This window comes from Streptomyces sp. PL-29, from assembly GCF_058344425.1.
The window spans coordinates 1750684-2199823 of sequence record NZ_CP136996.1 but is presented as its reverse complement, the minus strand read 5'-3'; the positions used below and the strand labels follow the sequence as shown (position 1 = coordinate 2199823).

Annotated in this window: 413 protein-coding genes, 4 tRNA genes, 1 other RNA gene, 5 pseudogenes and 2 riboswitches (1 of these 425 cut by a window edge); of the genes and pseudogenes, 219 read left to right on the top strand and 204 right to left on the bottom strand. The window is 72.1% G+C overall.

From position 1 onward, the window contains the following. The 4 genes from R4Z63_RS10105 to R4Z63_RS10090 all read right to left on the bottom strand — a co-directional run. On the bottom strand, window positions 1-1883 hold the 5' portion of the coding sequence (locus R4Z63_RS10105) for an ABC transporter ATP-binding protein (protein ID WP_384448760.1). Its footprint begins 40 nt before the window's first position; only the first 1883 of its 1923 coding nucleotides appear in the window; it begins with the start codon at window positions 1881-1883; the stop codon falls past the left edge of the window. Continuing rightward, window positions 1880-3613 (bottom strand): ABC transporter ATP-binding protein, encoded by a 1734-nt coding sequence (locus R4Z63_RS10100; protein WP_384448757.1) that lies wholly within the window; start codon window positions 3611-3613, stop codon window positions 1880-1882. Before R4Z63_RS10100 ends, R4Z63_RS10105 begins: the two co-directional genes overlap by 4 nt. Before the next feature lie 162 nt (window positions 3614-3775). Next, a complete protein-coding gene (locus R4Z63_RS10095) occupies window positions 3776-5224 on the bottom strand; it encodes an FGGY family carbohydrate kinase (RefSeq protein ID WP_037923931.1) in 1449 nt (482 codons plus the stop codon). Between the two features lie 96 nt (window positions 5225-5320). Further along, the gene (locus R4Z63_RS10090) at window positions 5321-5626 is read right to left on the bottom strand and encodes a hypothetical protein (protein WP_037923934.1); all 306 of its coding nucleotides are present in this window, start codon (window positions 5624-5626) and stop codon (window positions 5321-5323) included. 145 nt (window positions 5627-5771) lie between these two features. Between R4Z63_RS10090 and R4Z63_RS10085 the strand changes: the two genes are divergently transcribed. From R4Z63_RS10085 to R4Z63_RS10075, 3 genes are all read left to right on the top strand, one after another. Continuing rightward, a tRNA-Asn gene (locus R4Z63_RS10085) sits at window positions 5772-5844 on the top strand. Window positions 5845-5849: 5 nt separating this feature from the next. Continuing rightward, window positions 5850-5922, top strand: a tRNA-Asn gene (locus R4Z63_RS10080). Window positions 5923-6109: 187 nt separating this feature from the next. Then, window positions 6110-6183, top strand: a tRNA-Ile gene (locus tag R4Z63_RS10075). A gap of 752 nt (window positions 6184-6935) precedes the next feature. Here the strand turns inward: R4Z63_RS10075 and R4Z63_RS10070 are convergent. The 6 genes from R4Z63_RS10070 to R4Z63_RS10045 form a co-directional block, all read right to left on the bottom strand. Then, window positions 6936-7748: a phosphotransferase gene (locus R4Z63_RS10070; RefSeq protein ID WP_384448753.1), complete on the bottom strand. Its 813-nt coding sequence runs from the start codon at window positions 7746-7748 to the stop codon at window positions 6936-6938. An 85-nt stretch (window positions 7749-7833) separates the two neighbouring features. Continuing rightward, window positions 7834-8295, bottom strand: coding sequence for a glycine-rich domain-containing protein (locus tag R4Z63_RS10065; RefSeq protein ID WP_384448750.1), 462 nt, complete (start codon window positions 8293-8295; stop codon window positions 7834-7836). A gap of 134 nt (window positions 8296-8429) precedes the next feature. Then, window positions 8430-8621, bottom strand: coding sequence for a hypothetical protein (locus tag R4Z63_RS10060; RefSeq protein ID WP_384448747.1), 192 nt, complete (start codon window positions 8619-8621; stop codon window positions 8430-8432). Then, window positions 8618-8917, bottom strand: coding sequence for a hypothetical protein (locus R4Z63_RS10055; RefSeq protein ID WP_236647700.1), 300 nt, complete (start codon window positions 8915-8917; stop codon window positions 8618-8620). The genes R4Z63_RS10060 and R4Z63_RS10055 overlap by 4 nt, the downstream gene beginning before the upstream one ends. Window positions 8918-9113: 196 nt before the next feature. Further along, a complete protein-coding gene (locus R4Z63_RS10050; protein ID WP_384448744.1) occupies window positions 9114-10343 on the bottom strand; it encodes a helix-turn-helix domain-containing protein in 1230 nt (409 codons plus the stop codon). 645 nt (window positions 10344-10988) lie between these two features. Then, the gene (locus R4Z63_RS10045; protein WP_384448741.1) at window positions 10989-14021 is read right to left on the bottom strand and encodes an FG-GAP repeat domain-containing protein; all 3033 of its coding nucleotides are present in this window, start codon (window positions 14019-14021) and stop codon (window positions 10989-10991) included. Window positions 14022-14453: 432 nt separating this feature from the next. On the opposite strand from R4Z63_RS10045, the gene R4Z63_RS10040 reads away from it, so the two are divergent. Together R4Z63_RS10040 and R4Z63_RS10035 are read left to right on the top strand one after the other, a co-directional pair. Further along, complete coding sequence (locus R4Z63_RS10040; RefSeq protein ID WP_384448738.1) at window positions 14454-20771, top strand: RHS repeat domain-containing protein; 6318 nt, start codon at window positions 14454-14456, stop codon at window positions 20769-20771. Window positions 20772-20858: 87 nt separating this feature from the next. Continuing rightward, a complete protein-coding gene (locus tag R4Z63_RS10035; RefSeq protein WP_384448735.1) occupies window positions 20859-21428 on the top strand; it encodes a hypothetical protein in 570 nt (189 codons plus the stop codon). Between the two features lie 184 nt (window positions 21429-21612). Here R4Z63_RS10035 and R4Z63_RS10030 read toward each other — a convergent pair whose 3' ends face one another. Beyond that, entirely contained in the window at window positions 21613-22770 is a 1158-nt protein-coding gene (locus R4Z63_RS10030) for a carboxylate-amine ligase (RefSeq protein WP_384448732.1), read from the bottom strand. Between the two features lie 155 nt (window positions 22771-22925). Here R4Z63_RS10030 and R4Z63_RS10025 point away from each other — a divergent pair, with 155 nt between their 5' ends. Beyond that, complete coding sequence (locus tag R4Z63_RS10025) at window positions 22926-24248, top strand: MFS transporter (protein WP_384448822.1); 1323 nt, start codon at window positions 22926-22928, stop codon at window positions 24246-24248. On the opposite strand, the gene R4Z63_RS10020 is transcribed toward R4Z63_RS10025, so the two are convergent. Further along, the gene (locus tag R4Z63_RS10020; protein ID WP_384448729.1) at window positions 24245-25642 is read right to left on the bottom strand and encodes a carboxyl transferase domain-containing protein; all 1398 of its coding nucleotides are present in this window, start codon (window positions 25640-25642) and stop codon (window positions 24245-24247) included. The two genes, R4Z63_RS10025 and R4Z63_RS10020, sit on opposite strands and share 4 nt — an antisense overlap. A gap of 146 nt (window positions 25643-25788) precedes the next feature. Further along, window positions 25789-26451 carry a LysE family transporter gene (locus R4Z63_RS10015; RefSeq protein ID WP_384448726.1) on the bottom strand — a complete coding sequence of 221 codons (663 nt, stop codon included), beginning with the start codon at window positions 26449-26451 and terminating at the stop codon, window positions 25789-25791. A 70-nt stretch (window positions 26452-26521) separates the two neighbouring features. Between R4Z63_RS10015 and R4Z63_RS10010 the strand changes: the two genes are divergently transcribed. Next, window positions 26522-26962, top strand: coding sequence for an Lrp/AsnC family transcriptional regulator (locus tag R4Z63_RS10010; protein ID WP_384448723.1), 441 nt, complete (start codon window positions 26522-26524; stop codon window positions 26960-26962). An 88-nt stretch (window positions 26963-27050) separates the two neighbouring features. Here the strand turns inward: R4Z63_RS10010 and R4Z63_RS10005 are convergent, their stop codons facing one another. Together R4Z63_RS10005 and R4Z63_RS10000 are read right to left on the bottom strand one after the other, a co-directional pair. Then, a complete protein-coding gene (locus R4Z63_RS10005) occupies window positions 27051-28721 on the bottom strand; it encodes a sensor histidine kinase (RefSeq protein ID WP_384448720.1) in 1671 nt (556 codons plus the stop codon). Beyond that, window positions 28718-29755 carry a rod shape-determining protein gene (locus R4Z63_RS10000; RefSeq protein WP_037923958.1) on the bottom strand — a complete coding sequence of 346 codons (1038 nt, stop codon included), beginning with the start codon at window positions 29753-29755 and terminating at the stop codon, window positions 28718-28720. The genes R4Z63_RS10005 and R4Z63_RS10000 overlap by 4 nt, the downstream gene beginning before the upstream one ends. 211 nt (window positions 29756-29966) lie before the next feature. Between R4Z63_RS10000 and R4Z63_RS09995 the strand changes: the two genes are divergently transcribed. Beyond that, entirely contained in the window at window positions 29967-30716 is a 750-nt protein-coding gene (locus R4Z63_RS09995) for an esterase/lipase family protein (RefSeq protein ID WP_384448716.1), read from the top strand. Window positions 30717-30797: 81 nt separating this feature from the next. Here the strand turns inward: R4Z63_RS09995 and R4Z63_RS09990 are convergent, their stop codons facing one another. Both R4Z63_RS09990 and R4Z63_RS09985 read right to left on the bottom strand, forming a co-directional pair. Beyond that, window positions 30798-31358: a hypothetical protein gene (locus R4Z63_RS09990; RefSeq protein ID WP_384448713.1), complete on the bottom strand. Its 561-nt coding sequence runs from the start codon at window positions 31356-31358 to the stop codon at window positions 30798-30800. 412 nt (window positions 31359-31770) lie between these two features. Continuing rightward, on the bottom strand, window positions 31771-32193 hold the full coding sequence (locus R4Z63_RS09985) for a MarR family winged helix-turn-helix transcriptional regulator (RefSeq protein WP_037923966.1): 423 nt from the start codon (window positions 32191-32193) through the stop codon (window positions 31771-31773). Window positions 32194-32288: 95 nt separating this feature from the next. On the opposite strand from R4Z63_RS09985, the gene R4Z63_RS09980 reads away from it, so the two are divergent. From R4Z63_RS09980 to R4Z63_RS09960, 5 genes are all read left to right on the top strand, one after another. Continuing rightward, window positions 32289-33311, top strand: coding sequence for an NADP-dependent oxidoreductase (locus R4Z63_RS09980; RefSeq protein WP_384448708.1), 1023 nt, complete (start codon window positions 32289-32291; stop codon window positions 33309-33311). A 65-nt stretch (window positions 33312-33376) separates the two neighbouring features. Then, on the top strand, window positions 33377-33799 hold the full coding sequence (locus tag R4Z63_RS09975) for an organic hydroperoxide resistance protein (protein ID WP_037923971.1): 423 nt from the start codon (window positions 33377-33379) through the stop codon (window positions 33797-33799). Between the two features lie 65 nt (window positions 33800-33864). Continuing rightward, window positions 33865-34665, top strand: coding sequence for an EI24 domain-containing protein (locus R4Z63_RS09970; protein WP_384448705.1), 801 nt, complete (start codon window positions 33865-33867; stop codon window positions 34663-34665). Between the two features lie 367 nt (window positions 34666-35032). Next, complete coding sequence (locus R4Z63_RS09965; protein ID WP_384448702.1) at window positions 35033-36724, top strand: hypothetical protein; 1692 nt, start codon at window positions 35033-35035, stop codon at window positions 36722-36724. A 14-nt stretch (window positions 36725-36738) separates the two neighbouring features. Beyond that, window positions 36739-38319, top strand: coding sequence for a DUF2142 domain-containing protein (locus tag R4Z63_RS09960; protein ID WP_384448699.1), 1581 nt, complete (start codon window positions 36739-36741; stop codon window positions 38317-38319). A 165-nt stretch (window positions 38320-38484) separates the two neighbouring features. Here R4Z63_RS09960 and R4Z63_RS09955 read toward each other — a convergent pair whose 3' ends face one another. Then, window positions 38485-39396: a LysR family transcriptional regulator gene (locus R4Z63_RS09955; protein WP_491522530.1), complete on the bottom strand. Its 912-nt coding sequence runs from the start codon at window positions 39394-39396 to the stop codon at window positions 38485-38487. Between the two features lie 58 nt (window positions 39397-39454). On the opposite strand from R4Z63_RS09955, the gene R4Z63_RS09950 reads away from it, so the two are divergent. Together R4Z63_RS09950 and R4Z63_RS09945 are read left to right on the top strand one after the other, a co-directional pair. Beyond that, complete coding sequence (locus R4Z63_RS09950) at window positions 39455-40300, top strand: NAD(P)-dependent oxidoreductase (protein WP_384448693.1); 846 nt, start codon at window positions 39455-39457, stop codon at window positions 40298-40300. A 9-nt stretch (window positions 40301-40309) separates the two neighbouring features. Next, on the top strand, window positions 40310-40633 hold the full coding sequence (locus R4Z63_RS09945) for a putative quinol monooxygenase (protein ID WP_037923987.1): 324 nt from the start codon (window positions 40310-40312) through the stop codon (window positions 40631-40633). On the opposite strand, the gene R4Z63_RS09940 is transcribed toward R4Z63_RS09945, so the two are convergent. After that, window positions 40630-41235 (bottom strand): TetR/AcrR family transcriptional regulator, encoded by a 606-nt coding sequence (locus R4Z63_RS09940; RefSeq protein ID WP_384448820.1) that lies wholly within the window; start codon window positions 41233-41235, stop codon window positions 40630-40632. The genes R4Z63_RS09945 and R4Z63_RS09940 overlap by 4 nt on opposite strands. 174 nt (window positions 41236-41409) lie before the next feature. On the opposite strand from R4Z63_RS09940, the gene R4Z63_RS09935 reads away from it, so the two are divergent. Further along, window positions 41410-43887, top strand: a complete 2478-nt coding sequence (locus R4Z63_RS09935; protein ID WP_384448690.1) for a beta-glucosidase family protein — start codon at window positions 41410-41412, stop codon at window positions 43885-43887. A gap of 87 nt (window positions 43888-43974) precedes the next feature. On the opposite strand, the gene R4Z63_RS09930 is transcribed toward R4Z63_RS09935, so the two are convergent. After that, on the bottom strand, window positions 43975-44871 hold the full coding sequence (locus R4Z63_RS09930) for an SGNH/GDSL hydrolase family protein (protein WP_384448687.1): 897 nt from the start codon (window positions 44869-44871) through the stop codon (window positions 43975-43977). A gap of 249 nt (window positions 44872-45120) precedes the next feature. Here R4Z63_RS09930 and R4Z63_RS09925 point away from each other — a divergent pair, with 249 nt between their 5' ends. Further along, the gene (locus tag R4Z63_RS09925; protein WP_037923994.1) at window positions 45121-45615 is read left to right on the top strand and encodes a DUF3145 domain-containing protein; all 495 of its coding nucleotides are present in this window, start codon (window positions 45121-45123) and stop codon (window positions 45613-45615) included. Window positions 45616-45761: 146 nt separating this feature from the next. Here the strand turns inward: R4Z63_RS09925 and fabF are convergent, their stop codons facing one another. From fabF to R4Z63_RS09900, 5 genes and pseudogenes are all read right to left on the bottom strand, one after another. Further along, window positions 45762-47027 carry a beta-ketoacyl-ACP synthase II gene (fabF, locus tag R4Z63_RS09920; protein WP_037923996.1) on the bottom strand — a complete coding sequence of 422 codons (1266 nt, stop codon included), beginning with the start codon at window positions 47025-47027 and terminating at the stop codon, window positions 45762-45764. A 79-nt stretch (window positions 47028-47106) separates the two neighbouring features. Further along, a complete protein-coding gene (locus tag R4Z63_RS09915; protein WP_030657054.1) occupies window positions 47107-47355 on the bottom strand; it encodes an acyl carrier protein in 249 nt (82 codons plus the stop codon). A 55-nt stretch (window positions 47356-47410) separates the two neighbouring features. Next, window positions 47411-48415: a ketoacyl-ACP synthase III gene (locus tag R4Z63_RS09910; protein WP_384448682.1), complete on the bottom strand. Its 1005-nt coding sequence runs from the start codon at window positions 48413-48415 to the stop codon at window positions 47411-47413. A 19-nt stretch (window positions 48416-48434) separates the two neighbouring features. Then, window positions 48435-49352 carry an ACP S-malonyltransferase gene (locus R4Z63_RS09905; protein ID WP_384448679.1) on the bottom strand — a complete coding sequence of 306 codons (918 nt, stop codon included), beginning with the start codon at window positions 49350-49352 and terminating at the stop codon, window positions 48435-48437. Between the two features lie 89 nt (window positions 49353-49441). After that, window positions 49442-50657 (bottom strand): annotated as a pseudogene (locus R4Z63_RS09900) (PucR family transcriptional regulator). A 92-nt stretch (window positions 50658-50749) separates the two neighbouring features. Here R4Z63_RS09900 and R4Z63_RS09895 point away from each other — a divergent pair. Beyond that, on the top strand, window positions 50750-51406 hold the full coding sequence (locus R4Z63_RS09895) for a pirin family protein (protein WP_384448676.1): 657 nt from the start codon (window positions 50750-50752) through the stop codon (window positions 51404-51406). Between the two features lie 7 nt (window positions 51407-51413). Here R4Z63_RS09895 and R4Z63_RS09890 read toward each other — a convergent pair whose 3' ends face one another. Then, a complete protein-coding gene (locus R4Z63_RS09890) occupies window positions 51414-52232 on the bottom strand; it encodes a serine hydrolase domain-containing protein (RefSeq protein WP_384448817.1) in 819 nt (272 codons plus the stop codon). A 78-nt stretch (window positions 52233-52310) separates the two neighbouring features. On the opposite strand from R4Z63_RS09890, the gene R4Z63_RS09885 reads away from it, so the two are divergent. Both R4Z63_RS09885 and R4Z63_RS09880 read left to right on the top strand, forming a co-directional pair. After that, the gene (locus R4Z63_RS09885; RefSeq protein ID WP_384448673.1) at window positions 52311-52721 is read left to right on the top strand and encodes a MerR family transcriptional regulator; all 411 of its coding nucleotides are present in this window, start codon (window positions 52311-52313) and stop codon (window positions 52719-52721) included. Next, window positions 52718-53740 (top strand): aldo/keto reductase, encoded by a 1023-nt coding sequence (locus R4Z63_RS09880; protein ID WP_384448670.1) that lies wholly within the window; start codon window positions 52718-52720, stop codon window positions 53738-53740. The genes R4Z63_RS09885 and R4Z63_RS09880 overlap by 4 nt, the downstream gene beginning before the upstream one ends. 95 nt (window positions 53741-53835) lie before the next feature. On the opposite strand, the pseudogene R4Z63_RS09875 reads toward R4Z63_RS09880, so the two are convergent. From R4Z63_RS09875 to R4Z63_RS09860, 4 genes and pseudogenes are all read right to left on the bottom strand, one after another. Continuing rightward, window positions 53836-54113, bottom strand: a pseudogene (locus R4Z63_RS09875) (GntR family transcriptional regulator); the annotation flags it as partial. A 44-nt stretch (window positions 54114-54157) separates the two neighbouring features. Further along, window positions 54158-55009: a DUF4429 domain-containing protein gene (locus tag R4Z63_RS09870; RefSeq protein WP_384448814.1), complete on the bottom strand. Its 852-nt coding sequence runs from the start codon at window positions 55007-55009 to the stop codon at window positions 54158-54160. A 57-nt stretch (window positions 55010-55066) separates the two neighbouring features. Continuing rightward, entirely contained in the window at window positions 55067-56215 is a 1149-nt protein-coding gene (locus R4Z63_RS09865) for an alpha/beta hydrolase (protein ID WP_384448811.1), read from the bottom strand. A gap of 220 nt (window positions 56216-56435) precedes the next feature. Beyond that, a complete protein-coding gene (locus R4Z63_RS09860) occupies window positions 56436-57110 on the bottom strand; it encodes a TetR family transcriptional regulator (protein ID WP_384448667.1) in 675 nt (224 codons plus the stop codon). Window positions 57111-57482: 372 nt separating this feature from the next. On the opposite strand from R4Z63_RS09860, the gene R4Z63_RS09855 reads away from it, so the two are divergent. Further along, on the top strand, window positions 57483-57878 hold the full coding sequence (locus tag R4Z63_RS09855; protein WP_172671354.1) for a peptidase inhibitor family I36 protein: 396 nt from the start codon (window positions 57483-57485) through the stop codon (window positions 57876-57878). Here R4Z63_RS09855 and R4Z63_RS09850 read toward each other — a convergent pair. Both R4Z63_RS09850 and aceE (R4Z63_RS09845) read right to left on the bottom strand, forming a co-directional pair. Beyond that, entirely contained in the window at window positions 57859-58665 is an 807-nt protein-coding gene (locus tag R4Z63_RS09850; protein ID WP_052031024.1) for a potassium channel family protein, read from the bottom strand. The genes R4Z63_RS09855 and R4Z63_RS09850 overlap by 20 nt on opposite strands. A gap of 122 nt (window positions 58666-58787) precedes the next feature. After that, window positions 58788-61520, bottom strand: a complete 2733-nt coding sequence (gene aceE, locus R4Z63_RS09845) for a pyruvate dehydrogenase (acetyl-transferring), homodimeric type (protein ID WP_384448663.1) — start codon at window positions 61518-61520, stop codon at window positions 58788-58790. A gap of 460 nt (window positions 61521-61980) precedes the next feature. Here aceE (R4Z63_RS09845) and R4Z63_RS09840 point away from each other — a divergent pair, with 460 nt between their 5' ends. From R4Z63_RS09840 to R4Z63_RS09815, 6 genes are all read left to right on the top strand, one after another. After that, complete coding sequence (locus tag R4Z63_RS09840) at window positions 61981-62409, top strand: DUF3052 domain-containing protein (RefSeq protein ID WP_030026015.1); 429 nt, start codon at window positions 61981-61983, stop codon at window positions 62407-62409. A gap of 175 nt (window positions 62410-62584) precedes the next feature. Continuing rightward, a complete protein-coding gene (locus tag R4Z63_RS09835; RefSeq protein WP_030819487.1) occupies window positions 62585-63043 on the top strand; it encodes a peroxiredoxin in 459 nt (152 codons plus the stop codon). A 139-nt stretch (window positions 63044-63182) separates the two neighbouring features. Then, entirely contained in the window at window positions 63183-63758 is a 576-nt protein-coding gene (locus R4Z63_RS09830; protein ID WP_030657021.1) for a TerD family protein, read from the top strand. A gap of 134 nt (window positions 63759-63892) precedes the next feature. Continuing rightward, on the top strand, window positions 63893-64468 hold the full coding sequence (locus R4Z63_RS09825) for a TerD family protein (protein WP_037924012.1): 576 nt from the start codon (window positions 63893-63895) through the stop codon (window positions 64466-64468). Between the two features lie 33 nt (window positions 64469-64501). After that, window positions 64502-65614 carry a DUF475 domain-containing protein gene (locus R4Z63_RS09820; protein WP_037924014.1) on the top strand — a complete coding sequence of 371 codons (1113 nt, stop codon included), beginning with the start codon at window positions 64502-64504 and terminating at the stop codon, window positions 65612-65614. A gap of 135 nt (window positions 65615-65749) precedes the next feature. After that, complete coding sequence (locus tag R4Z63_RS09815) at window positions 65750-66490, top strand: TerD family protein (protein ID WP_384448658.1); 741 nt, start codon at window positions 65750-65752, stop codon at window positions 66488-66490. 92 nt (window positions 66491-66582) lie between these two features. Here the strand turns inward: R4Z63_RS09815 and R4Z63_RS09810 are convergent, their stop codons facing one another. After that, window positions 66583-67344, bottom strand: a complete 762-nt coding sequence (locus R4Z63_RS09810) for a TerD family protein (RefSeq protein ID WP_037924018.1) — start codon at window positions 67342-67344, stop codon at window positions 66583-66585. Between the two features lie 194 nt (window positions 67345-67538). On the opposite strand from R4Z63_RS09810, the gene R4Z63_RS09805 reads away from it, so the two are divergent. From R4Z63_RS09805 to R4Z63_RS09790, 4 genes are read left to right on the top strand one after another with little or no spacing between them, the layout of a single operon-like run. Beyond that, on the top strand, window positions 67539-68705 hold the full coding sequence (locus R4Z63_RS09805) for an HpcH/HpaI aldolase/citrate lyase family protein (protein ID WP_384448654.1): 1167 nt from the start codon (window positions 67539-67541) through the stop codon (window positions 68703-68705). 8 nt (window positions 68706-68713) lie between these two features. Further along, window positions 68714-71248 carry a phosphoribosyltransferase gene (locus R4Z63_RS09800; RefSeq protein WP_384448651.1) on the top strand — a complete coding sequence of 845 codons (2535 nt, stop codon included), beginning with the start codon at window positions 68714-68716 and terminating at the stop codon, window positions 71246-71248. Beyond that, on the top strand, window positions 71245-72075 hold the full coding sequence (locus R4Z63_RS09795) for an HAD family hydrolase (protein ID WP_384448648.1): 831 nt from the start codon (window positions 71245-71247) through the stop codon (window positions 72073-72075). Before R4Z63_RS09800 ends, R4Z63_RS09795 begins: the two co-directional genes overlap by 4 nt. After that, window positions 72072-72731 (top strand): O-methyltransferase, encoded by a 660-nt coding sequence (locus tag R4Z63_RS09790; protein WP_037924024.1) that lies wholly within the window; start codon window positions 72072-72074, stop codon window positions 72729-72731. The genes R4Z63_RS09795 and R4Z63_RS09790 overlap by 4 nt, the downstream gene beginning before the upstream one ends. A 23-nt stretch (window positions 72732-72754) precedes the next feature. Here R4Z63_RS09790 and R4Z63_RS09785 read toward each other — a convergent pair whose 3' ends face one another. The 3 genes from R4Z63_RS09785 to R4Z63_RS09775 all read right to left on the bottom strand — a co-directional run bounded on the left by R4Z63_RS09785 (window position 72755) and on the right by R4Z63_RS09775 (window position 75371). After that, on the bottom strand, window positions 72755-72982 hold the full coding sequence (locus tag R4Z63_RS09785) for an FmdB family zinc ribbon protein (protein ID WP_037924459.1): 228 nt from the start codon (window positions 72980-72982) through the stop codon (window positions 72755-72757). A 232-nt stretch (window positions 72983-73214) separates the two neighbouring features. Further along, entirely contained in the window at window positions 73215-73778 is a 564-nt protein-coding gene (locus tag R4Z63_RS09780) for a DUF4383 domain-containing protein (RefSeq protein WP_384448807.1), read from the bottom strand. Between the two features lie 309 nt (window positions 73779-74087). Beyond that, entirely contained in the window at window positions 74088-75371 is a 1284-nt protein-coding gene (locus R4Z63_RS09775; RefSeq protein ID WP_384448645.1) for a coiled-coil domain-containing protein, read from the bottom strand. Window positions 75372-75436: 65 nt separating this feature from the next. On the opposite strand from R4Z63_RS09775, the gene R4Z63_RS09770 reads away from it, so the two are divergent. Next, window positions 75437-75511: transfer RNA gene (locus R4Z63_RS09770), tRNA-Val, on the top strand. A 72-nt stretch (window positions 75512-75583) separates the two neighbouring features. On the opposite strand, the gene R4Z63_RS09765 is transcribed toward R4Z63_RS09770, so the two are convergent. The 11 genes from R4Z63_RS09765 to R4Z63_RS09715 form a co-directional block, all read right to left on the bottom strand. After that, window positions 75584-76735 (bottom strand): tyrosine-type recombinase/integrase, encoded by a 1152-nt coding sequence (locus R4Z63_RS09765; protein WP_384448642.1) that lies wholly within the window; start codon window positions 76733-76735, stop codon window positions 75584-75586. After that, entirely contained in the window at window positions 76735-76923 is a 189-nt protein-coding gene (locus R4Z63_RS09760; RefSeq protein WP_384448640.1) for a helix-turn-helix transcriptional regulator, read from the bottom strand. Before R4Z63_RS09760 ends, R4Z63_RS09765 begins: the two co-directional genes overlap by 1 nt. Then, window positions 76920-78311 (bottom strand): replication initiator protein RepSA, encoded by a 1392-nt coding sequence (gene repSA, locus R4Z63_RS09755; RefSeq protein ID WP_384448804.1) that lies wholly within the window; start codon window positions 78309-78311, stop codon window positions 76920-76922. Before repSA ends, R4Z63_RS09760 begins: the two co-directional genes overlap by 4 nt. A gap of 91 nt (window positions 78312-78402) precedes the next feature. After that, window positions 78403-78738, bottom strand: a complete 336-nt coding sequence (locus tag R4Z63_RS09750; protein ID WP_384456553.1) for a SpdD-like protein — start codon at window positions 78736-78738, stop codon at window positions 78403-78405. An 11-nt stretch (window positions 78739-78749) separates the two neighbouring features. After that, entirely contained in the window at window positions 78750-78908 is a 159-nt protein-coding gene (locus R4Z63_RS09745; RefSeq protein WP_384456555.1) for a hypothetical protein, read from the bottom strand. 13 nt (window positions 78909-78921) lie between these two features. Further along, on the bottom strand, window positions 78922-79116 hold the full coding sequence (locus tag R4Z63_RS09740) for a mobile element transfer protein (protein WP_384456558.1): 195 nt from the start codon (window positions 79114-79116) through the stop codon (window positions 78922-78924). A gap of 3 nt (window positions 79117-79119) precedes the next feature. Continuing rightward, on the bottom strand, window positions 79120-79296 hold the full coding sequence (locus R4Z63_RS09735) for a hypothetical protein (protein ID WP_384456561.1): 177 nt from the start codon (window positions 79294-79296) through the stop codon (window positions 79120-79122). A 14-nt stretch (window positions 79297-79310) separates the two neighbouring features. After that, on the bottom strand, window positions 79311-80006 hold the full coding sequence (locus tag R4Z63_RS09730; RefSeq protein ID WP_384456564.1) for a DUF2637 domain-containing protein: 696 nt from the start codon (window positions 80004-80006) through the stop codon (window positions 79311-79313). Between the two features lie 83 nt (window positions 80007-80089). Beyond that, window positions 80090-81445 (bottom strand): FtsK/SpoIIIE domain-containing protein, encoded by a 1356-nt coding sequence (locus R4Z63_RS09725; protein ID WP_384456567.1) that lies wholly within the window; start codon window positions 81443-81445, stop codon window positions 80090-80092. Window positions 81446-81448: 3 nt separating this feature from the next. Then, window positions 81449-81793, bottom strand: a complete 345-nt coding sequence (locus R4Z63_RS09720; RefSeq protein ID WP_030688073.1) for an SCO3933 family regulatory protein — start codon at window positions 81791-81793, stop codon at window positions 81449-81451. A 138-nt stretch (window positions 81794-81931) separates the two neighbouring features. Beyond that, window positions 81932-82729 (bottom strand): GntR family transcriptional regulator, encoded by a 798-nt coding sequence (locus R4Z63_RS09715; protein WP_384456570.1) that lies wholly within the window; start codon window positions 82727-82729, stop codon window positions 81932-81934. Between R4Z63_RS09715 and R4Z63_RS09710 the strand changes: the two genes are divergently transcribed. The 6 genes from R4Z63_RS09710 to R4Z63_RS09685 all read left to right on the top strand — a co-directional run bounded on the left by R4Z63_RS09710 (window position 82730) and on the right by R4Z63_RS09685 (window position 87334). Then, window positions 82730-83194: an NUDIX hydrolase gene (locus tag R4Z63_RS09710; protein WP_384456573.1), complete on the top strand. Its 465-nt coding sequence runs from the start codon at window positions 82730-82732 to the stop codon at window positions 83192-83194. Beyond that, a complete protein-coding gene (locus R4Z63_RS09705; RefSeq protein ID WP_384456576.1) occupies window positions 83194-83424 on the top strand; it encodes a bacteriocin immunity protein in 231 nt (76 codons plus the stop codon). Before R4Z63_RS09710 ends, R4Z63_RS09705 begins: the two co-directional genes overlap by 1 nt. 521 nt (window positions 83425-83945) lie before the next feature. Next, window positions 83946-84509 carry a DUF8453 domain-containing protein gene (locus R4Z63_RS09700; protein WP_384456341.1) on the top strand — a complete coding sequence of 188 codons (564 nt, stop codon included), beginning with the start codon at window positions 83946-83948 and terminating at the stop codon, window positions 84507-84509. Window positions 84510-84770: 261 nt separating this feature from the next. Further along, window positions 84771-84896: a hypothetical protein gene (locus R4Z63_RS09695; RefSeq protein WP_384456338.1), complete on the top strand. Its 126-nt coding sequence runs from the start codon at window positions 84771-84773 to the stop codon at window positions 84894-84896. Window positions 84897-85095: 199 nt separating this feature from the next. Beyond that, window positions 85096-85698, top strand: a complete 603-nt coding sequence (locus tag R4Z63_RS09690; RefSeq protein WP_384456335.1) for a hypothetical protein — start codon at window positions 85096-85098, stop codon at window positions 85696-85698. Between the two features lie 457 nt (window positions 85699-86155). Beyond that, window positions 86156-87334, top strand: coding sequence for an NsdA family TPR-like regulatory protein (locus tag R4Z63_RS09685; protein WP_491522529.1), 1179 nt, complete (start codon window positions 86156-86158; stop codon window positions 87332-87334). A gap of 162 nt (window positions 87335-87496) precedes the next feature. Here the strand turns inward: R4Z63_RS09685 and R4Z63_RS09680 are convergent, their stop codons facing one another. The 5 genes from R4Z63_RS09680 to R4Z63_RS09660 form a co-directional block, all read right to left on the bottom strand. Next, the gene (locus tag R4Z63_RS09680; protein WP_384456329.1) at window positions 87497-87904 is read right to left on the bottom strand and encodes a hypothetical protein; all 408 of its coding nucleotides are present in this window, start codon (window positions 87902-87904) and stop codon (window positions 87497-87499) included. 581 nt (window positions 87905-88485) lie between these two features. Then, a complete protein-coding gene (locus tag R4Z63_RS09675; protein WP_384456327.1) occupies window positions 88486-88833 on the bottom strand; it encodes a hypothetical protein in 348 nt (115 codons plus the stop codon). Then, window positions 88830-89537 (bottom strand): GntR family transcriptional regulator, encoded by a 708-nt coding sequence (locus R4Z63_RS09670; protein ID WP_384456355.1) that lies wholly within the window; start codon window positions 89535-89537, stop codon window positions 88830-88832. The genes R4Z63_RS09675 and R4Z63_RS09670 overlap by 4 nt, the downstream gene beginning before the upstream one ends. Then, window positions 89494-89757, bottom strand: coding sequence for a hypothetical protein (locus tag R4Z63_RS09665; RefSeq protein ID WP_384456325.1), 264 nt, complete (start codon window positions 89755-89757; stop codon window positions 89494-89496). The genes R4Z63_RS09670 and R4Z63_RS09665 overlap by 44 nt, the downstream gene beginning before the upstream one ends. A 271-nt stretch (window positions 89758-90028) precedes the next feature. Beyond that, window positions 90029-90307 carry a hypothetical protein gene (locus R4Z63_RS09660; protein WP_384456322.1) on the bottom strand — a complete coding sequence of 93 codons (279 nt, stop codon included), beginning with the start codon at window positions 90305-90307 and terminating at the stop codon, window positions 90029-90031. Between the two features lie 79 nt (window positions 90308-90386). On the opposite strand from R4Z63_RS09660, the gene R4Z63_RS09655 reads away from it, so the two are divergent. Then, window positions 90387-91145: a GntR family transcriptional regulator gene (locus tag R4Z63_RS09655; protein ID WP_384456320.1), complete on the top strand. Its 759-nt coding sequence runs from the start codon at window positions 90387-90389 to the stop codon at window positions 91143-91145. A gap of 6 nt (window positions 91146-91151) precedes the next feature. Here the strand turns inward: R4Z63_RS09655 and R4Z63_RS09650 are convergent, their stop codons facing one another. Beyond that, window positions 91152-91619: a DUF4240 domain-containing protein gene (locus tag R4Z63_RS09650; RefSeq protein ID WP_384456352.1), complete on the bottom strand. Its 468-nt coding sequence runs from the start codon at window positions 91617-91619 to the stop codon at window positions 91152-91154. 90 nt (window positions 91620-91709) lie between these two features. Here R4Z63_RS09650 and R4Z63_RS09645 point away from each other — a divergent pair, with 90 nt between their 5' ends. Next, a complete protein-coding gene (locus tag R4Z63_RS09645; protein WP_384456317.1) occupies window positions 91710-92117 on the top strand; it encodes a hypothetical protein in 408 nt (135 codons plus the stop codon). Window positions 92118-92209: 92 nt separating this feature from the next. Continuing rightward, window positions 92210-92500, top strand: coding sequence for an Imm32 family immunity protein (locus tag R4Z63_RS09640; RefSeq protein ID WP_384456314.1), 291 nt, complete (start codon window positions 92210-92212; stop codon window positions 92498-92500). Between the two features lie 242 nt (window positions 92501-92742). On the opposite strand, the gene R4Z63_RS09635 is transcribed toward R4Z63_RS09640, so the two are convergent. Beyond that, a complete protein-coding gene (locus R4Z63_RS09635) occupies window positions 92743-93891 on the bottom strand; it encodes a tyrosine-type recombinase/integrase (RefSeq protein WP_384456311.1) in 1149 nt (382 codons plus the stop codon). Next, complete coding sequence (locus R4Z63_RS09630) at window positions 93891-94076, bottom strand: helix-turn-helix domain-containing protein (protein ID WP_384456348.1); 186 nt, start codon at window positions 94074-94076, stop codon at window positions 93891-93893. Before R4Z63_RS09630 ends, R4Z63_RS09635 begins: the two co-directional genes overlap by 1 nt. 165 nt (window positions 94077-94241) lie before the next feature. On the opposite strand from R4Z63_RS09630, the gene R4Z63_RS09625 reads away from it, so the two are divergent. From R4Z63_RS09625 to R4Z63_RS09615, 3 genes are all read left to right on the top strand, one after another. After that, entirely contained in the window at window positions 94242-94568 is a 327-nt protein-coding gene (locus tag R4Z63_RS09625; protein WP_384456308.1) for a transposase, read from the top strand. 149 nt (window positions 94569-94717) lie between these two features. Next, window positions 94718-94855, top strand: a complete 138-nt coding sequence (locus R4Z63_RS09620) for an IS3 family transposase (RefSeq protein WP_384456345.1) — start codon at window positions 94718-94720, stop codon at window positions 94853-94855. After that, window positions 94819-95394 (top strand): IS3 family transposase, encoded by a 576-nt coding sequence (locus R4Z63_RS09615; protein WP_384456343.1) that lies wholly within the window; start codon window positions 94819-94821, stop codon window positions 95392-95394. Before R4Z63_RS09620 ends, R4Z63_RS09615 begins: the two co-directional genes overlap by 37 nt. Here the strand turns inward: R4Z63_RS09615 and R4Z63_RS09610 are convergent. The 3 genes from R4Z63_RS09610 to R4Z63_RS09600 form a co-directional block, all read right to left on the bottom strand. Next, window positions 95349-96223, bottom strand: a protein-coding gene (locus R4Z63_RS09610) for an IS5 family transposase (RefSeq protein WP_386264951.1) whose coding sequence is annotated in 2 segments (ribosomal slippage) — window positions 95349-95830 and window positions 95830-96223 — 876 coding nt in all. Because the reading frame shifts where the segments join, the coding sequence is not laid out codon by codon here. The two genes, R4Z63_RS09615 and R4Z63_RS09610, sit on opposite strands and share 46 nt — an antisense overlap. A gap of 349 nt (window positions 96224-96572) precedes the next feature. Then, on the bottom strand, window positions 96573-97928 hold the full coding sequence (locus R4Z63_RS09605; RefSeq protein WP_384455734.1) for an acyltransferase family protein: 1356 nt from the start codon (window positions 97926-97928) through the stop codon (window positions 96573-96575). A gap of 232 nt (window positions 97929-98160) precedes the next feature. Beyond that, window positions 98161-98235 carry a 50S ribosomal protein bL37 gene (locus tag R4Z63_RS09600; RefSeq protein ID WP_099895366.1) on the bottom strand — a complete coding sequence of 25 codons (75 nt, stop codon included), beginning with the start codon at window positions 98233-98235 and terminating at the stop codon, window positions 98161-98163. 124 nt (window positions 98236-98359) lie between these two features. Here R4Z63_RS09600 and R4Z63_RS09595 point away from each other — a divergent pair, with 124 nt between their 5' ends. Together R4Z63_RS09595 and R4Z63_RS09590 are read left to right on the top strand one after the other, a co-directional pair. Beyond that, the gene (locus R4Z63_RS09595; protein ID WP_384455731.1) at window positions 98360-99004 is read left to right on the top strand and encodes a TRADD-N-associated membrane domain-containing protein; all 645 of its coding nucleotides are present in this window, start codon (window positions 98360-98362) and stop codon (window positions 99002-99004) included. A 16-nt stretch (window positions 99005-99020) separates the two neighbouring features. Further along, window positions 99021-99245 (top strand): DUF2277 domain-containing protein, encoded by a 225-nt coding sequence (locus R4Z63_RS09590; protein WP_037927469.1) that lies wholly within the window; start codon window positions 99021-99023, stop codon window positions 99243-99245. Between the two features lie 20 nt (window positions 99246-99265). Here the strand turns inward: R4Z63_RS09590 and R4Z63_RS09585 are convergent, their stop codons facing one another. The 4 genes from R4Z63_RS09585 to R4Z63_RS09570 all read right to left on the bottom strand — a co-directional run bounded on the left by R4Z63_RS09585 (window position 99266) and on the right by R4Z63_RS09570 (window position 103318). Continuing rightward, window positions 99266-99796 (bottom strand): hypothetical protein, encoded by a 531-nt coding sequence (locus R4Z63_RS09585; protein ID WP_384455728.1) that lies wholly within the window; start codon window positions 99794-99796, stop codon window positions 99266-99268. Window positions 99797-99987: 191 nt separating this feature from the next. Next, window positions 99988-100629 carry a DedA family protein gene (locus R4Z63_RS09580; protein WP_384455725.1) on the bottom strand — a complete coding sequence of 214 codons (642 nt, stop codon included), beginning with the start codon at window positions 100627-100629 and terminating at the stop codon, window positions 99988-99990. Between the two features lie 203 nt (window positions 100630-100832). Further along, entirely contained in the window at window positions 100833-102491 is a 1659-nt protein-coding gene (locus tag R4Z63_RS09575) for an alkaline phosphatase D family protein (protein ID WP_384455722.1), read from the bottom strand. Between the two features lie 182 nt (window positions 102492-102673). Continuing rightward, window positions 102674-103318: a GmrSD restriction endonuclease domain-containing protein gene (locus tag R4Z63_RS09570; protein WP_384455740.1), complete on the bottom strand. Its 645-nt coding sequence runs from the start codon at window positions 103316-103318 to the stop codon at window positions 102674-102676. 530 nt (window positions 103319-103848) lie between these two features. Between R4Z63_RS09570 and R4Z63_RS09565 the strand changes: the two genes are divergently transcribed. Further along, on the top strand, window positions 103849-104430 hold the full coding sequence (locus R4Z63_RS09565; RefSeq protein WP_384455719.1) for a TMEM165/GDT1 family protein: 582 nt from the start codon (window positions 103849-103851) through the stop codon (window positions 104428-104430). Between the two features lie 245 nt (window positions 104431-104675). Next, window positions 104676-105197, top strand: coding sequence for a DinB family protein (locus tag R4Z63_RS09560; protein ID WP_384455737.1), 522 nt, complete (start codon window positions 104676-104678; stop codon window positions 105195-105197). Window positions 105198-105271: 74 nt separating this feature from the next. Here the strand turns inward: R4Z63_RS09560 and R4Z63_RS09555 are convergent, their stop codons facing one another. Together R4Z63_RS09555 and R4Z63_RS09550 are read right to left on the bottom strand one after the other, a co-directional pair. Continuing rightward, complete coding sequence (locus tag R4Z63_RS09555) at window positions 105272-105973, bottom strand: HAD-IA family hydrolase (protein ID WP_384455716.1); 702 nt, start codon at window positions 105971-105973, stop codon at window positions 105272-105274. Between the two features lie 217 nt (window positions 105974-106190). Continuing rightward, on the bottom strand, window positions 106191-107072 hold the full coding sequence (locus tag R4Z63_RS09550; protein WP_052031222.1) for a peptidoglycan-binding domain-containing protein: 882 nt from the start codon (window positions 107070-107072) through the stop codon (window positions 106191-106193). Between the two features lie 224 nt (window positions 107073-107296). Between R4Z63_RS09550 and R4Z63_RS09545 the strand changes: the two genes are divergently transcribed. Continuing rightward, on the top strand, window positions 107297-109366 hold the full coding sequence (locus R4Z63_RS09545) for a DHA2 family efflux MFS transporter permease subunit (protein WP_384455711.1): 2070 nt from the start codon (window positions 107297-107299) through the stop codon (window positions 109364-109366). A gap of 16 nt (window positions 109367-109382) precedes the next feature. Here R4Z63_RS09545 and R4Z63_RS09540 read toward each other — a convergent pair whose 3' ends face one another. Then, on the bottom strand, window positions 109383-109850 hold the full coding sequence (locus R4Z63_RS09540; RefSeq protein ID WP_384455708.1) for a GNAT family N-acetyltransferase: 468 nt from the start codon (window positions 109848-109850) through the stop codon (window positions 109383-109385). Window positions 109851-110042: 192 nt separating this feature from the next. On the opposite strand from R4Z63_RS09540, the gene R4Z63_RS09535 reads away from it, so the two are divergent. Next, entirely contained in the window at window positions 110043-110438 is a 396-nt protein-coding gene (locus R4Z63_RS09535; RefSeq protein ID WP_037927737.1) for a nuclear transport factor 2 family protein, read from the top strand. 197 nt (window positions 110439-110635) lie between these two features. On the opposite strand, the gene R4Z63_RS09530 is transcribed toward R4Z63_RS09535, so the two are convergent. Both R4Z63_RS09530 and R4Z63_RS09525 read right to left on the bottom strand, forming a co-directional pair. After that, entirely contained in the window at window positions 110636-110980 is a 345-nt protein-coding gene (locus R4Z63_RS09530; RefSeq protein WP_384455705.1) for an antibiotic biosynthesis monooxygenase family protein, read from the bottom strand. A gap of 346 nt (window positions 110981-111326) precedes the next feature. Then, window positions 111327-111632 (bottom strand): antibiotic biosynthesis monooxygenase family protein, encoded by a 306-nt coding sequence (locus tag R4Z63_RS09525; RefSeq protein WP_037927455.1) that lies wholly within the window; start codon window positions 111630-111632, stop codon window positions 111327-111329. A gap of 326 nt (window positions 111633-111958) precedes the next feature. Between R4Z63_RS09525 and R4Z63_RS09520 the strand changes: the two genes are divergently transcribed. Further along, the gene (locus R4Z63_RS09520) at window positions 111959-114046 is read left to right on the top strand and encodes a bifunctional glycosyltransferase 87/phosphatase PAP2 family protein (RefSeq protein WP_384455702.1); all 2088 of its coding nucleotides are present in this window, start codon (window positions 111959-111961) and stop codon (window positions 114044-114046) included. A gap of 309 nt (window positions 114047-114355) precedes the next feature. On the opposite strand, the gene R4Z63_RS09515 is transcribed toward R4Z63_RS09520, so the two are convergent. Further along, window positions 114356-115600 (bottom strand): cytochrome P450, encoded by a 1245-nt coding sequence (locus R4Z63_RS09515; RefSeq protein WP_037927452.1) that lies wholly within the window; start codon window positions 115598-115600, stop codon window positions 114356-114358. A gap of 242 nt (window positions 115601-115842) precedes the next feature. Between R4Z63_RS09515 and R4Z63_RS09510 the strand changes: the two genes are divergently transcribed. Next, window positions 115843-117012 (top strand): steroid 3-ketoacyl-CoA thiolase, encoded by a 1170-nt coding sequence (locus R4Z63_RS09510; RefSeq protein WP_384456164.1) that lies wholly within the window; start codon window positions 115843-115845, stop codon window positions 117010-117012. 159 nt (window positions 117013-117171) lie between these two features. Here R4Z63_RS09510 and R4Z63_RS09505 read toward each other — a convergent pair whose 3' ends face one another. The 7 genes from R4Z63_RS09505 to R4Z63_RS09475 form a co-directional block, all read right to left on the bottom strand. Further along, window positions 117172-117576 (bottom strand): aggregation-promoting factor C-terminal-like domain-containing protein, encoded by a 405-nt coding sequence (locus tag R4Z63_RS09505; RefSeq protein WP_052031221.1) that lies wholly within the window; start codon window positions 117574-117576, stop codon window positions 117172-117174. A 311-nt stretch (window positions 117577-117887) separates the two neighbouring features. Further along, a complete protein-coding gene (locus R4Z63_RS09500; RefSeq protein WP_384456168.1) occupies window positions 117888-118754 on the bottom strand; it encodes an ECF transporter S component in 867 nt (288 codons plus the stop codon). Then, window positions 118751-120580, bottom strand: coding sequence for an ABC transporter ATP-binding protein (locus R4Z63_RS09495; RefSeq protein ID WP_384456171.1), 1830 nt, complete (start codon window positions 120578-120580; stop codon window positions 118751-118753). Before R4Z63_RS09495 ends, R4Z63_RS09500 begins: the two co-directional genes overlap by 4 nt. Beyond that, complete coding sequence (locus R4Z63_RS09490) at window positions 120577-121737, bottom strand: energy-coupling factor transporter transmembrane component T (protein ID WP_037927441.1); 1161 nt, start codon at window positions 121735-121737, stop codon at window positions 120577-120579. The genes R4Z63_RS09495 and R4Z63_RS09490 overlap by 4 nt, the downstream gene beginning before the upstream one ends. Before the next feature lie 113 nt (window positions 121738-121850). Continuing rightward, window positions 121851-122504, bottom strand: a complete 654-nt coding sequence (locus R4Z63_RS09485) for an SCO2322 family protein (protein WP_384456174.1) — start codon at window positions 122502-122504, stop codon at window positions 121851-121853. Beyond that, on the bottom strand, window positions 122504-123778 hold the full coding sequence (locus R4Z63_RS09480; protein ID WP_384456177.1) for an SCO2321 family membrane protein: 1275 nt from the start codon (window positions 123776-123778) through the stop codon (window positions 122504-122506). The genes R4Z63_RS09485 and R4Z63_RS09480 overlap by 1 nt, the downstream gene beginning before the upstream one ends. A gap of 365 nt (window positions 123779-124143) precedes the next feature. After that, entirely contained in the window at window positions 124144-125193 is a 1050-nt protein-coding gene (locus R4Z63_RS09475; protein ID WP_037927435.1) for a Strvi_7410 family MBL fold metallo-hydrolase, read from the bottom strand. Window positions 125194-125374: 181 nt separating this feature from the next. Between R4Z63_RS09475 and R4Z63_RS09470 the strand changes: the two genes are divergently transcribed. Beyond that, a complete protein-coding gene (locus tag R4Z63_RS09470) occupies window positions 125375-126838 on the top strand; it encodes an aldehyde dehydrogenase (protein WP_384456180.1) in 1464 nt (487 codons plus the stop codon). Then, on the top strand, window positions 126838-127071 hold the full coding sequence (locus R4Z63_RS09465) for a ferredoxin (RefSeq protein WP_037927426.1): 234 nt from the start codon (window positions 126838-126840) through the stop codon (window positions 127069-127071). The genes R4Z63_RS09470 and R4Z63_RS09465 overlap by 1 nt, the downstream gene beginning before the upstream one ends. Window positions 127072-127127: 56 nt before the next feature. On the opposite strand, the gene R4Z63_RS09460 is transcribed toward R4Z63_RS09465, so the two are convergent. Both R4Z63_RS09460 and R4Z63_RS09455 read right to left on the bottom strand, forming a co-directional pair. Further along, complete coding sequence (locus tag R4Z63_RS09460) at window positions 127128-127499, bottom strand: VOC family protein (RefSeq protein WP_384452349.1); 372 nt, start codon at window positions 127497-127499, stop codon at window positions 127128-127130. A 158-nt stretch (window positions 127500-127657) separates the two neighbouring features. After that, on the bottom strand, window positions 127658-128281 hold the full coding sequence (locus R4Z63_RS09455) for a TetR family transcriptional regulator (protein ID WP_037927420.1): 624 nt from the start codon (window positions 128279-128281) through the stop codon (window positions 127658-127660). Window positions 128282-128498: 217 nt separating this feature from the next. On the opposite strand from R4Z63_RS09455, the gene R4Z63_RS09450 reads away from it, so the two are divergent. The 3 genes from R4Z63_RS09450 (at window position 128499) to R4Z63_RS09440 (ending at window position 131696) form a co-directional block, all read left to right on the top strand. After that, complete coding sequence (locus R4Z63_RS09450) at window positions 128499-129818, top strand: glycosyltransferase family 4 protein (protein ID WP_384452354.1); 1320 nt, start codon at window positions 128499-128501, stop codon at window positions 129816-129818. A 64-nt stretch (window positions 129819-129882) separates the two neighbouring features. After that, window positions 129883-130617, top strand: coding sequence for a class I SAM-dependent methyltransferase (locus tag R4Z63_RS09445; RefSeq protein WP_030852354.1), 735 nt, complete (start codon window positions 129883-129885; stop codon window positions 130615-130617). Then, on the top strand, window positions 130614-131696 hold the full coding sequence (locus R4Z63_RS09440) for a prenyltransferase/squalene oxidase repeat-containing protein (RefSeq protein ID WP_384452357.1): 1083 nt from the start codon (window positions 130614-130616) through the stop codon (window positions 131694-131696). Before R4Z63_RS09445 ends, R4Z63_RS09440 begins: the two co-directional genes overlap by 4 nt. Window positions 131697-131784: 88 nt before the next feature. Here R4Z63_RS09440 and R4Z63_RS09435 read toward each other — a convergent pair whose 3' ends face one another. Continuing rightward, the gene (locus tag R4Z63_RS09435; protein ID WP_384452360.1) at window positions 131785-132087 is read right to left on the bottom strand and encodes a hypothetical protein; all 303 of its coding nucleotides are present in this window, start codon (window positions 132085-132087) and stop codon (window positions 131785-131787) included. Between the two features lie 112 nt (window positions 132088-132199). Here R4Z63_RS09435 and R4Z63_RS09430 point away from each other — a divergent pair, with 112 nt between their 5' ends. Beyond that, window positions 132200-132835 (top strand): hypothetical protein, encoded by a 636-nt coding sequence (locus tag R4Z63_RS09430; protein WP_384452363.1) that lies wholly within the window; start codon window positions 132200-132202, stop codon window positions 132833-132835. A 135-nt stretch (window positions 132836-132970) separates the two neighbouring features. Beyond that, window positions 132971-133354, top strand: coding sequence for a hypothetical protein (locus tag R4Z63_RS09425; RefSeq protein WP_037927398.1), 384 nt, complete (start codon window positions 132971-132973; stop codon window positions 133352-133354). A 120-nt stretch (window positions 133355-133474) separates the two neighbouring features. Here R4Z63_RS09425 and R4Z63_RS09420 read toward each other — a convergent pair whose 3' ends face one another. From R4Z63_RS09420 to R4Z63_RS09400, 5 genes are all read right to left on the bottom strand, one after another. Next, the gene (locus R4Z63_RS09420; protein WP_384452367.1) at window positions 133475-134485 is read right to left on the bottom strand and encodes an LLM class F420-dependent oxidoreductase; all 1011 of its coding nucleotides are present in this window, start codon (window positions 134483-134485) and stop codon (window positions 133475-133477) included. A gap of 241 nt (window positions 134486-134726) precedes the next feature. After that, entirely contained in the window at window positions 134727-135548 is an 822-nt protein-coding gene (locus R4Z63_RS09415; RefSeq protein WP_037927392.1) for a DUF5336 domain-containing protein, read from the bottom strand. A 154-nt stretch (window positions 135549-135702) separates the two neighbouring features. Further along, on the bottom strand, window positions 135703-136698 hold the full coding sequence (locus R4Z63_RS09410; RefSeq protein ID WP_384452371.1) for an N-acetylmuramoyl-L-alanine amidase: 996 nt from the start codon (window positions 136696-136698) through the stop codon (window positions 135703-135705). An 83-nt stretch (window positions 136699-136781) separates the two neighbouring features. Beyond that, window positions 136782-137423, bottom strand: coding sequence for a class I SAM-dependent methyltransferase (locus tag R4Z63_RS09405; RefSeq protein ID WP_037927386.1), 642 nt, complete (start codon window positions 137421-137423; stop codon window positions 136782-136784). Window positions 137424-137515: 92 nt separating this feature from the next. Then, a complete protein-coding gene (locus R4Z63_RS09400) occupies window positions 137516-139339 on the bottom strand; it encodes a serine/threonine-protein kinase (protein ID WP_384452375.1) in 1824 nt (607 codons plus the stop codon). A 111-nt stretch (window positions 139340-139450) separates the two neighbouring features. Between R4Z63_RS09400 and R4Z63_RS09395 the strand changes: the two genes are divergently transcribed. From R4Z63_RS09395 to R4Z63_RS09385, 3 genes are read left to right on the top strand one after another with little or no spacing between them, the layout of a single operon-like run. Then, entirely contained in the window at window positions 139451-140296 is an 846-nt protein-coding gene (locus R4Z63_RS09395; protein WP_037927380.1) for a helix-turn-helix domain-containing protein, read from the top strand. Next, the gene (locus R4Z63_RS09390; protein ID WP_037927377.1) at window positions 140256-140522 is read left to right on the top strand and encodes a DUF397 domain-containing protein; all 267 of its coding nucleotides are present in this window, start codon (window positions 140256-140258) and stop codon (window positions 140520-140522) included. Before R4Z63_RS09395 ends, R4Z63_RS09390 begins: the two co-directional genes overlap by 41 nt. 34 nt (window positions 140523-140556) lie before the next feature. Next, the gene (locus R4Z63_RS09385) at window positions 140557-140847 is read left to right on the top strand and encodes a hypothetical protein (protein WP_384452380.1); all 291 of its coding nucleotides are present in this window, start codon (window positions 140557-140559) and stop codon (window positions 140845-140847) included. A gap of 57 nt (window positions 140848-140904) precedes the next feature. Here the strand turns inward: R4Z63_RS09385 and R4Z63_RS09380 are convergent, their stop codons facing one another. Continuing rightward, complete coding sequence (locus R4Z63_RS09380; protein ID WP_384452383.1) at window positions 140905-141246, bottom strand: hypothetical protein; 342 nt, start codon at window positions 141244-141246, stop codon at window positions 140905-140907. 147 nt (window positions 141247-141393) lie between these two features. Between R4Z63_RS09380 and R4Z63_RS09375 the strand changes: the two genes are divergently transcribed. Together R4Z63_RS09375 and R4Z63_RS09370 are read left to right on the top strand one after the other, a co-directional pair. Next, window positions 141394-143526, top strand: a complete 2133-nt coding sequence (locus R4Z63_RS09375; protein ID WP_384452386.1) for an acyl-CoA dehydrogenase family protein — start codon at window positions 141394-141396, stop codon at window positions 143524-143526. Between the two features lie 15 nt (window positions 143527-143541). Further along, the gene (locus R4Z63_RS09370; RefSeq protein WP_037927366.1) at window positions 143542-144729 is read left to right on the top strand and encodes a lipid-transfer protein; all 1188 of its coding nucleotides are present in this window, start codon (window positions 143542-143544) and stop codon (window positions 144727-144729) included. Window positions 144730-144851: 122 nt separating this feature from the next. Here R4Z63_RS09370 and R4Z63_RS09365 read toward each other — a convergent pair whose 3' ends face one another. The 4 genes from R4Z63_RS09365 to R4Z63_RS09350 form a co-directional block, all read right to left on the bottom strand. Then, on the bottom strand, window positions 144852-145337 hold the full coding sequence (locus R4Z63_RS09365) for a hypothetical protein (RefSeq protein WP_384452390.1): 486 nt from the start codon (window positions 145335-145337) through the stop codon (window positions 144852-144854). Between the two features lie 9 nt (window positions 145338-145346). Next, window positions 145347-145604 (bottom strand): hypothetical protein, encoded by a 258-nt coding sequence (locus R4Z63_RS09360; RefSeq protein ID WP_037927362.1) that lies wholly within the window; start codon window positions 145602-145604, stop codon window positions 145347-145349. A 76-nt stretch (window positions 145605-145680) separates the two neighbouring features. Next, window positions 145681-146226 (bottom strand): RNA polymerase sigma factor, encoded by a 546-nt coding sequence (locus R4Z63_RS09355; protein WP_384452392.1) that lies wholly within the window; start codon window positions 146224-146226, stop codon window positions 145681-145683. Between the two features lie 157 nt (window positions 146227-146383). Next, entirely contained in the window at window positions 146384-146737 is a 354-nt protein-coding gene (locus R4Z63_RS09350) for a response regulator (RefSeq protein ID WP_236647822.1), read from the bottom strand. 217 nt (window positions 146738-146954) lie between these two features. On the opposite strand from R4Z63_RS09350, the gene R4Z63_RS09345 reads away from it, so the two are divergent. The 3 genes from R4Z63_RS09345 (at window position 146955) to R4Z63_RS09335 (ending at window position 149939) form a co-directional block, all read left to right on the top strand. Next, window positions 146955-147809 (top strand): MaoC/PaaZ C-terminal domain-containing protein, encoded by an 855-nt coding sequence (locus R4Z63_RS09345; protein ID WP_384452395.1) that lies wholly within the window; start codon window positions 146955-146957, stop codon window positions 147807-147809. A gap of 21 nt (window positions 147810-147830) precedes the next feature. Continuing rightward, entirely contained in the window at window positions 147831-148907 is a 1077-nt protein-coding gene (locus R4Z63_RS09340; RefSeq protein WP_384452398.1) for a Zn-dependent alcohol dehydrogenase, read from the top strand. Window positions 148908-148997: 90 nt separating this feature from the next. After that, window positions 148998-149939, top strand: coding sequence for a 3-oxoacyl-ACP reductase (locus R4Z63_RS09335; RefSeq protein ID WP_384452401.1), 942 nt, complete (start codon window positions 148998-149000; stop codon window positions 149937-149939). A gap of 20 nt (window positions 149940-149959) precedes the next feature. On the opposite strand, the gene R4Z63_RS09330 is transcribed toward R4Z63_RS09335, so the two are convergent. Beyond that, window positions 149960-151039, bottom strand: a complete 1080-nt coding sequence (locus R4Z63_RS09330) for a hypothetical protein (protein ID WP_384452404.1) — start codon at window positions 151037-151039, stop codon at window positions 149960-149962. 224 nt (window positions 151040-151263) lie between these two features. Here R4Z63_RS09330 and R4Z63_RS09325 point away from each other — a divergent pair, with 224 nt between their 5' ends. From R4Z63_RS09325 to R4Z63_RS09315, 3 genes are read left to right on the top strand one after another with little or no spacing between them, the layout of a single operon-like run. Next, on the top strand, window positions 151264-152130 hold the full coding sequence (locus R4Z63_RS09325; protein ID WP_078556970.1) for a Nif3-like dinuclear metal center hexameric protein: 867 nt from the start codon (window positions 151264-151266) through the stop codon (window positions 152128-152130). Then, window positions 152127-152870 (top strand): zinc ribbon domain-containing protein, encoded by a 744-nt coding sequence (locus R4Z63_RS09320; RefSeq protein WP_201773415.1) that lies wholly within the window; start codon window positions 152127-152129, stop codon window positions 152868-152870. The genes R4Z63_RS09325 and R4Z63_RS09320 overlap by 4 nt, the downstream gene beginning before the upstream one ends. After that, window positions 152870-154201 carry a bifunctional RNase H/acid phosphatase gene (locus tag R4Z63_RS09315; RefSeq protein WP_384452409.1) on the top strand — a complete coding sequence of 444 codons (1332 nt, stop codon included), beginning with the start codon at window positions 152870-152872 and terminating at the stop codon, window positions 154199-154201. The genes R4Z63_RS09320 and R4Z63_RS09315 overlap by 1 nt, the downstream gene beginning before the upstream one ends. Window positions 154202-154421: 220 nt before the next feature. On the opposite strand, the gene rnpB is transcribed toward R4Z63_RS09315, so the two are convergent. Further along, an RNA gene (rnpB, locus tag R4Z63_RS09310) (RNase P RNA component class A) lies at window positions 154422-154823 on the bottom strand. A 77-nt stretch (window positions 154824-154900) separates the two neighbouring features. Here rnpB and R4Z63_RS09305 point away from each other — a divergent pair. The 3 genes from R4Z63_RS09305 to yaaA all read left to right on the top strand — a co-directional run bounded on the left by R4Z63_RS09305 (window position 154901) and on the right by yaaA (window position 157346). Next, complete coding sequence (locus R4Z63_RS09305) at window positions 154901-155635, top strand: MerR family transcriptional regulator (protein WP_384452412.1); 735 nt, start codon at window positions 154901-154903, stop codon at window positions 155633-155635. Further along, window positions 155632-156462, top strand: a complete 831-nt coding sequence (locus R4Z63_RS09300) for a hypothetical protein (protein ID WP_384452415.1) — start codon at window positions 155632-155634, stop codon at window positions 156460-156462. Before R4Z63_RS09305 ends, R4Z63_RS09300 begins: the two co-directional genes overlap by 4 nt. Window positions 156463-156542: 80 nt before the next feature. Then, on the top strand, window positions 156543-157346 hold the full coding sequence (yaaA, locus tag R4Z63_RS09295) for a peroxide stress protein YaaA (protein WP_384452418.1): 804 nt from the start codon (window positions 156543-156545) through the stop codon (window positions 157344-157346). A 23-nt stretch (window positions 157347-157369) separates the two neighbouring features. On the opposite strand, the gene R4Z63_RS09290 is transcribed toward yaaA, so the two are convergent. Both R4Z63_RS09290 and R4Z63_RS09285 read right to left on the bottom strand, forming a co-directional pair. Beyond that, entirely contained in the window at window positions 157370-158119 is a 750-nt protein-coding gene (locus R4Z63_RS09290; protein WP_384452421.1) for a bifunctional DNA primase/polymerase, read from the bottom strand. Window positions 158120-158289: 170 nt separating this feature from the next. Further along, window positions 158290-158901 carry a TetR/AcrR family transcriptional regulator gene (locus tag R4Z63_RS09285; protein ID WP_037927327.1) on the bottom strand — a complete coding sequence of 204 codons (612 nt, stop codon included), beginning with the start codon at window positions 158899-158901 and terminating at the stop codon, window positions 158290-158292. A 139-nt stretch (window positions 158902-159040) separates the two neighbouring features. On the opposite strand from R4Z63_RS09285, the pseudogene ddaH reads away from it, so the two are divergent. After that, window positions 159041-159868: pseudogene (gene ddaH, locus R4Z63_RS09280) on the top strand (dimethylargininase); the annotation flags it as partial. 13 nt (window positions 159869-159881) lie between these two features. Here ddaH and R4Z63_RS09275 read toward each other — a convergent pair. After that, window positions 159882-160895, bottom strand: a complete 1014-nt coding sequence (locus tag R4Z63_RS09275; RefSeq protein ID WP_384452424.1) for a small ribosomal subunit Rsm22 family protein — start codon at window positions 160893-160895, stop codon at window positions 159882-159884. Window positions 160896-160964: 69 nt separating this feature from the next. Then, entirely contained in the window at window positions 160965-162284 is a 1320-nt protein-coding gene (locus tag R4Z63_RS09270; RefSeq protein WP_384452427.1) for a multidrug effflux MFS transporter, read from the bottom strand. A 109-nt stretch (window positions 162285-162393) separates the two neighbouring features. Here R4Z63_RS09270 and R4Z63_RS09265 point away from each other — a divergent pair, with 109 nt between their 5' ends. Genes R4Z63_RS09265 through R4Z63_RS09255 form a run of 3 tightly spaced genes read left to right on the top strand, consistent with a single transcriptional unit; the run spans window position 162394 to window position 164647 of the window. Next, window positions 162394-163155 (top strand): SDR family oxidoreductase, encoded by a 762-nt coding sequence (locus R4Z63_RS09265; protein ID WP_037927317.1) that lies wholly within the window; start codon window positions 162394-162396, stop codon window positions 163153-163155. A 59-nt stretch (window positions 163156-163214) separates the two neighbouring features. Further along, complete coding sequence (locus tag R4Z63_RS09260; protein ID WP_384452430.1) at window positions 163215-164078, top strand: PhzF family phenazine biosynthesis protein; 864 nt, start codon at window positions 163215-163217, stop codon at window positions 164076-164078. Continuing rightward, window positions 164075-164647: a GNAT family N-acetyltransferase gene (locus R4Z63_RS09255; protein ID WP_384452432.1), complete on the top strand. Its 573-nt coding sequence runs from the start codon at window positions 164075-164077 to the stop codon at window positions 164645-164647. The genes R4Z63_RS09260 and R4Z63_RS09255 overlap by 4 nt, the downstream gene beginning before the upstream one ends. Window positions 164648-164651: 4 nt before the next feature. On the opposite strand, the gene efeU is transcribed toward R4Z63_RS09255, so the two are convergent. The 6 genes from efeU to R4Z63_RS09225 all read right to left on the bottom strand — a co-directional run bounded on the left by efeU (window position 164652) and on the right by R4Z63_RS09225 (window position 171291). Beyond that, window positions 164652-165515: an iron uptake transporter permease EfeU gene (gene efeU / locus R4Z63_RS09250; RefSeq protein ID WP_037927306.1), complete on the bottom strand. Its 864-nt coding sequence runs from the start codon at window positions 165513-165515 to the stop codon at window positions 164652-164654. Window positions 165516-165541: 26 nt separating this feature from the next. Then, a complete protein-coding gene (gene efeB, locus R4Z63_RS09245; RefSeq protein ID WP_384452437.1) occupies window positions 165542-166834 on the bottom strand; it encodes an iron uptake transporter deferrochelatase/peroxidase subunit in 1293 nt (430 codons plus the stop codon). Between the two features lie 28 nt (window positions 166835-166862). Continuing rightward, entirely contained in the window at window positions 166863-168011 is a 1149-nt protein-coding gene (efeO, locus tag R4Z63_RS09240; protein ID WP_384452440.1) for an iron uptake system protein EfeO, read from the bottom strand. A 187-nt stretch (window positions 168012-168198) separates the two neighbouring features. Then, complete coding sequence (locus R4Z63_RS09235) at window positions 168199-169062, bottom strand: heme ABC transporter ATP-binding protein (RefSeq protein WP_384452475.1); 864 nt, start codon at window positions 169060-169062, stop codon at window positions 168199-168201. A gap of 47 nt (window positions 169063-169109) precedes the next feature. Further along, window positions 169110-170273 carry a FecCD family ABC transporter permease gene (locus R4Z63_RS09230; RefSeq protein ID WP_491522528.1) on the bottom strand — a complete coding sequence of 388 codons (1164 nt, stop codon included), beginning with the start codon at window positions 170271-170273 and terminating at the stop codon, window positions 169110-169112. 1 nt (window position 170274) lies between these two features. After that, window positions 170275-171291, bottom strand: coding sequence for a heme/hemin ABC transporter substrate-binding protein (locus tag R4Z63_RS09225; RefSeq protein ID WP_384452446.1), 1017 nt, complete (start codon window positions 171289-171291; stop codon window positions 170275-170277). Window positions 171292-171406: 115 nt separating this feature from the next. Between R4Z63_RS09225 and R4Z63_RS09220 the strand changes: the two genes are divergently transcribed. The 3 genes from R4Z63_RS09220 (at window position 171407) to R4Z63_RS09210 (ending at window position 175136) form a co-directional block, all read left to right on the top strand. Then, window positions 171407-172912 (top strand): HtaA domain-containing protein, encoded by a 1506-nt coding sequence (locus R4Z63_RS09220; protein WP_384452449.1) that lies wholly within the window; start codon window positions 171407-171409, stop codon window positions 172910-172912. A 66-nt stretch (window positions 172913-172978) separates the two neighbouring features. Beyond that, window positions 172979-174451: an HtaA domain-containing protein gene (locus tag R4Z63_RS09215; RefSeq protein WP_384452452.1), complete on the top strand. Its 1473-nt coding sequence runs from the start codon at window positions 172979-172981 to the stop codon at window positions 174449-174451. A 19-nt stretch (window positions 174452-174470) separates the two neighbouring features. Beyond that, entirely contained in the window at window positions 174471-175136 is a 666-nt protein-coding gene (locus R4Z63_RS09210; protein ID WP_106967674.1) for a PhzF family phenazine biosynthesis protein, read from the top strand. A gap of 83 nt (window positions 175137-175219) precedes the next feature. Here the strand turns inward: R4Z63_RS09210 and R4Z63_RS09205 are convergent, their stop codons facing one another. Both R4Z63_RS09205 and map read right to left on the bottom strand, forming a co-directional pair. Continuing rightward, entirely contained in the window at window positions 175220-175867 is a 648-nt protein-coding gene (locus R4Z63_RS09205; RefSeq protein WP_384452455.1) for a biliverdin-producing heme oxygenase, read from the bottom strand. Window positions 175868-175997: 130 nt separating this feature from the next. Then, window positions 175998-176855 carry a type I methionyl aminopeptidase gene (map, locus tag R4Z63_RS09200; RefSeq protein WP_037927284.1) on the bottom strand — a complete coding sequence of 286 codons (858 nt, stop codon included), beginning with the start codon at window positions 176853-176855 and terminating at the stop codon, window positions 175998-176000. A gap of 93 nt (window positions 176856-176948) precedes the next feature. Here map and R4Z63_RS09195 point away from each other — a divergent pair, with 93 nt between their 5' ends. Beyond that, window positions 176949-177197: a phospholipase D-like domain-containing protein gene (locus tag R4Z63_RS09195; RefSeq protein WP_037927283.1), complete on the top strand. Its 249-nt coding sequence runs from the start codon at window positions 176949-176951 to the stop codon at window positions 177195-177197. A gap of 15 nt (window positions 177198-177212) precedes the next feature. On the opposite strand, the gene R4Z63_RS09190 is transcribed toward R4Z63_RS09195, so the two are convergent. After that, entirely contained in the window at window positions 177213-177818 is a 606-nt protein-coding gene (locus R4Z63_RS09190) for a hypothetical protein (RefSeq protein ID WP_384452459.1), read from the bottom strand. 84 nt (window positions 177819-177902) lie between these two features. On the opposite strand from R4Z63_RS09190, the gene npdG reads away from it, so the two are divergent. Then, window positions 177903-178607 carry an NADPH-dependent F420 reductase gene (npdG, locus tag R4Z63_RS09185; protein ID WP_037927278.1) on the top strand — a complete coding sequence of 235 codons (705 nt, stop codon included), beginning with the start codon at window positions 177903-177905 and terminating at the stop codon, window positions 178605-178607. A 58-nt stretch (window positions 178608-178665) separates the two neighbouring features. On the opposite strand, the gene R4Z63_RS09180 is transcribed toward npdG, so the two are convergent. After that, the gene (locus R4Z63_RS09180; RefSeq protein ID WP_384452462.1) at window positions 178666-180729 is read right to left on the bottom strand and encodes a TerD family protein; all 2064 of its coding nucleotides are present in this window, start codon (window positions 180727-180729) and stop codon (window positions 178666-178668) included. Between the two features lie 241 nt (window positions 180730-180970). Here R4Z63_RS09180 and R4Z63_RS09175 point away from each other — a divergent pair, with 241 nt between their 5' ends. Beyond that, window positions 180971-181159 carry a hypothetical protein gene (locus tag R4Z63_RS09175; protein WP_037927275.1) on the top strand — a complete coding sequence of 63 codons (189 nt, stop codon included), beginning with the start codon at window positions 180971-180973 and terminating at the stop codon, window positions 181157-181159. Between the two features lie 4 nt (window positions 181160-181163). On the opposite strand, the gene R4Z63_RS09170 is transcribed toward R4Z63_RS09175, so the two are convergent. Together R4Z63_RS09170 and R4Z63_RS09165 are read right to left on the bottom strand one after the other, a co-directional pair. Next, window positions 181164-182057, bottom strand: a complete 894-nt coding sequence (locus R4Z63_RS09170) for a S41 family peptidase (RefSeq protein WP_384452465.1) — start codon at window positions 182055-182057, stop codon at window positions 181164-181166. 70 nt (window positions 182058-182127) lie between these two features. Continuing rightward, window positions 182128-182928, bottom strand: a complete 801-nt coding sequence (locus tag R4Z63_RS09165) for a site-2 protease family protein (protein WP_384452468.1) — start codon at window positions 182926-182928, stop codon at window positions 182128-182130. 22 nt (window positions 182929-182950) lie between these two features. On the opposite strand from R4Z63_RS09165, the gene R4Z63_RS09160 reads away from it, so the two are divergent. Continuing rightward, the gene (locus R4Z63_RS09160) at window positions 182951-186481 is read left to right on the top strand and encodes an AfsR/SARP family transcriptional regulator (protein ID WP_384682623.1); all 3531 of its coding nucleotides are present in this window, start codon (window positions 182951-182953) and stop codon (window positions 186479-186481) included. 56 nt (window positions 186482-186537) lie between these two features. Here R4Z63_RS09160 and R4Z63_RS09155 read toward each other — a convergent pair whose 3' ends face one another. The 3 genes from R4Z63_RS09155 to panB form a co-directional block, all read right to left on the bottom strand. After that, the gene (locus R4Z63_RS09155) at window positions 186538-187389 is read right to left on the bottom strand and encodes an ABC transporter permease (protein ID WP_037927268.1); all 852 of its coding nucleotides are present in this window, start codon (window positions 187387-187389) and stop codon (window positions 186538-186540) included. Further along, complete coding sequence (locus tag R4Z63_RS09150; RefSeq protein ID WP_370466550.1) at window positions 187386-188408, bottom strand: ATP-binding cassette domain-containing protein; 1023 nt, start codon at window positions 188406-188408, stop codon at window positions 187386-187388. Before R4Z63_RS09150 ends, R4Z63_RS09155 begins: the two co-directional genes overlap by 4 nt. 137 nt (window positions 188409-188545) lie before the next feature. After that, window positions 188546-189415: a 3-methyl-2-oxobutanoate hydroxymethyltransferase gene (panB, locus tag R4Z63_RS09145; protein WP_037927265.1), complete on the bottom strand. Its 870-nt coding sequence runs from the start codon at window positions 189413-189415 to the stop codon at window positions 188546-188548. Between the two features lie 288 nt (window positions 189416-189703). Between panB and R4Z63_RS09140 the strand changes: the two genes are divergently transcribed. Further along, on the top strand, window positions 189704-190732 hold the full coding sequence (locus R4Z63_RS09140) for an endonuclease/exonuclease/phosphatase family protein (protein WP_037927262.1): 1029 nt from the start codon (window positions 189704-189706) through the stop codon (window positions 190730-190732). A 75-nt stretch (window positions 190733-190807) separates the two neighbouring features. Here the strand turns inward: R4Z63_RS09140 and R4Z63_RS09135 are convergent, their stop codons facing one another. From R4Z63_RS09135 to R4Z63_RS09120, 4 genes are all read right to left on the bottom strand, one after another. Beyond that, on the bottom strand, window positions 190808-192562 hold the full coding sequence (locus R4Z63_RS09135) for an NAD+ synthase (RefSeq protein ID WP_037927258.1): 1755 nt from the start codon (window positions 192560-192562) through the stop codon (window positions 190808-190810). Window positions 192563-192624: 62 nt separating this feature from the next. Continuing rightward, entirely contained in the window at window positions 192625-193863 is a 1239-nt protein-coding gene (locus R4Z63_RS09130) for a hypothetical protein (protein ID WP_384454965.1), read from the bottom strand. Window positions 193864-193974: 111 nt separating this feature from the next. Next, window positions 193975-195555: a multicopper oxidase family protein gene (locus R4Z63_RS09125; RefSeq protein WP_384454962.1), complete on the bottom strand. Its 1581-nt coding sequence runs from the start codon at window positions 195553-195555 to the stop codon at window positions 193975-193977. Window positions 195556-195697: 142 nt separating this feature from the next. Next, the gene (locus tag R4Z63_RS09120; RefSeq protein WP_384454959.1) at window positions 195698-196075 is read right to left on the bottom strand and encodes a hypothetical protein; all 378 of its coding nucleotides are present in this window, start codon (window positions 196073-196075) and stop codon (window positions 195698-195700) included. Window positions 196076-196150: 75 nt separating this feature from the next. Between R4Z63_RS09120 and R4Z63_RS09115 the strand changes: the two genes are divergently transcribed. Then, window positions 196151-196852: a DUF998 domain-containing protein gene (locus R4Z63_RS09115; protein WP_384454955.1), complete on the top strand. Its 702-nt coding sequence runs from the start codon at window positions 196151-196153 to the stop codon at window positions 196850-196852. Continuing rightward, on the top strand, window positions 196849-197772 hold the full coding sequence (locus R4Z63_RS09110; protein ID WP_384454952.1) for an alpha/beta fold hydrolase: 924 nt from the start codon (window positions 196849-196851) through the stop codon (window positions 197770-197772). The genes R4Z63_RS09115 and R4Z63_RS09110 overlap by 4 nt, the downstream gene beginning before the upstream one ends. Window positions 197773-197791: 19 nt before the next feature. Here R4Z63_RS09110 and R4Z63_RS09105 read toward each other — a convergent pair whose 3' ends face one another. The 4 genes from R4Z63_RS09105 to R4Z63_RS09090 form a co-directional block, all read right to left on the bottom strand. Next, the gene (locus tag R4Z63_RS09105) at window positions 197792-198208 is read right to left on the bottom strand and encodes a CBS domain-containing protein (RefSeq protein WP_037927243.1); all 417 of its coding nucleotides are present in this window, start codon (window positions 198206-198208) and stop codon (window positions 197792-197794) included. A 164-nt stretch (window positions 198209-198372) separates the two neighbouring features. Next, a complete protein-coding gene (locus tag R4Z63_RS09100) occupies window positions 198373-199068 on the bottom strand; it encodes a DUF305 domain-containing protein (RefSeq protein ID WP_384454947.1) in 696 nt (231 codons plus the stop codon). After that, the gene (locus R4Z63_RS09095; RefSeq protein ID WP_106967678.1) at window positions 199065-199697 is read right to left on the bottom strand and encodes a thioredoxin-like domain-containing protein; all 633 of its coding nucleotides are present in this window, start codon (window positions 199695-199697) and stop codon (window positions 199065-199067) included. The genes R4Z63_RS09100 and R4Z63_RS09095 overlap by 4 nt, the downstream gene beginning before the upstream one ends. A 131-nt stretch (window positions 199698-199828) precedes the next feature. Next, window positions 199829-200203: a hypothetical protein gene (locus R4Z63_RS09090; RefSeq protein WP_384454944.1), complete on the bottom strand. Its 375-nt coding sequence runs from the start codon at window positions 200201-200203 to the stop codon at window positions 199829-199831. A 172-nt stretch (window positions 200204-200375) separates the two neighbouring features. Between R4Z63_RS09090 and R4Z63_RS09085 the strand changes: the two genes are divergently transcribed. The 4 genes from R4Z63_RS09085 (at window position 200376) to R4Z63_RS09070 (ending at window position 203970) form a co-directional block, all read left to right on the top strand. Continuing rightward, window positions 200376-201737: a glutamine synthetase family protein gene (locus tag R4Z63_RS09085; RefSeq protein ID WP_037927233.1), complete on the top strand. Its 1362-nt coding sequence runs from the start codon at window positions 200376-200378 to the stop codon at window positions 201735-201737. Between the two features lie 118 nt (window positions 201738-201855). Further along, window positions 201856-202680, top strand: a complete 825-nt coding sequence (locus R4Z63_RS09080) for an arylamine N-acetyltransferase family protein (protein WP_384454941.1) — start codon at window positions 201856-201858, stop codon at window positions 202678-202680. 184 nt (window positions 202681-202864) lie between these two features. Continuing rightward, the gene (locus tag R4Z63_RS09075; protein WP_037927230.1) at window positions 202865-203119 is read left to right on the top strand and encodes a hypothetical protein; all 255 of its coding nucleotides are present in this window, start codon (window positions 202865-202867) and stop codon (window positions 203117-203119) included. A 185-nt stretch (window positions 203120-203304) separates the two neighbouring features. Then, on the top strand, window positions 203305-203970 hold the full coding sequence (locus R4Z63_RS09070; RefSeq protein ID WP_384454938.1) for a histone deacetylase: 666 nt from the start codon (window positions 203305-203307) through the stop codon (window positions 203968-203970). 40 nt (window positions 203971-204010) lie between these two features. Here the strand turns inward: R4Z63_RS09070 and R4Z63_RS09065 are convergent, their stop codons facing one another. Further along, entirely contained in the window at window positions 204011-206071 is a 2061-nt protein-coding gene (locus R4Z63_RS09065; protein ID WP_384454935.1) for a PIG-L family deacetylase, read from the bottom strand. A gap of 261 nt (window positions 206072-206332) precedes the next feature. Then, on the bottom strand, window positions 206333-209245 hold the full coding sequence (locus R4Z63_RS09060) for a PIG-L family deacetylase (protein WP_384454932.1): 2913 nt from the start codon (window positions 209243-209245) through the stop codon (window positions 206333-206335). A gap of 355 nt (window positions 209246-209600) precedes the next feature. Between R4Z63_RS09060 and R4Z63_RS09055 the strand changes: the two genes are divergently transcribed. Further along, complete coding sequence (locus tag R4Z63_RS09055) at window positions 209601-212618, top strand: bifunctional [glutamine synthetase] adenylyltransferase/[glutamine synthetase]-adenylyl-L-tyrosine phosphorylase (RefSeq protein ID WP_384454929.1); 3018 nt, start codon at window positions 209601-209603, stop codon at window positions 212616-212618. Between the two features lie 145 nt (window positions 212619-212763). Here R4Z63_RS09055 and R4Z63_RS09050 read toward each other — a convergent pair whose 3' ends face one another. The 4 genes from R4Z63_RS09050 to R4Z63_RS09035 form a co-directional block, all read right to left on the bottom strand. Then, window positions 212764-213540, bottom strand: a complete 777-nt coding sequence (locus tag R4Z63_RS09050) for a CAP domain-containing protein (protein WP_384455819.1) — start codon at window positions 213538-213540, stop codon at window positions 212764-212766. A 963-nt stretch (window positions 213541-214503) separates the two neighbouring features. Continuing rightward, on the bottom strand, window positions 214504-214938 hold the full coding sequence (locus tag R4Z63_RS09045; RefSeq protein WP_037927219.1) for a hypothetical protein: 435 nt from the start codon (window positions 214936-214938) through the stop codon (window positions 214504-214506). A gap of 1131 nt (window positions 214939-216069) precedes the next feature. Beyond that, window positions 216070-216966, bottom strand: a complete 897-nt coding sequence (locus tag R4Z63_RS09040) for a helix-turn-helix domain-containing protein (RefSeq protein WP_384455822.1) — start codon at window positions 216964-216966, stop codon at window positions 216070-216072. Window positions 216967-217169: 203 nt separating this feature from the next. Next, window positions 217170-217634: an ATP-binding protein gene (locus R4Z63_RS09035; RefSeq protein WP_384455825.1), complete on the bottom strand. Its 465-nt coding sequence runs from the start codon at window positions 217632-217634 to the stop codon at window positions 217170-217172. A 119-nt stretch (window positions 217635-217753) separates the two neighbouring features. On the opposite strand from R4Z63_RS09035, the gene R4Z63_RS09030 reads away from it, so the two are divergent. The 5 genes from R4Z63_RS09030 (at window position 217754) to R4Z63_RS09010 (ending at window position 222670) form a co-directional block, all read left to right on the top strand. Continuing rightward, window positions 217754-218596, top strand: coding sequence for a helix-turn-helix domain-containing protein (locus R4Z63_RS09030; protein WP_384455850.1), 843 nt, complete (start codon window positions 217754-217756; stop codon window positions 218594-218596). Next, the gene (locus R4Z63_RS09025; RefSeq protein WP_384455828.1) at window positions 218593-218853 is read left to right on the top strand and encodes a DUF397 domain-containing protein; all 261 of its coding nucleotides are present in this window, start codon (window positions 218593-218595) and stop codon (window positions 218851-218853) included. The genes R4Z63_RS09030 and R4Z63_RS09025 overlap by 4 nt, the downstream gene beginning before the upstream one ends. Then, window positions 218850-219956: a hypothetical protein gene (locus R4Z63_RS09020; RefSeq protein ID WP_384455831.1), complete on the top strand. Its 1107-nt coding sequence runs from the start codon at window positions 218850-218852 to the stop codon at window positions 219954-219956. Before R4Z63_RS09025 ends, R4Z63_RS09020 begins: the two co-directional genes overlap by 4 nt. Beyond that, on the top strand, window positions 219953-220453 hold the full coding sequence (locus R4Z63_RS09015; protein WP_384455834.1) for a GNAT family N-acetyltransferase: 501 nt from the start codon (window positions 219953-219955) through the stop codon (window positions 220451-220453). Before R4Z63_RS09020 ends, R4Z63_RS09015 begins: the two co-directional genes overlap by 4 nt. A gap of 147 nt (window positions 220454-220600) precedes the next feature. Next, window positions 220601-222670, top strand: a complete 2070-nt coding sequence (locus R4Z63_RS09010; RefSeq protein WP_384455837.1) for a phosphocholine-specific phospholipase C — start codon at window positions 220601-220603, stop codon at window positions 222668-222670. A gap of 55 nt (window positions 222671-222725) precedes the next feature. Here R4Z63_RS09010 and R4Z63_RS09005 read toward each other — a convergent pair whose 3' ends face one another. The 4 genes from R4Z63_RS09005 to R4Z63_RS08990 form a co-directional block, all read right to left on the bottom strand. Next, the gene (locus tag R4Z63_RS09005; protein ID WP_384455840.1) at window positions 222726-223634 is read right to left on the bottom strand and encodes a nitroreductase/quinone reductase family protein; all 909 of its coding nucleotides are present in this window, start codon (window positions 223632-223634) and stop codon (window positions 222726-222728) included. 552 nt (window positions 223635-224186) lie between these two features. Beyond that, window positions 224187-225077 (bottom strand): phosphatase PAP2 family protein, encoded by an 891-nt coding sequence (locus tag R4Z63_RS09000; RefSeq protein ID WP_384455843.1) that lies wholly within the window; start codon window positions 225075-225077, stop codon window positions 224187-224189. Between the two features lie 74 nt (window positions 225078-225151). Further along, the gene (locus R4Z63_RS08995) at window positions 225152-226192 is read right to left on the bottom strand and encodes a LacI family DNA-binding transcriptional regulator (RefSeq protein ID WP_037927693.1); all 1041 of its coding nucleotides are present in this window, start codon (window positions 226190-226192) and stop codon (window positions 225152-225154) included. 26 nt (window positions 226193-226218) lie between these two features. Next, the gene (locus tag R4Z63_RS08990) at window positions 226219-228078 is read right to left on the bottom strand and encodes a glycoside hydrolase family 13 protein (RefSeq protein WP_384455846.1); all 1860 of its coding nucleotides are present in this window, start codon (window positions 228076-228078) and stop codon (window positions 226219-226221) included. Between the two features lie 222 nt (window positions 228079-228300). On the opposite strand from R4Z63_RS08990, the gene R4Z63_RS08985 reads away from it, so the two are divergent. The 5 genes from R4Z63_RS08985 to R4Z63_RS08965 are packed head-to-tail and all read left to right on the top strand — an operon-like array spanning window position 228301 to window position 234173. After that, window positions 228301-229572 carry an extracellular solute-binding protein gene (locus R4Z63_RS08985; protein ID WP_037927196.1) on the top strand — a complete coding sequence of 424 codons (1272 nt, stop codon included), beginning with the start codon at window positions 228301-228303 and terminating at the stop codon, window positions 229570-229572. Window positions 229573-229579: 7 nt separating this feature from the next. Then, complete coding sequence (locus tag R4Z63_RS08980) at window positions 229580-230626, top strand: carbohydrate ABC transporter permease (protein ID WP_037927192.1); 1047 nt, start codon at window positions 229580-229582, stop codon at window positions 230624-230626. Between the two features lie 2 nt (window positions 230627-230628). Beyond that, window positions 230629-231471, top strand: coding sequence for a sugar ABC transporter permease (locus R4Z63_RS08975; protein WP_384454570.1), 843 nt, complete (start codon window positions 230629-230631; stop codon window positions 231469-231471). Between the two features lie 51 nt (window positions 231472-231522). Continuing rightward, window positions 231523-233172, top strand: a complete 1650-nt coding sequence (locus tag R4Z63_RS08970) for a glycoside hydrolase family 13 protein (protein ID WP_384454567.1) — start codon at window positions 231523-231525, stop codon at window positions 233170-233172. After that, complete coding sequence (locus R4Z63_RS08965) at window positions 233169-234173, top strand: LacI family DNA-binding transcriptional regulator (protein WP_236647808.1); 1005 nt, start codon at window positions 233169-233171, stop codon at window positions 234171-234173. Before R4Z63_RS08970 ends, R4Z63_RS08965 begins: the two co-directional genes overlap by 4 nt. A gap of 308 nt (window positions 234174-234481) precedes the next feature. Here R4Z63_RS08965 and R4Z63_RS08960 read toward each other — a convergent pair whose 3' ends face one another. After that, window positions 234482-235177, bottom strand: coding sequence for a CPBP family intramembrane glutamic endopeptidase (locus R4Z63_RS08960; protein ID WP_384454564.1), 696 nt, complete (start codon window positions 235175-235177; stop codon window positions 234482-234484). Window positions 235178-235595: 418 nt separating this feature from the next. Between R4Z63_RS08960 and R4Z63_RS08955 the strand changes: the two genes are divergently transcribed. Beyond that, window positions 235596-237308 carry a carbohydrate-binding module family 20 domain-containing protein gene (locus R4Z63_RS08955; protein ID WP_384454561.1) on the top strand — a complete coding sequence of 571 codons (1713 nt, stop codon included), beginning with the start codon at window positions 235596-235598 and terminating at the stop codon, window positions 237306-237308. 119 nt (window positions 237309-237427) lie between these two features. Next, a complete protein-coding gene (gene pulA, locus R4Z63_RS08950; protein ID WP_384454558.1) occupies window positions 237428-242776 on the top strand; it encodes a pullulanase-type alpha-1,6-glucosidase in 5349 nt (1782 codons plus the stop codon). On the opposite strand, the gene R4Z63_RS08945 is transcribed toward pulA, so the two are convergent. From R4Z63_RS08945 to R4Z63_RS08910, 8 genes are all read right to left on the bottom strand, one after another. Next, the gene (locus R4Z63_RS08945) at window positions 242763-243299 is read right to left on the bottom strand and encodes a GNAT family N-acetyltransferase (RefSeq protein WP_037927184.1); all 537 of its coding nucleotides are present in this window, start codon (window positions 243297-243299) and stop codon (window positions 242763-242765) included. The two genes, pulA and R4Z63_RS08945, sit on opposite strands and share 14 nt — an antisense overlap. Before the next feature lie 33 nt (window positions 243300-243332). Then, window positions 243333-244079, bottom strand: a complete 747-nt coding sequence (locus tag R4Z63_RS08940; RefSeq protein WP_384454555.1) for a TetR/AcrR family transcriptional regulator — start codon at window positions 244077-244079, stop codon at window positions 243333-243335. Window positions 244080-244102: 23 nt separating this feature from the next. After that, window positions 244103-245158, bottom strand: a complete 1056-nt coding sequence (locus tag R4Z63_RS08935; protein WP_384454552.1) for a PDR/VanB family oxidoreductase — start codon at window positions 245156-245158, stop codon at window positions 244103-244105. Next, window positions 245155-246051 (bottom strand): metal-dependent hydrolase, encoded by an 897-nt coding sequence (locus R4Z63_RS08930; protein ID WP_037927178.1) that lies wholly within the window; start codon window positions 246049-246051, stop codon window positions 245155-245157. Before R4Z63_RS08930 ends, R4Z63_RS08935 begins: the two co-directional genes overlap by 4 nt. A 111-nt stretch (window positions 246052-246162) precedes the next feature. Further along, window positions 246163-247566: a hypothetical protein gene (locus tag R4Z63_RS08925; RefSeq protein WP_384454549.1), complete on the bottom strand. Its 1404-nt coding sequence runs from the start codon at window positions 247564-247566 to the stop codon at window positions 246163-246165. Window positions 247567-247738: 172 nt separating this feature from the next. Beyond that, entirely contained in the window at window positions 247739-249670 is a 1932-nt protein-coding gene (locus R4Z63_RS08920) for a hypothetical protein (RefSeq protein WP_384454546.1), read from the bottom strand. A gap of 57 nt (window positions 249671-249727) precedes the next feature. After that, entirely contained in the window at window positions 249728-250525 is a 798-nt protein-coding gene (locus R4Z63_RS08915) for a tyrosine-protein phosphatase (protein WP_037927167.1), read from the bottom strand. Between the two features lie 135 nt (window positions 250526-250660). Beyond that, a complete protein-coding gene (locus tag R4Z63_RS08910) occupies window positions 250661-251248 on the bottom strand; it encodes a rhomboid-like protein (protein ID WP_236647807.1) in 588 nt (195 codons plus the stop codon). 63 nt (window positions 251249-251311) lie between these two features. Here R4Z63_RS08910 and R4Z63_RS08905 point away from each other — a divergent pair, with 63 nt between their 5' ends. Together R4Z63_RS08905 and R4Z63_RS08900 are read left to right on the top strand one after the other, a co-directional pair. Beyond that, on the top strand, window positions 251312-252019 hold the full coding sequence (locus R4Z63_RS08905; RefSeq protein ID WP_384454542.1) for a hypothetical protein: 708 nt from the start codon (window positions 251312-251314) through the stop codon (window positions 252017-252019). An 85-nt stretch (window positions 252020-252104) separates the two neighbouring features. Further along, on the top strand, window positions 252105-253547 hold the full coding sequence (locus R4Z63_RS08900) for a PepSY-associated TM helix domain-containing protein (protein ID WP_384454539.1): 1443 nt from the start codon (window positions 252105-252107) through the stop codon (window positions 253545-253547). A 168-nt stretch (window positions 253548-253715) separates the two neighbouring features. Here R4Z63_RS08900 and glnII read toward each other — a convergent pair whose 3' ends face one another. Then, a complete protein-coding gene (glnII, locus tag R4Z63_RS08895; protein WP_037927161.1) occupies window positions 253716-254735 on the bottom strand; it encodes a glutamine synthetase in 1020 nt (339 codons plus the stop codon). 321 nt (window positions 254736-255056) lie between these two features. On the opposite strand from glnII, the gene R4Z63_RS08890 reads away from it, so the two are divergent. Then, on the top strand, window positions 255057-255926 hold the full coding sequence (locus tag R4Z63_RS08890; RefSeq protein ID WP_384454579.1) for a Gfo/Idh/MocA family protein: 870 nt from the start codon (window positions 255057-255059) through the stop codon (window positions 255924-255926). On the opposite strand, the gene R4Z63_RS08885 is transcribed toward R4Z63_RS08890, so the two are convergent. From R4Z63_RS08885 to R4Z63_RS08875, 3 genes are read right to left on the bottom strand one after another with little or no spacing between them, the layout of a single operon-like run. Continuing rightward, a complete protein-coding gene (locus R4Z63_RS08885; protein WP_384454536.1) occupies window positions 255919-256461 on the bottom strand; it encodes a hypothetical protein in 543 nt (180 codons plus the stop codon). The genes R4Z63_RS08890 and R4Z63_RS08885 overlap by 8 nt on opposite strands. Before the next feature lie 49 nt (window positions 256462-256510). Beyond that, window positions 256511-257977, bottom strand: a complete 1467-nt coding sequence (gene pdxR, locus R4Z63_RS08880; RefSeq protein WP_384454533.1) for a MocR-like pyridoxine biosynthesis transcription factor PdxR — start codon at window positions 257975-257977, stop codon at window positions 256511-256513. Further along, window positions 257974-258435 (bottom strand): MarR family winged helix-turn-helix transcriptional regulator, encoded by a 462-nt coding sequence (locus R4Z63_RS08875; RefSeq protein ID WP_037927158.1) that lies wholly within the window; start codon window positions 258433-258435, stop codon window positions 257974-257976. The genes pdxR and R4Z63_RS08875 overlap by 4 nt, the downstream gene beginning before the upstream one ends. 71 nt (window positions 258436-258506) lie before the next feature. On the opposite strand from R4Z63_RS08875, the gene R4Z63_RS08870 reads away from it, so the two are divergent. Further along, entirely contained in the window at window positions 258507-259421 is a 915-nt protein-coding gene (locus tag R4Z63_RS08870) for an alpha/beta fold hydrolase (protein ID WP_384454576.1), read from the top strand. A gap of 24 nt (window positions 259422-259445) precedes the next feature. Here R4Z63_RS08870 and R4Z63_RS08865 read toward each other — a convergent pair whose 3' ends face one another. Beyond that, a complete protein-coding gene (locus R4Z63_RS08865) occupies window positions 259446-259817 on the bottom strand; it encodes an ArsC/Spx/MgsR family protein (RefSeq protein WP_384454529.1) in 372 nt (123 codons plus the stop codon). 106 nt (window positions 259818-259923) lie between these two features. Between R4Z63_RS08865 and R4Z63_RS08860 the strand changes: the two genes are divergently transcribed. Beyond that, window positions 259924-260175: a hypothetical protein gene (locus R4Z63_RS08860; protein WP_030032818.1), complete on the top strand. Its 252-nt coding sequence runs from the start codon at window positions 259924-259926 to the stop codon at window positions 260173-260175. Between the two features lie 125 nt (window positions 260176-260300). Here the strand turns inward: R4Z63_RS08860 and R4Z63_RS08855 are convergent, their stop codons facing one another. After that, window positions 260301-261383, bottom strand: coding sequence for a PP2C family protein-serine/threonine phosphatase (locus R4Z63_RS08855; protein WP_384454196.1), 1083 nt, complete (start codon window positions 261381-261383; stop codon window positions 260301-260303). A 176-nt stretch (window positions 261384-261559) separates the two neighbouring features. On the opposite strand from R4Z63_RS08855, the gene R4Z63_RS08850 reads away from it, so the two are divergent. From R4Z63_RS08850 to R4Z63_RS08840, 3 genes are all read left to right on the top strand, one after another. Beyond that, window positions 261560-262231: a VIT1/CCC1 transporter family protein gene (locus R4Z63_RS08850; protein WP_052031234.1), complete on the top strand. Its 672-nt coding sequence runs from the start codon at window positions 261560-261562 to the stop codon at window positions 262229-262231. 262 nt (window positions 262232-262493) lie between these two features. After that, window positions 262494-263384 carry a TIGR01777 family oxidoreductase gene (locus tag R4Z63_RS08845; RefSeq protein WP_037927139.1) on the top strand — a complete coding sequence of 297 codons (891 nt, stop codon included), beginning with the start codon at window positions 262494-262496 and terminating at the stop codon, window positions 263382-263384. 154 nt (window positions 263385-263538) lie between these two features. After that, on the top strand, window positions 263539-264810 hold the full coding sequence (locus R4Z63_RS08840; protein WP_384454199.1) for an NAD(P)/FAD-dependent oxidoreductase: 1272 nt from the start codon (window positions 263539-263541) through the stop codon (window positions 264808-264810). 94 nt (window positions 264811-264904) lie between these two features. Here R4Z63_RS08840 and R4Z63_RS08835 read toward each other — a convergent pair whose 3' ends face one another. Then, on the bottom strand, window positions 264905-266344 hold the full coding sequence (locus R4Z63_RS08835) for an NsdA family TPR-like regulatory protein (protein ID WP_037927135.1): 1440 nt from the start codon (window positions 266342-266344) through the stop codon (window positions 264905-264907). A 172-nt stretch (window positions 266345-266516) separates the two neighbouring features. Here R4Z63_RS08835 and R4Z63_RS08830 point away from each other — a divergent pair, with 172 nt between their 5' ends. From R4Z63_RS08830 to R4Z63_RS08810, 5 genes are all read left to right on the top strand, one after another. After that, window positions 266517-266813, top strand: a complete 297-nt coding sequence (locus R4Z63_RS08830; protein WP_037927127.1) for a hypothetical protein — start codon at window positions 266517-266519, stop codon at window positions 266811-266813. Between the two features lie 76 nt (window positions 266814-266889). Then, window positions 266890-267681 carry a lipoyl(octanoyl) transferase LipB gene (gene lipB / locus R4Z63_RS08825; RefSeq protein WP_037927124.1) on the top strand — a complete coding sequence of 264 codons (792 nt, stop codon included), beginning with the start codon at window positions 266890-266892 and terminating at the stop codon, window positions 267679-267681. A 119-nt stretch (window positions 267682-267800) separates the two neighbouring features. Further along, window positions 267801-268754, top strand: a complete 954-nt coding sequence (gene lipA / locus R4Z63_RS08820) for a lipoyl synthase (protein WP_037927122.1) — start codon at window positions 267801-267803, stop codon at window positions 268752-268754. A gap of 207 nt (window positions 268755-268961) precedes the next feature. After that, the gene (locus R4Z63_RS08815; protein ID WP_037927664.1) at window positions 268962-269159 is read left to right on the top strand and encodes an SCO2195 family GlnR-regulated protein; all 198 of its coding nucleotides are present in this window, start codon (window positions 268962-268964) and stop codon (window positions 269157-269159) included. Window positions 269160-269169: 10 nt separating this feature from the next. Then, complete coding sequence (locus R4Z63_RS08810; protein ID WP_037927119.1) at window positions 269170-269868, top strand: DUF4191 domain-containing protein; 699 nt, start codon at window positions 269170-269172, stop codon at window positions 269866-269868. A gap of 105 nt (window positions 269869-269973) precedes the next feature. Here R4Z63_RS08810 and R4Z63_RS08805 read toward each other — a convergent pair whose 3' ends face one another. Beyond that, window positions 269974-270441 (bottom strand): RDD family protein, encoded by a 468-nt coding sequence (locus tag R4Z63_RS08805; protein ID WP_037927116.1) that lies wholly within the window; start codon window positions 270439-270441, stop codon window positions 269974-269976. A 184-nt stretch (window positions 270442-270625) separates the two neighbouring features. Between R4Z63_RS08805 and glnA the strand changes: the two genes are divergently transcribed. Both glnA and R4Z63_RS08795 read left to right on the top strand, forming a co-directional pair. Next, window positions 270626-272035 carry a type I glutamate--ammonia ligase gene (gene glnA / locus R4Z63_RS08800; protein ID WP_037927113.1) on the top strand — a complete coding sequence of 470 codons (1410 nt, stop codon included), beginning with the start codon at window positions 270626-270628 and terminating at the stop codon, window positions 272033-272035. A gap of 207 nt (window positions 272036-272242) precedes the next feature. Next, on the top strand, window positions 272243-272737 hold the full coding sequence (locus R4Z63_RS08795; protein WP_384454651.1) for a hypothetical protein: 495 nt from the start codon (window positions 272243-272245) through the stop codon (window positions 272735-272737). A 55-nt stretch (window positions 272738-272792) separates the two neighbouring features. Here R4Z63_RS08795 and R4Z63_RS08790 read toward each other — a convergent pair whose 3' ends face one another. Further along, window positions 272793-273446 carry a TetR family transcriptional regulator gene (locus tag R4Z63_RS08790; RefSeq protein ID WP_384454654.1) on the bottom strand — a complete coding sequence of 218 codons (654 nt, stop codon included), beginning with the start codon at window positions 273444-273446 and terminating at the stop codon, window positions 272793-272795. A gap of 86 nt (window positions 273447-273532) precedes the next feature. Here R4Z63_RS08790 and R4Z63_RS08785 point away from each other — a divergent pair, with 86 nt between their 5' ends. Next, entirely contained in the window at window positions 273533-274303 is a 771-nt protein-coding gene (locus tag R4Z63_RS08785) for an SDR family NAD(P)-dependent oxidoreductase (protein ID WP_037927110.1), read from the top strand. Window positions 274304-274312: 9 nt separating this feature from the next. Here the strand turns inward: R4Z63_RS08785 and R4Z63_RS08780 are convergent, their stop codons facing one another. The 6 genes from R4Z63_RS08780 to R4Z63_RS08755 form a co-directional block, all read right to left on the bottom strand. After that, window positions 274313-274831 (bottom strand): DUF4240 domain-containing protein, encoded by a 519-nt coding sequence (locus R4Z63_RS08780; RefSeq protein WP_037927107.1) that lies wholly within the window; start codon window positions 274829-274831, stop codon window positions 274313-274315. Window positions 274832-274945: 114 nt separating this feature from the next. Next, window positions 274946-277639: a pyruvate dehydrogenase (acetyl-transferring), homodimeric type gene (aceE, locus tag R4Z63_RS08775; RefSeq protein WP_384454659.1), complete on the bottom strand. Its 2694-nt coding sequence runs from the start codon at window positions 277637-277639 to the stop codon at window positions 274946-274948. A gap of 222 nt (window positions 277640-277861) precedes the next feature. Beyond that, window positions 277862-278485, bottom strand: coding sequence for a GntR family transcriptional regulator (locus tag R4Z63_RS08770; protein ID WP_030654838.1), 624 nt, complete (start codon window positions 278483-278485; stop codon window positions 277862-277864). A 134-nt stretch (window positions 278486-278619) separates the two neighbouring features. After that, window positions 278620-280377, bottom strand: coding sequence for a 2-oxoglutarate dehydrogenase, E2 component, dihydrolipoamide succinyltransferase (gene sucB, locus R4Z63_RS08765; RefSeq protein WP_384454662.1), 1758 nt, complete (start codon window positions 280375-280377; stop codon window positions 278620-278622). A 54-nt stretch (window positions 280378-280431) separates the two neighbouring features. Further along, complete coding sequence (gene lpdA / locus R4Z63_RS08760) at window positions 280432-281820, bottom strand: dihydrolipoyl dehydrogenase (protein ID WP_037927102.1); 1389 nt, start codon at window positions 281818-281820, stop codon at window positions 280432-280434. A 284-nt stretch (window positions 281821-282104) separates the two neighbouring features. Further along, the gene (locus R4Z63_RS08755) at window positions 282105-283640 is read right to left on the bottom strand and encodes a leucyl aminopeptidase (RefSeq protein ID WP_384454665.1); all 1536 of its coding nucleotides are present in this window, start codon (window positions 283638-283640) and stop codon (window positions 282105-282107) included. Window positions 283641-283987: 347 nt separating this feature from the next. Here R4Z63_RS08755 and R4Z63_RS08750 point away from each other — a divergent pair, with 347 nt between their 5' ends. The 5 genes from R4Z63_RS08750 (at window position 283988) to R4Z63_RS08730 (ending at window position 290727) form a co-directional block, all read left to right on the top strand. Continuing rightward, window positions 283988-286015: a hypothetical protein gene (locus R4Z63_RS08750; protein WP_384454668.1), complete on the top strand. Its 2028-nt coding sequence runs from the start codon at window positions 283988-283990 to the stop codon at window positions 286013-286015. Window positions 286016-286107: 92 nt separating this feature from the next. Then, entirely contained in the window at window positions 286108-287661 is a 1554-nt protein-coding gene (gene pelF, locus R4Z63_RS08745; protein ID WP_037927096.1) for a GT4 family glycosyltransferase PelF, read from the top strand. Beyond that, window positions 287658-289208 carry a hypothetical protein gene (locus R4Z63_RS08740; protein ID WP_037927094.1) on the top strand — a complete coding sequence of 517 codons (1551 nt, stop codon included), beginning with the start codon at window positions 287658-287660 and terminating at the stop codon, window positions 289206-289208. The genes pelF and R4Z63_RS08740 overlap by 4 nt, the downstream gene beginning before the upstream one ends. After that, entirely contained in the window at window positions 289205-289909 is a 705-nt protein-coding gene (locus R4Z63_RS08735; RefSeq protein ID WP_384454673.1) for a spherulation-specific family 4 protein, read from the top strand. Before R4Z63_RS08740 ends, R4Z63_RS08735 begins: the two co-directional genes overlap by 4 nt. After that, the gene (locus R4Z63_RS08730) at window positions 289906-290727 is read left to right on the top strand and encodes an endo alpha-1,4 polygalactosaminidase (RefSeq protein ID WP_037927092.1); all 822 of its coding nucleotides are present in this window, start codon (window positions 289906-289908) and stop codon (window positions 290725-290727) included. Before R4Z63_RS08735 ends, R4Z63_RS08730 begins: the two co-directional genes overlap by 4 nt. 25 nt (window positions 290728-290752) lie before the next feature. Here the strand turns inward: R4Z63_RS08730 and R4Z63_RS08725 are convergent, their stop codons facing one another. The 5 genes from R4Z63_RS08725 to R4Z63_RS08705 all read right to left on the bottom strand — a co-directional run bounded on the left by R4Z63_RS08725 (window position 290753) and on the right by R4Z63_RS08705 (window position 297015). After that, the gene (locus R4Z63_RS08725) at window positions 290753-291961 is read right to left on the bottom strand and encodes a sensor histidine kinase (RefSeq protein ID WP_384454676.1); all 1209 of its coding nucleotides are present in this window, start codon (window positions 291959-291961) and stop codon (window positions 290753-290755) included. Window positions 291962-291992: 31 nt separating this feature from the next. Further along, window positions 291993-292637, bottom strand: a complete 645-nt coding sequence (locus tag R4Z63_RS08720) for a hypothetical protein (protein ID WP_052031205.1) — start codon at window positions 292635-292637, stop codon at window positions 291993-291995. A 53-nt stretch (window positions 292638-292690) separates the two neighbouring features. Further along, the gene (locus tag R4Z63_RS08715) at window positions 292691-294556 is read right to left on the bottom strand and encodes a phosphatidylglycerol lysyltransferase domain-containing protein (RefSeq protein ID WP_384454678.1); all 1866 of its coding nucleotides are present in this window, start codon (window positions 294554-294556) and stop codon (window positions 292691-292693) included. A gap of 83 nt (window positions 294557-294639) precedes the next feature. After that, entirely contained in the window at window positions 294640-295704 is a 1065-nt protein-coding gene (gene cobT / locus R4Z63_RS08710) for a nicotinate-nucleotide--dimethylbenzimidazole phosphoribosyltransferase (RefSeq protein WP_384454681.1), read from the bottom strand. Between the two features lie 105 nt (window positions 295705-295809). Next, window positions 295810-297015, bottom strand: a complete 1206-nt coding sequence (locus tag R4Z63_RS08705; protein WP_384454684.1) for a bifunctional adenosylcobinamide kinase/adenosylcobinamide-phosphate guanylyltransferase — start codon at window positions 297013-297015, stop codon at window positions 295810-295812. A gap of 104 nt (window positions 297016-297119) precedes the next feature. Here R4Z63_RS08705 and R4Z63_RS08700 point away from each other — a divergent pair, with 104 nt between their 5' ends. Further along, a complete protein-coding gene (locus R4Z63_RS08700) occupies window positions 297120-297332 on the top strand; it encodes a hypothetical protein (protein WP_037927074.1) in 213 nt (70 codons plus the stop codon). A 51-nt stretch (window positions 297333-297383) separates the two neighbouring features. On the opposite strand, the gene R4Z63_RS08695 is transcribed toward R4Z63_RS08700, so the two are convergent. Both R4Z63_RS08695 and R4Z63_RS08690 read right to left on the bottom strand, forming a co-directional pair. Further along, window positions 297384-298136, bottom strand: a complete 753-nt coding sequence (locus R4Z63_RS08695; RefSeq protein ID WP_052031232.1) for a class I SAM-dependent methyltransferase — start codon at window positions 298134-298136, stop codon at window positions 297384-297386. A gap of 56 nt (window positions 298137-298192) precedes the next feature. Next, window positions 298193-298792: a DUF3043 domain-containing protein gene (locus tag R4Z63_RS08690; RefSeq protein ID WP_384454687.1), complete on the bottom strand. Its 600-nt coding sequence runs from the start codon at window positions 298790-298792 to the stop codon at window positions 298193-298195. Between the two features lie 280 nt (window positions 298793-299072). On the opposite strand from R4Z63_RS08690, the gene R4Z63_RS08685 reads away from it, so the two are divergent. Continuing rightward, window positions 299073-299867: a PspA/IM30 family protein gene (locus R4Z63_RS08685; protein ID WP_078556950.1), complete on the top strand. Its 795-nt coding sequence runs from the start codon at window positions 299073-299075 to the stop codon at window positions 299865-299867. A gap of 12 nt (window positions 299868-299879) precedes the next feature. Next, window positions 299880-300158, top strand: a complete 279-nt coding sequence (gene pspAA, locus R4Z63_RS08680) for a PspA-associated protein PspAA (RefSeq protein WP_384454691.1) — start codon at window positions 299880-299882, stop codon at window positions 300156-300158. Window positions 300159-300251: 93 nt separating this feature from the next. Here pspAA and R4Z63_RS08675 read toward each other — a convergent pair whose 3' ends face one another. Further along, on the bottom strand, window positions 300252-301028 hold the full coding sequence (locus tag R4Z63_RS08675; RefSeq protein ID WP_037927062.1) for a hypothetical protein: 777 nt from the start codon (window positions 301026-301028) through the stop codon (window positions 300252-300254). Window positions 301029-301097: 69 nt separating this feature from the next. Here R4Z63_RS08675 and cobS point away from each other — a divergent pair, with 69 nt between their 5' ends. The 3 genes from cobS (at window position 301098) to R4Z63_RS08660 (ending at window position 305956) form a co-directional block, all read left to right on the top strand. After that, entirely contained in the window at window positions 301098-301919 is an 822-nt protein-coding gene (gene cobS, locus R4Z63_RS08670) for an adenosylcobinamide-GDP ribazoletransferase (protein WP_384453488.1), read from the top strand. A 59-nt stretch (window positions 301920-301978) separates the two neighbouring features. Further along, window positions 301979-302707 carry a response regulator gene (locus R4Z63_RS08665; protein WP_384453491.1) on the top strand — a complete coding sequence of 243 codons (729 nt, stop codon included), beginning with the start codon at window positions 301979-301981 and terminating at the stop codon, window positions 302705-302707. A gap of 126 nt (window positions 302708-302833) precedes the next feature. Next, a complete protein-coding gene (locus R4Z63_RS08660) occupies window positions 302834-305956 on the top strand; it encodes an efflux RND transporter permease subunit (RefSeq protein ID WP_384453494.1) in 3123 nt (1040 codons plus the stop codon). Between the two features lie 107 nt (window positions 305957-306063). Here R4Z63_RS08660 and nadA read toward each other — a convergent pair whose 3' ends face one another. Beyond that, complete coding sequence (gene nadA, locus R4Z63_RS08655; RefSeq protein ID WP_037927054.1) at window positions 306064-307251, bottom strand: quinolinate synthase NadA; 1188 nt, start codon at window positions 307249-307251, stop codon at window positions 306064-306066. Between the two features lie 293 nt (window positions 307252-307544). On the opposite strand from nadA, the gene R4Z63_RS08650 reads away from it, so the two are divergent. Then, complete coding sequence (locus R4Z63_RS08650; RefSeq protein ID WP_030029080.1) at window positions 307545-307901, top strand: HesB/IscA family protein; 357 nt, start codon at window positions 307545-307547, stop codon at window positions 307899-307901. Window positions 307902-307978: 77 nt separating this feature from the next. Here R4Z63_RS08650 and R4Z63_RS08645 read toward each other — a convergent pair whose 3' ends face one another. Together R4Z63_RS08645 and R4Z63_RS08640 are read right to left on the bottom strand one after the other, a co-directional pair. Then, complete coding sequence (locus R4Z63_RS08645) at window positions 307979-309412, bottom strand: hypothetical protein (protein ID WP_384450257.1); 1434 nt, start codon at window positions 309410-309412, stop codon at window positions 307979-307981. 90 nt (window positions 309413-309502) lie between these two features. Next, window positions 309503-309742 (bottom strand): hypothetical protein, encoded by a 240-nt coding sequence (locus R4Z63_RS08640; RefSeq protein ID WP_037927046.1) that lies wholly within the window; start codon window positions 309740-309742, stop codon window positions 309503-309505. Between the two features lie 143 nt (window positions 309743-309885). Between R4Z63_RS08640 and R4Z63_RS08635 the strand changes: the two genes are divergently transcribed. Then, the gene (locus R4Z63_RS08635; RefSeq protein WP_037927043.1) at window positions 309886-310860 is read left to right on the top strand and encodes a carbohydrate kinase family protein; all 975 of its coding nucleotides are present in this window, start codon (window positions 309886-309888) and stop codon (window positions 310858-310860) included. A 79-nt stretch (window positions 310861-310939) separates the two neighbouring features. Here the strand turns inward: R4Z63_RS08635 and R4Z63_RS08630 are convergent, their stop codons facing one another. Further along, window positions 310940-312319, bottom strand: a complete 1380-nt coding sequence (locus R4Z63_RS08630) for a cysteine desulfurase/sulfurtransferase TusA family protein (protein ID WP_384450254.1) — start codon at window positions 312317-312319, stop codon at window positions 310940-310942. A gap of 283 nt (window positions 312320-312602) precedes the next feature. Here R4Z63_RS08630 and ctaC point away from each other — a divergent pair, with 283 nt between their 5' ends. The 4 genes from ctaC (at window position 312603) to R4Z63_RS08610 (ending at window position 317077) form a co-directional block, all read left to right on the top strand. Further along, a complete protein-coding gene (gene ctaC / locus R4Z63_RS08625; protein ID WP_037927036.1) occupies window positions 312603-313577 on the top strand; it encodes an aa3-type cytochrome oxidase subunit II in 975 nt (324 codons plus the stop codon). Continuing rightward, the gene (gene ctaD, locus R4Z63_RS08620; RefSeq protein WP_030961596.1) at window positions 313574-315304 is read left to right on the top strand and encodes an aa3-type cytochrome oxidase subunit I; all 1731 of its coding nucleotides are present in this window, start codon (window positions 313574-313576) and stop codon (window positions 315302-315304) included. The genes ctaC and ctaD overlap by 4 nt, the downstream gene beginning before the upstream one ends. After that, window positions 315301-315699 carry a cytochrome c oxidase subunit 4 gene (locus R4Z63_RS08615; protein ID WP_037927033.1) on the top strand — a complete coding sequence of 133 codons (399 nt, stop codon included), beginning with the start codon at window positions 315301-315303 and terminating at the stop codon, window positions 315697-315699. The genes ctaD and R4Z63_RS08615 overlap by 4 nt, the downstream gene beginning before the upstream one ends. 133 nt (window positions 315700-315832) lie before the next feature. Next, entirely contained in the window at window positions 315833-317077 is a 1245-nt protein-coding gene (locus R4Z63_RS08610; RefSeq protein WP_384450249.1) for a L,D-transpeptidase, read from the top strand. A 210-nt stretch (window positions 317078-317287) separates the two neighbouring features. On the opposite strand, the gene R4Z63_RS08605 is transcribed toward R4Z63_RS08610, so the two are convergent. After that, on the bottom strand, window positions 317288-317689 hold the full coding sequence (locus tag R4Z63_RS08605) for a DNA-binding transcriptional response regulator (protein ID WP_037927028.1): 402 nt from the start codon (window positions 317687-317689) through the stop codon (window positions 317288-317290). Window positions 317690-317888: 199 nt separating this feature from the next. Between R4Z63_RS08605 and ctaE the strand changes: the two genes are divergently transcribed. The 6 genes from ctaE (at window position 317889) to R4Z63_RS08575 (ending at window position 325104) form a co-directional block, all read left to right on the top strand. Further along, entirely contained in the window at window positions 317889-318509 is a 621-nt protein-coding gene (gene ctaE, locus R4Z63_RS08600) for an aa3-type cytochrome oxidase subunit III (protein WP_030036314.1), read from the top strand. A gap of 76 nt (window positions 318510-318585) precedes the next feature. Then, entirely contained in the window at window positions 318586-319395 is an 810-nt protein-coding gene (qcrC, locus tag R4Z63_RS08595; protein WP_037927024.1) for a cytochrome bc1 complex diheme cytochrome c subunit, read from the top strand. Further along, window positions 319392-320450: a cytochrome bc1 complex Rieske iron-sulfur subunit gene (gene qcrA, locus R4Z63_RS08590; protein ID WP_037927021.1), complete on the top strand. Its 1059-nt coding sequence runs from the start codon at window positions 319392-319394 to the stop codon at window positions 320448-320450. Before qcrC ends, qcrA begins: the two co-directional genes overlap by 4 nt. Further along, a complete protein-coding gene (gene qcrB, locus R4Z63_RS08585) occupies window positions 320447-322078 on the top strand; it encodes a cytochrome bc1 complex cytochrome b subunit (protein ID WP_037927018.1) in 1632 nt (543 codons plus the stop codon). The genes qcrA and qcrB overlap by 4 nt, the downstream gene beginning before the upstream one ends. Window positions 322079-322241: 163 nt before the next feature. Further along, window positions 322242-323306, top strand: coding sequence for an anthranilate phosphoribosyltransferase (gene trpD / locus R4Z63_RS08580; RefSeq protein ID WP_037927015.1), 1065 nt, complete (start codon window positions 322242-322244; stop codon window positions 323304-323306). Window positions 323307-323393: 87 nt separating this feature from the next. Continuing rightward, window positions 323394-323510: riboswitch (SAM riboswitch) on the top strand. Window positions 323511-323709: 199 nt separating this feature from the next. Beyond that, complete coding sequence (locus tag R4Z63_RS08575) at window positions 323710-325104, top strand: aminotransferase class V-fold PLP-dependent enzyme (protein ID WP_384450242.1); 1395 nt, start codon at window positions 323710-323712, stop codon at window positions 325102-325104. Window positions 325105-325305: 201 nt separating this feature from the next. Here R4Z63_RS08575 and R4Z63_RS08570 read toward each other — a convergent pair whose 3' ends face one another. Beyond that, entirely contained in the window at window positions 325306-325587 is a 282-nt protein-coding gene (locus R4Z63_RS08570; protein ID WP_030850086.1) for an Lrp/AsnC family transcriptional regulator, read from the bottom strand. Next, the gene (locus tag R4Z63_RS08565) at window positions 325584-326318 is read right to left on the bottom strand and encodes a rhomboid family intramembrane serine protease (protein WP_037927014.1); all 735 of its coding nucleotides are present in this window, start codon (window positions 326316-326318) and stop codon (window positions 325584-325586) included. The genes R4Z63_RS08570 and R4Z63_RS08565 overlap by 4 nt, the downstream gene beginning before the upstream one ends. A 124-nt stretch (window positions 326319-326442) precedes the next feature. Between R4Z63_RS08565 and R4Z63_RS08560 the strand changes: the two genes are divergently transcribed. From R4Z63_RS08560 to R4Z63_RS08530, 7 genes and pseudogenes are all read left to right on the top strand, one after another. Beyond that, complete coding sequence (locus tag R4Z63_RS08560; RefSeq protein WP_008738811.1) at window positions 326443-326682, top strand: hypothetical protein; 240 nt, start codon at window positions 326443-326445, stop codon at window positions 326680-326682. 43 nt (window positions 326683-326725) lie between these two features. Next, complete coding sequence (locus tag R4Z63_RS08555; protein WP_037927011.1) at window positions 326726-328090, top strand: NYN domain-containing protein; 1365 nt, start codon at window positions 326726-326728, stop codon at window positions 328088-328090. 252 nt (window positions 328091-328342) lie between these two features. Next, window positions 328343-329368: a C40 family peptidase gene (locus tag R4Z63_RS08550; protein ID WP_037927009.1), complete on the top strand. Its 1026-nt coding sequence runs from the start codon at window positions 328343-328345 to the stop codon at window positions 329366-329368. 220 nt (window positions 329369-329588) lie between these two features. Then, the gene (locus R4Z63_RS08545) at window positions 329589-330653 is read left to right on the top strand and encodes a C40 family peptidase (protein WP_384450237.1); all 1065 of its coding nucleotides are present in this window, start codon (window positions 329589-329591) and stop codon (window positions 330651-330653) included. An 85-nt stretch (window positions 330654-330738) separates the two neighbouring features. Further along, window positions 330739-331869 (top strand): hypothetical protein, encoded by a 1131-nt coding sequence (locus tag R4Z63_RS08540; RefSeq protein ID WP_384450234.1) that lies wholly within the window; start codon window positions 330739-330741, stop codon window positions 331867-331869. 20 nt (window positions 331870-331889) lie between these two features. Continuing rightward, window positions 331890-333032 carry a glycosyltransferase family 4 protein gene (locus R4Z63_RS08535; protein WP_037927008.1) on the top strand — a complete coding sequence of 381 codons (1143 nt, stop codon included), beginning with the start codon at window positions 331890-331892 and terminating at the stop codon, window positions 333030-333032. 153 nt (window positions 333033-333185) lie between these two features. Then, window positions 333186-334804, top strand: a pseudogene (locus tag R4Z63_RS08530) (GMC oxidoreductase). A 34-nt stretch (window positions 334805-334838) separates the two neighbouring features. Here the strand turns inward: R4Z63_RS08530 and R4Z63_RS08525 are convergent. After that, window positions 334839-336635: an AMP-dependent synthetase/ligase gene (locus tag R4Z63_RS08525; RefSeq protein ID WP_384450230.1), complete on the bottom strand. Its 1797-nt coding sequence runs from the start codon at window positions 336633-336635 to the stop codon at window positions 334839-334841. 243 nt (window positions 336636-336878) lie between these two features. Here R4Z63_RS08525 and R4Z63_RS08520 point away from each other — a divergent pair. The 6 genes and pseudogenes from R4Z63_RS08520 to R4Z63_RS08495 all read left to right on the top strand — a co-directional run bounded on the left by R4Z63_RS08520 (window position 336879) and on the right by R4Z63_RS08495 (window position 341960). Next, window positions 336879-337707, top strand: a pseudogene (locus R4Z63_RS08520) (metallophosphoesterase family protein). A gap of 135 nt (window positions 337708-337842) precedes the next feature. Further along, window positions 337843-338283, top strand: coding sequence for an SRPBCC family protein (locus tag R4Z63_RS08515; RefSeq protein WP_037926998.1), 441 nt, complete (start codon window positions 337843-337845; stop codon window positions 338281-338283). A 145-nt stretch (window positions 338284-338428) separates the two neighbouring features. After that, the gene (locus R4Z63_RS08510) at window positions 338429-339586 is read left to right on the top strand and encodes an ArsA family ATPase (RefSeq protein ID WP_384450227.1); all 1158 of its coding nucleotides are present in this window, start codon (window positions 338429-338431) and stop codon (window positions 339584-339586) included. A 76-nt stretch (window positions 339587-339662) separates the two neighbouring features. After that, window positions 339663-340127, top strand: a complete 465-nt coding sequence (locus R4Z63_RS08505) for a DUF5304 domain-containing protein (protein WP_037926995.1) — start codon at window positions 339663-339665, stop codon at window positions 340125-340127. Window positions 340128-340188: 61 nt separating this feature from the next. Beyond that, window positions 340189-341130 carry an ROK family glucokinase gene (locus R4Z63_RS08500; RefSeq protein ID WP_037926992.1) on the top strand — a complete coding sequence of 314 codons (942 nt, stop codon included), beginning with the start codon at window positions 340189-340191 and terminating at the stop codon, window positions 341128-341130. 68 nt (window positions 341131-341198) lie between these two features. After that, on the top strand, window positions 341199-341960 hold the full coding sequence (locus R4Z63_RS08495; protein ID WP_037926989.1) for an endonuclease/exonuclease/phosphatase family protein: 762 nt from the start codon (window positions 341199-341201) through the stop codon (window positions 341958-341960). Between the two features lie 127 nt (window positions 341961-342087). On the opposite strand, the gene R4Z63_RS08490 is transcribed toward R4Z63_RS08495, so the two are convergent. Then, window positions 342088-342669, bottom strand: a complete 582-nt coding sequence (locus R4Z63_RS08490; RefSeq protein WP_037926986.1) for a hypothetical protein — start codon at window positions 342667-342669, stop codon at window positions 342088-342090. Next, window positions 342662-343441, bottom strand: a complete 780-nt coding sequence (locus R4Z63_RS08485) for an alpha/beta hydrolase (RefSeq protein WP_037926983.1) — start codon at window positions 343439-343441, stop codon at window positions 342662-342664. Before R4Z63_RS08485 ends, R4Z63_RS08490 begins: the two co-directional genes overlap by 8 nt. Before the next feature lie 171 nt (window positions 343442-343612). Between R4Z63_RS08485 and R4Z63_RS08480 the strand changes: the two genes are divergently transcribed. The 6 genes from R4Z63_RS08480 (at window position 343613) to R4Z63_RS08455 (ending at window position 348998) form a co-directional block, all read left to right on the top strand. Next, window positions 343613-344380: a lysophospholipid acyltransferase family protein gene (locus R4Z63_RS08480; RefSeq protein WP_037926980.1), complete on the top strand. Its 768-nt coding sequence runs from the start codon at window positions 343613-343615 to the stop codon at window positions 344378-344380. Window positions 344381-344418: 38 nt separating this feature from the next. Beyond that, entirely contained in the window at window positions 344419-345636 is a 1218-nt protein-coding gene (gene macS / locus R4Z63_RS08475) for a MacS family sensor histidine kinase (protein ID WP_384450222.1), read from the top strand. Window positions 345637-345695: 59 nt separating this feature from the next. Next, window positions 345696-346340, top strand: a complete 645-nt coding sequence (locus tag R4Z63_RS08470) for a response regulator (RefSeq protein ID WP_052031230.1) — start codon at window positions 345696-345698, stop codon at window positions 346338-346340. Between the two features lie 154 nt (window positions 346341-346494). Further along, entirely contained in the window at window positions 346495-347523 is a 1029-nt protein-coding gene (locus R4Z63_RS08465) for a 6-phosphofructokinase (protein WP_384450263.1), read from the top strand. Window positions 347524-347595: 72 nt separating this feature from the next. Next, complete coding sequence (locus tag R4Z63_RS08460; RefSeq protein WP_384450219.1) at window positions 347596-348594, top strand: 2-hydroxyacid dehydrogenase; 999 nt, start codon at window positions 347596-347598, stop codon at window positions 348592-348594. Window positions 348595-348680: 86 nt separating this feature from the next. Continuing rightward, window positions 348681-348998, top strand: coding sequence for a hypothetical protein (locus R4Z63_RS08455; protein WP_384450216.1), 318 nt, complete (start codon window positions 348681-348683; stop codon window positions 348996-348998). Between the two features lie 58 nt (window positions 348999-349056). Here R4Z63_RS08455 and R4Z63_RS08450 read toward each other — a convergent pair whose 3' ends face one another. Further along, window positions 349057-351027, bottom strand: coding sequence for an anthranilate synthase family protein (locus tag R4Z63_RS08450; protein WP_384450213.1), 1971 nt, complete (start codon window positions 351025-351027; stop codon window positions 349057-349059). Window positions 351028-351357: 330 nt separating this feature from the next. On the opposite strand from R4Z63_RS08450, the gene R4Z63_RS08445 reads away from it, so the two are divergent. Both R4Z63_RS08445 and R4Z63_RS08440 read left to right on the top strand, forming a co-directional pair. Next, window positions 351358-352719 (top strand): class II 3-deoxy-7-phosphoheptulonate synthase, encoded by a 1362-nt coding sequence (locus R4Z63_RS08445; RefSeq protein WP_384450210.1) that lies wholly within the window; start codon window positions 351358-351360, stop codon window positions 352717-352719. Between the two features lie 133 nt (window positions 352720-352852). Continuing rightward, window positions 352853-353149, top strand: a complete 297-nt coding sequence (locus R4Z63_RS08440; RefSeq protein ID WP_172671391.1) for a (2Fe-2S)-binding protein — start codon at window positions 352853-352855, stop codon at window positions 353147-353149. 58 nt (window positions 353150-353207) lie between these two features. Here the strand turns inward: R4Z63_RS08440 and bfr are convergent, their stop codons facing one another. Further along, window positions 353208-353684: a bacterioferritin gene (gene bfr, locus R4Z63_RS08435; RefSeq protein WP_037926968.1), complete on the bottom strand. Its 477-nt coding sequence runs from the start codon at window positions 353682-353684 to the stop codon at window positions 353208-353210. 173 nt (window positions 353685-353857) lie between these two features. Here bfr and R4Z63_RS08430 point away from each other — a divergent pair, with 173 nt between their 5' ends. Then, window positions 353858-354490 carry a sulfite oxidase-like oxidoreductase gene (locus R4Z63_RS08430; protein ID WP_037926961.1) on the top strand — a complete coding sequence of 211 codons (633 nt, stop codon included), beginning with the start codon at window positions 353858-353860 and terminating at the stop codon, window positions 354488-354490. 32 nt (window positions 354491-354522) lie between these two features. On the opposite strand, the gene R4Z63_RS08425 is transcribed toward R4Z63_RS08430, so the two are convergent. From R4Z63_RS08425 to thiO, 6 genes are all read right to left on the bottom strand, one after another. After that, window positions 354523-355068 carry a DUF4396 domain-containing protein gene (locus R4Z63_RS08425; RefSeq protein ID WP_384450206.1) on the bottom strand — a complete coding sequence of 182 codons (546 nt, stop codon included), beginning with the start codon at window positions 355066-355068 and terminating at the stop codon, window positions 354523-354525. A gap of 88 nt (window positions 355069-355156) precedes the next feature. Beyond that, window positions 355157-356017: a deoxyribonuclease IV gene (locus R4Z63_RS08420; protein WP_384450203.1), complete on the bottom strand. Its 861-nt coding sequence runs from the start codon at window positions 356015-356017 to the stop codon at window positions 355157-355159. A 6-nt stretch (window positions 356018-356023) separates the two neighbouring features. Further along, window positions 356024-357937, bottom strand: coding sequence for a Stk1 family PASTA domain-containing Ser/Thr kinase (pknB, locus tag R4Z63_RS08415; protein WP_384450200.1), 1914 nt, complete (start codon window positions 357935-357937; stop codon window positions 356024-356026). A 236-nt stretch (window positions 357938-358173) separates the two neighbouring features. Beyond that, window positions 358174-358968 carry a thiazole synthase gene (locus R4Z63_RS08410; protein ID WP_037926951.1) on the bottom strand — a complete coding sequence of 265 codons (795 nt, stop codon included), beginning with the start codon at window positions 358966-358968 and terminating at the stop codon, window positions 358174-358176. A 5-nt stretch (window positions 358969-358973) separates the two neighbouring features. Further along, on the bottom strand, window positions 358974-359174 hold the full coding sequence (gene thiS, locus R4Z63_RS08405; RefSeq protein WP_384450196.1) for a sulfur carrier protein ThiS: 201 nt from the start codon (window positions 359172-359174) through the stop codon (window positions 358974-358976). Then, complete coding sequence (gene thiO, locus R4Z63_RS08400; RefSeq protein ID WP_384450193.1) at window positions 359171-360352, bottom strand: glycine oxidase ThiO; 1182 nt, start codon at window positions 360350-360352, stop codon at window positions 359171-359173. Before thiO ends, thiS begins: the two co-directional genes overlap by 4 nt. Beyond that, window positions 360350-360461, bottom strand: a riboswitch (TPP riboswitch). It overlaps the preceding gene by 3 nt. Window positions 360462-360542: 81 nt before the next feature. Between thiO and R4Z63_RS08395 the strand changes: the two genes are divergently transcribed. From R4Z63_RS08395 to R4Z63_RS08375, 5 genes are all read left to right on the top strand, one after another. Beyond that, window positions 360543-361763 (top strand): NAD(P)/FAD-dependent oxidoreductase, encoded by a 1221-nt coding sequence (locus tag R4Z63_RS08395; protein ID WP_384450190.1) that lies wholly within the window; start codon window positions 360543-360545, stop codon window positions 361761-361763. Between the two features lie 96 nt (window positions 361764-361859). After that, complete coding sequence (locus R4Z63_RS08390; RefSeq protein WP_037926940.1) at window positions 361860-362225, top strand: Rv2175c family DNA-binding protein; 366 nt, start codon at window positions 361860-361862, stop codon at window positions 362223-362225. A 75-nt stretch (window positions 362226-362300) separates the two neighbouring features. Next, entirely contained in the window at window positions 362301-362936 is a 636-nt protein-coding gene (gene thiE, locus R4Z63_RS08385; protein WP_037926937.1) for a thiamine phosphate synthase, read from the top strand. Window positions 362937-363129: 193 nt separating this feature from the next. After that, the gene (metF, locus tag R4Z63_RS08380) at window positions 363130-364044 is read left to right on the top strand and encodes a methylenetetrahydrofolate reductase [NAD(P)H] (RefSeq protein WP_037926934.1); all 915 of its coding nucleotides are present in this window, start codon (window positions 363130-363132) and stop codon (window positions 364042-364044) included. Window positions 364045-364086: 42 nt separating this feature from the next. Next, window positions 364087-364923, top strand: a complete 837-nt coding sequence (locus tag R4Z63_RS08375) for a hypothetical protein (RefSeq protein ID WP_384450184.1) — start codon at window positions 364087-364089, stop codon at window positions 364921-364923. Window positions 364924-364945: 22 nt separating this feature from the next. Here the strand turns inward: R4Z63_RS08375 and R4Z63_RS08370 are convergent, their stop codons facing one another. The 5 genes from R4Z63_RS08370 to R4Z63_RS08350 all read right to left on the bottom strand — a co-directional run bounded on the left by R4Z63_RS08370 (window position 364946) and on the right by R4Z63_RS08350 (window position 369169). Beyond that, on the bottom strand, window positions 364946-366364 hold the full coding sequence (locus R4Z63_RS08370) for a phytoene desaturase family protein (RefSeq protein ID WP_384450181.1): 1419 nt from the start codon (window positions 366362-366364) through the stop codon (window positions 364946-364948). A gap of 36 nt (window positions 366365-366400) precedes the next feature. Further along, window positions 366401-367027, bottom strand: a complete 627-nt coding sequence (locus R4Z63_RS08365; protein WP_384450178.1) for a DUF4126 domain-containing protein — start codon at window positions 367025-367027, stop codon at window positions 366401-366403. Between the two features lie 107 nt (window positions 367028-367134). Continuing rightward, window positions 367135-367536 (bottom strand): SCO2097 family morphological protein, encoded by a 402-nt coding sequence (locus R4Z63_RS08360; RefSeq protein ID WP_037926923.1) that lies wholly within the window; start codon window positions 367534-367536, stop codon window positions 367135-367137. A gap of 294 nt (window positions 367537-367830) precedes the next feature. Continuing rightward, window positions 367831-368589: a methyltransferase domain-containing protein gene (locus R4Z63_RS08355; RefSeq protein ID WP_037926920.1), complete on the bottom strand. Its 759-nt coding sequence runs from the start codon at window positions 368587-368589 to the stop codon at window positions 367831-367833. A 73-nt stretch (window positions 368590-368662) separates the two neighbouring features. Next, entirely contained in the window at window positions 368663-369169 is a 507-nt protein-coding gene (locus tag R4Z63_RS08350) for an SAV_6107 family HEPN domain-containing protein (protein ID WP_384450175.1), read from the bottom strand. A gap of 178 nt (window positions 369170-369347) precedes the next feature. On the opposite strand from R4Z63_RS08350, the gene R4Z63_RS08345 reads away from it, so the two are divergent. The 3 genes from R4Z63_RS08345 to R4Z63_RS08335 are packed head-to-tail and all read left to right on the top strand — an operon-like array spanning window position 369348 to window position 373022. Beyond that, window positions 369348-370295, top strand: a complete 948-nt coding sequence (locus tag R4Z63_RS08345; protein WP_384450172.1) for an ATP-binding cassette domain-containing protein — start codon at window positions 369348-369350, stop codon at window positions 370293-370295. Continuing rightward, window positions 370267-372360, top strand: coding sequence for a YhgE/Pip family protein (locus R4Z63_RS08340; RefSeq protein WP_384450169.1), 2094 nt, complete (start codon window positions 370267-370269; stop codon window positions 372358-372360). The genes R4Z63_RS08345 and R4Z63_RS08340 overlap by 29 nt, the downstream gene beginning before the upstream one ends. Before the next feature lie 29 nt (window positions 372361-372389). Next, entirely contained in the window at window positions 372390-373022 is a 633-nt protein-coding gene (locus tag R4Z63_RS08335) for a TetR/AcrR family transcriptional regulator (protein ID WP_037926913.1), read from the top strand. A gap of 458 nt (window positions 373023-373480) precedes the next feature. Here the strand turns inward: R4Z63_RS08335 and R4Z63_RS08330 are convergent, their stop codons facing one another. The 4 genes from R4Z63_RS08330 to R4Z63_RS08315 all read right to left on the bottom strand — a co-directional run bounded on the left by R4Z63_RS08330 (window position 373481) and on the right by R4Z63_RS08315 (window position 379030). Further along, window positions 373481-375904 carry a transglutaminase TgpA family protein gene (locus R4Z63_RS08330; protein WP_384450165.1) on the bottom strand — a complete coding sequence of 808 codons (2424 nt, stop codon included), beginning with the start codon at window positions 375902-375904 and terminating at the stop codon, window positions 373481-373483. Further along, the gene (locus R4Z63_RS08325; RefSeq protein WP_384450162.1) at window positions 375901-377268 is read right to left on the bottom strand and encodes a DUF58 domain-containing protein; all 1368 of its coding nucleotides are present in this window, start codon (window positions 377266-377268) and stop codon (window positions 375901-375903) included. Before R4Z63_RS08325 ends, R4Z63_RS08330 begins: the two co-directional genes overlap by 4 nt. Continuing rightward, complete coding sequence (locus R4Z63_RS08320; protein WP_037926908.1) at window positions 377268-378278, bottom strand: AAA family ATPase; 1011 nt, start codon at window positions 378276-378278, stop codon at window positions 377268-377270. Before R4Z63_RS08320 ends, R4Z63_RS08325 begins: the two co-directional genes overlap by 1 nt. Before the next feature lie 137 nt (window positions 378279-378415). Next, complete coding sequence (locus tag R4Z63_RS08315; RefSeq protein ID WP_078556938.1) at window positions 378416-379030, bottom strand: beta-class carbonic anhydrase; 615 nt, start codon at window positions 379028-379030, stop codon at window positions 378416-378418. 298 nt (window positions 379031-379328) lie between these two features. Here R4Z63_RS08315 and rsmH point away from each other — a divergent pair, with 298 nt between their 5' ends. The 16 genes from rsmH (at window position 379329) to R4Z63_RS08235 (ending at window position 397566) form a co-directional block, all read left to right on the top strand. After that, on the top strand, window positions 379329-380288 hold the full coding sequence (gene rsmH / locus R4Z63_RS08310) for a 16S rRNA (cytosine(1402)-N(4))-methyltransferase RsmH (protein ID WP_078556936.1): 960 nt from the start codon (window positions 379329-379331) through the stop codon (window positions 380286-380288). After that, window positions 380285-380845: a cell division protein FtsL gene (ftsL, locus tag R4Z63_RS08305; protein ID WP_384450158.1), complete on the top strand. Its 561-nt coding sequence runs from the start codon at window positions 380285-380287 to the stop codon at window positions 380843-380845. Before rsmH ends, ftsL begins: the two co-directional genes overlap by 4 nt. Window positions 380846-380908: 63 nt before the next feature. Continuing rightward, window positions 380909-382930: a peptidoglycan D,D-transpeptidase FtsI family protein gene (locus tag R4Z63_RS08300; RefSeq protein ID WP_106967670.1), complete on the top strand. Its 2022-nt coding sequence runs from the start codon at window positions 380909-380911 to the stop codon at window positions 382928-382930. A gap of 45 nt (window positions 382931-382975) precedes the next feature. After that, window positions 382976-384685, top strand: coding sequence for a UDP-N-acetylmuramoyl-L-alanyl-D-glutamate--2,6-diaminopimelate ligase (locus R4Z63_RS08295; RefSeq protein WP_037926900.1), 1710 nt, complete (start codon window positions 382976-382978; stop codon window positions 384683-384685). After that, on the top strand, window positions 384682-386112 hold the full coding sequence (locus tag R4Z63_RS08290) for a UDP-N-acetylmuramoyl-tripeptide--D-alanyl-D-alanine ligase (protein ID WP_384455866.1): 1431 nt from the start codon (window positions 384682-384684) through the stop codon (window positions 386110-386112). The genes R4Z63_RS08295 and R4Z63_RS08290 overlap by 4 nt, the downstream gene beginning before the upstream one ends. Next, window positions 386109-387179: a phospho-N-acetylmuramoyl-pentapeptide-transferase gene (gene mraY / locus R4Z63_RS08285; protein ID WP_037926887.1), complete on the top strand. Its 1071-nt coding sequence runs from the start codon at window positions 386109-386111 to the stop codon at window positions 387177-387179. Before R4Z63_RS08290 ends, mraY begins: the two co-directional genes overlap by 4 nt. Then, on the top strand, window positions 387161-388738 hold the full coding sequence (murD, locus tag R4Z63_RS08280) for a UDP-N-acetylmuramoyl-L-alanine--D-glutamate ligase (RefSeq protein WP_384455863.1): 1578 nt from the start codon (window positions 387161-387163) through the stop codon (window positions 388736-388738). Before mraY ends, murD begins: the two co-directional genes overlap by 19 nt. 69 nt (window positions 388739-388807) lie before the next feature. Beyond that, complete coding sequence (gene ftsW / locus R4Z63_RS08275; protein WP_037926884.1) at window positions 388808-390187, top strand: putative lipid II flippase FtsW; 1380 nt, start codon at window positions 388808-388810, stop codon at window positions 390185-390187. Window positions 390188-390193: 6 nt separating this feature from the next. Then, the gene (gene murG, locus R4Z63_RS08270) at window positions 390194-391288 is read left to right on the top strand and encodes an undecaprenyldiphospho-muramoylpentapeptide beta-N-acetylglucosaminyltransferase (protein WP_037926882.1); all 1095 of its coding nucleotides are present in this window, start codon (window positions 390194-390196) and stop codon (window positions 391286-391288) included. Window positions 391289-391320: 32 nt separating this feature from the next. Then, entirely contained in the window at window positions 391321-392193 is an 873-nt protein-coding gene (locus R4Z63_RS08265) for a cell division protein FtsQ/DivIB (RefSeq protein WP_063890639.1), read from the top strand. A 279-nt stretch (window positions 392194-392472) separates the two neighbouring features. After that, window positions 392473-393678 (top strand): cell division protein FtsZ, encoded by a 1206-nt coding sequence (gene ftsZ / locus R4Z63_RS08260; RefSeq protein WP_037926877.1) that lies wholly within the window; start codon window positions 392473-392475, stop codon window positions 393676-393678. Then, window positions 393675-394460 carry a peptidoglycan editing factor PgeF gene (gene pgeF, locus R4Z63_RS08255; RefSeq protein WP_384455858.1) on the top strand — a complete coding sequence of 262 codons (786 nt, stop codon included), beginning with the start codon at window positions 393675-393677 and terminating at the stop codon, window positions 394458-394460. The genes ftsZ and pgeF overlap by 4 nt, the downstream gene beginning before the upstream one ends. Then, window positions 394447-395166, top strand: coding sequence for a YggS family pyridoxal phosphate-dependent enzyme (locus tag R4Z63_RS08250; RefSeq protein WP_384455855.1), 720 nt, complete (start codon window positions 394447-394449; stop codon window positions 395164-395166). The genes pgeF and R4Z63_RS08250 overlap by 14 nt, the downstream gene beginning before the upstream one ends. 149 nt (window positions 395167-395315) lie before the next feature. Beyond that, window positions 395316-395933: a cell division protein SepF gene (locus tag R4Z63_RS08245; RefSeq protein ID WP_037926873.1), complete on the top strand. Its 618-nt coding sequence runs from the start codon at window positions 395316-395318 to the stop codon at window positions 395931-395933. Window positions 395934-395993: 60 nt separating this feature from the next. Beyond that, entirely contained in the window at window positions 395994-396290 is a 297-nt protein-coding gene (locus tag R4Z63_RS08240; RefSeq protein WP_030664053.1) for a YggT family protein, read from the top strand. 82 nt (window positions 396291-396372) lie between these two features. Beyond that, the gene (locus R4Z63_RS08235; protein ID WP_037926869.1) at window positions 396373-397566 is read left to right on the top strand and encodes a DivIVA domain-containing protein; all 1194 of its coding nucleotides are present in this window, start codon (window positions 396373-396375) and stop codon (window positions 397564-397566) included. A 283-nt stretch (window positions 397567-397849) separates the two neighbouring features. On the opposite strand, the gene ileS is transcribed toward R4Z63_RS08235, so the two are convergent. Then, entirely contained in the window at window positions 397850-401008 is a 3159-nt protein-coding gene (gene ileS / locus R4Z63_RS08230; RefSeq protein WP_384451113.1) for an isoleucine--tRNA ligase, read from the bottom strand. Between the two features lie 588 nt (window positions 401009-401596). Between ileS and R4Z63_RS08225 the strand changes: the two genes are divergently transcribed. The 4 genes from R4Z63_RS08225 to R4Z63_RS08210 all read left to right on the top strand — a co-directional run bounded on the left by R4Z63_RS08225 (window position 401597) and on the right by R4Z63_RS08210 (window position 405816). After that, window positions 401597-402397 (top strand): TraR/DksA family transcriptional regulator, encoded by an 801-nt coding sequence (locus R4Z63_RS08225; protein ID WP_384451116.1) that lies wholly within the window; start codon window positions 401597-401599, stop codon window positions 402395-402397. A gap of 155 nt (window positions 402398-402552) precedes the next feature. Beyond that, window positions 402553-403122: a signal peptidase II gene (gene lspA, locus R4Z63_RS08220; protein ID WP_037926863.1), complete on the top strand. Its 570-nt coding sequence runs from the start codon at window positions 402553-402555 to the stop codon at window positions 403120-403122. A 53-nt stretch (window positions 403123-403175) separates the two neighbouring features. Beyond that, window positions 403176-404117 carry an RluA family pseudouridine synthase gene (locus R4Z63_RS08215; protein WP_037926860.1) on the top strand — a complete coding sequence of 314 codons (942 nt, stop codon included), beginning with the start codon at window positions 403176-403178 and terminating at the stop codon, window positions 404115-404117. Between the two features lie 106 nt (window positions 404118-404223). Next, entirely contained in the window at window positions 404224-405816 is a 1593-nt protein-coding gene (locus tag R4Z63_RS08210; RefSeq protein ID WP_384451119.1) for a Na+/H+ antiporter, read from the top strand. On the opposite strand, the gene R4Z63_RS08205 is transcribed toward R4Z63_RS08210, so the two are convergent. Then, a complete protein-coding gene (locus R4Z63_RS08205) occupies window positions 405813-406874 on the bottom strand; it encodes a mechanosensitive ion channel family protein (protein WP_384451122.1) in 1062 nt (353 codons plus the stop codon). The two genes, R4Z63_RS08210 and R4Z63_RS08205, sit on opposite strands and share 4 nt — an antisense overlap. Before the next feature lie 63 nt (window positions 406875-406937). On the opposite strand from R4Z63_RS08205, the gene R4Z63_RS08200 reads away from it, so the two are divergent. Continuing rightward, entirely contained in the window at window positions 406938-407507 is a 570-nt protein-coding gene (locus tag R4Z63_RS08200) for a dienelactone hydrolase family protein (RefSeq protein WP_037926856.1), read from the top strand. Between the two features lie 81 nt (window positions 407508-407588). On the opposite strand, the gene R4Z63_RS08195 is transcribed toward R4Z63_RS08200, so the two are convergent. From R4Z63_RS08195 to R4Z63_RS08175, 5 genes are all read right to left on the bottom strand, one after another. Further along, window positions 407589-408536 carry a zinc metalloprotease gene (locus R4Z63_RS08195; RefSeq protein ID WP_384451225.1) on the bottom strand — a complete coding sequence of 316 codons (948 nt, stop codon included), beginning with the start codon at window positions 408534-408536 and terminating at the stop codon, window positions 407589-407591. Window positions 408537-408778: 242 nt separating this feature from the next. Continuing rightward, window positions 408779-410440: an alkaline phosphatase D family protein gene (locus R4Z63_RS08190; protein ID WP_384451125.1), complete on the bottom strand. Its 1662-nt coding sequence runs from the start codon at window positions 410438-410440 to the stop codon at window positions 408779-408781. 129 nt (window positions 410441-410569) lie between these two features. Next, a complete protein-coding gene (locus R4Z63_RS08185; RefSeq protein ID WP_384451227.1) occupies window positions 410570-411364 on the bottom strand; it encodes a DsbA family protein in 795 nt (264 codons plus the stop codon). 48 nt (window positions 411365-411412) lie between these two features. Then, window positions 411413-412102, bottom strand: coding sequence for a hypothetical protein (locus R4Z63_RS08180; protein ID WP_037926846.1), 690 nt, complete (start codon window positions 412100-412102; stop codon window positions 411413-411415). A 37-nt stretch (window positions 412103-412139) separates the two neighbouring features. After that, a complete protein-coding gene (locus tag R4Z63_RS08175; protein WP_037926843.1) occupies window positions 412140-413474 on the bottom strand; it encodes a DUF2252 domain-containing protein in 1335 nt (444 codons plus the stop codon). Between the two features lie 171 nt (window positions 413475-413645). Here R4Z63_RS08175 and dnaE point away from each other — a divergent pair, with 171 nt between their 5' ends. Then, window positions 413646-417188, top strand: coding sequence for a DNA polymerase III subunit alpha (dnaE, locus tag R4Z63_RS08170; protein ID WP_384451129.1), 3543 nt, complete (start codon window positions 413646-413648; stop codon window positions 417186-417188). Between the two features lie 93 nt (window positions 417189-417281). Here dnaE and R4Z63_RS08165 read toward each other — a convergent pair whose 3' ends face one another. Continuing rightward, window positions 417282-417440, bottom strand: a complete 159-nt coding sequence (locus R4Z63_RS08165) for a hypothetical protein (protein WP_172671389.1) — start codon at window positions 417438-417440, stop codon at window positions 417282-417284. Between the two features lie 220 nt (window positions 417441-417660). Between R4Z63_RS08165 and R4Z63_RS08160 the strand changes: the two genes are divergently transcribed. The 4 genes from R4Z63_RS08160 to R4Z63_RS08145 are packed head-to-tail and all read left to right on the top strand — an operon-like array spanning window position 417661 to window position 421615. Next, the gene (locus tag R4Z63_RS08160) at window positions 417661-418968 is read left to right on the top strand and encodes an NYN domain-containing protein (protein ID WP_384451132.1); all 1308 of its coding nucleotides are present in this window, start codon (window positions 417661-417663) and stop codon (window positions 418966-418968) included. Between the two features lie 28 nt (window positions 418969-418996). Further along, on the top strand, window positions 418997-420034 hold the full coding sequence (locus R4Z63_RS08155; protein ID WP_384451135.1) for an ABC transporter ATP-binding protein: 1038 nt from the start codon (window positions 418997-418999) through the stop codon (window positions 420032-420034). Then, window positions 420031-420897: an ABC transporter permease gene (locus R4Z63_RS08150; protein WP_078556932.1), complete on the top strand. Its 867-nt coding sequence runs from the start codon at window positions 420031-420033 to the stop codon at window positions 420895-420897. The genes R4Z63_RS08155 and R4Z63_RS08150 overlap by 4 nt, the downstream gene beginning before the upstream one ends. A 28-nt stretch (window positions 420898-420925) precedes the next feature. Continuing rightward, window positions 420926-421615, top strand: a complete 690-nt coding sequence (locus tag R4Z63_RS08145; protein ID WP_052031196.1) for a hypothetical protein — start codon at window positions 420926-420928, stop codon at window positions 421613-421615. Window positions 421616-421732: 117 nt separating this feature from the next. Here the strand turns inward: R4Z63_RS08145 and ybaK are convergent, their stop codons facing one another. Both ybaK and R4Z63_RS08135 read right to left on the bottom strand, forming a co-directional pair. Then, on the bottom strand, window positions 421733-422227 hold the full coding sequence (ybaK, locus tag R4Z63_RS08140) for a Cys-tRNA(Pro) deacylase (protein WP_384451140.1): 495 nt from the start codon (window positions 422225-422227) through the stop codon (window positions 421733-421735). A gap of 19 nt (window positions 422228-422246) precedes the next feature. Next, window positions 422247-422984 (bottom strand): LON peptidase substrate-binding domain-containing protein, encoded by a 738-nt coding sequence (locus tag R4Z63_RS08135; protein WP_384451143.1) that lies wholly within the window; start codon window positions 422982-422984, stop codon window positions 422247-422249. A 285-nt stretch (window positions 422985-423269) separates the two neighbouring features. On the opposite strand from R4Z63_RS08135, the gene hisD reads away from it, so the two are divergent. Genes hisD through hisF form a run of 8 tightly spaced genes read left to right on the top strand, consistent with a single transcriptional unit; the run spans window position 423270 to window position 428980 of the window. Next, window positions 423270-424592 carry a histidinol dehydrogenase gene (hisD, locus tag R4Z63_RS08130; protein WP_037926831.1) on the top strand — a complete coding sequence of 441 codons (1323 nt, stop codon included), beginning with the start codon at window positions 423270-423272 and terminating at the stop codon, window positions 424590-424592. Next, window positions 424571-425698: a histidinol-phosphate transaminase gene (locus tag R4Z63_RS08125; protein WP_037926828.1), complete on the top strand. Its 1128-nt coding sequence runs from the start codon at window positions 424571-424573 to the stop codon at window positions 425696-425698. The genes hisD and R4Z63_RS08125 overlap by 22 nt, the downstream gene beginning before the upstream one ends. Further along, the gene (hisB, locus tag R4Z63_RS08120; RefSeq protein ID WP_037926825.1) at window positions 425695-426288 is read left to right on the top strand and encodes an imidazoleglycerol-phosphate dehydratase HisB; all 594 of its coding nucleotides are present in this window, start codon (window positions 425695-425697) and stop codon (window positions 426286-426288) included. Before R4Z63_RS08125 ends, hisB begins: the two co-directional genes overlap by 4 nt. Window positions 426289-426290: 2 nt before the next feature. After that, on the top strand, window positions 426291-426458 hold the full coding sequence (locus R4Z63_RS08115) for a hypothetical protein (RefSeq protein WP_030855494.1): 168 nt from the start codon (window positions 426291-426293) through the stop codon (window positions 426456-426458). Next, window positions 426455-427105 (top strand): imidazole glycerol phosphate synthase subunit HisH, encoded by a 651-nt coding sequence (gene hisH, locus R4Z63_RS08110; protein WP_384451150.1) that lies wholly within the window; start codon window positions 426455-426457, stop codon window positions 427103-427105. The genes R4Z63_RS08115 and hisH overlap by 4 nt, the downstream gene beginning before the upstream one ends. Next, window positions 427105-427833 carry a bifunctional 1-(5-phosphoribosyl)-5-((5-phosphoribosylamino)methylideneamino)imidazole-4-carboxamide isomerase/phosphoribosylanthranilate isomerase PriA gene (gene priA, locus R4Z63_RS08105; protein WP_384451153.1) on the top strand — a complete coding sequence of 243 codons (729 nt, stop codon included), beginning with the start codon at window positions 427105-427107 and terminating at the stop codon, window positions 427831-427833. The genes hisH and priA overlap by 1 nt, the downstream gene beginning before the upstream one ends. Beyond that, entirely contained in the window at window positions 427830-428228 is a 399-nt protein-coding gene (locus R4Z63_RS08100; protein WP_037926815.1) for a RidA family protein, read from the top strand. The genes priA and R4Z63_RS08100 overlap by 4 nt, the downstream gene beginning before the upstream one ends. Beyond that, window positions 428225-428980: an imidazole glycerol phosphate synthase subunit HisF gene (gene hisF, locus R4Z63_RS08095; RefSeq protein ID WP_037926812.1), complete on the top strand. Its 756-nt coding sequence runs from the start codon at window positions 428225-428227 to the stop codon at window positions 428978-428980. The genes R4Z63_RS08100 and hisF overlap by 4 nt, the downstream gene beginning before the upstream one ends. Window positions 428981-429108: 128 nt before the next feature. Here the strand turns inward: hisF and R4Z63_RS08090 are convergent, their stop codons facing one another. Further along, on the bottom strand, window positions 429109-429741 hold the full coding sequence (locus R4Z63_RS08090; protein ID WP_384451156.1) for a TIGR03085 family metal-binding protein: 633 nt from the start codon (window positions 429739-429741) through the stop codon (window positions 429109-429111). 91 nt (window positions 429742-429832) lie between these two features. Here R4Z63_RS08090 and hisI point away from each other — a divergent pair, with 91 nt between their 5' ends. The 11 genes from hisI (at window position 429833) to lgt (ending at window position 439041) form a co-directional block, all read left to right on the top strand. Continuing rightward, window positions 429833-430201, top strand: coding sequence for a phosphoribosyl-AMP cyclohydrolase (gene hisI / locus R4Z63_RS08085; protein WP_384451159.1), 369 nt, complete (start codon window positions 429833-429835; stop codon window positions 430199-430201). Window positions 430202-430218: 17 nt separating this feature from the next. Continuing rightward, window positions 430219-431709, top strand: coding sequence for an anthranilate synthase component I (locus R4Z63_RS08080; RefSeq protein ID WP_384451162.1), 1491 nt, complete (start codon window positions 430219-430221; stop codon window positions 431707-431709). Between the two features lie 14 nt (window positions 431710-431723). Next, entirely contained in the window at window positions 431724-432398 is a 675-nt protein-coding gene (locus tag R4Z63_RS08075; protein ID WP_384451164.1) for a TIGR02234 family membrane protein, read from the top strand. A gap of 135 nt (window positions 432399-432533) precedes the next feature. Further along, window positions 432534-432785 carry an HGxxPAAW family protein gene (locus tag R4Z63_RS08070; RefSeq protein ID WP_037926800.1) on the top strand — a complete coding sequence of 84 codons (252 nt, stop codon included), beginning with the start codon at window positions 432534-432536 and terminating at the stop codon, window positions 432783-432785. A gap of 89 nt (window positions 432786-432874) precedes the next feature. Then, window positions 432875-433372 (top strand): DUF2752 domain-containing protein, encoded by a 498-nt coding sequence (locus tag R4Z63_RS08065; RefSeq protein WP_078556930.1) that lies wholly within the window; start codon window positions 432875-432877, stop codon window positions 433370-433372. Window positions 433373-433544: 172 nt separating this feature from the next. Further along, on the top strand, window positions 433545-434354 hold the full coding sequence (trpC, locus tag R4Z63_RS08060; protein WP_037926797.1) for an indole-3-glycerol phosphate synthase TrpC: 810 nt from the start codon (window positions 433545-433547) through the stop codon (window positions 434352-434354). Window positions 434355-434431: 77 nt separating this feature from the next. Continuing rightward, window positions 434432-434587 carry a tryptophan biosynthesis modulator TrpM gene (gene trpM / locus R4Z63_RS08055; RefSeq protein ID WP_370466706.1) on the top strand — a complete coding sequence of 52 codons (156 nt, stop codon included), beginning with the start codon at window positions 434432-434434 and terminating at the stop codon, window positions 434585-434587. A gap of 204 nt (window positions 434588-434791) precedes the next feature. Then, window positions 434792-436042 (top strand): tryptophan synthase subunit beta, encoded by a 1251-nt coding sequence (trpB, locus tag R4Z63_RS08050; RefSeq protein WP_037926791.1) that lies wholly within the window; start codon window positions 434792-434794, stop codon window positions 436040-436042. Next, window positions 436039-436866 carry a tryptophan synthase subunit alpha gene (gene trpA / locus R4Z63_RS08045; protein ID WP_384451169.1) on the top strand — a complete coding sequence of 276 codons (828 nt, stop codon included), beginning with the start codon at window positions 436039-436041 and terminating at the stop codon, window positions 436864-436866. The genes trpB and trpA overlap by 4 nt, the downstream gene beginning before the upstream one ends. A 95-nt stretch (window positions 436867-436961) precedes the next feature. Beyond that, window positions 436962-437912: a DsbA family protein gene (locus tag R4Z63_RS08040; RefSeq protein WP_078556928.1), complete on the top strand. Its 951-nt coding sequence runs from the start codon at window positions 436962-436964 to the stop codon at window positions 437910-437912. An 88-nt stretch (window positions 437913-438000) separates the two neighbouring features. Then, on the top strand, window positions 438001-439041 hold the full coding sequence (gene lgt, locus R4Z63_RS08035; RefSeq protein WP_384451174.1) for a prolipoprotein diacylglyceryl transferase: 1041 nt from the start codon (window positions 438001-438003) through the stop codon (window positions 439039-439041). A gap of 156 nt (window positions 439042-439197) precedes the next feature. On the opposite strand, the gene R4Z63_RS08030 is transcribed toward lgt, so the two are convergent. The 7 genes from R4Z63_RS08030 to R4Z63_RS08000 all read right to left on the bottom strand — a co-directional run bounded on the left by R4Z63_RS08030 (window position 439198) and on the right by R4Z63_RS08000 (window position 447758). After that, window positions 439198-440013 (bottom strand): HpcH/HpaI aldolase/citrate lyase family protein, encoded by an 816-nt coding sequence (locus R4Z63_RS08030; protein WP_384451177.1) that lies wholly within the window; start codon window positions 440011-440013, stop codon window positions 439198-439200. After that, window positions 440010-441296: a CaiB/BaiF CoA transferase family protein gene (locus R4Z63_RS08025; protein WP_384451231.1), complete on the bottom strand. Its 1287-nt coding sequence runs from the start codon at window positions 441294-441296 to the stop codon at window positions 440010-440012. The genes R4Z63_RS08030 and R4Z63_RS08025 overlap by 4 nt, the downstream gene beginning before the upstream one ends. A gap of 119 nt (window positions 441297-441415) precedes the next feature. Next, window positions 441416-442441 (bottom strand): ribokinase, encoded by a 1026-nt coding sequence (rbsK, locus tag R4Z63_RS08020; RefSeq protein ID WP_384451180.1) that lies wholly within the window; start codon window positions 442439-442441, stop codon window positions 441416-441418. Continuing rightward, the gene (locus R4Z63_RS08015; protein ID WP_384451183.1) at window positions 442438-443868 is read right to left on the bottom strand and encodes an ADP-ribosylglycohydrolase family protein; all 1431 of its coding nucleotides are present in this window, start codon (window positions 443866-443868) and stop codon (window positions 442438-442440) included. The genes rbsK and R4Z63_RS08015 overlap by 4 nt, the downstream gene beginning before the upstream one ends. Window positions 443869-444143: 275 nt before the next feature. After that, window positions 444144-445286 carry an ADP-ribosylglycohydrolase family protein gene (locus tag R4Z63_RS08010; RefSeq protein WP_037926779.1) on the bottom strand — a complete coding sequence of 381 codons (1143 nt, stop codon included), beginning with the start codon at window positions 445284-445286 and terminating at the stop codon, window positions 444144-444146. 7 nt (window positions 445287-445293) lie between these two features. Next, the gene (locus tag R4Z63_RS08005) at window positions 445294-446766 is read right to left on the bottom strand and encodes an ADP-ribosylglycohydrolase family protein (RefSeq protein WP_384451187.1); all 1473 of its coding nucleotides are present in this window, start codon (window positions 446764-446766) and stop codon (window positions 445294-445296) included. After that, window positions 446763-447758: an ADP-ribosylglycohydrolase family protein gene (locus R4Z63_RS08000; RefSeq protein WP_037926776.1), complete on the bottom strand. Its 996-nt coding sequence runs from the start codon at window positions 447756-447758 to the stop codon at window positions 446763-446765. Before R4Z63_RS08000 ends, R4Z63_RS08005 begins: the two co-directional genes overlap by 4 nt. A gap of 251 nt (window positions 447759-448009) precedes the next feature. Between R4Z63_RS08000 and R4Z63_RS07995 the strand changes: the two genes are divergently transcribed. After that, window positions 448010-448741, top strand: coding sequence for a VIT1/CCC1 transporter family protein (locus R4Z63_RS07995; RefSeq protein WP_037926773.1), 732 nt, complete (start codon window positions 448010-448012; stop codon window positions 448739-448741). Window positions 448742-449140: the final 399 nt, after the last annotated feature.

The following is a 449140-nucleotide window of genomic DNA, read 5'->3' as shown; positions in this document are numbered from 1 at the left end:
TACAGGCGGGCGTAGGCACCGCCGGACGCCAGCAGCTCCTCGTGCGTGCCCTGCTCGACGATCGATCCGCTCTCCATCACCAGGATCAGGTCGGCGTCGCGGATGGTGGAGAGCCGGTGCGCGATCACGAAGGACGTACGGCCGTGCGCGAGCCGCGCCATCGCCTTCTGGATCAGTACTTCGGTACGGGTGTCCACCGAGCTCGTCGCCTCGTCGAGGACCAGGATCACCGGGTCCGACAGGAACGCCCGGGCGATGGTGATCAGCTGCTTCTCGCCCGCGCTGACCCCCGCACCCTCGTCGTCCAACACCGTGTCGTAGCCGTCCGGCAGGGTCCGGATGAACCGGTCCGCGTGCGCCGCCCGCGCCGCCTCCTCGATCTCGGCACGCGCGACCTGGCGCGAAGCGCCGTACGCGATGTTCTCCGCGATGGTGCCGCCGAACAGCCAGGTGTCCTGGAGCACCATGCCGATGCCCGCGCGCAGTTCCTCGCGGGTCATCTTGGCGATGTCCACCCCGTCCAGCGCGATCTCGCCGCCGGTGACCTCGTAGAACCGCATCAGCAGATTCACCAGGGTGGTCTTCCCGGCCCCCGTCGGGCCGACGATCGCGACCGTGTGACCCGGCTCCACCGCCAGCGAGAGGTTCTCGATCAGCGGCCGGTCCGGCTCGTAGCGGAAGGCCACCTTGTCGAAGGTGACCTGTCCGCGCAGCTCCTGCGGGCGTTCCGGCACGTCGGCGTCGCGCTCCTGCTCCGGGGCGTCCAGCAGCTCGTAGACCCGCTCCGCCGAGGCGACACCGGACTGCACGAGGTTCGCCATCGACGCGACCTGCGTGAGCGGCATCGAGAACTGCCGCGAGTACTGGATGAAGGCCTGCACGTCACCGATCGACAGGGTGCCGGAGGCGACCCGCAGCCCGCCGACCACCGCGATCAGCACGTAGTTGATGTTCGAGATGAAGAACATCACCGGCTGCATGATGCCGCTGACCAGCTGAGCCTTGAACGAGGCCCGGAACAGTGCGTCGTTCTGCTCGGCGAAGACCGCCGCGGACTCCTTCTGCCGACCGAAGACCTTGACCAGGTTGTGCCCCGAGTACATCTCCTCGATGTGGGCGTTGAGTGCACCGGTCGTCTTCCACTGTTCCACGAACTGCGGCTGCGACTTCTTGCCGATCTTCGCGGCGACGTACACCGAGACCGGTACGGTTCCCACGGCGACCAGCGCCAGCAGCGGCGAGATCCAGAACATCATCGCGAGCACACCGACGATGGTCAGCAGCGAGTTCAGCAGCTGCCCCATCGTCTGCTGCAGCGTCTGGCCGATGTTGTCGATGTCGTTGGTGGCCCGGCTCAGCACCTCGCCGCGCTTCTGCTGGTCGAAGTACGACAGCGGCAGCCGCGACAGCTTCGCCTGAAGCTCCTCGCGCAGCCGGTACAGGGTGCCGTTCATGACGTGGTTCGACAGCCGGGTCGCCACCAGCATCAGCAGCCCGGCCAGGGTGAAGACCACCAGAGCCCAGACCGCCACGACCCCGACGGCACCGAAGTCGATGCCCCGGCCCGGGGTGAAGTCGGTGCCGGACAGCATGTCCGCCATGCCGCCGTCGCCCTGGGCGCGCATCCCGTCCAGCGCCTGCTGCTTGGTCAGGCCGGCCGGCATCTCCCGGCCGACGATCCCCGCGAAGACCAGGTCGGTCGCCTCGCCGAGGATCTTCGGTCCGACGACCGCGCAGGCGACGCTGCCGACAACGGCCAGGACCATGCCCCACAGCTTCGCCCGGTCCTGTGCGAGCTGGCCCAGCAGCCGTTTGCCCGATCCCTTGAAATCCAGGGACCGCTGGGCCGGCCCCATCATCATCCGTCCTCCGGGCCCGCTCATGCGGCCTCCGCCTCCGTCAGCTGGGAGAGCACGATCTCCCGGTAGGTCTCGTTGCCGGCCATCAGCTCGTGGTGGCGTCCCTCGCCCACGACCTGCCCCTCGTCCAGGACGATGATCCGGTCGGCGTCGCGGATCGTCGCGACCCGCTGGGCGACGATGACCACGGTCGCGTCCTCGGTCTCGCGGGCGAGCGCCGCGCGCAGCGCCGCGTCCGTCGCGTAGTCCAGGGCCGAGAAGGAGTCGTCGAAGAGGTAGATCTCCGGACGCTGTACGAGTGTGCGGGCGATGGCCAGGCGCTGGCGCTGGCCGCCGGAGACGTTGGTGCCGCCCTGGGCGACCGGGGCCTCCAGGCCGCCCTCCAGCGCCGCGACGAACTCCTTGGCCTGGGCCACTTCCAGGGCCTGCCACAGCTCCTCGTCGCTCGCGTCCGGGCGCCCGTAGCGCAGGTTGGAGGCGATGGTGCCGGAGAACAGGTAGGGCTTCTGCGGGACCATGCCGACCGTCTTCGCCAGGAGTTCGGGGTCGAGGCGGCGCACGTCCTCGCCGTCGACCAGCACCTCTCCGCCGGTCGCGTCGAACAGCCGCGGAACCAGGCCGAGCAGGGTGGACTTGCCGCTTCCGGTGGAGCCGATCACCGCCGTGGTCTCGCCGGGGCGGGCCACCAGGTCCACGCCGCGCAGGACCGGAGCCTCGGCGCCCGGGTAGCGGAAGTCGGCGCCGCGCAGCTCCAGGAGCCCGCTGCGGCCGAGTGCGCGCACCGGGTCGGCGGGTGGGACGACGCTGGACTCGGTGTCCAGCACCTCCTGGATGCGCTCGGCGCAGACCTCGGCGCGCGGCACCATCATGAACATGAAGGTGGCCATCATCACGGACATGACGATCTGCATCAGATAGGCGAGGAAGGCCGTCAGCTGGCCGATCTCCATGCCGCCGCTGTCGACGCGCATCGCACCGAACCAGATCACGGCGACGCTGGAGATGTTCACGACCACGATCACGGTCGGGAACATCAGGGCCAGCAGCTTGCCCGCGGCCAGGGAGACGCCGGTGAGGTCGGCGTTGGCCTCGCGGAAGCGGTCCTTCTCGTAGTCGTCGCGGACGAAGGCCCGGATCACCCGGTTGCCGGTGATCTGCTCGCGCAGCACCCGGTTCACGGTGTCCAGACGCTCCTGCATCCGGCGGAACAGCGGCCGCGTCCGGAAGACGATGGCACCGACCGAGATCCCGAGCACGGGCACCACGGCCAGCAGGACGCCCGACAGTTTCACGTCCAGCGAGAGCGCCATGGCGATGCCGCCGACGCACATGATCGGCGCCGAGACCATCAGGGTGAAGGTCATCAGGACCAGCATCTGGACCTGCTGCACGTCATTGGTCGTACGGGTGATCAGGGACGGGGCGCCGAACTGGCCGAGCTCCCGTGCGGAGAAGCTCTGCACCCGGTCGAAGACCGAGGCCCGGACGTCGCGGCCGACGGCCGCCGCCGTGCGGGCACCGTAGTAGACGGCTCCGACGTTGCAGACGAGCTGGACGAGCGAGACGCCGAGCATCAGCGCGCCGAAGCGCAGGATGTAGCCGGTGTCGCCGTTGACGACACCGTTGTCGATGATGTCGGCGTTCAGGGTGGGCAGGTAGAGGCTGGCACTGGTCTGCAGCAGTTGCAGCAGGACCAGCGCCGCGATGGGTTTCCGGTACGGACCCAGGTGGGTCCGCAGAAGTCGTATGAGCACGCGCAGGCTCCGGTCGGCACAGTCGAGGGGGTTCAACCCATCTTCGGCCAAACGGACCATCGAACCCCACCGGATTTCGCAAAGGCCGGTCAAAAGGACCAGCCGCCCGGCAGGGGGACCCAGGACTCCCGCGGGAGACCCGGGCCCCCCGCAGGGGTCCGGTCAGAACGCCCCGGGGTGGATCTGCTCCCGCGTCGCGATGTACTGCTGGCGCACGCCCTGCCACGCCGGGAAGTCCTCGCCCGGCTCGAAGACCTGCGCCGCGGGGGCGGGCCAGACCGGCGGAGTGTGCGGGGCCAGGGTGCCCTGCGCCACACCGAGGGCCCAGGCCGCCTGGCGGGCGGCGCCCAGCGCCGCGTAGTCCGCCGGCGCCGGCACGACGACCTGTGTCCCGAACAGTCCGGGCGCCGCGGCCTGCACGGCGGGCAGCTCGGCGGCCGCGCCGAGCAGGAACACCCGGCGGATCTCGACCCCGCGCGAGCGCAGCACGTCGAGGGCGTCCACCAGGCCGCACAGCATGCCCTCGAAGGCCGCCCGGGCCAGGTGCTCGGGCTTCATCGAGTCCCGGCGCAGCCCGGTGAGGGTCCCGGCGGAGTGCGGCAGATTCGGCGTCCGCTCGCCTTCCAGATACGGCAGGAGTACGAGGCCGTGCGCGCCCGGCGTCGACTTCAGCGCGAGCCCGGACAGCCCCTCCAGGTCGGTGCCGAGCAGTTCGGCGGTGCCGCGCAGGGTCCGTACGGCGTTGGAGGTGTTCACCACGGGCAGGTGCATGCCGGTGGCGTCGGCCAGGGAGGTGATCAGCCCGCCCGGCTCCGACAGCGCCTCGCGGTGCACCGCCATCACCGAACCGGACGCGCCCAGCGAGACCACCGCGTCGCCGGGGCCCAGTCCCAGGCCGAGGGCCGCGGCCATGGTCTCGCCGGTACCGGCCGATATCAGCAGCCCCTCGGGCGTGGTCCCGGCCGCGTCGGCCGGGCCGAGCACCTCGGGCAGCAGGGCCCGGTGCCCGAGCGCCAGCTCGACCAGGTCGGGCCGCCAGGCCCCGGCGGCCGCCGACCAGTAGCCGGTGCCGGAGGCCCCGCCGCGGTCGGTGGTGCGGCGAGCCGGACGGCCCAGCAGCTGCCAGACCAGCCAGTCGTGCGCGGACATCAGCACGGCCACCCGGCGGGCCGCCTCGGGCTCGGTGCGGGCCAGCCAGGCGAGCTTGGCGACGGGCTGCGCGGAGTGCGGGACCGAGCCCACCGCCTCGGCCCAGGCGTGCCGTCCGCCGAGGGCCTCCGTGAGCTCGGCGGCCGCGACCTGACCGCGCTTGTCGTTCCCGACGAGGGCCGGGCGCACCAGGGCGCCCTGCGGGTCCAGCGGCAGCAGGCCGTGCTGCTGCGCGGAGACGCCGATGGCCTGGACGCCCTCCAGGATCCCGCCGCCGGCGGCCTCGCCGAGCGAGAGCAGCCAGGCCTGTGGATCGGTCTCGTGGGGGTTGGCGCCGTCCGGTTCGCCCGCCGGCTGCGGATGGGGCGCGTACCCCTGGCGCAGCACGGCGCCGGTCTCGGTGTCACAGACGACGATGCGTGTGAAGGCGGAAGAGCTGTCCAGCCCGGCGACTATCCCCATGCGGAGAATTCTGCCGCACCCGGGGCCGGTCCTGACCGCCCCGGAGCCCCTGGAACCACACGGGTTCCAGAGGCTCCGGGTACGGCCGGTGGCGCCTCAGGTGTTGCTCGTGCCCCAGTCGTCGTCGGCGGCCTGGCCGCCGGCCCGGCCGCGCAGTCCGCGCACCCGTCCGGCGAGCGAGTCCGGCACGGCGTCCCCGACCTTCTCACTGACGACCGCGAAGGCCTTCCCGGCATACTCGCGCCCGGTGTGGCCGGCGGTCTCGGCGGCGTTGCGCACCGCCGGGTTCTGCGCGATCTGCCGGGCGGACTTCTTCAGCTGCTCGTAGCGCTCGCGCCCGGCCCGCGTCCCGAGCACGTACCCGAGGGCCAGTCCGACCACGAACGTGACCTTGTACCGCATGCCTGTCACCCTTCGTCGTGTGGTGCCCGGCCTGCTGTCGATACCGATTGGCGGAGCACCCCCCTGCTTGCGCTAATCTATGTCTCGCAGCGGGCGCCCGCCCCCCGGCAAGGCCGGAGGTGGGCTGTTCGATGCACCGCAGCAATCCCCTGTAGCTCAATTGGCAGAGCAGCCGGCTGTTAACCGGCAGGTTACTGGTTCGAGTCCAGTCGGGGGAGCGCAGTCCCCTGTAGCTCAATTGGCAGAGCATTCGGCTGTTAACCGGAGGGTTGCTGGTTCGAGTCCAGCCGGGGGAGCAGGAAGAGGAGAGGGCCCTACGGGGCCCTCTTCTTTCTTTATCGCCCGTCCAGGGAACCGGGCAGCCCTCGGCGCGGTCTCACTGGGCAGGCGAAGCCGATCATGCGAGGCATCCGAAGCAGGAGATCGTATGAGCGGCTATGCTGCGGCAGACGGCGCGCACAGATGTACGCGCCACGCCGTGAAGGGGCGGTAGCTCAGCCGGTTAGAGCAGCGGACTCATAATCCGTCGGCCGTGGGTTCGAGTCCCACCCGCCCCACCGCAAGCCGCAGGTGCAGAAACGATCGCACCTGCGGCTTCGGCGTTTCCGGGTCTGCCGTGCCATCAGGCGAGCCGATCTCTGGCCTTTGGCCGGGAACCGCCTCGCACCCGGCCTCACCGGGCAGGCGTCCCCACGGGGCTGTGGTGACCGTCACGGTGGCGTGCCCGAGGAGCCCTGGCGCGGCCCGCATGCCACCCCTGGCGGCGAGCACCAGCAACGCCCACCCGTGCCGCAGCCGCAGCCGTCCGGGCTTCCCGTCGGGCAGGTGCGCGTCGTCCTCGAGCGGGACGGCGTCGATCAGTCCACCGAAGAGCTTGGAGACGATCCGGGCGCAGAGCGTCGCCGTCCTCATGGGCGAACACGAGCCCGTGGTCCCGGTACGCCGACTTCCACTTGCGGCGCTTCTCCTCCTGCCGCAGCTTGTGACCCAGGAGCGCACCGACGGTCAGCTCGTCGAGATCGACGATCCGATCCTCACCGCTCGCCGTCTTGGGCCGGTAGAACATCAGAGCGACGTGTCCCTCTTCGCCGTGCGGGCACGCCACGTCGCCCGGTGGGTGATCGTCGTGTGGCAGCAGATCGTGCAGGTGTCCGCGCTCAAGAAGCGGGACATGGGCCGGCCCCGGCTGGACCGGAGCGGAACCGGCCGCAGCGCTGCCATCGGTTCGCGAACAGGTGGGGCTCAGGGCCGGTGGCATCCATACGGCCAAGAGAGGAACCGCGTAGGGCGATCGCACTGGGATTCGGTACTAAGCGCTGTGCACGTCCTGACGGCTGCGATGCATGGTCCAGGCTCGGGCGGCAGCGATCAGGGGGGCACGGTGCGGCGCCGGGTCGCTGGCAGCGCGGCTCTCCCAGACACCGCACAGCGTGGCTGCGAAGGTGGTGACGGCCGAGGGCTCGGCGGTGCTGTAGGCGGGCACTGCTTGGGCGAGGGCTTCGGCCTGCTCCGCGGTGTGGCCGGCGTGAATGAACCGCGGGATGGCGAACGCTGCGTCAGCCCACGCCGGGCCGGGGCAGGCAAGAGCCCAGTCCAGTACGCGAATGCCGTCTTCCGTGCCAAGCATGTTCAGCGGCGACACGTCGGAATGGACGAGGGCCCGGCCTTCGAGATCGGGGGAGTGGTCGGCAGGGAAGAACCCGGCCCAGCGGAGGTGCAGGGGCTTCTTGCGGACCTGCTCGGGCCACGGTGTCTCGGACATGGTGGTGAGCGCGTCGAGGAAGGGGCCGAGGTCGGGTGAGCCGGGGCTGAGGTCTGGGTGGGGACCGACGAGGTACTCGTACCCGGTGAGCAGCCAGCCGCCGGCGTCGACCTGCCAGAGCACGCGGGGGGCGAGCGGTGCGACGCGGGTCACGCGTGCTTCGTAGTCGTACATCCACGCTGTGGGCTCGTCGCTCCGGGTGCCCTTGACGAAGACGGGCCCGGTGGCGGTGTGGAGGGTGCAGGCGAGGCGGGCCATGACGCCGGTCTCTGCGGTCTCGGCGTGCTCGACGGGGCCGGTGTAAGTCTCGACGGCGCTACGGGCCTCGGGCGGGAGTTCAAGCCATGCGGTGCGGTCCAACCGCGTACTCCTCGTGCAGAACGGAAGCCGGTCCCTGGCTCGGCCACAGAGTGGCACAAGCCGAGGACCGGCCGCAGGCGGTACGTCAGGCGTACTTGGGGCTGTTGTGGCAGTTGGCGTGGCACTGCGAGCAGTCGGCGAGGTCCAGCTCGGGCCAGAACTCCATGTCGATCACGAACCCGGCCTCGACGATCGCGTCGACAGTCCGGGCGCGCAGGGCCTTGCCGCCGCCGTGCTCCTCCTTGTCGAGGAACCCGGGCTGGTGGTGGACGAACGTGCCGATCGTGCCCGAGCAGAAGTCCTGGTACGCCTGCGTGTGCAGCAGGAAGGCGTGCCAGAAGTCGTCAACGAGCGGGGACGGGCTGAGTGGGGTGTCGCTGTGCGCGCCGGCCGCGAGGAAGGCGAGCATCTGTCCGACGCCGCGGTCGGCCTTGTCGTCGGTCAGCTCGGGGAACTTGGCCCGCATGTTGGACACGAGCGTCGCGCGCAGCTTGGCGCCGATCAGATTCCGCGCGTCGGTCGCGGGACGTTCCTGGACTACGGTCACGGTCCTTGCCTCCTTGGTCAGTGGTGCATGGGACGTGCTGTGAAGCGCCTCGGCCGGCGCGACTGGGGACGGTGCCAGCCGAGGCGTGCCCCGCTCGCCCGGGATCTGTCGGGTCATCCGGGAGAACAGGGAGATCAGCGCGCCGGGAATCCGGCGTCGGGGACGGTCATGGCTGACAGCGCGTCGCGGTGGCCGAGCTCAGCGGTGGTCGTGGTGGCGAGCGTGGCCAATCCGGCGGCAGTGCCGAGCGCCCATATCCAGCTCAGGAAGCGGCCCACCGGATCGCCGCCTGCGATCCCCCTCGGCGCAGCCTGGCGCGCGGTCATGCGGCGTTCCCCTGCGCCTGTTCGCGCTGGGAGATGAGCCGCGCGAACTGGATTGCGTACAACTCGACCTGGTCCGGGGTGAGGACGAGCAGGGACTCGGCCGTACCGCCGTCGTCGTAGTGGACCAGGACCGGCAGCGCGCTCTGCTGGGCCCGGTGGTCGTACACGGCGTCGCGCCGCATCGGGGTCACGTACGTGGTCTGCGCCGGGACGGGGCGCAGGGTGGTTCCGTCAGCGGGCGCCGACCACTCGTCGCCACCGCCCGGCGGACGCAGGTGGTACGTGCTGGCGCCCACTCTGGGCAGCGTCACGATGACGCCGATTCGCCCATCCTTGGCGGTGTCGCGGGCGAGGTCGCCGAGTCGTGGGCAGAACGGCCCGGCCGTCCCTAACTTGCCTCCCTGTGAAGGGAGATGGGGTGTTGGTCGTCCTGTCATGCCCCAGAAGTTAGGGGCGCGTCAGAGGCCCAATATGAATCGGAGGAATACCGCCTCATCCGTCCAGGTGGAAGCGGTCTGACATGCGGCGCAGCTTCTCGCGGGTGGCGATCCGCTCGGCGTAGACGATGCTTCGGAGGGTTGATCGGGCGATCGGATGGTTCCTTACGAGCTGTGGGGCGATCCGCTCCGCGGTCTCCAGCTCCGCGAGCGCGCGGTCGCGGTTGCCATCCCACAGCCACGCGCGGGCGAGGTCCATGTGGTGGTGACCCTGGCGGGAGTTGGGAAGGGCCGCGACAAGCTCGGGGGCCGTGCGGCGGTTTATGGCGAGAGCTTTGGTCTGCTCGCCGGTCTCCAGGGCGACGCTGATCGCATGGATCTGCACGTTGCCGGGGGAGAAGGTGACCGAGTGGCGGTCGTAGATCGGCGGGTTGTGGTGGCCTGCCATTCGGCGGGCAGCGGCGCGGGCGTGGTTGATTCGCTCGTCGGCCTCGGCCGGTCGGCCGGCACGGGCCGCGGCGACGGCGGCGCGCAGGTGGAGCGTGCCCCACATCCGTAGGGCGAGCGGCTCGCCGAGCTCATACTCGCGCTGCACGCTGGCGATGGCCTTGTCGGACAGGGTGAGCGAGTCGTCCCAATCGGCCGTCGCCCACATGTCCCAGACACGCATCCAGTCGGCGAGCGCGGGCATGACGGGGTCGGCCGAGAGGCGCGCCGCCCATGCAGCGCGCTCCGCGGCCATCGCGACGAGTTCGGGGTGCCCCAAGGCGTGCGCGGCGGTGTGGGCGAACTTGCACGCGACGGCATAGATCGCGAATGCCTCCTCGCGTTCGTGACCGGTCGCGGCCTCGGCCAGGGCGCGAGCTTCGCGCAGCAGGTCGGGGAGGGTGGCGAGGATCGCCGTATTGGCGGCGGCGTCCCGCAGGCGGTGCAGGCGGGTCATGTCTCGCCACAGCTCGCCGGACGCGCGGGGGGCGCCGTCGAAGATCGGCGCGAGGTCGTAGCGGCGCAGCTCGTGCAGGATGGCTGCTGCCGAGACCTGCCACTGATTCTCGGCGGGGCTGCTCGCGTACGGCCGGCCGATCAGGTCGTTGGGATGCACGTGCAACTCGGCGGCGACGAGGTTCAGCAGCCCGACCCGGTCCAGCTCGATCAGGCCGCGTTCCATCTTGGACACCCAGCCCTGCGTCTTCCCCAGAGCGGCAGCGAGGTCGGCCTGTGGCATCCCGAGCCGCAGCCGTGCCCGCCGTACGCGACGGCCGATCTCCTCGGCTTCCTCCAACATCAATGCACCCCCAAGGTGGTGGTGGGCCGCAGACGCGAGGCAGGAGCCGGGCGTCACGGCTCATTCGTTCGGGCTCATCTCCCAGAACCGTACCGATGCGTGCGGCCCAGCGGGGAGCGAGCGAGATGCGCGCGAGCACATCCATGAGAATGCCTGGCGTGGCCTACTTCACTGAGACAGGCTGGATGGGCTTCTTTTCTGGCACTGAAACCGCGGTGGGCCGGCAGCGTGGTGTCGAGGCGTGGCACCCGACCACCGGCGCTGCTCTCATCGTGGACCCAGAACGAGGTGCGCTCAGGCCCGTAACGGACTTCGAGGGCTTCTCTCATCTGGAGCGCGTCCACCGGATAGCGGGAGTGGTTCCCGGTGGTGGGTGGCGGGCGCACTGGGAGGACGAAGGTGGTGCTCCGCTCACTCAGCCGGTGTTGGCGTGGCTCATCAGCTCGCAGGGCGGCGCGACGCCGGTGACCGTGGAGCCGAACGGAGACACCGACTCTCTGGGACCGCGGACCGACTACTTGCCCCGGGGCAAGAACTTCGCTGACGGGGAGGCGCCCGGCCGCCCTCCGATCCGCCCTGAGGGGGCGGGGGACCGGGCCCCCGCCCCCCTCGGCGGCGTCGTGTCGCGTGTGCGGCCGGTGTCGGTCAGCTCAGCGCGGAGAAGTTCTGCCAGCCGCCGGTGCCGACCTCGGTCCCGCTGCCCTTGATGTCGCTGTAGAAGTACAGCTTGGCATCGCCGCCGGAGGACCAGATGTCGGTCTTGCCGTCGCCGTTGCCGTCCGGCAGCGCAGTGATCAGCGGGCGGTGCGAGACCGTCCAGCCGGTGCCGATGACGATCGCGGCCGGACCGCTGCCGAGGCCGCCGCCGGCGGCGTCGGTGCCCGTGTAGAGGCGCAGGTCACCGTTGATGCGGCTGCGGGCGAGCATGTCGACCCGGCCGTCGCCGGTGCGGTCGCCGGGGGCGGCGATGTCGTAGTTCGACCAGGAGCCGTTGCCCACCAGGACCGGCTCGGCGTACTCGTCGAGGTAGCCGGAGGCATGGCCGAAGTAGAGCCACAGGTGGTCGCCCTCCTTGACCAGCAGGTCGGGGTAGGACGGCAGGTCCCATTCGCCGATGGTGCCGTCGCCGTCGAGGTCGGTGGGACCGTCGACGTCGCCGATCGCCAGGATCTGGTCGGCGTTCTTGAAGTGGTTGTTGGGCTCCTCGTACACCTGGAGGTCCCGGCGCTCGTCCGCGCAGTCCCCGCCCTCGGCGGTCTCACCGAAGGCGGTGCAGGCGTGCCCGTAGCCGTTGTTCGGGAAGACCTGGATCTGGCGGGAGCCCTTCGGCCCGGTGGCGGCGACCAGGTCCTCGTAGCCGTCACCGGTCCAGTCGCCGCGGTGCGTGATGGACGCGCCGGCGAGGTTGGTGACGCCCGCCTCCTGGTACCGGCCGACGGTGCCGTTGCCGTTGCCCGCGTACATCCACAGCTCACCCGTGGTGCGCAGGGCGTACATGTCCGATGTGCCGTCGCCGTTGAGGTCGCCCGGCTTGTCCTTCAGCGCGGGGCTGTTGGCGTAGAAGAGGTAGGTCTGGATGGCCGTGCGGTTGCCGCCCTTGCTCAGCGAGCGGGCGTAGACCCGCAGCGGACCGGCGACGGGGGGCGTCAGCTTCACGTCGACGGGGGCGTCCACGGCGGCCGGCGTGGCGGTCCGGACGGTGGGGGACCACTCGGTCCAGTACTCGTACGAGGCGACACCGGTGGCCAGGCCGCGGGAGAGGGTGAAGACACCCTCGGAGCGCGCGGTGCCGGTCTGGGTCGGCCAGCCGTCGTCACCGTCGGGGAACTGCTGGGAGCTGATGCCGGGCGGGTGGTTGGGTACGTTCTGGTCGACGTGGAAGCGGCACGTGCCGCTCCACGCGGAGCTGGCCCTGCCGTCCTCGGCCCGGACCTGCCAGGAGTGCTGCTTGCCGTCGACGAAGGAGCCCTTGGGCACCGTGACCCGGGCGATGTTGCCGGAGGTCACGGCCTGGGTCTTCTCGTAGAGCACCTTGCTGGTGCCGGTCTCCCAGACCTTGAAGCGGGCGGTCACCGTCCCGCCGTCGCCGTCCGTGACCTTCGCCGAGAGCTGGACGTCGGTGTTGCCGACGGTGGTGCCGGGCGAGGCGGTGCAGGCGGTGGCGGGGCTGGTGGCCAGGCCGGACGGAGTGGACGGGGTGGTGTTGTAGGTGGTGGAGAACACGGCCGACTTCGCGTCGAACTTCTTCCAGCCGTAGGTGTCCGACTCCGAGGCGCGCAGGCCGAGGGTGGCGGTCGGCCACTTGTTCGCGGCGGCGAGATCGGCGACCGATTTGGTCTTGAACTCCAGGTTGCCGGCCGGGCAGCCGGAGCCCCAGCCCTTGGCCTCGGTCAGGGTCTGGACCCTGGCCACCCACGACGGCTGCTTGGCCCAGGTGGTGGCGGAGGAGATCGGGTTGATCCGCCACAGCTCCACGGGCTTCTTGGTGCAGGACCAGGAGTGGGTGTTCTTGATGCGGAAGACCGAGTCGATGATCTGCTTGCCGTGCAGCTTCTTGGTGTCCATGGTGAACATGGACCGCCAGGTGCCGCCGGTGTCGGACTCGTAGCCCACCCGGGCCACGCCGGAGGAGTGGTTCCAGTACGAGGTGGTGCTGTACTTCTTGGCGACCGAGGTCCAGTTGAGCCGGGCGCCGCTCACCGTCGGGTCGATGTAGACCGGGTACACGGTGTCCTTGGACGTGAGGACGGACGCGTCCGGCTTCAGCGCCATTTCGCCGCCCTTGACCGCGATCGGCATGCGCTTCTCGACGGCGCCGTGCCGGGGTTCGAACACGTCCTCGGCCGGGGTGGCCGGCAGGCCGCCGAGTTCGCGGGCGGCGGTGGCGGCGTCGGGCGCGGCCGTCGGGGCGTCCGGTGCAGCCACGAGAGAGCGAGGGGCGCCCTTCAGGAAGCGTGGCGACGCGGCCGGCACGGCCGGTGCCGCCTCACCGGTGGGGATGCCCGCCGAGTCCCACATGGTCGGGGTGGGGGCGGTGAACACCTCCTGGCCGGCCGGGTTGAGCGCCTTGAGGTTGCCCGCCTCGTCGGTGGAGAGGGCGACGCCCGAGGCGGCCACGCCGAACGTGACGGTCTTCAGGGCGGGGTTCTTCGCGGCCTCGGCGTTCTTGACGACGAGCAGCTGCTGGAAGCCCCCGACGGAAGCCCGCATCTTGAGGTCGACTCCGGGCAGGACCTCGGGATAGGTGGCGGTGTCGCCCTCCACGACCGGTGCGGGGAGCTTGCCCGGCCAGTCAACGGTCATCGACCGGCCGTCACGGGTGATGGTCGCCAGCGGGGCGTCGCCACCAGCGGAGAACTCCAGCCCTACCGCGGCAGCCCTGGGCCTGACCGTGCCGTTGCCGGTGGGCTGGAGCGTCGCATCGGCCGGTACGAGCTTGCCGCCCTGGCGCACCCGGACCGGGGCGACGGCGGATTCCATCGTGAAAGTGCCGTTCGGGTTCGCGAACACGGTGTCGTATTCGGTCCGTTGGGACACCACTTCGACGGGCTTGCCCGAGTCGGCCGCCCGCTTGGCCGCAGTGGTCTCCTCAGGCGTGCCGGCGGTGCTCCCGGAGGCCGGTGAGGTGCTGCCGGAAGGGGTGGAAGCGGAAGCCGGGGCGGCTGCCAGAAAAGGCATGCTCAGAGCGGTGATTACCGCCGAGGCGGTGGCTATTCGGAACTTTCCTCGGGATCTCGTCGGTGGTTTCGGATGTGGCATGGCGTGCTCCCCCGCATTCTTCATGGGACGTCAGATCGGCAAAGCGAAGGTATAGCACGGATAAATCCGGCCAGGGGACGGGGTCTTCGCGCTGTCGTCTGCGAGGAGGGCGAAGTGCCTCGGAACAGCGCATTCGGTTCCCGGGCGTGGTCCCCGGATGAGGGTGCCGCGATGGCGGAAGGTTCGGCGCAGGTAATGGACTTGCATAATGCGTGGCCGATAGTGGATCGTTCGACTCAAGGGGGAAGTGTGCGCTTCAGACATGCGCCAAGCATTCCCGCCGACGGTGACCCGTCGGCGGAGCACATATCAAAAACCAGGTCAGGCAGGCGCCGTGGGCTCGCCAGATCGGTGACCGTCATCACCTCCACGGCGCTGCTCGCGGGCCTCGTCTCGGCAGAGGCGCTGGCGCTGACCCCGCTGTCCCTGCCCGCGCTGCAGCAGACCAAGCCGGTACCCGTCACAGAAGTGAAGTCAGGCAAGGACACGGTGGCTTCATCCATCTTTAACCCCCAGGACACCGACTGGCCGTCCGCGGGGTCCGAAAGGCTCAAGCTCGCCGGCCACGGAGCCGCCGCACGGGCCAAGCCGGGCGGACTGCCGGTGGAGTTGGCGCCCAAGGCCGCCGCCGGGGCCACGCCGGCGTCAGGCGACGTTCGGGTACGCGTGCTCGACCGGGCGCAGACCGAGAAGGCCGGCGTGGACGGAGTGGTCCTCGCGGTCGAGGGCGCGCGCGGGGCCGCCGACGTCAAGGTGGACTACTCCGCCTTCCAGAACGCCTACGGCGGCGGCTGGGCCTCCCGGCTCACCCTCGCCGAACTGCCCGGTTGCGCGCTCACCACACCGGACCGCGCCGAGTGCAAGCCCAAGCCCCTCGGCAACGTGCGCAACCGGCCCGAGGACGGCACGGTCACCGCGGAGGCCACCTTCGGCACGGCCACGGCGACCCCGGGGACGGACCCGGCCGGGCACACGGCCGGAGACGGCGGGCGGGCAGCCACGGGCGCCGGTCCGGCGACGGGCACGGCTTCCTTCGCCTCCTACGCCGCCGCCCCCGCGGCCGCGTCCGCCGGCTCATCGACCCTGCTGGCGGTCGGCTCCACCCCCGCCGGATCCGAGGGCGACTTCACGGCCACCCCGCTCGCACCCTCCGCGAGCTGGGAGTCCGGTGGCCCTTCCGGCGCCTTCACCTGGTCGTACGACCTCCAGACCCCCACGGTTCCCGGCGGTCTCGGCCCGAAGCTCGCGCTGAGCTACAACTCCTCCTCGCTGGACGGCCGTACGGCCGCCACCAACAACCAGGCCAACAACATCGGTGACGGCTGGGGCCTGGAGCCCGGCTTCGTCGAGCGCCGCTACCGGCCGTGCAACAACGACATGACCGGCGGCAACAACAAGGCCAAGACCGGTGACCTCTGCTGGGGCAGCGACAACGCCGTACTCTCCCTGGGCGGCAAGACCAGCGAACTCGTCAAGGACGACAAGACCGGCGTCTGGAAGCTGGCCGGCGACGACGGCACGAAGGTCGAACGCCTCACCGACACCGGACGCGGCAACGGCGACGACAACGGCGAGTACTGGCGCGTCACCGACACCAGCGGCGTGCAGTACTACTTCGGCTACCACCGGCTGCCCGGCTGGTCCTCCGGCAAGGCGGTGACGGACTCCACCTGGACCGTCCCCGTCTACGGCAACCAGTCCGCGGAGCCCTGCCACAAGAGCGCCTTCGCCGACTCCTGGTGCCAGCAGGGCTGGCGCTGGAACCTGGACTACGTCGTCAGCCCGCACGGGGACGCGATGGCGTACTACTGGGGCAAGGAGACCAACCACTACGGGCGCAACGTCAACACGTCCACCGGAGCCTCCACCGCCACCCCCTACATCCGCGGCGGCCACCTCAAGCGCATCGAGTACGGCCTGCGCGCCGGCAACCTCTACACCGGCACCCCGGCAGCGAAGATCACCTTCAAGGAGGCCGAGCGCTGCCTGCCCGGCTCCTCGTTCGACTGCGCCGAGTCCAAGTTCACCAAGGACAACGCCAAGCACTGGCCCGACGTGCCGTTCGACCAGTACTGCGCACCGGGCACCGAGTGCAAGAGCCGCTACAGCCCGTCCTTCTGGTCCCGCAAGCGGATCACGGACATCACCACCGAGGTCCGGGTGGGCACCGGCTACCAGAAGGTCGACTCCTGGAAGCTGACGCACCAGTTCCCGTCGACCGGTGACGGCTCCAGCCCCGCCCTGTGGCTGGCCTCGGTCACCCGCACCGGCCACACCGGGGGCACGCCCGTCTCGCTCCCTCCGGTGACCTTCATGGGAACCCAGCTCCAGAACCGGGTGGACGCCACCGGCGACGGCATTCCGCCGCTGATCCGCTACCGGGTGAACGCCGTCAACACCGAGTCCGGCGGCACCATCGCGGTCACCTACTCGGCGCCCGAGTGCACCCCCGGATCGCTGCCCTCGGAATCCTCCAACACCAAGCGCTGCTATCCGGTGTTCTGGTCCTCGCCCGACTCGCCGGCCGCTGAGTACAAGCCGGTGAAGGACTGGTTCCACACCTACGTCGTCACCCAGGTGCGGGAAGAGGACCGGTGGGGCGGCGCGCCGCCCAAGCAGACCAACTACACCTACCTCGGCGGCGCGGCCTGGGCGAAGGCCGAGACCGAGTTCGCCAAGCCGGAGCACCTCACGTACGCGGACTTCCGCGGCTACGGTCACGTGCGCACCACGGTCGGCAGCGGTACCGACGGCCCCAGGCTGCACACCGAGAACCGCTACTTCCGCGGCATCGCGGGCGCCGACGTCGCCGACTCCGAGGGCAACAAGGTCACCGACCAGGCGGTGTTCTCCGGTATGACCCGCGAGGAGGGCACCTTCCTCGACGGCAAGCTGATCGAGGCCGGCACCTTCACCCCCTGGCAGTCCGCCGTGACGGCCAGCCGGGCCCGGCCGGGGCTGCCCGCCCTGACCGCGCGGAGGTCCGCCGCCGAGCAGACGGAGACCACCCGCACTCAGGTCGGCGGAGGCTGGCGCCGCACCAAGGTGGAGCGCGCCTACGACGCGCACGGCATGCTCGCGACCGAGTCCGACCACGGCGACACCGGCAAGAGCGGTGACGAGAGCTGCACGGCCACCACGTACGCCCGCAACACCGGGGCGAACCTGCTGGCGACCACCGCGTCGGTGAAGAAGACGGCCGCGCTCTGCGGCTCCGCCCTCACGCTGCCGCGTGACCTGATCTCCGAGAGGCGCACCTACTTCGACGGCTCCACCACCCTGGGCGCCGCCCCCACCAAGGGCGACGTGACCCGCGTGGACGAGCAGGACGCGGCCGGCACCGGCTTCGTCACCGTCGAGACCAACAAGACCGACCAGCACGGCCGGACCGTCGAGACGGTGAACGGGGCGGGCGAGAAGACCACCACGACCTTCACCCCCGCCACCCAGTACGTGCCCACCAAGACGGTCACCGCGAATGCGCTGGGCCACTCCTCCAGCGTCGAGTCGGACCCGGGCCGCGGCGAGGAGACCGCCAAGACCGATGTCAACGGACGGCGCACCGACGCCGAACGGGACGGCCTGGGCCGGGTCGTCAAGGCGTGGGAGCCCGGCTGGACCAAGTCCGAGCACCCAAAGGAACCGAGCAGGGAGTACACGTACGCGGTCTCCCGTACGGCGCCCACCGTGGTGACCACGAAGACCCTGCGTCACACCGGTGATTACCGGAGCGAGTACACCTTCTACGACGGTCTGCTGCGTGAGCGCGAGACGCAGGTGCCCTCCGGCACCGGCATCGGCCGGATCATCTCCGAGAAGAAGTACGACTCCCGCGGCCTGGAGTGGAAGACCTACAACGGCTACTACGCCACGGGTGACCCGTCCCCGACCCTGGTGACCGGCGACGACACCAAGGTGGCGGACCTGGTCCGCACGGAGTACGACGGGGCCGGCCGCCCCACCGTGCAGATCGCGGAGAAGAACACCGTCGAGCAGCGGCGCACCTCGACGCGCTACGACGGTGACCGGACGACGATCATCCCGCCCAAGGGGGAGACCGCGACCACCACGGTCAAGGACGTCGACGACCGCACGGTCGAGCTGATCCAGTACACCGACGACGCCCGTACCACCTGGCAGTCCACGAAGTACACCTACACCCCGGCCGGCCTGAAGGAGACCGCGACCGATCCGGTCGGCTCCGTCTGGCGCTACCACTACGACCACCGGGGGCGCGTCACACGGACCGAGGACCCGGACAAGGGCCCGATCGAGACGGCCTACGACCAGGCTGACCGGCCGGTGTCGGCCAAGGACGCCAACGGCGTCACCATCACCACGGCCTATGACGCGCTGGGCCGCAAGACCGAGATCAAGCAGGGCGGCACCACGCTCTCCCGCTGGATCTACGACTCCGTGGCCAAGGGGCAGGTCGCCAAGTCCGTCCGCTACCTGGACGGACAGGAGTACGTCTTCGAGACCACCGGGCTCAACCAGCGCTACCAGCCCACCGGAACCAGGATCACCATTCCCGGCCGTGAGGGTGCGCTGGCCGGAACCTACGAGTGGACGTACGGCTACGGAGAGCGCACCGGGCAACTGGAGTGGACCCGCCACCCGGCCCTTGGCGGCCAGGCCGCCGAGCGGGTCAGCCACCGCTACTCCACCTCGCTGCCGTACGACCAGGTCGTCGGCACGAGCAGCCTGGCGGGCCCGCTGGTCAACAACGTGACGTACGACGCCTTCAAGCGTCCGCTGCGCACCGAGTTCGGCCAGGCCGGTCTGCGTGTGTGGGAGACCAAGGAGTACGACGAGCACACCGGCAACCTGACCCGTACGGTCACCGACCGTGAGACGGGCCCGGCGCGCATCGACGACACCACGTACGCCTATGACCTGGCGGGCAACATCACCCGCCTGGCCACGGCCTCGGGCCAGGACCAGCAGAAGTCGGTGGACACCCAGTGCTTCACCACCGACGCGCTGCGCCGGATCACCAACGCCTGGACGGCGACGGACGGCTGCGCCGCCAAGCCCAACGCCGACGGCACCGCCGGCGGCACCGCGCCGAAGGTCGGCGGTCCCGACGCCTACTGGCACTCCTTCACCTACGACCCGATCGGCAACCGAAAGACTGAGGTCCAGCACAAGGTCGCCGGTGACGTGGTGGCGACCAAGGACATCACCCGTACCTACGGCTACGGCGAGAACGGCGCCGCCAAGCGCGCCCTGACCTCCGTGACCAGCCAGGCCGAGGGAGAGGCCGACGCGAAGAAGGACACCTACGGCTACGACAAGACGGGCAACACCACCTCCCGCAAGGTCGGAGCGAGCGCCCAGGACCTGATCTGGGACGCCGAGGGGCGTCTGGCCAAGGTCGTCGAGGGAGGTCGCACCACCGAGTACGGCTACGACCCCGACGGCAACCGCGTCCTGGCCAAGGACGCGACCGGGACCACCCTCTACCTGCCGGCCGGCAACGAGCTGAAGCTCGACACGGCAGGCAAGAAGACGGGCACCCGCCACTACGTCCAGGACGGCAAGACCGTCGCCACCAAGGTGAGCGGTCAGACCAGCGTCATGCTGGCCGACCACCACGGCACGGCCACCGTCGCCGTCCTCATGGGCATGGGCCAGGCGGTCAGCCGCCGCAAGCAGCACGTCTTCGGCGGCCAGCGCGTCGCGCAGCCGTCCCACTGGCCGGGCAGCAAGGGCTTCGTGGGGGGTACGGCGGATGCCACCGGCCTGACGCACCTGGGCGCGCGCGAGTACGATCCGACGCTCGGCCGCTTCATCTCCGTGGACCCCGTCATGGACACCGGGGATCCGCAACAGATGCACGGCTACACCTACGGCAACAACAATCCGCTGGTGTACGCGGACCCCGACGGCAAGTTCTTCGGGAGCTTCATCCGCACGATCATCAACCTCGTGCGTCTGGTCGTCCGGGTCGTCATGGCTTGGCGGCGGACCGTGTTCAGCCGGTCCTCGTACTTCGGCGGCCGCAGTCCCGTCCTCGGCCCGTACCGGCCGGCGACCACCCCGAGGGTGCATGGCCCGTTCGTCTCCGACAACGCACGCGCCCAGGCGCAGGCGCGGGCGGACGCGGCGGCCCGCGAGGCCCAGCGCAAGGCGGACGAGCAGCGCGCCCGGGAGAACGACGTCAAGAAGAACACCAAGGACAACCGGTCCGGCTGGCAGAAGTTCTGGGACGGCACGAAGGAGACCTTCGGCACCTGGGACGGCTGGAAGAACCGGGTGCTTCCGGCGGCGGGCTTCGCGACGTGTGTGATCGCCTCGGCGGGCGTCTGCGGTGTCGCCGGTGTCGTGAGCGCGGGCGTGGTCCTGGTCGGTGACCGGGTCACGACCGGCGAGTGGGACTTCAAGACCGCCGGGAAGAGCCTGGCCTGGACCGCCGTCGGAACGGGTGCCGCCATCAAGTACGCTCAGTGGGGCGGCGCCACCCTCAAGCAGGCCACCTGGGGCAGCGCGATCTCACGGACCTCCGTCGTCGTCAAACCGGCGACCACGACCAGCGGGGCGATCAGACAACCAGGACCGATCAACTGGGCTGTCACCCGCGGAAACTCGGTGAGCAACGCCAACTTCGCCCTGGGATTCTGTGGCGCCGGCCCTGCGAGTCCCGGATTGCTGGTGGGCTCCTGCTGAACCGAAGGACACCATGACATCCCGCCGAGGGGGCCGCTCCCCGGCCCCCTCGGCGGGCTCCACCGCACACGAAGGACGGGAAGCCGAATGGAATACGGCCGTGTGACGGGCGGACGGGTACTCCGCCGCCGCTCCTTCCGGGTGCTCGCCCTGCTCGTCCTTGCGCTGTTCTGCGGTGGGTCCGTGCTGGGGCTCTACGACGGGCTGTGGAGGGACGAACGGGACGGCTGGTTCGCGGCGGCGCTGCTGCTGGCCGCCGGATCGTTCGCCTACCGCATCACCCGCTCCCGGGTCCATGCCGGTGAGAGCTCTCTCACCGTGGTCAACCCGCTCTTCAGCTATGAGGTGCCTTACGGCTCGATCCACAGGATCGAGGTCAGCGGGTCCGGGAGCCTGACCGTGCTCCCGAAGGAGCGGGTCGTGGACACCGAGGGCGAGGGGTACCTCGTGGTCGGGTTCGCGGGCTCTCTGCTCGACCGCTTCTTCAAGACTTCCGACAAGGCGGCCGCCGAGCTCAAGAAGTACCGCAGCCGGGGACGACGCGCCCCCGGGGCGGACGGCCCGGTGCACCGCAAGGTGGTTGCCGACGTCGTCGCGGACGCCATGCTGCTGACGGCGGCTGTCTGCGCAGTGTGTGCCCTGGTCTTCGGCCGGTAGCCGGAGCAGCAGCGGTTGCTGCGGTCGACCGGGCGCGGACCCGGTGGGCCGGTTCCCGGACCCACGCCTCCGATCGGCCCTGACCGGCATCCCGCCGGTCAGGGCCGATCGCTGCTCGTGGCCCGATCTGAACGGACCGACCTGTTCCGTCGGGGCGGGACCGCGGACCGGGGCCGGGGACCGGCTAGAAGTCCTCCGTTTCGTCCACGAGGTGGCGCAGTACGTCCGTCAGGTCCTGGCGGCGGGCGTAGGCGGCGCGCTGGCGGTGGGCGCCCGAGCCGTCGCGCAGGAGGCCGGCCAGGGTTTTGGCGGCGTGGTCGAGGTCGCCGGCGGCCGCCAGTTCCGGGGCGACCAGGTCCAGCAGGGCCTCCGCCAGGTCGGCCGCCGGGAGTTCCGTTCCCGTGTACGGGTCGAGGCCAAAGCCCTCCAGGCCGTCGTGGGCCGCGCGCCATCGCGCGAGGCGCAGTACGTCGTCCCGTGCCGCCGGCTCGGGCCGCCGCTCGGCCGTCTCGCGCAGCGCCGTGGAGACCAGGGCGCGGGCCAGTTCGGCCTGGAGGACGGCCGTGTCGACGGACGGGGACATGTCCGGCGCGCGGAACTCCAGCGTCGGCCAGTGTCCGGACGGCCGGAGGTCCCAGTAGACCATCTTGGTGTCCAGGGCCGCCCCCGAGCCGAGCAGGGTCTGGACGGAGCGTCGGAAGTGGGCCGTGGACGTGAAGTGCGGAGGCGGGCCCGCCGAGGGCCAGCCGGACCAGGCCATCGCCCGCCAGCTGGAATGACCGGTGTCACGTCCGCCCCAGAAAGGCGAGTTGGCGGCCAGCGCGATCATCGTGGGCAGCCACGGTCTGATCCGGTTGGACACGGCCACCGCCGTGTCCACATCGAGCGTGCCGATGTGGATGTGGCGGCCGCAGCTGACCAGGGTGTCGGTGAGCGCGCCGAAGCGGCGGTGCTGCTCGCGCTGGCGCGGCTCGTCGTCCGTCAGGTGCAACGGCCCCTCCACCGCGACCACCGGTGAGGGCGCGGCCAGGAGCCGGCAGCCGTGGGCGCGGGCCGCCTGCCCGAGGGTGCGCCGCAGCGCGACGAGTTCGGCGCGCAGCGAGGCGGCCGAGTCGGCGACCGGGGTGGATATCTCCACCTGGTAGCGGGTGCCTTCGGGGTGCATCTCGCCCGGCAGCCCGGCGGCCGTCGCCAGGACCAGCGGGGCGGCGGGGACCACCCGGAGGGTGCGGGCGTCGACGAGCAGGAACTCCTCCTCGACGCCTACGGTGAGGGGCACGGTGGGGCGCACCGTGTTCTGCGTCGTGCCGGTGCTCGTGGTGCTGTTGCCAGGTTCGATCACTACGCCTCCCTGGACATACGAGTCGTTTCATCATGAGCTGAACGAGAGGTGAGGAGCGCACGCCGATTCAGTCAAATGTGCGGTGATAGTGGCGAGTTAGCGGCAACCGTCCGCCTGCTCCGGAAGCACGGGGCAGGGTGGGACGGCTGGTGCCGATGGGTGGAAGGGTCGGAAAACCCCGCGGACCGCAAGGGGGCCGCTGGTTATCATCCGATGTGACTCGTACGACCGCTCGGACCGCTCCGAGGCGGCGCATATTCGCCGACCTCACCCCGCTGCGCACCTCGGCCGACTACCAGAGGTTGTGGATCGGCGGGACCATCTCCTGGGTCGGCCAGGCCATGACCACCCTGGCGATCTCCCTCCAGGTCTACGACATCACCGGCTCCAGCTTCTCGGTCGGGCTGGTCGGCCTCTTCTCGCTCGTCCCGCTCGTCGTCTTCGGCCTGTACGGCGGCGCCATCGCCGACACCGTCGACCGGCGCAAGCTCGGCCTGTACAGCTCCCTCGGCGCGGCCCTCCTGTCCGTCACGCTCGCCGCGGCCGCGCTGCTCGGCTTCCACCGGGTCTGGTTCCTGTACGCCGTCGTTGCGCTCCAGTCAGTCTGCGGGGCGCTCACCGGACCTGCGCGGTCCGCCATGATCCCCAGGCTGCTGCCGACCGAGCAGCTGCCCGCCGCCAACGCCCTCAACTCCGTGACCATGACCTTCGGGACGATGGTCGGTCCCGCGCTGGGCGGATTCGTCGTCGCGGCCGGGGGGTACGAGTGGGCGTACCTGATCGACGCCGTGACCTTCACCGCCGCGCTCTACGCGATGTGGCGGCTGCCGTCGATGAAGCCGGACCGGGCCGCAGACGCGCGGGGGAGGGCTTCGGTCGTCGACGGGCTGCGTTTCCTCGGCACCCGGCCCAACATCCGGATGACCTTCTTCACCGACCTGGCCGCCATGGTGCTGGCTCAGCCGAAGGCACTGTTCCCCGCCGTCGCCGTGCTCTGGTACGGCGACGACGCGAAGACGGTCGGCCTGATGGTGGCCGCGATCGCCGCCGGGGCGCTGCTGGGCGGGCTGTTCTCCGGCTGGCAGGCCCGCGTCCGGCGGCACGGGCTGGCGATCTTGCTGGCGGTCGCGGCCTGGGGGCTGGCCATCGCGGTGTTCGGGCTCACGCGGAACCTCTGGCTGGGGCTGTTCTTCCTGGCCGTGGCCGGGTACGCGGACACCGTCTCGATGGTGTTCCGTACCACCATGCTCCAGGCCGCCACGCCGGACGACATGCGCGGGCGGCTCCAGGGCGTCTTCATCGTGGTCGTTGCGGGCGGCCCCCGGCTCGGGGACTTCCTCGCCGGGACCGCCGCCGACCTGACCTCGCCCGCCGTCGCCTTCACGGGCGGCGGGCTCGCCTGTGTCCTGGTGGTGGGCCTGCTCGCGCTGCGCTGGCGGAACTTCGCCCGCTACGACGCCCGCGCGCCCCGGGCCTAATGCGGTGACCTGGCCGGCCCTGATCCGCCGGACAGGCCCCGGCCGTCCGCCGGTCGCGCCGGGCCGACGATGCCGCGGGCCACGCCCAGGGCCACCAGGTCCTGGGGGCGGATGCGGAGCTGGTCCGCCGTGGCCGCGGCGGCCGAGGCCGGGCGCTTGAGGATGGCCGCGGCCAGCTCCGGGGCGATGACGGAGAAGTAGCTGTCCGGGGTGACCCAGGTATTTCCCGGCGCGGCCAGGGCGAGGGCGCCGCCCGAGCCGCCCTCGCCGATCAGGAGGGTGGTGACCGGGACGGTGGCCGCCGCCAGCGCCGCGAAGGTGTCGGCGATGGCCGTTCCGGCGCCCGCCTGCTCGGCGGCGGCGTCGTTGGCTGCGCCCGGGGTGTCCACCAGGGTGAGCACGGGGATGCCGAGCCGGTCCGCGAGGCGGACCACGCGGGCTGCCGTGCGGTATCCCGCCGGGCGGGTGGCCGTGCCGCACTGGGCGGCGTAGGCGACGGCCCGGCCCTCCCGCAGTCCGAACCCGCACAGCATCCCCGGGTCCGTACCACCGGCCCGGTCGCCGGAGAGGTGCAGGCGGAGCTCGAAGTACGCGTCCAGATACGCCTCGGCGCGCGGCCGGTCGGGGTCGCGGGCCAGCCGCACCGCGTCCCAGCCGGTGTCCGGCGGGCGTACGCCGGCCAGCGCTGCCGGGGGCTTGACGGGCCCGTCCGGGCGGGGCGCGGCCAGCACGCGGAGCCAGTCGGCGAGGGTGCCCGCCAGGTGGGCGGCGGGGACCACGGCATCCACGTGACCGGCGGCGTACTGCCCTTCGGCGCAGTACGCCGCCGGGTCCGCGTCCGCCGGGCGGACCCGGGACCCGGCGAAGCCGACCTGGGCACCGGGCAGTGCGAGGACCACGTCGGCACCGGCCCCGAGGGTGGCCCAGCCGCCGCCGGTGGTCGGATCGCGCAGGACGGCGAGCTGGGGGAGCCCGGCGGCGCGGGTCAGGACGCTCTGGCGAGCCACGCGCTGCAGCTGGGTCAGGGCGAGCATGCCCTCCTGCATCCTGGAGCCGCCCGTGGCGATGAGTGAGACCAGAGGGAGGCGGTGCGTGCGGGCGTGTGCGTACGCGGCTTCGAGCCGGTCTCCCGTGCGCTGCCCGAGGGAGCCGCCGAGGAACCCGAACTCGAAGGAGATCAGGACGGCTTCGCGGCCGCCGAGGCGGGCGGTGCCGGTGACGACGGACTCCTGCTCACCCGTGCGCTCGGCGGCGCGGGCGCGGGCTGAGCCGTAGCCGGCCCAGGCCAGCGGGCCGTCGGCGGGGGACTCCCCTCGGGGGGCGGGCAGTTCGGTGAAGCTGCCGGCGTCGGACACGGAGGCGATGGCCGCGCGGGCCGAGAGACGGGTCGTCACACGGTCACCCTAGGTCCTGTCGCCGAGGCGGCGCCGGGTCGTGTCCGCCGGGTCCACGGCCCGCACCGCACGGCTCGGGGGCGTTTCGGTCCGGGACGTGCCCGGCCGTCCCGATCGTGCGGTCCGGCAGCCGGGACCGACGGCCGTCAGGGCAGCGGCAGGGCGATCCCCACCGCGTAGGCGGCGACCAGGCCGTAGCCCAGGCGGAAGGTCCACACGCGGGCGGTGGCGGAGATGTGGGCGCCCGCGAGGGAGCCGAGGGCCACGAGGGCCTGCTGCCAGAGGAGGGAGGCCGCCCCGACGCCGAGGAGGAAGGCGGCCCCGGCCGGGCCGCTGCTCAGGCGCGCCCCCTGGGCGGTGGTCAGGGCGGCGAAGTACAGGGCGGTGGTGGGGTTGATCGCAGTGAGGGCGACGTAGCGGGCGAAGGCCCCGGCCGGCCGCAGGGCGGTGGCGGTCTGCGCGGCACCCGCGGCGCCGGTGTCCGGTGTCGGGCCCGGCCCGGGCGGAGCCGCGGCGCCGGTACGGGCCCGGGAGAGGCCGTGGGCCGCGATGGCCAGCAGGATCGCCGCCGAGGCCAGCCGGACCCATGCCTCGACGGGGGAGATGTGGGAGGCCACCCGGGGGCCGACGGCGGTGGCGAGGGCCGCGTAGCCGAGGTCGACCACGGCGACGCCCGCGGCCGCGGCCACCGCCGTCCGGCGGTGTCGCATCGCCTCCTGGAGCAGCAGCACGCTCATCGCACCCATCGGCATCGCCACGCCCAGGCCGGCGGCGGCGCCCGCCAGCGCCGGGGTCATCAGTTCGCTCATGCGGTCGAGGGTCGACCCTCACCTCCGCGGTGTGAGCACGAATACCGGGCTCGACTGCGACAATCGCGGTATGGACCGCCTCGACAGGGAAATCCTCGGGATCCTGCAGCAGGACGCGCGGATCTCGTACCGGGACCTCGGGGTCCGCGTCGGTCTCAGCGCCAACGCCACCGCCGACCGGGTGCGGCGGATGCGCCGGGACGGCGTGATCCGCGGGTTCACCGTCGTGGTGGACCCGTCCGCCGACACCGCCGGCGGTCTCGTCGTCTTCATCGACGTCACCCTGCGCCAGGACACCACCAACGAGGAGTTCGAGCGGCGGGTCGCCACGCTCTCCGGGATCACCGAGGCGGTCCACGTGACCGGCGCGCACGACTACCTCCTGCGGGCGCGAGCCGCCGATCCCGCCGCCCTCGACGCCCTGCTGCGCCGCCTGAAGCGGGACGCGGGGGTGGCCCAGTCCAACACCCGCATCGCCCTGCGCACCGCCGACCGCGCCGGACGGCCCTGACGACACCGAAGGCCCTGACGACGCCAAAGGCCCTGATGGCGCTGAAGGCCCTCGGGCCACCGGGCCGGGGCGCAGCGCGCCGCCGAGGTCACAGCGCCGACTCCCAGGTCACCGTCGTGCCCCGGGCACCCCGTTCCGCTCGGCCGTCGTCGGTGACGGTCAGCCGGACCCGTTCGGGCGAGGCGTCCACCACCACCTCGATCGCCGTGACCTGCTCGCGCCGGTGCGCCGCGGCCAGGGCGCCGCGCAGGGCGGTGAGCAGGCCGGCCACGACAGCCTCCGGGACCAGGGCGTCCACGGCGCCCGCGAACTGCACCGACGGCTGGAAGCCGAGCAGGACCGCCGCACCGCCCGTCTCGCGCAGGACCCGCCCCCGGAAGGTGGCCGGGGCTTCGGTCGGAGGCTGCTGGAGGGCGAAGATGGCTGTGCGGACCTCCTGGATGGTGGAGTCCAGCTCGTCCACGGCGCGGGTGAGCTCGTCGCCGACCACGTCCCCCGAGGGGGCGTTGGCGGCCCGCCTGCGCGTGCTCTCCAGCATCATCCCGGTGGCGAAGAGCCGCTGGACGACCAGGTCGTGCAGGTCCCGGGCGATCCGGTCGCGGTCCTCGTACACCGCGAGCTGCTCCCGGTCGTGCTGGGCGTCCGCCAGCACCAGGGCCAGCGCGGCCTGGGAGGCGAACTGCGAGGCGAGCAGCCGGTCGACCGCGTCGTACGCCGGCCCGCCCCGTGCGCGGGGCAGGGCCAGGGTGCCGATCAGCTGGCCGCCGCTCTGCAGCGGGAGCATCATGCTCGGCCCGAACCGCTCGCGGACGTGGGTGGTCATCCGGGGGTCGGTGGCCGAATCGTCGACGAAGACGGGTTCGCCGCCGAGGAGTTGTTCCAGCACCGGCGATCCGGGGGCGATCGCGGTCCCGATCAGGTCCCCGGGGTCCCCCGGGGTGGAGGCGGCCACGATCTCCATGCCGCCCTCGGGGGTCGGCTGGAGCACCACCCCGGCCGCGGCGTCGGCGAGCAGCCGGGCCCGCTCGGCCACGCACTTCAGTGCGTCCGCCGCCGGACGCCCCGCCAGCAGGGTCGTGGTCACGGCGGCGGCCCCGTCGATCCAGCGCTCCCGGCGGCGCGCGGTCTCGTACAGCTTGGCGTTGCCGATCGCTATGCCCGCCTGCGCGGCCAGGACGCGGACCAGGGCGAGGTCCTCCTCGGTGAAGGGGCCGCCGCCGTGCTTCTCGGTGAGGTAGAGGGTGCCGAACACCTCGTTGTGCACCCGGATCGGGACGCCGAGCGGGCTGTGCACGGGCGGGTGGCCGGGCGGGAGGCCGACGTTCCGGGGGTCCTGGGCGAGGTCGTCCAGCAGCAGTGGCCGCGGGTCCTCGACGAAGGCTCCGAGCAGGCCGGAGCGGCCGTCGGGCAGGTGGGGGATGGCTGCCCGCTGCTCCTCGGTCAGCCCTGCCGTGAATAGCTCGGTCACCAGGGCGCGCTCGGGGTCGAGGATCCCGAGCGCGCCGTACCGGGCCGAGCACAGCTCGGCCGCCGATTCCACGATGTGCTGGAGGGTGGCGCGCAGTTCGAGCTCGGAGCCGACGCTCAGTACGGCCTCCAGCAGCACGGGGAGGCTCACCGCGTCCTCGCCGGGCGGGTCGGCGGGCCTCCCGTGCGCTTCTCCGAGTGCTTCTCCCGGTGCTTCTCGGTGTCTTTCGGCGGGTTCCGTCCGGGGACCGTGTGCGGGCCTCCCGGCCGGGTCCCGGCCGGGATCCGTCATCCGGCCATCGGGTTGAGGACCATGGGGGCGATCTTCCCTTCGAGCATCGCGCCGAGACCCATCACGGCGCACACGTCCGGCCGTTCCGCGATGGCGACGGGCATTCCGGTGGCGTCCCGCAGCATCTGGTCCAGGCCCGGCAGCAGGGCGCTGCCACCCACCATCATGATTCCCCGGTCCGTCAGGTCGGCCACCAGGTCGGGCGGGCAGTCCCGCAGCACCTTGCCCATCCCGTCGAGGACCGCGGTCAGCGGCGTGTGGATGGCGTCCCGTACGGCCGCGGTGTCCACGTGGACGGAACGCGCCAGGCCGGTGGCCACGTCACGGCCGTGGATGAGGGTGGAGGCGGGGCCTCCGGAGGTGAGGCCGTTGCCGTGCAGGGCCAACTGGAGCGGCCGGACGGCCTGGCTGGGCAGCATCAGCTCGTGCGCGTGGCGCAGGTGCTGGACGACGGCGTGGTCGATGGCCTCGCCGCCGACGGGGATCCGCTGGGCGGTGACGATCGAACCGAGGGAGAGGACGGCGACCTGGGTGGCCGCGGCCCCGCACACCATGATCATCGTCGCGGTCGGCTGCTCCACGGGCAGTCCGCAGCCGACGGCCGCCGCGATCAGGGTGTCGACGAGTTCGACGCGCCGCGCCCCGAGTCCGACCAGTGTCTCCACGGCCGCCCGCTGGGCGAGGGGGTCCGCGTCGTGCGGGGTGCAGGCGGCGGCCCGCAGCCGCGGCTTGCGCCGCAGGGCGCGTCGCAGCTTCTCGCCGAGGAGATGGCGCAGCATCCGCTGGGCCATCTCGATGTCGACGACGGTGCCGCCGGAGACGGGGCGCACGACCCTGATGTAGTCCGGCGTGCGTCCGGTCATCCGCTCGGCGAAGGTTCCGACGGCGATGAGTGCGCCGGTGCGCGTGTTGACCGCGGCGACGCTGGGCTCGTCGACCACGAGGCCGGCGCCCTTGACGTACACGCGGGTCCTGGCCGCCCCCAGGTCGACGGCGACGTGGCAGCGGCGCAACTGCTCAAGACTGACGGTCACGGCAGAACCTCCCGAGAGCGCTGACGCAAGAGGACCGGCGGAGGTGCCGGTCGCTTGTCCTATCATCTCGGGCATTTAGGGCTATCCGCCCGTTGGAATGCTCCGGCCGTGGGTGTGTCGCGCCTGCAAGGGGGTGGATTTCTGTACCGACAGGCAGCACCATGCCGGCACCGCACGCGCTACTCGCGCGTAACAAGGTAAGGGGGAACCGATGCTGACGGCCCGACAGGCCTTGGCCGCGCTCCTGACGCTCTGCCTGGCGTCGCTCGCGGCGCCCGCCGCCGCCCGTGCCTCCGACCGGGCCCCGGCTCCCGCCGCCGCCCGTGCCTCCGACCGGGCCCCGGCTCCCGCCGCTGACCGGGCATCACCGCGCAGCCCGGTGGTCCTCGTGCACGGGTACAACGCCGACCCGGGTGTCTGGGGGTCCCTCCGTGCCGATCTGCGTGCCGACGGCTACACCGATGCGGAGCTCTTCTCTTTCGGCTACGACACCCACCAGTCCGTCAACGAGGTGCTCGCCGGGCGGCTCGGCGCCTATGTCGAGCAGGTCCGCCGGGAGACCGGCGCCGCCAGGGTCGACATCGTGGCGCACTCCTTCGGTTCGCTGGTCAGCCGCTGGTACGTCAGGTTCGGCGGGGGCACGGCCACCGTGGACCACTGGGTCTCGCTGGCCGGCCCCAACCGCGGTACCTCCACCGCGTGGGCCTGCGCCCTGTGGGACCAGGCCTGCCGCGACATGACCCCCGGGTCGTACGTGGTGAGGCGCCTGGGCGACGGGGACCCCACCCCGGGCACCGTGAAGTACGCGACCTTCTGGTCGCACTGCGACGAGGTGATCAACCCCGACGACAGCGTGCCGCTGGAGGGGGCCGCCAACACGCCGGTCGGCTGCCTGAAGCACAACGACCTGCTCGGCGACGACAGCACCTCGGCCGGAGTGCGGGCCTTCCTCGCCTCGTAGGCGTCGAGCCGAGGTGCGGCGAACGGCGCCGGCCGCCCGCCGGACCGCGGCCGGGCCCGCCCCCGATCCGCCGGACAGGGCCTACTGGGACGTCCGGGGGCCGACGCGCTGGAGCAGGCCGTGGGTGAACTCCGCCACGCACGCCCGTCCCTGCGCGGTGAAGGCGAGGCGCCAGCGGGTCGGCGCGGTTCCCTCCATCGGCCGCACCGGCGCGAAGGCCCGCGCCACCTCGTCCACGGTCGCCGACCAGGGCAGCAGGTCGTCCGGTGACCGGAGTACGGGCCCCCGCGCCCCCGGGGCCCGCACCAGCCACTCGTTCCACACCGCCCCGTCCGGCGCGGCCAGCACCTCGAAGCGCAAGTCCGGCCAGAGCGGCAGCAGCCACAGCAGGGCCTCGCACTCCAGGTCGCCGATCGTGCGGCGCCCGGCGGACTCCGGCGGCCCGAGCACCGAGCGGTACCGGGCCAGCGCTCCGCGGGAGCGCGGCGAGCGCACCATCGCCTGCCAGTGCCTGTTCGCCTCCCGCTGGTCCGCGAGCGAGGCGCCCAGCCGGCGGCGGGCCTCGTCGGCGAGGTCGGGCTGGAAGTCGGCCATCCGCCGCAACAGCACCAACTGGAACGCGTTCGACCCGAAGGGTGTCATGGGGGGAACGATTCCACACAGGATCCTTACCGTCGCGGGAACCGGCTGCCGCCGTGCGGCGCGTAGCCTGCGGGCGTCATGAACCCTTGCCGCGCCTGCCGGAGGCACCTCAACGGCGCGCTGGCGTGCGCCGGCTGCGGAACGCCCGCCGCCGGGGCGCGTGCCGCCGCCGCACCGTGCTCACCCCCCGCTCCGACCCTGTCGGGCCCGCCGCCGACCACCGTCGGGCGGGGGCCCTCCGTCCTGGCGTCCGGAACGGGCACGCCCTGGCAGGGCGCCACCAGCGCCACCGGAGCCACCGAGGCGCCGCTCCCGGTCCCGCCGCCCGCGCCCGAGCCGACCAGGAGCTGTGTGTTCTGGATCTTCTGTTCGTGATCCGCGGTATGTGATCCCGCGTCCGGGACCGGCCCGATCAGGCCAGCATCCGCTTGAGCAGGTCCCGCAGTACGGCTCGCTCGGCCGGGGACAGGCCGGCCAGCGGCTCGCGCGCGAAGTCCAGCGATTCGCGCAGCCGCTCCGCCGTCCGCAGCCCCTCTTCGGTGGGGGCGGCCAGCTTGACCCGCCGGTCGGCGGGGTCGGGGCGGCGCTCCACCAGGCCGCGGCCCTCCAGCCGGTCGATGATGCCCGTCACGTTCGAGGGCTCGCACCGGAGCTTCTGCGCGATGCGGCGCATGGGCGTCGGTTCCAGGGAGAGCAGGTTGAGCACCTTGGCCTGGGCGCCGGTCAGCTGATGGCTGGCGGCCGCGTGCTCGTATTCCATGTGGTACCGGCTCACGACGTCACCGATGAGTTCGACGACCTCGACGGTCACTGGGTCTACACGACGACTGGGCATGGATCCAGCGTACCCGTTTACTTGACAACATGAAATATCCAGGCGCATGGTTGTTTCACCTAGTGAAGCAATTCGTTCTGACCAGGAGCGCCGCAATGTCTGAGATTCCCGCCGTGAGCCGCGAGTGGCACCTCGTCCGTCGCCCCCAGGGCTGGCCCGTCGCCGAGGACTTCGCCCTGCGTGAGGTGCCTGTCGACGCCGAGCCCGCCGCCGGCCGGATCCTCGTCCGCAACCTGCACATGTCCGTAGACCCCTACATGCGCGGCCGGATGAACGACGTGAAGTCCTACATTCCGCCCTTCCAGCTCGACCGCCCGATGGACGGCGGCGCGGTCGGCGAGGTCGTCGCCTCCGGCGCCGAGGGCTTCGCCGTCGGCGACCACGTCCTGCACGGCCTGGGGTGGCGCGAGTACGCGGAGCTCGACGCGGAGCACGCCACCAAGATCGACGCCTCCCTCGCCCCGCTCTCCGCCTACCTCGGCGTCCTCGGCATGCCGGGCCTGACCGCCTACGCCGGGCTCTTCGAGGTCGCTTCCTTCGCCGAGGGCGACTCCGTCTTCGTCTCCGGTGCCGCGGGCGCGGTCGGCGGCCTCGTCGGCCAGTTCGCGAAGATCAGGGGCGCGTCCCGGGTGATCGGCTCCGCCGGCTCGGACGAGAAGGTGACGCTCCTCACGGAGAAGTACGGCTTCGACGCCGCCTTCAACTACAAGAACGGCCCCGTCGCCGAGCAGCTGCGCGCCGCCGCCCCCGAAGGCGTCGACGTCTACTTCGACAACGTCGGCGGCGACCACCTGGAGGCCGCCATCTCCTCCATGAACGTGAACGGCCGCGCCACTCTGTGCGGCGCGATCGCCCACTACAACGACACCGAGGCCGCCCCCGGCCCGCGCAACCTGATGCAGGTCATCGGCAAGCGGCTGCGGCTCCAGGGCATCCTCGTCAACGACCACGCCGGACTCCAGCAGCAGTTCGTCCAGGACGTGGCCGGCTGGCTGCGCTCCGGTGAGCTGCGCTACGACGAGACCGTCGTCGAGGGCGTCGAGAACGCCGCCGCGGCCTTCCTCGGCATGCTCCGCGGAGAGAACACCGGAAAGATGATCGTTTCCTTCACCGGCTAGGCTCACCCCACGACCGTCGTGACCGTGGGCGCGAGTCGCGGCGATTACCAGGAGGAACATTCTTCATGTCCATCCAGCAGTCCGACGTCGCGTACACCGCCGTGGCCACCGCCGAGAACGGCCGTGACGGTCGCGTCGCCACCAACGACGGCCAGCTCGACGTCGTCGTGAACCCGCCCAAGGAGCTCGGTGGCTCCGGTGCCGGCACCAACCCGGAGCAGCTCTTCGCCGCCGGCTACAGCGCCTGCTTCCAGGGCGCCCTCGGCGTCGTCGCCAAGAACGTGAACGCCGACATCTCGGGCTCCACGGTCACCGCCGAGGTCGGCATCGGCAAGAACGACGAGGGCTTCGGCCTGATCGTCAAGATCTCCGCCGTGATCCCGAACGTGGACGCCGCCACCGCCAAGGAGCTCATCGAGAAGGCCCACCAGGTCTGCCCCTACTCCAAGGCCACCCGCGGCAACATCACCGTCGAGCTCGCCGTCTGATCCGGCAGCCGCACCCTGAAGGCCGCACCCCGATCGGGGTGCGGCCTTCGCCGTAGACTGACGCCATGCACGATCTTGCGGGGGGCTTCCGGTATCTGCTGTCCGGACAGCGATGGGTGTTGCGGCACGGCCGGTGGCTGGGCTTCGGTCTGCTGCCCGGGCTCGTCTCCTTCGCCCTCTACCTCGGCGCCCTCGTCGGGCTCGGCTACGGCGCCGACGACCTGACCGCCTGGGCGACCCACTTCGCCGACGACTGGTCCGCCCCGTGGCTCGGCCTCTTCCGCGGCTTCCTCACCGCCCTGCTGTTCTGCCTCGGGCTCTTCCTCGCGGTGATCACCTTCACCGCCGTCACCCTGCTGATCGGCCAGCCCTTCTACGAGTCGCTCTCGGAGCAGGTCGACCGCAGCGAGGGCGGCGACGTCCCGCAGTCCGGCCTCCCGCTCTGGCGGGAGCTGTGGATCTCGGCTCGGGACAGTGTGAAGGTCCTCGGGCGGGTGGCGTTGTACGGCATTCTGCTCTTCGCCCTCGGCTTCGTCCCGGTGATCGGCCAGACGGTCGTCCCGGTACTCGGGTTCTGCGTCTCCGGTTACTTCCTGACCCAGGAGCTCACCTCCGTGGCCCTCCAGCGCCGCACGATGGAGCTGCCCGAGCGGCTGGTGCTGCTGCGTTCGCGGCGGCTGCTGGCGCTGGGCTTCGGAGTGCCGCTGGTGCTGGCGTTCCTGGTGCCGCTCGTCGCGGTGCTCCTGATGCCGGGCGCGGTGGCGGGGGCCACGCTGATGGCCCGCGACCTGACGCGCACCGACAAGACCCCCGCCGCCGAGGCCGCACCGGCCGGCTTCGGACCGCCGCCGCCGGCGTTCCCGTAACCACCGCGTCGCCGGTTCCTACCGCTCCTTCAGCAGCAGCAGGGCCCCCGCCGCGTCCTCCCCGCCGTGGGGTACTCCCTGACCGCGCTCGGCCAGGACCTGAATGCGGCCCTGGAACCGCTCGGCGCCTGGGGTGCCCGGCACCTGCTGCCGGACCCGGCGTAGCGGGCCGGTGATCGGCCACCCACCCCCGCCCGCCCGGGGCGGGCCCGTAGGATGCAGGGCAGCAAGTGCCAAGGCTGTCTCTCACTGCCCTTGAGTTCGCCCCGGTTCGGAGCTTCGGCGGGGGGCCGGAGTCGTGCAGCGGCTTGCGGAGCCACGACCGGCCACCGGGCCGAGGACCGACCAGCAGTAGGGATACAGAGCAGTGACAGTCAGTACCGAGGGCCCGGCGACCGTGCTGCCCCCGGGCGGACCGGCCGCGCCCGCCCGCTCGATACCGGCCGCCCGGCGGGGCGTCGGCTCACGCGGTGGGCTCCTGCTCATCGAGGCACTCGTCGCGTTCGCCGCGGCGCTGGTGCTCCCGCTGCTCGCCCGCGGCTTCAAGCTCAACCCCCTGGACCGAATCGCGCAGGTCAGCGGCCTCGCCGCGATCCAGCTGCGGTTCGCTCTCCTCGGTCTGGTCTTCGTGGGCGCGGTGGCACTGGCCGTGCGGCTGCGCAAGGGCCGGCACTTCGACCTCGCCACCCGGTTCGCCTCCGCCGCCCTCGCCGGTCTGGCCAGCGGCTTCGTCGCCGCCGGTGCCGTCGTCGCCCTCCACGGGACGCCCTGGCCGATGTTCGGCCTCAACGGCGACAGCGGCCGCATCGTCGAGTGGGCCCAGGCCGTGGCCAACGGCCGCCCCTCCGGTTCCCCCGTGTACCCGCCGGCCCCGCTCTACACCCTCGGCTACTACGCCGAGTGGTTCCGCGGCGGCAACACCGCATACGCCTTCAAGGACCTCCAGATCCTCGGCGCCGCGGCCTTCGGACCGCTGGTCTACCTGTGCTGGCGCATGCTGCTCGGCCCGCTCCGGGCCCTCGCCTTCGGCGTGGCCCCCGCCTTCGCGCTGATCGACGCCTACAAGCCCTATAGCCAGACCGTCCTCGTCGTACTGGTCCCGGTCCTCGTGGCGATGGTGGTCTCGCTCAGCCGCAGCGGCACCCAGGGCTGGCGGCCGCTCCTGCTCAAGGGCGCCGGCTTCGGCGCGCTGCTCGGCGTCATGTTCCTCACCTACTCGGGCTGGTTCCTGTGGAGCGCGGCGGGCGTGCTGTTCGCCGCGCTGCTGTACTTCCCGTGGAGGGAGGGCCGGCTCGGCCGGATCAAGGGCGTGGCCTTCCTCGGCGCCAGCCTGGCGGCGTTCCTCGTGGTCGCCGGCCGCTACCTCATGGTCATGCTGACCGAGGGGCAGACCACCAAGGACTACAACTTCCGGTTCGACAACTTCACCGACCCGGCGTACTACCTGATGTGGCGCACGGACATGCCCGGCAAGGTCGGCGAGTGGCCGCTGCCCGGCGAGTACGGTGGCGTCGGACTGTTCGCCCTGGTCACCTTCGTCGGCCTCGGCGCCGCGATCTGGCTGGGCATCCGCAAGCCGATGGTGGTCACCATCGCCGCCATGTTCATCAGCGCGTGGGTGATGCGCATGTACATCGCCTCGCACATGTACGAGACGCAGACCGTCCAGCTCTACACCCGCACGAACAACCAGCTGCTCTACTGTGGGCTGCTGCTGTGCGCGCTGGTGGTCCACCTGGTCTCGCTGCGGATGGCCGCGCGCCGGTCGCTGCCCGGAGCGCAATCGGAGCCCGCGCACACCACGCCACCCGGGGCGGGCACCGGCTTCCCCGCGCGCGAGGGCGCAGTGATCGGGGCCCTGTGCGCCCTGCTGCTGCTCCTCGGCACCGTCTCCTCCTCGATGGCCGACCGCTACATGCCGGTCAAGGAGAACACGTACCGGATCCTGCCCTGGGTGTCGCACACCATCACGGAACAGGACGGCAGCTGCCCGAAGTACGCGCCCGGCGGGACGTGTTCCAAGGACGGCGACCAGAGCTGGCTCGGCTTCATCCGATGACTTCCAGGAGACCGATGACCTCCGCCCTGACGCGGCTGGCCGACTGGTCGGCCAGGACGCCCAAGCGGCTCTGGCTACTCTCGTTCGCGCTGTTCTTCACCCTCACGGGCTCGTGGGCGGCCGCCAGCCCCCTGGGCAGCTCCCCCGACGAGCACGCCCACTTCATCCGCGCCGCCGCCGTGGCCAGGGGCCAGATCGGCGGAACCGAGGTGATGGTCCCGCACACGGTGGCCGGCATCGAGGGGCACTTCGCCGAGACCGGGGTGCAGCTCCCGGAGTGGTACCGCCAGCTGCCCACGGTGCACGAGTGCTACTCGTGGCGGGAGGCACAGCCCGCGTCCTGCGCGCCGCCGCTCGGCACCTCCGAGAAGACGGCGCAGGCCACCACGGCCGCAGGCCGCTACCACCCCGGCTACTACCTGGTGACCGGCTGGCCGAGCCTGCTCATCGACGGCCCCAAGGGGCTGTATCTCATGCGCTTCATGTCGGCGCTGCTCTGCTCGGCGCTGCTGGCCAGTGCCGTGGTCACGGCCGCCGAATGGCGGCGGCGCTCGCTGGCGATGCTGGGCGTGTTCGCCGCGGCCACGCCCATGACGCTCTACATGTCCGGCATGGTCAACCCCAGCGGGGGCGAGATCGCCGCCGGGATCCTGGTGTGGACGGCCCTGCTGTCGATCGTCCTGTCGCCGGACCCCGCGCGGCTGAACCGCAGACTGGCCCGGCTCGGCATCGGCGGCCTGGTGCTGATCAACATCCGGCCACTCGGACTGATCTGGTTCGGCGGGGCGGTCGTCTTCTGCCTGTTCCTGACACAGCGGCGCGGACTGCTGGGCCAGGTGCTGCGCCGCAAGGCCCTGTGGCTCTGGACCGCCCTGCTGGGCCTGGCGACGGCGGGCGCCCTGCTCTGGGCGGCGAGGCACCCCGACAACTCGAAGATCGACATTCCCGACTCGCTGACCACGGGCGTCGCCGCGAAGAAGACCCTCGGCAATACCGAGGTCTACATCAAGCAGATGCTTGGCTTCTTCGGCTGGCTGGACACCCCTGCCCCGGCCCTCATGTACCTGGTGTGGATGGCCGTGCTCGCCACCGTCGTCGTGCTGGCACTCGTCCACGGCCGCGCACGCGAGGTCGTGGCGATGCTCGGCATGCTGGCCGCCGTCGTGATGGTGCCGGTGGTCGCGCAGGCCTCGCAGGCAGAGCGGATCGGCATGGTGTGGCAGGGCCGCTACCTGCTGCCCTTCGCCGTCGGCCTGCCGCTGATGGCCGTGGCCGTCTGTGCCACGCGCGCTCCCGACCGGGGCCTGCCGTGGCGGCGCCTGGTGGGCCTGTCCGTCGCCGCCCTCGCACTGGCCGACCTGGCCGCCTTCTACTGGACGCTGCGCCGGTTCGCCGTCGGCACCAAGGGGTCGTGGGTGGCCACCTCGGCGCACTGGGCCCCGCCCGGCGGCTGGGTCCTGTGGACCTGCGTGTACGCGGTGGCGGCCTTCGCCGTGCTGCTGCCCGCCCTGCTGCCCGACCGCGGGGCCGCGGCGCTGCCGGACCTCGACGCCCCGCGTCCGGACCGTCGCCGGCCCGTGCCCGAGCCGGCCTGACCCACCCTCTGAACCGCCCCGACCGGTGCCCCCGTCGGACCGCTGGGACGATCGGGGCGCTCACCACCGGGGCCGTGCGGTCATCCGCTTCGGCCGGCCGCGTGCCGCCCGGCGCGTACACGGCGGAGCGGCCGCGGCCGGGGCGCGAATGTGCTGCGGCGATCTTCACCGGCTCAGGACGCCCATCCGTCCGCGGCCTCCTTCAGCAGGGTCAGCAGGGCCGCGGCGGCCGGTGAGGGGGCGGCCCCGCGCGGGGTGGCCGCGTAGACCCCGCGGCGTGGGGTGTCGTCCGGGTGCAGCAGCGGGACCAGCGCCAGGTCGGGCCGGACCCGAGGAGGCGGCGAGCGCCGGGACGAGGGTGATGCCGAGCCCGGCCGCGACGAAGCCTTGCTTGGCGATCCAGTCGGCGGCGACGAAGCCGGTACGGGGGCGGAATCCGCCCGCCAGCGCGGAGTGCATGAGGGTCTCCTCGGGGCGGGTGCCGGCGGCGATCCACTCCTCGTCGGCCAGGTCGGCGAGCCGCACCCCGGCCCGGCCGGCCAGTCGGTGGCCGGCCGGCAGGGCCACGTACATCCCCTCGTCGAGCAGGTGGTGCGGGGTGCAGTCCCGGGGCGGCCGCCCGGAGGTCTCGGCGACGACGGCGAGGTCCAGCTCCCCGGTTGCGAGGAGGGCGAGGTGCTTGGCGGACGGCCCCTCGGTACGGGTGACCGTGACGGCGGGGTGGCGGGCCAGGAAAGCCGCCAGCGCACGCGGCAGCAGCGCGGCGTCCGCGGTGGAGAAGGAGCCGATCCGCAGCCGTCCGGCGCCCAGGGTGCGCAGCGCGTCGAGCTCGGCGCGGGCGGTCCGCAGGCGTTCGCCGACGGCCTCGGCGTGCGGGAGCAGGACGCGGCCGGCCTCGGTGAGGCGGACGCCGCGCGGAAGGCGGTCGAAGAGAGCGGCGCCCCACTCGTCCTCCAGGGTCTGGATCTGCCGGGAGACGGCGGACTGGGTGTAGCCCAGGGATCGGGCGGCGGCGGTGAAGGAGGCCAGGCGGGCCACGCGCAGGAAGACCTCGTACAAGCTGTGCGGTGTCGGCATGTCAGCCATGCTAGACATTCGCTTGTCGCATGGATGGCCCGCGCCTAGCGTCGTGGGCATGGACACAACGCACCAGATCGCATTCCTCGGCCTCGGTCACATGGGCGCCCCGATGGCCCGTCACCTGCTGTCCCTGGGCTACGGGCTGACGGTGTGGAACCGGACGCCGCAGAAGGCGTGGCCGCTCGCGCGGGCCGGCGCGCAGTCCGCGGCGACACCCGCCGAGGCCGTCCGCGACGCGGACCTCGTCATCACGATGCTGGCCGATCCGGCGGCGCTGCGGGCCGTGGCGGAGGGCGTGCTCCCCGCCCTGCGCCCCGGGGTCCACTGGATCGACGCCTCGACGGTCGGTCCGGAGGCGGTGGGGGAGCTCGCCGGGCGGCTGCCGGCGGGGGTGACGCTGACCGACGCGCCCGTGATGGGGAGCGTCGACCGGGCGGCGGCGGGGGAGTTGTGGGTCCTGGCGGGCGGTGACCCGTTGCCGGGCCCGGTCCGACAGGTCCTCGAAGCCCTCGGCGAGGTCACCGTGTGCGGCCCGGCCGGTTCCGGCGCGGCACTGAAGCTGGTGCTGATCAACGCGGCGGTCGGCGGGGTGGCCCTGGTGGCCGAGGCGCTGCGGCTGGGCGGGGCCCTGAGGCTGCCGGAGGAACTGGTCCGCGCCCAACTGGCCCGCGGACCGCTGGCGGGCGCGGTGGCCCGGGCCTATGCCGACACCGCGTACTTCCCGGTCGCCCTGGCCGCGAAGGACGTGGCCCTGGCCGCGGCCCACGCGCCGCTGCCGGTCTTGGAGTCGGTGCGCGCCGCGCTGGCGTCGCGCCCGGACCTCGCGGACCGTGACCTCTCCGCCCTGCGCCCCCGGCCGGTGGCGCAGGAGTTCGCCCGCGGTGCGAATCAGCGTGCATAAAATGCCGGTGTGATCTTCATTGTGGTGAAATTCTCCGTCAAGCCCGAATACGTCGACGCGTGGCCCGACAAGGTCGCGCCCTTCACCCGTGCCACCCGCGCCGAACCGGGCAACCTCTGGTTCGAGTGGTCGCGCAGCCTGGAGGAGCCGAACAGCTACGTCCTGGTGGAGGCCTTCCAGGACGACGCCGCCGAAGCGCACGTCAACTCCGCGCACTTCAGCGCCGCGCTGGAGACCATGCGGCCGATGCTGACCCGTACGCCCGAGATCGTCAGCACCACCATCGAGGGGGCGACCGGCTGGAGCGGGATGGGCGAGCTCCTGATCGACTAGTGCGGTGAGGTCGCGGACGCGCCCCGGGCGTCGGGGCCGCCCCGCAGCAGGGTCAGGAAGGCGCGGAAGGCGGCTGGCATGTCCACGGACTCGGGGGCCAGCAGCCACTGGTACTGCAGGCCGTCCATGACCGCCGTCAGCAGCGGGGCCGCCTGCTCCGGGGTGAGCCCCGAGGGCAGGCGGTCGCCGAACTCGGCGCGCAGTACCGCCGCCATCTCCCCGCGGACCTGGGCGTAGCGCTCGGTGAAGAACTCCCGGGCCGGGTGCCCGTCAGTGACGCTCTCGCCCAGCAGTGCCGAGAAGGTCTGCACGATGCCCGGGCGCATCGCGTTGTAGTCCACCAGGGAGGCCAGCAGGTCCAGGCGCCAGGTGTCCGCCGCGGCACGCGAGCCGCCGCCGGTGTCCCAGCGGTCGCGCTCCTCCAGCACGGCGACGAGCAGCGCCTCCTTGGTCGGGAAGTAGTGCAGCAGTCCCTGCTGGGTCAGGCCCACGCGCTCGGCGACCGTGCCCAGGGACGCCCCCCGGTATCCGCGCTCCGCGATCACCTCGACGGCGGCGCGGACGATCTCCCCGCGGCGCTCCTCACTCCTCGCCCTGGCCATGGCCATGGCACCCCTTCCGTCCACTTCCTCGGCGGGACCGTAGGAGGACGGTACGGCATTCTGAAATTACGAAAACATAACGAACCCTACCGCTTGCCAGGTAGCAGGTCCACGATGGGGCTCCGCACAGCGCCGCACCGCGCAACCGCACGCTCTCGACGAGGAGGCACGGCCGTGACCGATGCCGATCAGGTCCGCGATCAGATACGGGACGCCGCCGTGGAGGCGGCGCTCGGCACGCTCGACCTCGACACCAAGACCCTGCTCCTGGCGGGTCAGGACATGTGGTCCCTGCCCGCGATCCCCGCCATCGGGCTTCAGTCCCTGGTCATGTCCGACGGGCCCGTCGGGGTCCGCGGTGTGCGCTGGACGGCCGACGACCCGTCCCTCGCCCTGCCGTCCCCGACATCCCTCGCCGCCGCCTGGGACCCCGAGCTCGCCCGCCGAGCGGGCCGGCTCCTCGCCCAGGAGGCCCGCCGCAAGGGCGTCCACGTCCTGCTCGCGCCCACCGTCAACCTGCACCGCTCGCCGCTGGGCGGCCGGCACTTCGAGTGCTACTCCGAGGACCCGTACCTCACCGGGGCCGTCGGCAGCGGCTATGTCAGCGGCGTCCAGGACGGCGGCGTCGGCACCACCGTCAAACACTTCGTCGGCAACGACGCCGAGACCGAGCGGTTCACCGTCGACAGTGTCATCGCCCCGCGCCCGCTGCGCGAGCTCTACCTGGCGCCCTTCGAGGCCATCGTCGAGGGCGCCCGCCCGTGGGGCGTCATGACCGCCTACAACCAGGTCAACGGCACGACGATGACCGAGCACCGTCACCTGGTGAACGAGGTCCTGCGCGGTGAGTGGGGCTTCGACGGTTGCAACATCTCCGACTGGATGGCCGCCCGCTCCACCACCGGCGACATCACGGGCGGCATGGACGTGGCCATGCCCGGCCCAGCCACCGTCTACGGTCCCGCCCTCGCCGAGGCCGTCCGCGCCGGGGAGGTGCCCGAGTCCGCCGTCGACGACGCCGTGCGCAACGTCCTGCGCCTGGCCGCCCGGGTCGGAGCGCTGGAGGGCGCCCCGGCCGTCGTCGAGACCGCCCCGGCCCCGGTCGACGGACAGGCGCTGGCCCGGGAACTCGCCACCCGCGGTTTCGTCCTCGTGCGCAACGAGGACGGCGCCCTGCCGCTGGACGCCTCCTCCGGGCGCACCGTCGCCCTCCTCGGGGCCGCCGCGCGCGACGCCCGGGTGCTCGGCGGCGGCAGCGCCACCGTCTTCCCCGAACGCGTCGTCTCCCCCCTCGACGGACTGGCCGCGGCCCTCCCGGCGGGGGCCCTGACCTACGCCGTCGGAGCCGACCCCTCCGAGGAACCCACCCCCGCGGACCAGGGATTCGAGCTCGTCGCCGTGTGCCGGGACGCCTCCGGGGCGATCCTCGGCGAGGGCCGCCTGCCCACCGGCCAGGTCCAGTGGATCGGCGACGACCTGCCCGCGGGCGCCACGTACGCGACGATGGCCAGCATCGAGGTCCGCGGCACGTTCGTACCGCGCGAGAGCGGCGAGCACACCTTCGGCACCCGCGGACTCGGCGCCTTCTCCCTCGCGGTGGGCGGCCGGCGGCTCTGGAGCGGCGTTCAGGAGATGGGCGACGAGGCCGACCCCTTCGAGGCCTTCTTTGGGGCGCCCAGCGAGCGGGCCCGCGTCACCCTCGCCGAGGGCGAGCCCGTGGAGGTGTCGCTGACCTACCGGGTCCCCGACATGACCGCCATGCCGCTCAAGGCCGTCATGTTCTCCCTGCTCCACCTCGGCCCGCGGCGCGACCCCGACGAGCTGATCGCCGAGGCGGTGGCGGCCGCCCGCGCCGCCGACACCGCCGTCGTGGTCGTCGCCACCACCGAGCGCGTGGAGTCGGAGGGCTTCGACCGCGGCGACCTCGCCCTCCCGGGCCGCCAGGACGACCTGGTGCGGGCCGTCGCCGCCGCCAACCCCCGCACCGTGGTGGTCGTCAACGCCGGCTCCCCGGTGGAACTCCCGTGGCGCGAGGACGTCGCCGCCGTCCTGCTGACCTGGTTCCCCGGGCAGGAGGGCGGGGCCGCACTGGCCGACGTACTCCTCGGGGAGGCCGAGCCGGGCGGCCGGCTGCCCACCACCTGGCCCGCGCGGCTGGCGGACGCGCCCGTCACCGAGGTCGTCCCCACCGACGGGCGCCTGGAGTACGTCGAGGGCCTGTTCATCGGGTACCGGGCCTACGAGAAGCACGGCGTCGCTCCCGCCTACCCCTTCGGCCACGGCCTCGGCTACACCGACTGGGCGTACGAGTCCCTGGAGGCCACCGCCGACTCCGTACGGGTCCGCGTCACCAACACCGGCTCGCGGCCCGGCCGCGAGGTCGTCCAGGTCTACCTGGCGCCCGTCGCCACCGCCTCCGGTGGCGCGCAGAACACGACGCCGGAGCGTCCGGCGAGCTGGCTCGCCGGCTTCGCGAGCGTCGCAGCGGGCCCCGGCGAGAGCGTCGAGACCGAGATCCCGCTGCCCGCCCGGGCCTTCGAGATCTGGGACGAGGAGGCCCGCGGCTGGCGGCGGATCGGCGGCGCCTACGAGGTCCGCGTGAGCCACGCGCACGGCGACACGCGGCTCACGACGGTGCTCGACATCGCATGACACGCCGGATGGCCGGAAATCACCCCTGAAAGCCGGTCCGGGGGCGGGCCCTGACTCCCGCCCCCGGACCCTGCGCGCACCGGAGGGTCAGCGCGGCGGTTCGGCCGCCGTCACCTGGCGGTGCGCCAGTTCCGCCAGCCGCGCCTGCCCGTCCTTGCCCGGGTGGAACCAGTCCCAGCGACTCAACTGCTCGGCCGCGAAGGGGTACCGGAACACCGCGCCGCCGTCGTAGCGGCACAGGGCGTCCCGGCCGCATACCTCGCGCAGTACCTCGTTGTACTCCACGACCCGTGCCCGCACCTGCTCGCGCCTGGCCGTGGCAGCCGCGGCCGGCGACAGCGGATCGGCGAGCATCGACTGGCAGATGCCCAGCTTCCAGACCTGCCGCACCATCGGGAGGTCCTTGCCCTGCTCCCACAGCCGCTGCAGGTCGGGCACGCTGGAGACGTACACCTGGGTGGCCGGGGACGCGGCCCGCAGCTGTGTCATGGCCTGCTCGAAGCCGGACCGGAACTCCGCCACCGGGGTCATCGACGAAGCAGTGGGCCGGCAGGCGTCGTTCGACCCCACCATCACCGTGACCAGGTCGGGCCTGTGCGCGGCGGCGGAGGTCAGCTGGGCCGGCAAGTCCGCCATGCGCGAGCCGGTCACCGCGTAGTTCCAGCTGCGCTCGGGCACCGCGGCCTCCCCGAGCAGCCGGGCGGCGAGGGAGCGGACGGCGGGGTCGCTGCCGGTGGCCCAGGAGACCTCGGGGCAGTCGGCGAGGACCGAACAGGCGTCGAAACCACGCGTGATGGAGTCCCCCGTGGCTGCGATCGAGGTGGGTGCCGTGTTCCACCGGGGGGCGGACCGCGATCCGCCCTCGCCCGGGTCGGCCGACCCGCCCGACTGGCACCCCGTCAGAGCCCCGGCCAGCACCGCGACCGTCGCGCCCGCGCCCGCGAGGGTGCGGCGCGCGCGGCAGCGTGCTGCGGTCCTGCGCATGGGAACGACCCCTCCTTGTCGCCCCCGTGCCGTCCAGGGGGTCCTGCTGAGTGAAAGCTCTGTGTTTACCGGCCCCGGAGCGACCGTACGTCACACCGGGACCCCTGGCGCACGGTAGCTTTTTCCCGTGGCGTTTCGGCCGCAGGTCCCGTTGCGCAATGTCAAATAATTTCCGTTACATTACATCACGTCACAAACTGTCCGTTTTCTGGAGTTTATTCCCGACCTCGTCCACCACTGGAGGTCCCGGTGACGACACGTGGAGTTCTGTACGTGCATTCCGCACCGCGCGCGCTCTGCCCGCACGTGGAATGGGCCGTAGCGGGCGTGCTCGGGGTGCGGGTGAACCTCGACTGGATCAGGCAGCCCGCCTCCCCGGGCACCTGGAGAGCCGAGTTCTCCTGGCGGGCCGAAGCGGGCACCGCTTCGAAACTCGCCTCCGCGCTGCGCGGCTGGCACCTGCTGCGCTTCGAGGTGACCTCGGAGCCCTGTCCGACCGCCGAGGGCGAGCGCTACAGCTCCACACCGGAGCTCGGCATCTTCCACGCCGTCACCGGCCTGCACGGCGACATCCTGATCCCGGAGGACCGGCTGCGCGCCGCGCTGGCCCGGTCCGTCCGCGGTGAGACCGATCTGGAGGCGGAGATCGCCGAACTGCTCGGCAAGCGGTGGGACGACGAACTGGAACCCTTCCGCCACGCGGGCGAGGGCGCGCCCGTCCGCTGGCTCCACCAGGTGGTCTGACCCCTGCCCCGGCCCCCTGACCCGCTCCGTCCGACGCGAAAGGCCCACCCGGAATCAACCGGGTGGGCCTTTCGCGGTGCTCGGACGGCGAGCACCGCGACCATCGGCCGGCAACCGCCGCGGCGGGCGGCGCCGGCTCGGACGTACTAGACGGTGCGGAACGCCAGGGTGACGTTGTGGCCGCCGAAGCCGAAGGAGTTGTTGATCGCGGAGATCGGGCCGTCGGCCGGCAGCTTGCGCGGCTCGCCCACGACGATGTCCGCGTCGATGTCGTCGTCCAGCGCGTCGACGTTGATCGTCGGCGGAGCGATGCGGTGGTACAGCGCCAGCACGGTGGCCACGGTCTCGATACCGCCGGCGCCGCCCAGCAGGTGACCGGTCATCGACTTGGTCGCGGAGATCGCGATGTGGTCGAGGTCGTCGCCGAGGACCTTGCGCAGGGCCTTGATCTCCGCCGTGTCACCCTGCGGGGTGGACGTGGCGTGCGCATTGACGTGGACCAGCTCGGCCGGGTCGAGACCCGTGTTGTCGAGCAGGTTCTGCACCGCGGCCGCGACGCCGCGGCCGGTCGGCTCCGGCTGCGCGATGTGGTGGCTGTCCGCGGACAGGCCCTGGCCCAGCACCTCGCAGTAGACCCGGGCACCGCGCTTCGCGGCGTGCTCGGCGGACTCCAGGATGACGACGCCCGCGCCCTCGCCCAGGACGAAGCCGTCACGGGCCTTGTCGTAGGGCCGGGAGGCAGTCTGGGGGCTCTCGTTGTTCTTCGACATCGCCATCATGTTGGCGAAGGCGGCGATCGGCAGCGGGTGGATCGCCGCTTCGGTGCCGCCCGCGACGACCACGTCGGCGCGGCCGGTGCGGATCATCTCGACGGCGTAGCCGATGGCCTCGGCGCCGGACGCGCAGGCGCTGACCGGAGTGTGCACGCCCGCCTGGGCGTTGACCTCCAGGCCGACGTTGGCCGACGGGCCGTTCGGCATGAGCATGGGGACCGTGTGCGGGGAGACCCGGCGCACGCCCTTTTCCTTCAGTACGTCGTACTGGTCGAGCAGAGTGGTGACACCGCCGATGCCGGAGGCGATCACGGTGCCCAGGCGGTCGGGCGCGACGGACTCGTCCTCGCCCGCCGGAGCGGTGTAGCCGGCGTCGGCCCACGCCTCGCGGGCCGCGATCACGGCGAACTGCGCCGAGCGGTCCAGCTTGCGGGCCAGCGGCCGGGGCAGGACCTCACTGGGGTCCACGGCTACCGGAGCGGCGATGCGTACCGGGAGTTCGGCGAAGCGCTCGCCCTCCAGGGGCTTGACGCCGGAGCGGCCGGCGAGCAGACCTTCCCAGGTCGAAGCGCTGTCGCCACCCAGCGGAGTGGTTGCGCCGATACCGGTGACGACCACGGTGCGATTGGTCGGGCTCACAGGAATTCTTTCTCCACGTCTCAGAGGGTGCTGAATTGTCACGGCGCCACCGCCGGGTGGCGACAAACGCTCGTCAGGCTCAGGCCTGGTGCTTCAGGATGTAGTCCGCGGCGTCGCCGACCGTCTTGAGGTTCTTGACGTCCTCGTCCGGGATCTTGACGTCGAAGCGCTCTTCGGCGGCGACGACGACCTCGACCATGGACAGGGAGTCGACGTCCAGGTCGTCGGTGAAGGACTTGTCGATCTCGACGTCCTCGACCGGGATGCCCGCGATCTCGTTGACGATCTCGGCGAGGCCCTCGACGATCTCCTGCTGCGTGGCGGCCATGTGGCGCTCCTTCTCTGGGTAACTGGGTAGAAAGACCGGGATGCGGATCCCGGCCCTAGGGGAGGGTAACGACCGTCGCGGCGTAGACGAGCCCCGCCCCGAAGCCGATGACGAGCGCGGTGTCGCCGCTCTTCGCCGCTCCGGTCGCCAGGAGCCGCTCCATGGCGAGCGGGATCGAGGCGGCCGACGTGTTGCCGGTGGTCTCCACGTCACGGGCGACCGTCACGTGCTCCGGCAGCTTCAGAGTCTTCACCATCGAGTCGATGATCCGCATGTTCGCCTGGTGCGGGATGAAGACGTCCAGGTCCTCTGCGGTGATCCCAGCGGCGTCGAGCGCCTGCTGGGCCACCTTGGCCATCTCGAAGACGGCCCAGCGGAAGACCGCCTGGCCCTCCTGCGTGATGGCCGGGAACTTCTCTCCGGCGTCCTTGCCGAGGTACTCGTCCCACGGCACGGTCTGCTTGATCGTCTCCGACTTGTCGCCCTCCGAACCCCACACCGTGGGGCCGATGGCCGGCTCGGCCGAGGGGCCGACGACGACCGCGCCGGCTCCGTCGCCGAACAGGAAGGCCGTCGCGCGGTCCTCCAGGTCCGTGAGGTCCGAGAGCCGCTCCACGCCGATGACGAGGACGTACTCCGCGGAACCCTCCACCACCATGCCCTTGGCAAGGGTCAGGCCGTAGCCGAAGCCGGCACAGCCCGCGGAGATGTCGAAGGCGGCAGGCTTGACCGCGCCGATCCGGTGCGCGATCTCGGTCGCGACGGCCGGGGTCTGCTTGAAGTGCGAGACCGTGGAGACGATCACCGCACCGATCTGCTCGGGTCCGACACCGGCGTCGGCCAGCGCCTTGCCCGCGGCTTCCACCGACATGGCCGAGACGGTCTCCTGGGGCGAGGCCCAGTGCCGGGTTGCGATGCCGGAGCGGGAGCGGATCCACTCGTCGGAGGAGTCGATGGTCTCGAGGATGACCTCGTTGGGCACCACACGGGTCGGGCGGTAGCCGCCGACACCGAGGATGCGGGCGTAGGCGGAGCCCTTGGCCGGCTTGATCTTGGACATGCTGTAGGGGCTCCTTCTCTCAGGCCGTCAGTTCGGCGACCAGCGCCGCGGCCTTCTCGAGATCGTCCGGGGTCTTCAGCGCCACGCTCGGTACGCCCTTCAGCGCGCGCTTGGCCAGACCCGTCAGAGTGCCGCCGGGGGACAGCTCGATGATCCCGGTGACACCCAGCTCGGCGAACGTCTCCATGCACAGGTCCCAGCGGACCGGGTTCGCGACCTGGCCGACCAGTCGGGCGACGACGTCGGCGCCCGTGGTGACGACGAGGCCGTCCTTGTTCGAGACGTACTTCAGGGCCGGGTCGGCCGGGGAGAGCGCCTCGGCGGCCTTCTCCAGCTCGGCGACCGCAGGGGCCATGTGGTGCGTGTGGAAGGCGCCCGCGACCTTGAGGGGAACGACCTTCATGGAACCCTCGGGCTTGTCGGCCTGCAGGGCTTCGATCTGCTCCATCGTGCCGGCGGCCACGATCTGGCCCGCGCCGTTGATGTTGGCCGGGGTCAGGCCGAGCTTCTCAAGGTGTGCGACGACGACGGCGGGTTCCCCGCCGAGCACCGCGGCCATGCCCGTCTCGATGACGGCGGCGGCTTCCGCCATGCCCAGCCCGCGGGTCCGGACGAACGACAGCGCGTCCCTCTCGGGCAGCACGCCGGCGATGGCCGCGGCGGTGATCTCACCGACGCTGTGACCGGCGACGGCGCCGAAGGCCGAGGTCGACCCCAGCGCGGAGGCCGAGAGCAGACCGGCGGCGACCAGCAGGGGCTGGGCGACCGCGGTGTCGCGGATCTCCTCGGCGTCGGCCGTCGTGCCGTATCGGGCGAGGTCCAGGCTGATGGCCTCGGACCACTCGGCGACGCGGTCAGCGGCACCGGGGAGGTCGAGCCAGGGAGTCAAGAAGCCGGGCGTCTGAGCGCCTTGGCCGGGAGCGACGAGTACGAGCACCCTCACACTCTCTCTTGTGGATGGTCCCTGCCGCCCGTGGGGACAGGGACCAAGAACCGTCGGGGTAATTGTTGATGTCCCACAAAAGTCTAGGACTGCGTGTCACCGTCGGCCAGACGCCCCAGAATCAGGGCGATCCGCAGGGTGAACGCCGATCGGACATCGGACGGCGACCAGCCGGTGACGTCGGTCACACGTCGCAGCCGGTAGCGCACCGTATTGGGGTGCACGAACAGCATCCGGGCCGCCCCTTCGAGGCTGCTCGCCTGCTCCAGATAGACGCTCAACGTCTCCAGCAGTGCTGACCCCGCCTCCTCAAGCGGTCTGTAGATCTCCTCCACCAGTTGTTCCCTGGCAGCCGGATCGGAGGCGATCGCGCGTTCCGGCAGGAGATCATCCGCCAGGACCGGCCGCGGAGCGTCCTGCCAACGCCGTACAGGCCTTCAGTCCGGCCGCCGCGGCCTGCGCCGACTTCGTCGCGTTCAGCAGATCGGCGACCACCGGACCGGCCACGACCGGACCCGCCGCGAACGGCCCGATCAGGGACTTCGCCACCTGCATCGGGTTGTCGCTGCCGCCCGCGATGACGACCAGACGGTCTCCGAGCACGCCCGTCAGGACCTGGAGCTTGTGGTGGCGGGCCGCCCGTCTGATCGCCTCGACCGTCAGCTCGCTGTCGCCCTCCGCGGTGCCGAGCACCACGCACACGTGCTCCGGGGAGTTCCAGCCCAGCGCCGCCGCCCGCGACAGCGCGCCCTCGTCGGCCTCGCCGGACAGCACCGCGTTGACGACCAGGGACTCCAGCCGGGCGTCCCACGCGCCGCGTGCCTCGGCGGCCTGTGCATACACCTGGGCCGTCGCGAAGGCGATCTCCCGCGCGTAGACCAGCAGCGCCTCGCGCAGGGTCGACTCGTCGCCGGGGGCGGCCACCTCCTCGATCGCGGCCTCCATGACCTCGATCGTGGTGCGGACCATCTCGACCGTCTGACGCAGGGTGATCGCCCGGGTCAGCTCGCGTGGAGCGGTACCGAAGACGTCGGTGGAGATCGCCTGCGGGGTCTCCGGATGCCGGAACCACTCGGTGAAGGCGGCGATGCCGGCCTGCGCGACCAGACCGATCCACGAGCGGTTCTCGGGTGGCATGGCCCGGTACCACGGCAAGGTCTCGTCCATGCGCGCGATCGCGTTGGCGGCGAGTCGGCCGGAGGACTTCTCCAGGCGGCGCAGGGTCGCGGCGTGCGGATGGGCGGGAGCGGGATGCGCGGCGTGTGTGGCGGGCGAATGCTCACGTTCGGGTTGGGGCACGGGACAAGACTGCCTTATCGGGAAGGCTGCGCCGAGTCCGGTCCCGTGTCCGGGCCCGGGTCCGCCCCACCGCTGGGACTACCGTGGCCCTCATGATTGATGTACGCCGCGGCGCCGACCGGTACGAGGGAGGGGACCCGGCCGCCGGGATCACCACCCGGCACGCCTTCTCCTTCGGCTCCTTCTACGATCCGGACAACCTGCGCTTCGGTCCCGTCCTGGCCTGCAACGAGGAGGCCCTCGCGGCCGGCGCGGGCTTCGACGAGCACCCGCACAGCCACACCGAGATCGTGACCTGGGTGATCGAGGGCGAGCTCACCCACCAGGACACCACCGGCGAGGAGAGCGTGGTCCGGCCGGGGGACGTGCAGCGGCTCAGCGCCGGGTCCGGGGCACGCCACGTGGAGCGCAACGACGGCGACCGGCCGCTGCGCTTCGTGCAGATGTGGCTCTCGCCGCTCGCCGCGGGTGGCGAACCCTCCTACGAGGTGCTGCGGGACGTCCCCGACGGCACGCCCTACGAGGTCCCCGCGGCCGGCGCCGCCCTGCACGTACGCCGCCCCGGGGCGGGCGAGCGGGTCGCCGTACCGGCCGCCGAGCGGGTGTACCTGCACGTGGTCCGCGGCGACCTGCGCCTGGACGGGACGGAGCTGGGCCCCGGCGACTCGGTGCGGATCACCGCCGAGAAGGGGCTGGAGATCGTCGCCGGGTCCCCGGGGGAGCTGCTGATGTGGGAGCTGCCGGGCTAGAGGCCGCTCAGGCGGAGCGCAGTTCGGTCAGGACCGCGTCGGTGAACGGGGTCCAGGCCTCGACCGCCCACGGGCCGAAGGGGCGGTCCGTCAGCGCCACGCACGCGGCGCCCGCGTCCGGGTCCACCCACAGGAAGGTGCCGGCCTGGCCGAAGTGGCCGAAGGTGCGCGGGGAGGAGGTCAGGCCCGTCCAGTGCGGGGACTTGCCGTCGCGGATCTCCATGCCGAGCCCCCAGTCGTTGGGGGACTGGCTCCCGTACCCCGGCAGGACGCCCCTGAGCCCCGGGTGGACGACCGAGGTGGCCTCGGCCACCGTGCGGACGTCGAGCAGCCGGGGCGCCTGCAGCTCGGCGGCGAAGCGCAGCAGGTCGGAGACGGTGGAAACGCCGTCCTTGGCGGGCGACCCGTCCAGCGTGGTCGAGGCCATGCCCAACGGCTCGAAGACGGCCTGGTGTACGTACTCCGCGAAGGGGATGCCGGTGGCCTTGGCGATGTGGTCGCCCAGCACCTCGAAGCCGGCGTTCGAGTACAGCCGGCGCGTACCGGGCGCGGCCGCCGTGCGGTGCTCGTCGAAGGCCAGGCCGCTGGTGTGCGCCAGCAGGTGACGGACCGTCGACCCCTCGGGTCCGGCCGGTTCGTCCAGCTCGATCGCCCCTTCCTCGTGGGCGACCAGGGCGGCGTACGCGGCCAGCGGCTTGGTGACCGAGGCCAGCGCGAAGCGGTGGCCGACGGGCCCGTGCGCGCCGGCGAGGCTCCCGTCGGCGCGTACAACGGCCGCCGCGGCGGTGTCCACGGGCCAGGTCTCGATGATCCGCAGGCTTTCCATGCCGCTCACGGCCTCCTTGCTGTCCATGCGGCCGAGCCTACTTGCTTGGAGTGCACTCAAGGGTTCTAGCGTGGGGCCATGAGCGAGAGCCGGGGCCCGAGCCTGACGCAGACGCGGTACACGATCAGCGAGGTGGAGGCCCGGACCGGTCTGAGCCAGCACACCTTGCGCTGGTACGAGCGGATCGGCCTGATGCCGCACGTGGACCGCTCCCACTCGGGCCGGCGCCGGTTCACCGACAAGGACCTCGACTGGCTGGGCTTCGTGGGGAAGCTGCGCGCCACGGGGATGTCGGTGGCGGACATGGTCCGCTACGCCGAGCTGGTCCGCGAGGGCGATCACACTGCCGAGGCACGCCGTGAACTGCTGGAACGCACCCGAAGCGAGGTGCGGGCACGGCTGGCGGAGCTGACGGACGCACTGGCCGTACTGGACTACAAGATCGACATGTACGCGATGGAGAAGGTCTCGGGGAAGGGACGGCAATGACGGAGCACGGCGACGCCATGGCGCAGGTCGAGCTGGGCGGGGGCGGCCCGCTGGTCGGCGTCCAGGGCCTGGGGTGCATGGGCATGAGCGAGTTCTACGGGGACACCGACGAGGCGGCCGCCCGGGAGACCCTGGCGGCGGCGCTGGCCGCCGGTGTCACCCTCTTCGACACGGCGGACGTCTACGGCCGCGGCCGCAACGAGGAGTTTCTGGCCCCGTTCGTGGCCGCACACCGCGACGACATCACCCTGGCGACGAAGTTCGCCATAGAGCGCACCGACGACCCCGCCCACCGGGGCGTCCGCAACGACCGCGGGTACGTCCGCGCCGCCGTCGAGGGCAGCCTGCGACGGCTCGGCGTGGACGTCATCGACCTCTACTACATGCACCGGCGCGATCCGGCCGTGCCGCTCGCCGAGTCGGTGGGGGCCATGGCCGAGCTGGTGCAGGAGGGCAAGGTGCGCCACCTCGGACTCAGCGAGGTCACCGGCGCGGAGCTGCGCGAGGCATACGCCGTGCACCCGATCGCGGCGCTCCAGTCGGAGTGGTCGCTGTTCAGCCGGGACGTGGAACGCAGCGCGGTGGCCGCGGCGGCGGAGCTGGGGGTGGCCTTCGTGCCCTACTCCCCGCTCGGCCGGGGCTTCCTGACCGGGGCCTTCACGGACGCCTCAGCGGAGCTGTCGCAGGACGACTTCCGCCGCCACCAGCCGCGGTTCACCGGCGGCAACGCGAAGGCCAACGCGGCGCTGCTGGCCCCGGTCCGGGAGATCGCGGCGCAGCTGGGCGCGAGTCCCGCGCAAGTCGCCCTCGCCTGGGTGCACGGGCGGGCGGCGGTGCACGGGCTGACCGTGGTCCCGATCCCGGGCACCCGTCGGGCGGAGCGACTGCGCGAGAACACCGCGGCGGCCCGGATCACGCTCACGCCGGCGCAGCTGGCGTTGCTGGAGCCGATCGCGGCGCAGGTCGCGGGGGACCGCTATCCGGACATGACCTTCACCTCGGCGGCCCGGGAGGCGTAGCGGCCGTCGGCCTCAGGGGTGTCGGGCCCGCAGCACCGCGAAGGCGCCCGAGAGGGCGAGCGCGGCCAGGACCGCCTCGATCACCGGATCGTCCGTCACGTGTCGTCCCCCTCGAAGTGTTGGTCCAGTACGGAAGTGAAGAGCGCGGCCACGTCGTCCCGTTCCATCCCCGCGGCGCTCGCCCGCCGTGCCCAGTCGGCCAGTTCCCCGCGCAGGGGCGAGTCGGCCGGGCGCCCGCCAGGGACCTGCGCACGAAGGTGCCCATGCCCCGGCGGGCCTCCACCAGGCCCTCGCGCTCCAGCTTCCGATAGGCCTTGAGCACCGTGTTCGGGTTGATGGCCGTCGCCTCGACGACCTCGCGCGCGGTGGGCCGGCGGATCAGGGGGTGGGCTCCGGCCGTGATCCGCCGGACACGCGCTAGCGGGACCCGGCGGTGAAGCGGTCCCGCAGGGTCGTGTACTCGCCGTCGGTCAGCAGGCCGGCCGAGTAGAGCTCGCTCAGGTGCCGGAGCCGTTCGTCCCCAGAGCGGCCGCGGGCGGCGCCGACCGGGGTCCGGCCGCGCGTGGCGGCGAGGACGGCCGCGGCGAAGGGCAGCGACTCGTGCACCGCCCCGTAGCCCACGCCGAAGACGGCCGTCGCGAGGTCGTGGTCCGGGCGGGGGTCGGCCGGGGTCTGCTGGGGTTCCCGCAGCAGCAGCCGCAGGTGGCCGCCGGTGCCGCCGGGAGAGCGCCACTCGACGCCGGTGAGCTCGGCCAGCGGGTAGGACTGGTCGCCCGCCTTCCACTTCGTGCCGGTCGCGCCGGTGCGCGACCAGTGGAAGCCGACCGCGGAGCCGTCGAAGCCGACCCTCGCGTCGTACGCCTTCAGCTGCAGCGGCGGCTGCGGTACGTCGACCAGGAAGCGCGGGGCCGGCTCGGCGACCTCCGGCCCGAGTCGGGCGCGCAGGGCGGCGGCGAACGCCTCGGCCGATGTCGCCCGGTCACCGGGCAGCACCATCCGGTACGGGTCGCACGCCTCCTTGAGCTGTCCGGCGGCGGCCTCCATGAGCGGGTCCGCACCCGGGCGCGGGACGGCGCGCAGGACCACCGTGTCCCGCCTTCCGGCGGCCACGGTCACGGCCGACACCGCTTCCAGGGGTATTCGGCGCGACCCCAGCGCCTGCCACAGCCTCGGTGTGCGCAGCCCCCGTGTGAAGCGGATGAGCACCGAGTCCGAGTCGAACTCCCAGACGGCATGATTTCCGGCCAGTACGTCACCCATGCGCCACATGGTAAAGGGAGCCACCCCCGTGCGTCCCCCTCGATGCTGTGGCCGATTTCCGCACCTCTACGCGCGTCGGTCCTGCTCGGCCCCGGAAATTCCACGGCGACACGCGTCGTCGCCGGTGGCGCACACGACGGAATCGAACGCGCCGGTTCCGATTCTGGCGAAGTTGGCCATCGACTCCGTACCTGGCTCGAAATAGCCGGTGTGGTTCCTGGCCCTGGCCGACGACAGCAGCCGCGCGCCGAACTCCGGGGACACCGGGTCGGCACCGTGGCCCACGCCGCCGACCTCCAGGTGCGGCACGTCGGCGATCCAGTCGCCCTCGTCGCGCGTCGCCCAGACGCGCGCCGACGTCCGCAGGCCCGCGACGTTCTCCGCCCGCATGCCGGGGCTGCCTGCGACGACCACGTCCGTCACGCGCCGGGGCAGCTCGTGCGCGGCGACCCCGCACACCACCGACCCGTAGCTGTGGCAGAACAGCGCCACGCTGGAGTTCCCGGGCAGGGACACCGTCAGGGCCTTCAGCCGGACGGCGCCGTCGAAAGCCATCCGCCCCGTGGCGGCGTCCACACCGACCCCGGCGGGGGCGGTGTAGCCCGCCCAGGCGATGACCGCCGTCCGGCTCTTCGGCGCGGCCGTCCGTTCGGTCTCGTACAAGGCCTCGGCCATGCCGACGGGCGAGGTCAGCCGGCGCTGGGTGCGCTCGAAGGTGAGGAGGTCGGTGTCCACGCCGGGAACGATCACCGAGACCCGCTCGGCGCCGTCGAGGTCGCCGAAGACCTCGGCCGCCCGACCGCCGCCGGTGGGGTCGAACGCGAGGATCTGGCGGCCGGGTTCGGCGAGCGAGGCGAAGCGGTGGGAGCGCCGGGCGGCCTCGGCCCGGTCGGCCGGGGTCAGCGCGACGTCGTGGCTGCGGGCCTCCTCCACCAGCCGGGCCTTCTCCAGCCCGCGCCGGTTGGCCCGGTAGCGGGTGTCGACCGGTACGCCGTCGAGGTTGCCGACGACGAGCGGGTAGCCGTCGGCGAGGCGGGCCCGCTGCGCGTCGTCGAGGCCCGCGAAGAAGCGGGCCACCGTCCGCACGGGGGCGTCCGCCGGCGGCACCGGCCGGCCGTCCAAGTGCGCCTTGGACCAAGCGTCGAGAGCGGTCACGCGCAGCGGCGTGCCCCCCTCGGGGCGGTGCACGGCCGTCCAGCCGGTGGTCGCCAGCATGATCAGGACGACCGTCAGCGCGAGCAGGGTGCGCAGGGCGGCCGGGCGCGGGTCGGCGCCTGGAACGGTGGAGTGGGCGAGGCCGGGCAGATTCACTGGGACCAGCGTAGGAGACCGATTCCGGGCCTGGCGCGCCGGGTGACGGGGGTCACGCCCGACCGTGCGACCCCGCGGCGGGCGGACCGGCTGCGGCGACACCCCGGGTGAAAGATCCGAAATGTCACTTCGTCGGGGTGGCTCGTCGCCACCGCCCCGCCAGAGCTGGGCCGATGCTGTCGAGATGGCTGTCCGCCAGCCGGCGGAGCGCTTGCACACTCGTCTCGTCCCCCTGTCCCCAGAGCCGCCCCGTGACCCTCATCACCCCGAAGAACGAGGCGGCGGCCACCCGGGACCGCGGGTCGGCGTCCACGTCCAGGCCCTCCCGCGCGGCGACCAGCCGGGAGACCCGCTCCTCCAGCTCGGTGGAGCGCCGCAGGTGCACGGCGAGCAGGGCCGGGGTGGACTCGATCAGGCGGTAGCTGCGCAGGTAGAGGTCGACCGGGACCACCCCGCAGAGGGCATCGTCGAGCGTGTCCCACGCGCAGATCAGCGCGCCCCGCATCGCCTCCAGCGGCCCCTCGGACGGCGGCCGTGCCTGCAGCTCGGCGACGAAATGCGACTCCACCAGATCCTGGACGGCGAAGACGGCCTCCTCCTTGTTGGCGAAGTAGCGGAAGAAGGTGCGCTGGGACACCGCCACCGCGGCGGTGATCTCGTCGACGGTGGTGCGTTCGTACCCCCGGGAGACGAAGAGCACGAGCGCGGCGCGCAGCAGCGCACCGCGGGTGCGCCTCTTCTTGCGTTCGCGCAGGCCGGCCACCGGCGCGGCCGGCGCCGTCCGTTCGTCGATCGCCACCGCCGGGCTCCTCTCTGACGCCGGATGGGCGGTCAGATTACCCGTGACCCATGGTCCCGCGGCCGATTGGCGGAGCCGTTCGCGAAGGGGCGTCCGACCGGCGCCGGATGACACGTTCGGGGCGGCCGCCCGGGCCGTCGGGTGCGCCCGCGGCCCCGCTCACGGGCGCGAACGACCCCGCCGCACCCGCTCCCGGACGGGTCAATTCCGCGCGAGTGAAGGGCCTGCCGGACGCGTGCGGAGAGCCTGTCGCCTATCAGGGTGGACCTGCCCGGCAGCCCTTCCGGCCGAGCGTCATCGCAGGTCAGCGTGGTGTCAGCGGGGCACCGGAAGCGGTCCGGGGCCCGCCCGTCCACAAGGAGTTGACCCGTCATGCGTACGTGTGGAACCTCCCGCATCACCACCACCCTCGCCGCGACCGCCCTGGCCCTCACCGCCCTTATCCCGACCACAGCCGGCACGGCGCACGCCGCGGGCCCGCCGGGCCTCGGGTCCTGCGCAAGCGGACAGCTGTGCCTGTGGGCGAAACCGGACTTCAAGGGCACCCGGCAGATCCACGAGCTGAGCACCCTGGACATCAACAGCTGCACCGCCCTGCCCGCCGGCACCAGCGCCCAGTCGCTGGTCAACCGCACCGCGCGCCCGGTCACCACCTACCAGTCGGCCGAGTGCGCGGAGACCGGCGAATTCCAGACCTACCCGGGCGACGGGGTCTGGCTGCCCCAGTCCCCCTACCAGGTACGGGCCTTCAAGGTGTGGGAGAGGTAGCGTCCCGCTGCGCCGGGGCTCCGGCCCCGGCGGCCGCGGCCGGCGGCGCGGCCTCGCCGTCCGCCGAGCCGCCCAGCCGGGCGACCTCGCCGCGCAGTGCCCGCACCTCCGCCCGGAGCTCCTGGATCGCGGCCAACTGGAGCCGTTCGGCCTGGTCGTCGCGCTCGAAGCGGGAGATGAACCACGCAGCGATGTTGGCGGTCACCACACCGAGCAGCGCGATCCCGGACAGCATCAGGCCCACCGCCAGGACCCGTCCAAGGCCGGTGGTGGGGGAGTGGTCGCCGTAGCCGACCGTCGTCATCGTGGTGAAGGACCACCACACGGCGTCGCCCAGATTCTTGATGTTCCCGTCGGGTGCGTCCCGCTCCGCGCTCAGCACGGCCAGCGAACCGAACATCAGCAGCCCGACGACCGAGCCGGCCACGTAGGTCGTCAGCTGGATCTGCGGGGCCATCCGGGCCCGCCGGCCCACCAGCATCAACGTGGCGACCAGCCGCAGCAGCCGCAGCGGCTGCACGAGCGGCAGCACCACGGCCGCCAGGTCCAGCCAGTGGGTCCGCACGAACCGTCCCCGATCCGCCGAGAGGGCCAGGCGCACCAGATAGTCCACGGCGAAGGCGCCCCACACCACCCACTCCACGTAGCTGCAGGCGTCGTGCACCCGCGCGCCCGCGTCTGGAGCGACGATGGGCACGGCGTACGCCACGGCGAAGGCCGTGGCGAGGACGAGCAGCGGGGTCTGGCTCCACCGCTCCCACAGCAGCTGGCGGGATGGTTCCTTCATGCGGAGCATCGTAGGCAACGCCCGAAGAGCGCGGGACCTGGCCGAAGCCGGGACCCGCGCCCGGGGACCGCACGCCGGGCGGATGCCCCGCGTGCGGTCCCTCCGTCCGGACCCCGCTGGGGTCAGGCGTCGCCGCCGGCCGCGCCCGGGTCCGCCGCCGCCACGTCGAGCAGCTGGTACTTGTCGACGGCCTGCTTCAGCACCGAGCGGTCCACCTTCCCCGCCCTGGCCAGCTCGGTCAGCGTCGCCAGCACCACGGACTGGGCGTCGATGTGGAAGAACCGCCGGGCCGCACCGCGGGTGTCCGCGAAGCCGAAGCCGTCCGCGCCCAGCGAGGTGTACGCGCCGGGCACCCACCGCGAGATCTGGTCCGGAACGGACCGCATCCAGTCCGAGACCGCCACGAACGGCCCCTCCGCACCTGACAGCTTCCGCGTCACGTAGGGCACGCGCTGCTCCTCCTCGGGGTGGAGCAGGTTGTACTCCTCCACCTCGACGGCTTCGCGACGCAGCTCGTTCCAGGAGGTCGCCGACCAGACGTCCGCCCGGACGTTCCACTCCTCGGCGAGGATCCGCTGGGCCTCCAGGGCCCACGGCACCGCCACACCGGATGCCATCAGCTGGGCCGGGACGGCGCCCGCGGTGCCCTGCGAGACCCGGTGGATGCCCTGGAGGATGCCCTCCACGTCGACGTCCGCAGGTTCCGCCGGGTGCTGGATCGGCTCGTTGTAGACGGTCAGGTAGTAGAAGACGTCCTCGGCCTCGGGGCCGTACATCCGGCGCAGACCGTCCTGGACGATGTGCGCGATCTCGTACCCGTACGCCGGGTCGTACGCCACACAGCCCGGGTTCGTGGAGGCCAGCAGCTGGGAGTGGCCGTCCGCGTGCTGCAGACCCTCACCCGTGAGGGTGGTCCGTCCGGCGGTCGCACCCAGCACGAAACCGCGCGCCAGCTGGTCGGCCATCTGCCAGAACTGGTCACCCGTGCGCTGGAAGCCGAACATCGAATAGAAGACGTACACCGGGATCAGCGGTTCGCCGTGCGTCGCGTACGCCGAACCCGCGGCGATGAGCGACGCCGTGCAGCCCGCCTCGGAGATGCCGTCGTGCAGCATCTGGCCGGTCGGGGACTCCTTGTAGGCCAGCAGCAGGTCGCGGTCGACCGCCTCGTACTGCTGGCCCAGCGGGTTGTAGATCTTGGCGCTCGGGAAGAAGGCGTCCATGCCGAAGGTGCGGTACTCGTCGGGCGCGATCAGCACGAAGCGCTTGCCGATCTCCTTGTCCCGCATCAGGTCCTTCAGGATGCGGACGAAGGCCATCGTGGTGGCGATCGACTGCTGGCCCGAGCCCTTCTTGGCGGCCGCGTACGTCTTCTCGTCGGGCAGCGGGAGAGGCTCGGCACGCACCACCCGCGTCGGCACGTAGCCGCCGTGCGCGCTGCGCTGGTCGTGCATGTACTGGATCTCGGGGGAATTGCGGCCCGGGTGGTAGTACGGCGGGGCGCCGCTCTCCAGCTGCGCGTCCGTGATCGGGATGTGCAGGCGGTCGCGGAAGCGCTTGAGGTCGTCGACCGTGAGCTTCTTCATCTGGTGCGTGGCGTTGCGGCCCTCGAAGTTCGGACCGAGCGTCCAGCCCTTCACCGTCTGGGCCAGGATCACCGTCGGCTGGCCCTTGTGAGCCTTGGCCGCCGCGTACGCCGCGTAGACCTTCTTGTGGTCGTGACCGCCGCGACCCAGGTGCTGGATCTGGTAGTCGGTCATGTTCTCGACCATCGCGCGCAGCCGCTGGTCGCCGCCGAAGAAGTGCTCGCGGATGTAGGCACCCGACTCGGTGGCGTACGTCTGGAACTGCCCGTCGGGCGTGGAGTTCATCTTGTTGACCAGGATGCCGTCGCGGTCCTGGGCCAGCAGCGGGTCCCAGGAACGGTCCCAGATCAGCTTGATGACGTTCCAGCCGGCGCCCCGGAACTGCGACTCCAGCTCCTGGATGATCTTGCCGTTGCCGCGGACCGGGCCGTCGAGGCGCTGCAGGTTGCAGTTCACCACGAAGGTCAGGTTGTCCAGGCCCTCGCGGGCGGCGATCGACAGCTGGCCGAGCGACTCCGGCTCGTCCATCTCGCCGTCGCCCAGATACGCCCAAACGTGGGACTTGGAGGTGTCCGCGATCCCGCGCGCCTCCATGTAGCGGTTCATCCGGGCCTGGTAGATCGCCCCCAGCGGACCGAGGCCCATCGAGACGGTCGGGAACTCCCAGAAGTCCGGCATCAGCCGCGGGTGCGGGTAGCTGGAGAGGCCGTACGGGGCCTTCGACTTCTCCTGGCGGAACGCGTCGAGCTGCTGCTCGGTCAGCCGGTCCAGGAGGAAGGCGCGGGCGTAGATGCCGGGGGAGGCGTGGCCCTGGAAGAAGATCTGGTCGCCGCCGTCGCCCTCGTCCTTGCCCCGGAAGAAGTGGTTGAAACCCACGTCGTAGAGGGAAGCGGAGGAGGCGAACGTGGCGATGTGGCCGCCGACGCCGATCCCGGGACGCTGGGCGCGCGAGACCATCACGGCCGCGTTCCACCGGGTGGCGTTCAGGACCTTGCGCTCGATCTCCTCGTTTCCGGGGAAGAACGGCTCGTCCTTGGTCGCGATCGTGTTCACGTAGTCCGTGCTGCGCATCTCGGGCACGGCCACGCGCCTCTCGCGCGCCCGCTCGATCAGCCGCAGCATGAGGTAGCGGGCCCGTTCGCGGCCCCGCTCGTCGACCGCTGCGTCCAGGGAGTCGAGCCACTCCTGCGTCTCCTCCGGATCGAAGTCCGGGACCTGACTCGGCAGGCCGCCAATGATGATCGGATTGCGATCGGATGCGGAAGCCACGCTGTTCCTTCGCTGTCGGGGGAGTCGCGCCTTGGGTGCGCCGCCTCCCATGGTCTTACGCTCGGCCGTAATCGTCATCCGTACCACTGGGTAACCCCTGCGATCGGCGGGGAGATCCGGCAAGGTGCGGGCGGGTCCGGTTCCGCGGTGGGGGTGGCGGGTGCGACCAAATCGCAACCTTACGCCCCAGCCGGTCGGGGGCCCCGGGAGGCCGTTCGTCCCTCAAACAGGTAGGAAAGTCCTCATGCGATGCGAATGAGCTGGAATGGTGTGGGATGAATCACCAATGGTGCACACGAGTGTGCTGAAAGTTGCGGCGAGACGGCCGTAATCGTCACCGTTTCGACGGTCTCGGCGGCCGGGTACTTGCGCGATCCGCCGCGCCCGTGTGGACTACGCCCAATGCTGCGCGTACGCGCGCCGCCGAAGACATTCACCGAACATGAGCAGGAGGCACCCCGTGAGCGCGACCGCGGACCACGCGGAGAGCCTGGCCGCCCGGCTGGGTTTCCAGTCCGAACAGGTGGTCCAGGAGATCGGCTACGACGACGACGTCGATCAGGAATTCCGTGACCTCGTCGAGGAGCTCGTCGGCGAACTCGTCGACGAGGACTACGACGATGTCGCCGACGCGGTGCTGCTGTGGTTCCGCGAGGACGACGGCGATCTGACGGACGCGCTGGTCGATGCCACCGAGCTGGTCGAGGACGGCGCACTGATCCTGCTGCTGACCCCCAAGACGGGCCGTGACGGCTACGTCGAGGCCAGCGACATCAGCGAGGCGGCCGAGACGGCCGGTCTCTCGCAGACCAGGAGCGTCAGCGTCGGCAAGGAATGGGCCGCCACCAAGCTGGTGACGCCCAAGACCGCCGCCAAGTCCAAGCGCTGAGCCGCGCCCGCTGCCGAGCGGACACGCTTCCACACCCCGCCGACCAGGTGCCCCCGGTCGGCGGGGTGTGTGCGTTCCGCGCGTTTCACAGACCCGGGCACGCCCGGTCAGGACCTAGGCTTTGACTCACCCGAACAGCCCAATGCCGGGATGCAGGAACGAAGGGATGCGAGAGATGGCGATCGAGGTCGGCGACAAGGCCCCGGACTTCGAGCTCAAGGACAACCACGGTGCCACCGTGCGGCTCTCCGATTTCCGGGGGGAGAAGGCCGTGGTGCTGCTCTTCTACCCGTTCGCGTTCACCGGTGTCTGCACCGGTGAACTCTGCGAGCTGCGCGACCAGCTTCCGCGCTTCCAGAACGACGATGTCCAGCTCCTCGCCGTCTCCAACGACTCCGTGCCGACCCTGCGGGTCTTCGGCGAGCAGGAGGGCCTGGAGTACCCGCTGCTGTCGGACTTCTGGCCGCACGGCGAGACCTCGCGCGCCTACGGAGTCTTCGACGAGGACAAGGGCTGCGCGGTCCGCGGCACCTTCATCATCGACAAGGACGGCGTGGTGCGCTGGACTGTCGTCAACGGACTGCCCGACGCGCGTGACCTGAACGAGTACATCAAGGCGCTCGACAGCCTCTGATGGCGTCCGCGCGGCTCGTCGCGCGCGGTTCCCTGCGAAAACCGCCAACGGGCGGGAACCCGTCACTAGGATCGAAACGTTGATCCGGTAGCAACCGCACGACGGGGCACCGCCCCACACAGCAACCAATGGAGGACCCGTGGGAGTCAGCCTCAGCAAGGGCGGCAACGTCTCGCTGACCAAGGCCGCGCCTAACCTGACGGCGGTCATCGTCGGTCTGGGCTGGGACGCTCGCACCACCACCGGTGTCGACTTCGACCTCGACGCCAGCGCGATCCTGACCAACGACCAGGGCAAGGTCGCCAGCGATGCGAACTTCGTCTTCTTCAACAACCTGAAGAGCCCCGACGGCTCGGTCGAGCACACGGGTGACAACACCACCGGTGAGGGCGAGGGCGACGACGAGGCGATCAAGGTCAACCTCGCCGGCGTCCCGGGTGACGTCGCCAAGATCGTCTTCCCTGTCTCGATCTACGAGGCCGAGACCCGCCAGCAGAGCTTCGGTCAGGTCCGCAACGCCTACATCCGCGTGGTGAACCAGGCCGACAACACCGAGCTCGCCCGCTACGACCTCTCCGAGGACGCCTCGACCGAGACCGCCATGGTCTTCGGCGAGCTCTACCGCAACGGCGCGGAGTGGAAGTTCCGCGCCATCGGTCAGGGCTACGCCTCCGGCCTGCGCGGCATCGCGCAGGACTTCGGCGTCAACGTCTGAGTCCGAGAAGTCCGTCCGTCCGGCGCCGTGCACTGTGTGTACGGCGCCGGACGTGCTTCGCGCGCAGCACCGCACCACCGCCACGCCGAACCATCCGTCACACCGCCACACCGTCGTCCGGGGAGGACCACAACATGGGCGTCACACTCGCCAAGGGGGGCAATGTCTCCCTGTCCAAGGCCGCGCCGAACCTCACCAGGGTTCTGATCGGTCTCGGATGGGACGCGCGCTCGACCACGGGAGCCGATTTCGACCTCGATGCCAGCGCGCTGCTCTGCAACGGCGGCCGGGTGCTGGGGGACGAGTACTTCGTCTTCTACAACAACCTGAAGAGCCCCGACGGCTCCGTCGAACACACGGGGGACAACCTCACGGGCGAGGGTGAGGGCGACGACGAGTCGATCATCATCGACCTCACCAAGGTGCCGGCCGAGGTGGACAAGATCGTCTTTCCGGTCTCGATCCACGAGGCGGACACCCGCCGGCAGAGCTTCGGCCAGGTCAGCAACGCTTTCATCCGTGTGGTCAACCAGGCCGACGGCCAGGAACTGGCCCGCTACGACCTCTCCGAGGACGCCTCCAGCGAGACCGCGATGATCTTCGGCGAGGTCTACCGGTACGGCGGCGAATGGAAGTTCCGTGCGGTGGGGCAGGGGTACGCGTCGGGCCTGAGGGGCATCGCTCTAGACTTCGGGGTCAACGTTTCGTAAAGCCTTTCAAGACGCATGGGGTGTCAGGTGCCAGTGGTTCTGAAAACCTTCGGCTGGTCGTTCGCCATCACGGCGCTCGGCCTCGCCTTCGCCGCGTGGCAGTGGGGGTGGGAGGCGTTCGGGGTCGTACTGATCCTGTCGATCCTCGAAATCTCGCTGTCCTTCGACAACGCGGTCGTCAATGCCGGAATCCTGAAGAAGATGAATGCCTTCTGGCAGAAGATCTTCCTCACTGTCGGCATCCTGATCGCCGTCTTCGGCATGAGGCTGGTCTTCCCGGTGGCGATTGTCGCCATCAGTGCGAAGGTCGGCCCCATCGAGGCGATCGAGCTGGCTCTGGATCAGCCCGACCAGTACGAGGCCCTGGTCACCGACGCCCATCCGGCCATCGCCGCGTTTGGCGGAATGTTCCTGCTGATGATCTTCCTCGACTTCATCTTCGAGGAGCGCGACCACAAGTGGCTCGCGTGGCTGGAGCGTCCGCTGGCCAAGCTCGGCAAGGTCGACATGTTGTCGGTCTGCGTCGCGTTGATCGCCCTGCTGGTCTCGGCGATGACCTTCGCCGTCAACGCCCACACCAGCACCGGCAACACCGACAAGTCCGCCACCGTGCTGCTCGCCGGCGTCGCCGGCCTGATCACCTACCTGATCGTCGGCGGCTTGTCCTCGTACTTCGAGGACAAGCTGGAGGAGGAAGAGGAGCGCGAGCACGAGGAGGAGGAGAAGGCCAAGGCCGCGGGCAAGCCCGTGTCCGCCGTCGGCCTCGCCGGCAAGGCCGCGTTCTTCCTCTTCCTCTACCTGGAGGTCCTCGACGCCTCGTTCTCCTTCGACGGGGTCATCGGCGCCTTCGCCATCACCAACCACATCTTCTGGATGGCGCTCGGCCTCGGCATCGGAGCCATGTACGTCCGTTCGCTCACGGTCTACCTGGTCCGCCAGGGCACCCTGGACGACTACGTCTTCCTGGAGCACGGCGCGCACTACGCGATCGGTGCGCTCGCCGCCATCCTGCTCGTCACCATCCAGTACGAGATCAGCGAGATCATCACCGGCCTCATCGGCGTGGTGCTGATCGCCGCCTCCTTCTGGTCCTCGGTGCGCCGCAACAAGCGCCTGGAACTGGAGGGTTCCTCCGTCGAGGCATGACCGCGGCGTTAATGCGGAACGCTCCCTTGCGGGGCGGTCCACCGGGCTCACGGGCCCGGCGGGCCGCCCCGTTCTCCGTAGTCCTCGCGGGGACCAGGGGATCAGACCAGGGGATCAGGACCAGGGGGGTAGGGGATGGGCTTCTTCGACGGCATCATGGGCAGCCGAGCCGTGCAGTTCCAGTCGGGCAGTGCCTCGTCGAACGCGATCGAGCTGACCAAGCGACATTCGACGGTGTCGCTCACCAGGCAGGGCGCCGTCCACGGCAACCTGCGCGTCAACCTGTCCTGGCGCATGCGCACCTCGGACATCGGCGGCCGTTCCGGCCAGAGCGGCCAGCTCTTCCGCCATCCGTTCAAGCTGTTCAAGCCGGACATCGTGCAGGCACACACCCAGGGCATGGTCAACGTCGACCTCGACATGGGCTGCTTGTACGAGCTGGCGGACGGCACCCGCGGCGCCGTCCAGCCGCTGGGCAACCTGCTGGGCGACCTCAACGACCCGCCGTACGTCAAGCTCAGCGGTGACGACCGGTTCGGATCGGGTTCGGGGGAGACCCTCTACATCAACCTCGACCACGCTGACGAGATCAAGCGGATGCTCGTCTTCGTCTACATCTACGACCAGACCCCGGCCTTCGACCGGACGCACGCCATGGTCACCCTCTATCCCGTGACCGGCCCGAGGATCGAGATCCCGCTGGACGAGCGGCACCCGCAGGCCCGCTCCTGCGCCGTCGTCTCCCTGGAGAAGGTCAAGGGCGAGCTCGTCGTCAAGCGCGAGGTGAAGTTCGTGTACGGGTTCCAGTCCGAGCTGGACCGGCTCTACGGCTGGGGGCTCCAGTGGGGGAGGGGCTACAAGAGCGCCAAGAGGTGACCGCAGCCGCCCCGAGGCCTCCCGGTGCGCCCGGTCCCCCGGGCCTTCGGCAGTCCCTCCCGCGGCTGCCGGAGCGCCTCCGGGGTGCGCTCTCAGCGGCGGATGAACTGGGGGCCTTGCGCCGGCAGCCGGAAGGTCGGGTCGCCGCCCGGGCCCGGCACCGGGGACACCGGCTGCGGGTAGCCGTAGGCGGGCGGGGCGGCCGGCGGGGCCTGCGTCGGCGGCGCCATCGCAGCGGTCTCGTCGGCGCCCGGACCCGCTGCGGGGGCCCCGGGTCCGGCGGCCGCGCCGGCGTCGGGCTCGGCGGCGTTCTCGTCGACCGCGATCCCGTGGTCGGTCGCCAGCCCCACCAGGCCGTCGGAGTAGCCCTCGCCGAGCGCCCGGAACTTCCACCCGTCGCCCCGGCGGTACAGCTCGCCGCAGATCAGCGCCGTCTCCGCGCCGGTCTCGGGCCGTACGTCGAAGTAGGCCAGCGGCTCGGAGCCACCGGTCGCGGTGGCGTCGTACAGCAGGATCCGCAGGTCGCGGACCCGTTGGAAGGGGACGTCCTCGGCCGAGGCGACCACCAGGATCCGGTCCACGCTCGGGGTCACCGTGCGCAGGTCGGCCTGGACGGCATCGGTGACGGCGTCGCCCACCTGCTTCTTGCCGAGGCGCCAGACCGCCCCCGAGGGGTGCCGGGGCTGGTTGTAGAAGACGAAGTCCTCGTCCGAACGCACCCGGCCGTCCGGGCCCACCAGCAGCGCCGAGGCGTCCACGTCCGGCACCTCGGGGCCGCCGGTCCAGCGCAGCACCGCCCGGACCGCCACGGGGGCCACCGGGATGTTCGAGCCCTTCTGCATCGCGTGCGTCATGCACGTCATCCTGCCCTCCCGGGGTGGAGCGGGACAATGCGGCCCCCCGTAGGGCCTTGTACCGATCGTGCGAGCTGGGCATCGTGCAAGTGGGTTACCTGAACTTCATGTGCTTGAGGAACTCTTCGTTCACGTTCGTACGTACTATTACCGGCCATGCCAGTTGGGCCGCCGAGGTTGTACGGGGGAAGCACATGCGTCACTTTGGGCACATATCGCCCACGGTCCGTAAGGACCTCTTCCACCAGGAACCGGCGGAGTTCACCGGGACCTCACCCGCCCGTCTCCTCGCGGCGGCCCTCGGGGCCACCCTCTACAGCCCCGCCACCCGCCCGGCGCTGGCCGCGGACATCCGCAAGCAGGCCGGCCGCGGAGTCGTCTCGATGGTCCTCTGCCTGGAGGATTCGATCAGCGACGCCGATGTCCTCGACGCCGAGAACAACCTCGTCCGCCAGTTCCGCGACCTCGACGCCGACGCCGGCGAGCTCCCGCTGCTCTTCATCCGCGTCCGCACGCCCGACCAGATACCGGACCTGGCACGCCGCCTGGGCCCCTCGGTACGGCACCTGGCCGGATTCGTACTTCCGAAGTTCGACGAACGGCGCGGCATCCCCTTCCTCGAAGCCGTCGCCGACGCGGAGGCCGTGAGCGGACGGGACCGGCTGTATGCCATGCCCGTCCTGGAGACGCCGGAACTCCTCCACCTGGAAACCCGCGTGGAAGCCCTCGCCGGGATCTCCCGCACGGTCAACAGCCACCGCGACCGGGTCCTGGCACTGCGCCTCGGAGTCACCGACTTCTGCTCCGCCTACGGACTGCGCCGCACCCCGGACATGACCGCCTACGACGTCCAGATCGTCGCCGGCGTCATCGCGGACGTCGTCAACGTCCTCAGCCGGGCCGACGGCACCGGATTCACCGTGACCGGCCCCGTCTGGGAGTACTTCCGCAGCCAGCAGCGCCTCTTCAAGCCCCAGCTGCGCCGCAGCCCCTTCCTGGAGGAGGGCGTCGAGGAACTGCGCACCGCGCTGATCGAACACGACCTGGACGGACTGCTGCGCGAGATCGAGCTCGACCGGGCCAACGGGCTGCTCGGCAAGACCTGCATCCACCCCGCCCACGTCACACCCGTGCACGCCCTGTCGGTGGTCTCCCACGAGGAGTTCTGCGACGCCGAGGACATCCTGAGGCCCGAGCGCGGCGGGGGCGGAGTGATGCGTTCGGCTTATACGAACAAAATGAACGAGATCAAGCCCCACCGGGCCTGGGCCGAGCGCACCATGCTGCGCGCCGAGGCCTTCGGTGTGGCGAAGGAGCAGGTCGGCTTCGTCGACCTGCTCACGGCCGGGCTCCAGGTGTGAGCGAGCCGGTGCCGAAGCAGACGACGAGGAAGGGCAAGACGATCGACGAGGTGTGGTCGGGTACCTGGGTCGCGGACCGGCTGGGAGTCGCCCTGCACGACTCCGAAGGGGGGCCGCGGCCCGGTCCGCGGCTGAGCCCGCGGCTGACGGACCTGCTCGGGATGGCCCTGCGGCGCAACCCCAAGCGCGCACACCTGCTGGTCTCGCAGGTGCTGGGCAAGCACGTCCCGCAGTCCCCGAGCACGGTGTACGCCGCCGGGTTCGGGCTCGGAACACGCGTACGGGCCCTGCTCGGCGACGAGGCCGCGGCGACGGCCGTGGTCCTCGGCTACGCCGAGACCGCCACCGGGCTCGGCCACTGCGTCGCCGACGGCCTGGGATCCGCCCCGTACCTGCACTCCACCCGCCGGCCCGTCCCCGGCGTCACGGCGGCGGGCGGCTTCGAAGAGGCACACTCGCACGCCACCTCCCACCTGCTGCTGCCCGAAGACCCCGCGCTCCTCGCCGGCGACGGGCCGCTCGTCCTGGTCGACGACGAGTTCTCCACCGGCAACACCGTCCTCAACACCATCCGCGACCTGCACGCCCGTCACCCCCGCTCGCGGTACGTGGTCGTCGCCCTCGTCGACATGCGCTCCCCGGCCGACCGCGACCGGCTCACGGCCTTCGCCGCCGAGCTGGGCGCACGCGTGGACCTGATCGCCCTCGCCTCCGGCACGGTGTCCCTCCCCGACGGGGTGCTGGCCAAGGGGAAGGCGCTGGTGGAGGAGCACGAGCAGACGGACGCGGCGGACGCGGCCGGACCGGCGGGCTCCCCGCGGCCCGTCCTGCACGTCGACCTGCGGTGGCCGCACGGGCTCCCCGACGGCGGCCGGCACGGCTTCCACCCGCTGCACCGCGAGCGTCTGGAGGCCGCCCTGCCCGACCTCACCGCCCGCCTCGGGGCCGCCCTCGGCGCCGATCCCGGACGGGTCCTCGTCCTCGGCAACGAGGAGCTGATGTACGCGCCGCTGCGCCTGGCCAAGGCGCTGGAGGAGACGGGCGCGGCCCGCGAGGTCCGCTTCTCCACCACCACCCGCTCCCCGGTGCTGGCCGTGGACGACCCCGGCTACGCCATCCGCACCCGCCTCGTCTTCCCCGCCCACGACACCCCCGCCGACGGCCCCGGCGACCGCTACGCCTACAACGTCGCCCGCCCGGCGGACGGCTCCGGCTTCGACACCGTCGTCGCCGTCGTGGACTCGGCCGGCGACACCCCCGAACTGCACACAGGACTCCTCGCCGCCCTCGCCCCGCACACCGGCCGCCTCGTCCTGGCCGTCGTCCCCTCCTACACACCGTCCACGGCGCCCCTGCCGCCGGGCACGGCCTTCAGCACCCCCGACACCCGGCAGGAGCCGACCATGCCCGAGCCGCTGCGCGGCCCCGCCTTCTCCTCCTACGCCCCCGAGGACGTCGGCTGGCTGCTCCAGGACCTCTCCGGCGTCCAGCTCGAAGCCCCCACCGAGGAGCGCGAGGAGGCCATCCAGGCCGGCGGCGCGCACTACGCCGAGTCCCTGCCCGTCGAGTACCAGCCCTCGCCCCAGTACCAGGAGCTCTACCGCAGCGCGCTGACCGCCTCCGCCGCCCGCGTCGCCCGCGCCGTCGGCACGGTCACCGAGACCGTCCTCGCCGAACGCTCCCCCTCCCCGGTCCTGGTCTCCCTCGCCCGCGCCGGCACCCCCGTGGGCGTCCTGATGCGCCGCTGGGCCCGCGCCCGGCACGGCCTGGACCTCCCGCACTACGCCGTCTCCATCGTGCGCGGCCGCGGCATCGACGCCAACGCCCTGCGCTGGCTGGCCGCCCACCACGATCCCGCCGACGTCGTCTTCGTCGACGGCTGGACCGGCAAGGGCGCCATCACCCGTGAGCTCAGGGACGCCCTGAAGGAGTTCCCCGGCTTCGACCCGGAGGTCGTCGTCCTCGCCGACCCCGGCTCGTGCGTGCCCACCTACGGCACCCGGGAGGACTTCCTGATCCCCTCCGCCTGCCTCAACTCCACCGTCTCCGGACTCATCTCGCGTACGGTTCTGAGGTCCGACCTGGTCGGGCCATCCGACTTCCACGGCGCGAAGTTCTACCGCGAGCTCGCCGGAGCCGACGTCTCCGCCGAATTCGTCGACGCCGTCGCCGCCCACTTCGACGACGTCGCGGACGCCGTCGACGAGGAGGTCAAGGAACTCCTCGCGGCCGACCGCACGCCGACCTGGGAGGGCTGGGCGGCGGTCGAGCGGATCAGCGAGGAATACGGCATCCACGACGTGAACCTCGTCAAGCCCGGCGTCGGCGAGACCACCCGCGTGCTCCTGCGCCGGGTGCCCTGGAAGATCCTGGCGCAGCGCGGCGCCGGGTCCGACCTGGACCACGTACGGCTGCTCGCCGAGCAGCGCGGCGTCCCGGTGGAAGAGGCTGACGACCTGCCCTACACCTGCGTCGGGCTCATCCACCCCCGATTCACGCGCGGCGCCACCGGCGCCGACGGAAAGGCTGTGGCCACCCAGTGACTGTCCTCGTAGCCAGTGACCTCGACCGTACGCTCATCTACTCGGCGGCCGCCCTCGGTCTGACCATGCCCGACCCGGTGGCCCCCCGCCTGCTCTGCGTCGAGGTCCACGAGAGCAAGCCGCTGTCCTACATGACGGAGACGGCAGCGGCGCTGCTGGCGGAGCTCACCGAGGACCCGTCCGTCGTCTTCGTCCCCACCACCACCCGCACGCGCAAGCAGTACCAGCGCATCCGCTTCCCCGGCCGCCCGGCCCGGTACGCGATCTGCGCCAACGGCGGGCAGCTCCTCGTCGACGGCGTGCCGGACCGCGAGTGGCGGCGACAGGTCGCGGCGCGCCTGGCCGAGGAGTGCGCCCCGCTGGAGGAGGTCCGCGAGCACCTGTCGTCCGTCGCCGACCCGGCGTGGCTGCGCAAGGCACGGGTGGCCGAGGACCTCTTCGCCTACCTCGTCGTCGAACGCCCCCTGGTTCCCGACGCATGGCTCAAGTCCCTGGCGGAGTGGGCCGGGCCCCGCGGCTGGACGGTCTCCCTCCAGGGCCGGAAGATCTATGCCGTGCCGCGCCCGCTCACCAAGAGCGCGGCGATGCGTGAGGTCGCCCGCAGGACCGGGGCGACCACCACCCTCGCCGCCGGCGACTCCCTCCTGGACGCCGACCTGCTGCTGGCGGCCGACGCCGCCTGGCGCCCGGGCCATGGGGAACTGGCCGACGCGCACTGGACGGCCCCCTCGGTGACCGCGCTCGCCGAAGCGGGCGTCCTGGCCGGCGAGGAAATCGTGCGCGCATTCGCCCGCGAGGCCGGTCGGCTCGGCAGACTGGACGCATGACCAAAGGCAACAGCACGAAGATCACAGACGAGCTGTACCGCTACATGCTCGACCACAACCCCCCGCTGGACTCCGTCCAGCGGGGGCTGGTTGCGAGGACCTATGCCGCGTTCCCGGACGTCGCCGGGATGCAGTCCGCGGAGGAGCAGGGACCCCTGCTGGCCTTCCTCGTCCGCCTGACCGGCGCCCGCCACATCGTCGAGATCGGCACCTTCACCGGCTTCTCGGCCCTGTCGATGGCCCAGGCGCTGCCCGCCGACGGCCGCCTCATCGCCTGCGACGTCTCCGAGGAGTGGACGGCGTACGGCAGGCAGGCCTGGGAGGAGGCCGGCGTCGCCGACCGCATCGAGCTGCGCATCGCGCCGGCCCTGGAGACCCTGCGGGCGATGCCCACCGAGCCGCACATCGACATGGCCTACGTGGACGCCGACAAGGAGAGCCAGATCGCCTACTGGGAGGAGCTCGTCCCGCGGCTGCGTCCCGGCGGTCTGATCGTCACGGACAACACCCTGTTCCACGGCACGGTCCTCGACGAGTCGGCCACCGGCTCGGCGGCCGGCGTGCGCGCCTTCAACGACCACGTCGCCGCGGATCCGCGCATGGACTCCGTCCTCCTGGCGATCTCGGACGGCCTGACGCTCTCGCGCAAGCGCTAGACGGGCGCCGGCAGGCAGCAGCGTCAGCCGCAGCCGCCGCCACCGCAGCAGCCCCCGCCCGCACCGCCCATGGGGCGCGCGGCCGCAGCCGCGGGCGCGCGGCCCGCCCCGCCCACGGCGACGGCGGACAGCAGCTTCACGGTGTCGGCGTGCCCGGCCGGGCAGTCGGCAGGGGCGGAGGACTCGGCCATGGGGCGGCTGACCTCAAAGGTGTCGTCGCAGGTCCGGCAGCGGAATTCGTAACGAGGCATGCGCACAGGCTAAGCGCGCGCGGCGCCCGCGCGCTACGACTCCCGGCCGGCTCGCGCACGGTGTCGGGGCCGGCCGGTGGGACGGGGGACGGCGTGTGGGAAGGAGAGGACGGCGGTGGTCGGGGGCTACCCCGGGCGGGTCGGTGCCGGTGCGACGCCCGGCGGGTCGGCGCCGGTGCCGCGGCGGGTGGGCCGGTGCCGCGGCGGGTGGGCCGGCGCCGTCCCCCGACACCTAGACGGCGTCGGGCCGCGCGAGCTGCCCGCGCGCCAGCCTCGCCCGGTCCTCCCGGGCCGCCTGCTCAGGGTGACGGGCCCGCCAGTACGGATTGTCGTGCGGCAGCGCGCTGCCCACCCGCCCGTACATCCCGAACCACATCAGCATCACGCCGACGACGAAGCTGAACAGCACGTTCTGGATCTGGAAGGCCAGGAAGTTCAGCCCGGTGTCGAGCAGCGCCAGGTTCACGAACCCGCTCGCGATGAACAACACGCCCAGCACGATGTTCAGCGTCGAGGCGAAGGTCCCGCCCAGCACCATCCCGACGATGAGCAGCCCGCCGATGCAGATCGACAGGACACTCAGCGCACCGTTGGTGTTCAACGCGAGCACGGTGTCCCCGCCCGTGTCGAAGAACCCGATCCGGTCGACCAGGCCCAGGATCCCGAAGACCACCAGCAACAGACCGGTCAGCCCCGCCCCGACCCGGTACACCTGGCTGAGCTTGTGATCGATGGGCAGGTGCTCGTCGAGCCGGGCATTGACGGGATGCAGAACGCGCTGCACCCGCCGCGCCATCGGGTGCGGATCCTGCGGTACGCGGGGCTCGTACGGCTCGTGGGCCACGTAGGGCGCATAGTGCTCATGGGGCTCGGTGCATCCGTACGCCGCATGCGGCGCATACGGCTGCTGCGACACCGGGGGTGCCTGGGACGCATGCGGCTTGTGGAAGGTGTGGGCAGCCATGGAGGCCTCCTCTGATCCGTCCCGCACCCTCCAGCATCCGTCGCCGGACGCCCCACGACAAGCGCGACCCAGAAGACCGGCGCGACAAGCGCCACGGGGCCGCGGAGCCGCGAAGGCAGGGGCGGACCAGACCCGCCCGCGCTAGCCGTGGGCGAGCTCCTCCCGGATGCCGGTCACCACCCGGTTCACGGAAGCCCGGACGGCCTCCATCTCCTGGAGGAACGCCCAGTAGTCCGGATGCCTGCCCTCCAGCCCGTCCAGCGCCCGGCCCACCCGCGCCACCGCATCGTCCAGCGGCCGGGCGTGCCGCGGATCCGCCACACTGCGCCCCGCCATCGCCAGCCGCTGGGCGTCCCGGATCGCGAACCGGGTCCGGTCCACCTCCGCCTGCGGATCCCGCGCCACCGCCTCCAGCCGCGTCAGCCGGTCCTGCGCCGCCGACACCGCCTCGTCCGTCGCCTCCAGCGCACCGCGGACCGCCTCGATCAGCGCCCCCACGTCCGCCCAGCGCTGCTCGTCCCGGGCCGCGCCCGCCTCCCGCAGCTGCTCCTCGGCCCGGGACACACTCCGTACCGCCTCGTCCGGCACCTGCTGGAGGTCCTGCCAGCACGCCGCACTGAACCGCCGCCGCAACTCGCTCAGCACCGGATCCACCCGTTCCGCCCGATTGCGCAGCGCCTGCGCCCGGGTCCGCAGGCTCACCAGCCGCCGGTCGATCTCCGCCGCCCGCTCCGGCAGCCGCGCCGCCTCCGCCCGTATGGCCTCCGCGTCCCGCAGGATCCGGTCGGCGCGCCGCACCGTCTCCTGCACCCCGTGCTGTGCCGCGCCCTGGTTCAGCTTGGTCAGCTCCGGCCCCAGCGCCGCCAGCCGCGCCGCGAGGTCGTCGGCCCGCATCCCCTTGGCCCGCATGGCGTCCAGCGCATCACTGGCCCCGATCAGCGCGGCCCTGGCCCGCTCCCGCGCCGGCGCGACCCGCGCGAGCTGCGTCTCGGCCTTGTCCAGCAACGGCTGCAGGCTCTGCGCGAACCGCTCCAGCTCCCCCTTGACCCGCACGAGTTCATCACGGGCACGCGTCAGCTGATCCCGCGCACGCGTGGCCACCGCGGCCTCCAGCTCCGCCCGGTCCAGGTCGTGCGCGTCGACCGCCTCGATGTAGACGTGGCTGACCTGGTCGATGCGCTGCCCGAGCGCGGCGAAACCCTCGGTCGCCTGCCGTGCCGCGGGCGACCCGTCCGCCGCGGCGATGGTCTCGATCGAGATCCGCAGATCCCGCTGCGCCGTGTCCAGCTCGTAGAACGCGGCCGCGGCGGCATCCTTGGCCGCCTGCGCATCCGCCCGCCGACTCTCGTCCCGCCCACCGAACCACCGCCGGGATGCCGTCGTCACAGTCCCTCTCCCGTACGTGTCCGCCATGCCCCGGTCCATTCTCCCCCACGGGAACGGGTTTGCGTGGGGGGTGTGCCCGCCATGTAGGCTGTCCACTCATCCACGGGTGCGTAGCTCAGGGGTAGAGCGCTGCTCTTACAAAGCAGATGTCGGCGGTTCGAAACCGTCCGCGCCCACCAGGGAAAAGGCCCCTCGCCGATCATGGCGAGGGGCCTTTGACATCTACATCTGACATCAACGGGAACGGTCGATCACGACCGGGGACGACTCCTGAGCAGCCGGTCGATGTGACTCACGGCCTCGCGCTGCGTGTCCTGGACGACGTGGGTGTAGACGTTCATCGTGACGGCGATCTGGCTGTGACCGAGGATCTCCATCACGACGCGGGGCGGGACGCCGGCGGCGGTGAGAAGCGTCGCCGTACCGTGCCGGGCGTCGTGGAGTCGGACGACGCGGAGGTCAGCGTTCTTCGCGACGCGGGTGAACGAGCGGTAGAGGTTCCGCGGCTCGATGGGCTGTCCGGTGCGGGTGGTGAAGACGTACCCGGTGTCCGTCCACTTCTCTCCGGCGCGCTCGCGGGCGGCGGCCTGCCTGAGACGCTGCCACCGGAGAGGCGCGATGCAGATCGCGGGGAGCGGGAGCGTCTGCTTGCGCCGGCGTCCCTTGGGATCGTCCTCGTATACCTCACCGGCCACCCGCTGGCGCTGAGTCCTGACCCGGATCTCTCGCTTGTCGAGGTCGACGTTCTCCCAGCGAAGGCCGACGACCTCACCGCGGCGGAAGCCGAGGGCGATGGCGAGCACGAAGGCGGCGTACAGCGGGTCCTTCCGGGCGGCGGCGAGGAAGTCGAGCGTCTCGTCCAGGGACCAGGGGGAGAGCTCCCGGGCGGCGACGGTCGGCGGCTCGACGAGCGTCGCGACATTCCGGCTCACCAGCTCCTCACGGCAGGCGGCGGTGAGGGCGGTGCGCAGGACCCGGTGGGACTCCTTGGCGGTGGCGGCGCTGGTCTTCTTCTCCAACTGGACGAGGAAGCGCCGGACGTCGGCGACGCCGAGGGATTCCAGCCGCTTGGGCCCGAGCATCGGAACGAGGTACAGCCGGACGTGCACCTCGTACTTGGCCGCGGTGGTCTTCTTGCGGCGCGGCTTGACGATGTTGTCGAGCCAGTACGGCAGCCACTCGGAGAGCTTCATCGAACGGGTCGGGACGGGAACGCCGTTGTCGACCTTGTCGAGGAGCGCGCGGCGCTTGGCGTCGCACTCGGCCCAGGTCTTGCCGTAGGCGAACTTCCGGGCGCGGGTGCCGTCGGGCTGGAGGACGTAGACGGCAGCCTGATAGCGGCCGTCGGACCGTTGGGTGATGGTGCCGGCCCCGTTGGGGTTGCGCTTGCGCTGGGCGGCCATCAGGCGGCCTCCTCAATCTGGTTGTTGATGAAGTCCTGGACGGCGTCGGCGGGAACGCGGCGCGACCGGCCGATGGTGATGGAGACCAGGCGGCGGGACCGGATGAGGTCGTAGACGGTGGAGCGGCCGAGCTTGAGGCGCGTCATGACCTCGGGAACGGTCAGCAGCTCGGCGGTGGCGGTGGTCATGCTGCGGCTCCTTCCAGGGCGAGTTGGTCGCGTAGGGCTTCGCGGGCGGTCTCACGGTTGAGCTGGATGTCCCGGGCGATGGAGGCGGCGAGGGCGGCTTCACCGGGGGAGTGGCCCTGACCGGCGTAGGCCCAGGAGGCGAGGACGAGGACGGTGTCCGGCTGGATGTCGTCGAGGCCGCGGGCGGTGCGTTCCTGGGCGGCGCGGTAGTCGGCGCGGGTCTGGCGAAGGTCGCCCAGGGTGGTGGAGTACTGCCGGGACTTGGTGGAGAAGTGGCCCCGGAAGCCGAGCATGTGGGCCCAGGCGAGGAGGCGGCGGTCGGGGTAGAGCGGGTCCAGGTCGAAGCAGGCTTCGACGAGGCGGCGGGTGTGCTCGGGGATGGCGAGGAGGACGAGGGCCTCACGGTTGCCGATACGGCGGTCGAGGCTTCCAGTGGTCTCGGCAGCCTTGGTCGAGTACTTGGCGATGTAGGAAGCGACGGCCTGTTCGGTGATGTCGGAGCCGTCGCCGAAGGCTCGGACGGGCCGGATGTCGAGCTGGGTGCCCCAGCGGAGTCGGCGTAACGGCTGATCGCCGACGGCGGGGACGGCGATGGTCGTGTACGCGTGGGCAGCGGCAGCCTGGATGGCTCGGGTGAGGAGTTCGGTCGTGGCCCAGGACGAGGGAGGGGTGTCGGGCCCGTCGGGTCCGTCGAGGCGGATCACGGCGTGGAAGTGGACGGCGCCGCGCTTCTGGAACTCGGCCACCTTCCCGTAGGAGAGCCGGGCGACCTCCTTCAACTCCCGCTGGGAGAGCCCGGCAGCGGCGGCGATCTCACGGCGGAGCCGGGTGGCGAACCTCTGCCAGAGCTGTCCGGCGTAGTTGTTGAACAGCACGGCGCCGGCGTAGTCGTACGCGTCGGGATCGAGGGGCGTGCCCAGCTCGGCAGCGTCCTCAGAGTGACGGGTGCCGCAGCGACAGGGCCGGGTGCCGGGCCGGTTGTGGACCGGCCCGAACGACGGCGCCGTGAGGGTCAGGAACACACGGGGGTGATCGCGGACGGCGGCCGGGATGTCGCGGCGGTCGTCTCCGGCAAGGCCGGCGCGGATGAGGTGGTACGTGTCGCCCGCGTAGGTCCAGGCGCAGGCGGGGCAGCGGGAGGCACGGCGGTTGCCGCAGGCGATCCGGAGCCGTCCGCCGGGCTCGGCGTCGGTGGAGTAGCGGTGCAGGGCCTCGCCGGTGGTCTTGTCCCGGGTCAGGGTCCAGCCCTGGAGATGGATGGGCTGGGAGCAGCCACCGGTGCGGTGAATCTGTTCCTTCCAGCGGTCGAAGCCGGGGGAGGCGGCCACCCGGAGCATGTCGCTCAGGGTGGCCGGGGCCAGGCCCGGTACGTGGTCGGTGTCGGTCATCATGAGCAGGCGCCTTCTGGTTCTCTGGACTGGATAGGGGCGGGGCTCCCGGGCGGCGGAGACTTGGCGGTTGAGCCGCCCGGGAGCCCGACTAGCGGCGCTTGTGCTGGTCGTTGAGGAGCGAGCGCAGGACGACGGCGCAGACGGCGACCGAGGCGGCGCTGACGGCGACGGCGAGGAGCATCGAGACGAGGACCGTGCCAACGACCAGGACGAGTCCGGCGCCGCCGGCGACGACGGCGAGGAGACCGGTCGGGGTGAGGCGGACGGCCGGGACCTGGACGCGGGGCGTGGCCGGGATGGGCGCGAGGGTGTGATCGTGGTGGTTGCAGGCCGCCGGCTCGATGTCGGCCGAGGTGGTCGGCTGGACGAGCGGGGTGACGAGGCCGGTCGGAAGCGGGTTGACCGGGATGCGAGGGCGGAGCATGGTGGGTCTCCCTACTTGTTGATCGTGGTGTCGATGAGCGGGGCGAGGACGCTGTCGGCGAGGAGGTAGCCGCCGAGGAGGATCACGGCGACGAGCCACCAGGGCGGGCGGATGAGCTTGATGCCGAGGCCGCCGACGACGACCAGCGCGAGCCAGAGAGGGACGTCCATGGGCGTGCTCCGTTCAGTCGGTGATACGGCAGCGGTGCGTACGGGCGGCGAGCTGGGCGGCCGAGGAGCTGGAGTAGGCGGAGGACCAGCCGCAGCGGTCGGACGTGCAGACGGCGGCGTACTTGGTACGGCCGTGGCGGTCGCGGTGGGTGCCGATCTGCACGGGGCCGATCCGCATCACGGAGTGGAAGTGGTCGCGGGCGGCCATGGCTCAGGCCTCCCTGGTGAAGTCGTCGGCGTGCTCGTTGAGCCACTGGCGAATCTCGGCCGACTCGTACTCGTCGGCGGCGAGGATCACGGGCTCGGCGGTGGCCATGGCTTCCACCAGGCGGTTGTTCCGGGTCAGTTCGGCGGCGCGCTCCAGGGCGTGCCGGGTCGAGTGGCGCATGGTCGATCTCCTTCTCAGGCGAGCTGGGCGGCGATGGCGTTGGCCATCAGGGGCGGGACGCCGAGGCGGGCGCGCAGGGTGTCGGCGTCGATCGGGTAGCCGGTGCGGGCGCGGTAGTCGTCGGCGACCTTCCGGGCGTGAGCGACGAGCGCCGGCGGTACGGAGACGGGGGCGGGTTCGGGCTCCGGTGCGGGTTCCGGATCCGGCTCCGGGGAGGGAAGGGCCGGTGCGGCGGCGATCTCCGGCGCAGGCTCGGCTACGTCATCCCGCTCGATGACGGCTTCCACGGCTGAGGGTTGCTCGGTGGTCGTGTCGGGTTCGGCAGGCGCCGCCGGATGCCCAGGTGAGTGGACAAGGAGGGTGCCGCCGAGGAACGCGAGGGCGGGCCAGCCCGCGACGAGGATGCGCAGCCAGGCGGGAACATGGCCGAGGTCGAGGAGACCGGCGGTGGCAACGTTCGCGCCGAGCGACGCGGCCAGGGCGACCATGAACCATGTCCAGGCCGAGCGGGCAGGTTCACCGGCAGCCCGCGAGGTCCGCAGCCGGTGCCAGGCGGCGACGAGCAGGAGATCCACGGAGACCGGGTAGGCCCAGGCCTTCCAACCGGACTGTCCGGCAGCCGCAGCCAGGTCGTGGAGGTGAGCGAAGGACAGGGCGCCGGCGATCACGGCTTGTACGAGGACGGCGTCCGGTCGGCGGATGGGACGCATCGGAGGGTCCTCCTTCCGGTTTCGGGCATGGGAGGGGTAGAGACCTGGCGCGATGCGGTCACGCCGCCGTGGAGCGAGGGAGTTCAGGCGATCGCGGGAGCAGTGACGGCCGAGGGCGCCGCGGCTTTGCCCAGCGGCGGCAGGACGGGCCGGAAGGCGTCCAGCGCGGGGATCTCGGGCGTGCGGTGAGCATGGGAGTTCGCGATGTTCACGGCTCGCCGGAGCGTGAGGTGGGGAGTGCGGATGCGGACCCACCCACCGGAGGAGTCGCCGGCGACGGCGGTGCCGGGCCGGTCGGTGCGGATCTGAACCGTGGCGAGGACGGCGTCCGGGGCGATGTCGCCGAAGGCCATGTTGGCGGAGGTCTCGTCGTTGACGCGGTGAGCGGTCCGGCCGGTGAGCTGGGCACGGAGCATGGTGATGCCCTTGCCGAGCTCGGAGCCGAAGCGCTGCCCGCAGATCTCCAGGTAGATGCCGGCGGCACGGCCGAGCTGAGCGAGCCGGACGAGTGAGGTGATGATCCGGTCCCGGCGCTTCTCTTCCTCCTTCGTGGCGAAGAGGGCGAGTTCGGCGACCTCATCGACCAGGAGCACGATCGGGGTCGGTCGCAGACGATCGGGCAGGTCCCAGATGTCGGCGGTGATCTCCGCATCCGGCAGGTCTGCACTCAATCTCTGCTCGCGGCGAATTAGTTGGTAGACGTCCTCCATGTGCTCGACCAAGGCGTCGAGGAGGTCGGCGGCGGCGTCAGGGTTGTCGCCCAGGGCGGTGAACCGCCGGGCAAGCGGAGCAAGTTCAACGCCCTGCTTGCAGTCGATCCCGACCAAGGCGACATCCAGCGGAGCGAGCGCAGCAACGAGGTTGCGCTGATAGACGGACTTCCCGGACTGGGTGGCGCCGACGTTCAGCGCGTGCGGGGTCTGGCGGTAGTCGCGGTAGTAGACCTCTCCGTCCTCCCGCATGGCGACCGGAACGCGCATCGCCCCGGCACGGGCAGTTGCGGGCATCTGGACCCGCTTGAGGACGTCGTACCCGGTCATCCGCAGCTCGACGACACCCGAGCGGATCTCCCGGGCGGTGACGTTCTGCATGACGAACGAGTGCCGGAGCCGGTCCGAGGCGGCGGAGAAGTCGAATGCGTCCTGACCGGGGCGCAGCTTCACCCGCAGTACGAGCCCAGTACGTGTCGGCCGCAGCCGCAGGATCCGGGGCGCCCGCGAGTCGAGGATGGGCCGGCCGGTCATCCGAGCCAGCGCCAGGCGCCAGCGCGAGGGCGGGACGGTCAGCCCACACGCGTCCATGACCGACGCATACCGGGCCAGGATCCGCACCACGGCGAAGGCGACGCCGAAGCTCATCCAGTACCAGGCCGGACGCTGCCACCGCAGCAGCAGGGCGACCGTGGCGACCAGTGCGAGGGTGACCGTTAAGGCGGTCATGGGTCAGCCGACCTTCGCGGCGGCGAGCGAGGTGACGGCGACGGCGCGGAAGCTGATGCCGTGCCGCTTCTGGCCGTTGAACTCGTTCTCCCACGGCCGGGCGACGACCCCGGTCAGGGCGACCGGGGTGCCCATCGACAGCTCCTCGGAGATGCCGGTCTTGGGCACGGTCAGGTTGAGGATCTCGGCGTTGCCGTCCATGACGAACATGACATCGACAGTCATGAGCGGGGCACCGGTGTCCCGGTCGGTGGCGATCTCACCGGTCTGACGGTTCGCGATCTTCGGGGCCGGGGGCTGGGCCACCATCACCATCGCGGCGGAGGTGTCGACGGGGATCTGACGCACAGTGGATCACTCCTCTATATAGGCTGGACTCATCCACTCCTGTACAGGAGTGACATGGGGAAGAGTGCACCACTCCTGTACATGAGTCAACCCGCCACGGAAAGAATCCGCAGCGGGTTGAGGGGAGTTGAGCGAGCGTCAGTCGGTCGCGGGGATCCGGTACTGGAAGACGAACTGGTCAGCGGCCATGAGCGTGTCGCAGACCTCCACGACACGCCCCTTCGTGGTCACCGCATCCCGCACCAGCTGAATCACGGGGGCGCCAGGACTCAGGGCCAACTCGGAGGCCTCCGCCTTCGCGGCCGACCGAGCCTGGAGCGTCTCCACGAACTCGGCGAAGGTGTGACCGTGGTCTTCGAGCCGGGCATAGATGCCACCCGGGCCGGGGTTCTCGGCGAACAGCTCGGGGATGTCCTTCACCACGTCCCACGGCAGGTACGACGAGGCGGTCTCGACGGGCGTCCCGTTCCGGAAGTACAGCCGACGCCGCGCAAGCACCTGAGTCCCCACCTCGACACCAAGCCGCTCAGCGATGTCCGCGGGCGCCTCCATGGGCCCGATGTAGAGGACGCTTACCTTCGCGGTGGCGCCGGACTGCTCGGACTCGGCGAGGTAGGCAGCCTTACCGCCCCGCCGGTGAGAAGCGCGGAAGCGATCCGAAGACCGAAGCCGTACGGGAGGCCGGTCCTTCACGATCGAACCCTTGCCGTGCCGGGTCTCGACGAGCCCGCTGGCCCGAACCTCGACCATGGCCTTCCGAATAGTCCCCCCAGCAACCCCGTACCGCTCGACGAGCTCCGACTCACTCGGAACCATGTCGCCGGCCTTGAGGACGCCGGACCGGATCTGCTGGACGATCTCGTCCGCGATCTGCACGTACCGAGGTACGGCCCTGCCAGCTCCTGCTGGAGTTCCCACAGTCCTACCCACTCTCATATGCTCCTGTACATGAGTAACGGGAGCGCGGGAACAAAGTCAACGCCACTCCACTCGGTGTCCGTGGCCGGAGCGGTAGTGCGCGAAGACGGGCGCCTCCTGGCCATCCGCCGAGCGGACAACGGCACGTGGGAGCTCCCGGGCGGCGTCCTCGAACTGACCGAGGCACCGGAAGCGGGCGTCGCCCGCGAGGTCCTGGAGGAGACGGGCATCCACGTCGAGGTAGACGAGCTGACCGGCGTGTACAAGAACACCACCCGCGGCATCGTGGCCCTGGTCTTCCGCTGCAAGCCCTCAGGCGGCACCGAGCGAACCTCGGACGAGTCCACCGCGGTGGACTGGCTGACGCCGGCCGAGGTCGAGGAACGCATGGCCGAGGTCTACGCGATCCGCCTCCTGGACGCCCTGGACGAAAACGGCCCCCACGTCCGAAGCCACGACGGCCGCCACCTGATCACGCACTAGTGAGCACACAACCGGCATGGCGGATGACCCGCGAGGAAGCGATCCTCCTCGTCGAACACCTCATGAACCCAGAGACTCCCGAGGAAGAGTCTTCCGAGATTCTGGCTTCCCTTGAACGGGGCCTGGCCTGCCCGCACATCAGCGACTACATCTTCTGGGACCCCGATCCCGAGCTGACGCCCGGAAAGGTCGTCGACAGGGCCATGGCGTACAAGCCGATCGTCCTTTGAGGGCAGCGCGGTAAGACTTTCTCTACTTCATCAAGGCACCCGCCGCGCACAGCGCGGCGCGCGCGGCCCGTCGCCCGGGCCTGCGCTCCTGTCTGACGCCCCGCTCCAGCCCGGCCGCCGTCCGCACGCCTACGGCTCGGGTTGATGGTGAGAACCGCGGTGGCTCGGCCGGCTGATCAGCTCGCGTCAAGACGATGCCTCCGGCGGGGGCGCTCCGACTCCGGGATGGCGGGGGCGCCGTTCGCGGGTGCCGGCCCGTGGATGGCTGGGGTGGGGAACTCCCATCCCGTCCGCCATCGACCCAGGACAAGCCGAGCAGACGCGGGGCCGGGCGTCCAGGTCGTTCGTACAGTGGCGCGCTCCACCTGGACGCCCGGCCCCGCGTCCGCTCCACATGCGTGTGGGTCGACGGCGGACGGGATGAGAGTTGGGCGATCGTTTGGTTGCGGCGGACTGAAACCCCACCGGCCATCTTCGGCCATTCACCCTCCAGATGGCTTGTTTCAATCTATTCTCGCGATATGGGCAACTACATAGCGGCACTGGCCGTCGTGATTAGCCTGGGTGCGCTTCTCTACGCACGTCGACAGGCTGTCTATGCGGGGCACCAACTGAGGCTCGCCGAGCGGGTGAGTAAAGAGGCGAACGACCCCTACGTCGTGGTGGACATCTGCCCTCGCGCTGGCGGCAGCGGGATCCTGGTTTTCGTGATCGAGAACCTCGGCAAGACAGTAGCCCGTGATGTCGAGTTCACGATCGACCCGCCAATCCAAGGAGGCGAGAGCCCAAACTGGGACACGGACATTGCGTCCGCCGTAGGACGCAGGATCCCTTTCCTGCCGCCTGGCCGTCGCCTTGAGTGGTTCTTCACCTTCGGTGGCCGCTTCTACCAAAGAACCGATCTGCCACGCCAGTACACCGTCACGGTGAACGCGGTGGGGCCCACGGGCGCGATCGCTCCCATGACTTACGTAATCGACCTGAACGTCATGGAGGGGATGGCCCTCGATCGCGAAACCGTGGTGGCCAAACTTGATCAGATTGCCAAGCACGCCGAGGCTGTGAGCGAGAAGCTGGGCCCCTAAAGCGCCTGGGCACTGGGCTCACCTGTGCTGCACGGCGGGGGCGGCGCAGGAACTGCGGTCAGGCCCAGTGGCGGGGCGGGGCGGGGCACTCGTGTGGTGGCTGCCGGTCGGCGCCGTTGTCCTGATCCCGAGGGCGGCACGGTTCTGGGTGGGCGCACAAGGTCGTTCGTACAGTGGCGCGCTCCACCTTGTGCGCCCACCCAGAACCGTGCAGGGGCGGTGCCCATCAGGACAACGGCACCGACCTCGAAGGAGCACACCATGGCCTGCACCGACCCCCAGTGCGACGCCGGCATCATCCCCAACCCGTACTCCGACGACCCTGAAGACCTCACCCTCTGCCCCGTCTGCAACCACGGCTACGACCCCCGCGACTACGCCAGCTGACCACCCGGGGCCCCGGCGCGAGTCGGGGCCCGAGTTTGGCGGCAGTGGGTCCGTGCAAAACCGCTTGCGAGTGGCGCGCTCCGCTCACAAGGTCGGCGCCGCACTTCGGCGCTTTGCCCGGTGATCGGTGGGACAAAAGCTGAAGGTGGCAGTGCAGTCAGGAGGGGTCTGTGTCCTGAGCTAGGAGGTCGTGCAGCATATGACCATGCAGCTTGATTCCATCGTCACCGTTGCGCCGCTGATCACGGCTGGTGCAGCACTCATCGTCGGCGGCGTTACGCGGTGGACCCAGAAGGGCGTAGCCCGAGATCGGATCCTCTGGGAGGGCAAGCTTGAGATTGCCAAGTTTGACGTAGCTCGGTTCGAGACGACGCTCAAACACCTCATCGAAGCAGCGGATGCCGGCACTCGTTACGTCGTTGCGCTGGGCGATATCGATGCCACTGATTACAAACAGCGCGAATCGTATGTTTTCGCCATCTTGGAGCCGATCGGCAGGGCCAGGGTAGAGGCGCATGCGTTGCCAACCTTTCCCGGCATTGATGAGGTCAAGGCGGCAATCGGGCGACTTGAGAAGCTTGCCGCGGTACCCGAGAGCCACGAGAGTCTTTTGGATCTTTGGGATCCAGTCGGGCTGGGCGAGGCAATCAAGATGCTGAGTAGGGGGCGCAGCACCTACATGCGCGAAGTCACTCAGCCTAGAACGTCCAGGTTGCGGACGCTGTGGACCTGGAGTGGCAGGCGATCCCGTGAGCCGCTGGAGTCGTCAAGCGCTGTGGTGACGGCTGACATCAGCGCCTGACACCAACAGGAGCGGATTCCGCCGATCGCTGATCAACCTCGGCGGCAGGTCAGTGGGGACTGCAAACGGAATGTGCGAGATCGCGTACCCCGGGTCATCGACCTGATAAGGATGAGGCAAAGCGGCAATGCCGATGGAGTCGTCGTCACTCAACGAACGGCACTATGCCCGACCACGTTAGGTCAACTTGCTCCTGTCCCCGCGATCTTGACCAGCCTGTTGAGCCACGCCGCACCACAGTTGATCTGCCCAGCGATCGTACGCGCCCCACCCAGCACGAGCAGCAGTTCGACTCGGCACCACTCCGCGGGCCACACTCGGGTCCACCGATGATCTGACGATCTCTCCCGAGTAGTTGCTTACAGGAAGAACCTAAGGGGCATAGTTAGTACCCAGGAGGCTCAATTCCAGGTGTCTCACAAGCACCACCCGACTCGCCAGTTTCAGAGGGAAAGCAATGGATGAGATCGAGGAAAGTTCTATTGACCTGCACGCGACCGCATCGGGGAACAGTGGAATTTATCAAGCACGCAGAGATCAGCATGTCACACACAACAACGTCTCCATCACCTTACACACCCTTGAGGCTTCGACTCTCACGCCTGGATTAGTCCAGAGAGCAGCCGATACATCACCTCAACCGGACCGGCGAAGTTTCATGCAGGTGGTCGGGAGTGTCGCCTTAGGTGGCGTCAGCCGGTTGGGCGGATCGGTGCGAGTCGCGCCCGACCTAGTCACATCCTTGGCGCACTTACGCAAGAATCTCGTAGCCTCTGAGAGGGTGATAGGGCCGACACGACTTCTCCCATTGGTTCACCATCAAGTTAGCCTCGTCGATGCGCTAATAAAGGAGACAGGCGAAACTCACATCGCTCAGAGCCTACTTAGACTGCAATCCCTGTGGATGGATTTCTCGTGCTGGCTGTGGCAAAGCCGCGGGGACTATGATAAAGCAGCGGTATATGCCGATCGATCAATCATACTCGCCCAGGCTGGAGGCGACGAGGTTCTAGCCTCGTACTTCTTCTCACGCCGCTCCCAAGTGGCAGCCGACCAGGGCAATGGAGCCTTAGGATTGGGGATGGCCGAGTTCTCCACCAAGTTAGAGGGCGAGAACATCCATCGAATCTCAGCTAACGCTCACCTACAATGCGCGCAGGCTTGGTCGATTCTCGGCAACGAAAGAAAAGCTCGACAATACCTCGATACCGCCGAGGAGCTTCTAGATGGTGCGGGACATCTCTCGAGCAACCCTCTCGGAATCTCCGCTAGCTTTATGCGTGCACGCCATCTCCAAGCCCAAAAAGGAATAGCCCTACTAAGGCTTGGACGCTTCGAGGAGTCGATCAATAATACATCAGCAGCCATGGATGGATGGGGTGAAGATTTCGGCCATGAGGGAGGATTTCATCTCTCATACCTGGCTCTAGCTTACGCAAGAAAGGGGGAATGCGACATCTCTCTCCAGCATGCGATGTCAGCGCTGGAGATTGCCAACAAGGCTGGTGCCGGCCGAGGCATCGAGATCTTAGAGGAAGTAGGTTCAACGCTGATAGGCAGAGGTTATTCATCGCCAGTAATGGACGCCTTTACGCGTCGACTAAAAGCCGATCAGGACGCCGGAAGCCGGTCATGAACCTGTGGCTTGCATCAACTCGAGCCGGACAGTGGGCAGCAACAGCGCTCCCCCTTCACTCACTCGCTCTGCCCTCGCCCGCGCATACTCAGTGATTCCCAGATGACCAGACACCTGGCAGACCCTGCCACAGCCGTCGGCACAACCTCCTAGTGAGCCTCATCAGTCGATAATGTGCTGGTCGCGGCCTGCCTGATAGATCCTGGAATGGCCCGAGGCGGTGGCATGTTGCGTCACTGCTGGGGCGCCCCCTGGCTGCGCGGCCAGTTCATCCAGCAGCCTCCGCAGTTCGCCGGCTACCTCCGGCCGGATAGCGAGAAGGCGTCGAATCCGCCCCTGCCATTCCGCCTGAAGCTCACCATGAACATTTGAATCACCCGTCTCCGAGGCTACGAGAAGGTCCTCGCGGGTGACATCGAGTTCGACAGCGACAGATTCGGCCCGCTCTGCGTGCTCACGTCGCCAGAGTGACGTGATCCCCTCCCGCACCCGTTCCCAGGCGTCCGTAGCCATCAAGGTGACGATGGTAGTTCCTGCACTACTGGCCAATGCGACGATCTCCGGTTCCACAGCTCCCCCCTCAGCCGTTGCCTGACGTCAACCCTGCAACTGTATGACGCACTATTCGACACAAGGGAAACTTGGCTGTAACCGGGCGCCACGGTGGCGTAAAACCAACGCGCACAGCCCTCAGGTCTGGTGTGCAGTTCTACCGATGCCGAGGATCCCGGTCTAACGAAACTCGGCCCTGGACAGCTGCGGCTGGTTCTCGCTCTATCTGCGTGCGGCCATCAGCCCCACCCTGGGCGCTGGGGAAGCATCGCGATCGTAGGGGGCTGGGATGACTAAGCGACGACGGTCGCAGCCTAGGGACAACCGGGGGCGCTTCACAACAACCGGCGTCCCGCTATGGCTGGGCGTCCTGGTGGTGGTCGTGCTGGTGTACTCGTTCCTCCGCTAGCGGTGCTCCGACGCAGCGCATCCACGGTGCCCCTGCAAGCTGCGGCCTATTCGTGGACCTACGGAACGGCGCGCGCCTCTCCTAAACTCCTGACCTGGTGAAACATGTGGGACGCACGGGGCCTCCGGAGCCGTGTGCACGAAGCCCCGGGCTTTGGCCCGGGGCTTCGTGTCGTTGTGGCGCGTGGCTGTTAGCCGAAGGCGCCTGCCGACAGGTGGGGGACCTCGTTGCTGTCTCTGTGGTCGGAGGTGCCCAGCGTCGGGAGGCGGTGGCCGCGGCTTGCGGCTACGCGGAGTGCGTCTCGCAGAGCGCCGGTGAGGTCTGACGCCACGAGACGGAGTTCTTCCGGGGCCGTCGACTCGTCGGCGAGTACCTCTTGGGCGTGCTCCAAGAGCTGCACTGCGACTTCGAGTTGGGTGGCTTCGGCGCGGTCGGCCAGGCGGGACAAGGGGCCGTTGGTGCCGTCGGTGCTCAGGAAGCAGGGCTTGCCGTCGGGTCCCGACCATGGGAGGAGTCGGAGCTCGTTGTGAGGCGTCATCCTTCGGCCCTTCTGCCTTCGGGCGTGTGGTGGGTGGTGAAGGTGGCTTCCGCGCGGTCGCCGGGGAGGGCCAGGAGCGCGGCCTCGACGACGCGGCCGGCGCTGTCGGTCGCTACGCGGGTGATCGCCAGAACGGCGAGGGTCGGGCTGATTCGGAGGGTTGCCGCTTCCAACGGGGTGGGGAGGCGAGCGCAGAGTCTCTCCTCGACCTCGGCCAATGGCGTCGCCACGGTTGTGGGCCAGGTCGACTCGTCGGGTATGACAGTCGGCGCCAGATCGCGAGGGATGTAGACGTGGGACAGGCTGTGGGGCGAGGTTCCGTCGTGACTCAGGCACTGGAATTCGGTGAGGGGACTCCCAGCCGGTACCCGCAGCAAGACGGAAAGGTGGCCGCGCGCCCGGATTTTGGCGGTCCGGACGCTGATCTGCAAGCCCGGAGTCGGCAGTGTTGGGCCGCCGCCGAGGTACGTGATCCTGCGAAGAGGGGGGCGGACGAAGTTGCCCTTGCCGTGGACCTTTTCGACGAGGCCTTCGGCCTGGAGGAGCGCGAGGGCGCTCCGTAGGGTCGGCGTGCTGACCGTGTAGCGGGCGGCGAGCTGGGCTTCGGAGGGAAGGCGGTCGCCGGCCTTGATGTGGCCGGTCGAGATCTGGGCCCTGAGGTCATCGGCGATGACGTGACGGCGAGAGGCCACGGCGCTGATCACCAACTCTCTGCATCCTCAGGGCGATGAGCCGGGTTCGGGAATGCATGGTCAGCAGTTCGCCCGACTCGAAGAGGAGGCGCTTTGCACCGCCCGGAAGTTGGATGAGGTCGGCCACGCGGCACGGCTGGCCGCCGATCTGGATGACATCGCCCCGCTGGACGTTGGCCGAGGTGATCTCGACGTTGGAGGCCAGCGCGCCGACCGGCGTCCAGCTCCTCATGAGGTTGCCTCCTTCGACGCTTCCCGGTCGGTCGCCGGGTGGCAGGGGCAGTCGCACGCCTCGTAGATCACGGGGACGCCGACTGGTGCCAAGGACGGCGAGGACTGCGCGCACTCGTGGTGCGTGCCGATCCGACACGAGCTCGATCGGTAGGGGACGGCTTTCGCATGCATCAGTTGACCTCCGGCGGCATGAAGCACGGCGGTCCTAAGGGGCGCACTCTGGTGCGCCCAACTGCGCGGCGGATACGGTTCAACACGCTGATCAGCTCCTATCGCTGATGGCCAGGTCCCCGGACATCGCGCGTCGCGGGGACCGTTCTGTGTACGGCTGCCCATAAGGTCCGGCCGTTCAAGCTGCTGGCCTGGAGTCCGAATCGATCGGCCTCCGCCACCACTTCCAAGGCCTCCCGCCATGTCTCGGCGGGAAGCGATTCCGGCACCTCCGCTTCGATCCACATGTGACGGGCGTGCTCCTCCACGCGCGTGGTGAGTCCGAGGGCGGACAGCCGGGCGGCGATGTCCTCCGCGCTTACTGCCGAAGCGGGCACAGGAGAGCCTCCGTCGCCAAGGGATCACGTTGCGTGAAGCTAGTTAACTAGATTAGGGCTAGTGGACTAGATTTTCCATATGCCTGAGCAGCAGCCGCCGTATCTCCGCATCGCTGACGAACTCCGGCGGAGGATCGCGGAGCACGAGTGGGAGCCCGGAGACCGGCTCCCCTCGCGTGCCCAGATCGGCCAAGAGTGCGGCGTCGGCGAGAACGTCGTCCGCCGGGCGCAGGAGCTGCTGATCTCCCAAGGGGTCCTGGAGGGGCGGGCGGGATCCGGAACGTACGTCGCGGAGCCTCGTCAGCGTGTGCGCGTGGTCCGCTCGTCAGCGCGCGAGCAGGGCGGTGGTTCGCCGTTCCGGGCCGACATGAAGGCCTTGGGTAGGCAGGGGGACTGGGAGAGCCGGACCGAGGCCAAGGTTCCGGCGCCGGCGGAGATCGCCGCACGGCTCGGCATCGCCGAGGGCGACCTGTGTGTCCGCACGGTGTACGAGTTCCTCGCCGACGGACGGCCCGTGCAGTTGTCCACGAGCTGGGAGCCGTACGACCTCACCGGCGGAACTCTCGTCGTCCTTCCCGAGGGCGGGCCACACGCCGGGGCTGGCGTCGTGAACCGGATGGCCGAGATCGGCATCACGGTCAGCCATGCCGTCGAGCAGCCCGAACCGCGTCAGGCCACCGCCGAGGAAGCCTCACTCCTCGGGATCCAGAAGGCCGCGCTCGTCACGCACATCCGGCGCACCTACTACAGCGACCAGGGGCGACCCGTGGAAACGGCGGACATCGTCGTGCCCGCCACCCTGTGCGAGATCGTCTACGAGATCCCCATCGCACGGTAGTCCGGTTCAGCCCTGTAGGTAGGGCCATCCGTCCTGGTTGGAGTAGCTCTCAAAGCAGTACCGGGTCAGGCGGTCCCACTCCTTGCCAGTGGCCAGTTCGTACGCCTTGTCCGGTACGGATAGCAGCCATTCACCGTCGTACTCGGTGGAGGTGTACGGGGCGAACTTGTCGACGTCGAAGAAGACGCTCTCCCACACGGTTTGGCCTGCGGCTACGACGGCGCAGCGTGTGTACAGGAAGACGTCGGACGATTGCGGGAACGGGCTGCCGTCTCGATCTGTCAGGTCGACCACGGGGAGGGTTCCGAACTTCTCCTGGTCCAGGCGGTAGAGGGCCTCGGCGTGACGTTCGGCGAAGCCGATGATGTCGGGGATGGGGCGGCGGCTCAGCTCCTCGGCAAGGCGCTGGCAGCTCCCTTGGGTTGCTTCGCCGTCCAGGGTGGCTATCAGTGCCCAGAAGTCGGCCCATGTCATTCTCACGAGCGCAGGATGTCAGGGCGGTCTGACATCAACGAGAGCGCACAACCCAACTGGGTTGTCAGTGCTTCGGCGTACCTTCTCGCCATGGCGAACAGACCCCCTGAGAACTGGCGTGCCTGGATGGCGGAGGTGGCCCGCGATGTCGAGGCCGGGATTTTGGGACCCGAGTGTTCCGGCGCGGCGGCGATGTACCCCGAGTCCTTGTTGATGGCGACGGATTCGGTGCTGGAAGCCTTCGAGGCGGAGGTGAGTGGGCTCCTGGAGCCCTCCGACGATGAGGTCTTTGGAGCGGTCGAGAGGGTTGTACTCGCGCTCAATGCTGTGGACGGCGACACGAGCCATGGTGGCGCCGGCTACTGCACCGAAGAGCGGGAGCAGCTGTGCGAGTACATCGACCGCACCTTGGGCGAGCATGGTGTGGACGTGGCTGCTCTGGCAACGAGGAGGGGCATCAATCGTGCCGAGATCACGGACGCCTGGCGCGCCTGGTGACCACCGGTTCCCGAGCTTCCGCCAGTGTCTGTGTACGAGGGCCAAGCCCCCTGTCTCCGGTGCCTTGCCTGTGCAGGGGCATCATGAGTTCCATGACTTCCGGAAGCGGCTCAGCGCCGATCGAGAGCACTCACGTCACGGCTGCCGTTGAGGGCACGGGGCTCCGCTTCTCCTGGGATGCCGATGCCCGGATCGAGGTGCGGAATCTCGGGAGCGAGGTCGTCATCGAGGCGAATGCCGCGGGGCTCAGGACGCTTGCCGGGCATCTTCTGGTGCTGGCAGGCGAAGGAGTTCCCGATGGAGCCCATCTGCACCTCGAAGACAGCAACGGGTTGGAAGACGGGTCCGTCGGACTGGTCCTGGAGCGCAGCGACGAGGAGTGACTGGCCACTCGCAGCCGCCGCCGGAGCTGACATCCAAAACTGACATCAACGACGGCGGATGACGGTGGTCGTACGCGGTTTGCCGTGGCGGAGGTGACCAGCGATCCGCCCCTGGTGAGAGCGCCCCGCACGAGCTTACAAAGCAGATGTCGGCGGTTCGAAACCGTCCGCGCCCACCAGTCAAAAGGCCTCCAACCGATCTTGGTTGGGGGGCCTTTGACGGCTAAAAGTGACGGCAACGCCTATTCGGCGGGCCGCCGCCGGCGCAGCAGCCGGTCCATGTGTCCCATGGCCTCCCGCCTGCCGCTGTCGGCCACGTGGGTGTAGATGTTCATCGTGACGGCGATCTGCGAGTGACCGAGGATCTCCATCACCACCCGAGGTGCCACCCCGGCCGCGAACAGCAGCGTGGCGCACCCGTGCCGCGCGTCGTGCAGCCGGATCCGCGGCAGGCCGGCGGCCTGACCGATCCGCTCGAAGGACCGGCTGATGTTGCGCGGCTCGATCGGCCGGCCGGTGCGGGTCGTGAACACGTAGTCGCTCTCCTCCCACTCCTGTTCCTTGGCCGCGGCCTGCAAGGCGACCTGCCGCATCCGCTGCCAGCGCAGGGGCGCCACGCACATCCGGGGGAGGGGAATGACTCGGCTCCGCCTATTCTTGGTGGAGTCCGCGTACAGCTCCTTCTGCACGCGCTGAATCTGATTCCGCACGGTCAGGGTCCGGCGGTCGAAGTCGATGTCGGACCAGCGCAGCCCGAGGATCTCGCCCCGGCGCAGCCCCAGGGCGACCGCCAGCACGAAGGCCGCGTACAGCGGGTCGCGCCGACTGGCCTCCAAGAATGTGAGCGTCTCTTCGAGGTCCCACGGCTTCAACTCACGCTGGACGATGCGTGGCGCCGGCACGAGCATCACCACGTTGCGGCTGATCAGCTCCTCACGGTTCGCAGCGGTGAGCGCGCTGCGCAGCACGCGGTGCGACTCCTTCGCCGTCGCAGCGGAGGCCTGCGCGGTGACGGCAGCCAGCATCCGCCGCACGTCCCGCACGCCGAGGGTCTCCAGACGCTTGGAGCCCAGATGCGGGATGAGGTACAGACGGACGTGGGTCTCGTACTTGGCGTACGTCGTCTTCTTGCGGTCCTGCTTGACGAACGTCTCCAGCCAGAAGGGCAGCCACTCGGAGAGCTTGGCCGAGCGGGTGGGCGTCGGGATGCCCTGGCGGTCGCGGAGCACCAGCTCTTGACGCTTGGCGTCGCACTCCGCCCATGTCTTGCCGTACACGGTCTTCCGGCTGCGAGTGCCGTCGGGCTGGGGGACGTAGACGCGCGCCTCGTAACGCCCGTCGCTGCGCTGCCAGATGCTGCCGGCGCCGTTCGGATTCCTCTTGCGTGCCATCAGGCGGCTTCCTCCAACTTGGCTTCCAGGTAGGCGCGAACGCTGTCCGCGGGGATCCGACGCGAGCGGCCCTCGGTGAAGCTGGGGAGGGCGCGAGAGCGGATCAGGTTGTAGACGGTGAAGCGGCTGAGCCGCAGGGCGGCCATGACCTCGGCGACAGTCAGGGCCTGGTGGGTAGTGGGCAGGGGGAACTCACAGCGGTCTTCTGGGCGGTGTTCAGTGCGTGTGTGTCCGAGGCTGGGATTTCTGCGTCACCTGCGTCATTCGCGGCCCTGAACTGCTGTTTTGGGTGACGAGTTGCACCTCCCCTCCTACTGTGGAGACCGTGACCGGAGGGATAGTTGGGGGTCATGGCATCCAGGAAGCGCATCTACGACGCCGAGTTCCGTGAGGGGGCGGTGCGGATCGTGGCGGAGACCGGGAAGCCGGTTCCGGAGGTCGCCGAGGATCTGGGCGTCCATCCCGGGACGCTGCACAGCTGGGTGTCGCGGGCGCGGCGCAACGGGTCGCCGTCGTCGGACCGGCTGGTGGCCGAGCCGTCTTCTTCTGGTGGCCGGCTGCGGGAGAGTGAGCGGGCGGATCTGGAGCGGTTGCGGACCCGAGGCAGGGAGAAGGGCAAACGCATTCGCGAGCTGGAGAGCGTGATGTGTGCAAGCGATTCGTGGCCTTGTGGGTGAAGTAGCTGAGGCGGACCCGGCCGTGGCGGTCGGGGTGATCAGCAGCTGCACGGCCGAGGAGGGCATACCGCATCGCGTCGCCTGCCGGGCTCTGGGTGTCGGAGTCGTGGTACTGCAAGTGGCGCGACCGGCCGCCGACCGAGGGGGAGATGCGCCGGCAGCACCTGGCGGAAGAGATCGAGGAGATCTTCCATCGGTCCGGGGGCACCTATGGCTCACCGAAGGTGTCCATCGAGCTGGTGCGCCGGGGCTGGCGGGCCGGAAGGTCAGGCGCCGCCGGTCGCTGACCAGGCCGGGCAGGCGCCCGGCCGCCCCGGACTTCGTCCGCCGTGATTTCAGTGCCGAGGAACCGGACCTCGTCTGGGCAGGCGACATGACCGAGATCGACACCGGCGAGGGTAAGCTGTGCCTGGCAACGGTGATCGATCTGTTCTCCCGTCGGCTGCTCGGCTACGCGATGGGCGCCCGGCATGACGCCGAGCTGGTGGTGGCTTCGCTCAACATGGCCGCGGCCACCCGGGGCGGCGACGTCCGCGGCGTGATCATGTACACCGACAGGGGCAGCGAATACTGCTCCCGGAAGTTCAAGCGGGCCTGCCGCAAGCTGGGCATCGTGCAGCCCATGGGCCGAGTCGGCTCGTGCTTTGACAACGCCGTGAGCGAGGCGTTCACCAGCGTGCTGAAGGTCGAGTACGTCCACCGGCACACCTTCCGCACCCGCAGCGAGGCCCGCATCAAGATCGCCACCTGGATCACTAGGGCCTGTTGTGAAAGTGCTGGTCACAGCCATTCGTTGATGGCTGCGACCAGCACGGTCGCTTCGTAGCGGACGGCGAGTTTGTCGTACCTGGTGGCGACGGCACGGTGTCGCTTGAGGCGGTTGATCCCGCACTCGACCGCATGCCGCTGCTTGTAGTCGTCCTTGTCGAACTTCGGCGGCCGCCCACCGAGTGAGCCGCGCTGTTGTCGGTTGCGGACGCGGTCCGCGGGCACTGGAATGGTGGCCTTGATCCCGCGTCTGCGCAGGTAGGAGCGGTTGGCGTGGGAGTCGTAGGCCTTGTCGGCCCGCACTCGGTCCGGCCGCTTGCGCGGCCTGCCGAGCCCGAGCCGGGGCACCCGGATCGCTTCCAGGACCGGCTCGAACTGCGGAGAGTCGCCCCGCTGCCCGGCCGTGATCACCACAGACAGGGGCTTCTGCCCTTGCTCGACGGCGAGGTGGATCTTACTGGTCAGGCCGCCCCGGGACCGCCCGAGGCCGTGGTCGGCCGGCTCGACGAAGACACCACCGGGCGGCTCCTTTTGGAGATCCCCCTTTTCGCCGCCCCGGCGGCGTGCTGGTGGGCCCGGCAGACGGTGGAGTCGACGTTGACCTCCCAGGTGATCAGGCCCTTCGCGTCCGCCTCGGCCTGGAGCCGGGTCAGGATCGCGGCCCAGGTTCCGTCCCGCTGCCAGCGTCGGAACAGGTCGTAGACCCGATCCCAGGGGCCATAGCGCTCGGGCACGTCACGCCACGGGGCGCCGGTGCGGGTCCGCCACCGTATGCCGTCTATCAGCTGCCGCCGCGTCCACACCTGCGGCCGGCCCGGCTTGATGCCCTGCGGCAGCAACGGCTCAAGCCGGGCCCACTGGCCATTCGTCAGATCTCCACGTCCCACAAGACGTGATCATGAACGAACAAGATCCACTTTCGCAACAGACCCTAGAAGTGATGGCGGTCCCACATCCCGCTCGGCCACAGCCGACGCGGCAGCCGGTCCCGGTGCTCCGTATGCTGATGGGCCCGCACGATCCTGGAGTCGACGGAGACGCCCCGGTCGCCCTCGCGCGCTGCGAGGAAGAAGCATCGAAGGGCTGCGCGATAGTTCCAGCACGCCGCATCACAGCCCGAACGCCACCGATGCCCGGCATCGCGAACAAGATCGCCTGCTCGCGGCAGAACCGGTGGTACCTCGTCCAGCCGGCCTGTTGGTCAGGGCGACGGTCTTCGCAGGGCTGCTGTCCTGATCAGCTCCGGGACAGGCTGAACGGGGTCGCGTCGGCCTCGGCAGGAGCCGCAGGTGCGGCGGGTTCGATGGGTGGCCAGCGGCGGTCCGCCGCCTTCTGTACGCGGCGGCCCAGGCGCTGCATCGGCATCTCGACCAGGCGGTACATCAGATGGCTGACGGCCACCACGACACCGAGGAAGATCGCAGTCCAGGCGATCTTGCCGAAGGTCGAGGACGGCTGCGGTGGAACGCCCAGCAGCGGTTCGATGGTGCGCAGCAGCGGGATGTGCAGCAGGTACACGGAGAAACTGATCGCACCGAGCCAGGTCAGCACCTTCGGGAAGCGGCGGGCCCGCAGGAGGAAGCCGACACCGAAGAGCGCCCAAGCCGTGAGGTAGGCGACCGACCAGGCCTTCCAACCGGAGGACCAGGTCAGGTCGAGGACCCTGCCGTGGTTGTAGAGCCGGCCGACCAGGACGCCCGCGACGACGACGAACCCGCAGGCGAGCAGGGCCGGTACCCGGGCGAGCTGTCCGTGCTGCGCCCGGTAGACGACCGTACCGGCGAACATCGTGGCGAAGATCATCCAGGTCTCGAAGGCGGGGGCTCGGCTGTTGAGCGTGACCAGAACCAGTCCGATGCCGCCGAGTAGCAAGGCGCCCACCCCGCTCAGCCGGCGGTTTCCGCTGAGTACACCGGCAAGGCCTAGGAGCACGATGGGCGTCACGATCAGCAGGAGCTTGCGGGTCGAGCCGAGTTCCGTGTTCAGGAGCTGGGTGCCGACGGCCGTACCTGCCAGCAGCGCCACGCCGGCCAGGCCCACGGCGATCGGCCCGCTGTGCCGGTGCAGACCACGGGTGAACAGGGCGGTGACGAGGAAGTAGAAGACCATCTCGTAACAGAGCGTCCAGGTGACGTTCATGCCATTGATCACGCCGAGCAGGTCCTGGAGCATCAGGCCGTTCGCCACCAGCGAGGCCAGGTCGTCTCCCGTGCGCAGCAGCGCGACCGACCCGTCCCCGTCCGGCAGCATCATCATCGACAGGACGAACGCGGCGATCAGCGCCGGGTAGATGCGGAAAATCCGGCCGATCCAGAAGGCCCGGACGTCCCCCCGCCGCTCCAGCGAGGCGGGGATGATGTAGCCGCTGACGATGAAGAAGAGCATGACGCCGAACAGGCCCATGTCGAAGTTCCGCCAGACAGCACCACCGAAGGGCAGCATCCTCAGCACGTCGAAGTGGTGCAGTGCCACGATCAGCGCGGCGATGCCGCGCAATGCGTCCAGCCAGCCGAGCCGGGCACCCGGCGTGGGTGCCCGTGGCGCATCGGACGCGTCTGACATCCGCCGGGTGAGTTTGGGTATGAGCTTCACCGCAGGGACGATATCTGATGCCTCGGCGGGCCACCCGTCGTCCACGAACCGGCCGCGGCCAGCGGCTCGACCCGGGCGTCATGCCGCAGGATGCCTTGGTCGCTGTGCATGCAGTTCGCACAGGCCCCGGGCCGGGCGGGTGACGTCGTGGCCGACATCACCGACGATCACGATGCACGCACATGGCATGCGAAGACCCCCGGCCCGGTGGGTCGAGGGTCTTGGGGTCGGCTCAGGCGTTGGGACGCTTGCCGTGGTTCGCCTTCTTCTTCTTGCGGGCCCGCTTCTTGTTGCCTCGCTTGGCCATGGTGACAGTCTCCCTACTCTCGGTGACCTTCACGACGCCGCCAGTCTAGGCGCCGTCCGGGACGGCCGCATCAGCATCCGCGCGCGCCCTTGGCCGTCGCCGCGGTGCGTGGGATCGTCGGGGGATGGGCGACTGGCTCGCATGGGGTGCGCCGGCCGCGGCAGTGGTCGCGGCCGTGCTGGTAGTGGTGGTCACGGAGCGTTCCCTCGGCGGAGCCTTCGAACGGAAGCGGAACGAGGAGCGGGAGCGGTTGCTCGCGCACCTCGCCGAACCCACCGCCGCCGTACCGGGCCCCCGGAAGTTCGAGGACGTCGGCGGCATTCGGGCCCCGGACCCGCAGGTGCAACTCGGCGACCGGCGAGACGACTTCACCCCGATCCTCGTGGAGTACTACGCCTACGGGCTCACTCAGGCGCGCAGCAGCTTCGGGACGAGCCAGCGGTTCGCCGGCGCGGGGGCCGCCATCCTGCTCCTCGGTATCGGGCTCGCCGTCCGGAAGGCCGAAGCCGGCGGCGAGCTGTACCTCGGCATCGTCACCAGTGCGACGGGCCTGGTCACGACCCTGATCGGGCAGCTCTTCCACCGGCGGGCCGACATCGCACTGCAACACATGGCCGACCAGACGGTCGCGCTGCGCGACGACCGCCGGGCCGCCGCGACGACCCAGCAGGCCATCGGGCTGCTGGGGACCGTCGACGACCCGGAGCTGAAAGCCCGCCTCCAGGCAGGCCTCATCATGAAGCTTTCTGGGGCCGAACTGCCCCGGTGAGCGGGATAGTGGAAACATGTGCCGATCGATCAAGACCCTGCGTCCGCCCGCCATCCCCGAGAAGGCGACCGAGGAGGAGATCCGGGCCGCCGCCCTGCAGTACGTACGGAAGGTGTCCGGGTTCCGGGTGCCCGCCGCGCACAACCGCGAGGTCTTCGACGCGGCGGTGGACGCCGTCGCCGAAGCCACCGCGGCCCTGCTCGACGGGGTGCACGTACGGGGGCAGACCGCACCCGGGTGATCCCGGTCCGGGTGTGTGTCCTACGAGGCCGCGCGGCGGCGCAGGACCCACACACCGCCGATCAGGGCGCCGGTGGCGAGCGTGGCGCCGACGGCGACCTGGGCCGTGCTCATCGAGCCGACGCTGCCGCCCGTTCCGCCGCGCGCGGCACCCGGGGTGACCTGGAGGGAGACGGTGACGCTCTGGCCGCCCGGGCCGCCGCACTCGAACCGGACCGGGTGGGCGCCGGGGTTGGCGTTGGAGAATACCGTGGCGCTGCCGAAGAGGTTGCTGGCCTCGAGGTTGCCGGGAGTCAGCCGCACCTCGCTGAACGCGGTCGACGTGACCCTGGCGACCTTGGTCCCGCACCCGGCGATGTTCAGGGCGACCCGGCCGCCCGGGGCGACCGTGGTGGGGGAGACGCTGGCGGAGGGAGCGGCGTGCGCGAGCGTGACAGGGGTGGCGGCGGCGATGAGGACGGCGGCGGCCGCGGCGGTGATCAGACGGCGCGGAGCGGCGGACCGTGAACGGTGGGCGATGGCCGGCGACTGGGCGAGCGGCATGGCGGGCATGGAGACAACTCCTCGGCTCCTCGAAACGGCGCGGCCAGGCCACGGATGTGACGCGGATTCGGTCCGCACCGTTCTCCGGACGCTAGGAGCCAGCCCCGCGGGCGGCGATCGGGGCCGGGTGAACGGGTGAGCCACTGCTCCGCCCGGGGGAGCCCGCCGCCCGAGACCGGTGCCCGGGACCGGTGCCCGCCCTACGCCGCGGGGGTCGCGCCCGGAGCCGAGGGCGGGCGGCGTACCAGGAACGCCGCGAGGGCGCCCGCGGCGAACAGCGCCACGATCGAGACAGCGGTGCCGAGCCACTGGGTGCCCAGCCACTGGGTACCGAAATAGCCGAGGGCCACGCTGTAGCCGGCCCATGCCATGCCCGCCAGGACCGACCAGGGCAGGAACTCCGCGACCCTGCGCTGGGTCTTGCCCGCGCCGAGCGACACCACCGAACGCCCCGCGGGGGCGAAACGGGCGATCACCACGAGGGCGCCGCCACCGCGGGTGAGTGCCGCGCCCAGGCGCTCCTGGGCGCGCGTCAGACGGCGCGAGCGGGCGATGGCCCGGTCCAGCCGGGGCCCGCCGCGCCGGCCCAAACGGTAGGCGGCCATGTCACCCAGCACCGATGCTGTTGTCGCGATCACGAGCAGCAACAGGATGTCCGGCACCTGCTCGGGCCCCGGGACCTGCACCGGCCCGGCCGCCCCGGCGGCGGCCGCTGCCGCCGCGGCGGTGATCACCAGGACCCCGCTCGGCAGCACCGGAAGGAAGACGTCGAGCAGGATGGACAGCGCCACCAGGGCGTAGATCCATGGGCTCGTGGTCAGCGACCCCAGAGTCTCAAACACAGCGGGACTCCCCAGTCCGGTTGACGTGCTGCGGCATGAAGCGCCGCGACGTCGCGGGGGAGCGGCAGGGGCGGCTGACAGCCATACAGCGTACGCCCGGCATTCCCGCCCCGGCGGCCCGGGGCGGATCCCCCACCACGGCCGCGTCGACCCCGTCGACCCCCGCCCCTCCGGCCCGCCGACGTTGTGCCCGCCCGGACCGCCTACTCGACCGCCGTAAGCTCCCGGTCCAGCACCGTCACCAAGTGGGCCCCCGCACGCTTCTTGCGCGCCTGGTCCAGCCGTAGCCGCGCCGTCCGCCCAGACAGTGCCAGCGTCATCAGCTGGTTCCCGAACCAGGGACCCCCCGTACGCCGCCAGTTCAGCGGCGGCCGTCCCGTGCGCCCGTGCAGGGAGAAACCGCGCCCCAGCCACCGGCCGGTCCGCGACCAGCCCAGCCGGAACCCCCACTTGACCAGGGTGTGGATGGAGTTGTGAACCGGCGAGCACGTCAGCTGGAACACCCGCGCCGTACTGGGTATGTGAGGCTCGGCCACATACGCGTGGTGCACGTCCCCCGACAGCACGCACACCGTCGCCGGCGCCCGGGGCCCCGTCCCCACCTCCTCGATCAGATCGGTCAGTGCCGCGAACGATGCCGGGAAGGCTGCCCAGTGCTCCAGGTCGCTGCGCCGCCGCAGATCCTCGCCGATCCGGGCCCACCGCGGACCGCGCTCCCCGCGGCACAGGGCCGCATTCCACGTCTCCGCGTCATGGACCAGCGGTGGCATCAGCCAGGGCAGTGAGGACCCGATCAGCAGGTGGTCGTAGCCCCCGAGCCCGGCGAGGGCGTTCTCCCGGAGCCACTGCTGCTCCGCCGGATGGAGCATCGCCCGCCCGCCCTCGGCCAACACCCGAGCGGTCCGCGTGTCCACCATCAGCAGCCGGGTCCGCCCAAAGTCTCGCCGGTAGCTCCAGCGCACCGCGGCCGGATCGGCGTCCGCCGCGGACGCGAAGGCCCGCAGCGCGTCCGTGCCGTCGGGGTCCTCGCGGACCGCCTCGTACAGTTCGTCCGCCGCGAGCTCGGCAACCGAGAGATTGCCCAGGTGCTGGTACACCCAGTACGACATCAGGCCGCTCAGCACCCGCTCCCGCCACCACGGGGTCGCCCGCATCTCCGCGAGCCATGCCGCGCTCGTGTTCCAGTCGTCGATGACGTCGTGGTCGTCGAACATGTGCAGGCTCGGCACGGTTGACAGCAGCCAGCGGATCTCCGGGTCGCGCCACGACTCGTAGTAGAGCCGGGTGTACTCCTCGTAGTCCGCGACCTGGGCGCCGGGTGCCTCCCGCAGGTCCCGGCGGGCGGCGAGCCACTTCCGGGTCTCCCGCGACAGGGCATCGGCGTACACCTGGTCGCCCAGCAGGAGCAGGAGGTCCGGGCGCTCCGCGGCCGGGTCGGCGGCCAGCCTCGCTGCGAGGGCGTCCAGGGCGTCCGTGCCGTGTGGACCGCGCCGGCCGGCGGGCGGGGCGGCCTGCCGGCAGGAGCCGAAGGTGACGCGCAGCCCGGGCGCGGGCCTGCCGGGTCCGGGCGCGGCCGGAGTGGTGATCGTGCTCGGCGGGAAGCCGCTGCCGGGCAGCGGCCACACCTGCCGGCCGTCGAGCCGTACCTCGTACGGCGACGTGGAGCCCGGGGTCAGGCCGGTCACCGGCACCAGCGCGTAGTGGTGCCCGGCTATCTGGAAGGTCCGCGTGCTCCCGCCGGCCCCGCCCGCGCAGCGCACTTCGGCCGTGCACGGGCGGTCCGTCTCGACCCATACGGTGGCCGATCCGCCCGTTTCCCAGTCGACGTGGCGCAGCAGCGGCCCCAGACGCAACCCGGCCATGCGACTCCCCCTCCTCCGTAGCCCCTTCGATCACGGTACGACGGGGAAGGGGAGCCACGCCTCCCCCTGACGGGGGAAAGGCGGGGCCGGCGGCCCGGCGGCCCGGCGGGCACCGCCGGCGGCCGACCGGCGGTCCGACGGTGTTCCAGCCGAGAGGCGAGTGGGCGTGGGTCAGCCGCCGGTCAGCAGCCGTTGAGGACGTTGACCAGGGCCGTCTTCTCGCCCGAGTCCATGCTCAGGCCCCAGTACTGCTTCACGTTGACCCACATCCGCGCGTAGGTGCAGCGGTAGGCCGTCCTGGGCGGCAGCCACTTGCCGGGGTCGAGGTCGCCCTTGGCCTGGTTGACGTTGTCGGTGACCGCGATGAGCTGCGGGCGGGTGAGGTCGTTGGCGAACTGTTGGCGCTTGGACGTCGTCCAGGAGGAGGCGCCGGAGCGCCAGGCCTCGGCCAGCGGGACGACGTGGTCGATGTCGACGTCGGAGGCGGCCGTCCACGTGGCGCCGTCGTACTCCGAGTACCAGCTTCCGCTGACGGCGGCGCAGGAGGAGTTCTGGACGACGTTCACCCCGTCCCGCTTGAGCACGGTCTCGCGGGTGTTGCAGGTGCCGGAGACGGTACTCCAGTGGGGGAAGAGGGAGCGGCTGTACCCGCTGGTGGATCCCTCCGCCCTGGGGGTGACCGTGGCCAGGTAGGCGCGGGCGGCCGACGCGCTCATGGGCGTGGGCGGGGCGGCCTGGGCGGTCGGGGCGTTGAGGAGGGAGGTGAGCGCCGCCAGCGTGGCTGCTGACGCGAGCACGCCAATTCGACGCGCGTAGATGTTGGGCATGAGTGCCATGAGGGGCTCCCAGGGTGCGGGGGGTCAGGCCGATTCGCCCCGGCGGGGCGTGGCCATGCTGGCGCCATCGGGTTGCGAGGGGATGGGCGCCAGGTGACAGCGTGGCGACATGAACACGTCACATCAAGCCATGCAAGGCCCCGGATTTAAATGGCAATTGAGGTTCCGCCGATGTCCGACCGTCCAGGCCGGAGCGCGGCACGGGCAGGGCGGGGCATGGCGGGACGAAAGGCCCATTCCAGCCGGGCGTCGGCATCGCGTACTCTGTCGGGAGCAGAAGGGGAGTAGCTCTTCGCCGGACCGTCGACATACTGCTGGGTCACCCAGCCGGCGCCCGGAGGCAGGTCGCGCACCAGCGGCCGGCCAGCGAGACCTTCGGCCGCAGTGTCCTGTCCCGTCGTGGGCGCGTTTCGCACGCGCACGCGCACACCAGGGCGCCGCCGAGCCGAAGCGACCCCTGACACACCCCAGGTCTCTCGGTACCGATGGCGTCCTGCCCGACCGATTGAGGTTCCGCCTCCGTGTTCAGCTTCACCGTCACGGCGATCGCCTTCGGCGTCGTCTTCCTCGCCGAACTCCCCGACAAGACGGCCCTGGCAGGGCTGATGCTCGGCACGCGCTACCGCGCCTCCTACGTCTTCGCTGGTGTCGCCGCCGCCTTCGCCGTACACGTCGCCCTCGCCATCGCCGCGGGCAGCGTGCTCACCCTGCTTCCGCACCGACTCGTCCAAGCCGTCGTCGGCATCCTCTTCCTCCTCGGCGCGGCCATGCTGCTCCTGAAGAAGGACGACGGGGACGAGGAGATCAAGCAGCCCGCCGACCAGTCCTTCTGGAAGGTCTCCGGGGCCGGCTTCATGCTCATCCTGGTGGCGGAGTTCGGCGATCTGACCCAGATCATGACCGCCAACCTGGCAGCGCGCTACGACGACCCCGTCTCCGTCGGCATCGGCGCCGTGCTGGCGCTGTGGGCGGTTGCGGGCGTCGGCATCCTCGGCGGCCGCACCCTCATGAAATACGTTCCGCTGCGGCTCATCACCAAGATCGCCGCTGCCGTGATGGCGGCGCTCGCCGTGTTCTCGCTGTACGAGGCGATCGCGGGCTGAACGGACCGGGAGGGGTAGGGGGGCCACGGGGCGGTGCGGGCGCCCGCGGTGGAAACTCCGTTGCGGACGGTGCGTGCGGGCGGCACGCTCTGCGCGTGATCGACTCGACCTCCTCCACCGGCCCCGGCTCTTCCACCTGCCCCGGCCCCTCCGCCGACGCCGGCCCCTCCGCAGACACCGGCCCCGACGCTGACACCGGCCGTGGCCCCGTGCCCGCCCCGCACCGCCGCTTCGGCTGGTCCAACATGTTCGTCGACCCGGACGCGGACCCGCGCGCCGACGGCGGCTTCCGGGGCGAGCGGGACGTCCTCATCGGCTACCTCACCGACCAGCGGCTGACGCTGGAGCTCAAGTGTGCGGGGCTCGATGCCGAGGCCCTCGCGCGGCGCTCCGTGGAGCCCTCCGACCTCTCCCTGCTGGGCCTCGTACGCCATCTCGCGGGCGTCGAGCAGTACTGGTTCCGGCAGGTCATGGCGGGGCAGGACGTACGCCGGCACTACCGCTCGGAGGAGGAGCCCGCCGGGGAGTTCACGGGCGCGGTAGCCGACCCGGAGGTGGTCGCCGACGCATGGGCGACGTGGCGGGCCGAAGTCGCCTTCGCCGAAGGGTTCGTCGCGCAGGCACCCGGCCTGGCCGTCACGGGCGACTGCGGCGGTGAGCCGATGGAACTCCGTGAGGTGCTGGTCCACATGATCGAGGAGTACGCCCGCCACAACGGCCACGCGGACTTCCTGCGAGAGCGCATCGACGGGCGCGTGGGCCAGTAGGTCGCCGGGGCCGGGGCCCGGACCCGGATCAGGGCCCGGGCAGCCCGGGCCGGAGCCGTGCGGGTGTCGCGCCGCTACCGTGCGGGCGTGTCCTGGTGCTCGGGCCGCAGCGTGACGCGGACGGAGCCGTCGGGGTCGGCGCTGACGGTGAGGGACGTCAGGTCCGGGACGTGCACGGTCGGGCCGTGTGCGGCGGCGCGGGGACCCACGCCGATCACCCGCATGCCCGCCGCCCGGCCCGCGGCGATGCCCGCGGCCGAGTCCTCGAAGACGATGCACTCCGCCGGGTCCACTCCCAGCGCGGCGGCGCCCTTGAGGAAGCCTTCGGGGTCCGGCTTGCTGGCTCCGACGGACTCGGCCGTGACCCGTACCTCGGGCATCGGGAGCGCGGCGGCCGTCATCCGGGCGGTGGCGAGTGCGGCGTCGGCGGACGTGACCAGGGCGTGCGGCAGGCCGGCGAGCGAGGCCATGAAGGCCGGCGCGCCCGGGACCGGGACCACGCCGTCGGTGTCGGCCGTCTCGCGCGCCAGCATCTCCGCGTTCTCGGCGAGGTTGATCTCCATGGGGCGGTCCGGCAGGAGCACGGCCATGGTGGCGTAGCCCTGGCGGCCGTGGACCACCTTGAGGGCTTCCTGCGGGTCCAGCCCGTGGGAGAGGGCCCAATCGCGCCAGCAGCGTTCGACCACCGCGTCGGAGTTGACGATCGTGCCGTCCATGTCGAGGAGCAGGGCCCTGGCGGTGAGGGTTACGGGTGTGGTGGTGGTGCTGGCCGGCATCGACGGGGCTCCAGACGGGCGGGAAAAGAGAACAAGTGGTTCCGTCCACCGGTCAGGGAGTGAGGACGGAACCACTTTGTTCCATCACGATACAAAACGCGGGGCGGTCTGCGCCACTCGCGGGCGTGTGACCCCTGTCGCCCGACCCGACCCGACCCGACCCGACCCGACCCAATCCGACCCGGCCCCGACCCGCTCGCTCTGCCGTACTTCCCGCCTATCCCTCCAGCGCCTTGCGGGTGAGGGGCCCGTAGACGCCCCACTCCTGGTGGTCGATCCCGTTGTAGTACTGGAACATCGACAGCGCGTCCTCGACCTTCGAGTCGAACCTTCCGTGGAACCTGCCCCGGTAGAGGCCTTCCGCCGCCAGCAGCCGCTGGAGCTTCTCCACCTCCGGCCCCGAATCCCCGTAGCGCAGGATCGGCGCCTGGGTGGGCGGGGGCGTGCTGGCGGAACGGCTCGTGCGGGGCGATGCGCTCGGCGACGGGGGCGCTGAGGAGGCGGAACGGGACGCGGACGGCGACGGGGACGCGGACGGGGATGCCGACTTCGAGGCACTCGGCGACGCGGACACCGACGGGGACGCACTGTCGAGGCTCGGGCTGCCGGTCGGTGCGACCGAAGGCGCGCTCACCGCAGGCGCCGCGGCTTTCGCGTCCAGCAGGGTCGTCTCGCTGTCCGGGGAAGCGGGCAGCACCAACACCGCCACGGCCGTGCCACCGAGGGCCACCGTCGCCGCGGCTGCGACCAGCAGTGCCAGCGGTCGACGGCGGGAACCGGAGCCGGAACGATCCTCCGGGCCCCCGCCCCCTCCTCCGCCGGTTGCGGGAGAGGGCGCCTTGATCGCGCGGAGCCTGACCGTCTCCGCCGGATGCGGTGCGGCCTCCTGTCCGGCCTGCCAGGGGCCCTCCTGCCATGGCCCGCCCCCCGGCGCCACGGGTATGCCGTACGCCGGGGTGTCGTCCTCCGAGCGCGTCGGCGGCGCGGGCGCGGACGACTGCGGCGGAGGAGCCGCCGAGGGGCCCACCACGCCGGACACGCGCTGCGGGGACGGCGGCGCAGCCTCGGCGGGAAGCTCGCCCGGATCGGACAGCGTCACGTACGGACGGATGCGCAGAGGGTTGAAACCCCCACCCGGTGCACACCCGCAGGCGGCGCCAGCAGCGTCGCAATTCGGACAGTGCTCACCGTTCACTGGGGACTCCCTCCCTGGCCATTGCCTGCGATTATGCAGACCCGCCGCGACCCTCCCAACCGCCCGAGAGGCCATAACCGGACACACCGCTCAGGATGGAAATGTTGATCCGGCCGGAGGAGGAATCGATGGCTCAGGATGCGACCAAAGGCGCCGCGGACCCCGTTCCCGGCCCGCACCAGGCCGCCCCCGCCGGCGAGCACAGCGCCCGGGAGGTCCTCGTACCCATCGGCGCCCTGCTCCTGGGTCTTCTGATCGCGGCGCTCGACCAGACCATCGTCTCCACAGCCCTGCCGACCATCGTCAGCGACCTCGGTGGCATGGCCCACCTGTCCTGGGTCGTCACCGCCTACATGCTCGCCGCCACCGCCGCCACACCCCTGTGGGGCAAGCTCGGCGACCAGTACGGGCGCAAGAAGCTCTTCCAGTACGCCATCGTCCTCTTCCTGATCGGGTCGGCCCTGTGCGGCCTGGCCCAGGACATGCCCCAGCTCATCGGTTTCCGTGCCCTCCAGGGCCTGGGCGGCGGCGGACTGATCGTGCTGTCGATGGCCATCGTGGGCGACATCGTCCCGCCCCGCGAACGAGGCCGGTACCAGGGCCTCTTCGGCGGCGTCTTCGGCGCGACCAGCGTGCTGGGCCCCCTGCTGGGCGGCCTGTTCGTCGACAACCTCTCCTGGCGCTGGGTCTTCTACATCAACCTCCCCATCGGTCTCGTCGCCCTCGTCGTCATCGCCGCCGCCCTCCACATCCCGGCGAGCAGGGCCAAGCACACCATCGACTACCTCGGCACCTTCCTCATCGCGTGTGTCGCCACCTGCCTCGTCCTCGTCGCCTCGCTCGGCGCCACCTGGGGCTGGGGCTCGGCCCGCATCATCGGTGTCGCCGTCCTGGGCGCCCTGCTGCTCGTCGCCTTCCTCCTCGTCGAGCGCAAGGCCGCCGAACCCGTCCTGCCGCTGAAGCTCTTCCGCATCCGCACCTTCGCCCTCTGCTCGGCGATCAGCTTCGTCGTCGGCTTCGCGATGTTCGGCGCGATGGTTTACCTGCCGACCTTCCTGCAGATCGTCCAGGGCGTCTCACCGACCATGTCCGGCGTCCACATGCTGCCGATGGTCATCGGCATGCTGATCTCCTCGACCGCCTCCGGCCAGATCGTCAGCCGGACCGGCCGCTGGAAGGTCTTCCCGATCGCCGGCACCGCCGTCACCGCCCTCGGACTTCTCCTCCTCCACCAGCTCCAGCGCACCAGCTCCACCTGGGAGATGAGCGTCTACTTCTTCGTCTTCGGCGCCGGACTCGGCCTGGTCATGCAGGTCCTCGTCCTCGTGGTGCAGAACGCCGTCAGCTACGCCGACCTGGGCGTCGCCACCTCGGGTGCCACCTTCTTCCGCTCCATCGGAGCCTCCTTCGGCGTCGCGATCTTCGGCACGGTCTTCACCAACCAGCTGGACGACAAACTGGCCGCCTCCCTGGCCGGCGTCACCCTGCCTGCCGACGCCGGCATCCCCCAGCTGGAGGCGGACCCCCGGGCCATCGGCGCACTCCCGGCGAGCCTCCGACCCCGCGTGCTCGACGCCTACGCCACCTCCATCACCGACGTCTTCCTCTACGCCGTCCCTGTCGTCCTGGTCGCCTTCGTCCTCGCCTGCTTCCTGAGAGAGGACAAGCTCCGCGCCTCCGTCACCGCACCCGACGTGACCGAGACCCTGGCCTCCAACCCGGTCCAGCGCTCCTCCCGCGACGAGGTCGCCCGCGCGCTGTCCGTCCTCGGCACCCGAGAGGGCCGGCGCCACGTCTACGAGAAGATCACCGAGAAGGCCGGCTACGACCTGCTGCCCGCCTCCAGCTGGCTGCTGCTGCGCATCAACAAGTACGGCTCGGCGGAACCTGCACTGCTCGCCGAGCGGGTCAACGTGCCGGTGAAGGTGATCACCGATGCCGCCCGCCAGGTCGAGGAGCGCGGGCTCGCCGTCCGCGAAGGGCTGCCGCTGGTGCTGACCGAGCAGGGCAGCGAGGCCGCCGCGAAACTCAGCGCGGCACGGCAGGAGTCCCTCGCCGAACTGCTCGGCGACTGGTGGGGCCCCGACCGCCCGACCGACCTGGTCAAGCTGGTTGAGGAGATCAACACGGAGCTGTGCGGATCGGACTCCGAGGAGCCCTACGACGCCGAGCCGCGCCGCGACCACGCCGCGCCCTGAGTCGTCCCGGCCGCGATCAGCCCAGGATTTTTTCGAACCAGTGCTCCGCATACGGGCCGGAGTTGTACGCGGGTATCTCGGTATAGCCATGACGCGCGTACAAGGCGCGTGCCTCCACGAGATCCGACCGGGTGTCCAGCCGGATCCGCTCGGCGCCCAGCGCACGGCTCTGCGCCTCCAGGGCCCGGAGCAGGGCCGCCCCGCCGCCCGTCCCACGGGCGCGCCGGTCGACGTACACCCTGGTGAGCTCGGCGGTCATCGCGTCGAGCATCCGGACGCCGCCGCACGCGAGCGCCTCGCCTCCCAGGCGACCGACGACGAACTGTCCTGTCGGCGGCGCCAGCCCGTCGTCCGGGAAGTCCAGCAGTCCTTGGTCGATCTCCGCCTCGGTGACCCCGCGTTTCCAATACCGGCCGGCTACTTCGGCGTAGTAGGCGCGGCGCAGCCGGGTGGCGTCGACCGTCGTGAACGGTTCGGGGCACACGGTCCACGACGGGGAAGAGGGAGGGCAAGGGGAAGGGGAGGTGGAAGGGGCCGGTGTCGGCGGGCGGGGTTCGCTGTGCGTGGTCATGGCGTCATTGTGGAGTCGGGGTGCGATCTCCCGCGTGGAATATCCACAACGGCAGGCTGATGATAGGAAAAACGACATTCTGCCTCCCTGGAGGGTGTGAACGCCATGGCAGAGCATGCGGACTGTGCCCTGATCCGCCGCGGCTACGAGGCCTTCGGCAAGGGCGACATGGAGGCGTTGGGCGCGCTCATGACCGCCGACGTCATCCACCACGTGCCGGGCAGCAACCCCATGTCCGGACACCACAAGGGCCGGGAGCACGTCCTCGACTTCTACCGCCGTCTCGGCGAGGAGACCATGGGCACCTTCCAGGTTCACCTGGAGTCGGTGCTCGCGGACGGGCGCGGACACGTGATGAGCTTCCACACGGCGCGCGGCGACCGCGGTGACCGGGGCATCGAGATCCGCCAAGGCCTCTTCTTCACGATCGTCGGTCACAAGATCACCGACATCGACCAGTGCACCGCGGACATCGACGAGGAGGACACCTTCTGGAGCTGACGCGACTCCGACTCCGACCCCGCTCCCCCGGTCCCGACCCCGCCCCGCCCGACCTGTGCGGCCGTCCCCGATGGCCCGCCCGCCCGGGAAGACGCCCGGTAAGACCGTCGGGGGGACCGCTCGGCAGCATCCGCCCGGGGCGGCGGAGCGTGGGGTACGGGCGCCCGCACGCGCTCCAGGCGCCCGGCCGGTAGGCGTCAGGCCTGCTTCGGCCCCGCCTGCTGCACGACTTCGAACGACCACACCGTCGAAGCCGAAGCCGCCGGTGCCGGACGCTCCGCACCGGCCGGTCCGCCCGCCCCGGCGCCGCCCTGGTGAGCAGCCTTCATCGGCCCCTCCATCCAGGCCTGGAAGTCCTCCTCCGAACGCCACCGCGTGTAGACGAGGTACTGTTCGGTGCCCTCGACGGGGCGCAGCAGCTCGAACCACTCGAACCCGTCCGAACCCTCCACCGCCCCGGCCCGCGACGCGAAGCGCCGCTCCAGGACCTCCCGCTGCTCGGCGGGAACCGTCAGCACGTTGATCTTCACGATGCTGGGCACATGACACCTCTCGGGAAACACAGGCCGGGCACTGCACCCGGCCTTGATCACGTGCGTGCAGTCTCCTACATCCCCCGGTCAAAGCACCGTGAGGACGGTGCGCCGGCCACCCCCGTGGCGCGGCGGGATCGACGCCTGCCGGTCGTCGGTCCGAGAGCGTGGAACGGCCCGAGGGGCGGAACGGCCGCAAGGGGGGGGTGAGCCCGACCGGTCCGCTGTCGGGGCGCCCCTCGCCGCCGCGCCCCTCGCGGCCGCGCCTCTTGCCGCCGCGCCCCTGCCGGTGCGCGGCTCCCCTCGAATCGTCGATCTCTGACCCCGCTGCTGGCACGGGGCACAACCCCACCGGCTATGCGCCGGGGGCGGTGTAGCGGACTCTGACGTCGAACAGCCCAAGCTCGGGTTCAGCGCCGACGTCACGGAAGAGTCGAGGTGCTGCCGGACCCTCGGGGGCCGCGCGCATGGCGTCGAGGGCGGCGAGGTCCCGCCACAGCGTCTGGATCCGCCAGCGCCCGTCCGGCCCGCTCAGCAGCTCGGTTCGGATCAGCCCGTCGGGCAGCGGGCGGGCGACGAGCTCACGGTAGGCCGTGACGAGGTCCGCTTCGCGGCCAGCCGGGACGACCGCGCTGACCTCGGTCAGTATCGGTCCGGTCATGACCCTCACCTCCTGTGTTCCCACGCTACGCGGCAGACCCCGGAGTCGACCGCGTCACTGCACGCCGCCAGCCTTCACCGGATCCGCCGCGATCCCCGCCCGCCCGGCCGGCCTCTCGCGCACCACTGGTCTCTGCCGGGCCGGCCGGGACGGGGATCGTGCCAGGTGAGCCCGTACGCGAGGGCCGTGGCGCCGTTCGCGGGCCATCACGATGCCCATCGAGCCGTCCCGGGGATCCCGCGGGGGATATCGTCGTGCGGGTAAGGGAGCGCGGCAGCCAGGCGAAGTCGGGGTTGCGGTCAACAGGGGCGGGAGGCCGGCGGGGCGTGGCGAACGCGGCGGAGCACGGCACAGCTAACGGACATGCCGGGGGCATAGGCGACGGCAGCAGACTCGGCGCGGCGCGGCTCCTGCTGTGGGCGCTGGCCGGCGCCCTCGCCGTCAGACAGGCCGCCGCGGTGCTGCGCGTGCCACCGGCCGAGTGGCTGGGCGGCTTCCACCTCCCCGGCAGCCTTCCGGCCTCCGGCGGCGCGGGCGGCGGCGGAGGCTCGCTCTACGCCTCCGGACAGTTCGCCGGCACTCCCTTCGCCGGGCTGGTCCTCAGGCCGATCGCCGGACTCGCTGCCCCCTCCCTGGAGGTGGCATGGACCTGCGTGACGCTGCTGTGCGTCGCCGCCATCGGCCTCGTCGCCGCCCGCGGCCTGCCCGACCCTGTGCCGCGTCGCACCGCGCTGCTGGCCGCCCCCGTCCTGACGGCCCTGATGATGGTCTCGCTGCCCGTTCGCGAGGCCGCCTCGCCCGGCCGGACCGCCGTCGTCCCCGTCCTGCTGGTGCTACTCGCCGTCTTCCGGGCGCCCGGCGGCCGGCCGGCCGGCCTCCTCGTCGGTGTTGGCGCCGCGGTCCAGCCGGCGCTGCTGCTCTTCGCCCCACTGCTGTGGCTGACCGGACGCCGCCCCGCCGCCCGGACCGCCGCCGCGGCGTTCGGCGCGGCCACCGCCCTGTCGTGGGCGGCCCTGCCGCGCGACTCCTGGACGTACTGGGTGCACCACCTGGGCGGCACCGGGCTCGGCGGCTCGCCCGAAAGCCTCGCCAACCAGTCCGTGCACGGCGCGCTGCTGCGCCTGGGCCTGAGCGGACCGGCAGAGGTCCTGCTCTACGCCGTCCTCGCGGGCGCCATCGTCTGGTTCGGCCTGCGCCGCGCGGTCCGCTATGCCCGCGACGGCCAGCTGCTGCTCGCCGTCGCCGTCACCGGCTGCGCGGCCGTCGCCGTGTCCCCGACCGGCTGGCGCCACCAGCTGCTGTGGGTGCTCCTCGCCGTCGCGGGCAAGGTGGGCAAGCGTGCCGCCGACCGGCGGGTGTGGCCGGTGGCCGTGGTCCTCGCCATGACCCTGCCGAGCGCGGTACTGCTGCCGAACCTGGCCGTGCTGGCGCCCGTACGCGACAACGTGCTGCTGCTCACCGCGGTGGCGGCGGCCTGCGCGGTGCCGTTCCTGCCCCGCTCGTCCCCGTACTGGCGCGACCCCGTGCCGACCGACCACGCCCGGCCGGCGGCGGCCCGCTGGTCGCGCGTGCCGCTGATGCCGTTCTGGCGGCGGGTGCTGTCCCGCCCGAACCTGCTGTTGGAACTCCTGCTGATACGGGTCGGCTACTCGCTCTACTCCCACATCCGGGCGGCCGCGCCCACCAGCCGCTCCCTCGCCGAGGGCAACGGCCGCCAGATCCTCGGGATGGAGAGGGCGCTCGGGCTCGACATCGAGCACGCCGTGAACCAGGCCGTGGTGGCGACGCCCTGGCTGGAGGCCTTCTTCAACTTCTACTACACCTCCTTCCACTTCGTGGTCCCCCTGACGATCCTGGCCGTCCTCTACTGGCGGCGCCCCGGCGACTACCGCTGGGCCCGTGCCTCCCTGGGCCTGGCCACCGTCCTCGCCCTCGCCGGGTTCTGGCTCTACCCGCTCGCCCCGCCGCGCCTGATGCCCGGGCTCGGCTTCGTCGACACCGTGCACGGCCCACAGGACCTCGCCAACCCGTCGTACGGGGCCATGACCGCGATCTCCAACCAGTACGCGGCGATGCCTTCGCTGCACTTCGGCTGGTCCCTGTGGTGCGGGATCGTCATCGTGATGCTGGCCCCGAAGGGCGGGCTGAAGCTGCTGGGGGCACTGCACCCGCTGATCACGGTGTGCGCGATCGTCGCCACCGCCAACCACTGGGTGCTGGACGCGGCCGGCGGAGCGGTCGTCGTGACCGCCGGCTTCGGGCTCGTCCACGTCCTGTCCGGACCTCGCAGCCTGCGCGTGGACCTCCCGGCGCAGCCGAGCGGGGACGGTCCGGAGCGTGCCGCAGCGGTTGCCGTGCCGGCGGCGACGGCGACGGCGACGGCGGCCGAGCCTGTCGCAGGCCCGCGCCTCTAGGAGTGCCCCCAGGCGGCGGCGGGGCGACCCGGGCCGCGCAGGCCGAAGGGGCGCCGGGGCGCATGCCGCCCCGGCGCCCCTTCGGCTGGATCGCCGCTGTGAGTCAGGATCACCCCGTCCGGGTGGTGGCGCCACTCGAAAGGCGGTCCGCGGCGACCGGTGGACGCCAGGAGCCGGTGGACGGCCGGGACCGGGCCAGGGACCGGGCCAGGGACCGGGCCAGGGATCGGGACCGGGGTCGGGACCGGGGCAGAGGCCGGGCCGCGGGCGGGCGGAGCGGACCTCGCCGCCGCTGCCCCGGGCTCCGGGTCAGCCGTGGCTGACCCGGAGCTCCTTGATGCCGTTGAGCCACGCGGCCCGCAGCCGGCGCGGGTTCTCCCCGGTCAGCCGCAGTCCGGGCAGGGCGTCGGCCAGGGCGTTGAAGATCAGGTCGATCTCCATGACGGCCAGGGACTTTCCGAGGCAGAAGTGCGGACCGCCACCGCCGAAGCCCAGGTGCGGGTTCGGGTCGCGGGTGATGTCGAAGACGTCCGGGTCCCGGAAGACCTCGGGGTCGTGGTTGGCGGAGGAGTAGAACATCCCCACCCGGTCTCCCGCCTTGATCTTCTGGCCGCCGAGCTCGGTGTCCTGGGTGGCAGTGCGCTGGAAGGACACCACAGGGGTGGCCCAGCGGACGATCTCCTCCGCGGCGGTGGACGGCCGGGCCGCCTTGTAGAGCTCCCACTGCTCGGGGTGGGTCAGGAAGGCGTGCATGCCGTGGCTGATGGCGTTGCGCGTGGTCTCGTTGCCCGCGACAGCCAGCAGCAGTACGAAGAAGCCGAACTCGTCGGAGCCGAGGTTGCCCTGGCCCTCGGCGGCCACCAGCTGGGTCACGATGTCGTTCGCCGGGCACTCCTTGCGCTGCGCCGAGAGGTTCATCGCGTAGCCGATGAGTTCCATGGCGGCGTTGGAGCCGACCTCGGCCGTGATCGCGTACTCCGGGTCGTCGTAGGCGATCATCTTGTTCGACCAGTCGAAGATCTTGGAGCGGTCCTTCTGCGGCACGCCGATCAGTTCGGCGATGGCCTGCAGCGGGAGTTCGCACGCCACCTGCGTGACGAAGTCGAAGCTTCCGTCGGCCGCTGCCGCGGCGGCCTCCTCGACGATCTTCCGGGCCCGGTCGCGCAGGGCCGCCTCCAGCCCGCGGATGGCGCGCGGGGTGAAGCCGCGCTGCACGATCTGGCGCACGCGGGAGTGCTCCGGCGGATCCATGTTCAGCATGATCAGCCGCTGGGCGTCGATCGCGTCGCGCTCGATGTGCTCGTTGAACCGGATGATCGCGGTGTTGGTGGTCGAGGAGAACAACTCGGGGTGCGTGGAGACGTATTTGACGTCCGCGTGCCGGGTCACGGCCCAGTACCCCTCGTCGTCGAAGCCGGTGACCCCCCGGGGTTGCGCGCACCACCACACGGGAGCGGTCTGTCGCAGCTGTGCGAACTCCGGGTGGGGGACCCGGCTCTGGAGGAGGTCGGGGTCGGTGGCGTCGAAGCCGTCGGGGAGCGCGGGGCAGGACATCGGGCAACTCCAAAGTCTGACGGACCATCAGAAGTTGGCCTCGAAGGTAGTAACGAGTTCCAGAAGTCACAAGGGCCGGCGCGTCAACTGTTGCGTGTGGAATCCGTGCAGGGCACGTGCAAGACCCTTGCGTGCCGGGCTCCGCGTCACGAGACTGCGGATAGAACTAGAACGCGTACTAGTTCGGGGCGGGGCGCCGGGACGGCCCGCCGCGCTGGCGCTGTGCAGGAGAGGACGAGCTCATGGCCGCGGAACCCGTCATCGTCGAAGCCGTACGCACCCCCATCGGCAAGCGCGGAGGTGCGCTCGCCAATCTCCATCCCGCCTACCTGCTCGGCGAGACCTATCGTGAGCTGCTCGCCCGTACCGGAATCCAGCCGGACTGCGTCGAGCAGATCGTCGGCGGCACCGTCACCCACGCCGGCGAGCAGTCCATGAACCCCGCGCGCAATGCCTGGCTCGCCATGGGGCTGCCCTACGAGACCGCGGCGACGACCGTGGACTGCCAGTGCGGCAGCTCGCAGCAGGCCAACCATATGGTCGCCAACATGATCTCCGGCGGTGTTCTGGACATCGGCATCGCCTGCGGGGTCGAGGCCATGAGCCGAGTGCCGCTGGGTTCGGGATCCAAGCACGGCCCGGGCAAGCCCTTCCCGGATGAGTGGAACGTCGACCTCCCCAACCAGTTCGAGGCCGCCGAACGCATCGCCCGCAACCGAGGCCTGGGCCGGGAGGACGTCGACCGCCTCGGCCTGCTGTCCCAGGAGCGGGCCAACGCCGCCTGGGCGGAGGAGCGGTTCAAGCGTGAGACCTTCGCCGTGCAGGTGCCGACCACGGAGGAGGAGCAGGTCGCCGGCCAGGGCATGTGGCGCCTGGTCGACCGGGACGAGGGTCTGCGCGACACCAGCATGGAGGCCCTGGCCCGGCTCAAGCCGGTCATGCCCACCGCCGTGCACACCGCGGGAAACTCCTCGCAGATATCCGACGGCGCCGCCGCCGTGATGTGGGCCTCGCGCAAGATGGCCCGCGCCCTCAAGCTCAGGCCGCGCGCCCGGATCGTCGCCCAGACCCTCGTCGGCGCCGACCCCCATTACCACCTCGACGGGCCGATCGACGCGACGCGGGCCGTCCTCGGCAAGGCGGGGATGTCGCTCAAGGACATCGACCTCGTCGAGATCAACGAGGCCTTCGCCTCCGTCGTCCTCAGCTGGGCCAAGGTCTTCGACCAGGACCTGGAGAAGGTCAACGTCAACGGCGGCGGCATCGCCCTCGGCCACCCCGTCGGCGCCACCGGCGCCCGCCTGATCACGACCGCCCTGTACGAACTGGAGCGCCGCGACAAGGAGTTCGCCCTGATCACCATGTGCGCCGGCGGTGCGCTCGCGACCGGGACGATCATCCAGCGCCTCTGACCGCGCCCCGCGCGCCCCGGCGCGCAGGGCGCCTGCGCTCCCGTGGGATGGGATGCGGAAGGCCCCGGTGGCCGGACCTGGGGAGGCCGGCCACCGGGGCCTTCGAACGTCCTGTTGCTGCTGTCGCTGCCGTCGCTGCTGTTGCGGACGGGCCGCGGCTTAGTACCAGTGGTTGGCCTGCCAGAAGTTCCAGGCCTGGACCGGGCTGCCGTAGCGCTCGTTCATGTAGTCCAGGCCCCACTTGATCTGGGTGGCCGGGTTGGTCTTCCAGTCGGCGCCCGCGGAGGCCATCTTCGAGGCCGGCAGGGCCTGGACCAGGCCGTACGCGCCGGAGGAGGCGTTGGTGGCGGTGTGGTTCCAGCCGCTCTCGTGCGAGACGATCTTGTCGAAGGCCGCGAACTGCGCCGGGTCCTTGATCATCTGCTGCGCGATCGCCTTGGCGCCCGTCGGAGCGGCCTGGGCGGGAACCGCGGCCAGCATGGAACCGGCGACGCCCAGGGCGAGCACGGAACCGACGAGGGTCTTCTTGGAGGCGGCGATGCGGCGGATGACGGTGTGGGACACGGATGAACCTTCCGAAGGGGACAAGGGCGGTCGCACGCACGCCGAAGGCGTGCGTGAGCCACTCACGCGGGGGAGAGGGGTTCGTCGGCGGGGGGTGGAGCACCCCTGCCGCCTTGCGACACGTTCAGTTCTACCGACGCCCCGACGGCCTGGCAAAGGCCCCGCCTACTAGCCCGCCTCGTACGCCTGGGCCCCCCACGCCTCGCCCAAACCTGACGAAAAGTGGTCGAAAGGGTGCTCCTTGACCTCCTAGCCGCCGTCGTATGTGACCTGCGTCCTGTGGGCCGCCTCACCGGCGAGGGCCCCCGACCTCACCCTCGGTGGTCCGACGCGTACCGCTCCGCGGCAGCCGTACGGCCGTCACCGTCCCCGGAATCGAAGGAGACGGGTGCATCGAACGCCGCCCTGCGCGTCGCCCGCCGCAAGGCCCTGAGCAGGGTGCCGCCGAGCGTGAGCGTCAGGACGACCGTCAGCGCCGCCCGGCCCAGGTCCCAGCCCAGCGACGTCGCCAGGCAGTAGGCGAGGAAGCGCACGAGGTTCGCGGCCACCGGATCCCCCGGATGGAAGGAGACGCCCTGCCCCATGCCCTGGAGGATCACCCACCCCTGCAGGTTCATGATCGTGCCGTACCCGAAGGCACCCGCGAAGCCGTACGCGGCCAGCATCAGCAGCTCCGCCCGGCCCCGGATCCGCTCCGGGCCCGGCAGCAGCCCCGCGCCCAGCGCGAACCAGCCCATCGCCAGCATCTGGAACGGCATCCACGGCCCGACGCCGCCCGTCAGCAGGGCGGAGGCGAACATCGTCACCGAGCCCAGCACGAACCCGAAGCCCGGACCGAGGACCCGGCCGGCCAGCACCAGCAGGAAGAACATCGGCTCCAGGCCGGCCGTGCCCGCCCCCAACGGCCTCAGCGCCGCCCCGACGGCCGCGAGCACGCCGAGCATCGCCACCGCCTTCGCGTCCATGCCGTTGTCCGCGATCGTCGCCACGACGACGGCGACGAGGAGGGGCAGCAGCGCCGCGAAGAGCCACGGGGCGTCCTGGGAGTGCGCCAGCCCCGACTGCCGGTCCGCCAGGAGCGGCCAGCCGAAGGCTGCGATGCCGATGAGACTGACCAGCACCAGGGCGGCGGCGGCCCGGGGACCGATCCGCACCGGCCGGCTGACCGGGCGGGTCATCGGGTCGCCGCCGTGTCGAGGGCCTCGGCGACCTGGCCGACGGTGAGCCAGTGGCCCGGCGCCAGCACCTTCGCCACCTGCGGCGCGAAAGCCGGGGAGGACACCACGACCTCCGCGGTCGGCCCGTCCGCCACGACCTCTCCGCCCGCCAGGATCACCACGCGGTCGGCCAGCTCGGCCGCCAGCTCCACGTCGTGGGTGGCCAGGACGACGGCGTGGCCGTCGGCGGTCAGACCTCGCAGGATCTCGATCAGGCGGGCCTTGGCGGCGTAGTCCAGACCCCGGGTGGGCTCGTCGAGCAGCAGCAGGGCGGGCCGGCCCGTCAGCACCAGGGCCAGCGCCAGGACCAGGCGCTGGCCTTCGGAGAGGTCCCGGGGGTGGGTGTCGTCGGGGACGCCGGGCAGCAGCTCCGAGACGAGGTCGCGGCAGGTGCCGGGGGGCACGGCGGCGTCGGAGTCGGCGGCGGCGCACTCGGCGGCGACCGTGTCGGCGTAGAGCAGGTCGCGGGGCTCCTGCGGGACCAGGCCGACACGGCGCACCATCTCGGGCGGAGGAGTGCGGTGCGGGGCCCGGCCGCCGACGGTCACCGCGCCGGTGGTGGGGGTGAGCGTACCGACGAGCGTCGACAGCAGGGTGGACTTGCCGGCGCCGTTGCGGCCCATCACGGCGATGGTCTCGCCGGGAGCCACCGTGAGGTCGATGCCGCGCAGCACCTCGGTGCGGTCACGGCGCAGGCCGAGGTTCCGCACCCGAGCGGTGTCGCTTGCGGCGGGCTCGGCACCTTCGGCGCGCACGGTGGTGTCCGGCTTGCCGCCGCCCCGGCGCAGTATGCGGGCGAGCAGGCCGGGTGCGGCCCCGCCCCCGATGGGGGCTGCGCCCCCGGCCGCCCCCGCCCCGGACACCGGCGAGGTCGCGGGCGAGGCCGCAACACCAGGCCCCGGGGGCGTGCGGTGCGCCGGTCCGGGCAGAGCCCTGGACACGGCGCCGCGGGCGGCCCCGGGGGCAGGAGTCGACGCCAGACGGCTACGCAGCGGCGCGGCCCGGCGGCGGGCGTCGCGGACCGAGAGGGGGAGCGGGGACCAGCCCGCAACACGGCCCAGGGAGACCACCGGCGGGCAGACGGGGGAGACGGCCATCACCTCCGCCGGGGAGCCCAGGACCGGCGCCGCGCCGCGGGCCGGCAGCAGCAGGACGCGGTCGGCGTACTGCACCACCCGCTCCAGCCGGTGCTCCGCCATCAGCACGGTCGTGCCCAGGTCGTGGACCAGCCGCTGGAGGACCGCCAGGACCTCCTCGGCCGCCGCCGGGTCCAGCGCGGACGTCGGCTCGTCCAGCACCAGCACCTTCGGGTGCGTCGTCAGCACCGAGCCGATCGCCACCCGCTGCTGCTGGCCGCCGGACAACGTCGCGATCGGCCTGTCCCGCAGCTCGTTCAGGCCCAGGAGGTCCAGGGTCTCCTCCACCCGGCGGCGCATCACCGCGGGCGGCAGGCCCAGGGACTCCATCCCGTAGGCCAGCTCGTCCTCCACCACGTCCGTCACGAAGTGCGCCCGCGGGTCCTGGCCCACCGTGCCCACCACGTCCGCGAGCTCCCGCGGCCGGTGCGTGCGCGTGTCACGGCCCGCGACCGTGACCCGGCCGCGCAGGGTGCCGCCCGTGAAGTGCGGGACCAGCCCGCTCACCGCCCCCAGCAGCGTGGACTTGCCGACCCCGGACGGGCCGACCAGCAGCGTCAGCTCGCCCTCCGGGATCTCCAGGTCCACGCCCCGCAGCGAAGGGGCGGAGGCGCCGTCGTAGACGACCGACACCTGCTCGAAGCGGATCACTGCGACGCCTCCTTCGGCGGTACGGGTGCCACGAGGGCGGGCAGCAGACCGATCAGGACCGCGGCCGCCGGCCACAACGGCAGCGAGGGAGCCTCCAGCGGGACCACCCCCGGGTGCATACCGGTCGGATCGACACCGCCGGCATGGATGAGCAGACCCGCGACGGCCGCCCCGGAACCGGCGACCAGCCAGGCGCGCGCCCCCCACCGGTCCGGCCGGTAACGGGTGCGGACCGACCGGCGCCCGCCGAGCCGCAGCCCCGCCAGCGCCAGGACCACCCCGATGCCGAGCACGGGCAGCCCGTACGCGGCGCCCTGCGCGGCCAGCAGACCGTACGTGCCCGCGCACATGCCGAGCAGCCCGCCGAGGGTGAGGACGGTGGTCGTGTGCCGGACGGCCGGCGGGACCCGGGCCGTACGGCCGTAGCCGCGGGCGTCCATCGACGCGGCGACCGCGACCGAGCGTTCCAGGGCGCCCTCCAGCACCGGCAGGCCGATCTGCAGGACGGCCCCGATCCCGCCGGTGGGACGCCCGCGCAGCCTGCGAGCGGTGCGCAGGCGCACGACGTCGGCGACCATGTTCGGCGCGAAGGTCAGGGCAACGACGACGGCGACCCCCGCCTCGTACAGGGCGGCCGGCAGCGACTTCAGCAGCCGGGCCGGATGGGCGAGGGCGTTCGCCGCACCCACGCAGACCAGGAGCGCGGCCAGCTTCGCACCGTCGTAGAACGCGAAGACGACCTGCTCGGCGGTGACCCTGCCGCCGAACCGGATGCCCTGCGCCCACGCGGGCAGCGGCACCTCGGGGAGGACGAAGAGGGTGTGCGTGCCGGGTATGGGCGAACCCAGCAGCATCGAGAAGAGCAGGCGCAGGCCGATGACGACCAGGCCGAGCTTGAGGAACGCCCCGTAGGAGCGGGCCCAGGGAGCATCGGTGCGGCGGGCCGCGACCACGAATCCGGCGACGCCGACGATCAGTCCCAGCAGGAGCGGATTGGTCGTGCGGGACGCCGCGGTGGCCAGACCCAGGGCCCACAGCCACCAGGCCCCCGCGTGCAGGGCGGTGGCCCGGCCGTCACGCGGGGGCCCGAACCGCTCGTATGCCGACCTGCGCGGGGAACGCGCCGCCCCGGGCGCGCTCCGGCGGGCCGGGGGCACGTCGCCGGGCGCGGCTCCGGTGTGTGCCCCGGCCGGGGCTCCCGCGCGTCCTCCGGCGGATGCTCCGGCCGGGCTTGCGGCGGGGCCACCGGCCGGGCGCGGGACGGAAGGGGTCATCGGCCCCGGCGGCGGGACTGCCACACGCCCGCGGCGGCCAGGGCTGCGACCGCGGCGATGCCCACCAACAGACCGGCGGACGGGCCGCCGCCCGGGGCGGACCCGGACGGCTCCGCGGAGGCCCGGGCCGCGCCCGTCTCGGCGATCTGCTCCCCACAGCCGTGCTGCGGGTAGCCCGAGATCGCGCAGAGCAGCGCCGCACTGTTGTAGCGCAGCGGCTTCGCGACCGCCGCCAGCGCCTCGGCCGTCGTCGCCTCCGGCGCCACCTGCGCGCAGGCCGTGCGCGGGGCCTCCTGCGGTACAACCTCACCTGTGGGGGCGTCCGCCTGCACGCCGAAGTCGATGACGAGGGCCACCCGCTTGCGGCCCTCCGCCGGGGCGGTCGCCCCGCACACGGCCTCGAAGTCGGCCGCGGCCCGCGGCGTGGCCGCCTCCGCCGCCGCGTCCCTGCTGACCGCGAAGCGGAAACCCTGGACGGAACCGTCCGCGGGCCGGGCCAGCGACGGCCCCTGCGCGGCGTACGACCACTGGCCGCCCGCGCCGTCCCAGAACGACCAGTAGCGGTAGCCGGCGGCCAGCGCCGGAGCGGCGGCCAGCAGGGCCAGGACGACGCCGAGGGTGAACGCCGCGGCGGGCAGGCGGCGGCGCATCAGAGCTGGTTCTTCCTGCGACGGCCGCTCAGCAGGATGCCGATGCCCATACCGGCAGCCGCGCCCGCACCGATGATCCACCAGATGTTCTGGCCGCCGGACGGCTTCTCCTTCTCGCCCTTCACCTCGCTCGCGCCGGTGTCCGCGCCCTGCGGGGCCGGGCCGGTGGCGTTCAGCGCGGCCACGAGGTCGGTGCCGCCGAAGGACTTCGGGTCGGTGCCGGTGGCGTGCGCAGCCAGGACCAGGGTGCCCAGGGCCGCCGGGGAGCCCTCGGCCCACGCGGCGGAGTTGGTCTTCAGCCACTGCAGCGCGCCCGCCGCCGACTGCTTGTGCCCGGCCGCGGCCAGCGCGATCACCGCGTCGGCGGTGTTGCCGGGGTCCGGGGTCGGCTGGTCCGCCCCGGGGGTGAGGGCGGTCAGGTGGCCGTCCTTCCCGAGGGCCTCGGCCAGGTAGCCCGCGGCGCCCTGGGCGGCGGCCTCGGCGTCGGCCGCCGGGTCCGCGGCCGGCGCCGCCGGACAGGTCAGCGGCGTCGCGGGGGTGTCCGTACCGGACGGGACGACGGCCGCGCCCTTGCCGAGGCCGGCCAGCGCCGCGGCGGCCGTGGCGTCGGCGTTGGCGACCAGCTTGCCCTCGACCGGCTGGAACGCGAAGGCGCCCCGGTCGGCGGCCGGCTCGGTGGCGCAGCCCAGTTGGAAGGAGAGCAGCGCCTCGTAGGGGGACTTGCCCGCCTTCGACTTCGTTTCGGCCGGCTTCTCGCCCGCCGCGGCCAGGGCGCTGATGACGAGGGCGGTCGAGTTGGCGTCGGTGCCGGTGTCCATGGCGCCGCCGGGGTTGGAGCTCCAGCCGCCGTCCTCGTTCTGTACGGACTTCAGCCAGCCGATCGCCTTCTTGACGCTGTCGTCGCGGCCGCCGAGTGCGGTCAGCGCCTGTACGGCCGCGGCCGTCGCGTTGGAGTCGATGTACGCGGTCGCGTCGCAGTCCTTGGTGGTGTCCGCACGGAAGGCGGCGAAGGAGCCGTTCGCGCACTGCTGACCGACCAGCCAGTCCACGGCCTGCTCGGCGGGCTTGACGCCGACGGTGTCCTGGGCGAGCAGCGCGAAGGACTGCCGCCACACGCCGTCGAAGGAGGGGTCCTTCTTGCCGTAGAGGCCGGAGGGGATGACCGGGGGCGCGGAGGGGGACGGCGGCGCGGTGTCGGCGAGGGCCGCGGGGGCGACGCCCACGCAGAGCACGGCGGAGGCGGCGAGCGCGGCGGCGCTGCGGCGGACGGTCATGGGGGAGGGTGCCTCTCCTGCTGGGGAACCGGGGCAGGCACGCACGGGCACCGGGCTCCGGCTCCGTTTTCCTCGACGGTGCCGGCCGCCGGGAGGACCGGCGGCGCGAGCCGCGCACTCGGCGTACGGGGCATTCCGGCTTCCCGCCCGGGGTGGTGCCGGGGGCGGGTCACGGTTGCGGGTCAGCGTCGGAATCGCACCGGCTTCCCCCCGTACGGGTGTGGACGACCGCCTCACTCTACCGGCCCGTAGCCCCCGGGCCCGGGGTGGCCGGTGCCGCCGAGTGCGGGGCCCTTGCCTGCAGCCCCGTGAGGGGCCGGCGTCCGGCCCCGTCCGCGGCCCCGTGTCCGGTCCTGCGCCCGCCGTCACAGCGCCCGGTACGCCACCGGGTCGGTGCCCGGGACCGCCTCGGCGCGGCCCTGCTTGACCAGGCGCCGCAGATGCGCCTCCGCTTCCGAGACGGCGATGTTGCGGGAGCCGTACGGGATCTGTTCCCAGGGCCGGTTCCACTCCATCCGTTCGGCCAGCGCCCACGGGGTCAGCGGTTCGGCGAGCAGCGCCCGCAGCCCTGCCAGGCGCTCCTCGTGGTGGTGCAGGAGCTCGCGCACGCGGCTGGGAGCGTCGGTGAAGGCGTGCTGGTGGGCGGGCAGTACCTCGGCGGGCTCCAGCCGGCCGATGCGTTCGAGGGAGTCGAGGTAGTCGCCGAGGGGGTCGGTGACGCGGGTGTCGTCGGGGGCCTCGTAGAGGCCGACGTGCGGGGAGATGCCGGGCAGCAGGTGGTCGCCGGAGAAGAGGCGGCCGTTGCCGGGGAGTCCCGCCGGGTGCCGTTCCTCCAGGTGCAGGCAGACGTGGCCGGGGGTGTGGCCGGGTGTCCAGACGGCGCGCAGCCGGCGTCCGGCGAGGGGGAGCAGTTCGGCGGGGACGATCTCCCGGTCGGGGACGGCGGCGCGCAGCCCGGGCAGGGTTCGCATGCGGCCGCTCGCGCGGGCGGCGCGCAGCGGGGCGATGTGCTCCTCGGGCGCTCCGGCGGCGGCCAGCTTCGCGCTCAGGTAGTCGCACCACACGCCGGGCTCGGCGGAGCGGGTGCGCAGGACGACCTCGGTGTCGGCGGCGTGCATGGCGATCCACGCGCCGGCCGCCTCGCGGACCCGGCCGGACAGTCCGTGGTGGTCGGGGTGGTGGTGGGTGATGACCACGCCGTGGACGTCGGCGACCGCGATGTCCAGGGCGGCGAGGCCGGCGACGAGCGCGTCCCAGGACTCGGGGTCGTCCCAGCCGGTGTCGACGAGGACCGGGCCGCGGTCGGTGTCGAGGACGTGGACGAGGGTGTGCCCGAGAGGGTTGTCGGGAATGGGCACCTTGATCCCCCACACGCCTCCGCCGTGATCGGTGACCTGTGACGTGTCCTGAGACATGATCCCTCCGGCTGTCGGCCGTCCTCGGGCGAGAACGTGTTCCATTAGTAGCCCAAGTCGACCATCTGGACGGCTTTCTGGCTAGTCGTTTGATCTTCTCCCCGCTTCCGTCCCGGCCGTGGACTCCTGGAACTAGAACTGGTATCAGTTCGGAAACGCCAAGCCGCAGGAGGCCTCAGCCATGACGGAGCTCGTGGAACACGGACAACTGTTCATCGGCGGCGAGTGGGTCGATCCGCTGGGCACCGACACCATCCGGATCGTCTCCCCACACACCGAGCAGGTCATCGGCTCCGTCCCGCACGCGTCCGAGGCCGATGTCGACCGGGCCGTCGCCGTCGCGCGCAAGGCCTTCGACGAAGGCCCCTGGCCGCGGATGACGTTGGAGGAGCGGATCGCGGTCGTCGCCCGCATCAAGGACGCCATCGCCGTCCGCCACGAGGAGATAGCCCGCTCGATCAGCTCCCAGAACGGCTCCCCCTACTCCTGGAGCGTCCTCGCCCAGGCGCTCGGCCCGATGATGGTCTACGACGCCGCGATCACCGTCGCGCGCGCCTACCCCTACGAGGAGTACCGCCGGGGCGTGCTCGGCCCGATCCTGGTGCGCCGCGAACCTGTGGGCGTCGTCGCCGCCGTCATCCCCTGGAACGTCCCGCAGTTCGTAGCGGCCGCCAAGCTGGCTCCCGCGCTGCTGTCCGGCTCCACCGTGATCCTCAAGCCCTCCCCGGAGGCGCCGCTGGACTCCTACATCCTCGCCGACATCGCGCGTGAGGCCGGAGTGCCCGAGGGTGTGCTGTCGATCCTGCCCGCCGACCGCGAGGTCGGCGAGTACCTCGTCGGCCACCCCGGCATCGACAAGGTGGCCTTCACCGGCTCCGTCGCCGCCGGCCGGCGCGTGATGGAGGTCGCCGCGCGCAACCTCACTCGGGTGACCCTCGAACTCGGCGGCAAGTCCGCCGCCGTCGTCCTCCCCGACGCCGACGTGGCGACCGCCGTCGCCCAGATCGCCCCCGCCGCCTGGATGAACAACGGCCAGGCCTGCGTGGCCCAGACCCGGATCCTCGCCCCGCGCAGCCGCTACCAGGAGGTGGCCGAGGGCCTCGCGGCGGCGGCCGGCGCGCTTGTCGTCGGCGACCCGCTCGACCCGGCGACGCAGCTCGGCCCGCTCGTCGCGCAGCGTCAGCAGCAGCGCTCCTTCGACTACATCCGGATCGGCCAGGAAGAGGGCGCGAAGGTGCTGGCGGGCGGCGGACGTCCGGCCGGCCTCGACCGGGGCTGGTACGTGGAGCCCACGCTCTTCGGCGACGTCGACAACTCCATGCGGATCGCCCGTGAGGAGATCTTCGGCCCCGTCGTCTGCCTGATCCCCTACGGGGACGAGGAGGAGGCCGTACGCGTCGCCAACGACTCGGAGTTCGGCCTCAGTGGCAGCGTCTGGACCGGCGACGTCGAGCACGGCATCGACTTCGCCCGGCGGATCCGCACCGGTACCTTCAACGTGAACACCTTCAGCCTGGACATGCTGGGGCCGTTCGGCGGCTACAAGAACAGTGGCCTCGGGCGGGAGTTCGGCCCCGAGGGCCTGGGCGAGTACCTGGAGCACAAGATGATCCACCTGCCCGCCGGCCACGAGGCGGGTGCCTGATGGCAGACCGCTGGCAGGTCGAAGTGGACCGCGGGGTCTGCATCGGTTCGGGCATGTGCGTGAACCACGCCCCGGAGGGCTTCGTCCTGGACTCGGCGCGCCAGTCCCACCCCCGCAACCCGCGGTCGGACGCGAGCGAACCGGTCCTCGCGGCGGCCGAGGGCTGCCCGGTGGAAGCCATCATGATCACCGTGGCCGCCACCGGCGAACCGGTCTTCCCACCGGAGGAGTAGGCGGCGGGGAAGCGGTGGTGGGGCGGGCCGGCGACCCCGCCCCACCACCGCAACGATCACTCCCGCTCGGCTGCGCTCCGCTCGACGCAGAACTCGTTGCCCTCAGGGTCGGCCAGGGTCACCCATCCGGTGCCATCGGGCCTGCGGTGGTCGCCGACGACGGTGGCGCCGAGGGCGAGGATGCGCTCCACCTCCTCGTCGCGGGTGCGGTCCTGTGGCTGAAGGTCCACGTGGACGCGGTTCTTGACACTCTTGGCGTCGGGAACGGTCACGAAGAGCAACGCCGATCCGGGTGCCGTGACCAGTGCCTCGGGATCCCCGGGAACGTCGTCGTCGCCGAGTGAGCCGTCCAGCACGGCGGCCCAGAAACGGCCCAGTGCATAGGCGTCGGAGCAGTCAACAGTGATGTGTCGCACGAGAGAAGTCATGGGGCGCACTATCGGACGCGGCGGTGACCCCCGTCCAGCGGGTTTGGCGCGGGCGGACCGGTCGGGCCCGGGGCGGCTCCGGCGGCAGACATCCCCGCGAGCCGCCCCCGCCCCCGACCGCGGCCCCGCCCTGCTCCTCGAAGCCTCCGGCAATCGGTTCAGGACTTTTCCGGCGCCGTCAGGTCGATCAGGCGGCAGACCGTTTCGATGTCGATCTTGACCTGGGCGATCGAGGCGCGGCCCGACAGCCACGTGATCAGCGCCGAGTGCCAGGTGTGCTCGATGACCCGGACCGCCGACAGCTGTTCCGCCGTCGGTGGGTTTTCCAGGCCCATCGCGTCCAGGATGATCGCCGTGGTCAGGCGGGACACGGTGTCGACCTCGGGGCTCACGCTGCGGTCCGCGAAGGTCAGCGCGCGCACCATCGCGTCGGCCAGCTGCGGTTCCCGCTGGAGGGCGCGGAAGGCGCGCATCAGGGTCTCCGCGACCCGGGCCGCCGGCTCGTCCTCGGCGGGTGGGCGCTTGCGCAGCGTGGTGTGCATGTGCTGGAGCTGGTCCTGCATGGTGGCGACCAGCAGGTGCACCTTGGACGGGAAGTACCGGTAGAGGGTGCCCAGGGCCACCCCGGCGGCCTCGGCGACCTCGCGCATCTGGACGGCGTCGAAGCCGCCCCGGCTGGCCAGCTGGGCGCTCGCGTGCAGGATCCGGCGGCGGCGCGCCTCCTGGCGCTCCGTCAGGGGAGGCGATGCCGGTGTGGTGACGGCCTTCACTTCCGCACTCATGTGTCCCGTTCCGTGTCGTTGCGCGGGCTGGCCCCGAGCTGATCCGCAGCCAGCATCTCAGGCGCCGTTGTCGTGGCGTGAATCACCTGCTCCACCTCTTACGGTGTGGTTTCCGGCCGGTAGATTCAATGCTCTTGGACGGATCAAGTCTGAAACTTGTTCTACATTATCCGAGCGGTTACGCTCCGGCGAAAGTGCAGTGAGAAAGGGGCCGAGAGTGACCGCTGAGGCCGTGGCGACGAGCCCTTTCACGGGTCCCGCCGACGACGGTGAGCGTCCGCTGCGCATCGCCCTCCTCACCTATAAGGGGAACCCGTTCTGCGGCGGTCAGGGCGTCTACGTCCGCCACCTCTCGCGCGAGCTGGTCCGCCTCGGGCACTCCGTCGAGGTCATCGGCGCGCAGCCCTACCCGGTGCTCGACACGGGTGCCACGCTCACCGAACTCCCGAGCCTCGACCTGTACCGCAGCCCGGACCCGTTCCGCACGCCGGGGCGCGACGAGTACCGGGACTGGATCGACGCGCTGGAGGTCGCGACGATGTGGACCGGCGGCTTCCCCGAGCCGCTGACGTTCTCGCTGCGGGCCCGCCGTCATCTGCGTGGGCGGGCGGGCGAGTTCGACGTCGTCCACGACAACCAGACCCTCGGCTACGGTCTCCTCGGCGACCTCGGCGCGCCCCTGGTGACGACGATCCACCACCCCATCACCGTCGACCGCAGGCTCGACCTCGATGCCGCGCAGGGCCGCCTGAAGCGGGCCTCCGTACGCCGCTGGTACGCCTTCACCCGCATGCAGGGCCGGGTGGCCCGCAGACTGCCGTCCGTGCTGACCGTCTCCGGGTCCTCCCGGCAGGAGATCGCCGACCACCTTGGCGTCCGTGACGAGCGCATCCACGTCGTGCACATCGGTGCCGACACCGATCTGTGGTCGCCGGACGCGTCGGTGGCCGAGGTGCCGGGCCGTATCGTCACGACCTCCAGCGCCGACGTTCCCCTGAAGGGCCTCGTGTTCCTCGTCGAGGCGCTCGCGAAGCTGCGCACCGAGCAGCCCGACGCCCACCTCGTCGTGGTCGGCAAGCGTGCCGAGCAGGGTCCCGTCGCCCGCGCCATCGAGACGTACGGCCTCCAGGACGCCGTCCGCTTCGTGAAGGGCATCACCGACGCCGAGCTCGTCGACCTGGTGCGCAGCGCGCAGGTGGCGTGCGTACCGTCGCTGTACGAGGGCTTCTCGCTCCCGGCGGCCGAGGCCATGGCCACCGGCACCCCGCTCGTCGCCACCACCGGCGGTGCGATCCCCGAGGTCGCCGGCCCGGACGGGGAGACCTGCCTCGCGGTGCCGCCCGGCGACGCCGGCGCCCTGGCGGGGGCGCTGGGCCGGATGCTGGGCGACCCGCAGCTGAGGGCCCGGCTCGGCGCGGCCGGACGCGAACGGGTCCTGACCCGTTTCACCTGGGCCGCGGCCGCCGAGGGCACCGCCGCGCACTACCGTGCTGCCATCGAGCGGTCCCGGTCCGACCGCAGCCGCCGCGCGCGGTGACCTCCCGCCTCCTCCTCACCGTCCCCACCCCCGAACACCCCCGCGACCGCGAAGGCAGGACCCCGTGCTGACCGTCGATTTCTCCCGGTTCCCGCTCGCCGCAGGCGATCGCGTACTCGATCTTGGCTGCGGCGCAGGCCGGCACGCCTTCGAGTGCTACCGGAGAGGCGCCCAGGTGGTCGCCGTCGACCGCAACGGCGAGGAGATCCGCGAGGTCGCCAAGTGGTTCGCCGCGATGAAGGAGGCCGGTGAGGCCCCGGCCGGCGCCACCGCCACCGCGATGGAGGGTGACGCCCTGGCGCTGCCCTTCCCCGACGACTCGTTCGACGTGGTCATCATCTCCGAGGTGATGGAGCACATCCACGACGACAAGGGCGTGCTCGCGGAGATGGTTCGTGTGCTCAAGCCCGGCGGGCGCATCGCCATCACCGTTCCGCGCTACGGTCCGGAGAAGATCTGCTGGGCGCTGTCCGACGCCTACCACGAGGTCGAGGGCGGGCACATCCGCATCTACAAGGCGGACGAACTGCTGGGCAAGATGCGGGCCGCGGGCCTCAAGCCGTACGGCACGCACCACGCGCACGGGCTGCACTCCCCGTACTGGTGGCTCAAGTGCGCCTTCGGCGTGGACAACGACAAGGCGCTGCCGGTCAAGGCGTACCACAAGCTCCTGGTCTGGGACATCATGAAGAAGCCGCTGGCCACACGGCTGGCGGAGCAGGCCCTCAACCCGCTCATCGGCAAGAGCTTCGTGGCGTACGCGACCAAGCCGCACCTCCCCGTCGGCGCGGCCCAGTGAGCTCGCCCGGGCGTACCGAACACCTCGTCCTGGAAGGCGTGCTGACGGCGGAGCAGGCCGCCCGGACGGTGGCGGGCATCCTCGCGGTGCAGCGGGCCGACGGTGCCATCCCGTGGTTCCGCGGCCACCACCTCGACCCGTGGGACCACACCGAGGCGGCGATGGCGCTGGACGCGGCCGGTGAGCACGAGGCCGCCGAACGGGCCTACGCGTGGCTGGCCCGGCACCAGAACCAGGACGGATCCTGGTACGCGGCCTACGCCGACCGGCCGGGTGGTGTGGACACCGCCGAGCCGCAGGACGCGAGCCGCGAGAGCAATTTCACCGCCTACCTGGCCGTCGGTGTCTGGCACCACTACCTGTCCACCGGCGACGACGCCTTCCTCGACCGCATGTGGCCGTCCGTCTACGCGGCCGTGGAGTGGGTTTTGGCGCTCCAGCAGCCCGGCGGTGAGATCGGATGGAAGCGGGAGGCGGACGGAACGGCGGTCACGGATGCGCTGCTGACCGGGTCGTCGTCCATCCACCAGGCGCTGCGCTGCGCGCTGGCCATCGCCGAGCACCGCGAGGAGCCGCAGCCGGACTGGGAGCTGGCGGCGGGCGCGCTGCGGCATGCGATACGCCGTCACCCCGAACGGTTCCTGGACAAGGACCGCTACTCGATGGACTGGTACTACCCGGTCCTCGGAGGCGCCCTGACCGGCGCGGAGGCGAACGCGCGGATCGAGGAGCGCTGGGACGAGTTCGTGGTCCCGGACCTGGGGGTGCGGTGCGTCCTGCCGAACCCGTGGGTGACGGGCGGCGAGTCCTGCGAGCTGGCGCTCGCGCTGTGGGCGACGGGGGAGTCGGACCGGGCGCTGGAGATCCTGCGGTCGATCGGGCACTTGCGCGCGGACAACGGCATGTACTGGACGGGGTACGTCTTCCAGGACGAGGCGGTGTGGCCGGTGGAGCAGACGACGTGGACCGCCGGGTCGCTGCTGCTGGCCGTCGCCGCGCTGGGCGGGGACGAGGCGACCACCGAGGTGTTCGGCGGCGGTGCGCTGCCGGCCGGGCTGGAGCCGGACTGCTGCGGCTGAGCTGGACCCGACGGACGGATCGGGGTCCTTCCCGCCCGTGGCGGGGAGGACCCCTTCATGTGTGCGGGCGGTGCGGGGCCCGGCGGCGTCAGCGGCGGTAGAGCCAGCCGGCCACGGCGTGGCCGATCAGGACGTAGACGACGGCGGCCAGGCCGTAGCCGACGACGACCTGGACCCATTCGCGGCTGAAAGTGAACAGGTCGTAGGACCAGCCGGCCAGCCAACTGGCGGCGTCGTGGATGAAGTTGACCAGCTCGTTGCCCTGATTGGCGTCCAGGAACCAGAGCAGGATCCACAGGACGATCACGAAGGCAAGCACGTCCGCCACCAGAGCGACGGCCCGGCCTGCCTGACTGCTTCCTCGGGTGCGTACTCGCGTGTGTGAGACCATGCTGCGCGTGTTGCCGCCCGGGCGCGTCGCAAACCCGAACGGGTCCGCCGGGTGGCGGGCCCCGGGAGGCGGGGTGAGGCTGCGGGGGACGTCTGAGTCCCCGGAGGAAACCGTGTCCGTACCCACGACCGTCCGATTCCGTCGCGCCCTCACGGCGGTGGTCCTGTCGACCGCGCTGCTCGCCGGTGCCACCGCCTGCGGCAGCGGTGGCGGTTCCCAGCGGGAGGAGCTGTCCGCCGCTTCGATGGGTGAGCTGGCCGCGCTCGCCGCAGCGGAGCCGGCGGCGGCGGAGGCCGACGAGCGGGCGGCGGTGACGCCCTCGCCGAGCACGTCCGCCGAGAAGCAGAAGTTCGCCAAGACGCGGTTCGTCGCCAATGCGTCGCTCGCGGCGGGTGCCACGTACCAGTGGATCGTCAAGCCGTACCGTGAGGGCAAGTTCAAGAAGGGCGCGAAGGGTCGGACGTTCGCGCTGATCAAGGCGGGTCTGGCGGGCGCGTTCGCGTACAACCGGCTGAAGGCGGCGGCCGACAACGCCCAGGGCGACCCGCTGCTGTCGAAGGCGATGGCCCCGCTGATGGCGGGCATCGAGTCGTTGAAGGACCTCGGCAGCAAGCTGCGCAAGGGGCAGGCGGGCGACGCCGACATCTCGTCCTTCGACGACGTGATCAAGAGCGTGAAGGAAGCCGGTAGGAGCGCGGGTGCCGAGGTGACCGACAAGGTTCCGAGCACCTCCGAGCTCGGTGGCTGAAGCCGGCCCGCTGGGCCGTGGCAGTGGCCGTGGCCGTGGCGGTGGCCGCGGTCCCGGCATCCCTGCGGCCGGGTCGGCCCCGTGGCCGGGGCGGGCGTCACAGCCCCCCGGCCGCGGGGCTGTTTCAATGGGCGGGTGATCGAGTACGTGGTGCTTGCCGGCGGGGTCGTCGGGGTCGGATGGCTGGTGCGGCGCAAGCACAGGGCGCGGCTGGCCGCCGGGCCCGTGCCCGGGATCCCGGGGATGGCGCGGCAGCCGGCGGGTACGGGTCGCTGGCGGCCGGGGCGGGTGTACGCCGACGGGGGCGCGGCCCGCTGGGTTCCCGACCGTGGGGAGGTCGTGGCGCTGCCCGGGGGGCGGGCGACCGGCCTGCGGGCGCCGTCGATGAAGGAGGGGATCTCCATCCATCCCGGCTCGCGGATCGTGACCTGCTGCTACGACGGCGGCGGGAGCATCGAGATCGCCGTGATGCCGCTGGACGTGCGGGAGCTGCTGGAGGCCCTGCCGCAGGCGGGGTAGCCGAGGATCGGCCGTCTCCGGGCTCCAACCTCCTGATTCCGTCCTCCGGTCCGGGGCTGACGGGCTGACGGGCTGACGGGCTGACGGGGTTCCGGGGCACCGCGGCTCCGGGCGGGTGCCTCAGCCGTTGAGCTCCGCCAGGACGCGCAGGGTGTGCGGGTCCGGGGCCGTGACCAGGAGGTCCGTGACCGGGCCGGTGCGCCACAGGTCCAGCCGTTCCGCGATCCGCTCGCGCGGTCCGATCAGGGAGATCTCGTCGGCGAACGCGTCCGGGACGGCGAGGACCGCCTCCTGCCTGCGGCCCGCGAGGAAGAGCTGCTGGATGCGGTGGGCCTCCTCCGCATAGCCCATGCGGGCCATCAGGTCCGCGTGGAAGTTGCGGGAGGCGTGGCCCATGCCGCCGATGTAGAAGCCGAGCATCGCCTTGACCGGCAGCAGGCCCTCGGAGACGTCGTCGCAGACGCGCGCCCGGGCCATCGGCGCGATCATGAAGTCTTCGGGGAGGTCGGCCAAGGCGGCCCGGTAGACGTCCGTGCGGGTCGGTGACCAGTACAGGGGCAGCCAGCCGTCCGCGATCCGCGTGGTCTGGGCGATGTTCTTGGGGCCTTCGGCGCCCAGGAGGAGCGGCAGGCCGGCGCGCAGCGGGTGGGTGATCGGCTTGAGGGGCTTGCCGACCCCGGTTCCGTCCTCGCCGCGGTACGGGTGGCGGTGGAAGCGGCCGTCGAGGGCGACGGGCCCCTCGCGGCGCAGGACCTGGCGGATGACGTCGACGTACTCGCGGGTGGCGGTCAGCGGGCTGGCGGGGAACGGGCGGCCGTACCAGCCCTCGACGACCTGCGGGCCGGACAGGCCCAGGCCCAGCATCATCCGCCCGCCGGAGAGGTGGTCCAGGGTGAGGGCGTGCATGGCGGTGGCGGTGGGGGTGCGGGCGGCCATCTGCGCGATGGCGGTGCCCAGGCGGATCCGGGTGGTGTGCGCGGCGATCCAGGTCAGGGGGGTGAAGGCGTCGGAGCCCCAGGCTTCGGCGGTCCACACCGAGTCGTAGCCGAGGCGCTCGGCCTCGGTGGCGAGGCGCAGGTGGGCCGGGTCGGGGCCGCGACCCCAGTAGCCCAGTGCGAGTCCGAGGCGCATGGCGGGTCCCTCCGGCCGTAACTGACGATGCGTCAGGTGACTGTAGAGCAACGGCCCCCGGCCCGGAAGGGCGGCGTCCACGCACCGGGCCGCACCGGGCCGCACCGGGCCGCACCGGGCCGCACCGGGGCGCACCGGGCCGGGCCGGCGCGGCTGCTCCGTGCAGGCAGTGCCGAGAACGCGCTTCGCCCCACCGGAGACCGGTGGGGCGAAGCGGTGGGACTGCGGACGCGGGCGCGGATCAGCCGCGCTGGATGCCCGAGGTGTCGTTCAGGATGCCGCGACGGCCGTCCTGCGTCTGCGCGACCAGGGCGGCCGCGCCGCGCTGCTCGACGGCCAGGTACCAGGTGCCCGGGGCGAGTTCGGCGATCTGAGCGGACGAGCCGTCCTCGGCGAAGAGGGGGCGGGCCACCGGCACCGCGAACCAGAACGGGCTGAAGTCCGTCGCCGGGGCGGGCGCTGCGGCCGCGTGGTGGCCGGCGCCCGAGTCCTGCGGGCCGGGTGCCGGAGTCGGCGTGCCCCCGTACGGCGGGACCGGCTGCGGGGTGGAACCGTAGGGCTGCTGCCCGCCCGGGTAGCCGTAGCCGGCACCCGGCTGCGGCTGGCCGCCGTAGGGCTGCGGGGCGGCGGGCCGCGACTCCGGCACCAGCGCACCGGCGAGCGCCGGGAGCTTCGCGCCGAAGAGGGCCACACCGGCCAGAGCCAGGGTGGCGAGGAAGGCGATGACGGCGCCCGCGCCCAGGTCGAGCGTGCTCGGGCAGGTGATCAGGGCCCACAGCGCGGACCAGGCGGACGAGACGGCGAGGACCGTGCCCCACGCCGACATCGGCAGGCCGAGCACCTTGCGGCTCTCCGGCAGGAAGCGGCCCGCGACGAGCAGACCGGCGGCGATGAACCCGAGCAGGAAGACGCTGGGCAGCACCAGGCGGTAGGAGTCGGTGTCCCACGCGCTCGGTAGGTCGCCACCCGTGGTGGAGTAGAAATCGAGGAACGAGGCGATGAACAGCAGCGCCGCTGCTCCGATCACCACGCCGTCGCCTCGAGTGAGGGAGCGGATGTTCACGTCTTAGGTGTCCTTCTCGGTCTCGGTCGTCTCGTGGTGCCGCGGTCGCAGCGCAGTTCGTGCCTGCAGCAGACGGGCGGCACCATGGTACGGATGTATCCCGCAACCGAGAGGATCGGGGCGGCGGGCGCCCCGGCGGGACGCCCGAGAGGGACTACCCGCCCAGGAAGCCGACGATGCCGTCCGCGATGCCCTGAGCCGCCTTCTGCCGCCACTGCGGACTCGTCAGCTGTGCCGCGTCCTTGGCGTCACGCATGTTGCCGCATTCGATGAACACCTTGGGCCGAGTTGACAGGTTCAGCCCGCCCAGATCGTCGCGGACCACCAAGCCGGTACCCCCGCCCAGGTAGTTGGCGGGTGCCGAACCGGTGGTGCGGGCGAAATTCCCGGCGATCCGTTCGCCGAGATCCCGTGAGGGACCGACGATCTTCGTGGTGTCGGCGGCGCCGCTCTTGACCTTGGCCGGGAGGATCACGTGGAAGCCGCGGTTGCCGGCCGAGACGCCGTCGGCGTGGACGGACACGACCGCGTCGGCGTTCGCCTCGTTGCCGATCCGGGCGCGCTCCGTGATGCACGGGCCCCAGGCGCGGTCGCCCGTCTCGTGGGTGAGGACCACCTTCGCCCCCTGGGCCTCCAGGGCGGTCCGCAGGCGCTTCGACACGTCCATGGTGAACTCCGCTTCCATGTAACCGGAGTTGGTGGTCGTGCCGGTGGTGTCGCACTCCTTGCGGTGGGTGCCGACGTCGACCTGCTGGTCGATCTCGCCGGTGTGCCTGAAGTTCCCGGTGTTGTGCCCCGGGTCGACGACCACCGTCTTGCCGGTGAGCGGACCCTTGGCCGGAGCCGGTACGGGCGCCGCCGCGGGTGCGTCCGGGCTGCCGCTCGGGCTGCCGCTCGGCGTGGAGCCCGGCTTCGCGTCCCGCTGGCCCGGCGACAGGGACGAGTGCGAGGCGGGCTGCGGCGCCGCGCCGGACCGGCTCGCGTCCGGCCCGGCCCCGGACAGGGCCTGCGTCAGGACCCAGCCCGCGAGGCAGGCCGGGGCGAGTGCGGCGATCCCGACCACGAGCGTGGAGCGTCGGGTGAACCAGTGCCGGTCCGGATTCGCCGAGGAGCCGGACTCGGGGGGCGGGGGGCTGTCGTCGTAGCGCACGTCCGCGATGCTAGACCGCAGCCCCGCGGCCCGGCCGGTACTGCGCCATCCGGGGGCGTGGTGCGCTTATATGAGCGGTGGTGTCAGATTCCCGGGCCTGTGCGGCGCAGCACGCGCAGCGAGTCGGTGACCGAGACCTCCTCGAAGGCCCCCGAGGCCAGGGCCCGCAGATAGATCCGGTACGGAGCCTGGCCGCCGTCCGCCGGGTCCGGGAACACGTCGTGGATGACGAGCGTGCCGCCCTCCGCGACGTGCGGGGCCCAGCCCTCGTAGTCGCCGGCGGCGTGCTCGTCGGTGTGGCCGCCGTCGATGAAGACGAAGCCCAGCTTGCCGCCCCACGCCGCCGCGACCTGCGGGGAGCGGCCGACGATCGCGATCACGTGCTCCTCCAGCCCGGCCCCGTGCAGGGTGCGGCGGAAGGTGGGGAGGGTGTCCATCAGGCCGACCTCCGGGTCCACGACCGTCGGGTCGTGGTACTCCCAGCCGGGCTGCTGCTCCTCGCTGCCGCGGTGGTGGTCCACGGTGATCGCGGCCACGCCGGCCTCGCGGGCGGCGTCGGCCAGCAGGATCGTGGAGCGCCCGCAGTACGTGCCGACCTCCAGCAGCGGCAGTCCGAGCGCCCCGGCCGCGGCGGCCGCCTCGTACAGGGCGAGGCCCTCCCGTACGGGCATGAACCCCTTGGCGGCCTCGAAGGCGGCGAGGGTCTCCGGCTTGGGGGTGGCCATGTCGTTCCTCCTGCTGAGCTCCGTGTGGCGGCCCATGCTGCCCTACCGCCGGGTAGGGGTCCATGCCGGGGTCGCCGCGGGTGTGCGGCGGGTCAGCGGCCGAACAGCCGGGACAGCCCGCCGCTCCCGCCCGGCCCCTCGACGCGCCGCTGCTCGCGTACGGCCCGCCGGAATTCCGACCGGGTGTCGGAGACCTCCTGCGCCAGCCACTGCATGCCCGAGAGGAAGGGCAGCCGGTGCAGCAGCAGGTCCATGTGCGCCAGCGCGCTCACCGGGTCGCCCGCCTCGCCGATGCTGCGCAGGACGCGGTGTGCCACTTCGGGATCGCCGTACTCGGCCAGCTCCGCCAGGTCCGGGAAGAGGCGCCAGTACAGCTCGGCGGCCCCGGTGAAGTCGCCGACCAGCCAGGCGTCGTGCGCCAGTCGGCGCCGCACGTCGAGCAGGACGGGACTGTCGGCGGTCAGTGCCCACTCCAGGTCTGGCAGCAGCGGCGCCAGCCAGGCACGTTCGCTCTCCGCCCGCTCCCGCGTGCGCATGTCCCACTGGCCGTCGCGGTCGCGGGCGCCCCGGTGCATGGCCGAAGCCAGGTGGTAGCGGGCGGTCAGCGTGACGATTCCGTGCGCGCCGAACACCCTCCCGGCCTGCCCGATGAGCTCGCGCAGCTCCGCCTCGTGGCGCCGGCCGTCGCCGGGGCCATGGGCCGCGGCCTCGCCGACGCAGGTGACACGGGCGGTGATCGTCTCCGGATGTTCCAGACCCAGGACCCGAACCATGCGCGGCAGGATGCGTTCCAGGTCGGTCGCGGACCGCCGGCGGAGCCGCACCGCCCGGTGGTAGGCGGCACGGACCGTGAGCGCGTCGTGTGCGCCCAGCTCCTCCGTCAGGTCGTCGACCAGCATGGCGAGCCGGTCGACGACATCCGTGGGGGAGTCCTCCAGCAGCTGCGTCAGCCGCCGGTCCAGCATCAGTCGGACCGCGTCGTCGGCCGCCGTGTGCACGGTGGGCGCGTACGAGGGCGGAGGTGGGTACGGCGAAGCCTCCTGCGGTGCGGGGGCGCCGGGGACTTCGCCGCGGGTGGCTCCGGCGAGCCGCCGGGAAACCTCCGCCGCGTCCGCGGGCCGGTCACGGGGGTCCTTCGCCAGCAGGTCCCGTACGAGGGAGTCCAGCGCGGCCGGCAGCCCCGCCCGCAACGCACTCGGCGCGGGCGGCTCGGCCGTGAGGTGCTGCGCGAGGAGCTCGTGCATCTCGCCGGCGGCGAACGGCCGGCTGCCGGTGAGCAGCTCCATCAGCACGCAGCCGAGGGCGTACAGATCTGCCCGGCCGTCGACCGGGACCCCGCCCGCCCCACCGGTCCACCGCTCGGGAGCCATGTACGGGAGCGAGCCGATGACCATCCCGGTGCCGGTCAGATCCGTACCCGCCCCGGCCCCGGCCCCGGCCCCCGCCCCGGCCTTGGCGATACCGAAATCGAGGACCTTCACCGTGCCCGCATCGGTGACCATGACGTTCGCGGGCTTGACGTCCCGGTGCACGATCCCGGCGGCGTGCGCGGCCCCGAGCGCGTCCGCGATCCGGCCGGCCCACTCCAGGGCGTCTGCGAGCGGCGGCACACCGTCCGCCAGGACGTCGGCCAGGCTGCGGCCGCGCAGCAGCTCCATGACCAAGAAGACGGCATCGCGCCCGTCGCGTTCCATCCGGCCGAAGTCGTGGACGGTGGCGATGTTGGGATGGGCGAGGTTGCCGGCGAGGCTCGCCTCCCGCTCGAAGCGGCGGGTGTCCTCGGGGGTCTGGGGATAGCCGATCTTGACGGCGACCCGACGCCCGATCCGTCCGTCCTCGGCCCGCCACACCTCACCGAAGCCGCCGCGGCCGAGCAACTCCTCCAGTGCGTACCGGTTTTCGATCAGTTCCCCCACGTGGGCATTATCGCCGAAGGCCGGTCCGGCTCGGCGAATCGGGTCACCGAAAGAGGTGGCGACGGCTACGCTCGGCCACGGCACCGGCAACCGGCTTGGGGGTGACCGTCCATGGTCGGCGTGCGCGATCTCGATCCCAGCGCCTCACCGCTGGACTACTACGGCTCCGAACTGCGCCGCCTGAGAGAGGACGCGGGCCTCAACCAGGCGCAGCTCGGCAGCATCGTCTTCTGCACGGGCTCGCTGATCGGCCAGGTCGAGACCACGCGGAGGGTCCCGACACGGGACTTCTCGGAACGCGTGGACGCGGCGCTCGGCACGGGCGGGGTGTTCTCGCGGCTGGTGGGGCTCGTGCTGCGGAGCCAGCTGCCGACGTGGTTCCAGGCGTATGCGGAGATGGAGGCGCGGGCGTCCTATCTCTCCACCTACCAAGCGCAGTTGGTGGATGGGCTGCTGCAGACGGAGGAGTATGCCCGGGCGGTCTTGGGGGTGTGGAGCGACGATCTCGACGCGAAAGTCGCCGCGCGGATGGAGCGACAGCGCGTACTCGACCGCGAGAACCCGCCACTGATGTGGGTGGTGATGAGCGAGGCCGTGCTGCATCAGGAGATCGGTGGCCGGGACGTCATGCGGAATCAACTCGCCCATTTGTTGGCCCAACAGGGGCGGCAGTGGGTGCAGGTGCAGATCCTGCCCTTCGAGGCGGGCGCCCACGCTGGGCAGCCGGGGTCGTTCAGCCTCCTGCGGTTCGACGACGACCCGGACATTGTCTATACGGAGGACTTTGTCCAGGGTCATATGACGGCCAATCCGCAGGCTCTCAGGGAAGGTTCACTCCGTTACGATCATTTGCAGGCTGCCGCCCTCTCGCTGGAGGAATCGGCGGTCCGGATCGCCCGCGTAATGGAGGAACGTTATGGAGCTCATCCAGAACCTGCCGGGCGCACGGTGGCGTAAGTCCTCGTACAGCTCCGACACCGGCGGACAATGTGTCGAGTGTGCCCCGCTCGGAGCCCTGGCCTGGCGCAAGTCCTCGTACAGCGGCGACACCGGCGGCAATTGCGTCGAGGTCGCGGCCCAGCCGTGCCTCGTCGCCGTGCGGGATTCCAAGGTCCCCGAGGGGCCCGTCTTCACCGTCCGCCCCGCCGCTTTCGAGGCGTTCGTGAGGGCCGTCTCTGTGTGATCCGCCCTCTACTCGGGGCGAGGAAGCGGGGGACATGGAGCAGGTGCAGCCGTTCCAGGCCGTCGGCGTGCTCGGGCAGGGCGGGACGGGGCGGGTGCATTTCCAGTCGGAGGCCGCCGGTCAGCGCGAGGCGCCCCGCATCGGGTTCGGCACCGAGGCCTCCTGGGGGTCGGCCACTGCCGACTGGACCTGCGTCCTCGCCGTGCGGGAGGGCAACCTCTCGGTCTGGTTGGGCCTCCGGGCGAAGCCGTACACCAGGGGTGCCTGCGAGACGCAGGCGAAGGACGGCGCCCGCGCCGCCCTGAAGGCCGCCCGGCGAAGCTGACCCGCGCGGCCGCGGCCCGCCCCCTCCGGGCGGCCGGCGCTGCTTTGCGGACGCTCCCTAGCGGGAGGGCGGGCCCAGGCGGCGGCCGTTGCTCGTGCCGCACGCCAGGCAGACCATCCAGTCGCCGAGCAGGCCGTCCTCCCGCAGGTGCGGCTCGGAGGCGACGTTCGACTCCTCCTCGCCGCAGAACATGCAGTCACCGTCCTCGCCCTCCAGGCGCCGCATGGGGACGGGTGGTGTGCCTGTGCGGTGCTCGCAGCCGAGCCAGCCGCACCCAGGGCATTCCCACCACGCCTCGGGGCGTCGCGCCGGTGCCGCTCCGCCCCAGCGGTTGCGGCGGAGCGCGACCGTGAAGGGCGTCAGTGTGCGCCCGCAGCGCGGGCAGTCGGGGGTGGTCATGCGGACCTTCCTTTCCGGGGTGGAACCTCTCCCCATGGTCTGCCCAGTGGCCGCGGGCGGGGACCCCGCACCCTGCTGGGCGGTGGACGCGAAGAACGCCTGCATCTGACCTTCCGTCAGATTGCAACGTGTTCTAGTCTGCCGCGCATGGGCATCGGAATCACGCAGGAGCAGCGGGAGTTGGCCGAGGCGATGCGCGGCTGGGTGGCGCGGGTCGTGCCTCCCGAGGAGGTGCGCAAGCTGCTCGACTCCCCGCCGCGGACCGGGGTGCGACCCGGCTACTGGGACGCTCTGGCGGAGTCCGGGCTCCTGGAGCCGCACCTGGAGGGCGGGACCCTGCTCGACCTGGCCGTCGTCGTCGAGGAGGCCGCCCGGGCCGCCCTGCCGGGCGCGTACCTGCCGAGCGCGCTGGCCTCCGTACTGCTCGACCGGGCCGGGGCCGATCCCCTCGCCGGCCGGGTCGGGGCGGTCGCGCTGGAGCCGGGGAGCCTGACCGCCACGGTCACCGAGGGCGGCGGGCACCTGCTCGACGGGCTCGCACCGCCGGTGCTCGGCGCCGGCGAGGCCGATCTGGTGCTGCTCGCCGCGGAGACCGCGCACGGGCCCCGCTGGTTCGCCGTGGACGCCGCCTCGCTGGACATCCGTACGCACGACAGTGCGGATCCGACCCGCCCCACCGCCGAGGTGCGGGCCCGCGGTGCGGTCGTCCCCGCCGGGCGGCTGTTGGAGCTGGACACGGCACTGGTCCGCGACCTCGCCTGCACGCTGTTCGCCGCCGACGCGTGCGGCACCGCCGCCTGGGCCCTGCACACGGCCGCCGAGTACGCCAAGGTGCGCGAGCAGTTCGGTCGGCCCATCGGGCGGTTCCAGGGCGTCAAGCACCTGTGCGCCGACATGCTCGTGCGGCTGGAGCAGGCCCGCGCGCTGGCCTGGGACGCAGCCGGCGCCATGGACGAGCCCGCCGAGGTGCGCTCGCTGGTCGCGGCCCTCGCCGCCGGGACCGCCCTGGACACCGCGTACTCCTGCGCCAAGGACTGCATCCAGATCCTCGGCGGGATCGGCTTCACCTGGGAGCACGATGCCCACATCCATCTGCGGCGGGCCGTCGTCGCCCGCCAGCTTCTCGGGCCCGGCGACGGGCACCGGGTACGGGCCGTGCGGTGCGCGTCGGGCGGTGCGCGACGGGAGCTGCGCCTGGAGCTGCCCGACGAGGCCGAGGCGTACCGCGCGAAGGCCCGCGCCGCCGTCGAGGGCGCGCGCGGCCTCGACCCGGCCGCCGCCCGGCGGGTCCTGGCCCCCACCGGCTACGCGGCGCCCTACCTGCCGCCGCCCTACGGCCTGGGCGCCGGACCCGTGGAGCAGATCGTCGTCCAACAGGAGCTCGCGGCCGCCGGGGTCAAGGTCTCCGACCTCGGCATCGCCACCTGGATCGTGCCCTCCCTGCTGGCCTACGGGACGCAGGCGCAGCGCGACGCCTACGCACTCCCCACCCTGCGCGGGGAGATCAGCTGGTGCCAGCTCTTCTCCGAGCCGGGCGCCGGCTCCGACCTGGCCTCGCTGCGGACCCGGGCGGACCGGCGGGAGGACGGCTCCTGGCTGGTCAACGGGCAGAAGGTGTGGACGAGTTCCGCGCACAGCGCCGACTTCGGGATCCTGCTGGCGCGCACCGACCCGGCGGCGCCCAGGCACAAGGGGCTCGGGTACTTCGTCGTCGACATGAAGAACACCCCCGGGATCGACGTCCGGCCGCTGAAGGAGATCACCGGCGAGGCCCTCTTCAACGAGGTCTACCTCGACGACGTCGAACTCCCGGCGGACGCCCTGGTCGGCGCGGCCGACGACGGCTGGAAGGTGGCCCGCAACACCCTCGGCAACGAACGGGTGCACATGGCCGACCAGATGACCTTCGACACCGGACTGGAGGCGCTCCTCGCGCGCGCCGCCGACCTCGACGGCGCGCAGCGGGCCCGCCTCGGCGCGCTGGCCGCCGAGGCGCACGCCCTGGCCTGCATCGGGCTGCGCACCACGCTCCAGCAGGTGTCGGGGCTGGAGCCGGGCGCGGGCGCCTCCGTGCGCAAACTCGTCCAGACCCCGCACCAGCAGCGGACCGCCGAGTTGGCGCTCGAACTGCTCGGGCCGGCGGGCGCGGTGCAGGAGGAGGCGGGGGAGCGGGCGGTGCACGCCATGCTCATGTCCCGCTGCCTGACCATCGCCGGGGGCACCACGCAGGTCCAGCTCAACGTCGTCGCCGAGCGGATTCTCGGCCTTCCGAGGGACTGAAGGGACACCAGGGGCATGAAGTCGTACATCGTGGGCGTCGGCATGACGAAGTTCGAGAAGCCCGAGTCGCGGGACCGGCAGTACTGGGACATGGCGAAGGAGGCCGGGACCGCGGCGCTCGCGGACGCGGGTGTGGACTACGGGCTGGTGCAGCAGGTGCCGGTGGGCTACTGCTTCCAGGCCTCCACCGCCGGCCAGCGCGCGGCGTACGAGCTGGGGCTGAGCGGGGTGCCGGTCTACAACGTCAACAACAACTGCGCGACGGGATCGACGGCGCTGATGATGGCGCGGCAGTTCGTGGAGGGCGGACTGAGCGACTGCGTGCTGGCGCTGGGCTTCGAGAAGATGAAGCGGGGCGCGCTGGGCGGGGGCGCTGACGGAGGGGACTTCAAGACGTCGCCGGTGGCCCGGCACTACGCGATCATGGCGGCGGGCCACGGCTTCGAGATGTCTCCGCCCACGGCGCAGATCTTCGGCAACGCGGCGCGCGAGCACATGGAGCGGTACGGGACCACGCCCGCGCAGCTCGCGGCGGTCGGCGCGAAGAACCACCGGCACTCGGCGGACAACCCGAACGCGCAGTTCCAGGACGTGTACTCGGTCGAGGAGATCCTGGCGGCGAAGGAGATCCACGCACCGCTGACGAAACTCCAGTGCTCCCCGACCTCGGACGGGGCGGCGGCGGCCCTGGTGGTGTCCGAGCGGTTCCTGGTGGCGCACGGGCTGCACGACAAGGCGGTGGAGATCGTCGGACAGGCCATGACGACGGACACGGAGGAGTCGTTCGCGTCGGGCTCCTGCATCGACGTGGTCGGCAAGCCGATGAGCGCGGCGGCGGCCCGGCAGGCGTACGAGGCGTCCGGGCTCGGCATCGAGGACGTGGACGTGGTGGAGCTGCACGACTGCTTCTCGATCAACGAGCTGCTGACGTACGAGGCGCTGGGCATGTGCGAGGACGGGGCCGCGGGCAAGCTGGTGGAGAGCGGGGCCACGACGTACGGGGGGCGGTGGGTGGTGAATCCCTCGGGCGGGCTCATCTCCAAGGGCCATCCGCTGGGCGCGACGGGGCTGGCGCAGGCGGCGGAACTGGTCTGGCAGCTGCGGGGCGAGGCGGGTGCGCGGCAGGTCGCGGGCGCACGCGTCGGCCTGGCCCACAACATCGGCCTGGGCGGGGCGGCGGTCGTCACGCTGCTGCGCCGCTGACCGCGCCCCCACCGCCCCGCCGCAGCCGCACCCCGGGGCCCGGCCTCGGACACCCCGTTGCCCCCAGACCGACGGGACCCGGCCCCCGGAGCAGGCTCCGGGCACTCAACCAGGGGTGGGGATCAGAGCCGGAAGACGCCGCGCCAGGTCCAGCCGGCGGACAGTACCGCTTCGCGGAGGGGGGCCTTCACCGCCGCGGAGCTGAAGCCGGACTCCGATACCAGGCGCCGCCGGCCCTCGGCGTCCCGCCCGACCTTCCACTGCTTGGAGGTGGAGCTGATCGGCCCGCGGCTGTACCTGAGCCCCGAGCCGTCGACGGACCGCTCGCCACGCTCCGGGCGCTCCCACTTCTCGTCGAGGGCGCGGACCTCGCGGGCCCCGGCGTCCAGCCGCAGCAGCGTGTGGCCGCGCTTCGGATGCCCGGGGCCCGGGGGGATGTGCCACACCGCCACCAGCTGGGCACCCTCCGTCGCGGTGCCCTCCCGGAGGGTGAACGGAGCGTCCGGGCCGGCGAGCGCGAACAGGGCGGCCCGGAGCTCGGCGGCGGGGAGCGGCGGCGTACCGGGTTCGGGGTGCCGGGTGCCGGTCAGTCGGTCGAAGAGGCCCATCGGGCCAGCCTACGAAATCCCCTTCCCGGCCCAGGACTTCCGTGCAGCCGGTTTCAGTTCGCAGCGGCCGTCGGTGCACTGCCTGCGGAGGCGGCCCCGGGAGACGGTCTCGGCCAGCCCGATCGCCCAGCACATCGGGCAGCCGCGCAGCGCGACCAGCCCGACCGGCGCGAGGAGCAGGGTGGCCGGGCCGAAGACCGGGATGAGGGCGAAGGCCGCGATCAGCGCGCCGAAGCCCACTGCGCCCCGCGCCAGGTGCCGCGGCACGGACGCGCTCGCGAAGCCGGATCCGGAGGATCGGGAGGATCGGGAGGATCGGGAGGATCGGGAGGGAGTCGCGGTGTCAGTGGTGGGCACGGGTGTCCCCCAGGGTGTGCTGGAGTGCCGCACGGGCGCGGTGGAGTCGCGACTTCATCGCGGCGGTGCTCAAGCCCAGGGCCTCGGCGGCGGTCCGCCCGCTGTGCCCCTGGACGTCCCGCATGATCAGCACGCGCCGTTGGTCCGCCGGCAGCGCGGCGATGGCCTCCGCCACCCGTCCCGCCTCCAGGCGCCGCAGCACCTCGTCCTCGGCGGACATGACGGCCGTGTCCGGCAGCGGCGGGCGCTCCCTCGGCATCAGCCGGGCGCGGCGCAGGCACTCGTTGCGCACGATGCGGAACATCCACGACGCCAGCGCCCCGGAAGCCCTGAGCATGCCGACCCTGCGGTACAGGATGATCAGCGCTTCCTGGGCCGCGTCCTCGGCGTCCTCGCGCGATGCGCACAAGGAGTGCGCGAAGCGGCGTACGTTCGGATGCGACCCGGCGACCAGCGCAGTGAGCGAATCGAGGTCACCGGCCTGCGCGGCGACCACCAGCGCCTCGCCCGGCCAGTCGGTACGGTCAGCCACGGGCCCGGCCCCGCTTGCGCAGAACGGCGACGGTGCACGCGCAGAGCAGGACGGCCGCGCCGGCGACGGCGAGAGCAGTGATCACGACAACCTCCAGGTCGGGTGCCGACCTCGGCGTCGGCGACATACACAAGAGGCATGGGCACCTCGAAAGGATTCACCCCAGGGCCGGATCGATCACCGTCTCGCCCGTCGAGGCCCGGCGGATCGCCTCCGCCAGGGCCTCCACCCGGTCGTCCCGCAGGACCAGCCCCGCCGCGCCGGCGGCGAGCGCGGCCTCCCGCAGACCCGGGCGCGCCGAGCCCGTCAGGACCAGGATCCGGCACTCCGGATCGTCCTCCAGCAGGGCGGTCACCGCCGCGAGATCCTCCACCAGAGCCACCTCGGGGCGGGCCGCCGCGTCCCGTACGACGTCGATGTCCGGCTGGAGGCCGAGCTGGAGCGCCAGAGCCGGATTATGCGGTTCCAGGAGGACCCGCAGGGTGCGGGTCCGGCGGTGTTCCACGGGCATTTCGTCCACCGGCAAAGCCTATCTGACGGGCAGTCAAGAGTCTTCCCAAGTGCCGGGGCGTGCGTTATACATTCCCTCACCGGCCGAGCCTAGAACGCGTTCTAGAACCGGTCGCCCCGCAAACGACCTCGGTGCGGCCGACGGTGCGGACGGCCGCGCCGAGGTCTTCCAGGGCAGCGATTTTCCCGCCACACCGACGACAGGGAGCCGCATCCTCATGCCGATCGACGCCGCCAGGGCACTCGCCGCAGACCCCCGCCAAGGGGACATCGGCTGGGACCACAAGGACATCCAGCTCTACCACCTCGGCCTCGGCGCGGGCCTGCCGGCCACCGACCCGGAGGAGCTGCGCTACACCCTCGAATCCAAGCTCCACGTCCTGCCCAGCTTCGCGACCGTCGCCGGAGCCGGCATGGCCATGCTCGGCGGCCTCGCCGCCCCCGGCATCGAGGTCGACCTCGCCCACGTCCTGCACGGCGGCCACTCCATCGAGCTGCACCGGCCCATTCCCGTCAAGGGGCGGGCCACCTCCAGCTCCAAGGTCGCCGCCGTCTACGACAAGGGCAAGGCGGCCGTGATCGTGCTGCGCTCCGAGGTCGCCGACGCCGACGGACCGCTGTGGACCAGTGACGCGCAGATCTTCGTACGCGGAGAGGGCGGCTTCGGCGGCGAGCGCGGGCCCTCCGTCAAGGGGGAGCTGCCCGGGCGGGACCCCGACCGGGTCGAGGAGCGGCACGTCCGCGAGGACCAGGGCCTGCTCTACCGCCTCTCCGGCGACTGGAACCCCCTGCACGCCGATCCCGAGTTCGCCAAGCTCGCCGGCTTCGACAGGCCGATCCTGCACGGCCTGTGCTCGTACGGCATGACCCTCAAGGCCGTCGTCGACACGGCCCTCGGCGGGGACGTCTCCCGGGTCCGCACCTATCGCACGCGCTTCGCCGGGATCGTCTTCCCGGGCGAGACGCTGCGCATCCGGATGTGGCAGGAGACCGGCCGCGTCCTGGTGTCGGTGACCGCCGTCGAACGGGACGACGCGCCGGTCCTCGCCGACACCGTCGTCGAACACTCGTAGCACCCACTAAGGAGCCGCACCGTGCGCGCAGCACTGCAGAGCGAGATCGGCCAGGACAAGCTGGAAGTCGTCGACGACATGGAAGCCGTGGGCTTCGGCCCCGGCAAGGTCAGGATCCGGGTCAGGGCCACCGGCCTGTGCCACTCGGACCTGTCCGCCATGAGCGGTGTCCTGCCGCAGCCCGCCCCCTTCGTCCCGGGTCACGAGGGATCCGGCGTGATCACCGACGTCGGCGACGGCGTCACCGGCCACGCGATCGGCGACCGCGTCCTCGTCTGCTGGCTGCCGCCCTGCGGTCACTGTCCCTCCTGCAGGCGCGGCCAGGGCCACCTGTGCCTGGAGGCGTTCGGGAACGTCGCCACCCCCAACTTCAAGCGGGCCACGGGCGACGTCTTCGGCTTCGCCGGCACCGGCACCTTCTCCGAAGAGATGGTGGTCCCCGCCGCCTGCGCGATCCCGATCCCCGACGACCTCCCCTTCGACATCGCGGCACTGATCGGCTGTGGCGTCACCACCGGCCTCGGAGCGGCCGTCAACACCGCCAGGGTGGAGGCCGGCTCCTGCGTCGCCGTCATCGGCTGCGGCGGCGTCGGCATATCCGTCATCCAGGGAGCCAAGGTGCAGGGCGCTGCCCAGATCATCGCCGTGGACCCGGTCGAGTCCCGCCGCGAGGCGGCCCTGCGCTTCGGAGCCACCGAGGCGGTCGCCCCGGAGGAGTTCGCCGACGCCAGGCACCGGATCACCGCCGGCGAGGGCTTCGACTACGTCTTCGAGGTCGTCGGCAAGTCCGCGACGGTGCAGAAGGCGTACGAGATGACACGGCGCGGCGGGTCGGTCGTCGTGGTCGGGGCCGGCGCTCTCGACGACGACTTCCGGATCAACATGTTCTCGCTCTTCTTCGACGAGAAGAAGATCCTGCCGTCGATGTACGGCGGCGGTGACGTGCTGCGCTCCTACGAGCGCACCATCTCCCTGTGGCGGGCCGGCCGCATCGACCTGGCCAACCTGATCACGCACCGGGTGAGCCTGGCGGAGGTCAACGACGCCCTGGACCAGATGCGCACCGGCGTCGCCCTGCGCACCTGTATCGAACTCTGACCCGGCCGCCGGCCCTTCCCGGCCGCCCCGATCGCCGACCCGTTCTGCAGATCCGTTCCGCCGATCCGATCTCCGAGGGGAACCGTACGGATGTCACTGCCACTTGAGGGACTCTCCGCCATCGTCACGGGGGCAGGCCGCGGGCTCGGCCGGGCCGAGGCGATCGAACTCGCGCGGCTGGGTGCGAGCGTGGTCGTCAACGACTTCGGCCAGCCCGGCCGGGACGGCTCGGGGGAGGCCTCGGCCGCCCCGGCCCAGGAGGTGGCCGAGGAGATCCGCGCCGCGGGCGGGCGGGCCGTCGCCCATCTCGGCGACGTGGCCGACTTCGAGCAGGCCCGTGAGCTGGTCGAGCTGGCCGTCGACCACTACGGGAAGCTCGACATCCTGGTCAACAACGCGGGCATCCTGCGCGACCGGATGGTCTTCTCGATGTCGGAGGAGGAATGGGACGCGGTGATCCGGGTCCACCTCAAGGGCCACTTCAACACCACCCGCTTCGCGTCCGCCCACTGGCGCGAACGGTCCAAGGCGGCCGGCGGCCCGGTCTACGGCCGGATCGTCAACACCTCCTCCGAGGCCTTCCTCGGCGGCTCGGCCGGCCAGCCGAACTACGCCGCGGCCAAGGGCGGCATCGTGGGGCTGACGACCTCGACCGCCCTGGCCCTGGCCAAGTACGGGGTGACGGCCAACGCCATCTGCCCGCGTGCCCGCACCCGTATGACGGAGGACGTCTTCGCCGGCTTCGAGGTCCCCGAGGACGGCACGCTGGACGCCCTCGCCCCCGAGCACGTGGCCCCGCTCGTCGGCTACCTGGCCTCACCCGCCTCCGCCAGGGCCAACGGGCAGCTCTTCGTCGTGCACGGCGGCATCGTCGTCGTCATGGAACGCCCCAGGGTGGCGGCGAAGTTCGACACGGGCAAGGAGTCCTTCTCCTACGAGGAGCTCGACCAGGCCCTCACCCCGCACTACGACTCCCGCCCGGCGAACGAGACCTTCGCCGCGCCGGAGGTCCTCGGCCTCAGGCACGGCTGAGCCGCCGCCGAACTTGCCGCCTACTGCCGCCCCGCCAGGGGGGCCTGCTGGAGCGGGACCGGGCGGGGCGACGCCGGGGGCTGCCGGTCCGGGCGGACCGGCGGGGGAGGGGAGGCGGGAAGGCTCATCCCGACGATCCCGCAGGGCGCCTCCGCCGTCGTGCACGGCAGGTGCAGGCGGCCCTGCGGGCTCCACATCCCCGCCCCGCCCAGCCACCCCGTCGGGGCGGCCAGCCGGAAGACACGCCGGTCGGCGGGACGCCACAGGCCGATGTCCCCCTCGGGCAGCCACAGCGCCACCCCGCAGCTCTCCGGCATCAGGGCCTGGCCGGGCTGGAGCGCGAAGGGCAGTGCTTCCCCGAGCCGCAGACACTCCGGGAAGCGGACGGGGCGGGAGCTGCCCAGCACCCCCCAGCCCAGGCGCGGTTCGCCCGGGGCGTCGGAGCGGATCAGCAGCAGCCCGCTGTCGGGCTCGGCCCGCAGCAGCCGGTCGTCGCTGTCCTCGGTGATCTGCAGCAGCGGTGAGACCTCTCCGTCACGTCCCAGGTCCACGGCGACGGCTTTGACGGTGCCGTCCAGCTCGCGGTCCAGCGCCAGCAGCCGGCCCGTCCGGTCGAGCCACACGCCACCCGAGCAGCGTCCCGGGATCCGGGCCACCGGCTGCGGCCCGAACGCGCACCCGGCCACCTGCCACAGCGTGGTCACGGTGTCCGACGCGGCCACGGCGAAGGCACTGGAGCCGTCCGGGGCCGGCGGGAGCAGGAAGACCCGTACGCCCTCCTCCGCGTCCACCCCGCCCAGCCGGAGCTCCCCGGTGCGCGGCCCGGCCGCGGCGCCCGTCGGGTAGAGCAGGGAGAAGGCGTGGCGGTCCGCGACCCGCCGGTGGATCAGCACGCGCCCGTCGGACAGCGGGAGGAGCCCGCTGTCGGCCTCCTCGGGCTGGGCGAGGGGCAGCGGCACCGCGTACGGCTCGGGACCGGCCAGGGTCCAGCGCTCCGCGTAGCGCGCCTCGCCCTCTCCGGCGAGCCGGGCGGCGTACGACCCGTCCGCGGAGATCGCGAACGGGGCCGTGGTCGTCATCTCGATGGCACAGACAGTCATCCGGGCCGTCACCTCCGGTGAGGAAGCTAGTTTTCGGGATTCCTGCCGAACAACACGACCAAGGCGGCTTCACACGTAAGGGTGTCCGGGCGGCGATTCGTCGGTGAGGGGCGGCGCGATTGTGCTGTCCGACATCGAAAGGCAGGCACCGCGGCCGTCGGGCGGGCAGCTCCACCAGGACCGGCGCTGACCGGGCCGGGCGCCACGGACGGTAGCCTTGGCCCGTGCCCCGTCTCTCTGAAGTCATCGCCGCGCTGGACGCTCTCTGGCCCCCCTCGCGGGCCGAGCAGTGGGACGCGGTCGGAACCGTTTGCGGCGAACCCGAAGCCGAGGTCACCCGGGTCCTGTTCGCGGTGGACCCCGTCCAGGAGATCGCCGACGAAGCCGTGGAGCTGGGGGCCGACCTGATCGTCACCCACCACCCCCTGTACCTGCGCGGTACCACCACGGTCGAGGCCGGCACCTTCAAGGGCCGCGTCGTGCACACGCTGATCAAGAACGACATCGCGCTGCACGTCGCCCACACCAACGCCGACACCGCCGACCCGGGCGTCTCCGACGCCCTCGCCGGCGCCCTGGACCTGCGGATCACCGGTCCGCTGGTGCCGGACCCGACCGACCCGGAGGGCCGCCGAGGCCTCGGCCGGATCTGCGAGCTGGACCGCCCCGAGCCCCTGCGCGAGTTCGCCGCCCGCTGCGCCGCGTGGCTGCCGCCGACCGCCCAGGGCATCCGGGTCGCCGGCGACCCGGACGCCATGATCCGGCGCGTCGCCGTCAGCGGCGGCTCCGGCGACAGCCTCCTCGCCGAGGTCCGCGCCGCCGGCGTGGACGCCTTCGTGACCGCCGACCTGCGTCACCACCCGGTGTCCGAGGCCCGCGAGCAGAGCCCACTGGCCCTCGTCGACGCGGCTCACTGGGCCACCGAGTGGCCCTGGTGCGAGCAGGCCGCCGCGCAGCTCGACGCGATCTCCGAGCGCCACGGCTGGGGTCTGCGCACCCACGTCTCGCGCACGGTCACCGACCCGTGGACGGCGCACGCGCCGTCCGTCGTCTCTTCAACTCCCTCATCTATCTCAGGAGCCCCCAACTGAACGCCGAGCCCGCCGACCAGATCCGACTTCTCGATGTCCAGGCGCTGGACGTCCGGCTGTCTCAGCTCGCCCACAAGCGCACGTCGCTGCCCGAGCACGCCGAGCTCGACACGCTCACCAAGGACCTGACGCAGCAGCGCGACCTGCTGGTCGCCGCCCAGACCCAGGCGAGCGACACGGCACGCGAGCAGACCAAGGCGGAGCAGGACGTCGACCAGGTGCGCCAGCGCGCGGTCCGCGACCAGCAGCGGCTGGACTCCGGCGTGGGCATCTCGGCCCGGGACCTGGCGAACCTGCAGAGCGAGGTCGTCTCCCTCGCCAAGCGCCAGGGCGACCTGGAGGACGTGGTCCTGGAGGTCATGGAGCGGCTGGAGGCCGCGCAGGAGCGCGTCTCCGAGCTCACCGGACGGGTCTCCGCGCTGGAGGCCAAGGTGGCCGACGCCACCGCCCGCCGTGACGCGGCCACCGCCGAGATCGACACCGAGGCCGCCAAGGTCACCAAGGACCGCGAGGTGATCGTCACCTCGATGCCGGGCGACCTGATGGCCCTGTACGAGAAGATCCGCGTCAAGCAGGGCGGGGTGGGCGCCGCGCGCCTCTACCAGCGCCGCTGCGAAGGCTGCCGGCTGGAGCTCGACATGGCCGAGGTCAACGAGATCAAGGCCGCGGCCCGCGACCAGGTCGTCCGGCACGAGAACTGCGGCCGCATCCTGGTCCGTACGGCCGACTCGGGCATCTGATGCCGCGTTTCGTCGTCGAGGCCGACGGCGGGTCCCGGGGCAACCCGGGGCCGGCCGGCTACGGCGCCGTCGTCCTCGACCCGGCCTCGGGCGAGACGCTGGCCGAGCGCGCCGAGTTCATCGGCGTCGCGACGAACAACGTGGCGGAGTACAAGGGCCTGATCGCCGGGCTCACGGCCGCCCGTGACCTCGCGTCCGACGCGGTGGTCCTGGTCCGGATGGACTCCAAACTCGTCGTCGAGCAGATGTCGGGCCGCTGGAAGATCAAGCACCCGGACATGAAGCCGCTCGCGGCCGAGGCCGCGCGGATCCTGCCCCGCGCGCAGGTGACGTACGAGTGGATCCCGCGCGAGCGGAACAAGCACGCGGACCGGCTCGCCAACGAGGCGATGGACGCGGGCAAGCGCGGCGGGCAGTGGGAGCCGTCAGCCTCCTCCGCCGCCCTCGACGCGTCCGCCGCCCGGTCCCTGGCCACCCCGCCGCCGTCCGGCCCGCCCGGGGACGCCGCCGCGGGCGCCGCAGCGGCGCGCGCCGCCCTGGCGGCCTCCCGGGGCGGCACGGACACCGCCGCCGCGCCCGCTTCCTCCTCTGTGCCGGTCGCCGTGTCGGCGCCCGCGGAGGCCGGCGCCGACACGGGCGGACCGCTCGTCGCGACGGCACCGCCCGCCGCCGCGCCCGCGGGCGGCCAGGGCTGGGCGCCCGACATGGGCGCCCCGGCCACCTTCGTGCTGCTGCGCCACGGCGAGACCGCGCTCACCCCCCAGAAGCGGTTCTCCGGAAGCGGGGGGAGCGACCCCGAGCTGTCCCCGGCCGGCCGTCGCCAGGCGGCGGCCGTCGCGGAGGCGCTCGCCGCCCGTGGCACCGTGCAGGCGGTCGTCAGCTCCCCGCTGCTCCGCTGCCGCGAGACCGCCCGGGCCGTCGCCGACCGCCTCGGACTCGACGTGAGCGTCGAACAGGGCCTGCGCGAGGTGGACTTCGGTGCCTGGGAGGGCCTGACCTTCGCCGAGGTGCAGGAACGCTTCCCGGAGGACCTCCAGGCCTGGCTGGACTCCCCGAAGGCCGCCCCCACCGGCGGCGGGGAGAGCTTCGCGGCCGCCGCCCGCAGGATCTCGGCCACCCGTGACCGGCTGCTGGCCGCCCACGCGGGGCGGACCGTCCTGCTGGTCACCCATGTGACCCCGGTCAAAACCCTGGTCCGCCTGGCCCTCGGGGCACCGCCGGAGTCGCTGTTCCGGATGGAGCTCTCGGCGGCCTCCCTCTCGGCGGTGGCCTACTACGCCGACGGCAACGCCTCGGTCCGCCTGCTGAACGACACCTCGCACCTGCGGTAGGCCCGGCCGACGGATCCCGCCCCGCCAGGCCCCCGGCCGAGCCGGATCCTTGCGGTGCGTGTGGTGCGGGTGGTGAAGGCGGTGCGCGGTGCCGCCGAGGAGACATTCCGGCGGGGCACCGCCGGAACCTGGCGGGTGCCGTCCCACGGCAGCCGGCAACCCCGGCGGGAGCCGAAGGGTGCGGGTCGAGAACCGCGTCCCCGAACGGGAGCGGAAGCGGCAGACGAGCCGGCCTGTACGCCGGGTTCTGTCGCCCGGAGACCTCGCGGTCGCCGGGGAGACGGCCATCCATCTAGGACCGGCGTTGCCGCCGGCCTCGTGCGGTCTACCCGCGAACTCGGGCGGGCAGCCCTCAAGCGTTCGCGCAGACCCGTCCGGGGACGGATCCTCTTGACCTTGCTCCAGGTGGGGTTTACCTAGCCGCCTGGGTCACCCCAGGCGCTGGTGGTCTCTTACACCACCGTTTCACCCTTACCGGGGGCCGAAGCCCCTGGCGGTCTGTTTTCTGTGGCACTGTCCCGCGGGTCACCCCGGGTGGGCGTTACCCACCACCCTGCCCTGTGGAGCCCGGACGTTCCTCGGCGGGATCCGAAGATCCCGACGCGGCCGCCCGGCCGACTCGTCTGCCGTGGCGACCATGGTACCGGCTGTGTCATCGCCGCTTGACCTTGCCGCGACGGCAAGGTTTCTACTGGGGTCATGCGGATCGGAGAGATCGCCGCGGTCGTCGGGGTCACCACCCGGGCGATCCGGCACTACCACCATGTCGGGCTGCTCCCGGAACCGGAGCGGCGCCCCAACGGCTACCGGGCCTACACCGTCCGGGACGCCGTCCTGCTGGCCCGCGTACGGCGGCTCACCGAGCTCGGCCTCAGCCTCGACGAGGTGCGCGACGTCCTCGCGGACGACGCCGGGCGCGACCTGGCGGACGTCCTGGAGGAGCTCGACGCCGACCTCGCCCGGCAGGAGTCCGAGATCAAGGAACGGCGCCGACGGCTCGCGGTGCTCCTGGCCGCCGGGCCGGGGGAGGGCGAGCCGATGTCGCCCGCGCTCGCCGGGCTACTGGCGAAGGCGCCGCGCACGACCTCGCCGTCCGCGGCGAAGGACCGCGAACACCTGACGCTCCTCGACGCGTCGGGCGCGGGCGGCGAGGAGGTCTACGCCGCGCTCGGACCGCTGGCCGCCGACCCCGGGGTGCTCGCCCTGTACGAGCGGCTGGACGAACTCGCCGACGCCTGCGCGGACGACCCACGGATCCCGGGCCTGGCCGCGGAGCTGGTGGCCGTGGTCCCCGACGAGGTGTTCGCCGCGATCCCCCGGAACGGGGCGGTCGTGGCCGGGTTCCAGGAGGCGCTGCTCGCCGAGTACGCGCCCGCGCAGGCGGAGGTCGTCCGCCGCGTCATGCAGGCCTTCATCGAGCGGGGGCGCCGATGATCCGCGCCGTACGGGCGGCGCGGATCGCGGCGGCCGCTGTCCTGCCGGCCGAGCTGGTGCTCGTGGTGTGCCGGGCGGCCGGGGTGCGGCTGCCCACGCCGGCCCTGGCCGCGGCCGGAGCCGGCGTGTTCGCGGTGCTCCTGCTCCAGATAGGGGTGCTGCGCGGGCTGTACGCCGCCGCCCGGGCCGCCGGCGGGGAACCCCGGGCCGCCCTGCGGACGGCGGTCCGGGCCATGGTCCCGGTCCAGGTGCGGCGGCTGCTGCGGCACGAGCTGCGCGCCGGAGCCTCCCTCGGCCGGTGGGTCCTGCGCAGGAAGCACGGGGTGCGGCACGGCGACCTCGCCGCCGCGTACACCGGGCCGCAGACGGCCATGATGTACGGGATGGTCTTCGTGTCGGTGGTCGAGACCGTGGCGCTGGCCCTCCTCATCCCCTGGCCGGCGGTCCACCGGGCGGTGCTCGTGCTGGACGTGTACGGGATCGTGCTGGTGATCGCCCTGCACGCCGCCTGCGTCACCCGACCGCACGTGGTCGGTGCCGACGGCTCGTTGCGGATCCGCTACGGCGCCCTCTTCGACCTCGTCGTCCCGCCGGACGCGGTGGCCTCGGTACGGGTGGAGCGCCGCTATCCGGAGGGGCGGCTGGTCACGGTCTCCGACGACGGGGTGCTCGACCTCATCGTCGGCAGTCAGACCACGGTGACCCTGGAGCTGAGCCGCCCGCTCGCCTTCACCCGCCCGCTCGGCGCCCGCGGATCGGCCACCACCGTCCGCTTCCACGCGGACGACCCCGGCACCCTGGTCTCGGCCCTGCGCCGGCCGGCATAGGGCGGGGCGGGACCGGCGGGCGTCTACCCTGGCCGGGGGGCCGCACCCCCTGTGCCGTGCCGTACTGAAGGAGAACCACCGTGCTCGTGCTGCTGCCGCCCTCCGAGGGAAAGGCCGCCGGAGGCTCCGGCGCACCGCTGGAGCCGCAGGAGCTGTCGCTGCCGGGTCTGGCGCAGGCCCGGGCGGCGGTGCTGGCGGAGCTCGTCGACCTGTGCTCGGGCGACGAGCTGAAGGCCCGTGAGGTGCTGGGCCTGAGCGAGGGCCTGCGGGGCGAGGTCGCGAAGAACGCGGAGCTGCGCTCGGCGGCGGCCCGCCCGGCGGGGGAGGTCTACACCGGCGTGCTCTACGACGCGCTGGGCCTGGCCGACCTGCCGGCGCCGGCGCGGGCGATGGCCGAGGACACGCTGCTCGTCTTCTCCGGGCTGTGGGGCGCGGTGCGCGTCACCGACCGCATCCCCTCCTACCGCTGCTCGATGGGCGTGAAGCTCCCGGGGCTGGGGGCGCTCGGCGCGTACTGGCGCGCGCCGATGGCGGCGGTGCTGCCCGCCGCCGCCGGGGACGGGCTCGTACTGGACCTTCGTTCGGCGGCGTACGCGACGGCGTGGAAGCCCAGGGGCGAGGTCGCGGGTCGGACCGCGACGGTGCGGGTGCTGCACGCGCAGACGGTCGACGGCGTGGAGAAGCGGTCCGTGGTGAGCCACTTCAACAAGGCCACGAAGGGCCGGCTGGTCCGGGACCTGCTGGTGGCGGGTGCCGTGCCCGGTTCGCCCGCCGAGTTGGTGACGGCCCTGCGGGACCTGGGGTACGTCGTCGAGGCGGAAGCCCCCGCGAAGGCGGGCCGGGCCTGGTCCCTCGACGTGGTCGTGACGCAGATCCACCACTGACGTGCGGCGGCCGATGCCGCTCCTCAGCGGCCGAGCGGCCAGGCCACCGTCGCCGGCGTGCGGTCGGAGGTGTCGGCGTACGCGGCGCAGGCGTCCGTCAGGGTCTCCAGGAGGGTCAGCGGGTCCGGGAGGGGGTGTTCCATGCCGCGGATCCAGCTCACCGCATGGTCGCCGGGGAGGGCCGCCGGCGGGACCAGGACGTAGCTGCCGCGGCAGTGCCAGCGCAGGCCCGGGTGCTCGTCCATGGTCTCGGGGTGGCAGTCCAGCGCGCACGGCCACCACTCGTCTTCGTCCTCGGGGGTGCCGCGGGTGGCGGTGAAGAAGAGCATCCGGGCCTGGTCGCCGGTGCCGCCCGATTCGGCGACGGGGCCGACCTTGACGCCGGCCTCCAGGAGCCGTGCCAGGGCGGCGGCGCCGGCTTCCAGCGGGACGTCGAGCACGTCGTGGACCATGCCGGTCGCGGTGATGAAGTTGGCCTCGGGCTGGTTGCGAGCCCACCGCTCGATCTGCGCGCGGTCGGTGGTCGACTGGGTCTGCCAGGCGAAGGAGACCGGATGCCGTGCCGGGGTCGGACAGCCGATGCGGTCGCACGAGCACCGGTATTCGGCGGGATGGGCCGCGGGGGCAAGGGGAAGACCGGCGGCGGCAACGGCCACGAGGAGCGCCTCGCGGTCCCGTGCGGGGTCCTCGGCGGTGGGTTTCTGCCGCCGGCGCAGCCATTGGGAAATCCTGCTCTGCTCGCCGCGTTTGACGCGGCCGGACTCAGACCCCATCGATCCCCTCACCTCACCGTTACCCCGGCAGACCTTCACATGGTCCCACCATCCTGCGCCCAGGGTGACCGCTCTTCGAGACCGGGGGGCCGTGGACGGGTGACCGCGAATACCTGCATACCGGCAGAATCAGTGCAAACATGCCCGGGTGAACGCAGGGGGTCGGGCGTCTAGCGGGCGGTGACGTTTGCCACCCCGCCGAGCACCCGGTCCACCAGCGCGTCGGTGTACGCGTGCGTGAGCGGCGCGGTGCGCATCAACCAGCGGTAGGTCAGCGGCCCCACCAGCATCTCGACCGTGAGCCGCAGATCGGTGTCCGGCGCGAGCTGGCCGGCCTCGCGGGCCGTGCGCAACCGGGCCTCGTAGAGGGCGAGCTGGGGCTCCAGGAGCTGCTCGGTGAACCGGGCGCCGAGCTCGGGGTCGCTGGCGCCGGCCGCCGTCAGGGCGCGCACGGGGGCCTCGTACTTCTCGTCGTTGAACTCGTCGACCGTCGCCCGCATCACGTGCTTCAGGTCGGCGGCGAGGTCCCCGGTGTCGGGGAAGCCGGTCCACCCGGCGTCCGTCTCCGCGTCCCCGGCGAGGGCGAGGGAGGCCTCCAGGAGGACGGCGGCCTTCGAGGGCCACCACCGGTAGATGGTCTGCTTGCCGACGCCGGCCCGGGCGGCGATGGCCTCGATGGTCAGCTTGTTGTAGCCGACCTCCCCGACCAGGGCGAGCGCGGCATCGAGGATGGCGCGCCGGGAGCGGTCGCTGCGGCGCGCGGCGTCAGGGGTCTTGGGCATGCCCCGAAGCTATCAAGCGAGACGTCTCGTCTCTTCGTCTCTCCGGCTCTCATCGTTTCGGTAAACCACCCCATCGGTCCACTGCGCCGTCCCGGTCGAGGAGGCACGATTCTCTCCAGCACTCGTCCCGAGTCGTGAAAGTCGTGAGGAGCCTTCTTTGCGCAGAGACGCCACACCCCGGCGCTACCTGATGTGCCCACCTGCACACTTCAAGGTCACGTACTCCATCAATCCGTGGATGGATCCCACGAAACCGGTGGACCTCCCCCTCGCCCTGACCCAGTGGGAGGACCTCAGGGACCGCTACTTGTCCCTCGGCCACGCCGTGGAGACGCTCGTACCCGATCCCGCGCTGCCCGACATGGTGTTCGCGGCGAACGGGGCCCTGGTGGTCGACGGCCGGGTCCTCGGGGCCCGGTTCGCCCACCGGGAAAGGGGCCCCGAGGCCGACATCCACCTCGACTGGTTCCGCGGACACGGATACCGGGACATCCACGAGCCCGCCCACGTCAACGAGGGCGAGGGCGACTTCGCCGTCACGGCGAGCTTCATCCTCGCCGGGCGCGGCTTCCGATCCAGCCCGCTCTCGCATGACGAGGCCCAGGAGTTCTTCGGCCGCCCCGTCATCGGCCTCGACCTGGTGGACCCGCGCTACTACCACCTCGACACGGCGCTCAGCGTCCTCGACGGCGACGAGGTCATGTACTACCCGGAGGCCTTCTCGCCCGGCAGCAGGGGCGTGCTCCGCAGGCTCTTCCCCGACGCGCTGATCGCCGACGGCAGGGACGCGGCCGCCCTCGGCCTGAACGCGGTGTCCGACGGCCGGCACGTCCTGCTCCCGCAGGCGGCCACCGGGCTGTTCGGCCCGCTGCGCGACCGGGGCTTCGAGCCGATCCCGATGGACCTGGGAGAGCTGCTCAAGGGCGGCGGCAGCGTGAAGTGCTGCACCCAGGAGCTGCGCCCGTAGGACCAGGCACTGCCTAGTCCGCCGAGGGCGGCGGCCAGGCCCGGCCCCAGTCGGCGTCCCGTGCGGCCCTGTAGAGGTCGCCGTGGCGCTTGGTCACGTTGACCCGGGTCAGGCCCGCGCCGTCGCCCTCCTCGGGGCCGCACAGCTCCAACAGCACCAGCCCCTTGCGGATCTGCGGCCTGCGCGTGATCCGGAAGGCGGCCGGCTCCACGGGGAAGCGGGTCGCGGCGACGTAGCTGAACTTCTCGTCCTCGTACGGGAGCGAGCCGACCTTGACCTGGCGGTGCAGGGAGGAGCGGCTGACCCGCGCCGAGAAGTGGCACCAGTCCTTGCCCACCTCGATGGGACAGGTCCCGTCGTGCGGGCAGGGGGCGGCCACCTTCAGCCCGGCCGCGATCAGCTGGTCGCGGGCCTCGCGGATGCGCAGGTACCCCTCGGGCGTGCCCGGCTCGATCAGCACCACGGCCCGGCCGGCCCGCGCCGCCTCGGCGACGACGGCCGTGCGGGCCTGCCCGGTCAGCTCGCCGAGCACGTACGACACCGTCACCAGGTCGGCGTCGGGGACCGACAGCCCTGAGCCGATGACGGCCCGCCGCCACTCGGCGCCGCGCAGCACGGGCGAGCCGGAGGCCGCCGCCAGCTCCCGGCCGAGGGCCAGGGCCGGCTCGGCCCAGTCCAGCACGGTGGTGCGCCGCGGGCCGTCCCAGGTGGCGTCCACCGCCCAGGCCGCCGCCCCCGTACCGCCGCCGATGTCCACGTGCGAGGCGGGCGCCCAGCCGGGTGCCGCCGCGGCCAGCCCGTGCAGGGCGGCCCGTACGGCCTCGAAGGTGGCGGGCATGCGGTAGGCCGCGTACGCCGCGACGTCCGAGCGGTCGCGTAGTACGGGCGCGTCCGTGGGGGTCCGCCCCCGGTAGTTGGCGATGAGCCGCTCGACGGCGGCGGAGGCCTGCTTGGGCGGGAGCCCGTCGAGCAGCCCGCCGAGCGTGCTGCGGAGGGACTCGGCGGTGGTGGGGGCGGAGGCGTTCACCTGCCGAGTTTACGGCGGTCCGGGGCCGGGACCGCCCTCGGGGCCCGGCCCCGGATCGGGCCGCCCGGTTCAGTCCCCGGCCGGGGCGGGCGCGGTCTGCTCGTCCCGCTGCCGCCAGGGCCGGCACAGGGCCAGGAAACAGCTGACCGACACCAGCGCGCACACCAGCTGCACCAGTGCCATCGGAACCGCGGTGCCCTCGCCCGCGATGCCGACCAGCGGCGAGGCGATCGCGCCGACCAGGAAGGACGAGGTGCCGAGCAGCGCGGAGGCCGATCCCGCCGCGTGCGGGGTCCGCATCAGCGCCTGCGCGTTGGTGTTCGGCAGCACGATGCCCATCGCCGACATCAGCACGAACAGTGCGGCGGCGACGGGGGTCAGCCCGACCTCGCCGACGGCGCCCGTCGTCATCAGCAGCAGGGACACCGCGCAGGCCGTGACGACCGCGAGCCCGACGGCCAGCACCTTGTCCAGGCGGACCCGGCCGACCAGCAGCTTGCCGTTGATCTGGCCGACGAGGATCAAGCCGACCGAGTTCAGGCCGAAGAGCAGGGAGAAGGTCTGGGGCGAGGCCCCGTAGATCTCCTGCACCACGAAGGGGGAGGCGGAGATGTAGGAGAAGAGGACGGCGAAGGCGAAGCCGCCGGTCAGGGTGTAGCCGGTGAAGACCCGGTCGCCGAGCAGCCCGCGCATGGTCCGCAGCGCCGAGCCGACACCGCCGGTGTGCCGCAGCGCGGGCGGCAGGGTCTCGCCGAGGCCGCGCCAGACCATCAGGGTGAGGACCGCGCCGACGCCGGTGAGGACGAGGAAGACCCCCCGCCAGTCGGCGAAGCGCAGCACCTGGCCTCCTATGAGGGGCGCGACGATCGGGGCGGCCCCGGATATGAGCATCAGCGTGGAGAAGAAGCGGGCCATCTCGTCGCCGTCGTACAGGTCGCGCACGACGGCACGCGCGATGACGACGCCGGCGGACCCGGCCAGCCCCTGGAGCAGCCGGAAGGAGATCAGCAGCTCGGCGGTCGGGGCGAGGGCGCAGATCGCGGTGGCCAGGACGTAGACGACCATGCCGGCGAGCAGCGGCCGGCGGCGGCCCCACCGGTCGCTCATCGGGCCGATGACGAGCTGGCCGAGGGCCATGCCGGCGAGGCACGCGGTGAGGGTCAGCTGGATCGTCGCGGCAGGGCTGCGGAGGGCGTCGGTGACCTGCGGCAGGGCCGGCAGGTACATGTCCATGGACAGCGGCGGGAGGGCGGTCAGACCACCGAGTACGAAGGTGACGAGCAGGCTCGTGCGGCGGGCGCGCGCCAGGGACGCGGGTGCGGAGCGGGCGGAGGGCGAATCGGGCGACGAATCGTGCGAGGGTGCCGCCGCGGGGCCTCTCTCCGACATGCGGAACTCCAGTCTTCTCATCTGCTCTTATGCACCCCTGACCGACCCATGTTCTCAGCAATCGGAACGTCCCGGGACCTGGGCGTGCTGTGACGTACCCTGCGGCCCCATGGACGAACCTACGAAGAAGACCGCCGTGGTGACCGGTGCCGGCTCCGGGATCGGGCGTTCCGTGGCGCTGGCCCTGGCCGCGGCGGGATGGGCCGTGGCCCTGGCCGGCCGCCGGGTCGGACCGCTGGAGGAGACCGCCGCCGCGGCCGGGGCGGCGGCCGACGTCCTGTGCGTGCCGGCCGACGTCAGCGACCCGGACGACGTCACTCGGCTGTTCGAGTCAGTGCGGGCCCGGTACGGGCGCCTCGACCTGCTCTTCAACAACGCGGGCACCTTCGGCCCCGGCGGCGTTCCGCTGGAGGACATCACCTACGACGCCTGGCGCTCGGTCGTCGACGTCAACCTGACCGGTGCCTTCCTGTGCGCGCAGGCCGCCTTCCGGCAGATGAAGGGGCAGGATCCGCAGGGCGGACGCATCATCAACAACGGCTCCATCTCCGCCCACGTGCCCCGCCCGAACTCGATCGCCTACACCGCGACCAAGCACGCGATGACCGGCCTGACGAAGTCCCTGTCGCTCGACGGGCGGCCGTACCGCATCGCCTGCGGTCAGATCGACATCGGCAACGCGGCGACCGAGATGACCGAGCGGATGCAGACCGGCATCCTCCAGGCCAACGGGCAGCTGGCCGTCGAGCCGGTCATGGACGCCGCCGACGTCGCCCGTACGGTCCGGCACATGGCCGAGCTCCCGCTGGAGGCGAACGTGCAGTTCGCGACGGTGATGGCCACCTCCATGCCGTACATCGGCCGCGGCTGAGCCGCCGGCCCGCCCGGCGCCCGTTGCCACGGCGCACCGACGGCGCCGATCATGACCGCATGACCGATACCGAGGTACTGCGCTACACCGCGTTCTCCGGCGACCCGGACGGCGGCAACCCCGCCGGGGTCGTGCTCGACGCCTCCGGGCTGGACGAGGACGCGATGCTGGAGATCGCCGCCGGGCTGGGCTACAGCGAGACGGCCTTCCTCACCGCCCCGCCCGAGGGGCTCGGCGGCCGGGAGGGCCGCTCCTTCACCGTGCGCTACTTCAGCCCGAAGGCGGAGGTTCCCTTCTGCGGCCACGCCACCGTCGCCACGGCCGTAGCGCTGGCGGAGCGGACCGGCCCCGGCGAACTGCTCCTCGCCACCCGCGCGGGAACCGTCCCGGTGTCCGTCACCGCCGAGGACGGCCGCCTGCGGGCCACGCTGACCAGCGTCGAGCCGCACACCGAGGAGATCGGAGCCGCCGACCTCGCCGAGGCACTCGCCGCGCTGGCCTGGCCGCGGGCCGACCTCGACCCGGCGTTCCCGCCGCGGATCGCCTACGCCGGAGCCCGCCACCTGGTGCTCGGCGCCGCCACCCGGGCCCGGCTCGCGGACCTCGACTACGACTTCGCCCGGCTGGAGGCGCTGATGCGGCGCCTGGACCTCACCACGGTCCAACTGGTGCACCGGACGGGTCCGCGGGAGTTCCACGTGCGCGACCCCTTCCCGGTCGGCGGCGTGGTCGAGGACCCGGCGACCGGGGCCGCGGCGGCCGCCTTCGGCGCCTACGCCCGAGAGCTCGGCCTCGTCCCGCAGGACGCCGTGCTGACCCTGCACCAGGGCGCGGACATGGGCCGCCCCGGAGTGCTCACGGTCGAACTGCGCGAAGGCGAGCGCCGCGTCCGCGTGGGCGGCACAGCGGTCCGCATCCCGTGAGCACGGCTCTGCGGGTGCTGGGGTTCGCCGAGCCGGACGTGCCCGGACGGCTGGCCCGCCAGGTGGCCGACCTGGAAGCAGAGGCCTGGCCCGGCTCCACCCCGGGGCACGACCCGGCGCTGGCGCCGCGCACCCTCCTCGTCGACGACGAGGGGACGGTGGCCGCCGCGCTGGCGCTGCTGTACAAGGGGATCCCGCTCGCCGGCCGCACGTACCGGGCGGCCGGCCTCAGCTCCGTCGTGACCCGGAGCACGCGGCGCGGACAGGGGCTCGGCGGGCGGCTGGTGTCGGCCGCCCGCGCGGAACTCGCCGCGGACCCGGCCGTGGACCTGGCGCTGTTCAGCTGCGACCGGGCCCTCGCGCCGTTCTACGAGGCGGCCGGCTTCGCAGCGCTGCCCGGCACGGTCCTCGTGGGCGGCACCCCCGAGGACCCGCTGGCCACCGACGCCGCGGGCTTCGACAAGGTGGTGATGGCGGCGTTCTTCACCGGCGCCCCGGCCGCGGACCGAGCGGCCTTCACCGCCGTGCGCGTCCCGCTCCACCCCGGGGGCGTCGACCGGCTCTGGTGACCCGTCAGCCGGCGGGCTCGCTGCCCGAGGGGGCGGAGGCCCGGGGCGGGGTGCCCGCCGGGCCGCCGCGCCCGCGCTCGGCGAAGAACAGGACCAGCACGGGGACCAGGTACAGCGCCCACACCGTCAGCTGGAGGACGGTCGGGTCCGGCTGGAAGTTGAAGACGCCCTTGAGCAGCGTCCCGTACCAGCTGTCCGGCGGGACGGCCGTGCTGACGTCGAAGGCCCTGTCGTTCAGACCGCCCAGGAAGCGGGCCTCCTGGAGGTCGTGGACGCCGTACGCGAGCACGCCGGCCGCCACCACCACCAGCATCGCGCCGGTCCACCGGAAGAACTTCGCCAGGTTGATCCGCAGGGCGCCCCGGTAGAAGAGGTACCCCAGCACGATCGCAGTCGCGATGCCCAGCAGCACCCCGATCAGCGGAGCCGAGGAGCCCTCGCCGCTGGCCCGTACCGACGCCCACACGAACAGGGCGGTCTCCAGGCCCTCCCGGCCGACCGCCAGGAAGGCCGTCGCGACGAGTGCGCCGGTGCCCATGGCGAGCGCGGTGTCGAGCTTGCCGTGCAGCTCGGCCTTCAGGTGCCGCGCGGTGCGCTTCATCCAGAAGACCATCCACGTCACCAGCCCCACCGAGATGATCGACAGGCTGCCGCCCAGCAGCTCCTGTGCCTCGAAGGTCAGCTCCTGGGAGCCGAATTCGAGCAGGGCGCCGAAGGCGAGCGAGAGCGCGCAGGCGATCCCGATGCCGAGCCACACGGGACGCAGGGCGTCCCGGCGGCCGGTCTTGACGAGGTACGCGACCAGGATGCAGACGACCAGGCTGGCCTCCAGCCCCTCGCGCAGGCCGATCAGATAGTTGCCGAACACGGCGGTTCTTCCTCTCCGGCGGGGACTCAGGCGAACAGCGCCCGACCCCACCAGTCGTCCTTGTCACGGACGCCCGGCGGGACGGCGAAGACGGCCGAACCCACGTGCTGGATGTATTCGTTGAGAACGTCGGACTTCGCCAGGTTGCGCTGGATCGGGACGAAGCCCGTGCGCACGTCGCGCTGGTAGGCCAGGAAGAACAGGCCCGCGTCGAGGCGGCCCAGGCCGTCCGTGCCGTCGGTGAAGGAGTAGCCGCGCCGCAGGATCGTCGCACCGTTGTTGGAGTCGGGGTGCGCGAGACGGACGTGGGAGTCCGGCTTCATCGCCTTCAGGAAGGGCTCGTCGCGTTCCCTGGACTTGCCCACGGGGGCTCCCTCGCCCTTGTCGCGGCCGAAGATGTCCTCCTGCTCCTGGAGCGGGGTCCGGTCCCAGGTCTCGATGTTCATCCGGATCCGGCGCGCCACCAGGTACGAGCCGCCCGTCAGCCAGTCGCTGCCGTCGCCCGCGCCGACCCACACGTGCCGGTCCAGGGCGGCCTGGTCGGTGCCCGAGACGTTTCGTGTGCCGTCCTTGAAGCCCATCATGTTGCGCGGGGTCTGCTCGTCGGGCGTCGTCGAGGACGTCTTGCCGAAGCCGAGCTGCGACCAGCGGACCGCGACCCGACCGAAGCCGATCCGGGCCAGCTGGCGGATGGCGTGCACCGCGACCTGCGGATCGTCGGCACACGCCTGGACACAGAGGTCGCCGCCGGAGCGGGCCGGGTCCAGGTTGTCGCCGGGGAACAGCTCCAGGTCCACCAGGGCCTCGGGGCGCCGGCCCTCCAGCCCGAACCGGTCCTTGGCGAACAGGCCCGGACCGAAGCCGACGGTCAGGGTGAGCCGGGAGGGCTTCAGGCCGAGGGCCTCGCCGGTGTCGGTCGGCGGCGCCTCCGGCCGGCCCTCGTGCACGTCGCCGACCGGCAGGCCCGCCGTCATCAGACGGGCCGCGGCCGTCCACTCCTTGAGGAGTGCGACCAGCTCCGCGCGGTCCTTCGTCTTCACGTCGAAGGCCGCGAAGTGCAGGCGGTCCTGCACGGCGCTCGCGATCCCGGCCTGGTGCTCGCCGTGGAAGGGCACGGCCGCGCCGGCGGCCGACGCCGACACCATGTCGGTGCCGCCGCCGAAGGCCGCGGCGGCACCGCCGGCCGCGGCGGCACCGAGCGCGAGCCCGGCACCACCCCAGCCGAGTACCGCGCGACGGGAGGGCGCGGCCCCCGCTGCCGCCGAAGAGGCGTCGCCGTCGTGCTGCGGCTGCCCGGCGGCCGCTTGAGACTCGGTCATCGTCTACTCCCGTCCGGTTCCGTTCCCGCTACTTCGCGACCGCGGCGGCGAGCTTGGACAGCGGCTCGGCGAGCGCGTTGACGCCGTCCGAGAGCTCCTTGCGCTCCGCCTCGCCGACCTTGTCGTACGAGGTGAACTCGTAGGAGGTCTGGTCGGCGCGGTACTTGTCCAGAAGGGTGTTCAGGGCCGCGAACTGGGTGTCGAGCTGCTTGGACAGCTCCGGGTCGTTCTTCTCGGCGATCGGCTTGAGCAGCTCGTACGCCTTCTGCGCGCCCTCGACGTTGGCCTTGAAGTCGACCAGGTCGGTGTGGGAGTAGCGCTCCTCCTCGCCGGTGACCTTGCCGGTGGCGACCTCGTCGAGGAGCTCCTTGGCGCCGTTGGCGATCGAGGTGGGCGTGATCTCCGCCTCGCCGACCTTCTTCCGCCACTCGTTCAGGTCCGCGATCAGGGTGTCGGCGAGCTTCTTGTCGTTGTCGTCGATCTTGTTCTCGGCCCACAGGGACTTCTCCAGGCGGTGCCAGCCCGTCCAGTCCTTCGCCGGGTCCTGGCCGGCCTCCAGGCCGTCCTCGCGGACGTCGACCTTCGGGTCGATGTCGCCGAAGGACTCCGCGACCGGCTCGGTGCGCTCCCAGCCGATGCGGGAGGGGGCGTAGGCCTTCTTGGCGGCCTCGACATCGCCGGCCTTGACCGCGTCCACGAAGGCCTGTGCCTTGGGGAGGGTCTCCTCGGCCTGTGCGACGACGTACGCGCGGTACGCGGTGACGGCGGCGTCCGCCTCCGGGCTGCGCTTCTCCGCGGCACCCTGGGCGCCGGTCGCCTTGACCTTCTGGGCGATGCCGTCGCCCTTCATGCCGGGCTTGCAGACGATCTCGTAGTCGCCCGCCTTGATCTCGGCGGTGATGGACGCCTTGGTGCCCGGGCCGATGTTCTCGCGCTCGGTGACGATGCGGGCGTCCGGGAAGAGGACGTAGACCTCGGTGACCTTGGAGCCCTTGTTCTCGACGTCGATCTGTACCTTGCCGGCCGGGAACTCCGTCTTCGACACCTCGCAGGCGCTGTCGGAGGCCGCCACGCGGATCGCGTCGCCGCCCCCGGTGCTCTTCTGGGAGCAGCCGGTGGCGACGGTCAGGGCGGCCGCCACGGAGGCGGCGGCGACGGTGAGGCGGGCGGGGCGCATAGGGGGCTCCTGGGCGTCGGGCGAGGGCCGTCCCAAGGGGGGAGAGGCCAGTGAGGCGGACCTAACTTAACCGAGCCTTACTTCACCTATGAACCCGCGTGCAGTGATTCAGATCTCACGTTTCGGCCAGGGAAACGAGGCCGTCACGGACGTCCCACGGCAGACCCATGACAGGGTCAAGCGGAGGTCAAGAGGGCAGACCGTCCGGTATGCCGCCGGGCTCCGCGGCCCGTACGGGGACCACCAGCGGCGCTCCCGTGCGCGGGTGCCGGAGCACCTCTACGGGCTGCCGGTAGACCCGGCTGAGGAGGGTGGGCTCGAACACCTCGGCGGGCGGGCCGTGCGCGGCGATCCGCCCGTCGTGCAGCACGGCGGCCCGGTCCGCGTAGGCGGCGGCCAGTCCCAGGTCGTGCAGGACGACGACGACCGCGTCACCGGCCCGGGCCCGCTCCCGGCAGACGCGCAGGACGAGTTCCTGGTGGCGCAGGTCGAGGGCGGCGGTGGGCTCGTCGAGCAGCAGCAGCGGGGTCCGCTGGGCCAGTACGCGGGCCAGCGCGACCCGGGCCCGCTCGCCGCCGGAGAGCGCGGAGAACGGGCGCGCGGCGAACGCGGTCACCTCGGCCGCGGCCATCGCGGTGACGACGGCTTCCTCGTCCGCCGCGGCGAAGGGGGTGCCGGCCCAGGGGGCGCGTCCCATCCGCACGACGTCCTCCACTGGGAAGGGGAAGGACAGTGTGGCGGACTGGGGCAGGACCGAGCGGCGCAGTGCGAGGTCCGGGGCGCTCCAGCCGCCCGCCGGGCGGCCGTCGATGCGGACTTCGCCGGAGGAGGCCTGCAGGTCGGCGGCGAGGGCGCCGAGGAGGGTGGACTTGCCCGCGCCGTTGGGGCCGATGAGGGCGAGTACCTCCCCGGACCGGGCGGACAGCCCGATGCCGGCGAGCACCTCCCGCCCGCCGAGCCGGACGTGCAGGTCCACGGCTTCGGCGAGCACCGCACCCAGCGGCGGCCGGGCCGGGACGGCGCGGCGGCCGCGCGCGAACAGGCGGGCCAGCGGGCCCGGCCTGGTGGCGGTGGTGTCCTCGGTGACGGTGGTGCGGGTCACGCCCAGCCTCCTTGTCTGCGGCGGGTGCGGCGCAGTAGCCAGAAGAAGAACGGGCTGCCGATCAGGGCGGTCAGTACCCCGAGCGGTAGCTCGGCGGGCTGGGCGAGGGTCCGGGCGGCGAGGTCGCCCGCGACCAGGACCACGGCGCCGGCCAGGGCGCTGCCCGGGATCAGGAAGCGGTGGCCGGGGCCGTTGGCCATGCGCAGCAGGTGCGGGACGAGCAGGCCGATGAAGGTGATGACGCCGGCGACGGCCACGGCGGCCGCGGTGAGCAGGGCGACGACCAGGATGAGGGCCAGGCGCAGCCGTTCGACGTCGATGCCGAGGTGGCGGGCGGGCCGTTCGCCGAGCGAGAGCAGATCGAGCCGGCGGGCGTAGCAGGGGGCGATGAGCAGGCCGGCGAGGGCACAGGGCAGGACCGCGAGCACCTTGGGCCAGGTGGCCTGGGCGAGGGAGCCGAGCTGCCAGAAGGTGATCTGGTTGACCTGGCCGCTGTCCGCGAAGAACACGAACAGGCCGATGAGGGCGCCGGCGAAGGCGTTGACCGCGATGCCGGTGAGGATGAGCGTGACGACCTCCGTCTTCCCGCCGCTGCGGGAGAGGAGGTAGACAGCGCTGACGGTGGCCAGGCCCGAGCCGAACGCGCAGACGGTGACGGTCCAGTTGCCGAGGAAACCCAGGCCGAGGGCGATGGCGGCGACCGCGCCGACGGCGGCGCCCGCCGAGATGCCGATGACGCCGGGCTCGGCGAGCGGGTTGCCGAAGACGCCCTGCATGAGCGCGCCCGCGCAGCCGAGGCCGGCGCCGACGAGCAGCGCGAGCACGATCCGGGGGAGGCGGACGTTCCACAGCACGCTTTCGGCGACCCGGTCGAGCGGTGCTCCGCCGAGGCCCAGGCGGTGCTGGGCGGAGGCGAGCACGTCCGCGGTGGGGATGCGGTAGGCGCCGGTTCCGGCGGAGATCAGGGCGAGGAGGAACAGGGTGGCGACGAGGGCGGCGGTGAGGAGCAGGGCCCGTCGGCCGCCGCGGCCGCCCGGGCCGCCCGCGCCGGGTTCGGCCGGTTCGGTGCGGGTGGGCGCGCCGGCGGAGTGCCCGGCGGCCTGCGGGGACCGCCCCTGACTGGTGGGTGCCGTCGTGCCGGTGTCGTGGGGGAGCGGCATCTCAGCCCTTGCCGTGGAGCTGGGTGATCAGGGAGGAGAGCACCTGGTCCGTGCGGGGACCGTAGTTGAGGAGGACGCCGTCGTCGACGGTGACCACGCGGCGGTCCATGCCGGCCGGGGTCTGTGCGACGCCCGGGATCTTCACCAGGCCGTCGATGCCGCCGACCGATTCGAGTCCCTTGGCCATGACCAGGATCGCGTCGGGGGCGGCGGCCGCCAGGGCCTCGCTGGTGATCGGGGTGAAGTCCTTGCCGAGGCCGGACTCCTTGCCGGTGTCGACCGCCCCGGCCGCCTCCAGGAGGGAGGCCGCGCCGGAATCCGAACCGCCCAGCAGATAGACGGAGGCGGTCCCCCGCAGGTAGAGGAAGGCCACTCGGGGCCGCTTGCCCGCGGCTGTGGGAACGTCCCTGCGGGCGGCGGCGATCCGGTCTGCGGTGCGCCGGTTCAGCTCCGCGCCGGCCTCCGTGACGCCGAGGGCCGCGGCCACGGCGTCGATTCGCTTCGGTACGTCCTCCAGCGCCTTGGCCGGGGCGACCACGAGGACCGGGATCCCGGCGTCGCGGATCTGCTGGACCGCCTCCGCCGGGCCGGTGGTGGTCTCCGCCAGCACCAGGGTGGGGCGCAGCGAGAGCACGCTCTCGGCGGAGACGTCGTGGCCGCGCGTCACCACCGGCAGCCGGGCGGCCTGTTCGAAGGTGGCCGTGACGTCCCGCGCGACGACCTGCCCGCCGAGACCGAGTGTGTGGACGATCTCGTTGAGGCTGCCGGTCAGCGGGATCACCCGCTCCACGGAGGTGACGGTGACCTGTGTGCCGTCGGCGGAGGGCACGGTCGCCGGCAGGGCGGGCCGCGGTGTCGCGGCGAGCGGCTCCACCCGGTCCGCGGCGGTGGCTGCGGCGGGGGTGGACGGGCCCGGGGGAGCGGTCGTACCCCCGCAGCCCGCCAGTGCGAGTGCCAGTGCCAGTGCCGCCACGGCAACTGCGCTACGGGAGAAGCGGTGTGACGGGGGCGTGGGCACGAAGGCACCGTCCTGATCGTCCGACGGAGGTTCTGGGGACCGGGGTGTTTTCATCCGCCCCGGACTTAGCTTAGGTTAGCCTAACCTTGCCCGCCAGACCCTGGAGGGGGCGTCCATGCCCGCGAGACCCGTCCGTACGCTCACCATCGCCCTGTTGGCGGGCCTGTTGGGGGCTCTGCTTCCGGCGACCGCCGCTCGCGCGGGCACCGTGCAGGGGGGTCGGCTCGACTGGGGCATCAAGTCGTCCTTCCAGAGTTATGTCACCGGCCCGGTGGCGAAAGGCGGTTTCACGCTGAAGGGCGGCGCCGCCACGGTCGGCGGGAGCCTGTTCCGCTTCCACTCGGCGACCGGCTCGTACGACCCCGGCACGGGCGCGTTCGAAGCCTCGTACTCCGGCGGGGTGGCCTTCCAGGGCCACCGGAGGCCCGACGGTGTGCACGAGCTGGACCTGACCGTCGGCAACCCCACCGTCAGGATCGGCGGCGGCAGCGGGACGCTGTACGCGGACGTGACCAGCAGGGCCAAGGACACCGGCGCGGTCAGCAGCCACCGTCAGGTGCCCTTCGCGACGCTCGGCGTCGGCGGGATCGACATGAAGGGCGGCACCACCCCGCTGACCCTCGCGAACATCCCGGTCACCCTGACCCCCCAGGGCGCCCAGGCGTTCGCCGGCTACTACCAGGCCGGCGCGCGGCTCGACCCCCTCTCGCTCTCCGCCGACGTGAGGACGGCCCCGGCGGCGGAGCCCCCGCAGCAGCCGTCCGCGCAGCCGGGCGCCACGGTCCGGGCGCCGCGGGCGCCGGGTGCCTTCGCCGACGCCGCCGTCGACTGGGGGGTGCGGCGTACCTTCCGCGAGTACGTCACCGGTGCGGTCGGCCAAGGCGGGTGGACCCTGGCCGAGGGGGCCCGGGACGGCGGCGCGCTGTTCCGCTTCCCGCAGGGCAAGGGCACCTATGACGGCCGGAACGGCACCCTTGACGCGGCCTTCGCCGGCACGGTGCGGTTCACCGGAGCCCACCTGGACCTGACGTTCGGCACCGTGGTCGTGAAGGTGGAGAACGGCAGGGGCGTGCTGTCCGCGGACGTCACCACGGCGGGGGCGACGCAGAACGCCGTCCCGCTGGTCGAGTTCGACGCCGCGGCCCTGAAGGCCGAGGGTGCGCTGGTCACTCTGACCGAGGCCCCGGCCACCCTCACCGAGGGCGGCTCCCGGGCCTTCAACTCCATGTACAAGGCCGGTACGGAGATGGATCCGGTCTCGCTGGCCGTCGCCCTCGACGCCACGGCGCAGCTGCCGGCCCTGCCCGACCTCGGTTCCACGGCCCCGCCCCCGGCGGCTCCCACTCCCGCACCGACGGCCGCCGCCGCCCCTGCCGCGGAGTCGGGGGGATCGTCGAACACCGGGCTCTACGCGGGCCTCGCCGCGGCGGCCCTCCTGTCGGCCGCCGCCGGAGCCTTCCTGGTGGCGCGCAAGCGCCGCGCGGACGCGTCTGCCGCGGCTGCCGCGGCCGCCCCGGCTCCGGCCCAGCCGCCCGCGATGCCGTCGGCCGCCGGGCCGGCAGCGGCTCCGCCCGCCGATGCCGCGCCCGCCGATGCCGCGCCCGGCGACGACGCCCCGTAGCGACCCGCCCCTGACCTCGCCCCGTTTCCCTTCCCTCCCCTTCCCGTCTCTCAGGAGTCCACCGCCATGTCGTCCATCCGCCGCCGGATCACCCTCGCGGCCGCCGCCCTGACCGCCGCCGCGCTCGGCGCCACCGCCTTCTGTCCGCCGGCCACCGCCGCGGGAAGCCCACCGGCCGGGCCGGTGAGGATCGTCGGCGGCACCCTCGACTGGGGCGTACTCGCCGGCTACCGCGCCTATGTCACCGGCATGGCCAAGGGCGCCGTCACCGTGGCCGACGGCGCCCGGCAGAACGCCGAGGGCACCCTCCGCTTCGTCGAGCCGACCGGCCAGTACGACCCGGCCGGCGGCCACGTGGTGAAGGCGGCCTTCAAGGGCAGCGTCACCTTCTCCTCACCCGCCCCGCCGGCCGGCCACGGTTTCGAGGTCACGCTCTCCGACCTCCGCATCGACACGGGCACCAGGAAGCTGACCGCGGACGTCACCAAGTCCGGTACCACCGCCCAGGACGTGCCGCTGGCCACGGTCGCCTTCGCCGGCCGGTCGATGACCGGGCTGGCGACGACGCTCACCAAGGAGGCCGCGGACGCGTTCGGTTCGCCCGGGTACGAGAACAGGGCCGGTGACCCGCTCACCGCGAGCCTGGCGTTCGAGGAACCCGCTCCCGAGCCGACCCCGACGAAGCCGACGCCCACCAAGGACCCGACGCCCACCAAGGACCCGACCCCCACGGGGAGCCCCACCCCCACCACCAAGGACCCCGCCCCGTCGGCCGACGGCCCGCGGAAGATCCTGAACGGCAGGCTCACCTGGGGTGTGAAGGAGTCCTTCCGCCGGTACGTGCTGAGCGCGGGCTCGATCACCCCGGCCGGCGGCGCCACCGGGAACGGCGAGCTCTTCGACTTCTCCGCGGGCAAGGGCGAGCTGGACGGGGAGAAGCGGAGGCTGGACGCCTCCTTCGAGGGCGAGCTCCGCTTCCGGTATGCGGCCCACGGCATCGACATGACCTTCGCCGCACCCCGCGTCGAAGCCGCCGGTGCGGCCGGCGTCCTGTACGTCGACGTCCAGAACGCCGCCGGCAGCCGCAAGGGCGTCGCCTTCGCCACGCTCGACCTGTCGAAGGCCGACTACCGGACCAGGAACGGCGTGCTGGCACTGGACCGCGTACCCGCCGCCTTCACCGCCGAGGGCGCTGCCGCCTTCGCCAACGACACCACCGGCTCGATGTACAAGGCGGGCGACCCGATCGACCCGCTCACCCTGTCCGTGGCCGTGGACAAGGACGCCATCCTGCCGCAACCCGCGGGCGGCACCACCACGGGCGGTTCGCCGGGTGCCACCTCCGGCGGTACGGGCACCACCGCGGGCGGCGGCTCGGTCGGCGGCGGCTCGGCCGTCGGCGGTTCCGTCGGCGGCAACCTCGCCGCCACCGGTGCCGAGATCCCGGCCGGGGCGCTGCTCTCCCTCTCCGGCGCCGTCGTCGCGGTGGGCGCGGGTGCGGTCCTCCTCGCGCGCAGGCGCCGTACGGCCCGGTTCTGAACCGTGTTTGAATTCCCGGGTGAACGATCTCGATGTGCTGAGGGTCTTCTGCGCGGGTGACGGCCGCTACGGCAACCTGCTCGGTGTCGTGCGCGACGGCCGGACCTGCCCCGACGACGCGTCGCGGCAGGCCCTGGCCGCCGAACTCGGCTACAGCGAGACGGTGTTCGTCGACGACCCCGAGCGCGGAATCGTCGACATCCGCACCCCGGGCACGCGGATGTCCTTCGCGGGACACCCGCTGGTCGGGGTCGCGTGGTTGCTGGACATCGAGGAGCTCCAGCCGCCCGCCGGATCCGTATGGGCCCGTGACGACGGGGAGTTCACCTGGATCACGGCCCGGCCGGAGTGGGTCGAGGGCAAGCACACCCGGCAGTACGAGAGCGTCGCCGAGGTCGAGGCGCTGCCGGCGCCGCCGCCGGGCGAGGGCTGGCTGTACGCCTGGGCGTGGGAGGACGAGGCCGCCGGCCGCGTCCGGGCCCGGGGCTTCCCGCGTCGCCCCGACGGCGTCATCGCCGAGGACGAGGCCACCGGCTCGGCCGCGATCCTCCTGACGGCCCAGCTGGACCGCGCCCTGAACATCACCCAGGGCGCCGGTTCCCAGATCCTCACCGCGCCCGGCGCCGACGGCACGATCGAGGTGGGCGGACGCGTCCGCTTCGCTCCGCCCGCGGGTCCCGCGTAGGAGCTACCGCGGCGGCCGGGCGGGGTGTGGTGTGCACCCCGCCCGCACCCGCACCCGCCCCCGCACCCGCACCCGGCCACGGGTCACGCGGTGAGGCGGAACTCCTCGCCCAGTTCGCGGAAGACCGCGCCGTTGAAGTCGAAGGCGCGCCTGCACTCCTCGATGATGCGCTGCTTCTCCAGATCGTCCGCGGCGATCGCGTCCAGCAGCTCGCGGTAGGTCCGCTTGAAGGCCGCAGGGTTGGAGATGTCGGCGAAGACGTAGAAGCGGACGCCGTCGCCCTTGCGTGCGAAGCCCCAGGTGCGCTCCGCCTTGTCGCGGATGATCTGCCCGCCGGAGAGGTCGCCCAGGTAGCGGGTGTAGTGGTGGGCGACGTACCCGCCCGGCCACTCGGCCGCGCACTGGGCCACCCGTGCGGCGTAGGCCTCGGTCGAGGGCAGCGCCACCGCCTTCTCGCGCCACCGCGGGCCCAGCAGGTGCGCGAGGTCCCGCTCTATCTCCGCGACGCGCATCAGTTCGGGCCGGATGAACGGTCCCGCGATCGGGTCGTCCCTCAGGGAGTCGGCCGCCTCCTCCAGGGCCCGGTACACGAACCACAGCTGTTCGGTGTAGCGCGCGTACGCGTCCACTCCGAGCCGCCCGCCCAGCAGGTCGCTCATGAAGGTCGACGACTCGGCCTCGGTGTGCTGCTCGTGCGACGCGACGCGGATGACCGTAGAGAAGGCGTCCAAGGCGGACCTCCAGGAAAGAGGAAACGGGCGCGGCAGCAGTGCCGCCACGCCCGATACTCCTACTTAGGTTTACCTAAGTCAATGGGTTCCCGACGTCTTGTCGGTAAAGAGCCTCCGGCCCGGCCGCCGCCTACGGGAGGGTGAGGATGTCCGCCCCGGAGTCCGTCACCACCAGCGTGTGCTCGAACTGGGCGGTGCGCTTGCGGTCCTTCGTGACGACCGTCCAGCCGTCGTCCCACATGTCGTAGTCGTGGGTGCCGAGGGTCAGCATCGGCTCGATGGTGAAGGTCATTCCCGGCTCGATGACCGTGGTCGCGTGCGGGCTGTCGTAGTGCGGGATGATCAGGCCGGAGTGGAAGGACGAGTTGATGCCGTGGCCGGTGAAGTCCCGGACCACGCCGTAGCCGAAGCGCTTCGCGTACGACTCGATGACCCGGCCGATGACGTTGATCTGGCGGCCCGGCTTGACGGCCTTGATCGCCCGGTTCAGCGCCTCACGGGTGCGCTCCACCAGCAGCCGCGACTCCTCGTCCACGTCACCGCACAGGTAGGTGGCGTTGTTGTCGCCGTGCACCCCGCCGATGTACGCCGTCACGTCGAGGTTCACGATGTCGCCGTCGCGCAGCACGGTGGAATCGGGGATGCCGTGGCAGATGACCTCGTTAACCGAGGAACACAGCGACTTCGGGTAGCCGCGGTAGCCGAGCGTCGAGGGGTAGGCGCCGTGGTCGCACATGTACTCGTGGGCGACCTTGTCGAGCTCGTCGGTGGTCACCCCCGGCGCGATCAGCTTGGCCGCCTCCTCCATCGCCTGGGCGGCGATCCGGCCGGCGATGCGCATGGCCTCGATGGTCTCGGCCGACTGCACCTCCGGTCCGGTGTACGGAGTGGGCGCGGGCTTGCCCACGTACTCGGGCCGGCGGATGTTACCGGGAACGGAACGGGCGGGGGAGAGCTCGCCTGGTACGAGCAGCGACTGACCGGACATGCAAGCGAGTGTATCCAGCGGGGATGGGGCAGCATGGCGGGATAGAGCGGCACACAGCGGCTTGCGGAGGCATCGAGAGGAGCCTGGACGGCGATGGCCCTGTTCAAGAAGCGCCAGGTGGGCAAACCCGGCGAGTGGTACTACTGCCTGGTCCACCACAAGGTCGAGGAAGGCCCCGAGTGCCCGGCGAAGGACCGGTTCGGCCCGTACGGAACTCCCGAGGAGGCCGCCCACGCCATGGAGACGGCACAGGAGCGCAACCTCGAGTGGCAGAACGACCCCCAGTGGAACGACCGGACCCGCGAGGACGAAGAAGGCACGGGCACGGGCACGTCCGGCTGACGGGCCGGCGGAGGCCTACCAGCGGCTCGGCGGCGGAGCGGTCAGCCGGTCGGCCAGCCCCGCCAGCCGGTCCCGCAGCCGGCGGGACCCGCGCTGTGCCGGCAGGCCGTTCTCCCCGGCTGCCGCGCTGACCAGGTGCTGCACGGTGTCCAGGTCCAGCCCGGGGCCGCCGTCCGGCACCGACAGCGCGTCGTGCGCGAGCGTGCCCAGATCCCGGTCCCCGCCGTCCAGGGACAGTACGGTCGCCCCCGCGCGTCGGGCGTCGTGCACGCGCTCCAGCAGTTCCTCGCCGGGCTCCCGCGGTGCCACCACCAGCACCGTGTGTCCCCGCCCGGCCGCCGCCAGCCGGCCCAGCCCCACCGACAGGTGCGGCGGCGCCCCGGGCCGCACCCGGTGGCGCACGAGCGTCGGCGCCAGCTCCGGCCGGCCCGACCAGGCGGCCTCGTCGACCAGGTGGGCCGCCATGTGCCAGGGCTCGTACACCTCGGTCCCCACCAGCAGCAGCTTCTCGCCGACCGCGGCGACGGACCGGCGCAGCGAGCCGGCGAAGCGGCGCGCCTCGCCCGGCCACTGCGTACCGGCGAGCACCTCGCGCAGCAGGGCGACCCTGACGGCATCCATGCCCGCATCCTGCCGCATCGAAGCCGACACGGGGGCCGTTCCCGGCTCTTCGGCTGCGGGCTACCCGGCAGTACGCTCGCCCCCATGACTTCCTCAGACAATCCGCAGAAGCCGCAGGCCAAGGACCCCTGGGACCTGCCCGACGTGTCCGGCCTGGTCGTCGGCGTCCTCGGCGGCACCGGCGACCAGGGCCGCGGCCTCGCCTACCGGCTCGCCCGCGCCGGCCAGAAGGTGATCATCGGCTCGCGTGCCGCCGACCGCGCGCACACCGCCGCCGAGGAACTGGGGCTCGGCGTGGAGGGCGCGGACAACGCCGAGTGTGCGCGCCGCAGCGACATCGTCATCGTCGCGGTGCCGTGGGAGGGCCATGCCAAGACCCTGGAGGCGCTGCGCGAGGACCTCGCGGGCAAGCTCGTCGTCGACTGCGTCAACCCGCTCGGCTTCGACAAGCAGGGCGCCTACGCCCTCCGGGTCGAGGAGGGCAGCGCCGCCCAGCAGGCCGCCGCCCTGCTCCCGGACTCCCGGGTCACGGCCGCCTTCCACCACCTCTCGGCGGTCCTCCTCCAGGACGGGTCGATCGACGAGATCGACACCGACGTCATGGTCCTCGGCGAATCCCGCGCCGACACCGACATCGTCCAGGCCCTGGCCGCCCGCATCCCGGGCATGCGCGGCATCTTCGCCGGCCGCCTGCGCAACGCCCACCAGGTCGAGGCCCTCGTGGCGAACCTGATCTCCACCAACCGCCGCTACAAGGCCCACGCGGGCCTGCGCACGACGGACGTCTGACCGCCCCGCCCGGCGGTCCGGTCCGGGACTGGACCGGACCGCCGGGCGCGTGCCGTGCTCAGCCCCGCCGGGCGGTACGGGCCTCGACGGCGCCCAGGTGGGCCACCACCCCGTGGTAGAAGCGGTCGACGGCGTCGTCGACGCTTCGGATGAAACCCGACTCGGTGTTGCCGCGGCTGTTGCCCATCCCCTTGATGAGGGTCAGACGGAAGCCTGCGATCGCGGCGCCGTCCTGCGGCAGCAGATCACCCGGCTCGGGCCGCAGGCGCTCCAGAGTGCCGCGCGGCCCGTTCTCGCCCTCCACCAGACTCTGCACGTGCAGATCCGCCGGCGCCTCGGCGAGCATGCGGATCAGCCGTTTCGCCGCCGCCAGCGGATAGGCCCCCTCGGCGGCCGGGACGTCCACGGAGGTGCGCACCTTCATCGTGCGCAGATCGGCGACGACTCCGATGACCGAGCGCGTCCCGTCGATGCGCAGTTCGGCGGCGAGCCGGCCCTCGGCGCACAGCGTCCGGGCGGCCGCCTCGCGCCTCGCCCGCGGATCGCTGCTGCGCCGGGCCCGCTGGACCGGCAGGGCCTTCTGCCCGAGTTCCCCGCCGAGGCGCAGGCACACCTGGCGGATGAGGCGCTCCCAGCTCTCCACCACGTCGACGGCGCGGACGTCGCCGATGCCGATGGTCTCGTCGTCGATGCCGTTGCGCACCGGCACCCATGCGGGACCCATGTTCTGGAACCCGTGGCAACCGGAGTGCTCGTGCTGCAAGTACTCCAGGAGTTCCTGCAGGAGCCAGGCGTGGGCCGCATTGCCGACCCCTTCGTGGCGGATCAGCATCTGCGCCTGGTGGGCGACTTCGGCCCACGACAGGTGCCACAGGCTGACCTTGTGCTTGCGCCGTCCGTCGATCTTGACATCCACCATGGGGGCCCCTTCGAGGGCCACGTCGTTGGAGAGCGTGATCACGGCCTCGTAGCCGCGGCGCGCCGCGATGTCCATGTACTGCTGGACCTGTTCGGCCTTGAGCGGATTGCCGTTCGTCTTCGTCTCCACCAACGCGGTCCACAGCTTTCCGGCCCGCTCCACCCTGATGACTCCGTCAGGGCGCTTCGGGGCGTCACCATGGGGCAGTGGCACCTCGGTGAACGTCTGCATGCGACCGGCGGGCGCACCGAACGCCGCGGTGAGGCGGCGTCCGAACTCCGGGACCTGGGCCATCACCGACAGCAGGACGGAGGTGGCCCGCACCTCGCGCTCCTTGTCGCTCTTGAGGGACGGGACCGGGAACAGCCGGGCGGTACGCCAGGAGTCGTTCTCGGCGAGCGACTTCTTGGCCACCCTGGGGAGGGTGACCTTCTTCCGCGTCGTACGGGGGCTGCGGCCCCGCGACTGGGTCGGTACGGGGGAGGCGCCGGGAGCGGGCTCCCCCGCGGCGGGCGGTGCGGGTGCGCCTGCCGTATCGGCCGGTGCACCCGCCGGGACCGGAGCGCCGGTGCCAGGTGCTGCCGCCTGCGCGGGAGCTCCGGACACACCGGACTGCTCCGCAGCGGCGGGAGCCTCCGCGGCCTCCGGTTCGTCGGCCTCCCCGTCGACGTCGATGCCGAAGTCCGTGGCGAGACCGGCCAGGCCGGTCTCGTAACCCTGCCCCACGGCACGGAACTTCCACTCCCCGCCCCGTCGGTAGAGCTCACCGAAGATGAAGGCCGTCTCCGCGCCCGCGCCCTCGATGGAGAATCCGACGAGGGCTTCGCCGGACCGGTCCGCGACCGTCATCCGCAGGTCGTCCAGGTCCCCGAACCTGGCGCCGCCGTACTGGCTCGCCGCCACCACGATCCGTGCGACGTCTTCCGGGACCGCGGTCAGGTCCACGCTGATGCGGTCCTCGTCGCCGTGGTCGGTCGGGGTCTTGCCGAGGAGCTGCACGCTTCCGTCGGCCGCCGCGGGGTTGTTGTAGAAGTAGAAGTCGTTCTCGCTGCGGACCTTGCCGTTCTCGTCCAGGAGCAGCACGGAGACATCGGCGTCACCGGCCCCCGAGGCACTGGTCCAGCTCAGGCTGACGACCACCGAGCCGGCGTCCTCGCTGAGCCCGGCCAGGCTGACGTTCGCGCCCTTTGAGATCTCCTGCATGCGGCATCCCCCCCACCTGCCCGGCGGCAGCCGTCGCGGGCGGCGCGGCCGGGCTGTTCTTTCTTTCGCGCTCCGGATGCGGCGCGTCACGGGCGAACGCTAACGCTGCGGGGGAGAGGGGGTCAGGCAAAGCCGGAAATGTATCGGAAGCCGCTGCGCGCGGCCCTTACGGCAGCACTGCGGGGCATGGGGGACACTGGAGGGGCTCTACCGCCTTCCGTGTCCCCGAGGAGCTCTTCCCATGCCCCGCCTTGCCGTCTTCGCCGTTGTCGTGTGCGTCCTTGCTGTGGCCGCGGCGGTCGTCGCCTTCGTGGAGGGCAGCTTCCTCGGGATCGTGTGGGTGCTGCTGGCGGGCCTCACGTCCAACATGGCCTGGTACTACATGCGCAAGGCCAAGGCCGAGAAGGCCGCCACCGCGCGCAACGTCTGAGCCGTCAGCACCCGGCGGCCGCTCGGGCGGCCGCCAGGGCCGTATCGAGCGCCTGATCCGCCGGAACCGGGACGTCGGGGACGACGCCGACGCCCTCCCAGTTGCCGCCCGTCACCGTGTTGATCGTCCGGGCGGTCGGCACCGCCACCAGGACGTGCTCGCCCAGCGTGTGCCGCTCCGTCGGGTGCGCGCCGCCCCGCGTGGTCTCCCCGACGAGCACGGCGCGGCCGTGCGCCTGGAGGGTGTAGGCGATGTCCTCGCCCCCGGAGAAGGTGTACGCGCTGGTCAGCACGTACACCGGGCGGTCGAGGAAGCGAGGCGCGGGCAGGTGCGCCAGCGTCCAGTACTGGCGGGTGGTACCGGTGGCGCGCTCGTAGATGTCGTTCAGGTGCACCTGGTCGTCGGGGAAGAAGTAGCTGCACCACATCGCGGCCCCCTCGGGTGAGCCGCCGCGGCATGCGCGCAGGTCCAGGACGAGCGCGGAGCCGTGGGCGGCCAGCTGCATGGCGGCGCCGATCACGGCGGCGCCCTCGTCGGCCGTCGCTATCAGGCCGAGGTCGACCAGGGTGACGCCGCCGTCCAGCCGCTCGACGCGCCGCACACCGTGGTTCTCGGCCCGCAGCGCCGCGAGGAACGCGGCCTTTCCGGCGTCCTGGTCCTGCGGTTCCAGCGACTGAGGCTCCTCGACCCACAGCAGCCGCAGGTGCTCGTCCGGGCACACCTCCTGGATGTGCGCCGTGACCGCCTCGCACAAGGCCCGTTCGTCCAAGCCGTCGTACTCGCCGGCCGCCAGTCGGCGCCGGATCGCGGCGTCGACGTCCACGGCCTTCTCGGGGAACACGTACCCTGCGCCGATCCGCTCAAGGGCCCGCTCGATGATCTCGTCGTGTGTCTGCACGGCGGGCCATGCTAGGTGCCGGCCGGGCCGGCGGTGAAAGGATTTTCCGCCGCCGGTCCGGCCCGCGCGGCTAGTCCTGCGGGACCGCGCAGATGCCGCTGCCCTCCTGCCAGAAGCGGTACAGCTCCCGGCCGCAGTACGTCTCCAGGTCCGACACGCCCAACGCCGACAGCACGCCGTCCACCGTGTCGAAGAAGACGACGTTGACCTGCGGGATCCACAGCAGCGCAAAGACGGCGATCAGGCCGAACGGCGCCAGCGGCGCCATCTCGCGCCGCACCCGGTACGACAGCCACGGCTCGATCACCCCGTAGCCGTCGAGGCCCGGCACCGGCAGGAAGTTCAGGATCGCCGCCGTCACCTGGAGCATCGCAAGGAAAGCGAGCGCGTAGCGGAAGGCCGGCGGTACCCCGTCCAGGGCGCCCAGCCAGAACGGGGCCGTGCAGACGACGGCGAAGGCCACGTTCGTCAGCGGTCCGGCCGCCGAGATCAGACTGTGCTTTCCGCGCCCCCGGATCCGGTCGCGCTCGATGAAGACCGCGCCGCCCGGCAGACCGATCCCGCCCAGGATCACGAAGACCACCGGCAGGACGATGCTGAGCAGCGGGTGGCTGTACTTGAGCGGGTCCAGCGTCAGGTAGCCCTTGGCACCGACGGTGAGGTCGCCGCCGTGCAGGGCGGTCCGGGCGTGTGCGTACTCGTGCAGGCAGAGCGAGACGATCCACGCCGACGTCACGAAGAGGAACACGGCGAGGCCGGTGCTGGTCGAGTACCCCGTCCACACCGCCCAGGCCGTGACCGCCATGACGGCGAAGACGCCGAGGAATACCGAACTGATCCGCCGCTCGTGGCGCGTGCCCTGATGACCCATGCCGGGAAACCTATCCCGGGCCATGCGGGGAAAACGGTTCGGGGCCGGGCCGGGCACCGGGGACAATGGGCCGGTGCGCTATGCGATTCTCGGCCCCGCCCAGGTCCTTCGCGACGACGGGACCCCCGTGGCCGTCGGCGGTGCCCGCCTGCGCGCGCTCCTGACCGCGCTCGCGCTGCGCCCGGGACGGGTGGTGCCGACCCGGCTGCTGGTCGAGCAGGTGTGGGACGGCGATCCGCCGGCCGACGCCGTCGCCGCCCTGCAGGCCCTGGTGGCCCGGCTGCGCCGGGCGCTGGGGCACACCGCCGTGCTGTCCGCCGACGGCGGCTACCGGCTGGTCGCCGAGCGCGAGGACGTCGACCTGTACCGCTTCGAAGCGCTGGTCCGGGCCGGCGCCGAGGCGCGGGATCCGGCCGAGGCCGCCGCCTCGTACGAGGAGGCCCTCGCCCTGTGGCGCGGACCCGCCCTCGTGGACCTGCCCGATCCGGCCGTGGAAGCCGCGCGCTGGGACGCCGTACGGATGGACGCGCGCCGGGGCCGGCTCGCGGCGGCCCTGGCCCTCGGCGAGGCCGAGCGCTCCCTGCCGGAGCTGACCGCGCTGTGCGCACGGCAGCCGCTGGACGAGCCGCTGCAGGCGCTGCGGATCCGGGCCCTGCGCGACGCGGGCCGCCCGGCGGAGGCCCTGTCCGCCTACGACGAGGTCCGCCGCGATCTTGCCGAACGGCTCGGCACGGACCCCGGCCCGGCCCTGCGCGCCCTGCACGCCGAACTCCTGGCGCCTGCGGAATCCGGTCCGGGCACCGGGCCCGCGGCCGCCGTTCCGAGGTCCTCGCCCCCGGCCGGCGCCGAGCACCCGCCCCACGCCCCGGCCCCGTACGGCACCCCGGCCCCGCCCCAGCTCCGGGTCACGGCTGCGGTTCACGCCCCGGGCGGTGCTGCGGTCACGGCTGCGGACCCGGCCCGGCCCGGGGCCGCCGTCCCGCCCGCGCCCACCGCCACCCCCGCTCCGCCCGTTCGGGGCACCGGCAACCTGCGGGCCCGGCTGACCACCTTCGTCGGCCGGGAGGACGACATCCGCGTCATCGGCGACGATCTTGCGCGGGCCCGGCTCGTCACGCTCCTCGGGCCCGGCGGCGCCGGCAAGACCCGGCTCTCGCAGGAGGCTGCCGAGGCGCACGAGCCGCGCGGCGGATGGCACGACGGCGTGTGGCTCGTCGAGCTGGCCCCCGTCGACGACCCCGAGGACGTCGCCGAGGCCACCCTGACCGCCGTCGGCGCACGGGAGACCACGCTGCGCGGCGCCGCCGCCGAGGAACTGCGGGCGCTGACCGATCGCGGCGACGACCCCCTCGACCGGCTCGTCGAGCACTGTGCGCACCGCCGTCTGCTGCTGGTGTTGGACAACTGTGAGCACGTTGTCGAAGCTGCTGCGGCGCTTGCTGAACGCCTCCTTACGCAGTGCCCTGGTGTTCAGGTCTTGGCCACCAGTCGCGAACCCCTCGGTGTGCCCGGGGAGATGGTCCGTCCGGTGGAACCGCTGCCCGACCCGATTGCGCTGCGGCTGCTGGGCGACCGTGGGGCGGCGGCCCGTGCCGGGTTTGCGGTGGAGGAGGATCCGGTCGCCGCTGCGGAGATCTGCCGTCGTCTCGATGGGCTGCCGTTGGCGATTGAGTTGGCGGCGGCGCGGCTGCGGCTGTTGACCCCGCGGCAGATCGCGGATCGGTTGGACGATCGGTTCCGGCTGTTGACCGGTGGTTCCCGTACGGTCCTGCCGCGTCAGCAGACCCTGCGTGCGGTCGTCGACTGGTCTTGGGACCTGCTGGACGAGGCCGAGCGCACGGTCCTGCGCCGGCTGTCGGTCTTCGCGGGCGGCTGTGACCTCGCTGCCGCCGAGGCCGTCTGCTCCGATCCGGCCGGGGACGGCGTCGCGGACGTCGCCGACACCCTCGGCTCCCTCGTCGACAAGTCCCTCGTGGTCGCCGCCCCCGCCCCCGACGGCACCGCCATGCGCTACCGACTCCTGGAGACGGTCGGCGAATACGCCGCGGAGCGCCTCGCCGAGGCCGACGACGAACGGGAGGAGACCACCGGCCGCCACCTCGTCCACTACCGCGAGCTCGCCCGGACCAGCGAGCCCCTGCTCCGCGGCCACCGCCAGCGCGAGGCGGCCGAGCGGCTCGCCACCGAGTACGAGAACCTCCGTACGGCGCTGCGCCGGGCCGTCGCCACCCGCGACGTGGACGAGGCGCTCTGCCTCGTCCACTCCCTGGGCTGGTACTGGCACCTGCACGACCAGCGCGCCGAGTCCCGGCACTGGGCGGAAGCGGTCGCGGCGCTCGGCCCCAACCCGTTCGCGGCGCCCGTCGTCCCCGCGGAGCCGGTGTACGGGCAGCTCGTGGACTCGCCGCCGCCCTACGGCAGAGAGGTGCTCACCGAGGCCTGGCGCGCCCTGCACCTGCTCCGGCTGGTGGCCCGGGACCAGACCAGCAAGGACTGGGACGATCCCGAGGTCCGGTCGCTGATCGACGGGGTGATCGCCGCGTACCGGCCCGGGCTCCCGCAGACCTGCCGCATGCCGGGCTCCCTGTGGATCTACGCCGTCATGATCGCGGGCAATGCCGAGCTGCTCAAGCAGGTCGTCGACGCGACCGTGGCCACCGCCCGCACGCTCGGCTGGAACTGGGAGCTCGCATCCGCCCTCCAGTTGCGCGCCAACATCCTCGCCAACCGCGCCGACTGGGCGGGCGACGCCTCCCGCGACGCGGACGAGAGCCTGGAGCTGTTCCGGGACCTCGGTGACGACTGGGGCTGCGCGGAGGCGCTCTCCGCCCGCGCGGAGTCCCGCGAGCGGCGGGGCGAGTACGCCCTGGCCGCCCGCGACTACCGCGAGGCGATCGCCTACGCCGAACGTCTCGGCGCGAAGGCGCAGGTGACGGTGTTGCGTGTGCGGATGGCCGGCGTGCTCACCGAGAACGCCGAGATCGCGGAGGCGGAGCGGATCCTGACCGACATCACCACCTCGGTGCAGCAGTCCGGCAGCGAGGCGATGCCCGCCGCCCGGATGTTCCTCGCGGGCATCCTCGGCCGCACCGGCCGGATCCCCGAGGCCCGCGTCCAGATCCAGGTGCTGCGCGAGGAGTTCGCCTTCGGCGCGTACGCCGTCTTCAACGTCTTCCTGCTCGCCACGACGGCTTGGCTGGACAACCAGGACGGCTGTTTCGAGGACGCCCTGCAGGGGATTCGCGACGCCACGTCCGCCTTCCTGCATCCGCTGGCGCTGATGGTCGCCCCGCACCTGCCCGCGACGTTCCTCCTGACGGCCGCCGTCTCGCTGGTGTCGCCCGGCGGACCGCAGCGGGAGTACGACGGCGCGCGGCTGCTCGGCGCCTATCACGCCCTGCTGCCGCCCGACCACTTCCCCGTGACCACCGAGCGCGAGGATTTCGCCTTCGCCGAGAAGCAGGCGCGGTCGGTGCTCGGCGACACGGCCTACCGGGCGGCGTACGCCGAAGGCGGCGGCCTCACGCTGGAGGAGGCCACCGCCCTGGTCTGACCCGTCCCCCGACCGGGGCCCGTCCGGGACGCGATCCGGAGCAGGCCGGCCGCGGGTCAGGTCTTCTGGCGGAACTTGCGGACCGCGAGCGGCATGGTGACCGCCGTGATGGCCAGCGACCAGAGCAGTGTCATCCACACCGAGTCGCCGACGGGGGTGCCGTTGATCAGGGCGCGGGCGGCGTCCGCCAGGTTCGACAGCGGGTTGTAGTCCGTGAAGGACTGCAGCCAGCCCGGCATCGTGGACGGCGGGGCGAAGATCGAGCTGCCGAACTGCAGCGGCATCAGGACCAGCATCGCCATGCCCTGGACGGCCTGGGCGGTCTTCATGGTGAGACCGAGCAGGATGAAGATCCACATCAGGGCGCTGCCGAAGACGGCCGACAGCCCGACGGCGAGGAGCAGGTCCAGCATCGAGGACTTGATCGACAGGCCGAGTAGGAAGCCCACGCCCAGCAGGATCGTGATGGCCACCAGCATCCGGCCGAGCTCGACGACGATCTTGGCGAGGAGCACGGACGACCGGGCGATCGGCATGGACCGGAAGCGGTCCATCACGCCCTTCTTGAAGTCGTCGTTGACCCCGGTCCCCACCGCCATCGCGATGTTCATGCCCATCATGGCCATCAGGCCGGGGACCACGTAGTTCACGTAGTCGGCCTGGTTGCCCTTGCCGGAGATCGCGCCGCCGAAGACGAACACGAACAGCAGCGTGAAGATGATCGGCATGAACAGGACGTCGAACATCGACTCAGGGTCCTGCTTGATCTGCAGGGCGTTGCGGCGCACCAGGGCGCCGATGTGCCGCAGGTTGGCCCGTAGGCCGATCCGTCCCTCGCCGTGCCCGGCCAACGCCCGGGCCGGACCGGGGGCGGTGGGAGCCGGCTTCGTCGTGGTGGCGGCGCTCATGCCGCGACCTCCTCGGTCGTGTCGGTGGTGACGCGGTCCTCGGTGAACGTGGGCTTCTGGCCGGTGATGGCCAGGAACACCTCGTCGAGGCTGGGCAGGTAGGTGCCGAGGTCGGCGATCGCGTACCCGCGGGCGGCCAGCAGGCCGACCACGGCCGTCAGCTGCTCGTCGCTCAGGATCGGGACGAGGAGCACCCCCTCGTCCGGCACGGCCTGGGAGCCGGCCACGCCGTCCAGTCCGGCCTCGGCCAGCGAGCGGGCCATGCCCGGCAGGTCGGAGGAGGACACGGGACGGATCTTCAGGGTGCGGCCGCCGACGCGTGCCTTCAGCTCGTCTACCTTGCCGTTGGCTATGACCTTGCCGCGGTCGATGACGGTCAGCTCGCTCGCGAGCTGCTCGGCCTCCTCCATGTACTGCGTGGTGAGCAGCACCGTGGCGCCTTCCGCGACCAGGGACTGGACCTCGTCCCACACCTCGTTGCGGGTGCGCGGGTCGAGACCGGTGGTCGGCTCGTCCAGGTAGATCACGGCCGGCCGGCCGATCAGCGAGGCGGCCAGGTCGAGCCGGCGCCGCATGCCGCCGGAGTAGTGCATGGCGGCCTTCTTCGCCGCCTCGGTCAGGGAGAAGCGCTCCAGCATCTCGTCCGCGCGCAGGCGGGCTTCCTTGCGGGAGAGGTCGAGCAGCCGCCCGATCATGTAGAGGTTCTCCCAGCCGGAGAGCTTCTCGTCGACCGAGGCGTACTGGCCGGTCAGGCCGATGGTGCGGCGCAGCTGCCGGGGCTGTCGGACCACGTCGAAGCCGGCGACGGTCGCCGTCCCGGCGTCCGGGACGATGAGGGTGGACAGGCAGCGCACCAGCGTGGTCTTGCCGGCGCCGTTCGGGCCGAGGACTCCGAGGACCGTGCCCTCACGGACATCGAGGTCGACACCGTCGAGGGCCCTGGTCTCGCCGTAGTGCTTGACCAGCCCCCGCACCTCCACGGCGTTGGGGTTCTTGTCGTTTCGCGTCATGCCCACCATGGGACCAGGGGCCACTGACAAAGCACCGACAGGCGACCGACAAAGGTACGACAGACATACGACAGCCCGCCGACGCGCCGGTAGGCGGTCGGCGGGCTGCCGGAGCGGGTCACCTCACGTCAGCGGGCGCGTCCGGGTCAGTGGAAGGCGTGCTGCTCCTGCGGGAACGCCCCGCCGACGACGTCCTCGGCGAAGGCCTTCGCCGCGTCCGTCATGGTTTCGCGGAGCTTCGCGTACTGCTTGACGAACTTCGGCATCCTCCCGCCGGTCAGGCCCATCATGTCGGTCCACACCAGGACCTGGGCGTCGCACTCCGCGCCCGCGCCGATACCGACCGTCGGGATGTGCAGGGACCGGGTGACCTCGGCGGCCAGTTCGGCCGGAACGAGCTCCAGCACCACCGCGAACGCACCCGCGTCCTGCGCCGCCTTCGCGTCGCGCAGCAGCTGGTGCGCGGCTTCGTCGCCGCGGCCCTGCACCCGGTAGCCCATGGCGTTGACCGACTGCGGGGTCAGGCCCAGGTGGGACATGACGGGGATACCCGACTGCACGATCAGCTCCGTCTGGGCCAGCGAACGCTCGCCGCCCTCCAGCTTCACGGCGCCCACTCCGGCCTCCTTGACCAGGCGGGTCGCGCTGCGGAGCGCCTGCACGGCGCCCTCCTGGTACGAGCCGAACGGCATGTCGCCGATGACCAGCGCGCGGCTGGTGCCGCGTACGACGGCCGCCGAGAGCATGGTCATGTGGTCCATCGTCACCGGGACGGTGGAGTCGAAGCCGAGGTGGCAATTGCCCATCGAGTCGCCGACGAGGATGACCGGGATGCCGGACTCGTCGAAGACGGACGCGGTCATCGCGTCGTAGGCGGTGAGCATGGGCCACTTCTCGCCGCGTTCCTTGGCGAGGGTCAGGTCGCGGACGGTGATGCGCCGGGTGCCCGTGCCTCCGTACAGGGTGGGGGAGGCCGCGGCTGCGGGTTCGCGGGCAGGCGAAACGGCATGCGTCATTGCAACTGCTCCTTGTGTCATCTCGAGGCACCCTCACGGTGTCCCCGGACTCACCCACCATGGTGGCATCCCCGGGGCCGTGGGCGGAAGTGGTGCGCCGGGCACGCCACGCCGGGCACGCCAATGTGCGCGTTTCGTGACAAGCGGAACCCGCTGCGTACGGCCGTTCGTCCTTCCGGACGTGCGACCGCGACGAACGGTCGTGATGTACGGCACGGAAGGCTCCGCTTCATCGCCTAGGGTCAGGAGGCGGGGACGGAGCGCGAGCACGGCAGTGAGGGCAGCGGCATGGCACAGGCGTACAGGACGGAACCGGGGAGCGGCGGCTCGGAGCGCGAGCCCTCCGGGTCCCGTTTCCGGCGCCGGCTGGCCGGTCTGAGCAGGGATCCGGGGATCTGGCGGCGTGGACGGGTCCTCGCCGCGATCGCCGTGCTGCTGTCACTGGTCATGATCTTCCATGCCGAGCTGCCCAACGACGTGGGCAACCTCGGCAGCCTCACCGAGACGTTCCTGCCGTGGCTGGGCCTGGCGGTTCCGTTTCTGCTGGGGGGCGCGTTCTTCCGCCGGTCGGCGACCGCTCTGGTCGCGGCCCTGCTGCCCGCCGTGGTCTGGCTGAATCTTTTTGGCGGCCTGGTCTTCGACAAGTCCGGCACCGGCGGCGACCTCGTCGTCGCCACCCACAACGTCGACGCCGACAATCCCGACCCGGGCGGCACCGCCGCCTCGGTCGCCCGCTCCGGGGCCGACGTCCTGGCCCTCACCGAGCTCAAGGGCAGCGTCGTCCCCGTCTACGAGAAGGCCCTGGCGGGCACGTACAAGTACCACGCGGTCGAGGGCACGGTCGGCCTGTGGAGCAAGTACCCACTGAGCGGCAGCGCGCCCGTGGACATCCGGATGGGCTGGACGCGGGCCATGCGGGCCACCGTGGCCACCCCGCAGGGCGAGGTCGCGGCGTTCGTCGCCCACCTCCCCTCGGTCCGCGTCAAGCTGAACGCGGGCTTCACCGCCAACCAGCGCGACAACAGCGCCGACGCGCTGGGCGCCGCACTCGCCGCCGAACCCCTGAAGAAGGTCGTCCTCCTCGGCGACCTGAACGGCACCATGAACGACCGCGCGCTGTCCGAGGTCACCTCGCAGATGCGCTCCACCCAGGGCGCGGCGGGCGACGGCTTCGGCTTCAGCTGGCCGGCACAGTTCCCGATGGCCCGCATCGACCAGATCCTGGTCCGCGGGATCCGGCCCGAGGCCTCCTGGACCCTGCCCCGCACGGGGAGCGACCACCTGCCGGTCGCCGCGCGGCTGACGGTCGGCACGTAGCGGCGCGGGCACGGCGGCGCGCGGGGTCCCGCCGGCGGGCGCCGGTCCGGGGCCCCGCCCGCGGCGCCGCGCCCCCTACGCCCGCTCGCGCCAGCCGTTCGTGATCGGCAGCCGGCGGTCCTTGCCGAAGCCCTTCGCGGAGATCTTCGTGCCCGGCGGGTACTGGCGGCGCTTGTACTCGGCCGTGTCGACCATCCGCAGGATCTTCGCGACCAGCTCGGCGTCGAAGCCGGAGGCCACGATCTCCTCCAGACCCTGGTCCCGGTCCACGTACAGGGCGAGGATCGCGTCGAGTACCGGGTAGTCCGGCAGCGAATCGGTGTCCACCTGCCCCGGACGCAGCTCGGCGCTCGGCGGCTTCACGATCGAGTTCTCCGGGATCGGCGGAGTCTCGCCGCGCTCGGCCGCGGCCCGGTTGCGGTAGCGGGCGAGCCGGAAGACGTCGCTCTTGTAGAGGTCCTTGATCGGGCCGTAGGCGCCGACCGAGTCGCCGTACAAGGTGGAGTAGCCGACGGCCAGCTCCGACTTGTTGCCGGGGGCCAGCACGATGTGGCCCTCCTGGTTCGAGACGGCCATCAGCAGGGTGCCGCGCAGCCTGGACTGCAGGTTCTCCTCGGCCAGGCCGGTCAGGCCCAGCGAGTCCATGTAGGCGTCGAACATCGGCTCGATCGGCACGGTGCGGAAGTTCAGGCCGGTGCGCTCGGCCAGGTCGGCCGCGTCGCCCCGGGAGTGGTCCGAGGAGTACTTCGAGGGCATCGAGACGCCGTACACGTTCTGCGCGCCGACGGCGTCGCAGGCCAGCGCGGCGACGAGCGCGGAGTCGATGCCTCCGGAGAGTCCGACCAGGACGGAGCGGAATCCGTTCTTCTTCACGTACGCGCGCAGGCCCACCACCAGCGCGTCGTAGACCTCCTCGTCGTCGTCGAGCCGGTCGGCGTAGCCACCGGTCACGACCGGCTCGTACGGCTCCACCGGATCCTCGGACAGGACGACGCGGTCGATGCGCAGGCCGTCGTCCACCAGGCCCTCGGGGGCGTCGGCGCGCGCGGCGGGTAGATCGAGGTCGACCAGGACGCAGCCCTCGGAGAACTGCGGGGCGCGGGCGATGACCTCTCCGTCGGCGCCGACGACGATCGAGTCGCCGTCGAAGACCAGCTCGTCCTGGCCGCCGATCATCGCCAGGTAGGCGAGGGTGCACCCGGCCTCCTGGGCGCGCTTGCGCACCAGTTCGAGGCGCAGGTCGTCCTTGTTGCGCTCGTAAGGGGAGGCGTTGATCGAGACCATCAGCCCGGCCCCGGCGGACCGGGTGGCCGGAACCCGGCCGCCCTCCTGCCAGAGGTCCTCGCAGATGGCCAGGGCCACGTCGACGCCGCGCACCCGGATCACCGGCTGGGTGTCGCCCGGCACGAAGTAGCGGAACTCGTCGAACACGCCGTAGTTGGGCAGGTGGTGCTTGGCGAAGCGCAGCACCACCCGGCCGCGGTGCAGGACGGCCGCCGCGTTCTCCGGGGAGCCTGCCGGGCGCCCGAGGCGGGGCGTCGCCCTCTCGGTCCGGTCGAGGTAGCCGACGACGACGGGCAGTTCACCGAACCCTTCGTCGGCCAGTCGTTCCGCGAGTGCGTGCAGGGCGCCGCGGGAGGCCTCGACGAAGGAGCCGCGCAGGGCGAGGTCCTCGACGGGGTACCCGGTCAGCACCATCTCCGGGAACGCCACCAGGTGGGCGCCCTGCTCGGCGGAGTGCCGGGTCCAGTGGACGACCGAGTCGGCGTTGGCGGCGATGTCGCCGACGTGCGAGTCGATCTGATTCAGAGCGAGGCGTAGTTGAGGCACGGGGCCCAGTCTAATCGTCTTTCTGACGCGATGTCCTGGGCCCCGCCTTCCCCGAGGCCGCGTCAGCCGACGGGGCCGGCGAACCTCACGTCGTCGAGGAGGGTTCCGGCGGCGATGTCGGCGGTGATGCTCCTGGTGCCCTCGGGGAGCTCGAACGCCACCACACCGCTGGCGGATTCGCCCGGCAGGATGGTTCCCTTGACCATCTTCGGGACGGTGGTGCCGCCGCCGATGTCGAAGACCATCTCCGCGGTCATGCCCTTGTCGTCGCGGACGTCGGGCACCGCGTAGATCACCTCGTGCGGCGCGGTCGAGCCGTTGGTGATGGTGATGGTGATCTGGACCGCGTTCTTGACCTGCTCGCGGGCGATGATGCCCTTCGGCTCGTACTTCGTGGGCTTCGAGAGGCTCACCTTGATGCCGTTGGAGTGGGTGAAGGTCTCGCCGAACGGCAGCGCGCTGGTCAGGCCCGGAACCTGGGAGGGCGACGCGGACGGCCAGGGCTCGCCGCTCGGGTACAGGCCGTCCAGGTCCAGGTCGTCCTCGTCGATGCCCTCCTCGATGCGGCTGGCGGCCTGCTCGGCGACGGAGACGGTCAGGAAGCCGCCGCCGACCGAGGCGACGATGCCCAGACCGGCGAGGACGGTCCCGATGACGGCCATGGATTTGTTCGGGCCGCCCTTGTTGGCGCGCACGATGGCGCCGGTGCCCAGGCCCAGGCCGGTCAGGGCACAGATGCCGCCGAGCCAGAACAGGAACGGCACGACGCCCAGGACGATGGCGAAACCGCCGAGGATCAGGGCGGCGACGGCCAGGCCGTTGGTGGCCGGAACGGCCTGCGGGTAGCCGCCGTACGGGACGGATCCGTAGCCGTGAACGGGCTGCGCCCACGGGTCGGCGGGGCCGCCGGGAGCCCCGGGAGCGCCGAATGGCGGGGCCGGGACGGGGGTGGGCGGGGCGAACGCCGCGGGTGCCGGGGCCGGTTCCGCGGCGGGTGCCTGGGGAGCCTCGGCGGCGGGCGCCGCGGGCGCCGCGGGCGCCGCGGGCGCCGCGGGCGCGCCGGGAGCCTCCGGGGCCACCGGAGCGCAGGGGGCCTCGGCGGCCGACGCAGCCTCCGGGGCTTCCCGGGCCGGTTCCGCGGCAGGCTCGGGCGTGGCCGGGGGCTGGTCGGTGGCCGGGGCCTTGTCGAGGGAGAGCGGCTGGGCGGCCGCCGGTATCGGGGCCGTCTCGGGATCGGGCGTCCGCGCCGGTTCCGTCGGCGGGCCGGAGGGGGAGCTGGGCGGGTTCGGCGGGGTGGTCATACCGGCGGAAGCGTCCTTTGTCGCGGCTGTCGTGATCAGAGCAAGGGTGCCATGCCGGTGGCGAACGTCCTTGCGAATTCCCGCCCGCCCCTCCCGCGAGAGGTCCCGGACCTACAGCCGGTAGCCGATCACCGTCATCATCCCGGACTCCGAGTGGTAGACGTTGTGGCAGTGCGTCATCCACAGCCCCGGGTTGTCGGCGTCGAAGTCCGCCGTCAGACGCCCGCCCGGCAGGACGATCGCGGTGTCCTTGCGCGCCCCGCCCGGCTCCGAGCCCAGCGCGAAGCTGTGCCCGTGCAGGTGCACCGGATGCCACATCGGGGTGGCGTTGCGGAACTCCAGTCGGACCCGCTCGCCCGCCGTGACCGGATGCCGCTGGTCCGGCGTGTACGGGGTGCCGTCGAAGGCCCAGTCGTAGCGGGTCATGGAACCGGTCAGCCGGATCTGCACCGTACGGTCCGGCTCCCGGGCCGCCAGCACGGCCGGACCGGCGGCGCGCAGCGCGTCCGCCATCAGCGGCCGCGACTCCAGCTCGGCGGGCCGGGTCGCCGCCGTGGGGGCGGTTCCCGTCCCGGTGCGCAGGACCGCCAGCGCCGACCCGTCCTTGCCCTCCGCGAGCGCGGTGAGCGGGAACACCCCGTCCCCGGCGGTGACCAGGACGTCGTAGCGCTCGCCCATGCCCAGCAGCAGCGAACGCGCCGTGGTGTGCTCGACCGGGAAGCCGTCGGTGTGGGTGACCGTCAGCTCGTGCCCGCCGAGGGCGATCCGGAAGGCCGTGTCCCCGCCGGCGTTCACGATGCGCAGCCGGATCCGGTCCCCGGGGCGGGCGGTGAACACGGACGGGTCCTCCGGCACCCGGCCGTTGACCAGGTAGTGCGGGTAGACGACGTCGCCCGCGTCCTTGCCGAGGACATCGCTCTCGCCGCCCGTGCGGACGTGGGCGTGCCCGTGGGCGCCGCCCGTGGACTGCACGCCCATGCCCTTGCGGAGCTCGGCGAGGACGGCGTCCGGGGTGGCCCCGTCCACCCCGTCGATCCAGTCGTCGAGGACCACCACCCACTCCTTGTCGTAGGAGAGCGGCTCCTTCGGGTCCTCGACGATGAGCGGCGCGTACAGGCCGCGGTCCTGCTGGACACCGGTGTGCGGATGGAACCAGTAGGTCCCCGGGTGCATGACGGCGAACTCGTAGGCGAACGACCCGCCCGGGGCGATGTCCCGCTGGGTCAGCCCCGGGACCCCGTCCATGTCGTTGCGCAGCGCGAGGCCGTGCCAGTGCACGGAGGTGGCCTCGGGGAGGTTGTTGGCCAGGGTGAGGGCCAGGGTGCCGCCCGCGGTGGCGCGGACCTCCTGGCCCGGCAGCCGGTCGCCGTACGCCCAGGAGCGCACCGTGCGCCCGCCCCCGAGGTCCAGCGTGGTGGCGGTGGCGGTCACCTTGACCTCGGTGAGCGGGCCGGTGGCGTCGCGGGCGGCCTCGGCGGCCCGGACCTCGGGCCCGGACGGGTCGACGTACCCCTCGGGCCCGTCGGCCCGCGGGCCGCCGTGGTGCACGGAACCGTGGCCCGCACGGGATTCCGCGGCAGAGCCCTGGGGTCCGGCGGAGCCCGGAGCCGTGGAGCAGGCGGCGAGCAGCCCGGAGCCTGCCGCGGCCGCGGCGGCGCCGAGTACGGAGCGACGGGTGGGGAGACAGCGCAAGGGGGCACCTCGGGGTGTGGGGTGACGGGTTCACGGGCACGGTCCGGCGGCACGGCACGGAGGACCGCGGGCCCGGCGGTACGGCTGCGGCGCCGGGGACCGGGCGCCGGGGTCGAGCGCCGGGGGCCGGGCCGGGCCGGGCCTATATCCGGCGTACCGCCGGCCGGGCGAGGAGGCAGCGGGCGGCCTCGGCGGGAACGGCGCGGCGGACCGCGGGCCCGGGGTGGCCGGTTCCGGTCCCGGCCGACACCGCCCGCCGGGAGGCCCGCGCCGGCTCCGCGGCCGCCTCCTGGGCCGCGCCGCGCGCCTGCGGTGGCGCGGCAGGGATGTGGTGAGCGCCACCGCGCGTCGTGGCGCCGGAGGCCCCCGCCGAGGCAACGCACCGGGCCGGGGACACGTCCTCCATGGTGCGGGGCTCAGCAGGACGGCCCGGGAAGAGCAGGGCGACGGCGCCCAGCAGCAGCGCGGCCAGCAGCAGGAGCCGGGACCCCGGGGCGGCTCGCCGAGCACTGCGCGTCATGGCCGGAACCCTACCCGGGGTGGGTATCCGATCGGCGGAGGAGCGACCCCGAGCTTGATGAGGATCAGTCACACTATGTCCACACATCAGCCCTCTTCGCGCACCGCCTGGCCGGTCGCCCTCCTGATCGGCCTCGCCGGGGCGGCCTACACCGCATGGGTCCTCGAAGTCGTCCTCTCGACGGGCCTGAACCCCATCGAGACGTACGTCAGCGAGCTCGCCGCCCAGGACCAGCCGCTCGGCGGCCTCTTCCGGGCCACCGACTTCATCGCCGGGACGCTCGCCTTCGCCGGTGGCCTGCTCGCGCTGGTACGGCTGCTGAAGCACGCCGAGTCCCGCCGCCCCTGGGCGGTGGCCGGCTGGGCCGGCGTCACCCTCTTCGGAGCGGCCACCGCGGCCGACGCCTGGCTGCCGCTGAGCTGCACGCCCACCGCGGACCCCGAATGCGCCGCCCGGGAGACCGCCGGACTCGTCCCCGCCACCCACCAGGCCCACGCCGTCAGCAGTACCCTCGCCATGACCGGGGCCCTCGTGGGACTCGTGGCCCTGACCGTCGCCGCCCGCCGCTACGGCTGGTTCGCCCCGCTCGCCCGCTACGGCCCCGCGCTGGTCGCCATGGAGCTGCTCGCCACGACCTGGACCCTGTCCGCCATCGCGATGTTCACGGCCGGACGCGGCACCTGGGCGCTCGGCGCCGGCCAGCGGCTCCAGGTCCTGCTCGTGGCGATCTGGCTGGGCCTGCTCGCCCACTCCGTCCACAAGGAGCACCGCACATGACCGTCCCCCAGGGGCCGTCGCCCGGAGAGACCCGCAGCCCGGGCACGGGCCTCTTCCTGAACGTCGACGGGACCGCGCTGCACGTCGTCGTCGAAGGCCGGGGACCGGTGTGCGTGCTCAGCGCCGGACTCGCCATGGCCTGGTTCGACTGGGATGCCGTCGCCGCGCTGCTCGTCGCCCACGGCCGCACCGTCGTCCGCTTCGACCGTCCCGGACACGGCCTGAGTGCCCCCGCGACCGCACCGCCGACCACCGCCGGGGAGGCCCGCCGGATCGCGGGCCTCCTCGACGCCCTGGGCCGCGGCGGCCCCACCGCCGCCCCGGTCACCGTCGTCGGGCACTCGATCGCCGCCTTCCACGCCGAGGCCTTCGCCCGGCTGTACCCGGAGCGCACCGCCGCCCTGGTCCTCGTCGACGCCAGCACCGAGGAGGACGCCCGTACGGTCCTGCCCGCCGCGCTGCGCACCGCCGCCGCCCGCCTCCTCGGCCGGGCCGTGACCGCCGCCGGACTGCCGGCCGCGCTGGGCCCGGCGGCCCGGCGCGTCACCGTAGGGGCCTCCCGGACGGGCGGCGGCGACCCGGCCGCGCCGGACCTCGTACGCCGCTGCTACCGCACCGGCCGCGTCTGGCGCGGCGCCCTCCTGGAGAACTCCCGCTACCTGGACATGGCCGCCGAACTGGCGGCGCTGCGCCGGACCCGGCGGCTGACCGCCCCCACCACCGTCCTGGCCGCTCACGACGGGACGTCCGGCCGCGGTGCGCTGCGCTGGATGGGCCGCCAGGCCGACCTCGCCGACCGGCTCGGTGCCCGCTTCGAGGTCGCCGAGCCCGCCGGACACCTGGTCATGCTCGACCGTCCGGACCAGGTGGCCCGGACGGTCGTGGAGACGAGTGGGCGTGGCCGGCGCGACGGATTCTGACGGGCCGGTCGCCCCGTCACTACCGGGCGTAGACCTTCTCGACGAAGCCCGCCAGCTGGTCCTCGGACAGGTGCTGGGCCAGATCGGCCTCACTGATCATGCCGACCAGCTTCTTGTCCCTGATCACGGGCAGCCGCTTGATCTGGTGGCTTTCCATCTCGTCCAGCACGGCGGACACGTCCGCACCGGCGTCGATCCAGCGCGGGGTGCCCTGGGCCACGTCCCCGCACGTCATCTTGGACGGGTCCAGGCCCTTGGCCACACAGTTCACGACGATGTCGCGGTCGGTGACGATCCCGCACAAACGCTCTTCGGTGTCGCTGATGGGCAGCGCACCCACATTGAGCCGGGCCATCAGCTCGGCGGCACGGTCAAGGGTCTCGTGCGCCGGGATCCACCGGGCCCCGGGGTGCATGATGTCTGCGGCGGTGGTCATTGCTGAACCTCCTGAGCACGCCGTTCACGGCCGGGTACGGACGCACCCGGCGCGGCGTCCCCATCGGGATGCGGCCGTTCGGCCCATCCGACGACCCCCGAACGGCGGAACACACGCCCGTACGGGTGAGAGGGCGCCTCCCCCCACCGTACGAGCGTGTCCCGTCACCCGCGCGGTGTGGCTCCGCGCTGCTTGAGCATGTCCGCCATCAGGGTGAGCTCCGAGCGCTGCGCGTCGACCATGCCCTGCGCCAGCTGCCGCTCGACGGGCGTCACGCACTGCTGCGCACACCCCTCGGCCATCGTCACACCGCCCTTGTGGTGGTCGGTCATCAGCTGGAGGAAGAGCACCTCCGCGTCCCGCCCCGAGGCGGCGCCGAGCTGCTCCAGCTCCTCCCTGGTGGCCATGCCGGGCATCAACGCACCGGGCTTGGCGGACCCGTGCCCGGCGTGTCCGCCGTGGCCCGCCGAGCTGCCCATCCACGCCATCGGCGGCTCGCCGGCCACCACCTTCGGCAGCCCCCACAGGTCCAGCCAGCCGAGCAGCATCCCGCGCTGGTTCGCCTGGGTGTTGGCGATGTCGTAGGCGAGGGTGCGCACCGCCTCGTCCTGCGTGCGGTCCCGCACGAGGAAGGACATTTCCACCGCCTGCTGGTGATGGACCGCCATGTCCCGGGCGAAGCCGGCGTCGGCGGAGCGCAGCCCCGGCGTACCGGGCTCCGTGCGGGCCGCCGGAGCACCCGAAGCGGACCCGGTCCCGCCGCCGCTCGCGGCGGCGACCGTGGCCGCCGCCGCGAACAGCAGCGCCAGCAGGACGGCCGTGCCAGCGGCCCAGTAGGTACGGGGGATCGGGCGGCTCACGAGCCGGCCACCCCGCTCGTGCAGGCCGCGCCGGGCTCCGGCGTCTGCTCACCCTGCACGTACTTGGTGAAGAACTGCGCCACCCGCGGATCGTCCGCGCTCTCGACGGTCAGCTGCTTGCCCCACGCGCTGAGCATGATCGTGCCGGTCTGCGCCCCGACCGGGCTCATCAGCGTGTACGGGGTCTTGCTCACGGTCGCGGCGAGCTTGTCCACATCGGCCGGGGCGGCCTTGTCGTTGTAGGTCACCCAGACCGCGCCGTGCTCCAGCGAGTGGACGGCGTTCACCTCGGGCACCGGGTTCTTGTAGACGTCGCCGTTGCAGTTCATCCAGCGAGGGTGGTGGTCACCGCCGACCGGCGGGTTCATCTCGTACTTCACCGGCGTCTCGACGTGGTTGCGGCCGAGCTTCTTCACGTCCCAGAGCTGCTCGCCCTCGACCGGCTTCCTGCGGATCTCCTCCGCCTCCCTGCGGAGCTTCTCCGCGGCGGCCGCCTCGCGCTTCTCCTCCTGCTTCTGCTCGATCAGCACCCAGGTGCCGAAACCGACGAGGCCGACGACGACCGCCGACGAGACGGTGATCGCGATCGCCTTGTTGCGCCGCTCGCGCGCCTTCTCGATGCGGCGCATCTCGGCTATCCGCGCCTGGCGGGAGTTCGGGTCGGTGTGCTGGGGGTGGGGGGTCCTGCCGGACGTGCTGGCCATGTGCCCTGGTTCCTTCGTGTGAAGAGGGGGGTGGACGGAACGCAAAACCGGACCCGTCAGGTCCGCAGCACCTGGAGAACATGCAGGTCGGGGGCGCGTGCCAGCGTCTCGGGCGGCCGGACCGGCCCCGCCGCCGTCGCGTACGAGGGCGGCGGCGTGCCGCCGCCCGTCACGGCCACGGCGGGCGGCGGCACGGGCAGCACGGCAGGGGGCACGTGGGCGCGGGAGGAACAGCCGGGCAGCTCGTACGGGGACACGCAGACGGCGTGCTCCGTACCGTGCGCCCGCACCTCGGAGGCGGTGGGCGACTCGCCCGAGCGGGCGCAGAGGAGCCACGCGCCGACCAGCGCGCCGAGGACCGTCAGCAGGACAGCGCGCCGGAGCGCGGAACGTCCACGACGTCCCTGCTGCGTGTGCTCCCGGCCCCCCATGGGCGCAGATGGTAATGCTCAGGGCTGTGCCGAGGTCAGTGCGGGGGTGCCGCGAGCTTTCGCGGGTGCGTAATGTGGCGGAAACCACCACTGGCGATACTGGGCCGGCCCGGGTGCGCCGCGACCTTCGAGGCGGTGGTGCACAGGCCGTCTGAACTGCGAGGATGAAGGCATGGACAAGCAGCAGGAATTCGTCCTCCGGACGCTTGAGGAGCGCGACATCCGCTTCGTGCGCCTGTGGTTCACCGACGTACTGGGCTTCCTCAAGTCCGTCGCGGTCGCCCCCGCGGAGCTGGAGCAGGCCTTCGACGAGGGCATCGGCTTCGACGGCTCCGCCATCGAGGGCTTCGCACGGGTCTACGAGTCCGACATGATCGCCAAGCCGGACCCGGGCACGTTCCAGATACTGCCGTGGCGCGCCGAGGCCCCCGGGACCGCCCGGATGTTCTGCGACATCCTCATGCCGGACGGCTCCCCGTCCTTCGCGGACCCGCGCTACGTCCTCAAGCGCATCCTCGCCAAGACCTCCGACCTGGGCTTCACCTTCTACACCCACCCGGAGATCGAGTTCTTCCTGCTGAAGGACAAGCCGCTGGACGGCACCCGCCCGGTCCCGGCCGACAACTCCGGCTACTTCGACCACACCCCGCAGAACGTGGGCATGGACTTCCGCCGCCAGGCCATCACCATGCTCGAATCGATGGGCATCTCGGTCGAGTTCAGCCACCACGAGGGCGCCCCGGGCCAGCAGGAGATCGACCTGCGCTACGCCGACGCGCTCTCCACGGCGGACAACATCATGACGTTCCGCCTGGTCATGAAGCAGGTGGCCCTCGAACAGGGCGTGCAGGCCACCTTCATGCCGAAGCCGTTCTCGGAGTACCCGGGCTCGGGCATGCACACCCACCTCTCGCTCTTCGAGGGCGACCGCAACGCCTTCTACGAGTCGGGCGCCGAATACCAGCTCTCCAAGGTCGGCCGTTCCTTCATCGCGGGCCTGCTGCGGCACGCCGCCGAGACGGCCGCGGTCACCAACCAGTGGGTCAACTCCTACAAGCGCATCTGGGGCGGCTCCTCGCGCAGCGCCGGCGCGGGCGGCGAGGCCCCCTCGTACATCTGCTGGGGCCACAACAACCGCTCCGCCCTGATCCGCGTCCCGATGTACAAGCCGGGCAAGATGGGCTCCTCGCGCATCGAGGTCCGCTCGATCGACTCGGGCGCCAACCCGTACCTCACGTACGCCGTCCTCCTGGCGGCCGGCCTCAAGGGCATCGAGGAGGGCTACGAGCTCCCGGCGGGCGCCGATGACGACGTCTGGGCCCTCTCCGACGCCGAGCGCCGCGCGATGGGCATCGAACCCCTCCCGCAGAACCTCGGCGAGGCCATCTCCCTGATGGAGCGCAGCGAGCTGGTGGCCGAAACCCTCGGCGAACACGTCTTCGATTTCTTCCTGCGCAACAAGAAGCAGGAGTGGGAGGAGTACCGCTCGGAGGTCTCCGCCTTCGAACTCCGCAAGAACCTCCCGGTGCTGTAACCGCAGGAGGAGAAGCAGCGGTCCGGGCCGGTGGCGGCGAGCCACCGGCCCGGAGCCGTCCGGGACCTAGGTCCAATGGCGCATGGCGGCGCTGGGCGGCGCTGGGCAGGGTGGGGGCGTGGAAGCTCTCGACGACGCCCGTACCGATGCACGAACCGACGCCCGTACGGATGCCTACCTGCGCCGCCTGGGGGTGGCGCGCCCAGAAGGGGTCCGCAGCGGCTCGCTGCGCGAGCTGCACCTGCGGCATCTGCGGACTGTGCCGTTCGAGAACCTCGCGATCCACCTCGGCGAGGAGATCGTGCTCACCCCCGACGCTCTCCACGACAAGATCGTGACCGCCGGACGCGGTGGCATCTGCTACGAACTGAACGGCGCGTTCGCCGAGTTGCTGAGCGCCCTCGGCCACCGGGTGGAGCTCCTCCAGGCCCGGGTCTACGGCAAGGACGGCGTGCTGGGGGTCCCCTACGACCACCTCGCGCTGCGCGTCGACGGGCGATGGCTCGCGGACGTGGGCTTCGGCGAGCACAGTGCGTACCCGCTCGACCTGGAGGAGCGGGGCGAGCAGCAGGACCCGGGCGGGGTGTTCCTCGTCAGGGCCGCGGCCGGGGACGCCGCTGTGGGGGATCTCGACGTGCTGCGCGACGGTGTGCCGGCGTACCGGCTGGAGGCGCGGCCCCGGGCGCTCGCGGACTTCCGGACCGGTGCCTGGTGGCACGCCACCAGCCCGGAGTCCGGTTTCACCCGGGGACCGGTCTGTTCCCGGCTCACCGAGGACGGCGGCCGGATCACCCTGCGGGACCGGACCCTCATCAGCACCTCCGCGGACGGTGACCGCACCGAGGTGGAACTGGCGACGGAGGGGGAGGTGCTGGCCGCCTACCGCGCTGAGTTCGGCATCGTGCTCGACCGGTTGCCGGTGGCGCTCCACCCCCGGGACTGACGACGCCCGGGCCGGCCGCACGCGGGGTTCATTCGGGGGGCGCGCATGGGGGGCGTGGAATGTCGAAACGATACAGCCGCTGGCATTGGAGTGAACTGCCGTTCCCGGCGGTGCCTCCGGGCGTTGGACCGGCCGACGCGCACATCGAGCGCGCGTCGTCGATCCACAGATCCTTAGGGGAGTCATGCGTATTCGTTCTGCTGTCACCGCGTCTGTCCTGGCCGCCGGCATCCTGCTGGGCGGGGCCGGTGCCGCCCTGGCCAACGACGGGGTCGACATCGACTACTTCTCCGGCGGTCGCGCGGGCTACTCGTCGAACTGCTCCTCGCTCGCCGCGGTGCCCGCCAGCCGCCCGGCGTTCACGGGCCCGGTCTACACCTCCACCTGCCTCAAGGACGGCGAGGTCGAGTGGGCCAAGGGTCACCACCTGGGTGCCTGATCCGGCGGCCCGCGCCGCGGGGACGAACCGACGGCGAGGTCGGCCGTCCCCGCGGCGTTCGCGGACCGGGGAGCGTGGGGCCACCGGTTTTGGGCAGAACTTTGCCCGCCGGGCCGCATGAAGTCCGCCCGGCGCGTGCAGGCGCACGGGTGGAAACCGCACCGCGCAGCCCCGAGGACCCGTGCATGGCCGTACACGCCGTTCGTCCGCTGATCCGGACGATCCCCGCCCCCGAGCGCGTCTGGTACGCCTCCTACGGCTCCAACATGCACACGGACCGCCTCGCCGCCTACATCGCCGGCGGCGTCCCGCCGGGGGCGACGCACGCACACCCGGGCTGCCGTGACCGCCGGGCTCCCGAACGCTCCGTTCCGGTCGAGCTCGAAGGGCGCCTGTACTTCGCCACCGAGTCCCTGGTGTGGACCGGCGGCCGGGGCTACTACGACCCCACCGCCCCCGGCCGGCTCCGCGGGCGGGCACACCTCGTGACCGCCGGCCAGCTGTCCGACATCGCCGCGCAGGAGATGGCCCGGGAGCCGGGCGCGGACCTCGACCTCACGACCGTCCTGCGGGATGGCCGGCACGTGCTCGGCCCCGGCCGGTACGAGACCCTCGTCTGTCCGGGCACGATCGACGGGATCCCCGTGGTGACCTTCACCGCGCCGTGGACCCTCCGCGACGTCGAACTGCGCACCCCCTCCGCCGCATACCTGCGCCACCTGGCAACAGGCCTCCTGGACTCCGGCCCCTGGACGCGACAGGACACCGCCGAGTACCTCTCCGGCTGCCCCGGTGCCGCCGGTGCCTGGACACCCGAACGGATCCACGCCCTCCTGACGGCCGCCTCCTGACGGGCGCCTTCCGACGGGCGCCTTCCGACGGCGCCGCCGGTCAGCGGACCGCGCGGTGCCAGGCGGGCCGGGTGGGGGTGGAGGGGGTGGCGAAGGTGTGGAGTTCGGCGTCCAGGCCGAGGACCGTCGTGGTCGTCGTGCCGCCCTGTTCCCGGACGGCCGCCGGGGCGCCGGCGAAGAGCATGCGGGACTCCGCCCAGGCCGGGGGGCCGCCGAGGCCGGAGGTGCTGACCGTGCCGCTGTGCGCGCGGCCCGCCACGTGACGGCCCGCGGCGCCGATCGCGCCGTAGCCGGCCCGGCCGCCCGCCTCGGTGACGCTGGAGACGTGCGGTCGGGGCGCGGGACCCGCCGTGACCACGGCGGTCCGCACCACCCCCGAGTCGGGGCGCCGGAAGTACAGGCGGACGCCCGCGCCGTCCGGGGCGGCCGTCAGCGGGACCGTCGTGGCCGGCAGACCCGTCGGCGAGGGGCCGCGGAGCGGGCCGTCCGGGTCCGCCTGCGTCCAGGCCAGCACCGAGGTTGTGGTCGCCGCGTACACGTGCCGCCGCCCGGCGGCGTCGACCGCCGTGGCCGGGTCGCTCTGCAGGTCCTCGCCGCCGAGCCGCTGCCAGGCGGAGAAGCCGCCGCCGGGATGCTGGACGGCGGCGCGCAGGGTGCGCCGGGAGTCACGGAGGTAGACCGTGAGCAGGCCGCGGGCGTCTACTGCGGCCGCGGGGGCGCTGATCGCCGAGGTGCCGTCGGCGTCGCCCTTCTCGGGAGTGCCCAGTGACTGCCACGCGCCGAACGCCCCGTCGGGTGCGGTCTGGACGGCGTAGACGACCTCGCGCCGGTAGTCCGAGGGGGCGGGGCCGAGGACGGTGCGGGTGGCGAGGACGGCGACGCGACCGTCGGGCAGCCGGGCGGCGGTCGCCCCCGCATCGATGCCGGTGCCCGCGAGGAAGACCGGCCTCTCCCAGACCCCGGCGGCATCGCGCCGCCAGTAGGCCATGCGGCCGTCCAGCACGGTGAAGGCCCAGAGGCTGCCGGGCGTCCCCTCCGTCAGCCAGGAGGAGTTGTCGGCGCGGGTGTAGCGCAGCGACTGGGCCCAGTTGCGCCCGGTCGGGTTCCCGGCGACCTTGCGGTCGCCGCAGCCGGAGGGGCTTGCGCAGTAGTCCTGGTGGTCCTGCCAGGCGTAGGTCCGCAGGTAGTCGGTTTTGGTCTCGGCCGTCTGCGGGTCCAGCGAGTGCGGGAGGGTGCCGTTGTGGTAGCCGAGGTAGCTCTGCACCGAGAACTGTGGCCGTCGGTGGACCTGTTCGGCGTAGCCGGCGGTGGCGGCCTGCACGAAGCGGGCGCCGTACATGTGATCCTGGTGGTCGGTCAGGCGGCCGCTCTCCCGGTACCGGCCGGGCGTGGGGTCCTGCATCCGTATCGTCGTGGGCCGGTAACGCTCCAGGACCCCGGCTATCGCCTGTATCAGCTGGTCCTTGGTGTACGAGAAGCCCTGCTTGACCGGGGTCCCGGAGGTCAGCTGGGAGTCCAGCGCGGCTATCCGGCCGTTCCACAGGCCGCGCAGGCTGTCGGGGGTGTCCTGGCCGGTGCTGCGGGCCTCGCGCAGCATCAGCCACACCAGGTTGACCTGCGGCTTCGCGATGAGCACGTCGATCTCGGCGCTGCCGCCGCCCGCGGTGGGCACGACCGTGCGCCGCCACGCGCTGGTGCGGTCGCCGGTGGCCATCTCGGCGTAGGCGGAGCGGATGCCGTTCTGCCGGGCCTCTGCGTAGTGGGCGCGGTCGGCGGGCTGTTCGGGATCGTCGGCCGCGTGGCCGTGCGCCTCGTTGCGGCCGTCGGACTCGCCCGACGTGAGGTAGGCGGTGGTGACCTGGGTGCCGGCCCTCAGGGAGCGGCTGAGGTCGGGGTTCATGAAGAACAGGTCGTCGTCGGGGTGCGCGACGACCTGGATCACCGACCCGGAGGTGACGCTCGCGGGCAGGACGGCGGCCGGGTTCCTCCCCTGGTCGGCTCCGGCGGAGGTCTGCTGTCCGGAGGCCACGGAGAGGAGGCCGGTGGCGCCGGCGGTCAGCACGGTGAGCAGGACCGCGAAGCGGCGACGGGTCACGGGCATCTGGGTACGCCTTGGGTTCGTTCCGGGCAGGACAAAACGCCGAGCAGTCAGAGAGAGGCCGAATCGGCGAACTTGGTTCACCGGACAGGCCGATGACTCCTGCCCTGCGGAGAAGACCCGGGACGACGTACCGCCGCGACGGCGGGTGCCGTCCGGCTCCGATGCCGTCCGGTACGAGTTCTACGAGCCCCGGCGTTTCCGCCGTGTGCCCCACCGCACCGGACGCCGCGACCCGGCAGGCCCCGGCGGTCACGGCGCGGGCTAGGGGGCGGCGTTGCGCGGGCCCACCGGCTGCCACGGCGCAAGGTACGCGTGCGGGGCGTCCGTCGACGAGGTCACGTACAGCCGCGCGTCGAGCCCCACCACCGCCAGGCTGACCATGTTGCTCCCGGTCATCGTGGAGGAGGGCGCGCCGAGGAACATCAGCGGCGAGCGCCCCCACGGCCGTCCCGGACCGACCTCCGCACCCAGCTGCCCGCCCGCCGCGCGGCCCGCCAGCACGTGCCCGCTCGCCGTCACCGAGCCGAAGCCGTTCAGCCCGCCGAGGTCGGTCATGTTGTTGACCTTCAGGCCGTCGTCGGCCGTCATCAGGGCCGTACGGACGTTGCCCGAACCGGGTTTGCGGAACCACAGCCGCACCCCGCCCTCGCGGCCCTCCGCGGTCAGCGGGAGGGCGGTGTCCGGCAGCCCGGTGGCCGTGACCGGGCCCAGCGGGGCGCCCGGCTTCGGCTGCGCCCAGCCGACGACCGTCTTCGAGGTGGCCGCGAGGACCATGCGCCGCCCCGCACCGTCGGTCGCGGTCACCGGGGCGCCGTGCAGGTCCGCGCCGCCGTACTTCTCCCAGGGGCCCCAACTGCCGTCCGCCTGCTGGACCCGGCCGCGCAGGCTGTGCGCGCCGTCGCGGACGTACGCCGCCGGCTGCCCGGTGCCGTCGACCGAAACGGCCGGTGCGCTGATGTCGGAGGTCCAGGTCTGGTCCGCGGTCTCGGGAGTGCCGAGCGACTGCCATTCCCCGAACCCGTCCGCCCCGGGCGCCGTCTGCACCGTGTAGACGACCTCGCGCCGGTAGTCGGCGGGCCGGGCCCCGAAGGAGGTGCGGGTGCCGAAGACGGCGATCCGGCCGTCCTTCAGCGTCACGGCGCCGGTGCCCGGGTCCATTCCGGTGCCGGGCAGCAGGTCCGGGCCGCGCCAGGGGCCGACCGGGCCGGGCCGATGCCAGACGGCGACCTGGCCGTCGAGCACCTTGAAGGCCCACAGGCCGTGGTCCCGGTCAGAGGTCAGCCAGTCGGTTCCGGTGCCACGGGCGTAGTTGACGGTGTCCGTCCAGCGGTTGCCCGCCGGATGCTCGGAGACCTTGAGGTCGCCGCAACCGGCTTCGCTGCCGCAGTGGTTCTGCCGGTCCAGCCAGGCGTAGGTGTCGAGGATGTCCAGCTTCTCCCGGGCCTCCTGCGGGCCCAGTGCGCTGGGGAGGAAGCCGTTGAAGTAGCCGACGTAGTTCTGCACCGCGAAGTGCGGCCGGTCCTTGACGTCCTGCGCGTAGGCGGCCGTGGCCATCTGGACGAAGCGGGCGCCGTAGAAGTGGTCCTGGTGGTCGGTGTACCGCTTGGTGTCGGGATACCGGCCGGGGGTCGGGTCCTGGAAGCGGACGGCGGTCGGCCGGTACTGCTCCAGGATGCCCACGAGGGTCTGGACGACCTGGTCCTTGGAGTACGCGAACCGCTGCTTGACCGGGGTGCCGGAGGAGAGCATCGACTCCAGCCGGGTGACCTTGCCGTCCCACAGGCCGTGCAGGCTGTCAGGCATGTCGGCGTAGCCGTGCCCGGCCTCGCGCATCTGCAGCCAGACCAGGTTGACCTGGGGTTTGGCGACGAGGACGTCGACTTCGGCGTGGCCGCCGCCCTTCGTCGGGACGACGGTGCGCTTCCAGGCGCTGGTGCGGTCGCCGGTGGCCATCCGGGCGTAGGCGGCCCGGATGCCGTTCTGGCGTGCCTCGGCGTAGGCGGGCTTGTCGGGGCGGGCGGTAGCCGCTTGGGCGGGGGCGGCGTTGACCCCGTCGGCCTCGCCCGCGGTCAGGTACACCGAGGTCACGGGGTGGCCGGCGGCTATGGAGTAACGCAGGTCCGGATTCATGAAGTACAGGTCGTCGTCGGGGTGCGCGACGATCTGGACCACCCGGCCCGGGTCGGGGACGGCGCCGGTGGCGACGGTGCCGGGCGGGGCGGGGGAGCGGTCGAGGCCTGCGAGGGCCGCGTTGCCGCGGAGCACGAGCATGCCGGTGGCGGCGATGGCCGCGCCGAGGGCGACGACCTTGACGAGCCCGGCCCACCGCAGCCGCTGCGGCGCCCCGGCCCCGGCCCCGGCCCCGGTTCCGCGCCGCGCCGCCCTGCGTCCGCGGGCCGGGGCCTGCCCCGCCGTGCCCCGCGCGGCGGCTCCCGCTTCGGTCCGGGCCCCGGCTTCTTGCTGAGCTTGAGCTTGAGCTTGAGCTTGAGCTTGCGCCTGCGGCGCGGTCGCGGCTGCGCGGGCCCGCCGGGAGGCTTTCCGGCCCGACGTCGTTTCTGCCCGGCGCGCGGCCCTGCGCCCGCGCCGGGGCTGCCGCGCGGAAGCGGGGTCCGCGCTCTCCTCCGTCGGCCGCGCGGACCCGCCGTGGGTGTCCTCGGCTGCGTCGTGCAGGCTGCGGGGCTCGGGGACCGGTGCCTGCTCGGGCGGGCGGGTGTGGTCGGGCTCATACGTCTGCGGGGGCCCGGGGACGTGGGGGAACTCGTATGCCTGCTGGTGTTGTTGGGGGACCTGAGGTGTGTGGATCTGCCCGTCCTGGAGCGGCGGGAAGACGTGCTGTGCTTCCTGTGGTGGGCACGGCTGCTGGAACTCCGCTGTCTGTTGCGCCTGTTGCCCCTGCTCGGGCCAGCCCGAGCTCCACTCGGGGCTCCACCCGCCGTGCGCGGCGTAACCAAACTCCCCCAGGGAATCCGGGTGTTGGTGCTGGTACGGCAGGTGGGTCTGCTGGTATTGGTGAGACTCGGACTCCTGGCTCTGCGCGTGCTGCCCGTACTCCTCGTATGGCTCGTACTCCCCGTACGGCCCGTACTCCCCGTACCGGTACGCCGGGTCGGGGCCCGGCGCCGACGGGCCCCAGTCACCCGCGGTGGGACCGGGGCGGGGGGGTCCGTCGGACATGGGGCTCCTCGTGGCCGTTCGGCGGGGAGCGGGCCCCATGACGTCATAAATACTCGGATAATCCGATAATCCTCGTCATGGTACGTCCCGATGAATCGAACGTCTGCTCCGGCTGTCGGCGCCGTAGCCGCAGCGTTCTGCCGGGGCGCGGCATCCGGGCGGTTGCATCGCCAAGCGGCGGGCGCCCCGGCTCCTACCGGACGTACTCGCGTGGTCCGATGACGCGGCGAAGGGCCGTACCGGGCGGTGTGACACGGTGAACCTCGGCGGCCACGGCCATGATCCGCCGGACAGGCCCTAGGCTCGACCCAGGCCCGCCAGGGCAGTGGCAGCGACAACCGCGGGAGGCGGCGGGATGACGGTCCCGGGACGCAGGAGCAGCACCTTCATCCGGCTGCTGCGCAGCGGGTTCACCGACCCCTCCGCAGCCGCCCGGCTGCTCGACTCCGAGGCGCTCGCCGCCGTACGCGCCGATCCCGTCCTCCTCGACGCCCTCGGGGCGACCGCCGACCCCGACCTGGCCCTGCGCGGGCTGGTCCGACTCGCCGAGGCGCAGCCCGACGGCGAGCTCCCCGTACTCCTCGACACCCTCGTCAGCGCCAAACCCCTCCGCGACCGCCTCCTGGGCGTACTCGGAGCCTCCGAGGCCCTCGGCGACCACCTGGCCCGCCACCCCCGCGACTGGCTCGACCTCGTCACGTACGAGGCCGCCGACCTGCACCCCGGCCTTCCCGAGTTCGAGCGGGGCCTCGCCGACGCCCACGACCCCGTCGCCCTGCGCGTCTCCTACCGGCGCTGCCTGCTCTCGATCGCGGCCCGCGACGTCTGCGGCACCATCGACGTCGCCCAGACCGCCGCCGAACTCGCCGACCTCGCCACCGCCACCCTCCGCGCCGCCCTGCGGATCGCCTGCGCCGCCGCCCCCGAGGACGCGGCGCTCTGCCGTCTCGCCGTCATCGCGATGGGCAAGTGCGGCGGCAACGAGCTCAACTACGTCTCCGACGTCGACGTGATCTTCGTCGGTGACACGACAGCAGCGCCTGCCCAGGGCGGGGCCGCCGGGGACGGCGCCGACGAGGCCAAGGCCCTCCAGGCCGCCACCCGCCTCGCCTCGCACCTGATGCGGATCTGCTCCGAGACCACCGTCGAGGGCACCATCTGGCCCGTCGACGCCAACCTCCGTCCCGAGGGCCGCAACGGACCCCTCGTCCGCACCCTCGCCTCACACCTGGCCTACTACCAGCGCTGGGCCAAGACCTGGGAGTTCCAGGCCCTCCTCAAGGCCCGCGCCGTCGCCGGAGACGAGGATCTGGGCTCCGAGTACATCGAGGCCATAAGCCCGCTGGTCTGGCAGGCGGCCGAACGCGAGAACTTCGTCCCCGACGTCCAGAAGATGCGCCGCCGCGTCGTCGACAACATTCCCGCCGCACACGTCGACCGCGAACTCAAACTCGGCCCCGGCGGCCTGCGCGACGTCGAGTTCGCCGTCCAGCTGCTCCAGCTCGTCCACGGCCGAAGCGACGCCACCCTGCACTCCGGCACCACCCTCGACGCCCTGCACGCCCTCGCCGCCGGCGGATACGTCGGCCGTGCCGACGCCGCCCAGCTGCACGACGCGTACCGCTTCCTGCGCGCCATGGAACACCGCATCCAGCTCTACCGGCTGCGCCGTACCCACCTGGTGCCGGAGGACGAGAACGACCTCCGGCGCCTGGGCCGCTCGATGGGCCTGCGCACCGAACCCGTCGCCGAGCTCAACAAGGCCTGGCGCCGGCACGCCTCCGTGGTCCGGCGCCTGCACGAGAAGCTCTTCTACCGTCCGCTGCTCGACGCCGTCGCCCAGCTCGCCCCCGGCGAGACCCGGCTCTCTCCGCGCGCCGCCGGCCAGCGTCTCGAAGCCCTCGGCTACGCCGACCCGGCCTCGGCCCTGCGCCACCTGGAGGCCCTCGCCTCCGGCGTCACCCGCAAGGCCGCCATCCAGCGCACCCTGCTCCCGGTGATGCTCGGCTGGTTCGCCGACTCCGCCGACCCGGACGCCGGCCTGCTCAACTTCCGCAAGGTCTCCGACGCCCTGGGCAAGACGCCCTGGTACCTGCGTCTGCTGCGCGACGAGGGGGCCGCCGCCGAGAACCTCGCCCGGGTGCTGTCCGCCGGACGCCTCGCCCCCGACCTGCTGATGCGCGCCCCCGAGGCGGTGGCCCTGCTCGGTGACCCCGAAGGGCTCCAGCCCCGCACCCACGAGGCCCTGCGCCAGGAGGTCCTCGCCGCCGTGGGCCGCGCCGAGAATCCGGAGACCGCCGTCGCCGCCGCCCGCGGAGTGCGCCGCCGCGAGCTCTTCCGTACCGCCGCGGCCGACATCATCGGCTCCTACGGTACGGAGGACAGCCCGGCCGAGGAGGACCACGGCGCTCTGGTCGACCGGGTCGGCGGGGCGGTCTCCGACCTCACCGCCGCGACGATCGCGGGCGCCCTGCGCGCCGCCGTCCAGTCGCACTTCGGCGACACCCTGCCCACGCGGTTCGCCGTCATCGGCGTCGGCCGATTCGGCGGCCACGAACTCGGCTACGGATCCGACGCCGACGTCCTCTTCGTCCACGAACCCCGCGAGGGCGTCGACGAGCAGGAGGCCGCCAAGGCCGCCCAGACCGTCATCGCCGAGATGCGCCGACTGCTCCAGCTGCCCACTGCGGACCCGCCGCTGCTCATCGACGCCGACCTGCGTCCCGAGGGCCGCTCCGGCCCGCTGGTGCGCACGCTGGCCTCCTACGCCGCCTACTACCGGCGCTGGTCGCTGACCTGGGAGAGCCAGGCGCTGCTGCGGGCCCAGCCGGTCGCCGGCGAGGAGGAGCTCGGGCGCCGCTTCATCGAGCTGATCGACCCGCTGCGCTATCCGGCGGAGGGCCTCGGCGACGACGCCGTCAGGGAGATCCGCCGCCTCAAGGCCCGGATGGAGTCGGAGCGGTTGCCGCGCGGCGCCGACCCGACCCTGCACACCAAGCTGGGCCGCGGCGGTCTGAGCGACGTCGAGTGGACCGTCCAGCTGATCCAGATGCGGAACGCCTGGGCCGAACCGGGCCTGCGGACCACCCGCACCCGCGAGGCCCTCGCGGCCGCCCACGCGGCGGGGCTGATCCCGACCGACGAGGCACAGATCCTGGACGAGGCCTGGGTCCTGGCGACCCGGGTCCGCAACGCCGTGATGCTGGTGCGGGGCCGCGCCGGGGACACCTTCCCGTCCGAAGCCCGTGAACTGGCGGCGGTGGGCCGCTACCTCGGCTACGCCGAGGGCACGGTCGGCGAACTGTTGGACGACTACCGGCGCACCACGCGCCGGGCCCGCGCGGTGGTCGAGGAACTCTTCTACGGAGGCTGAACGGCCTTCTGCCGCACGGCACCGGAGCCCCGGATCCGCGACGGCGGGCCGTCGGACCCACGCGGGTCCGACGGCCCGCCGTCGCGGGGTGGGCCGTCGCGGGGTGGGCCGTCGCGCGGTGGGCCGTCGCGCGGTGGCGCGGGCGTCAGCGGGCCGTGCCGAAGTCCTGCGTCCAGTAGTTGCCGGGCTGGGCCAGGCCGATGCCGATCTCCTTGAAGGAGCAGTTCAGGATGTTCTCCCGGTGGCCCTGGCTGTTCATCCAGCCCTCCATGACCTTCTCGGGCGTGCTGTAACCGTAGGCGACGTTCTCGCCGTACGTGCTCCAGTTGTAGCCGGCGCGGGTGATGCGCGTGCCGGGGTTCGACCCGTCGGAGCCGGTGTGGGACATGTTGCTGTGGGCGGCCATGTCCGCGCTGTGGTCCTGCGCGGCCTTCGTGAGCTGGGCGTTCAGGGTGACCGCCGGGCACCCGGCGGCGGCGCGCTCCTGGTTGACCAGGGCGAGGACCGCGGCGACCGAGCCGGAGGCGGTCGGCGCGGGCGAGGTCTTCGGCGGCTGGGGCGCCTGCGGCTTCTTGGTGACCGGCGGCTTCGCCGGCTGCGGCGCGGCCTTCGGCGGCTGCGTCTGCGAAGGCCGGGAAGGCGGGGAGGGCTGCGCGGGCCGGGAGGTCTCCTCGACCGGCTGCGCGGGGGCTGTGGGGCTGCTCGGCGCCGTCGGAACGCCGACCGGGACCATGAGGTCCGGGGCGGCGGAGGGCTCGGACTGCCACGGGCGCTGCGCCTGGTGGCTCGCGGTGCGCGTCCGGCCGGCGTCGTCGCCGCCGTTGAAGCAGGCGAGAGCGGCCGTGGGGACACCCACGATTCCGAGGGCGCTGACGCCGATGACTATTTTCCGGTACTGCTTCTTCTTCCGATGCTTCTGCATGCGTGACCTCATTCGGTGATCGCGAAGCTTCCGGCGCCGGAACTGCGGGACGCCGGAATGGTCGACATTCTTAGAAGCCCGCCATTGGCCTGGCAAGTTTCCGTTTCGCGTTCACGCGGGGGATTCGGCACGCCGCTTGAAACAGGCCGTTGATCGTGCATGGTCACGATCTGGTCACTGTCGCAACCATGTGATGTGTCTTCAGGAGCGGCCGTGACCAGGGAAGTAGGGCGCAGGTCATGCGGTAGCGAGCATTCCGTTCCCGCAGGAGAGGGGAATGTCGAATCCAAAACGGACAAATGTCGAAATGTCGATGAGCTGGCACGCCCGGGAAGTCCTCTGGTGCCGAGGCTCCGGTCGTGACGCATGTCACGCAACCGGGGGTCGGATCGTGGCGTCGGAGCCCGCGTCGCAAGTAGGGCATGGTGCGAACAGGATTTGTCTGGGTTTGTAGCGTGAGGTCGAGGTTTCGTACGGGTCGGAGGCGGTCGCGGCCGTGGGGCGGAGGGTCGCGGCGAGATGTTGACGTGTCCGTCCTTGCGGAAGTCGCTGATGGCGGCGCTGCGCAGGGGAGGTGTGGTGCGAGGGGTTCTCGGTGTCCCGGCTACGTCTCATTCACGTGGCGAGGTCGGCGCAGGTGGTGTCGAAGGCGCCCTCGCTGGTGAGTCGGTGGATGCGTTCGACGGTCTTGCTCGGTTCTCATGGGCCCCCCATTCACGTGATCACGAGCGCTGCACCTGTTCTGCTTTCCGGGTTCCCCTCCCGCGCATCGGGCATGACGTCACGTCATTCACGAAGCCGGAGAACGGCCGACCGGACCAATCTCCACCGTGCGGTGTCCCTGCCTCAGGACCGTCCGGATCGCGGCGAGGGCGCGCGCGGAGTGGGGGAGGCCTGATTTCATTGCCTGCCCCGAGGCCGAGGCCCAGGACGGCACAGCAATCCGGCGCTCGACATCGGGCATCAGAAGAACGTGGTGAATATAAGAAGTGCGCCAGCGGCCGCGAATCCGAGCCCGAACCAGCCGAGGATCGGAACGAAGACGAATGCGACTGCGGCGCGCAGCACGAAGAACTGAATCGGCCATTTCTCGGCTACGTGGGGGCGTGTGGGTAGACAGGTGAGGGGTACCGGGCCTCCGATCGGCGGCAGCATTCCCTCCCATGAGTCCAGGGTCACCTTGTGATTCCCGCCCGAAGGTCCTTGGTACGTCACGACGACGCGACTTCCGTCGCGCATGCTCACATACCCCAGACATCTCCCCTCGGTGCGTACGCCGTGCCTCTTGAGGCAAAACTGGTTGAACACTCTTCGGGCCATCCACTGAGTCACCCAAAGGATTCCGCAGGAGACGAACAGGAAGAAGAATCCAAGTATCAGGCCGCCGAGTCCGCTCATTCGCAACCTTCCTCTCGTGGTCGTCCGAGAGCGGTAGTTTTCCCGTCGGGACATCCGGGTTCAGGGGGTCAGTTGTTCGTGCCCGATTCCTTGATGCACCATCAGGTTGGTATGGGTGTAAGCGAGACACTCGCCGAAAATCAAGGCCAGCGCGACCGTGTACAGCGCTTGTGGAACCTTGTCCGCGAAGGCTTCCAGATGGGGGAGGAGGCCGCGGCCCTCACCTTCTCGCGGTCGAAGACGGCGGGGGATTCCTTCCCGGCTTGCGGTGCGGGGCGCGGGGCCTCGGCTCGTGCTCGCACCTGCTGGGAATCGAGCCAGGCGATGGGCGCTAATTCAGTGGCGTCTGAGGCGAGTTGCACCATAGTTCCTCACTTGTCCACTGCTCGGATGTCTCGGTGTCTGGGTATCAGGCAGGAGTGGACGATTGTATCAATGCACGTTGCAGGAAAACGGACTTGGGGTGTCTCAAGACTTCATGCTCAAGGGGGAGTTGAAAGCTGGCCGCCTACTGGGCTCAACGGATCCCCCAAGCGAGTTCACCGCTGCCAAGACCTGGGGGTCGCACTCCTCTTCGGCCGCTTTCCCCCGCCGTCCAACGTGGGAAATCCGTCATGGGTAAACCCAACCCGGAGTACCGGAACGGCTTCTTGCGTCGGGCTCGCGATCCGGAGGAGCCAGCGACGACTTCCAGTGGTGGGAGTGCCGCTCCTGCCTGCGGTCAGGTTGGTTGCAGGCTACGGGGATGCGCGGCCGGTCTGGGTGTGACCGATGGGGGTGCAGACAGGCGGGCGCGCCTTCGTGATCAGTGTCCAAGCCCAGTGGGACGAGGTGGCCCGTACCTGCTGATCCTTGACCTATCCCCGCGGTGCCGGTGAAACCGGGGGCGCTGGACACCGGACGGATCGCCGACCTGCACTGTGCCCCACCAGGCGCCGTCGACGGCAAAGCACTCACGGGACCAGTCGGTCTCATCGCGGCGCGCCGGCAGGGACCTCGCCCGGCGGGCGGCGGGACCTGGCGGCGATCGTCGCCCGCTCCCGCTCGGGCGACGCGGTCGGCCGCACAGCATCGTTTACGGACGTGGCTGCGGGTGAGTCGCTGTAGCGCGTGGGCACCGGAGCGCACGGTTCAGGCGGCGGGGGTCGCCGTCCCGGCCGTCGGCGGTGGCGTGCAGCTGCGGCAGCGGCCGGGGGCGGGGGAGCGGAAGGCGAGCTCGCAGCCGTCGCACGTGCGGAGGGGGTGGACGGTGAGGTCCGGGCCGGCCGGGTGGGGCGCCCGGGGATCCGGCAGGCGGGGCGGCAGTTGTTCCCGCAGGCGGTGGGCGAGCAGCGCGGCGGGAGAGTGGATCGGCACTGCCGGAAGCGAGCGGGAGAGGGCCGCCGTGACGGCGCTCGGGGTCACCCCGCGCTCCAGCCATTCCGCCGCGGCGGGCGCCAGTCGTACGGCGTCCCGCTCGGACAGCGTCAGCCGCGGGTCGCGCAGCCGCAGCCGGGCCAGCAGTTCCCGTGCCTCCGACTCGGCCTCGGGGGTGACGGTTTCGGGCGCGGGCGCGGGCGCGGGCGCGGGTTCAGGTTCGCGGTGCGGGCCGGGCCGGGGTTCAGGCTCCGGGTCGGGGTCCGGCCGAGGGGTGGGCATCGGCTCGGGCCGCCGAGGCGGCAGCCGCTGCTCGCGGCTCGCCTCGGCCATCGCGGGCGGGTTGTTGTACGAGATCGTGCAGGTCACGACCCGCCCCGTCGGCAGCCGCTCCTGGAGGCGGGCCAGGTAGCCGTACCGCTCCAGCTCGCGCAGGGCGGTGGCGATGCGGACCTCGCCCTCCGGGAAGCGTTCGGCGAGGTCCTTGATGGTCACCTTGGAGCCGGTCGGGAGCGACTGGATGTGCGTGGCCAGGCCGATCGCCGCCAGGCTCAGCCGACGGTGCTGGGCGAGATGGTTGCCGATCTTGACGTAGCCGCGGCGGTGGTCGTGATTGACGTGCCGGATGCCCGACGGGACGCGCGAGGGCGCGCTAAGCTGCTGGTCAGCCATGGGGAAGGTGCTTTCTTCCGCTGTGGTCAGGCCCTCGCCCGGGATTGCCGTCCCGGCCGGGGGCCGAATGCGTTTTATGGGGTTGTCGGGAGTCAGAGTGCCCGGCGAATTGGCTTATGCACCAGCCCGGTTGGGGTGATTCACCCGACCGAGTGAGAGGGGAGGGGGAGGTGTGGAAGGTCATTTCTCCCGGTGGTTAGTCTTTAGGCGTCGTGTGGGACCGGATATTGATCCACCGGGTCGCGGAAACCTCGATCCGGTGGAATCGGACTCGCCACATCAATTTCCGCCCACACCGTCTTCAGTGGCGCCGGACCGAGATCCGTTCCCCACCGCGCGGCGAGCGCGGACACCAGCACCAACCCCCGCCCCGACTCCGCCTCGGGGTCCGGCGCCCCGCAGGCTGCGGGTGGTGCGAACTCCCGCCGCGTGTCCGACACTTCGATACGGAGCGTAGGGCCCTGCACGAGGTGCAGCACGAGCCGAAAATCCCGCCCGCGCACCCTGCCGTGGGTTACGGCGTTCGCGGCGAGTTCGGCGACGACCTGTGCCGCATCCTCGAACGGAAGCTTTCGCTCCGTGAGTTGGGCCACCGTGAGCGCGCGTGCGGCGCGGGCTCCGCGCGGGGTGGAGGGGAGCGTGGCGACGAGGGAGGTTTCCTGATTCACGTGACTGAGCGTGGCCATCCGTGCGTACCCTGAACAGAGTTGAGGGCGCTGTGTACGGCGGTTGTCCAGAGCGGTCCCGTGGTGTCCTCGCGGTCCAAGGGGAGGCGGATGTGAGCACGATGGACGGTGCCGACGAATCGAGCTGGGAACTCGATCCGGAGGACGAATCCGGGGCGGTCATCGCCACGGTGGGACGCCAGCTGAAGATGTGGCGTGAGGCGGCGGGTTTTGACCGAACCAAATTCGGTGAGCGGATGGGATACGGGGCGAACCTGATCTACAAGATCGAGCGCGGAGCTCGTATTCCGCGACCGGAGTTCCTGGACAAGGCGGACGAGGTCCTCGGGGCGGGCGGGAAAATCGCCGCCATGAAGGCCGATGTCGAAAGGGCCCGCTACCCCAAGAAGGTCCGGGATCTGGCCAAGTTGGAGTCCGAGGCGGTGGAGATCGGGTCCTACGACAACGTCGTGGTGACGGGCCTGCTCCAGACGGAGGCCTACGCCCGTGCCCTGTTCGGGCTGAGGCGCCCGGGGTTCTCGGAGGACGAGGTCGAACGCCTGGTCGCCGCGCGGCTCGCCCGGCAGAGGATCCTCCAGCGACATCCGGCCCCGCTGCTGACCGTCGTACAGGAAGAGGCTGTGCTCCGACGGCCCATCGGGGGCAAGATGGTGTTGCGCGGCCAGTTGGAACACCTGTTGGAGGTCGGCAGGCTGCGCACCGTCGAGATCCAGGTGATGCCCATCGCGGTCGAGGAGCATTCCGGGCTCGCTTCATCGTTCAAGGTCATGCGTCTCAAGGACGGAACGACGTTGGGGCACAACGAAGTTCAGCTGGCCAGCCGCTTGATCACCGAGCCCAAAGAGGTTCAGCTCCTGGACATGCGCTATGGCATGATCCGGGCACAGGCCCTGACGCCTCGGGCATCGCTGACGTTCATCGAAAAGGTATTGGGGGAGACATGACCATCAAGCCGTCGAGCGAGGGCCTCTCCGCCCTCACGTGGGTCAAGAGCAGCTACAGCACGGCCGATGGACCGGACTGCGTTGAGGTCGCCTGGACCAAAAGCAGCTTCAGCACCAACGACGGCCCCGACTGCATCGAGGTCGCCCACACCCCCGGCACGGTCCTCGTCCGGGATTCCAAGCGGCCCGAGGGCGCACGCCTCGCCGTCACCCCGGACGCCTGGACCGGATTCGTGGCGCACGCCGCCATCGTGTGAGCCGCCGGGACGCAGCCGTCGAGACCGTACTCCGGAAGCGGTGGCCGGACCCGGCCTGCTGGGACGCGGTGGTCGACGCCGTGTGCTCCGAGCAGTCGAGCTACGACGCCGACCAGGCGCTGATCCAGGCAGGCACGGCCATCGCCCGGCACGCCGACCGGATCGCCGAGGACCTCCGCCGACAGCAGGGGTCCTTCGGGACCGCCGTCGGCCACGACGTGAGCGTGCGCGCCCTCGCCCTCGCGGGAACGGGTGACCTGCGGGCCCTACCGGCCCTGCACTCCCTCGCCGAGCATGGCGGGCTGCCGTACAGCCGCCCGGAAGCCCGGGTCATGGCCGCGCTGCCCCCGGCCGAGCTGGCCGCGGTCATGCGGACCAAGCTGCGGCGCGACGGCGACCGCTACCACGGGAACACCACCGCCCTCGAAGTCCTCGCGCTCTGCGGTGCCGACGCCGCACTTGCCGTGGACGACGTGGCCCGGCGCCTGGACACGCAGTACGCCTACGACGCGATGCGCGTGCTCGGCCGGATCGGCCCGCCGGCCGCCGCCACGGCGGACCGGCTGGCCGCGTACGCCACCGGTCGGGGCCGCGGGGCCCGCGGCTCCTACCCGCGCCGCGCGGCCTGGGCGCACTGGAAGGTCACCGGAGATCCCGCCCTCGCCCTCGACGTGTGCGGGGCGGCCGTGCGGTCCGGGACCGCCAGCCACGGCCTGCCCTTCCTGGCCGACCTCGGCCCGTTGGCCGCCGTACACACAACCCCCGTGCGCCGCCTGATGGATTCGCCCGGAGCGTGGACCAGGACGTACGCCGCGCACGCGTACTGGCGGATCACCGGCGACCCGGAGTCGGCCGTGCCGGTGCTGCTGGCCGAGGTGGACCCGGCCTGGGACGGCGGTCCGGCCCTACCGGTACGGGAGGCCGTCCGGGTCCTCGGGGAGATCGGTGCCCCGGCCGTTTCGGCGGCGCCCCTGCTGCGCAGGATCCTCGCGCAGGAGGAACGGCTCGGCCGGCCCTGGGACGGCGTACGGATCCTCGCCGATCAGGCCTACGTCCGTACGCTCACCGAAGCGCTGGAAGGGATCGACGGGTGGGGGAAGTGAAGTTCACGACGCGCCGCGCGGGCCCGGGCGACGCAGACGTCCTCGGCGGAATCCACGCCGCCGCCTGGGAGGCGGCGTACGCGCCGTTCTTCGATCAGGGGTTCGCCGCGGACGGCATCGCGAGCAGGCTCACCCGCTGGCACGCACGGATCGCGGCGCAGGACTCCACGATCCTGCTGGCCGGAGGGGACGGCCGGCCGGTGGCCATGTCCGTCTTCCGCCCGTCCTCGACCACACCCGGCCTCGCCGAGATCCTCTCCTTCTACAGCCACCCCGACAGCTGGGGAACGGGCGTCGCCGCGGCCCTGATGACCGGGACGCTGGAGTACCTGCGCGCCGACGGTGTCACCCGCGCCCACCTGTGGACCCTGCGCGACACCCCGCAGTCCCGTCGCTTCTACATCAAGTGCGGTTTCGCGGAGACCGGCGCCGACCGCCCGTACGACTTCGGTGACGGCAACCCCCTCACCCAGGTCGAGTACGAACGGGGGTGCTGAGGGCGGCGCGCCGAACTCCGGTGGAATCCGCCCGTCGTTCGCCTGCCGTACCCGCCGACGTCACATCCGGCACCCTCTCCGGTCCTCCGGGCGCGCTGTTCTTGTGAGCGCTCCACCACCCGCGAACGAAGCAGAGGTCGTCACCCCATGGCAGAACTCAACCGCCGCCGCTTCCTCCAGCTCACCGGCGGCGCAGCCGCCCTGACCCTGCTGGGCGAGAGCATCGCCCGCGCCGCCGCGATCCCCGCCCAGGGGACGACGGGCACCCTCGCCGACGTCGAGCACATCGTGGTCCTGATGCAGGAGAATCGTTCCTTCGACCACTACTACGGCGCCCTGCGCGGCGTCCGCGGCTTCGGCGACCCGCGCCCGGTGACCCTGCCCAGCGGCAAGTCCGTCTGGCACCAGGCCGACCGGGCGGGCAAGGAGACACTGCCCTTCCGACCCCCGTCCGACGACCTCGGCATGGAGTACCTCCAGGGCCTCAACCACGACTGGGCAGGCGGGCAGAGCGCCTTCAACAAGGGCAGGTACGACAACTGGGTGCCCGCCAAGACGCCCGCCACCATGGCCTACCTGACGCGCGAGGACATCCCCTTCCACTACGCCCTCGCCGACGCGTTCACCATCTGCGACGCCTACCACTGCTCCTTCATCGGCTCGACCGACCCCAACCGCTACTACCTCTGGTCGGGCCACACCGGCAACGACGGCAAGGGCGGCGGCCCGGTCCTCAACAACGCCGAAGCCGGTTACGACTGGACCACCTACCCCGAGCGCCTGGAGGCGGCCGGGATCTCCTGGAAGATCTACCAGGACATCGGCGACGGCCTGGACGCCGCCGGCTCCTGGGGCTGGATCAACGACGCCTTCCGCGGGAACTACGGCGACAACTCGCTGCTCTACTTCAACAAGTACCGCGATGCCCGGCCCGGCGACCCACTCCACGACAAGGCCCGCACCGGCACGAACGCCAAGGCCGGCGAAGGCTACTTCGACGGGCTGCGCGCGGACGTCACGGCCGGCACCCTGCCGCAGGTGTCCTGGATCGCCGCCCCCGAGGCGTTCACCGAGCACTCCAACTGGCCCTCGAACTTCGGGGCCTGGTACATCGCGCAGGTGCTGGACGCGCTGACGTCCAACCCCGACGTGTGGGCCCGTACCGCGCTGTTCATCACCTACGACGAGAACGACGGCTTCTTCGACCACGTCGTCCCGCCGTACGCCCCGGCCGACGCGAGCCAGGGCCTGTCGACCACCCCGACCGCCCTGGACGTCTTCCCCGGCAAGGCCGGCTACGTCGCCGGACCGTACGGGCTGGGACCGCGCGTGCCGATGCTCGTCGTCTCGCCCTGGAGCACCGGAGGCTACTCCTGCTCCGAGACCTTCGACCACACCTCCGTGATCCGCTTCATGGAGGAGCGCTTCGGCGTGCACGAGCCCAACATCTCGCCCTGGCGGCGCGCCGTCTGCGGCGACCTGACCTCGGCCTTCGACTTCGCCCGCAAGGACACCTCCACGGCGACGCTGCCCGACACCGGCCTGTGGGAGCCGCAGGACCGCGAGCGGCACCCCGACTTCCGGGCCACCCCGCCGGCCGTGGGGTCCATGCCGCGCCAGGAGAAGGGCCAGTGCCGTACCAGGCCGCTGAAGTACGCCCCGTACGTCGACGGCGCCGCGCTCACCGCCGAGGGCAGGTTCCGGCTGACCTTCAGCGGCGGGCCGGACCTGGGCGCGCAGTTCTACGTCACCTCCGCCAACCGGACCGACGCCCCCTGGACGTACACCACCAAGGCGGGAACGTCGGTCTCGGACACCTGGAACACCCGCTATTCGGCCGGTGTCACCGACCTGACCGTCCACGGCCCCAACGGCTTCCTGCGTGCCTTCCGCAATCCCGGCACCACCCCCGGCCCCGAGGTCACCGCACGCCACAACGCCACCACCGGCAACCTGGACCTCACCCTCACCAACGCGGGGGCGTCGACGGCGACGCTCACCGTCACCAACGCCTACGGCGGGGGAGCCAAGCGCCTCACGGTCGCCCAGGGCGCCACCGTCACCCACACCGTGTCCCTGAAGAACACGCGACGCTGGTACGACGTGACGGTCACCTCGTCCGAGACCGCGGACTTCGGCCGCCGCTTCGCCGGCACGGTCGAGACCGGCGCGGCCGGCCTCTCCGACCCGGCGATTCTGACGGACCGCTCTTCCTGACCCCGGGAGCCCCCGCCCCCACCCGGGGCCGCGGCCGCCCGGAGCGCAGTGGCGTTCAGGCGGCCGGCGGCGGCCCCGGCGGGAAGGGGATCCCGGCGAGCAGCGGGAGCAGCGACTCCTCCTCGTAGTCGAGGTGGGCGTTCAGCTCGGACGACATCCGGGCCAGCTCCCTCCGGAAGTCCTCCGGGTCGGTGCCCGTGATGTCCGCGAGCAGCGCGCTCAGCTCCTGCTGCAGCCGCGCCACCGTGAGGTGTTCGGTCCGCAGCCGCTCGAAGACCTCCTTCAGGTGCGGGTTCCGCGCCGCGAGCGCGGGGAACACGTGGGCGTCCTCACCGGTGTGGTGGAACTCCAGCGTCTGGCAGAAGGCCAGGCAGTGCTGGCGGATCTGAAGTCCCAGTCCGACCGCCGGCACGGCCTCCTCGCCCTCGTGCGCGGCCGCCCTCGCGAAGTGCTCCTCCACCTCGGCGCCCACGTGCCGCAGCTGCCCGCGGAGCCACACGTGCACGTCGACCAGCTGGTCGGCCAGGCTCCGGACCTCCACCGGTCCCTCGCCCGGAGCGGGATCGCTCGTGTGGAGCGCCACCACCGGCAGGACCCTGCTGGTGCTCTCCTGGTACGCGCCGTAGCCCGGCTCCGAGGCCACCACCTGTGCGAACAACCGGTCGCGGTGGGCGCCCTCGGCCGGCACCGCGACCGCCTCGAAGGACTCGGCGCCGATCTCCACCGTCACCAGCGGGTGCGCGAGCAGGTTGTGGTACCAGTCGGGGTGCTTGGGCCCGCCCAGGTTGGAGCCGATCACCAGGAGCTCACCGCCGTGGCGCACGTAGCCCAGCGGGACGGTCCACTCCTCGCCCGACCGGGCGCCGGTGGTGGTGAGCAGGAGGAGGTCACTGCCCTCGAAAGGGCCGCCGACCTTTCCCTGGTTCGCGCGGAACTCGTCGATGACGGACTGGTTGAAGGACATACGGGTTCTGACTCCTTGGTGAGGCGACAGCGGAAGGAAGAAGGAGGGGGAGGGGGAAGGGGAGGGAAGCGCGTGCACCGGACCGAGGCGGAATCAGAGGTGCCGGAAGCGGGCTGCCGGAAACGACAGCGCGACGCGGGGAGAGGAAACGGCACGGCCGACGCAAGCGGCGGTGCGGGCGCGCGGAGGCGCCTGGGTCAGGCAGAGCCCGGGGGAAGAGAACGCATGGGATCGTCCCTGATGTGCGGGTGGTCGCCCGGTCACCGGCCGGCCCAGTTCTCTTTGGCCGGCGCCACGCGCCACGGCCTCATTACAACGAGCGCTCGTGGATCTTGTCAACGCGGCCGGACGGTCCCCTGGCCGGATCCGAGCGGTGCCCGGGCGCCCTTCCCGCTGCGTGGCTGACCACCGCAGGGCAGCAGGGGATCGACGTACGAACGGCAGCGGGGAGCGTTCGGCCCGCCCCGTGCCTCCCGGCGGGCGCCCCGCCCACCGGGAGGCGCGGGGCCGGTGGGCCGGTGTCTGTCCGGCGGGATCAGGGCCGGGCGGTCCTCAGCGCTGCGGCCGGAAGCGGCTGACGAGCTCCGACGCCGGGTGCGGGCCCGTGTGCTCGGGGTGGCGGGGCAGGCGGTGCGGCAGCGAGCCGTACCAGGCGTGCGAGACGGCGTAGCCGAAGGCCAGGCAGATCATGCCGCCCACGGCGTCGAGCCAGAAGTGGTTGGCGGTGGCCACGATGACGACGAGGGTCGCCGCCGGGTAGAGCAGGCCCAGGATCCGGGCCCAGGGGGCCGAGGCGACCGCGAAGATCGTCAGCCCGCACCACAGCGACCACCCTATGTGCATGGACGGCATCGCAGCGTACTGGTTCGACATGTGCTTGAGGTTCCCGGAGGCCATGGAGCCCCAGGTGTGGTGGACCAGCACGGTGTCGACGAAGTGCTGCCCGTTCATCAGCCGGGGCGGCGCCAGCGGGTAGAAGTAGTAGCCGACCAGGGCCACGCCGGTGGTGGCGAAGAGGACCAGGCGCGTGGCGGCGTACCGGCCGGGATGGAACCGGTAGATCCACACCAGTACGCCGATCGTCACGACGAAGTGGAGTGTGGCGTAGTAGTAGTTCATCCCCACGATCAGCCACGTCACGGAATTGACCGCGTGGTTGACCGACTGCTCGACGGCGATGCCGAGCGTCCGCTCGACCCCCCAGATCCAGTCGGCGTTCGCGAGGGCGATCGACTTCTGCTCGGGCACCGCGTTGCGGATCAGCGAGTAGGTCCAGTAGCTGACCGCGATCAGCAGGACCTCGAACCAGATCCGCGGCCGGCGCGGGACCCGCAGTCGGGAGATCAGGGCGCGGTCGGAGCCCGGTCGGGTCTCGGTCTCGACCGCTACGGGTGAGGAGACATCCGTCCGGGTTTCCAGTGTCTTCACGCTCGCTTCACCCATGGGGAGAGAGTTTGCCAGATGAGCTTTCGCCTCCGATCATCCCTCGGGACGGTCTTCGGCGCAGCCGCTCCCTCTCAGGTACGAGACGGGCCGCGCCGCTGCCCGGGGCCCGAGGCGGTGGAGCCGCGCACGACCAGTTCCGGCAGGAACACGAATTCGCTGTGCGGGGCCGGGGTACCGCCGATCTCCTCCAGCAGCGTCCGCACCGCCGCCTGTCCCATCGCCTGCACGGGCTGCCGGATGGTGGTCAGCGGTGGGTCGGTGAACGCTATGAGGGGGGAGTCGTCGAAGCCGACGACCGAGACGTCCTGCGGCACCCGCAGCCCCTGCTGCCGGGCCGCCCGGATCGCGCCGAGCGCCATCATGTCGCTCGCGCACACCACCGCCGTGCAGCCCCGTGAGATCAGTGCGGACGTGGCGGCCTGGCCGCCTTCCAGGGAGTAGAGGGAGTGCTGGATCAGTTCCTCGATCTCGGCGTCGCCGAGCCCGAGTCGCTCCTTCATCCCGCTGCGGAAGCCCTCGATCTTCCGCAAGACCGGTACGAACCGCTTCGGCCCGACCGCGAGGCCGATCCGGGTGTGCCCGAGGGCGGTCAGATGCGTGACCGCGAGCTGCATCGCGGCGCGGTCGTCGGGGGAGACGAAGGGGGCCTGCACCTTGTCGGAGAAGCCGTTGATCAGAACGTAGGGGACACCTTGTCCGCGGAGTTGGTCATAGCGGCCCATATCGGCCGTCGTGTCGGCGTGCAGTCCGGAGACGAAGATGATCCCCGAGACCCCGCGGTCGACGAGCATCTCGGTCAGTTCGTCCTCGGTGGATCCGCCGGGGGTCTGGGTGGCCAGCACCGGCGTGTACCCCTGGCGGGTCAGGGCCTGGCCGATGACCTGCGCGAGGGCCGGGAAGATGGGGTTGTCCAGCTCGGGCGTGATCAGTCCGACGAGGCCGGCGCTGCGCTGGCGCAGCCGTACGGGGCGCTCGTAGCCGAGGACGTCCAGCGCGGCCAGCACGGATTCGCGGGTGCCCGCGGCCACACCGGGCTTGCCGTTGAGCACGCGGCTGACTGTGGCTTCGCTGACCCCCGCCTGGGCTGCGATGTCGGCTAGCCGTGCGGTCACGGGATTGGACTGTACCGGCCGCCACATCAAAATGCCCACCACGTGCACGAATCCGGGGGGAGACGGACGGTGCGACCGTCCGTCTCCACGGGGGCGCTGGAGAGCACGGGACGGCCCGGCGCGGGGAGTTCGACGGTGTCGGGCCGGGTGTTGAGGGTGCAGGCGAAGCCGGGGCGGGTGAAGAGGAGGACCCCGTCGGGCGCGGGCTGCCAGGCCATTCCGCAGGCGCCGGACGGCCCGCCGGCCTCGGGCGCGCCCAGCCCGGGCATCGCCCGGCGCAGTTCCAGGGCGGCACGGTACAGCTCCAGAGTGGAATGCGGGTCACCGGTCTGGGCGGCGACGCTGAGGCCGGCCCAGGCCGGCGGCTGCGGCAGCCAGCTGCCGGCCGGCCCGAACCCGTACGGGGGCTCCGCCCCGGCCCAGGGAAGGGGGACCCGGCAGCCGTCGCGCAACCCGTCCTGGCCCTCCGCCTCCGACGCGGTCGGAGGTTCGGGTGCGGCCGGTGCTTCGGGTGCGGGCCCGGAGTCCGCTGCGGTGTCCGGCCGGGCGCGGTCGTCCGCGCCGGGCCGCCCGGTCGGTTCCGGGAAGGCGGGTTCGCCGGGGCGGGGGGCGATGATGCCGGCGGCCGCGGGGGTCGGGCCCGGGGCGGGCTCGCCCGCGGGGGCCGGGATCCGCTGACGGCCCCCGCGGCGGAAGGCCGGGTCCTGGCGGGCTTCGGGCGGGAGGTCCGTGACCTCCGGGAGGCCGAGTTCCTCGCCCTGGTAGAGGTACGCCGAGCCCGGCAGGGCCAGCATCAGCAGGGCCGCGGCCCGGGCCCGGGCCAGGCCGCGCGGTCCGTCGCCGTAGCGGGTCACGTGGCGTACGACGTCGTGGTTGGACAGCACCCACGTGGTCGGGGCGCCGACCGAGGCGGTGGCGGCCAGCGACTCGTCGATCACGGTGCGCATCGCCGTCGGGTCCCACGGGCAGGTCAGGAACCGGAAGTTGAACGCCTGGTGGAGCTCGTCCGGTCGGACGTACAGGGCGAGCCGCTCCGAGGTCGGGGCCCAGGCTTCGGCGACGCCGATGCGCTGCCCCTCGTAGGAGTCGAGCAGGCGCCGCCACCCGCGGTGGATCTCGTGGACCCCGTCCTGGTCGAAGAACGGGAGCGGCTCCGTGCCGATGAGCGTGGCCTGGGCGCCGCGGCCGATGTCCGGCAGGCCCTCCGCCTTGACCATGCCGTGGGCGACGTCGATGCGGAAGCCGTCCACGCCGAGGTCGAGCCAGAAGCGCAGGACCGAGTCGAACTCGGCGGCGACCTCCGGGCGGCTCCAGTCCAGGTCCGGCTGCTCGGGTGCGAAGAGGTGCAGGTACCACGCGCCGTCCGCGACCCGGGTCCAGGCCGGACCGCCGAAGACCGACTCCCAGTCGTTCGGAGGGAGGCTGCCGTCCGCGCCCCGGCCGGGGCGGAAGAGATACCGCTCCCGGGCCCCCGGCTCCCCGGCGAGCGCGGCCCGGAACCACGGGTGCTGCTCGGAGGTGTGGTTCGGCACCACGTCCACGATGACCCGGAGCCCGAGCCCGTGCGCGGCCCGGACGAGCTCTTCGGCGTCGGCGAGGTCGCCGAAGAGCGGGTCGACGGCCCGGTAGTCGGCGACGTCGTAGCCGCCGTCCGCCTGCGGGGAGACGTAGAAGGGGGTGAGCCACACGGCGTCGACCCCGAGGCGGGCGAGGTGGGGGAGGCGGGAGCGGGCGCCGCGCAGGTCGCCGATCCCGTCGCCGTCGCTGTCGGCGAAGGAGCGTACGTACACCTGGTAGATGACGGCATCGCGCCACCAGTCACCGCTCGCAGTCGTCGCGTTGCTGTAAGCGCTTGCAAGGCCGACGGCCGTCGACTCGTGGGTCATATCGGGGTCAACGCGGTGACATGCCCCCTGGTTGCGGGCCCGGGCAGTCGAAGACGACTCGAACTAACAGCAAGCCGCGGCAACCGTCCGGACACACGGATGTAACGATCGCCTCCGCTTGCAGAAAGTTTGCGCAAGGTCTTTCGGTCCTCTTTCAGTCTTGTTACGTTCCTGGCAACTCGGGACCGCGAGGGCGCGGCCGGAATCATCGAAGGAGTTCATATGCGGCGTGGCATAGCGGCCACCGCGCTGGTCGCGGCCCTGGCGCTCGCGGCGACGGCTTGCGGCGGTGACGACAAGGGCGACGGCGGGACCGACGCAGGCGGCGAGCTTTCCGGCACGGTCACCTGGTGGGACACCGCGAACGACGCCGAGAAGGCCAGCTTCCAGAAGATCGCCGAGGCGTTCACCGCGAAGCACCCGAAGGTCACGGTCAAGTACGTCAACGTCCCGTACGGCGACGCGCAGAACAAGGTCAAGAACGCCTTCAGCAGCGGCTCCGACGCGCCTGACGTGATCCGCGCGGACGTCGGCTGGGTCGCCGACTTCGCCTCCCTCGGCTACCTCGACGAGGTTCCGGCCGACATGGCGAAGAAGGTCGACAGCGACTTCCTTCCGCAGGCCGCGGCCAGCGCCAAGTACGAGGGCAAGACCTACGCCGTGCCGCAGGTCATCGACACCCTCGGCCTCTTCTACAACAAGAAGATGCTCGCCGATGCCGGAGTCGAGCCGCCCAAGACGCTGGCGGAGCTGAAGACCGCCGCCGACGCGATCAAGGCGAAGACCGGCAAGGCCGCCCTCTATCTCCGCGGCGACGACTCCTACTGGTTCCTCCCGCTGATCTACGGCGAGGGCGGCGACCTCGTCGACGCGAAGAACAAGACGGTCACCGTCGACAACGAGGCGGGCGTCAAGGCCTTCAAGACCGCCCGTGACCTGGTCACCTCGGGTGCGGCGATCACCAACGCCACCGACGGCTACGCCAACATGCAGACGGCCTTCAAGACCGGCGAGGCCGCCATGATGATCAACGGTCCGTGGGCCGTCGCCGACACCTACGCCGGCGACCAGTTCAAGGACAAGGCCAACCTCGGCGTCGCCGCCGTCCCGGCCGGCTCCGCCAAGGCCGGCGCCCCGCAGGGCGGCCACGACCTCGGCGTCTACGCCGGCTCGAAGAACCGCGCCGCCGCCCACGCCTTCGTCGAGTACATGACCTCGCAGGAGGTCCAGGTCCAGTCCGCCAAGGAGCTGAGCCTGCTGCCGACCCGTACCGCCGCCTACGAGCAGCCGGACGTCAAGAGCAGCGAGATGGTCCAGTTCTTCAAGCCGGCCGTGGACAAGGCCGTCGAGCGCGCCTGGATCCCGGAGAACGGCTCCCTCTTCGAGCCGCTGAAGGTCGAGTACACCAAGGCGATCACCGGGGCGTCGAGCCCGGAGGAAGCCGCCAAGGCGGCCGGCATCGAGTTCCGCAAGATCCTCAAGGGCTGGAAGTAACGAAACCATGGCTGCTGACACCAGCCAGTCGGTGGCGAAGGCCGCGGACGACGGAGTCGGGAACGACTCCGCCGTCCGCGGCCGGAGCCGCTGGACTGACAGCGGGAACACCGGGACCCCCCGGAGCACAGGTGGCCTGAGGCGCGCCCTCGCCACCCACTGGTACGCCTGGGCCATGGTCGCCCCGGTGGTGCTCGTCCTCGGCGTGATCATCGGGTGGCCGCTGGTGCGCGGCATCTACCTGTCGCTGACCGACGCCAACGAGCGCAATGTCGCCCGTGACATCGGCGCCCGCCACATCGACGCCACGTACGAGTTCATCGGACTCGACAACTACACGGCGGTGCTCGGCGACCCGGTGTTCCTGCAGCGGCTGGTGTGGACGGTGGTCTGGACCGTCGCGTGCGTGTCCATCACGTTCGTGCTCGGACTGACCCTCGCCAACATGCTGAACCGGCAGTTCCGGGGCCGCGCCGCCTACCGGATGGCGCTCATCCTGCCCTGGGCCGTGCCCGGCTTCGTCTCCGTCTTCGCCTGGCGGTTCCTCTTCAACCGCGACAACGGCATCCTCAACAAGGTCCTCGACGGCGGCGGCATCGCCGCCGTGCCGTGGCTCGACGACCCGACCTGGGCCAAGTTCTCGGTCATCGCCGTCAACGTCTGGCTGGGCATCCCCTTCATGATGGTCGCCCTCCTCGGCGGCCTGCAGTCCATCCCCGGCGAGCTCTACGAGGCCGCCGAGATGGACGGCGCCAGCGCCTGGCAGCGCTTCCGCCACATCACCCTGCCCGGACTGCGCACGGTCAGCATGACCGTGATCCTGCTCTCCACCATCTGGACCTTCAACATGTTCCCGGTGATCTTCCTGCTCACCCGGGGCGGACCGGGAGACTCCACCGAGATCCTGGTGACCCAGGCCTTCCGGGAGGCCTTCATCACGAGCCCGCGCGACTTCGCCGTCTCCGCGACGTGGGGCGTACTGATCCTCCTGCTGCTCATGATCTTCGCGCTGGTCTACCGGCGCTCGCTGCGCAAGCAGGGAGAGGTGTGGTGACCATGACCAGCACGCGTACCCGGGGCAGCCGCTCCCCCCTGGCCTCCGTCGGCCTGCACGCGACCCTCGCCGTCGCGTCCGTCATCGCCGTCTTCCCCGTCCTGTGGATCCTGCTGACCTCGCTCAAGCCCGCGCAGCACGCCATCACCACGGACTTCGTCAAGGAACCCACCCTCAGCAACTACACGTACCTGCTGGAGTCGAGCCACTTCCTCGACTGGTTCCTCAACTCCGTCCTGGTCGCCGGCGTCACCACCGTCCTCGGTGTCTTCATCGCCGCCACCACCGGATACGCGGTCAGCCGCTTCAAGTTCCCCGGCATGAAGCCACTGATGTGGACCCTGCTCATCACACAGATGTTCCCGATGGCCATCCTGATCGTCCCGCTCTACAACCTGATGGGGCAGCTCGGGCTGCTCAACCAGCCCGTCGGCCTGATCATCACCTACCTGACCATCGCCGTGCCGTTCTGCGCATGGATGATGAAGGGCTTCTTCGACACCATCCCGGTCGAGATCGACGAATCGGGCCGCGTCGACGGACTGAACCCCTTCGGCACCTTCTGGCGGCTGATCCTCCCGCTCGCCAAGCCCGGCCTCGCCGTCACCGGCTTCTACGCCTTCATCACCGCCTGGGGCGAGGTCGCCTACGCCTCCGCCTTCATGGTCGGCGAGGAGAACCTCACCCTGGCCGGCGGACTGCAGACCTTCGTCACCCAGTACACCTCCAACTGGGGTGCGATGAGCGCCGCCTCGGTCCTCATCGCCATCCCCGCGGCGATCTTCTTCGTATTCGCCCAGCGTCACCTCGTCGCCGGGATGACGGCAGGCGCCACCAAGGGCTGACCACCCGAGCCTGCCCGTTCGCCTTCCCGGCCCGATCTCTCCAAGGACGACATGACCCAGCACCTCGCCGACGCACTTCCCACCACCACCGGCACCACGCCCGGCTGGTGGAGAGACGCGGTGATCTACCAGGTCTATCCGCGCAGCTTCGCCGACTCCAACGGGGACGGCATGGGGGACCTCGAAGGCATCCGCAGCCGCCTGCCCTACCTCAAGGAGCTGGGCGTCGACGCCGTCTGGCTCAGCCCCTTCTACGCCTCCCCGCAGGCCGATGCCGGCTACGACGTCGCCGACTACCGGGCCATCGACCCCATGTTCGGCACCCTGCACGACGCCGACGCCGTGATCCGCGAGGCCCACGGACTGGGACTGCGCATCATCGTCGACCTCGTCCCGAACCACTGCTCCGACCAGCACGAATGGTTCAAGCAGGCGCTGCGCGAAGGCCCCGGGTCCCGGCTGCGGGAGCGGTTCCACTTCCGTCCCGGCCAGGGCGAGGACGGCGAACTGCCCCCCAACGACTGGGAGTCGATCTTCGGCGGGCCCGCCTGGACCCGGGTCGCGGACGGCGAGTGGTACCTGCACCTCTTCGCACCCGAGCAGCCCGACTTCAACTGGGAGCACCCTGCCGTCCAGGACGAGTTCCGCTCCATCCTGCGCTTCTGGCTCGACCTCGGCGCCGACGGCTTCCGCGTCGACGTGGCCCACGGCCTGGTCAAGGCCCCCGGCCTGCCCGACCTCGGCGCCAGGGACCAGCTGAAGCTGCTCGGCAACGACGTCATGCCCTTCTTCGACCAGGACGGCGTCCACGAGATATACCGCTCCTGGCGCCGGATCCTCGACGAGTACGAGGGCGACCGCGTCCTGGTCGCCGAGGCGTGGACCCCCACCGTCGAGCGCACGGCCCGCTACGTCCGCCCCGACGAGATGCAGCAGGCGTTCAACTTCCAGTACCTGACCACCGACTGGGAGGCGACGGCGCTCCGCGAGGTCATCGACGGCTCGCTGGCCGCGATGCGCCCCGTGGGCGCCCCCACCACCTGGGTGCTGTCCAACCACGACGTCACCCGGCACGCCACCCGCTTCGCCAACCCCGCCGGCCTCGGCACCCAGCTGCGCGAGCCCGGGGACCGCGAGCTCGGCCTGCGGCGCGCCCGCGCGGCGAGCCTGCTGATGCTGGCGCTGCCCGGCTCGGCGTACGTCTACCAGGGCGAGGAACTCGGCCTGCCCGACGTCACCGACCTGCCGGACGAGGTCCGCCAGGACCCGTCCTTCTTCCGTGCGGCTGGACAGGACGGTTTCCGGGACGGCTGCCGGGTCCCCCTCCCGTGGTCGGGCACCGAGGCCCCGTACGGCTTCGGCACCGGCGGCAGCTGGCTCCCGCAGCCCGACTCCTGGGCCGGGCTGAGCGTGGAGGCGCAGACCGGCGACCCGTCCTCCACCCTGGAGCTGTACCGAACGGCCCTGCGGCTGCGCCGCGAGCGCCCCGACCTGGGCGCGGGTGACTCGGTGGACTGGCAGGACGCCCCCGAGGGCGTCCTGGCCTTCCGCCGCGGGGACTTCCTCTGCACCGCCAACACCACCGGCACGGCCGTACGCCTCCCCGTCGCCGGCGAGGCCCTGCTGTCCAGCGGCGCGACGGTCGAGGACGGCGTGCTGCCGGCCGACACCACGGTGTGGTGGCAGGTGACGTCGGGGTGACCTCCCCCCTCCGGCTGACGGACATCGCCGCGCAGGCCCAGGTCAGCGAGGCGACGGTCAGCCGTGTGCTCAACGGCAAGGCAGGCGTCGCGGCCGGCACCCGGCACAAGGTGCTGGCCGCGATGGACCTGCTCGGCTACGAACGGCCCGTGCGGCTCAAGCGGCGCAGTAACGGCCTGGTCGGACTGCTGATCCCGGAGCTCACCAACCCGATCTTCCCGGCGTTCGCGCAGGTGATCGAACAGGCCCTGGCCGGGCACGGGTACACGCCGGTGCTGTGCACGCAGACGCCCGGCGGGGCCACCGAGGACGAGCTGGTGGAGCAGCTGGAGGAGCGGGGGGTCACCGGCATCGTCTTCCTTTCCGGCCTGCACGCCGACTCCCACGCAGATCCCGCCCGCTACCAGCGGCTCGCCTCCCGGGGGCTGCCGTTCGTGATGATCAACGGCTTCAACGAGCACGTGAACGCCCCCTTCATCTCCCCGGACGACCGGGCGGCCGCCGAGATGGCCGTACGGCACCTGCAGGACCTCGGACACGAACGCATCGGGCTGGCCATCGGGCCGACCCGGTACGTGCCCTCGGCCCGCAAGGAGCAGGGTTTCCGGTCCGTCGTACCGGACGCGGAGGCCGAGGGGCGGATCCAGCGCACCCTGTTCACGGTCGAGGGCGGGCACGCCGCCGGCGGCGCCCTCCTCGACCGCGGTTGCACGGGCATCGTCTGCGGCAGCGACCCGATGGCACTCGGGGTGATAAGGGCCGTGCGCGAGCGGGGCCTGCGGGTGCCGCAGGACGTCTCCGTGGTCGGCTTCGACGACTCGCCCCTGATCGCCTTCACGGACCCGCCGCTCACGACGGTCCGCCAGCCGGTACGGGCGATGGCGACGGCGGCGGTCGGCGCCCTCCTGGAGGCGGTGTCCGGGACCCCGGTCCAGCGCACGGAGTACGTCTTCCAGCCCGAACTGGTGGTCCGCGGCTCGACGGGCCAGTCGCCGGAGTAGCGGTACGGGCGCCTGCGGCTGGGCCGGGACCGGCCTGGGCCCGTGCGCGGGGCGGCCGGACGCCGGCGGAAGCCGGTGGGGCGGGGCGGCCGGTCAGGGATGGCCGTTCAGGGACGGCCGAAGGTCGTCGCGCAGCGGCGCCACGACAAGGCCCCTCGCCGACGGCGCGTGCAGGCCCGAGCGGGCGCGCTTGCGCAACCGGAATCGGTGAGGTCGGCCCTGGCGCCACCGTGCGTGGTCGGTGGTGGGCCACCCGGCCGGGCAACTGGCCATGGAGAGCAGTGGCGGGTGCTCCCGGACCTTGCCGGTCACCTCTTCTGCTTGACCTCCTGCTGGCCGCTCTCCCCGCAGCGGCCCTCCTGCGCTCGAATCCGGACCAGCGCCACGCCGTAGCCGGTGAGCGCGAGAAGGCGGAGCGCCTCCCACCAGACCGGAAGCTCGCCCGGGCTGTTGGAATTGGTCCAGTTGCTCACAGCATGCAGAAGTGCCAGCGGCCAGATCGAGACGGTGTGGAGGCGAAGCGCGGCCAGCACGAATCCGAAGACGGACGCGTGCAGGACCTGGAACACCATGTACTCCGGCGACCGGCCGAAGACAAGTCCGGATATGACGTGTCCCAGACCGAACAGCAGAGCGACCCAGAGGGTGAGCCGCCACGGTGACAGTGCACGCAGAAGTTCCTGCATGACACCGCGTGCGTACAGCTCCTCGCTGATCCCGACCGACAGCATCAGCAGCGCACTCGCCGCCAGGGCGCTTGCCGGGCCGACGACGCCCCGCGTCAGCTCCAGGCAAACCACGAGGTACGCCGGTACCAGTAGCCACGGGCGGCGTGGCCGCAGAGTCGCCAACCACGGGGACCGCCACCATCGAAACAGCGCCACCACCGCCAACGGGACGACGCAGGCGGCCAGATTGACAAGAACCGGCCCGGCGAAACCGATCGAAGGGAGTGCGAACGCGGCGGCGAACAGTGCCAGATGCCATCCGACGTTCACGCCCATGGCGGCCAGAAGAGGAAACCGTACGGGAGAGGCGCTTGACGAGGTCACGATCAGCCAGTGTGCCCCAGCGGTGCGGGGGCCGAGTGAAACCGGAACCCCCAAAGCCGGTTGGCCGGGTGCCCGGTGGTGACCGTTGCGGCCCACGAGCCGGGGCTGCGGACCGGACGGAACAGCCGGCGGGGCACCCCGGGGTGCCGTTGACGAGCGGCGAACCAGAGGGCAAGTAGCCCCTCTGTGGGCCTGGTGGGCCCAACCAGGGAGCAACCGGAAGGAATGGGGCGCGAGTTGGGGTGCCGGCGGGGGAGGGGGGACACGCGTCGGAAACAATCCTGCAATCTCTTGCGCAAACTCTTGCAGCGCTTCCACCTGGCACCTACGGTCGCTCCAATCCCCACGTCTTCCGCCAGGAGGCCCCCGCATGCCTGCCAGAGCTGTCAGAGCTGCAACTCTTTTCACCGCCACCGCACTTGCCGCCGCCACGCTCACCGCCACTGCGCCGCAGGCCGCCGCCGCGCCCCCCGGCGAGAAGGACGTGACCGCCGTCCTCTTCGAGTGGCGATTCGACTCCGTCGCCAAGGCCTGCACCGACTCCCTCGGCCCCGCCGGCTACGGGTACGTGCAGGTCTCGCCCCCGCAGGAGCACGTCCAGGGCAGCCAGTGGTGGACCTCGTACCAGCCTGTCAGCTACAAGATCGCCGGGCGGCTCGGTGACCGGGCCGCCTTCCAGGCGATGGTCGGCTCCTGCCACGCCGCGGGCGTGAAGGTCGTCGTCGACTCCGTCATCAACCACATGGCCGGCCCGGCGGACGCGGGCGCGACGCTGACCGGGACGGGCGGTTCTTCGTACACGAAGTACACCTACCCGGGGATCTACTCGGGCGCCGACATGGACGACTGCCGGGCGACGATCTCCACCTACCAGGACCGCGGCAACGTGCAGAACTGCGAGCTCGTCCAGCTCGCGGACCTCGACACGGGCGAGGACTACGTACGGGGCCGGATCGCCGGCTACCTCAACGACCTGCTCTCGCTGGGCGTCGACGGCTTCCGCATCGACGCCGCCAAGCACATGCCGGCAGCCGACCTCGCCGCCATCAAGTCCCGGCTGACGAACCCCTCGGTCTACTGGAAGCAGGAGGCGATCTTCGGGGCCGGGGAGGCCGTCCTGCCGAGCGAGTACCTCGGCAACGGCGACGTCCAGGAGTTCCGGTACGCCCGGGACCTCAAGCGCATCTTCCAGAACGAGAACCTGGCCTACCTCAAGAACTTCGGCGAGGCGTGGGGCTACATGCCCTCCGGTCAGAGCGGCGTCTTCGTCGACAACCACGACACCGAGCGCGTCGGTGACACGCTCACCTACAAGGACGGGTCCACCTACACCCTGGCCAGTGTGTTCGCCCTGGCCTGGCCGTACGGATCCCCGGACGTGCACTCCGGATACGAGTGGACCGACAAGGACGCCGGCCCGCCGAACGGCGGCACGGTCAACGCCTGTTACTCGGACGGGTGGAAGTGCCAGCACGCCTGGCGGGAGATCTCCTCCATGGTCGGATTCCGCAACGCGGCCCGCGGCCAGGGCGTCGTGAACTGGTGGGACAACGGCGGCGACCGGATCGCCTTCGGGCGCGGCACCAAGGCCTACGTCGCGATCAACCACGAGGCTTCGGCCCTGACCCGGACATTCCAGACCTCGCTCCCCGCCGGCGACTACTGCGACGTGCAGAGCGGGCGCACCGTCACCGTCGACTCCGGCGGCCGGTTCACCGCGACGCTCGGCGCCGGTACCGCACTCGCCCTGCACGTCAACGCCCGTACCTGCTCGGGCACCCCGGCAGGCTCCGGCGGGGCCGCCTTCGCCGTCAACGCCACCACCGTGCCGGGACAGAACATCTACGTCACCGGTGACCGTGCCGAGCTCGGCAACTGGAACACCGGCGCCGCGCTGAAGCTGGACCCGGCGGCCTATCCCGTCTGGAAGCTCGACGTCACCCTCCCGGCGGGCGCGTCCTTCGCCTACAAGTACATCCGCAAGGACGCCGACGGGAACGTGACCTGGGAAAGCGGCGCCAACCGCACGGCCACCGTACCCGCGAGCGGCAAGGTCACGCTGACCGACACCTGGCGCAGCTGAGCCGCCGCCCCACAGACCAGGGCCGCCCGGCGCTTCCTGCCCCGTCCCCCGGACCCCGTCCGGGGGACCCCAGGCCGGGCGGCCCTCATCCATGCGACACGTACACAAGGAGACCCGCCTTGATACGCCCTGCCGCAGGAGCGCTCGCCGCCGCGCTGGCCGTGACGCTCCTGCCCGCCCTCCCCGCCGCGGCCGCCGAGGCCAAGGCGCCCGCCCCGCCCTCCGACGCGAAACTGGCCGCCGAGCCGGCCCGCCACGACCTGACCCGCGAGCAGTTCTACTTCGTGCTCCCGGACCGGTTCGCGAACGGTGATCCGTCCAACGACCGGGGCGGACTGACCGGCTCCCGCCTGGAGACCGGACTGGACCCCACCGACAAGGGCTTCTACCAGGGCGGCGACCTCAAGGGGCTCACCGACCGGCTCGACTACATCAAGGGGCTCGGCACCACGGCCATCTGGATGGCGCCGATCTTCAAGAACCAGCCGGTGCAGGGCAAGGGGAACGACGTCTCCGCCGGCTACCACGGTTACTGGATCACCGACTTCACCCAGGTCGACCCGCACTTCGGCACCAACGCCGACCTGGAACGGCTGATCGACAAGGCGCACGCGAAGGGGATGAAGGTCTTCTTCGACGTCATCACCAACCACACGGCCGACGTGGTCGACTACCGGGAGGCGTCCTACTCCTACCTGTCGAAGGGGGCGTTCCCGTACCTGACGAAGGACGGTGTGCCGTTCGACGACCAGGACTACGCCGACCGGAAGGGGAAGTTCCCGAAGGTGGACGGGGAGTCCTTCCCGAGGACCCCGTTCGTGCCGGACGCCAAGAAGCACCTCAAGGTCCCGGCCTGGCTCAACGACCCGACGATGTACCACAACCGGGGCGACTCCACCTTCGCCGGAGAGTCCTCCGAGCAGGGGGACTTCTTCGGCTTGGACGACCTGTGGACCGAGCGCCCCGAGGTCGTCAGCGGCATGGAGAAGATCTACGAGAAGTGGGTCAGGGACTTCAAGATCGACGGCTTCCGCATCGACACGGTCAAGCACGTCAACACGGAGTTCTGGACGCAGTGGGCGACCGCCCTCGACGCGTACGCGGCCAAGCACGGACGCGAGGACTTCTTCATGTTCGGCGAGGTCTACTCCGCCGACACCGCCGTCACCTCACCGTACGTGACGCGCGGGCGCCTCGACGCCACCCTCGACTTCCCGCTCCAGGACGCGATCCGCGCGTACGCCTCCCAGGGCGCGGCGGCCTCCCGGCTGGGCTCCGTCCTCGCCGACGACTACCGCTACACCTCGGGCACGGCCAACGCCTACGAGCAGGTGACCTTCCTCGGCAACCACGACATGGGCCGCTTCGGGACCTTCCTCAAGCAGGACCGGCCGGGCGCGACCGAGCAGGAGCTGCTGGGCCGCTACCGGCTCGCCAACGAGCTGATGTTCTTCTCCCGGGGCAATCCGGTGATCTACTCCGGTGACGAGCAGGGCTACACCGGCGCGGGCGGCGACAAGGACGCACGCCAGCCCCTGTTCGCGTCGAAGACCGCCGACTACCTCGACGACGACCAGCTGGGAACGGCGCGCACGCACGCGAGCGACGCCTACGACCCGGAGCACCCTCTCTACCAGGAGATCAGTGCTCTGTCGAAGCTGACCAAGGCCCACCCGGCCCTACGCGACGGCATCCAGAGCGAACGGCTCTCCGACGGCTCCGTGTACGCCTTCGCCCGCACCGACGCCCGCAGCCGCACCGAGTACCTGGTCGCCGCCAACAACGCCGCCGAGTCCCGCACCGTCGAGATCGACGCCCCGGCCGGCAGCCAGTACCGCACCCTGTACGGCGGCTCCGCGCTGATCCGCGCCTCCGCCACGGGCAAGCTGACCGTCGTCGTCCCCGCCCTCGGCTCGGTGGTCCTGCGGGCCGTCGCCCCGCTCGCCGCCCCCACCGCCAAGCCCGCCCTGACGTTGAAGGCCCCGGCCCCCGGCGCCACCGGCACCGTCGAGCTGTCCGCCGACGTCAGCGGCGGCGGCCTCAACCGGGTCGTCTTCGCCGCGCAGACCGGCACCGGCAGGTGGCAGGTACTCGGCTCCGCCGACCACGCCCCCTACAAGGTCACCCAGCACATCGACGCCAAGACCCCCGCCGGGACCGCCCTGCGGTACAAGGCCGTCGTCGTGGACTCCGCCGGCCGCACGGCGAGCGCCCTCGCCGGGTCCGTCACCGGGCAGGCCCCACCCCCCGATGTGCCCACCGCCACCCAGCGCGACTACGCGGTCGTCCACTACAACCGCCCCGACGGCGACTACACCGACTGGCGGCTCTACGCCTGGGGCGACATCGCCGAGGGCGAGGCCACCCCGTGGCCGGCCGGCCACGCCTTCACCGGCCGCGACGCCTACGGCGCCTTCGCCCATGTGAGGCTCAAGCCCGGCGCCTCCTCGGTCGGTTACCTCGTCATCGACAAGGACGGCACCAAGGACGTCGCCGCCGACCGCAGCATCGACGTGACGAAGACCGGCGAGATCTGGCTGGAGCAGGGCAAGGAGCCCGCCCGGACCGACCGCCCCGCGTACCCGCCGCAGGACCAGGGCAAGGCCGTCCTGCACTACCAGCGCCCCGACGGCGCCTACGACGGCTGGGGCCTGCACGTGTGGACCGGGGCCGCGACCCCGACCGACTGGTCCAAGCCGCTGCCGGCAACCCGTACCGACTCCTATGGAGCCGTCTACGAGGTCCCGCTCGTCGCCGGAGCCACCAGCCTCAGCTACATCCTCCACAAGGGCGACGAGAAGGACCTCCCCACCGACCAGTCCCTGGACCTGAAGGCCACCGGCCACGAGGTGTGGATGCTCGGCGGCCGGGAGCAGTACCTCCTGCCGCAGCCCGCCGGCTCTTCGGCCGCCCTGGACCTCACCACGTCCCGGGCGGTGTGGATCGACCGCGACACGGTCGCCTGGAACGCCCCCGCGGCGGCCGCCTCCGTCCAGCTCCTCGCCTCCCGGGAAGGCTCCGTCAAGGCCGAGGACGGCACCCTGACCGGCGCGGCCCGGTGGCTGCGGCTCAGCCGCTCCGAGCTGACCGCCGCCCAGCAGCAGAAGTTCCCGCACCTGGCCGCCTCCAGTGCCTTCACCGTCGACCCGCGCGACCGGGACCGCGTCCGCGAGGCCCTGCGCGGCCAGCTCGTCGCGAGCGCCCGCGCCGCGAACGGGGCCGTCCTCGCCGCCACCGGCGTCCAGCTGGCCGGCGTCCTCGACGACCTGTACGCGACGACCGCCGCCCTGGGCCCGGTCTTCAAGGACGGCCGTCCCACCCTCTCCGTCTGGGCACCCACCGCCCAGCGGGTGGCCCTCGAACTCGACGGCCGCACCGTCGCCATGCGCCGCGACGACGCCACCGGCATCTGGTCGGTGCGCGGCGAGCGCTCCTGGACCGGCAAGCGGTACCGCTACGCGGTGACCGTCTGGGCCCCCAGCACCCGCGAGGTGGTCCGCAACCTCGTCACCGACCCCTACTCCACCGCCCTGACGGCCGACTCCACCCACAGCCTGGTCGTGGACCTGGCCGATCCGAAGCTGGCGCCGCCCGGCTGGAAGCAGCTGCGCAAGCCCGCGGCCGTCCCCTTCACCTCCGCGCAGATCCAGGAGCTGCACATCCGCGACTTCTCCGTCGCGGACCGCACCAGCGGCCACCCCGGCCAGTACCTGGCCTTCACCGACACCGGCTCGGCGGGCATGCGCCACCTGCGCGACCTGGCCGACGCCGGCACCTCCTACGTCCACCTCCTGCCCGCCTTCGACATCGGCACCATCCCGGAGAAGGCGGCGGACCGCACCGAGCCCGCCTGCGACCTCACGGTGTACGCGCCGGACTCGCAGGAGCAGCAGGCGTGCGTGGCGGCGGCCGCCGCGAAGGACTCCTACAACTGGGGCTACGACCCGCTGCACTACACCGTCCCCGAGGGCAGCTACGCCAGCGACCCCAACGGCACCGCCCGCACCGTCGAGTTCCGCAGGATGGTCCAGTCCCTGAACGGGGCCGGGCTGCGCACGGTGATGGACGTCGTCTACAACCACACGGTCGCCGCCGGGCAGGCCGACAAGTCCGTCCTCGACCGCATCGTTCCCGGCTACTACCAGCGTCTGCTGGCCGACGGCAGCGTCGCCACCTCCACCTGCTGCGCCAACACCGCACCCGAGAACGCCATGATGGGCCGCCTCGTCGTGGACTCGGTCGTCACCTGGGCGAAGGAGTACAAGGTCGACGGTTTCCGCTTCGACCTGATGGGCCACCACCCGAAGGCCAACATCCTGGCCGTCAGGGCCGCGCTGGACGCCCTGACGCCCGCCAGGGACGGGGTGGACGGCAAGAAGATCGTCCTGTACGGGGAGGGATGGAACTTCGGCGAGATCGCCGACGACGCCCGCTTCGTCCAGGCCACGCAGAAGAACATGGCCGGGACCGGGATCGCCACCTTCTCCGACCGGGCCCGCGACGCGGTGCGCGGCGGCGGCCCCTTCGACGAGGACCCGCGCGTGCAGGGCTTCGCGTCGGGCCTGTTCACCGAGCCCAACGGGGCGCCCGCCAACGGCACCCCGGCCGAGCAGCGGGCTCGCCTCCTGCACGCCCAGGACCTGATCAAGATCGGCCTCTCCGGCAACCTCGCCTCGTACACCTTCACCGACACCTCCGGCCGCCGCGTCAAGGGCTCCGAAGTGGACTACAACGGCGCCCCGGCCGGTTATGCGGCCGCCCCCGGCGACGCCCTCGCGTACGCGGACGCCCACGACAACGAGACCCTCGCCGACGCCCTGACCTACAAGCTCCCGCCCGCCACCGCCAACCGCGACAAGGCCCGCATGCAGGTCCTGGCCATGGCGACGGCCACCCTGTCCCAGGGCCCGGCCCTCTCCCAGGCCGGCTCCGACCTGCTGCGCTCCAAATCCCTGGACCGCAACTCCTACGACAGCGGCGACTGGTTCAACGCCATCCAATGGGACTGTCGCGCGGGCAACGGCTTCGGGCGGGGCCTGCCCCCGGCCGCCGACAATGCCCCGAAGTGGCCCTACGCGAAGCCCCTCCTGACCGGACCGGCGCCCACCTGCACCGACATCAACGCCACCGCGGCGGCCCACCGCGACCTGCTGAAGATCCGCACCACCGAGCCGGACTTCGCCCTCACCACGGCCGGGGCGGTCCAGTCCCGGCTGGGCTTCCCGCTCTCGGGCCGGGAGGAGACCCCGGGCGTGATCACCATGACCCTGGGCGACCTGGTGGTGGTCTTCAACGCCACCCCCACCGCCCAGCGCCAGCGCGTCACCGCCCTCGCGGGCACCGCCTACCGCCTGCACCCGGTGCAGGCGGCCGGATCCGACGCCACGGTCAAGCAGTCCGCCTACGAGGCACGAACAGGAGAGTTCACCGTCCCCGCCCGCACCGTCTCCGTCTTCACACGACGGTGAGCCGGTCGAGCCGCTTCTCCAGCAGGACCACCCCGTAGGTCCTGCCGTCCTGCCCCCGCTTGTCGGGGAGCTCCCCGACCACCCGGTAGCCCGCGTCCAGGTAGTACGCGAGCAGCCGGGGGTTGGTGGAGACGCAGTCCAGCCGAGCCCGCTCCCGCCCGGTCCTGGCTGTCCGCCGCTCGGCGTGTTCGAGCAGGCGGCGTCCGGCCCCGGCGGGGGCGGTCTCGCGCGACACCATCAGCCGGTGCACGTAGCCCGCCACGGGCGGCTGGATCCCCCAGGCCTCCTCGTCGGACCACCACAGCTCGTAGGCACCGCACACCCGGCCGTCCGCGTCGCCGGCGAGCCACACCTCCCCGCCGTGCATCTTCGACCGGAAGTGCGCGGCATCCTTGTCGCCGGGCTTCCACTGTTCGATCCCATGCTTCTGCATCCAGCGGGCGGCCTCGTCGTACAACCGCACCAGCGTGCCGGCGTCCTTCTCCACGGCCGGCCGGAACAGAATCCCCTCGTCAATGATCACGCGGGCATTATCGGTGATCACCGCCGGTCGTGATCACGGGAGGGCGGGGTCGGCGCCCGGTCGGCCGCCGGGAGCCGCCGCGCCGCCCGGGACGAGCCCGACCAGCCGCCCCACCAGCTCTCCGAAGGGCCCGTCGGCCGGTTCGTCGGCCAGGATCCGGACGAGGATGCCCGCCATCTCCGCGTCGTACGCGGCGCTCACCGCGGCCAGCGCCGCGAAGTCGTGGACCAGTTGCAGCTCCAGCTCGCTCCGCGGGATCCTGCGGCCGTCCAGCCAGATCAGGGCGGTGGACTCGGCGAGCGAGACCCAGGAGCGCACCACGAGCTCCAGCCGGGCCGGCACCTCGTCGAGTCCGATCCCCAAGTGCGTGAGGATCTGTTCGTACGCCGCCTGCCGGACCTCGTCGATCATCGCGCTGGCCCGGCTGCTGCCGGCCGCGGGACCCCCGCGCATCAGGGCAGAGAAGCCCGGCCCGTGGTCCTCGACGAAGGCGAAGAAGCGCCCCATCACCCGCAGCAGGCGCGCCCCCAGGGGCCCTTCCCGAGGCTCGACGAACCGCTGGGCCAGCTCGTCGGCAGCCCGCCGCAGCGCCGCCTCGTACAGGCTGAGCTTGCCGGGGAAGTAGTGGTAGACCAGGGGCCGGGATATCCCCGCGGCCGCCGCTATCTCGTCGATCGACACGTCGTCGGGGGACCGGTGGCTGAACAGCTCCAGGGCAACCCCGATCAGCTGCTGCCGCCGCTCCTCGACACCCATCCTGCGCCGCACTCCGGTCGTCATGCGGACACCCTACTGGGGAGGGTTCACAGGTCCAGGGCGAGGCGGTCCCCCTTCGCGCGCGAGACGCACAGCAGCATCGACTCCGCGCGCTCCTGGTCGGTGAGCAGGTCGTCGCGGTGGTCCACCTCGCCCGCGAGGACCCGGTGTTGGCAGGTCCCGCAGAAGCCCTGCTCGCACGAGTAAGGGGTGTCGGGCAGCTCCCTGCGCACCGCGGCGAGGGTGCTCTCCTGCGCGCCGACCTCGACGACCCGTCCCGAGCGGCGCAGTTCGACCGTGAAGGCCCGTTCCGGGCCGGGTGCCACGGCGGGCGTGAAGCGCTCCAGGTGCACGGCCGTGGGGTCCTCGGCCGCCGCCGTGACGGCCTGCATCAGGGGTTCCGGGCCGCAGCAGTAGACCAGGGTGCCGGGCGCCGCGGTGGCCAGCCGGGACAGGTCGGGCAGGCCCTCCTCGTCCTCGGGATGGACCGTGACCCGGTCGCCGTAGGCCGCGAGGTCGTCGAGGAAGGGCATCGAGTCGAGGGAGCGGCCCCCGTACAGGAGCGTCCAGTCGGCGCCCGCCGCGGTGGCGGCGCGGAGCATCGGCAGGATGGGGGTGATGCCGATGCCGCCCGCGACGAACGCGTACGAGGGGGCCGGGATCAGCTCGAAGCGGTTGCGCGGCGGACGCAGTTCCAGCTCGGTGCCCTCGACGAGTTGGGCGTGCGCCTCGCGGGAGCCGCCTCGGCCGTCACCGACCAGCCGGATCGCGATCCGGTAGCGGCCCTCGTCCGCCGGGTCGCCGCACAGCGAGTACTGGCGGACCAGCCCGGAGGGCAGGGTGACGTCCACGTGCGCCCCCGGCGTCCACGCGGGCAGCTCCGGGGATTCCAGGACCAGTTCCACAACGTCCTGCGCCGGCTGGATGCGGGAGGTGATCAGCGCGCGCAGCGCTCGGCGCGGGGAGTGGCCGGAGACCGGCACCTCCAGGGCGGGCAGCGGCCACAGCGGGGAGTTCCCGATCCGGCGGTCCAGGGCCCGCCGGGCCGCCCAGGCAACACCCGCGACCGCGGCGGCCGTCGTGACGGCCAGGGCGCGCCTCATGCCCGTACCCCGCCGCCCGCGCCGGGGGAGGAGGCCAGGTAGGCCACCGCCTGGGCCGTCGAGCCCTCCTGCGAGGGGTGGTACGTACGGGAGAGGTACTTCGGTACGGACTTCAGCATGGAGCCGGTGGACGGGAGCACGCCCTGCCGCCCGGCCAGGAAGAACTGTCCGAAGGAGGCCTTGCCGTCCACGAGGTGGGGGTCGTTCTCCATGAAGAAGCGGACCCCTCGCTGCCACAGGAAGACCAGGGCGGTGAAGGCCGTGGCCCACGTCCGGGCCCTGCGGCGGTAGCCGCCGTCGACGTGCATGAAGAGGTCGAAGGCCACGGAGCGGTGCTCGACCTCCTCCGCCCCGTGCCAGCGCAGCAGGTCCAGCATGGTGGGATCGGCGCCGCGCCGGTCGAGTTCGTCGGCGTTCAGCACCCAGTCGCCGAGGAACGCCGTGTAGTGCTCGATGGCCGCGATCATCGCGATGCGCTCCATCAGCCACCAGTGCCGGGCGCGGCCCGGGGGCAGGGTGCGGTCGCCGAGCAGCTTCTCGAACAGCCAGTCCACCTGGGCGGTGTAGGGGGTCGGGTCCAGCCCCAGGCGCTTCAGGTGCGGGAGGACGTCGTCGTGGGCGGCGGCGTGCATGGCCTCCTGGCCGATGAACCCGACGACGTCCTCCCGCAGCCGCTCGTCCTCGATGTGGGGGAGCGCCTGCTTGTAGACGTGCACGAACCAGCGCTCCCCGGCGGGCAGCAGCAGGTGCAGCACATTGATCATGTGTCCGGCGAAAGGTTCGCCGGGCAGCCAGTGGAGCGGGGTGTCCTCCCAGCCGAAGGACACGTTCCGGGGCCTGAGACCCACGTGTTCCGACGCCACGGGGGCGGGCGCGAGCGGCGTATTAGACATGGCGTCAATGTACTGGTGGGTAAACGGGGTGAGAAGACCCCTGCACCGACTTCTCGCGCCCGTGCCCACCCCCGTGACGGACGGCCCGGGGCCTGTCCGGCGGATCGGGGTCTAGCGTGCGGTGTCGCCGCTCGCCAGTGCCCACTCGCGGTTCAGGGTGCCCAGCGGGATTCCGCGCTCGAAGGCGGGCGTGCCGAACAGCGACAACTGCAGCTGGAGCTGCCCGCTCAGGTCGAACCCGCCGTACAGGGCCCACGCGCCGCTGACGGAGGCCTTGCCGTCGCTGGACGCGGTCGCCTTGGCGTCCGCCTCGCCGCGCAGGTACGGGGCGAAGTCGCCGGTGACACCGACGGCGCCGTAGAGGCCGACGGACGCCTCGGCACCGAGCGCGCCCTTGACCTTGCCGGCGGCGGTGACGGTCGCCCGGACCGGCGTGCTCTTCACGTTCGAGGTGCTGACCGGGGTCCAGCCCCGGCCGAAGGCGTAGCTGCCGCCGACCTTGAAGTCGCCCTTGACGTCCTGCTGGACGTCGAGGGTGACCTTGCCGTCGGCCTCCACCTGGATGTAGCAGGTCAGGTCGAGGTTGACGACGACCGGCACCGGGCCGACCTGGACGACGGGGGAGCTGTGCAGCGTGGCGAAGGGGATCCGCTTGGGCGCTCCCGTGCTCGCCGCGGCCCGGCCCTGGAGCTTCCACTGCGAGGACCAGTCGCCGCTCATCCCGAGGAAGGCGCCGCGCGGGCCGGAGCCGCCGCCCCGGGTGCCGTCGTACTGGAACTCCACCTGCGGGGCGAGCTGGACGAAGCCGGAGACGGAGGCGCCGGCCGAGGCGGGGGCGTCCGGGGCGGTGTCGACGGAGGAGTTCACGTCGAGCCGGAGGTTCCCGAGCGGCAGCTTGGCGCCCTCGGGACCGAACTTCAGGCCGTCGCCCTTGGCCCAGGAGAAGGTCACGCCCTTCATCAGTGGCTCGACGACGACCGTCGAGGGGTCCACCGGCACCTTGCCGTCGGCCTTGTCGTCGTTGAGGACGGCGGCCAGTGTCGTGGAGGCGGTCTTGACCTCGGTGCCGCGGTCGGTCGTGCCGACGACCTCGGTGACCTTGGCGAGCAGGCCGTTGGGGGCGCCGGGTGCCGGGGCGCTGGCGATGACGTCACCCGCCGCGACGGGCTTGTCGGCTTCGGCCGGCCGGCCCGGGGAGGGCGCCCGAGAGGGTCCCTCGGGCGGGGCCTTGGCTATGACGGCCCGTCCGGTCGCGGCGTCGTACGAGGCGACCTTCAGCGCGGACTTCTCGGTCCGGCCCTTCGAGCCGCCCCGGGCGACGGCCGCCGGGGTGGGTTCACCCTGGGGGGCGGCGGCCACGTCCAGCTGCTGCGAGCCGCTGTCGGCGGACGGGGAGAGGGGGGCGGGGGCCGCCGGTTCGGCGGCACGGTCGTGGGATGTCGAGGCGCAGCCGGTGGCGGTGAGCGCGAGGGCGGTCAGGCCGGGGAGGAGGAGGCTGCGGGCAAGCGTGCGCACGTGGTGGACCTTCAAGGGGGCAAGGGGTGTGGGGGATTACCGATCGGTAACCGGAATCCGATCATGCCATGTGCCCACTGCGTCCGTCATGCCCGGATCCCGCCAACTCCCTTCAGCCGTCCGGTCGTTGAATTTTCATCCGGCCTCGTGTGCGCCCCACCCGGCCCCGCGGTCAGCGCAGCACCCCGGCCTTCGTGCCGTCCGTCAGCTTCCCCGACAGGTCGACCTGTGCACCGGCCGGCGCCTTGACCGCCAACCGGTTGCCGTTCGCCGAGCCGTTCACCCCACCGCCCGACACCGACAGGGAGGCGAACTGCGCGCTGCCCGCCGCCAGGACGTACCACTGGCCCGCCCGCGACTTCCACAACACGCCCGCCAGCACCCGCGGTTCCCGGGGCCCGCACGCCGCGACCCCCTCCGCGGCCGCCGCCTGCGCCGCAGTGCCCGAGCCCGGCGCCAGGAACTGCGCCTGCACCCGGTCCGCCGCACCCTGCCAGGTCTCGGCCCGCGTGCAGAGCCAGGCCGCCGTCCCGTCGCCCTCCGGCAGCGGCTGCTTCGCGTAGGTCCAGGCGTTGACCGTACGGACCCCGTGCGAGCGCACCGAGGGCAGCAGGCAGGCGATCCGCGACCAGTCCGCGAGTTCCGCCGCCTCCGTCACGTTCCGCTCGGCCCCCGGCGCCCCCGAGGTCAGCCGGGCCGGGGTCAGCTCGCCCAGGTCGGTGATCAGGCGGGTGGCTCCGTCGCCGGTCAGGGCCAGGGCGTTCCAGCTCGTGCAGTCGCCCGCCGGAGCCGGGCCCGGCACCGGCGGGGTCACCCCGTCCTGCGTCGCCTTCAGCGCCGTCGGCGGGTCGCCGGGCCCCAGCAGGTCCCGCAGGGCCACCCCCGTCACCCAGGGCGCCGTGAGGTAGCGGACGTTGCCGTCGACCCGGCTGACGACCAGCGCGGTCGCCGTGTCCGCCGAGGCACCGTCGGTCCGGGCGAAGTCCAGCGCCGCGCCCGCCGACCCGGAGCGCGGCTCGGCGTAGCGGACCACGCGCAGGCCGTCGTGCAGCAGGACCACCACGGCCTGGTCGACGGCGCCGGCGAACAGCAGCTGGGCCGGCCCCATCGGCGGCCCCGACGGAGTTCCGGGGGTGGCCGAGACGACCACGGACGAGCCGGGCCGCGCCCACACCGCCAGCGCCCGACGCAGCAGCGCGGTGTCGTCCGTGCGGTCCCCGCGAGCCGGCCAGGTGGAGAAGTCCGTACGGGAGGAGGTGTGCCAGAGCGCGGGCGAGACCCGGACCAGCCTGGCCGGATCCAGAGCCTGTTCCGCCGCGGCGTTGCGCGCGTACGGCGGTGCGGCGGCCCCGTCCGAGCCCCAGCCCCCGCCGGGAAGCGCGAGCAGCGCCCCGCACACGGCGAGCGCGGCCCCGGCGGCCAGCGCGGCCCGCGTGAGGCGGCGGCGGCGCAGCAGGTCGGTGGGCCGTGCCTGGAGCACGCACGGGTCGAACTCGGGGGAGGCGAACAGTGCGTCGTTCGCCGGATCACCGGACTCCCGGGCCGCGGCGGCCGGGTCCGGGACACCGGCCTCGTCCAGCACCCGGAGCACCTCCGGCTCGGGCAGCCGCTCCAGGGCGCGCAGGACGCAGGCGGCCCGGCCGGGGCCGTCCAGGGTGGCCAGCCACTGGTCGAGGGCGAGCTCCTCGGCCCCGCCCGAGCGGGGGAACAGCCGCAGACCCCACACCTGGGGCAGTGCCGGAGGGAGCTGTGCGCGCCGCGGCAGGCCCCGGAAGGTCAGCGGCAGACCCGCCTCCAGTGCCGCGCGGAGCACCCGCAGCCGGACGTACGCGTAACCGGAGTCGTCCGGGCCGCCGCGCTGCCCCGGGACCCCGCCCTGTACGGCGCCTCCCGCCTCCCGCCTCCCGCGCGGCAGGGCCCGCTGCACCAGCGAGTGCGCGGTGAGGACCCGCCTGTTGCGCCCGAGCGTGGGGGGCAGCACCAGATAGGCGAGCCGCACCAGCCGCGGGTAGTGCTCGACGATGGCGGCCTCGGCCTGCTCGACGTCGGGCGGCACGGGAGCCACGGGAGGCAGGGGGCGGGTGGCGGTGTCCGGCGCAGTCACGTTCAGCAGAACGAGCGATTCGTCGGATGGTCACCCGTCAGCCCCCGGGCAGGGGCCTCAGCCCACCAGCCGGGCGCGGAGCGACTCGACCGTCTCGTCCGCGACGCCGAGGCCTTCGCGCACGTACTTCTCCATGGAGCCGTAGCGGGTCTCGACCTCGTCCAGGGCCGCCTCCAGGTAAGAGGGGAAGACGCCGATCAGCGCGAGCGCGATGTCGGGATCGCCGCCGGCTGCCGTGAAGCCCTCGATCATCGGGGCGAAGGCCTGCTTCACCGCCGGGTTCACGGAGAGGTATTCGGCCATCAGGGTGTCGCCGTCCGCGCCGAGCAGCGCCAGGATGACGGTCGCGCCCCAGCCGGTGCGGTCCTTGCCCGCGGTGCAGTGGAACAGCAGCGGGCCCGCCTCCGGGGCGGCGGCCTCGGTCAGCAGCATGCGGTAGGCCGCCTGCGCGGAGCCGGAGTGCACGAAGGACCGGTAGGTGTCGGCGAAGAGGGCCTGCGCCCGGCCGCCGCCCAGGTGCTCCTCGGCCACCGCGGGGTCGGACAGCAGGTCCTTGAGCTGCGCGGCGGCCGGCTTCTTGACGGTCTCCCGCAGCTTGTCCGCGAGGACGTCGGCGACCAGGAGCCGGGCCCCCGCCGGTATCCGGTCGGGGTGGTCGGCGCGCTCCGCGTCGGTGCGGAAGTCGATGACGGTACGCAGACCCAGTGCCGCCACCACCGGGTCGGCGTCCGGGTCGAGCCGGTCGAGCTGGCCGGAGCGCAGGACCAGGCCCGCCCGGACGGTGCGGCCGCCGGAGAGCGGGGTGCCGCCGAGGTCGCGGAGGTTGGCGACGGTGGTGGAGGGGGTGGCGGTCATCGTGGCGGCTCCAGCGGTGTGCGAGTTACTCGTGTCATACGGGCTGCGTGCGCCCGTCCGGTCGTCCGGTCGTCCGGTCATGCGGGGGTGCTGTGGTGCTGTGCTCAGGTGCTGAGTGCTGAGTGCTGAGGTGATTCAGGATATTTTCCAATGCTTCGTACCGGAAAGGCAATCGAGGGCCAGCGAGACCCCCACGCCGATTCCGAGCGCCGCGAGGTGCCCCGCGTCCGTGAAGGTCCGCCCCCGCTTGAGCAACGGGGCCGCCGCGAGGGCCAGCAGCCCCGCCCGGGCGGCCGTGCGGACGGCTCCGCGCGGCAAGGTGGAGGTCAGGGTGCCCAGGACGGCGTTGAATCCATAGCTCGTCCCCACGTCCAGGGCGCGCCGGGTTGCGGAATCGGCCGTCCTGCGCAGTGCGCCGTACACCAGGAGGGTCGCCGAGGCGTGCCCGAACAGGAACACCGCCGCGGTCCACCAGGCCCCGTACGCGTATTCGGCGTAGCCGAGCACCGCGACCAGCAGCAGTGCGTACGCCAGCGGCATCGGCTCCTCGACGACGAGGGCGCTGCTCAGCAGCGTCTCCCAGCGCCCGGCGGCGAGGTTGTCGACGTTCGTCGAGCAGTCACGCAGCAGCCGCTCCCGGTCGGCGGGCCCGGTGCGCGCCAGCGCGTACGCCCCGAGCTGGACCCCGCCGGCGTACACCGCTCCCCATGGAATTGGATTCACCTGCTCATGATCGGATAAGCCCCTGGTGGATACCAAGGGGCATCGTGCGAACATGGCCCGGCCATGTTCGAATCCTTCGCGCCCTTGCGCGCCACCCGAGCCGCGATGTTCGCGGCGGTGTGCGTCGCTCTGGGCGCGGTGGGACATGCGCACATGTCCGGGACCGACGTTCCCCCCTCCGGTCTCCTGGCCGCTTTCGCGGTGACCGCCGGCCTCGCCTGGCTCCTCGCCGGACGGCGGCGCGGCCCCGTGGGGATCGCGGCCGCCGTCCTCTGCGTGCAGGGTGTGCTGCACCTGGTGTTCTCCGGCAGCCAGGCGGCGAAGTCCGCCGCCGCGACCGCGGCGATGCACGGGCACCCCCACACGGCAGCCGCCGAAGCGGGCGGGACGGCCGCCGAAGCCCCCGCCCTGGCCGACCTGGCCGGCATCGCGGGAGTGGTCGCCCACGGCGGGACCGGGATGATCGCCGTGCACGTGCTCGCCGGGCTGCTCTGCGCCGCCTGGCTGGCACGCGGCGAGGCCGCCGTCTTCCGGCTGGCCCGCGTCCTGGGCGCCGCCGCACTGCTCGCCGCCCGGCCGCTCGCCCGCGCGCTCGACCTGGTGCGCGCCCGCGGCGCCGCCGTACCGGCCCCGCCCGTCCCGCGCGCCCCGCACCCGAGGCCGCGCCGGCTGCGCGGCGCGGTCCACGCCCACGCCGTGGTGCGCCGGGGTCCGCCCGGGAGCGGTCGCACCCATCGCGCCACGGCCCCCGGCCGTCCTGCCCGCGCCTGATCCGGCGCACCTCCACGGCGTCCGTGCGGGGGAGGCGGGGCCCGGGGCCGAGTTCCCCATGCCTTCGCCAACCCCCAGGACCAACATGTCCCTTGAAGCATCCCAGGACGTCCGCACCCCGGACGCCGAACCGCCCGCCCCGCCCAAGAGCCGCAGCGGCGGATGGGCCGCCCTGCGCCCGCTGTTCCTGCGCCTGCACTTCTACGCGGGTCTGCTCATCGCCCCGCTGCTGTTCCTCGCCGCCGCCACCGGGCTGCTCTACGCCGCCTCCTGGCAGGCCGAGAAGATCGCCTACGCCGACGAACTGACCGTCGCACGCGTCGGCGACGCGGCCCTTCCGCTCAGCGCCCAGGTCGAGGCGGCCAGGGGCGCCGCACCCGAGGGCGAGGTCGTGTCCGTATGGCCCGGCCCCGAGGCCGAGGCGACCACCCGCGTGATCATGGAAAGTTCGGGCCTCGCGGAGGGCGAGACCCTCACCGTCTTCGTCGACCCGTACACCGCAGAGGTGCGCGGGCAGCTCACCACCGTCGGCGACGCGCTGCCGCTGCGGGCCTGGCTGAGCACCTTCCACTCCAACCTCCAGCTCGGGGAGTTCGGGCGCAACTACAGCGAACTCGCCGCCAGCTGGATGTGGGTGGTCGCGCTCGGCGGCCTCGCCCTGTGGATCGGCCGCCGCCGGGCGCGCGCCTCGCAGCTGGTCCTCCCCGACCGCAAGGCGACCGGACGGCGCCGGACCCTGTCCTGGCACGCCGTCGTCGGCCTGTGGTCGGTCGCCGGCCTCGTCGTGCTCTCCGCCACCGGCCTGACCTGGTCGAAGTACGCCGGTGAGAACATCGGGCAGCTCCAGGACAGCCTCGGCGGAGCCACTCCGTCCGTCTCCGCCGGGCTGAACCCGGGCGGGGAGGCCGGCGGCGCCGACGAGCACGCGGGCCACACCATGCCCGACGGCACACAGATACCCCCGCCGGCGCCCACCGCCGACGTCGGCCTGGACCGGGCCGTGGCCGCCGCCCGGGACGCCGGCGTCACCGAAGCGATCCGCGTGACCCTGCCCGCCCAGGGCAAGGGATACGTGATCAAGGAGCAGGACAAGCAGGTGCCGGTCCACTTCGACGCCGTCGCCGTCGACCCCGCCGATGCCCGGATCATGGACGAACTGCGCTTCGCCGACTACCCCGTGCTCGCCAAGATGACCCGCTTCGGCATCGACCTGCACATGGGCCAGACCTTCGGGCTGGCCAACCAGATCGTGCTCGCCGCCCTGGCCGTCGCCGTGATGTTCCTCGTCTTCTGGGGCTACCGCATGTGGTGGCTGCGCCGGCCGACCAAGGACCGCAGGCTGTCCGTCGGCCGCGCCCAGCCGCGCGGCGCCTGGCGGAAGCTGCCCGTGGGCGTGGTGCTGCCGCTGGCCGCGGCGACCGCGCTGGTGGGCTGGTTCATCCCGCTGCTGGGCATCAGCCTGGTCGCCTTCCTCGTGGTGGACCTGCTGCTCGGCCTCGCGGCACGCCGCAAGGCGGCGGCCGCGTAGCGTCGCGCCGGTGAGAGTGGGCCCGTGCTCCCGGGGGAGTGCGGGCCCACCGTCGTTCCCGGCCGGCTGCAACCGGGGTGATCCCCCGACCGGTCGGCCGCTCACCGACGACGCCCGCCGTGCCCGGAGAGGCGCGGCGGGCGTCGGTGCCCGGGGGAGGAGGGGCCGTCAGGCCAGGCCGTCCTTCTCCAGGCCGGTGCAGCAGGTGTCCGTGATGAGGCGGGTCACCACGTACGGGTCCACGTTCGCGTTCGGGCGGCGGTCCTCGATGTAGCCCTTGCCGTCCTTCTCCACCTGCCACGGGATGCGGACGGAGGCGCCGCGGTCCGAGACGCCGTAGCTGAACTCGTTCCAGGGGGCCGTCTCGTGCAGGCCCGTCAGACGCTCGTCGATGCCGGCGCCGTAGTTCTTCACGTGGTCGAGCGGCTTGCTGCCCTCGCCCAGCGCCTCGCACGCCGAGATGATCGCGCGGTACTCCTCGCGCATCGACTTCGTGGAGAAGTTGGTGTGCGCGCCCGCGCCGTTCCAGTCGCCCTTGACCGGCTTCGGGTTCAGCGTCGCGGAGACGTTGAAGTCCTCGGCGGTGCGGTAGAGCAGCCAGCGTGCGATCCACAGCTGGTCGGAGACCTCCAGCGGGCCGAGCGGGCCGACCTGGAACTCCCACTGGCCGGGCATGACCTCGGCGTTGATGCCGGAGATCTCCAGGCCCGCCGCCAGGCAGTGGTCCAGGTGCTTCTCGACGATCTCGCGGCCGAAGATCTCGTCCGCGCCGACGCCGCAGTAGTAGCCGCCCTGTGCGGCCGGGAAGCCGCCCACCGGGAAACCGAGCGGCCGGTCGCCGTCGAAGAAGGTGTACTCCTGCTCGATGCCGAAGATCGGCTCCTGGCCGGCGAACTTCTCGGCCACCGGACGCAGCAGTGCGCGGGTGTTCGACTCGTGCGGGGTCATGTCGATGTTCAGGACCTCGCACAGGACGAGGACGTCGGCCCCACCGCGGATCGGGTCCGGGCAGGAGAACACGGGCTGGAGCACGCGGTCGGAGGCGTGGCCCTCGGCCTGGTTGGTGCTCGATCCGTCGAAGCCCCAGACCGGCAGCTCGGCTCCGTCCGCCAGGATCTTCGTCTTGGAGCGAAGCTTCGCCGTCGGCTCGGTGCCGTCGATCCAGATGTACTCAGCCTTGTAGCTCACGGGCCCCATCCTCAGACTCTGCGGGTGCTGCTGGACGCTGCTTCATCGCTGCGGTGTTGACCGCAGCGTGCCCGCCCGCGATTTCTCTTCCGTTGCCCGTGTGTGAACCCCGTGTTACCGAGGTTTACGCCGCCGGCCGGGCCGCTTGTGCGGGTTGGCGGTCGAGCATCCGTCCGGGTGGGGCAGACTGGCCGCGTGAGCATTTCGTCTGATTTGAGCCCCGCCGGAGACGGCGCCGCGGACCGTGCCGGAGTTTCCGCCGAGACCACCGCCCCCACTGCCGCCGGTCGGACTTCCGTCGGCGCCCGCCCCAGGGTCGGGCTGCTCGGAACCGGCCCCTGGGCGCACCGCACGCACGCCCCCGCCCTCGCCGCGCACACCGGCTCCGAGTTCGCCGGAGTGTGGGGCCGCCGGTCCGAAGCCGCGGCGGAGCTGGCGCGGAAGTACGGCGCGAAGGTGTACGAAGACCCCGACGAGCTGTTCGCCGACTGTGATGTCGCCGCCTTCGCCCTGCCGCCCGACGTGCAGGCCCCGCTCGCCGTGCGCGCGGCCGCCGCCGGTTGCCACCTGCTGCTCGACAAGCCCGTCGCGACGACGCCGCGGGACGCCCGCGCGGTCGCCGATGCGGCCGTCCGCCACCAGGTCGCCTCCGTGGTCTTCCTCACCCTGCGCTTCGCCGAGCCCACCGCGGGCTGGGTCGACGAGCAGGCCGCGCGCACCGGCTGGTTCACCGCGGCCGCGCACTGGCTCGGTGCCGTCTTCCCGCCGGACGGCACCCCCAGCGCCTACGCCGACTCCCCCTGGCGCAAGGCCAAGGGCGGGCTGTGGGACGTCGGGCCGCACGCCCTGTCGGTCCTGATCCCGGTCCTCGGGGACGTCACCGGGGTCAGCGCCACCCGCGGCCCCTCCGACGTGGTCCAGTTGGCGCTGCGGCACGCCTCCGGCGCGGCCAGCACCGCCGTGCTCAGCCTGGGCGCCCCGCAGGCGGCCGCCGGGGTGGGGCTGGAACTGCGCGGCACCGCGGGTGTGCACGAACTGCCCGGCTGGAGCGACGTACCGGGCGCCTACGGGCGGGCCCTGGACGCGCTGCTCGCCGCGGCCCGGACGGGCGTGCCCGATCCGCGCGGAGCGGAGTTCGGGGCCCGGCTGACGGAGATCCTGGCGCAGGCGGAGGCGCAGCTGCCTACTTGATGAGGGCGTTGGCCACGATGATGGCGAAACCGATGGCGGCGTCGGCCAGTCCGATCAGCAGGGCCCGGCCCAGCCGGTGGCCGACCCGGAGCGCGGTGAGCGCACCCCAGCCGAACAACAAGGCGGTGTTCAGGCCGAGTCCGCCGGCCGTCACGTCGTGGGCGTCCCAGCCGCCGAGGCCCGCGGCGGTCAGCAGCAGCACGGTGGGAAGGGTGGCCACGATCAGCGGCCACTCGTTCCACAGGGCCCGGGCCAGGACCTGCCAGCGGTGCCCCCCGGGGTCCTCCCGGCGGTCGGCCATCTGGTGCGCGTAGCCGTGCGCGAGACCGGCCGTGGCCGCCGTCACCAGGACCCAGCTGGCGTCGTAGAAGGGGGTGAAGTCCTCGCCCTCCTGGTTCAGTGCGGCCATCAGCGCGCTGGCCAGGACCGTCCCGTACACCCCGCCGAACATCCAGTCCGCGTGCCGGTGGGAGGGGTGGGCTGGGTGGGCCGGGCGGGGGGTCGGGCTCTCTTCCGGTGGCTGCTGCTCGGTCACGACTCGGTCCTTTGAGTGCGGTATGTACCGTTTCGGCGCTCCGGCCACCCTACGAGAAGGGCGCGTGGGGGTGAGGTGAAGGGGACCGCCGCCCGCCCGGTGAAGCGGCCGGCCGTCCGAGCGCCGCCCCGCGGGCCACGTCGGCCAGGGCGTCCAGGGCCTGGGCGAAGGCCGCATCCGGGGGCGCCGCGTAGCCGACGACCAGTCCCTCGCGCGGCGGGGTCCGGTCGGCAGGGTGCCGGTAGGAGGACAGGCCGTCCAGGGCCAGCCCCGCGGCGCGGGCCGCCGCGAGCGCCCGGGCCTCGCATCCGGGCGGGAGTTCCACCACGGCGTGCAGGCCGGCCGAGATGCCGGTGACCCGGACTCCCGGGGCGCGTGCGGCCAGTACCGAGACCAGCTGGTCGCGGCGGCGCCGGTAGCGCAGGCGCATCCGCCGCACGTGCCGGTCGTAGGCCCCACAGTCGATGAAGTCGGCGAGCGCCAGCTGGTCCAGCGCGCTCGCCCAGGACTCCCGCAGGCCCTTCGCTGCCAGCACCTGCCCCACCAGGGGTTCTGGAAGGACCAGCCAGCCCAGGCGGAGCGCGGGGGAGAGGCTCTTGCTGAGCGAGCCCGCGTAGACCACGTGCCCGGGGGCCAGTCCCTGCACCGCGCCGACCGGCTTGCGGTCGTGGCGGAACTCCCCGTCGTAGTCGTCCTCCACGATCACGCCCCCGCTGGTGCGGGCCCACTCCACGGCCGCCGTCCGCCTGGCGGGCAGCAGGGCGCATCCGGTCGGGAACTGGTGCGCCGGGGTGAGCAGCACCGTACGGGCCCGCGAGGGGATCTCCGCGATGCGGGCGCCGTCCTCGTCGACCGCGACGGGATGCGGGCGGACCCCGGCGGCGGCCAGGATGCCGTGATGGAAGGGGAGTCCGTACGACTCGACCGCCCAGTCGCGCGGCCGTACGGACGCCAGGAGCCGCAGCCCGTTGGCGAAACCGGAGCAGACCACGATGTTCTCGGGCGCGGCACGCACGCCCCGGGTCCGGGCCAGGTAGCCGGCCAGCGCGCGCCGCAGCTCGGGGCGGCCCCGCGGATCGCCCGGCCCGAAGGCCTCGGTGGGTGCCCCGGCCAGGGCGCGCCGAGCGCTGGTGGCCCAGGGGCCCCGCGGGAAGGAGGCGGGGTCGGGCTTGCCCTGGAGCAGGTCGTGCCGGGGCCGCTCGGGCGAGGCCCCGGCCACGGAGGTCGGCGCGGGCTCGATCGCCACGCCCTCCGCGACCCGGGTGCCGGATCCCTGCCGGGCCGTCAGCCAGCCCTCGGCGACCAGTTCGGCGTAGGCGTCGGCGACGGCGTTGCGGGCCAGCCCGAGGTCGGCCGCCAGGGCCCGGTACGGCGGCAGCCGCGTCCCGCCGGCCAGCCGGCCGCTGCGCACGGCGCTGCGCAGGGCCTGGGCGAGGGCGGTGCGGCGGCTGCCGCCGGCGGCGAGGTCCAGATGCAGGTCGGACCCCGGGCCGGGGTCCGAGGAGGAGGCGGTCACGGGTGCGGTTCCGACGCGAAGACGGCGTGGGCGGCCGCCAGGAACCGGTGGATGGTGTCCCGCTCGGCGGGGGCGAAGGAGTCCAGCACCCCCAGCAGCCCGTCGATGAGGGGGCCGAAGAACTCCCGGCCCAGCCGGATCGCCGCCGGTTCCACCCGCAGCAGGATCCGGCGCCGGTCCTGCCCGTCGCGGATCCGGGCCACATGGCCGAGCCGCTCCAGCCGGTCGATCACGGCGGTGGTGCCGGCGGAGTTGAGGCCGAGCCGGGCGCCGAGCAGTCCCGCAGTGGCCGGCTCGCCCGCCCGGGCGGCGTCCAGCAGGCAGATCAGGGCCCGTACGTCGGTGGGGTGCATGCCGTTGCGGGCGGCGAACTCGGCTTGGCGCAGGCCGAAGTCGACGGTCACCGCCCGCAACAGGTGCACCAGGTGCAGAGGGTCGGGCTCGTGGTTGTCGTACACATCGCCTCCTGCCTAATATCTCGCTCAGCGAGACTATCGCCTGGCGAGACATTGGAGCAGCCGTGTCCCGGATGCCGTCCCACCGTTCCTCCCCCTCTCCTGCCGGCCCTGCCGCCGCCTCTCCCGCCCCCGCCGCCTTCCGGGCCGCCTACGCCCAGGCGCTCGCCGGATGGCCCGGGACCGTCGAGGCCGTCGACCTGCCCACCCCCTACGGCGTCACCCGCGTCAACAGCTGCGGCCCGGCCGGCGCCCCGCCGCTGGTCCTGCTGCCGGGCGGCGGGGCCACCTCCACGGTGTGGGGCGCCTGCGCCGCCGCCGGTGCGGCCCGTACCCACCGTGTGCACGCCGTCGACCTCGTGGGCGATCCCGGCCTCGGTGTCCCGGAGCCCGGGCGGACCCCGCGGACCCCCGGGGACCTGGCCGACTGGCTCGAAGCGGTGCTCGACGGGCTCGGCCCGCGCGGACCGGTGACCCTCGGCGGGCACTCGTACGGGGCCTGGATCGCCGCCCACCACGCCGCCCTGCAGCCCGGCCGGGTCGGCCGTCTCGTCCTGCTCGACCCGACCGGGGTCTTCGCCGGACTCCGCCCCGGATACGTCCTGCGCGCCCTGCCCATGCTGGTGCGCCCCACCCCGCGGCGGATCCGCTCCTTCCTCGCCTGGGAGACCCACGGGGCCGCCCTCGATCCGGCCTGGCTCCGGCTCCAGGACGAGACCGCCCGCTTCCCCGCCGCCCGGCCGGTCACCGGCCCGCGCCCCGACCTGGCGCGGCTCGCGGGGGCGGACGTCCGGGTGGACGTCCTGTTCGCAGGGCTGGCCCGCTGCCACGCCCCCAGCCGGGCGGCCCGCGCCGCGCGAGCGGCGCTGCCGGACGCCCGGATCGAGGTACTGCCCGGGGTCTCGCACCACGCCCTGCCGCTGACGGCCGCCGCCGAGATCGCCCGCCTGTTCGCCGACCGGGTCGCGCCCCCCGGCCGCGCCCGCTGACCCGGGCCGCGCGGGCCCCGGGGCTCAGGCCGTGCGGGACAGGGCCTCGCGGACGGCCTCCTCGGTGCGGGCGACGACGGCCGTGCCGTCCTCGGCGGTGATGATGGGGCGCTGGATGAGCCTCGGGTGCGCGGCCAGATGGGCGATCCAGCGGGCCCGCGCCGCCTCCGTCTCCTCGCGCGGCAGGTCCCGTACCCCGGTCTCCCGCGCCAGCGGGTCCGACGTACGGGTGATGTCCCACGGCTCCAGCCCGAGGCGACCCACCACCTCGCGGATCTCGTCCTCGGAGGGCACGTCCTCCAGGTAGCGGCGCACGGTGTAGTCGGCGCCCTCCGCGTCCAGCAAGGTGAGCGCGCCGCGGCACTTGGAACACGCGGGATTGATCCAGATCTCCATGCCCCGACCCTATCCGGGGCCCGTCTGGCCAGGGGCTTCTGTCAGTGCTCCCCGGTAAAATCGAGGAAGAACGACAGGAAGCCAACTACCGTTTGGGAGGCTGTAGATGGCCACTGCCAGCACCGTCCGGCCCGTCCAGAAGAAGCCGCTGCCGGCGGGCCTGCCCCGCGAGTGGTACGAGAGCCACAACCGCCGACTGAAGGCCATGCGGCTGGCGATATCCCTGCTCGACTCGGGGACGTACGACGCCAAGCGCGCCACCAACCGGAAGATCCGGACGATGGCCGTCCGGACGGGGATCCACCGGCCGTCCAACGTCACCTGCAAGATGGTGCGGGCGTTCATCAAGGAGTCGTGACGCCGGGGGAGCCGCGACGGCGCCCCACCGCGTGCCGCGGTTCGGGTCGGCCGCCCACGGGCGGCCGACCCGAGCCGCCGGGGGCCACCGGGGCCGCCGGCCGGGCTTGCGGCCCCGCCCACCGGTCACGGTCGCCCGCCCGGCGAGAGCAGCAGGAGCGCCACGTCGTCGCCCGGCCCGCCGTCCGTGAAGTCCGCCAGGTCCTTCCACAGCGCACCGACCAGGTCCACCGGATCCCGCGCCAGGACGGGCACCCGCGCGGCCAGGGGGTAGAAGCGCCCGGTCGCGTCCCGGGCCTCCGTCGCCCCGTCGGTGTGCAGCAGGAAGCGGTCCCCGGGCAGCACCGGCAGCTCCACCACCTTCGGCGGGTCCGGTCCCGCCAGCCCCAGGCCCAGCGGAGGTCCGGGATCCACCGGCACCTCCTCCACCGCCGCCCCGCGCAGCCGCAGCGCCGGCGGATGCCCGCACGACACGAACCGCACGAGATCGAGCCCGGGCGGGAACTCCACCAGCACCGCCGTCGCGAACAGCTCCGGATGGTCCACGTGCGCATCCGCCGCGTCGGCCAGCAGCCGCCGGTCCAGCCGGCTCACGACCGCCGCCAGCTCCGCGTCGTCCAGCACGGCCTCGCGGAAGGCCCCGAGCAGCGCCGCCACCGTGGCCACCGCCGCCAGGCCGTGCCCCTGCACATCCGCGACCAGTGCCCGCACCCCGAACGGCCCGACCCGTACGTCGTACAAGTCGCCGCCCACCAGAGTGCCGCGCTGCGCCGCCCGGTAGAGGCCGGAGCAGCGCACCCCGCCCACCCGTTCGGGCACCGGCGGCAGCACCGCCAGCTGGGCCGCCTCCGCGACCGTCCGCACGCTGACCAGCTGCTCGTCCCGGCGCTGGCGGACCCAGGCGATGACCACGCTCAGCAGTCCGACGACGGCGACCGTGGCCAGGTCGGTGCCCCTGGCCTGCGAGACGCCGATGTCGTGCACCCCCAGCAGCACCAGGACGATCGCCGCGAAGATCGCGGTCCCGGCCGCCCCGTAGGCGAAGGCCGCCACCGGGGGCAGGCCCGCCAGGAAGAAGCCGAGCTCCACGTCGCTCGTCATCGCCTGCGCGAGGACGAGCGCCACCAGTGCCGCCGCGGGCGCGATCCGGGCCCAGCGCGGCGGTGGCTCGCCGCGCAGCCCGCCCGGCTCGGCGCGTCCGCGTTTCACCCCTCCACCCTGGTACGCAGCCCGGGCCCGCGCACCCCGGACCGGTCCGCCGGGTGGCTGTGCGCGCCCCGTACCGCCACAGTGGTGGCGTGACAGCAGACGAAAGCCCGGGAAGAGTGCCCGGCCCGGCCCACGTCGAGGCGCACGGCGCCGGCGGCGGCCCGGCGAGCGCGGAGATGAGCACACGGCTCAACTGGCTGCGTGCGGGGGTGCTCGGTGCCAACGACGGGATCATCTCCACCGCAGGTCTGGTGGTCGGCGTCGCCGGGGCCACCACCTCCCGCCCGGCGATCCTGGCGGCCGGCGTCGCCGGGCTGCTGGCGGGCTCGCTGTCGATGGCGGCGGGGGAGTACGTGTCCGTCAGCTCCCAGCGGGACTCCGAGCGGGCCGCGCTCGACATGGAACGCCGGGAGCTGGCCGAAGAGCCCGAGGCAGAGCTGGACGAGCTCACCGACCTGCTGGCCGAGCGGGGCCTGAGCCGGGACGTGGCCCGGGAGGCCGCCGAGCAGCTCACGGAACGGGACGCCCTGCGGGCCCACGCCCGGGTGGAGCTCGGGATCAACCCGGACGAGCTGGCCAACCCGTGGCACGCGGCCTTCGCGAGCCTCATCGCCTTCACGGTCGGGGCGCTGCTGCCGCTGCTGGCGATCCTCTTGCCGGGGCCCTCGGCGCGGGTGCCGGTGACGGTGGTCGCGGTGCTGGTGGCGCTCACCCTGTGCGGGACGCTCAGCGCACGGCTGGGCGCGGCGCCGGTACCGCGCGCGGTCGTCCGCAACGTGGCCGGCGGCGCCCTGGCCATGGCCGTCACCTACGCCGTCGGCACCTGGCTCGGCACCACGACCGCCTGACGGAGCCGGCCCCGCCCGGCCCCCGGGGTGGGAGCTCCGGGAGGGTCCGGCCCGGCCGCCGCAGGCCGAGAAACCGGCCCCGCCGGCGACTGAGGACGCGCCCGGGGCGCGGGCGCAGGGCGCGGGTGCGGGCGCAGGGCTCGGGCGTGGGTACGGGGCGCCGCGCCGTGACGCCCCGCACGGGCACGGCCGTCCGGCGAAGGACGGCGACGCACCCCTGAATCCGCCGGAGTGCGGGGCAGCGACCCGGCAGGATGGCCCCATGCGCATCGCAGTCACCGGCTCGACCGGCCTCATCGGCAGTGCACTCGTGCGGTCCCTGCGGGCCGACGGCCACGAGGTGGTGCGGTTCGTGCGGCGGGAGCCGGCCGGCGCCGACGAGGCGCGGTGGGATCCGGAGCGCGGCCACGTGGACCCGGCCGGGCTGGCCGGCTGCGGCGCCGTCGTGCACCTGGCCGGGGCCGGGATCGGGGACCACCGGTGGACCGCCGCGTACAAGCGGAAGATCCGAGACAGCCGCGTGCTGGGCACCGCCGCGCTCGCCGCCGCGCTCGCCGGCCTCGACCGGCCGCCCGCCGTCCTGGTCAGCGGCTCCGCCGTCGGCTACTACGGGGACACCGGAGACCGGCCCGTGGACGAGGACAGCCCCGCCGGACAGGGCTTCCTCCCCTCGGTCTGCGTGGAGTGGGAGGCCGCCGCCGCCCCCGCCCAGGAGGCGGGGATCCGCACCGCGTTCGCCCGCACCGGACTGGTCGTCGCCCGGGAGGGCGGAGCCTGGGGGCGGATGTTCCCCCTCTTCCGCGCGGGCCTCGGGGGCCGGCTCGGCGACGGCCGCCAGTACTGGCCGTACATCTCCCTCCACGACGAGGTCGCCGCCCTGCGCCACATCATCGACACCCCCGCCCTCAGCGGCCCGGTCAACCTCACCGCCCCCGAGCCGCTGACCAACCGCCAGGTCACCGCCGCCATGGCCCGGGTGCTGCACCGGCCGGCGGTGCTGCCCGTCCCGGCGGTGGCCCTGCGCCTCGTCCTGGGGGAGTTCTCCCAGGACGTGCTGTGCGGTCAGCGCGCCCGTCCCAGCCGGCTCCTGGGGTCCGGGTTCGTCTTCCGCCACCCCGGTATCGAACAGGCCATCCGCGCGGCGCTCTCCTGAACCGGCGTGCGACCGCGTGCGACCGTTCGTGACCCGGATGCGACCGCCGTGCGACCGGAGTTGTCCGCAATAGCCCGCCGAACTCGGGTTCCCGTTCGACCGGTTGAGGGAAGGAGGATCCCCACACAGCCGCGCCGACCTCGGGGAGGGGCACGTGCTCAGCAGCGCACCCAATGCCGCGCACCATGCGGACGTCGTCATCGTAGGAGCCGGGGTCTCAGGACTCGCGGCCGCGCACCACCTGATCGCAGCCGGGGTCACGGTCACCGTCCTGGAGGCCGCGGACGACCCCGGCGGGCGGATGGCCACCGAGTCCGCCGACGGGTTCCGGCTCGACCGGACCGCCCAGTTGCTCAACACCGCGTACAGCGAACTGGAGCGCACGCCCGCCCTGCGCACCCTGGTCCTGCGCCCCTTCACGCCCGGCGTCCTGGTCCATGCCGACGGCAGGCAGCTGCGGGCCGGGTCGCTGACTCCCGCCCGGGCCCTGGCCAGCGGTTCCCTCGACCAGGCCCGGCTCAGCGCCGCCCTCGGCAGGCTCGCCGCGCTGCCCGAGGACAAGCTGCTCGCCCGGCCCGAACGCACCGCAGCCGCGGCCCTGCGTACCCGCGGCCTGCCCTCGCGCACCCTGAACGGTGTGCTCCGGCCGCTGCTCGCCGCCCTGCTCCGGGATCCTGAACTCACCACCTCCAGCCGGGTCGCCGACCTGGCCCTGCGCACTTTCGCCCGCGGCCGGCTCGCCGTGCCCGAAGGCGGCGCGGCGGCCCTGCCCGACCTGCTCGCCTCGGGACTGCCGCCCGGCACCGTACGCAGCGGCATCCGGGTCCGGTCGGTCGCCACCAACCTGGTGACCACCGAGGACCACGGCGACTTCCGCTGCCGCTCCGTCCTGCTCGCCACCGGCGCCCGCGCCGCCGCCGAGCTGCTGCCCGGCCTGCGCGTTCCCGCGTTCCACGAGGTCACCGTCCTGCACCACGCCACCGCCGGCACCCTGCCCCGGGACGGCTCGCTGATCCTGGACGGGGACCCCGACTGGCCCGTCTCCCACACCGCCGTCATGAGCGCGGTCGACCCGACGCGGGCCCCGGCCGGCCGCAGCCTGGTCACCACGACCGTGCTCGGCCCGCCGCCGCCGGTGCGCACCGTCGCCTCGCGACTCGCCCGGCTCTACGACACCAGCACCCGCGAGTGGGAGCTGCTGGCCGTCCGCCACACCCCGGACGCCGTTCCCGCCATGCCCCCGCCGCACGACCGGTGCCGCCCGGTGCGGGTGCTGGCCGGTCTCTACGTGTGCGGCGACCACCGCGACACCAACACGGTCCAGGGCGCCCTGCACTCGGCCCGCCGCGCCGCCGGCGCGATCCTGCGCGACTTCGGCATCCCGCTCCCGGTCGCCCCGGAGCCCGCACTCCCGGTGGCGGCCTGAGAACCACCCACGACACAGGGGTCCGGTCCTTCCGCCTCGGGACCGGGCCCCTGCCGTACGTCAGGGCGGTCCGGACGCGCGGCCACCGGCACGGTCAGGACAGCGCGGCCACCCGGTCCCGGTACGTCCGCACCGCCGACGCGTCGCGGTAGGGCTCCAGCCGCCGCTCGAAGTCCCGTACGTACTCCACCGCCCGCACCGACCGCATCTCCATCGCCTGCTGGGCCGCCTCCGCGCCCAGCGCACACGCCTGGTCCAGCTCGCCCAGCCCCAGCCGGGCCGTGGCCAGCACCACCCGGCAGAACAGCCGCGACCGCGCGAACCCCGGTGCCCGCAACTGCAGGGAGCGCTCCGCGTGCTGTGCCGAGGCCCGGTACTGCTGCAGGTCCCGGTGGCAATGCCCGAACTCGTCCGCGAGCTGCGCCTCGTCATACAGGCGCGCCCAGTGCGGTACGTCGTCCCCCGGCCGGGCCGCGCCCAGCGCGCGCTCGGCCCGTACCAGGGAGGCCGTCGCCGCCCGGACCTCGCCAAGGACCGCGTGCCCGCGCGCCTCCGCCGCGTGCAGCAGGGCCTGCACCACCGGCGGCGGGCCTGAGCCGACGCCCTGCTGGGCCACCCGGGCCAGCTGCACCGCCTCCCGGCCGTGCCCGAGGTAGACCGCCTGCCGGCTCATGGTGACCAGCACGTACGAGCCGTAGGGACGGTCACCGGCCGCCTGCGCGAGCCGCAGGGCCTGCACGAAGTACCGCTGGGCGAGCCCGTGCGCGGCGATGTCGTACGAGGTCCAGCCCGCGAGCCGGGTGAGGTCGGCGGCGGCCGAGAACAGCCGCCGCCCCGTGGTCTCGCCGTAGGTGCCCCGGAGCATCGGCTCGGCCTCGTGCTCCAGGTACCGCACGAGGGCCTGGCGGGCGTGCCCGCCGCCGTAGGTGTGGTCCAGGGTCCGGAAGAGCTCGCTCACCGATCTCAGGGCGGCGATGTCGCCGGCCGTCACGCGCTGTCCGGGCCCCCGGTCGATCTGCCGCTGCCGAGGGACCGAGGCCCGGCCCTGGAGCGGCACGCGGGCCGCGGCCGGTTCCGCGCCCCGGGCCACGCGCTCGTCGGGCCGTCCGATCAGCCAGTCCCGGCTCGGCACGACCAGCCCGGCCGGGGTGAAGGCGATCTTCCGGAGTTCGGCGTGGGAGCCGGAGTCCTTGCGCCACAGACCGCTCGCGATGTCCACGGCCTCTTCGGGGGTGGCCGCGAACTCCAGGCCCGCGTAGACCGGGGCGCAGGCGTCGAGGCCCAGGTCCTGCGCGGAGAGCCGGCGCCCCAGGCGTCGGGTGAACACCTCGGCGATCAGCGCCGGAGTGGTCCCGCGCGGCTGCTGGCCGCGCAGCCAGCGGGTCACGGAGGTTTTGTCGTACCGCAGGTCGAGACCGTGTTCGAGACCGAGCTGGTCGACGCGGCGGGCGAGCCCGGCGTTGGAGAACCCGGCTTCCGCGATCAGCGCCGCCAGCTGCCGGTTGGGGACGCGCTGGGCAGGTCGTTCCGTCATCGGCTCCACGGTTTCCTGACGTGACGGACCGGAGTCCCGGCCCTTGAACGGCGTGAATGTAGCGGCGAACTTCGCCCGGGCCGCCCTCTCTGCCCCACATTCATCCGATCGTGTGCAGAATCGGTAGGGCTCTTTACGGACTCGCCCCCTCCCTCGGCGTACGCTGCGGGCCATGACCCGCCGGCACCACCCGTCACGCCCGTCCGAGGAGCGCCCCGAATCCACCGCTCCGCTGCCTCCGCCCGAGCTCACCGAGGCCGAGTGCCGGCGCTGTGGCACCTACATCGCGGGGCTCGACGGCCGGTACGCCTGCGGTGTGTGCGGCTGGGTGAACGACCACTCGGAGGGCCACCGGCGGCTGCCGCGCGCGGACGAGGACCCGGACCGCCCGTCGAAGAGGCGGCGGCGGCCGAAGCCACTGCCGTCGCGTCTGCCCGAGCCCGGTCCGGAGCCGGAAGCGGGGCCCTGAGGAGGGCCCTACGGGCGGCCGTACCCTTGCTGGGTGAAGTACGTGCACACAGCAGGTTCGACGAGGAGGCGCTGCGGTGGCTGAGCTTGGGTTTGTCCGTCTGGGCTTCGGAGCGGAATCCGTCGAGTACACCCGGGCCTGGGAAGAGCAGCGCAGGGTGCACGCGGCCCGCTTCGCGGACGAGATCGAGGACACCTGCCTCCTGCTGGAGCACCTGCCCGTCTACACGGCCGGCCGGCGCACCGACCCCAGCGAGCGCCCGCTCGACGGCACCCCCGTTATCGACGTGGACCGCGGCGGGAAGATCACCTGGCACGGCCCCGGCCAGCTCGTCGGCTATCCGATCATGAAGCTGCCCCGGCCGGTGGACGTGGTCGCCCATGTCCGCCGCCTGGAGGAGGCGCTGATCCGTACCGCCGCCGACTTCGGCCTCGAGACCACCCGGGTCGAGGGCCGTTCCGGCGTCTGGGTGCTCGGGGACCCGGTCGAGGAGCGCCCGAAGATCGCCGGACTGTCCCTCGACTTCGACCCGCGGATCGCCGACGAGGAATTCGACCCCCGACTCAACGGCCCCGAGTACGCCCCGTCCAACGCCGGCCAGCGGCGCGAGGACCGCAAGCTCGCCGCCATCGGGATCCGGGTGGCCAAGGGCGTCACCATGCACGGCTTCGCGCTCAACGTGAACCCGGACAGCACCTGGTTCGACCGGATCATCCCCTGCGGGATCCGGGACGCCGGTGTGACCTCGCTCTCGTACGAACTGGGCCGTGACATCACCCTCGCCGAGGTGCTCCCGGTCGTCGAGCGCCACCTGAGGGACGTACTGGAGCACGCCGACGTGCGCCCCCGCGAGATCGAGACCGCATAGAGACCTCCCGGCTATGGGAATGAGTCCGGCCGCTCGCAGGTTGGTCGGCGTAAGAGCGTACGAAATTACGGGCGTACCCTGGTGGACGCCCGAACAATCGAAGTCACAGGGAGCCGGTCGTGTCCGCAGTCGCACCCGACGGACGCAAGATGCTGCGCCTCGAGGTCCGGAATGCCCAGACCCCCATCGAGCGCAAGCCCGAGTGGATCAAGACCCGGGCGAAGATGGGCCCCGAGTACACCAAGATGCAGGCCCTGGTGAAGGGCGAAGGACTGCACACGGTGTGCCAGGAGGCCGGCTGTCCCAACATCTACGAGTGCTGGGAAGACCGCGAGGCCACCTTCCTCATCGGCGGTGACCAGTGCACCCGACGCTGTGACTTCTGCCAGATCGACACGGGCAAGCCCGAGGCGCTGGACCGCGACGAACCGCGCCGCGTCGGCGAGTCCGTCGTCACGATGGACCTGAACTACGCCACGATCACGGGCGTCGCGCGCGACGACCTGGCCGACGGCGGGGCCTGGCTGTACGCGGAGACCGTGCGCCAGATCCACCAGCAGACGGCGGGCCGCGAGGCCGGCCACACCAAGGTCGAGCTGCTGGCCCCCGACTTCAACGCCGTTCCGGAGCTGCTGGAAGAGGTCTTCGCCTCCCGCCCCGAGGTCTTCGCGCACAACGTCGAGACGGTGCCGCGGATCTTCAAGCGGATCCGTCCGGGCTTCCGCTACGAGCGCTCGCTTGAGGTGATCACCAAGGCGCGCGCGTACGGCCTGGTCACCAAGTCGAACCTGATCCTCGGCATGGGCGAGGAGCGCGAGGAGGTCTCGCAGGCCCTGAAGGACCTGCACGAGGCCGGCTGCGAGCTCATCACCATCACCCAGTACCTGCGGCCCTCGCCGCGGCACCACCCCGTCGAGCGCTGGGTGAAGCCGGCCGAGTTCGTCGAGCTGGCGAAGGAGGCCGAGGAGATCGGCTACTCGGGCGTCATGTCCGGCCCGCTCGTCCGGTCCTCGTACCGCGCGGGGCGCCTGTACCAGCAGGCCATGGAGAAGCGCAGCGGGGCCGTGGCGTAGGCGACGGGCAACCACCCCACCGGCGCGGCCCCCGGGCTTCTCCCGCGAGGGGGGAATCCGGCGGGCCGCGTCGGCGTCTGCAACGTGTCCATCACATTTGACCGGCCGGTCATGCCCTGGTAACACCAGTCAGTGACGCTTGGTCCACGCACCGTAGACACCCGCCCACCTCGCGAAGACGTGAGCATCGTGAAAGGGATCGACATCATGCAGGCCGCGCCCGTACGCGCCATCGCCATCCCGACGCTCTCCGACGCCTTCCGGGGCCTTGAGTCCCTCCTGATGAGCGGGGCCCGCCGCAACGCCTGGACGGCCGTCCTGGAGGACCGCAAGAGGGCCCGGGACCGGGTCGAAACCGAACACGTACTTGAGGCCGCGGCTACCCGGACCCCGCAGGCCACGTAAACTTCCCTGTATGGCGAGGAAGTCAAACGCAGAGACTGCTGCGAACCCCGGGCGACTGAAGCAGATCGCCCTGACGTACAAGATGACGCGCAAGGCCGACCCGAAGGTCGGTCTGATCGTCGCGGGCGTGGGAATCGTCACCTTCGGTGTCTTTCTTGCGATCGGCTTCCTGATCGACCACCCGGTCTACCTGGGCATCCTGGGCTTCCTGGTGGCTTTCCTCGCGATGGCGATCGTCTTCGGGCGACGGGCCGAGCGGGCTGCCTTCGGGCAGATGGAGGGACAGCCGGGCGCGGCCGCGGCCGTACTGGACAACGTGGGACGGGGCTGGACGACCACCCCGGCCATCGCGATGACCCGGCAGCAGGACATCGTCCACCGTGCCGTGGGCAAGGCCGGCGTCGTGCTGATCGCCGAGGGCAACCCGAACCGGGTGAAGCCGCTGCTCGCGAACGAGAAGAAGAAGATGGCCCGGATCATGCCGGACGTGCCCGTCCACGACTTCATCGTGGGCACGGGCGAGGGCGAGGTGCCGCTCAAGAAGGTGCGCACCACCCTGCTCAAGCTGCCGCGCGTCCTGACCGGCCCGCAGATCACCACGGTCAACGACAAGCTGCGCGCCATGGGTGACCTCATGAGCAACATGCCGTTGCCGAAGGGCCCCATGCCCAAGGGCATGAAGATGCCGCGCGGCGGGAAGATGCGCTGACCCGCTCAGCCTATTTCCGTATACGACACAGGGGTGCCCCCGAGCCGGTCGGCTCGGGGGCACCCCTGTGTCGGTCGTCGCTGTGCCTGCCGGCCTGCTGCCCGTCTAGATGCGGACCTGGACGGCGCGCGCGAGGCGGTCGTGGAGGCCGCGGCCGTCCCGGTCCCAGATCAGCGCCGGGATGACCAGGGCCAGCAGCAGCGTGCGCACGACCACCCGGCCGATGCCGAGGCGGGTGCCGTCCTCCGCGACGACGCGCAGGCCCAGAAGCCGCTTGCCGGGCGTGGAGCCCACGGTGCCGACCGTCAGGACGGCCAGGGCCACGAAGAGCCCGAGGGTCCAGTTGCCCGCGGCGCCCAGATTCCCGCCGGTGATCAGCCCGTACGCGATGAGCTGGCAGCCGATCCAGTCGAGGGACACGGCAGCCAACCGGCGCCCGAAGCGTGCCACTGAGCCGGGGCCCTGCTGTGGCAGGCCGAGCCGCTGGCCCGGATAGCCGAAGTCGACGCCCATCTCCTCGGCGGCCGTCTTGGGGCCGGAGAGCCAGGATCCGATTGCCTGTCTGTTGTCCACCCGACCACGGTACCGGTGGCGCCTCACGGCACTCCGGCCGGACCCTGGTTAACTTGTGCGAAACAAATGGGTCATGCTTGGGAAATCCCGTCTGCTTATGGTCGGGTCAGCGTGCGGCACCGCACTGACGCGCCACGAGCTATAAAACCCGTCCCTCCCCCGGGTCGGGAGTAGGAGGAGTTGGATGTTCCAGAACGCCGACGAAGTCAAGCAGTACATCGAGGAGAACGACGTCAAGTTCGTCGACGTCCGCTTCTGCGACCTGCCTGGTGTGATGCAGCACTTCACGATCCCGGCGCGGGCATTCGACCCGGCGGAGGAGCTCGCCTTCGACGGATCCTCGATCCGCGGCTTCCAGGCGATCCACGAGTCCGACATGGCCCTGCGCGCCGACATCACCACCGCGCGCCTGGACCCCTTCCGTCGCGACAAGACGCTGAACATCAACTTCTTCATCCACGACCCGATCACGGGTGAGGCCTACAGCCGCGACCCGCGCAACATCGCGAAGAAGGCCGAGGCGTACCTCGCCTCCACCGGCATCGCCGACACCGCGTTCTTCGGTCCCGAGGCCGAGTTCTACATCTTCGACAGCGTGCGCTTCGCGACCACCGCGAACGAGGGCTTCTACCACATCGACTCCGAGGCCGGCGCCTGGAACACCGGCTCCGAGGAGAACAACCGCGGCTACAAGGTCCGCTACAAGGGCGGCTATTTCCCGGTCGCCCCGGTCGACCACTTCGCGGACCTGCGCGCCGAGATCTCCCTGGAGCTGGACGCCCAGGGCCTCCAGGTCGAGCGCCAGCACCACGAGGTCGGCACCGGCGGCCAGGCCGAGATCAACTACAAGTTCAATACCCTGCTGGCCGCAGCCGACGACCTGATGCTCTTCAAGTACATCGTGAAGAACGTCGCCTGGAAGAACGGCAAGACCGCGACCTTCATGCCGAAGCCGATCTTCGGCGACAACGGCTCGGGCATGCACGTCCACCAGTCGCTGTGGGCCGGCGGCGAGCCGCTGTTCTACGACGAGGCCGGCTACGCGGGCCTGTCGGACACCGCCCGCTACTACATCGGCGGCATCCTCAAGCACGCCCCGTCGCTGCTCGCCTTCACCAACCCGACGGTGAACTCCTACCACCGCCTGGTGCCGGGCTTCGAGGCGCCGGTCAACATGGTGTACTCGCAGCGCAACCGCTCCGCCGCCATGCGCATCCCGATCACGGGCTCGAACCCGAAGGCCAAGCGCGTCGAGTTCCGCGCGCCGGACCCGTCCTCGAACCCGTACCTGGCCTTCTCGGCCCTGCTCCTCGCCGGCCTCGACGGCATCAAGAACAAGATCGAGCCGATGGAGCCGATCGACAAGGACCTCTACGAGCTCTCCCCGGACGAGCACGCGAACGTCCCGCAGGTCCCGACCAGCCTTGAGGACGTCCTCAAGGCCCTGGAGGAGGACCACGAGTACCTCCTGGCCGGCGGTGTCTTCACCCCCGACCTGATCGAGACCTGGATCGACTACAAGCGCACGCACGAGATCGCCCCGATCGCGCAGCGTCCGCACCCGCACGAGTTCGAGCTGTACTTCGACATCTAGAAATGCCTGATGGGAGGCCCCCCGCCACGCTCCACGGAGCGAGGCGGGGGGCCTTTCCGCTTTGACAGGTCGGCCGGGCGGAGTGAGGGTGGAAATGACCTAAAGGCCGGATAAGCGAGACATGTTCGGAGGTGCATGAGAATGCGCCGTAGGATCGTTGCGGCAGGCATGGCCGGAGCCGCAGGAATCGCCATAGGTCTGCTTCCCGTGGCCAGCGCTTCGGCCTCGGTCGTCGCAGGCAGCGGCGGCGGCGGAAACGGCGGCTACGACTGCTACCGGTACCCCTCGCACCGCTCCGACGCCCGGTGGGACTACTGCTGCAACCGCGACTGGCGTGACCGGCCCAGCTGGTGCTGGGACAACGCCGGCGTCGGTGGGGACCGCGGCTACTGGCGCGACAGCAACTGGCGCGACTCCGACTGGCGCCACAACAACTGGCACGACGACGCGAACTGGAACAACTCCGGCCGCGGCGGCAACGGCCACTGGAACGACTGGGGCAACGGTCGCGGCGGCAACGGCCACGGGAACGACTGGGGCAATGGTCGCGGTGGCGACGGCGGCGGGGACTGGGGCAACGGTCGCGGCGGCAACGGCCACGGGAACGACTGGGGCGGTGGCCGTGGCGGTGACGGCGGCGGGGACTGGGGCGGTGGCCGTGGCGGTGACGGCGGCGGCGGGAACTGGGGCGGCGGCCGCTGAGGCCGATCGGACCGCAGAGGCTGCGGGACCCGGGCGATGCCCCTGCTGCGCCGGCTCAGCGCAGCAGGGGCATCGCCCCGGTCAGGTCGCGCAGGCACAGGACCGCGAGCTCAGTCGGGGAACCGGGCCCCGAGACCGGGGCGTCCGTCGCCGACCACAGTTCCAACGCAACCCGGATCGCGTCCGTGGCCGCAGCCGCCAACAGCCGTACCTCCCGCAGCTCGGCGTCCGGCCCCGCCAGCCTGCCGATCACCGGTACCAGGCGTTCCTCGGAATCCTGGTTCACGCGGTACCAGACCGCGCGCAGCGCCTCGTCGTCCGCCGCCGCGCGCAGCAGGCCGCGGGTTACCTCCAGGCCCTCCCCGACCGCCTGCGGGCCGCTCAGCGAGCGCGTGACGGCGCGCTCCAGGGCCTCGGCGAGGGGTGTGCCCGGGTCCTCCTCCGCGAGCAGTGCGCGCCAGGCGTCGCCGCCGCCCGCCAGGAGCGGGGCCACGGCCTCCTGCTTGTTGCGGAAGTAGCGGTAGAAGGTGCGCAGGGCCACGCCGGCCCGGTGGGCGATGTCCTCGGCGGTGGTGCCGTCGGGGCCGTGTGCGGCGAACAGTTCGCAGGCGGCGCGGGCGATGTCGAGCTGCGTGGCGGCCTTGCGGCGCTCGGTCAGCGACAGCGCGCCGGGGCCGGCCTGGGGGGCGTACGGACGAGGGGATCTCACGAGGTGCAGCCTACCGTTCGCCTCCTGTCGTAAGGCATTTCCTGCCACTATGACAAAATGTGCCACTCCTTCGGTACGCTCACGCCATGAACCGTTACGAAGGACGTCGCGTCCTCATCACCGGCGGCGGCTCCGGCATCGGCCGCGCCACCGTCCACCGCCTCCTCGCCGAGGGTGGCCGGGTCCACGCGGTGGACGTCAGCGGGGCCGGACTGGAGGCCACCGCCGAACAAGCCGCCGCCGCGGGCCACGGGGACCGGCTCACCACCGCGCTCCTCGACATATCCGACGAGAACGCCGTCAAGGAAGGTGTCGCCACCGCGACCGGCACCCTCGGCGGGATCGACGTACTCGTCAACGCGGCGGGCATCCTGCGCTCCGCGCACACCCACCGCACCACGCTCGACCTGTGGAACCAGGTGATCGCGGTCAACCTGACCGGCACCTTCCTGATGATCCGGGAGTCCCTGCCGGCCCTGCTGGCCGCCGACCGGCCGGTCGTCGTGAACTTCAGCTCCACCTCGGCGTCCTTCGCCCACCCCTACATGTCCGCCTACGCGGCCAGCAAGGGCGGCATCCAGTCCATGACGCACGCGCTCGCCGCCGAGTACAGCAAGCAGGGCCTGCGCTTCGTCAGCGTCGCGCCCGGATCCATCGAGAGCGGCATGACCACCGGCAGCGGCCCCGGCCTGCCCGAGGACACCGACTGGTCCCTCTTCGCCAAGCTGGCCCCGGCCATCGGCCAGGGCTTCGCCGGCCCCGAGACCGTCGCCGGGGTGGTCGCCATGCTGGGATCCGAGGACGGCGCCTTCATCACCGGAACCGAGATCCGCATCGACGGCGGCACACACTGCTGAACCGGAGCGTCAGCCTCTGAACCGGTCCCAGAGCCGGGGGAAGCGCTCCGCGAGCACGGCTTCGTTCTCGAAGTCCAGCGGGGCGCCCTCCGGCTCCGCCGCCTGCAACGCGATGCCCAGGTCCGGAGCCACCGCCCCGGTCAACTGCTCGTACGCCTCGTCGGCCGCGTACCCGAGCTCCTCGCCGTCCCCGTCGATCTCCTCGTCGAAGTCGCCGAGCAGCTCCGCCAGGTGGTCCGGATCGTGCACCCCGCCCTCGAAGACCTCCCGCCCCTGGCCGATCAGCCAGCAGCGGAAGTAGTCGAAGGCGTCGTCGCTGGCCCCGTCGAGCAGCACCCAGGCCGCGCCCCACAGGTCCCACGTGTACGCCCGGTTGTACCGGGACTCGAAGTGCCGGGCGAAGTCCAGGACGGAATCCGGATCGAGCTGTGCCAGCCGCTCCACGAGCAGCTCGGCATGCTCCTCGGGGTCGCCGTCGGCGGCCTCACGGGTACGGTCGACGATCTCCCAGAACTCCGTCTCGTCCATCACGGCTCCAGCATCACGGCTGCGCCCCGGCGCCGCCACCGCTCGTACGGCGAAAGGCCGGTGCCCGCCCCCTGCGGGGCGGGCACCGGCCCTTCTCGTCCGGATTCACACGGCTCAGAGGCCGTAGCGCTCCCGGGCCTCCTTGACGGCGGACGCCGGTACCTCGCCACGGCGGGCGAGCTGGGCCAGCGCGGCCACCACGATCGACGGGGCGTCGACACCGAAGTGGCGGCGGGCGCCCTCACGGGTGTCGGACAGCCCGAAGCCGTCCGTGCCCAGGGAGGTGTAGTCCTGCTCCACCCACTGGCTGATCTGGTCCGGGACCTGGCGCATCCAGTCGGAGACCGCGAGGACCGGGCCGGCTGCACCTTCCAGCGCGCGGGTGACGTACGGGGTGCGCACCTCGCCGCGCAGCAGCGCCTCGTCGCACTCCAGCGCGTCGCGGCGCAGCTCGCCCCAGGAGGTGGCGGACCAGACGTCGGCGGCCACGTTCCAGTCGGCGGCGAGCAGCTTCTGCGCCTCCAGGATCCAGTGGATTGCCGTGCCCGAGGCCATGAGCTGGATCTTCGGGGCGTCGGCGGCCGGCGCGCCCTCCAGGTCGGAGGCCTGGTTGAAGCGGTAGAGGCCCTTGATGATGCCCTCTTCCACGCCCTCCGGCATGGCCGGCTGCACCTTCGGCTCGTTGTAGACCGTGAGGTAGTAGAAGACGTTGGAGTCCTCGCCGGGCGTCGGCTCGCCGTACATGCGGCGCAGGCCGTCCTTGACGATCACCGCGATCTCGTACGCGAAGGCCGGGTCGTAGTTGAGCGACGCCGGGTTGGTGGACGCGATCAGGTGCGAGTGGCCGTCCGCGTGCTGGAGGCCCTCACCGGTCAGCGTGGTGCGGCCGGCGGTGGCGCCGACGATGAAGCCCTTGCCGAGCTGGTCGGCGAGCTGCCACATCTGGTCGGCGGTGCGCTGCCAGCCGAACATCGAGTAGAAGATGTAGAAGGGGATCATCGGCTCGCCGTGCGTCGCGTACGACGTGCAGGCGGCGATGAAGTCGGCCATGGCGCCGGCCTCGGTGATCCCCTCGTTGAGGATCTGGCCGTCCTTGGCTTCCTTGTAGTACATCAGCTGGTCGCGGTCGACCGGCTCGTAGGTCTGGCCCAGCGGGGAGTAGATGCCGGCCGACGGGAAGAGGGACTCCATACCGAAGGTGCGGGCCTCGTCGGGGACGATCGGCACCCAGCGCTTGCCGGTCTCCTTGTCCCGCATCAGGTCCTTGACGAGGCGGACGAAGGCCATGGTGGTGGCCATCTCCTGCTTGCCGGACCCCTTGAGGAGCGGGGCGAAGGAGCGGTCCGCCGGGGCGGGCAGGGCCACCGGGTGGACCTTGCGGGCCGGAGCCGGACCGCCGAGGGCCGCGCGCCGCTCGTTGAGGTAGCGCACCTCGGGGCTGTCCGCACCCGGGTGGCCGTACGGGACCGTGCCGTCGGCGAAGGCGCTGTCCGGGATCGGGAGTCCGAGCAGGTCGCGCATGCCCTTGAACTCGTCGATCGTCAGCTTCTTCATCTGGTGGTTCGCGTTCTTCGACTCGAACCCGGCACCCAGCGTGTAGCCCTTGACCGTCTGCGCCAGGATGACCGTCGGCGCGCCCTTGTGCTCCAGGGCGGCCTTGTACGCGGCGTAGACCTTGCGGGGCTCGTGGCCGCCGCGCGAGGTGTGGAAGCACTCGGAGATCTTCGCGTCGGAGAGCAGGCCGCCCAGGGCGGTGAGCTCGGCGTTGGCGCCGAAGAAGTGCTGGCGGATGTAGGCCACGTCGCGGGTCGCGTACGTCTGGAACTGCGCGTCGGGTACCTCGCGCAGGCGGCGTACCAGGGCGCCCGTGGTGTCGAGCTGGAACAGCTCGTCCCAGGCGGAGCCCCACAGGGTCTTGATGACGTTCCAGCCGGCGCCGCGGAACTGGGCCTCCAGCTCCTGGACCACGCGGAAGTTGGCGCGGACCGGACCGTCGAGGCGCTGCAGGTTGCAGTTGATGACGAAGGTCAGGTTGTCGAGCCGCTCGCGGGAGGCCAGGGCCAGGGCGGCGGTCGACTCGGGCTCGTCCATCTCGCCGTCGCCGAGGAAGGCCCAGACGTGCGAGTTGGCGGTGTCCTTGATGTTCCGGTTCTGCAGGTAGCGGTTGAAGCGCGCCTGGTAGATCGCGGAGAGCGGGCCGAGGCCCATGGAGACCGTGGGGAACTCCCACAGCCACGGCAGGCGCCGCGGGTGCGGGTAGGACGGCAGGCCGTCGCCGCCGGACTCCTGGCGGAAGTTGTCGAGCTGCTGCTCGGAGATGCGCCCGTCGAGGAAGGCGCGGGCGTAGATGCCGGGGGAGGCGTGGCCCTGGATGTAGAGCTGGTCGCCCGACCCGTCCGCCTCCTTGCCGCGGAAGAAGTGCTGGAAGCCGGTCTCGTACAGCCACGCGGCGGAGGCGAAGGTGGCGATGTGGCCGCCGACGCCGTACTTCGAACCGCGCGTCACCATGGCGGCCGCGTTCCAGCGGTTCCAGGCGGTGATCCGGGCTTCCATCTCCTCGTCGCCCGGGAATTCGGGCTCGGCGGAGGTGGGGATGGTGTTGACGTAGTCCGTCTCCAGCAGCTTCGGCAGGGCGAGGCCGGCGGCCTCGGCGTGCTGGAGCGTGCGGCGGAGCAGGTATTCGGCGCGGCGCGTACCGGCGGCCTTGGCGACGGCGTCGAGGGAGGCCGCCCATTCGGCGGTCTCCTCGGTGTCGCGGTCCGGGAGCTGGTCGAGCTCGCTCGGAAGCTTTCCTACGGGGTCGGACATCGCTGTGCGCCGCCTTCCGGACAAAGGAGAGGTGGTGAAGAAAATCCCTGACGGGGCAGGACAGGGTCGATGGACCTGGTTGAGGTCCGCGACGACTGTAAATCCCTGATCGATGATCGATCAAATAAAAGTGACAAAGAAACGTCGATCCGGGGAAAAGTCGGCACCGCGTGCCAGGAAAACGGGCACGCGGTGCCGGTCAAACAGGGGCGAAACGGTCGCTCAGGCCCTCGGCGCGCAGCCCAGGACGTGCCGCTTCACCAGGACACCGATGTCCGGATCCCGGCTGCGGAAGGCCTCGACGAGCGCCTCGTGCTCCTCCGCGTAGGACTTCTGGACGGTCCCGAGCCAGCGGATGGACAGCGCCGTGAACACCTCGATGCCCAGGCTCTCCCAGGTGTGCAGCAGCACGCTGTTCCCGGCGGCCCGCACCATCTCCCGGTGGAAGCCCACCGTGTGCCGCACCTGCGCCGTGCCGTCCGAACTGCGGTCGGCCTCCCACAGGGCCGCGACGTGCGGCTCCAGCGCCGAGCAGTCCGCTGCCAGTCGCGGGGCCGCCAGCTCGGCCGCGATCTGCTCCAGACCGGCCCGGACCGGGTAGATCTCCTCCAGGTCGGCGGCGGAGAGGTTCCGTACGCGCACGCCCTTGTTCGGCGCGGACTCGATCAGCCGGAGCGTCTCCAGCTCGCGCAGGGCCTCCCGCACGGGGGTCTGGCTGACCTCCAGCTCCACGGCGATGCGCCGTTCCACGATCCGCTCACCGGGCTTCCAGCGCCCGCTGACGATCCCCTCCACGATGTGCTCGCGGATCTGCTCGCGCAGCGAGTGCACGACGGGTGGGGTGATCATCGGGGCTTCATCTCCTGATGGGTGAGCAGGGTCGTTGCGGGGCCTGATGCGTAGACAATACGGCGGCGCCCCCGCCCGGGAGTATCCCGGACGGGGGCGCCGACAGTGAGGCTGGTTACAAGCCGTTCGGCTCAGAGGCCGAGCTCGACCTCGAACTCGCCGGCCTCGAGGATCGCCTTGACCGCGGTGAGGTACCGGGCCGCGTCCGCGCCGTCCACCAGACGGTGGTCGTAGGACAGGGTCAGGTACGTCATGTCGCGGATGCCGATGTTGGTGCCCTCGGCGGTCTCGATGACCACCGGGCGCTTGACCGTGGCACCGATGCCCAGGATGGCGACCTGGTTCGGCGGCACGATGACCGTGTCGAACAGCGCACCGCGCGAACCGGTGTTGCTGATGGTGAAGGTCGCGCCCGACAGCTCGTCCGGCGTGATCTTGTTGCCGCGGACCTTGGCGGCCAGGTCGGCGGTCGCCTTGGAGATGCCGGCCAGGTTGAGGTCGCCCGCACCCTTGATGACCGGGGTCATCAGGCCCTTCTCGGAGTCCACGGCGATGCCGATGTTCTCCGAGTCGAAGTAGGTGATGGTGCCTTCGTCCTCGTTGATCCGGGCGTTGACGACCGCGTGGGCCTTCAGCGCCTGGGCGGCGGCCTTGACGAAGAACGGCATCGGGGACAGCTTGACGCCCTCGCGGGCGAGGAAGCCGGCCTTGGCCTTCTCGCGCAGCTTCATGATCTTGGTGATGTCCACCTCGACCACGGAGCTGAGCTGAGCCTGCGAGTGCAGGGCCTTCATCATGTTGTCGCCGATGACCTTGCGCATGCGGGTCATCTTGACGGTCTGACCGCGCAGCTCGGAGACCGCGGCGGCCGGGGCCTTGGCGGCCGGAGCGGCGGCCGGGGCCGGCGCGGCGGCAGCGGCCTTGGCGGCCTCGGCGGCGGCCAGGACGTCCTGCTTGCGGATGCGTCCGCCGACACCCGTGCCCGAGACGGCGGACAGGTCCACGCCGGACTCCGAGGCGAGCTTGCGCACCAGCGGGGTCACGTACGCGCCCTCGTCGCCGGCGGACGCCGGGGCAGCGGCCGGAGCCGGGGTCACCGGAGCCGGGGCGGCCACCGGGGCGGCGGGCTGGACCGGAGCCGGAGCGGCGGCCGGGGCGGGCTGGACCGGAGCCGGAGCCGGAGCCGGAGCCGGAGCCGGAGCGGCGGCCGGGGCCGCGGGGGCCTCGGCGGCGGGGGCCGGGGCTGCGGCCGGAGCCGGAGCGGCCGGGGCGGCACCGGCGACGCCGATGACGGCCAGACGCGCGCCGACCTCGGCGGTCTCGTCCTCGCCGACCAGGATCTCCAGCAGGGTGCCGGAGACCGGCGCGGGGATCTCGGTGTCGACCTTGTCCGTGGACACCTCCAGCAGCGGCTCGTCGGCCTCGACCGACTCGCCGACGGCCTTCAGCCAGCGGGTGACGGTGCCCTCGGTGACGGACTCGCCCAGGGCGGGCAGCACGACATCGGTGCCGGAGGCGGCAGGGGCTTCGGCAGCGGGGGCCTCGGCGGCCGGAGCCGGGGCCGCGGGGGCCTCGGCAGCGGGGGCCGGAGCGGCCGCGGGGGCCTCGGCGGCGGCCGGCTCGGCAGCCGGGGCGGCCGCCGAGGCGCCGGAACCGTCGTCGATGACGGCCAGCTCGGCGCCGACCTCGACGGTCTCGTCCTCGGCGACCTTGATGGAGGCCAGGATGCCGGCGACGGGCGACGGGATCTCGGTGTCGACCTTGTCGGTCGAGACCTCGAGCAGCGGCTCGTCGGCCTCGACGCGCTCGCCCTCGGCCTTCAGCCAGCGGGTGACAGTGCCCTCAGTGACGCTCTCGCCGAGCGCCGGAAGGGTTACGGAAACCGACATGGTTTCTGTTGCTCCTTACGAAAGTGCGGAAGTGGTCGTCGCGCCCGGGACGAACTAGTCGTGCGAGTGAAGCGGCTTGCCGGCCAGGGCCAGGTGGGCCTCGCCGAGCGCCTCGTTCTGGGTCGGGTGCGCGTGGATGAGCTGCGCGACCTCGGCCGGCAGGGCTTCCCAGTTGTAGATCAGCTGGGCCTCGCCGACCTGCTCGCCCATCCGGTCACCGACCATGTGGACGCCGACCACGGCACCGTCCTTGACCTGGACGAGCTTGATCTCGCCCGCGGTCTTCAGGATCTTGCTCTTGCCGTTGCCCGCCAGGTTGTACTTGAGGGCCACGACCTTGTCCGCGCCGTAGATCTCCTTGGCCTTGGCCTCGGTGATGCCGACGGAAGCGACCTCGGGGTGGCAGTAGGTGACGCGCGGGACACCGTCGTAGTCGATCGGGACGGTCTTGAGACCGGCCAGACGCTCCGCGACCAGGATGCCCTCGGCGAAGCCGACGTGCGCGAGCTGGAGGGTCGGGACGAGGTCGCCCACGGCCGAGATCGTCGGCACGTTGGTCTGCATGTACTCGTCGACCAGGACGTAGCCGCGGTCCATCGCGACGCCCTGCTCCTCGTAGCCCAGGCCCTGCGAGACCGGGCCGCGGCCGACGGCGACCAGCAGCACCTCGGCCTCGAAGGTCTTGCCGTCGGCCAGCGTCACGCGGACGCCGTTCTCGGTGTACTCGGCCTTGTCGAAGAAGGTGCCGAGGTTGAACTTGATGCCGCGCTTGCGGAAGGCGCGCTCCAGCAGCTTGGAGCTGTTCTCGTCCTCGACCGGCACGAGGTGCTTCAGGCCCTCGATGACGGTGATCTCGGACCCGAAGGACTTCCACGCCGAGGCGAACTCGACGCCGATGACGCCGCCGCCCAGGACGATCGCGGACTCGGGCACGCGGTCCAGGACGAGCGCGTGGTCCGAGGAGATGATGCGGTTGCCGTCGATGTTCAGGCCCGGCAGGGACTTCGGCACGGAGCCGGTCGCCAGCAGGATGTGGCGGCCCTGGATGCGCTGGCCGTTCACGTCGACGGAGGTCGGCGAGGAAAGGCGGCCCTCACCCTCGATGTACGTCACCTTGCGGGAGGCGACCAGGCCCTGCAGGCCCTTGTACAGACCCGAGATGACCTCGTCCTTGTACTTCTGCACCCCCGCGATGTCGATGCCCTCGAAGGTGGCCTTCACGCCGAACTGGGCGGCTTCGCGCGCCTGGTCCGCGATCTCACCCGCGTGCAGCAGAGCCTTCGTGGGGATGCAGCCGTTGTGCAGGCAGGTGCCGCCGAGCTTGTTCTTCTCGATCAGGGCAACGTCCAGACCCAGCTGGGATGCGCGCAGCGCCGCGGCGTAACCGCCACTGCCACCGCCGAGGATCACTAGGTCGAAAACGGTGCTGGCGTCGTTCGCCACGTCACGTCCTCCATGCATGTGCGCCGGGCACCGGTCCTCTGTGACCGGGCGGCGGCTGGTAATCGGCCGCTGTTTCTTCGGCCCTGTGGTGGGGGCCCTGTCCTGCCGAGAACCCATCTTCGCATTTGTCGGGGGAACGCGGGACGCCGGGCCCACGTTGTGAGAGGGCGTTCTCTCCGAAGTGAGGGTTACCGCGGCGTAGGAACCTACGGATTTCGTCGTCGGCTGAACGCACCCCGGGGCCCGCCGGGCCCCGGGGTGCGTCAGGCGTCACACCGACCGGGTCAGCCCAGGTCGCCCGTGGCCGTGCGCTCGGCCAGCCGCACCAGGGTGCGTACGGCCGAGCCGGTGCCGCCCTTGGGGGTGTAGCCGTGCGGCGCGCCCTCGTGGAAGGCCGGGCCGGCGATGTCGAGGTGGGCCCAGGTGATGCCCTCGCCGACGAACTCCTGCAGGAAGAGGCCGGCGATCAGGCCGCCGCCCATGCGGACGCCCATGTTCGCGATGTCCGCGGTGGGGGAGTCCATGGTCTTGCGCAGCTCGGCGGGGAGCGGCATCGGCCAGGAGGCCTCGCCGACCTCCTCCGCGATCTCGTGGATCGAGGTGCGGAAGGCGTCGTCGTTCGCCATGATCCCGAAGGTGCGGTCGCCGAGGGCCAGCACCATCGCGCCGGTCAGGGTGGCGACGTCGACGATGGCGTCGGGAGCGTCCTCGGAGGCCTTGGTCAGCGCGTCGCCGAGGACGAGGCGGCCCTCGGCGTCCGTGTTGAGGACCTCGACGGTCTTGCCGCTGTACATGCGCAGCACGTCACCGGGCTTGGTGGCGGAACCGGACGGCATGTTCTCGGCGAGCGCGAGCCAGCCGGTGACGTTGACCCGCAGGCCCAGCTTCGCGGCCGCGATGACGGAAGCGAAGACGGCGGCGGCGCCGGCCATGTCGCACTTCATCGTCTCGTTGTGGCCGGCCGGCTTCAGCGAGATGCCGCCCGAGTCGTAGGTGATGCCCTTGCCGACGAAGGCCAGCGTCTTCTCCGCCTTGGGGTGCGTGTAGCTGAGCTTCACCAGGCGCGGCGGGTTCTCGGAGCCCTTGCCGACGCCCATGATGCCGCCGTAGCCACCCTTGACCAGGGCCTTCTCGTCCAGCACCTGGACCTTGACGCCGTTCTCCTTCGCGGCCGCGGAGGCGACCGCGGCGAAGTCCTCGGGGGTCAGGTCGTTCGGCGGGGTGTTGACCAGGTCACGGGCGACGTTGACCTCGGCGGCGACGACCGCGGCGCGCTCGGCGGCGGCCTTGTGCTCCTTGTCGCGAGGCTTGGCGCCCACCAGGGCCACCTCGGCGAGCGGCTGCTTCGGACCGGAGTCCTTCTCCTTGCCGGCCTTCTTCTCGCCGCCCTGGTAGGCGGTGAAGGCGTACGCGCCCAGCAGCGCGCCCTCGGCGACGGCGGTGACGGCGGAGGCGTCCTCCAGCGGGAGGGCGAAGCCGGCCTTCTTGCTGCCGTGCAGCGCGCGGGCGGCGGCACCGGCGGCGCGGCGCAGTACCTCCTCGTCGAACGACTCGTCCTTCTCAGGGACGGAGCCGAGTCCCACCGCCAGCACGACCGGGACCTTGAGGCCCGCCGGGGCCGGCAGCTTGGTGACCTCGCCTTCGGCACCCGAGGCGCCGAGCGCGTCCAGGACACCGGCGAGCTTGCCGTCGAACGCCTTGTCCACGGCCTCGGCGCCCGCGGCGACGATCGCGCCCTTGGGGCCCTTTGCGACACCGACGACGAGGGCGTCGGCGCGCAGCGTCGCCGCGCCGGCAGTGCTGAGAGTCAGAGCAGTCACGGTGGTGAAGTCTCGCTTCCGTTTGTGTGTGTGGGCCGAGTGGGTGGACGGCCATCCGTAGCGATCGTATTCGGGGCCCGACGGCCGCCTGCAGGGAGCCTACGCGCACGCGCTCGCCCGTACGTCACTCGAAGGTTTGGCAAGTTGTTCGATCAAGCAGCCGCCAGGTTCACCCATCCGTGGACTCTGCTCCAGGTTTGCCGCGTAGACCTGACGAGGTCCGAAAGACTCGGTCCACTCTCGCAAGGGGACGCGGGGTCCCTTTGCATGATTTCCACAGAGCCTCCCCGGCCCGGCCGACCGCCAAGGGCCGTGTCGAGGGATGCCCTGCGGGGGGAAAGGCCGACATGGTCAACAAGAATCGGATGAACAGGCTGGCCGCCGTCATGGCCGCGGCCGCCCTGGTGTCCGTCGCAGTACCCGCCGCGGCCGCCCAGGCGGCCACGGCACCGCGGATCGACCTCAAGGTGCTCGTCGTCGACGACGGCGGCAGCTCGGTCGAGGCGATCACCGCGGAGCTCCGCGACACCGGAGTGCCCTACACCCGTGTCCAGCTGGGCAGCAGTGGCCGTCCGGTCATCAACGCGGCGTTCCTGAGCGACACCGTCGACGGCCGGCCGCGCGCCAAGTACCAGGGCGTGGTGCTGCCCAACGAGAACCCGTTCGGCGAGGGCTCGGCCGAGATGGCCGCGCTCACCGCGTACGAGACGACGTACGGGATCCGCCAGGTCGACGCCTACACCTGGGCCCACCCGGGCGTCGGGCTGGAGTACACGGACAACGGAGGCTACAGCGGCCAGCTCGACGGCACCCAGGCCGCCGTCACCGCGGCCGGCAAGGCCGGCCCCTTCGCCTACCTCGGCGGGCAGGTCACCTTCGAGGACAACTCCGCCCTGGTGCCCGAGAGCTACGGCTACATGGCCAAGCCGCGCCCCGGCTACACCAGCTACCTCGACGCGCCCGTCGGCTCCGGCCGGGCCTCCCTGGTCGGCGAGTACACGCACGACGGACGCAGCGAACTGGTCGTCACCTTCGGCTACAACCAGTACCAGCAGCAGTTCCGGCTGCTGGCCCGCGGCATCGTCGACTGGCTGACCCAAGGGGTGCACCTCGGCCAGAGCCGCAACTACTTCGCGGTCCACGTCGACGACGTGTTCGCCCCCGACGCCCGCTGGAACAAGGAGCTGAACTGCACGCCGGGCGACTACGCCTGCGCGGGCGGCGAGGGCCAGGAGAGCACCATCCGGATGAGCGCCGCGGACGCGGTGTACGCGGCGCAGTGGCAGACGTCCAAGAACTTCAAGCTGGACATGCTCTTCAACGGCGGGGCCGGCGAGGAGTGGAAGGCCGAGAACGGCGGCGTCGACGAACTCACCGCCCAGCTCGTCGCCGACCGGGCCAAGTACCGCTGGATGAACCACACCTACACGCACCCGTTCCTCGGCTGCATCCAGAACACCGCCGTCGTGCCGTGGACCTGCACCACGGACGCCCAGGGCGCGATCCAGTACATGAGCCGCGCCGAGATCTCCGCCCAGATCCGCGACAACAACAACTGGGCCGCCGCCAAGGGCATCGTCCTCGACAGGACCGAACTCGTCACCGGCGAGCACTCCGGCCTCAAGACCGCTCCCCAGCAGCCCGTGGACAACCCCAACCTGGCCGCCGCCCTCGCCGACAACGGCGTGAAGTGGGCCGGCAGCGACAACTCCCGCGAGCCCGACCAGCGCCCGGTCGGCTCCGCCCTCACGGTCCCCCGCCACCCCATGAACGTGTACTACAACACGGGCACCAACGCCGAGATGGCCGACGAGTACAACTGGATCTACACCAGCCGCGCCCACGGCGGCAGCGGCGTCTGCGAGGACGACCCGGCGACGTCCACCTGCCTGCCCGCCCCGCTGGACGTCACCACCGGCTACCTCGACTACATCGTCCCGGCCGAGGCCCGCACCGCCCTGCGGCACGTCCTGGCCAACGACCCGCGGCCGCACTACGTCCACCAGTCCAACCTGGCCGAGGACCGGACCCTCTACCCGGTGCTCAACCAGGTCCTCGACACCTACCGTGCCCTCTACGCGCCGAGCGCTCCGATCGTCAACCAGTCCATGAAGGACACCGGTGTCGAGTTCCAGCGCCGCGCGGCCTGGGACAAGGCCCTCGCCGACGGCAAGGTCACGGCCTACCGCATCGGCAACGACGTCACCATCAAGGCCCCCTCCGGAGTCGTCGCACCAATCACCGCCCCCAACGGCACCAAGAAGCAGATGCTGCTCGGCACGGCGGACTTCGGCACCGCCTATGCCGGCAGCCGCTCCGCCTGGACCGCCCCCGAGCTCCTGCAGCGCTCCATCGCGCTCAAGCTGCCCAGCTGACCGTCCCGCACGACACCACCGAGTAGCACCGCGCCGGCGCTCCGCGAACCCACGGGCGCCGGCCCCTTTTCCGTCCTGGGGGGACACACCGCATGAGTCATGGGCGTCACGTCACCATGCTCACCGAAGGCACCTATCCACACGTCCACGGGGGCGTCAGCACCTGGTGCGACCAACTGGTCCGCGGCATGCCGGAGGTCGACTTCAACGTCATAGCCCTGACCGGCTCCGGACGCGAGCCGGTCACTTGGGAACTGCCCCGCAACGTCTACCGGCACACGGCCGTCCCGCTCTGGGGTCCGCCACCCGGCCGGGGCCGCCGGTCGGCCCTGCGCGGCAAGGCCCACCGCCGTTTCACCGAGGTCTACGAGCGCCTCCTGCTCGCCCTGCTCGACCCGGCTGCCGACCCTGCCGACCGCACCTTCTCCGAGGCCCTGCGCGAGCTCGCGGTGCTGGCCCGGGCCGGGAAACTCGCCGCGGCCCTGCGGTCCGAATCGGTTCTGCGCCTCCTGATGAAGGTCTGGACCCGGCCCGGCCTGTCCACCGCCGAGGCGGCGCCCACCATCCACGACGCGCTCACCGTGACCGACCTGCTGGAACACGCGCTGCGCCCGCTCGCGGTCCGCATCCCGCCCGACAGCGTCGCGCACGCCGTCAGCAGCGGCCTCGCCACCCTGCCCGCGCTCGCCGCCAAACACCTCGACGGGGTGCCCTTCCTCCTCACCGAGCACGGAATCTACCTGCGCGAGCGCTACCTCGGCTACCGCACCGCCGAACAGCGCTGGCCCGTCAAGGCGCTCATGCTCGCCTTCTACCGCGAGCTCAACACCGAGGGCTACCGCCAGGCCGACCTGATCACCCCCTGCAACCAGTACAACCGCCGCTGGGAGGAGCGCGGAGGCGCCGACTCCGAGCGGATCCGCACGGTCTACAACGGCGTCGACCCGCACGCCTTCCCCGAGGCCGGGCCCGAACCGGACGTGCCCACCCTCAGCTGGTGCGGCCGCATCGACCCGATCAAGGACCTCGAAACACTGGTCCGGGCCTACGCCTTCATGCGCGAGGAGCTGCCCGCCCTGAGGCTGCGCCTCTTCGGCCCCGTCCCGGCCGGCTGCGAGGACTACAAGCTGCGCCTGGAGAAGCTCGCCGCCGAACTCGGCGTGACCGACGGGATCACCTACGAGGGCCGCATCGAGCAGGTCGCCCGGGCCTACGCGGCCGGTTCCGTCGTGATGCTCTCCTCCATCAGCGAGGGCTTCCCCTTCAGCATCATCGAAGCCATGTCCTGCGGCCGCACCACCGTCTCCACCGACGTCGGCGGCGTCCGCGAGGCCGTCGGGGACACCGGTCTGGTCGTGCCGCCGCGCGAGCCCGAAACCATGGCCCGCGCCACCCTCGCCCTGCTCCGCGACGACGAACGCCGTGCCGAACTCGGCCGGATGTCGCGCAAGCGGGTCGTGGAGAAGTTCACCCTCCACCAGTCCGTGGACGGCTTCCGGCACATCTACCGGGAACTGGCGGGCCAGCCCGTCCTGCCCGTCCACGCGGGCGACGCGTGGACCCAGCGGCTCGCCGACCCCTGGTACCGCGAACTCGCGGCCCTGGGGCGTTCCCACAAAGAGGCCGGGAAAGGGGGGGCCTGGTGAGCGGATCCCTCTGGCTCAAGCCGCCCGGATCCGGGCCGGGCGCCGGCTCCGGAACCCTCCCGGCGATCCCCCGGCCGCGTGCCGGGGACGCCGGGCCCGCCGCCGACCCGATGGACGAACTGGCCGAACGCCTCGACGTGTTCATCGCCTCCGCCGTCCACCCCGACGAGATCGCCGCCGTCCTCGAATCCGACGGCATGACCGACGAGTACATCCGGCTCACCTACGGCCGACGTGACTCCTTCGCCCTCGCCGAGGAGCTCTACGCACGCGTGCCCCGCTCCTTCCCGGAGCCGGGGCCCGCCGCCGACCCCTGGAAGGTCTCCCTCTCCGCCTGCCTGTTGCGCGGGGTCATCTTCGCCCTGCCCGGCCTGGCCTACCTCCTGGGCGCCCCCCTCCTCGAAGGCCCGCCGGACCGCCTCGGCCTGCCCGCCGGGACCCTGACCCTGCTCGCCGGAGCGCTCATAGGGTGGTGCTGGGACCAGACCCTGTCCCACCGCGCCTACTCCTGGCTCGGCCTCGGCGACCGGCCCGCCGCCGGGCGGACCCTGCTCGTCGGCGCCCCCGTCGGAGCCCTGCTGGGCACCGCCGCGGCGCTGTCCGTGCCCGGCGGGCCGCCGTTCTCCTCCGCCTTCGCCGCCGGTCAGGCCCTGTACGTCGGGGCCGCCACCTGCCTGCTGGTCCTCGGCCGGGAGCGGGTGCTGCTCGCGGCCCTCGCCCCGATGGCCGCCGGAGCCGTGGCCGTGCTCTTCGTCGACCTGCCCGTGCCGGTCCGGGTGACGCTCCTGGTGGTGTCCCTGGTGGCCGCCTGCACCCTGGCCCTACGGGAGCTCCCGCTGGCCGACGGGCTCCGGGCCGCCGCACGCCGGATCCGGGGCCGGGCGGCCCGCCGGCCCGCCCGCGTCGGCCCGGTGCGCTGGCAGATGCTGCGCGGTGCCGAGGAGGAGTACGCGTCCCGCGGACCCCGGCTCGGGGACTCGGTGCCCTTCGGCGTGTTCGGCCTGGGCACGGGCCTGCTCGTGCTCTACGCCGCCCTGGGCGAGGTGCTCGCCGGAGGTCCGGCCGAGGCCGTCGCCGCTCCGTCGGCGGTGGCCCTCACCCTCAGCATGGGCCCCGCCGAGTGGCTGCTGCACCGCTTCCGCAGCGGCACCCTCTCCGGGCTGCAGGGGGCCCGCTCGCCCCGCCAGTTCCGGCGCCGGATGCTGACCACCCTGGCCCGCTGCCTCGGCGTCTACCTGTCGGTGCTGCTGGCCCTCGGCGTGACCGGAACCCTCCTGTGGCCCGGAGCCCCCGGGCTCACCGGGGTCCGCGTCGCCACCCTGCTGCTCCTCGGGACGGTCATGTGGAGCGGGCTGCTCCTGCAGTCCTTCGGAGCCGTCCGGCCCGCGGCCGTGGTCTGCGCCTCGGCCGCCGTCGCCCAGAGCTTGGCCCTGCTGACCGGGCTGGCCCAGCCCCGGGCCGTTCAGCTGATCGTCGCGGGCACGGCCGCCGCCGCGCTGGCCACCCTGGTATGCCTGCTCCTGGGCCGCGCGACCGCCCACCGATGACGCCCGAGACGTATGTGCCGGAGAAGAAGAAGGACCCCATGCTGCTGGTGCCCCTGTACGAGCATCCCGCCGAACGGCCCGAGGCCTGGGAGCGGCTCATCCGCGGCGCGGACCGGCTCCACTCGGTGGTCCTCAACCCCGGCAGCGGACCCGGCGCCGCCCGCGACGAGCGGTTCGCGAGCGTCGCCGAGCGGCTCCGGGAGGCCGGCGTGCCCGTCCTCGGCTACGTCGACACCGACTACGGGCGCCGCCCGCACGCCGCGGTGGTGCAGGACCTGCTGCGCCACCGCGACTGGTACGCCGCCGACGGGGCCTTCCTCGACCAGGCCGCCGCCGACCCCGAACTGCTCCCGCACTACGGGCGGCTCACGGTCGCCGCCCGGGCCGCGGGCGCCCGTACGCTCGTCCTCAACCACGGGGCACACCCGCATCCGGGCTACGTGGAACTCGCCGACCTGCTCGTCACCTTCGAGGGCCCCTGGGACGCCTACCGGGCGGCGGGGGCGCCACCGCCTTGGACCGCCGACCACCCCGCCCAGCGGTTCTGCCACCTCGTGTACGGCGTCCCTCCCGGAGAGATCGCCGCCCGGCTCGCCGGAGCACTCGCCGCGCAGCGGGGTGCGGGCGTGCACTGCGCGGTCCCGGGCAACGGCCCGCACCCGTGGGGCACCCTCCCGTACGCCCTGGAGACGGCGGGATGAGGACACCGCGGCCGCTGCGACTCCTGCTGGTCCTGCCCCTCCTGTTGCTCGCCGCCTGCACGGCCGGACCGGACGACGACGGCGAACCGCGCCGCCGGCCGGAAACCGCTCCCGGCGGGCGCTGGCAGCCCCCGCCCGGCACCGACTGGCAGTGGCAGCTCACCGGCAGGCTCGACACCTCGGTGAAGGCACCCGTCTACGACGTCGACGGGTTCACCACCACGCGGGAACAGGTCGCCGAGCTGCGCAAGGCCGGCCGCCGGACCATCTGCTACCTCTCCACCGGGGCGTGGGAGGACTTCCGGCCGGACGCGGAAGCGTTCCCGCGGGACCTGCTCGGCAAGGGCAACGGCTGGGAGGGCGAGCGCTGGCTGGACATCCGGCGCGTGGCGGAACTGGAGCCCCTGATGGCCAAGCGGTTCGACATGTGCCGGGAGAAGGGTTTCGACGCGGTCGAGCCGGACAACATGGACGGCTACAAGAACGCCTCCGGATTCCCGCTCACCGCCGACGATCAGCTGCGCTACAACCGGCTGATCGCGAAGCTCGCACACGACCGGGGCATGGCCGTCGGCCTGAAGAACGACCTCGACCAGATCCCGCAGCTCGTCGGGGACTTCGACTTCGCGGTCAACGAGCAGTGCGCGCAGTACGACGAGTGCGACCGGCTGACCCCCTTCATCGAGGCCGGCAAGGCCGTCTTCCACGCGGAGTACGAACGGTCGACGTCGAGTTTCTGCAGGGGGTCGAAGACACTGCGGCTCAGCTCGATCCAGAAGCGGTACGACCTCGACGCCTGGCGCAGGACCTGCCCCTAGGACGCGTGTCCTGCGTGGCCGCCGGTCAGGCCCACGGCAGGACGGCGTGCACGCGGTAGCCGCCGCCGAAGCGGGGGCCCGTGGAGCAGGAACCGCCCAGGGCCGTGGCCCGCTCCCGCATGCCGAGCAGGCCGTGGCCGCCGCCCGGCTCGACGTCGGCGGGCTCCGTGCCCCCGTCGTCGAGCACGGTCACCTCCACCGACGGGCCGACCCGGACCACGCTCACTTCGGCCCGCGCCCCCGGCCCCGCGTGCTTGCGCACGTTGGTCAGCGCTTCTTGGACGACCCGGTACGCCGCCAGGTCCACCGCCGCCGGCAGGGGCCCCGTCCCGCAGTCCAGCTGGACGATCACCTCCACCGGCAGTCCGGCGTGCCGGAAGGTGTCCACCAGCTCGTCGAGGACGCCGAGCCCCGGCGCCGGCTCGGTCGGCGCCTCCGGGTCCCCGGACTGCCTGAGCAGGCCGACGGTCGCCCGCAGCTCGTTGAGCGCCGACCGGCTGGCCTCCCGTACGTGCGCCAGCGCCTCCTTGGCCTGGTCCGGCCGCTTGTCCATGACGTGCGCGGCCACCCCGGCCTGCACGTTGACCAGGGCGATGTGGTGGGCCACCACGTCGTGGAGGTCCCGGGCGATCCGCAGCCGCTCCTCCGCGACCCGCCGCCGGGCCTCCTCGTCGCGGGTGCGCTCGGCCCGTTCGGCGCGCTCGCGGATGGCGTCGACGAAGGCCCGTCGGCTGCGCACGGCGTCCCCGGCCGCCGCGGCCATGCCCGTCCAGGCGAAGATCCCGAGGTTCTCCTGCGCGTACCAGGGCAGCGGCCCGGCGAGCATCGCCACGCCCGTCAGGCCCGTCATCGTGAGCAGCCCGATCCGCCAGGTCGTCGGCCGGTCGGTGTGGGCCGCCACCGTGTAGAGGGCGATCACCGTGCACATGGCGACCGGTGCCCGCGGCTCCCCGGTGGTCAGCTCCAGCAGCGAAAGCCCGCAGGTCACCGCGAGCACGGCGCGCGGCCGCCGGCGCCGGAACACCAGCGCCGCCGAGCCGAGCAGCATCAGCAGCAGGGAGAAGGGCTCGGGGGTACGCGTCCCGAAGGTGGGCCCGTGCGGCCCGTGCGGATCGGCGAAGGAGCCGACGACCATGGCGACGAGCGCGCCGAACGCCAGTACGCCGTCCGTGGCCAGCGGATGGCCCCGCAACCACTGTCGGGTGGGGGCGAACGGCCCGCGGTCTGTCGTCACCCCGATACGGTACGGCCTGCCGGGGAGCCGCTCAGGGCGGAGGGCCCTGGCCGACCGGGACGCGGGAGCGCACCTGGCTCCACCGGGCCCGGACCACGCACACGGCCATGACGGCGGCGATGGCCGCCAGGTGCTCCTTGCCGGCCAGGTTGTTCTTGACCAGCACCTCGCCGATCATCGAGAGGATCACCAGGGCGCCGGTCAGGTACGCCCGGTGGCGCCAGCAGAGGTAGAGGGCGAGGCCGACCACCGCCGCCGACGGCCCGGTGTCGTTGACGATGCGGTCGGAGACCGGCAGTCCGAAGGGGTGCTCCGGGCCGAGCGCGACACCGATCCGCGCGTAGGTGGTCCCGGCGAGGGTGGCGAGGTAGCCGATCACCAGCGTGCGCCACCAGCCGATGCAGATCTCCGCGATGCCGAACACCAGGAGCATCTGCGCGAGCGCACCCCACACCGGCAGGTCGAGGGCCGGAACGAACAAGGACAGGGGGGTGCGCAGCAGGGCCAGCCAGAACGGGTCGACGGCCTTGACCGAACCGAGGTCCTGCACCGGCTGGAAGCCCCACGAGGTGTTCTGCACGATCTGGAAGACAAGGGTCAGGCAGACCGCGCCCAGGGTCATCGGGATCGCCCGCCATCCGTCGCGGGCGAGGGCGTCCCGGACGGTCCAGAACATGGGGCCCCACTCGCGGCGGGCGAACCGCCGCAGTGGTGTGCTGTTCCACGCTGTCAACGGCGGGTCTCCAGGTGTCTGCGGTGCAGCCACTTCGGAAGGCCGGGGGCCTCCAGGAAGCCCTCGGCCCGGCCGGCCGCGACACCGATGCGCAGCAGGTCCGAACTCTTCTCGAAGAGCATGAACCGCGGTTCCCAGATCGGGCGGTATTTGGCGTTGGCCCGGTAGAGGGACTCGATCTGCCACCAGCGCGAGAAGAAGCTCAGCAGCGAGCGCCACAGCCGCAGCACGGGGCCCGCTCCGAGCCGGGACCCGCGTTCGAACACCGACCGGAACATCGCGAAGTTCAGCGAGACCTGGGTGACCCCGATCTCCGCGGAGCGTGCGAGCAGCTCGATGACCATGAACTCCATCAGGCCGTTCTCGGAGTCCCGGTCGCGGCGCATCAGGTCCAGCGACAGCCCCCCCGGGCCCCACGGCACGAAGGACAGCACGGCCCGCAGATCGCCGTCTCCGTCGGTGCACTCCAGCATCACGCACTGGCCGTCCGCGGGGTCGCCCAGCCGGCCCAGCGCCATGGAGAAGCCGCGTTCGGTGGCACCGTCGCGCCAGTCGTCGGCGCGGCGCACCAGCTCCGCCATCTCCTCGGCCGGGATGTCGGCGTGGCGGCGGATGCGGACCGTGTACCCGGCCCGCTTGACGCGGTTGTACGCCTGCCGGACGGTGCGCATGGCACGGCCCTCCAGGGTGAATTCGGCGGTCTCCACGATCGCCTCGTCGCCGAGCTCCAGGGCGTCCAGGCCGTGCCGGGCGTAGATCTGCCCGGCCTCTTCGCTCGCGCCCATCACGGCCGGTACCCAGCCGTGCTCGCGCGCCTCGGCCAGCCACGGGTCGATGGCCCCGGGCCAGGCCTCCGGGTCGCCGATCGGGTCGCCGGAGGCGAGCGAGACCCCGCCGACGACGCGGTAGGTCACGGCGGCCTTGCCGGTGGGGGACCAGATGACGGACTTCTCGCGGCGCAGCGCGAAGTAGCCGAGCGAGTCGCGGTCTCCCTGCCGGGCCAGCAGCGCCCGCAGTCGCTCCTCGTCCTCCTCGCTGATCGGGTCGACGGCGCGGCGCGAGCGGAACGCCGCGAACAGGACGGCGAGCAGCAGCAGCATCGACATGACGTTGATGAAGACGTCCACCCAGCCGGGCGGGGTGATCGCCGCGGAGGTCCGGTCGTCGGGGGCCAGGGTGATCAGCCGCATCACGCCGTATTTCCAGCGCTCCGGGAAGGAGACGCCGGCACTGTCGGGGGAGGTGTTGGCGGCTCCCACGAGGAGGGCCGCGACGAGCGAGGTGACGAGCAGGCCGACGGCGGCCACGGCGGCGGCGAACGCCGGGTTGGAGCGGTCGCCCTTGGCGTAGAACTCCCGGCGGCCCAGCAGCAGCGCACCCGTGAAGAGGGCGGTCAGGGCCAGCGAGACCCAGTTCTGCGGGTGTTCGCGGATCTCCTCGTACGCGGCGAGCGCGTAGGCGAGGAGCAGGGCCAGGAGGCCGCTCAGGACGAGGTTCAGGATCCAGGAGGCGCGCTTGCGGCGGCCGAGGGTGACGGCCAGCAGCAGCGTGAACAGCCCGGACGCGAAGCCCGCGGTGAGCATGTACGGGGTGTAGAAGTCCTCGATGTTGTGGCGCCGCAGGTCCTGGCCGAGTGAAACCCACACCGCGCTGAGGAAGTTGATGAAGGTGACGGCGCGCAGGTACCAGACCGCGAACGCGGCTCCGCGCTGTGAGCGGGCGCTCCCCCGACCGGTCTCCCGGCCGCCCCCCGCCGCCTTGCCGGCGGCGTCCCCGCCGGTCTCTTTCCTGCCGGATGACGGACCGGTCGCCGGTACGGCGGTGCGGTCGGTCTCTGCGCTGGTCAAACGGACCTCTCCCATAAAAAGCGATCATATGGGGCGGCGCTGTCCGTGATGGTGCGGTCGGGGGCCACGGCCTGGTCAGGGCCGCGGCCCCCGGCGGCTCATTCCGTCGGCTTCTCCGCCGCGCGTTCAGGAAGCTCCGCCGCGAGCGCGGCGGCCGCCTGGACGAGGGGGAGAGCCAGCAATGCCCCGGTGCCTTCACCCACTGTGACGCCGTGATCGAGCACGGGGTTGAGTGCCATTCGGTCAAGTGCCTTCGCCTGGCCCGGCTCGCCGCTGGCCTGACCCGCCAGCCACCAGTCGGGAGCCCGGAACGCGGCCCGCTGGGCCACCAGTCCGCACGCGGCCGAAACAACACCGTCGAGGATGACGGGCGTACGGCGCACCGCGCACTGGAGCAGGAATCCGGTGATGGCGGCGACGTCCGTGCCGCCGACCGCCGCGAGCAGCGCGACCTGGTCGCCCAGCACCGGACGGGCCCGGCGCAGCGCGTCGCGGATCGCCGCGCACTTGCGCATCCAGGCCAGGTCGTCGATGGGCCGGCCGCCACGGCCGGTGACCACCGAGGCGTCCGTTCCGCACAGCGCCGCGACGAGGGTCGCGGCGACGGTCGTCCCGCCGACGCTCAGGTCGCCGAGGACGACCAGGTCCGTGCCCGAGTCGGCCTCCTCGTCGGCGACGCGCATGCCCAGCCGCAGCGCGGCCTGCGCCTCCTCGACCGTCAGCGCGTCCTCGACGTCGATCCGGCCGCTGCCGCGCCGGACGCGGTGTGCCACCACGTCCGCCGGGAGCAGCCCGGGATCGCAGTCGAGACCCGCGTCGACGATCCGTATCGTGGCGCCGAACCGGCCGGCCAGCACGGCGACCGGGCTGGAGCCGTCGAGCACGTCCCGCACCAGCTCGTGCCCGGTGGACGCGGCCCGGGCGGAGACCCCCTGGGCGGCGATGCCGTGGTCGGCGGCGAACAGCACCACGCGGGGCCGTTCGATCGCCCTGACCGGGACCTGCCCCTGCGCGGCGGCGAGCCACTCGGCGAGTTCGTCGAGCCGCCCCAGCGCGCCGGGCGGTACGGCGAGGCGCTCGCGGCGTTCCTCGGCGTCACGCCGGACGCCCCCGTCGGGGCGCTCGATCAGATCGGAGAAGTCGTCGAGATTCAGCGTGCTCATCTGCCAGAGAGTACAGCCGGTGAAGTCCTCCCTCAGGCCCCGGCGGGCCCGGCCGGTCCGGGCACCTCGCCGGGCGGGCCGCCCGGGTGAACACCCCGTCCCGGCCTACTCCTTCAGTACGGCCGCCTGCCCCGCGACGACGAGCAGGACGTGCTCGCACTCGCCCGCCACCGCTGCGTTCAGCCGGCCCAGCTCGTCGCGGAAGCGCCGCCCCGAGGCGGTCGCCGGAACCACGCCCGAGCCGACCTCGTTGCTCACCAGGACCACCTGGCGGCCGGTCGCGCGCACCGCCGCCACCAGAGCAGCGGTTCGCTCGCCCAGCTCCCGGCGCCCGTGCTCGGCCCACACCTCGTCGTCCCAGGCCCCGGCCCGGTCCATGGCGTCGGTCAGCCACAACGCCAGGCAGTCGATCAGCAGCGGCGGCCCGTCCTCGGCGAGCAGCCCGACCAGCTCGCAGGTCTCCACCGTCCGCCAGCTCGCCGGCCGGCGCTCCCGGTGCAGGCCGATCCGCCGCGCCCACTCCGCGTCCCCGTCCCGGGTGCCGCCGGTGGCCACGTACACCACCTCGGGGAAGCCCTCCAGGCGCCGCTCCGCCTCCACGGACTTGCCCGAGCGCGCCCCGCCCAGCACCAGCGTGCGGCGCGGCAGGTCCGGCACCGCCCGGTAGTCGCCGGCGAGCACGGTGGTCCCGTCCGGCACCGCCCGTGCCCCGGAGGCCGCGAGCCGGCGCTCCAGCTCCCGGCCCGGCGGCACGTCGTGGTCGAGGTGGACGGCGATCACGTCCGTGGCCGGGCCGACGGCACCGCTCGCCCGCAGCCGGGCCAGCGCCTCGGGGCGGCCCGGCACGTCGGCGAGCACCACGTCGTACGGACGCCGCCCGGCCCGTCCGGCGGTCCCGGCCGGCGCCCCGCCGGGCGGCAGGTACAGCAGTCGGCCGCCGTCCGGTCCGGTCACCTCGTACCCGGTGCCCGGCGCGTCCATCGGCACCGCCCGCACCCGGTGCCCGGAGATCACCGAGAGCTCCTGCCCGTCCGGCACCCGCCCGGCGGTCGGCAGGCCCGGCGGCAGCTCCACCGCGGGCCCGTCGTGCGGGTGGGTCAGCAGGACCTGCCGGACACCGGTCAGCGAACGCCCGGCCCGCGCGCCGGCCAGCACCGCACCGGGGGTCAGGTCGAGCAGCAGCGCACCGTCGACGAGGACCGCCGTGGCGGCGCGGGAGCGCGGGCCGACGGAGACGGCGCACGCGGCGCAGGGGCAGCCGGGGCGGGGCAGCCCCTCGGGGGTACCGGTGCCGAGCAGAGTGAGTTCCACAGGATGATCCTCCCGCGTCGCGGAGACTGCTGCGCGCCCGGTTACTCTGCGGGCACACTCAAGGCGAGAAGCGTGTGAGCAGCGGACGAGCAACGGAGGCGGACATGGCGTGGACGTGGCGGTTCGAGACGGCCGAGGGCAGCGAGACGAGCCCGTCGGTGGTGCCCGAGGAGTTCACCACGCAGGGCGACGCGGAGTCCTGGATCGGCGAGTACTGGAAGGACCTGCTGGAGGGCGGTACCGAACAGGTGAGGCTGTCCGACGACAGCGGCACCGAGCTCTACACCATGAGCCTGCGGTCCGCGCTGGAGGCCTGACCTCTCCGAGCCCTTCGGCCCGCCGGTCTGCGGCGGGCCGAAGGGCCGGGGTCAGCCCCGGACGCCGCAGAGGTGCAGCAGCGCGGCGACACCCCGGTAGGGGTCGGTGCGGCCCGCGCGGTCCTCGGCGGCCAGCAGTCGTTGCAGCTCCTCGTCGGGCGGCAGCTCCCCGCCCGCCTCGGTGCCGTCGGTGAAGACGCGTACGCCGTACCAGGCCTGCAGCGGCGCCCCGATCCCCGACAGCGTCGCGGTCAGGCCCGCCAGCCGGTCGGCGCGTACGTCCAGGCCGAGGCGGTTGGTGTAGTCGGTGCTGTCGAAGGCGGCCAGCGCGCCCTTCCAGTCCCCGTCCAGCCCGTGCCGCATGGCGAGTGCGTCGCCGTTGCGCACCAGCAGGGACAGCAGCCCGCCGGGGGCCAGCATCCGGGCCAGCCCGGCCAGCATGGCGTCCGGCTCGGGTACGTACATCAGCACTCCGTGGCACAGCACCACGTCGAAGCTGCCCGGCAGGAAGTGGGCGCCGGTCTCGCGCCCGTCCCCCTCCATGAGCCTGACCCGGTCGCGGATCCCGGCGGGCTCCACGGCCAGCGCCTCTCGGGCGACGGCCAGCATCCCCGGGTCCTGTTCCAGGCCGGTCACCATGTGCCCGGCGCGGGCGAGGCGCAAAGCCTGGGTGCCCTGCCCCATGCCGACATCGAGAACGCGCAGCCGCTGCCCCACGGGGAAGCGCTGCGCGATCTGTTCGTCGACCTGTCGGCCCACGAGCTCCTGACGGACCGCGTTGCGCAGTCCGCCCAAGCCCTCCAGCCACAGGCGTGCCCCCTCGGCGAAACCTTCCCCCGACGCGCCGGGCGTCCCTCCGGTCAGGGTCGTTCCCCGCGCTTGACCTGCGGCTTCGGCAGGCGGAGCCGGCGCATCTGCAGAGTGCGCATCAAGCCGTAGGCGACGGCGCCGCGGCGCGGCTCGTTCGGGAAGCGCTCATTCAGGGCCTTGCGCAGGCGGAACACCAGACCGATGGAGTCCAGGATGATCAGTGCGATCACACCGAGCCACAACAGCAGCGCGATGTTCTGGATCATGGGCTGGCGCACCATGCTGAGCACGAGGATGACGACGGCCAGCGGCAGGAACATCTCGGCCACCGAGAAGCGGGAGTCCACGAAGTCGCGGACGAACCGGCGTACGGGGCCCTTGTCGCGCGTGGGGAGGTAGCGCTCGTCGCCGTTGGCCAGCGCCTCGCGCTGCTTGGCCATCTCGGCGCGGCGGCGCTCACGGGCCCGCTTCGCGTCCTCCTTGCGGTTGCCGGTCGAGGCCACCACGGCCTTGCGCTGCGACTGGGCCACGGCGCGCTTCGGCGTAGGGCGGCCCTTCGGGGCCTGCGGGTCACGGGGCTGCGAGAGGTCGGCGCTCACCTTGTCGGCGGCGGCGGCCTTCTCTTCCTTGGAGGAGCGGCTACCAAACACAAAACCCAAGCGTACGTGGTCACGGGCACGGGCCCCACTCCTGTGGGGAACGATCCGGCAACGGCGGGCGTCCTTCCCTGTGTACGGTCCGAGCGGCGGGGCCCGCCCCGGTGGGTCGGGGACCCACCTACTCCTCACGCGTGACACGGCGGAGGCGTAGTCGTCCTGGAGGAGGAGCGCATCCGTCCTCGAACAGTGCGGTAATGGAGACAGGGCCCGTACTGTGGGTTCTGTCGGTCAGCTGGAGCACAGTCCGTCTAGAAGGGGGCGCGCGAAGCCCATGAGCGGTGTCATGAAGCGTATGGGGATGATCTTCCGCGCGAAGGCGAACAAGGCCCTTGATCGGGCCGAGGACCCGCGCGAGACCCTCGACTACTCGTACCAGAAGCAGCTGGAACTGCTGCAGAAGGTGCGCCGCGGCGTCGCCGACGTGGCGACATCCCGCAAGCGCCTGGAACTGCAGCTGAACCAGCTCCAGGGGCAGTCCGCGAAGCTGGAGGACCAGGGCCGCAAGGCCCTCGCCCTGGGCCGCGAGGACCTGGCCCGTGAGGCCCTGTCCCGCCGCGCCTCGCTCCAGCAGCAGGTCAGCGACCTGGAGGTGCAGCACCAGACCCTCCAGGGCGAGGAGGAGAAGCTGACGCTGGCCGCGCAACGGCTCCAGGCGAAGGTGGACGCCTTCCGCACGAAGAAGGAGACCATCAAGGCCACCTACACCGCGGCCCAGGCCCAGACCCGGATCGCGGAGTCCTTCTCCGGCATCTCCGAGGAGATGAGCGACGTCGGCCTGGCCATCCAGCGGGCCGAGGACAAGACCGCCCAGCTCCAGGCCCGTGCCGGGGCGATCGACGAACTGCTGGCCTCCGGAGCGCTCGACGACCGCAGCGGCCTCGGCTCCAAGGACGACATCCAGGCCGAGCTGGACCGCCTCTCGGGCGGCAGCGACGTGGAGCTGGAGCTCCAGCGGATGAAGGCGGAGCTGGCCGGCGGCCCGTCCGCGCAGCAGCAGGCCATCGAGGGCGGCGCCCAGGGCAGCGCCCAGCAGCCGCACACCCAGCACCGGTTCGACAAGCAGTAGGACGGGGCCGTCATGATCGTCCGCATCATGGGGGAAGGCCAGCTGGACGTGGCCGACAGTCACTTCGCCGAGCTCAACAGGCTGGACGACGAACTGCTCGCGGAGATGGAGGGCGGTGACGAGGAGGGCTTCCGGCGCACCCTGGGGGCGCTGCTCGAAGCCGTCCGGCGGCTGGGCACGCCGCTTGCGGACGACTCCCTGGAGCCGTCCGAGCTGATCCTCCCGGCCTCCGACGCGAGCCTCGACGAGGTCCGGGAGATGCTCAGCGACGACGGCCTGATCCCGGGCTGACCGTCACGGACCGGACGCACCGGCGCGGCGACGGGCCCTCCACCGGCCGGGGGAGGGCCCGTCGCCGTACGTCCGGTCCGGCGCCGTCCGCTCTCAGTCCGGCGGAGCCGGCGGCTTCTCCAGGGACACCGGCCGCGGGTCCGGGGCGCCGCCGATGAACTCCTCGAACCTGCGCCGCCGTGCGGTCCAGCGCCGGTCGTGGTGGAAGGCCCGCAGCCCCGCCCTGGCCCGGGCGCGCGGACGGTTGGCGTAGAACCGCTTCGCGTACGGGGAGCCGGGCCGGGCCAGACGGACCGCGCCGACCAGCGCCACGAAGGGGACGATGACGCCGAACAGCGCGGTGCGCGCCTTGCCCTTCCACAGGGCGACCAGGGCGAGGCAGAAATTGCCGGCCGCGTTCATGACGACCAGCCCGCGGCTCTGGCGTTCCTCGGGGGTCAGGTCGTTCACCCCGAAGGGCACGAACCCGCCCAGGATCAGGGCCACCACCGCGGCCGTCACGACCACGATCTCCACGCTCTTGCGGCCCTGCTCGCTCCAGTAGACGTCGTCGAGGTGCAGGATCAGCGCGAACTCGTCCAGGACCAGCCCGGCCCCGAGCCCGAAGACCACGGCCGAGAGCGCCGCCCCGATGCCGTTGCTTCCGCTGCCGATGGCGCCGAACCCCCCGATGATCACGAGGATCACGCCCGGCACGACGTGGTGGATGTGCAGGCCCCCGGGGGTGACGTTCTTGAAGGGGCCGCGGCCAGCCCGGATCATGCGAGTGATCACGCGGGTGACCAGGAACGACATCACGAAGGAGACCAGGGCGAGCAGCATGGGCAGCTTTCCTGGCTCGACGATGTTCCGATACCACCAGTGACCCATCCCACTTCTCCCTATGTGAAACGTATGGGGTAATTTACCGCCCGCCCCGAGCGGGTAGCGTTCGCGCCGATGACAGATTCGTACGACGGCCCGCCCCTGACGCCGCCCGCGGAGCGCGCCTCGTTCCGCGACGGCGTCCGCTTCGCGTTCGGCACCCTCACCGTGCTGCCCGCCCGCATCACCCGCTGGGACCGCCCCGCGGCCCGCACCGGAATGGCCTGCGCCCCGCTCGCCGGACTGGTCGTCGGCGCGCTCGCGGCCGTCCCCGGAGCGCTCCTGCTGCTGCTCGGCGCCCAACCACTGCTCGCGGCGGCCGTGACGGTCGCCGTACCGGCCGCGCTGACCAGGGGACTGCACCTGGACGGGCTGGCCGACACGGCGGACGGCCTGGGCAGCGCCAAACCGGCCGACGAGGCACTGCGCATCATGAAGAAGTCCGACATCGGGCCCTTCGGTGTGATCGCCCTGATCGTCGTCCTGCTCGTACAGACGGCCGCCCTGTCCGAGCTGTACGCCGACAGCTGGGTCCGTGGCGCCCTCGCCATCGTGGTCGCCGCCGTCACGGCCCGCCTCGCCATGACCCTGGCCTCCCGGGAAGGCGTTCCGCCGGCCCGGCCCGAGGGGCTCGGCGCCGCGGTCGCCGGGGCCGTCCCGCGTTCGGTGGCCGCCGCCCTCGTGGCCCTCGTCACCGTCGCCGCCGCGGCGGCCGCCCTCCCGGCCGGCCCGCCCGCCGCGGCCCGGGCGGCGGCGGCGGTGCTCGTCGCCCTGCTCGCCGCGGAACTCCTCCTCCGCCGCTGTGTGCGCCGCTTCGACGGGGTCACCGGCGACGTGTTCGGAGCACTGGCCGAGGTGGCGGCGACCACCGCGCTCCTCGTCCTCGCCCTAGGCTGAGAGCGTCCGGTCCGACGGGACCCCGGACGGACCGCGACGGCCCCGCGTACGCTCACCCCGTGCACCACACTCCTACGGACCCGCCCCCCGCCGCACCGATCAGGGTGCTGCTCGCCGACGACCAGGCCCTGCTGCGCAGCGCCTTCAAGGTGCTCGTCGACTCCGAGCCCGACATGGAGGTCGTCGGGGAGGCCTCGGACGGGGCGCAGGCCTTCGCGCTCGCCCGCCGGGAGCGCCCCGACGTCGTCCTGATGGACATCCGGATGCCCGGTACCGACGGGCTCGCCGCCACCCGCATGATCAGCGCCGACCCGGATCTCGCGGCCGTGCGCGTGGTGATGCTGACGACCTTCGAGGTGGACGAGTACGTGGTGTCCGCGCTGCGGGCGGGCGCCTCCGGCTTCCTCGGCAAGGGCGCCGAACCCGAGGAGCTGCTCAACGCCATCCGCGTCGCCGCCGCCGGTGAGGCGCTGCTCTCCCCGGCCGCCACCAAGGGTCTCATCGCCACCTTCCTCGCCCAGGGCGGCGGCGCCGACCCGGCCGCCTCCGGCGCCTCGGCCGGGGCCCATGCGGAGCGGCTGGCCGCGCTGACCGTCCGGGAGCGCGAGGTCCTCGTCCACGTCGCCACAGGCCTGTCCAACGACGGCATCGCCGAACGGCTGGAGGTCAGCCCCCTCACCGTCAAGACGCACGTGAACCGGGCCATGGCCAAGCTCGGCGCCCGCGACCGGGCCCAATTGGTCGTCATCGCCTACGAATCGGGACTCGTCCGGCCCCGGGTGGAGTAGCGCCGCCTACTACGGACGCGGTATGCCGCACATAAGGACGGGACCTGCGAGCGACGAAACGTCCCCGCCGCATGGGACAGGGTGGGAGCGCCCTCGCGTTCGTCACTGCAGAGAGATCCCACACACATGTCCTGGCTGTCCCGCTTCAGCCTTACCCAAAGGGCGTTGGTCGGCCTCGTGTCGATCGTCGCGCTCCTCTTCGGCGCCATAGCCATCCCGCAGCTCAAGCAGCAACTGCTGCCCTCCATCGAACTCCCGATGGTGTCCGTGCTCGCGCCGTACCAGGGCGCCTCACCCGACGTGGTCGAGAAGCAGGTCGTCGAACCGATCGAGGCCACGCTCAAGGGCGTCGACGGCATCACCGGCATCACCTCCACCGCCAGCGAGGGCAACGCCCTCATCATGGCCACCTTCGACTACGGCGACAGCGGCACCAAGCAGCTCGTCGCCGACGTCCAGCAGGCCGTCAACCGGGCCCGGGTCCGACTGCCCGCCGATGTGGACCCGCAGGTGGTGGCCGGTTCCACCGACGACATCCCGACGGTGGTCCTCGCCGCCACGTCCGACAGGGACCAGCAGGCCCTCGCCGACCAGCTGGAGAAGTCCGTGGTCCCGGTCCTGTCGGACATCGACGGCGTCGGCCAGGTCAGCGTCGACGGGGTCCAGGACATCCAGGTCACCGTGACCCCCGACGATGCCCGGCTCGCCGCGGCCGGCCTCGACGGCGCGGCCCTCGCCCAGGGTCTTCGGGCGGGCGGCGCGGCCGTCCCCGCCGGCTCCTTCGACGAGGCGGGCCAGAGCCGCACCGTCCGCGTGGGCAACGGCTTCACCTCCCTCGCCCAGGTCGAGGACCTGCGCCTGAGCCCCGGTCAGGGCAGGCCGGCGGTCCGCCTCGGCGACGTCGCCGTCGTCAGGCAGGAGCCGGCCAAGGCCGTATCCATCACCCGCACCAACGGCCGGCCCAGCCTCGCCCTCGTCCTCACCATGGACAAGGACGGCAGCGCCGTCGCCATCTCCGACGCGGTCAAGGACAAGCTGCCCGAGCTGCGTTCCACGCTCGGCTCCGGAGCCGAGCTGACCGTCGTCAGCGACCAGGGGCCGGCCGTCGCCAAGTCCATCTCCAGCCTCACCACGGAGGGCATGCTCGGCCTGCTCTTCGCGGTGATCGTGATTCTGGTCTTCCTGGCGTCGGTGCGTTCGACGCTGGTCACCGCGGTGTCCATCCCGCTGTCCGTGGTCCTCGCCCTCATCGTGCTGTGGACGCGCGACCTGTCGCTCAACATGCTCACCCTGGGCGCGCTGACCATCGCCATCGGCCGGGTCGTCGACGACTCGATCGTGGTACTGGAGAACATCAAGCGCCACCTCGGCTACGGCGAGGAGCGCGAGGCCGCGATCACCACCGCAGTCAGGGAGGTCGCCGGGGCGGTCACCTCCTCCACCCTCACCACCGTCGCCGTCTTCCTGCCCATCGGCCTCGTCGGCGGCATGATCGGCGAGCTCTTCGGCTCCTTCTCGCTCACCGTCACCGCGGCCCTGCTGGCCTCGCTGCTGGTCTCGCTGACGGTCGTTCCGGTGCTCTCGTACTGGTTCCTCAGCGCGCCGAAGGGCGTCACGCCCGGGGACGCCGAGAGCGCCGCCGAGGCCCGTCGCGAAGCCGAGGAGAAGGAGGCACGCAGCCGCCTCCAGCGCTTCTACGTCCGCGTCCTGGGCTTCGCCACCCGGCGCCGCCTGACCAGCGTGGCCATCGCGGTGGTCGTCCTCGTCGGCACCCTCGGCATGACCCCCCTGCTGAAGACCAACTTCTTCGACCAGGGCGAGCAGGACCTCCTGACGGTCAAGCAGGAGCTCGCCCCGGGCACCTCGCTGGCCGCCTCCGACGAGGCGAGCCGCAAGGTCGAGAAGGTGCTGGCCTCCGTTGACGGAGTCAAGAGCTACCAGGTCACCGTCGGCTCCTCCGGCTTCCTCGCGGCCTTCGGTGGCGGTACCGGCTCCAACCAGGCCTCCTACCAGGTCACCCTGAAGGACGCCGGCGACGCCGAGGCCGTGAAGCGGCGGATCGAGGAGCGGCTCGCCGCTCTCGACGGCATCGGCGAGACCCGCATCGCGGCCGGCGACGCCTTCGGCAGCCAGAACCTCAGCGTGGTCGTCAAGGCGGGCGACGGCGAGGTCCTGGCCCGGGCCGCCGAGCAGGTCCGGGCCGCGGTGGCGAAGCTGGACAACGTCACCGACGTGCAGAGCGACCTGTCCCAGTCCGTGCCCCGGATCTCGGTGACCGCCACTCCCAAGGCGGCGGAGGCGGGCCTGGACCAGGCCGCGCTGGGCGCACTCGTCGCCCAGGCCGTCCGCGGCAACCCGGCGGGCAAGGCCGTACTGGACGGCACCGAGCGGGACATCGTCATCACGTCCGCGCAGCCGGCCACCACCCTGGCCGAACTGCGGGCGCTCCCCGTCGGCCCGGTCAGGCTCGGTGACGTCGCCGAGGTCGCGGAGGTTCCCGGTCCGGTCGCGATGACCCGGATCGACGGCGCCCGCGCCGCCACCATCACCGCGCGCCCGCAGGGCGACAACACGGGCGCGGTCAGCGCGGAGCTCCAGACGAGGCTCAAGGCCCTGGACCTGCCCGACGGCGCCACGGCCTCCATCGGGGGAGTCTCCGAGGACCAGGACGAGGCGTTCGGCTCGCTCGGCCTCGCCATGCTCGCGGCCATCGCGATCGTGTTCATGCTGCTGGTGGCGACCTTCCGGTCGCTCGTCCAGCCGCTGATCCTGCTGGTGTCCATCCCGTTCGCGGCGACCGGCTCGCTCGGCCTGCTCATCGTCACCGGCACCCCGATGGGCGTCCCGGCGATGATCGGCATGCTGATGCTCATCGGCATCGTCGTCACTAACGCGATCGTCCTGATCGACCTGGTCAACCAGTACCGCACCCAGGGCCTGGGCGTCGTCGAGGCGGTCGTCGAGGGCGGCCGGCACCGGCTGCGCCCGATCCTCATGACGGCCCTGGCGACGATCTTCGCACTGCTCCCGATGGCGCTCGGCGTCACCGGTGAGGGCGGCTTCATCTCGCAGCCGCTGGCGGTCGTGGTGATCGGCGGCCTGGTCAGCTCGACCCTGCTGACGCTGCTCCTGGTGCCGACCCTCTACACGATGGTCGAGCTCCGCAAGGAACGCCGCCGAGCGAAGAAGGCGGCCCGCCCGGCGGCGGCGCCGCAGGACCGGCCGGAGGAGACCCCGGCCCCGGTCTGACCGGGCCCGGGCGGGTGGGCCGGTGACCGGGCCGACCCGCCCGGACGGCGGAAGGGGTGGTACCCGCACGGGTACCACCCCTTCCGGCAACCGGACCGCCGCCGCCCCTACGGGAGGGCGAGCATGCGCTCCAGCGCGAGCTTCGCGAAGCTCTCCGTCTCCTTGTCGACCTGGATCTGGTTGACGAGGGTGCCCTCGGCCAGCGACTCCAGGGTCCACACCAGGTGCGGGAGGTCGATGCGGTTCATCGTCGAACAGAAGCAGACCGTCTTGTCGAGGAAGACGACTTCCTTGTCCTCGGCAGCGAAACGATTCGCCAGACGGCGGACCAGGTTCAGCTCGGTACCGATGGCCCACTTGGAGCCGGCCGGGGCCGCCTCCAAGGCCTTGATGATGTACTCCGTCGAGCCGACGTAGTCCGCGGCCGCCACGACCTCGTGCTTGCACTCGGGGTGGACCAGGACGTTCACGCCGGGGATGCGGGCGCGCACGTCGTTGACCGAGTCGACCGAGAACCGGCCGTGGACCGAGCAGTGCCCGCGCCAGAGGATCATCCTGGCGTCGCGCAGCTGCTGGGCGGTCAGGCCGCCGTTGGGCTTGTGCGGGTTGTAGACCACGCAGTCGTCCAGGGACATGCCCATGTCGCGGACGGCCGTGTTGCGGCCCAGGTGCTGGTCCGGGAGGAAGAGCACCTTCTCGCCCTGCTCGAACGCCCACTCCAGGGCCTTCTTCGCGTTGGACGAGGTGCAGATCGTGCCGCCGTGCTTGCCGGTGAAGGCCTTGATGTCGGCGGAGGAGTTCATGTACGAGACGGGGACCGTCACACCGGCGATACCGGCATCGGTCAGCGCGTCCCAGCACTCCGCGACCTGTTCGGCGGTGGCCATGTCGGCCATCGAGCAGCCGGCGGCCAGGTCCGGCAGGACCACCTTCTGGTCGTCCGAGGTCAGGATGTCCGCGGACTCGGCCATGAAGTGGACGCCGCAGAAGACGATGTACTCGGCCTCCGGCTTGGCGGCCGCGTCCCTGGCCAGCTTGAAGGAGTCGCCGGTGACGTCGGCGAACTCGATGACCTCGTCACGCTGGTAGTGGTGGCCGAGGATGAAGACCTTGTCCCCGAGCTTCTCCTTGGCCGCGCGGGCGCGCTCCACGAGGTCCGGGTCGGACGGCGAGGGCAGGTCGCCGGGGCACTCCACCCCGCGCTCGCTCTTGGGGTCGGCCTCACGGCCGAGCAGCAGCAGGGCAAGGGGCGTCGGCTGGACGTCCAACGGCTGGGCGGTGGTCACGACACGCACCCTTTCTGTTCTGCGACGAGGGATTTAAGGATCATCGCTTCGACTTCTCGTCTACTTGACGCTATCTATCATAACCGCTTCACGTCAGTTTGACGATGCCGATAGTGTCAATGTGACGCATCAGCCCCCGATTCGCCGGGCCCGCGTCCGCGCGGGGTGTGCGAGCATGAATATCTGAAACAAGCGTCGGGTCCCGGAATGAATCCGCGGTCCCGCTCGTTGCCACCGACGGCAAGAGTCCGACGTTTCCCCGCGCCCCCGCGGGGAGCCGCCCACTTCGGGAGTGAATGCAGATGTCCGTACAGGACGACAAGACCACTGTGAGCGACGGCATCCTCCTGTCCGACGCCGCCGCCGAGAAGGTCAGGACCCTGCTGGAGCAGGAAGGCCGCGATGACCTGGCGCTCCGCGTCGCCGTCCAGCCCGGCGGCTGCTCCGGCCTGCGCTACCAGCTCTTCTTCGACGAGCGCTCCCTCGACGGCGACGTCGTGAAGGACTTCGACGGTGTGAAGGTCGTCACGGACCGCATGAGCGCCCCGTACCTGGGCGGCGCCTCCATCGACTTCGTCGACACCATCGAGAAGCAGGGCTTCACGATCGACAACCCGAACGCCACGGGCTCCTGCGCCTGCGGCGACTCCTTCAGCTGAGCCTGCAGCACACCTACGACGAGGGCCCGCCCCGGTCGCATCCGACCGGGGCGGGCCCTCGCGCATGCCCAGGGGCGCTACTGCCGGGGGAGCGCCTTGCCCGTCGCCGCGTCCAGCACCTTCCGGTCGCCCAGCGGCTCCTTCAGGGTCACCGACAGGGACATCTCCTCCGCCAGCATGATGCAGGCCTGACCCGGCTTGTTCGGCGTGTCAGTGATCTTCACCATGACCGACCCGGCCTGCTCCCGCGCCTCCACGGCGTACGTGCTGCACACGCTGCCCCAGAAGTTCACCGTCAGCTTCCGGTCGGCCTCCCGGTACGAGAAGCCGGGCACGGTACGAGCGCCCGGCCCCGGCGTGTTCTCCTGCGCGGACGCCGGCTCGGCCACCGTGTGACCCGGCGCCCCGCCCCGCCCCGCCACCTCGAACAGCCAGGCCGGAACCAGCCCGCGTGCTCCGTCGACCGTCCCCGGAGCCAGCCCGAGCACCGCGCCCGTCACCGTCTCGGTCCGCGGCGGCTTCATCGGCCGGGGCTCCGGATTGCAGGGCACCGGCTCCGAGGCGCCCACCGGGGTGTCCGCCGCCAGCGGGACCGCACTCGCGCAGCCGCTGGGCTCCGGCGTGCCGCCGGAGCCGTTCGACCGCGCGTTCAGCCGGGCCAGCGCCTCCGCGGCCCCGACCACCTGCTGGTCGGCCGCCCGGACCGGCGCCGCCAGCTCGCCGCTGCCGCCCACCACCGTGCCGTCCGCGCCCACGCTCACCTGGGTGGACCAGCCCTGCGTGGGCAGGCCGCCGACCACCGGATCGGCCGTCACCACCCGGATCGCACCCTGGGTGAGCCGGGCGTCCAGCCGGGCCCCGTCCTGCCCCACGGCCTGCAGCACCGGAGCCGCGGCGGCCTTGGCGGCCTCCTCGGACACCGGTCGGCCGCTCGCGTCGGCACCGGCGTCCCGGGGGAGCGTGGCGGGGCCGCAGGTGTCCTTGCCGCGCACGCAGTCGTCCCCGGCGCCGTTGCCCGCGGCGTCGCCGCCCGCCTGGAAGCGGTTGAAATTCCAGGTGCCCGGTGCCGTACGGGCCACCGTCAACCGGGGCCCGGAGCCGTCGGCGGCCTCACCGGCCAGCCAGACGTCCCCCTCCAGCCGCGGGGCGCCCGTGAGGCCCAGGGCCGTCGCGAGCCGGGCCACATCGGCCTGCACGACCTCCCCCGACACGCGGTAGGCGGGCGCCGCCGGCGGGGCCTCGGGCAGCTTCACATCGGTCCGGTAGACCACACCCCCGCCCGAAGGATCCGGCTCCCCGGGCGCGATGCCCGGACCCGAGGGGTCACCCGCGTCACGGGGTGCGGATGCCGCGCTGTCACCCGTCCGGCGGGCCGTTCCGTCCCCCTGGGCCGCGGACGCCCAGTAGGCGGTGCCGCCGCCCGCGAGCAGGACGGCGGCCGTGATCGAGCCGACGACCCAGGCGGGCCGCCGTCGTGTGCCGCTTGACGTGCCGGGTTCTTCGCTGGTCACCGCATCGCTCCTTCACTGGTCCCGCAGTGTCTGATGCGGGTGTGACGGAACGGGGGCGCAACCGGTTCCCTCCGGCTTCCGGGCGCCCTCCTACTGGTCCCCGTAGGCGGCGGTGGAGGCGATCAGCCGGGCCGAGGCGGCCGGAACCCTGACCCCGTGGATCTGCGAGGGAGCCACCCGGACCTGCCGGGGGCCCTCCTCGACGCCCCAGTGCGGGGCCATCCGGGCGCAGTCCCCCAGCAGGCGGGCGAAGCCGGGCCGTCCCGGGCCTTCCGCTCCGCGCCGGTCGGCGGTGTACTCGGAGCAGCCGTAACCGTCGGTATAGGTCATGAGGGCACCGTAGGCACCGGAGCTCTCGCGAAGAAAGACCTACTAAGGGGTAGTTTCTGGGGTTCGTCCTGGGGTTCGGCCGGGGGGCACTTACCGGGTAGTTTTGACTGTCCCTCGCCGTCCTCAGCAGGAGCGTCCACGCCGTGCGCATCGCAGTCACCGGCTCCATCGCCACCGACCACCTCATGACCTTCCCCGGCCGTTTCGCCGACCAGTTCGTCGCGGACCAGCTGCACACGGTCTCCCTCTCCTTCCTCGTCGACAACCTCGACGTCCGGCGGGGCGGTGTGGGCCCGAACATCTGCTTCGGCATGGGGCAGCTCGGCAGCCGCCCGATCCTGGTCGGAGCCGCCGGCTCCGACTTCGACGAGTACCGGGCCTGGCTCGACCGGCACGGCGTCGACACCCAGTCCGTCCGCATCTCCGAGGTGCTGCACACCGCGCGCTTCGTGTGCACCACGGACTCCGACCACAACCAGATCGGCTCCTTCTACACGGGCGCGATGAGCGAGGCCCGCCTGATCGAGCTGAAGTCCGTGGCCGACCGCGTGGGCGGCCTCGACCTCGTCCTCATCGGCGCGGACGACCCCGAGGCGATGCTGCGCCACACGGAGGAGTGCCGGACGCGGGGGATCCCCTTCGCCGCCGACTTCTCGCAGCAGATCGCCCGCATGGACGGCGACAACATCCGCACCCTGATGGAGGGCGCGACCTACCTCTTCTCCAACGAGTACGAGAAGGGCCTCATCGAGTCGAAGTCCGGCTGGACGGACGAGGAGATCCTCTCCAAGGTCGGCACCCGCGTGACCACGCTGGGCTCCAACGGCGTCAGGATCGAGCGGTCCGGCGAGGCCCCGATCGTCGTCGGCTGCCCCGAGGAGAACGCGAAGGTCGACCCGACCGGTGTCGGCGACGCCTTCCGCGCCGGGTTCCTGACGGGCCTGGGCTGGGGCGTCGGCCTGGAGCGCGCGGCGCAGCTCGGCTGCATGCTCGCGACCCTCGTCATCGAGACGCTGGGCACCCAGGAGTACACGCTCGCCCGTGCCCACTTCATGGAGCGCTTCACCAAGGCCTACGGCGAAGAGGCCGCGGCCGAGGTCCGCGCCCACCTGGCCTAGGCTCCGCCCGGCGGATCGCGGCCGGGGCCGGAGGCGGCGGGGTCGGATCCGGCCCCGCCGCGGCTGTGCCCCGCCGCGGCTACGCCCCGCGGCGGACCGTGTACGCGGAGCCGGCGGCACGGGGGCTCTCGCCCAGGTACGCGTGCCCGCGCATCGCGCACCACGCCGGGATGTCCAGCCGCGCCACCTCGTCGTCCGACAGGACGGTCACCGTGCCGCCCACCGGGACCCGGCCGATGGCCCGGGCCAGCTCGATCACCGGCTGCGGGCAGCGCAGCCCGAGCGCGTCCAGTTCGAGGGACTCCGCCTCCGGCACCACCGCGGGCGCCTCCGAGACCCCGAGCCGCTCCCGTACGCCCGCCACCGCACCCGGCAGCACCTCCAGGAAGGCGTTGACCTCGGCCGCCGGTGTCCCCGCCGGCAGGGACACCCGTACGTTCCCCTCCGACAGCACGCCCATCGCCCGCAGTACGTGACTGGGGGTCAGCGTGGAGCTCGTGCAGGAGGAGCCCGAGGAGACCGAGAAGCCCGCCCGGTCCAGCTCGTGCAGCAGCGCCTCCCCGTCGACGTACAGGCAGGAGAAGGTGACCAGGTGCGGCAGCCGCCGGTCCGCGTGGCCGACCACCTCCACGTCCGGGACGAGCCGCACCACCCGCCGCCGGATCCGATCCACCAGGATCCGCAGCCGGGCCGCCTCCGCGTCCGCCTCCGCTCGTACCGCCCGCAGGGAGGCCGCCGCCGCCACGATCGCGGGAAGGTTCACGAAGCCGGGGGAGCGCCCCGACTCCCTTTCGTCCGCGGGGCCTTGGGGTGCGAAGCGCACCCCCTTGCGGACCGCCAGCAGGCCCACCCCGGGCGGGCCGCCCCACTTGTGCGCACTCGCCGCCAGGACGGACCAGGCGCCCTCCACGGGCCCCCAGGCCAGCGACTGCGCCGCGTCCACCAGCAGCGGCACCCCCGCCGCCCCGCAGACCTCCGCCACCTCGGCCACCGGCTGGACCGTGCCCACCTCGTGGTTGGCGGACTGGAGGCAGGCGAGCGCCGTCGCCGGTGCCAGCGCCTGCGCGTACCCGGCGGGGGACACCGCGCCCCAGCGGTCCACGGGGACTTCGGTGACGTGCCCGCCGCGCGCCTCGTGCGCCGCCGCCGCATGCAGTACAGAACTGTGTTCGACCGCCGATACGACCAGATGGCCGCCGACGCGTCGGCGGCCGGCGAGGGCGCCGGCGATGCCCGAGTGAACCGCGTGCGTCCCCGAAGGAGTGAACACGAGCTCGTCGGCGCGGCATCCCACCGCCTCCGCGGCGGCCTCCCGCGCCGCGTCCAGCAGCAACCGCGCGCGCCTGCCCTCCCGGTACAGCCGGGCCGGATCGGCCCAGCCCTCGTCCAGGGAGGCCTGCAGCGCCTGCCGGGCCACGGGGTGCAGGGGAGCGGCGGACGCGCTGTCGAAGTACGGCATCCCGCCACGCTAGCGCCGGCCCCGGAGCGTTCGAGGTCAGGGGGCGTCAGATGGGCCCCGGAGCCCGTCATTCAGGGGCGTGTCCGCCGTCCCCCGTACGGCGGATCCATCCCTTCGGGGGCAGTAGCGGCGCGTTGGGCACCCTCCCCGCGCGACCCCAAATAGCGTCCAGTAGGGTTTGGTCCGCATAAACATCCAAACCCCTGCCTGCGTCAGGGCCGGCGACCGACCCGAACACGGCCGCGGCCGGCCGCGCGGGCCGAGACTCTCGGGAAGGCGCTACGTGAGTCCCTACGGCTCCGACCGCTCGCCGCGGCGCCCGATGCGGCGGAAGCTGCTGCAGGCGCTGACTGCGGGCGTGGTCCTGGCGACCGCCACTGGTTGCTCGTATACATGGAAAGACTTCCCCCGCCTCGGAATGCCGACTCCGGTAACCGAGGAGGCGCCGCGCATCCTCTCCCTGTGGCAGGGATCCTGGGCGGCCGCGCTCGTCACGGGCATCCTGGTGTGGGGCCTGATCATCTGGAGCGTCATCTTCCACCGGCGCAGCCGGACGAAGGTGGAGGTCCCCCCGCAGACCCGGTACAACATGCCCATCGAGGCGCTGTACACGGTCGTCCCGCTCATCATCGTCTCGGTGCTCTTCTACTTCACCGCGCGTGACGAGTCCAAGCTTCTCGCCCTCACCCCGAAGCCGGCGCACACGATCAACGTGATCGGCTTCCAGTGGAGCTGGGGCTTCAACTACATCGAGAACGTCGACGGCGACGCGGCTACCCCGAAGGCGGGTGCGGTTCCCAAGGAGCTCGCCTCCATTCCGGACCGCTTCACCAAGGACTTCCCGGCGGGCGCCGAGGGCGTCTACGAGAAGGGCGTCCCGAGCGACCGCAACCCGCAGACGGGCAACCCGGGTCCGACCCTGGTCCTCCCCAAGGGTGAGAAGGTCCGCTTCATCCTGTCGTCCAACGACGTCATCCACTCCTTCTGGGTGGTCCCCTTCCTGTTCAAGCAGGACGTCATCCCGGGCCACACCAACGTCTTCGAGGTCGTCCCGAGCCAAGAGGGCACCTTCATGGGCAAGTGCGCCGAGCTCTGCGGCGTCGACCACTCCCGGATGCTCTTCAACGTCAAGGTGGTCTCGCCCGAGAAGTACCAGGAGTACCTGAAGGACCTGGCGGAGAAGGGTCAGACCGGCTTCCTCCCTGCCGGCATCCAGCAGACCGACCCGGCCCGGAATGCGGAAGTGAACAAACTGTGAGCATCCTCAACGAATCCCAGGGTGCCGCCGCAGCTGACTCGTACGAGAACGAGCTGCCGGTGCGGCGCAAGCAGCCGGGCAACGTGGTCGTGAAGTGGCTCACCACCACCGACCACAAGACCATCGGCACGATGTACCTGGTCACCTCGTTCGTGTTCTTCATCATCGGCGGTCTCCTGGCGCTCTTCATGCGCGCCGAGCTGGCCCGTCCGGGTACGCAGATCATGTCGAACGAGCAGTTCAACCAGGCGTTCACCATGCATGGCACGATCATGCTGCTGATGTTCGCCACCCCGCTGTTCGCGGGCTTCGCCAACTGGATCATGCCGCTGCAGATCGGCGCGCCCGACGTGGCGTTCCCGCGGCTGAACATGTTCGCGTACTGGCTGTACCTCTTCGGCTCGACCATCGCGGTGGCCGGCTTCGTGACGCCGAACGGCGCCGCCGACTTCGGCTGGTTCGCCTACTCCCCGCTGTCGGACGCGGTCCGGTCGCCGGGCATCGGCGCCGACATGTGGATCATGGGTCTGGCCTTCTCCGGCTTCGGTACGATCCTCGGCTCGGTCAACTTCATCACCACGATCATCTGCATGCGCGCTCCGGGCATGACGATGTTCCGCATGCCGATCTTCACCTGGAACGTGCTGCTGACCGGTGTCCTGGTCCTGCTCGCCTTCCCGGTCCTGGCCGCCGCGCTCTTCGCGCTGGAGTCCGACCGCAAGTTCGGCTCGCACGTGTTCGACAGCGCCAACGGTGGCGCACTGCTCTGGCAACACCTTTTCTGGTTCTTCGGACATCCAGAGGTGTACATCATCGCGCTGCCGTTCTTCGGCATCGTCTCGGAGATCATTCCGGTCTTCTCGCGCAAGCCGATGTTCGGTTACATCGGCCTGATCGCCGCGACGATCGCGATCGCCGGCCTCTCGGTGACCGTGTGGGCGCACCACATGTACGTCACCGGCGGTGTGCTGCTGCCCTTCTTCTCCTTTATGACCTTCCTGATCGCGGTACCGACCGGTGTGAAGTTCTTCAACTGGATCGGCACCATGTGGAAGGGCTCACTGTCCTTCGAGACCCCGATGCTGTGGACGATCGGCTTCCTGGTCACCTTCACCTTCGGTGGTCTGACCGGCGTCATCCTGGCCTCGCCGCCGATGGACTTCCACGTCTCCGACTCGTACTTCGTCGTCGCCCACTTCCACTACGTCGTCTTCGGCACCGTGGTGTTCGCGATGTTCGCCGGCTTCCACTTCTGGTGGCCGAAGTTCACCGGCAAGATGCTGGACGAGCGCCTCGGCAAGATCACCTTCTGGACGCTGTTCATCGGCTTCCACGGCACCTTCCTGGTCCAGCACTGGCTGGGTGCGGAGGGCATGCCGCGCCGCTACGCCGACTACCTGGCGGCCGACGGCTTCACCACGCTGAACACGATCTCCACGATCAGCTCCTTCGTGCTCGGCCTGTCGATGCTGCCGTTCATCTACAACGTGTGGAAGACGGCCAAGTACGGCAAGAAGATCGAGGTCGACGACCCGTGGGGCTACGGCCGTTCGCTTGAGTGGGCGACCTCCTGCCCGCCGCCGCGGCACAACTTCCTCACGCTGCCGCGCATCCGTAGCGAGTCGCCCGCCTTCGACCTCCACCACCCGGAGATCGCGGCGCTCGACCACCTTGAGGACCACGGCGCCAAGGCGGCCGTCACCGGTGGCAAGGAGGCCGGCAAGTGAAGATCCAGGGCAAGATGTTCCTCTGGCTCTCCTTCTTCATCCTGATCATGGCCGTCGTGTACGGCGTGTGGTCGAAGGAGCCCGTCGGTACCACTGCGCTCTTCCTGGCCTTCGGCCTGAGCGTCATGATCGGCTACTACCTGGCCTTCACGGCCAAGCGCGTCGACGAGATGGCCCAGGACAACCTGGAGGCCGACGTCGCCGACGAGGCCGGCGAGCTGGGGTTCTTCTCCCCGCACAGCTGGCAGCCGCTCTCGCTCGGCATCGGTGGCGCGCTCGCCTTCCTGGGCGTCGTCTTCGGCTGGTGGCTCATGTACTTCTCGGCCCCGATCATCCTGATCGGCCTGTGGGGCTGGGTGTACGAGTACTACCGCGGTGAGAACGCCAACCAGTAGGCGCGAGAAGCAGCATGCGCGCGGCCCGGCCGCGCACCACGTGGGGCCCGGACACCTCTTCGGAGGAGTCCGGGCCCCTCGTTTGCAGTCACCCCGCGCGCCGTAATTGTCATATCTTCATAGCGTTGGGTCCATGAAGCACTCACCGCGTCTTTGGACGGTACTCAGCTGCTCCCTGCTGGTCGCGTCCCTCGGGGCCGGCGCCACCGCATGCGGGTCCGGCGACAACCCGCTGTCAGCCCGCCCGGTCGACGCGGGCGAGCAGGTCGCCTTCAACCAGACGGCGGGCAGCCGGCCCGTCGACCCCAACCGGCCCCTCGAAATCACCGCCAAGGCCAAGGGCAGCCGGATCACCGACGTCACGGTCGTGGACACCCACGGCCGCCGCCTGGCGGGCGAACTCAGCGCCACGGGGGACCGGTGGCACAGCACCGTCCCCATGGCCGCAGGTGTGCGCTACACCGTCACCGTGAGCACGGAGGACGAGAGGGGTGCCCCGGGCCAGCGCACGATGGCCTTCGACACCACCCCGTCCAAGGGAGTCCTCAAGGTCGAGTTCGGCCCGGAGGAGGGCAAGTACGGCGTCGGCCAGCCCCTCACCGCCGAACTCAACGAGCCCGTCAAGGACAAGGCGGCCCGCGCCGTCGTTGAACGCGGCCTGGTCGTCGATGCCCCTCCCGGGGTGGAGGGCGCCTGGCACTGGGTCGACGACAAGCACCTGCACTACCGCCCGAAGGACTACTGGCCCGCCAACACCGCCGTCTCCGTACGGAGCAACCTGGAGGGCATCAGGATCACCGACGAGCTCCACGGGGCCGCCGCCAAGCCGCTGAAGCTGGAGATCGGCGACCGGGTCGAGGTCACCACCGACGCCGCCGCCCACTGGCTGACGTTCAAGCGCAACGGAGAAGTGATCAATTCCATTCCGGTCACCACCGGCAAGCCCGGGTTCTCCACCCGCAACGGCATCAAGGTGGTGCTGGGGAAGCAGTACTACGTACAGATGCGCGGGGACACCGTCGGCATCGGCGGCAGCGAGTACTACAACCTGCCCGTCTACTACGCCACCCGCGTCACCTGGAGTGGTGAATACGTGCACGCCGCGCCCTGGTCCATCGGCTCTCACGGCTACGCCAACGTCAGCCACGGCTGCACCGGCATGAGCACGGGCAACGCCGCCTGGTTCTACGAGAACATCACCGAGGGCGACATCGTCCAGGTGATCAACAGCATCGGCGACGACATGGACATCTTCGGCAACGGATTCGGCGACTGGAACATGGACTGGAAGGACTGGCGCGAGGGCAGCGCCCTCCTCAAGGGCACCCAGGAAGGCCGCAGCACCATCGACCAGGCCCGCCTGCGGCCCACGGTCTGAGGATCCGGCCCGGTCCCCCTCCGGGGCGCCGCCGGCCGGCCGGTGAGGGCGCACGCGTCCGGAGAACCGCTTGGTGCCCGGCGGTTCCCGGCGCGTGCGCCCTCACTCCCCGTCGTACGTGCCGCTCGGGATCACCCGCCCGTGCGACGGGCGGCGCCCCGGATTGACGGCCGGTCCCCGGGGCCCGTCCGGCCGATCCGCCGGCGGGCCCTAGGCGTCCAGGGACAGTCGGGAACGCAGCAGGCCCGCCAGCGCGTCCGCGAACTCCACCGGGTCCACCGGAAGGGTCACCGCGGCGTCCGCGCGGCTCCATGTGGCCAGCCAGGCGTCCTGGGGGCGCCCCATCAGCAACAGCACCGGCGGACACCGGAAGATCTCGTCCTTGATCTGCCGGCACACACCCATGCCCCCGGCCGGGACCGCCTCGCCGTCCAGCACGCACACGTCGATCCCGCCCGCGTCCAGCTCCGTCAGGACCGCCGGCAGCGTTGCGCACTCCAGGAACTCCACCGGTGGCAGATCAGCGGCGGGACGGCGGCCCGCCGCCAGTCTCACCTGCTCCCGGGTGCCCGCGTCGTCGCTGTAGACCAGAACCCGCGCAGTCGCCCGCATTTCGATCCTCCACGTGTCCCATGAATCACGTTGATGTTGCGCGGGATGCTACTCCTCCCACCGCCGTGTCAGCATCGGTTCGGACAGGTGCACGAGAGTGCGCGGGGCCGTCATCTGATGGGCCGTTCGGGCCTTGCACACGCCCCTGACACTCCGAACGGCACCCCCCGGGGTGAGGGCGGGATAAGCGACCGACATAATGTCGGTCGTGGCGACAGCAACGACAGTAGATACCGGGCACGCGCACCCGACGGTCAACCGGCCGAACCTCGTCAGCGTCGGAACCATCATCTGGTTGAGTTCCGAGCTGATGTTCTTCGCGGCCCTCTTCGCGATGTACTTCACCCTGCGATCCGTGACGGGTCCCGAGTACTGGACAGAGCAGGCCTCGGCCTTGAATCTGCCCTTCTCGGCGACGAACACGACGATCCTGGTGCTTTCCTCCCTCACCTGCCAGCTCGGCGTGTTCGCCGCCGAGCGCGGTGACGTGAAGAAGCTCCGGACGTGGTTCATCATCACGTTCGTCATGGGTGCGATCTTCATTGGCGGCCAGGTGTTCGAGTACACCGAGCTGGTCAAGCACGAGGGCATGAGCCTCTCGTCCGGTCCGTACGGCTCGGTGTTCTACCTGACCACCGGCTTCCACGGTCTGCACGTGACGGGCGGCCTCATCGCCTTCCTGCTGGTCCTCGGCCGGACGTACGCGGCCAAGAGGTTCACCCACGAACAGGCCACGTCGGCCATCGTCGTGTCCTACTACTGGCACTTCGTCGATGTCGTCTGGATCGGCCTCTTCGCCACGATCTACCTGATCAAGTAGCGAACACGTCACCGGGCCCGACCCGGCACTCCATCCAGACACACCGACGCAGAAGATCCTGACACCGGGGTAATCCGTGAAAAAGCTCTCCGCACGACGACGCCATCCGCTGGCGGCGGTCGTCGTTCTACTCCTCGCGCTGGCGGCCACTGGGGGGCTGTACGCCGCCTTTGCTCCCGCGGGCAAGGCGCAGGCCGATGAAACCGCCCAGTCCCTCGCCATCGAGGAGGGCAAGAAGCTCTACGCCGTGGGTTGCGCAAGCTGCCACGGAACCGGCGGTCAGGGTTCCTCTGACGGCCCGAGCCTGGTCGGCGTCGGCTCCGCGGCCGTCGACTTCCAGGTGAGCACGGGCCGCATGCCCGCCCAGCAGCCCGGCGCCCAGGTGCCGAAGAAGCCGGTCATCTACACCCAGGCGCAGATCGACCAGCTGGCCGCGTACATCGCCTCCCTCGGTGCCGGCCCGATCACGCCGACCGAGAAGCAGTACGACCCGGCGGACGCCGACATCGCCAAGGGCGGTGAGCTGTTCCGCAACAACTGCGCGCAGTGCCACAACTTCACCGGCGAGGGCGGCGCGCTGACGAACGGCAAGTACGCCCCCAACCTTGAGGACGTCACGCCGAAGCACATCTACGAGGCCATGCAGACCGGCCCGCAGAACATGCCCTCCTTCCCTGACAGCACCATGCCGGAGCAGCAGAAGAAGGACATCATCGCGTACCTCCAGAACGTCAACGGCGAGAAGTCGACGAACCCCGGCGGCCTCAAGCTCGGCGGGCTCGGCCCGGTCTCCGAGGGCCTGTTCGGCTGGGTCTTCGGACTGGGTGCGCTGATCGCTGTCGCCGTCTGGGTCGCGGCCCACACCGCTAAGGCCAAGAAGTCATGAGTAGCCAAGAGATTCCCGAAGACAAGCACCTGCCGAGCGAGCAGGGCGACGCGCACCACGGTGGCGTAGCGGTCGCGGACGACCCGTTCGCCGACCCGGGCCTGCCGGTCCACAAGCCGCGCATCCAGGACATCGACGAGCGGGCGGCGAAGCGTTCCGAGCGCACGGTCGCGATGCTGTTCACGGTGTCGATGCTGGCCACGGTCGCCTTCATCGCCTCCTACGTGATCCTCCCGGTCGACAAGATCGTGTACATCTTCCCCATCGGGAAGGTGAGCGCGCTCAACTTCGCGCTGGGCGTCACCCTGGGCATCGCGCTGTTCTGCATCGGCGCCGGTGCCGTGCACTGGGCCCGCACCCTGATGTCCGACGTGGAGGTCGCCGACGACCGCCACGAGATCTCCGCCGCGCCGGAGGTCAGGGCCAAGGTCATGCAGGACTTCGCCGACGGCGCGAACGAGTCCGGCATCGGCCGGCGGCCGCTGATCCGCAACACCATGCTGGGCGCGCTGGCTCTGGTCCCGCTCTCCGGTGTGATGCTGCTGCGCGACCTGGGCCCGCTGCCCGAGGAGAAGCTGCGCAAGACGGTCTGGGCGAAGGGCAAGCTGCTCATCAACCAGAACACGATGGAGCCGCTGCGTCCCGAGGACGTCCTGGTCGGTTCGCTCACCTTCGCCAAGCCCGAGGGCCTGGAGGAGGACGCGCACGACTACATGACCCAGATCGCCAAGGCGGCCCTGATGATCGTCCGGCTCAAGCCGGAGGACATCAAGGACAAGCAGGAGCTGGAGTGGTCCCACGAGGGCATCGTGGCCTACTCGAAGATCTGCACCCACGTCGGCTGCCCGATCAGCCTGTACGAGCAGCAGACGCACCACGTGCTCTGCCCGTGCCACCAGTCCACCTTCGACCTCTCCGACGGCGCCCGTGTCATCTTCGGCCCGGCCGGTCACGCGCTTCCGCAGCTGCGGATCGGTGTGAATGACGAAGGCTTCCTCGAAGCGCTCGGCGACTTCGAAGAGCCCGTCGGTCCTGCATTCTGGGAGCGCGGATGAGTACTGCGACCACTGACGCACAGGCGCGCAAAGCGCCCGCCGGCGAGCGCGTGGCTGACTGGGCGGACGGCCGCCTGGGCATCTACAGCCTGGCCAAGGCGAACATGCGCAAGATCTTCCCGGACCACTGGTCCTTCATGCTGGGTGAGATCGCGCTCTACAGCTTCATCATCATCATCCTCACGGGTGTGTACCTGACGCTGTTCTTCCACCCGAGCATGAACGAGGTCGTGTACCACGGCTCGTACGTGCCGATGCAGGGTGTGCGGATGTCCGAGGCGTTCGCCTCGACGCTGGACATCAGCTTCGACGTCCGCGGTGGTCTGCTCATCCGGCAGATCCACCACTGGGCGGCCCTGATCTTCGTCGCGGCGATGATGGTGCACATGATGCGCGTCTTCTTCACCGGCGCGTTCCGCAAGCCGCGCGAGATCAACTGGCTGTTCGGCTTCCTGCTGCTGGTCCTCGGCATGTTCACCGGCTTCACCGGCTACTCCCTGCCGGACGACCTGCTCTCGGGCACCGGTGTCCGCTTCATGCAGGGCGCGATCCTGTCCGTGCCGGTCGTGGGCACGTACCTGTCGATGTTCCTGTTCGGCGGCGAGTTCCCCGGGCACGACTTCGTGGCCAGGTTCTACTCGATCCACATCCTGCTGCTGCCGGGCATCATGATGGGCCTGCTGGTGGCCCACCTGATCCTGGTCTTCTACCACAAGCACACCCAGTTCGCGGGTCCCGGCAAGACGAACAAGAACGTCGTCGGCATGCCGCTGCTCCCGGTGTACATGGCGAAGGCGGGCGGCTTCTTCTTCCTGGTCTTCGGCATCATCGCGGCCATCGCGGGCATCGCCTCGATCAACCCGATCTGGGCGCTCGGACCCTACGTCCCGGACCACGTGTCCACGGGCGCGCAGCCGGACTGGTACATGGGCTTCTCCGAGGGCCTCATCCGTGCCATGCCGGGCTGGGAGATCAACCTCTGGGGTCACACGCTGGTCCTCGGCGTGTTCATCCCGCTGATGATCTTCCCGATGGTCCTGGCGACGATCGCCGTGTACCCCTTCGTCGAGTCCTGGGTCACCGGAGACAAGCGCGAGCACCACATCCTGGACCGCCCGCGCAACGTCCCGACCCGCACCGCCTTCGGTGTGGCCTGGCTGACCTGGTACGTCGTCCTGCTGATCGCCGGTGGAAACGACATGTTCGCGCAGTTCTTCCACCTGTCGATCAACTCGATCACCTGGTTCGCGCGGATCGGCTTCTTCGTCTGCCCGGTCCTCGCCTTCATCGTCACCAAGCGGATCTGCCTCGGCCTCCAGCGCCGGGACCGGGACAAGGTGCTGCACGGTCGCGAGACCGGCATCATCAAGCGCCTGCCGCACGGTGAGTTCGTCGAGGTCCACGAGCCGCTTTCGCAGGGCAAGCTGCACACCCTCACCGCGCACGAGCAGTACAAGCCGCTCGAAATCGGCCCGACGGTCGACGAGAACGGCGTCGAGCGCAAGGTGAAGGCCACCGAGAAGCTGCGCGCGAAGCTCAGCAAGGGCTTCTACGCCGAGGGCAACCAGATCCCGAAGCCCACGGTGGAGGAGTACAAGGAGATCCAGTCCGGCCACGGCCACCACTGATCCCCCGCACCACCGCATGAGGGACTGATTTCGGTCAGTCCTGGTGTCGCCACGGCGAGAGCCCCGTCCAGTGTCTGGACGGGGCTCTTTGCCGTAACCGGGGCTGGATAGGCTGATCTCCTTCCCAATCGACGGGGACCCCTACCAGCAGCAGGAGCTGACCATGAACGTTGTGACCCCGGCAGGCGGCGACAGCGTGGCGGCCCGTGGCTGGCCGGGCGTCCTCGACGCCCTGCTGACCGGCCGGGACCTGCGCGCGGACGACACGGCCTGGGCCATGGACCGGATCATGCGGGGGGAGGCCACCGATGCCCAGATCGCCGGTTTCGTGGTCGCCCTGCGTGCCAAGGGGGAGACGGTCGCCGAGATCAACGGCCTCGTGCGGGCCATGTACGAGCACGCCAACCTCATCGAGGTGCCCGGCCCCAGCGTCGACATCGTCGGCACCGGCGGCGACGGGGCCAAGACGGTGAACATCTCCACGATGTCGGCGGTCGTCGTGGCCGGGACCGGCGCCAAGGTCGTCAAACACGGCAACCGGGCCGCGTCCTCCGCGAGCGGCTCCTCGGACGTCCTGGAGAAGCTCGGCGTCAACCTCGACCTGAGCACCGCCCGGGTCGTCGAGGTCGCCGAGGAGGCCGGCATCACCTTCTGCTTCGCGGTGAAGTTCCACCCGGCCCTGCGCCACGTCGCCGGTGCCCGCCGGGAACTGGGCATCCGCACCACCTTCAACATCCTCGGCCCGCTCACCAACCCGGCCCGCGTCCGGTCCCAGGCCACCGGCGTGGCGGACCCCCGGATGGCGCCCATCGTCGCGGGCGTGCTCGCCGAACGCGGCTCCTCGGCGCTGGTCTTCCGCGGCGACGACGGCCTGGACGAACTGACCACCACGGCGACCTCCCGCGTCTGGTGGGTCCGCGGCGGGGAGGTCGCCGAGCAGTCCTTCGACCCGCGTGACGTCGGCATCCCCCTGGTGGACGTCTCGGCCCTGGCCGGCGGGGACCCCTCGTACAACGCGGACGTGGCCCGTCGCCTGCTGGCCGGCGAGACCGGACCGGTCCGCGACGCCGTGCTGTTGAACTCGGCGGCCGCCCTGGTGGCCCTCGACCCCGGCACGGGCAGCCTGGAGGAGCAGATCGCGGCCGGCATCACCCGCGCGGCCGAGTCGATCGACTCCGGTGCCGCCAGGGCCGCGCTGGAGCGCTGGGTGACGGCCAGCAACGCCTGACCGCGGCGCCCGTTTCCGGCCGGACCCCGGTCCGCGATGTGGACCGGGGTCTGGCGGCCGGCCGATCATGTGGCAGGATGCAGACCAGGTCACGAGTGACAGCGTGTAGGCCCCGGCTTGCTGTCCGGCAACCCTCCTTCCGTGGCGGGGTGCCCCGGGTGATGACCAGGTCGTAGGCAGCAAGGCCTACGGCAAGCGCGGATCCCTCGACACCAGGGGTCCTGGTCTTTCGAGGAGCGTTTTCCGTGAGCAAGCGAATGCGATAGGGCGACCGACGCCCCTTCTTCACCCTCGGACCAGGGTCACTTCCGTGCGCCCTCCTCTCGTCCCGGGGATCTTCCCGTACCCACGTGCGTACGGGCACACCGAAGCCATTCAGCCCTGCCTGCCGGGAGATACCGCCATGTCCGCATCCCTGAACACCGCCACTGCCACCGCCACCACCGTCGCCACCGCCCAGGACCCCGCCTGTGCCGAGCCGCTCGCCGTCCTCGGCCGAGACGTCACCGTCCCGCTCGTCACCGGCGGCGAGGTCACCTACGCGGCCCTCGACTACGCCGCCAGCGCCCCCGCCCTCCAGCGGGTCTGGGACGACGTGGCCGCCTACGCCCCCTACTACGGCAGCGTCCACCGCGGCGCCGGATACCTCTCGCAGCTGTCCACCGACCTCTTCGAGCAGAGCCGCGCCACGGTCGCCGAGTTCCTCGACTGCCGCCCCGGCGACCAGGTCGTCTTCACCCGCTCCACCACCGACTCCCTGAACCTGCTCGCCGCGGCGCTCCCGGCCGACTGCCAGGTCTTCGTCTTCGAGACCGAGCACCACGCCTCGCTCCTGCCGTGGACGAACGCGCAGGTCACCTACCTCAACGCGCCGCGCACCCCGGCCGAGGCCGTCGCCACCCTGGAGCGGGCGCTCGCCGACCGCGAGCCCTACGGCCCGGCGCTCGTGTGCGTCACCGGCGCCTCCAACGTCACCGGCGAGCTGTGGCCGGTGAAGGAACTCGCCGCCGCCGCGCACGCCCACGGCGCGCGGATCGTGCTGGACGCCGCCCAGCTGGCCCCGCACCACCCCGTCTCCGTGCGGGACCTCGACGTCGACTGGGTCGCCTTCTCCGGCCACAAGCTCTACGCGCCCTTCGGCTCGGGCGTCCTCGCCGGCCGCGCCGACTGGCTCCAGGAGGCCGATCCGTACCTGGCCGGCGGCGGGGCCTCCCGCAAGGTCTCCCGCCGTGAGGACGGCGGCGTGGACGTCGAGTGGCACACCACGGCGGCCCGCCACGAGGCCGGCTCCCCGAACGTCATCGGCGTCTACTCCATCGCCTCGGCCTGCCGGGCCCTGAGCGAGGCCGGGTTCGAGACCCTGGTGGCCCGCGAGCAGCGGCTGGTGGCCCGGGTCCGCGAGGGTCTGGCGGAGGTTCCGGCGGTCCGGGTCCTGTCCCTCTTCGGCGATGACGCCCCGCGCGTCGGCGTCATCTCCTTCGTGGTGGACGGCTGGAACAGCTCCCACTTCGCCGCCGCGCTCTCCGCCGAGTACGGGATCGGCGTCCGAGACGGCCTGTTCTGCGCCCACCCGCTGGTACGGACCCTGCTGGGCAGCGAGCCGCAGGCCCCGGGCGAGTGCGGGGCCCCCGAGGCCGCTCCGGGCGAGCGCTCCCTGAACGCGATCCGCGTCAGCTTCGGCGCCGGCACCCCGGACGAGCACGTGGAGCGCTTCGTCCGGGCGGTCAAGGAGCTTGTCGAGGATGGCGCGAAGTGGCAGTACCGCACGGAGGAGGGCCGCTGCGTCCCCGTGGGCTGACGGCTTTCCGCGGGGCTGCTCCGCAGGAGCGCGGGTCGGTGCCCCGCGCGAGGAGACGCCCCGGCGGCGGCGCCGCTCCCCGGACCGGACCGACACCGCCCCGCCGAGCCGCCCGCAGGGCAACCCGCACCCATTGAGCCTCGCCGGCGATGGAGGCGCGGGTCCGGGCAGCGCCCGGGATGTGGACGGTCGAAGCCGGCGCTACGCGTCCAGGCCGATCGCGAACGCCGCCTCCAGGTCGTGCTGCGAGTACGTGCGGAACGCCACGTGCGTGTCGGTGGCCTCGACGCCCGGGATCTTGCTGATGCGGCCGGGGATGATGTCGGCCAGGTTCTCGTGGCGGTTCACGCGGACCAGCGCGATCAGGTCGTACGTCCCGGTGACGGAGTAGACCTCGCTGACGTTGTCGAGGGCGGCGATGGACTCGGCGATCTCGGGGATGCGGTCCACGCTGGTCTTGATGAGCACGATCGCGGTGATCACGGCTGGCTGTCTCCCTCGGTGGCCGTCGCTGGTCGCCTCACTCTAGTCGTACCCCGATACCGGGCCCATGCGTAGAGGAAGCCGAGCGAGAACCCCACCAGATGGGCCAGATAGGCGACTCCCGGCCCGCTCTCCGCGCGGTGCGCCGCCACCCACTGCAGGGCGAACCAGAACAGCAGCACGATCCACGCCGGGAACCGCAGGGGCAGGAAGAACAGGAACGGGAACAGGCTCGTCACCCGCGCCCTCGGCAGCAGGTACAGGAACGCCCCCAGGACGGCCGAGATCGCCCCCGAAGCACCCACCAGTGTCTGCGCGGACTCCGCGTTGGCCGCCGCGTACGCCGCCAGTGCCAGGTAGCCCGTGCAGAGGTAGAAGACGAGGAACGCCGGGCGGCCCATTCGCTCCTCGGCCATCGCGCCGAAGACGAAGAGGAAGAGCATGTTGCCCAGCAGGTGCAGCCAGCTGCCGTGGACGAAGAGCGCGGTCAGCGGGGTCAGCCAGGCACGGGGGGTGTCCGTGAAGAGCTCGTCCGGGACCACGCCCCAGCGCCGGAAGTACTCGGCGCCCGCGACCAGTAGTTCGTCGCCGGTGCCGTAGACCGGATTGAGCCCCGAGGCCGGGCTCAGGACGAACACCACGCCGCAGCCCGCGATCAGCGCGTGGGTGACCACCGGTCCCCGGACAGCCTCGCGCACAGTCCGCCACCTTACGATCATGTGACAGAGCATGACGCAACGCACCCCACCTGAAGCGCTGCCAGGCCGTAGGGTTACGAGCTGCGGTACGCAGGCCGACGCGGACGGCCGAACGGGCCGCTTTAATTGAATCAGCTACGAAGGAGCGAGCAGCCCGATGACGGTTCCCCTGCCGACCGACACCACGCGGTGGCGCTGCACCCTGTGCGGCAACCTCACGCGCTTCGATGTCACCCGCTCGTCGAAGGTCGTCGAGTACGTCCACCTGGACCTCGCCGGGGAGCCCAAGGTCGAGGAGCGCGAGGTGGTCAATGAGACCATCGAGTCGGTCCGCTGCCGCTGGTGCAACGCGGTGGACCAGATCGAGCTCGTGGACAGGCCGGGCGCGGACTCCTGACGGAGCCCCGTCCGCAGGTAGACCATCACGGTAGGGGTGACGGATTGTGGAGCCAGCAAGCGGCGCCGGGTCGGCCGACGCGGCCGACGACGCCGCGGAGGCGCTCGACCGCCCGCTTCCGGAAGGCGTGCGGCGCCGGGTCGTCGCGCTCGTCTCGGACGCCTTCGGCGCGCTGACCGTCGCGGACCTGCCGGCGCAGTTGCGCCAGTACGCCCGCTTCACCCCGACCCGGCGGGCCAAGTTCGCGGGCAACGCCATGGCCGCGGCGGTCGAGACCGATCCGGTGTTCCGCGGCAGGGTCGCCGAGAAGCTGCGCGAGGCCCAGGCGGACCTGGCCGGTGCGCTGGAGTCCGGCGCACCGCCGGCGGCCGCGGACCCGCTGGACGTGGCGGCGGCCGCCTTCGTCCTGCGGCCCGCCGGATGGGTCAAGCTGGTGGCCGCCGCGGGTGAGGAGGCGCAGCGCGCCGACGCCGAGCGGGTCGGCGAGGAGACCCGGCGTGAGCTGGAGCGCCTGCGCGAGGAGCTGGAGCAGGTACGGGAGCTGCAGCGCACGGGCGGCGAGCAGGTGCGGGGCGAGCTGGAGGCCGCGCGAAAGGAAGCGGAATCGCTTCAGCGGCGGCTGCGCAGCGCCCTCAGTGACGTCAAGCGCGGCGAGGCGGCCCTGCGCAAGGCGACCGCCGAGATCGACGGGATCCGCGGGGAGGCGGCGGCCAGGGTGGCGGCGGCCGAGAGCGAGAACCGTCGGCTCAAGTCCCGCCTGGCGGAGGTGGAGACGGCGCTGGAGACCTCGCGCCGGGCCACCCGCGAGGGGCGCAGCATCGAGGACATGCGGCTGCGACTGCTGCTGGACACCGTGCTGGACGCGGCGCAGGGGCTGCGCCGCGAGCTGGCGCTGCCGCCGGTGAACACCCGCCCGGCCGACACGGTGGACGCGGTGGAGCCGGGCCGGATGACGCCGAAGGACATCGCGGCGCGGGCCCTGTCGGAGACCGATCCGGCGCTGCTGGACCAGCTGTTGGCGCTGCCCCAGGCCCACTTGGTGGTCGACGGCTACAACGTGACCAAGACCGGCTATCCGACGATGCCGCTGGAGAAGCAGCGACTGCGGCTGCTGGGCGGGCTGTCGATGCTGGCCGCGCAGACGGGCGCGGAGATGACCTGTGTCTTCGACGGCGCGGAGCTGGCGGCTCCGGTGCTGCTCGCTCCGCCGCGCGGTGTGCGGGTGCTGTTCTCCAAGGCCGGGGTGACCGCCGACGAGCTGATCCGGCAGTTGGTGCGGGCGGAGCCGGCCGGCCGGCCGGTGGTCGTGGTCTCCACGGACCGGGAGGTCGCCGACGGGGTGGCCAAGGCCGGGGCGCGGCCCGTAACGTCCGCTTTGCTGCTGAAGCGGCTTTCGCGCGTTTCGTAACTCCCAGCCTGAATGCCGGAATTGGCACCTCCTGTGGGGGACGCACCGTCAAGTGCTCGGCACGGAGCGTGCGCTGAAAGTAAAGAACCTGGTCGGGGCCCGAGTTTTTTCCCGGCAGGATTTGAACTGATCACAGCTGGGTCACTAGGGTCTGCTCAAACCTTCGTGCGGTAGATCACTCATTCGGAGTGGCGGCGGAGGTGCTGCCGAGTTGCGTTCTTCGGCGGCTCTAGGAAGAAGGAGCTCGCCTTCGTGGCGTCCCACCGTCGACCCAAGCAGCCGACCCGCGCTCGTGTGACCGTGCTCACCTCGGTCGCGGCCGCGGCCGTCGCGCTCACCGCGCAGAGTGCCTCCGCCGCCCCGGCGAAGCCGAGCAAGGACGAGGTCAAGAGCCAGGTCGACGCCCTCTACGAAGAGGCGGAGCAGGCCACCGAGAAGTTCAACGGGGCCAAGGAGCGCCAGGCGACCCTGGAGAAGGAGATCGGGCAGATCCAGGACCAGGTCGCGCGCGGCCAGAGCGAGCTCAACGACTTGCGCAGCGCGCTCGGTTCGATGGCGAGTGCCCAGTACCGCAGCGGCGGCATCGACCCCTCCCTCGCCCTGCTCCTCTCCGAGGACCCCGACGGCTACCTCGACAAGGCCGCCACCCTGGAGCACCTGAGCGGCAAGCAGGTCGAAGCGGTCCAGAAGATCCAGGCGAAGCAGCGCACCCTCGCGCAGCAGCGCCAGGAGGCATCCGGCAAGCTCGCCGACCTCGACGCCACCCGCAAGGAGCTGGCCGAGAAGAAGAAGGTCTCGTCCGAGAAGCTGGCCGCCGCCCAGGCCATCCTCAACACCCTTACGGCGCAGGAGCGCGCCGCGCTCAAGGACGAGGAGTCGCGCGCCAGCCGCGCCGACGGCCAGCGCGTCGACCTCGGCAACGTCAGTGCCTCCGGTCGTGCCGGAGCCGCCCTGGCGGCCGCCAAGACCAAGCTCGGCAGCGCGTACATATCGGGCCACGAGGGCCCCAACTCCTTCGACTGCTCCGGGCTGACCCAGTGGGCGTACAAGCAGGCCGGCGTCAGCATCAGCCGCGTCACCTACACCCAGGCCAACGACGGCACGCGCATCAGCCGCAGCCAGCTCCAGCCCGGTGACCTGGTCTTCTTCTACGGGGACCTGCACCACGTCGGCCTGTACGCCGGCAACAACATGACGCTGCACGCCTCGAACCCGCGCGGCGGCGTCAAGTACGAGTCGATGGACAACATGCCGTTCCAGTTCGGCGTCCGCATCTGACGCGCCGCACACCGCCCATCCGGGCGAATTCCGCGGCCCCGCTCTGACCCACGCCCCGCCGGTGACCTGCGTCTCCGGCGGGGCGTCGGCGTGTGTGCCCTCCGGCGGTCGTTGGTCGGTGCGTGGTCGCACGGCTACTGTCTGCCAGCGCGGAACCCGGCACACGGCCGTCCACGGGGGGCGGCCCCGGGCCCCGCTCAGCGGAAGGGAGCGGGTGCACGTGGCGTCCCATCGTCGGCCCGGGTTCGGCGGCCTCGACCGGAACCCGAAGGTCACCGTCCTCACCGCCGCCGCGGCGACCGCCGCGGTCGCCATGGCCGCCGCACCCGCGAGCGCGGCCCCGGGCCTCCCGCACGAGCCCGGCGGCGGCACCAGGTCCGGCGTCAGCGCCCAAGTGGACCGGCTCTTCGAGGAGGCCGAGCAGGCCACCGAGCACTTCAACGAGGCGGGCGAGAAGGCCGACAGGCTCCGCGCCGAGGTCAACCGGGCCCAGGACGCCGTCGCCCGCGGCCAGCAGCGCATCAACACCTTGCGCGGCGTCCTCGGCACCTTCGCCGGGGCCCAGTACCGCAGCGGCGGCATCGACCCCGCCGTCGGGCTGATGCTCGCCGAGGACCCCGACGCCTACCTGGAACAGGCCGCGGCCCTGGACCGGCTGACCGAGCGCCAGGCCCGGCAGCTCCACGAACTGCGCCAGGAACAGCGCCGGCTCGGGCAGGTGCGGGCGGAGGCCTCCCACAAACTCGCCGAACTCGACGCCCTGCGCTCCGACGTCGCCCGCCACAAGCGCTCCGTCACCGCGAAGCTCGCCGCGGCCCAGCGGCTGCTCAACTCCATGCCGTCCGAGGAGCGGGCCGACTTCGAGCGCTCCTCGCGCTCCGGCGGGCGCCACGAAACGCTGCCGGATTTGGGCCCCGCCGGCGGCGGAGGCCCCTCCTCCGGCCGCGCCGCGGCCGCCGTGATGGCTGCCCGGGCCGCCGTCGGCCGCCCGTACGTGTGGGGCTCCACCGGCCCCTCCGGCTTCGACTGCTCCGGGCTGATGGTCTGGTCCTACCGGCAGGCGGGCGTCTCGCTGCCGCGGACCTCGCAGGCCCAGCGGCACGCGGGGCGGCAGGTGCCGCTCTCGCAGGCCCGCCCGGGCGACCTCGTGACGTACCGGTCCGACGCCAGCCACGTCGGCATGTACGTCGGCAACGGCCAGGTGGTCCACGCCCCCTATCCCGGGGCGCGGGTGCGCTACGACCCGGTCGGGATGATGCCGGTGTCGGCGGTGACCCGCCCCTGACCCCGCGGGCGGCGGCCCCCCGCCGCCCTTCCGTCCGCCGCCCTCCCCTCCCCGCCGTCCGGGGCGGCCTGCGTACGATCGGCGGATGCTCCCCGTCCGCCGCCCGCCGCGCCTCCTGCCGCTCGTGCTGCTCCTGCTGTGCGCGCTGCCGGTCGCCTGCGGCCCGCGGCCGGCCGGGACCGCCGACACCACCGGCCGGGACGTCCGCCGGGCCGTCGCCGACTGGTCCCGGTCGGTGCCCGAGCGGCTCGCCGGGATCCCGCTGGCCGACTGGTCGTACACGGTCTCCGCGGTGCGGCGCGACGGCGACCGGGCCGTCGCCACGGCCCGGCTGCGCTACCGGCTGGCCGGTCACGACACCGCCCCCGAGGAGTCGGCGCGCGAGGTGGAGCTGGCCCGGGAGGGCGGCACCTGGCGGGTGAGCGCCGACCGGCCCGCGCCGGGCGCCCTGCCGCAGCTGTGGGACCAGGGCCCGGTCTCGGTGGCCACCGGCACCTACTCCCTGGTGCTCGGCGGAGCCGGCCAGGGCGCCGGGACGCTGCGGGAGGTCGCCGCCGAGGCCGACCGGGCGGTGCCCGCCGCGCGTGCCGCCTGGCCCGGTCCGTGGGCGGGGCGGGTGGTCGTCCTGGTCCCCGGCTCCCTCGACGCGATGGCGCGGCTGCTGGGCCGTTCCGCCGACACCTACCGGGGGCTGGGCGCCGTCACCACCGGCCGGGCGGGCCCGGGCCCGGGCCCCGCGGACCGGGTCGTGCTCAATCCGGAGGGGTACGCCGGGCTGGGTGCGGAGGGCCGGCGGATCATCCTGACCCACGAGGTCACGCACGTGGCCACGCGCGCCGCGACCTCCGCCACCACCCCCCAGTGGCTCTCCGAGGGCTTCGCGGACTGGGCGGCGTACCGGGGTGCCTCCACGCCCCCCGTGCAGGCCGCCCCGGCGCTCGCCCGGGCGGTGCGGCGCGGCGAACTGCCGGGGGACCTGCCCCGGACGGAGGACTTCGCCTTCGGCGGCGACCCGGAGGCGGCCGCGCGGGCCTACGAGGGGGCGTGGCTGGCCTGCCGGCTGATCGCGGCCGAATGGGGCGAGGAGGCCCTGGTGGACCTGTACGGGCGGGCGGGCCGCGAACCGCTGGAGACCGCGCTGCCGACCGCCCTCGGGGTGGACCGGGCGGAGCTGTCGAAGGCCTGGCGGGAGTTCCTTCGCGAGGAACTGCGCTGAGCGGGTACTGTCGGCAGGCGATGCACAAGACCCTGATCGTGACCAACGACTTCCCGCCGCGACCGGGCGGCATCCAGGCCTTCCTCCACAACATGGCGCTGCGACTGGATCCCGACCGGGTCGTCGTCTACGCCTCCACGTGGAAGCACGGCGCGGAGGGCCGTGAGGCCACCGCGGCCTTCGACGCCGAGCAGCCGTTCCAGGTGGTCCGCGATCGTACGACGATGCTGCTGCCGACCCCGCGGGTGACGCGGCGCGCCGTCGGCCTGTTGCGCGAACACGGCTGCGAGTCGGTGTGGTTCGGGGCCGCCGCCCCGCTCGGCCTGATGGGCCCGGCGTTGCGGCGGGCCGGTGCCCGGCGGATCGTGGCCACCACCCACGGGCACGAGGCGGGCTGGGCCCAGCTGCCGGCCGCGCGCGGGCTGCTGCGGCGGATCGGCGAGGGCACGGACACCCTCACGTACCTGGGGGAGTACACGCGGTCCCGGATCGCCTCGGCGGTCACCGGCCGGGCGGCGGCGCGGATGGTCCAACTCCCGCCGGGCGTCGACGAGAAGACCTTCCACCCGGGGTCGGGGGGCGACGGGGTCCGGGCCCGGCTCGGCCTGACGGACCGGCCCGTGGTGGTGTGCGTGTCACGGCTGGTCCCGCGCAAGGGCCAGGACACGTTGATCGAGTCCATGCCGAGAATCCTCGCCGCGGTCCCCGACGCCGTGCTGCTGGTCGTCGGCGGCGGACCGTACGAGTCGGACCTGCGCGCGCTGGCCGAGTCCACGGGCGTGGCCCGGTCGGTGGTCTTCACGGGAGCCGTCCCGTGGTCCGAACTCCCCGCGCACTACGGCGCGGGCGACGTCTTCGCCATGCCCTGCCGGACCCGGCGGGGCGGTCTCGACGTGGAGGGGCTCGGCATCGTCTACCTGGAGGCCTCGGCGACGGGCCTGCCGGTGGTCGCGGGCGATTCCGGCGGCGCGCCGGACGCGGTGCTGGACGGCGAGACGGGCTGGGTGGTGCGGGGCGGTGCCCCCGAGGAGGCCGCGGACCGGATCGTGGCCCTGCTCCGGGACCCGGACCTGCGCGCCCGCATGGGCGAGCGGGGCCGCGCCTGGGTCGAGGAGAAGTGGCGCTGGGACCTCCTGGCGTCCCGCCTGCGCGAGCTGTTGTAGCCCGCGGCGGCCGGGAGGGGCCCGGAGCCGCCGGGAGAGGCCGGCGGCGGCCGGGAGGAACCGGGCGGAGTCGTTTCCCACGCCTGACTGTTCCTCGGATGTCTGTCAACACCGCGTCTGGGCGGACGGCCCGAATCCGCTCATGATGCGGCCATGACACCCAACCTGACACGTCGTCAAATGCTGGGTCTCGGCGCGCGTTCTCGACCGCCGCCGCGCTCGGCTTCACACGGATCGGGGCGGCCTCCGCCGCCGCCGTCGAGCCCGCCGCCACTCCCTACGCCCCCGCCGTCGTGGTCGGGTCCGGCTACGGATCCGCCGTCGCCGCCCTGCGGCTCGGGCAGGCGGGCGTGCGGACCGTCGTCCTGGAGATGGGCCGGCTGTGGGACACCCCCGGGCCCGACGGCAAGGTCTTCCCCTCCACCTCCGCCCCCGACCACCGCTCCATGTGGTTCCGCACCCGCACCGAGGCCCCGCTCGCGCAGTTCCTCTGGCTGGACGTGGTCAACCGGGACATCAGCCCGTACCCCGGCGTCCTGGACCGCGTGAACTACGGCGGCATGTCCGTCTACGTGGGGCGCGGCGTCGGCGGCGGTTCCCTCGTCAACGGCGGCATGGCCCCCACGCCCAGGCGGTCGTACTTCACCGAGGTCTTCCCCGGGGTGGACGCCGACGAGATGTACGGCACGTACTTCCCGCGCGCCCGCGCCATGCTCGGCGTGAACGACATCGACCCGGCCTGGTTCGAGTCCACCGAGTGGTACCGCTTCGCCCGGATCTCCCGCAAGCACGCCCGCAACACCGGTCTGCGGACCGTCTTCGTGCCCAACGTCTACGACTTCGCCCACATGAAGCGCGAGGCCGCCGGCACGGCGCCCCGCTCGGCACTGGCCGGAGAGGTCATCTACGGCAACAACCACGGGAAGAAGAGCGTCGACAAGACCTACCTCGCCGCCGCCATCGGTACCGGCAACGTCACCATCGAGACCATGCAGCGCGTGGTCGGGGTGCGGCCCGACCCCGCGGGCGGGTACGTGCTGACGGTCCGGACCAGCGACGTGACGGGGAAGGTCACCCAGGTCCGCGAACTCGGCTGCCGACAGCTCTTCCTCGGCGCCGGCAGCCTGGGAACCACCGAGATCCTGCTGCGGGCCCGTGAGACCGGCGCCCTGCCCGCGCTCAGTGAGCAGGTCGGGCGCGGCTGGGGCCCGAACGGCAACGTCATGACCGCCCGCGCCAACCACCTCTGGGACACGGTCGGCGCCCACCAGGCCACCATGCCCGCCCTGGGCATCGACGACTGGGACAACGCCGCACACCCGGTCTTCGCCGAGATCGCCCCGCTCCCGATGGGCCTCGAACACTGGATCTCGATGTACCTGGCCATCACCAGGAACCCGGAGCGCGGGTACTTCACCTACGACGCGGCCACCGACTCCGCACGCCTGAACTGGCGGCGGGACCAGAACACGCCCGCGGTCAACGCGGCGAAGAGCCTCTTCGACCGCATCAACCGGCGCAACTTCACGATCTACCGCTACGACCTGTTCGGCGGGAACCGGGCCTTCGCCGACGACTTCACCTACCACCCGTTGGGCGGCTGCGTCCTCGGGGACGCGACCGACGCCTACGGGCGGGTCAAGGGCTATCAGGGGCTCTACGTGGTGGACGGCTCCCTGGTGCCGGGGTCGCTCGGCGTGAACCCGTTCGTCACCATCACCGCCCTCGCCGAGCGGAACATGGCCCGGATCCTCACCGCCGACCCCCGCTGACCACGGCCTCGGCCGCGGGCCCGCCGAGGCGGGATCAGCCGCGGTAGAGCGCCTCGATCTCGTCCGCGTAGTCCTTCGCCACCACGTTGCGCTTGAGCTTCAGCGACGGCGTGATGTGTCCCGACTCCTCCGTGAACTGGGAGGGCAGAATGCGGAATTTCCGCACCGATTCCGCCTTGGAGACCGCCGCGTTGCCGTCGTCGATCGCCTTCTGGACGGCGGCGATGAGGTCCGCGTCCTCGCGCAGCTCCGCCGCCGTGACCCCGGCCGGCTTGCCGTTCTCCGCCGCCCAGCGGCCCAGGAACTCCTCGTCGATGGTCACCAGAGCGGCCACGAAGGGCCTCGCGTCGCCGACCACCATGCATTCGGCGACCAGCGCGTGCGCCCGGATCCGGTCCTCGATCACCGCGGGGGCCACGTTCTTGCCGCCCGCCGTGACGATGAGCTCCTTCTTGCGGCCGGTGATCGTCAGGTAGCCGTCCTCGTCGAGGGTGCCGACGTCGCCGGTGTGGAACCAGCCGTCGGTCAGCGCCTCGGCGGTCGCCGCCTCGTTGTTCCAGTAGCCGGTGAAGATCTGCTCGCCGTGCAGCAGCACCTCGCCGTCGTCCGCGATGCGCACCACGGAGCCCGGCATCGGCTGGCCCACCGTGCCGATCTTCTGCTTGTCCCACGGGTTGAAGGTGGTCGCTGCGCAGGACTCGGTCAGGCCGTAGCCCTCCAGGACCGTGAAGCCGATGCCGCGGAAGAAGTGGCCGAGGCGCTCGCCCAGCGGCGCGCCGCCGGAGATCGCGTATTCGCCGCGCCCGCCGAGGACCGCGTGCAGCTTGCTGTAGACCAGCTTCGAGAAGATCTTGTGCTTGAGCTTCAGCCCGAACGACGGGCCGCGCGGGGTGTCCAGCGCGCGGCTGTAGGCGATGGCCGTGTCGGCCGCCGCGTCGAAGATCTTCCCCTTGCCCTCGGCCTGCGCCTTGGCGCGCGCCGAGTTGTAGACCTTCTCGAAGACCCGGGGGACGCCGAGGATCAGAGTGGGGCGGAAGGACTGCAGCTCGTCGGTGAGGTTCTTGATGTCCGGTACGCAGCCCAGGCGGATCGGCGCCAGTACGGCCGCCACCTCCACCAGGCGCCCGAAGACGTGCGCGGCCGGCAGGAACAGCAGCACCGAGCACTCACCGGTCTTGAACAGCGGGCTCAGCCGCTCCACCGCGTTGCCGCACTCCGCGAAGAAGTTGCGGTGGGTCAGCACACAGCCCTTGGGGCGGCCGGTGGTGCCCGAGGTGTAGACGATGGTGGCCGGGTCGTCGGCGTTCGCCAGACTGCTGCGCTCCTCGACCTCGGCGTCGGTGACGGCCGCGCCCGCGGCCCTCAGCGCCTCCACCGCCCCCTGCTCGATCTCCCAGACCTCGCGCAGCTCCGGCAGGCGGTCACGCAGCGAGGCCACGGCCTCGCCGTGCCCGGGGCCCTCCACGACCACGGCGACCGCGCCGGAGTCGCCGAGGATCCACTGGATCTGCTCGGGGGAGCTCGTCTCGTACACGGGGACGGTGACGCCGCCCGCGCTCCAGATCGCGAAGTCGATGAGCACCCACTCGTAGCGGGTGCGGGAGATCAGGGCGACGCGGTCGCCGGGGCGGACGCCCGCCGCGATCAGACCCTTGGCCGTGGCGCGGACCTCGGCCAGGAACTCGGTCGCCGTCACGTCCTGCCACCGGCCGCCGGCCTTGCGGCTCATCACGGCGGTGTCTGGGTGCTGAGCGGCATTGCGGCGGATGAGATCCGTCAGGTTCCCGTCCGACGGGACCTCGTACAGGGCCGGAAGGCTGAACTCGCGCAAGACTGCTGCTCCTCTGGGCGCCATCGCCACCATGTGGACCGACCGGACGTTACCCACCGGTAGTGGGTTCCCGATAGAGGGAACCGGCCAGATGTTCCGTGCGTCACATTCTGCACTCACGGGGTCCGGCCCCGACTCGCCGACAGTAGTCGACCCCTCCGGAGACTCGGAAGTAACCGCAGGTAGGCCGACCTTTCACACCGCCACTACCCGGCCCTCACCAGTGCCCCTAGGGTGGTGCGCATGGCTGGCAGCAAGCGGGACGGGAACGTCGGCGGCGCGAGCGGATCGAGCCGCACCCGGGTCCACGTCGTGAGCGACGTGCACGGCAACACCGAAGCCCTCGCCAGCCCTCGCCCGCGCCGGCGACGGCGCCGACGCCCTGATCTGCCTCGGCGACCTCGTCCTCTTCCTCGACTACGCCGACCACTCACGCGGGATCTTCCCCGACCTGTTCGGCGTCGAGAACGCCGACCTCATCGTCGAGCTGCGCAACCAGCGCCGCTTCGAAGAGGCTCGCGCCCTCGGCCGGCGGCTGTGGGCGGGCCTCGACCGCGAGCAGATGATCGAAAACGCCGTACGCCGCCAGTACGCGGAGATGTTCGCCGCCTTCCCCCGGCCCACCTACGCCACCTACGGAAACGTCGACATCCCGACGCTGTGGCCCGAGTACGCCGACCGCCACGGCCTGACCGTGCTCGACGGGCAGCGCGCGGAGATCGCGGGCCGCATCTTCGGCTTCGTCGGCGGTGGTCTGCCCTCGCCCATGCGCACCCCCTACGAAGTGGACGTGGAGGAGTACGCCGCCAAGGTCGAGGCGCTCGGCGAGGTCGACGTGCTGTGCTCGCACATCCCGCCGGAGGTGCCCGAGCTCTGCTACGACACCGTCGCACGCCGCTTCGAACGCGGCAGCGAGGCCCTGCTGGCCGCCATCCGTCGCACCCGGCCCCGCTACGCCCTCTTCGGCCACGTCCACCAGCCGCTGGTCCGGCGGATGCGGATCGGCGCCACCGAGTGCGTGAACGTCGGACACTTCGCCTCGACCGGCCGCCCCTGGGCCATGGAGTGGTGAGAACCGGCCTGATCCATGCGGCCCGCACCCGGACCGCCCGACCACTGGAGTGGCCGCGTCCGCACGCGCGGTAGCCTTCACGCGGCGGCCGGAGGCCGTACACATCCTCGAACAATCTCCGGAGGAGCGACCGCGATGGCGGAACACACCAGCTCAAGCATCACGATCGATGCCGCGCCCGGCGACGTGATGGCCGTGATCGCCGACTTCGCCCGCTACCCCGAGTGGACCGGCGAGGTGAAGGAGGCCGAGGTCCTCGCCACCGACGCCGGGGGCCGGGCCGAGAAGGTCCGGTTGCTGCTCGACGCGGGCGCGATCAAGGACGACCACACCCTCGCCTACACCTGGAAGGGCACCGACGAGGTCAGCTGGACCCTGGACAAGTCCCAGATGCTGCGCCAGCTCGACGGCTCTTACCGGCTGGTCCCGGTGGACGGCGGCACGCGCACCGAGGTCACCTACCAGCTGACCGTCGACGTCAAGATCCCCATGCTCGGAATGATCAAGCGCAAGGCCGAGAAGGTCATCATCGACCGCGCCCTGGCGGGCCTGAAGAAGCGCGTCGAGTCCGTCTGATCCCGACCGGGTCGATCCCGACCGGGCACCCGAGTCCGACCGAGCACCCAGGGGTGGTGCCGCGCCCGGCCCGGCGCGGCACCACCCGCGGGTTCCCGCCGCAGCCCCGCGCGGCGGCGCACCCCACCGATCCGGAGCACCGCACATGCACACCTTGCTCATCACCGGCCCCGGCGGGTCCGGGCGGACCACCGTGGCGGCCGCCACCGCCCTCGCCGCGGTCCGGAGGGGCCGGCGGGTGCAGCTGCTCTCCGGCGATCCGGCCGACCCGCTCGCCGAACTCCTCGGCGACCCGCTCCCGCCCGGCCTGAGCATCGCCAGGGTGGACTCCGGCCAGGAGTTCCGCGACGAACTCGTCGCCCTCCAGGAACGCGGATCCGCTCTCCTCTCCATGGTCGGCGCCCGGCCGCTGGGCGCCGAGGAACTGACCGAACTGCCCGGATCCGAACAGTTCGCCCTGCTCCGCGCCCTGCGCCGGGCCGCCTCCGCACCCGCCACCGACCTCGTCGTCGTCGACCTGCCCCCGCTCCACCAGGCCGTGGCCACCCTCGCCCTCCCCGCCCAGCTGCGCCGCTACCTCGCCCGCCTGCTCCCCGCCGAGAAGCAGGCCGCCCGCGCCCTGCGCCCCGTACTGGCGCAGCTGGCCGGCGTGCCCATGCCCGCCCAGTGGCTCTACGAGGCCGCCGCGCACTGGGACGAGGAGCTGGCAGCCGTCCAGGCCGTCGTCGAGGCCGACACCACCGAAGTGCGCCTGGTCGCCGAGCCCGGCCCGGCCGCCGCCGACGCGCTGCGCCTCGGCCGCCTCGGCCTCGCCCTCCAGCAGCTGCCGGTCTCCGCCGTCGTCGCCAACCGGATGGTCCCGCACGGCTCCGCAGACCCCTGGCTCGCCGGGCTCGCCGCCCAGCAGGAGAAGTACGCCGCCGAGTGGGCCGGCGACAGCCCCGTCGTCGCCCTCGCCCACCTCGGCCCCGCCCCCCAGGGCCAGGACGACCTCGACCGGCTCGCCGCCGCCGGCGGACTCCTCCCGGACGCGGCCGCACCCCGCCGGGCCTGGACCGTCGAGGACCGGCTCGCCGACGACGGCGTCCTCGTCTGGGTGGTTCCGCTGCCCGGCGCGCACAAACGCGACCTCGATCTCGTCCGCCGCGGCGACGAGCTGCTGCTCACCGCGGGCCCGTACCGCAGGATCGTTCCACTGCCCCCGGTACTGCGCCGCTGCACCGTCTCCGGTGCCTCCCTCACCGGGGGCGAGCTCCGCATCCGCTTCACCCCGGACCCCGACCTGTGGCCCCGTGCGCGCTGAACCGGATACCCCCGTTCGGGTACCGTCGAAGGGAGACAGCACGCACGCCCAGCAGCCGCCCGCAGGAGAGTCCGCCATGAGCGAGGCCACCGACCGTCCCACCGACGACGACGCCTGGGCCAAGGCCTGTGCCGAGGACCTCGCCGCCGAGAAGGAGCGCCTGCGCGGGCAGGAGCGATCCGGCTCCGGAGCCACCGGGACGGCCGCCGAAGAGCTCTTCAGGCTCTTCGAGGCAGTCGCCGACAAGGTCTCCGGGCTGAACAACCCGCTCTTCGGCGCCGCCGCACAGGGGGCGGTCCGCCAGATCGTCGACCAGGCGAAGACCGCCGCGAAGCCCGTCGTCGAACGCAACCCCGAGGTCTTCGACCACCTCGCGGCCGCCGGATCCGAGCTGCTCGCCGCCTATCGCTCCGCCGTCGAGGGCCACGAGGGCCGCTGGACCCGGGGCGAGACCCGGGGGCCCCGGAGGGCGTCCGACGACCGCGACCCCCGCGGGGACGGCCCCGACGAAGGTCCCGCCGAGCGGATCGATCTCGACTGAACCCCCGGCGCCCTCGGGTACCGTTGGCCGTGGCGGGGCTTGACCGGAAACCGAGGGACTAATGGGACTCACCATCGGCGTCGACATCGGCGGCACGAAGATCGCGGCCGGCGTGGTCGACGAAGAGGGCACGATCCTTGAGACGTACAAGGTGCCCACCCCGCCGACCGCGGACGGAGTGACGGAGGCCATCTGCGCCGCCGTCTCCGAGGTCAGCAGCAACCACACCATCGAGGCCGTCGGTATCGGCGCCGCCGGATACGTGGACGACAAGCGCGCGACCGTCCTCTTCGCGCCGAACATCAACTGGCGCCACGAGCCGCTCAAGGACAAGGTCGAGCAGCGCATCGGGCTGCCCGTCGTCGTCGAGAACGACGCGAACTGCGCCGCCTGGGGCGAATACCGCTTCGGCGCCGGCCAGGGGCACGACGACGTCATCTGCATCACGCTCGGCACCGGCCTGGGCGGCGGCATCATCATCGGCAACAAGCTGCGGCGCGGACGCTTCGGCGTCGCCGCCGAGTTCGGCCACATCCGGGTCGTCCCGGACGGCCTGCTGTGCGGCTGCGGCAGCCAGGGCTGCTGGGAGCAGTACGCCTCCGGGCGCGCCCTCGTCCGCTACGCCAAGCAGCGCGCCAACGCCACCCCCGAGCACGCGACGATCCTGCTCGGGCTCGGCGACGGCACCCCCGAGGGCATCGAGGGCAAGCACATCAGCGAAGCCGCCCGGCGGGGCGACCTCGTCGCCGTCGACGCCTTCCGCGAGCTGGCCCGCTGGGCCGGAGCGGGGCTGGCCGACCTGGCTTCCCTCTTCGACCCGTCCGCCTTCATCGTCGGCGGCGGTGTCTCCGACGAGGGCGACCTGGTGCTCGACCCGATCCGCAAGTCCTTCAAGCGCTGGCTGGTCGGCGGCGCCTGGCGCCCGCACGCCCAGGTCCTCGCCGCGCAGCTCGGCGGCAGGGCCGGGCTCGTCGGCGCGGCCGACCTGGCCCGCCAGGGCTGACCTCTGCCACCCCGGCCGCCCGCCGCGCCCCCTGGGGGAGCGGCGGGCGGCTGCGTATCGTGCCGTCCATGGACCAGTCGCCCCGCCCGCTGCCGAAGTCCCGTACGGAGCCCGACGGTTCCGCCGTGATCCGGGTGCTCAGCTACAACATCCGCTCGCTGCGCGACGACGAGGAGGCGCTGGTCCGGGTGATCCGGGCCTGCGAGCCGGACCTGGTCCTCGTCCAGGAAGCGCCCCGGTTCTTCCGCTGGCGCAAGCACGCGGCGCGCCTCGCCGCCCGGTGCGACCTGGTGGTACTGGGCGGCGGCGCGACGGCGACCGGGCCGCTGCTGCTGTGCTCGCTGCGGGTCTTCGTGGAGCGGACGCAGGACGTGCTGCTGCCGCACAGGCCCGGTCTGCACCGCCGGGGCCTGGCCACCGCGGTCGTGCGCATCGGCGGCGTGCGGCTGGGCGTGGTCTCGGCGCACCTGTCCCTGGACCGGGCGGAGCGGCGGGACCAGGCGGACCTCCTCCTCGACCGGCTCGCGGCGCTGGACACCCCCTACGGGATCGCCGCGGCCGACGTGAACGAGGGGCCGGCCGGTCCCGCCTTCCGGCGGCTCGCCGGCGCACTGCAGGACTGCTGGTCGGTGGCGCCGTGGGGCGGGGAGCGGACCTTCCCGGCGGCGGCTCCGGACCGGCGGATCGACGCGGTCTTCGCCACGGCGGATGCCCAGGTGCTGGCCTGCGGTGTTCCTGCGGGGCTGGCCGGGGTCTCGGCCACGGACCTGCGGTCCGCCACGGACCACCTGCCCGTCCTGGCGGCACTGCGGCTGCCGGCCGCGCCGTAGCCGGGCGGTCCGGGTACGGCGCCGTTGCGCCGGTGCTGCTCCCGTGACCCCGCGCCCCGATCCTCGGCGGGGCCGAAACCGCGGGGTGCCCTCCCCGGGCACCGCGGCCCCCGCGCTCCCCGGCCGGTCAGACGACCGCGCCGCGGCCCGGGTCGTCGTCCTCGTCGTCGCCGTGCTGCATGCGGGCCACCAGCGTCGCGAACCCGCCCAGGAAGCCGCCGATGCCCAGCGTCGTCAGCCACCAGGTCATCTCCCACTGCAGCAGCACCGCCAGCAGCAGGAGCACCGGGCCGCCGATCACCGCCAGCCACGCGAACTTCGCCGTCGTGTCCGCGGGCGGGAGCTCCGGCTCCGGCTGGACGAAATGGCCCTCGTCCGCCGGGGTCAGGTCGTCGTCCCCGGGCTCCGCCAGCGAGTGGTCCCGGGGACCCGCCATGCCCACGCCCGGGGCGAAGACCACCGAGCTGCCCAGTGCGGGCGCCGGCGGTGCGGGCGGTTCCGGCTCGGACCCGGTCCCGGCGTCCGGGCCGGGCTCCGGGGGCAGCGGCTTGACGTCCTCCTCCGGCAGCAGGAGGTTCTCGATCGGCCGGAACGGCCTGGACCCCGGCGGGTCCGGCGGTTCCTGCCCGTACCCGGCCACGATCGCGGCCCACGCCGCTTCCTCGTCCAGCGGCGGGATACCGCCCGACTGCTCCTCGTGCTCAGCCACCGGCCTCCGCCCCCTCCCTGCCCACGCTCTCCGCCAGTCGGCCGACGAACGCAAAACTGTCCGCGAAGATCCGCTCCGCGTCATGGTCCAACGTCGCGACGTGGTAGCTCTGTTCCAGCAGGGTCTCCGTCACGTCCGTCGACGAGACCCGGGCGAGCACCCGCGCCGAGTCGGCCGGCGGCACGACGTGGTCCTGCGGACTGTGCAGCAGCAGCAGCGGCTGGGTCACCTGCGGCAGCTCGGCGTCCACCAGCTGCAGGAACTTCCGCAGCGAGTGCGCGGCCCGGGTCGGGACCCGGTCGTAGCCGACCTCCACCGAGCCCGGCTTCGCGATGTCACTGGCGATGCCCGGCGTCGACCGGATGAGGTGCTGGGCCACGGGGAGGGCGAAGGCCAGCGGGTCGTGCACCTTGTTGGCCGGGTTGACCAGCACGATGCCGCTGATGGCGTCCCCGTGCTTGGCCGCCAGCCGCAGGGTCAGCGCGCCGCCCATCGACAGTCCGAAGACGAACACCTGCGTGCACCGCTCCAGCAGCTCGCGCAGGGCGCGGTCCACCTCGGCGTACCAGTCCTGCCACCCGGTGAGCTGCATGTCCTGCCAGCGCGTCCCGTGCCCGGGCAGCAGCGGCAGCGACACCGTCAGGCCCCGCCCGGCGAGGTACTCGGCCCAGGGACGGAGGGACTGCGGGGAACCGGTGAAGCCGTGGCAGAGAAGGACGCCGACCTCTCCGCCCTCGTGGCGGAACGGCTCGGCTCCAGGGAGGACGGGCACCAGGGGTCTCCTTGATCATGACGTACGTCGGGCGGGTGCGTTGCTCTGTGTGACTTCACCGTACGCGACCGGGGTGGCACCGGCCAGGGTCGTCGGGCCCCTGTCGGCGGGGGCACGGGATAAGGTCTGTTCGACAGACACAGGAAGGCTTTCGAGTTGATCTACGGCGCAATGAAGTTCTCCATCGGCGGTTCGCTGAAACTCGCGTTCAGGCCGTGGGTGGAGGGCCTCGAGAACATTCCCGCGGAGGGGCCGGCGATCCTCGCGAGCAACCACCTGTCCTTCTCCGACTCGTTCTTCCTGCCGGCCGTACTGGACCGGAAGGTGACCTTCATCGCGAAGGCGGAGTACTTCACCTCCCCCGGGGTCAAGGGCAAGCTGACCGCCGCGTTCTTCAAGGGCGTCGGCCAGCTCCCGGTGGACCGCTCCGGCGCCCGCGGCGCCGGCGAGGCAGCCATCAGGAGCGGTATCGAGGTCATCGAACGCGGTGAACTGTTCGGTATCTACCCCGAGGGCACGCGTTCACCCGACGGACGCCTCTACCGCGGCAAGCCCGGCGGCCTGGCCCGCGTGGCCCTGGCCACCGGCGCGCCCGTGATCCCCGTGGCGATGATCAACACGGAGAAGATCCAGCCGCCCGGCAAGGTCATCCCCAAGCTCATGCGCCCCGGCATCCGGATCGGCAAGCCGCTGGACTTCAGCCGCTACCACGGCATGGACGGCGACCGCTTCATCCTGCGTTCGGTGACCGACGAGGTCATGTACGAGATCATGAAGCTTTCCGGTCAGGAGTACGTCGACATCTACGCGACGGCGGCCAAGCGCCAGATCGCCGACGCGGAGAAGGCGGCCAAGGAAGCCGAGAAGGCGGCCAGGGCGGAGAAGGCCGACCGGGCCGACAAGGGCGACAAGAGCGGCACGGCCGACAGCGGCGAGTAGCGGCAGGCGGTACCGCCCGTCAGGGGGGGGTGGGGGAGATGGCGAAACGCGAACGCGTCGTACGCATGTCGGTCGAGCAGCCGCTCTGGCGCGCCCTGACCGCGTACCGGCTGCTGACCATGCTCTACGCGGTGCTGCTGTTCGCCTCGGCGTACCGGCAGTTCCCGCACCCCTGGCCCGCCGCCGGCTACCTCGCGGTCCTCGCCCTGTGGACGCTCGCCACCTTCCGCAGGGTCTCCAGCGCCGCGAGCTGCACCAAGGGCTTCCTCGTCGCGGACCTCACCGTCGCGATCGTCGGGATCCTGCTGACGCCGCTCGTGGACAGCCACGAGCGGATCGTCGGCGGCGGCCCGACCCTCCCCACCATCTGGACGGCGGGCGCGGTCCTCGGCTTCGCCATCAAGGGCGGCTGGCGCTGGGCCTGCTTCGCCTCCACCCTGGTGGCGATGGCCAACATCCTCATCCACAGCGGCCAGCCCACCCGGGACACCCTGCACAACGTCCTGCTGGTCTGGGTCGCCTCGGTGGCCATCGGCTACGTCGTCGAGGTCGCCCGGGCCAGCGAGAACACCCTCGCCCGCGCCCTGGAGATCGAAGCCGCCACCCGCGAGCGCGAGCGCCTCGCCCGCGACATCCACGACGGTGTCCTCCAGGTCCTGGCCATGGTCCAGCGCCGCGGCTTCGAACTGGGTGGAGAGGCGGAGGAGCTCGGCAGGATGGCGGGGGAGCAGGAGGTGGCACTGCGCACGCTCGTCTCCAGCGGTCTGGTGCAGCCCTCCCGGGTCTCCCGCGACGAGTCGCGCGGCGCGCTGGTGGACGCCTACGAGGACGACGTGCCCGGCGCGGACGGCGAGGAACTCGACCTGCGCACGCTCCTCGCGCCGCACGCCGGCTCCCGGGTGAGCTTCGCCGAGCCGGGCACCCCGGTCCCGCTGCCGGTACCGGCAGCGAAGGAGCTGGCGGCGGCCGTGGGCGCCGCCCTCGACAACGTGCGCAAGCACGCCGGGGAAGGGGCCAGGGCGTGGATCCTGGTCGAGGACTGGGGCGACGAGGTGATAGTGACCGTCCGCGACGACGGCCCCGGCATCCCGGCGGGCCGCCTCGACCAGGCGGAGGGCGAGGGCCGTATGGGAGTGGCCCTCTCCATCCGCGGCCGGCTGCGTGACCTCGGCGGCAGCGCCGATCTGGTGTCCGTCCCCGGGCAGGGCACCGAAGTGGAACTGAAGGTACCCAGGGGCAGGACGGACAAGAAGTGAGCGAGCGAACCGACGTGAACGACCCGCAGCAGCCGCAGCAGCACCGCGACATCAGGGTGATGGTCGTCGACGACCACCCGATGTGGCGCGACGCCGTGGCTCGCGACCTGGCCGCCGCCGGCCTCGACGTGGTGGCCACCGCCGGCGACGGCCCCGAGGCGGTACGCCGGGCCCGCGCGGTCACCCCCGACGTCCTGGTCCTCGACCTCAACCTCCCCGGAATGCCGGGCGTGCAGGTCTGCAAGGAGCTGGTCGGCGCCCACCCGGCGCTGCGGGTGCTGGTCCTGTCGGCCAGCGGTGAGCACGCGGACGTGCTGGAGGCGGTGAAGTCCGGCGCGACCGGCTATCTGCTGAAGTCCGCGGGCGCGGGGGAGCTGATCGACGCCGTCCGCCGCACGGCCGCCGGGGACCCGGTGTTCACCCCGGGCCTGGCCGGCCTGGTGCTCGGTGAGTACCGGCGCCTGGCCACCGATCCGGCGCCGACCGCCTCCGACGAGCCGAAGGCGCCGCAGCTGACCGACCGCGAGACCGAGGTGCTGCGGCTGGTGGCCAAGGGGTTGTCGTACAAGCAGATCGCGGAGCGGCTGGTCATCTCCCACCGCACCGTGCAGAACCACGTCCAGAACACCCTGGGCAAGCTGCAGTTGCACAACCGGGTGGAGCTCGTGCGGTACGCGATAGAGGCGGGCCTCGACGACGCCTGAGGGCCGTGCGCGCGACCGTCGATCGTACTTACGTCCTCGTACGAGTGAACGGGCGTACGCAACGCCCCTCGATTCCACCGGAATTGCCCCCTTCGGGTCCCCTGTTGTGACCTGCGTCACCACTAGCGTGACCGTCATGGCGAAGGGAGATGCAATGAAGGTCGGAGTGCTGACCGGCGGCGGCGACTGCCCCGGGCTCAACGCGGTGATCAGGGCCGTCGTCCGCAAGGGCGAGCAGGAATACGGCTGCGGATTCGTCGGGTTCAAGGACGGCTGGCGGGGCGCGGTCGAGGGGCGGACCGTCCCCCTCGGCATTCCCGCCGTCCGCGGCATCCTGCCCCGCGGCGGCACCGTCCTCGGTTCCTCGCGCACCAACCCGTTCACGACGGAGAACGGGGTGCGCGACATCAAGGACAACCTGGCCAAGTACGAGGTGGACGCGCTCATCGCGATCGGCGGCGAGGACACGCTGGGGGTCGCCGCCCGTCTCTACGAGGAGTACGGCATCCCCTGCGTCGGCGTGCCGAAGACCATCGACAACGACCTGTCGGCCACGGACTACACCTTCGGCTTCGACACCGCCGTCGGCATCGCGACCGAGGCCATCGACCGCCTGCACACCACGGCCGAATCGCACATGCGCGTCCTCGTTGTCGAGGTCATGGGCCGGCACGCGGGCTGGATCGCCCTGCACTCCGGGCTCGCCGGCGGGGCCAACGTCATCCTCATTCCGGAGCAGCGCTTCGACGTCGACCAGGTGTGCGCCTGGGTGACCTCCCGGTTCAAGGCGAGTTACGCGCCGATCGTCGTGGTCGCAGAGGGCGCCATGCCCAAGGGCGGGGACATGGTGCTGAAGGACGGCACCAAGGACTCCTTCGGGCACGTCCGGCTCTCGGGCGTGGGCGAGTGGCTGGCCAAGGAGATCGAAGCGCGCACCGGCGAGGAGGCCCGCACGACGGTGCTCGGGCACATCCAGCGTGGCGGCACCCCGAGCGCCTTCGACCGGTGGCTGGCGACCCGGTTTGGTCTGCACGCGATCGACGCCGTGCACGAGCGGGACTTCGGGAAGATGGTCGCGCTGAAGGGGACGGACATCGTCCGGGTGCCGATCGGCGACGCCACGGCGAAGCTGAAGACGGTCGATCCCGCCCTCTACCAGGAGGCCGGCGTCTTCTTCGGCTGAGCCGCCGGGGGGACGGCACGCCATGGGCCGTATCGTGGGGGACGGCCCATGGTCCTGCGGACGGGAGCGAACGTGGAAATCCTGGCATTCGGCGTGCAGTCGGACGAGAAGCCGATGCTGGAGGCCGCGTTCGCCGGCCGGCACGAGGTGCGCTGCCTGGACGTCTTCCTGACCGAGGACACCGCCCCCATCGCCGCCGGGTACGAGGTCGTCTCCTCCAGCGTCAACGCCGACCTGGACGGGAGGGTGTTGCGGATCCTGGCCGCCGGCGGGACCCGGATGATCGCCCAGCGCTCCACCGGCTTCAACAACATCGACCTGGACGTCGCGCGCCGGCTCGGCCTGACGGTGAGCCGGGTCTCGTACTACTCCCCCTACTCCGTGGCCGAGTTCGCCTGGACCCTCGCGATGACCGTGAACCGGCGCATCGTGCGGGCCGCGACCCGCACCAGGGACTTCGACTTCCGCCTGGACGGGCTGATGGGCCGCGACATGCACGGCCGGACGGCCGGGGTGCTCGGCACCGGCAAGATCGGCGAGGCGTTCACCCGCATCGCGCACGGGCACGGAATGAAGCTGCTCGGCTGGGATCTGGAGCCCAACCCGGCCTGTGTGGAACTGGGCATGAGGTACGTGGAGAAGGAGGAGCTGCTCGCCTCCTCGGACCTGATCAGCCTGCACGTGCCGCTGCTGGAGTCCACGCGCCACCTCCTGGACGCGGCGGCGCTGCGGCGGATGAAGGACGACGCGATCCTGGTGAACTCCAGCCGCGGCGGCCTCATCGACTCCGAGGCCCTCGTCGCGGAACTCCGGGCCGGCCGCTTCACCGGTGTCGGCCTCGACGTGTACGAGGCGGAGGCCGGGGTCTTCTTCGTGGACCGCTCGCTGCAGACCGTCGAGGACGACACCCTGGCCCGGCTGATGACCTTCCCGAACGTCGTCGTGACCTCCCACCAGGCCTACTACACGACCGACGCGGTGAGCCAGATCATCGACACCACCGTCGCCAATGTCACCGACTACCTGGCCGGCCGCCGCTCCGAGAACACCCTCCTCCCGGACGCCCCGTAGCCCCTCGGTCCCGCAGCCCCGGGATTTCGGATCGCGTTCACCTCCCCGCCCGCGGCGCGGTCCGGCGGCGGCCCTATCCTCCCGGTGTGGACGTACCCGACTGGATGCGGTGGACCTCCTGTGCCTTCGCAGCCGTGCAACTGATCTTCACCTACCGCAGCGTGCAGCTGCTGCGCCAGGCCGGTCCGGGCCGCCGGACGGACCCGTGGCTGGCGGTCGCCGACGACGTGATGGGGGTGGTGCTGTCCGTCGGGCTGGCGCTCGGCTCCCTCGACGTACTGCTGGTCGCGGGCCCGGTACTGCTCGCGATCGGGGCCTGCAAGGGAATCCGGGCCCTCCTCGCCCGCCGCGCGGCGAGGACGGCACCGGCGGCCGGCGGGGGAGCGGTCCCCACGGGGGACTAGCTTGATCTTCAACCGCTGGGCCCGGCACATCACCCGCGGGCCGGGCGGGCCGCGCCGCTCACACGGCTGCGCCCCGCACCTGCGTCACCAGCTCGCGCAGCAGCTCCGCGCCGCGCAGGGTGAGGACCGACTCCGGGTGGAACTGGACCCCGGCGAAGCCCCCGGCAGGGGAGCGCAGTGCGTGGACCTCCCCCGTGGACCGGTCCCGGGCCACCTCGACCCCTCGGGCGGCCAGTCCGGCAGCCAGGCGGTCGTCGCAGTGCGCGGTGAAGGTGTTGTAGAAGCCGACCACCTCCTCGGCCCCGAACAGCTCGATCCGGGTCTGCGCGCCCTGCGCCGGCTCCGCCTTGCGGACCAGCGGCAGGCCCAGCTCGGCGGCGAGCAACTCGTGCCCGAGGCACACGCCGAGCAGGCCGTGGCGGTGCCCGGCCAGCAGCTCGCCGGTCAGCCCGCGCAGCAGCCGCATCTTCGGATCGGCAGAGTCGGCCGGGTTCCCCGGGCCGGGCCCCAGCACGATCGGCCCCTCCCAGGCCAGGGCCGTCTCCCGCAGCCCCGGTTCGTCGAAGCGCCGTACGGTGACCTCCAGCCCGATGACCCGCAGCACGTGCGCCAGCATCGCGGTGAAGGTGTCCTCCCCGTCCACCACCAGCGCATGCCCCGACGGCTGGGCCGGCCGCTCCTGCATCCGCAGCCAGAAGGGGGCCAGGTCGGCGCGCCGGGCGTCGAGGGCCGCCCGCACCCGCGGGTCCTGCGCCAGTCGGGTCCCCGCGGCGGCCGGCCGCGGCGCCGCCGGCCGTACCCCGAGCGCCGCCAGCACTCCCGCCGCCTTCGCGTGCGTCTCCGCGACCTCCCCCGCCGGATCGGAGTGCCGCACCAGGGTGGCGCCCACCGGCACCCGCAGCCGCCCGTCCCGGGCGATGTCGGCCGTCCGGATCAGGATGGGGGAGTCGAGGGTCTGCGCCCCCGCGGCGTCCAGGCCCAGCAGCGCCAGCGCCCCCGCGTAGTAGCCGCGCCCGCCGCTTTCGTGGCGCTGGATCACCCGGCAGGCGTTCTGCACCGGCGAACCCGTCACGGTCGCCGCGAACATCGTCTCGCGCAGCACGTCCCGCACGTCCAGGGAGGAGCGTCCGCGCAGTTCGTACTCGGTGTGGGTGAGGTGGGCCATCTCCTTGAGCCGCGGTCCGACGACGACCCCGCCCCGGTCGCCGACCGTGCACATCATCTTCAGTTCCTCGTCGACCACCATCGACAGCTCCTCGGTCTCCTTGCGGTCGCCGAGGAAGGCCAGGAGCGACTCGGCGGTCGGCCCGGTGGCCGGATGGCGGTACGTGCCGCTGATCGGGTTCATCACGACCGTGCCGCCCGCCCGCCGTCCGCCGCCCCCCTCGGCCGAGTGCCCTTCGCACCCGCTCCGCCCGTTCGACATCCGCACGTGGACCTCGGGGCTCGCCCCGACCAGCGTGCGCTCCCCGGTATGGACGACATAGGTCCAGTACGCCCCCCGCTCGCCCTCCAGCAGCCGCCGGAACAGGGCCAGCGCGTCCGCCCGGCCGAAACCGTCGATCCGGCCCTCGAACGTGCGCCGGATGACGAAGTTCGAGCCCTGGCCCCGGCCGATCTCCTCCCGGATCACCCGCTCCACCGTGTCCGCGTACGCCTCGTCGGAGACGTCGAAACCACCGTCCTCGACCCGCACCGCGTGCGCCGGCAGCACGGCCAGCACCTCGGCGAGCGGGATCTCGTACGCCTCCTCGGCGACCAGTGCGCTCAGCGGGGTGCCGTCGTCGCGCACGTCGAAACCCCGCTCCCGGATCTGCCGGAAGGGCACGAGTGCGAGGGTGGGCAGAGTGCCGACGGGCAGGTCGGCGAGGTTCTCGACCTCGTGGACCGGCCCGAGGAGGACCTCGACGCTCTCGTGGTCGCGGCCGGGGGTCCGCCGGCGCAGCAGGGCGAAGGGCGGGCAGGAGTCGTCGAGCAGCCGGCCCAGCGGGCCGGGTACGTCGGGTCGGTTCGGTCGGCTGGTGTCCATGGGCGGAGCGTCCTTCCGTCGGGGGAGGAGCGGCTCGCGCTGCCGGCGCCGGTGCCGGGAACGCGGAAGGCCGCCCCTCGGGGCGGCCTTCGCGTCGTGCGTGTCGTCAGGTACGCGCAGGAAGTGGGCCGCCGGGAGCGGGCCACCACCAGTTCTGGTTCGTGTGCGCGTACATGCGGTGAACCATAGCCCAGAACGCCCCGGTGGCGCCGGATCCGTTCCGCAACGCGTGCCGAACCATCGATTCCGTTCCGCCGGGCGTCCACGGCCTTCGAGGAATCCGTCTCACGTTGTGGGCGGGGGGCCGGACGCCACCCGTAACGCCGTAATGTGTACGAGGTGACCGTGAACGCTGAAAACCAAGCCCCCGCCGCCAAGGCGACCTGGCGAGACCTTCCCGCGGCGCAGCAGCCTTCGTACCCCGATGCCGAGGCTCTGCGCGCTGTCGTCGCGGACCTCGAATCGTATCCTCCGCTCGTTTTCGCGGGTGAGTGCGACCAGCTGCGTGCCCGTCTGGGAGCCGTCGCCAAGGGCGAGGCGTTCCTGCTCCAGGGCGGCGACTGCGCCGAGGCCTTCGACGGCGTCTCCGCCGACCACATCCGGGCCAAGCTCAAGACGCTGCTCCAGATGAGTGCCGTTCTGACGTACGCGGCGTCCGTACCGGTCGTCAAGGTCGGCCGGATCGCCGGGCAGTACTCCAAGCCGCGCTCCAAGGACACCGAGACCCGCGACGGCGTGACCCTGCCGACCTACCGCGGCGACTCCGTCAACGGCTTCGCCTTCACCGAGGAGGCGCGCGTCCCGGACCCCGAGCGGCTGAAGCGCATGTACCACGCCTCCGCCTCCACGCTCAACCTGGTGCGCGCCTTCACCACCGGTGGTTACGCCGACCTGCGCCAGGTGCACGCCTGGAACCAGGACTTCGTGAAGTCCTCCCCGTCCGGTCAGCGGTACGAGCAGCTGGCCCGGGAGATCGACAACGCGCTGAACTTCATGAAGGCCTGTGGCACCGACCCGGCCGAGTTCAAGGCGGTCGAGTTCTACGCCTCCCACGAGGCGCTGCTGCTGGACTACGAGGGTGCGCTGACGCGCACCGACTCGCGCACCGGCAAGCTGTACGACACCTCCGGCCACATGGTGTGGATCGGTGAGCGCACCCGTCAGCTGGACCACGCGCACATCGAGTTCTGCTCGCAGATCGCCAACCCGATCGGCATCAAGCTCGGTCCCACCACCACGGTGGACGAGGCGCTGACCTACATCGACCGCCTGGACCCCGAGCGCGAGCCGGGCCGGCTGACCTTCGTCGTCCGCATGGGCGCCGACCAGGTCCGCGACAAGCTCCCCGAGCTGGTCGAGAAGGTCACGGCCTCGGGCGCGACGGTCGCCTGGGTGACCGACCCGATGCACGGCAACACCTTCGAGGCGGCCTCGGGCCACAAGACGCGCCGTTTCGACGACGTGCTCGACGAGGTCAAGGGCTTCTTCGAGGTGCACAAGGCGCTGGGCACCCACCCGGGCGGCATCCACGTCGAGCTGACCGGTGACGACGTCACCGAGTGCGTGGGCGGCGGCGACGAGATCTTCGTCGACGACCTGCACCAGCGCTACGAGACGGCCTGCGACCCGCGGCTCAACCGCAGCCAGTCGCTGGACCTGGCGTTCCTGGTGGCGGAGCTCTACCGCGACTAGGCGTCGCGATCAGCAGGTGCATTCCTACGACTGTGGGGCGCGGATCGATGTGATCCGCGCCCCACAGTCGTACCCGGGGCTTTCCGGCCACCCTGACTTTGGGTACGGTTAGGTAAGCCTCACCGAATAGGGGATGGCTCGCCGCACCGCTCAGCGCCAGGAGGTGAACCGCGTGTACGTCTGCTCTTGCTTCGGGATCACCGACCAGCAGGTCAAGGAGCACGCGGCTGCCGGGGCCTGCACGCCCCGCCAGATCGCCTCGGCCACCAAGGCCGGCACCGACTGCGGCTCCTGCGTGCGCACCATCCAGGGCATCCTCGGCCGCGGGGCGTGCCCGCGCAGGGAGCTGCTGGAGAAGGGCGGCGCGGTGTCCGTGCTCGCGGCCGACCCGGAGGCGACGCCCTCGCCCGAGCTGGCGGAAGCGGCCTAGGAACCGGACCGGGCCGGCGCGCGTCGGCCGGCAGCCGGTTCGCCCGATCGGCCGACGGTCAGCTCGGCTGCTCGATCAGCTGCGCGATGTAGAGCGCCTCGCCCAAGGACTCGATGAGCTCCAGCTGGGTGTCGAGGTAGTCGATGTGGTGCTCCTCGTCCTCCAGGATCTCCTCGAAGAGGCGGGCCGAGGTGATGTCACCCTTCCCGCGCATGACCTCGATGCCCCGCTTCAGCCGGTCGATGGCCTCGACCTCGACCTGGCGGTCCGCCTGGAACATCTCGGTGATGGTCTGCCCGACGCGCACGTGGAAGAGGCGCTGGTAGTTCGGCAGGCCGTCCAGCATCAGGATGCGCTCGGTGAGCTTGTCCGCGTGCTTCATCTCGTCGATGGACTCTTCACGCGTGTACTTGGCGAGCTTGGTCCAGCCCTTGTTGTCCTGGATGCGGTAGTGCAGCCAGTACTGGTTGATGGCCGTCAGCTCGCCGGTCAGCTGCTCGTTCAGAAACTCAAGGACCTCGGGGTCGCCCTGCATCGCAGAGGCTCCTTCCAGGCAATGTCAGCTATGTGACGGGGCAGTTGCGCGCATCCTTGCACCGCCGCTGAGGGCCGTCCAGTAAGTGCCTCCTTAGTGGGAGTTACCGTGACTTGCCCGAATCGGCCCCGGCCTGGTCATGACCACCCTGCCCAGTCTGTCACCATGGAGTCATGGGTCAGCCGGAAAGCCGGGAATCTCCGGGAGCAGAGCAGCTGGAGCTTCCACCGGGGCAGCGGCTGCAGAAGGGCTGGCCGGTCACCCACTATGGTCCCGTGCCCAAGTTCAAGCCGGACCGCTGGGAGTTCCGGGTCTTCGGCGCCACCGCCGACGGTGACAAGCACTGCTGGAACCACGAGGAGTTCACGGCGCTGCCGTTCGCCTCCGTCGTGGCGGACCTGCACTGCGTCACGAAGTTCAGCATGCAGGGCGCGGAATGGGGCGGTGTGCTCGCCCGCGAGGTGCTGGCCCTGGCGCCTCCCGCACCGCAGGTCACCCACGTGATGGTGTGGGCCGAGTACGGCTTCAGCTCCAACCTGAGGCTGGCCGACTTCGCATCCGACCGGACCGTCTTCGCCACCCACCAGGGCGGTGAACTGCTCACCGCCGAGCACGGTTTCCCCGTCCGGCTGGTGGTCCCGCACCTGTACGCCTGGAAGGGCCCCAAGTGGGTCCGCGGCATCGAGTACATGACCGCCGACCGCCGGGGCTTCTGGGAGGAGCGCGGCTACCACAACATCGGCGACCCCTGGCGCGAGCAGCGCTACTCGTACCAGGAGGAGCCGGGGGAGGGCCCCGAACTCTAGGGGCGTTCCGAGGACGCCCCGGGGGGCGCCCCTCAGTGGTGGTACTGGTGGACGACCGCGTGACCCATGCCGCGGCCGATCATCCACTTGTTGACCGGCGTCGTGATCACGAAGGCGGCCGCCAGCGCGACCGCCAGGACGATCCAGAACTTCGGGTCCGACACGTGCGCGTCCATCGCGCCCGGCCACAGTGCGATCACCCCGTTGTCGATCAACTCCATGACGGCGATCGACAGGGTGTCCGCGGCGAGGGCCACCCGGACGGCCGCCCCCAGGCCGACGCCGGCGGCGAGGATCCCGCGCAGGGTGAGTGCGTAGCCGAAGAAGAAGGCGAGGATGATCGCGAGGATCATCGTCGAGACGTTCCCCCAGCCCAGGGCGGTGCCGATGACCATCCCGAGCACCTCACCGATGGCGCATCCTGTGAGGCAGTGCAGGGTGGCCCGGGCGGCCGCCGCCCAGTCGACCCCGCCGACGCCGCCATGGCCGTGAGCCTGGCCGTGGCCGTGCTGGTCGTGCGGGTGGTGCTCGTCGTGCGGGTGGTGCCGGTGGTCGTGCCCTTCGTGCGTCTGCTCCATGACAACCCCCTCGTGGGAAAGCCGGGTAGCGGTCCGTCGACATGACGAACCGTATACCCCCAGGGGGTATTCCTCAAGGGTCAGTGGATCACTGGGCGCCGCGCAGCTCCTTCAGCAGCGCCACATCCGCCGCATGCCCTTCCTTGCCTCCGGGCGTTTCGATGATCAGGGGTACGCCGTCCATCGCGGGGTGCGTGCACAGCTCGGCGAAGGCGTCCCGGCCGATGTGGCCCTGGCCGATGTTCGCGTGCCGGTCCTTGTGCGCGCCCACGCCCTCCTTGGAGTCGTTCGCGTGGACCAGCTTCAGCCGGCCCTCGCCCACGGCGTCCACCAGCAGATCCAGCGTCACCTTCGTCCCGCCCGGCTCCGCCAGGTCGTGACCGGCCGCGAAGACGTGGCAGGTGTCCAGACAGATCCCCAGCTTCGGATGGTGGCGCAGCGCATCGAAGTACGGACCGAAGTCCTCCGCGAGCGAGCACAGCGAGGAACCCTGCCCGGCCGTCGACTCCAGCAGCAGAAACGGGTCGTCGTCGTGCGTCAGCTCGTCCAGCAGCGGCAGCATGTACTCCCTGACCTGCTCGTACGCCGCCTCCCGCGGGCGACCGCCGGTCGCGGAGCCGGTATGGACGACCACCCCGAGCGCGCCGATCCGCCGGGCCCGGCGCAGCGAGTGCCGCAGGGACTCCACCGACCTCTCCACGGTGGCGGCGGTGTGCGAGCCGAAGTTGATCAGATACGGCGCGTGCACGTACGCGGGGATGCCCTCCCGCGCGCACTCCTCGCGGAACCGTTCGTCCTGCGCCGGATTGCCGACCGGGGTGGCCCAGCCGCGCGGATTGGCGACGAAGACCTGGACGGCCTCGGCGCCCATCTCCCGGGCGTACGCCAGCCCGACCGAGGCCAGACCGCCCGCGACGGGGACATGTCCGCCCACTGGATTGCGTACCACGAGCGCCTACAGCCCCTTGATCCGGATGGTGATCGTCAGGCCCTCGGCCGCGGTCTGCCCGGGGAGCACCGACTGGGCGTCCACCGTCCTGCTGAAGGAGAGCAGCGGCCGGTCCACCTTCACCTTGAAGCCCGCGTCCTCCAAGGTCTTGCGGGCTGTGTCCACGTCCTGGCCGATCACGTTCGGGACCGGCAGCTGGCGCGGTCCCTTGGACACCGTCAGCGTGACCGTGTCCCCGGCCGCCGCCTGGGTCCCGGCGCCGATCGACTGGTTGGCCACCGTCCCCGGATCCGAGGGCGCGTTCACCTGCTCGGGAGCCGTGGCGACCTTGAGGCCCAGACCCTCCAGGGTGGCCTTCGCCTGCTCGAAGGGCAGCCCCGTCACGCCGGGCACCGGCACCGGCCGGCCCTTGCTGACGACGATCGAGACCGCCGTGTCGGGCGCACGCTTCTCGCCGCCCGCCGGATTGGTGCTGATCACCGAGCCCTGGGCGACGTCCTGGCTGAAGGCCTGCGTGACGATTCCGGGGGCCAGCCCGGTCCTGGTCAGCTCCTCCTTGGCCTCCTCCAGCGGCCTGCCCCGGAGGTTGGGCACGGACACGACCTCGGGACCGCGGGAGATCGTGATGGTCACCGCGCCGTTGCCGCGGATCCGCTGCCCGCCCGCGGGGTCGGTGTTCATCACCGTCCCGCGCTCGAAGGCGTCGCTGAACTTCCGGTCGACCCCCTTCACCCCGAGACCGGCCTCGGAGAGCTGGGCGCGAGCCTGCTCCTCGGTCTTGCCGAGCAGGTTGGGGACCTTGGTGAACTGGCCCGAGCTGATGTACCAGACGCCCGTGCCGATGCCGAGCGCCAGCAGCACGCCGACGACCGCCAGCAGCACGCCGCGGCGGGGCCGGCCGCCGACCGCCGACCGGCGCCCGGACGGAGGGGGTGGGTCCAGTGGGGGCGCCTCGAAGCGGGAGGTGAGGTTCACGGGCTCCGCCGCCACCGGGCGCGGGATGACACCGGTGCGGTCCTCGGCGGACGACCGGTCCACGGCGCGCGCCTGCGGCGGTACGGCGTCCAGCTCGACGTCGCTGAGTCCGGCGCGGGCCTCGCGGGTGAGGCCGAGCAGGGCGGCGGCGTCGTAGGGGCGCAGGTCGGGGGTGCGGGCGGTGGCGCAGGCCACGAGCCCGTCGAGGCCCGCGGGCAGGCCGGGCACCGAGGCGGACGGCGGCGGGACGTCCTCGTGCAGGTGCTGGTAGAGCACCTGCGCGGGGGTGGCGCCGACGTGGGGCTTGGAGCCGGTGAGCATCTCGTAGAGCACGACACCGCAGGCGTAGACGTCCACGCGGGTGTCGGCGACGCCGTTCTCGATCTGCTCGGGTGCCAGGTAGGAGACGGTGCCGAGCACCGAGCCGGTGGTGTTGGTCACCGAGTCCACCGACCGGACCAGCCCGAAGTCCGCGACCTTGACCCTGCCGTCGTCGCCGATCAGGACGTTCTCGGGCTTCATGTCGCGGTGCACGAACCCGGCCCGGTGGGCGGCGCCGAGGGCGGCCAGGACCGGTTCGAGGATGTCGAGGGCCGCCCGCGGCTGGAGTGCACCGCGCTCGCGCAGCACGTCGCGCAGGGTGCAGCCGGAGACGTACTCCATCGCCAAGTAGACGTAGGGTCCGTCCGTGCCCTGGTCGAACACGGCGACCACGTTGGGGTGCGCGAGCCGCGCCACGGACTTCGCCTCGCGGATGAACCGCTCGACGAAGCCGGCGTCGGAGGCGAGTGCCGGATGCATCACCTTCAGGGCGAGGATCCGGTCCAGCCGGGTGTCGACGGCCCGGTAGACCGTGGCCATGCCGCCGGCCGCGATGCGGGCGTCGATGCGGTAGCGGCCGTCGAGCACGCGCCCGACGAGAGGGTCTTCCAGGGTCGTATCCACCCGCCGATTCTACGAGCCGGCGCCGGTGTCCCGGCGGGGGCGGGTCTCGTTGCAGCGCAGCTGTGACGTGAGCAGGGGGCGGGGCGGGATTCCCGGCCGGCGTGAACCGGAGCGGCGCGGGGGCCGGCGCGACTCCCGGGGCACGTCCCCGGCGACCGCCCGACGGCCGCCCGGCCACCGCCGCACCCGCACCGGACGCCTCCCGCCCCGCCCCCCCAGGCCGCCCCGTTGCGTCCTCAGAACGCGGGCCGCTCCGGGTCCAGCGCCGCGCGGCCCTCCCTGGGGGAGGAGGCTTCGGCGAAGCGGCGCTGGGGGATGCGGCCCGCCCGGAAGGCCAGGCGGCCGGCCGAGACGGCGTCCCGCATGGCGGATGCCATCAGGACCGGTTCCTGCGCCCGGGTCACGGCGGAGGCCAGCATCACCGCCGCGCAGCCCAGTTCCATCGCCAGGGCGGCGTCGGAGGCGGTGCCCGCGCCCGCGTCCAGGATCACCGGTACGCCCGCCCGCTCCGTGATGAGTTCGAAGTTGTGCGGGTTGCGGATGCCCATGCCGGAGCCGATGGGAGCGCCGAGCGGCATGATCGCCGCGCAGCCCACGTCCTCCAGCCTGCGCGCCAGCACGGGATCGTCGTTGGTGTACGGCAGGACGGTGAAGCCCTCGTCCACCAGGATCTCGGCGGCGTCCAGCAGCTCGACGCCGTCGGGCAGGAGGGTCCGCTCGTCGGCGACCACTTCGAGCTTGATCCAGTCGGTGCCCAGGGCCTCCCGCGCGAGGCGGGCCGTGAGGACGGCCTCGCCCGCGGTGAAGCAGCCGGCGGTGTTGGGCAGGACCGAGATGCCGAGGCCGGCCAGGACGGAGAGGACGGAACCCTGCACCGTCGGGTCCAGGCGGCGCATGGCCACGGTGGTGAGTTCGGTGCCGGACGCGGCCAGGGCGCGCTCCAGCACGTCCAGGCTGGGGGCGCCGCCCGTGCCCATGATGAGGCGGGAGGAGAAGGTCCGGTCGCCCAGTGCGAACAGGTCGTCGGCCATGCCGGTCAGCCTCCCTGGACCGCGGTGAGGATCTCCACGCGGTCGCCGTCGCCCACGCGGGTGGCCGGCCACTGTCCGCGCGGGACCACGGTCTCGTTGAGTGCGGCCGCCACCCCGGAGGAAGCCGCGGTCAGGGTCGCGACGACGGTGTCGAGCGTGGTGCCGGCCGCGACCTCGCGCGGCTCGCCGTTGACGGAGATGGTCATGCGTACGACTCCTGACGTGCGGCGGAGAAGCGGCGGGGGGTGAAGGGGCGTGCGATCCCGGGCAGTTCGCCGCTGACCAGCAGCTCGGCCATCACCTCGCCGGTGAGCGGGGTCAGCAGCACCCCGTTGCGGTAGTGCCCGGTGGCCAGGTGTAGGCCGGGCAGGTCGGTGGGGCCCAGCAGCGGGGCGTTGTCGGGTGATCCGGGGCGCAGTCCGGCACGGGTCTCGGTCAGCGGGAGTTCGGTGATGCCGGGTACCAGCTCGTGGGCGTCGCGCAGGAGTTCGTAGACCCCGCCCGCGGTGACGGTGGTGTCCCAGCCGAGCTCCTCGCTGGTGGCGCCGATGACGAGTTCGCCGTTCTCGCGGGGCACGAGGTAGACGTGGCTGCCGCGCACGACCGCCCGTACGGTGCGGGAGAGGAACGGCGCGTACACGGGCGGTACGGAGAGCCGCAGCACCTGGCCCTTGACGGGCCGCACGGGCGGCAGCACCTCGGCGGGCACCCCCGCCAGCCTGCCGCTGAGCGAGCCCGCGGCCAGGACCACCTGGTCGGCCCGCAGCTCCGTGCCGTCGTCGAGGAGCACGCCGGTCGCCCGGTCCGCGGTGCTGAGCAGCTGCTCGGCCGCCGCCCGGTGGACGGTCACCCCGGCGCCTTCGCAGGCGGCCAGCAGGGCGGCCGCGAGCCGCCGCGGATCGACCTGGTGGTCGCCGTCGACGCGCAGGCCGCCGCGAACCCCCGGGGCGAGCATGGGCTCCAGACGGCGGCACTCGCGGCCGGTGAGCCAGGCGGACTCCAGGCCGCAGCGTCGCTGGAGGGCGTGCAGTTCGCGCAGGTGGAGGCGGTCGTCGGCGTCGAGAGCGACCGCGAGGGTGCCGCAGGCGCGGTAGCCGATGTCCATGCCGCCGCTCGCTTCCGCGAGCTCGGAGGCGAACCGCGGATAGCGTTCGGCGGAGGCGAGGCCGAGGCCGAGGAGGGACTCCTCGCCGTAGTGGAGTTCGGTGACGGGGGCGAGCATGCCGGCCGCGACCCGGGCGGCGCCGCCGCCGGGTGCCGGGTCGGCCAGTACGGTGCTCAGTCCGCGCTCCGCGGCCCGCCAGGCGGTGACCAGGCCGATGATCCCGCCGCCGACGACGAGGACGTTCGATCCGCGGTCGGATCCCGTTCGAGATGAGTGCATGGGCGTCCAGCCCCTCCCTTCGCCGGCATGACCCGGATCAGGTTCGTACGGTCGGAGGCCGGCCAGCCTCCCTCTCAGCCCGGTGCGCCGGACTCCCGCGATAGGTACGGTGGCCAGACTATCCCGGCGGAGGACGGCGGGTAAGGCGGCACCTGTTCCTGACGGAGCGTCAGATGATTAGGGTGGCGGCGTGAGCGAGCAGACGGAACACAATCAGCGCGGCGTCGTGATCGTCGGCGCCGGAATGGCCGGGGTGCAGACCGCTGTCGCCCTGCGCGAGCAGGGCTTCGCGGGCCCCGTGACCCTGCTGGGAGCCGAGCCCCACCAGCCCTACGATCGGCCCCCGCTGTCCAAGGCGGTGCTGCTCGGCAAGGCCGAGGACTCCGCGTTCGACGTGGACTTCGAAGGCCTGGGCATCGACCTCCGGCTCGGCACGGAGGTCACCGGCCTGCGGGCCGCGGACCGCGAACTGGACACCGAGGCGGGACCGGTCCCGTACGGGACCCTCGTCCTGGCGGTCGGCGCGCAGCCGCTGACCCTGCCCGGCGCCGAGGGCGTCCCGGGCGTCCACCTGCTGCGCACGCTGGACGACGCGGCGCGGCTGCGCCCGGTGCTGGCCGCCGCGTCCCGGGTCGTGGTGGTCGGCGCGGGCTGGATCGGGGCGGAGTTCGCCACCGCGGCCCGGGAGGCCGGCTGCGCGGTGACGGTCGTGGAGGCGGCGGACCGGGTGCTGGCGGGCGCCCTGCCCGCCGAGGTGGCCGAACCGATGGCGCGCTGGTACGGCGAGGCCGGCGCCGAGCTGATCACCGGAGCGAAGGTGGCCGGCGTCGAGGAGGGGCGCGTCCTCCTGGCGGACGGGCGCACCCTGCCCGCCGACGCGGTCGTCGTGGGCATCGGCGCGCGGCCCGCCACCGATTGGCTGTCCGGGTCCGGCGTGGAGCGCGGCGCCGACGGCTCGGTCACCGCCGACGCACACCTGCTGACCTCCCTGCCGGGGGTGTACGCGGTCGGCGACTGCGCCTCCTTCCCGTCCGGTCGCTACGGGGCGCGGCTGCTCGTGCACCACTGGGACAACGCGCTCCAGGGGCCGCGGGCGGTCGCGGCCAACATCCTGGCCGGGGAGCCCACCGCGGTCTACGACCCGGTTCCGTACTTCTGGTCCGAGCAGTTCGGGCGCTTCGTGCAGTACGCGGGCCACCACGGCGGGGCCGGGGCCCCGGTGTGGCGCGGCGACCCGGCCGGGGAGACCTGGTCGGTGTGCTGGCTGCGCGACGGCGCCCTGGCCGCGGTCCTCGCGGTCGGCCGCCCCCGGGACCTGGCCCAGGGCCGCAAGCTGATCGAGACGGGCGCCGCCGTGGACCCGGCCGGGGTCGCGGACCCGGGGACCCCGCTGAAATCGGCCACCCTCTAGCCGGTGGCACGGGCGGTACGGGCGCGCCGGGCCGCGGCGTGCCACGGACGGTCCGCCCGGGTACCGGCTGTCGGTGGGAGGTGGCAGGCTTGGCCTGTGACCGAGATTGACGCAAAGATCGATTCCCTCGTCCCCGACTGGCTGTACCTCCCCGACATCGCGGAGATGCTCCACGTCGAGGTGACGCGGGTCCGCCAGATGGTCAAGGAAGGGCAGCTCATCGCCGTCCGCCGGGGCGAGAACCGGGCCCTGCAGGTTCCAGCCCCCTTCATCGACGGAGACAAGGTGGTCAAGGGCCTGGTCGGCCTGCTGACCGTCCTGCGCGACGACGGCTTCTCCGACGAGGAGATGCTGGAATGGCTCTTCACTGCCGACCCGACCCTGCCCGGCACGCCCGCCCAGGCGCTGAGCGAGAATCGCGGCACGGAGGTGAAGCGCCGCGCTCAGGCGCTCGCCCTCTGAACCGATCCGCAGTAGCTCCACCGCGGTGTACGGGCCAGGTGCCCGTACACCGCCTCCATCACGGGGGGTACACCCATGCAGCTGTCCGACGCCCGGCTCTACCTGTGCACGGACGCCCGCAAGCGCCAGGGTGACCTCCCCGAGTTCCTCGACGCCGTCCTGGCCGGGGGCGTGGACATCGTCCAGCTCCGCGACAAGGGCATGGAGGCGGGCGAGGAGCTCGACCACCTCCAGGTGTTCGCCGAGGCGGCGCGCCGCCACGGCAAGCTCCTCGCCGTGAACGACCGTGCCGACGTGGCCCATGCCATCGGCTCCGACGTCCTGCACCTCGGGCAGGGCGACATCCCCGTCCCCGCGGCCCGCGCCATCCTCGGCGGGCAGGTGCTCATCGGCCGCTCCTGCCACGCGGAGGACGAGGTCGCGGCGGCCGCCGCCGAACCGGGCGTGGACTACTTCTGCACCGGGCCCTGCTGGCCCACGCCCACCAAGCCCGGACGTCACGCTCCCGGCCTGGACCTGGTCCGCTACGCGGCCTCGCTGGAGCAGGACCGGCCCTGGTTCGCCATCGGCGGCATCGACGCCGCCAACCTGGACCAGGTGCTGGACGCCGGCGCCACCCGCATCGTGGTCGTCCGCGCGCTCACCGAGGCCGCCGACCCCGCTGCTGCCGCCGCCGACCTCGCCCGGCGGGTCCGGGCCCGCCTCGGCTGAGTCCGGATCCGGCGGGGGTCCGGCGACGGGTCCCGTCCGCCCGGACAATCCGCCCGGACAACCGGTGGCATTCCACGCCGCCACAGCCCGAGGAAGCCCGTGCGGGCCGGAGACACGCCCGCAGGTGTCCAAAAACATGTCCAAAAGGCGGACGCCGCTTCGGGGAGCGCCGGGGCGCGTCTAACCTGCCCACATGGCCTCTGGTACCGCTTCCACCTGGTCGGACCGCGCACACACGGTCCGCGACCTCCTCGCGTCCGGGCGCTCGTACTCCTTCGAGTTCTGGGCACCGAAGACCGAGAAGGGCGAACGCAACCTCTGGAACGCCCTGCGCCGGGTCGAGGCGGTGTCCCCCAGCTTCGTCTCCGTGACCTACGGAGCCGGCGGTTCCACCCGCGGCGGCACCGTCAAGGCCACCCAGGAGATCGCGGCGGACACCACGCTGACCCCGGTGGCGCACCTGACCGCCGTGGACCACTCCATCGCCGAGCTGCGCCACGTCATCGGCCAGTTCGCCGATGCCGGGATCCGCAACATGCTCGCCCTGCGCGGCGACCCGCCGGGCGACCCGATGGCCGAGTGGGTGGCCCACCCGGAGGGCGTGCACTACGCGGCCGACCTGGTGCGCCTGCTCAAGGAGTCCGGAGACTTCTGCGTCGGCGTCGCGGCCTTCCCCGAGATGCACCCGCGCTCGACGGACTGGGATACGGACATCCGACACTTCGTGGACAAGTGCCGTGCCGGCGCCGACTACGCGATCACCCAGATGTTCTTCGATCCCGAGAATTATCTGCGGCTGCGCGACAGCGTCGCGAAGGCGGGCTGCGACACCCCGATCATCCCCGAGGTCATGCCTGTTGTGGGTATCAAGCAGCTCGACCGACTGCCCCAGCTGAGCACCGCGGTCTTCCCCGCGGACGTGAAAGAGCGCATGCTCGCCGTCAAGGACGATCCGGCCGCTGTACGCTCCATTGGCATCGAGTTCGCCACGGAGTTCTGCGCGCGGCTGCTGTCCGAGGGTGTACCGGGACTGCACTTCATCACGCTGAACAATTCCACGGCGACTCTCGAGATCTACGAGAACCTGGGCCTGCACCAGCGGGCTTGACCGGCCGTACCCGTGTGACGGCCGTACCGAGAGGGGCCTTGCATGGGTATGACGGTCCTCTACATCGCGTTCGGAATCGTCGCGCTGTGGCTGCTTGCCGAGGTACTGATGCAGTACAAGGCCCGGCTGCGCTGGCGCCTGCTCGCCTTCGCCGGCTTCCTCGGCGTGGTCGCCGGGGTGATCCTGCCGTCGGTACCGGTCATCGGCGCCGGCGCGGCGGCCTTCGCCGTGGGCCAGACCCTGGTGACGCTCTCCTTCCGCAAGGGCTTCGTCGCCGGCTGGGCGGTGCGCCGCGGCGGGGCGCCGGTCCGGAAGACCGGACGCCGCAGAGGCGGGGCTGCCGCACAGGAGCCGGCGCTCCAGGTCACCGCCCTCGCATACGACGACGCGGACGGAGCCCCGGCCGAGGAGGTCCACAGCCCGCAGCCGGTGCCCGAGGAGACCGGTTCCTACGGGATGCAGAGTTTCGCGACCCAGGCCCCCGAGGTCGACGAGACGGCCGCATTCGCCTCGCCGTTCACCACCGCCGAGCAGGACGCCCACCAGTACGCGGCCTACTACGACCAGCACGACCAGGGCGGTTACGACTACTCCGCCGGCTACCCGACAGGCGAGCAGCAGCAGGTCTACGCCGCCTACTCGGACCCGTACATCGGCACCGGCGGCGGTGTCGTCCCGCCCCAGCCGTACGACTACACCCCGTACGCCGACTACGGGCAGCAGCAGTACTCCACGGACACCCCGCCCGGCGGCGTGTGGGTCCCCCAGCAGCGGTCCACCGACGCGGGCGGCCGACCGTACCCGGGGGACGGGCAGGGCGAGCCGCCGCAGCAGTACCCGTACCCGCAGCAGGGCGAGTACGGGCAGTACCGCTACTGAGCCGGCCGGGGCCGCGGCGGGCTCACTGGGAGCCGCGGAACCCCGCGCCCTCCACGATCAGCCCGGCCACCAGGGCCCCGGTCATCCCGGCGTGCGCGAGCCCACCGCCCGGATGGGCCCAGCCGCCCGCCAGGTACAGGCCCGGCACCGCCGTGGCGTTGGCCGGGTACAGCAGCCCGCCACCGGCACCCGCGAGCGCCGGCGGCGGTACCGCGCCGCCCACGGCGCCGGTCGCCGCCTCGACGTCGGCCGGGGTGCGCACCTCCTGCCACAACAGTCGCTCGCGCAGGCCCTCCACGGCCTCCTCCGCAAGGTCCAGCAGCTCCCCGGGCTCCGAGGTCCCCGGCCCGTGCACGGCGCTCACGGTGACCGCCTCGTGCTCCGCGTCGGGCCGCGTGGCGGGATCGTCCGGCCGCATCACGGTGACCTGGCGTCCGGCCGCGTGCACGAGGGTGCGGTGGGCGGTTCCCGGGGGGCGGGGGCCGCGCAGCGCGAGCAGCAGCGTGATCCGGCCGGGCACGCCGTCGCCCCGGGCCGGGACCGCCCCGGCCGGCCACGGCAGCGAGTCGGCCGGAAGCAGCCGCGGGTCGATCCCGCAGACGACGAAGTCGGCGGCCGCCTCGGTGCCGTCGGCCAGCAGCAGGCCGGCCGCCTGGCCGTCTCGGACCAGCACCTCCCGCACCCGCGCCCCGAAGACGAAGGCGACCTTCCGCTCCACGCAGCGCTCGTACACGGCGGTGGCCAGCGCCCGCATCCCGCCGCGCACGTACCAGCTGCCGAAGGTCTGCTCCATGTACGGGAGCACGGCCGCCGAGCCGGGAGCGGTGGCGGGGTCGAGGCCGTAGCCGCGGACCACTCCGGTCAGTACCTCCGCGAGGGGGCCGCCCAGTTCCCGTCCGGCCACCTCGGCGAGGGTCGGGCTGCGGCGCCGCAGCAGGCCGCTGCGCCGCAGGGCAGGGTAGGGATCGCCGCCCAGCGTCTGCCGGGCACCGTCCCGCAGGGGCTCCTCCAGCAGCGGGCGGCGGGTGGCGTCCCAGGCGTCGCGGGCGCGGCCCAGCACGGCGTTCCAGCGCGCGCCGGCACCCTCGCCGAAGGCGGCCTCCAGGGCGGCGGCGACACCGCCGTGCGAGGCGCCGGGGAAGGTGACGTCGATGCCGTGGCCGGGCAGGACGTGTCGGACCGCCGGGTTCACCTGCGCCATGTCGACGCAGTCCTCCAGCGGCCGCTTGCCGGTCTTCACGAAGAGGTCGCGGTAGACGGCGGGCAGGTGCAGCAGGCCGGGCCCCGTGTCGAAGGCGAAGCCGTCGCGCTCGTACCGGCCGACCGCCCCGCCGTAGGTCGCGCCACGTTCGTACACCGTTACCCGGTGCCCCGCCACGGCCAGCCGGGCCGCTGTCGCCATCGCGCCCATGCCGGCGCCGATCACCGCAATTCGTGCCATGCGGCCGAGCCTATGGCCCCGGGCGGGCGGCCGCGGTCAGCGGGGTGGCGCCCCGGCGACCTCGCGGGCCTCGGCGGCCAGCCGCTTCTCCTCGCGGCGCTGGGCGCGGCGGCGGAGGAAGCGGCGGATCCGGCTCCAGAGGAAGACCACTATGGCCAGTCCGACGACCAGCAGGGAGCCCGCGATGACCGCGGCGGGTACCGGGTGGAAGATCGCGAAGGTGACGAGGCCCGCCACGCCGAGGTCCTCGGCGATGCTCACCGCCACGTTGGTGAACGGCTCGGGTGAGGTGTTGATCGCCATCCGGGTGCCGGCCTTCACGAAATGGCTGGCCAGCGCCGTGGTGCCGCCGACCGCCCCGGCGGTGAGGTCGGAGAGGGAGCCGCTCTGCCCGGCCAGCAACGCGCCGATCACCGCACCCGCCACCGGGCGGATCACGGTGTGGACGCTGTCCCATATCGAGTCGACGTACGGGATCTTGTCGGCGGCCGCCTCGCACAGGAAGAGCACGGCGGCGGCGATCAGCACGTCCGTGCGCTGCAGGGACGCGGGGACCTCGTCGGTCAGGCCGGTACGGCCGAAGATGCCGAGCAGGAGGACCACGGCGTAAGCGTTGATCCCACTGGCCCAGCCGCTGGTGAAGACCAGGGGGAGCACACTCATCGGATCATCATGCCGTACGGGCGCGTCGGCGTGCCGGAGGCCGGCGCGGAACAGTGAGGGGACGGTCGCGCGGCGGCGGCCGTCCCCTCACTCACGTGTTCCGGAGCCTACTGTCCCTGCTCGTCACGGCGGCGCTGCCACCGGTCCTCGATGCGGTTCATCATCGACCGACGCTGCCGGTTGTGGCCGCGGGTCGAACCGCCGGTACTTCCGGAGACGGGCTGCTCGCCGGGCTTGGGTGCCTTGCGCCAACCGGTGACCACCAGGACCGTGCATCCCAGCATGACGAGGAACCCCACCACGCTGATCCACAGCACGTTCGGAATGATCACACCGGTCATGAGGAGCGCGATACCCACCACAATGCCTGCGACTGCCTGGTAGACCCGTCGCCGGGTGTACGTACGCAGCCCGCTTCCCTCAAGCGCTGTCGCGAACTTGGGGTCTTCGGCGTACAGCGCTCGCTCCATCTGCTCGAGCATTCGCTGCTCGTGCTCCGAGAGCGGCACGGGAGTCCTCCTCATCCGTCGGTCGCGGGGGTGGCGACCAGGGGTCCCCTTCAGGATAGGCGGGGAATCGCCCCCGTGACACCCGCCCTCAAACCACGTTCCAAAATGACAAAGCACGGCGTAGACGGAGCCGGTAAAGCCACTGCGTGAAAACCGTACCGCCGCGGGAGCGGTCACTGGGGCCGTTATTCCCCAATGGTCCGTTCACCATGCCGGTCACTGCTCCCGATCATACGGGGCGGACCGGTCGGACGGAGGATGAGCGGCAGACTCCGAGCGGGCAGGAGCAGCAGTTCAGGCCCGCTTCTCGCCCAGGACGTGCAGCTGTGTGGCCACCGCGTGGAAGGCGGGCAGCTCCGCCGCGGCCTCCTCCAGACGCAGCAGTGCCTCGACCGCGCCCGGCTCTGTGTCCACCAGGACGCCCGGAACGAGGTCGGCGAAGATCCGCACCCCGTGCACCGCGCCGACCGCCAGACCGGCGTCGCCGACCAGGCCGGACAGCTGCTCGGCGGTGAAGCGGCGCGGCACCGGGTCGCCGGAGCCCCAGCGGCCCGCGGGGTCGGTGAGGGCGTTGCGGGCCTCCGTGAAGTGCCCGGCCAGCGCGCGGGCGAGCACGGCCCCGCCGAGTCCGGCGGCCAGCAGGCTGAGCGTCCCGCCGGGACGCAGGGCCGCCACCGCGTTGGCCACGCCCTCGGCCGGGTCGTCCACGTACTCCAGTACGCCATGGCAGAGCACCACGTCGTACGCGTCCCGCTCGACCACGTCCAGCAGGCCCTGGGCGTCGCCCTGGACGCCGCGGACCAGGTCGGCCACGCCCGCCTCGGACACCCGGCGCTCCAGCCCGAACAGTGCGTTCGGGCTGGGGTCGACCACGGTGACCCGGTGGCCCAGGCGGGCCACCGGGACGGCGAACTTGCCGGTGCCGCCGCCGGTGTCGAGCACGTCGAGCACATCCCGCCCGGTCGCCTTCACCCGGCGGTCGAGCGCCTCCTTGAGGACCTCCCACACCACGGCGGTGCGGAGGGAGGCACGGGGGCGTGGAGTGTCCGACACGGCTGATGGCTCCTCGGCGGGGTAAGGGTGAGCGGTCCGTGCCCCACCCTATTGCCTTCCGCAGCCGGGCAGGTCATCCCGCGTCCGGACGCTCCGGGCGCGGCTGTGGCACGGTCTGTCCCGGGCTTCGGGGCGCGGTGTCGGCGGGCACCGGGACGGCGAGCAGCCGTTCCACCAGGCGCAGGAACATCGAGGCGGCGCGCAGCAGGTCGTCCGCGTCCCGGGCGCCGGCCGCATCCGGTATCCCCGCCTCCGCCCGGGCCCGGCGAGCGGCGCCGGAGGCGAAGAGTGCACTCCACTCCGCGAGCTCCGGTGCCAGCTCCGGCAGCACCTCCCACGCGCTGCGGATCCGGGGCCGCCGCCGCGGGTGCGGCGGCTCGGGCCGAGCGCGCGCCGCGAGCACGGCCGCGGCGGTGCGCAGCGCGGAGAGGTGGGCGGTGGCGTAGCGCTCGTTGGGTCGGGTGAGCAGGGCGGCCTCGGCCAGGCCGCTGCGGGCCTTGGCGAGGAGGTCGAGGGCGGCCGGCGGGGCCGCCGACTTCCGCAGGACGGGGTGGACAGGGGACGGGGACGGTGTGGCCATGACGAACCTCCTGTCGATGCGTGGTGCGTTGCCTCCATCGTGACGGGCCCCACTGACAATCAGCCTGACCTGCATGTTTTCCGTCAAATGCACAGCAACTGCCCCCTCCTGTACGCCTGGTGCGCGACGGGGTGATAGTTTTGAACTGACCGGTCAGTTTAAAAAGAAGGGGGACGGCGTGGACAGCCCGCACGGCGCGGCCGTCAAGGCCGAGGGCTTCGGACTCAAGGGCCCGCGGGGCTGGGCCTTCCGGGGGCTCGGCATCGACGCGGCGCCCGGCTCGCTCATCGCGGTCGAAGGCCCCTCCGGCAGTGGCCGCACCTGCCTGCTCCTGGCCCTCACCGGGCGGATGAAGCCCACCGAGGGTCACGCCGAGATCGGCCGGCACCGGCTGCCGAAGAAGATGGCCGCGGTCCGCCGGATCGCCGCCCTCGGCCCGGTCCCGGGGGTCAACGACCTCGACCAGTCCCTCACGGTCGCCGAACAGCTGCGTGAGGGCGCTCTGCTCCAGCGCCACTACGACGCCCCGATCCGTTCCCTGCTGCGGCCCAGGGCCGAGCGCCGCGCCGCGGCCTCCACCCGGATCGAGGCCGCCCTGGACGCCGCCGGACTGGACCTGGCCACGCTGCCCAAGGGGGAGCGCACCACCGTCCGGGACCTGGAACGCCTGGAAGCCGTCCGGCTGTCCGTTGCGATCGCCCTGCTCGGCTCGCCGAGGCTGCTGGCCCTCGACGACCTCGACATGAAGCTCTCGGACACCGAACGCACCGAGGTCTGGGCGATGCTGCGCTCGATCGCCGCCCGGGGGACCACCGTCCTCGCCGTGTGCAGCGAGGCCCCCGCCGACGCCGTGGTCCTGCGGACCGCCCCGAGGGAGGACGGCGGTGCCGGGACCGACCGGCGCGCGGAGCCGACGGCGCAGGCGGAACCGGCCGCGGAACAGGACTCCGGCGCGAGGCAGGGCTCCGCCGCGGACGCCGGCTCCGGCACCGACAAGGTCGAGAAGGCCGACAAGGCCGACAAGGTCGAGAAGGCCGACAAGGTGGAGAAGGCCGAGACGGCCGCCCACGACAACGACGACACGAAGGGGACGGACGATGCGCTCGCCGAAGCTGGCCGCGCTTGAGCTGAAGCGGTTCGGGCGGGGGAAGCTGCCCCGGGCCGCCCTCGTCGCTCTGCTCCTGCTGCCGCTGCTCTACGGAGCCCTGTACCTCTGGTCCTTCTGGGACCCCTACAGCCGCCTCGACAAGGTGCCCGTCGCCCTCGTCAACTCCGACCGGGGTGCGACCGTCGACGGCAAGCACCTGGACGCGGGCGGTGAGCTCACCAAGAAGCTCCGCGACAGCAGGACCTTCGACTGGCGGGAGGTGAGCGCCGAGAAGGCGGCCAAGGGGCTGGAGGACGGTACGTACTACCTGACCCTGACCATGCCGGCCGACTTCAGCGAGAAGATCGCCTCCAGCTCGGGCGACGACCCCGCCACGGGAGCCCTCCAGGTCCGCACCAACGACGCCAACAACTACGTCGTCGGCTCGATCTCCCGCTCCGTCTTCTCCGAGGTCCGCTCGGCGGCGTCCGCCAACGCCTCCCGCGGTTTCCTCGACAAGATCTTCGTCAGCTTCTCCGACCTGCACGACAAGACCGCCGAGGCCGCCGACGGCGCCGACCGGCTCAAGGACGGCGCGGGCAAGGCCCAGGAGGGTGCCAAGGAACTCGCCGACGGCCTCGACACCGCCGGGGAGAAGAGCGGCGAGCTCAACAGCGGCCTGAAGAAGCTCAACGCGGCCGCCGCCAAGCTGGAGACCGGTACGCGGGACATCGCGAACGGCACCCAGGTCCTCGCCGACCGGGTCAACGGTGCCGCCGACAAGGCCCGCCCCTTCGTCAAGGACCCCAAGAGCCTCGCGGCCACCGCCGAGCTGGTCGCCGACAGCGCGAAGGTGGTCAACAACCACCTCGACACGTTCGTGGAGAAGGCCCCGGCCGCCGCGGCCGTCGCCAAGCGGGCCTCCAGCGGCGCCGACGCCTATTACACCAAGCACTGCGTCACCCCCGGCGCCGAACCGCACCTCGCCTCCTGCCCCGACCTGAAGAAGGTCAGGGACGACGCGGCCGAGGCCGCCGAACTCAGCGGCGACGTCAGCACCCTGGCCAAGAGCGCCGGCGGGGACGTGGCCAAGCTCCGCACCCAGCTGACCGACCTGGAGGGCAAGGCCCGCGAGCTCGCAGACAAGGCCCCCCATCTCGCGAGCGACCTCGACGCGGCCGTCGCCAAGGTCAACGCCCTCAACACCGGCGCCCACAAGGTCGCCACCGGTATGTCCCAGCTGCACACCGGCCTCGGCTCCGCCACCACCGGCTCCGGCGCCCTCAGCGACGGCGTCGGCAGGCTCGGCGACGGCGCCCACCGCCTCGACGGCGGCATGTACAAGCTCGTCGACGGCACCGGTGAGCTGGCCGGCGGCCTGCACGAAGGTGTCGGCAAGATCCCCGACTACGACCAGCAGCAGCGGGACGCCCGCACCGAGGTCATGGCCGACCCGATCAGGCTCGCCAACCAGTCCCTGCACAAGGCGCCCAACTACGGCACCGGCTTCGCGCCCTACTTCATCCCGCTGTCCCTCTGGGTCGGCGCGATGGTCGCCTACATGCTGATCGCCCCGATGAACAAGCGTGCCCTGTCCGCGGGCGCCTCGCCCTGGCGGATCGCCCTGGCCGGCTGGCTGCCCGTCATGGGCATCGGCGCCGCCCAGGTCGCCCTGCTGATGTCCGTCCTGCGCTGGGCCCCGGACCTCGGCCTCAAGATGGCCAACCCGGCCCTCACCATCGGCTTCCTGCTGCTGGTCACCGGCTGCTTCGCGGCGATCATCCAGTGGCTCAACGCCAAGTTCGGCGCGGCGGGGCGGATCCTCGTCCTCGCCGTCCTGATGCTCCAGCTGACCTCCGCGGGCGGTACCTACCCCGTCCAGACCAGCCCGGACTTCTTCAACGCCGTCCACCCCTACCTGCCGATGTCGTACGTCGTGGAGAGCCTGCGCCGCCTCATCACCGGCGGCGACCTCACCCCGGTCTGGCAGGGCAGCCTGGTCCTGATCGCCTTCACGGTCGGTGCCCTCGCCCTCACCGCGCTCGCCGCCCGCGGCAAGCAGGTGTGGACCATGGACCGACTGCACCCGGAACTGAGCCTGTAGGGATGTGTTGACCTGTGACAATCAGCGCCATGGACAGCAGCAGCACCGGTACGGGTACCGGCGGGGGCCGTCGTGCGGCCACCCGGCAGAAGCTCTACGAAGCGGCCGTCACCCTGATAGCCGAGAAGGGCTTCTCCGCGACCACGGTCGATGAGATCGCCGAGCGGGCGGGCGTGGCGAAGGGCACGGTCTACTACAACTTCGCCAGTAAGAACGAGCTGTTCGAGGAGTTGCTGCGGCACGGCGTCGGCCTGCTGACGGCTTCGCTGCGCACCGCGGCGGAGGAGACCGAGGCAGCCGGCGGCAGCCGCGTCGAGGCGCTCGACGCGATGATCCGGGCGGGCCTGGTCTTCATCGACCGCTACCCGGCCTTCACCCAGCTGTACGTCGCCGAGCTGTGGCGGACCAACCGCACCTGGCAGTCCACCCTGATGGTGGTCCGCCAGGAGGCGGTGGCCGTCGTGGAGAAGGTGCTGCGCGAGGGCGTCGAGCGCGGGGAGCTCAGCCCCGAGATCGACGTGCAGCTCACCGCGGCCGCACTGGTGGGCATGGTGCTGGTGGCCGCCCTGGACTGGCAGTCCTTCCAGCGGGAGCGGTCCCTCGACGACGTGCACTCGGCCCTGTCGCTGCTGCTGCGCGGGCGGGTCAGCGGAAACCGCTGACCCGCCCGGCACCCCCCGGTCGGCGGTGCCGCGCGGGCACGGCAGCCCGTACAACTGGTGGGGCCCGCCGCTGCCGCTGAGTATCCGTACCTAGGCGCGGAAATGAGTACGCATGCGGATGGGCTCCCACCTGCGCGGACGCCAGACTGGGAGCCACGGACAGGAGCCCCGGTCCGCGCCGCCGACACGGGGCTGCGGAGCGGACCGGGTACCTCCGTCCGCGACCGGGCGGAGGTACGGGGACCCGGTGGGAAAGGCGCGGACGCGGCGGGGCCCGGGGGGATCGGGCCTCGCCGCGTTCTCGCGTACCCGGGTTCGGCAGGGTCCGGCGCCGTCGCGGGAACTCCGCCCCGCTCGCCCCGCCCCGCCGCACGCTCCGGATTCCGCCGGGATCGTCCCCTGACGGGCTGCAAGGAGCCGGGCCCGACGCCGCGCGCCCGGCCCCGGGGCGGACGGCGCTACTTGCGCAACACGCCCCCGCCGCGGACCCACAGCGGGAGGCGCAGGGACGCCAGGCGGGCCGAGACCGCCGAGGCCAGGGCCGACCGGCGGGCCGAGACCGCCCAGGAGATCCGGGCCGCCGAGCGCGGCAGCACCAGGGCGCGCAGCCGGGCCGGGCGACCCGCCGCGGCCAGCAGGCCCGCCCGTGCTGCCAGTACGTCGTCCGCCAGGCCCGGGTACGAGACCTCCGCGCCCGGCGGCGCGTACAGAGCCCGTTCCACAGCGCCCGCCACCCGGTGCACCGCCGCCGCGGCGTCCGGATCCAGGCCGCCCAGATCCACCACCCGGCTCGCCGCCCGGCGCGGGGACAGCGCCTCGTCCGGGACCACGCCCACGTCCCAGGCGGTGTCCCCCAGTTCACGCCAGGCCGCCAGGACCTCCCCGGTTCCCAGTCGGCGGGCCCGCAGTCGGCGGCGCCACAGCGACGGCAGCAGGGGCAGTCCCAACACCGCGAGGACGACCGCCAGCCAGCCGAGGACCGCCGTCAGCGCCGGCCCGTCGTCGGAGGCCGCGCTCTGCTGCGGGGCGGTCGGTCCGCACTCGCCCAGCTTCTTCAGCACCGGCGGACACTCGACGGACGCCGAGGGTGCCGGCGCGGGCTGCGCCGCGCCCTGCGAGGGCAGCGGCGCCGGCGCGGACGGCTGGGCCGCCGGGGCCTCGACACGGGAGTAGTCCGGCACGTTGAGGCCCGACCGGGGGGTCGGCTCGAATCGGGTCCAGCCCACGCCCTGGAAGTACAGCTCGGGCCAGGCGTGCGCGTCCCGCATCGACACGTTCACGATGCCGTCCGACTGCTTCGTGCCGGGGGTGAAGCCCACCGCGACCCGGGCCGGGATGCCCAGCGTGCGGGACATCGCCGCCATCGAGAAGGCGAAGTGGATGCAGAAGCCCTCCTTGTCGGCGAGGAACCGGGCGACGGCCTGGGGCCCCGTCCCCGAGGTGGTCTGCGTGTCGTAGCGGAACCCACCGCTCACGGCGAAGAAGTCCTGGAGCTTCACCGCGCGCGAGTAGTCGTCCTCCGCTCCCTGCGTCACCTGGCGGGCCGTGTCGGCGACCACCGCCGGGAGGCTGTCCGGGGTCTTCGTGTACTCCTCCCGTATCGCCGGGTCCGGCGCCGGGGCCTCCTGGAGCTGCTGCGCGGTCGGCTTCAGCAGCAGGCTGCGCACCCGGTACTCGGCGCCCTGGACGGTCTGGTACCGGTCCCGGCCCAGCTGGTCGCCGACCAGCGTGCGGCCGACCGGCTCGAACCGCCACTTCCCGCCGATCTCCACCGCGGTCGCCGGGTACGGCATGGGGAGATAGCGCTGGCCGTAGCCGTCCGACGCCGTGATGTTCGTGGTCACCTCGCTCGCGCCGACGCGGACCTCGTCAGCGAGACCGGGCGGGGGCGGCATCTGCTGCGGGACGTCGGTCAGGGCCCGGCCGGACGCCTCCCACCTGGCGCCGTTGAACTCGTCCAGGGCGATGATGCGCAGGTACTGCTCGCTCTGCTGCGGACTGTCCGTCCGGTAGCGGAGCATCACGCGGTTGTCCTGCGTGTTGAGGTTGCTCTGCAGGGAGACCAGCGGGTTGACCGCCGAGATCGTGCCGCCCGAGCCGCCCGACCCGGCGCCGTCCTTCGGACCGCCCAGCAAACCGTCGTCGAGGCCGGGCAGCGCCGCCGGCACCACCAGCGCCACACCCAGGGCCAGGGCGCCGATCCGCCGGCCGAACCGCACCGGGGCCGTCGCCTGCACGCCGCCGCTGCTGATGCCCGAGTCGGCCGCTCCGCGTCCGCGCGGTGCCGAGCCGAACACCCGCCCCCACTGGGCGAGCCGGTCACGGCCCTCGGAGAGCAGCAGCATCAGGTACCCGCAGCCCGCCAGCAGGAAGGCGAACCAGGAGGCGTCCCCGCCACCCGACAGGCCCGCGGCGACCGAGTACAGCGCGAGCAGCGGCAGTCCGGCCGCGGCGGCCGTGCGCGCGGTCACCGCCAGCAGGTCCACCAGCAGGCCGATCAGCAGGACCCCGGACACCAGCAGCAGCTGGATGCCGTCCGTCAGCGGGGCCGGTATCGCGTACTCGCCCACGTCGTGGACGCCCTGGGCGAACAGCGAGCCGAAGTCCGTCACGAAATAGGCCAGCGGGCCGCTGCCGGCGGACTCGACCTTGCCGGCGAAGAGCAGAGCGAGCAGCAGCAGCGACACCAGCAGCTGTGCTGCCACGGTCAGCGACCGGGCCAGCGGCACCCGCCGGGCCCCCGCTCCCACCGCGCTCTGCACGGTCAGCAGCAGCGCGGCCTGGAGCAGCCAGGCCTGCGATTCCACCAGCGGGCTCAGCGACCACGAGGTGAGCAGCGTCGCGAGTGCCGCGAACACCGTCAGTTTCGCCCGTCCGCTCATGGCCGGCCTCCGCTCGTTCCGGTACCGACGCGCGCGGTCCCGATCTGCCGCCACAGTTCACCGAAGGCCGCCCCCGGGGTGGCGGCCAGAGCCGTCCAGCCCGCGTCGCGCAGCCTGCGCAGCCGCTCCTGGAGCGGGACCACGTGGTGCCCGGGCGCGGGCCTGCCGCCCCAGGTCTCGGTGTCCAGCACGAAGGCCACCGCGCCCGAGGTGCGCTGGCGCATGGTCGCCGCCAGCTCGGTCTGTACGTCGTCCAGGTCGCCGAAGAAGGCGATGAGGAGCCCGTCGCCGCCGCCCTCACCGAAGCCGTCGGTGCCGCGCACCGCGTCGTAGGCCCGGGAGAGCCCGGCGCCGTCGGAGTGTCCGACCACGGCGAGGGTGTCCATCATCAGCCCGGCGGCCTCCGCGGACTCCTGCCCGCCGGCGGAGAACCCGCCGCCGCCCTGGCCGGGCACGGCGTCGCCGGTGTCGGTCAGCAGCCGGGCCGAGAAGCCCTGCTCCAGGACGTGCACGAGGCTGGAGGCGGCGGCGGAGACGGCCCATTCGAAGGCGGAGTCGGGACCCGCGCCGTCGAAGGCGAGGCGCCGGGTGTCGAGCAGGACGGTGGCCTTGATGCGCCGGGGCTGTTCCTCGCGGCGGACCATCAGCTCGCCGTAGCGGGCGGTGGAGCGCCAATGCACGCGGCGCAGGTCGTCGCCGCGCCGGTAGCCGCGCGGGATCACGTCGTCCTCGCCGGCCAGGGCCAGGGAGCGGCGGCTGCCGTCGCCGTAGCCGTTGGACTCCCCGGTCAGCCGGACCGGCGGCAGGGGTTCGGTGCGCGGGATGACGGTGAGGGTGTCGTAGGTGCTGAACGAGCGGGTCAGCTCGACCAGACCGAAGGGGTCGGTCAGCCGCAGCTGGAGGGGGCCCAGGGGGTAGCGGCCGCGCAGGTCGGAGCGGACCCGGTAGGACACCTCACGGCGGCCGCCGGGCTCGACCCGGTCCAGCACGAACCGCGGGCGCGGCCCCAACACGTACGGGACCCGGTCCTGGAGCATCAGCAGGCCGGTGGGCAGCCGGGAGACGTTGTCCATGCGCAGCTGCACCCGGGCCTCGGCTCCCGCGGGCACCCGCCCGGGGGTCAGCCGGCGGCTGCCGGAGACCCGGTGCCGGGTGCGGTGCAGGGCGTAGACGCAGATCAGCGGCAGGAGCGCGAGCAGCAGGCCGACGCGCAGCAGCGCGCCCTGGCCGAGGACGTAGGCGCAGGCGGCCGCGGCGACCCCGGCGGCCACGAAGGAGCGGCCGCGGGTGGTCAGCCCGGACAGCGAGGCGCGCAGCCCGCCGCCTCCCGGGCCGCCGGCGCCGCGGGGGGCACCGGCACCCATCAGAAGCTCCGGGCGCCGGCGCCGGGCGGCATCTCGCCGCGGGTGTGCGCGGCCGGGACGGGGGTGCGCTGCAGGATCTCGCCGACGACCTGCTCGCTGGTGCGCCGGTTCAACTGCGCCTGTGCGGTGGGCAGCAACCGGTGCGCGAGGACCGGCGCGGCCAGCGACTGGACGTCGTCGGGCAGGACGTAGTCCCGGCCGGCGAGCGCGGCGGAGGCCTTTACGGCGCGCAGGAGGTGCAGGGTGGCCCGGGGCGAGGCGCCCAGCCGCAGGTCGGGGTGGCTGCGGGTGGCGGAGACCAGGTCGACGACGTAGCGCCGGACCGGCTCGGCGACGTAGACCTCGCGCACGGCCTCTATCAGTTTGACGATGTCGTGGGCGTGCGCGGCGGCCTGGAGGTCGTCGAGGGGGTTGACCGCGCCGTGTACGTCGAGCATCTGGAGTTCGGCTTCCGGGCTCGGGTAGCCGACGGAGACGCGGGCCATGAAGCGGTCGCGCTGGGCTTCGGGCAGCGGGTAGGTGCCGTCCATCTCCACCGGGTTCTGGGTGGCGACGACCATGAAGGGGCTCGGCAGCGTGTAGGTGGTGCCGTCGATGGTGACCTGGCGTTCCTCCATCGACTCCAGCAGTGCCGATTGTGTCTTCGGCGAGGCGCGGTTGATCTCGTCGCCGATGACGATCTGCGCGAAGATCGCGCCGGGCTTGAACTCGAACTCGCGGCGCTGCTGGTCGTAGATGCTGACGCCCGTGATATCGGAGGGCAGCAGGTCCGGCGTGAACTGGATGCGCTGCACCGAGCAGTCGATGGACTTGGCCAGCGTCTTCGCGAGCATCGTCTTGCCGACGCCCGGAACGTCCTCGATCAGCAGATGCCCCTCGGCGAGGAGCACGGTCAGCGCGAGGCGGACGACCTCGGGCTTGCCCTCGATCACGCTCTCGACCGACTGGCGGACCCGCTCCGCCGTGCTGGTCAGATCCGCGAGGCTCGCTCGGTCGTCGTACGTCGTCACCTGGTACTCCTCGGCCCATTGCTCAGGGCCGACGCTCTACGCGCATGACCGGCCCACCCCGAAACACGGACACCGGACCCGGGGTCTTCCGGGTGGTGCCTCCCCGCATTCTTGACGCCGTTGCGGCCCTGTGTCACTCAGGAGCTGGGATCGATCTCCCGGAGGAGCCCGGTGTGCACGTCGAAGACGAAGCCTCGCACATCGTCCTTGTGGGGCAGGAAGGGGTTCGTGCGGACGCGCTGCATGGACTGGCGGACGTCCTGGTCGACGTCGCGGAATGCTTCGACGGCCCAGGCGGGACGCTGGCCGACCTCGTCCTCCAACTCGTGGCGGAAGTCCTCGGTCAGACGTTCCAGGCCGCAGCCGGTGTGATGGATCAGTATCACCGTGCGCGTGCCGAGGGCCCGCTGGCTGATGGTGAGGGAGCGGATGGTGTCGTCGGTGACCACGCCGCCCGCGTTGCGGATGGTGTGGCAGTCGCCGAGCTCCAGGCCGAGTGCGGCGTGCAGGTCGAGGCGGGCGTCCATGCAGGCCACGATGGCGACGTGGAGGACCGGGCGGGCATCCATGCCCGGATCGGCGAACGTGGCCGCGTAGCGCTGGTTCGCCTCGACCAGCCGGTCGGTGACGGATCCGCCGACGGATGCCTCGGGTGCGGAGTCTGCAGGCAGGGATGCGGAAGTCGTCATGGGTACGACGTTAGTGGTCACGGGCGGCGCAGTCCGGTGGTGAGGGCGGACAAAGAACGTCAACGGGGCTTGTGTGAGCTAACCCACAGGGGTGGGCGGGGGGCGGCCGTCCGGGTGGTTCGCCGGCCCGGGCGGCTTCGGTCCGAGAGGGCGCGTACGGCGCGCGGGCCGGTTCGTTGACCGCGGCGACCGTTGCACTAAAGTGACGCGAACCGGCCGGAGCCCGGCCCTGACCGGCCTCCCGGCCACCGATGAAGACTCCGCGTGCGCGGCGCGTACGTCCGGCCCGGCCCTCTTCCGCTCACCGGCCGGGGGAGCGGGCGGTGCGTACACCTGCCGCGCCGTTATCTGAGAGGGCGCTTTGACTAGCGAGTCCCGACATGTCCCGGTGATGCTCCAGCGGTGCCTGGACCTGTTGGCCCCGGCGCTGGAGAGGCCGGGGGCCGTCGTCGTCGACTGCACCCTCGGCCTCGGCGGCCACAGCGAGGCCCTGCTGACCCGGTTCCCCGAGGCCCGCCTGATCGGCCTCGACCGCGACAAGGAGGCCCTGCGGCTCTCCGGCGAGCGGCTCGCCCCCTTCGGTGACCGCGCCACCCTCGTACACGCGATCTACGCGGACCTCGCCGAGGTGCTCGACGGCCTGGGCCTCCCGGCGGTCCAGGGCATCCTGTTCGACCTCGGCGTCTCCTCCATGCAGCTGGACGAGGCCGACCGCGGGTTCGCGTACGCGCAGGACGCCCCGCTGGACATGCGCATGGACCAGACGACGGGCATCAGCGCCGCCGAGGTCCTCAACACCTACGCGCCGGGCGAGCTCGTGCGGATCCTGCGCCAGTACGGGGAGGAGAAGCAGGCCAAGCGGATCGTGTCCGCGATCGTCCGCGAGCGCGAGAAGGCTCCCTTCAGCAACAGCGCCCGGCTGGTCGAGCTCATCCGCGACGCCCTGCCCCAGGCCGCCAAGCGGACCGGCGGCAATCCGGCCAAGCGCACCTTCCAGGCACTGCGGATCGAGGTCAACGGCGAGCTCTCCGGCCTGGAGCGGGCCATCCCGGCGGCGGTGGACCGCATCGCGGTCGGCGGCCGGATCGCGGTGCTCTCGTACCACTCCCTGGAGGACCGCCTGGTCAAGCAGGTCTTCTCGGCGGGAGCGGCCTCCACCGCCCCGCCCGGGCTGCCGGTGGTGCCGGAGAAGTACCAGCCGAAGCTCAAACTGCTCACCCGCGGCGCGGAGCTGCCGACCGAGGAGGAAATCGCCGAGAACCGGCGGGCCGCCCCGGCGAGGTTCCGGGGGGTCGAGCGCATCCGGGAGGCGCGACTGTGAGCAGGGCCGGGAAGGTCGCCACGCTGACCCGCGGCCAGGCGGCCCGCATCGGGCGGGCCCTCGGCGCCCGCCCGGCCCGGCCGCGACCCGGCGGGCAGGCGGCGCGGATGCCGTTCGTCCTGCTGGTCGTGGCCCTGCTCGCGGGCGGCCTGATCAGCCTGCTGCTGCTGAACTCGGCGCTCAACGAGGGCTCCTTCCAGCTGAGCCGGCTGAAGAAGGAGACCACCGCCCTCACCGACGAGGAGCAGGCCCTCCAGCGCGACGTGGACGCCTACTCGGCCCCCGACGCCCTCCAGCGCCGCGCCCGGGAGCTGGGCCTGGTACCCGGCGGCAGCCCCGTCTTCATCGGCCCGGACGGGAAGGTCTCCGGCAGCGTCTCGGTGGCCGAGGCGCCGCCCTCACCGACGCCCACGCCCACGCCCACGGTGGCGCCTACGACCGCGCCGAACGTGCCGGCCGCGCCGACCGGACCGGGCCCGTCCCCGGCCCCCGCCGCCTCCCCGGCCCAGCCCGCCCCCACCGGCAACCCGCAGCCCAGCCAGACCCCTGGAAGGTGACGTCGTGACGCGGATCCCGTCTGAACCGGCAGCGCCGGCGTTCGAGGCGCGGACGGTGGCCGGGTGAGCCCGCCGGAGCCGCCGCGGCGGCGGGTGCCCGGCCCGGCCAGGCCGTCGCGGCCCGGCGACCGGGCCCGGTCCACCGCCCGCCCGGCCTCGCGTCCGGCGACCCGCCGCCCCGCCGGCCCCCGCACGCCGCACACCATCCGGCTCGGCAGCCCCCGGCCCCGGCTGCGCCTGGTCGGCGTCGGCCTGACCCTCGTCATGCTCGCCTTCGTCGTACGGCTGCTCCAGGTGCAGGCCGTCGACGCCCCGGCGTTCTCCGCCGCGGCCTCCAAGAACCGCTACACCAAGGTCAAACTGGCCGCCGAGCGCGGCGAGATCACCGACCGCAGGGGCGTCGCCCTCGCCACCAGCGTCGACGCGTACGACATCACCGCCGACCCGAAGATGTTCACCCCGCAGGACAGCAAGGCCCCCGACGCCCCCGAGCAGGCCGCGGCCCTCCTCGCGCCCATCCTCGGCAAGGACGCCAAGGAGCTCGCGGACAAGCTCAGCACCAGGAACAGCCGGTACGTGGTCCTCGCCCAGCGCCAGACCCCGCAGGTCTGGAACCAGATCAAGGACCTCAAGCGGGTCTTCTCGGAGAAGGCGTCCGCGGACAAGAAGAACAACGCCCCCGGCGCCAACGTCCTGGCCGGGGTGTTCAAGGAGGACAGCAGCAAGCGCGTGTATCCGGGCGGGGACCTCGCCGCCGGGATACTGGGCTACGTCAACGCCGAGGGCAAGGGCGCCGGCGGGCTGGAGTCCGCCCTCGACAAGAAGCTGGCCGGCAGGGACGGGGAGATCACCTACGCCCAGTCCGGCGGCCGCAAGGTGCCCACCGCCGGCTCCAGCGAGAAGCCCGCCGTGCCCGGCGACGACATCGAGCTGACCATCGACCGGGACATCCAGTGGGCGGCGCAGAGCGCCATCGCCGAGCAGGTCCAGAAGTCCGAGGCCGACCGCGGCTACGTCATCGTCCAGGACACCCGCACCGGCGAGGTGCTGGCCATGGCCAACGCCCCGGGCTTCGACCCCAACGACCTGACCCGGGCCAGCTCCGCCGCCATGGGCAACGCCGCCCTCCAGGACGTCTACGAGCCCGGCTCCACCGCCAAGGTGATGTCGATGGCCGCCGTGCTGGAGGAGAAGAAGGCGACCCCCGACACCCGCGTCGAGGTCCCCAACCGCCTGCACCGCGGCGACCGGCTGTTCAAGGACGACGTCGACCACCCGACCTGGTACCTGACCCTCAACGGGGTCCTCGCCAAGTCCTCCAACATCGGCACCATCCTGGCCACGGGCCAGCTCGGTCCCACCCAGCCCGATGCCAACCGGGTCCTGCACTCCTACCTGACCGACTTCGGCATCGGCCGGCCCACCGGCCTGAACTACCCGGGCGAGTCCCGCGGCATCCTCGCCGATCCTCAGGACTGGTCCACCTCGCAGCAGTACACGATCCCTTTCGGCCAGGGACTCTCCCTCAACGCCATGCAGGCGGCCTCCGTGTACTCGACCATCGCCAACGGCGGGGTCCGCATCGCACCGACGCTGGTCCGCGGCACCAAGGGCCCCGACGGCCGCTTCACCCCGGCCCCGGCGCCCGAGCAGAACCGTGTGATCAGCAAGGAGACCGCGAAGACCCTCGCAGAGATGCTCGAATCCGTCGTCGACGACCAGGAGGGCACCGGAACCAAGGCGAAGATCCCGGGCTACCGGGTCGGCGGCAAGACCGGCACGTCCAACCGGGTGGATCCGGCCACCGGCCGCTACAAGGGCTACACCGCCTCCTTCGCCGGTTTCGCTCCGGCGGACAATCCGCGCATCACCGTCTACTGCGCGATCCAGAACCCCACGAAGGGCAGCTACTTCGGCGGCCAGATCTGCGGCCCCATCTACAAGAAGGTCATGGAGTTCGCCCTCAAGACCCTCCAGGTCGCCCCCACCGGCACCGCCCCCGCAGGGCTCCCGGTCACCTATGAGCCCGGCCCGCAGCCCGCCCAGCAGCCCGCTCCGCAGCCCGCCCCGCAGACCGGCCAGTGACCCACGGCCGCGGCCTGCCCGCCAGAAAAGCGTGAGGCACCATCAGTGACAACGATCACCCCGAAACCCGGGAACCGACCGGCCGTCGGAGCAGAGCCCGGCCCCTCGCTTCGCGGCCCGGCCGCCGAGCCCGGTACGCTCACCGCCGTGCCCCACGCTGATCAGCCCAGAACCACCCAGCAAGACGCCCCGGCAGCGCCGCCGGGAGCGCCCAGGCCCGCGTCCGCCGCTCCGAGCCCGCTGGGCGAGTTGGCCGCGCTGCTGGGCATCCCGTCGCCAGGCGCTGCGCAGATCACCGGGATCACGCACGACTCCCGTGCGATCCGCCCCGGAGACCTGTACGCGGCCCTGCAGGGAGCCCGGACCCACGGTGCCGACTTCGCTGCGCAGGCCGCCGGCCTCGGTGCCGCCGCCGTGCTGACCGACCCCGCCGGCGCCGAGCGCGCCGCGGCCACCGGCCTGCCGGTGCTGGTCGTCGCCGATCCGCGCGGCCGGATGGGCGAGCTCGCCGCCGCGATCTACGGTCACCCCGGCGAGGACCTCCTCCGGATCGGCATCACCGGTACCTCCGGCAAGACCACCACGGCGTACCTCGTCGAGGGCGGCCTGCGCGCGGCGGGCCGCAGCACCGGACTGGTCGGCACGGTCGAGATGCGCATCGGAGACGAGCGCATCAAGTCCGAGCGGACCACCCCCGAAGCCACCGACCTCCAGGCGCTCTTCGCGGTCATGCGCGAACGCGGCGTCGAGGCAGTGGCCATGGAGGTCTCCAGCCACGCCCTGGTACTCGGCCGCGTCGACGGCTGCGTCTTCGACGTCGCCGTCTTCAACAACCTGAGCCCCGAGCACATGGAGTTCCACACCGACATGGAGGACTACTTCCAGGCGAAGGCGGGGCTCTTCACCCCCCGCCGGTCCCGCCTGGGCGTGGTCAACCTCGACGACGAGTACGGCCGCCGCCTCGCCAAGGAGGCCACCGTCCCGGTCGTCACCTTCTCGGTCGCGGGCGACCCGGCCGCCGACTGGCGCGCCGAGGACGTCGTCACCGGCCACATGGACTCCACGCTCACGCTGGTCGGCCCCGAGGGGCAGCGCGTGCGCGCCAAGGCCCCGCTGCCGGGCCCGTTCAACGTCGCCAACACCGTCGCCGCGATCGTCACGCTGGCCGCGGCCGGCCTCGACCCGCAGACGGCCGCCGACGGCGTCGCCGCGGTCCCCGGAGTCCCGGGCCGGCTGGAGCGGGTGGACGCGGGACAGCCGTACCTCGCCGTCGTCGACTACGCGCACAAGACGGACGCCGTGGAGTCGGTCCTGCGCGCCCTGCGCGAAGTCACCACCGGCAGGCTGCACATCGTGCTGGGCTGCGGCGGCGACCGCGACACCACCAAGCGCGCCCCGATGGGCGCCGCGGCCGCCCGGTTCGCCGACGTGGCCGTCCTGACCTCCGACAATCCGCGTTCCGAGGACCCGCTCGCGATCCTCGCCGCGATGTTCGGGGGAGCCGTGTCCGTACCGCCCGCAGAGCGCGGCACCGTCCTCGTCGACGCCGACCGCGCGGCGGCCATCGCCGCCGCCGTCGCGCGCGCCGAGCCCGGCGACACCGTGCTGGTGGCCGGCAAGGGCCACGAGCAGGGCCAGGACACCGCGGGGGTCGTCCGGCCCTTCGACGACCGCACGGTGCTCCGCGCCGCGATCGAACGCCAACGCGTGCTCGATCGAACGACCCAGGTCCGACAGGCCGAGGTGAACCAGTGATCGCCCTTTCCCTCGCCGAGATCGCCGACATCACCGGCGGGCGGCCCCACGACATACCGGATCCGTCCGTCAGGGTCACCGGTCCGGTGGTCTACGACTCCCGAGAGGTCCGGCAGGGCAGCCTGTTCGCGGCCTTCGTCGGCGAGCGGGTCGACGGCCATGACTACGCCGAGGGCGCACTCGCCGCCGGCGCCGTGGGCGTCCTCGCGACCCGGCCGGTGGGTGTCCCGGCGATCGTCGTCCCCGACGTGGTGGCCGCCCTCGGGGCCCTCGCCCGTGCCGTCGTGGCCCGCCTGGGCACCGATGTCGTGGCCCTCACCGGGTCCGCGGGAAAGACCTCCACCAAGGACCTCATCGCGCAGGTGCTCCAGCAGCACGCGCCCACCGTGTGGACCCCCGGGAACCTCAACAACGAGATCGGCCTGCCGATCACGACGCTGCGCGTCACCGAGGACACCCAGCACCTCGTCCTGGAGATGGGCGCTCGCGGCATCGGCCACATCCGGTACCTCACCGGACTGACGCCTCCTCGGATCGGCCTGGTGCTCAACGTCGGCACGGCGCACATCGGCGAGTTCGGCGGCCGGGAGCAGATCGCTCAGGCCAAGGGCGAGCTCGTCGAGGCCCTGCCGGCCGAGGCGGAGGGCGGCGTCGCCGTCCTCAACGCCGATGACCTGCTCGTTCGTGCCATGGCCGCGCGCACGAAGGCGCGCACCGTGCTGTTCGGAGAGGCCGACGACGCCGAAATCCGGGCCACCGACGTCCGGATGACGGACACCGGACAGCCTTCCTTCACACTGCACACACCGACCGGGTGCAGCGACGTGACCTTGCGGCTGTACGGTGAGCACCACGTGTCGAACGCGCTCGCCGCGGCCGCCGTCGCCCATGTACTGGGCATGTCCGTCAAGGAGATCGCCACCGCGCTCTCCGGGGCGGGCACGCTGTCCCGGTGGCGGATGGAGGTCACCGAGCGGGCGGACGGTGTGACGATCGTCAACGACGCCTACAACGCGAACCCGGAGTCCATGCGGGCCGCACTGCGCGCGCTCGCCGCGATGGGCGGTGCCGGCAGGGCGAAGGGGGGGCGCACGTGGGCGGTGCTCGGCCCGATGGCCGAGCTCGGAGACGACGCTCTCGCCGAGCACGACGCGGTCGGACGACTTGTCGTCCGGCTCAACGTGAGCAAGCTCGTCGCGGTCGGGGGCAGGGAAGCCTCCTGGCTGCAACTGGGCGCATATAACGAGGGTTCGTGGGGTGAGGAGTCGGTGCTCGTGTCCGACGCGCAGGCGGCGGTCGACCTGTTGCGCAGTGAACTGCGCCCGGGTGACGTCGTGCTGGTGAAGGCTTCCAGGTCGGCCGGTCTGGAGCGGGTGGCGCAGGTCCTGCTTGAGGGCACTGTCGAGGGCGAGGTCGCCGGCCGATGAGGCAGATCCTGTTCGCCGGTGTCATCGGCATGTTCCTGACCGTCATCGGCACGCCGCTGCTGATCAAGCTGCTGGCCCGCAAGGGTTACGGCCAGTTCATCCGCGACGACGGTCCGCGCGGCCACGCCGGGAAGAAGGGAACGCCCACCATGGGCGGCATCTCCTTCATCCTGGCCACGCTCGTCGCGTACGCGCTGACGAAGGTCATCACCGGTGAGGAGCCGAGCTTCTCGGGCCTGCTCGTCCTGTTCCTGATGGCCGGCATGGGCCTCGTCGGGTACCTCGACGACTACATCAAGATCGTCAAGCGGCGTTCGCTGGGTCTGCGGGCCAAAGCCAAGATGGCCGGCCAACTCATCGTCGGCATCGCCTTCGCAGTGCTCGCACTCCAGTTCAAGGACTCGCGCGGACTCACCCCGGCCTCCACCAAGCTGTCGTTCGTCACGGACTTCGGCTGGTCGATCGGCCCGGTGCTCTTCGTGGTCTGGGCGCTGTTCATGATCCTGGCCATGTCCAACGGCGTGAACCTCACCGACGGCCTGGACGGTCTGGCCACCGGCGCCGCAGTGATGGTCTTCGGCGCCTACACCTTCATCGGCGTATGGCAGTTCCAGGAGTCGTGCGCGATGGCGGCCGACCTCACGAACCCGAACGCCTGCTTCGAGGTGCGCGACCCGCTCGACCTCGCGGTGGTCGCCTCCGCACTGATGGGCGCCTGCTTCGGCTTCCTGTGGTGGAACACCTCGCCCGCGAAGATCTTCATGGGTGACACCGGTTCGCTGGCCCTCGGCGGCGCGCTCGCGGGTCTGGCCATCTGCTCCCGCACGGAGTTCCTGATGGCGCTCCTCGGCGGCCTCTTCGTGCTCATCACGATGTCGGTCGTCATCCAGGTCGGCTCCTTCAAGCTGACCGGCAAGCGCGTCTTCCGGATGGCTCCGCTGCAGCACCACTTCGAACTCAAGGGCTGGTCCGAGGTCCTCGTCGTGGTCCGTTTCTGGATCATCCAGGGCATGTGCGTGATCGTGGGTCTCGGTCTCTTCTACGCGGGATGGGCAGCCGACAAGTGAGCGCCTCCGACCTGGCCGGCCTGCTCGGCCCCGACGCCCTGGGCCGGTTCGGCCTGCCGGGCCGGATCACCGTGGCCGGCCTCGGTGTCAGCGGCATCAGCGCCGCCCGGGCACTGGCCGGGCTGGGTGCCCGCGTCACCGTCGTCGACAACGGCGACGGCGACGCGCACCGGGCCAGGGCGGCCGAGCTCGCGGAACTCGGCATCGAGGTCCGCCTCGGTCACCTGCCCGACGGCGCGCGCGCCGGCGAGACCCTGCCCGAGGACACCGAACTGGTCGTCACCTCGCCCGGTTGGCCGCCGCACAGCCCGCTCTTCCTGGCCGCCGCCGAGGCGGGCGTCGACGTCGTCGGCGACGTCGAGGTCGCCTGGCGACTGCGCGAGGCCGGCGCGGAACTCCGCGCCGCCCGCGGGGCCGCCGACGAGGGTGCCGGCGAAGGGGTCGGCACCGGCCCGGGCGAGCCCGCCGCATGGCTCGCCGTCACCGGGACCAACGGCAAGACGACCACCACGCAGATGCTGGCGTCCATCTTGAAGGCCGCCGGACTGCGCACCGCCGCCGTCGGCAACATCGGTACCCCGATCATCGACGTGGTGCTCGGCGAGCAGCGCTACGACGTCCTCGCCGTCGAGCTCTCCAGCTACCAGCTGCACTGGGCGCCCTCGCTGCGCGTCCACTCGGCGGCCGTCCTCAACCTGGCCCCCGACCACCTCGACTGGCACGGCTCGATGCAGGCGTACGCCGCCGACAAGGGCCGCATCTACGAGGGCAACACGGTCGCTTGCGTCTACAACGTGGCCGACAAGGCCACCGAGGACCTGGTCGTCGAGGCCGACGTCGAGGAGGGATGCCGGGCGATCGGCTTCACCCTCGGCGCCCCCGGCCCCTCCATGCTCGGCGTCGTCGACGGCATCCTCGTCGACCGGGCCTTCGTGGAGAACCGCCAGAAGAACGCCCAGGAGCTCGCCGAGGTCAAGGACGTCAACCCGCCGGCCCCGCACAACATCGCCAACGCGCTCGCGGCCGCGGCCCTGGCCCGGGCCTTCGGAGTGGAGCCGCGCGCGGTCCGCGACGGGCTGCGCGACTTCCGTCCGGACGCCCACCGGGTCGCCCGGGTGGACGAGGTCGCCTCGGTCGTCTACGTCGACGACTCCAAGGCCACCAACACCCACGCGGCGGAGGCCTCCCTGGCCTCCTTCGACAAGGTCGTCTGGATCGCCGGCGGCCTCGCCAAGGGGGCGACCTTCGACGAGCTCGTGCAGAAGTCGGCCGAGCGGATGCGCGGTGCCGTCCTGATCGGCGCCGACCGGGCGTTGATCGCCGAGGCACTGGCGCGACACGCCCCCGAGGTCCCGGTCGTCGACCTCGACCGGACCGACACTGGGGCGATGCTCGCAGCGGTCCGGGAGGCGGCCGCGCTCGCCGAGCCGGGTGACACGGTCCTGCTGGCACCGGCCTGCGCCTCGATGGACATGTTCGCGAACTACAACAAGCGCGGTGAAGCATTCGCCGACGCGGTGCGCGAACTGGCCGCCGAGAACGCCGCGGACACGGCCTAGGCCGGGGCGCCGGGACTGGTTCCCTCCGGCCGGATGCTCGCCTCGTACGAGTGGAGGGGAAGATCACAGATGCCGGCCAAGCAGATGCTGCCGGGGCGGCGGCCGTCCGCCGTGAAGGCGCAGGGCCGCAAGCGCCCCGGCATGAGCGTGAAGCGCCCGGGGCGCCCCGGGCGGCCCGCCGGGCGCGGGCCGCTGGCCGGTCTCCGGCACACGCAGCAGCAGTTGCGCAAGGCGTGGGACCGCCCCCTCACGGCCTATTACCTGATCTTCGGCAGCTCCCTGCTCATCACCGTGCTCGGTCTGGTGATGGTGTACTCCGCTTCCATGATCAAGGCCCTGCAGCTGGGCCTGGGCGACGCGTACTTCTTCAAGAAGCAGTTCCTGGCCGCCCTCATCGGCGCGGTGCTGCTGCTGGTCGCCACCAGGATGCCGGTGAAGCTGCACCGGGCGCTGTCGTATCCGGTGCTCGCCGGGACGCTCTTCCTGATGGTCCTGGTCCAGGTGCCCGGGATAGGGGTGTCGATCAACGGCAACCAGAACTGGATCTCCCTCGGCGGCCCGTTCATGCTGCAGCCCAGTGAGTTCGGCAAGCTGGCGCTGATCCTGTGGGGTGCCGACCTGCTGGCCCGCAAGGGCGACCGGGGCCTGTTGAGCCAGTGGAAGCACCTGCTGGTGCCGCTGGTCCCGGTGGCCTTCCTGCTGCTCGGGCTCATCATGCTGGGCGGGGACATGGGCACCGCGATGATCCTCGGCGCCATCCTGTTCGGTCTGCTCTGGCTCGCGGGCGCCCCGACGCGGATGTTCGTCGGAGTGCTGGCCTTCGCGGGTGCGATCGTCGCACTGCTCATCAAGACCAGCCCGCACCGGATGGACCGGCTGGAGTGCCTCGGCGCGACAGAACCGGGCAAGAACGACCTTTGCTGGCAGGCCGTACACGGCATCTACGCCCTCGCGTCGGGCGGCTGGTTCGGTTCCGGCTTGGGTGCAAGCGTGGAAAAATGGGGTCAACTACCCGAAGCCCACACCGACTTCATCTTCGCCATCACGGGGGAGGAACTGGGACTGGCGGGGACGCTGTCGGTGCTGGCCCTGTTCGCGGCTCTAGGCTATGCGGGTATCCGCGTGGCCGGACGCACGGAGGACTCCTTCGTACGGTTTGCCGCGGGAGGCGTGACCACCTGGATCACGGCCCAGGCCGTGATCAACATCGGTGCGGTGCTCGGCCTGCTGCCGATCGCCGGAGTCCCCCTCCCGTTGTTCTCCTACGGCGGGTCCGCCCTGCTGCCGACCATGTTCGCGGTCGGACTGCTCATCGCCTTCGCGCGGGAGGAGCCGGCCGCGCGCGCGGCCCTCGCGATGCGCCAGCCGAAGAACGGCTGGAGGCGGACCGGGGTGAGATGGAAGTCGATGAGACGGCGCGTCAAGAAGCGGCCGTCCGGAGAGCGGTGAAATTCGGTGCATGTCGTACTCGCCGGTGGGGGGACCGCCGGCCACATCGAGCCGGCGCTCGCCCTCGCGGACGCCCTGCGCAGGCAGGACCCTTCAGTGGGCATCACCGCCCTGGGGACCGAGCGCGGACTGGAGACCCGCCTGGTGCCGGAGCGCGGCTACGAACTCGGGCTGATCCCCGCCGTGCCGCTGCCCCGCAAGCCCACGCCCGAGCTGATCACCGTCCCCGGACGGCTGCGCGGCACCATCAAGGCCGCGGAGGAGATCCTCCTGCGCACCAAGGCCGACTGCGTCGTCGGCTTCGGCGGCTACGTGGCTCTGCCCGGCTACCTCGCGGCCAAGCGGCTCGGCGTGCCGATCATCGTCCACGAGGCCAACGCCCGGCCCGGGCTGGCCAACAAGATCGGCTCCCGCTACGCGCACGCCGTCGCCGTCTCCACGCCCGACAGCAAGCTGCGCGGCGCCCGCTACGTAGGCATCCCGCTCCGCCGCTCCATCTCCACCCTCGACCGGGCTGCCGTACGACCCGAGGCGCGCGCCGCCTTCGGCCTGGACCCCAACCTGCCCACCCTGCTGGTTTCCGGCGGCTCGCAGGGCGCCCGGCGCCTCAACGAGGCGATCCAGCAGGTCGCTCCGACCCTCCAGCGCTCCGGCGTGCAGATCCTGCACGCCGTCGGGCCGAAGAACGAACTGCCGCGTGTCGACAACATGCCCGGGATGCCGCCCTATGTGCCGGTACCGTACCTGGACCGGATGGATCTCGCGTACGCCGCAGCCGACATGATGCTGTGTCGTGCGGGAGCGATGACCGTCGCCGAGCTGTCCGCCGTCGGGCTGCCCGCCGCCTACGTCCCGCTGCCGATCGGCAACGGCGAACAGCGGCTCAACGCCCAGCCGGTGGTCAAGGCCGGCGGCGGCCTGCTCGTGGACGACGCGGAGCTGACGCCCGACTGGGTGCTCGGCGAGGTCCTCCCGGTGCTGTCCGATCCGCACCGCCTGTACGAGATGTCCCGCGCCGCCGGTGAGTTCGGCCGCAGGGATGCCGACGAGCTGCTGGTCGGCATGGTGTACGAGGCGATCGCAGCCCACCGAGCCCGCTGACGCGGGAGCACACGGACGCAGGAGGCACAGGAGTGGCCGGAGCGACGACCGCACAGCGCGGAACACCGTCTTCCGACGGGCCCGGCCGGTCGCCCCGCAAGGGCGCCGGCTCTCCCAGGTCCCCGAAGCCTCCGAAGCCCCCCAAGCCCCCGAAGTTCGCGAAGGCCGCGAAGAAGGCCGCCCCACGGGGCCCCGGCAGACACCTGCGCCGGGGTCCTGTGCTGGCGTCCCTGGCCGCCGCGGTCCTCCTCGTCTCCGGTGGCACCTGGGTCCTCTACGGGTCCTCCTGGCTCCGTGTCGAGAGGGTCACCGCCACCGGCACGGAGGTCCTCACCTCCGAGCAGGTGCTCGCCGCCGCGGCCGTCCCGGTCGGCGCCCCCCTCGTGAGCGTCGACACGGACGAGATCGAGAGCCGTGTCCGGGGGCGTCTGCCCCGCATCGAATCGGTCGATGCGGTGCGGGCCTGGCCGCACGGAATCGGACTGAAGGTGACCGAACGCAAACCGGTCCTGCTCATCAAAAAGGACGTCAACTTCGTGGAAGTGGACGCATCGGGTGTGCGCTTCGACACGGTTCCGAAAGCACCCGGGGGTGTTCCGGTCCTCGAATTGAACGCGGCGGGCTCCCCGAGCGCCCGCCGCTTCGACGAAGAGCGGCTGCTGCACGAGGCCGTGCTGGTCGCCGGATCCCTCCCGGCGCCGATCGCCAGGGAAACCGTGCAGGTCACGGTGGGTTCCTACGATTCGATCGTGCTGGAGCTGGCCGGGGGCCGGTCCGTGCGGTGGGGCAGCGGCGAACAGAGCGACGCGAAGGGGCGCGCACTGACCGCTTTGCTGAAAGCCGCTCCGAAGGCCGTCCACTTCGACGTGAGCGTCCCCACCGCCCCTGCGGCGGCCGGGAGTTGACGTCAGGTCGAACAGCGGCGCACCCTGGTTGGCCAGCGATACGGGTGATCACATAGGGTGAAAAGAAAAACGGGAGGTTCGGCGTGTTCGTTGAACACGCGCTACTTGTCGACTTAGTGTCCTGTTCGGAAGAGTCCAAGGAACAGACACACCCCTAACCCTAAACTTCAGGGTGAGGGTTCGGGTCGGCGCGTTCGGACCGTCCCTATTTCGGCATCAGTCGTCGCAACGCAGGCCCGCGAGGCGGCGACACGTAACTCGAGGCGAGAGGCCTTCGACGTGGCAGCACCGCAGAACTACCTCGCAGTCATCAAGGTCATCGGTGTCGGCGGCGGTGGTGTCAATGCCATCAACCGAATGATCGAGGTCGGTCTCAAGGGCGTCGAGTTCATCGCCATCAACACCGACGCCCAAGCGCTGTTGATGAGCGACGCCGACGTCAAGCTCGACGTCGGCCGTGAACTCACCCGGGGCCTCGGCGCCGGAGCGAACCCGGCCGTTGGTCGCAAGGCGGCAGAGGACCACCGCGAGGAGATCGAGGAGGTCCTCAAGGGGGCCGACATGGTCTTCGTCACCGCCGGTGAGGGCGGCGGCACCGGCACCGGCGGCGCGCCCGTCGTCGCCAACATCGCGCGCTCGCTGGGCGCCCTGACGATCGGTGTGGTCACCCGGCCGTTCACCTTCGAGGGCCGGCGTCGCGCGAACCAGGCGGAGGACGGCATCGCCGAACTCCGCGAAGAGGTCGACACCCTCATCGTCATCCCCAACGACCGCCTGCTGTCCATCTCGGACCGCCAGGTCAGCGTCCTGGACGCCTTCAAGTCGGCGGACCAGGTCCTGCTCTCGGGCGTCCAGGGCATCACCGACCTCATCACCACCCCGGGTCTGATCAACCTCGACTTCGCCGACGTCAAGTCCGTGATGTCCGAGGCGGGCTCGGCCCTGATGGGCATCGGCTCGGCCCGCGGCGACGACCGCGCGGTGGCCGCGGCCGAGATGGCGATCTCCTCCCCGCTGCTGGAGGCGTCCATCGACGGCGCCCGCGGCGTGCTGCTCTCCATCTCCGGCGGCTCCGACCTCGGTCTCTTCGAGATCAACGAGGCCGCGCAGCTGGTGAGCGAGGCCGCGCACCCCGAGGCGAACATCATCTTCGGTGCTGTCATCGACGACGCGCTCGGCGACGAGGTACGGGTCACCGTCATCGCGGCCGGGTTCGACGGCGGACAGCCCCCGGCCCGCCGGGACAACGTCATCGGCGCCGCGTCCACCAAGCGGGAAGAGCCCGCCCCGGCCCCGGTCCGCGCCCCCGAGCCGGTCCGCCCGGCCTTCGGTGGACTCGGTACGGTCCCGCCGCGCGAGGAGCCCCCGGCCCCCGCCGAGCCCGCCCCGGTCGAGGTCCAGGCCCCCGCGCCGCAGGTCCCCACGGCCCGGCCGTACCAGGACAGCCCGGCCGAGGAACTGGATGTCCCGGACTTCTTGAAGTGACACCCGAGCAGCACCACGTGGGCGGCGCCCACTTCGCCTTCACCGACCGGTGGGGCGGAGTGAGCGCCGTTCCGTACGAAGAGCTCAACCTCGGCGGCGCGGTCGGCGACGACCCGGCCGCCGTTCTCGCGAACCGGGCCCTGGCGGCGCGGTCGCTGGGCCTCGACCCGGACCGGGTGGTCTGGATGAACCAGGTCCACGGCCGGGACGTGGCGGTGGTCGACGGCCCCTGGGGAGACGCCGGTATTCCGGCCGTGGACGCGGTGGTGACCGCCCGTCGGGGGCTCGCCCTCGCCGTGCTCACCGCCGACTGCACGCCGGTCCTGCTGGCGGACCCCGTCGCCGGAGTCGTCGCGGCCGCCCATGCCGGACGGCCCGGACTGGTCGCCGGGGTGGTGCCGGCGGCGGTGGAGGCGATGGTCTCCCTCGGCGCCGAGCCCGGGCGGATCGTCGCCCGCACCGGACCTGCGGTCTGCGGGCGCTGTTACGAGGTGCCGGCCCAGATGCGGGAGGCGGTGGCCGAGGCGGTGCCCGCCGCCCGGGCCGAGACCAGTTGGGGAACGCCGGCGGTGGACGTGGTCGCGGGGGTGCACGCCCAGCTCGCGGAGGCGGGGGTGGTGAACGGCGGCCGTTCCCCGGTCTGCACACTGGAGTCGCGGGACCACTTCTCGTACCGCCGTGACCGGGTGACCGGGCGACTTGCGGGTTATGTCTGGTTGACGGAGCTTTCCCGGGGGGAGACCCCCGGACCCCCGGGGGAAAAGAAGAATGACGGATCGTAAGTCGGAGCTCGCCGAGAACCTGGCGCGGGTGGAGGAGCGCATCGCGTCCGCCTGTGCGGCGGCGGGCCGCCGGCGCGAGGAGGTGACCCTCATCGTGGTCACCAAGACCTACCCCGCGAGCGACGTGCGCCTGCTGGCGGAGCTGGGCGTCCGCCACGTTGCGGAGAACCGTGACCAGGACGCCGCCCCCAAGGCCGCGGCCTGCGTGGATCTGCCGCTCAGCTGGCACTTCGTCGGTCAACTGCAGACCAACAAGGTCCGTTCCGTGGCGCGGTACGCGCACGTGGTGCAGTCGGTCGACCGGGCCCGGCTCGTGACCGCCCTCTCGGCGGCCGCGACGGGCGCCGGACGCGAGATCGGCTGTCTCGTCCAGATCGCCCTCGACGCCGAGTCGGGTGAGCGGGGGAGTCGGGGCGGTGCCTCGCCCGAGCAGCTCGCGGAGTTGGCGGACCTCGTCGCCGGGGCGCCGGGGCTGAGGATCGACGGACTGATGACCGTCGCACCGCTGTCCGGCCACTACGCGGGACGCGAACAGGCCGCCTTCGAGCGGCTGGTGGAATTGTCATCCCAGCTGCGCGCGGACCATCCGACTGCCACGATGGTGTCGGCCGGGATGAGCGCAGACCTGGAACAGGCCGTTGCGGCCGGTGCGACACATGTACGCGTCGGCACTGCGGTACTCGGCGCGAGACCCCGGCTCGGGTAACGTCGCGAAGAAAGTCGGACCACAGCAGAAAATATGGTCATTCCCGCCGATGAGCGGGCAGACCACGTGGATCGCGGGCAGTTGGTGACATTCGTGACACGGCGGCACCTGCGACAGGGCGATCCACCACAGAGCGGAGGACTCGGAGAATGGCCGGCGCGATGCGCAAGATGGCGGTCTACCTCGGCCTCGTGGAGGACGACCGGTACGACAACCCGGGGTACGACCCCGACGACGAGTTCGAGCCCGAGCCGGAGATGGAGCGGGCTCGGGAGCGGGATCGCCGACAGCAGCCCGTGCACCAGTCGCCCGTATCGGACGAACCGGTACGAGCCGTACAGCCTCCGGCGCAGCGGGAACCCATCCCAATTCCGGCGGAAAGCGGACGTCCTGCGCGAATTGCCCCCGTGGCATCCATCACACCTGATCGCACGAACCTGGAGAAGAACGCCCCCGTGATCATGCCCAAGGTCGTCTCCGAGCGGGAGCCGTACCGCATCACGACACTGCACCCCCGGACCTACAACGAGGCCCGTACCATCGGGGAACACTTCCGTGAGGGCACTCCGGTGATCATGAATCTCACGGAGATGGACGACACGGACGCGAAGCGTCTCGTGGACTTCGCCGCCGGACTCGTGTTCGGTCTGCACGGCAGCATTGAACGCGTGACACAGAAGGTGTTCCTGCTGTCGCCTGCTAACGTCGATGTCACGGCGGAGGACAAGGCCCGCATCGCGGAGGGCGGGTTCTTCAACCAAAGCTAGACCGATCCGTCAGATACGGGACCGGGAACAGATCGGAAAACGGGGAGAGGGAAGCACGGGATGGGCATCGCGCTGCAGGTGGTCTACGTCGTGCTGATGTGCTTCCTGATCGTGCTGATCTTCCGACTGGTCATGGACTACGTGTTCCAGTTCGCACGTTCATGGACACCCGGCAAGGCGATGGTGGTCGTTCTGGAGGCCACCTACACTGTCACCGATCCACCGCTCAAGCTCCTTCGGCGGTTCATTCCGCCGTTGCGTCTCGGCGGCGTGGCGCTCGACCTGTCCTTCTTCGTTCTGATGATCATCGTTTACATCCTCATCAGCTTCGTGAGCACCGCTGCGAGAAGCGTGTGAACGATGAGCTTCCCCGCACGCGCGGGGACGGTCCCGATACGGTCTTGCCGACTGCCGACGACTACGTAGAGGTGAAGAAGACATGCCGCTGACTCCCGAGGACGTGCGGAACAAGCAGTTCACGACCGTCCGCCTCCGAGAAGGCTATGACGAGGACGAGGTCGATGCCTTCCTCGACGAGGTCGAGTCCGAACTGACGCGCCTGCTGCGCGAGAACGAGGACCTGCGCGCCAAGCTGGCCGCCGCCACGCGTGCCGCCGCGCAGAGCCAGCAGCAGCAGGGCATGCGCAAGCCCGAGCCCCAGGACCAGCGCGGCCCCGGCGCCCCCGTGCCCGCGGCCATATCCGGCCCGCCGCAGCAGCAGAACCCGCAGATGGGCCCGCCCCAGCTGCCGGGTGGCGCCCCGCAGCTCCCGCCGGGCCCCGGCGGCCAGGGCCAGCAGGGCCCCGGCCCGATGGGCGGCCCCATGGGCGGTCCCATGCAGCAGCACCCCATGGGCGGACCGCAGGGCATGGGCCAGCAGCCCATGGGCCAGCAGCAGTCGATGGGCGGCCAGAACCCGCTCGGCCAGCAGATGCAGCCGATGGGGCAGCAGATGCAGCCGATGGGGCAGCAGATGCAGCCCATGGGCCAGCCCATGCAGCAGATGCAGCAGCCGCAGCTCCCGCAGCAGGGCCCCGGTGGCGACAGCGCCGCCCGCGTCCTGTCGCTGGCGCAGCAGACCGCCGACCAGGCGATCGCGGAGGCCCGCTCCGAGGCCAACAAGATCGTCGGCGAGGCCCGGTCGCGCGCCGAGGGCTTGGAGCGGGACGCCCGCGCCAAGGCCGACGCACTGGAGCGGGACGCCCAGGAGAAGCACCGCGTCGCGATGGGCTCCCTGGAGTCCGCCCGCGCCACGCTGGAGCGCAAGGTCGAGGACCTGCGGGGCTTCGAGCGTGAGTACCGCACGCGGCTGAAGTCCTACCTCGAGTCGCAGCTGCGCCAGCTGGAGACCCAGGCGGACGACTCCCTGGCCCCGCCGCGCAACCCGGCCGGTCCGGCGCTGCCCCCGTCGCCGTCGCCCTCGATGGCTCCGGCCGGCGCGATGGGCCACTCCATGGGCGGTCCGTCCATGGGCGGTCCCTCCCCGATGGGTGCCGGTCCGTCCTACGGCGGCCAGCAGCAGATGTCCCCGGCGATGACCCAGCCGATGGCTCCGGTGCGGCCGGCCGCACCGCAGCCGATGCAGGCGCCGTCGCCGATGCGCGGCTTCCTGATCGACGAGGACGACAACTAGGCGCCGCCGCGCAGTCGGCAGTCACGGGCCGGGCCCGGTTCCCCTTCGGGGGCACCGGGCCCGGCCCGTTTCCGTACCCGGCCGCAGCCGCAGCCGCGGGCGCTCCGCCCCGGGACCCCGCGCCTCGCACCCCGGCGGGCCTGCCCCTCCGGCCGGTCCCGGGCCGCCTTCCGGCGGCAGTAGGGAGAGCCCCGGCGACCGGGTCCGGGCGGAGTCCGGGAAACGGCGGCGGCCCGCACCCCCTCCCCGGTGGGGGAGGGGGTGCGGGCCGCCGCGGAGCGGGCTACGCCTTGCGCAGGCGGAAGGTCAGGCCCAGGGGCTCGTCCGCGAAGGGCTCGCCGTAGGCGGCGTCGGCGTCGCCGGACGCGAAGTCCGTGGCGAGCACCTCCTCCGCGATGAGGCCGGCGTGGTCCGTCAGGGCCGTCACGACCTCCGGGTCCGAGGAGGACCAGCGCAGCGCGATCCGGTCCGCCACGTCGAGGCCGGAGTTCTTCCGGGCCTCCTGGATCAGGCGGATCGCGTCACGGGCCAGGCCCGCCAGCCGCAGCTCCGGGGTGATCTCCAGGTCCAGGGCCACCGTCGCGCCCGAGTCGGACGCCACCGACCAGCCCTCGCGCGGGGTCTCGGTGATGATGACCTCCTCCGGGGAGAGGGAGACCGACTCCCCGTTCACCTCGACCTCGGCGGAGCCGGACCGCAGCGCCAGCGACAGCGCCGCCGCGTCGGCCGCGGCCACCGCCTTCGCCACGTCCTGGACGCCCTTGCCGAAGCGCTTGCCCAGCGCGCGGAAGTTCGCCTTCGCCGTGGTGTCCACCAGGGACCCGCCGACCTCCGAGAGCGAGGCCAGGGAGGAGACGTTCAGCTCCTCCGTGATCTGGGCCTGGAGCTCGGGGGAGAGCGCATCGAAGCCCACCGCGCCGACCAGCGCCCGCGAGAGCGGCTGGCGGGTCTTCACGCCCGACTCCGCGCGGGTCGCGCGGCCGAGCTCGACGAGGCGGCGTACGAGCTGCATCTGCTGCGACAGGGCGGGGTCGATCGACGCCGGGTCCGCGGTCGGCCACGTCGACAGGTGCACCGACTCGGGGGCGTCCGCAGTGACCGGGACCACCATGTCCTGCCAGACCCGCTCCGTGATGAACGGGGTCAGCGGCGCCATCAGCCGGGTGACCGTCTCGACCACGTCGTGCAGGGTGCGCAGCGCCGCCGCGTCGCCCTGCCAGAAGCGGCGGCGCGAGCGGCGGACGTACCAGTTGGACAGGTCGTCCACGAAGGCGGAGAGGAGCTTGCCCGCGCGCTGGGTGTCGTAGGACTCCATCGCCTCCGTGACCTCGCGGACGAGGGCGTGGAGCTCGGAGAGGAGCCAGCGGTCGAGGACCGTGCGGTCCGCCGGGGCCGGGTCGGACGCCGAGGGCGCCCAGTTCGACGTACGGGCGTACAGAGCCTGGAAGGCGACCGTGTTCCAGTAGGTGAGGAGCGTCTTGCGGACGACCTCCTGGATCGTGCCGTGCCCCACCCGGCGGGCCGCCCACGGGGAGCCGCCGGCCGCCATGAACCAGCGGACCGCGTCCGCGCCGTGCTGGTCCATGAGCGGGATCGGCTGGAGGATGTTGCCCAGGTGCTTGGACATCTTGCGGCCGTCCTCGGCGAGGATGTGGCCGAGGCAGACCACGTTCTCGTAGGACGACTTGTCGAAGACGAGGGTGCCGACCGCCATCAGGGTGTAGAACCAGCCGCGCGTCTGGTCGATGGCCTCCGAGATGAACTGCGCCGGATAGCGCTTCTCGAAGATCTCCTTGTTCTTGTAGGGGTAGCCCCACTGAGCGAACGGCATCGAGCCCGAGTCGTACCAGGCGTCGATGACCTCCGGCACCCGGACCGCTTCGAGGGAGCACCCCTCGTGGGTGCAGGTGAAGGTGACGTCGTCGATGTACGGGCGGTGCGGGTCCAGGTCCGAGTGGTCCCGGCCGGACAGCTCGGACAGCTCGGCGCGCGAGCCGACGCAGGTCAGGTGGTTCTCCTCGCAGCGCCAGATCGGCAGCGGGGTGCCCCAGTAGCGGTTGCGGGAGAGCGCCCAGTCGATGTTGTTGTTCAGCCAGTCGCCGAAGCGGCCCTGCTTGACGGAGTCCGGGAACCAGTTGGTCTTCTCGTTCTCCCGCAGCATCGCGTCCTTGACGGCGGTGGTGCGGATGTACCAGGACGGCTGCGCGTAGTAGAGCAGGGCCGTGTGGCAGCGCCAGCAGTGCGGGTAGCTGTGCTCGTAGGCGATGTGCTTGAAGAGCCGGCCGCGCGCGTCGAGGTCGGCGGTCAGCTTCTCGTCGGCCTTCTTGAAGAAGACGCCGCCCACCAGGGGGACGTCCTCCTCGAAGGTGCCGTCGGGGCGGACCGGGTTCACGACGGGCAGGCCGTACGAGCGGCAGACCGCGAGGTCGTCCGCGCCGAAGGCGGGGGACTGGTGGACCAGACCGGTGCCGTCCTCGGTCGTGACGTACTCGGCGTTCACCACGTAGTGGGCCGGGGCCGGGAACTCGATCAGCTCGAAGGGGCGCTCGTAGGTCCAGCGCTCCATCTCCTTGCCGGTGAAGGACTCGCCGGTGGCCTCCCAGCCCTCGCCGAGCGCCTTCTCCAGCAGCGGCTGGGCGACGACGAGCTTCTCGGTGCCCTCACCGTCGGTACGGCGGGCGACGACGTACGTGACCTCGGGGTGCGTGGCCACCGCGGTGTTCGACACCAGGGTCCACGGCGTGGTCGTCCAGACCAGCAGCGCCGCCTCGCCCGCGAGCGGGCCGGAGGTCAGCGGGAAGCGGACGTAGACGGAGGGGTCGACGACCGTCTCGTAGCCCTGGGCCAGCTCGTGGTCGGACAGGCCGGTGCCGCAGCGGGGGCACCAGGGGGCGACGCGGTGGTCCTGGGTCAGCAGACCCTTGTTGAAGATCTCCTTCAGCGACCACCACACGGACTCGACGTACTCGGGGTCCATGGTCCGGTAGGCGTCGTCGAGGTCGACCCAGTAGCCCATGCGGGTCGTGAGCTCGGCGAACGCGTCGGTGTGGCGGGTCACGGACTCGCGGCACTTGGCGTTGAACTCGGCGATGCCGTAGGCCTCGATGTCCTGCTTGCCGTTGAAGCCCAGCTCCTTCTCGACGGCGAGCTCGACGGGCAGGCCGTGGCAGTCCCAGCCGGCCTTGCGGGCCACGTGGTAGCCGCGCATCGTGCGGAAGCGGGGGAAGACGTCCTTGAAGACGCGGGCCTCGATGTGGTGCGCGCCGGGCATGCCGTTCGCGGTGGGCGGGCCCTCGTAGAAGACCCACTCGGGGCGGCCCTCGGACTGCTCCAGGGTCTTGGCGAAGGTCTTGCTCTCGCGCCAGAAGTCGAGGACCGCGTGCTCAAGGGCAGGCAGGTCGACCTGGGCGGGTACCGGGCGGTACTGCGGCGGTGTGGTCATGAGGCTGAACTCTTCCTCCGGCGGGTTGTCACTTCCGTCCGGAGGGACGAGAGCCGACTGCTGCTCCCGCGGTACCACCCTCCTTGGCCGCCGGACGGATCCGGTGGCCCCCTCATTGGGGTGCGAAGCCGGTTCTACTAGCCCTGCGGGGGACCCGTGGCTTTCTTCCGGCGGCTCAGGGGTGATCCTTCACGTCGCGCTCGCCCCCGGGCTCTCACCGTCCCCGGGTCGCTCCTGGCTGCGTCCGACGCTACTCGTCCCCGTCCATGCCTTTCGCTGGGCCCAGTGTACGGGTGCGGGCCGTGCTCGGCAGACCGGTTTTCGGGGGCCCCGCGGGGCCCCGTGGTCACGGCGTGGCGGGGGTGCGGAGGAGGGGCCGGGGCGGTGCCGGGAGTGACCCGAACGGGCCAATGTGTCGCAGCGGCACGACGGCGGGCCCGCAGCGGCGGATTACCGGGGCTCCGGATGGGCACAACGGATGCAGGTTGACCTCGACGGATGCGTGCCCCGTTGCCGCGGGGGCGGAGCCGATTTATCGTTCCGGCACGATTCGCGAGCAATATCACAGTATGTGAAGGGGCCGCGGCCATGGTGGCGAAGAAGACAGCGGTCTCCGGGGACCCGGCGCCCGCCGAGAAGGCGACGGCGGCGCGTACGACGGCCGCCACGAAGGCTCCGGCGAAGAAGGCTCCGGCGAAGAAGACATCGGCGAAGAAGACGGCCGCGGCCGAGAAGGCTCCGGCCGGGAAGGCGACGTCCGCCGGGAAGACGGCCGCGGCCGGGAAGAAGGCGGCGGCCGGGAAGAAGACGGCCGCCGTCCCGAAGCGGACGGCCACGGCCAGGAAGGCCGCGGCCGAGGGGGCGGCGCACGCCGCCGAGAAGACTGGAGTCCCGAACGTGGTTGCCAAGAAGAGCACCGGTGCGGCGCGGAAGACGGCCGCGGCCGCCACGAGCGGGCTCCCCAAGACCCGGGTCACGGCGCCCGCCGCCCCAAGTGACCTCGCCGTACGGCCCGGGGAGGACCCGTGGACGCCCGAGGAGGTCGAGGGGGCCCGCGCGGAGCTGGCGTCCGAGGTGCTGCGGCTGCGCGCCGAGCTCGACGCCTCCGAAGTGGCCATTTCCGGCCTGATGCGCGACTCGGGCGACGGCGCCGGGGACGACCAGGCCGACACGGGCACCAAGAACATCACGCGGGAGTCGGAGCTCGCGCTCGCGGCCAACGCCACTTCGATGCTGGAGCAGACCGAGCGGGCCCTGGAACGGCTGGAGGCGGGCACCTACGGGCTCTGCGAGAACTGCGGGAAGCCCATCGGCAAGGCCAGGATGCAGGCCTTCCCGCGGGCCACGCTGTGCGTGGACTGCAAGCAGAAGCAGGAACGGCGCCACTAGGTGTGTGACCGGGCGTCGCCGGCGCGGCACCGGGCGCCGCGCCGGCGGGTGACGGGAAGGCGGGAGGCGGGGCAGGCGGTCTGCCGGGGCCCTGACGTACCCTCGTCTGGTCAGGGTCCAGGAGGAGCCTGGGTCGGCTAGTTCGAGGGACTCACGTGGCAGAGGCGGAGCGCATCATCGGTACGCCGGAGGTCGGGGACGTCGGGGACGGCGCCCGGCCGGAGTCGGCCGCGCCCAAGGGGCGTCGGCGGATCGCGGCACTGCTCGTCGTCGCGGTGCTCGCCTACCTGCTGGACCTCGGCACCAAGATGCTGGTCGTGGCGAAGCTGGAGCACCAGCCGCCGATCGAGATCATCGGTGACCTGTTGAAGTTCGAGGCGGTCCGCAACCCGGGCGCCGCCTTCGGCTTCGGCGAGGCCTTCACCATCATCTTCACCGCCATCGCCGCGGCTGTGATCGTCGTGATCGTGCGGCTGGCCCGCAAGCTCTACAGTCTGCCGTGGGCGATCGCCCTCGGTCTGCTGCTGGGCGGCGCGCTGGGCAACCTCACCGACCGGATCTTCCGTTCGCCGGGTGTGTTCCGCGGGGCGGTCGTCGACTTCATCGCCCCGGCCCACTTCGCCGTCTTCAACATCGCCGACTCGGCGATCGTGTGCGGCGGCATCCTCATCGTGCTGCTGTCGTTCAAGGGCCTGGACCCGGACGGCACCGTCCACAAGGACTGACCGATGCGCTGATCGCGGGACGGCCCGTCCGCCGAGTCCTGCATACTCGACGGGTGAGTACGATTCCCGAGATCCGCACCCTGCCCGTTCCCGATGGCCTCGAAGGCGAGCGCGTCGACGCCGCCATCGCCCGTATGTTCGGTTTCTCCCGGACCAAGGCGGCCGAGCTCGCGGCCGAGGGGAAGGTGTCGGTCGACGGCAGCGTCGTCGGGAAGTCCGAGCGCGTGCACGGCGGCGCCTGGCTGGAGGTCGAGATGCCGGCGCCCCCGCGGCCGGTCGAGGTCGTGGCCGAGCCGGTCCCGGGCATGGAGATCATCCACGATGACGACGACGTCGTCGTCGTCATGAAGCCGGTGGGCGTCGCCGCCCACCCGAGCCCCGGCTGGACCGGCACCACCGTCATCGGTGGCCTCGCCGCCGCGGGCTACCGCATCTCCACTTCGGGCGCGTCCGAGCGCCAGGGCATCGTGCACCGCCTCGACGTCGGCACGTCCGGACTGATGGCCGTCGCCAAGTCGGAGCGTGCCTACACCTCGCTGAAGAACCAGTTCCGCGAGCGGGTCGTGGACAAGCGCTACCACGCACTGGTCCAGGGCCACCCGGACCCGATGAGCGGCACGATCGACGCGCCGATCGGCCGCCACCCGAGCGCGGACTACAAGTGGGCGGTGACCCAGGACGGCAAGGCCTCCGTCACCCACTACGACCTGATCGAGGCCTTCCGCGCCGCCTCGCTGCTGGACATCAAGCTGGAGACGGGGCGTACGCACCAGATCCGCGTGCACATGTCCGCGCACCGCCACCCGTGCGTCGGCGACCTGACCTACGGCGCCGACCCGACCGTCGCCAAGCGGCTCGGGCTCACCCGCCAGTGGCTGCACGCGGTCCGGCTGGGCTTCGAGCACCCGGCGGACGGGCAGTGGGTGGAGTTCGAGAGCACCTACCCGGCGGACCTCCAGCACGCCCTCGACGTGATCCGCGCCGAGAGCGAGTAGCGGCCCGGCGCACGGCCCCCGAGGGGCGGCCCGGCACCCGGCACCCGACACGCGACCGCGGCCGCGACCGCCGGGGCCGGGCGCGGCGGACTGGCAGGGTGGGGGAGTGGATCAGCTTGCTCTGCTGTTCGTGCTCCTGCTCGGGGCCGTGGTCATGGTGCCGCTCGGGGACCGGCTGGGACTGCCCGCCCCGGTCCTGATGACGCTCGGCGGGGTGGTCCTCGCGCTCGTGCCGGGCGTGCCGGAGGTCGAGGTACCGCCCGAGTTCATCCTGCCGCTGGTGCTGCCGCCCCTGCTGTACGCCTCCGTGCAACGGACCTCGTGGCGCCAGTTCGCCGCCAACGTGCGGCCCATCCTGCTGCTGGCCGTGGCCCTGGTCTTCGTCACGACGGCCGCCGTGGCCGCCGTCGCCCATTCCGTGGTGCCCGCGCTGCCGCTCGCCGCCGCCGTCGCGCTCGGTGCGCTCGTCGCGCCGCCCGACCCGGTGGCCGCCACCGCCGTCGCCGGATCGCTCGGGCTGCCCCGCCGCATGGTCTCGATCCTGGAGGGCGAGGGGCTCTTCAACGACGTCACGGCGATCGTGCTCTACCACGTGGCGGTCGCGGCGGCCGTCAGCGGCGGCTTCTCCTGGCCCGACGCGCTCGGGGAGTTCGTGCTGTCCGCCGTCGTCGCCGTGGCGGTCGGCCTCGGACTGGGCTGGACCGCCCACCGCCTGATGGGCCGGCTCGGCGACGCCACCCTCCAGATCGGCCTGACGCTGCTCGTGCCCTTCGTGTCGTACACGGTCGCCGAGGAGCTCCACGGGTCCGGGGTGCTGGCCGTGCTGACCACGGCCCTGTTCCTCGCCGAGTACGCCTCCGACGCCGACGACGTGCTGGGGCGTCTGGCCGGGCACACCTTCTGGGAGGTGGTGGACACGCTGGTCACCGGCGTGGCCTTCGGGCTCATCGGGTTGGAGCTGCACAACGTCTTCGGGACGGCCCACGACCGCGAGTGGGAGATGGCGGGATGGGCTGCTGTCGTCGTCGCGGTGGTCGTCGGGGTACGGCTGGTATGGCTGCTGCCGGCGGGCTGGCTCGCGCAGAAACTGCACCGGCGGCGCGACTATGACGAGGAGATCCCGCTGAGCTGGCGGGAGAGCGTCGTGATGTGGTGGGCGGGCATGCGCGGGGTGGCCTCGGTCGCCCTGGCCCTGGCCATCCCCCTGGAGACGGACGCGGGCGAGCCCTTCCCCGCGCGCGACGAGATCGTCTTCATCGCCTTCGCGGTGATCATGGTGACGCTGGTGTGCCAGGGGCTCACCCTGCCGTGGCTGGTGCGGCGCCTGGGCGTGGAGGAGGACACCGACGCGCGGCGGGACGCCGAGCGGCACCTGGCGATCCGCGCCGCCAAGGCCGCCAGGCGCCGGCTGAAGGAGATCGAGGAGGTCGAGGAGCTGCCGGAGGACCTGATCGAGCAGCTGAGCCGGCGCGCGTACGACGTGGGAGCCAGGATCAGCCCGGACATGGTGGACGAGGAGCGGCGCGAGGCGTACGCGCAGCGGGTGCAGCGGCTCCACGACATCCAGCGGATCCAGCGGGAGATGATGTCGGCCGCCCGCCACGAGGTGCTGGCCGCCCGCAGCGAACCCGGCTCCGACCCGGAGGTCGTCGACCGGGTGCTGCGCCACCTCGACGTGCGCAGCCTGCGCGCCCCCTAGGGCCGGTCCGGGGTCTCCGGGGCAGGGGGCGCCGGGGAGGTCGCGACGCGCGGGAGGGCGTAGGGATGGTGGGCCGCCAGCCAGGTGATCAGCTGTTCGCGGACCGCGCAGCGCAGGGTCCAGAGGTCGTCGGCGTCCTTGGCGGTCACCACGCCGCGGACCTGGACGGTGTGCGGTGTGGTGTCCGTCACGGCGAGGCCACCGCCGCGGCCGTCCCACTCGGGCAGGTTCGCGAGGATCTGCCGGAACCGCTCCCGCATCAGGTCCAGGGGTGCGCGGTGGTCGAGGTGCCAGAAGACCGTCCCGGTCATCTGGGCGCCTCCGCGCGACCAGTTCTCGTACGGTTTGCTCGTGAAATACGACACAGGCATCGTGATGCGGCGTTCGTCCCAGGTGCGGACGGTCAGGAAGGTCAGGGTGATCTCCTCGACCCGGCCCCACTCCTCGTCGACCACGACCGTGTCACCGATGCGGACCGTGTCGCCGAAGGCGATCTGGAGCCCGGCGAAGAGGTTGCTCAGTGAGGACTGGGCGGCGATGCCGGCCACGATGCCGAGGACGCCCGCGGAGGCCAGGAGCGAGGCGCCGGCCGCACGCATCGGGGGGAAGGTCAGCAGCATCGCCGCGACGGCGACCACGACGACGACCGCCGTGACCGCCCGGTGGATCAGTGTGACCTGGGTGCGCACCCGGCGGACCCGGGCCTCGTCCTCGGTCGCCGCGGCGTAGCGCGCGTACGCGGAGTCGACGGCGGCCGTCGCGATGCGCACCGCCAGCCAGGCCACCGCGGCGATGAGCACCAGCGCGAGGAAGCGGCCGACGCCGACGGGATGGTCGGGCAGCAGGCCCGCCCGGCGGTAGGAGCCCCTGAGCAGGGAGGTGCACAGCACCACCTGGAAGGGGAGCCGGCAGCGGCGCAGCAGGTCCCACAGCGGGGTCTCCGGATGCCGGGCGTCTGCCCGGCGCAGCAGCAGGTCGAGCAGCCGGCCCGCGATCAGGGTGGCGAGCAGCACGCCGCCGACGACCGCCACCGGGCGCATGAAGTTCTCCGTCTCCATGGGGATGAACGTAGCGGGAAGCGCCGGCGCACCGGCGCCTGCGACGGCTGGCACGATGGAGGCATGAACATCGTGCTTTTCCATTCGACGTACGGGCTGCGGCCCGCGGTGCACGCGGCGGCCGACCGGCTGCGCGCGGCCGGTCACCAGGTCCAGGTACCGGACCTCTTCGAGGGGCGCACCTTCGAGACCGTCGAGGAGGGCATGGCCCACCAGGACGAGATCGGCCGTGACGAGTTGTTGAAGCGGGCCGTGCTGGCCGCGGCCCCCCACTCCGACGCGGGCCTGGTGTACGCGGGCTTCTCCTTCGGCGGTTCCCTCGCCCAGCACCTGGCGCTGGCCGACGAGAAGGCGCGCGGGCTGCTCCTGCTGCACGGGACGGCCGACCTGGAGGACGGTGCGTCGGTGGACGGGCTTCCGGTGCAGCTGCACATCGCGGACCCGGACCCCTTCGAGCCGCACGACTGGCTGACGGCCTGGTACCTGCGGATGCAGCGGGCCGGCGCGGACGTGGAGGTCCACAGCTACCCGGGCGCCGGGCACCTGTTCACCGACCCGGACCTCGACGACTTCGACGCCGAGGCTGCGGGGCAGGCGTGGACGGCCGCGATCGGCTTCCTCGACAGCCTGTAGCCCCGCAGGGGACGGTAGGCGGGGACACGCGGGAGGGCCCGGTCCGGCGGATGCCGGACCGGGCCCTCCCCGTCGCTGAGGTCAGCCCGCCCGGTAGGCGGTCCAGCTGCTGCTCATGCGGGCCACCTGGCCGGCGGTGAACTGGTACATGCAGGAGTCGTAGGTGTAGTCCATGAAGTTGTGGATCGGGTCCGCACCCGACTTCTTGGTGCAGCTGTCGCGCCCGGTCGGGCACTCGTACGCGGCGCTCTTCTCGGCCGGGGTGTCGGAGACGTAGTCGCCGTTGCCGTTACAGCCGCCCTGGAAGGTGTGGTAGAGCCCGAGCCAGTGGCCGACCTCGTGGGTGGCGGTGTCGCCCTCGTTGTAGTTGGCGGAGGAGCCGCCCGGCAGCGAGCTGTCGAGCACGACCACGCCGTCCATCGTGGGGTTGGAGGCGTAGGAGGTCGGGAAGGTCGCCCAGCCCAGGAGGCCGCCGGAGAGCTTGGCGGTGTAGAAGTTGAGCGCGCCCGGGCCGCCCTTGCGCAGGGTGTTCTTCATGTCCTTCTCGGCCTGGGAGCCGGAGGCCAGGTTGTACCAGGAGGCGTTGTCCGTGTAGTCGGTCGACGCCAGGGTGAACTGGAAGTTCGTGTTGACGTTGCCGCTGCCCTGGCCGCCGTAGGCCGCGTTGAGGACGGAGAGCTGGTTGCTGACGTCCGTGGACGTGAGCTTGCCGGCGGTGCCGGAGTGGACGACGTGGAAGTACACGGGGATGTTCACCACGGCCTCGGCCGCGGCCAGGCTGCGCTGCGGCTGGTTCTTGAGGGCCTTGTCCAGCTTCGACTTGAGGTCGGAGTCCATGGCCTTGGCCTGCGCGTCAGTGAGCTCGTTCGGCTCGTCCGCGCGCTCGTCGTGGGCGCGGGCCACGCGGGCGTTGGCGGGGGCGGCTGCCCCGTCGGCGCACACCTCGGCGGGGCTCTTGGCGGCCGCGAGCGTGGTGGGGGCGGCGAGCGGGGTGAAGGCCAGGGTTCCGGCCAGGACAGCCGTGCCCATCAGGCGGCGGCGGAGAAGGGGGGATATGCGGGCGGACGCGCGCACGTGTGCTCCTCGCGAGTGGGGGGTGGTGGGGGGTGGTGGCCTGAAGGATCTTCTTCAGCTGGCGCGAAGCTTATGTGTGCATGACATATTCAGGTCAAGGGTCTTGCGTAAAAGATTTGTTGCTTCGAACGCACAAAGGGCACCTGGTATGTACCAGATGCCCCTTGTGGCAGAAGAATTGACGGTCGTTCAGGAGATCAGCGAACGGGGTGGTAGGACCGCTCGACCTTCTGGGTCCCGTTCAGGGTCCGGTAGGAGCGGGACCACGCGGACGTCGCGTCCGGCCGGCGCTTGTCGGATATGACGTAGTAGTCCATCTGCGAGCGCTCCGGCGTCACGTCCAGCACGCCGTAGCCGTGCGCGTCCATGTCGAGCCACTTCGTGTGCCAGTTGGCAGCCTTGATGGCGGTTTCGGCCACCAGCGAGACCGTGTTCGGCAGCACGTGCAGGATGTCGTCGAGGTTGTCGGAGGTCACCGACGTGACGACGAACTCCGTCGCAGCCGTGCCCGAGCCCGGATAGGTGGCCATGTTCATCGGCACCTCGTTCGCCCAGGCCATGTGGATGTCGCCGGTCAGGAACACCGTGTTCCGGATGTTTCGTTCCTTCAGGTGGCCCAGCAGCTCCTTGCGGTCGTCCGTGTACCCGTCCCACTGGTCCACGTTGATCGCGATGCCGCCCTCGGGCAGCCCGAGCAGCTTGGTGAACGGCCCCAGCAGGTGTGCGGGCAGCGAGCCGAAGGCCACCGGCGAGATCATCACCGAGGTGCCGACCAGCTTCCAGGTCGCGTCGGAGCCGGCGAGGCCCGCCTTGAGCCAGTCCAGTTGGGCGCGCCCGGTGATGGTGCGCTCCGGGTCGTCCACCGATCCGCTGCCCACCTTGGCCTGCTGCGAACGGAAGGAGCGCAGGTCGAGCAGGTGCAGGTCGGCGAGGGTGCCGAAGCGGAGCCTGCGGTAGACGGTGCCCGCGGTGGAGGTCCGTACCGGCATCCACTCGAAGTAGGCCTGCTTGGCGGCCTCGGCGCGGGCGGTCCAGTCGCCCTCGGCCCCCGGGGTGTGGTTCTCGGCGCCGCCGGCCCACATGTCGTTCGCGAACTCGTGGTCGTCCCAGATGGCGATGACCGGGTGTGCCTGGTGCATGGCCTGGAGGTCCACGTCCGTCTTGTACGTGCCGTGCCGGGTGCGGTAATCGGCCAGCGAGACGATCTCGTGCTTCGGCTCGTGCTGGCGCACGGTGTACTTCGCCTCCGGGTAACCCCCGGACTGGTACTCGTAGATGTAGTCGCCCAGGTGCAGGATCGCGTGCAGGTCCGTGCGGGCGGCCAGGTGGCGGTAGGCGGAGAAGTAGCCGGACTCCCAGTTGGCGCAGGAGACCACGCCGAAGCGGACTCCCGGGGTCGTCACGCCGTGGGCGGGGGTGGTCAGGGTGCGCCCCACGGGGGAGACCGCCGAGCCGGCGGTGAAGCGGTACCAGTACGGCGTCTGCGGCCGGAGCCCCCGCACGTCCACTTTGACCGTGTGGTCCGAGGCGGCGCCGGCCGTGACGGTCCCTGAGCCGACGACGCGGGAGAAGGCCTGGTCGGCGGCCACCTCCCAGCCGACCTGGACGGTGGGGCCGATACCGGATCCGGGGACGGCCTCGGGGGAGGGGGTGACGCGCGTCCACAGCAGGACGCCGTCGGGCAGCGGATCGCCCGAGGCGACGCCGTGCAGGAAGGCGGGGGCGCTGCCCGCCGCATGGGCGGTTCCGGCGCCCAGCGTGGCGAGGGGGGCCAGTGTGGCGGTGGCGGCCGCGGCGAGGACGACGGTACGGCGGCGGGGGGTCGACGCGGCGGGGTGAGGGGTGAGATGACTGGTCACGGACCATCACATTACCGACGGGTACACCCCTGGGAACAGATGTCGGAATGCAACGAGCGGGCGAACTCTCGGAGTTCGCCCGCTCGCCGGTGCTGCCGGAAGGGAAGTCGTGTCCCGGAACGTCCCGGATCAGCCCTGCAGGGCCTTGTCGATCGCGGCCGTGAACGCCTCCGCCGTCTGCGGGGTGTCGATCTTCTTGCCGTCCATCTTCAAGGTCGGCGTGCCCTTCACCCCGGAGTTGTCGAAGACCTTCGACATCTCCAGCGCCCACCGGTCGTAGGTGCCGTCCTCGACGGCCTTCTTGAACTCGGCGTTGCCCTTGAGCGCCGGAACGGTGTCCGCGACCTTCAGCAGGTAGTCGTCCTTGGCGAAGCTGTCGACGGTCTCCTCGGGGTGCTGCTCCTTCGAGTACAGCGCCCCCTTGAACTCCAGGAAGGCCTCCGGGCTGACGTTCAGCGCGGCGCCCAGCGCGCTCAGCGCGTTCTTCGAGCCCTCGCCCTTGACCGCGTTGTCGATGAAGGTGGCGCCGACGTACTGGAGCTTGTACTTGCCCGCCTCGACGTCCTTCTTGATCTGCTCGCCCGCGGCCTGCTCGAAGGAGGCGCACGCCGGGCAGCGCGAGTCCTCGTACAGCTCCAGGGTCTTCTTCGCGTCGGCCTTGCCGACGACGACCGTGGTGCCGTCGTCACCCGAGGTGTTCTTGGGCTTGACCAGCTCGGCCTTGGCGGCCTTCTCCCAGTAGTCGGGCTCGTTGGCCTTCATGACCCCGTAGGCGATACCGCCGGCCAGGCCCAGCGCGGCCACGACCCCGACGCCGACTATGACCTGTCGACGGATCTTGTCCTTCTTGGCCTGCGCCGCGCGCTCGGCCCGAAGCCGCTCGCGGGCCGCCGCCTTGTTCGCCTGGCTGTTGCGTGAACTCATCATGATCTCCGTGGTGTGCGACGTGGGGAAGGGACTGCCGTACGTGCGTCAGGCGCGCGCGAGCGCACCGAGCACGGGAGGTCCCCGCCGTCCCACGGAGTGCGCGGGGAAGCGCGTACGGGCCCCGGCTCCCGCCGGGACCGGCCGCCGCGCCCGCCGTGCCGGCCGACGGGCCCCCGCCAGCGCGGCCGCCGCCATCCGCAGCGGCCGGAACGCGAAGGCGGCCACCGCCCGCAGCAGCCGGCCCAGCGCCCGCTCACCGTGGTGCAGCCAGGCGGCGGCGAGCAGCCCCACCGAGACATGGGCGCCGAGCAGCAGCCACGGCGTGTACGGGCCGGGCGAGGCCAGCAGCGCGGCCGTACCGGCGGCGGGCCCGGTCACCTCGGCCAGCGGACCGCCCACCGGCGTGCCCCCGCAGAGCTCCTCCAGGCCCATGGCGCGCAGCGGCCCCGCGACCGGCCCACCGGCCGGGCCGTAGCAGAGGTGCTGCCCGGCGGTGAAGACGGTGTCGGCGGCCAGCTCCAGCGGTACGAGCAGCCCCGCGATGGGGCCGAAGCCGCGCTCACGGCCCGCGAGGGCCCAGGCGATCGCGAACACGCCCGCGAAGGCCCCGGCCACCATCGCCGGAGGCAGCGGGACCCGGGACATCAGGACGTGCGAGCCGGAGGAGAGCAGCACGACGACAGCGCTGAACAACGCGGCCCGCAGCCCTCTGAGTCCCGTCCCGGAAAAGTCCATCCTCGCGAGTGTGCCACGTGTTCCTGTGGGAGCCGTTTCAGGGGGTGAGACGGCCGTTGCGGAAGAGGTCCACGAAGATCTGGTGGTCGGCGCGCGCCCGCGCCCCGTAGGCGTGGGCGAAGTCGACCAGCAGGTCCGCGAAACCCTCCTCGTCCGAGGCGATCGCCGCGTCGATGGCCCGCTCGGTGGAGAACGGCACCAGGGACTGTCCGCTCTCCGCCTCGTCGGCCGACGCGTGCATGGTCGCCGTGGCCCGGCCGAGGTCGGCGACCACCGCGGCGATCTCCTCGGGGTCGTCCAGGTCCGACCAGTCCAGATCCACCGCGTACGGGGACACCTCCGCCACCAGCTGGCCGGTGCCGTCCAGCTCCGTCCAGCCGAGCCAGGGGTCGGCGTGCGCCTGGAGCGCCCGCTGCGAGATCACCGTGCGGTGCCCCTCGTGCAGGAAGTACTCCCGCACCTCCCGGTCCGTGACGTGCCGGGAGGCGGCCGGGGTCTGCGCCTGCTTGAGGTAGATCACGACGTCGTTCTCCAGCGCGTCGCTGTGCCCCTCCAGCAGGATGTTGTAGGAGGGCAGGCCCGCCGAGCCGATGCCGACGCCCCGGCGGCCGACCACGTCCTTGACCCGGTAGGAGTCGGGGCGCACGAGGGACTCGTCGGGCAGGGTCTCCAGGTACCCGTCGAAGGCCGCCAGCACCTTGTAGCGGGTCGCGGCGTCCAGCTCGACGGAACCGCCGCCGCAGGCGAAGCGGCGCTCGTGGTCCCGTATCTCCGTCATCGAGTCCAGCAGGGAGAAGCGGGTGCGGCAGCGGGCCGAGCGCAGCGCGTCCAGCAGCGGGCCCTCGGCGGTGTCCAGGGTGAAGGAGGGGACCTCGTCCTTGTCGGGTGCCTGGTCCCGGACGGCCAGCAGGCGGATCCGCTCCCGGTAGGCCCCGGCGTAGATCCGCACCAGCTCGCTTATCTGGCCGTCGCTGAGCGCCTTGGTGTAGCCGATCAGCGCGACGGAGGCCGCGAAGCGCTTGAGGTCCCAGGTGAAGGGGCCGACGTACGCCTCGTCGAAGTCGTTGACGTTGAAGATCAGCCGGCCGTTGGCGTCCATGTACGTGCCGAAGTTCTCGGCGTGCAGATCGCCGTGGATCCACACCCGGCCCGTCCGCTCGTCCAGGTACGGACCGCCGTGCCGGTCCCGCTCCAGGTCGGAGTAGAAGAGGCAGGCCGTGCCCCGGTAGAAGGCGAAGGCCGAGGCCGCCATCTTGCGGAACTTGACCCGGAAGGCAGCGGGGTCGGCGGCGAGCAGTTCACCGAATGCGGTGTCGAACACGTCGAGGATCTGCTCGGCACGCTGCTCGTCGGTCGTCTCGGGGACCGCCATGGCGGGTTCCTCCTGGTGCACGGGGTGGTACGGGCTCTGCCGGACCGGACGCGGGACCGGCGCCCCTGGTTCTGCAACGCCCGACCGTACCGCCGCGTGCCCGTGATCTGTCACCCGTGGGACGTAGGATTCGAAGCTGCCCCGTCCCCCCGCCGCCAGGAGACCAGCGCCGTGCCCCAGACGCCGTTCACGCACCTGCACGTCCACACCCAGTACTCGCTGCTGGACGGTGCCGCGCGGCTGAAGGACATGTTCAACGCGTGCAACGAGATGGGCATGACGCACATCGCCATGTCCGACCACGGCAACCTGCACGGGGCCTACGACTTCTTCCACTCCGCCCAGAAGGCCGGGGTCACGCCGATCATCGGCATCGAGGCGTACGTCGCCCCCGAGTCCCGGCGCAACAAGCGCCGCATCCAGTGGGGCCAGCCCCACCAGAAGCGCGACGACGTCTCCGGTTCCGGCGGTTACACCCACAAGACGATCTGGGCGGCGAACGCCACCGGCCTGCACAACCTCTTCCGGTTGTCCTCCGACGCGTACGCCGAGGGCTGGCTGACGAAGTGGCCGCGCATGGACAAGGAGACCATCGCCCAGTGGTCCGAGGGGCTGATCGCCTCCACCGGCTGCCCCTCCGGCGAGCTGCAGACCCGCCTGCGCCTCGGCCAGTTCGACGAGGCCCTGAAGTCGGCCTCCGAGTACCAGGACATCTTCGGCAAGGACCGCTACTTCCTGGAGCTGATGGACCACGGCATCGAGATCGAGCGCCGGGTCCGCGACGGGCTGCTGGAGATCGGCAAGAAGCTCGGTATCCCGCCGCTGGTGACGAACGACTCGCACTACACCTACGCCAGCGAGGCCTCCGCCCACGACGCCCTGCTGTGCATCCAGACCGGCAAGAACCTCTCGGACCCCGACCGCTTCCGCTTCGACGGCTCCGGCTACTACCTGAAGTCGACCGACGAGATGTACGCGATCGACTCCTCGGACGCCTGGCAGGAGGGCTGTGCCAACACCAGGCTGGTCGCGGACCAGATCGACACCGAGGGCATGTTCACGTTCCGGAACCTGATGCCGAAGTTCGACATCCCGGAGGGCTACACCGAGGTCACCTGGTTCCGCGAGGAGACCATGCGCGGCATGCACCGCCGCTTCCCCGGGGGCATCCCCGAGGACCGCATGAAGCAGGTCGAGTACGAGATGGACACGATCATCTCGATGGGCTTCCCGGGCTACTTCCTCGTGGTCGCCGACTTCATCATGTGGGCCAAGAACCAGGGCATCGCGGTCGGACCCGGCCGAGGCTCCGCGGCCGGCTCGATCGTCGCCTACGCCATGGGCATCACCGACCTCGACCCGATCCCGCACGGCCTGATCTTCGAGCGCTTCCTCAACCCCGAGCGCGTGTCCATGCCCGATGTCGACATCGACTTCGACGAGCGCCGGCGCGTCGAGGTGATCCGGTACGTGACCGAGAAGTACGGCGCCGACAAGGTCGCCATGATCGGCACCTACGGCACCATCAAGGCCAAGAACGCGATCAAGGACTCGGCCCGCGTGCTGGGCTACCCGTACGCCATGGGCGACCGCCTCACCAAGGCCATGCCCGCCGACGTCCTCGGCAAGGGCATCCCGCTCTCCGGCATCCTCGACCCCTCGCACCCCCGCTACGGCGAGGCCGGCGAGATCCGCGGCATGTACGAGAACGAGCCGGACGTGAAGAAGGTCATCGACACCGCCCGCGGTGTGGAGGGCCTGGTCCGCCAGATGGGCGTGCACGCCGCCGGCGTGATCATGTCCAGCGAGACGATCACCGATCACGTACCCGTCTGGGTGCGGCACACCGACGGCGTCACCATCACCCAGTGGGACTACCCGAGCTGCGAGTCGCTCGGCCTGCTGAAGATGGACTTCCTGGGCCTGCGCAACCTCACGATCATGGACGACGCCGTCAAGATGGTGAAGGCCAACAAGGGGATCGACATCGACCTCCTGGCCCTCCCGCTCGACGACCCCAAGACCTTCGAGCTGCTCGGCCGCGGCGACACCCTCGGCGTCTTCCAGTTCGACGGCGGGCCCATGCGCTCCCTGCTGCGGCTGATGAAGCCGGACAACTTCGAAGACATCTCCGCCGTGTCGGCCCTCTACCGGCCGGGCCCGATGGGCATGAACTCGCACACCAACTACGCCCTGCGCAAGAACAAGCAGCAGGAGATCACCCCGATCCACCCCGAGCTGGAGAAGCCGCTCGAAGAGGTGCTCGCGGTGACCTACGGCCTGATCGTCTACCAGGAGCAGGTCCAGAAGGCCGCCCAGATCATCGCCGGCTACTCGCTCGGCGAGGCCGACATCCTGCGCCGCGTCATGGGCAAGAAGAAGCCCGAGGAGCTGGCGAAGAACTTCACGATCTTCCAGGCGGGCGCCCGCAAGAACGGCTACTCCGACGAGGCCATCCAGAAGCTCTGGGACGTCCTGGTCCCCTTCGCCGGCTACGCCTTCAACAAGGCCCACTCGGCCGCCTACGGCCTGGTCTCCTACTGGACCGCCTACCTCAAGGCGAACTACCCGGCCGAGTACATGGCGGGTCTGCTCACCTCGGTCAAGGACGACAAGGACAAGTCCGCGATCTACCTGAACGAGTGCCGCCGCATGGGCATCAAGGTGCTCCCGCCGAACGTCAACGAGTCCGAGTCGAACTTCGCCGCCCAGGGCGACGACGTGATCCTCTTCGGCCTCACCGCCGTCCGCAACGTCGGCCAGAACGTCGTGGACTCGATCATCAAGACCAGGAAGGCCAAGGGGAAGTACTCCTCCTTCCCTGACTTCCTGGACAAGGTCGAGGCCGTCGTCTGCAACAAGCGCACCATCGAGTCGCTGATCAAGGCCGGCGCCTACGACGAGATGGGCCACACCCGCAAGGGCCTGGTCGCCCACCACGAATCCATGATCGACAACGTGGTCGCCGTCAAGCGCAAGGAGGCCGAGGGGCAGTTCGACCTCTTCGGCGGTATGGGTGACGACAGCGGCGGCGACGAGCCCGGCTTCGGCCTCGACGTGGAGTTCTCCGACGTCGAGTGGGAGAAGTCCTACCTGCTCGCCCAGGAGCGCGAGATGCTCGGGCTCTACGTCTCCGACCACCCGCTCTTCGGTCTGGAGCACGTGCTCTCCGACAAGACCGACGCCGGAATCTCCCAGCTGACCGGCGGTGAGCACTCCGACGGCGCCGTCGTCACCATCGGCGGCATCATCTCGGGCCTCCAGCGCAAGATGACCAAGCAGGGCAACGCCTGGGCCATCGCCACCGTCGAGGACCTCGCCGGCTCCATCGAGTGCATGTTCTTCCCCGCGACCTACCAGCTCGTCTCCACCCAGCTGGTCGAGGACACCGTCGTCTTCGTCAAGGGCCGCCTCGACAAGCGCGAGGACGTCCCCCGCCTGGTCGCCATGGAGATGATGGTCCCCGACCTCTCCTCGGCCGGGACCAACGCCCCCGTGGTCCTCACCATCCCCACGGTCAAGGTCACGCCCCCGATGGTGACCCGTCTGGGAGAGATCCTGCGCCACCACAAGGGCAACACCGAGGTCCGGATCAAGCTCCAGGGGCCGCGGACCACCACCGTGCTGCGCCTCGACCGGCACCGCGTCCAGCCCGACCCGGCCCTCTTCGGCGATCTCAAGGTCCTGCTCGGACCGTCCTGCCTGGCCGGATAGCGTCGTCCGCCACCCGCCCGAAAGGGGGCCTGCCCGGTGTCGCCGGGCAGGCCCCCTTGCGGTTCTCGGCCGTCACAGACCGGCGCGAAGGCGTCAGTTGTGTCCGAACTTCTTCTGCTTGCTCTTGTGGGCCAGGTCCATCGGACTCGGCGCCTGGGACGACTGCTCGGGGGAGTCCGAACGCGACGCGTCCTGCCCGGACGAGCGGGTCTGCTGCTTCGCCGGCTGCTTCTGGTTCTTGTTCTTGGCCATGGTGGAGCCTCCGTGAGGGTCTAGGGGCCAGGACCGCCTTCACACTCACACAGCACCAGAAACCGCGCATTTTGGATCATTACCGCGTGTAGCCGAGGGTGGTGCCCCGCCGCCGCGTGAGATCCGCCACGCCGATGATCGAGTTCCGGCCTTCAACGCCCGCGAGGTCGGGCAGACTCGGGGAACCCGCGAAAACACGTGGGGACCCCCAGGGAAGAGGGTGGAACGCGTGGACCGCTGCGTCGTCCTGGTGGACGCCGGCTACCTGCTGGGTGCCGCCGCCAGCCTTCTCGCCGGGGAGCCCTCCCGCTCCCGGATCACCGTCGACCATGCCGCCCTGATCCAGGGCCTGCGCGAGCGGGCCGAGGCCGACACCCAGCAGCCCCTGCTGCGCATCTACTGGTTCGACGGCGCACCCGACCGGGTGCCGCAGCCCGAACACCGCAGACTGCGCGTCATGTCCCGGGTCACGGTCCGGCTCGGCGCCCTGACCCGCAGCGACGGCCGCTGGGCGCAGAAGGGCGTCGACGCCGCCATGCACGCCGAGCTCACCGAACTCGCCCGCAACCGCGCCTGCTCCGACGTGGTCCTCGTGACCGGCGACGGCGACCTGCTGCCCGGCCTGATGTCCGCCAAGGAGCACGGGGTCGCGGTCCACCTGTGGGCCGTCCAGGCGGCCGACGGCGACTACAACCAGTCCGAGGACCTCGTCGCCGAGGCCGACGAACGCCGCGTCCTCGACCGGGCCTGGATCACCCGTGCCGTCCGCGCCAAGGACCTCGCCGGACTCTGCTCCCCGCCGCCCGTGCCCCGCCCCGACATCGCGGCCATCCTCTCGGCGCCGCTGCCCGAGGCCGCGCTCGCCGAGGCCGCCCGCAACGGTGCCGCCGCCCCCGCGGAGGACGACCGGGAGGCCGTCCCCGTACCGGCGCCGACCGCCCCCGGCGGAAAGAGCGTCCCCACGCCCAAGGACCTCGCCGGGGCCCTGCGCGCCACCGGACCGCACAGTGGCCAGCAGGCCGCGGCGAGCAGCGCGCCGTCCTCCGCCAGCGCCCTGCGCTGGTCCTCCGACCGGGGCTGGATCGACCGCGCCGGACCGCTGGGCGAGCCCGCCGAGACCGCCTCGCTGCCCACCCTCGCCCAGCTCACCAGCGCCGAACAGCGCTGGGCCGACCGGGAGGAGGACATCACCACCGTGGGCGGGGACCCATTCGAGGTGGGACAGGTGTTCGCCCGGCGCTGGATGGAACGCCTCCCGGAGACCGCACACCTCCAGAAACTGGCCACCATGTACCCGCGCATCCCGCACCGGATCGACGGCGAGCTGCTGCGCTACGCCGCCCGGTTCGGCCTGCTCGCGCACAAGGACGACCAGATCGACGAGCACGACCGCTACGCCATCCGCGCCGGGTTCTGGAGGGAGATCGACGTCCGCGCCGCCGCTGAGCACGTCGCCGCGGTACCGGCCGCCGCACCCGGAACGGGACCCGCCGACCTGTCCGCCCCGCTGACCCCGGCGGCCGAGTAGGGGCGGGAACCCCGTAGGCTGCTCCCTCGTGAGTACGGGCACAGCACAGGCGCAGGACAGCACGGCGGCGGCCGCGGGAGCGGCGTCGGACGTGGTCTGCACGGTGCGTGACCTGGTCAAGACGTATCCCGCGGTGCGCGGGCGGCGCGGAGCCCCCGCCCTGCCCGAAACCCGCGCCAACGACGGCGTCAGCCTCGACGTCCGGCGCGGCGAGATCTTCGGCCTGCTCGGCCCCAACGGCGCCGGCAAGTCCACCCTGGTCCGCCAGCTCACCGGCCTCATGCGGCCCGACTCGGGCACCGTGACCCTCCTCGGCCACGACCTCGTGCGCCACCCCCGACGGGCCTCCAGACTGCTCTCCTACCTCGGCCAGGAGTCCACCGCCCTCGACGAGCTCACGGTGGCGCTGGCCGCCGAGACCACCGCACGGCTGCGCGGGCTCGACGTACGGTCGGCACGCGCCGCGCGCGACGCCGTACTGGAGGAACTCGGACTGGCAGGGATCGCCGGGCGACCCCTGAAGAAGCTCTCCGGCGGCCAGCGGCGCCTGGCCTGCGTCGCCGCCGCGCTCGTGGGCGAACGGCCCGTGCTGGTCCTCGACGAACCCACCACCGGAATGGACCCGGTGGCCCGGCGGGCCGTGTGGGCGGCGGTGGACCGCCGCCGCGCCCGGCACGGCGTGACCGTGCTGCTCGTCACCCACAACGTCATCGAGGCCGAGACGGTCCTCGACCGGGTCGCCGTCATCGACCAGGGCAAGGTCATCGCCTGCGACACGCCGACCGCGCTGAAGGCGCGCGTCTCGGGCGAGGTCCGGCTGGAGCTGGTGTGGCGCGAGGGCGCCCCGCTGGAGGTGCCGGAGGTCGCCCGGCTGCGCGAGCGGGCGGTCGAGTCGGGGCGCCGCTGGGTGCTCCGGCTGGCGCCGGACGAGGCACGGGCGGCGGTCGCCTCGGTCACCGGGGGCCCGGCCTTCTCCGCGCTCGACGACTTCACCCTGGCCACTCCCAGCCTGGAAGACGTGTACCTGGCCCTCGGCGGCAGGACGAAAGGGCTGGTGAAGTCGTGAGCGACCGTTCGACGGGGGGCGTCCGGGCCGTGCTCGCGCCCGATGCCGCACCCACGGCTCAGGCCGCACCGGCCGCGCTTCCCACGGGCTGCGCACGGGAACCTCAGGCCGCGCCGCTGGCGCCCGCCGCGCGCTTCCTCCCCTCGCTGGCCGCCGTCTACCGCGCGCAGCTGTCCCGGGCGCGGGTGGCCCGCATTCCGTTGCTGTTCGTGGCGACCTTCCAGTCCGTCGGAATCATGATCCTGATGCGGGGCGTCGTCGACGGGGGATCCGAGGCCCGGGCCGTCGTGGCCGGGTCCTCGGTGCTGGTCGTCGCCTTCGTCGCGCTGAACCTGCTCGCGCAGTACTTCGGGCAGTTGCGGGCCGGCGGCGGACTCGACCACTACGCCACCCTGCCGGTGCCGCCCGCCTCGGTGGTGCTGGGCGCGGCCGCCGCCTACGCCTCCTTCACGCTGCCGGGGACGCTGGTCACCGCCGTCCTCGGATGTCTGCTCTTCGGCCTGCCGATGGGCGGACTGTGGATCCTGGCCGCCGTGGTGCCGCTGGCCGGAGCCGCGCTGGCCGGGCTCGGCGCGGCCCTGGGGCTGCTGGCACCGCGGCAGGAGCTCGCCACCCTCGCGGGGCAGCTCGGCATGTCGGCGGCGCTGCTGCTGGGCGTGCTGCCGCCCGAGCGGATGCCGGCCGTGATCGTGTGGGCGCGGGACCTGCTGCCGTCCACCTACGGGGTGGAGGCCTTCGCGCGGACCTTCGAGGCGTCGCCGGACTGGGCCGCCGTCGTCTTCGACCTCGGCGTGTGCGCGGCCGTCGGGGTCGTCTCCCTGGCCGTGGCGACCTGGGCGTACCGCCGGGCGGCCGTCCGCTGACACCACCGCCGGACACACCTGGCACGATGTGGGGGTGACCGAAGCCGTGACCCCGCAGTCCCCGTTCGACCCGCCACCGTCGCCGCCCGAGAAGCCGGGCGGCACCGCCGCGGCCATCCGCCCGGAGGACATCCGCGACGGGGCCGTCGTGGCCCTGGCGGTCGGGGTGGCCGGGCTGCTCCTCGGCCTGCTGTGGTGGTGGCTCGCGCCCCGGGTGCAGTACGTGTCCAACGGCGAGGCGGTGTTCCTGCGCAACAGCGAGAGCGAAGCGCGGATCGCCGCCGACGGGACCTTTTTCCTGCTGGCCCTGGGGCTGGGCGTGGTGAGCGCCGTCGCCACCTTCCTGTGGCGCCGGGCCGGCGGGGTGCCGCTGGTGATCGGTCTCGCCGTCGGGTCCTGCTTCGCCGCGCTGGCGGGGTGGCGGTTCGGACTGTGGCTCGGGTCCTCGTCGACGGACCTGGCCGCGGCGGCCTCCGCCGCCGGCAAGGGGGTGCCGTTCGATGCGCCGCTGGAACTGCTGGCGTACGGGGCGCTGCTGGCCTGGCCGATGACCGCGGTGCTGCTGCACCTGGGGTTGACCGCGCTGTGGACGCCGAGGGAACCGGAGCCGGATCCGCTGTACGGGTGGAGCGGCCACTACCGGCCGGCGCCGCCGGCCGGGGTGCCGCTGCCGCCCGCCGACGCCGGCCCGACCGCGTCCGAGGCCCCGCGCACCTGACCCGTCCGGGGCGGTGGGCCGGCGGCGCCGCGCGAAGGCCCGCCCTCCCGCGCTGCCCGGGACCGCGCCCGGAAGGGCCCGCCCTTCGGGCGGACGGCGCCCCTATCGCGACACGCCCTATGCCCGGCCGATCGGGGCGAGGGTGGCTCCCGTGAGGCTGGTCAGGTCCGACGGGGAGAGTTCGATCTCCAGGCCGCGGCGGCCCGCCGAGCAGCAGATCGTGGAGTGTTCCGTCGCGGAGTCGTCGATCACCGTGCGCAGCCGCTTGCGCTGGCCCAGCGGGGAGATGCCGCCGCGGACGTAGCCCGTGGTGCGTTCGGCCAGGGCCGGGTCCGCCATCGCCGCCCGCTTGCCGCCGACCGCCGTCGCCAGCGCCTTCAGGTCCAGCGACCCGGAGACCGGGACCACCGCCACCGTGAGGACGCCGTCCACGTCGGCCACCAGGGTCTTGAAGACCTGCGTCGGAGAGACCCCCATGGCCTCGGCCGCCTCTTCGCCGTACGAGGGGTGCGACGGGTCGTGCTCGTACGCGTGCGTGGTGAAGGCGACTCCGGCCGCCGTCAGGGCCGCGATCGCCGGAGTGCCGGCTGCCTGCTTCGTCTTCTTGGCCATCGGTCCCCCGTCGGTCGGTTCAGTTGGGGCTCGTCGGAGCCCGGGTCAGGTCCACCGCCGGAAGCGACGGCAGGTGACGGATCACCGCCGTCTCCGTGCGCAGCAGTTTCAGCTCCTCCGCCAGCCGCGTCGCCGTGTCCGGGGCCTGGAGCAGCCGCTGCTTCGCCGGGACGTCCAGCACCGCCGCCGCGGCCACCAGGTACGACACCACCGAGGGCTCGTCGGGCAGTTCGGCGCCCGTCAGGGACCGCTCGCGAGCCCCGGCCAGCCGCTTCTGGTAGTTGCGGAAGGCACGCAGCACACCCTCTGCGAGGACCCCGGCGCCGTCGCCCGCGTCCTCCGGGAGCTCCTCCAGGTCCGCCGTCAGGAAGGGCCCCGAGGAGTCGACCGAGAGCAGCCGGACCCGCGTCGTACCGGTCGCCAAGACCTCGAAGGTGCCGTCCTCCCGCTCCCGGATCGTCGCCGCCTCCGCGATGCAGCCCACCCGGTGGAACGCCTGGATCGGGTCCGACCCGAAACCCGCGGTCGGGCCGCGCTCCGGCATGGACGTCGGGTCCGGCAGGCCGGACGCGGTCGGGGCGGCCTCCCGGCCGTCGCGGATCGCGACGACGGCGAAACGGCGCGGCTCGTCCTCGCCCGACTTCAGCAGCTCGCGCATCATGGCGCGATAACGCTCCTCGAAGACGTTCAGCGGGAGGACGAGGCCCGGGAACAGCACCGAGTTCAGCGGGAAGAGGGGCAGGCGAACGGTGGTCACGACGCACAGGGTAATCGTCCGCGGACGCAGCCCGTCACCCCCCGCCGCCGCAGTCGGGGGGCCTCCGCCGCCGGCCCCGGAGCCGGATCCCGCCGCCGAATCGGCGCGGCGCCCGGGGGCGGCCGGATCCGCCGGTCCCCCGTCCGGGCCGGCCCGCTCCGGCGGTTCCGCCCGGCCGCCGCGCACGTGCGGGTGAACGCCCACGGGCGCCTGTGGTGCCCGTGGCGTGTATCAGCCAGTGATACGGGCGGACGGTGGCGCGTGGCGGTCTGAGAGAATTGGGAGGTGATCTCTCGTATCGACCTGCGCGGTGACGCCCTCCCCGAGGGCGGCGCCCTGCGCGATCTGCTGCCCCGTGCCGAGTTCGACGTGGAAGCCGCCCTGGAAAAGGTGCGGCCCATCTGCGAGGACGTGCATCATCGTGGCACGGCGGCGCTGATCGAGTACGCGCAGAAGTTCGACGGAGTGACGTTGGAGCAGGTCAGGGTGCCCGCTGAGGCTCTCAAGGCCGCCCTCGACGCGCTCGATCCGGCCGTCCGCGCAGCCCTTGAGGAGTCGATCCGGCGGGCCCGGACGGTGCACCGCGAGCAGCGCCGCACCGAGCACACCACCCAGGTGGTCCCCGGCGGCACCGTGACCGAGAAGTGGGTTCCGGTGGAGCGTGTGGGGCTGTACGCCCCGGGCGGCCGCTCGGTCTACCCGTCGTCCGTCGTCATGAACGTGGTGCCGGCCCAGGAGGCGGGCGTCGAGTCGGTCGCGCTCGCGTCCCCGCCGCAGAAGGAGTTCGGGGGCCTGCCGCACCCGACCATCCTCGCCGCCTGCGCCCTGCTCGGCGTGGACGAGGTGTACGCGGTCGGTGGCGCCCAGGCCGTGGCGATGTTCGCCTACGGGACCGAGGACTGCCGTCCCGCCAACATGGTCACCGGCCCCGGCAACATCTGGGTCGCCGCCGCCAAGCGCTACTTCACCGGACGCATCGGCATCGACACCGAGGCCGGCCCGACCGAGATCGCCGTCCTCGCCGACTCCACGGCCGACCCGGTCCACGTCGCTGCCGACCTCATCAGCCAGGCGGAGCACGACCCGCTGGCCGCGGCCGTCCTCGTCACGGACTCCGCCGAGCTCGCGGACGCGGTCGAGAAGGAGCTGGAGCCGCAGGTCGCCGCGACCAAGCACGTCGAGGACCGGATCAAGCCCGCCCTCGCCGGCAAGCAGTCCGCGATCGTCCTGGTCGACAGCCTGGAGGACGGTCTCAAGGTCGTCGACGCCTACGGCGCCGAGCACCTGGAGATCCAGACCGCCGACGCGGCCGCCCTGGCCGCCCGCGTCCGCAACGCCGGCGCGATCTTCGTCGGCCCGTGGGCCCCGGTCTCCCTCGGCGACTACTGCGCCGGCTCCAACCACGTGCTGCCCACCGGCGGCTGCGCCTGCCACTCCTCGGGCCTGTCCGTGCAGTCCTTCCTGCGCGGCATCCACATCGTCGACTACACCCGCGACGCCCTCGCCGAGGTCACCCACCACGTGGTCACCCTGGCCGAGGCGGAGGACCTGCCCGCCCACGGTGCCGCCCTCAAGGCACGCTTCGGATGGAAGGTGCCCACCCCGTGAGCATCGGCATCGACGACCTCCCCATCCGGGACGAACTGCGCGGCAAGAGCCCGTACGGCGCCCCGCAGCTGGACGTGCCGGTTCAGCTGAACACCAACGAGAACCCCTACGAGCTGCCCGCGGAGCTCGTCGCGCGCATCGCCGAGCGCGTCGCCGAGGCCGCCCGCACCCTCAACCGCTACCCGGACCGGGACGCGGTCGAGCTGCGCACCGAGCTGGCCGCCTACCTCACGCGTACCGGCAAGCACCCGGTCACGCGGGAGAACGTATGGGCCGCCAACGGCTCCAACGAGGTCATCCAGCAGCTGCTGCAGACCTTCGGTGGGCCGGGCCGCACCGCGATCGGCTTCGAGCCCTCCTACTCCATGCACGCGCTGATCTCCCGCGGTACCGGCACGGAGTGGATCTCCGGCCCGCGCCGCGAGGACTTCCGCATCGACGTGGCGGCCGCGGAGCGGGCGATCGCACAGCACGCCCCCGACGTCGTCTTCATCACCTCGCCCAACAACCCCACGGGCACCGCCGTCGAGGCGGAGACCGTCCTGGCCCTCTACGAGGCGGCCCAGGCGGCCAAGCCCTCCCTCGTCATCGTCGACGAGGCCTATGTGGAGTTCAGCCACCGGGACTCCCTGCTGCCCCTCATCGAGGGCCGCCCCCACATGGTGGTGTCCCGGACCATGTCCAAGGCCTTCGGCGCGGCCGGCCTGCGCCTGGGCTACCTGGCCGCGCACCCCGCCGTCGTCGACGCCGTGCAGCTGGTGCGCCTGCCGTACCACCTGTCCGCCGTCACCCAGGCGACGGCCCTGGCGGCGCTGGAGCACACCGACACCCTGCTCGGCTACGTCGAGCAGCTCAAGTCCGAGCGGGACCGCCTGGTCGCCGAACTGCGCGCCATCGGCTACGAGGTCACCGAGTCCGACGCGAACTTCGTCCAGTTCGGGACGTTCGAGGACGCGCACACCGCCTGGCAGAAGATCCTCGATCACGGGGTCCTGGTCCGGGACAACGGCGTACCCGGCCGGCTGCGGGTCACCGCCGGCACCCCGGCAGAGAACGACGCGTTCCTGGAAGCGGTTCGCGCACTGAAGAAGGAGCAGCACGCATGAGCCGCATCGGACGGGTCGAACGGACCACCAAGGAGACCTCCGTCGTCGTCGAGATAAACCTCGACGGAACCGGCCGGGTCGACGTCTCGACGGGCGTGGGCTTCTACGACCACATGCTCGACCAGCTCGGCCGCCACGGCCTCTTCGACCTCACCGTCAAGACCGACGGCGACCTGCACATCGACTCCCACCACACCATCGAGGACACCGCCCTCGCGCTCGGCGCCGCCTTCCGGCAGGCGCTCGGCGACAAGGTGGGCATCTACCGCTTCGGCAACTGCACCGTGCCGCTCGACGAGTCCCTCGCCCAGGTGACCGTCGACCTGTCCGGCCGCCCCTACCTCGTGCACACCGAGCCCGAGAACATGGCGCCGATGATCGGCGCCTACGACACGACGATGACCCGGCACATCCTGGAGTCCTTCGTCGCGCAGGCCCAGATCGCCCTGCACGTCCACGTCCCGTACGGGCGCAACGCCCACCACATCGTGGAGTGCCAGTTCAAGGCCCTCGCCCGCGCGCTGCGCTACGCCGCCGAGTTCGACCCGCGCGCCGCCGGCATCCTGCCCTCCACGAAGGGCGCCCTCTAGCAGTGAACGGGCTGAACACCATCCTGATCGTCCTCGGCCTCTTCCTGGCCGGGGGCGTCTACTCCTTCCAGAAGCAGCAGATGCCCAAGTCGGTCATCATCCTGCTCGCCCTCGCCTCCGCGATGTGTCTGGCAGCCGGAGTCCTGCGAATCCAAGGAATCTGGGAATGAGCACAGCACACCCCACCAAGAAGGTCGTGGTCCTCGACTACGGTTTCGGCAACGTCCGCTCCGCCGAACGCGCCCTCGCGCGCGTCGGCGCGGACGTCGAGATCACCCGCGACTACGACAAGGCCATGGACGCCGACGGACTCCTCGTCCCCGGCGTCGGCGCCTTCTCCGCCTGCATGCGGGGACTCAAGGACGTCCGCGGCGACTGGATCATCGGCCGCCGCCTCTCCGGCGGACGCCCGGTCATGGGCATCTGCGTCGGCATGCAGATCCTCTTCGAGCGCGGCATCGAGCACGGCGTGGAGACTTCAGGTCTCGACGAGTGGCCCGGCACGGTCGGCCCGCTCAAGGCCCCGGTCGTCCCGCACATGGGCTGGAACACCGTCGAGGCCCCGGCCGACAGCCAGGCCTTCGCCGGTCTGGACGCCGACGCACGCTTCTACTTCGTGCACTCCTACGCGGCGCGCGAGTGGACCCTGGAGACGACCAACCCGCTGATCCGCGCCCCCAAGGTCACCTGGGCCACGCACGGCGAACGCTTCGTCGCGGCGGTGGAGAACGGAGCCCTGTGGGCGACCCAGTTCCACCCCGAGAAGTCCGGCGACGCCGGCGCCCAGCTCCTCACCAACTGGATCGAGACCCTCTGATGCCGAACCCGCTCGAACTCCTTCCCGCGGTCGACGTCCGCGACGGCCAGGCCGTCCGCCTCGTCCACGGCGTCTCCGGCAGCGAGACGTCCTACGGCTCCCCGCTGCAGGCCGCCCTCGCCTGGCAGGCCGCGGGCGCCGAATGGCTCCACCTGGTCGACCTGGACGCCGCCTTCGGCACCGGCGACAACCGTGCCCTGGTCGCCGAGATCACCCGCGCCATGGACATCAAGGTCGAGCTGTCCGGCGGCATCCGCGACGACGCCTCGCTCGCCGCGGCCCTCGCCACCGGCTGCACCCGCGTCAACCTCGGCACCGCGGCCCTGGAGACCCCCGAGTGGGCCGCCAAGGCCATCGCCGAGCACGGCGACAGGATCGCCGTCGGCCTCGACGTGCGCGGCACCACCCTCAAGGGCCGCGGCTGGACCAGCGAGGGCGGCGACCTCTACGAGACCCTGGCCCGCCTCGACTCCGAGGGCTGCGCCCGCTACGTCGTCACCGACATCGGCAAGGACGGCACGCTCACCGGCCCCAACCTGGAGCTGCTGCGGAGCGTCTGCGCCGCCACCGACCGGCCCGTCGTCGCCTCCGGAGGCATCTCCTGCCTCGACGACCTGCGGGCCCTGTCCGAGCTGGTGCCGCTGGGCGTCGAGGGCGCGATCGTCGGCAAGGCCCTGTACGCCAAGGCCTTCACCCTGGAAGAAGCCCTGAAGGTGGTCTCCGCATGAGCAACACCTCCGACGCCGGCGCCGTGCGCCGCATCTCCTCCGGCGGCCCCTACGAGGACGTCATCGGCTACTCCCGAGCCGTGCAGCTGCCCAACGGCCTCGTGCTGGTCTCCGGCTGCACCGCGGCCGACGCGGGCGGCCCGTACGACCAGACCGTCGCGGCCTTCGGCGTCGCCTTCAAGGCCCTCGCCCAGGCCGGCCTCGGCCCCGAGGACGTCGTCCGCACCCGCATGTACCTGACGCACGCCCGCGACGTGGACGAGGTGGGCCGCGCCCACAAGGAGCTCCTCGACGCGGTCCGCCCGGCCGCGACGATGCTCATCGTCTCCGGTTTCGTCGACCCGTCGATGGTCGTCGAGGTGGAGGTCGAGGCGTACCGGGCGGTGCCCGCATGAGCCTCGCCGTACGCGTGATCCCCTGCCTGGACGTGGACAACGGCCGGGTCGTCAAGGGCGTCAACTTCCAGAACCTGCGCGACGCGGGCGACCCGGTGGAGATGGCCAAGCTGTACGACGCCGAAGGCGCCGACGAGCTGACCTTCCTCGACATCACCGCGTCCTCCGGCAACCGCGAGACCACCTACGACGTGGTGCGCCGCACCGCCGAGCAGGTCTTCATCCCGCTGACCGTGGGCGGCGGCGTCCGCACGGCCGACGACGTCGACAAGCTCCTGCGCGCGGGAGCGGACAAGGTGGGCGTGAACACGGCCGCCATCGCCCGGCCCGAGCTGATCCAGGAGATCGCGGAGCGGTTCGGCCGGCAGGTCCTCGTCCTGTCGGTCGACGCCCGCCGCACCGGGTCGGGGTCCTTCGAGGTCACCACGCACGGCGGTCGCCGGGGCACCGGCATCGACGCCGTCGAGTGGGCCCACCGGGCAGCGGAGCTGGGGGCCGGCGAGATCCTGCTGAACTCGATGGACGCCGACGGCACCAAGGACGGCTACGACACCGAGATGATCGCGGCGGTCCGTAAGCACGTCACCGTGCCGGTGATCGCCTCGGGCGGCGCGGGCCGCCTCGCGGACTTCGCCCCGGCGATCGAGGCGGGAGCGGACGCCGTGCTCGCGGCATCCGTCTTCCACTTCGGCGACCTCCGCATCTCCGAGGTCAAGGCCGCCCTCCGCGAAGCCGGTCACCCCGTCCGCTAGGTCCTGTCCCGCGCCGGGTGGGAGCACCGCCCGGCGCGGGCCATGGTCCGCAGTCGGTCACAGCGCCGGGGCGGGTCGCGGACGTCCCGCCTGCCCCGCGGCGCCCGGCGCGCACGCTCACCGCACGCCTAGAGGCCCAGTTCGGCCACCGTCAGTTTGGCCACGGCCTCCTGCTCGCCGTCCAGCGTCACCACGGCGGACGCCTGCCGGCCGAAGCAGAACAGCGTCAGCTCGCCCGGCTCGCCCGTCACCGTGACCACCGGCGCACCCTTGTGCGCCACCGCGGTCTGCCCGTTCGGGCGCCTCAGCACCAGACCCACCGGCGAACGGCGCCCCGTCAGCCGTGCCATCTTCTCCAGACGGGACCACAGCGCGTCCGAGAACACCGGGTCCAGCTCCCGCGGGGACCAGTCCGGCTGGGCCCGGCGGACGTCCTCCGCGTGGACGTAGAACTCCACCGCGTTCGCCGCCTCGTCGATCTGCTTCAGCGCGTACACCGACATCCGCGGCGGCCCGGTGCGGATCAGCCGGACGAGCTCCTCGTACGGCTTGGCGGCGTACTCGGCCATCGCCGCGTCCAGCCGCCCCTTCAGCACGTTCAGCAGCAGGCCGCCCGCCGCGTCCGGCCGCCGCTCCCGCACCACCACGTGCGCGGCCAGCTCGCGGCACCTCCAGCCGGTGCACAGCGTGGGGGCCTCGGGGCCGGCCGCCTCCAACAGGTCCGCCAGCAAAAGGCGTTCACGCTTCGCATGGGTAGACATGCGGGCCAGCCTACGGCCGGAACGCGCCGGATGCCCGCCCATCGGACGGACATGGATCACCACACCCATCCGGGCCCGGCACAATGGGCCCATGAGTACGCCCCCCCGCCCCGGCAACCTCGACCCCGCCATCGCCGCGCGCCTCAAGCGCTCCGCCGACGGCCTGGTACCGGCCATCGCCCAGCAGTACGACACCGGTGAGGTGCTCATGCTCGGGTGGATGGACGACGAGGCCCTGCACCGCACCCTGACCACCGGCCGCTGCACGTACTGGTCCCGCAGCCGGCAGGAGTACTGGGTGAAGGGGGACACGTCCGGCCACTTCCAGCACGTCAAGTCCGTCGCCCTCGACTGCGACGCCGACACCGTGCTCGTCAAGGTCGACCAGGTCGGAGCCGCCTGCCACACCGGATCCCGCACCTGCTTCGACGACGACGTCCTCCTCCGCGCAGCCGACTAGGTAGGGGTCCCCACGCAATGGATCTTGAGACGTTCCGCAAGCTCGCGGCCGACCGCCGCGTCATCCCCGTGAGCCGCAAGCTGCTCGCCGACGGGGACACGCCCGTCGGGCTCTACCGCAAGCTGGCCGCCGAACGCCCCGGCACCTTCCTCCTGGAGTCCGCGGAGAACGGCCGGTCCTGGTCCCGGTACTCCTTCGTCGGGGTCCGCAGCGACGCGACCCTGACCGTCCGGGACGGGCGCGCGCACTGGATCGGCACCCCGCCCGTCGGCGTACCCACCGACGGCGACCCCCTCGACGCCCTGCGCGCCACCGTCGAGACCCTGCACACCCCCCGCGACCTCGCGGGTGGCATGCCCCCCTTCACCGGAGGGATGGTCGGCTACCTCGGCTACGACATCGTCCGCCGCCTGGAGCGCATCGGCGAGCACGGCAGCGACGACCTGGAACTGCCCGAGCTGACGATGCTGCTCACCTCCGACCTCGCGGTGCTGGACCACTGGGACGGCACCGTCCAGCTCATCGCCAACGCCATCAACCACAACGACCTCGACTCCGGCGTCGATGAGGCCCACGCGGACGCCGTGGCCCGGCTGGACGCCATGGAGGCGGACCTGGCGCGGCCCGCGCCCTACGTCCCGGCCCCGCTGCCCGCCTCCGCGCTCCCGGAGTACTCCGCCCTGTGGGGCGGCGAGGAGTACCAGGCGGCCGTCGAGGACATCAAGGAGCGCATCCGGGCCGGCGAGGCCTTCCAGGTGGTGCCCTCGCAGCGGTTCGAGACCTCCTGCGAGGCCTCCGCGCTGGACGTCTACCGGGTGCTGCGCGCCACGAACCCGTCCCCGTACATGTACCTCTTCCGCTTCGAGAACGGCTTCGACGTGGTCGGGTCGAGCCCGGAGGCGCTGGTCAAGGTCGAGGACGGGCGGGCCATGGTCCATCCCATCGCCGGCACCCGCCACCGGGGCGCCACCCCGCAGGAGGACAACGACCTCGCCGAGGAACTGCTCGCCGACCCCAAGGAGCGCGCCGAGCACCTGATGCTCGTCGACCTCGGCCGCAACGACCTCGGCCGGGTCTGCGCACCGGGGTCCGTCGAGGTCGTCGACTTCATGTCGATCGAGCGCTACTCCCACGTCATGCACATCGTCTCCACCGTGACGGGACGCGTGGCCGAGGGGAAGACCGCCTTCGACGTGCTCACGGCCTGCTTCCCGGCGGGCACCCTCTCCGGCGCCCCCAAGCCGCGCGCCATGCAGATCATCGAGGAACTGGAGCCCTCCCGCCGCGGCCTCTACGGCGGCTGCGTCGGCTACCTGGACTTCGCGGGGGACTCCGACACGGCCATCGCCATCCGAACGGCGCTGCTGCGCGACGGTACGGCGTACGTGCAGGCGGGGGCCGGTGTCGTCGCCGACTCCGTGCCCGAGCTGGAGGACAACGAGTGCCGCAACAAGGCCGCCGCCGTGCTGCGGGCCGTGGCTGCGGCGAACCGCCTGAGCGGCTCCTGAGGGCGTAGGGGATAGTGGGGTGCGTGAGTGCCGTACCCCCGCCCCGATCCGAAGCCTCCACCGAGTCCGAGGCCCCCGACAGCCGCAGCAGCCGCCGCAGCGTGGCCGCGGCGCTGCTGCTCGGCGCGCTCGGCGCCACCGTGGTCCTGCTGGCCTCCGGCCGGGTCTGGGCCCGGGGCACGGCCGCCATCGGCAGCGACTCGCTCCAGCTGAGCGCCGACGGGCGGGCCGTGACCGGGCTCCCCGCGGCCCTGGCCATCGTGGGACTGGCCGCGCTGGTCGCCGTCTTCGCCGTCCGGGGCAAGGGTCGGCTCCTGGTGTCGGGCCTGCTCGCGCTCAGCGGCCTCGGTGCGGCGCTGTCGGCCCTCTTCGGCTCCGACGGACGCACCGCCCTGGACGCCCAGGCGGTCCGCTCGACCGCGGACAACGCGGCGCACGTGGCCGGCCTCACGCAGACCACGTGGCCGTACGTGACGGCCGCCGGCGCGGTCCTCATCCTGGCCGCCGGGCTGCTGGCACTGCGCTTCGGCAGCGGCTGGCCCGCGATGGGCGGCCGCTACGAGCGTGACGGCACCCCCCGCCCACGGGCCGTGGCGGCGGTTGATCCGGACCGGCCGGAGGATCTGTGGAAGGCTCTGGACCGCGGCGAGGACCCGACCACGGGCCCGAGCGGCGACCGGACCCGCTGACCGGGCCCCTCGCCCGGCCCCGAGCCGACCCCCCCTGGACGGCGAGGCCGCCCGGTGCGGGACAATGTCACCGAGCGTCCGACCCGGACCACACGTTCGACGAAGCAGTGCGACAGAGCAAACGAGGAGCAACTCATGGCGGGCACGAGCCACGGACACACCCCGGCCGCCTGGACCGGTGTCATCATCGCCTTCATCGGTTTCTGCATCTCCGGCGCCTTCATGGTGCTCGCGAACCCGATCGGGTTCTGGGCCGGGATGGTCGTCGTCGCGCTCGGCGGGGTCGTCGGCCTGGGGATGAAGGCCGCGGGCATGGGCGCGCCGAAGGCCACCCACAAGGACCTCGCCGAGGTCATCGCCGCGAACAAGGTCCCCGCCAAGGCCTGAGCGCGCCACCTGCGCCGGTCCTGGAAGAGAGCCGAAAGGCGCGGCCCCGCCGGGCTGCGCCTTTTGTCGTGAGCGGAGAGAATCAGCAGGTGGACGCCTCCAGCACCCCCGACGCCGTACCCGGCCCGCAGGCCGGCCCCGCGGGTCCCGCCCTGCCCGCCGGCCCCCGCGGTCCCGTCGAGCGGGCCTCCCTGGCCAGGCGGCTCGCCGTCCCGGCGTCCTACCTGGCCGCGGTCGGCGCGGCGTTCGCGTACGTGGGCGCCGTGGACCCCAACGAGCCGGGCCACTACCCGGTCTGCCCGCTGCTGCAGCTGACGGGCCTCCTGTGTCCGGGCTGCGGCGGCCTGCGCAGCGCGCACGCGTTCGCCCACGGGGACCTGGCCGCTGCTTTCGGGTCGAATGCCCTCGCCGTCGTCGGCTACTTCGTCTTCGCGGGTTTCATGGCCCTGTGGCTGGTTCGCGCCTTCCGCGGCCGGCCGGCCCCCAGGATCGTCCTGCGTCCCGCCCACTCGTGGGCGGTGGGCGCGGTGGTACTGGTTTTCGCCGTTGTCCGAAATCTCTCTTTCGGGTCGGCGCTGGCGCCCTGAGCCCGGCGTACAGCCGGGATGAAGGGCGCATTCCGAATGTCCAGTTACTGGGACGCCGTCAACCGAGTGCGGAGGGCGACGCCTCCGCCGGATACCATTTGATGGCCGACCTTGCAGTGGTTCGTGTCTGCAGGGCGGCCGACCGTCATCGACCCGGAAGGGGGCCGCTCGCGTGAGTGTGCTCGACGAGATCATCGAAGGGGTCCGCGAAGACCTTGCCGAACGGCAGGCCCGCGTGAGCCTCGACGAGCTCAAGGAGCGTGCCGCCAAGGCGCCCCAGGCCAAGGACGGCGTCGCGGCCCTGCGCGGCGACGGCGTCAAGGTGATCTGCGAGGTCAAGCGCTCCAGCCCCTCCAAGGGCGCGCTGGCCGCGATCGCGGATCCGGCCGGGCTCGCCGCGGACTACGAGGCAGGCGGTGCGGCGGTCATCTCCGTCCTCACCGAGCAGCGCCGCTTCGGCGGCTCGCTGGCCGACCTGGAGGCCGTCCGCGCCCGCGTGGACATCCCGATCCTGCGCAAGGACTTCATCGTCACCGCCTACCAGCTCTGGGAGGCCCGCGCCTACGGCGCCGACCTCGCGCTGCTGATCGTCGCGGCTCTGGAGCAGGAGGCCCTCGTCTCCCTCATCGAGCGGGCCGAGTCCATCGGTCTCACCCCGCTCGTCGAGGTCCATGACGAGGAGGAGGTGGAGCGGGCGGTGGCCGCCGGCGCCAGAATCATCGGGGTCAACGCCCGCAACCTCAAGGACCTCAAGGTCGACCGCTCCACCTTCGAGCGCGTCGTCGGCGAGATTCCGCCCCACATCGTCAAGGTCGCCGAGTCCGGCATCCGCGGACCGCACGACCTGATCGCCTACGCGAACGAGGGCGCCGACGCCGTCCTCGTCGGTGAGTCCCTGGTCACCGGCCGCGACCCGAAGGCGGCCGTGGCCGACCTCGTCGCCGCCGGGGCCCACCCGGCCCTGCGCCACGGACGGAGCTGACCCTTCCCGTGACCCCCGACCGTCCCCGCGTCCGCGCGCGGTCCGCGCCGCCGGCATCCCGCCGCGGCCCGGGCGGCGTGCCGACGGCGTACGCGCCCCTGGCGCGCGGCTGCCGCCCCCGCGGCTGCCGCGCCCCGGCCCGGCGCGTCCACGGGCGGCGGGTCCGGTACGTGATCGGCTCCGAGCCCGGCCAGGTCAACGGCATGCGATGGCGCCGCGGAGAAGCGCCGTAACGAGGGCTGCCGCGACCCGGTGCGCGAAGGCGTACCGCGTCGCCCGGCGGTCCCGTACGGCCCGCTGCCCGGGCCGACCGGCTCCGGGAGCGGGCTGCCCCGCACCGTACGCAGGACACCCCCAGCGGGGTGTGCGCGGCACGGGCGGGCGGCGCCCTACGGTGAAACCACCCGCCGCATCTCGCACCCGTAGGAGCACTGGACATGTCCAGCGAGTTCTTCATCCCGGACCCGGAGGGTCACGTTCCCAACGCCGAGGGTTACTTCGGCGACTTCGGCGGCAAGTTCATCCCGGAGGCGCTCGTCGCCGCCGTGGACGAGGTGGCCGTCGAGTACGAGAAGGCCAAGGAGGACCCGTCCTTCGCGGCCGAGCTGGGCGACCTCATGGTCAACTACACCGGCCGCCCGAGCGCCCTCACCGAGGTGCCCCGCTTCGCCGAGCACGCCGGCGGAGCTCGGATCTTCCTCAAGCGCGAGGACCTCAACCACACGGGCTCGCACAAGATCAACAACGTGCTGGGCCAGGCGCTGCTCACCCGGCGCATGGGCAAGACCCGCGTGATCGCCGAGACCGGAGCCGGCCAGCACGGCGTGGCCACCGCCACCGCCTGCGCCCTCTTCGGCCTTGAGTGCGTCATCTACATGGGCGAGATCGACACCCAGCGGCAGGCGCTGAACGTCGCCCGCATGCGCATGCTGGGCGCCGAGGTCATCGCGGTGAAGTCCGGTTCGCGGACCCTGAAGGACGCGATCAACGAGGCGTTCCGCGACTGGGTCGCCAACGTGGACCGCACCCACTACCTCTTCGGCACGGTGGCCGGGCCGCACCCCTTCCCGGCGATGGTCCGCGACTTCCACCGCGTGATCGGCGTCGAGGCCCGCCGCCAGATCCTGGAGCGCGCTGGCCGGCTGCCCGACGCCGTCGCGGCCTGCGTCGGTGGCGGCTCCAACGCCATCGGCCTCTTCCACGCCTTCATCCCGGACACCGACGTCCGCCTGGTCGGCTTCGAGCCCGCCGGGCACGGTGTCGAGACCGGCGAGCACGCGGCCACCCTGACCGCGGGCGAGCCCGGCATCCTGCACGGCTCCCGCTCCTACGTCCTGCAGGACGAGGAGGGCCAGATCACCGAGCCCTACTCCATCTCCGCCGGCCTGGACTACCCGGGCATCGGCCCGGAGCACTCCTACCTCAAGGACGCCGGCCGCGGCGAGTACCGCGCGGTCACCGACGACGCCGCGATGCAGGCCCTGCGCCTGCTCTCCCGCACGGAGGGCATCATCCCGGCGATCGAGTCGGCGCACGCTCTCGCGGGCGCCCTGGAGCTGGGCAGGGAGCTGGGCAAGGACGGCCTGCTGGTCGTCAACCTGTCCGGCCGCGGCGACAAGGACATGGACACGGCGGCCCGCTACTTCGGGCTGTACGACGCAGAGACGGTCGAGGGGGAGTCGAAGTGAGCAACGGCAACATCCAGCTGCTGAGCGACACGCTCGCCAAGACGAAGTCCGAGGACCGCGCCGCGCTCGTCGCGTACCTGCCGGCCGGCTTCCCGACCGTCGACGGCGCCATCGACGCGGTCAAGGCCGTCGTCGAGGGCGGCGCGGACGTGGTCGAGATCGGCCTCCCGCACAGTGACCCGGTCCTCGACGGCGCCGTCATCCAGACCGCCGACGACATCGCCCTGCGCGGCGGAGTCAAGATCGCCGACGTGCTGCGCACCGTGCGCGAGGCCCATGAGGCGACCGGCGCGCCGATCCTGGTGATGACCTACTGGAACCCGATCGACCGCTACGGCGTGGAGCGGTTCACGGCCGAGCTGGCGGAGGCGGGCGGGGCCGGCTGCATCCTGCCCGACCTGCCGGTCCAGGAGTCCGCGCTGTGGCGCGAGCACGCTGCGAAGCACGGCCTGGCGACCGTCTTCGTCGTGGCGCCGAGCAGCAAGGACGAGCGTCTGGCCACCATCACGGCGGCCGGCTCCGGCTTCGTCTACGCCGCCTCGCTGATGGGCGTCACCGGCACCCGCGAGTCGGTCGGCAACCAGGCCCAGGACCTGGTGCGGCGCACCCGTGCCGCGGCCGGGGCCCGCGGCGGGCTCCCGGTCTGCGTCGGCCTCGGCGTCTCGAACGCGGCCCAGGCCAAGGAAGTGGCCGGCTTCGCCGACGGGGTGATCGTCGGCTCGGCCTTCGTGAAGCTGCTGCTTGACGCGGCGGACCTGCCGGCCGGGCTGGACGCCGTACGGGCGCTGGCGGGCGAACTTGCGGCAGGCGTACGCAGGAGCTAAGACAAAACCGACACCCGATCGGGTTCTGTAGTCCGATCGGGTGGAATGGCGGACAGGGAGGCACGCGAGTGCCTCCCTGCTTCGTTTGGCGGAGCGTGAGCGACAAGAACGACGGTGCCAACCGCGATGCGACGAAACGATCGGCCCGGGAGCGACTCCAAGCGGAGCGCGAGCGGCAGAAGACCCGGGACAAGCGCCGGCGGACCCTGATCGTGGCGGCGGCGGTGGTCGGCGTCCTGGGCCTGGCGACGGTCGTGGGCGTGATCGCGGCCAACGCCGGCAAGGACACCAGCGCCAAGGGCGGCCCGGTCGTCGCCCCCAGCGGCGCCACCGGCAAGGACGCTCTCGCGATCCAGACGGGCAAGCCCGAGGCGAAGGCCACCCTCACGGTGTGGGAGGACTTCCGCTGCCCGGCCTGCAAGTCCTTCGAGGACAACTACCGCGAGACCATCCACGAGCTGGAGGCCAAGGGCCTGCTCAAGGTGGACTACCACCTGGTCACGCTCATCGACGGCAACATGGGCGGCAGCGGCTCCCTGAAGGGGGCGAACGCGGCCGCCTGCGCCCAGGACGCCGGCAAGTTCACCGAATACCACGACGTCCTCTTCCAGAACCAGCCGGAGGAGATCGACGACGCCTACGGCAAGAACGCCAAGCTCCTGGAGCTCGCCGCCAAGGTCGACGGGCTGGTCACTCCCGCGTTCGAGGCGTGCGTCGAGCAAGGCACGCACAACAGCTGGGTGGCCAAGTCGCACGAGGCCTTCGCCGCCGGGAACTTCCGCGGCACGCCGACCGTGCTGCTCGACGGCAAGGACGTCTTCTCCGACCAGGCGGACCCGCTGACCCCGCAGAAGCTGAAGCAGAAGGTGGAGGCGGGCGCCCAGGGCTCCGGCGGGGCGGCCGGTGCCAAGGGCTCCGAGAAGGGCTCAGAGAAGGGCTCCGAGAAGGACACCGGCAAGAGCGGGGCGCAGGCCTCACCGTCGCCCTCCAGGACGGCGGCGAAGAGCTCCGCGAACAGCTCCGGGAGCGGCTCCGCGGCGGACTGACGTCCGCCGGTCCATGTGTGGATTTGGTTTCGACCCCGCCGGGCGGGTTGCGGTACGCACCGCCCGGCAGGGTAGCGTCAGGTCTGCCATGGACATTGCTTACATCCCCAGTCCGTCGACCGGCGTGATCCATCTCGGACCGATCCCGCTTCGCGGCTACGCGTTCTGCATCATCATCGGCGTCTTCGTCGCCGTCTGGCTCGGCAACAAGCGCTGGATCGCGCGCGGCGGAAAGCCGGGCACGGTCGCGGACATCGCCGTGTGGGCGGTGCCGTTCGGCCTGGTCGGCGGTCGCCTCTACCACGTGGTCACCGACTACCAGCTCTACTTCGGCGAGGGCCGCAACTGGGTCGACGCCTTCAAGATCTGGGAGGGCGGCCTCGGCATCTGGGGCGCGATCGCGCTGGGCGCGGTCGGAGCCTGGATCGGCTGCCGACTGCGCGGTATCCCGCTGCCGGCCTGGGCCGACGCCCTGGCCCCCGGCATCGCGCTGGCCCAGGCGTGCGGTCGCTGGGGCAACTGGTTCAACCAGGAGCTCTACGGCCGGGCCACGGACCTGCCCTGGGCGGTGGAGATCAGCGCCGGCCCGAACCGGGACGCCGGGACCTACCACCCGACCTTCCTGTACGAGTCGCTGTGGTGCGTCGGCGTCGCCTTCCTGGTGATCTGGGCCGACCGCCGCTTCACGCTCGGCCACGGGCGGGCCTTCGCCCTCTACGTCGCCGCGTACTGCGTCGGCCGCGGCTGGATCGAGTACATGCGCGTCGACGAGGCGCACCACATCCTCGGCGTGCGGCTGAACGTCTGGACCTCGATCATCGTCTTCGTGCTCGCGGTGGTCTACCTGGTCGTCTCGGCGAAGCTGCGGCCGGGCCGCGAGGAGATCGTGGAGCCGGACGCCCCCGGCGGCGAGGGCGACAAGGGCGCGGCCAAGGCCGGGACCGAGGCCGACACCGAGGCCGACACCGAGCCGGGGGCCGGGCCCGAGGCCAAGGCCGACGCCGCGCCCGTGGACGCCCCGCCGACCGGCGCCGGGAGCGCCGACACCGCGGTACGGCAGGGAGCGGTCAAGGCCGACCTGCGCAAGCCGGCCGTGGACGCCGGGGCCCCGGAGGCCGACACGCCCTGACCGCGAACCGGTCGGGAGAGGGGGTGCCGCACGCCATGCGACACCCCCTCTGCCGTACCGGCCGGCGTCCGCGACGCGCCGCCCACGCGCGCCCCGGCCCAGGGCGCCCGGCGCGCGGTCCCGCGGTGCGGGCCCGGTGGCCCGCCCGGTGCGGCATCAGCGGACCGGCAGCCGGGTGGCCAGCGCCAGGGTGCGGTGGGCCGAGGCCACCACGGCCGGATCCACGAACCGCCCGTCGGGCAGCGCCAGCGCGCCGGGCGCGGCCCGCGCCGCGCCGAGCACCTCCATCGCGGCGTTCACCTCCTCCGGCGCCGGGAGATAGGCCCGCTCGATCACGGGGAGCTGACGCGGGTGGATCGCCGCCCGGCCGAGGAAGCCGAGGGACCGGCCGCGGGCGCAGGAGGCCGCCAGCGCCTCCAGGTCCCGGATGTCGGGGAAGACCGACTGGGACGGGGGAGCCAGCCCGGCCGCGCGCGCCGCGACCACCACCCGGGAGCGGCACCAGTCCAGCCCCTCCTCCGCACTGACCGCCAGATCCGCCCGCAGGTCCGCCTCGCCGAGGGAGAGCCCGCGCAGGGCCGGGTGCGCGCGGGCGATCCCGTGCGCGCGCTCCACGCCCAGCGCCGACTCCAGCAGGGCGTACAGGCCCACCCCGCCCGTGCGGTCGGCGGTCGCGGCGATCTGCTCCGGCGCGCTGACCTTGGGCAGCCGCAGCCCCGCGAGCCCGCGCAGCCCGGCGAGAGCGGCCAGGTCGGCGCCGCCCCACGGGGAGTCGATCGCATTGACGCGCACGTGGACGGGGACCGGCAGCGGCTCGGCGAGCAGCTCGACGGTGGCGGCACGGGCGTACTCCTTGCGCGAGACCGCCACCGCGTCCTCCAAGTCGACGATGACGGCGTCCGCCCCGCAGCCCAGTGCCTTGGCGACCACGGCCGGGCGGTCGCCCGGTGCGTACAGCCAGGTCAGGATCACAGGGCCCCCTCGGCGCGCAGTGCGGCGATCTCGGCGCCGGACAGTCCGAGCTCGGCCAGCACCTCGGTCGTGTCCGCGCCGTGCGGGCGGCCCGCCCAGCGGATCCCGCCCGGGGTCTCGGACAACCGGAACAGAATGTTCTGCATCCGCAGCGGCCCCAGCTCCGGATCCTCCACCTCGGTCAGCGTGTCGAGGGCCGCGAACTGCGGATCGTCCATCACGTCGCGCACGTCGTAGACGAGGGCGACCGCCGCGTCGGCCTCCTCGAAGGCGCAGACGACCTCCTCCGCCTTGTGGCGGGCGATCCATCCGCCGACGGCCTCGTCGAGGACGTCCGCGTGCCGGGCCCGCCCGGTACCGGTGGCGAACCAGGGCTCGGCGATCAGCTCCGGCCGGCCGACCAGCCGCACCACCCGCTCGGCGACGGATCGCGCGGAGGCGGAGACCGCCAGCCAGCGGCCGTCGGCGCTGCGGTAGGTGTTGCGGGGGGCGTTGTTGGCGGAGCGGTTTCCGGTGCGGGGCTGGACGTACCCCAGCTGGTCGTACCAGAGCGGCTGCGGGCCGAGCACGGTGAGGATCGGCTCGATGATGGCCAGGTCCACGACCTGCCCGTGTCCGGTGCGCTCCCGTCCGGCGAGCGCTGTCATCACGGCGTACGCGCAGGTCAGCGCTGCGATCGAGTCGGCGAGTCCGAAAGGCGGCAGGGTCGGCGGCCCGTCCGGCTCGCCGGTGGCCGCGGCGAACCCGCTCATGGCTTCGGCGAGGGTGCCGAAGCCGGGGCGGTGGGCGTACGGCCCCTGCTGGCCGAAGGCCGTGACACGGGCCAGGATCAGGCGCGGGTTGGCGTCGGAGAGTTCGGACCAGCCCAGGCCCCATTTCTCCAGGGTGCCGGGGCGGAAGTTCTCGATGACCACGTCGGCGGTGGCGGCGAGCCGCAGGAGGGTGTCCCGACCACCGGGGGTGGACAGATCGAGGGTCATGGTCCGCTTGTTCCGGCCGAGCAGTTTCCACCACAGGCCGATGCCGTCCTTGGCGGGGCCGTGACCGCGGGAGGGGTCGGGCAGGGCCGGGTGCTCGACCTTGACGACGTCGGCGCCGAAGTCGCCGAGCAGGGTCGCGGCGAGGGGTCCGGCGAAGAGCGTGGCGAGGTCGAGCACCCGCAGCCCGCGCAGCGGCCCCCGCCCCTGCCCCGGCCGGGTGGGGGCGGGCGGGCGCCCGGTCCGTGGCCGGGGCCCGCCGGGGCCCGCCGCCGGGTGGGGGCCCGGTGCGACGCCCGGCGGCACGGGCCCGGCCGCGGGGGCCGGCGGGCCGGCCCGGTTCGGTTCTGCGTCCCGGCCGCCACGGAGGGGGCGGGCTTCGGAGGGCGTCGGCCCGGCGCCGCTGCCCGACGGGGCGTTCGGGGTCACCAGCCGGCTCCGGTCCCGGCGCCGTCGGAACCGGTGGTCCGGTGGCCGCCGGGGCGGTCCGGGGGTACGGTCCCGGCCTCGTCGGCACCGGTGAGGGTGCCGCTCCCCGGCCGGGGGTCCGCCTGCCACGCGGCCAGGGCGAAGGCTTCCGTTTCGGACCGGGTCGGCATCGAGTCCTGGGCGCCGTGGCGCTGTACCGAGAGCGCGGCCGCGGCTGAAGCCCAGCGCAGCGCCTCCGGCATCGGCCGGCCCTCGCCCAGGGCCACTGCCAGGGCCCCGACGAAGGTGTCCCCGGCCGCGGTGGTGTCCACCGCCCGGACCTGGGGCGCGGGCACCCGCAGCGGGTCCCGGCCGCGTGCCGCGTGGAGGACCCCGGCCGCGCCGAGGGTGACGACCACCTCGGGCACCGCGTCCAGCAGGGCCTCGGCGGCCTGCCGGGGGTCGGTCAGCCCGGTCAGGGCGGCGGCCTCGTGCTCGTTGGGCACCAGCAGGTCCGTGACGGCGAGCAGCTCGGCGGGCAGGGGCTGGGCGGGGGCCGGGGTGAGTACCGTACGGACACCCTGCGCACGGGCGGTGCGGGCCCCGGCGAGCACGGCGGGCAGCGGCAGTTCCAGCTGGAGGAGGAGGGCACCGGCGGCGGCGATCCGCGCCTCGTCCCCCGCCTCCAGACCGGTGACGCTGCCGTTCGCCCCCGGGACGACCACGATGCGGTTGCCGCCCTCGTCGTCCACGGTGATGTGCGCGGTGCCGCTGGCGCCCTCGACGGTGCGCAGCGCCGCCGTCTCGACGCCGGCGGCGGTGAGCGCGGAGCGCAGCCGGACCCCGAACTCGTCGGCCCCGACCGCGCCGATCATGACCACCTTCCCGCCGGAGCGGGCGGCGGCGACGGCCTGGTTGGCGCCCTTGCCGCCGGGGACGGTCCGGAACGCGCGACCGGTGACCGTCTCCCCGGCGAGCGGGGCCTTGGGGACGTAGGCGACGAGGTCCATGTTGGTGCTGCCGAGCACGGCGATGACCGTCATGAGCGTGCTGCCTCCTGTGCGGTGAGGTGGGCGAGGGTGTCGAAGCCGATGCCGTCGAAGCCGGGGACGGTACTGGCGAGGCGGTTCTTGAGCGGGACGGTCCAGCGGTGCGGGATCCGTTCGGGTGCCCCGGCGAGGAGGCCCGCGAGGGCCCCGGCGGTGGCCCCGTTGGAGTCGGTGTCCCAGCCGCCGGACACGGCACGGCAGACGGAGCGGGTGAAGTCCCCGTCGGCATGGGTGAGGGCGGCTGCGATCAGGGCGGTGTTCGGGACGGAGTGGACCCAGTGGTAGTGCCCGAAGCGGGCGTGCAGCCGGTCGACGACGCGGTCGAAGTCGGCCTCCTCGGCGGCCGTGCGGATCCCGAAGCGGATCGCCCCGGCGAGACGGGAGCGGGGCGGTACGGCGGCCAGCCCGGTCCGCAGCGAGGTGTGGACGTCCGCGCGGCCGGTGGCGGCCGCGGCGGTGGCGGCGGCGACGAAGAGGGCGGCGTAGACGCCGTTGCCGGTGTGGGTGAGGGCGGCGTTCCGGTAGGCCTGGGCCGCGGCGGCGGCCGGGTCGCCCGGGTTGGTCCAGCCGTGCACGTCGGCGCGGATGAGTGCACCGATCCATTCGCGGAACGGGTTGTGGTGGGTGGCGGTCTCGGGGGGCTCCAGCCCGAGCAGGAGGTTGCGGTACGCGACGCGCTCGGCGGTGAAGGTACGCCCGGCGGGCAGCTCGTCCAGCCACAGGCGGGCGAGGTCGGCGGTGGTGAAGGCCTTGCCGTGGCGCTGGAGCAGGAGGAGGCCGAGGAGGGGGTGGTCGAGGTCGTCGTCCTCGGGCATGCCGTCGATGTTCTCGGCGAGGCAGGTGGGTGCGGAGCGGCGGTTCCAGGGGTACGCGGCCAGCAGCTCCGCCGGGACGTCGCGGGCGCTGAACCAGTCGTCCAGCGGCCAGTTCCCGGCGGCGCGGGCCAGTGCCCTGATCCCCTCCAGCGGCAGCTTCTCGACGGGCTTCCCGAGCAGACACCCGGCGGCCCGCCCGATCCAGGCGGCTTCGAGCCGGCTGCGCAGCCCGTCCCCGCCCGGCCCCGCCCCCGGTCCGGGCTTCGCGCGCGGCGCCGGCCGGGAGTCCCGGTCCGGGGCGGGCCGGGGCGTTGCGGGAGCGGGTGCGCCGGTCGTCGTGCAGGCGGCGGCGATGGCCGCCCATGCGGTGGGCTCGTCGGCGGCCAACGGCGAGGGCAGGAGGGCGAGTTCGTCCAGCAGGCGGGAGGCCAGCGCCCGCAGGTGCGGGGACGCCGGGACGGGAGAGGCCCCGGCGCGCTCCGGCGCCGGGTGGCCGCCCGCGGCGGACCAGGTCCGCAGGGCGGGGCCGGGGTCCCGGCCGTCCTCGGCCGCCTGACGCAGCTCGTGCCCGACCAGGTCCTCGGGCTGCGCCCAGGTCAGACGCACGCCGCCGACCGGGCCGGGTCCGGCAGGGCGTTCCCGGGCCGCTGCCGCTCCGCTCGGGGTGACGGCCGCTGCCGGGGAGCCGAACGGCGGTTCCGGCGTGCCCGGTGCCGATCCGGTGCCGGGCTTCGGGCCCGCACCGGGGGCGGAGCCGGTGACCGCCCTCGGCGGTGTCGCGGCGGTCCGGGGGGCCGGGCGGGTGGGGCCCGGGCTCCCGGACCGGGGCGCGGGGCCGGCCGGAGGGGGGCCGCAGGGGGACGGGGGCGTCGGCGGGGGCATCAGGGGGTCGCGATCGCGGCGAAGGCCGACTCGTGGGCGCGGCGGCGGGCCCGGTCGCGGGCGAAGACCTCCCGGGCCACGGCGGCCAGCGCGACGGCCGGGGCGTGCAGGTCCAGGCGGCTGGCTCCGGCGACCTGTTTGGCCCAGACCGCCGGCACCGCGGCCTCGCCGCCCAGGGCTCCGGCGATCGCCCCCGCCATGGTGGCGATGGAGTCGCAGTCCCGCCCGTAGTTGACGGCGCCGAGCACGGCCGTCTCGTACCGTCCGTCCGCGACCAGCAGCATCCCCAGCGCGATCGGGAGCTCCTCGATGGCATGGAGGCGGGACGGGCGGCGGGCGTCGAGCGACGGGGTGCGGTAGTCCGGGCCGACCGAGTCGTAGGGGGCCACCGCCGCCCGCAGCGGGGCGAGCGCCGACTCGAAGTCCCGGTACCGGCACGCCACTTCGCCGACGGCGGCGATCGCCGCGCGCGTGCCGTCCTTGGCCAGGGACAGGGCTGCCTGCACCACCGAGGCGGCCGTCGCCCCCGGCAGGCACGCCGCCGCCACCGCCGCCGCGAAGACGCCCGCGGCCTCCCGCCCGTACGAGGATTGGTGCGCCCCGGCGACGTCCAGGGCCTCGGCGTAGGCCCCGGCCGGGTTGCCCGCGTTGACGATGCCCACCGGGGCCATGTACATGGCCGCGCCGCAGTTGACGATGTTGCCGGTGCCGGCCTCGCGCGGATCCGCGTGCGCGTAGTGCAGGCGGGTCACCATCCACTTCTCCGCGAGGAAGATCCGCTGCAACGGCAGTGCCTCGGCCTCCAGTTCGGGGATCCAGCGCGGGATGGTCATCAGATCGGGGACCAGGTGCTCGGCGACGGCGTACGCGTCGAGGTGGTCCCGTACCGTCTCGTACACCCGTACCAGCGCGTGCGTCATCAAGGTGTCGTCCGTGACGTGTCCGTCGCCTTTGTGGTACGGCGCGATGGGGCGGGCGGTGCGCCAGTTCTCGTGCCACGGGCCGACGACGCCGTGCACGCGGCCGCCGTGCCGTTCGACGATCTGGTCCGGGGTCCAGCCCTCCACCGGGCCGCCGAGGGCGTCGCCGACGGCGGCGCCGACGAGGGCCCCGAGGGCCCGGTCCTCCAACGTGAGCGTCATGTCCGAATCATCCCTTGGGTGAGGTGAGTTCCGTCCGTGCGAGGAGCGTGGCGAGTTCGACCAGGTCGGTGCCGGCGAGGCGGGGGAGGGCGCACCCCGAGAGGGTGCGGCAGGCCTCGCGCCAGGCGGCGGGAACGGAGTCGCCGCCGCCGATCGCGCCGGTGAGCGCGCCGGCCAGGGCGGGAGCGGAGTCCGCGACGCGGGACAGGCATGCGGCGGCCGGCACGGCCTCGCCCGTCCTGCCGCGTGCGGCGGTCGCCAGGGCGAGGGCGACGGGGACGGTCTCGGCGGCGGCGATGCCGTAGCTGTACACGTGGTCCACGATCTCGTGCTCAAGGGTCGGGACGATGGCGAACGCGCCGCCGTCCGCATGGGCGCGGGCCAGACCGACGGCGTGCCGGGCGTTGCGGCCGATCTCGGTGGCAGCGGGCAGCCGGGCGAGCGCGGCGTCGACGGCGGCGTCGACGTCCGCCGTGGTCAGGGCGGTGGCGATGGCGGCGGCCATGGCGCGGGCGCCGTGCACGCCGTCGCCGTCCTGGGTGTAGCGGGCGTCGAACTCGGCGAGGTCGGCGGCGGCCCCGGCGTCGCCGGGGTGCACGACGGCGAGCACGCAGGCGCGGACGCAGGCGGCGTCGTCGAAGTAGTGCGGGTTGTCGTGGCCGGTGGCCGGCGGGCGCAGGCCCGCGGCGAGGTTGCCGAGGCCGGCGCGTACCGAGATCCGCGCGCGCAGGGGCAGGACGGCGGACTCCACCTCGGGTGCGCGTTCCGCTGCCGCGGCGACCTCGGAGGCGAGGGCGTTCCAGGCGAGGTCGATGGCGGCGCGCATGCGGCGGGAACGGGAGAGGTCGCTGAGCAGGACGCCCGCGGCGGTGAGCACGGACTCGGCGGCGAATGCCGCCCATTCGGCGTCGTCGGACGGGCCGAGGCGCAGTGGCTCCGGGGGCTGGTTGAGGGCGATGGGGACGGGGAGGGTGGTGGTGGCGTTCTGCTCGGCGAAGGTGTCGAGCTCGCGGGTGAGGCGGCGGGTCCACTGCGGCATCCGGCTGGCGCGGTGCCGGGCTGCGGGCCAGCCGGCCGCGTCGCCTGCGGCCAGCCCGAGCAGGAGGCCTTCGATGGGGCGCCGGTCCGCTGCCCGTTGTCCGGGCCGCGGGGCCGCCGCGGGCCGGATCACGGCCCGTAGTGCCGACGCCCCGCCGTGGGTGTCCGCCCGCACCGGCGGTCGCAGCGCCGCCGCCCCGCCCTCCGGCCCGGCCGGTCCGGGGCTCGCGGCCGCCGGCCCCGCCGGTCCGATCCGCGGCAGGGCCTGCGCCCTGCGGCCCGAGGTGTCGCCGGGGCCGGTCGCAGCCGCCTGCGGCCGCCCATCCGGGCCGCGTCCGGCCAGGGCTTCCGCCCGGTCGGCCGGTGCGGGACGCCGCTGCCCGGCCGGGAGGGCCGGTGCGGGCTCGGGTGGGGTGGGTCCGGTCGCGGGGGACGGAGTCATCGGGCGGCCTCGTATTCCGGGGTGAGGAGGTCCGCGATGTCCAGGACGTGGTAGCCCCGCATCGACGGCAGGCAGCTTCCGCGCACCGGGCCGATGGCTGAGCCCCAGGCGGCGGGGATCGCCGCGGCGCCCGACATGGCGCCGGCCAGGGCGCCCGCCACCGCGGCGGTGGTGTCCGCGTCGCGGCCCATGTTCACGGCGGTGAGCACGGAGGAGGGGAAGTCGCCGCGGCAGGCGGCGAAGGCGCCGAACGCCAGGCCCACTGCCTCCGGCGCCAGGTCCGTCCAGGGGTAGCCGCCGATGACCACCGCCGAGCGCACCGCCCGTTCCCCGCGCGGGGCGGCGGTGACCGCCCGGCGCAGGGAACGGGCCGTCCACGAGTCAGACGGAATGACCGACAGGGCGGCGGAGACCACGGACGCCGCACTGCCGCCCGCCATGGCCGCCGCCACGCCCGCCGCCACCGCCTGGCCGCCGTAGATGCCCTCCCCGTCGTGACTGACCGTGCCGTCGATGGCGACCAGCCGCGCCGCCTCGGCGGGCCGGCCCGCCGCGAAGACCCCGAACGGCGCGGCCCGCATGGCCAGTCCGTCCGACCACGCGTGCCGGTGCTGCGCGGAAATGGGCGCGGCCAGGCCGCGGCGGAGGTTCTCCAGGGTGCCGCGCTCGGAGAACCCCGCCCCCCGGAAGGGGCCTTCGTCGAGGTCCGCGATCCAGTGGTGCCACGCCCGTTCGACATGGGAGACGGTGAGCGCCGAGCCGTGGCGGGCCAGGAGCAGCCCCGAGAAGATCGCGTACTCGGTGTCGTCGGTGCCTGCCGGGTCGTCCGACACGAAGCCCTCGATGCGGCCCCATCGCGCCCGGATTTCCGACGGCTTCATGTTCTCCGCGGGGGCGCCGAGCGCGTCGCCCACCGCGAGCCCCAGAAGAGCGCCCCTGGCCCGTTCCAGGAGGACCTGCGGATCGCATGCAATCTGCTTCACCGGCTCCATTGGCGCGCCTCTCCCACGTGGATGGGGCCCATCATGAGCCCATGGGGGATTTGTGCCATGACATACGGTTTGCCGCGCGCCGCGAAACACCCCGCGAACACCGGCGTCACCCGGTCGCCGACCCGCAAAACCGCAGGTAAGTACGGCCTTCCTTGCTGGCGGGCGTCGGAAATCGTGCGTAGTTTCGAGGCGTTCAGGGGGAGCGGGGCGCGTCATGGCGTCCGCCACGACAATTGGGGAGACAGCACCACATGTCCATCATCGACGTCGAAGCGCCGCTGCACACCGCCCACCGCGACAACCACACCCACCGCGATGTCAACGGCGGATGGCTGAGGCCGGCCGTCTTCGGCGCGATGGACGGGCTCGTCTCCAACCTCGCCCTCATGACCGGCGTGGCCGGCGGAGCCGTCGCCCCGCAGACCATCGTGATCACGGGCCTCGCCGGACTCGCCGCCGGAGCCTTCTCGATGGCCGCCGGCGAGTACACCTCCGTGGCCTCCCAGCGCGAACTGGTCCTCGCCGAGCTCGACGTCGAGCGGCAGCAGCTGCGCAAGCACCCCGTCGACGAGATGGAGGAGCTGGCCGAGCTGTACGTCTCGCGCGGCGTCGAGCCGGCGCTCGCCCGCGAGGTCGCCCTGCAGCTGTCCCGCGACCCCGAGCAGGCCCTGGAGATCCACGCCCGCGAGGAGCTCGGCATCGACCCCGACGACCTGCCGTCGCCGCTCGTCGCCGCCGTCTCGTCCTTCGGTTCCTTCGCCCTGGGTGCGCTGCTGCCCGTACTGCCGTACCTGCTCGGCGCCACGGCCCTGTGGCCGGCGGTGCTGCTCGCGCTGGCCGGCCTCTTCGCCTGCGGCGCGGTCGTCGCCCGGGTCACCGCCCGGTCGTGGTGGTACAGCGGCCTGCGCCAGCTGCTGCTCGGCGGCGCGGCCGCCGGTGTGACGTACGTCCTGGGCACCTGGATCGGCGCGGCCATAGGCTGACGACCATCGGAGTGAGACACTATGCAGTACGCAACATAAGTAGTCCGTTACTCGGTGGTTTCGATCCCGTGTCCCCTGGGCATCACTCCAGGACTCCGGGCGGGCAATGATGCTCGCCCTGTATCGGGACCTTCGCCCCACGCACTGCGCCGGGATGCGCGGGAACACGCCGGGACCGCCCGGCGCCACCCCGCGATCCGCCCGTAGAGCGCCGCGGAAGTCCCCTCTTTCTGCCTCGCGCAGTGTCCGCATGCTGGAATGGCATATCCGCTTCTCGGGATTGTCGTCATCATGTAATCTGCACGAAATTTCGCAGAGGGCCAACGTCGTCCCTCGGCCAGCACATATGCCACGACGACGACGGGAGAGCCGATGCGTTCCGCATCCACGCACTCCGCG

Excerpts from the sequence above, each read along its gene's own strand:
- R4Z63_RS10095 (WP_037923931.1), bottom strand. The coding sequence starts at position 5,224 with ATGGGGATAGTCGCCGGGCTGGACAGCTCTTCCGCCTTCACACGCATC.
- R4Z63_RS10090 (WP_037923934.1), bottom strand. The coding sequence starts at position 5,626 with ATGCGGTACAAGGTCACGTTCGTGGTCGGACTGGCCCTCGGGTACGTG.
- R4Z63_RS10060 (WP_384448747.1), bottom strand. The coding sequence starts at position 8,621 with ATGACCGCGCGCCAGGCTGCGCCGAGGGGGATCGCAGGCGGCGATCCG.
- R4Z63_RS10050 (WP_384448744.1), bottom strand. The coding sequence starts at position 10,343 with ATGTTGGAGGAAGCCGAGGAGATCGGCCGTCGCGTACGGCGGGCACGG.
- R4Z63_RS10045 (WP_384448741.1), bottom strand. The coding sequence starts at position 14,021 with ATGCCTTTTCTGGCAGCCGCCCCGGCTTCCGCTTCCACCCCTTCCGGC.
- R4Z63_RS10035 (WP_384448735.1), top strand. The coding sequence starts at position 20,859 with ATGGAATACGGCCGTGTGACGGGCGGACGGGTACTCCGCCGCCGCTCC.
- R4Z63_RS10025 (WP_384448822.1), top strand. The coding sequence starts at position 22,926 with ATGGGTGGAAGGGTCGGAAAACCCCGCGGACCGCAAGGGGGCCGCTGG.
- R4Z63_RS10015 (WP_384448726.1), bottom strand. The coding sequence starts at position 26,451 with ATGAGCGAACTGATGACCCCGGCGCTGGCGGGCGCCGCCGCCGGCCTG.
- R4Z63_RS10010 (WP_384448723.1), top strand. The coding sequence starts at position 26,522 with ATGGACCGCCTCGACAGGGAAATCCTCGGGATCCTGCAGCAGGACGCG.
- R4Z63_RS10005 (WP_384448720.1), bottom strand. The coding sequence starts at position 28,721 with ATGACGGATCCCGGCCGGGACCCGGCCGGGAGGCCCGCACACGGTCCC.
- R4Z63_RS09995 (WP_384448716.1), top strand. The coding sequence starts at position 29,967 with ATGCTGACGGCCCGACAGGCCTTGGCCGCGCTCCTGACGCTCTGCCTG.
- R4Z63_RS09990 (WP_384448713.1), bottom strand. The coding sequence starts at position 31,358 with ATGACACCCTTCGGGTCGAACGCGTTCCAGTTGGTGCTGTTGCGGCGG.
- R4Z63_RS09985 (WP_037923966.1), bottom strand. The coding sequence starts at position 32,193 with ATGCCCAGTCGTCGTGTAGACCCAGTGACCGTCGAGGTCGTCGAACTC.
- R4Z63_RS09980 (WP_384448708.1), top strand. The coding sequence starts at position 32,289 with ATGTCTGAGATTCCCGCCGTGAGCCGCGAGTGGCACCTCGTCCGTCGC.
- R4Z63_RS09975 (WP_037923971.1), top strand. The coding sequence starts at position 33,377 with ATGTCCATCCAGCAGTCCGACGTCGCGTACACCGCCGTGGCCACCGCC.
- R4Z63_RS09970 (WP_384448705.1), top strand. The coding sequence starts at position 33,865 with ATGCACGATCTTGCGGGGGGCTTCCGGTATCTGCTGTCCGGACAGCGA.
- R4Z63_RS09960 (WP_384448699.1), top strand. The coding sequence starts at position 36,739 with ATGACCTCCGCCCTGACGCGGCTGGCCGACTGGTCGGCCAGGACGCCC.
- R4Z63_RS09955 (WP_491522530.1), bottom strand. The coding sequence starts at position 39,396 with ATGCCGACACCGCACAGCTTGTACGAGGTCTTCCTGCGCGTGGCCCGC.
- R4Z63_RS09950 (WP_384448693.1), top strand. The coding sequence starts at position 39,455 with ATGGACACAACGCACCAGATCGCATTCCTCGGCCTCGGTCACATGGGC.
- R4Z63_RS09940 (WP_384448820.1), bottom strand. The coding sequence starts at position 41,235 with ATGGCCAGGGCGAGGAGTGAGGAGCGCCGCGGGGAGATCGTCCGCGCC.
- R4Z63_RS09930 (WP_384448687.1), bottom strand. The coding sequence starts at position 44,871 with ATGCGCAGGACCGCAGCACGCTGCCGCGCGCGCCGCACCCTCGCGGGC.
- R4Z63_RS09915 (WP_030657054.1), bottom strand. The coding sequence starts at position 47,355 with ATGGCCGCCACGCAGCAGGAGATCGTCGAGGGCCTCGCCGAGATCGTC.
- R4Z63_RS09910 (WP_384448682.1), bottom strand. The coding sequence starts at position 48,415 with ATGTCCAAGATCAAGCCGGCCAAGGGCTCCGCCTACGCCCGCATCCTC.
- R4Z63_RS09895 (WP_384448676.1), top strand. The coding sequence starts at position 50,750 with ATGATTGATGTACGCCGCGGCGCCGACCGGTACGAGGGAGGGGACCCG.
- R4Z63_RS09890 (WP_384448817.1), bottom strand. The coding sequence starts at position 52,232 with ATGGAAAGCCTGCGGATCATCGAGACCTGGCCCGTGGACACCGCCGCG.
- R4Z63_RS09885 (WP_384448673.1), top strand. The coding sequence starts at position 52,311 with ATGAGCGAGAGCCGGGGCCCGAGCCTGACGCAGACGCGGTACACGATC.
- R4Z63_RS09880 (WP_384448670.1), top strand. The coding sequence starts at position 52,718 with ATGACGGAGCACGGCGACGCCATGGCGCAGGTCGAGCTGGGCGGGGGC.
- R4Z63_RS09870 (WP_384448814.1), bottom strand. The coding sequence starts at position 55,009 with ATGTGGCGCATGGGTGACGTACTGGCCGGAAATCATGCCGTCTGGGAG.
- R4Z63_RS09865 (WP_384448811.1), bottom strand. The coding sequence starts at position 56,215 with ATGCTGGCGACCACCGGCTGGACGGCCGTGCACCGCCCCGAGGGGGGC.
- R4Z63_RS09855 (WP_172671354.1), top strand. The coding sequence starts at position 57,483 with ATGCGTACGTGTGGAACCTCCCGCATCACCACCACCCTCGCCGCGACC.
- R4Z63_RS09850 (WP_052031024.1), bottom strand. The coding sequence starts at position 58,665 with ATGAAGGAACCATCCCGCCAGCTGCTGTGGGAGCGGTGGAGCCAGACC.
- R4Z63_RS09835 (WP_030819487.1), top strand. The coding sequence starts at position 62,585 with ATGGCGATCGAGGTCGGCGACAAGGCCCCGGACTTCGAGCTCAAGGAC.
- R4Z63_RS09825 (WP_037924012.1), top strand. The coding sequence starts at position 63,893 with ATGGGCGTCACACTCGCCAAGGGGGGCAATGTCTCCCTGTCCAAGGCC.
- R4Z63_RS09815 (WP_384448658.1), top strand. The coding sequence starts at position 65,750 with ATGGGCTTCTTCGACGGCATCATGGGCAGCCGAGCCGTGCAGTTCCAG.
- R4Z63_RS09810 (WP_037924018.1), bottom strand. The coding sequence starts at position 67,344 with ATGACGCACGCGATGCAGAAGGGCTCGAACATCCCGGTGGCCCCCGTG.
- R4Z63_RS09805 (WP_384448654.1), top strand. The coding sequence starts at position 67,539 with ATGCGTCACTTTGGGCACATATCGCCCACGGTCCGTAAGGACCTCTTC.
- R4Z63_RS09790 (WP_037924024.1), top strand. The coding sequence starts at position 72,072 with ATGACCAAAGGCAACAGCACGAAGATCACAGACGAGCTGTACCGCTAC.
- R4Z63_RS09785 (WP_037924459.1), bottom strand. The coding sequence starts at position 72,982 with ATGCCTCGTTACGAATTCCGCTGCCGGACCTGCGACGACACCTTTGAG.
- R4Z63_RS09780 (WP_384448807.1), bottom strand. The coding sequence starts at position 73,778 with ATGGCGCGGCGGGTGCAGCGCGTTCTGCATCCCGTCAATGCCCGGCTC.
- R4Z63_RS09775 (WP_384448645.1), bottom strand. The coding sequence starts at position 75,371 with ATGGACCGGGGCATGGCGGACACGTACGGGAGAGGGACTGTGACGACG.
- R4Z63_RS09765 (WP_384448642.1), bottom strand. The coding sequence starts at position 76,735 with ATGGCCGCCCAGCGCAAGCGCAACCCCAACGGGGCCGGCACCATCACC.
- R4Z63_RS09760 (WP_384448640.1), bottom strand. The coding sequence starts at position 76,923 with ATGACCACCGCCACCGCCGAGCTGCTGACCGTTCCCGAGGTCATGACG.
- repSA (WP_384448804.1), bottom strand. The coding sequence starts at position 78,311 with ATGACCGACACCGACCACGTACCGGGCCTGGCCCCGGCCACCCTGAGC.
- R4Z63_RS09750 (WP_384456553.1), bottom strand. The coding sequence starts at position 78,738 with ATGCTCCGCCCTCGCATCCCGGTCAACCCGCTTCCGACCGGCCTCGTC.
- R4Z63_RS09745 (WP_384456555.1), bottom strand. The coding sequence starts at position 78,908 with ATGGACGTCCCTCTCTGGCTCGCGCTGGTCGTCGTCGGCGGCCTCGGC.
- R4Z63_RS09740 (WP_384456558.1), bottom strand. The coding sequence starts at position 79,116 with ATGGCCGCCCGCGACCACTTCCACTCCGTGATGCGGATCGGCCCCGTG.
- R4Z63_RS09735 (WP_384456561.1), bottom strand. The coding sequence starts at position 79,296 with ATGCGCCACTCGACCCGGCACGCCCTGGAGCGCGCCGCCGAACTGACC.
- R4Z63_RS09730 (WP_384456564.1), bottom strand. The coding sequence starts at position 80,006 with ATGCGTCCCATCCGCCGACCGGACGCCGTCCTCGTACAAGCCGTGATC.
- R4Z63_RS09725 (WP_384456567.1), bottom strand. The coding sequence starts at position 81,445 with ATGACCGCCTTAACGGTCACCCTCGCACTGGTCGCCACGGTCGCCCTG.
- R4Z63_RS09715 (WP_384456570.1), bottom strand. The coding sequence starts at position 82,729 with ATGAGAGTGGGTAGGACTGTGGGAACTCCAGCAGGAGCTGGCAGGGCC.
- R4Z63_RS09710 (WP_384456573.1), top strand. The coding sequence starts at position 82,730 with ATGCTCCTGTACATGAGTAACGGGAGCGCGGGAACAAAGTCAACGCCA.
- R4Z63_RS09700 (WP_384456341.1), top strand. The coding sequence starts at position 83,946 with ATGGGCAACTACATAGCGGCACTGGCCGTCGTGATTAGCCTGGGTGCG.
- R4Z63_RS09695 (WP_384456338.1), top strand. The coding sequence starts at position 84,771 with ATGGCCTGCACCGACCCCCAGTGCGACGCCGGCATCATCCCCAACCCG.
- R4Z63_RS09690 (WP_384456335.1), top strand. The coding sequence starts at position 85,096 with ATGACCATGCAGCTTGATTCCATCGTCACCGTTGCGCCGCTGATCACG.
- R4Z63_RS09685 (WP_491522529.1), top strand. The coding sequence starts at position 86,156 with ATGGATGAGATCGAGGAAAGTTCTATTGACCTGCACGCGACCGCATCG.
- R4Z63_RS09675 (WP_384456327.1), bottom strand. The coding sequence starts at position 88,833 with ATGACGCCTCACAACGAGCTCCGACTCCTCCCATGGTCGGGACCCGAC.
- R4Z63_RS09665 (WP_384456325.1), bottom strand. The coding sequence starts at position 89,757 with ATGAGGAGCTGGACGCCGGTCGGCGCGCTGGCCTCCAACGTCGAGATC.
- R4Z63_RS09655 (WP_384456320.1), top strand. The coding sequence starts at position 90,387 with ATGCCTGAGCAGCAGCCGCCGTATCTCCGCATCGCTGACGAACTCCGG.
- R4Z63_RS09650 (WP_384456352.1), bottom strand. The coding sequence starts at position 91,619 with ATGACATGGGCCGACTTCTGGGCACTGATAGCCACCCTGGACGGCGAA.
- R4Z63_RS09645 (WP_384456317.1), top strand. The coding sequence starts at position 91,710 with ATGGCGAACAGACCCCCTGAGAACTGGCGTGCCTGGATGGCGGAGGTG.
- R4Z63_RS09640 (WP_384456314.1), top strand. The coding sequence starts at position 92,210 with ATGACTTCCGGAAGCGGCTCAGCGCCGATCGAGAGCACTCACGTCACG.
- R4Z63_RS09635 (WP_384456311.1), bottom strand. The coding sequence starts at position 93,891 with ATGGCACGCAAGAGGAATCCGAACGGCGCCGGCAGCATCTGGCAGCGC.
- R4Z63_RS09625 (WP_384456308.1), top strand. The coding sequence starts at position 94,242 with ATGGCATCCAGGAAGCGCATCTACGACGCCGAGTTCCGTGAGGGGGCG.
- R4Z63_RS09620 (WP_384456345.1), top strand. The coding sequence starts at position 94,718 with ATGCGCCGGCAGCACCTGGCGGAAGAGATCGAGGAGATCTTCCATCGG.
- R4Z63_RS09595 (WP_384455731.1), top strand. The coding sequence starts at position 98,360 with ATGGGCGACTGGCTCGCATGGGGTGCGCCGGCCGCGGCAGTGGTCGCG.
- R4Z63_RS09590 (WP_037927469.1), top strand. The coding sequence starts at position 99,021 with ATGTGCCGATCGATCAAGACCCTGCGTCCGCCCGCCATCCCCGAGAAG.
- R4Z63_RS09585 (WP_384455728.1), bottom strand. The coding sequence starts at position 99,796 with ATGCCCGCCATGCCGCTCGCCCAGTCGCCGGCCATCGCCCACCGTTCA.
- R4Z63_RS09575 (WP_384455722.1), bottom strand. The coding sequence starts at position 102,491 with ATGGCCGGGTTGCGTCTGGGGCCGCTGCTGCGCCACGTCGACTGGGAA.
- R4Z63_RS09570 (WP_384455740.1), bottom strand. The coding sequence starts at position 103,318 with ATGCCCAACATCTACGCGCGTCGAATTGGCGTGCTCGCGTCAGCAGCC.
- R4Z63_RS09560 (WP_384455737.1), top strand. The coding sequence starts at position 104,676 with ATGTTCGTCGACCCGGACGCGGACCCGCGCGCCGACGGCGGCTTCCGG.
- R4Z63_RS09555 (WP_384455716.1), bottom strand. The coding sequence starts at position 105,973 with ATGCCGGCCAGCACCACCACCACACCCGTAACCCTCACCGCCAGGGCC.
- R4Z63_RS09545 (WP_384455711.1), top strand. The coding sequence starts at position 107,297 with ATGGCTCAGGATGCGACCAAAGGCGCCGCGGACCCCGTTCCCGGCCCG.
- R4Z63_RS09535 (WP_037927737.1), top strand. The coding sequence starts at position 110,043 with ATGGCAGAGCATGCGGACTGTGCCCTGATCCGCCGCGGCTACGAGGCC.
- R4Z63_RS09525 (WP_037927455.1), bottom strand. The coding sequence starts at position 111,632 with ATGACCGGACCGATACTGACCGAGGTCAGCGCGGTCGTCCCGGCTGGC.
- R4Z63_RS09515 (WP_037927452.1), bottom strand. The coding sequence starts at position 115,600 with ATGTCCTGCCCCGCGCTCCCCGACGGCTTCGACGCCACCGACCCCGAC.
- R4Z63_RS09510 (WP_384456164.1), top strand. The coding sequence starts at position 115,843 with ATGGCCGCGGAACCCGTCATCGTCGAAGCCGTACGCACCCCCATCGGC.
- R4Z63_RS09500 (WP_384456168.1), bottom strand. The coding sequence starts at position 118,754 with ATGACCCGCCCGGTCAGCCGGCCGGTGCGGATCGGTCCCCGGGCCGCC.
- R4Z63_RS09485 (WP_384456174.1), bottom strand. The coding sequence starts at position 122,504 with ATGCGCCGCCGCCTGCCCGCCGCGGCGTTCACCCTCGGCGTCGTCCTG.
- R4Z63_RS09480 (WP_384456177.1), bottom strand. The coding sequence starts at position 123,778 with ATGACCGTCCGCCGCAGCGCCGCCGCGCTCGCCGCCTCCGCCGTGCTC.
- R4Z63_RS09475 (WP_037927435.1), bottom strand. The coding sequence starts at position 125,193 with ATGTCTCAGGACACGTCACAGGTCACCGATCACGGCGGAGGCGTGTGG.
- R4Z63_RS09470 (WP_384456180.1), top strand. The coding sequence starts at position 125,375 with ATGACGGAGCTCGTGGAACACGGACAACTGTTCATCGGCGGCGAGTGG.
- R4Z63_RS09465 (WP_037927426.1), top strand. The coding sequence starts at position 126,838 with ATGGCAGACCGCTGGCAGGTCGAAGTGGACCGCGGGGTCTGCATCGGT.
- R4Z63_RS09460 (WP_384452349.1), bottom strand. The coding sequence starts at position 127,499 with ATGACTTCTCTCGTGCGACACATCACTGTTGACTGCTCCGACGCCTAT.
- R4Z63_RS09455 (WP_037927420.1), bottom strand. The coding sequence starts at position 128,281 with ATGAGTGCGGAAGTGAAGGCCGTCACCACACCGGCATCGCCTCCCCTG.
- R4Z63_RS09435 (WP_384452360.1), bottom strand. The coding sequence starts at position 132,087 with ATGGTCTCACACACGCGAGTACGCACCCGAGGAAGCAGTCAGGCAGGC.
- R4Z63_RS09420 (WP_384452367.1), bottom strand. The coding sequence starts at position 134,485 with ATGCGCCTCGGACTCGCACTGGGCTACTGGGGTCGCGGCCCCGACCCG.
- R4Z63_RS09405 (WP_037927386.1), bottom strand. The coding sequence starts at position 137,423 with ATGGCCACCCCCAAGCCGGAGACCCTCGCCGCCTTCGAGGCCGCCAAG.
- R4Z63_RS09395 (WP_037927380.1), top strand. The coding sequence starts at position 139,451 with ATGGTCGGCGTGCGCGATCTCGATCCCAGCGCCTCACCGCTGGACTAC.
- R4Z63_RS09390 (WP_037927377.1), top strand. The coding sequence starts at position 140,256 with ATGGAGCTCATCCAGAACCTGCCGGGCGCACGGTGGCGTAAGTCCTCG.
- R4Z63_RS09385 (WP_384452380.1), top strand. The coding sequence starts at position 140,557 with ATGGAGCAGGTGCAGCCGTTCCAGGCCGTCGGCGTGCTCGGGCAGGGC.
- R4Z63_RS09380 (WP_384452383.1), bottom strand. The coding sequence starts at position 141,246 with ATGACCACCCCCGACTGCCCGCGCTGCGGGCGCACACTGACGCCCTTC.
- R4Z63_RS09375 (WP_384452386.1), top strand. The coding sequence starts at position 141,394 with ATGGGCATCGGAATCACGCAGGAGCAGCGGGAGTTGGCCGAGGCGATG.
- R4Z63_RS09370 (WP_037927366.1), top strand. The coding sequence starts at position 143,542 with ATGAAGTCGTACATCGTGGGCGTCGGCATGACGAAGTTCGAGAAGCCC.
- R4Z63_RS09365 (WP_384452390.1), bottom strand. The coding sequence starts at position 145,337 with ATGGGCCTCTTCGACCGACTGACCGGCACCCGGCACCCCGAACCCGGT.
- R4Z63_RS09350 (WP_236647822.1), bottom strand. The coding sequence starts at position 146,737 with ATGCCCGTGGAACACCGCCGGACCCGCACCCTGCGGGTCCTCCTGGAA.
- R4Z63_RS09345 (WP_384452395.1), top strand. The coding sequence starts at position 146,955 with ATGCCGATCGACGCCGCCAGGGCACTCGCCGCAGACCCCCGCCAAGGG.
- R4Z63_RS09335 (WP_384452401.1), top strand. The coding sequence starts at position 148,998 with ATGTCACTGCCACTTGAGGGACTCTCCGCCATCGTCACGGGGGCAGGC.
- R4Z63_RS09330 (WP_384452404.1), bottom strand. The coding sequence starts at position 151,039 with ATGACTGTCTGTGCCATCGAGATGACGACCACGGCCCCGTTCGCGATC.
- R4Z63_RS09315 (WP_384452409.1), top strand. The coding sequence starts at position 152,870 with ATGCCGCGTTTCGTCGTCGAGGCCGACGGCGGGTCCCGGGGCAACCCG.
- R4Z63_RS09305 (WP_384452412.1), top strand. The coding sequence starts at position 154,901 with ATGCGGATCGGAGAGATCGCCGCGGTCGTCGGGGTCACCACCCGGGCG.
- R4Z63_RS09300 (WP_384452415.1), top strand. The coding sequence starts at position 155,632 with ATGATCCGCGCCGTACGGGCGGCGCGGATCGCGGCGGCCGCTGTCCTG.
- R4Z63_RS09290 (WP_384452421.1), bottom strand. The coding sequence starts at position 158,119 with ATGGGGTCTGAGTCCGGCCGCGTCAAACGCGGCGAGCAGAGCAGGATT.
- R4Z63_RS09285 (WP_037927327.1), bottom strand. The coding sequence starts at position 158,901 with ATGCCCAAGACCCCTGACGCCGCGCGCCGCAGCGACCGCTCCCGGCGC.
- R4Z63_RS09270 (WP_384452427.1), bottom strand. The coding sequence starts at position 162,284 with ATGTCGGAGAGAGGCCCCGCGGCGGCACCCTCGCACGATTCGTCGCCC.
- R4Z63_RS09265 (WP_037927317.1), top strand. The coding sequence starts at position 162,394 with ATGGACGAACCTACGAAGAAGACCGCCGTGGTGACCGGTGCCGGCTCC.
- R4Z63_RS09260 (WP_384452430.1), top strand. The coding sequence starts at position 163,215 with ATGACCGATACCGAGGTACTGCGCTACACCGCGTTCTCCGGCGACCCG.
- efeB (WP_384452437.1), bottom strand. The coding sequence starts at position 166,834 with ATGACCGAGTCTCAAGCGGCCGCCGGGCAGCCGCAGCACGACGGCGAC.
- efeO (WP_384452440.1), bottom strand. The coding sequence starts at position 168,011 with ATGCGCCCCGCCCGCCTCACCGTCGCCGCCGCCTCCGTGGCGGCCGCC.
- R4Z63_RS09230 (WP_491522528.1), bottom strand. The coding sequence starts at position 170,273 with ATGCCGCTCCCCCACGACACCGGCACGACGGCACCCACCAGTCAGGGG.
- R4Z63_RS09220 (WP_384452449.1), top strand. The coding sequence starts at position 171,407 with ATGCCCGCGAGACCCGTCCGTACGCTCACCATCGCCCTGTTGGCGGGC.
- R4Z63_RS09215 (WP_384452452.1), top strand. The coding sequence starts at position 172,979 with ATGTCGTCCATCCGCCGCCGGATCACCCTCGCGGCCGCCGCCCTGACC.
- map (WP_037927284.1), bottom strand. The coding sequence starts at position 176,855 with ATGTCCGGTCAGTCGCTGCTCGTACCAGGCGAGCTCTCCCCCGCCCGT.
- R4Z63_RS09195 (WP_037927283.1), top strand. The coding sequence starts at position 176,949 with ATGGCCCTGTTCAAGAAGCGCCAGGTGGGCAAACCCGGCGAGTGGTAC.
- R4Z63_RS09190 (WP_384452459.1), bottom strand. The coding sequence starts at position 177,818 with ATGGATGCCGTCAGGGTCGCCCTGCTGCGCGAGGTGCTCGCCGGTACG.
- npdG (WP_037927278.1), top strand. The coding sequence starts at position 177,903 with ATGACTTCCTCAGACAATCCGCAGAAGCCGCAGGCCAAGGACCCCTGG.
- R4Z63_RS09180 (WP_384452462.1), bottom strand. The coding sequence starts at position 180,729 with ATGCAGGAGATCTCAAAGGGCGCGAACGTCAGCCTGGCCGGGCTCAGC.
- R4Z63_RS09175 (WP_037927275.1), top strand. The coding sequence starts at position 180,971 with ATGCCCCGCCTTGCCGTCTTCGCCGTTGTCGTGTGCGTCCTTGCTGTG.
- R4Z63_RS09165 (WP_384452468.1), bottom strand. The coding sequence starts at position 182,928 with ATGGGTCATCAGGGCACGCGCCACGAGCGGCGGATCAGTTCGGTATTC.
- R4Z63_RS09160 (WP_384682623.1), top strand. The coding sequence starts at position 182,951 with ATGCGGGGAAAACGGTTCGGGGCCGGGCCGGGCACCGGGGACAATGGG.
- R4Z63_RS09155 (WP_037927268.1), bottom strand. The coding sequence starts at position 187,389 with ATGAGCGCCGCCACCACGACGAAGCCGGCTCCCACCGCCCCCGGTCCG.
- R4Z63_RS09150 (WP_370466550.1), bottom strand. The coding sequence starts at position 188,408 with ATGGTGGGCATGACGCGAAACGACAAGAACCCCAACGCCGTGGAGGTG.
- panB (WP_037927265.1), bottom strand. The coding sequence starts at position 189,415 with ATGACGCATGCCGTTTCGCCTGCCCGCGAACCCGCAGCCGCGGCCTCC.
- R4Z63_RS09140 (WP_037927262.1), top strand. The coding sequence starts at position 189,704 with ATGGCACAGGCGTACAGGACGGAACCGGGGAGCGGCGGCTCGGAGCGC.
- R4Z63_RS09130 (WP_384454965.1), bottom strand. The coding sequence starts at position 193,863 with ATGACCACCCCGCCGAACCCGCCCAGCTCCCCCTCCGGCCCGCCGACG.
- R4Z63_RS09120 (WP_384454959.1), bottom strand. The coding sequence starts at position 196,075 with ATGACGCGCAGTGCTCGGCGAGCCGCCCCGGGGTCCCGGCTCCTGCTG.
- R4Z63_RS09115 (WP_384454955.1), top strand. The coding sequence starts at position 196,151 with ATGTCCACACATCAGCCCTCTTCGCGCACCGCCTGGCCGGTCGCCCTC.
- R4Z63_RS09110 (WP_384454952.1), top strand. The coding sequence starts at position 196,849 with ATGACCGTCCCCCAGGGGCCGTCGCCCGGAGAGACCCGCAGCCCGGGC.
- R4Z63_RS09105 (WP_037927243.1), bottom strand. The coding sequence starts at position 198,208 with ATGACCACCGCCGCAGACATCATGCACCCCGGGGCCCGGTGGATCCCG.
- R4Z63_RS09095 (WP_106967678.1), bottom strand. The coding sequence starts at position 199,697 with ATGCGCCGCATCGAGAAGGCGCGCGAGCGGCGCAACAAGGCGATCGCG.
- R4Z63_RS09090 (WP_384454944.1), bottom strand. The coding sequence starts at position 200,203 with ATGGGGGGCCGGGAGCACACGCAGCAGGGACGTCGTGGACGTTCCGCG.
- R4Z63_RS09085 (WP_037927233.1), top strand. The coding sequence starts at position 200,376 with ATGGACAAGCAGCAGGAATTCGTCCTCCGGACGCTTGAGGAGCGCGAC.
- R4Z63_RS09075 (WP_037927230.1), top strand. The coding sequence starts at position 202,865 with ATGCGTATTCGTTCTGCTGTCACCGCGTCTGTCCTGGCCGCCGGCATC.
- R4Z63_RS09070 (WP_384454938.1), top strand. The coding sequence starts at position 203,305 with ATGGCCGTACACGCCGTTCGTCCGCTGATCCGGACGATCCCCGCCCCC.
- R4Z63_RS09065 (WP_384454935.1), bottom strand. The coding sequence starts at position 206,071 with ATGCCCGTGACCCGTCGCCGCTTCGCGGTCCTGCTCACCGTGCTGACC.
- R4Z63_RS09060 (WP_384454932.1), bottom strand. The coding sequence starts at position 209,245 with ATGTCCGACGGACCCCCCCGCCCCGGTCCCACCGCGGGTGACTGGGGC.
- R4Z63_RS09055 (WP_384454929.1), top strand. The coding sequence starts at position 209,601 with ATGACGGTCCCGGGACGCAGGAGCAGCACCTTCATCCGGCTGCTGCGC.
- R4Z63_RS09050 (WP_384455819.1), bottom strand. The coding sequence starts at position 213,540 with ATGCAGAAGCATCGGAAGAAGAAGCAGTACCGGAAAATAGTCATCGGC.
- R4Z63_RS09045 (WP_037927219.1), bottom strand. The coding sequence starts at position 214,938 with ATGAGCGGACTCGGCGGCCTGATACTTGGATTCTTCTTCCTGTTCGTC.
- R4Z63_RS09040 (WP_384455822.1), bottom strand. The coding sequence starts at position 216,966 with ATGGCTGACCAGCAGCTTAGCGCGCCCTCGCGCGTCCCGTCGGGCATC.
- R4Z63_RS09030 (WP_384455850.1), top strand. The coding sequence starts at position 217,754 with ATGGACGGTGCCGACGAATCGAGCTGGGAACTCGATCCGGAGGACGAA.
- R4Z63_RS09025 (WP_384455828.1), top strand. The coding sequence starts at position 218,593 with ATGACCATCAAGCCGTCGAGCGAGGGCCTCTCCGCCCTCACGTGGGTC.
- R4Z63_RS09010 (WP_384455837.1), top strand. The coding sequence starts at position 220,601 with ATGGCAGAACTCAACCGCCGCCGCTTCCTCCAGCTCACCGGCGGCGCA.
- R4Z63_RS09005 (WP_384455840.1), bottom strand. The coding sequence starts at position 223,634 with ATGTCCTTCAACCAGTCCGTCATCGACGAGTTCCGCGCGAACCAGGGA.
- R4Z63_RS09000 (WP_384455843.1), bottom strand. The coding sequence starts at position 225,077 with ATGGGTGAAGCGAGCGTGAAGACACTGGAAACCCGGACGGATGTCTCC.
- R4Z63_RS08990 (WP_384455846.1), bottom strand. The coding sequence starts at position 228,078 with ATGACCCACGAGTCGACGGCCGTCGGCCTTGCAAGCGCTTACAGCAAC.
- R4Z63_RS08985 (WP_037927196.1), top strand. The coding sequence starts at position 228,301 with ATGCGGCGTGGCATAGCGGCCACCGCGCTGGTCGCGGCCCTGGCGCTC.
- R4Z63_RS08980 (WP_037927192.1), top strand. The coding sequence starts at position 229,580 with ATGGCTGCTGACACCAGCCAGTCGGTGGCGAAGGCCGCGGACGACGGA.
- R4Z63_RS08975 (WP_384454570.1), top strand. The coding sequence starts at position 230,629 with ATGACCAGCACGCGTACCCGGGGCAGCCGCTCCCCCCTGGCCTCCGTC.
- R4Z63_RS08970 (WP_384454567.1), top strand. The coding sequence starts at position 231,523 with ATGACCCAGCACCTCGCCGACGCACTTCCCACCACCACCGGCACCACG.
- R4Z63_RS08960 (WP_384454564.1), bottom strand. The coding sequence starts at position 235,177 with ATGGGCGTGAACGTCGGATGGCATCTGGCACTGTTCGCCGCCGCGTTC.
- R4Z63_RS08955 (WP_384454561.1), top strand. The coding sequence starts at position 235,596 with ATGCCTGCCAGAGCTGTCAGAGCTGCAACTCTTTTCACCGCCACCGCA.
- R4Z63_RS08940 (WP_384454555.1), bottom strand. The coding sequence starts at position 244,079 with ATGACGACCGGAGTGCGGCGCAGGATGGGTGTCGAGGAGCGGCGGCAG.
- R4Z63_RS08935 (WP_384454552.1), bottom strand. The coding sequence starts at position 245,158 with ATGAGGCGCGCCCTGGCCGTCACGACGGCCGCCGCGGTCGCGGGTGTT.
- R4Z63_RS08930 (WP_037927178.1), bottom strand. The coding sequence starts at position 246,051 with ATGTCTAATACGCCGCTCGCGCCCGCCCCCGTGGCGTCGGAACACGTG.
- R4Z63_RS08915 (WP_037927167.1), bottom strand. The coding sequence starts at position 250,525 with ATGACCGCCACCCCCTCCACCACCGTCGCCAACCTCCGCGACCTCGGC.
- R4Z63_RS08905 (WP_384454542.1), top strand. The coding sequence starts at position 251,312 with ATGTTCGAATCCTTCGCGCCCTTGCGCGCCACCCGAGCCGCGATGTTC.
- R4Z63_RS08900 (WP_384454539.1), top strand. The coding sequence starts at position 252,105 with ATGTCCCTTGAAGCATCCCAGGACGTCCGCACCCCGGACGCCGAACCG.
- R4Z63_RS08870 (WP_384454576.1), top strand. The coding sequence starts at position 258,507 with ATGCCGTCCCACCGTTCCTCCCCCTCTCCTGCCGGCCCTGCCGCCGCC.
- R4Z63_RS08865 (WP_384454529.1), bottom strand. The coding sequence starts at position 259,817 with ATGGAGATCTGGATCAATCCCGCGTGTTCCAAGTGCCGCGGCGCGCTC.
- R4Z63_RS08860 (WP_030032818.1), top strand. The coding sequence starts at position 259,924 with ATGGCCACTGCCAGCACCGTCCGGCCCGTCCAGAAGAAGCCGCTGCCG.
- R4Z63_RS08850 (WP_052031234.1), top strand. The coding sequence starts at position 261,560 with ATGAGCACACGGCTCAACTGGCTGCGTGCGGGGGTGCTCGGTGCCAAC.
- R4Z63_RS08845 (WP_037927139.1), top strand. The coding sequence starts at position 262,494 with ATGCGCATCGCAGTCACCGGCTCGACCGGCCTCATCGGCAGTGCACTC.
- R4Z63_RS08835 (WP_037927135.1), bottom strand. The coding sequence starts at position 266,344 with ATGACGGAACGACCTGCCCAGCGCGTCCCCAACCGGCAGCTGGCGGCG.
- R4Z63_RS08830 (WP_037927127.1), top strand. The coding sequence starts at position 266,517 with ATGACCCGCCGGCACCACCCGTCACGCCCGTCCGAGGAGCGCCCCGAA.
- R4Z63_RS08815 (WP_037927664.1), top strand. The coding sequence starts at position 268,962 with ATGCAGGCCGCGCCCGTACGCGCCATCGCCATCCCGACGCTCTCCGAC.
- R4Z63_RS08810 (WP_037927119.1), top strand. The coding sequence starts at position 269,170 with ATGGCGAGGAAGTCAAACGCAGAGACTGCTGCGAACCCCGGGCGACTG.
- glnA (WP_037927113.1), top strand. The coding sequence starts at position 270,626 with ATGTTCCAGAACGCCGACGAAGTCAAGCAGTACATCGAGGAGAACGAC.
- R4Z63_RS08785 (WP_037927110.1), top strand. The coding sequence starts at position 273,533 with ATGAACCGTTACGAAGGACGTCGCGTCCTCATCACCGGCGGCGGCTCC.
- R4Z63_RS08780 (WP_037927107.1), bottom strand. The coding sequence starts at position 274,831 with ATGGACGAGACGGAGTTCTGGGAGATCGTCGACCGTACCCGTGAGGCC.
- aceE (WP_384454659.1), bottom strand. The coding sequence starts at position 277,639 with ATGTCCGACCCCGTAGGAAAGCTTCCGAGCGAGCTCGACCAGCTCCCG.
- sucB (WP_384454662.1), bottom strand. The coding sequence starts at position 280,377 with ATGTCGGTTTCCGTAACCCTTCCGGCGCTCGGCGAGAGCGTCACTGAG.
- R4Z63_RS08750 (WP_384454668.1), top strand. The coding sequence starts at position 283,988 with ATGGTCAACAAGAATCGGATGAACAGGCTGGCCGCCGTCATGGCCGCG.
- pelF (WP_037927096.1), top strand. The coding sequence starts at position 286,108 with ATGAGTCATGGGCGTCACGTCACCATGCTCACCGAAGGCACCTATCCA.
- R4Z63_RS08735 (WP_384454673.1), top strand. The coding sequence starts at position 289,205 with ATGACGCCCGAGACGTATGTGCCGGAGAAGAAGAAGGACCCCATGCTG.
- R4Z63_RS08730 (WP_037927092.1), top strand. The coding sequence starts at position 289,906 with ATGAGGACACCGCGGCCGCTGCGACTCCTGCTGGTCCTGCCCCTCCTG.
- R4Z63_RS08720 (WP_052031205.1), bottom strand. The coding sequence starts at position 292,637 with ATGTTCTGGACCGTCCGGGACGCCCTCGCCCGCGACGGATGGCGGGCG.
- R4Z63_RS08715 (WP_384454678.1), bottom strand. The coding sequence starts at position 294,556 with ATGGGAGAGGTCCGTTTGACCAGCGCAGAGACCGACCGCACCGCCGTA.
- cobT (WP_384454681.1), bottom strand. The coding sequence starts at position 295,704 with ATGAGCACGCTGAATCTCGACGACTTCTCCGATCTGATCGAGCGCCCC.
- R4Z63_RS08700 (WP_037927074.1), top strand. The coding sequence starts at position 297,120 with ATGGCGTGGACGTGGCGGTTCGAGACGGCCGAGGGCAGCGAGACGAGC.
- R4Z63_RS08685 (WP_078556950.1), top strand. The coding sequence starts at position 299,073 with ATGAGCGGTGTCATGAAGCGTATGGGGATGATCTTCCGCGCGAAGGCG.
- pspAA (WP_384454691.1), top strand. The coding sequence starts at position 299,880 with ATGATCGTCCGCATCATGGGGGAAGGCCAGCTGGACGTGGCCGACAGT.
- R4Z63_RS08675 (WP_037927062.1), bottom strand. The coding sequence starts at position 301,028 with ATGGGTCACTGGTGGTATCGGAACATCGTCGAGCCAGGAAAGCTGCCC.
- cobS (WP_384453488.1), top strand. The coding sequence starts at position 301,098 with ATGACAGATTCGTACGACGGCCCGCCCCTGACGCCGCCCGCGGAGCGC.
- R4Z63_RS08660 (WP_384453494.1), top strand. The coding sequence starts at position 302,834 with ATGTCCTGGCTGTCCCGCTTCAGCCTTACCCAAAGGGCGTTGGTCGGC.
- R4Z63_RS08650 (WP_030029080.1), top strand. The coding sequence starts at position 307,545 with ATGTCCGTACAGGACGACAAGACCACTGTGAGCGACGGCATCCTCCTG.
- R4Z63_RS08640 (WP_037927046.1), bottom strand. The coding sequence starts at position 309,742 with ATGACCTATACCGACGGTTACGGCTGCTCCGAGTACACCGCCGACCGG.
- R4Z63_RS08630 (WP_384450254.1), bottom strand. The coding sequence starts at position 312,319 with ATGCCGTACTTCGACAGCGCGTCCGCCGCTCCCCTGCACCCCGTGGCC.
- R4Z63_RS08610 (WP_384450249.1), top strand. The coding sequence starts at position 315,833 with ATGAAGCACTCACCGCGTCTTTGGACGGTACTCAGCTGCTCCCTGCTG.
- R4Z63_RS08605 (WP_037927028.1), bottom strand. The coding sequence starts at position 317,689 with ATGCGGGCGACTGCGCGGGTTCTGGTCTACAGCGACGACGCGGGCACC.
- ctaE (WP_030036314.1), top strand. The coding sequence starts at position 317,889 with ATGTCGGTCGTGGCGACAGCAACGACAGTAGATACCGGGCACGCGCAC.
- qcrA (WP_037927021.1), top strand. The coding sequence starts at position 319,392 with ATGAGTAGCCAAGAGATTCCCGAAGACAAGCACCTGCCGAGCGAGCAG.
- qcrB (WP_037927018.1), top strand. The coding sequence starts at position 320,447 with ATGAGTACTGCGACCACTGACGCACAGGCGCGCAAAGCGCCCGCCGGC.
- trpD (WP_037927015.1), top strand. The coding sequence starts at position 322,242 with ATGAACGTTGTGACCCCGGCAGGCGGCGACAGCGTGGCGGCCCGTGGC.
- R4Z63_RS08575 (WP_384450242.1), top strand. The coding sequence starts at position 323,710 with ATGTCCGCATCCCTGAACACCGCCACTGCCACCGCCACCACCGTCGCC.
- R4Z63_RS08565 (WP_037927014.1), bottom strand. The coding sequence starts at position 326,318 with ATGCTCTGTCACATGATCGTAAGGTGGCGGACTGTGCGCGAGGCTGTC.
- R4Z63_RS08560 (WP_008738811.1), top strand. The coding sequence starts at position 326,443 with ATGACGGTTCCCCTGCCGACCGACACCACGCGGTGGCGCTGCACCCTG.
- R4Z63_RS08540 (WP_384450234.1), top strand. The coding sequence starts at position 330,739 with ATGCTCCCCGTCCGCCGCCCGCCGCGCCTCCTGCCGCTCGTGCTGCTC.
- R4Z63_RS08535 (WP_037927008.1), top strand. The coding sequence starts at position 331,890 with ATGCACAAGACCCTGATCGTGACCAACGACTTCCCGCCGCGACCGGGC.
- R4Z63_RS08515 (WP_037926998.1), top strand. The coding sequence starts at position 337,843 with ATGGCGGAACACACCAGCTCAAGCATCACGATCGATGCCGCGCCCGGC.
- R4Z63_RS08510 (WP_384450227.1), top strand. The coding sequence starts at position 338,429 with ATGCACACCTTGCTCATCACCGGCCCCGGCGGGTCCGGGCGGACCACC.
- R4Z63_RS08505 (WP_037926995.1), top strand. The coding sequence starts at position 339,663 with ATGAGCGAGGCCACCGACCGTCCCACCGACGACGACGCCTGGGCCAAG.
- R4Z63_RS08500 (WP_037926992.1), top strand. The coding sequence starts at position 340,189 with ATGGGACTCACCATCGGCGTCGACATCGGCGGCACGAAGATCGCGGCC.
- R4Z63_RS08495 (WP_037926989.1), top strand. The coding sequence starts at position 341,199 with ATGGACCAGTCGCCCCGCCCGCTGCCGAAGTCCCGTACGGAGCCCGAC.
- R4Z63_RS08480 (WP_037926980.1), top strand. The coding sequence starts at position 343,613 with ATGAAGTTCTCCATCGGCGGTTCGCTGAAACTCGCGTTCAGGCCGTGG.
- macS (WP_384450222.1), top strand. The coding sequence starts at position 344,419 with ATGGCGAAACGCGAACGCGTCGTACGCATGTCGGTCGAGCAGCCGCTC.
- R4Z63_RS08470 (WP_052031230.1), top strand. The coding sequence starts at position 345,696 with ATGGTCGTCGACGACCACCCGATGTGGCGCGACGCCGTGGCTCGCGAC.
- R4Z63_RS08465 (WP_384450263.1), top strand. The coding sequence starts at position 346,495 with ATGAAGGTCGGAGTGCTGACCGGCGGCGGCGACTGCCCCGGGCTCAAC.
- R4Z63_RS08450 (WP_384450213.1), bottom strand. The coding sequence starts at position 351,027 with ATGGACACCAGCCGACCGAACCGACCCGACGTACCCGGCCCGCTGGGC.
- R4Z63_RS08440 (WP_172671391.1), top strand. The coding sequence starts at position 352,853 with ATGGCTCGCCGCACCGCTCAGCGCCAGGAGGTGAACCGCGTGTACGTC.
- bfr (WP_037926968.1), bottom strand. The coding sequence starts at position 353,684 with ATGCAGGGCGACCCCGAGGTCCTTGAGTTTCTGAACGAGCAGCTGACC.
- R4Z63_RS08430 (WP_037926961.1), top strand. The coding sequence starts at position 353,858 with ATGGGTCAGCCGGAAAGCCGGGAATCTCCGGGAGCAGAGCAGCTGGAG.
- R4Z63_RS08425 (WP_384450206.1), bottom strand. The coding sequence starts at position 355,068 with ATGGAGCAGACGCACGAAGGGCACGACCACCGGCACCACCCGCACGAC.
- R4Z63_RS08410 (WP_037926951.1), bottom strand. The coding sequence starts at position 358,968 with ATGGCCGACGACCTGTTCGCACTGGGCGACCGGACCTTCTCCTCCCGC.
- thiS (WP_384450196.1), bottom strand. The coding sequence starts at position 359,174 with ATGACCATCTCCGTCAACGGCGAGCCGCGCGAGGTCGCGGCCGGCACC.
- thiO (WP_384450193.1), bottom strand. The coding sequence starts at position 360,352 with ATGCACTCATCTCGAACGGGATCCGACCGCGGATCGAACGTCCTCGTC.
- thiE (WP_037926937.1), top strand. The coding sequence starts at position 362,301 with ATGCAGCTGTCCGACGCCCGGCTCTACCTGTGCACGGACGCCCGCAAG.
- metF (WP_037926934.1), top strand. The coding sequence starts at position 363,130 with ATGGCCTCTGGTACCGCTTCCACCTGGTCGGACCGCGCACACACGGTC.
- R4Z63_RS08375 (WP_384450184.1), top strand. The coding sequence starts at position 364,087 with ATGGGTATGACGGTCCTCTACATCGCGTTCGGAATCGTCGCGCTGTGG.
- R4Z63_RS08370 (WP_384450181.1), bottom strand. The coding sequence starts at position 366,364 with ATGGCACGAATTGCGGTGATCGGCGCCGGCATGGGCGCGATGGCGACA.
- R4Z63_RS08365 (WP_384450178.1), bottom strand. The coding sequence starts at position 367,027 with ATGAGTGTGCTCCCCCTGGTCTTCACCAGCGGCTGGGCCAGTGGGATC.
- R4Z63_RS08350 (WP_384450175.1), bottom strand. The coding sequence starts at position 369,169 with ATGGCCACACCGTCCCCGTCCCCTGTCCACCCCGTCCTGCGGAAGTCG.
- R4Z63_RS08340 (WP_384450169.1), top strand. The coding sequence starts at position 370,267 with ATGCGCTCGCCGAAGCTGGCCGCGCTTGAGCTGAAGCGGTTCGGGCGG.
- R4Z63_RS08335 (WP_037926913.1), top strand. The coding sequence starts at position 372,390 with ATGGACAGCAGCAGCACCGGTACGGGTACCGGCGGGGGCCGTCGTGCG.
- R4Z63_RS08330 (WP_384450165.1), bottom strand. The coding sequence starts at position 375,904 with ATGAGCGGACGGGCGAAACTGACGGTGTTCGCGGCACTCGCGACGCTG.
- R4Z63_RS08325 (WP_384450162.1), bottom strand. The coding sequence starts at position 377,268 with ATGGGTGCCGGTGCCCCCCGCGGCGCCGGCGGCCCGGGAGGCGGCGGG.
- mraY (WP_037926887.1), top strand. The coding sequence starts at position 386,109 with ATGAGGCAGATCCTGTTCGCCGGTGTCATCGGCATGTTCCTGACCGTC.
- murD (WP_384455863.1), top strand. The coding sequence starts at position 387,161 with ATGGGCAGCCGACAAGTGAGCGCCTCCGACCTGGCCGGCCTGCTCGGC.
- ftsW (WP_037926884.1), top strand. The coding sequence starts at position 388,808 with ATGCCGGCCAAGCAGATGCTGCCGGGGCGGCGGCCGTCCGCCGTGAAG.
- R4Z63_RS08250 (WP_384455855.1), top strand. The coding sequence starts at position 394,447 with ATGACGGATCGTAAGTCGGAGCTCGCCGAGAACCTGGCGCGGGTGGAG.
- R4Z63_RS08245 (WP_037926873.1), top strand. The coding sequence starts at position 395,316 with ATGGCCGGCGCGATGCGCAAGATGGCGGTCTACCTCGGCCTCGTGGAG.
- R4Z63_RS08240 (WP_030664053.1), top strand. The coding sequence starts at position 395,994 with ATGGGCATCGCGCTGCAGGTGGTCTACGTCGTGCTGATGTGCTTCCTG.
- R4Z63_RS08235 (WP_037926869.1), top strand. The coding sequence starts at position 396,373 with ATGCCGCTGACTCCCGAGGACGTGCGGAACAAGCAGTTCACGACCGTC.
- ileS (WP_384451113.1), bottom strand. The coding sequence starts at position 401,008 with ATGACCACACCGCCGCAGTACCGCCCGGTACCCGCCCAGGTCGACCTG.
- R4Z63_RS08225 (WP_384451116.1), top strand. The coding sequence starts at position 401,597 with ATGGTGGCGAAGAAGACAGCGGTCTCCGGGGACCCGGCGCCCGCCGAG.
- R4Z63_RS08205 (WP_384451122.1), bottom strand. The coding sequence starts at position 406,874 with ATGGAGACGGAGAACTTCATGCGCCCGGTGGCGGTCGTCGGCGGCGTG.
- R4Z63_RS08200 (WP_037926856.1), top strand. The coding sequence starts at position 406,938 with ATGAACATCGTGCTTTTCCATTCGACGTACGGGCTGCGGCCCGCGGTG.
- R4Z63_RS08195 (WP_384451225.1), bottom strand. The coding sequence starts at position 408,536 with ATGGGCACGGCTGTCCTGGCCGGAACCCTGGCCTTCACCCCGCTCGCC.
- R4Z63_RS08185 (WP_384451227.1), bottom strand. The coding sequence starts at position 411,364 with ATGAGTTCACGCAACAGCCAGGCGAACAAGGCGGCGGCCCGCGAGCGG.
- R4Z63_RS08180 (WP_037926846.1), bottom strand. The coding sequence starts at position 412,102 with ATGGACTTTTCCGGGACGGGACTCAGAGGGCTGCGGGCCGCGTTGTTC.
- R4Z63_RS08175 (WP_037926843.1), bottom strand. The coding sequence starts at position 413,474 with ATGGCGGTCCCCGAGACGACCGACGAGCAGCGTGCCGAGCAGATCCTC.
- R4Z63_RS08165 (WP_172671389.1), bottom strand. The coding sequence starts at position 417,440 with ATGGCCAAGAACAAGAACCAGAAGCAGCCGGCGAAGCAGCAGACCCGC.
- ybaK (WP_384451140.1), bottom strand. The coding sequence starts at position 422,227 with ATGGCCAAGAAGACGAAGCAGGCAGCCGGCACTCCGGCGATCGCGGCC.
- R4Z63_RS08125 (WP_037926828.1), top strand. The coding sequence starts at position 424,571 with ATGGAAGGTGCCCACCCCGTGAGCATCGGCATCGACGACCTCCCCATC.
- hisB (WP_037926825.1), top strand. The coding sequence starts at position 425,695 with ATGAGCCGCATCGGACGGGTCGAACGGACCACCAAGGAGACCTCCGTC.
- hisH (WP_384451150.1), top strand. The coding sequence starts at position 426,455 with ATGAGCACAGCACACCCCACCAAGAAGGTCGTGGTCCTCGACTACGGT.
- priA (WP_384451153.1), top strand. The coding sequence starts at position 427,105 with ATGCCGAACCCGCTCGAACTCCTTCCCGCGGTCGACGTCCGCGACGGC.
- R4Z63_RS08100 (WP_037926815.1), top strand. The coding sequence starts at position 427,830 with ATGAGCAACACCTCCGACGCCGGCGCCGTGCGCCGCATCTCCTCCGGC.
- hisF (WP_037926812.1), top strand. The coding sequence starts at position 428,225 with ATGAGCCTCGCCGTACGCGTGATCCCCTGCCTGGACGTGGACAACGGC.
- R4Z63_RS08090 (WP_384451156.1), bottom strand. The coding sequence starts at position 429,741 with ATGTCTACCCATGCGAAGCGTGAACGCCTTTTGCTGGCGGACCTGTTG.
- hisI (WP_384451159.1), top strand. The coding sequence starts at position 429,833 with ATGAGTACGCCCCCCCGCCCCGGCAACCTCGACCCCGCCATCGCCGCG.
- R4Z63_RS08080 (WP_384451162.1), top strand. The coding sequence starts at position 430,219 with ATGGATCTTGAGACGTTCCGCAAGCTCGCGGCCGACCGCCGCGTCATC.
- R4Z63_RS08070 (WP_037926800.1), top strand. The coding sequence starts at position 432,534 with ATGGCGGGCACGAGCCACGGACACACCCCGGCCGCCTGGACCGGTGTC.
- trpB (WP_037926791.1), top strand. The coding sequence starts at position 434,792 with ATGTCCAGCGAGTTCTTCATCCCGGACCCGGAGGGTCACGTTCCCAAC.
- lgt (WP_384451174.1), top strand. The coding sequence starts at position 438,001 with ATGGACATTGCTTACATCCCCAGTCCGTCGACCGGCGTGATCCATCTC.
- rbsK (WP_384451180.1), bottom strand. The coding sequence starts at position 442,441 with ATGACGGTCATCGCCGTGCTCGGCAGCACCAACATGGACCTCGTCGCC.
- R4Z63_RS08010 (WP_037926779.1), bottom strand. The coding sequence starts at position 445,286 with ATGACGCTCACGTTGGAGGACCGGGCCCTCGGGGCCCTCGTCGGCGCC.
- R4Z63_RS08005 (WP_384451187.1), bottom strand. The coding sequence starts at position 446,766 with ATGACTCCGTCCCCCGCGACCGGACCCACCCCACCCGAGCCCGCACCG.
- R4Z63_RS08000 (WP_037926776.1), bottom strand. The coding sequence starts at position 447,758 with ATGGAGCCGGTGAAGCAGATTGCATGCGATCCGCAGGTCCTCCTGGAA.
- R4Z63_RS07995 (WP_037926773.1), top strand. The coding sequence starts at position 448,010 with ATGTCCATCATCGACGTCGAAGCGCCGCTGCACACCGCCCACCGCGAC.